Below are 453918 nucleotides of genomic sequence, written 5' to 3'. Positions count from 1 at the left end.
AACGAAGTGGTGAACCAGGACGGCAGCAAATGCGCTGGCAGCTAGGACCGAACCTGTTTCACGGCCCTTCCAGAAACCCATGGCCAGCACCACGAAAACCGCCGGGAAAGCAAAGTCCAGCCCGATCGCGGCAGGATTGCCAAGCAGAGCGCCTAGCGAGGCGCCTGCAAGCGTCGAGCCAACCCAGGTGGCGTAGAACGGCGCTGCGACGCCCGCGAACCACCAAGGCGTCAACCGCGCGACACCGGCTCGAAACTCGGAGATCGCCCAGATCTCGTCCGACAGGAACAGCATCGCCGCATATTTACGCATACCCGGGAAGGCCTGCATCTTCGTGCCGATCGACGCGCTCATCAGCACATGCCTGATATTGACGAGCAGAGCGGCAAAGCCGACCCCCGCCCAGCTTGCGGGATGGGTCCAGATGTCCATGGCGACAAACTGCGAACCGCCGGCGAAGACAAACGCACTCATCAAGGTCGCCTCCAGCGCCGACAGGCCTTTCGTCGCCGACACCGCGCCGAAGACGAGGCCGATCGGGATCACGGCGACGACGAGCGGCAGGATAGCCCGTGCTCCGGCGAGAAAATCGCCGATGGGTCGCCTTTGAGTGAGCATTGAAGCCTCCAGAATTGCCAAAGTCCGGAGGTGTTAAGCCGGGGTACGGCGACCGTCTTGAACGAAAGTGATCAGCGGGCGCGATATTGGCCGGGGGTGACGCCGGTGCGTGCCTTGAAGTGGCGGGTGAAGTGCGCCTGGTCGGCGAAACCGCACTGGAGCGCCACATCGGCGGGCGCATTGCCGGCCCTGAGCAGCTTGCGTGCTTCACGTACCCGCTTGTCGGTCAGGAACGCGTGCGGCGTGATGTGATATTCGCGACGAAACGCCCGGATGAGATGCGCCCGGCTGAGGCCGGCAACGTCAGCCACTTCGTCGAGCCCGATGTCGCAGTCGAAATTGTCGGTCAGATAGTCGCGTGCCCGACCGACCGCCGTGCGCTCCTTCGTATCGACGGGAACGACGGCTGTGCTGCCGTAGCGTTCGAAGATGGCGGCAAGCACGCGAAACATGCCTTCCTCGGATTCGAGCGCGCCCGCGCCACTTTCCAGCACACGGTGGGCCGCGTGGAAAGACGCCGCCATCCTGGGGTCGCTCAACAGTTCCTTCGGGAACGACGGGGTGGCGTTGAACGCCTTGCCGGTGACATCCTCCAGGATGTCGACGAACAGCTTTTCATCCGGATAGATCATCCGGTAGCGGTACCCCTCGCCGCCCGGGACACCGTCATGCACGACGCCCGGATCGATCAGATAGAGGTCGCCGGCACCGGTCTCCTCCCGAACGCCCTTCATCGTCGCGATCTGCGTGCCGCTTTCGATAGCGCCGATCGAGAAGGTGTCATGGGCGTGGGGTGCATATTCATGGGTCAGGAAGCTCGCGCTCAGGCACTCCATGTTGCGGAACCGGCGATCGCGCCAGAAGCGCGCCCGTTCCGTGCCTGCGAGCGGCATCGCATCCGCCGCCTCTTTCTGCGAGACATTTTCCATCGAACCAAACTACGGCCACCGCCGCCCGACGTCTTGAACAAAAGTGATCGCGGCACGGATATCTGCGTGGCGCGCTTTCACTTTGCCTTATTGATCTCTACACTGCGGTGTCGCAAGCCTCCTCCGCCTTTTGTGAAGAACGATGACTGATTTTGTTGATATTTTAGAAGACGAAGACCCGTTTGAGACCGCTGGGTTGCGGCTGACCGTCGACCTGACGGCCTTGACCGATAACTGGAAGGACATGGCCCGACGCTCCGGCAAGGCGCGCACAGCCGCCGTGGTGAAGGCCGACGCCTACGGTACCGGCATCGAGGATGCCGGTCAGGCGCTTTACATGGCCGGTGCCCGCGATTTCTTCGTCGCGACAGTCGCCGAAGGCGTGACGCTGCGGTCCTATGCGCCGGAAGCGCGCATCTTCGTGCTGAGTGGAATCTGGCCCGGAACGGAGCGCCGCTTCTTCGAAAACGACCTTGTGCCCGTCATCTCGTCGGAAGAACAGCTCGCCTTCTGGATGGCCGTCCTTGCCGAGTACGGCGATTACCCCTGCGCCCTGCATGTCGATACCGGCTTCAACCGTCTCGGCCTTTCGATGGACGAAGCGATCGCGCTCGCCGACGACGTGTCGCGGCCGGCGAGTTTCGCGCCGGTGCTGGTCATGAGCCATCTTGCTTGCGGCGACGACCATTCGTCCGCAATGAACAAGCAACAGCTTGAGTCTTTCCGGCAGGTTAGCGCTGCCTATGAAGGTATCGATTCAAGCCTTTCGGCATCCGCCGGTATCTTCCTTGGCAGCGACTACCATTTCGATCTCACCCGTCCGGGCATCGCGATTTACGGTGGCGAGGCTGTCAACGGCATGAAGAACCCGATGCGACCGGTGGTAACCGCAGAGGCCCGCATCATCCAGGTTCGCACCGTCAAGGCAGGAGAATCGGTCAGCTATGGCCGCGCCCTCAGGTTGACGCGCGACAGCCGGCTGGCGATCGTATCGGCGGGCTATGCCGACGGATATATGCGAAGCCAGTCGAGCGGCGGTGTCCCATTGCGCCAGACGATACCGCAGGGTGGCCAGGGCTTCGTGGCCGGACGCAAGGTGCCGGTTGCGGGCCGTATCACCATGGATCTGACGATCTTCGACGTCACCGATCTTCCTGATAACGCTGTGCGTGCAGGGGATTACGTCGAGTTGTTCGGAAAGAACATCCTGGTCGACGACGTCGCTCGTTCGGCAGGTACGATCGGCTACGAAATGCTGACCGGAATCGGCCTGCGGCACGAGCGGCGCTACCTCCTCGAGGAGGAGTGAAGCGCTCAGCGCGTTGTCAGGGCCAATCGCATGCCAAGAGCCACCAGCAACGCGCCGAGGCCGCGATCCAGCCAAAGGCCGACACTCTTCCGGCGCTTGACGAAATCCGCGAGCCGCCCTCCCGCAAGGATTAGCGGCGGCTCGATGAAAGCTGCGACGACGATAATCAAGATGCCGTGGACGGCCAGTTGAAGCCAGGTCGGCCCGGCACCGTCGACAACGAACTGCGGCAGGAAGGCGAGGAAGAAGATCGCGACCTTGGGGTTCAGCAGCGACACGAGAATGCCCTGCCGGTAGATACGACTCCATGGCATGACATCCTTCACGGCGCTAATCAGGCCACCGTCTCCCTTCGAGCGAAGCGCCTGAATACCGAGCCAGACGAGATAGACCGCGCCGACCCACTTCACGATCGAAAAGGCCAGGGCCGAGGCGGCGAGGATGGCGGAGAGACCGAGCGCTGCCATGGCGACATGCAGGCAGGCGCCGGTCCAGATGCCGAAGAGCGCGGCAAAGCCGGTTTTCGTGCCGCTCTTGATGGTGTGGCCAAGAATGAAAGCCATGTCGGGACCCGGCGACAGGTTGAGCAAAACCGCCGCGGTCAAGAACGCAATCCAGTGCGCGAGCGAATAATCCAGCATCGTCGTGGCCTCCAAGACAGTGGAGAACAGGTGCCACCGCAGCCGGTGATAGGGAAATCATTAGTTTTGATCGGTGCCCGGAATGATTATCTGAACAATCAAACTGATTCGATGCGGCGCGCTGGCGACCATCCAACCGAAAGCATGACCTGATGGCGAAGGCCAGAACAAACTTCATCTGCCAGAGCTGCGGCGCGGTCCATAACCGCTGGGCGGGCAAGTGCGACAATTGCGGCGAGTGGAACACCATCGTCGAAGAAGACCTGATGGGCGGCATCGGCGGCGGTCCTGCAAAGACGCCTAAGAAGGGCCGGCCCGTGACGCTCACCGCTCTGTCGGGCGAAATCGAGGAAGCGCCCCGAATCCACACCGGTATCTCGGAACTCGACCGGGCGCTCGGCGGCGGCTTCGTGCGGGGCTCGGCTGTGCTGATCGGCGGCGACCCCGGCATCGGCAAATCGACGCTGCTGATGCAGGGGGCAGCAGCGCTTTCGCGTCGCGGCCATCGGATCATCTATGTCTCGGGCGAAGAAGCGGTCGCGCAGGTGCGGCTGCGGGCGCAACGCCTGCAGGCTGCCGATACCGACGTGCTGCTCGCTGCGGAAACAAACGTCGAGGACATTCTGGCGACGGTGGCCGAGGGAAAACGGCCGGATCTCGTGATCATCGATTCCATCCAGACGCTCTGGAGCGAACTGGCCGACTCCGCTCCAGGCACCGTCACGCAGGTCCGTACCGGCGTGCAGTCGATGATCCGCTTCGCCAAGCAGACGGGGGCGGCCATGGTTCTCGTCGGACACGTCACCAAGGACGGGCAGATCGCGGGACCGCGCGTGGTCGAGCACATGGTCGATGCCGTGCTCTATTTCGAAGGCGATCGCGGCCATCACTACCGCATCCTGCGCACCGTCAAGAACCGCTTCGGGCCGACGGACGAGATCGGTGTTTTCGAGATGTCCGACAAGGGATTGCGCGAAGTCGCCAATCCCTCGGAGCTTTTCCTTGGCGAGCGCAACGAGAAATCGCCGGGAGCTGCCGTCTTTGCCGGCATGGAGGGCACGCGTCCGATCCTCGTCGAAGTACAGGCGCTCGTTGCCCCGACATCGCTCGGCACCCCTCGCCGTGCCGTCGTCGGCTGGGATTCAGCGCGCCTGTCGATGATCCTTGCCGTCCTCGAAGCCCATTGCGGCGTGCGGCTCGGCCAGCACGACGTCTATCTGAACATTGCTGGCGGCTATCGCATTACCGAGCCTGCGGCCGATCTTGCGGTCGCTTCGGCGCTGGTTTCGTCGCTCGCCGGTATTGCCCTTCCCGCCGATTGTGTCTATTTCGGCGAAGTCAGCCTGTCGGGCGCCGTCCGGCCGGTTTCACATACATCCCAGCGCCTCAAAGAAGCCGAGAAGCTGGGCTTTTCTGCCGCGCTGCTTCCCTCGGCGTCAGCCGATCTGCCAAAGGGTTCCGGCGGCCGCTGGAGCGAGATCGAGAGCCTTCCGGACCTGGTTGCACGTATTGCCGGGTCGAAAGGCGCACTGCGACGTGTGGAAGAAGAGGTTTGATCCTTTCATCGCCAGCACCGGTGATGTTATAGGAAGCACGCAATGAGGCGCGACCAAGCCGTAGATAAGCGGCGGTCCTGGAGTTGAATTTATATGCCCATTACGATTTTCGACGGTATTGTCATCGGCGTCGTTCTTTTCTCCGCCGTACTTGCAATGGTGCGCGGCTTCTCCCGCGAAGTTCTTTCAATCGCCAGCTGGGGCGGCTCCGCAGCCGCCGCATACTATCTGTACCCATACGTCCTGCCTTATGCCGAGAAGTACACGGACGACAATCGCATCGCGACGGTGGGCTCAGCAGCGGTCGTTTTCCTCGTCGCGCTGATCGTCATATCCTTCATCACCATGAAGATCGCGGACTTCATCATCGACAGCCGGATCGGTGCGCTGGACCGTACTTTGGGCTTTCTCTTCGGCGCCGCTAGGGGCATACTTCTTCTCGTCGTCGCCGTCGCCTTCTGGAACTGGCTCGTGGCGGATCACGGCCCGGCCTGGGTCAACAACGCCAAGTCGAAGCCGTTCCTGGACTCGATGGTGGTGAAGTTGCAATCCGTGCTACCGGCAGAGCTTGCGCAGGTGGTGCGGGCTACGGTCGAAAAGAAAATGCGGCCGCAGGGAGACAATGCGGAAACTGGCAACGCGCCCGCTTCAGATCAGGCGCCAGCCGAAGATGCAGCGCCCGCCCCTGCGAATGGTACACAGCAGCCGTCTAATTGACGCAGTGTTCAACAGCTTGACCCGGCACCTGGCAATTGCCATTTGACGGGAACGGGAATAAAGGTCCGGCCGGGCATCCGCTCCGCCGGGCCTCAGCCGTTTAAAGCGCATGATCACGGCGTCATGCTATGGAAGCCGATCCATTCTTGTGAGAGCAAAGGCCCGCATCGATGAACCAGTCTCATTCCTTGACGCTCAATGACGAATTCGATGGAGACACGCTCCACGAAGAGTGCGGCGTCTTCGGTATCCTTGGCCACGACGATGCGTCGACCCTGACGGCGCTCGGGCTGCACGCCCTGCAGCATCGCGGACAGGAAGCGGCCGGTATCGTCTCCTTCGACGGACTGCGCTTCCACTCCGAGCGGCATATGGGCCTGGTCGGCGACCACTACACCAATCCGACGACCCTCGCCCGCCTGCCGGGCAATATCTCGATCGGCCACAATCGCTATTCCACAACAGGCGAAGTCGCGCTCCGCAACGTGCAGCCGCTCTTCGCCGAGCTTGAAGTCGGCGGCATCGCCATTGCCCACAACGGCAACTTCACCAATGGCCTAACCCTTCGTCGCCAGCTGATCGCCGGCGGCGCCATCTGTCAGTCGACCTCCGACACGGAAGTCGTTCTCCACCTCATCGCCCGCTCGCGCTACACCTCGACCGCTGACCGCTTCATCGATGCGATCCGCCAGATGGAAGGCGGCTACTCGATGCTCGCCATGACGCGCACGAAGCTGATTGCGGCACGCGACCCCACCGGCATCCGCCCCCTCGTCATGGGCGAACTCGACGGCAAGCCGATCTTCGCTTCGGAAACCTGTGCACTCGACATCATCGGCGCGAAATTCATCCGCGACGTCGAGAACGGCGAAGTCATCATCTGCGAGATCCAGCCTGACGGTTCGATCTCGATCGACGCCCGCAAGGCCGGCAATGGCCAGCCGGAGCGCCTCTGCCTCTTCGAATACGTCTATTTCGCCCGTCCGGATTCGGTCGTCGGCGGCCGCAGCGTCTATGTTGCTCGCAAGAACATGGGCATCAACCTTGCCAAGGAAGCGCCCGTCGACGCCGACGTCGTTGTTCCTGTTCCGGATGGCGGCACGCCGGCAGCCCTCGGCTACGCGCAGGAAAGCGGCATTCCGTTCGAATACGGCATCATCCGCAACCACTATGTCGGCCGCACCTTCATCGAGCCGACGCAGCAGATCCGTGCATTCGGCGTCAAGCTCAAGCACTCCGCCAACAGGGCGATGATCGAAGGCAAGCGCGTCGTGCTCGTCGACGATTCGGTCGTGCGCGGCACCACCTCGCTGAAGATCGTACAGATGATCCGCGATGCCGGCGCCAAGGAAGTGCACCTGCGCGTCGCAAGCCCGATGATCTACTACCCTGATTTCTACGGCATCGACACGCCCGATCGCGAGAAGCTGCTGGCCAACCAGTACGACAGCCTCGAAGCCATGTGCAAATATATCGGCGCGGACTCGCTGGAATTCCTGTCGATCAACGGCCTTTATCGCGCCGTCGGCGGCGAGGATCGCAACGACGCCCGCCCGCAGTTTACCGATCACTACTTCACCGGCGACTACCCGACCCGCCTCCTCGACAAGGAAGGCGAGACGATGGGCCGCAAGGTTTCCCTGCTGGCGACCAACGGCTGACAGCCATTGGCTTTGACATTTGACCAAGGGGCGCTTATTGCGCCCCTTGCTTTTTCAGCTACGGGGGAACCGGGGGACCATGACTATAAACCTTGAAGGCAAGATCGCGCTCGTCACCGGCGCGTCCCGTGGCATCGGTTATTTCACCGCTCTGGAACTCGCAAAGGCCGGGGCACATGTCATTGCCTGCGCCCGCACCGTCGGCGGTCTTGAGGATCTCGATGATGCGATCAAGGCGGTCGGCGGCTCCTCGACACTCGTTCCTTTCGACCTTGCCGACATGGACGCGATCGATGCGCTGGGCGCCTCGATCTTCGAGCGCTGGGCCAAGCTCGACATTCTCGTCGCCAATGCCGGCGTGCTCGGCGTGATCTCGCCGATCGGTCACATCGAGGCAAAGACCTTCGAGAAGGTGATGAACATCAACGTGACCGCGACGTGGCGGCTGATCCGCTCGGTCGATCCGCTGCTGTCGCGCTCGGATGCCGGTCGCGCCGTGATCCTTTCCTCCGCTGCGGCCCACAAGTGTCGTCCGTTCTGGGGTCCCTACTCCGCGTCCAAGGCTGCGGTCGAGGCGCTCGCCCGCACCTGGGCCGGAGAAAGCCAGAGCACTCCTCTGCGCATCACCAGCGTCGACCCGGGCGCGACCCGCACCGCCATGCGTGCTCAGGCTGTTCCGGGCGAAAACCCGGAGACGCTGCCGCATCCTTCGGAAGTCGCCAAGGCGATCCTGCCGCTGGTTGGCCCTGATGTGACCGAGACCGGCAAGCTGTTCGTCGTGCGCGAGAACAAGCTAGTCGGCTACCGCCTGCCGGAGTAAGCACGCGTCAGTTGGCCGTCAGAACCGGGAACAGATGTGCCAAGCCTGTTTCCGATGGGCATAGCGCGTTCAGATCGACCGGGCCGTGAATGCCATCCAGAGTGCCATTGTCGGCGAACTGCCAGATCGACCAATCGCGGCAATCGTTCTGGTGGGGCTCCTGCGCGATACTGCGCAGCCAGAGATGGTGATCCGGGAAGCGCGCTTCATTTCCCTTGAAATACTGCTCGAAGAACTGCTGGTTCAGATAGAAGATCGGCTTGCCGGGATAGGCGCCGTTCAATTCCGCAAAGAAAGCACCGATCTCGGCACTCAGTTCATCTGATGTCGGCACCTTGCCGCAGTTGCCGGTAAACTCGAGATCTATGGCGATCGGCAGTGCGTCGGTTTCCACCGGCACCGTCTTGATCAGATTGCGCGCCTGCTCGCGGCCGGGGCGGCAGAAGGTGAAGAAGTGATAGGCGCCACGCACGATGCCTGCATCCTTCGCGGCCTTCCAGTTTTCCGCAAAGCGCTTGTCTCGGTGGTCGCCGCCCTCCGTCGCCTTCATGATCGCGAAACGGACCTTCGGCTGGCGGGCCAGAGCCTGCCAGTCTATCGCGCCCTGATGATGGCTGACATCGATGCCCTGTATCGGATAGTCCGCAAGCGTCGGAGGAGTGAACGGAGCCATGGCGCGATCGTATGCCAGATAGGATGCGACCGCGACAGCCGGAATCACCACTCCGAGGATTGTTCGATAGAAGGTTTTCACGCTTGGGGTCTTCCGCACTTCCGGCGCGTTATAGCAGAATATTGTGGGGGCCGTACGATTGGCACCGCCCCGGCCCTTCGCTTTCGCTTCGGGCGTTCGGCGCTGCAATCGATTCACTGGATCGATTGCTCCGGCTGGCGCCGGACCGCTTCTCACCCCCTTGACCAATCCCCGTTCCCGCGCCATAAAACCCGCCATGAAAACGGTTATCTGCATTATCTGCCGGAAGATTATTCGCTAGCGCGCTCGCTGGCCTGGCCGTTTTCGTCTCCTGAAAAGTCCAAGATGAGAAACGCCCCGGCCCGCCGGTGGCAGAGTTTTTTTCGGATCATTGCATTTGGGAGAGTAGACATGGCCGGCACGCCAGACACCAACAAGCCGGAACTGAAGCTTTACAACACGCTGACGCGCGAGAAGACGGCCTTTGCGCCGATCGATCCGCAGAATGTCCGCATGTATGTTTGCGGCCCGACCGTCTATGATTTCGCCCACATCGGCAACGCGCGCCCGGTCATCGTCTTCGACGTGCTCTTTCGGTTGCTGAACCATGTCTATGGGGCTGAGCACGTCACCTATGCGCGCAACATCACTGACGTCGACGACAAGATCAATGCGCGCGCCCTGCGCGACTATCCCGGCCTAGCGCTCAATGACGCCATCCGCGCGGTGACGCAGAAGACGGAGAAGCAGTTCCTCGATGACGCCAAGGCACTCGGCTGCCTTGAGCCGTCGGTTCAGCCCCGCGCGACCGACAATATTGGCAAGATGATCGAGATCATTGAAAAGCTGATCGCCAACGGCCATGCCTACCAGGCATCGGGCGAAGTGCTCTTCGACACGAAATCGATGGTCGATTACGGCCAGTTGTCGAAGCGCAATCTCGACGAGCAACAGGCCGGCGCCCGCATCGCCGTCGACGCGCATAAGAAGAATCCCGGCGATTTCGTGCTGTGGAAGCTCTCCAGCGACAGTGAACCCGGCTGGGAGAGCCCATGGGGCCGTGGTCGTCCGGGCTGGCACATCGAGTGCTCGGCCATGAGCGAACGTTACCTTGGCGAGGTCTTCGACATTCACGGCGGCGGTCTCGACCTGATCTTCCCGCACCACGAGAACGAGATCGCCCAGTCGCGTTGCGCCCATGGCACGAAGGTCATGGCCAATGTCTGGATGCACAACGGCTTCCTGCAGGTCGAAGGCCGCAAGATGTCGAAGTCCGAAGGCAATTTCGTCACTATTTACGAACTGTTGCACACCGAGAAATTCGGTGGTCGGCGGTGGCCGGGCGATGTGCTGCGCCTTGCGATGCTGATGACCCATTACCGCGAGCCGATCGATTTCTCGATCAAGCGGCTGGAGGAAGCCGAACGCCTGCTCGCCAAGTGGCCGGCGGCGGACGCTGGAAGCGCGCAGCCTGACGCCGCCGTGATCAATGCCCTGGCCGACGACCTCAACACGGTGGCGGCAATCCAGGCATTGCATGCGCTTGCCCAGTCCGGCGATCACGCGACCTTCGCGGCGAGTGCTGCCCTGCTCGGCGTCCTGCCCGAAATGGCGGAGATCGACGAAGCGGTTGCCATCGAGATAGACCGCCGCGTCAAGGCGCGGCTGGAACTGCTGAAGGCGAAGAACTTCGCCGAGGCCGACAAGATCCGCGGCACGCTTCTGGCCGAGGGCATCCAGCTCAAGGACGGCAAGGATGCGGCGACAGGCGAACGCGTGACCAAGTGGGAGGTGAAGCGGTAGCAATGATGAGCGCTGCGGCTTGCCATACCCCCTCTGCCCTGCCGGGCATCTCCCCCTCAAGGGGGAGATCGGCCTGACGCGCCGTTGGTCGCAAACCGGAAAAGCCCCAGCATTCTAAGAGTTGGCTATCAGGCAAAACATCACCACAATCCGATCTCCCCCCTTGAGGGGGAGATGCCCGGCAGGGCAGAGGGGGGTAGTGCGCCAGAGGCAGAAACGAAGGAGCATGCAATGCCACATGCACCCGTCCCGCCACCACGTCGCGCGAATGCCAAACGCATGCGCAAGGCCCTCACCGATGCTGAACTCAAGCTCTGGAACGAATTGCGTGCACACCGCCTGATGGGATTGGGGTTCCGCCGACAACTGCCGATCGCCGGTTACATCGTCGACTTCGCCTGCCCTTCACATCGGTTGATTGTCGAACTCGACGGATCGCAACACGCCAATGAGCTAGCGGCGGATTATGACTCGGTCCGAACGCGCCGTTTGCAAACCGCAGGCTGGACCGTCATCCGCTTCTGGAACGACGACGTGCTCCGCGATATCGACAACGTCTGCCTGCATATCCTCGCAACGATCGGGAGGCGCAAGCCATGACCTCAACCTACACCGGCGGATGCCAGTGCGGCGCGATCCGCTTTCGGGTTCGCGGGACGCTCAAGGATTCGTCCATCTGTCATTGTCGCATGTGCCAGAAGGCTTTCGGCGCCTATTACGCGCCGCTGGTTTCCGTACGGGGCGCAGAGTTCGAATGGACGCGCGGCGAGCGCAAGCTTTTTCGTTCCTCCAACTTTGTCCAGCGCGGTTTCTGCGCGGATTGCGGCACGCCTTTGACTTACGAGGCGCCGGATGGAGTGGCAGTGGCGGCGGGCGCTTTCGACGATCCTTCCGCGCTTCCGCCCGTCATCCAGTTCGGCACCGAGCGCAAGATCGATTTCGTCGATCGGCTTCGCGACTTGCCTGCCCGGGAGACTTATGAGGACATCGAGGCTGCGCCCTTCCTGCACGACATCGTCTCCTACCAGCACCCGGATCACGACACGACCACCTGGCCCGAGGAGCGGAATCCGTGACAACGACGACGGCCCTGAGCGGAGGTTGCCAATGCGGCGCGGTTCGCTACCGGGCCGTGGGCGAACTCGGCTATCCGCACCTTTGCCACTGCCGCATGTGCCAGAAGGCGGCCGGAAACTATTTCATGCCGCTGGCATCGGCCAGGCGCGAGGATTTCACCGTAACGCGCGGCGAGCCGAAGTGGTTTTACTCGTCCGATATCGTTCGCCGCGGCTTTTGCGCCGACTGCGGGACGCCGCTTTTCTTCGACACGCCGGATGCGGACAGCATCAACATCGTGCTCGGCTCCCTGGATAACCCTGATAGGGTCAAGCCGGTGATGCAGTCGAACACCGGACGCAGGATGAGCTGGTTCCACGAGCTCGCTGCCCTGCCCGTCGAGCCGGAACCGGAAACGCCCGATCGCGAGAATGCGGTTGCGGCCAGCAATCACCAGCACCCCGACCACGACACAGCCGATTGGCCAACCGGAGCGTCAGCATGAGCGAACCCATTCGAACCGGCGGCTGCCAGTGTGGCGCCGTCAGATTCCGCATCAGCGGGAAGCTTGGCCGTCCTTCGATCTGCCATTGCCGCATGTGCCAGAAGCAGTTCGGCGGCTTCTTCTCAGCGCTCGTCACCGCGCCCGACGAAGGCATGGAATGGACGCGCGGCGAACCGAGCTATTTCCAATCCTCCGTCAACATCGAGCGCGGCTTCTGCAAGAACTGCGGCACGCCGATGACCTACCGCCATCCGGGAGGCCTGGAACTGGCGATCGGCACGTTCGACGATCGCAGCGATCTCGCGCCGCGGATCCAGGTCAACTTCGACGCACGCATCCCATGGGTCGAGACGATCTTCGACCAGCCCGTTCACACGGACCCCGATTTCTACTCGCGGCAGGAGGCGATCATCTCCTTCCAGCATCCCGATCACGACACTGCAATCTGGCCAGCCGAAGGCGTCAAGATATGACCGAAGTGCTCCGCACCCTCTACCCTGAAATCGAAGCTTACGCCTCCGGCCACCTCGACGTCGGCGACGGCCATACGATCTATTGGGAGCGCTCGGGCACGCCGGGAGCAAAGCCTGCAGTCTTCCTGCATGGCGGCCCAGGTGGCGGCTTTTCGCCGACCCATCGCCGCCTTTTCGACCCGGCGCTTTACGACGTGCTGCTGTTCGACCAGCGCGGCTGCGGCAAGTCCACGCCGCACGCCAATCTCGATGCCAACACCACCTGGCATCTCGTCGCTGACATCGAGCGGCTGCGGGAGATGGCAGGCGTCGAGAAGTGGCAGGTATTCGGCGGTTCCTGGGGGTCGACGCTGGCGCTCGCCTATGCGGAGACACATCCGGAGCGGGTCTCGGAACTCGTCGTGCGCGGCGTCTATACGCTCACGAGGGCGGAGCTCGACTGGTACTATCAGTTCGGCGTGTCGGAAATGTTCCCCGACAAGTGGGAGCGCTTCATCGCGCCGATCCCGCCGGACGAGCGCCATGAGATGATGCTGGCCTACAATCGCCGGTTGACCGGTGCGGACCGTGCCGTTGCCCTTAAGGCCGCGCAGGCGTGGAGCATCTGGGAAGGCGAGACCATCACGCTGCTGCCGGAGAAATCGACCAGCGGCAAGTTCGAAGATGCTGATTTCGCCTATGCCTTCGCGCGGATCGAAAACCACTTCTTCGTCAATGCCGGCTGGATGGACGAAGGCCAGCTGCTGCGCGATGCCCACAAGCTGAAGGACATTCCCGGCGTGATCGTGCATGGCCGCTACGACATGCCCTGCCCGGCGAAATACGCATGGCTGCTGCACAAGGCATGGCCGACGGCGGAGTTTCATCTGATCGAAGGTGCCGGGCATGCCTATTCGGAACCCGGCATCCTCGACAAGCTGATCCGCGCCACGGACAATTTCGCCGGAAAGCAATAACGAGCCCCACAAGGCCGACAGGACGACCATCATGACACGCGAAAAGATCTACCTCTTCGACACGACGCTCCGCGACGGGCAGCAGACGCCCGGCATCGACTTCTCCGTCGAGGACAAGATTGCGATCGCGAGCATGCTCGACGAGTTTGGCCTTGATTACGTCGAAGGCGGTTATCCCGGCGCCAATCCTACCGATACGGCGTTTTTCAGCGAGAAGCGCACCGCGCAGGCCAAGTTCGTTGCCTTCGGCATGACAAAGCGAGCCGGCGTTTCGGCTTCGAACGACCCTGGCCTCGCGAGCCTGCTGCAGGCGGAGAGCGACGCGATCTGTTTCGTCGCGAAGAGCTGGGACTATCATGTCAAGGTCGCGCTCGGCTGCACCAACGAGGAAAATCTTGAGAGCATTGCGGAAAGCGTCAAGGCCGCAGTCGCCGCCGGCAAGGAAGCCATGGTCGATTGCGAGCATTTCTTCGACGGCTACAAGGCAAATCCCGCTTATGCGATTGCCTGTGCCAAGACTGCCTATGACTCCGGCGCCCGCTGGGTCGTGCTCTGTGATACCAACGGCGGCACGCAGCCGCCGGAAATCCGGGCAACCATCGAGGCGCTGATCGCTGCAGGCGTTCCCGGCCACTGTCTTGGCATCCACGCGCACAACGACACCGGCCAGGCGGTTGCCAACTCGCTGGCGGCCGTGGAAGCCGGCGTGCGCCAGATCCAGGGCACATTGAACGGCATCGGCGAACGTTGCGGCAATGCGAACCTCGTGACGCTGATCCCGACGCTGGCGCTCAAGGAAACCTATTCGTCGCGGTTTGAAACCTCGATCGATACTGACCGCCTGCTGAACCTCACGCGGCTCTCGCATGCGTTCGACGAGCTTCTCAACCGCTCGCCGGATCACCAGATGCCCTATGTCGGCGCGTCTGCATTCGCGACCAAGGCCGGCATCCATGCTTCGGCGCTTTTGAAGGATCCGCGTACCTACGAGCATGTGACGCCCGAAAGCGTCGGCAATTTCCGCAAGGTCATGGTGTCGGATCAGGGCGGCAAGGCGAACTTCATCAACGCGCTGAAACGGCGCGGCATCGAGGTTGGCAAGGATGACCCGAAGCTCGACCGGCTGATCTCGCTGGTGAAGGAGCGGGAGGCGTCCGGTTATGCCTATGAGGGCGCTGATGCCAGCTTCGAGCTGCTTGCACGGAGAACGCTCGGCACGATCCCGGAATTCTTCTCCGTCGAAGGCTTCCGCGTCATGGTCGAGCGACGCTTCGACTCCCACGGCCGGGTGAAAATCGTCTCAGAAGCCGTCGTGAAGATCGTCATCGACGGGCTGACGATCATGTCGGTCGCGGAAGGCGACGGTCCTGTCAACGCGCTCGACCTGGCACTGCGCAAGGACTTCGGCAAATACCAGCACGAGATCGACGATCTTGTGCTGGCAGACTTCAAGGTGCGTATCCTCAACGGCGGCACCGAGGCCATCACCCGGGTTCTCATCGAATCCACCGATAGCGACGGCGTTCGCTGGTGGACGGTCGGCGTTTCCGAGAACATCATCGACGCCTCGTTCCAGGCGCTGATGGATTCTGTCATCTACAAGCTGATGAAAAACCGCCAGCTCGCGGGCAAGATCGCAGCAGAGTAGGCTTCAGGCGTCGAAGACTAGGCCCCAGTCAGCCTCGGAATACCACTCCCTGCCCTTTCGCTCGGTTTTCCAGCGCAGGGCACGGACCTTGTCCACTCCTCCCGCCTGGAAAGCCGCCTCAAGCCGCCGGTAAAGATCAAAGCCGCCCTTGATCGCCTCGCCCCAGACGAACGCAACAGGCCCGAGATATTCGGCCGCATAGCCATGCTCCTCGCGGCGGAACAGGAAGAAGCCGGCGTAGGACGCAAGACCGGTCGGCCCTGCTGCATCGACATCGGGAACGCCAAGCGGCAGGATCAGGCGACCGCCGATCTTCAACCGCTCCACCCAGGCATCGGCCGGACGGTGGACGGCAAAGTTCACGTAGACCGCATCAGCAGGTTCGTGTGGCCATTCGAACCCATCACCATTGACGATGCGAATGTTGGGGTAATCGCGGAGGTTTTCTTCCGCACGCGCCGCCAGTTCGCCGTCGAATTCAATGGCGATGACATGCCCCGTCTCACCGACCAGCATGGACATGATTGCCGTGTAGTAGCCGCTGCCGGCGCCGACATGACAGACCGTTTTCCCACGACAGAGTGCCAACTTGTGGATCCCTCGGGCATGGAGGCTCGGGCTGCCGTTGTTGATGTGCCTTTCATGCTGGAGCGCAAACAAGGCGTCCTGATAGACCACGGAGGGGTCTTCGGACGTATCGACATAGCCGCCCCATCCCGCCATCTTCCAGGGCGGCGGCCCCAGAAACCGCTCTCTCGGCACCGTCGCATAGGCTTGCAGCAGCGCTTCGTCGCCTTGGACCCCCTCCTTTGAGAGCATGCGGTAGGCAAATTCCCTGCGGCAGTTGGCAAGTGCCTCCTGGTTCATGATGGTCACCGTCGCGATCAGGCATCCATTCACCGAAATGAATTGGCCTATTCACGTCCGTTAGGTTAAGCGGATCCATAACAAGAACAAATATGGAAACACTCGATGTCCGCCAATGCAAGCGCTCCTGTTATCAAGAACGAAGACAGTCCGCGTGGCTTTGCCTTTGCGCTGACGGCGTACCTTCTGTGGGGTTTCCTGCCGATCTACATGAAGGCCGTCGCGCATATCTCGCCGGCTGAGGTCATTGCCCACCGCATCGTCTGGTCCCTGCCGTTGGCGGGGCTGGTACTGGTGGTCCTCGGCCGCACGAATGATATCCGCACTGCCTTGCGCTCGCCGCGAATGCTCGCCATGGCAGCACTGACGGCAACCCTGATTACCATCAACTGGGGCACCTATGTCTGGGCGATCGGTGCCGGCCACGCGCTCGATGCAGCGCTTGGCTACTTCATCAATCCGCTGTTCAGCATTTTTCTCGGCGCCGTGGTCCTGAAGGAAAAGCTGCTGCCGGCCCAGATCGCGGCAATCGCGCTGGCGGGCCTCGCCGTGGTCGTACTCGCCGCCGACAGTGGCGGCATTCCGTGGGTGTCGCTGACGCTGACGATTTCCTGGGGCCTCTACGCGCTGTTTCGCAAGACACTGCCGCTCGGGCCGAACCAGGGCTTCTTTCTCGAGGTGCTGATCCTCAGCATCCCCGCCTTCTTCTACATTCTCTATCTGGAGTTCGGCAGCGGCCAAGGACACTTCTACCGCACCGGCTGGTCCGACACGGCCCTCTTGCTCGGCTGCGGCCTCATCACCGCCGTTCCGCTGATGATCTATGCCAACGGCGCCAAGCTGCTGCGGCTGTCGACGATCGGCATCATGCAGTACATCGCGCCGACGATGATCTTCCTGATCGCGATCTTCCTGTTCCACGAGCCTCTCGGCACGGCACGCATGATCGCCTTCCCGCTGATCTGGGCAGGTCTTGTCCTCTACACCTGGGGAATGCTCAGGGGGAACCGGGGACGCTAGAGCCTTTCCGGGTTATATTGAACCATTCTGTTGGCTCAAACGGAGTCGGATGGTCGACCGGCTGGCGCGCGTCGTAGCCAACGCATACGGCCAAGCCAGCCGGTCGATCAGGCGGCCCGTTTCAGCCAACCCGAAGGGCCAGGCATCTTTCCGCCAGGATCAAAGGCGATAGGCTCGGACGTACCAAGGGGTATGCCCTTCGCCAATCGCCTTTGCCCTGACGAAAACCTGCTCCGGCAGAATGGTTCAATATAACCCGGAAAGGCTCTCGTCCCCGCCCTTACATCTTCGAGATGACGGCATCCTCGCCGTCGCGATCGGTCGAGGCTATCTCAGCCGCCTGCGCCATGATCCCGGGGATGATTTCCGAGATGTCGTCGATGACGAGCGGCTGGACGCGGTGAGCCGTGTGGACGAAGCCCTCGTCCGTCATGTGCCGCATCAGCTCCATCATCGGGTCCCAGAAACCACCAATGTTGGCAAACACCATCGGCTTTTCGTGACGGCCGAGCTGTGCCCAGGTCATGATCTCGACGATCTCCTCGAGAGTGCCGATCCCGCCCGGCAGCGCCACGAACGCATCGGAACGCTCGAACATGGCGTGTTTGCGCGCATGCATGTCCGGCGTTACAATCAGCTCGTTGAGCTGGCCGAGGGAATGGCGCGTTGCCTCCATGTCGATCAGGAACTCGGGGATGATACCGGTTACCTGACCACCGTTCGAAAGCACGCCACTCGCCACCGCCCCCATGATGCCTTTGGTGCCTCCACCATAGATGAGGCGAAGGCCATATTCGGCGATTTCCTTACCCAGCGCACGGCCCGCCGCCATGTGGCGAGGATCGCTGCCCGGTCGCGAGCCGCAGTAGACACAAATGGAGCGAATGGGATGAGATTGATCTGTCATAGGGGCAAACAACTATTCTCTCTGCCTCCAGTCAAGAAAAATGACGGAAAAACGACGTCCTACATTTGCCTGGCTACTTTGACTGCTTGTGCAAAGCAGCGGGAATCGCTAGCAATTTTAGGAAGTCCGGCAAGATTGCCGCCTGGGGAGACGTGATGATGAGAAACCGTGCCGGCTTGCTGGCCCTCGCAGTGCTTGTAATCGCAATTCTATTGATGGTCTTTGTCGTCATGCCCCGCATCGGCGGAGACGCGGCAAAGGTTGGCGATGCAATCAATCAGGCAACCTCCGAAGTGAAGAACACGGTTGCCGACGCCGCAAAGACGTCTCGTCCCGCGGCCGACGATGCTGCCACCACCAAAGCGCTCAGCGGTTTGACATCAGGAGCCGCCCAGGCACTGACAGAACTTAAGGCACTCTTCGCAGACGGCAAGGGGCCGACACAGGAGGTTTTTGCCAGCGCCAAGGCAAAGGCCGTCACCACCCTGCAGACGCTTGCCGATTTCGGCATCCCGGAGGGCACGAACCCGGTGACATCAGCTGCTGTTCAGAAAGCCAAGGATGGCGCCGGCAAGGCCCTCGCCATCATACAGGCACTGCCTGAAAACATTCCCGATGCCCTTGCCGCCATCGCCAAGGCTGAAGCCGCACTCACCGGCGCTCCGGAACCGGCCGCCCAGGCGAATGGCCAGGCTGCGGCACCGGCAACGCCTGCAGCGCCGGATGCCACGGCAAATGCCGGCCCCAAGGCGCCCACGTTCGACGTCCTGCGCGTCGAGCCCGATGGCTCGACCGTGATCGCCGGATCGGCCGAACCGAACAGCAAGCTCGAAGTCCTCGATGGCGACAAGGTCGTCACCACGACCGACGTCGGCCCGAGCGGCGACTTCGCGGCCGTGCTCGACAATCCGCTGTCGGCGGGTGACCATCAGCTGCTGCTCAAGGCGACCGGCAAGGACGGCAAGAGTACGGTGTCGGAAGAAGTTGCGACGGTATCCGTTCCCAAGGATGGCAACGGCGCCGACCTACTCGCCATGGTTTCCAAGCCCGGAACGGCCAGCCGCATCATCACGGCCCCAACCGCTTCGGCTGCCGCAGGTGCGGCAACTCCTCCTGCTAGCGGCAATGCAGCAGCCAATGACAACGGCCAGACGCAGCAGGCCTCCGCCTCGCCGGCGACACAGCCTGCAACCACACCGGATGCCGGCAAGCCGGCGGCAAGCGGACCGGCGGCTGACGTGATGGTCAACGCGGTCGAGATCGAAGGCGACAAGATTTTCGTTGCCGGCACCGCAAAGCCCTCTTCCACCGTCGTTGCCTATGCCGACGACAAGCTGATTGGCAAATCCCTGGCAGGCCAGGACGGACACTTCGTCATTGACGGCGTGATGCCGCTGGCGGTTGGAGACCACAAGATCCGCGTCGATGTTCTGGACGCAAGCGGCAAGGTCGCCGTGCGCGCCTCGGTCAACTTCAACCGGCCTGCGGGCAACCAGGTGACTGTTGCCGCCCAGAGCGGCGGCTCGGCTTCCTCCGCACCAACAATGGTTCCCCTTGACGAAGGCGCGCTTGGAAAGCTGAGGAACGACGTTGCCAAGGCATTCGGTCTGCTGAGCAACCTGTTTGCCGACGGCAAGCTGCCGGGTGCCGAACAGCTTGCAGCAGCGCGCTCCGCGAATGAAATCGCCTTGCGCTCGATCATCGACTTCAGGGCTGCGGCCGATGCGACGGCGGACTTCAAGGAACGCGCGACCAATGCGTCTGTCGATGCTGCCGGTGCGCTCAAGTTCCTGCAGTCGCTGCCGATCGACGCGAAGTCCGTCGGCGCATCGCTGTCGAAGCTCGGCGAGATGGTCGCCAAGCTCTCCCCGCCGGCCGAGACGCCTGCGGCGCCGGCTGCAACGAACGAAGTCGCCAGCAGCGAAAACCAGCCGGCAACGATCGAGCAGGCTCCGCTTCAGCAGAGCAAGGACACAGTCATCATTCGCCGTGGCGATACGCTGTGGCAGATCTCCCGCCGCGTCTACGGTCTCGGCGTACGCTACACCACGATCTACGTGGCCAACGAGGACAAGATCAACAATCCGGACAGGATCCTGCCGGGCCAGATCTTCGGCCTGCCGAAAGACGTGCTTCCGAATGCGGAAGAACTGCACCGCAAGCGCCTCTCCGGCGAGCACCTCTAGGAACAAATATGGCGGCCGGGCAATATGATGCCCGGCCGCTCTTTCCTTGCTACATCGCCATGTTGTATTGGTCCCCGCGGAACCCTACTTGGCGGTGACGGCGATTATGTTCGGCAGGCGCTTGCAAGCGCGCTGTCTCCGCAATTTCCCGTATCGCGACACGGTCAGCGCCCCCTGCGGGCCGGAGACATGCATGGCAAACGGCAAGACAGTTTCAGATTCCAATCTGCTGCAGACCCTGTTCAATCTATGGCCCTACATGTGGCCTTCAGGTCGCCCCGATCTCAAGATGCGAGTGGTGTGGGCAACGGTCTATCTGCTTATCTCCAAGTTCGTTTTGCTGCTCGTCCCCTATTTCTTCAAGTGGTCGACCGACGCCCTGAACGGCAAGATCGATCTTGCCGGCAAGGTGCCTGCCCTGCTGACCGGCGCCGTCGCGCTTGTTATCGCCTATAATCTGACGCGCCTGATCCAGCTCGCGCTGAACCAGCTCCGCGACGCGCTGTTTGCGAGCGTCGGGCAACATGCCGTTCGCCAGCTCGCCTACAAGACGTTCGTGCATATGCACGAGTTGTCGCTGCGCTTTCATCTTGAGCGCAAGACGGGTGGCCTTTCGCGCATCATCGAACGCGGCACGAAAGGCATCGAGACGATCGTGCGCTTCACGATCCTCAATTCCGTTCCGACGCTGATCGAATTCCTGCTGACGGCCGTGATCTTCTGGTGGGGCTACGGCTTCTCATACCTGGCCGTTACCGCATTCACGGTGTGGGCATATATCTGGTTCACGATCCGCGCGAGCGACTGGCGCATCGCGATCCGCAAGACGATGAACGACAGCGACACCGACGCCAACACCAAGGCGATCGATTCGCTGCTGAACTTCGAAACGGTGAAGTACTTCGGCAACGAGGAGATGGAGGCCAAGCGTTTCGACCGTTCAATGGAACGCTACGAGAAGGCAGCCACAGATGTCTGGACGTCGCTCGGATGGCTGAACTTTGGCCAGGGCGTGATCTTCGGCCTCGGCACGACCGTCATGCTTATCCTGTCGGCGCTTGCCGTTCAGCGCGGCGAACAGACCGTCGGCGACTTCGTTTTCGTCAACTCCATGCTGCTGCAGCTTTCGGTGCCGCTGAACTTTATCGGCTTCGTCTATCGCGAAATTCGCCAGGGGCTGACCGATATCGAGCAGATGTTCGATCTCCTTCAGGTCAAGGCGGAGGTGACGGATGCGCCTGATGCGGTCGCTCTCGATATCGGTCGCGGCGCAATCTCTTTCAAGGACGTGCACTTCGCCTACGACCCGGCCCGTCCCATTCTGAACGGAATCTCCTTCGACGTGCCGGCTGGAAAGACGGTAGCCGTTGTCGGCCCTTCCGGCGCCGGCAAATCGACCTTGTCGCGCCTGCTCTACCGCTTCTACGACATACAGAGCGGCTCGATCAGCGTCGACGGTCAGGACATCCGCAACGTGACGCAGAAGAGCCTTCGCGCCGTCATCGGCATGGTTCCGCAGGACACCGTGCTCTTCAACGATACCGTTGCCTACAACATCCGCTACGGGAAGCCGGCTGCGAACGATACCGAGGTCAAGACGGCCGCCGAGATTGCGCAGATCGCGCATTTCATCGACATGCTGCCCGAAGGTTTCGACACCAAGGTCGGCGAACGCGGCTTGAAGCTATCAGGTGGCGAAAAGCAGCGTGTCGCGATCGCACGAACCGTGCTGAAGGCACCGCCGATCCTTATCCTCGATGAGGCGACGTCGGCGCTCGACACGACGACCGAGCGAGAGATCCAGGCAGCTCTCGATGTCGTCTCGCAGGACCGCACGACGCTTGTCATCGCGCACCGTCTTTCAACCGTGATCGGCGCCGACGAGATCATCGTCCTGAAGTCGGGCGAGATCGCCGAGCGCGGCACGCATTCCGATCTTCTTCAGAAGAACGGTCTCTACGCCTCGATGTGGAACCGGCAGCGCGAAGCAACGCAGGCAGAGGAGCATCTGAAGCAGGTGCGGGAAAACGACGACCTCGGCATCGTCAACAGACTTGCCCCCGCCAGCTGAGGCGGGGACGAGCGACCTCTTTGCTGTTCAGAACCTCCCGCCGAGGCAGCCAGCGGTTGCCCACAGCATTGCCCCCGCAATGGTTTCCCTGTAACCAGCGATGATCGAAACGCTAGGAGAGCGGCATACATGAGCTTGTTCAATACGGTTCGCAACACGATCGTTCCGGTGCACAAGGAAGGCTACCCCTTCATCGCTGCCTTCTTCGTTGCCTCGCTGATCCTCGGCTGGATTTTCAAGCCGCTGTTCTGGATTGGCCTAATCCTGACGCTGTGGTGCGCCTATTTCTTCCGTGACCCGGAGAGAATGACGCCGCAGGACGACGATCTCGTGATCTCGCCTGCCGACGGCAAGGTATCCTCAGTGCAGATCGTGGTTCCGCCCGCGGAACTCAATCTCAGCACCGAACCGATGCTGCGTATTTCCGTTTTCATGAACGTCTTCAATTGCCACGTAAACCGCGCCCCGATGCGCGGCCGCGTCCTCAGCGTCAACTATCGCTCCGGCAGCTTCGTCAATGCCGAACTCGACAAGGCGAGCGAAGACAACGAGCGTAACGGTCTCGTCATCGCGACGGCACACGGCAACATCGGCGTCGTACAGATTGCCGGCCTCGTTGCACGCCGCATCCTTTGCTGGACGAACGCAAACGAACCTTTGGACGCCGGCGAGCGTTTTGGCTTGATCCGCTTCGGTTCGCGCCTCGACGTGTTCCTGCCAGCCGGCGCGGCGCCGCGGGTCACGGTTGGCCAGACCGCGATTGCAGGCGAGACGGTGCTTGCGGAGTTCGGCACGACCAAGGGTCCGGTCGTCAGCCGTCGCAGCTAGAGAACATCGGAGTGCGACATGGAAACGCCGTTCCCGCCATTCGAACCCAACGGTCCGCCTGACGATTCCGCACGCGGCCCGCGGCTTCGTGAGATACCGCTGCGGCTGGTCGTTCCCAACCTGATCACGATCCTGGCGATTTGCGCCGGGCTCACCGGCATTCGGCTTGCCTTCGAAAACCGTTACGAGCTTGCCGTCGGCATGGTTCTGTTGGCGGCATTTCTCGACGGCATCGATGGACGCGTCGCCCGGCTGATGAAGGCGACGTCGAAGTTCGGCGCGCAGATGGATTCGCTCGCCGACATCGTCAACTTCGGCGTGGCACCGGCTCTCGTCGTCTACGTCTTCGCGCTCGACCAGGCCCGGTCGATCGGGTGGATTGCGGCGCTGATCTATGCGATCGCGGCCGGACTTCGCCTTGCTCGGTTCAATGTCATGTCCGAGCGGGAAAACAAGGCGACGTGGCAATCGGAGTATTTCGTCGGTGTCCCGGCGCCTGCTGGTGCGATGCTTGTCCTGTTGCCTGTCTATCTCGGCTTCCTCGGGATCACCATCGACAAGACCTTCGGCTTCATCTCCGCGGCCTATACGGTGCTGATCGCCTTCCTGCTCATCAGCCGCCTGCCGGTGTGGTCCGGCAAGTCTGAGGGAAGCAAGCTGCGGCGCGATCTCGTGCTGCCGATGATGCTCGGCGTCGTCTTCTATGTCGCCCTGCTTTCCAGCTTCACCTGGGAGATCATGGTCGTCACGGCCGTCGTCTACCTCTTGACCCTGCCCTTCGGCGCCCGCAAGTGGAAGCGCAAATACGGCACGCTCACCATCGAGGAACCCGGTGTCGGCGAGGATGATATCGGCCGTCACATCTGACTGCTTTCAACGTGCAGGAACGCCTGGCTCAAGGCTCGCGAATTATGGTTTACGGATATAAATCCTGATAAGCCTCGCCTCTATTTTGTCGTTATTACAGGCAAAAGAGCAATAAATATAAGAGTCTAGGGACAGCACGTAAGGAGAGTATTGTGACCCCGAAGAAGACAAGCGTGGAACAGCCGGCAAAGACCGATCTCAGCGCGAATTACCGCCCGCTCGGCCTCAAGGCTGTTCTGGCAGCAGCCCTAATGCTGAAGAGCAAGCCGGCTCTCGTCAAGAAAATCGCCTGATCAGGCCGGGCTGACAAGGCGAGCGCCAAGGCTCAGAGCCAGCAGCCCCATCACAACGCCGATCACGACGTCAAGAACCCGCCAGGCGGCGGGTTTGGCAAAGACAGGCTGCAGCAGCCGCGCCCCGTACCCCAATCCAAAAAACCAGACGAACGATGCGGTCGCCGCACCGATTCCGTACGCCAGCCGATCGGCTCCCTCATAGGCGGCAGACAGACTGCCGAGCAGCACGACCGTATCGAGATAGACGTGCGGGTTCAGGAAGGTGAAGGCGAGACATGCGGCAACAGCCGCCTTCAATCCGAGCGCCTGTGGCGCTCCCGTCTGCATCGCTCCGGGATGGAGCGCTCGCCGGAAGGCCATCACCGCATAAGTTCCCAGAAACAACATGCCGCCGAGGCTGACCGCCATGATCAGCCCGGGCGAGCGGGAGACGAGCGTGCCCAGCCCGCCGACCCCTGCCGCGATCAGGATAGCGTCCGACGATGCGCAGATCAGGCAGAGGATGAAGACGTTGGAGCGGAGCAGGCCCTGACGCAGAATGAATGCATTCTGTGCACCGATCGCAATGATAAGCGAAGCGCCGAGAAAGAAACCGGAGAGCGCGGCCGAAATCGAGAACATGTAAACTTCCGAATAAAATGGAGGCTGGGAATAGCGGACTAGAAGAGGCTGAGCTGGCCGTCATCCGGCTTCGGCTTGTCCGCCAGCGGCGGCGGCCTCTCGATGGTAGCACGATCCTGCAGGTCGGCGCCCATGTTGGCGACCTTATTGACCTTGTCGGACACCGGTATCGCTTCGAAGAAGTCGTCCTCAACCGGCTGCATCAGGTCCGCAACGTCGCGCGGTTCCTGCGTCTTGCAATCGAGCCAGCGGGAAAAGTCTTCTGGCCGGATGACAACAGGCATGCGGTCATGAATGGGCGATATCGCAGCGTTTGCCGCGGTTGTCAGGATAGCACCCGTATCGACTTCCGAACCATCGGCTGACGACCATGTCTCCATCAGGCCGGCGAAGGCGACGACGCCACCATGCCGCGGCCGTATCCAATAGGGCTGCGCCTTTTCCTGGCTGTTTTTCGTTGGCCGATGCCACTCGTAGAAGCCGGAGGCAGGCACGAGCACGCGCCGGTGGCGCATCGCCGCACGAAACGACGCCTTGCCGATCGCCGTTTCGGAGCGCGCATTGATCAGCAGCGGAAACGACTTCGGATCCTTGACCCAGCCCGGTGTGAAGCCCCAGCGCACCAGCAGCGCCCGGCGATCGGGAAGGTTGCTTCCCTTTTCGCCAGGACCATCGGACACCACGACAAGGATCGGCTGCGTCGGAGCGATGTTGTAGCGCGCCGGGAAGTCGTCCAGACCCATGATCCCCAGGATTTCCTCGAGTTCTTCCGGGGATATCGTCAACGCGTATCGTCCACACATGCCGTTGTCTTTGCACCCTGCTCCAGGCGGGTCAAGACCGGGCTATCCGCGTGGCGCGAACAAAATCAGCGCAGTTCCGAACAGGCACGCCAGGGCGCCACCGATGTCCCAACGATCAGGCACCCGCTGCTCGACCAGCCAGAGCCACAGCAGCGATGCGATGATGTAGATGCCGCCATATGCCGCAAAGGTCCGCCCGGCCGCCTCGCTCGGCACCAGAGTCAGCAGCCAGGCAAACACTGCCAGCGATGCCAGACCGGGCGCCGTCCACCACAGGGGCTTTTCCATGCGCAGCCACGCCCAGAAGGCGAAGCATCCGGCGATCTCGAAAAAGGCGGCGGCTGCGTAGATAATATAGGTCAAACAAGCGTCCCCGAATCGTTGTCCCGACTATCCAACGGGACGGCCGCTTATCCAAGCGCCGGCAAGCAACAAGGCAGCATATCCATATGGCATCCTCCTCCCCCACAGCGGCCTCGTCCGCCATTCTGCAGCGAGGCGACCGCTTTCTGCTGGTGCTCAGGCGCAATCCTCCTTCGGCTGACATGTATGCCTTTCCCGGAGGCCGGGCCGAAGCCGGCGAGACGCCGGATCAAACGGCATTGCGGGAATTCGAAGAGGAAACCAGCATCCGCGCCTCGAACCCGCGCCTATTTGCAACCTATGACCTGAAGACACATGCCGTGGACGGAAGCGTCGCCAGCCACTTCCTGCTTTCGGTGTTCCGCGTCGAGGCCGACAGCAACGCGGTGGCAATCGCCGCCGACGATGCGGCAGACATCGGCTGGTACACACTGGAAGAGATTCGCCGGCTGCCGACGCCGCAAAGCGTTCTCGAATGCGCCGAGCGCCTGGCTGTGGACAACGAATAAGCAGGTGGAAATCTTGGGCAACGCCTTGTTCCGGCCATCACGAGGGTATCAACTAAACTCCATGATTCCCGTTCGACGCGTCTTGTTGTCTGCTGTGTTATGCGCCGGCGTGGCGATCCCTGTATTTGCGGCAGCGCAAGGCCAGACGACGCCAGCGCCGCCCGTAGTAGAGGCGAAACCTGTCACGGCGCCATACGACGACAAGCTTGCGAGACTGGCCGAGGTGCTTGGATCGGTGCATTACCTGAGAACGCTGTGCAAGGCCGATAACGGCGACGAGTGGCGAGCGGGAATGCAGCAACTGCTTGATTCCGAAGCGAAAGACGAGCCGCCTCGGAGAGAGAAATTGACGGCTGCCTTCAATCGCGGCTATCGCGCATTTGCCTCTGTTTATACCGATTGCACCCCCGCAGCGATCATGGCAGAAGAGCGCTACCGTAACGAAGGTGCAACACTTGCCACAGAAATTACTTCGCGGTTTGGAAATTAGCGTTTAATTAACCTCTTTTCATTCGCGCACGTGTCGTTTTGGGAAAAGGCTGATAAAGTTATTAACTAGGCAGTAAGGCATGCAGTCTGAGGAAAAAAGAATGGAACCGAGCCTCAATGACATCGACGACATGATCGTCCACGAAAAGATGCAGGCGGCCCTGGAATACCATAACGAAGCCTGGGCCGATGGCATGGCTGATGGAATCGAGCCTGAGATCATCGCCGACACGGCAATTATCCACGCACTTCGCGAAACGATCCGTCTCCACGGGGAAAACAGCGCGGAGGCCTTGCTTGAATCGCTGCGTGAACGCATGCTGGCGGGTGAGTTCTCTCCGAACCGCACCCTGCAATAACAGCACAGAGAGTTTCATGCGTACCGATAAGGATCCTGCCTCGCGGCCCGTTTTCGTGCCGCTTCTCGTTGCAATCGGCGTCGGTGCCGCCAGTCTGATGTCCGCTTCAGCAGCATCAGCCCTCTCGGAACTTCAAAAGACTCCCGGCCTGACGGACAATGCCTCTCCGGGCAGTGACAAGCCCACAGCACCTCCTGCCGCTTCAGGCGTGCCGGCGCCGGGCCCGATCATCAGCAAGCCCGCCGGACAGAGCTCGGACACCACGCCAGGCGCGCAGGACAGCTCGAAGCCGGTCGATGTGCTCTACGATATCAGCAAGGTTCCCGAGCCGGTACGGCATATGCGTGAGCAGATCGTCGAAGCGGCTGCCTCCGGTGATCTTGAACGCCTGCGTCCGCTGCTTGGAACCGGTGCGGGCCAGACCCAGGTTACGGTGGGCGAGCCGACGGATGATCCGATTGCCGCGCTCAAGGACCTGTCGGGCGACCCCGATGGCGACGAGATCCTGGCAATCATCCTCGACATCGTTTCCACGGGCTTCGTCCATGTCGGGCAAGGAACGTCTGACGACCTGTATGTCTGGCCCTACTTTGCCGAGAAAGACCTGAAGACCCTGACCCCGCCAGAACGCGTCGAACTGCTGCGCATCGTGACGGCGGGCGATCTTGCGGACATGCAGGAGTTCGGGGGCTATAACTTCTATCGCATCGGCATCACCGCTGACGGAAAGTGGAAGTTCTTTACCGCCGGCGACTGACGCTTGCGGTCAATCCTCCGAAGACATATTTCTGGGCGATAGCAACGCTACAGGTGCCTTTATGCCAGCCGTTTTCCTGAAAGACCGCGCGTTGATCCGCGTCAGCGGTGCCGACGCCGAGTCGTTCCTGCAGAACCTCATCACGACCGACGTCGTTTCGCTTGCCGCTGACGAAGCGCGCCCGGGAGCGCTGCTGACGCCGCAAGGCAAGATCCTTTTCGACTTCATGATCATGCGCGAAGACGCGGGTTTCCTGATCGAGACGGACGAAAGCCAGCGCGACGCTCTGCAGAAGCGGCTGAGCATGTACAAGCTCCGGGCTGCTGTCGATATCGCGCCCGCTGGCGAAGGGGTTTCCATTATCTGGGATCAGCCGGTCGACGGAGGCTGGAAGGACAGCCGTTTCTTGAAGGCCGGCATTGCCCTGACGCGCAAGCCTGGCAACGAAGGCAGCGACGATCCGATCCTCTATGACAGCTTGCGGGCAGCAAATGGCGTTGTGGTCGCGGGACAAGACTATCCTCTGCAGGATGCGTTTCCGCACGACGTGCTGATGGACCTCAACGGCGGACTTTCGTTCAAGAAGGGCTGCTATGTCGGCCAGGAAGTTGTCTCGCGCATGCAGCATCGCGGCACCGCTCGCCGTCGTGTCGTGACCGTTACAGCCGATGGCACCCTCCCCGCGCCCGGCAGCGAACTCACCGCCGCCGGCAAACCTGTCGGGACGCTCGGTTCCGTCTCCGGCCGAGTTGGGCTGGCCATTGTCCGCATCGACCGTGCTGGAGAAGCCATGGCCGCCGGCACGCCGATCCTCGCCGGCGAAACGCCTGTTACCCTCGCACTGCCTGCCTGGTCCGGCCTCACCTTCCCCGCCAGCGCCGATGAGGCAAGCGCTTGACCCCCAAGGTGCCGCGCGCATGGCAGCGCATGCTCTCGGGCCGCCGGCTCGATCTTCTGGATCCGTCACCATTGGACGTGGAGCTTAGCGACATCGCGCATGGCCTCGCGCGTGTGGCCCGCTGGAACGGTCAAACATCGGGCGATCATGCCTTCTCGGTCGCCCAGCACAGCCTGATCGTGGAAGACATCTTCCGTCACCAGAACGAGGCGACAGCGGACGAGTGCCTGATGGCGCTGCTTCACGACGCGCCAGAATACGTCATCGGCGACATGATCTCTCCATTCAAGTCGGTGGTCGGCGGGGGCTACAAGAGCGTGGAAAAACGCCTGGAAGCGGCCATCCACCTTCGCTTCGGCCTTCCGCCCCACCCTTCGCGCGAGCTGAAGGACAGGATCAAGAAGGCGGATACGGTGGCGGCCTATTTCGAGGCGTCGCAGCTCGCGGGCTTTACCGTGGTCGAGGCCCAGAAGTTCTTCGGCCAGCCGCGCGGCATCACCAAGGAAATGCTGCAGTTGGCACCTCTTCCGGCCGTCGAAGCGCAGGTCCGTTTCTGCGAACGGTTCGCCGCCCTCGACGCCGGGCGGAGTGCATCATGACAAGGATCGTGGTTGCCCCGCTCTCGCGCATTGCCGAAATGGCTGTCCGCCATGGCGCCCGTGAGATGATCAGCCTGATGGCGAAGGAGCAGCTGTTTCACCGGCCTGCCGTCATCAAGGCAGAGCGACACCTGCTGCTGACCATGAACGACATCGCCTTCAAGGGTACCGGCGGGCTTGTCGCGCCTGACGAGACGCATGTGCGTGAGATCATCGACTTCGCGACCGGTTGGGACCAATCGGCCCCTCTGCTCATCCATTGCTGGATGGGCGTTTCGCGTTCTCCGGCGGCAGCGCTCGTGGCGGCTCTTGCTCTCGAACCCGATCAAAGCGAGGAAGACCTCGCACGACGACTGCGCCAGGCGTCGCCCTTTGCCAGCCCGAACCTGCGGATCGTGGAAATCGGCGACCGGCTGCTAGACCGAAAAGGTCGGCTGATCGAGGCCGTGCGCGCGATGGGCCGCGGTGCGGATGCCGATGGCAATGCGCCATTCGTCCTGCCTCTGCAGGTTGCCGCGTCCTCTTGATCGGTTGACGCCATCGGCGGGCTGCCCCATGTAGCCGGGTCTATCGACAATGACGACCGGCGAGATCATGGAACAACAGGCAACCGACGTAATTCTGGCAACACGTACCGCTCTCAATCAGGCAAGTGCGCTTGCGGTTGAGTATTCATTCTCCATCCTCGGCGCGATCATCCTGCTCGTACTCGGATGGTTGATGGCAAACTTCATCAGCCGCTGGGCGTTCGAGGGGATCTCCCGCGTCCGCGGGATCGACGAGACGCTGGCGCGATTCTTTGCCAACGTGCTGCACTACGGCCTGCTCATTCTGGTGTTCATCACGGTGCTCGGTCAGTTCGGTGTTCAGACGGCATCGATCATCGCGGCACTCGGCGCCGCCGGTCTGGCGATCGGCCTTGCGCTGCAGGGAACGCTGCAGAATATCGCAGCCGGCATCATGCTGCTTATCCTGCGACCCTTCCGGGTAGGCGAGTACATCTCGACGAGCAACGTTGCAGGCACTGTGCGCGAAATCGGGCTTTTTGCGACCGAGCTGCGGACCTCCGACGGGCTTTACCTTCTGGCACCGAACTCCACGCTGTGGAACACGCCGATCACCAACTACAGCCGCGAAGCCACCCGCAAGGGCGAGTTGACAGTGAACGTCGGAAGCGGCGAGCAGGTTGCTCTCGCGATGGATGCCCTGACCGATCTTGCCAAATCCGACAAGCGCGTACAATCCAACCCACAGCCGGCCGTGTTCATCGAAACGATCGCCGCCGACAAGACGACCATCACCATGCGCTACTGGACAAAGACCATCGAATGGGACGACACGCGCCGCGACATGCTCGGCCGGATGAAATCGACCTTCGACCAGAAAGGGCTGCCAATCCTCTAGGATGCGCTGTCTCTACTTGATGACGCCGCAAGCGAGCCGTTCGCCCGCATCGCCGGAGGGCTGGCTGCGGTAGTCGTCGGAATTGGCGTGGATCATGAGTGCCCTGCCGCGAATACCGGTCTTCTTGTCGTCAAGCGTGACCATGCCGTCGAAAACCTGAGCCCGCAGGATGCCGTCAGAACCGACGTACTGGTTCGGCATATCCCCGGCATGCGGCCCCTTGGCGGCAAGCAGACCGTGCTCCGCATCGGTTGGGTTGAAGTGTTTTCCGGCCGATTCGTGATGTGTCGCGGCATCGCACTTGCCGGTTTCGTGGACATGGAAGGCGACCCACTTGTTGGCTGGAAGGCCGGTCACTTCGACTTCCATCAACACGCCGCCGCCGGCCGCAGCAGTGAGCGTCGCACGGCCATCCTCCTTGCCGTCCTTGCCGACGAAATCCGCTGTTGCTGTCTGTTTATCCTGCGCCATCGCAAGGGTCGCGACTGTCGCAAAGCCAATCAGCACAACCGATCGCACGATATTGCCCATGATATTCCCTCCTCGTTGCTTATCGAAGACGAACGCACGTCGCCAAGGGCGGTTCCGCCTGCGCGGAAAACAAAAAGCCGACCAAAGGCCGGCTCATTGTACGCATTCTGCGGCAATACCCTAGGACGCGATGTCCAGGTCGTACTGACCATAGGTATTTTTGTAGAGATCGCCCGTATCTTCGGACATATCCTGCGAGAAGAAATTCATACCGCCGCTTTCACGCGCGCGCATCATGAATGCGAGTACGCCGTCGGAAAGCTTCGGCGAGGCATCCTGCCCGTCTTCACCGCCGCTCAATTGGGTAAGAATACCGGGCTTATCATCAGCCGCCAGTTCGCCACGGCTCAGAACGCCATCGCCATTTGTGTCAAGTCTCGATAGCGTCGCCAGGTAGGCATAGGACGTATCCGAAACGGATGAAACACCGTTCATACAAACCTCCGTTCACCGCTTTCGCCGGTGATTGTTTGTACGCAATACGAATAGGGAAAATCACAACTAGAAGGGTCGATAAACTGATTTGCCCCACCCGTCAATAAGCTGTTAATGGTCCATTAACGATGATTGACAAAGTGTGACTTTATTCGCACCGCAAAATCGCCGCAGCTCTTTTCCGGACGGAAACGTAGCGCTTTCCATCGCATGTCGGCGCACAAGATATAGCCGGCGCTATATATTTTCTCGCACTGCAACCGAATATTAATTCGACCGGAGGATTGTAAGTACGCAGCTATTCGCGTGTATTCAATTTTGAATTGTGAAATCAATTGCCTTGGAAACAGCATCCATTTCTTTGCGCGTCAATTTCGCCGCACCCGGCTTACCTGCTCCGATGCAACAAGGCTTCATCAATCGGCGATGCGTCGGTGACGCGAAGGTGAATGGGTATGGAAGCTGAAGCGCTCTTCCGTGAGCAGTGTGCCGAAGCCCTGGGAAATAATCCGTCCACCGAGGGGCAGCGCCTCGTCGACCTCGTCGTCGACACGTGCAAACAGTACGCCACCCGGCGACGAGACGTGGAAAAGCGCGCAAACGCTACGCAGAAAGACAATGAGCTGCTGCAAGCCGCCCTCTCCTCAGCGACAGACGCGCTCTCCGCGCAAAAGCGACTGCTTGAGATCGTCCTGAACCACCTTCCGCTCGGGCTCAGCGTTTTCGATACCGATCAGAAACTCATCCTCTGCAACATCCGGTTCCAACAGCTATTCGGCTTCGGTGAGAAGGACGTTGCGCCAGGTGCGACGATGCGCTCACTAATCGCCAGGATCGCTGGAACGGAAATGCCGGAGACACGGCAGACGACCGGAGAACGAGACGTCTCCGATGGCGGACGCATCCGCCGGCGCGAATGGAGCATGCACGACGGCCGGCTGATCCAGAGCGTCGTGACCGTACTGCCCGACGGCAGCAATATTTCCATCCATGCAGACGTTACCGCCGATCGAAAAGCCGCGGAACGGATCGCCTTCCTCGCCCATCACGATCCGCTGACCGGTCTTCCGAACCGGCTGAGTTTTCGAGGACGGGTCGAAGCAGCCCTCAGCGCCCGCAAGGCGGACGAAGAGATCGCTCTCGTCCACCTTAACCTCGACCGCTTCAAATCCGTCAACAACACACTCGGTGTGGCGGCAGGCGACAAGATCCTGCGGCAGGTGGCCGAACGCCTTCGCCTTACAGCGGGTGAAGGCAACATTCTGGCGCGTCTCGGCTCCGACGAATTCGCGATCCTCCAGTGCGGGCGGCAACAGCCCTGGAACGTCACCGCGCTGGCCGAGCAAATACGGCGCGAACTTGCCGAACCCTTCTTTCGGGGCGAGAAAGCTGTCGAGCTCAGCGTCTCCATGGGCATTGCCATCAGCCCGCAGGATGGCGTCGATACCGATGTGCTCCTGAAGCATGCCGGCGTCGCTCTATCCCACGCCAAGACGGCTGGCCGACGCGGCGAGCGCTTCTTTACAAACGAGATGGAAGCACAGCTGGAAGCGCGCCACACGCTCGAGGCCGACCTGCGCAAGGCGGTCGCGAACCACGAGTTCGAGCTTAACTATCAGCCGCTTTTCGACATTGGCGCACAGCGCATCTGCGGCTTCGAGGCTTTGCTGCGCTGGAATCATCCGACCCGCGGCCGGGTCTCGCCGGTCGAATTCATCCCGCTTGCCGAAGAACTGGGGCTGATCGTCGATATCGGGCGATGGGTGCTCCTGCAGGCCTGCACGGATGCGGCGGGCTGGCCGGAGGATGTCAAGGTTGCGGTCAACGTGTCGGCGATCCAGTTCACTCACGGCAACCTTCCCGAGGACGTATCGACGGCGCTGACGACCTCAGGTCTTGCCCCGGCACGGCTCGAGATCGAAATTACCGAAAGCGTGTTGATGGAAAACCGCGAGGAGGCTCTGCCGATTCTCCACGCTTTGAAGCAGCGTGGGCTTCGGGTCGCCATGGACGACTTCGGTACCGGATATTCGTCACTCAGCTATCTGAGCAGCTTCCCCTTCGACAAGATCAAGATCGACAAGTCGTTCGTGACCGACATCGTCGAGAATCGCGAGGCCTTCGCGATCATCCGCGCCATCATCCTGCTTGGCGACGCGCTCGGCATGCGCGTCACGGTCGAGGGCGTCGAAACCGGCGAACAGCTGGCCTTGCTCGAGCAGGAAGCCTGCGACGAGATCCAGGGCTACCACATCAGCCCGCCGCGCCCGTTGGCCGACGTGCCGAAGCTGCTTTCCGGCAGCTGGGAGACACACGGCGCTAAGGCGGGTTGAGCGGAGGTCGTTGCAAGCAGGGACCGCCGCCGCTATGAGGATACAACATCATCCTCACGGTTTTATTCATGTTCGCGGCCAAGGCCTTCTCCCCTTTCGAAAATTTAGCCTCGCAGCTCATTCCTCACGCCTACGAGGGCGACGACGGTTCGCACGACCTCGCGCATATCCTGCGGGTCTTCAAGAATGCGATGCGCATCCAGGCCAAGGAAGGTGGAGACGCGAGGATCCTTGCGGCGGCCGTACTTCTGCACGATTGCGTCGCCGTGGAGAAGAATTCACCGCTGCGCTCGAAGGCCTCCGCACTTGCCGCTGAAAAGGCGGCCGGTGTTCTTACTGAACTCGGCTGGTCGCCGGCCGACATCGGCGTCGTCGAGCATGCGATCACCGCTCACAGCTTCTCGGCCAACATTGCGCCGGAGACGTTGGAGGCACGCATCCTGCAGGATGCCGATCGGCTCGATGCGATCGGCATGGTAGGTGCTGGCCGGTGCTTCTATATCGGAGGGCGCATGTCCTCCCTGCTCTACGACCCACTCGACCCCTCCGGCGAAAACCGTCCACTCGACGACCGGCGTTACGTGATCGATCATTTCCAGACGAAGCTCTTCAAGCTCGCTGACGGCTTCAAGACAGAGAGCGGCAGAGCGCTTGCCGCCGAACGAGACAAACGACTGCGCGATTTTCTCGCTGCCTTCATGGACGAAATCTAGGAGTTCCCGATGCGCATCAGCGATCTCTTCGTATATCCGCTCAAAAGTGGCCGGGCGATCGCCTTGCAGACCACCGAGATCACTGCATTCGGCCTGCCTGGCGACCGGCGCGCGATGATTGCCGATCCGGCGGGCCACTTCATCACGCAGCGCGAACTGCCGACGCTTGCGCGTATCGAAGCGGTTCTCGATGGGACAATCTCCAGCTCGCCCTATCGGGCAACGCCCCCATCCGGCCGAGCTTTTCCTCCGAGCGCCGCCTCAACGTCGACATCTGGAAAACGGACGTCAACGCGGCAGTCGCCGACGACAATACCAACCAGACGCTTTCGGAGTGGCTCGGTCGCGACGTTCGACTGGTGTTCTTCGATGGCAATGCCAAGCGGACCGCAAGCGCGGAGTGGGCCGGAGACGGAACACCCGTCACCTTCGCCGACGGCTACCAGATCCTCGTCACCACGACGGCATCGCTGCGGGCCTTGAATGCCGACCTCGCCGCTCATGGCGGAGGCAGCGTCGGCATGGAGCGCTTCCGGCCAAACATCGTCATCGACAGCGACGAAGCATGGGCCGAGGACAGGTGGACCGCAATCGAGATCGGCGGAATGCGGTTCGATCTCGTCAAGCCTTGCGCGCGTTGCATCATGACGACGCAGGACCAGCAGACCGGCTCCCGCGAGGTGCCCAACCCGATGCCCGCGATGGGCCGCATTCGCATGTCCGGCGACCGGCGCGTACCCGGCCCGCTGTTCGGCTGGAACGTCACGCCGCGCGGTACGGGTACGATTTCTGTCGGAGATGCTGTCTCAGTTCTCGAAGAGCGACCGGAAGCGTGGCCCATGAAGGTACGAGGCGAGAAGGTGCGCTAACCGCGTCCGAGTGCCACGTCGATCTCGCGCATCGTTTCGTCCGATAGCGGGCCCTTGCTCAACGCGCCGACGTTTTCCTCGACCTGCGCAACCGTGCGGAAGCCCGGGATCGGCAATGTGCGGGAAGAGCGTGCCCAAAGCCAGGCCAATGCGCCCTGCGTCGGCGTCCGTCCGTCTGACATCAGCAGGTCGCGCACCGCGTCGAGTTTCGCTGCGAACTCCGGTGCAATGCGTCCGTCCTTGAAATACACCATCCAGTCGAGCGCGGCGGCGCGAACATCCTTTGCGTCAACGGTCTTCTGTGCGGTGAACTTGCCACTCAGCAGTCCCATCGCCAGCGGACCGCGATTGATCGATACCAGGCCATGCCGTTCAGCCGTCGACACCAGCTCATCCGCCGGTTCGAAGACGTTCATTGTGTGCTGCACCGATACGAAACCGGGCCGCGTTGCCTGGCGCTCGGCCCGGTCAGCGAAATCCGTGCTCCAGCCGAAGGCGTCGATTTTTCCTTCCGCGCGGAGGGCTTCCAAGGTCTCGAAGACATCATCGGACTGCTGGAGCGGAAAATCGTTCAGGTGAAACTGCAAGAGATCCAGCCGTTCACGCCGCAGCCGGCGCAACGAGGTCTCCACCGAACCGCGAATGAAGGCGGGATCGGCGAATGCACCGGTTGCCTGCTTCGTCGCCGGATCCGTGGCAAAGCCGAATTTCGTGGCGACGACGATATCGTCGCGATTGCCGATCGCCTGTCCCAGGACCTCTTCCGAATGCCCTGCCCCGTAGTTGGATGCCGTATCGAAGAAGCGGACACCGAGCTCGATGGCGCGATGGACGGCCGCGATCGACTCGGCATCATCCACCTCTCCCCAGCCAAGCGGTGTATCGCCGGCGTAGAAAGGCCCACCGATCGCCCAGCACCCCATGCCAAGCCGTGGAATCGCTCTTCCATCCCAAAGCTGCAGGTGCGTCTCGTTGCTTGGCTTCGTCAGCATGTTGTCCTCCTCGACTGCTATGCAGGTCAGCAAGTAGGAGCGCTGCCGGTCGCGGTAAAGCGCCGGTGTTGCATGATGGTTTTCAGCGGTGAAAAACAGTCAGGCCGAGAGCTGGCTATCCCTCGAGACTTGTTGTTTCAGCGCCTTCAGCGCCGCCTGAACAAAACCTTCGCGCGCGGCCGGCATCTCCAGTCCACGCGGTTCGTAGACGTGCCTGTGCAGGAAGAACCCCGTCAGCCGGAAAGCAGCGGACAGATTTTCCGCATCCGCGGCCTCGCGCTGTTCGCCGCTCAAGAATGACGGCAAAAGGAACATCTTGTCCGCCCAGGGAGCGCCCGCGCTTCGGCTGACGGCGCGGCCGGATTTCGGAGAGACATAAGCCAGATCCGCACGCGCACCCGTGGCGGCACACTCCGTCAGATCGAGGCCGAAGCCGAGATCGTTGAGAACGGCCAGTTCGAAACGGACGAACAGTTCGCCCGCATCGGCGGGACTGTGCAGATTCTCGAGGATCACATCCAGCGTTTCAAAAAGATGCGGATGCGGGTCCCGCTCGGGCAGGAGCCGAAGCAGAGCGCCCATTGCCTGGACGCCATATACCGCCGTCGCCGTCTCCATCAGGCGCGCGGCCCTCAGCGTCACAGGCTCGATCCGAAACTCGCCGATATGCTCATCGAGCCGGGCCCGCCAGGTGGCTTCCACTTCATTGCCCGGCTGGAGAACGGGCTGCATTGCACGGGACCGTCCAGAACGCACCATGCCAAGATGGCGACCGCGCTCGCTCGTCATCACCTCGGCGATGACACTCGTCTCGCCGTGACGCTTTATGCCGAGAATGATCGCGCGGTCCTGCCACTGCATGAGATACGAAGCCTTAATTCGTTTGCAGCAGCCTAGAGCCTTTCGGGGTTAAACTGAAGCGTTCTGTCACGAAGACCGGTCAAACCTCGGCCGGAAAAAGCCTCTGGAGAAATTCCAGCATGGCCGTTTCGTCGAACGGCTTTACGAGCAGCGGCCTGTTCTGAAGCTCTTCAGGAAAATCCAATGTGTCGGAGTAACCACTCACGAAGCCGAAGGGAATATTCTCCGCAACAAGACGTCGAGCGAAGTCGAAGCTCATCACCTCTCCGAGGTTGACGTCAAGCAAGGCGAAATCGAACCGCTCGGCTTCCACCGCCTCGGTCGCCTGCGCGATGCTGCTGCAAATTCGGATCGTCTCGACGCCGATGGCGCGAAGAATATCCTCGGCCTCCATCGCGATGATCAAGCTATCCTCAAGAACCAGAACCCGGTTCGCACTCATGTTCGACAAGCCCTTTCGAAGGCGCCAAGCCCGGCTCGTCCCCTCGCCTTCAACTGCATTTCCACCTCTGATACGCAGCTGAACCTCAGCCGCAAAGCTCACACGACTGTCACTTGCATAGCCGCTTTTTCCGTGATGGTCGATAAGCACCATCAAGCACGACGACAAATCATGTCGTCGAGAACCTTACGTTCCCGCGCGGTTGTTCGCATTTAAAAAAGACATAGACCAGGCAATCTAGAGAAACGGTCGCAGCCGTTCGCCGAGGCCATCCCAGCTGGCGATTTCGGCGAGCTGTTCGCCATCAAGAACCTCACAGGTCCGCTCCTGCCAGCGAATAAGCCCGCGAACGGCGAGCTTTTTCAATGTCTTGTTGGTGTGGACGATCGAGAGACCAAGGGTGTCGGCAATATGCTGCTGGGTGATCGGGATCGCCTTGTGGCCGTTGAAGAGCTTAAGCTGCATGCCGCGTTGATAGAGGAAGGCGATCAGATAGGCCGCGCGTTCGAGCGCCGTGCGGCGGCCGATGCTGAGAAGGTGTTCGTCGAGCATCCGCTCCTCCTGCGCCGCCATCCAGGTGATGTCGAAGGCAAGCGAGGGATGTTTGTTGTAAAGCCCCATCAGCTTGTCGCGTTCGAAGACACAGAGCGAAACGGGCGACAGTGCCTCGACCGAGTGCTGCATCTCTCCCATGATCGAGCCCTGCAGCCCGATCAGGTCGCCTGGCATGATGTAGTTCAGTATCTGCCGCCTGCCGTCCTCCAGCGTCTTGTAGCGGAAGCCCCAGCCCGACAGGACAGTATAGAGATGCGCGCTATGGGCGCCTTCGACGAGAATCGTTGTGCCCGCATCCGCGGCAAGCTCTCCTTTCTTGAATTTCGAGACGAACTCGATCTCCTCCTCGTTGAACTCCCTGAAATGCGGCAAAGGCCGCAATGGACACCGCTCGCAGGGTGTCTTGAAAGAATGCGTGGGGCGCGTCGGAGCCATAAACCCTCTTGTTCAAAAAAACGGCGCCCTAACGGGCACCGCTATAATTAAACTCGCGACAAGCGAGTTCGTTCCATCAGCCGAGGGGTACACCGTCTCGGAAAACGATCAGGTGCTGTCGGAACTGGACGTTCTGCACCGTCCTTGAGCAAGGACTGCGAAAGAGGAGACAGCCGTGAGGGACCTGATCTTGAAGATGACCATGTCCGTCGACGGCTTCGTGAGTGACATGGACGGCAAGAACAGATGGATGTTCGGCTCAGATCAGGAGGCGAAGGCGTGGTCCGTAGAGACGCTGTGGACCGCCGGCCTGCACATCATGGGAAGCCGCAGCTTCAAGGACATGACGGCCTATTGGCCAACCTCCACCGACATGTTCGCACCGCCGATGAATGACATCCCGAAGGCTGTCTTCTCACGAAAAGGGCCGTCACTCCTCGAAGGCGAAGAGCCCCGGCAGACGGCGGAACGGCAGCCCGGCTGGGAGAGCTGGGCGACAGCTTATGTGGCAAGCGGGCGTCTTGCGGATGAGATCGCGATGCTGAAAGCTCAAGAGGGCAAGCCGATCATCGCCCACGGCGGCGTCGGCTTCGCGCGCAGTCTTGTCGCCGAGGGCCTGGTCGACCAATTCGTGCTGCTGGTTGCGCCGGTCGTGCTCGGCAAGGGCAAGGCGCTGTTCTCGGAACTTGCCGCGCCAAGGTCGCTTAAGCTGACAAGCTCAAGAGCCTTCCCGGGCGGCGCGGTCGCGCAAGTCTATCGGGCGGCGTAAACCGCCCGAAGTCTTCAAGCTGAAGCTTAGTGCGGGAAGTCCAGGCCCATTTCGCGGAAACGTTCGGGATCATCGCCCCAGTTTTCACGAACCTTTACGAACAGGAAGAGGTGCACCTGCTGCTCGAGAATTTCCGAAAGCTCGCGACGGGAAGCCGATGAAATCGCCTTGATGGTCTCGCCGCCTTTTCCAAGAGCGATCTTCTTCTGGCTGTCGCGCTGGACGTAGATGACCTGCTCGATGCGCACAGATCCATCCTTGCGCTCTTCCCACTTCTCCGTCTCGACGTGAGACGAATAGGGAAGTTCCTGGTGCAATCTCAGGAAAAGCTTCTCGCGGGTGATCTCGGCTGCGAGCTGGCGCATCGGAAGATCCGAAATCTGATCCTCCGGGTAGTACCACGGACCTTCCGGCAATGTCGAGGCGAGGAAATCCATAACGTCGGTGCAGCCCGATCCGTTTTCCGCCGAGATCATGAAGGTATGATCGAAGGCAATCTTCTCGTTGGCCGCGGCGGCAAGCGCAAGAAGGTCCTCGCGCTTGACGCGGTCGATCTTGTTCAGCACCAGAATTTTCGGCTGCTTCACTTCTTTGAGGCCCTCAAGGATTGCCTCGGCATCGCCACGAAGACCGCGCTCGCTGTCGATCAGGAGCATGATCAGGTCCGCATCCTTGGCGCCGCCCCAGGCCGACGTCACCATCGCCCGGTCAAGGCGACGGCGCGGCTTGAATATGCCGGGCGTATCCATGAAGACGATCTGCGCGTTGTTGTGGATCGCGATGCCGCGCACGATCGCTCGCGTCGTCTGCACCTTGTGGCTGACGATCGAGACCTTGGCGCCGACCAATCGGTTGACGAGCGTGGACTTGCCGGCATTGGTCGGCCCGATCAGCGCGACAAATCCGGAATGCGTCACATCAGCGGCCTCGTTGGCGCCGCCTGCCATGTCTTGTTCTTCGCTCATCTTCCCGTCAATTTCCGGCAGACGTCTTCTGCCAAATTCCTTCGCGTTCCAGCATCTTCGTTGCAGCCACCTGTTCGGCTGCGCGCTTGGAACGCTCGACACCTGTCTCCGGCTGAACGCCTGCGACTTCGACCGTCACCGTAAATCGCGGATCATGGTCCGGTCCAGTGCGTTCTTCAACCCGATAGTTCGGCGTCACGCCGAACTTCGCATGCGACCATTCCTGCAGCTCTGTCTTGGCGTCACGCCGGGCGCCATCGGCCCGGGTAGCGCGTTTCTGCCAATACTTCAGAATGAAACGCCGCGCGACCTCAAGACCACCATCCAGATAGATGGCCGCGATCAGGCTTTCGACAACATCGGCGCGAACATTCATCATGCGCTTGCCGGTCAGCTTCTTCACATCGGCGCCTGTCCGGATGAAGAGATGCAGTCCGAGTTCATCGGCAACCTCCGCGCAGGTATCGGCGCTGACGAGCTGGTTCAGGCGAACGGAAAGCTCGCCCTCGGCCGCCGTCCCGAACGTGCGGAAAAGCAGTTCGGCGACACAGAGGCCAAGCACTCTGTCGCCGAGGAATTCCAGACGTTCGTAATTGCCGCTCTTCTGGGTGCGAGCGCTGGCGTGGGTGAGCGCCCGGTCCAGGCGCTCCTTCTCGGCAAACTCGTGACCGATGAGGGCTTCCAGCCGCGCACGGTCGCTAGCCGAGAGTGTCTGCGCCTTGCTCATTCAACGCTCTTGAAAAGGCGATCCCAACGCATGTTGGTCGGCCACTTCCAGATTTCACGGAAGGAGGTGTCGTTGCCGAGCGAGAAGAAGATCACGCTGGCGCGGCCCACGAGGTTCTCAGCGGGAACGAAACCGACATCGAAACGGCTATCCAGCGAGTTGTCGCGGTTGTCGCCCATCATGAAATAATGGCCTTCGGGAACGATGAACTCGCGCGTGTTGTCGCCGCGGGAAACCGGGGACTGGTCGAGCGTATCGTAGCTGACGCCGTCATCAAGCGTTTCGCGAAAAACTGGAACATCCTGGCCCGGATCCTGCGCATAGTCGGAATTGAAGGTACCATCGGGGACCTTCGGCACGGGCTTGCCGTTGATGTAGAGAACGCCTTCGGTGACCTGAATATGATCGCCGGGCAGACCGACGAGGCGCTTGATGTAGTCGACCTCAGGGTTCGGCGGGAAACGGAAGACGACGATATCGCCGCGCTTCGGCTCGCTCGAGAAAATGCGGCCGCTGAAAAGGTTCGGCGAGAACGGCAGCGAGTATTTCGAATAGCCGTAAGCGAACTTGTTGACGAAGATGTAGTCGCCGACAAGCAGCGTCGGCATCATTGAGCCTGAAGGGATGGTAAAGGGCTGGAAGAATACGGTGCGGATCACCATCGCCAGGATCAGCGCCTGAGCGATGACCTTGATGTTTTCCCAAAGTGCGTTTGGCTTCGATTCAACTTTTTCGGACACGCAGTTTCATTCCTTCAGGGCATCATCTTGGATGCACGATTTTTCTTGTTCTCTGTAGCGGCTTAGCTCGACTCCGGCAATGCCGCCAACATTAAAAGCGACGACACGCCGCTGCTCAGGGGCTTTCCGGGAGCGCCTCGATTATCACGAATGCTTGAGCCAGCGGAAAATCATCCGTTATTGTCAAATGGATGGCGGCGCGATGCCCCGCCGGCAGCATCGACTGAAGGATCTCGGCAGCACCGCCGGTCAGCTTCATCGTCGGCTTGCCGCTCGGCAGGTTGACGACGCCCATGTCCTTCCAGAAGACGCCCTGCGCGATGCCCGTTCCGAGCGCCTTCGAGCAAGCCTCCTTGGCGGCAAAACGCTTGGCGTAGGAAGCGGCGCGGTTTGCGCGACGGTCGGACTTGTTGCGCTCGACCTCGGTGAAGCAGCGCGACGTGAAACGCTCGCCAAAGCGCTCCAGCGACTTCTCCACCCTTCTGATATCGATGAGATCGCTACCAATTCCGATGATCATACGGTCTCCTGCATCGGGTTCGACAGGCGGGCACGGGCTCGTTCGAGCAGACGAGCACGCCGGCGGCCCTGGAAGGCCCGGACGGTGTAGAATGTCGCGAAATAAAGGATGACGGACGTCACCAGAGCTGGCGGTATCGAGCCGATCAGCATCGGCTCCAAGACAGGGCGCCACAGCTCTGTAATGTGCAACTGATGGAACAGGGCGGCCAAATCGACACTTTGCCCCGGCATGGTGTCCTGGCGGCTCAGCAGCAAATGGCCGATCTCCCACGTCGTTCCCCAAATGAAGGGATAGGTCAGCGGATTACCGAAGGCTGCGCAGCCGAGCGCGGCGGCGACCATGTTGCCGGAGAAAAGATAGCTCAGGATGAAAGCCATCACGAAGTGGATGCCGATGAACGGGGTCCACGATACGAAGATGCCGGCCGCAACACCGACGGCCACCGCATGCGGTGTCGCCCTCAGGCGCAGGACACGCATCACGAGATAGCGCGGCGGACGCGTCAGCCCCTTGCGGGGCCACAGCAACTCGCGAAGCTTCTCACGAAATCCAGCAGGTTTTCGACGTCTAAACAACATGGCGCGTATGTAGTGCAAGGCGCACGGGCATGACAAGAGCGTCAAACCACCTCAGTCATCATTTGATCAGCGCCGACTGAGCACTCTCGATGGGCATGACATTCGAATGCCCCTTCCCTTTCTCAAGTATAAACCCGATATTAACGGGTGCGGAACATGCCGCGATCGACCTGACGCTGGCGATATTCCAGATCAATACGGTCGAACGAACCGTTCAGATATGCCATTTCACGTTCTTCCGCAGTCGGAGCACGCAGCGCACGGGCGATATTCTTAATCGGCTTGAACATTTGCTTGCCTCATCTTTCTCTTCATTCTCTGATGATGAGAAGATAGGCGCTGCGGGCACGGATTACCAACGCTGTAACCTGACGACAGCCATGCGATGGGCGCATGGCTTACCCTTCATGTGCGCTAATTAGGTCATAAAACGATCACAAAATGTGCAATTGCATGCCAACTTGGAGCCGATCACTCGTAGAGACGTCTTACCGTCGCCACGCATTCCAGCTCGGCCAATTGCGTAAGCAATTGATTCAGCTGGCGTAAATCCCACACTTCGACGTCAAGCGTCATTTCCGTGAAGTCGGTGGCAACGCGAACGGTGTTGAGCACGCGGATATTTACATCGACGCCGGCAACCGTCTGCGCAAGCTTTGCAAGCGTGCCGGGCTCGTTCAGCCCGTTGACCATGATCCGCGCCATGAAGCGAGATTTATTCGCCTCGTCCAGATCCCAGCGCACGTCGATCCAGCGATCAGGCTGCTCGTCGAACCGCTGCAGGACCGGGGACTGGATCGGATAGATGGTAATTCCCCTGCCGTTTTCAGTGCTGTCCATGATGCCGACAATGCGATCTCCGGGGACCGCGCCCGTCGGAGCGAACTGTACGTCGACATTGCTGGAAATGCCGCGGATCGGCACGGCATCGGCGTCGATGGCCGCGTCGTGATCGGCAGGCAGGCCCTCGCCCGTCTTCGACCGGCCCGGAATCTTGAAGATCATGCCTGAAGCGCTGCGGACATTGAACCAGCCATCGTCGCCGCTCGGCTTGGCCGTGACACGCTCTTCCTGATGGTCGGGATAGACCGCGCGCAGCACATCGAGCGAGGACATCTCGCCACGACCGACGGCCGCGATCGCGTCCTCGACATCCTTCTGGCCGAGGCGGTGCAGCGCAGGCTTCATCGACTCCCGTGAAAAAATCTTGCCGGCACGGTCGAAGGTACGCTCCAGAATGCGATGGCCGAGCCCGGCATACTGCTTGCGAATCGCCATGCGCGTCGCGCGCCGGATAGCAGCCCGCGCCTTGCCCGTTACGACGATTTCTTCCCAGGCAGCCGGTGGAACCTGAACGCCGGAGCGGATGATCTCCACTTCGTCGCCGTTTGCAAGGCGGGTCACCAACGGCATGATGCGACCGTTGATCTTGGCGCCAACGGTCGTGTCGCCAATGTTGGTATGCACCGCGTAGGCAAAGTCGATCGGCGTTGCCCCGCGTGGCAGCGCGATAAGCTTGCCCTTGGGCGTAAAGCAGAACACCTGATCCTGGAAAAGCTCGAGCTTGGTATGCTCGAGGAATTCTTCGGGGCTGTCGCCTTCCGCAAGCGCCTCGATCGTATGGCGCAGCCAGGAATAGGCATTGGACTCGCGCGAGAGGATGTCGCCATCGGCATTGGTGGCGCCGTCCTTGTAAAGCGTGTGGGCAGCAATACCGAACTCGGCGATCTCGTGCATGCGCTTCGTGCGGATCTGCAGCTCGATGCGCTGGCTCGACGGACCGACGATCGTCGTGTGAAGCGAGCGATAGTCGTTCTGCTTCGGCGTCGAGATGTAGTCCTTGAAACGGCCTGGAACGACGCGCCAGCGCGTATGGACGATACCGAGGGCGCGATAGCAAGCCGGAATGTCATCGACGATGATACGGAAACCGTAGACGTCGGACAGCTGCTCGAAAGACAGCGACTTCGACTGCATCTTGCGGAAGACCGAGTATGGCTTCTTCTGGCGGCCCTTCACATAGGCATTGGTGAGACCGCTGGCGACGAGCAGATCGCGCAACTCGGTCTCGATCTTCTTGACCAGGCCTTCATTGCGGCGAGAGAGCTCTTCCAGGCGCTTGGTGACGGTCTCGTAGGCTTCCGGATTGATATGGCGGAAGGACAGGTCCTCGAGCTCTTCACGCATGTCCTGCATACCCATGCGGCCGGCGAGCGGCGCATAGATATCCATCGTCTCCTCGGAGATGCGGGCGCGCTTCTCCGGCGACATATGGTCGAGCGTGCGCATGTTGTGCAGGCGGTCGGCCAGCTTCACCAGCAGCACGCGCACATCATCGGAGATCGCCAGCAGCAGCTTGCGGAGATTTTCGGCCTGCTTGGCCTTCTTGGTAACGAGATCGAGCTTCTTGATCTTCGTCAGCCCCTCGACGAGGCGACCGATATCTTCTCCGAAGAGTTCGTCGATCTCGGCGCGGGTGGCCGTGGTGTCCTCGATCGTATCATGAAGCAGGGCGACCGCGATCGTCGATTCATCGAGATGCATATCCGTGAGGATGGCGGCGACTTCGAGGGGATGGGAGATGTAGGGATCGCCGCTCGCACGCTTCTGCTGCCCATGCTTCTGCATGGCGTAAACGTAGGCTTTATTCAGCAGCGCTTCGTTGGCATCGGGCTTGTATTTCTGAACCCGCTCCACGAGCTCGTACTGCCGCATCATCCCGAAGCCACTCCATTACAAAAGAAAAGCGCGCCAATCACAGATTGGCGCACGTGATACTCAATCATATGCCGAAGCAATAATGGCGCAAGGTTGACGATTAGTAATCGTCGCTCTTTTCTGGCGGAACCAGACCTTCGATACCGGCCAGAAGCTCTTCTTCCGACATCTGGTCGAACGTGACGGTCTCCGGCAGGTCTTCCTGCTCTTCGCCTTCGCTGACAGCAGCGGCGGCGATGAGGCTTGCCGGATCGGGCTCGGGCTCGTCGACTTCGACATGCTTCTGCAGCGAGTGGATCAGGTCTTCCTTCAGATCGTCGGGAGACAGTGTCTCATCAGCGATCTCGCGCAGGGCGACGACAGGGTTCTTGTCGTTGTCGCGGTCGATGGTGATCGACGCACCCTGGGAAATCAGCCGCGCGCGGTGGCTGGCAAGCAGAACCAGCTCAAAGCGGTTCTCAACTTTGTCAATGCAATCTTCAACTGTGACACGGGCCATTGCCTGTCCTTTACGGGTCGTGATCTCGGGATTAGCACGGCGATACAATTAAAAGCGGACAAATTCAAGTTTTTCGTGAAAGCTGATTTGCCACCGCCAGCTATGATCCAATTCAGAGGAGAATGCGGGAATTCCACCGAAAGTTGCTTGGAATATCCCGAATCGTGCCCTAAATCATTCTTATATGAATAGTTCATAAAGTAAGAATTGTTCTGGTCTTTGGTTTAACTCGTTGATGTGATGGGTTTTTTAACAGAGACTTTTCGATTGCTCAAAGTGGATTGGTACGCGATGTTTGACCCGCGCGAAAAAATTGCTCTTTTCATTGATGGCGCCAATCTCTACGCCGCATCCAAGAGTTTGGGCTTCGATATCGACTACAGAAAGCTTCTAAAGGCCTTTCAGAAACGCGGTTATCTCCTGCGCGCCTATTACTACACCGCACTGATCGAGGATCAGGAGTACTCCTCCATCCGACCGCTGATCGATTGGCTTGACTACAACGGCTACAAGGTCGTGACCAAGCCAGCCAAAGAATTCACCGATTCCATGGGACGCCGGAAGATCAAGGGCAACATGGACATCGAGCTTGCGATCGATGCCATGGAACAGTCCGAGACGGTCGACCATCTCGTCATCTTCTCCGGCGACGGCGATTTCACGACGCTTGTGGAGGCTCTGCAGAGACGCGGCCGCAAGGTCTCGGTTATCTCGACGATGGCAACTCAACCGCCGATGATCGCCGACGATCTGCGCCGGCAGGCCGACCACTTCATCGATTTGCTGTCCTTGAAGAGCGAGATCGGTCGCGATGCCTCGGAGCGTCCCCCGCGTCCGGCGGAGCCGGCTTCCAGTGACGCCGAAACCTGACGCGTTTGAGCGGCGATGGTTCGTCCAACGCCGCTCAAAGCTCAGCTGTTTTCTCGCAGCAACCGGCCCTTCTGACGATTCCAGTCGCGTTCCTTCTCGGTCTCGCGCTTGTCGTGCAGCTTCTTGCCCTTGGCCAGCGCCAGTTCCATCTTGGCGCGGCCACGGTCGTTGAAGTAGATCTTCAATGGAATGAGGGTCATCCCCTCGCGGTTGATGCCCACCCGAAGCCGATGGATCTCCCTGCCCGAGAGCAGCAATTTGCGACGGCGGCGCGGCTCGTGGTTGAAGCGGTTGGCCTGGAGATATTCCGGCAGGTAGGAATTGATCAGCCAGATCTCGCCATCCTCGTCGGAGGCATAGGACTCGGCGATATTGGCCTTGCCCTCGCGCAGCGACTTCACCTCGGTGCCCATCAACACGAGCCCGGCTTCGTAGGTGTCGATAATCTCGTAGTTGAAGCGCGCCTTGCGGTTCTCGGCGACGACTTTCTTCACTACACGCTGACTGCCTTTGGGGGCCATGAAAGGAATTCCAGTCCTTGAACGGCGCGACGATCGCGCCGTTTATTCTGATGGTTTATCTAGAGATCCGCAAAGCCGTTGTGAAGGGCGGCGGCTCGCTCAGTTCAGCAGGCCGGCGTGGCGCATGGCTGCATCGATTGCCGCTTCGGTGCCAGGCTCCAGCGTGGAAATCAGCGGCGAGCGAACGTTGCGGCTCATCCGGCCGAGCTTGGAAAGGCCGTACTTCGATCCACAGAGACCCGGCTCCAGGAAAATCGCCTTGTGGAGCGGCATCAGGCGGTCCTGATACTCAAGCGCCTTTGCGTAGTCGCCGGCGAGCGTCGCAGCCTGGAACTCGGCACAGAGCCGCGGCGCCACGTTGGCGGTCACCGAAATACAGCCGACGCCGCCATGAGCGTTGAAGCCGAGCGCGGTCGCGTCCTCACCGGAGAGCTGCCGGAAATCCTTGCCGCATGTCAGGCGCTGTTCGGAAACGCGCTCGATCTTGCCCGTAGCGTCCTTGACGCCGACGATGTTTGCATGCGCCTTGGCAAGCGCGCCCATCGTCTCGGGGGTCATGTCGACCACCGAACGGCCAGGAATGTTGTAGATATAGATCGGCAGCTTCACAGCCTCGGCGATCGCCGAGAAATGCGCGAACAAGCCCTTCTGCGTGGGCTTGTTGTAGTAGGGCGTCACGACCAGGATACCATCGGCGCCAGCCTTTTCGGCATGCTGTGCAAGCTCGATCGCTTCGCGCGTGTTGTTGGAGCCTGCACCCGCCATGACAGGAACGCGCTTAGCTGCAGCCTCGATGCAGAGTTCCACGACCCGTTTGTGCTCGGCATGCGACAGCGTAGGCGACTCGCCGGTCGTGCCGACCGGAACGAGACCGTTGCTGCCTTCCTTGATTTGCCAGTCGACATGAGCGACAAAGGAGGCCTCATCGACCTGACCGGCATCAGTGAAGGGTGTGACGAGTGCGGGAATGGATCCCTGGAACATGCAGAACTCCTTACGGCCACAATCCATGGTTCGGCCGCATTCCTTGAATATGAGGAGCGCACCATAGTGCGGTGAAAACGCCGCGACAAGCGCGCAGAGGTCGGATTGGCGGAAATTCCGATAGCAAATGTGAATGAAATTTAACCGCTTCGGTAAGCTTTCATTAATATGCGTCCGAGCAAATGTAGGACGTGTTTCCATTGTGAGTGTCCAGCATGAAGCGAGCCGTCCTGATCCTCTCCGCCCTCGGCCTTACAGCCGCTGCGTGGAGCAGCGTTGCGTCGCCGCTGCCGGGTGAGGACATTCCCGTTCCCGATGTAAAGCCGATCGGATTCGTGCCGCAGACGAGCGTACCCGAGTCCCTCATAACAGGCGCGATCCCAAGGGGCCCGACCGTCGCGCCGGTGGCAAGCGACCTGAAAACCGGACTGGATGCGCTCAGCGCCCGCAATCCGCTGCAGGCGATCGCGGTACGCAACAGCATGAAAAGCGGGACGCTCGACCGGCATATCCTGACATGGGCGATCGCCGTGTCGGCACAAAAAGGCGTTCCTTCAGTCGAGATCGCGACTGCGGCGCAGGAACTGCAAGGTTGGCCGGGCCTCGCCAAACTGCGCGCCTATTCGGAGCGCGCTCTTTACGATGAAAACCCGGCGCCGAGCGCGGTGTTGGCAGCATTCGGAGAAACCGCGCCTGAGACGAATTCGGGCGCGATGATCCTCGCGCGTGCGCTCGTCGCAACGGGCAAACAGGCCCAGGCGGCAAAGCATATCCGCAAACTCTGGCGCGGCCAGACACTGGACACCGCGACGGAAGACAAGATTCTCAACGAATTTTCAGGGCTTCTGACGGCTGCCGATCACAAGGCGCGGATGGAATATCTGATGTATCGAAACCGCGCCGCGCAGGCGAAGCGGTTCGGCGATCTCGGCCAGGCACAGTCGCTGTACAATGCCTGGAATGCCGTCATCGGTAAGGCGGCAAACGCCGAGGCGCTTCTCGCCTCGGTCGACGGCAAGTGGCGCAATGACCCCGGCTACCTTTTCGCCCGTATCGAATATCTGCGGAAGCAGGAGCGTTATGGCGACGCTGCAAAGCTGCTGAGGCAAATGCCGCGCGACCGCGACGAGTTGGTGAACGCCGGTGAATGGTGGAACGAGCAGCGCATCATTAGCCGGGGGCTGGTGGATCAGGGGGATTTCAAGGCCGCCTACGGTATTGTTTCCAGCTACGCCGCCACGGCTCCGACCGATATTGTCGAAGCTGAGTTCCATGCCGGCTGGTATGCGCTTCGCGGAATGCAGGATGCAGACACCGCACAGGGTCATTTCAGAAAGATCCTGAATTTCTCGAACGGTCCGCTTTCCGTCTCGCGTGCGTGGTACTGGATGGGCCGCTCAGCGGAGGCTGGCGGACCTGGGAAGGCCAGCGATTTCTACGCGAAGGCCGCCAGCTACCCGACGACTTTCTACGGCCAGCTCGCCGGCGAAAAACTCGGCCGCAAGACGCTGAACGTCAGCTATCCCTCCCCCTCGTCCGCAGATCGAGAGCGCTATCAGGGTCGCGAAGCAGTGCAGGCTATTGCCAGGCTCGACGCCGCCGGCCATGGCTGGCGCGCGAAGGATCTCTATCTGGCACTGGCCGATCAGTTGCAGAGCCCAGGCGAACTTGCGATTCTCAGCGCACAGGCCGAACGCTCCGGCGATCACCATCTGTCGCTACAAATCGGCAAAACCGCGTATTCCCGTGGTATCGACGTTGCCGCTCTGGCGTTTCCCCTCGGCGTCATTCCGGCCGGGGCCAATATCTCCGGGTCCGGTAAGGCGCTGGCTTATGCTATCGCCCGGCAGGAGAGCGCCTTCAACCCGGCGGCGGTTTCGGTTGCCGATGCCCGCGGCCTGCTGCAGATTTTGCCCGGAACGGCGAAGGCCGTCGCCAAGCGACACAACATCACCTATTCGAAAGACAAGCTGACGACGGATGCAGGCTACAACGCCACGCTCGGCGCGCACTATCTGGGTGAGCAGATCGATACGTTCGGCGGTTCGTACATCATGACCTTCATCGCCTATAATGCCGGGCCTAAGCGCGTGCCGGAATGGATCGGCCGTTACGGAGATCCACGCGGCAAGTCGATCGATGCGGTCGTCGATTGGATCGAGCGCATCCCTTTCCCTGAAACGCGCAACTACGTTCAGCGGGTGATGGAGAACTATGAGGTTTACAAAGCCCGCCTCGGTCAGCCCGCCGACCTGCAGGGCGACCTGATCAACGGCCGCTCCTGAGCCAATTTCAATTGCCAGCGCTGTCCGGCCGCCGTTAGTCTCCACTGAAACAGGGAGACGACGCGATGGAAGATGTTGCGAATGCCGGTTTCGTGCAACTGCAGGTGAGCGCAGAGGATGGGCTCGCACTATCGCTGCGTGACTATCCCGCGCGACCGGATGGCAATCCGCAATCAGTGCCGATCGTCTGCCTCCCCGGCCTGACGCGCAATGCGCGCGACTTTCATCAGCTTGCTCTTGCGTTGTCGCAGGACCGGTTAGCGGCGCATCGCGTCATCGCCGTCGATTATCGTGGGCGCGGGCTCTCCGCCTGGGATGCCAACAAGGCAAACTATTCGATCGCCGTTGAGGCTCGCGATGTCCTTACCGTTTGCGATCATCTTGGCATTGAGCGCGCGATATTCATCGGTACGTCGCGCGGCGGGCTGATTCTTCACATTTTTGCCGCCATGAGACCGGCATTGCTGGCTGGCGTAGTCCTCAACGACATCGGACCGGTCATTGAAGCCACAGGGCTCATGCGGATTCGCGATTACTTGAACCGTGGCGGCTCTCCTGCAGATTGGAACGAGGCTGTCGCGGCACTGCAGGCCAACCACGGCCGATACTTTCCCGCTCTTAACCCGGAAGACTGGCGCGAGATGGCCGATGCCATCTACCGCGTGATCGACGATCGCATCGTCCCTGACGTCGATCCGGCCATTGCGGAGGCCTTGCTTACCATCGATTTCAACAAGCCCCTGCCCGATCTCTGGCAACAGTTCGATGCGTTCCAGCAGATTCCCCTGCTGGTGATTCGAGGAGAGCATTCCGATCTTCTGTCGGAGAAGACGGTCGAAGAGATGCGTGCGCGGAATCCGGGGATAACCACACGCGTCGCCGAAGGTCAGGGCCATGCGCCGCTGCTGCATCTGGCGCCTGCTTACAGCGAACTTAGCCGCTTCCTCGCCAGTCGCTAGCCCCTTGGCGATCGTCTTAATTCCACCAAACATGACAAACGAAAAAAGCCCGGCTCGAAAGCCGGGCTCTCCTGATTGACCGAAGTCAGATCAGATTAGAATGCACGCTGCAGGCGGAAGTAACCGGATACCGTGTCGGAGTCTTCCGTGAAGGTGCGATCCTGCCACTGTACCGAAGCCTTAGCGTAGAAGTTTTCTACGATCTGGTAGTCAACCGTTACGCCAGCCTTCCAGACGTCGACATCCGAGAAGTCGGTCGTGGAGACGAAGTTGCCGTCACGGGTGCCGTTCTTGACGTTGTCGAAGTACTGAACGCCAGGAGTGATCTTCAGCTTGTCAGTTGCCTGGATTGCGTATTCAGCAGCAATCGTCCACTCAGACTCTTCGAAGTAAGCGTTCGGGCCAGAAGCCCAAGCTGCTGCGAGGCCGAGCGTGCCGGGGCCGATGGCAACAGTTGCCATACCGCGGATTGCGCCTTCTTCAGTGTCGGTGTCGTAGCCGCCGATCAACTGGTAGGAGAAGGCGCCAGCCTTGCCGCCGAGGCCAGCAGCGATACCGAGATCGTTGCCGTCTTCGCCGAGACCGGTGTGGATCGCGTCTTCGAGTTCGTCAACCGACAGACCAGCGTAGAAGTCGCCAGACTCGTACTGATAACGGAAGGAGTTATGCAGCGTGGAGTACGAAGCAAGGTTGTCCGTTTCGCCGCTCAGGCCGTCGTCCCACCAGCTGTAGAACAGACCAGCGCGGAAGCCAGCGATGTCGATGTAAGCGGAGTCGAGGTACGTGCCACCGTTATCCGTAGCATTGTCAGCGTCCGTCTGAAGAACGATAACGCCGGTGAGCGGGCCGTACTCGGTGTCGCTCTTTGCCGTGAACTGAACGTTACCACGGGTCCAGAACGACCAGTCAGAAACGCCGTTTGCCGACTGATCACGACCGAAGCGAACTTCCGTACGGATGTAGCCTTCGATCTTGAGGCAGGTTTCGGTGCCCGGGATGTAGAAGTAGCCGGTGCCGTAAGCGTCGCAGACGCGGACGTATTCAACCGGTTCCGGCTCAGCAGCAACGACAGCGTCGGCAGCCTGAGCACCGGAAACTACTGCGAGAGCAGCAGCGGAGCCGAGAAGAAGGCTCTTGATGTTCATATTGACCTCCAATTCAAAGTTTCGATCGGGTCTGGGTTTTTCGCCGTTAGAGCAGCGTTCCCTGCCCCATCCCCATGTTTCAAGAAGTCGGACGATCAACCGCCCTCGCTTCCGAGGTTGAAAATACAAGACCGGGACTGTCACGCAATCACCAACTTGCCCGTTGGGGCATTTGCGACAGCCTTCCGTATGCGCTGTTGCTGAAAGGTCACAAATGCGGCATCCGCCCGGCGCGTTTCTTTATACTTCATTAAGAAAGCGCTGGTTTTCCGGGGGGTTATAGCAGCCTTGGGAGGGCCTGCATCCGGCCAATGTGCCGTATCGAGGCCCATTTCGCGCCAGATTCGGCCGCGGAGCGCACCTTTCATTCGATCACGAACCCGCGGCTTTGAACGAGGACGGATGCTACCCGCAGCGATTCCACAGCCGAGCGAAGGCGATTCCTCACTTCGATTCGATTCGATGCTCACCACCATCCCCGTCCCCAGCCGGGAACCAAAAACCGTCTCAGGGCATTCAGCTTACATTCAATGTGGGAACTTCATCGTTTCCCGCAGATTGGAGAAAGACATGAAGCTCACTCTTTTGGCCGCAGTGATGGCCATCCCTCTGCTCACGGCGACGACAAGCTTCGCTGGCGGACACAACAAGAACAATGACAGCATCTTCGGACCGGCAGACAAATCGATCTGCTTCAATGAGCCGTGGCGGTGTGGGAAGAAGTTCCATAGCCCCGAGAAGGATCGGTACTACCGGAGCCGATATTATCGCGACTCCGACCGGGACTACCAACCTAGGCATCGCCCTCGCTACTATTACAACGGCTGGGCAGATTGATATAGACTGAGCCCCGCTTCGGCGGGGTTTTTCATATGGGCTTCCGGTTGCCGGGGAGCGCTTGCGACGCAACGCGAAGCGATATGCCAACCGACGACGAATGCCGCGTTCTGGATTTATTTTTTGAAAATTATCTGAAGCAATGGCGGAGAAGATGGGATTCGAACCCACGATACCCTCTCGGGTATACTCCCTTAGCAGGGGAGCGCCTTCGACCACTCGGCCACCTCTCCGGTGGGAGCCTGATAGAGTCATTCGCCGGGTGAAGCAAGCGCTTTTTCGGCTCTATCAGACAAGAAAAGCCATTCCGGCTCTATGCAAGCAATTGCTTCAGATCGGCGGATGCGTCGGCAATGATCGCCTTGTCGGGCGTAACGCCTGATTCCAGCATCTTCTTGCCGCTCACATAGGCCTTGGCATCGTTGATGGCGTCAACCGCGATGAACTTGCCTGCCTTGAAATACCAGATCGAATGCGCGCCCTCGCGTGCGCCGGGGCGAAGAACGGTCTCGTCATACCCGAGATTGAAGCCTGCGATCTGGAGCTTCACGTCATACTGATCCGACCAGAACCAGGGCTTTGGCTCGTAGGGTGCATCGCCGCCGGCGATGACGGCAGCGATGGCCTCAGCCTGATCGACGGCGTTCTGTACCGATTCGAGACGGATCCGGCCGCCCTGCCACGGCAGCACCGCGCAATCGCCCGCGGCATAGATCGAAGCATCGGATGTACGCGCGAATTCATCGACGATGATGCCGTTGGCGACTTCGAGGCCAGCTTCTTTCGCCAGTTGATCGTTGGGCACGACGCCGATTCCGACGATTGCGAAGTCGATATCGACCGTGCTGCCGTCCGAGAGTTCGGCGCCGACGAGCTTGCCGTCGCGGCCGATCAAATGCTTGAGACCGGTCTTTTCCCGAATCGACACATCATGCGTTTCGTGGATCACGCGCATGATGTCTGCCGTCTCTTTTGCCGCGACACGCTGCAGGATACGATCGGCCATCTCGATGACCGTGACCTCAAGGCCGCGATGGCGGGCAACGGCAGCCGCTTCGAGGCCGATATAGCCGCCCCCTATAATAAGGACGCGGCGGCCGGGGCGCATCTCTTCGGCCAAAAGGTCTGCATCCCGCTTGTCGCGGGCGACATAGACGCCGGCAAGATCGCCGCCGATTGCCGCCGGGAGCGCGCGAGGGGTCGAACCAGTCGTCAGCGCAAGAGTGCCGTAATCGAGAACGGAGCCGTCCTGAAGGATCACCTGCTTCTGGTCGCGCTTGATCTGCTCAGCCCAGGTGGCGAGCCTGATCTCGACGTCGTTGTCGGTATACCAGTGCTCGGGTCGGAACAGCAGGCGATCAAAGCTCATTTCGCCGAGCAGATACTTCTTCGTGAGCGGCGGTCGCTGATAGGGCAGAACGTCTTCGGCGCCGATAATCGTAATCGGACGCATATCCTTCAGCGCGCGAAGCTTTGCTGCCAATGCGAAACCAGCCTGACCTGCGCCAATGATCACCAGTCTGTCCGTCACGTTCTCACTCCCGTCGTATAGCCGCGCGTTGGGCATTCGCGCGCTGGGGCAAAGGCCTATCCCTTGCCCCTTTCGCCGTCAACCGGATGAGTGCCGGTCTCAGGCGATCTCGATCCAGCGTCGCTCGTGGAATGACTGTGCCATGGCGTGGACAGACTTCTCTATCCTAAGACCGTCTTCAAATGTGACGATGGACGACGGCGCACCGGAAATCGCGCGGATCAGCTCATGGCATTCGATAATCTTCAGATCGTTGAAGCCGAGACCGTGGCCGGGAGCGGGAATGAAGCGGTCGTAGGGCTGATGGGCCGGGGCTGCCAGTATCTTGCGGAAGCCCTGTTCCGAACCGCGTCCTTCGGCCTGATAGAGGTCGAATTCGTTCATGCGCTCCTGATCGTAGGCGATCGAGCCTTTGGAGCCGAAGATCTGCAGCGCGATCCTTCCCTTGCGACCCCATGCCGAGCGGTTTGCCATCAGCACGGCGGAGATGCCGCCGCCGAGCCGCATCAGCACATTGGCTCCGTCGTGATTCTCGACGTTGCGACGGCCGCCCTCCTTCAGGGGGCGATCGACATAGGGCTTGACCATATCGGTGATAACGGCTTCCACATGCCCGAAGAGATACCAGAGCAGCGACAGCGGGTGCACGGCGAAGTCATCCAGCGCTCCGTACCCTGAGGCCAGCTCACTCTTCCAATAGAAGAAGGCTTCCGGATCGGCCATGAAGTCCTCGTCCATCTCGACGCGAATGTGGTTGACCGTTCCAATGGCGCCCTCGCCGATCAGCGCCTTGATCTGCCGCATCATCGGGTTCTGTATATAGTTGTAGCCGAGGACGGCGACCTTGCCCGATGCCCGCGCCGCCGCCAGCATCTTCTCGGCGTCTGCGTAGGCTGGCGCCATCGGTTTTTCGCACCAGACATGCTTGCCCGCTTCGAGCGCAGCAATCGCCATCTCGGGGTGGAACTGATTCGGGGTCGTGACGGAGACCACATCGACAGCAGGATCGGCAATCAGATCCCGCCAATCGGCCGTTGCCCTTTCGAAGCCGAACTCCGAGGCGCGTTTGGCCGCGAGTTCCGCATTCGCTTCGGCCAAGTGGACCAGACGCGGACGCTCCACGTCACCGAATACCGTCTTTACTGCATTCCATGCCAACGCATGGCACTTGCCCATATAACCTGTGCCGATCAGGCCGATTCCGAGTGGCTTCATGTTGTTTCCTCCAGGGTCCTCTCCATTTTTTTGGAATATTTAGACCGTTTTGACAAGCGTCCTCAACGGTCACTTTTAGCCGCACATCCGATAAAGCCGCCGAAAATCGTTGATTATCAGCGTAATAAAAACAATTAGGCAGCCGGATCGAAATCAATTAAAGTCGAGATTATGGAATATTTATTTCATTCACTGGATGATGCCCATGGATAGCGACACCAAAAGCCCGGCACGCGTTCCCCGCGATTTCGAGAGCCTGCGCAGCACGATCATCGAGCGGAAGGCCAGCATGCCCAAGCGGTTGGCGCAGGTTGCCGCCTTCGCGCTCGGCAATCCCGACGAGATCGCCTTCGGCACGACGGCCAGTATCGCTGCCGCTTCGGATGTGCAGCCGTCGACGCTCGTACGGCTCGCGCATCATCTGGGCTACGACGGCTTCTCCGATCTGCAGAGCATCTTTCGCGAGAGGCTGCGCGACCGCACGCTGACCTATGAAGAGCGCCTGGTAACGCTGGAGCAGGCCAGCGGCGAGGACGAAGACGCCAACCTGCTTTCGGGCTTCATCTCGGCTGCGAGCCAGTCGGTCAACCGGCTGGCCGCCACCGTGCAGAGCGATACCTTCACCAAGGCAGTCGATATCCTGGCGGCTGCCGAGACGATCTACCTGATCGCCAAACGGCGTTCCTATCCGCTGACTGCACACATGACCTACGCCTTCTCGAAGCTCAACATCCGGCACCAGATTGTCGCATCGCCAAACGGCGTCGATCCGGAAATGGTGCAGTTCGCGACAAAGAACGATGCGGCGATTGCCGCAAGCTTCTCTCCCTACGCCGCAGACAGCCTGAGCCAGGCAGAAGCGTTAGCGGATCGCGGCGTGCCTGTGGTCGCCATCACCGATTCAGCCTTCTCGCCGCTTGCCGCCCGCGCCACCTGCTGGTTCGAAGTGGCAGAGGCGGACTTTGCCGGTTTCCGCTCGCTCTCCGCCTCGATGGCGCTGACCATGGCGCTCCCGGTTGCGATCGCCGAGCGGCGGCGGAAGCGAACTTCGACAAAATCGACAAAATCAAAAATGGAATAAACATTCCGAATTGACAACAATACGGAACCGATGTTTCATTACTCGCAATCAGCAGGCGCCAAGCCGTAGCTAAAATCTAGCGGGAGGACATCATGGCACAACCGAACCCGGGCTCGCAGCCGGAACCGTCGCTTGACGTGATCACCATCGGCCGCTCCTCGGTCGATCTCTACGGCCAGCAGATCGGTTCGCGGCTCGAGGACATCGGCTCCTTTGCCAAGTCCGTCGGCGGCTGCCCTGCCAACATCGCCATCGGGACGGCGCGTCTTGGCCTCAAGTCGGGCCTGATCACGCGGGTCGGCGACGAGCAGATGGGCCGCTTCATCATCGAGCAGTCTGCGCGCGAAGGCGTCGAGACGAAGGGCATCAAGACCGACAAGGAACGCCTTACTGCGCTGGTGCTGCTCGCCGTCGAGGCCGAAGGCGTCTCGCCGATGATCTTCTATCGCTCTGACTGTGCCGACATGGCGCTCGACGAGAGCGACATCGATGAGGCCTTCATCAAGTCGTCGCGCGCGGTGCTGGTGTCGGGCACGCATTTCTCCCGGCTGAATACGGAAGCCGCCCAGCGCAAGGCCATCCGCATCGCCAAGGCCAACGGTCGCAAGGTTATCTTCGACATCGACTATCGACCGAACCTCTGGGGTCTTGCCGGCCACGCCGAAGGTTTCGAACGCTATGTGAAGTCCGATCGCGTCTCCTCCAAGATGAAGGAAACGCTGCCCGACTGCGACCTGATCGTCGGAACGGAAGAGGAAATCCTGATCGCATCGGGTGCCGATGACGTCCTCGGCGCGCTCAAGGAAATCCGTCGCCTGTCGCCGGCAACGATCGTTCTCAAGCGCGGTGCCATGGGCTGCATCGTCTACGATGGTCCGATCAGCGACAATCTGGAAGACGGCATCGTCGGGGAAGGCTTCCCGATCGAGGTGTTCAACGTGCTCGGCGCCGGCGATGCCTTCATGTCCGGCCTGCTGCGCGGCTGGCTGAAGAACGAGCCGCTGAAGACGTGTGCCACCTGGGCGAATGCCTGCGGCGCCTTCGCCGTCTCCCGCCTTCTCTGCTCGCCTGAATATCCGACCTGGGCCGAGCTCGATTTCTTCCTCAAGCACGGAAGCCAGCATCGTGCGCTGCGCAAGGACGCGGCGATCAACCACATCCACTGGGCCTCGACGCGCAAGGGCGATATTCCGCTGCTTATGGCCCTTGCCATTGACCACCGTTCGCAGCTGACCAGCATCTGCGACGAACTGAACCTGGACTACGCGAAGATCGTCGCCTTCAAGCGCCTTGCAGTGGAAGCGGCTGCCCGCGTCGCCGATGGTCGCAGCGGTTACGGCATGCTGATCGATGAGCGCTTCGGCCGCGACGCCTTCTTCGATGCGGCAACCAAGAACTTCGCCTGGATCGGGCGCCCGGTAGAATTGCCGGGGTCCAAGCCACTGCGCTTCGAGTTCAGCCAGGATATCGGCTCGCAGCTCGTCGAATGGCCGCTCGATCATTGCATCAAGTGCCTCTGCTTCTACCATCCGGATGATCCGGCAGCGCTGAAGACCGAACAGCAGGAGAAACTGCGCACGCTCTTCGAAGCCGCGCGCAAGGTCGGCCGCGAACTGCTGATCGAAATCATTTCGAGCAAGAACGGGCCACTGACCGACGACACGGTCTCGACGGCGATGGAAGAGCTCTATGCACTCGGCATCAAGCCCGACTGGTGGAAGCTCGAACCGCAGGCCTCGACGGCCGCCTGGAAAAAGATCGAGGCCGTCATTGCCAAGAACGACCCATGGTGCCGTGGTATCGTGTTGCTCGGACTTGAGGCTCCAGCCGACGAGCTGCTCAAGGGCTTCGAGGCGACGCTGGCTGCACCTTCCGTCAAGGGCTTTGCGGTCGGTCGCACGATCTTTGCTGAAGCGGCACGCGGCTGGCTTTCCGGCAAGCTTGATGATGAAGAAGCGATCACAGACATGGCCGGACGCTTCCGCCAATTGACAGACGCCTGGTTGAAAACCCGCGGCCTGAATTAATTAAAGCATTTGGGAGGTGCCCCATGGGCAAGACTGTACGTTTGACGATGGCTCAGGCCGTCACGCATTTCCTCAAGAAGCAGATGACCGTCGTCGACGGCAAGAAGGTGCCGATCTTCGGCGGCGTCTGGGCGATCTTCGGGCACGGCAACGTCGCCGGCATCGGCGAGGCGCTGTATCAGGTCCGTGGCGAACTGCCGACCTATCGCGCCCACAACGAGCAAGGCATGGCGCATGCGGCGATTGCCTATGCCAAGGCGAATTTCCGCCAGCGTTTCATGGCCTGCACGACTTCGATCGGCCCCGGCGCGCTCAACATGGTGACCGCTGCCGGCGTCGCCCATGTCAACCGCATCCCTGTTCTCTTCCTGCCCGGCGACGTTTTCGCCAATCGGGCGCCGGATCCGGTGCTGCAGCAGATCGAGGATTTCGGCGACGGCACGGTTTCGGCCAATGATGCCTTCCGCTCGGTCTCGCGCTATTTCGACCGCATCACGCGGCCGGAGCAGATCATTTCGGCGCTGAAGCGCGCCATGCAGGTGCTGACCGATCCCTATGATTGCGGCCCGGTGACGCTGTCACTGTGCCAGGACGTGCAGGCCGAAGCCTTCGATTATCCGGAAAGCTTCTTCGAGGAGCGGGTCTGGACCACGCGCCGCCCTCGCCCGGATGCCGACGAGCTTGCAAACGCCATCGCGCTCATCAAGAAATCCGAAAAGCCGGTCATCATTGCCGGCGGCGGCGTGCTTTATTCGCAGGCCACCAAGGAACTGACTGCATTTGCCGAGGAACACCGGATCCCCGTCGTCGTCACGCAGGCTGGCAAATCGGCGATCGACGAACGGCATCCGCTGGCGCTCGGCTCCGTTGGTGTCACAGGCACGTCGGCGGCCAATGCCATTGCAACGGATACAGACCTGATCATCGCCGTCGGCACGCGCTGCCAGGACTTCACGACGGGCTCCTGGGCGCTTTTCCAGAACGACAAGCTGAAGATCCTCGGCCTCAACATTACCGCCTACGACGCAGCAAAGCATGACGGTGAGACGCTGGTGGCCGACGCCCGCGAGGGACTGAAGGCCATTTCGAGTGGTCTCGCCGGCTGGAAGGCTCCGGCAGCGCTCGTGGAGAGGGCCGAACGGGAAAAGAAGGTCTGGATGGACGCCGCCGCCAAGGCGATGGCGAGTACCAATGCCGCCCTGCCCTCCGACGCCCAGGTGATCGGCGCTGTCACCCGTTCGATCGACCTCGAAAAGGCAATCGGCCTTTGCGCCGCTGGCGGACTTCCCGGCGAAATGCACAAGCTCTGGCCGGCGACCGCGCCGGGCAGCTACCATATGGAATATGGCTTCTCCTGCATGGGCTACGAGATTGCCGGCGGCCTTGGTGCCAAGATGGCGCATCCGGAGAAGGAAGTCTTCGTTCTCGTCGGCGACGGATCCTACATGATGCTGAACTCCGAGCTCGCCACGTCGGTCATGCTCGGGCTGAAGCTCAACATCGTTCTGCTCGACAACCGGGGCTACGGCTGCATCAACCGTCTGCAGATGGCGACCGGTGGCGCGAACTTCAACAACCTGCTGAAGGACGCGCATTACGAGGTCATGCCGGAGATCGACTTCCGGGCACATGCCGAGAGCATGGGCGCGATTGCAGTCAAGGTTGCCTCGATTGCCGAGCTCGAGAAGGCGATCGCCGACTCGAAGAAGAATGATCGCACCTCGGTCTTCGTGATCGACACCGATCCGCTGATCACCACGGATGCCGGCGGATACTGGTGGGACGTTGCCGTTCCCGAAGTCAGCCCGCGTGAACAGGTCAACAAGGCGCACGCGGCTTATGTCAAGGCGCGCGCCGCTCAGCGCATCGGCTGATCGACTGATTTCATCTTCTGGAAGAGCGCGCCCGCTCTTCCAACAATGCTTTTGAGGAGACTATTGATGAAGGCCAAACTTGGCATGTCGCCGATCGCCTGGTGGAACGACGATCTTCCCGAGCTCAGCGACGACGTATCGCTGGAGGAATGCTTGCGCCAGTCGCGCGGCGCAGGCTTCACTGGCATGGAACAGGGCCGCCGCTTCCCGAACAATCCGGCCGAAATGCTGCCGATACTGAAGGCTGCCGATGTGACGCTTTGCGGCGGCTGGTTCTCCGGCACGCTCGTCGATGAGGATCTTTCCGCCAACAAGGATCGCATCGCGCCGATGATCGAGCTGTTCAAAGCCGTCAACGCGCCTTGCATCGTCTATGGCGAAGTTGGCCGCTCCATCCAGGGCGACCGCTCCAAGCCTCTCGCGACCAAGCCGCGTCTCTCGGATGACGAGATGAAGGCCTATGCGCGCAAGGTCACGCAGTTCGGGGAATGGTGCGCCGAACAGGGCATACCGCTCTCCTACCATCATCATATGGCGGCCGTCGTCGAGACCGAGCCGGAGCTCGACGCCTTCATGCGCAATTCAGGCGAAGGTATTCCGCTGCTGCTCGACGCCGGGCACCTGGCCTTTGCCGGGGGCGACGTTCTCCGCGCCATCGATAACCACCACGCCCGCATCAACCACGTTCACGTCAAGGACATCCGCAAGGCCGTCGTCGACGGGCTCGATCGTAGCAAGCAGTCCTTCCTCGATGCGGTGGCGCTCGGCGCCTTCACCGTGCCGGGCGATGGCTCGCTCGATTTCGGCGCCATTGTGAAGCGGTTCGCTGGTTATGGCTATGAAGGATGGTTCGTCGTCGAGGCCGAGCAGGATCCGCGCAAGGCGCCGCCTCAGAAGATGGCGGAAATCGGCCACGCCGAGCTGATGCGCGTCATGACGGCCGCTGGCTATACCGTCGAAACCGAGGGTTTTCCCAAGGGGTAACGAGAGGCGTTTCGTCTGACGGCGGGACGTCCAACTTCTCCCCCATGGGGAAATTTGCAGGCAATGGAGAGTACCGATGCCAAACCTGAAGGTGAAACCATCCAGCACGCATGGCCGCGTCACCCATGTGACGCCCGAAAGCGCCGGCTGGACGTATGTCGGCTTCGAAATGCATCGACTGAAGCTGGGTGAGACCGTCTCCGGCGATGCAAGCGGCCGCGAAGTCTGCCTCGTCTGGGTATCAGGCAAAGGTAAGGCAAAGGCGGCAGGCGAGGATTTCGGCTCCGTCGGCGGGCGCATGAGCCCGTTCGAAGGGGCGCCGCATTCGCTCTATGTGCCGGCCGGCTCCGGCTGGTCGGTGACGGCCGAGACCGATCTGGAGCTCGCCGTCTGCTCGGCGCCCGGCGGTGGCGACTACAAGGCAAAGCTCATCCCGCCCGGCGTGCATCCGCAGTTCCAGCGCGGCAAGGGCTCGAATGTGCGTCTCGTGACCAACATCATGCCCGAAGACGACAATTCCGCCCATTCGTTGCTGGTGGTCGAGGTCATCACGCCGAGCGGAAACACCTCGTCCTACCCGTCGCACAAGCACGATCAGGACAATCTTCCGAATGAGAGCCTGCTGGAAGAGACCTATTACCACCGCGTGAACCCGCCGCAGGGCTTCGCGTTCCAGCGCGTCTACACCGACGATCGCTCGCTCGACGAGGCGATGGCGGTGGAAAATGGCGATGTGACGCTGGTGCCGAAGGGATATCACCCCTGCGCCACCATTCACGGCTATGATCTCTATTATCTCAACGTCATGGCCGGGCCGAAGCGGGTGTGGAAGTTCCACAATGCGCCGGAGCACGAATGGCTGTTGAAATAAGACGACGCAGAATCGCTAAATAATCTGACAGCGGGCGAGCCGTGCAGATGGTCCACTGCCTCCATCGAAATCAAACCGATGGAGGACTACCATGCACGGCTCAACCACCATTCTTGCGACCGAGAGCCGCCGTTCGGCCAAGCCATCGCGGTTGTTGACCGCGCTTCTCTCTTTTTATCGCTGGACAGCGCGCAAACTGAGAGAGCGGCACAACCTGAACGCCGTCATGGAGCTTTCCGACGAGCAGCTGAAAGATATCGGCCTGTCGCGCTACCAGACCGAGAGCGATGTGCACCTCTATTGCCGGGACTGAACTGTGCTAGGATACCGATAGCAGGCTTTCCCGCATGCAACTTCCGGAAACCGTCATGGCGCAATTCTCGACCGAGCTGCTGTTGAAGACGAAGACCGTCACAATCCGTGACGTCGTCTGCAATGGCGACTGCCGGCATAAGAGCGACGAGGAATGCGCCCACAAGACGAGCCTCGTCTATCCTTACCGCGGTGTTTTCATGCGCCACGTCGGGCGCAACGACACCGTGGCTGAGGCGAACCAGATGCTGTTCTTCAATGCGGCACAAGGCTACCGGATCAGCCATCCCATCGACGGTGGCGATGCCTGTATCGACCTGTCCATCGACGACGCATTGCTTGCCGAGCTTGCACCGAAAGATCAGATCCAGCCGGGAGAGATCTTCGGTTTTCGCCGACAGCGACGGCGGATCGATCCGCGAGCGCAGGCGCTCGTGGCGCTGTTGCGTCACGGCCTGCATCGCAAGGCTGCCGAGACACTCGAAGCAGAAACGCTGGCGCTTGCTCTTGTCCGCCGGTCGCTCGGTGAACGAACATCACATGCCGCAGGCGCCAGCGTCGGGCGACAGAAGCTTGTCGACCGGGCAAAGCTCGCCCTTTCCTCGGATATCGCCCGCCGGTGGACGCTGGCCGAAATCGCCGCGGAAGTGGGCGTTTCGCCTGTTTATCTCACACAGGTCTTTCAGCAGGTCGAAGCGACCCCGCTTTACCGCTACCAGCTGCGGCTGCGCCTTGCCAGGGCGCTCGACCTGCTCGGACAGTACGACGACCTGACGGCGCTGGGCCTGGAGCTGGGCTTTTCCAGCCACAGCCATTTCACCTCCTCCTTCCGACAGACCTACGGCCAGACACCCGCGGAATTCCAGCGCGCGGCGCGGCTTCGGCGCTGAGAAGTTGCTAAAGAATTCGACAGCGGCGCCGGCGGCATAAGTGGTCTTATGATCCTGTCCCAAAGGGATACCAAACAGAGGATCATTGCCATGAAGAAAACCACCTGTGCCGCCTGCGACTGTGAACTCGGGCCGGATGTCATCAGTGTCAAGCTCGGCGGGAAGACCGTCGAGGTCTGCTGCCAGGAATGCGCCGAGGCGCTCAAGGAAGCCGACGCTGCAGCGACCACGGCCAGAGCGAGCAACAATGAGTGAACGGGAGAGCCGCGCCCATGAGGCGCGGCTTTTGTGCTTCAGGCGGGCAGCAGACCGTAGCGCCAGCCCTTGCTTTTCGCCAGGCGGACAAGCACCCAGGCGGCGAGCAGCAGCATGCATAACTCCGCAAAGACCGGCACCATCCAGATCCCCATCTCACCGAAGACATGCGGTAGCAGGAACGTCAGAGGCAGCGTGAAGAGATAGGGCCGCGACAGGCCGAAGATCGCCGCACGCCGGGCATCGCCGATCGACTGGAAATAGCCCGAGAGCACGATCATCTGGCCGAAGAGGAAATAGCAGCCGACCGTCCAGGGCAGGATGCGTGCCACCTCGGCCACCACGATGGGATCACTGACAAAGATCGCCCCGAACCGTCCGGCCAGCAATTCAACGACCAGCTCGATGGATGCGCAATAGACGAGCGCCGACACCATCGCAATCCGCAGGCTGCGGCCGACTCGATCGGAGAGCCCTGCCCCGAAATTGTTGCCTGAGATGGTCTGGAAGGCGATGTTGAGGCCGAGCAGCGGCAGATAGGCGAAGGTCATGATTCGCGTGATGATGCCGTAGGCGCCGATGGTTGCCACGTAGTCGGACGTGCCCCAGAGCGAAAGATTGAAGATCACCGCTGCTGAGCTGAGTGAAATCCCGATGAAACCGAGACTCATCGGCATGCCCAAGGCGAGGATGGCCTTCCATTCGCCCACCGTGCCACGTCCTGCCGGTCGCAATGCGTCAGCCTTCCGCCAGCGATAGGCGAGGATTGCGGCAAGGCAGATCGCCTGCGCCGAGACGGTGCCGATCGCCGAACCGGCGACACCCCACTGCATCACTGCCATGAAAAACCAGTTGGCCGCGATGTTGAGGAGCGATGCTGCGAGTGTCACGGCGGTCATGAAACCGATCCGACCTTCGCAGCGCAGGGCATCGATGTTCAGCGACAGGAAGAAAGCGATGGCGGCTGAGCCGATCATGATTCCCATGAAGAGCGTGGCGTTTGCCGCCACCGTCGCGTTACCTTCCGCCGCAGCCTCGACGACCCGCCAGCCGACGCTCCAATAGGCGAGATTGAGCAGGACCACGACCGCGACCGCCAGGAGATGCGCCGTGGCGAACGTCCGGCGGGCGGCTTGCCTGTCTCCCGCACCGAACTGCCGGGCGAGGATGCTTGCCATGCCGTTCGACACAAGGGACTGCAGGGCGATGATCATCATCAGCCCCGGAAAGATCAGCGTGACGGCCGAAAGCGCTGCCGGGCCGACATAGGCACCGAGAAAGTAGGCGTCGACCACCGCGAAGAGACCATTGATCGTCGTGATCATGATGATCGGCGCCGCCGTCCGCGCGAAGACGGCGGCAAGCGGGGCGGTCAGAAACATGTTCTTTTCAGCATTGTTTTTCATAGGGATACCGAAGAGCGACGGCGCGCGGCTGCGGCCGTCTGGGATGAAGAAAGCGGGAGCGGCTCAGATGTCGAGAACGAGGTGGGGAACGCCGTTCGACGTCTTGCGCGGCGACACGCCATTGCCATCGACCTGCGCATTGATGCGCTGCCGGAACGCCGAGAAGCTCTCGAAGGTCACGACATCGACGGGCTCGTCGAAGTGGATCGTGATCTTGTGGAGGCCGCCGCCATGTGCCGAGAGCGCCAGGATCTTGCCGCTGAACGTCTGGTTCAGATACCGGCCACGGACCTTCGCGCCGACGGAAAGGGCAGCGATCGGCTCGTCGTTTGGCCGTGTCGCGAGCGCGGAAAGCGTGTTCCAGTCACGCACGCCGTGCTGCTGGGCGACAAGCTCGAGGGCGGCGCTGTGTGAGATCGCGGTGCCGCGTGTTTCCATCGCCTGACGGAGACGCTTCGCCTGCGACTTCAATTCATCGATTGAGGGATATGCAGTGGTCACGGATTCAGCCTTTCGGAAGGCATGCCATTTCGACCGTCACAAGGGAGCTCGCATTGCCTGCAGTCAGCATGCACCAAATGGCTGTGACTGAATCTTCGAGGACTTCACCATGGACTTGTCGTCCGCGAGCGGCTGGCGCCTCGAGCCATGTCCGATATGATTGAAGGGCGGCGGCCTGTCAAGCAGGAGCGGCTTGCCTGCTTTGCCCAACAATGAGCCATTCTGCTCTCCAGACAGGCATAAGCTTCAGATTGTAGGGAGATTGTTCAGAAGTTGTCAGCAATCTTGCGCTAATCTAGAAGCGTACAACAAGCGGAGGCTAACATGGCCTTTCAGATGCACCTCGACACAGAGCACCCCCAGCCGGAACAGGCTTATCGGGAGTTTTCGCTCGATCGCCCCGGCAAGATCATCTTCGTCGGACACCACCTCAGCACGGGAACGCAAGTCCGCTGCCTGATCCGCACGATCACGCTCGCCGGCGCCGTGCTGGAGGTCAATCCGAACCTGGAAGTGCCGAACCACTTCTTCCTCGAGATTCTCGGCATTCACGACGAGATCGGTTCGACGGTCGTCAAGCGCGAGGGCGATCTCGTGACGATCAGCTTCAACATGCTGATCAATCCGGAGTTCCTCCACCACGTCCTGCGATTGAATTTCGAAAGCTGATCGGTCGGACACCAAGGCGGATGAATGCGGACCCGAAGGTCCGCTTTCGCCTCAGGCAGCGAGGTGCTGCTCGATCTGGTCGATCGGAAGGTTGATGTAGTCCTTGGCCAGTTCACCAGCGATGGCCGCGCGCGTGTCTGCGGTAAAGTTGCTCCGGAGCGTTCCCAACGCCTGCGGAGGCGCCACGACAACGATATGGCGCGCATCTTTCTTTCGCACCAGGGCGTCCATTTTCGTCGCCACTTGCTTCAGGAATTCGACTTCGGCGCGCTCGTGCCAATCGGTTTCTTCCATTGCGCTACCGCTTAGTCCGTCGGCGGCATGAGTTCGTCCGGGCTTATCAGTTCCAAGCTTCCGGTCCGGGTCATTCGGCTGCGACAGCGTCTCCTTCACTTTCAGATTGAGTTCGAAGGCATTTCCGGCGTTTTGCATGATCAACGCTTTGCCTCCATCGCAAACAACGATCCATGCTTCGCGTGGAAAGCTGATGTCAGCCATTTTTCTTCTCCTTTTTCGGTCAGTCGTTATGCGGACAACGCAATGAGAACGTGTGCTTATCGAAAGAGTTCACGAGAATTTTTCAGTACGGGGCTGCGATCCAAAGGCGTTTATGCACGTAAAGAGATCATCATTCGGAGAGCAAGCATGAAAACGACGCTTATTGCCTATGCCGGTTCGCTCGCCACGCTGCTCTGCCTGGATGCGGCATGGCTCGGCTTGATCGCCCGGACGTTCTACCGCGATCAGCTCGGCGATCTGATGCTGCCTTCCCCGAACCTCGGGATAGCAGCACTTTTCTACCTGTTTTTTGCCGCGGCCATCGTCATTCTAGCGGCACAGCCGGCAGTTCAAACCAATTCGGTCAAGGTTGCCATGGCGTATGGACTTGTTCTCGGGCTGGCGGCCTACGGAACCTATGATATCACCAATCTTGCGACATTGAAAAACTGGCCTGTCGCGATGACAATCGTCGATCTCGTTTGGGGCGGGGTGCTGACGGCGATGTCGGCGGCCGGTGGTTTTCTGGCGGCGCGCACGCTCGGATAAGCCAAAGCGACAAAGGCAAAATTCCGTTTGCCTAAAATTCTAGGGAGTTCCTTGATAAATGCGCAAATCATTCGTGTGAGGCTCAGATTGCAACACCAGGATGACCTTGGTTTCAGGAGCTGCTGTCATGTCGATGCTTCGCGGCACACACCTCGCTACCGTTAAATCGGAAGTCTACGAGGCACGTTGGGAACAGTTCAATGTGAAGCGCCCCGCCCGCATCGTGGCCGTGCGCCCATGCCTTTCCGGCATTTCGATGCGCAGTGCCGAGATCATCGACATCTCGCGCGGCGGTGCGACATTCGTCGTCTCCTCCACTGCCGGATTGCCGAAACACTACTACCTCAACATCCTTGGCCTGGCCTACCGCCTCGGCTGCGCTGAGGTCTTCCGGCACAACGAGCGTATCAGCGTTCGCTTCATCAACACGATGGAACCGGAAGTGCTGCGCCGTGTCGTCCGCGCCGACTTCATGATCGGCAACATGGAAGCCGCCGACGCGCGTCGCACGATCTCGATGTAGGCCGTTTCGGCGAATAATCTTCCTTGCCTTGGAATCGGCAACGCCTATTGTTGGCGCGATTTTCATAGCCTTGGGAATGCTTCGCAATGTCCGCCTTTTCGCGCTTCACCCCGCTCGTCAGCGCCCTGCCCTCCACCGTGCCTTTTGTCGGCCCCGAAGCGATCGAACGGCAGCGAAACCTTCAGGTGAAAGCACGCATCGGTGCCAACGAAAACGGGTTCGGTCCGGCGCCATCGGTGCTTGCCGCGATGCGCGAGCAGGCCGGGGATATCTGGAAATACAACGATCCGGAAAATTATGCCCTGAAGCAGGCATTGGCTGCGCATCTCGGCACGAGCGCCTCAAACATTGCGATCGGCGGCGGCATTGATGAACTGCTCGGCCAGATCGTCAGGCTCGTCATCGATCCAGGCCTGCCCGTGGTCACATCGCTTGGCGGCTATCCGACATTCAATTTCCACGTGGCCGGCTTCGGCGGGCGGCTTGTCACCGTGCCCTACAGGCAAGATCGCGAAGATCTCGGCGGTCTGCTCGATGCCGTGAAGCGTGAAAACGCGCCGCTCGTCTATTTTGCCAATCCCGACAATCCGATGGGTAGCTGGTGGGACGCGGATGAGGTGGTCGCGTTTGCCAAGGCAATTCCCGAGACCACGCTTCTGGTTCTCGACGAAGCCTATAGCGAAACCGGGCCGGCAAGCTCGCTGCCGTCGATCGCATCGCTCATCGACCGCCCGAACATCATCAGAACCCGCACTTTCTCTAAGGCCTACGGCCTGGCAGGTGCGCGAGTCGGCTACGCCATCTCGACGCCAGACACCGCGACGGCCTTCGACAAGATCCGCAATCACTTCGGGATGAACCGGCTTGCGACGGTCGCCGCGCTCGCCGCACTGGAGGATCAGGCCTATCTCAACGAGGTTGTCGGCAACATTCACGCAGCGCGCGATCGGATCGCCGGCATCGCGACCGCAAACGGCCTGCAGCCGCTGGCGTCTGCGACGAATTTCGTGGCGATCGACGCCGGCCGGGACGGGATATATGCCAAGGCTATCGTCGATGGTCTGATGCAGCACGGCGTCTTCATTCGAATGCCCGGCGTGGCGCCGCTCAATCGCTGCATTCGCGTCAGCGTCGGTCCGGAAGCGGACATGGCGCTCTTCGAAGAAGCACTGCCGCTCGTTCTCAAATCGCTTGGATAAAACGAAATGAACCGCGCCGGCCTTGTCTCTGCCGGTCGCGGTTCTGTTTGTCCGGTGGCTGTGCCGTCGGCGCGCCCCGCCCCCTCTTAAGAGGTTGTTCTTATGGTTTCGTCGCTCCCGCGGACGATCAGTGGATCGTCATCCATTCGCGGGCTGCACGAAGAGCTTCGACAAGCTGCATCTTGTCCATATTCGCGGCAACATCGGCGCGCAGCGAAGCTGCCCGGTCGTTGCCCTTGATCGCGGCGATGTTCAGCCACTTGTGAGCCGCCACCAGATCGACGGCGCAGCCGCGTCCGGTTGCATACATCAGACCCATTTCGCAGAAGACATCGGCGTTATTCTCGCCACCCATGGTGGCCATTTCAGCGCTATGCATTTCAAAGCGTGCCATCGGTTTTATCCCTGTTTAGCCTGTTATCGACTTGCCCTGTTTTTACCTTCCGGCCCCGCCGTCTATCGCGGCTTCGGTACCTTCCGGCTCGGCGGGTTTGTCCCGCTCGTTTGATGGCTCCACTATGCCAAGGCGCTTTCAAAAAACGCCTAAAATGCATGATTAATTTGAGACAAACAAAGTGCAAACGCTTGGTAAAATTGGATTTTCGTTAAACATCGAATGACCTGTGAATTAAGGATTCCGGCGACGGATTTACGCAAAATTCACATTTGGAAATCAACCTTTCATTCACCAAGAAATCAGCACCGGATCGCGCGGCACCCGCTTTCGTCGCTTTAAAAAGCCTCGGGATCGGCGATATTTACCTTTACGTTCGCGTAAGATACTGTCCGGCCGGGACATCAGGGGAGGCAATGACGATGATCCGCAAACTCATTCTGGCAGGTGTCTTTGCACTCGCAGGGACACTTGCTCATGCCGACGAGCCGATCGTGGGCAACTGGAAGACGGCATCCGGCGATACCGCGATCATCGCATCGTGCGGCGGGAGCAGCTACTGCATCACGCTGAAAACCGGCAAATACGCCGGACGAAAGATCGGCACGCTGGCCGGCAGCGGCGAGGACTATACCGGCGAGATCACCGATCCAAGCAACGACAAGACTTACAGCGGCTCCGGCACGATCTCGGGCAGCTCTCTGAAAATGAAGGGTTGCGTGCTGAAGATACTTTGCAAGTCACAGACCTGGACGCGTCTCTAAGCTGGCCACGCGAAGCGTCCTCTGTCGCGGGCGCTTCATTTGTCTTCGACGCGCTGTAGCTCGCGAGAACAGCGAGATCCACTCCTTCCGCGCCCGTCCCTTTTCCTGAACGCCTGATGAACCGACATCTCAGCAGCGGTTCAGCCGGCCTGTGGCAAAACCATGTCACGCTAAAGCATGGCGATGACGAGATGTCCGCCGCAACGCTTTGGATAACAACCTAGCATTTCGGGCAAGGACATGGACGTGCTCATCTTGGCAAGACGGTTCACAATCATCACGCTGTTTGCGGCGATTTTTGCCTTTACCTTCTCGGCGGCGGTTACCCATAACGCCGGCGGAGGCGCGCAATCTCACTTCGGCGCCAATTATACTGCGTGCACCGACCGAACCGGCCCCTTCTGCAGTTCGGTGAACTAAAGCTCGTAACGGCCCGAGACCAAACTGTCCTGGGCCGTTGCGAACATGTGTATTCGGATAGACGTCGTTTGCTTGTCAAAGACTCCGCTCTATAATGTCTCATGAGCAAACGAATCTCTCCTCTCGACGTCTCGTCCCCTTCACCCTATGCGCCGAAGACATTCGATGACCCCATCAAGGCGGTCGATGCGCTGACGGAACTTTACGAGCGCAATACGGCCTTCCTGATCGAGAACTTCACAGCGCTGGCAAAGGGCGCTCCGATCACATCGCGGTACCGTGCGTTCTATCCCCAGGTGAGCATCGAGACGACGAGCTTCGGACATATCGACACGCGCCTTTCCTACGGCCATGTGACGGCACCCGGGATTTATACGACAACAGTCACCCGGCCGAAGCTCTTCAGGCACTATCTGAAGCAGCAGCTTGGATTGTTGATGCGCAACCACGGTGTGCCGGTGACAGTCTCGGAATCCTCCACGCCGATACCGCTGCATTTTGCCTTCGGCGAAGGCGCGCATGTGGAAGCTTCCGCCGCCGCTTTCATGGACATCCCGATGCGGGACCTCTTCGATACGCCGGACCTGAACACCACGGACGACGAGATCGCGAACGGCGAGTATATCCCACCGCCGGGCGAGCCCTCCCCACTCGCGCCCTTCACGGCGCAACGCATCGACTATTCGCTGGCTCGCCTCTCCCACTACACGGCGACCGGCGCGCAGCACTTCCAGAACTTCGTGCTGTTCACGAACTATCAGTTCTACATCGATGAGTTCTGCGCCTGGGCGCGCAAGCTGATGGCCGATGGCGGCGACGGCTACACCTCGTTCGTGGAGCCCGGCAACATCATCACGCATGCAGGCAGCAGCCAGCCCGAAACGGATGTGACGCTCGCCCGGCTTCCCCAGATGCCGGCCTATCACCTCAAGATGAAGGGGCATGCCGGGATCACGATGATCAACATCGGCGTCGGCCCCTCCAATGCCAAGACGATCACCGACCACGTCGCTGTGCTGCGGCCGCATGCATGGCTGATGCTTGGCCATTGCGCCGGCCTGCGCAACAGCCAGCGGCTCGGTGATTACGTGCTTGCCCACGCCTACATGCGTGAAGACCATGTCCTCGACGACGACCTGCCGGTCTGGGTTCCCATTCCGGCCCTTGCCGAAGTGCAGGTGGCGCTCGAGGCAGCCGTTGCCGAGATCACCGGTTACGAAGGCTTTGAACTGAAACGCATCATGCGAACAGGCACTGTCGGCACCATCGACAACCGCAACTGGGAACTGCGCGATCAGCGGGGACCGGTAAAGCGCCTCTCGCAGGCGCGCGCCATCGCACTGGACATGGAATCGGCGACCATTGCCGCCAACGGATTCCGCTTCCGCGTGCCTTACGGAACGCTGCTCTGTGTTTCGGACAAGCCGCTGCATGGCGAGTTGAAGCTGCCGGGGATGGCGACGGCCTTTTACCGAACGCAGGTCAACCAACATCTGCAGATCGGAATTCGCGCTGTGCAGAAGCTCGCAGCGATGCCGCCGGAAGCCCTGCACTCACGCAAGCTGCGCAGTTTCTTCGAAACCGCGTTTCAATAGTCTACTGGCGCGACGCAGCGACACTGCTGCGCGCCATATCCATCTGACGGCCGCCGTCCGCGGCAAAATCGAGGGCGGCGACCGTTACTGCAAGTATGGCAAACGCCGCCATGGCGCGCACAACAAGCGCGCGACCGCCGACAAAATCGTCGCCCATGCCTAAAACACCATCGGCGCGATGCCGGTGTGCCCATATCTGGCGCGCAAGTAGTGTTTCGAGAATGCTCATGACCATCACTCCATGTTGTTGATGGTCCTTAGTCGCGCGCAGTCGCTCCAATTCGACCGGGCGACCGCTAAAAGATTTTCTTTTTCACTGTCGAAATCCACCTACTCTGTTCGTCCAAGGGGCATAAGACGACACGGAGGAGGCAATCGGAATGAAGTATCTTTGTCAGGTGTTCTTTGAACCGTCGGCACTGGAAGCCATGTCGGCGGAGGAGAAGAGGCAGCTCGATCGCGATTCGCTGGCCTACGACCGGCAGCTCATCGAGAGCGGCCACATGATTGCGGCGCAGGCGCTGCAACATCCCAAGACGGCTGTCACGGTCCGCGTCAGAAACGGCGAGACCGCGATGACGGACGGTCCATTTGCCGAAACCAAGGAGCAGCTTGGCGGCTTCATCCTGATCGATGCAAAAGACCTCAACGATGCCGTCCGCGTGGCCGCGGGAATTCCGCTTGCAAGGATGGGAGCGATCGAGGTCCGACCGATCTACGCGATACCGGTTGAGATGTGAGGAGAAGACGATGAAGTATCTTTGCCAGATCTGGTTCGATACCGAGGCGAGCAAGCTCGTACCGCAGGAAGAATGGGATGTCCTGACAGAGGAATGCATCGTCAGTGACGACCACTGGCGCGATCGTGGCGTGCTGGTAACGGCACTCGCGCTCCGGGCGCCCGATAGCGCGACGACGCTACGCCTCAAGAGCGGGAAAGTTACTGCGACGGACGGCCCGTTTGCCGAAATCAAGGAGCACCTCGGCGGGTTCGTCGTCATCGAGGCCGCCGACATGGAACAGGCACGGGAGGTCGTGGCGACGTTCCCGATCCTGAAATACGCCTCGGTGGAAATACGGCCGGGATACTCGATCAAGGATGGGAGATGATGTCATGCGCTACATTTGCCTGATCTACAATTCGGTCGGCTCCGACGGAACACTGAATACGGACGAGACTGAGCAGCTTGTCCGCGACCATTTTCGCTGTGACAGCGAACTGCGCGAGGAAGGCATACTCATTCATGCCGACGCCCTCGATAGCCCGGAGACGGCGACGGTGCTGCGTGTCCGCAACGGTACGCTGAGCGCAACCGACGGCCCTTACGTGGAGACGAAGGAACACCTCGCCGGCCTCTATGTGATCGAAGCCAGGGATTTGACGCAGGCGAAGGAGATCGTTGCGCGTATTCCCTGCAGCCGCTACGGCGCGATCGAGGTGCGCCCCGTCAAGATGCTGACGCTGGCGGACTGACGTGGAACGGGTGATCGAGGAGATATATCGCGCTCAGTCGCGGCGTGTCCTGGCGACGCTGATCCGCCTGCTCGGCGACTTCGACCGAGCCGAGGAGGCGCTTCATGACGCCTTCGCCGCCGCGGCGCGAACGTGGCCGCGCGACGGCGTGCCCGCCAACACTTTCGCATGGCTCGTTTCGGCGGGGCGCTTCCGCGCGATCGATCATATCCGTAAGCGCACGCGCTTCGATGCATCGCTTAGGGACATCGAGGAAAGCCTCTATCCACAGACAGATGAGATGGAGATCGGCGACATGGATACGATTCACGACGACATGCTGCGTCTCATATTCATTTGCTGCCATCCTGTCCTCACCGGCGAGGCACAGATCGCCATGGCGCTTCGCGAAGTCTGCGGCCTCACCACCGAGGAGATCGCTCACGCCTTTCTCGTTCCGGCACCGACGGTCGCGCAACGGATCGTGCGCGCCAAAAGCAAGATAAGGGCAGCCGGCATTCCCTACGAGGTTCCCTCCCGCGGAGAATTGCCGGATCGGCTCGATCGAGTCCTGCACGTCATCTATCTCGTTTTCAACGAGGGATATTCCGCATCATCCGGCGAGCAGATCGTCCGCACAGATCTCGTCATGGAAGCAATCCGCCTCGCGCGCCTCGTGGCAGACCTGCTGCCGCATCCTGACATCTCCGGGCTGCTCGCCTTGATGCTGCTCCAAGACTCGCGCCGTCTGGCGCGGCGAGGTATCGACGGCGAACTGGTGCTGCTTGCCGATCAGGATCGCGGCAAATGGGATCTGCAGAAGATCGCCGAGGGGCAGCAGCTGCTCGGCACGGCCATGACCCACGAGGAAATCAGCGTCTATACGCTTCAGGCGGCCATTGCCGCCGAGCATGCTCGCGCGCGAACGCCCGAGGAGACCGATTGGCGGCGCATCGCCAGCTATTACGAACTGCTGGTTTCGGCGCAGCCATCGCCGATCGCCGAGCTCAACAGGGCGGTCGCCGTTGCGATGATCGATGGCCCCGCAGAAGGCTTACGGCTGATCGATGCGATCCTGGAGGGCGGTGAACTCGGCAGCTATCACCTGGCGCATTCGGCAAGAGCGGATCTGCTGCGCCGGCTCGGCAAGGACGACGAAGCAATCGCCGCTTATCAGACAGCGCTATCCTTCTGTCGTCAGGTTCCGGAGCAGGCGTTCCTGCGCAAGCGCCTGTCAGAGCTGTCGACGACCAAAGGGTAGAGAGATCGCTGTCCCGGTCAGGGCCGAAACGATAATCAGAAGATGCGCGTTGATGCTTGCCTGGGCCAATGTCGCAAGTGCTGAAGCCTCTCCAGAAGCACCGAACGCAACGGCACCGGCGGTGATCCCGGCCGGATATGTGCCGACGCCGCCCGGTGCATGCACCGGCAGGACCGACGACAACTCCCCTCCCAGCGCGCCACCGAAGCTCGCCGAGATCGGGAAGACGCCCATCAGGCGAAGCGACCAGGCGAGCACGAGTACCTTCACAAGCCAATTGATCACGGTCATTGCCCAAGCGCGAGCGAATGCAGGCGCATTGGATGGAAGCCCGTTTTCGATCTCCGCAACGATTTCCTGGGCTTTTGCAGGAAGAAGTCTGGTCGCGATCCGCAACAGGCTCTTGCGGGTTGCAAAGGCTGCGACCGGCAGCAACAGAAAGACCGTCCAGATAGCCCAGGCCAACACTCTATTTTGCGAGGCAGCGGCAAAGCCTATCCCGGCCGCAGCGAGAAGCGCGTGCAGATCGAGAAGCCGCATGACGAACAATGCGGATGTGCCGCGGGCGATTGGTATCCCGAATTCGGTGCGCATCAGGACCGGAAAGCTGGTCTCCCCTGTTCGGAACGGCAGCATGATATTCAACAGGTTATGGACCTGCGTCACGCGGAATAGCGCTCGGAAGCGGCCGGAGGTCTCACGCGGGAAATAATCGTAGATGCGCCATGTGCGCAGGAAGTAAGTGCTGGTCAGCAGCAACAACGCAGCGACGATCGGCAGGACCCCGACATGGGCCCACTCTTCAAGGATCGACGACCATCCCCAGAACCACTGGATGAAAAACGCGTAGGCGCCAACGATCGCGACTGTTAACAGCATCATGCGATTGCGGGCGCACCAGGATTGCCGGCTGGCAACGACCGGAGACTTCATGTACTAGCTTCCTGACTTCAGCCGCCAACCGAGCGTCACGGCTGCGCGGCGTTTTAGGAGAAATACGAGTTGCAGACAACGACAGAGTCACCGTCAACCACGATCGATGGCAGCGCTCCGCTCGAACTTTCGCTGGTCGTGCCGATTTTCAACGAAGAAGAAAGCGTCGGACCGCTCGTCGATCGCATCTGCTCGGCCATGACGAACTACCCGCAGCGTTGGGAACTCATCCTCGTCGACGACGGAAGCACGGACGCAACTCTCGTGAACGCGCGCAAGCATATCGGTCGCGCCGGCCTCGCGCTGAAGATCGTCGAACTGCAGCGCAATTTCGGACAGACCGCCGCGATGCAGGCCGGTATCGATACCGCCAGCGGGCGTCTGATCGCAACGATGGACGGCGATCTGCAGAACGACCCGAACGACATCCCCTCGATGGTCGCGGAGCTCGAGCGCCGAGAACTCGACCTGCTGGTCGGCTGGCGAAAGAACCGCCAGGACGGCCTCCTGCTCCGCAAGATTCCCTCCTGGTGCGCCAACTATCTGATCGGCCGCATCACCGGCGTCAAACTGCATGACTACGGCTGCAGCCTGAAGATCTATCGCTCGTCGATCATCAAGCAGGTCAAGCTGATGGGCGAGATGCACCGCTTCATTCCGGCATGGGTGGCGGGCGTCGTACCGAGCTCGCGCATCGGCGAAATGGTCGTAACGCACCATGCTCGTGCGCACGGCCAGTCGAAGTACGGCATTTCGCGCACCTTCCGCGTCATCCTCGACCTGCTCTCGGTCATGTTCTTCATGCGCTACAAGGCGCGTCCCGGACATTTCTTCGGTTCGCTGGGTCTCGGACTGGGCGCGATCGCGACGCTCGTGCTCATCTATCTGTTCTTCGACAAGTTCATAATGGGGAACGACATCGGTACCCGACCACTGCTCATGGTCGGAATCGTCCTGCTACTGTCTTCGGTGCAGATGATTACGACCGGTATCCTGGCGGAAATGATCGCGCGCACCTACTACCGCGACGACGCTTCGCCCAACTACATCGTCCGGCAGATATTCGACCGCTCCGAGAATGCGTAACCTTCTGACGCGCAGACCCGATGCGGTCGTCATGCTGCTGGCTGCGTATTTCTTTATTGGCTTTGTGGTTCGTCTGCTCCTGCCGCATGGCATGCGGGTGGACGAATCCCAGCAGGCTTTCTTTTCCCAGTGGCTCGTGACCGGCTACGACACGCAGCCGCCGCTCTATAACTGGTTCCAGGCCGTGATCGTGTCCGTGTTCGGACTGTCAATCGCCACGATCGCCGCGGCCAAGAACCTCGTCCTGTTTCTCCTCTTCTTCACCTACTACAGGCTTGCGCGGCTGGTTCTTGAAGACCGTCTCTACGCCGCGATTGCGACCCTGTCGCTGTTCACGATCCCGCAGGTCTTCTGGGGCGCTCAGCGGGATCTGACCCATACGGTCGCGCAGATGCTGATGATCAATCTGCTGATCCTCAGCGTCGTGAAGACCCTGAAGGCGCCGTCGCTGGGGTCCTATGCGATGATCGGCGTTTCGCTCGGTCTCGGCATGCTGTCGAAGTACAACTTCACCCTTGTGGTCATTGCCGCCTTCGTCGCGGTATTGATGCATCCGGACGGCAAAGCGCGCCTTCTGGACCGGCGCTTCCTGCTGTCGATCGCCATTGCGATCCTTCTGTTTCTCCCGCACGGACTCTGGCTGCTCGATAATGTCGGACTGGCTGCGACGCGGACCCTGAACACGATGGGTGAAGAGGCGCCTGACGGCGCTTTCGAGAAGTTCATCAAGGGGCCGATCGAGTTCTTCGAACTCATCGTCATCATCCTTGCACCTATCGTTGCGGTCTACGCGATCGTTTTCGGGAAGTCGTTCCTGCGCAATCTTCGCCCGACCACGGTCTGGGCGCGCTTTCTCGACACCGTCTTCCTGACGATCGGTCTCCAGGTGCTGGTGCTGGTCTTCGCGATCGGCATTACCTCAATGCGCGACAGATGGGTCCTGCCCTTCCTGTTCCTGATGCCAATCGCCTTCTGCCTGAAAATGCAGGCGCGTGGCATCCGCGCGGAAGACTTCGCCAAGCGTTTCTTCCTCGTGCCGCTGACCGTCATGGCTCTGACGCCGCCGCTGTTCTTTGTTCGGGCCAATATGCCGATGCTCTTCGGCCGCTACGAAGCCTATAACATCCCCTACGGGACATTCATCAGCGAAATCATGTCGGAAGAAGGAAAGCGGCCCGGCCTCGTCGTCACCGATACATGGCTGCCGTCGGGTAACCTGCATATGCAGTTGCCGGATGTGCCGACGCTGTGCACGTTTTTCGGCAACCTTACGGTCGACTACAAATGGAGCGCCGATCGGCCCATCCTGTTGGCATGGCTGCCTAGAGAGGGAGATACGAACCTCCCCCCCGACCTCAGCCGATGGCTGACCGATAATCTTGGTCCGCAATACGCAAACCCCGCCGTCAAGAACATAAGCATTCGTTATGAGCGCGGACGCCCCGACGACAAGCGGTACTTCGGCTACGCCTGGGTCTACCCGCAGCCCTGACAGCTGCTAAGACTTGAGCTCCCGCCAGGCGGAATCCAGCGCGATCCTTGTGATGCGGATCATTTCGTCGACCTCTTCGTGGGTGATGACGAGTGGCGGCGATGCGAGCATCCTGTCGCCGGTTGCGCGCAGAACCAGACCGTTGGCGAGCGCATGATTGCGGACGAGTGCCCCGACCGCGTCCGGCTTTTCGAAGCGCATACGCGTCTTCTTGTCAGCCGCCAATTGAAGCGCGCCCATCAGGCCGATGCTGACGGCCTCACCGACGAGGTCATGGTCGCCAAGCGCACCCCAGGCCCTGGCAAAATAAGGACCGATGTTGTCGCGCACCCGCTCCACCAGGCGCTCATCCTCGAGAATCCGCAGGTTTTCCAGTGCCGCGGTCGCGCAGACCGGATGGCCCGAATAGGTGAAGCCGTGGTTGAAATCGCCGACATCGTTTATCAACACGTCGGCGACGCGATCACTGACCAGCACGCCACCGACCGGCAGGTAGCCCGATGACAGGCCCTTCGCGACAGGCGCCAGATCCGGCTCGACACCGAAATGCTGGTGTCCAAACCATTCGCCGAGGCGTCCGAAGCCGCAGATCACTTCATCGGCCACCAACAGGATATTGCGGGCTTTGCAAATTCTCTGAATTTCCGGCCAGTAGGTATTCGGCGGAATGATCACGCCGCCGGCGCCCTGAACCGGTTCGGCAACGAAGGCGGCGACGTTTTCCTCGCCGAGTTCATCGATCTTTTCTTCCAGCTGCCGCGCGACCTTCAGGCCGAACTCGTCCGGCGACAGATCGCCTCCTTCGCCGTACCAATACGGCTGGTCTATGTGAACGATGCCGGGTATCGGCAGGTCGCCCTGCTCATGCATGTATTTCATGCCACCGAGGCTGGCGCCCGCGACAGTCGAGCCGTGGTAACCATTCTTGCGGGCGATCACGATCTTCTTCGACGGCTTGCCGACAGCGGCCCAATAGACACGGGCCATGCGAAACCAAGTATCATTTGCCTCCGAGCCCGAAGCGGTGAAGAAGACATGATTGAGATGCGGGCCGGCGTGCGAGACGACCTTTTCGGAAAGCAAGGTTGCCGGCGTGGTCGTCGTTCCGAAGAACGTATTGTAATAGGGAAGCTCCTTCATCTGCCGGGCAACGGCATCGGCGATCTCATGCCGTCCGTAGCCGATGTTGACGCACCAGAGCCCCGCGAAACCGTCGAGATACTTCTTGCCCTTGGCATCCCATATATAGACACCCTCGCCGCGCTGGATGATGCGGGCTCCGTCGGCATTCAGCTTCTTCATGTCCGAGAACGGATGGAGATGATGAGCGGCATCGATGGCTGCCAGATTGGAACGCGCGTAAGTATCGGACATAATTTGCAAAACACCTTCGGAGATTGAAAGCCTCTTTCCAATGGGATACGACCTTGAGCGTGTCCGAGGGGATTTTCAAGATCATGGCAAGCGACAAAAGCAACGATAGAGCTGCGGCCAGCGATGCGCGCGTGGAAATCCTGCTGGTGGGAATGAACGGCGACCTGCGCGGCAAGCAGATTCCTCTCGGAATGCAGAAGAAGATCTGGGCCGGCGAGGTGCGCCTGCCCTCCTCCACTCAGTCGCTTGATATCTGGGGAGACGACAACGACGACATTACAGGTCTGTCGCTCTCTGTCGGCGATCCCGATGGGAATTGCATTCCCGACGAGCGAAGCGTTGCCGCGATGCCGTGGGCTCCTGAAGGGTCGCTGCAGGTGCTGGCGACGATGCACGAATTCGACGGGACGCCGAGTTTCATGGATCCCCGCGCAATTCTCGCCTCCGTGCTCAAGCGATACGAACGGCTCGGCTTGACGCCGGTGGTGGCAACAGAGCTCGAATTCTATGTCATGGAACAGAGTTGGCGGGAGACCGGCAGGCCATCACCTCCTGTCGACCTGACCTATCAGGGCGATCCGAACGGTTTCCAGCTCTACGACATGAGCGCTGTCGACGCGCTTGGAGACTATCTGAACACGGTCCGCGCATATGCCGCGGCGCAGGGGCTGCCTGCCGATGCAACGACGGCCGAGTTCGGGCCCGGCCAATTCGAGATCAACCTGCTGCATCGCCCCGACGCGCTCGCGGCGGCGGATGACTGCATCTACCTGAAGCGCATCATCGAGCAGGCGGCGCGAAAGCACGGCTTGAAGTCCACGTGCATGGCAAAGCCGTATTCGGATCACGCAGGCTCCGGCCTGCATGTGCATGCGAGCGTTCTCGACGCTGCAGGCCGTAACATATTCGATGCAAAGGGTGGCGAGCCGACGAAGCTCAAATCGGTCTGCGCGGGCATGCTACAGAGCATGCGCGACGCACAACTGGTCTTTGCGCCGTTCGCCAACTCCTATCGCCGCTTCCAGCCGGGCTCTTTCGCACCCGTCGATCTCACCTGGGGCTACGGTCACCGGGGCACGGCGGTTCGGATCCCCGATATCAACGGACCGGCCGCCCGGATCGAGCATCGCGTCGCGGGCGCCGATGCCAATCCATACCTCCTGCTTGCCGCGATCCTCGGCGGGATGCTGCTCGGGCTCGAGAACGAACTGGATCCGGGCGAGGAAACGACGCCATCGCATGTTCCCGACAACGTGCCGAAGCTGACCCACGACTTCCTGACGGCGGTCGAGGCGTTTCGCCATTCGCCCTTCATCGCCGACATTTTTGGCGAGCGTTATCAGCAGCTTTACGGCGATACAAAGCGCAAGGAGGCGATCACCTATTTGCGCACGGTCTCTGACTTCGACTACCGAACCTATCTGCCGCGTCTCTAGCTACGACGCCGGCTCGCGCCGTTCGGCCTCATCGACCTGAGCGGCCAAGCCCTGCTGAACCAATACCTTCAGCTCACCGGGGTGGAGTTTCAACGAGACGTCGCGCTCGAGGGGGAGCAGCTCGCCATCCATCACGCAATTTGCCTTCGAATGAAGCTTTGGAAAATGCAGGTGCACCTCGGCCGGGTGCATGATCATGACATCCGCGTTTTCTCGCACCTTTCCCCTCAGGAGGTCGATCGCCAGGCGGGCGACACCAAGCGGCTTCAGCGGCTTTGCGGTGTAGAAGCCGAGCTCGCCGCTGGTCAGGCTATCGGCGTACAATAAGGCATTCTCGCCGAAAGGATTGTTCGAGACGGAAACGGCTGAAACTCGCCGCCGTTCGCGCACGCCACCCGCCTCGAAATCCACCTCGAACTCCGGCGGATTCAGCACCACGCCGAAGGCAGCACGCGTGCTCGCCCGCATTTTTCCCAAACGCGATCGGTACGTATAGGAATTGCGGTACCGCACCATGCGCGCATGCAGACCCGCGGAAAACTGGTGAATGAACGGCCGGCCGTTCGCGCTGGCAATATCGACGTTATCAACCTCACCGAAAGCCAGCACCTCAAGCGCGCTCCAGATATCGAGGGGCACGCGAAGCGATCGCGCAAAAAGGTTCATCGTTCCAGCCGGAATGACACCGAGCGCAACCCCGTTCTTCCAGGCGATCGATGCGGCGGCCGATATCGTTCCATCGCCCCCCCCAGCGACGATGCCGTCGATATCGTCGCGTCGCGCGGCGCGCTGCATTGCGGGAACGATCTCGCTGCCTGAAAAGACCAGCGCTTCGAAATCGTGACCCGCCTCGCCGAAAACCTCCTCGGCCCGCCGTTCATAGGCCTGCATGTCGGTGGTTCTGAAGGTGCCGCCATCGCGATTGAAAAAACCTACAAGCTTCATGCGCTTCCCGTTATTCCGGCGCTGGGCGTCTCCCAGCCGCGTGCCGCTTAGAGATGGTTCTTGCGCTCGTGATTTCAACAACCAGCACGAGTCGCGCCTGCCGCGCATGGCACGTATGCACTGTTGGCGGTGCTGCAGTGCAAAGAACGCAGAAGACGTTCGACACCAAATCATCGATAAGTGTCTGGTGGGGCAGAGTTCCCTTTTCCTTTCATATCCGCATTTCCGGCTGGCGTTTGCCGACGCTTTCATGTTGCCGGACACCTGACATTGCATGCCGAGGAGCTCGCGTGAGCCAGATTGCCGTAAACGATTCCATTGATGCCGATTCCGCAGTTGAGGCGCCCTCGCCCATGGCTGTTGCTCTGGTCCAGCTGGCACTTGCCTGCGGCGGCTTCGGCATTGGCACCGGCGAATTCGCGATCATGGGCCTGCTGCCCAATGTGGCCGGGACATTCTCGGTTACGACGCCCGAGGCGGGATACGTGATCAGCGCCTATGCCCTCGGCGTCGTCATTGGTGCCCCCGTTATCGCCGTTCTCGCCGCGAAAATGGCGCGGCGTTCGCTGCTTCTGTTGCTGATGGCTATCTTTGCCGTAGGCAATATTGCCAGCGCGATGGCGCCTACCTTCGAGAGCTTCGCCCTCATCCGTTTCATCACCGGACTGCCGCACGGCGCCTATTTCGGTGTCGCCGCCATCGTTGCAGCATCCATGGTGCCTGCGCACAAGCGTGCACGCGCAGTCGGCAGGGTCATGCTCGGCCTGACCATCGCAACCCTGCTCGGCACGCCATTGGCGACCTTCTTCGGACAATCGCTCGACTGGCGGGTGGCGTTTACGTCTGTTGGTGTGATCGGCCTCGTTACCATGGCCTTGATCTGGTACTATGTGCCGCGCGACCAGGTTGCCGAAGGCGCGAGCTTCCGCCGCGAGCTCGGCGCCTTCAAGCGCCCCCAGGTTCTTTTGACGCTCGCGATCGCCGCCGTCGGATACGGCGGCATGTTCGCGATGTTCAGCTACATCGCCGACACGACAACAAAGGTCGCGATGCTGCCCGAGAGCATGGTTGCCGTGATGATGATCCTGTTCGGCGTCGGAATGAACGCCGGCAACGTCATCGGATCATGGCTTGCCGACAAGTCGCTCATGGGCACAATTGCCGGCTCTCTGATCTTCAACGTCGTCGTGCTGTCGCTTTTCTCACTGACGGCCACGATCCCGGTCATGCTCGCGCTCTGCGTCTTCCTGATCGGCTGCGGTTTTGCGGCGGGCCCTGCCCTGCAAACCAGACTGATGGATGTCGCCGCGGATGCCCAGACCCTTGCCGCAGCGTCGAACCACTCGGCCTTCAACATCGCCAACGCGCTCGGCGCCTGGCTGGGCGGGCTCGTGATCGCCTGGGGATACGGCTTTGCAGCGACGGGCTATGTCGGCGCAGCCCTGTCGTTCCTCGGCATGTTCGTCTTTGCGGCTTCGCTACGCCTCGACCGTCGCGCCCGCAGCTAGATCTTGCTCGGCTGCGACGTCCCGCAGCCGGCGTCCATCCGGATAGCAGAAGACATTCTGCTCGCCCCAGACAGCAAGCGCCTCGATAACGGGGCGCAACGTGTCTCCAAGCGCCGTCAGCGCATATTCCACGCGCGGCGGCACGACGGCAAAGACCGTTCGCGACACCAGCCCGGATTCTTCAAGTTCCCGCAGTTGTTTGGTCAGCATGCGCTGCGTAATCGCAGGCAGCTTGCGGCGCAGCTCGTTGAAGCGCAGCGTTTCATCCATCAGATGAAAAAGGATGACGCCCTTCCATTTCCCATCGAGGAAACTGAGCGTTGCTTCGACAGGACAACCGGGAAAGTTCTTGGTGAGCTTGGCTCGGGGAAGCGACATCCTACGGTATCCTTTTTGGTACTACGTACAGAATTTGTGCATTCTTGCGCCTTCGACAGATAGGTCGCATCTAGCATGCGTGCAACGCAACAAGGAATTCATCATGCGCGCCGTCGGCTACAAAACCCCGCAACCCATTTCGGCTGAGACATCGCTGATCGACATCGAGCTGCCCGTGCCGGATGCAACCGGCCACGACATTCTGGTGGAGGTGAAAGCTGTTTCGGTCAATCCTGTCGACGTCAAGGTACGCGCCGGCGTGACACCGCCTGACGGCCAGGCGAAGATCCTTGGCTGGGATGCTGCGGGCGTCGTCAAAGCCGTCGGGCCGGATGTCTCGCTCTTCAAGGTCGGCGACGAGGTCTTCTATGCGGGATCGATCGCCCGCCAAGGCTCCAATGCCGAGTTCCAGCTGGTCGACGAGCGCATTGTCGGCCACAAGCCAAAGACCCTCGACTTTGCCGCCGCGGCTGCACTGCCGCTGACGTCGATCACGGCATACGAGACGCTTTTCGATCGACTGAAGGTGCGCGATGTGGTTCCCGGAGCAGCGAAAGCGATCCTGATCATCGGGGGAGCCGGCGGCGTGGGCTCGATCGCCATCCAGATCGCCCGCGCGCTGACAGATCTCACGGTTATCGCAACCGCGTCCCGACCGGAAACACAAGACTGGGTGAAGCAACTCGGAGCGCACCACGTCATCGATCATTCAAAGCCGATCGCCAAGCAGGTCGCGGCGCTCGGCATCGGCGCACCGGGCTTCATCTTCTCGACGACCAACACAAGCGATCATCTGGCGGATATCGTGGATGCCATCGCGCCGCAGGGGCGTTTTGCGCTGATCGACGACCCCAAGGCGCTCGACGTGATGCCCTTCAAGCGCAAGGCGGTCTCGATTCACTGGGAACTGATGTTCACACGGCCGCTCTTCGACACGCCCGACATGATCGAGCAGCATCGGCTTTTGAACACCATCGCCAACTTGGTCGATGCCGGGCAGATCAAGACCACGCTCAACGAAACCGCCGGAACGATCAATGCCGCAAACCTCAAGGTTGCCCATGCGATGGTGGAAAGCGGCAAGATGAAGGGAAAGGTCGTTCTGGAAGGCTTCTGAGTTCGCCTCAATGCCGGGTCATCGGCATCGCCCGAAAACCAATACCGGAATGGCGCATCCAGCGGGTGCGGCATTCTGGCGTTAAGCATCTAGGGTGCTTGACTTTTCCGACGTTTGAGACCACCTACAGCCTTACGTGGAAGGCGCTAGCTTTCCGCGGATATCAACGGAGCCATCATCACGATGCCAAGCGACAGTAGCAGTCGATTGCCTTTGCCGTACGCGGCCCTCGTGCGCTGACCTGACTCTGTCGGGCTCGCCCGTTGGACGCTACGGCGGATCGACGGAAAGGCGAGCTTATGAACATCAATCGCTTCCCTCTGCGGGCGGGCCATGCCGCTCGTTTCTTCAGCAGCGATCACCTCGGACCGATCACAACGGCCGAGCGCGTCGAGCAGTTGAACACACTTGAAGTATCCGAAGCAGCAGCAATCCTGGTTACGCTGCCGCAGCAGAAGGCCGTGCGTATTCTCGGCCGACCCGAGTTGCATCACGCAGCAGCAATCCTTGCCGACATGCCAGCGGAAGACGCTGCCCGGCTGCTGAATGCACTGGCGAACGACCGTGTTGCCGACCTCTTTCAGGAAATGAACGAGGACGCTCGCGCCCACCTGTTTTCGCGGCTTGATCGCACGACCTGCCTCGCCGTCCAGCACCTGATGGGCTACCCGCCCCGTACGGCCGGCAGCATCATGACCACGGAGTTCGTCAGCGTGCCCGACACGTGGACGGTCGAGCAGACGCTGGAGCATGTCCGCAAGGTCGAGCGCTCACGCGAGACGGTCTATGCCATCTATGTGCTCGATGCGGTCAGCCGCGTGCTGACCAGCGTCGTCACGCTCCGCCGCCTCATCACCGGTGAGCCCGGTGAATCCGTCCTGACTGTTGCGCAGAAGGAAGGGGTTGTGCGTGCCGATCCGCTGATGACGCAGGAAGATGTCGCCCGGCTGATCCGCAAGCATAATCTACTGGCCCTTCCCGTCGTCAACGAAGATGGCCACATGCTTGGCATCGTCACGGTCGATGACGTGATCGACACGATGATCGCCGACCAGACCGAAGACGCCCAGAAGTTCGGCGGCATGGAAGCGCTTGGCAAGCCGTACATGAAGATCGGCTTCGTCGGCATGATCCGCAAGCGCGCGGGCTGGCTCAGTGCTCTATTCCTCGGCGAGATGCTGACAGCAAGCGCCATGCAGCACTTCGAAGGCGAACTGGAGAAGGCAATCGTGCTGACGCTGTTCGTACCGCTGATCATGAGCTCGGGCGGCAATAGCGGGTCGCAGGCCACGTCGCTGATCATCCGGGCGCTGGCGCTCGGGGAACTCAAGCTCTCCGACTGGTGGCGCGTCCTGCTGCGCGAACTGCCGACCGGCATCGTGCTCGGCGCGATCCTCGGTCTCGTCGGCTTCGCCCGCATCGTGCTCTGGCAGAGCATCGGGCTCTACGACTACGGCGAGCACTGGGTCCTCGTCGGCGTGACGATCTTCGCGGCGTTGATCGGCATCGTCACCTTCGGGTCGCTGGCCGGCTCCATGCTGCCTTTCGTGCTGCAGAGACTGAAGCTCGATCCGGCCAGTGCCTCGGCCCCGTTCGTCGCGACCCTCGTCGATGTGAGCGGGCTGGTGATCTACTTCTCCGTCGCGCTGATGATCCTCAGCGGGACGCTACTCTAAGCATGAAACGGGGCCAGTTCGGCCCCGTTTTCATTTCGACTGGGGCAGCTTCAGCGCGCCGTGGGTCTTCATGCTGCGGATGGCGAAGTTCGAGCGGATGTCGCTGACGTTCGGCAAGGTCAGCAGCGTGTCAGTCAGCAACCGCTCGTAAGCCGCCAGATCCTCGACCACGACTTCCGCCAGAAAGTCGGCGGTTCCCGAAATCAGAAAGCACGAGACGACTTCGGGGATGGCGAGCAGCGCCGCCTCCTGCGCCTGCGCGTTCTCGCGGGTGTGATGGGCGACCTTCAGCTCGACGAAAACCGTCAAGCCGAGACCGACTTCCTTGCGGTCGATATCGGCACGGTAGCCGCGGATGACGCCGGTCTTTTCGAGATTGCGGATTCGACGCAGGCAGGGCGATGGCGACAGGTTCACCTTTTCGGCGATCTCCACGTTGGTGGCGCGCGCATCCTCCTGAAGACACCTGAGGATCGCCAGATCGAATTTATCCAGATTTGGCATGTTCGATAAAATCCTTATGGCATCTTAGCAGATAGTTGCTCACACTAGACTTCTGGTGGCAGAGATAGCAAGGACATGCCGCGCCATTTCCGCCTAATCTTCTTTCAACCGGACAGCTCCGGACGATCTTGAGAGGAGACACCGATGAGTGCCGTAACCTTCACCAACAACGAGAAATCCACCTCGACGACAGTCGGATATGCCGGTGCGGTCGTAACGGTCCTCATCTGGGCCGCATGGATCCTCGCGACGCGCCACAGCGCAGCGACGCAACTTACGACTGTTGATATCGGCCTGATCCGCTACGGCGTTCCAGCCCTCGTGCTGGCGCCTGTCTGGCTGAAGATCGGCCTGATGCCGAAGGGCGTTCCGCTCGGCCGGCTTGCCACGATGGTTGCGGGCGCGGGTGCAGTGTTCTTCCAGCTGACCACGTCGGCCATTCACTCCACGCCGGCGTCCGCCGCCGGCATTCTGCTCGGCGGCTCAATGCCGCTCGCGACCGCCCTGATCGGCGTCGTGGTCTTCCGGGAACGCCCCGATTTCATGCGGGTCCTCGGCCTCGCCGGGATTGTAGCGGGCGTTGCCATCCTGCTGGCGCGCAGCCTTGCGGGCACCACCCTGCCGTGGAGCAGCTTCGTCCTGCTGCCGATGGGAGCAATTCTGTGGGCGAGCTACACGCATGCCTTCCGCCGATCCGGCCTGACTGCCGTCCAGGCGAGCGCACTCATCGCGATCTGGTCCTTCCTGATCCATGTCGGCCTGGCCATCGTCTTCGGCACCTCGATCGCCAGTGCGCCGCTTGGTGAAATCGGACTGCAGGTGTTGAGCCAGGGCGTTCTTTCCGGCCTTGCCGCGGCTGTCGCCTACGGCCTCGCCGTCCACGCGCTCGGCGGCACACAGGCAGCGGCCTTCACGGCGATCACGCCGGTGCTGGCAACGATCGGCGGCGGCATGCTGCTTGGGGAAGAGATCGGCGTCACGGAGATTGCCGCAGCCGTCATCACCGGGCTCGGCGTGGCGCTCTCGACCGGTATCGCCTCGCGCAAACAATAATGCTCGATCGCTTGAGCTGGGGCCAATCCGCCGGCTCAAGCCTTTATCAGGTCAGGCAGTCAGAGAGTGAGAACCATCGCGGCGCGTCGCTCCGCATCCATCCCGACAGAAACTTCGTGCTCCAGCTTCTTCCGAAGGAACTGGGGCATTGCCTCGGAACCCGGTAGCACGAAGCCGAGCGAGGCATAGAACGGTGCGTTGAACGGAACGTGGCGATCGGTGGTGAGCGTCAGGGACGATAGCTGGCGTGTTCGGGCCAACGCAATCGCAGCAGATATGAGCTGCCGTCCGACACCCTTGCGCTGCCATTCCCGACAGACGTCCAGTTCAATAATGTAGAGCGCGTCGTCGACTTCTTCCGCCGCGAGAAAGCCAACCGGCTGGTCGCCTTCGTCAGCGGCGACCAGGAGAAGGCCCGCATTCAGCGATCCCCGCAGCACTTCCCGCGCCAGGGCATGCGCCTCGTGGGCGACGCCGAGTGCCGCCGCAAGCGTTGCAAAGGCGTCGATTTCGATCTCGGTCAGGCGCGGCAGTTCATCGAGGCGCGCCCGTCGTATAGTGCAGGCGCTGCTCATCTCTGCATCCTACATATTCGGATAGACCGGGCCTTCGCCGCCCTGCGGCGGGACCCAGTTGATGTTCTGGTTAGGGTCCTTGATGTCGCAGGTCTTGCAGTGGACGCAGTTCTGGGCGTTGATGACGTAGGTCTCTTGGCCATCCTTCTCCACCCATTCGTAGACGCCTGCCGGACAGTAGCGGGTCGAGGGGCCGGCATAGATGTCGTGCTCCGACGACACCTGCAGCGCCATGTCCTTAACCTTGAGATGCACCGGCTGGTCTTCCTCATGGTTGGTGTTCGACAGGAACACCGAGGAGAGACGGTCGAAGGTCAGTACGCCGTCCGGCTTCGGATAGTCGATCTTCTTGTGTTTCGAGGCCGGTTCCAGCGAGGCGGCATCGGTCTTGCCGTGCTTCAAGGTGCCGAAGAGCGACAGGCCGAAAAGCTGGTTTGTCCACATGTCGAGACCGCCGAGCGCCACGCCAACAGCCGTGCCGAACTTCGACCACAGCGGCTTGACGTTGCGCACCCTCTTCAGGTCCTTGCCGATGTCGCTCGAGCGCCAGTCAGTCTCGATCTCGACCACTTCGTCATTGGCGCGGCCATCGGCGATCGCAGCGGCAATGCGGTCCGCCGCCATCATGCCTGATAGCACCGCATTGTGGCTGCCCTTGATGCGCGGCACGTTGACGAAGCCGGCCGAACAGCCGATCAGCGCGCCACCGGGGAAGGACAGCTTCGGCACCGACTGCCAGCCACCTTCTGTAATCGCACGCGCGCCATAGGACAGGCGTTTGCCCCCTTCGAAGGTGGTGCGGATCGACGGATGCGTCTTGAACCGCTGGAACTCCTCGAAGGGATAGAGGTAGGGATTCTTGTAGTTCAGGTGGACGACGAAGCCGACGGCCACAAGGTTGTCTTCCAGGTGATAGAGGAAGGAACCGCCGCCGGTCTTCATGCCGAGCGGCCAGCCGAAGGAGTGCTGCACCAAACCCTGCTTGTGGTTCTCCGGCTTGACCTGCCAGAGTTCCTTGATGCCGATGCCGAACTTCTGGGGCTCGCGATCCCTCGAGAGATCGAATTTGGCGATGAGCTGCTTGGCGAGCGAGCCGCGCACGCCTTCACCGATCAGGACGTACTTTCCATGCAATTCCATGCCGCGGGTGTAGTTCGGGCCGGGCTCGCCGTTCTTCTCGATGCCCATGTCGCCGGTGGCGACGCCGATGACCGCGCCCTCGTCATTGTAGAGCACTTCGGTCGCGGCAAAGCCCGGATAGATCTCGACGCCGAGCGCCTCCGCGTGGCCCGCCAGCCAGCGACAGACATTGCCAAGCGAGACGATGTAATTGCCGTGATTGTTCATCAAAGGCGGCATCAGCAGGTTCGGCAAGCGCACCGAGCCGGCAGGGCCGAGCAGCAGGAAGTGATCGTCCTTGACCTCGGTCTTGAACGGATGATCCGCCTCATCACGCCAGTCCGGCAGCAGCCGGTCGATGCCTATCGGATCGACGACGGCACCCGACAGGATATGGGCGCCGACCTCGGCCCCCTTCTCCAGCACGACCACCGACAGCTCCGGATTGAGCTGCTTCAGCCGGATCGCCGCCGACAGACCCGCAGGACCGCCGCCAACGATCACGACGTCGAATTCCATGCTTTCGCGCTCGGGCAGTTCAGTCGTGTCGGTCATGCATCCATCTCCGCTTGGCCGACATTGCGGCCATATTCCCCGTCAAGTGGTTATCTCTTGTCAAAACGCAGAAGCATTGTCGAGCCGGGAAGCGACAGCCAATCTCCCATTTCGCGCAATGATATTCCTCCGCACAAACAAATAGAACGCACCTTACGTTAACGTCAATATTTTATCGGACGATTGCCGACTTCGTCTTTCCCTCCCGCAGCCGAACGTCCTATAGATCGATGATAGTATGGAGGCTGAAAATGGATCTCGGAATCAAGGGGAAGCGGGCGCTGGTCCTGGCATCGTCGCGCGGCCTCGGTCGCGGAATTGCCGTCGCATTGGCGCGCGAGGGCGTCAACGTGCTTCTCTGCGGCCGAAGCGGCGAAACGCTTGAAGCAAACTGCGCTGCCATCAACGCCGAGGGCAAAGGCAAGGCAGACTGGGTTTGGGCCGATCTCTTCGACGAGAACTTCGTCGAGACTGTCGGCGCAGCCGCCAACGCAAAGCTTGGCGGCATCGACATCCTGGTCAACAATACGGGAGGTCCAACGCCCGGAACCACAGAAGAGATGACCCCGGAGAAACTGGAGACTTACTTCTTCTCCATGGTTCTTCGCGTAATCTCGCTGACCAACACCCTGCTTCCCGCGATGAAGTCGCAGCAATGGGGTCGGATTCTCACGGTTGCTTCATCGGGTGTCATCGAGCCGATCCAGCAGCTTGCGCTATCCAACACGCTGCGCCCTGCCCTTGCCGGTTGGAGCAAGACGTTGGCCACCGAGGTCGGCAAGCATGGAATCACGTCGAACCTGCTGCTTCCCGGCAGCATACTGACGGACCGCCTTGATGACCTTGATGGCGCAGCGGCAAAGCGCACAGGTGAAAGCCTCGATGCGATCCGCAGCCGGAAGGAAGCAGCCATTCCGGTTGGGCGCTACGGGACGGTTGATGAGTTCGCGGCGACGGCAGCGTTCCTTTGCAGCCGGCAGGCGAGCTACATAACGGGCAGCCTTGTGCGCTGCGATGGCGGCGCCGCGCGATCCGTCTGATTAGAAAAGAGAATTGCGCTCGCTGCTCGAGAGTGGCGAGCGCGGTTGCCGAAGATGCTCAAAGCATCTATTGTATTAGAGATTCCTTTCATTACGAAAATTTAAGCTATTATAACCACTTAGTGATGGTCAGCGGCGAATTGTGTCGTTTTTGCGCCGTAATAAACGTGGTTCAATAAGGGCTGGATATTTGCGCAACCTGCCTACGACCGGTCTTAACCATGAAGAAGCTTTGGATAACCATCTGTATCATTGCCGCTGCCGGCGCTGGCGCCTGGCAATATAGAGACCGCATTCCCTACCTTTCAAGATTCACTCCCAAAGCAACGCAGCAAGCCGACGCTACCAACGGGCACGCGAGCGGCAGCGACGGCGCTCAGCAGGCCGGAGATCAGAAGAGCGGAAAGGGACACAATCGCGGCAGCGGCGGCCCGACGCTGGTGAAGACCGTTGCGGCGACGAAAACCATCCTGCCGCGTGATGTCACGGCCTCCGGCTGGGCCGATGCCGACGACAACACCACGATCGCGGCACAGGAACAGGGCCTCGTCACGGAGATTGTCGCGACCGATGGCGCGACCGTCAAGGCTGGTGACCTGATCGTCAAGCTGGACAACCGGACAGCCCAAGCAACGGTCGACAAGGATGATGCAATGACCGTCCGCGATCAGGCGACATTGCAGGAAGCCGAAACGGCCCTTACCCGTGCTGCCGACCTGCTGAGCTCAAAGGCGGGGACCCAGCAGACCTACGATCAGGCAAAGGCCGCGCGCGATACCGCTGCGGCCACCGTGCAGGCCGACAAGGCTTCCGTCGCATCGGACAAGATCCTTCTCGAGCACACAGAAATCCGGGCGCCGTTCGATGGCCGGTTGGGAGACATTGCCGTCAGCCCGGGCGCTTTCGTCAACGCGGGATCACAGATCGTTACCATCGCGAAGTACGATCCGATCTACGTCAAGTTCCATCTGCAGGAAAGCGATCTCCGCCAGCTCAAGCAGGCAATGGCGGCAGGTCCCGTGGACGTGACGACGGTTCCGCGGTCTGACAAGGGCAAGCCGCGCAAGGGACACATCAGCTTCTACGACAATACCGTCGATTCCGCGTCCGGCACGATCCTGGCAAAGGCGAAGTTCGAGAACGCTTCGGGCGCCCTCTGGCCCGGCCAGTCCGTCAACATCGTCGTCCACTTCGAGGACAACCAGCAGCAGGTCGTAGTACCGACAGTGGCAGTCAGCCCCGGTGCGAACGGTTTCTATTCGTTTGTCGTGAGGGACGGAAAGGTGCAACTGACGCCTGTGACGGTCGCGCGCGCGAATGGTGGCTTCAGCGCCATTTCCAGCGGCCTTGCCGAGGGCGATCATGTCGTTGTCGAAGGTCAGGCGCAGCTTGTCGATAAGCAGGCCGTTAAGGAACAGTTCGACGACAAGGCTCTGAACGTTGCCGGGGCGAACGAGACTGCCAAGACAGAAACCATCGTGGCGGGTACCGAGGAATGATACCGAACTTCTGTATCCAACGGCCTGTTGCAACCACATTGCTAGCCATCGGGGCCGTGCTTGCCGGCCTTGCCGGCTATCAGCTTGTGCCGGTCGCGGCACTTCCGCAGGTCGACTTTCCGACGATCAACGTGTCAGCCGCCCTGACCGGCGCATCGCCGAAAACGATGGCAACATCAGTCGCGACGCCGCTCATCAAGCAGTTCGAGACCATCCCCGGCATCAGCGAGATCAGCGCCACGAACTCGCTCGGCAATACCAGCATCGTGTTGCAGTTCGACCTGAACCGCAACATCGACGCGGCAGCCGCAGACGTGCAGGCGGCGATCTCGCATGCAACGCGTCAATTGCCCGACAACATGACGACGCCGCCGAGCTACCGCAAGACCAATCCCGCTGACGCCCCGGTCATGCTGCTTGCCGTGCAAAGCGATACGATGCCGCGCAGCAAGCTCGATGACATTGCCGAAAATATCATCTCGCCGTCGCTGGCGACGCTTCCGGGCGTGGCGGAGGTCAGCGTTTTCGGCGCCCAGACATACGCCGTGCGCGTCGAGGTCGATCCCAACAAGCTTCTCAATCGCGGCATCGGTATCGACGCGGTCAACAAGGCGCTGGTTGCGGCGAACAGTCAGGTGCCCGTCGGCACGCTGCAGAACGACAGCCAGAGCATGACGATCAATGCCGATACGCAACGGACAAATGCTGAAGAGTTCCGCTCCCTCGTCATCGCCAATCCCGGCGGAGCTCCGATCCATCTCGGCGACGTTGCCGACGTGCAGGACAGCGTCGAGAACCTGAACACCGGTAGCTGGTATGACGGCAAGCGCAGCATCCTGCTTGCAATCCAGCGTCAGCCAGACGCCAATACCGTCGAAGTGGTCGACGCCATCAGTGCGAAGCTGCCGGCCCTGCACGCGGAAATCCCCGCGTCCGTCACCACCACTGTCATGAACGACTCGGCAAAGCCGATCCGCGATGCAATCGCCGACGTGAAATTCACGCTGCTGCTGACGATCGGCCTTGTAGTGCTGGTTATCTACCTCTTCACCGGCCATCTGACGGCGACCATCATTCCCGGCCTTGCCGTGCCTCTCTCGCTGATCACGACGTTCGGCATGATGTACGTGCTCGGCTACAGTATCGACAATATCTCGCTGCTAGGGCTGACACTGGCGGTCGGCCTCGTCGTCGACGACGCGATCGTCATGCTCGAAAACATCCTTCGGCACGTGGAAGACGGCATGCCCGTGCTTCAGGCGGCGATCAAGGGTTCCGGGGAAGTCAGCTACACGATCGTTTCGATGTCCGTGTCGCTGATTGCGGTCTTCATTCCGATCCTTCTCATGGGCGGTGTCGTCGGCCGCATCTTCAACGAGTTCGGCATGGTCGTGGCGATCGCCATCGTTGCCTCCGCGATCGTGTCACTGACGGTCACGCCGATGCTGGCATCCCGGCTCGGCAGCGGTCACGAGCAGCCACCGATTTTCATTCGATGGTTCGACGCCGGTTTCGACTGGACACTGCGAGGGTACGAAAGATCCGTGGGCTGGTGCCTTGCGCATCGTCCCGCGATCCTCGGGCTGTTCCTCGCTTCGGTCGGACTGACCATCTATCTGTTCATGACCCTGCCCGCGAGCTTCTTCCCGACCGAGGATATCGGACGTCTATCAATATCCACGCGTGCCCGTCAGGATATTTCCTATCCTGCCATGCAGGAGCTTCAGAACCAGGCAGCAGCACTGGTGAAGCAGAACCCTGCCGTCAATCACGTCATGTCGATCGTCGGCGGAAATGCGCGCAGCCCGCTGAACAACGGCACGATGTATGTCGAGCTGAAGGACAAGGACCAGCGGCCGCCGCTTGACCAGACGTTGAGGGAATTGCGCGCAAGCATCGGGAAGATCGCGGGCCTTCAGGCGTTCATCACGCCACAGCAGAGCCTGCGGTTCGGTGGCCGACAGACAGCCAGCCAGTATCAGCTGGTCATTCAGGCGCTGAGTGCCGACCAGACGAACCTGTGGGCGGACAAGATTCAACAGGCCATGCGCGCCGATCCGCGATTCACGGACGTAACTTCTGATGCACAGAACAACGCTCTGCAGGCCGATATCGTCGTCGATACGGAGAAGGCCGCGGCATTCGGCATCACCGACGACCAGCTTCGGACCACGCTGCAGGAATCGTTTGGCGGTTACGCGGCGGCCCAGATCCAATCCACCGGCGAGAGCTATGACGTCCTCGTCGAGTACGACACAAGCAAGCCCTGGGACGACCAGAAGCTTCAAGACATCCGTGTTGCCTCCAGTAGCGGTGCTCTGGTGCCGTTGTCCAATTTCGCAACGGTTCGGCGCACGACCGGGCCTGTGACGATCAACCAGACGGGCCAGCTGGTTTCGACGACCGTATCCTTCAACGTGCCGGCCGGCGAATCGCTCGGCGATGCAACGGCTGCGATTGACCAGATCAAGAAGGATATCGATATGCCGACGGACATCTTCACGTCCTACGGCGGCACGGCGCAGATCTTCGAACAATCGCAGAGCAACACGCCGCTCCTGATCCTGGCAGCGGTGCTGACGATCTATGTCGTGCTCGGCGTGCTGTATGAGAGCTTCATCCATCCGCTGACGATCCTGTCCGGCCTGCCGGCGGCAGCTCTCGGTGCATTGTTGGCGCTCAAGGTCATGGGCTTCGATCTGTCGATCATTGCCCTCATCGGCCTGCTGATGCTGATCGGCATCGTCAAGAAGAACGCCATCATGATGATTGACGTGGCGCTGGAGAACCTGCGTTCCGGTACCGGAATGTCTACCTCGGAGGCAATTCACGAAGCCTGCGTCCGGCGTTTCCGGCCGATCATGATGACGACCTTCTGCGCACTGCTCGGCGCGCTGCCTATCGCTCTCGGCACGGGCGCGAGTTCGGAACTTCGCCAGCCGCTCGGTATTGCCGTCGTCGGCGGCCTCATCGTGTCGCAAGCGCTTACCCTGTTCATCACGCCCGTCATCTTCGTCGAGATGGGCAGGTTGAACGATTGGCTGCTTGGCCTCGGCCGACGGAAGAAGCATGAGGAGCAGGAAGAGCCCCGTCGGGCAATCGCCGCCGAATAAATGACGAACGGGCGCTCAGGCGCCCGTTTCATTTTTCAATCCGTCTCTTGAACAAGACAGAGCGCTGTGGCATCACGCGCGCTCTTCAAACGGGCGTGCCCTTGCCGCCCCTGGCGGAGCAATCGCTCCTGTCTCAAACAACACGATCGGCTTATGGAGGTGCGAGCATGGCTCAGGCGCTTGGTTTGGACTTCGGCACGACGAACACCGTCATCGCCATGGCCGATGGACGCGAAACACATTCGATGCGCTTTCAGAGCGCAGCTGGCGTCAGCGACAGCATGCGCACCGCCCTCTCCTTCATGAAGGATGCGCACCTTGGTGCGTCGGCGCTGAAGGTCGAGGCCGGACATGCGGCAATCCGCCAGTTCATAGACAATCCGGGTGATTGCCGATTCCTGCAGTCGATCAAGACATTCGCTGCCAGCGCCCTTTTCCAGGGAACTTTGATCCACGCCAAGCGCCATAGTTTCCAGGATCTCATGGAGGTCTTCATTCGGCGGCTGAAGCACTATGCCGGTGAGCAATGGCCGTCTGACGTGTCCCGCATCGTTACTGGCAGGCCTGTTCATTTCGCCGGCGCCAATCCCGATCCGGCACTTGCCACCGAGCGCTACAACGAGGCGCTTTCTCGATTCGGCTTCCCTGAGATCCATTACGTGTACGAGCCCGTCGCGGCAGCGTTCTATTTCGCACAGCACCTGACATCCGATGCAACAGTTCTCGTTGCCGACTTCGGTGGCGGTACGACCGACTACTCGCTGATCCGCTTCGAAACGAACGGCGGCAAGCTCTCGGCAACGCCGATCGGTCATTCGGGCGTGGGCGTCGCCGGCGATCATTTCGACTATCGGATGATCGACAACATCGTCGCCCCGCAGATCGGCAAGGGCAGCCACTTCAAGAGCTTCGACAAGATACTAGAAGTGCCCACCAACTATTATTCGAGCTTCGGCCGGTGGAACCAGCTGTCGATCTTCAAGACCTCCCGCGAGTTCGAGGATCTGAAGAAGCTTGTCCGCACGGCGCTCGAGCCCGACAAGCTCGAGATGTTCATTGATCTCGTCGATCACGACGAGGGTTATCCGCTCTATCAAGCCGTGTCCGCGACCAAGATGGCGCTCTCGTCATCCGACGAGGCAGGCTTCGATTTCGGCCCGCTCGGCCGTGGCGGTCATCGCACCGTCACCCGCTCCGATTTCGAGACATGGATTGCAGACGATCTCGCCAAGATCGAGGGCGCCCTGGACGATGTCCTGCAGAAGACCAACACGCCGGCCTCGGCGATCGACAAGGTCTTCCTCACGGGAGGGACATCGTTCGTGCCTGCGGTGCGCCAGATCTTCACCAGACGTTTCGAAACGGACAAGATCGAGACCGGCGGTGAGCTTCTTTCCGTCGCGCACGGCCTGGCGCTGATCGGCGAACGCGACGATATCGATCAATGGACGGTGCAATAGCGGATTGAAGGCCCGCGTCGGGCTTTCCTTGCCGCGAGCGCTTCGATAAGCTTTGCATATGATCTCCTCCGCCAACGATCTTTCAGCAGGACAACTTTCCGCCCTTCTGCATTTTTACGCAGAAGCCGGTGTGGAATGGATGTTGGAAGAAGAGGCCGTCGACCGCTTTGCCGAGTTCGACGCGTTGAAGAGCGCCCGCAGGACGGCCTCAGCCGCTGCACCGCAGAGCGATAATCAGCAGGCGGCATCCCGCACGTCCCCTTCCCCACGACAGACACCACAGCCCGACCGCGCGGCCGGCATGCCGCAGCCGGCAATTCCGGATGGCGAAGCCGTCCAGCAGGCGCGTTTCGCGGCGGAGACGGCGCGCTCGCTGACGGAACTCAAAACGGCAATCGAGGCGTTCGACGGCTGTAACCTGAAGCGTAGCGCGCGGTCGACGATCTTCGCCAGCGGCGACGCCGCGAGCGGCATCATGCTGATCGGCTCCGGACCCGGTGCCGATGATGACAGGGAGGGGGCGCCATTTGCGGGACGCCCCGGCCAGTTGCTCGACAAGATGCTGGCAGCAATCGGTCTCGACCGCGCTCAGATACTGCTCACACAGGTCATTCCCTGGCGTCCGCCGGGAAACCGTGTCGCTTCCTCCGCGGAAATGGAGATCTGCCGGCCGTTCATCGAGCGTCAGATCGCGCTTGCAGAACCCAAAGTGATTCTCTTGCTTGGAAATTTCGCCGCACGCGTGTTCCTTGGCGAGAACGACACGATCCATGGCCTCCGCGGTCAATGGCGGGAAATCGCTGCCGGCGGACATATTGTTCCCGCAATCGCCACCCTGCATCCGCAGGATCTCCTCACCGCGCCGATCAATAAACGCTTGGCTTGGAACGACTTACTGGAACTCAAGCGGAAAATCGCAGATCTCTGATCTGCATTAAAAATAGACAATTCTAAATCTTTTATGAAATAAGTTATGCAAATAACGCATATCTGTTTCGTATTCTTATGCGTTGCAAAATTCATTGTGCAACGCAATATTAGCGGTGTGTCTTGGGAGGAATCAGAACAGGAACCAAGGCAATGACAGCACCTTTTCGTACAATGCATTGCAGGTTTGAAACCCTGCGCACTGCGAGCAATCGCGCCCGCACCACACAGAGCTACAGCCATTCCGGCTTTGCCGCGAACGAGCAGATGACCGCTCGCGGCACCGGAACGAGCAGCCGCATCGCCCGCCCCGCGGCGATCTTTGCTGATTTCCAGCAATACTGAGGCAGACGTGACTTGCCGGCGACGCGCCGGCAATACGGTCTATTTCACCGTCGCTTTCGCCCATTCAAAGGCTTCTGCCACATAGGCGAACTTTATCGCCTGCCAGCGGCAGTATTCATCGACAAACTCGCGCGAGATCAGCAGCAGCGGTTTCCGCGACGCTGACGGCTGCTGCCATTCGAGGCATCCCTGCTGCGCAGCCTTCGCAATCAGCCTCTGCATATGCGTACGCGACATCATGAAGTCGGCGGCGAGCGCCCGGCTGTCGATCGGCCCCACCATGAAGTTGTCAGGATCATCACCGTCGAGATCGATTTGCGACATGAAGTGATCGACGATAAGGCCCCCGCGTCGTTCCAGAGGAACAGGGCGACCTTATCGGGAGGCTCCCGCCAGGCAGAATCCCGAAGGCAGTTTCTGGCGATCCGTGGCTGCATGAGGCGTATCCAGTGCGGATGCGCTTCGAATTGTGGCGCACGATCACCCCCATCGAGAATGTCGAGAGCGCATAGATTGGACCATACCCAACTCATCATCGCCTGATGGCTCACCTCGGCCGGCTCGTAATGACGTGGCCGTTTGCGCTGCTCTCCAGGCTCGTAGGCAATGAAGCGATACGTCAGCAATTCATCGATGAAACTCAAAACGGTGTTGCGGCTTGCTACCTTGAACGGGGTAATCTCGCTGGCGAGCCCCACGGCTGTAAAGCCCGAGGCGGGATCGGCCATATCGCGCTCCATGGACAGAGCGTAGGCCATCTGCGTCAGCAGCCAACGCTGCTGGGAAGCGAGCAATCTTGCCAGACGCGGGCCCGCCTCGAACATGCCGCGCATTCTGCCTGCATGAAAACGAATACCAAGAATGAATTTTGGATTGGCAGCAAGCTCATCGGCACTAAACGACATGGTTTTCCCGGCATCCCCACGCGCTGAACTCCGTAATCCGAAGCCGCTACCGTCGTCCCTACCGAACATGCAGCCGCGCACATAAATGAAGTTTATTCATCTTCAGTAAGCACGGCTTGTGCCCGGACGCCAGCCATCATTTTCACGGAATTGCTTTGCGCACACGTAAAAGTCGCAGAAGCGATACATGTGCGAGATCAATATTTTAGCGGAGGCGTTTTAAGCGCTCAGATCGCGCGCGCTACGTCGCTGGAGCTGAAGTCGGTGTTCCCGGTATATGATGAATATACCGGCTGCGACGATAACCAGCGTGCCGAGCAGCATGCTTGAAGTCGGCACTTCCTCGAACAGGACGTAGCCGATGACGCCGCCGAGCACGATCGAGGTATATTCGAACGGCGCAACCGTGGAGACGTCGGCGTGGCGGTAGCTCTCCGTCAACAGGATCTGCGCGACACCCCCGCAGAAGCCCGCAGCGATCAGGAACATTTGCGGTTCGAGTTCGAGAATGTCCCAGCCAAACGGCACCGTCACCAACGACATGACCGAAGCGGTGATCGAGAAATACAGGACGATTGTCGACGTCTTCTCTTCCTCAACCAGCTTACGCACCTGGATCATCGCCATGCCGCCGAGGACAGATGCCAGAAGAACGGTTACGGCGCCGACGGCCTGTTCGGCCTGAACGCCGCCCTCGCGAAACAGCGTCAGCTTCGGCCAGGAGACGATCGAAACTCCGACCAAGCCGATAACGACGGCCGTCCATCGGTAGATTCGAACGGTCTCGCCAAGAAACAGCGCGGCAAACACCACGGCCACGAGAGGTGTCGCATATCCGAGCGCAATGGCTTCCGGAAGCGGCAGGTGTATCAGCCCGTAGAAGCCCAGGCCCATCGAAATGATCCCCAGCGTCCCACGCTTTAGGTGACCGACGGGGTTCGATGTATAGAAGGAACTGCGCAATTGCCCGCGATAGGCAAGATAGGCCATGATCGGAAACAGCGCAAAGAACGACCGGCAGAAAGTCACCTGCCCCGGCTGGATCCCCGTTCCGGCAAGCTTGATGAAGGTCTGCATCGCAACGAAAGTGACCACCGACGCCACCTTGAACGCGATGCCTCTCATTGGATTTTCGAAAACCGACCCCATCGGAAGCTCGCATTCTTGCAGGCGGGAGAGCGCGTCAGACTCGACGCATGAAGAGTGTGGCAGCGCTTGCCGGCAAATAACAGACCCATTGCCAAATAATTGTCGATACGTGCTTTTTGTCCGCGGGGCGAGCAGATTGGCGTGAGATACGGGACGCCGCTCGGCCGGTTTGGCCAAGTATCTCTCTTGCGCCGACGCAATCAAAACTTGGCGGCAGCGCGTTTCGCTTTAGCTTTGGTTCAGATTTTAATGTAATTATCCGCATCCAAGTCTGCGGGAGAGCTCCCAACTCCGCCTGCGACAGCATCGTATAAAGGCCTTCAGGGAACACCATGCGCACAGACAGCGGCCAGGTCATCAATCTGGCAGATTACCGCCCCACCGACTTCGTTCTGGAGCGTGTGGACCTGACCTTCGAGCTGGACCCGACAGAGACAAAAGTCGAATCCCGATTGATCTTCCATCGGCGCGAGGGCGCCGATACGTCGGCACCGCTGGTGCTTGACGGTGACGAGCTGGCCTTGGCCGGCTTGCTCTTCGACCAGATCGAAATGGCTCCCGACCAATATACGGCAACGCCGGAGAGCCTGACTGTTCGCGACCTCCCGGAATCGGACCCCTTCGAGCTGACGATCACCACGATCATCAACCCCGAAGCCAACACAAAACTTATGGGGCTCTATCGTACAGGCGGCATCTACAGCACGCAGTGCGAAGCCGAAGGTTTCCGCAGGATCACCTATTTCCCGGATCGTCCGGATGTCCTGGCGCCCTACACGGTGAACATCATCGCGGAAAAGGCTACCAACCCACTGCTTCTTTCGAACGGAAACTTCCTCGGTGGCGCCGGCTACGGCGAAGGCAAGCACTTCGCCGCCTGGTTCGATCCACACCCGAAGCCGAGCTACCTGTTTGCGCTGGTCGCGGGCGACCTCGGCGTGATCGAAGACACCTTCACAACCATGTCCGGCCGTGAAGTCGCTCTGAAGATCTATGTCGAGCATGGCAAGGAACCCCGCGCCGGATACGCGATGGATGCGCTGAAGCGCTCCATGAAGTGGGACGAAGACGTCTTCGGACGCGAGTACGATCTCGATATTTTCATGATCGTCGCCGTTTCCGACTTCAATATGGGCGCGATGGAAAACAAGGGGCTGAATGTCTTCAACGACAAGTACGTCCTCGCCGATCCAGAAACCGCGACCGATGCCGATTATGCGAATATCGAAGCGATCATCGCGCACGAGTATTTCCACAACTGGACGGGCAACCGCATTACCTGCCGCGACTGGTTCCAGCTGTGCCTGAAGGAAGGCCTGACGGTCTATCGCGATCACGAATTCTCGTCCGATCAGCGTTCGCGTCCCGTCAAACGCATCGCGGAAGTTCGGCACCTGAAGTCAGAACAGTTCCCGGAAGACGGCGGGCCGCTCGCTCATCCGGTGCGGCCGACGCAGTACCGCGAGATCAACAACTTCTACACCACGACAGTCTACGAGAAGGGCAGTGAAGTTACCCGGATGATCGCGACCTTGCTCGGCAAGGAGACGTTCAAGAAGGGAATGGATCTCTACTTCGAACGACACGACGGCCAGGCCGTCACTATCGAAGACTTCGTCAAGTGCTTCGAGGATGTCAGCGGCCGCGATCTGGCGCAGTTTTCTCTTTGGTACCAGCAGGCAGGTACGCCGCTTGTTACTGCCTCTGGCAGCTACGACGCGACAGCAAAGACCTTCGCCCTGTCGCTTGAACAGATGATCCCGGCGACACCCGGCCAGACCGACAAGAAGCCGATGCATATCCCGCTCAGCCTCGCGCTGTTTGCCGAAGATGGGGCCCAGTTGCAGCCGTCGTCGGTCACTGGCGCCGAATATGCTGGGGAAATCCTGCACCTCACGGACCGAGCGCAAACAGCAGTCTTCCACTGCATCGCATCCCGTCCAGTGGTGTCGATCAATCGCAGCTTCTCCGCACCGATCAAGCTGCACTTCGATCAGACGGCTGCCGATCTTGCACTGCTGGCGCGCAACGAAACCGATCATTTCGCCCGCTGGCAGGCGCTGACCGACCTGGCCTTGCCGACCCTTTTAAAGGCAGCGCGCGACGGGCATTCCGCGTCCGCCGATCGTACATTCGTCGAGCCCCTTCTGGCGGCTGCGGCCGACGACAGCCTTGAACCCGCGTTCCGCGCTCAGGCTCTCGCTCTGCCGAGTGAATCGGACATTGCCCGTGAACTCGGCGGCAACAACGATCCGGACGCCATCCATGCCGGCCGTCAGGCGATCATGAAGCAGGTGGCCGATGCCGGCCGCGATGTTTTCCTGAAGCTGCACGAGACGATGCTGACCGCGGGCGACTTTACGCCGGATGCGAAGAGCGCCGGACGGCGTGCGCTTCGCAATACCGCGCTGGTCTATCTTTCGTATGCCGAAGCGTCTCCATCGAGAGCAAAAGCGGCATTCGATGCGGCCAACAACATGACGGACCTGATGCAGGCGCTGACCATTCTGGCGCACCGCTTCCCTGACAGCGCGGAAGCCGCCGACGCGCTCGAGACCTTCCGCGATCGGTTCGCGGACAATGCGCTCGTGATCGACAAGTGGTTCTCCGTCCAGGCGACCATTCCCGGCGCAAAGACGCTCGACCGCGTGGTCGAACTCATGGAAAACCCTCTTTTTATCCGGACGAACCCGAACCGGGTTCGATCGCTGATCGGGACCTTCGCCTTCACCAACCCCACGGGGATCGGACGGGCCGATGGAGAGGGCTATCGTTTCCTCGCTCGCGAGATCCTTGATATCGACGCTCGCAACCCACAGTTGGCCGCGCGCCTACTGACATCCATGCGTTCCTGGCGCTCACTGGAGCCCGTTCGGGCCGAGCATGCACGCAAGGCACTGACCGAAATTCAGCAGTCCGACAAGCTCTCTACAGACGTTCGCGACATCGTCGAACGGACGCTGCAAGGGTGATTTGCAGCAGGGCGCGGCGAAACGACAGTTAGCCGCGCAAGCTGTTTGAAAGAAAAATCAGCACTTAGAATCAGTTACCAGATTTTTACCTTTTCCTCTGGACAAGGCGAATCACCGATGATTCACTGTGTCAGGTTCAAGCGAGCGGCGCTTCGAATCACACGAGGGATCAGGGCAAAACATGATGAACGTGCGGCGGGCAACCGTGGCCGAGGGACGGCTGCGTGTCGATTTCGAAGGGCTGCGCGCGTTGCGTGACAGCTTTGCCGAAAGCAGCGCCGCGCCTGCAGATGTCCCTTCCCGCAATTTCACCTATGCCGAGAATGTGCTGAAGCGCACCATCCCCCTCCTTATCGTCGCATTCCTGACGGTTGTCGCCGCCTCCCACTTCTTTGGCATGATGTCCGAATACAGCCGGATGGAAGCTGCCGCCCGCCATTCGACGGCTCTGGCAGCCGCTACCGCCGCCGCAGCATTCGCGGACGCCGACGACCTGTTCGAAGCCGGCACCGTCGCAGCCGCTCAAGAACGTCTTGCCCGCTTCCTGCCCCAGGATCGTCTCGACGACGATGCGTTCGTGTTGCTCGTGCAGCCGACAGGCAAGGTCTTCGCGGCCTCCGCAGCCGGCGCTGCCTACATCGGCACAAGTGTCGGCGATTTCTTTTCCGACATCTCGTCGGCCCGGCGTTTCGCCGATCGCGCCGGCGTTATCGAAACGATGATCAGCGGCCGTTCGCACTATGCCGAAATCACGTTGATCGGCAGCTCTGGCGGCTATGTCGTCGCCGCGACGTCGCTCGATCGGATCAGCAAGCTCTGGCGCGAGGAAGTGACCCTCAACGTCACGCTCTTTGCCGGCATCTCCTCGATCCTGCTCGTTGTCCTCTACGCCTATTACATGCAGGTCAGACGCGCGCGGGACGCCGACGATATCTTCCTGGAATCCAACCTGCGCGTCGAGACCGCGCTTTCCCGCGGCCGCTGCGGTCTGTGGGATTTCGATTTCGACCGGCGGGAATTCTTCTGGTCGCGCTCCATGTACGAGATGCTGGGGCTTCCGGCATCCGACAAGAACATGTGCTTCGGCGATGCCGCCCGCCTCATGCATCCTGACGACAGCGGGATTTACGAGATCGCCCGCTCCGTCGCCGGCGGCGACTTCGAGCAGATCGACCAGATTTTCCGGATGCGTCATGCGGCCGGCCACTATGTCTGGATGCGCGCTCGTGCACAGGTGATCCGCACCACCGGCGGCCGCGTTCATATGATTGGCATCGCAATGGACGTGACGGAACAGCACCGCCTTGCACAGCGCTATGCCGAAGCCGACCAGCGGCTCGCCGACGCCATCGAATGCACGTCCGAGGCGTTCGTGCTTTGGGATAAGAACGACCGGCTGGTGATGTGCAATGCCCACTTCCAGCAAGCCTACGGCCTGCCGGACAGCGTGCTGGTTCCCGGCACCGAGCGCGTGATCGTCAATGCAGCGGCGGCACGCCCGGTCATTGAACGCCGCATCGCTGACGCCGACGGCAATGGTTACAGCCGCACCAGCGAGGTGCAGCTTGCCGACGAGCGCTGGCTGCAGATCAACGAACGGCGCACGCGCGACGGCGGCATGGTTTCCGTCGGTACCGACATCACCCTGCTGAAACGGAACCAGGAGCGCCTGCGCGACTCCGAGCGCCGCCTGATGGCAACGATCGGCGACCTCTCCGCCTCGCGCCAGAGCCTCGAAAGTCAGAAGTCAGCACTCTCTGTCGCGAACACGAACTACCTTGCCGAAAAGGAACGCGCGGAAGCAGCCAACAAGGCGAAATCCGAGTTCCTCGCCAATATGTCTCATGAGCTGCGCACGCCGCTCAACGCCATTCTCGGCTTTTCGGAAATCCTGCAGGATCAGATGTTCGGTCCGCTTGGCTCAACCAAGTATGACGAATATGCGCGCGACATTCACCACAGCGGCAAGCATCTCCTGAACGTCATCAACGACATTCTCGACATGTCGAAGATCGAAGCAGGCCATATGAAGCTTCAGTGCGAGCAGATCGATTTGCTGCCGCTGATCGAGGAAAGCCTCCGCTTCACGGCCATCCCTGCCAACGAGAAGAACATCCAGATCGAACAGTGCATTCGCGATGGCATGACGCTGACCGCCGATCGTCGGGCTGTGAAGCAAATCCTGCTGAACCTTCTTTCGAATGCCGTGAAATTCACCAATGAGGGCGGCCGTATCGCGGTTCGCACGCGCCGCGCCAATGGCAGCGTCATCCTGACCATCGCCGATACCGGTATCGGTATTCCCAAAGCCGCGATCAATAAGATCGGCCAGCCCTTCGAACAGGTCCAGAGCCAGTATGCAAAGAGCAAAGGCGGCTCCGGCCTGGGGCTTGCGATCTCCCGCTCCCTGACCATGCTTCACGGTGGATCGATGAAGATCCGGTCACGAGAGGCAGTCGGCACCGTCATCTCACTGCGTATTCCGGACGCTGCGCACTAAAGCACGTCGCGATCTTTCAGATTCGCTCATGCGCTTTAGCTCCTTGTTTTCTCACATGTCTTTTTCCCGAAACCGACGACCACTTTCGGGAGACATGCTTTAAGGCACCACCACCGACTGCAAGATACGCCGAACGGATTTTCCGAGCCGCTTCAACTCACCTTCGAGCGTCTTGATGTCGGGGCAATCGCCTGCGCGGCAGACAAGATCGATCAGACCGGCAGGCGCCTCCTTGGGATCGAACAGCCCATCGATGCAGAGACGGATCAGCTGCGACAGCTCGGTATAAAGCTGAAAAGCCTCCAGGCAGGTGTCGACATCACCGGCGGAAATCAGTCGCCCGCCCAAGAGCTTCAGAGCCTCGCCGGTATTCAGCCCGTTGACCTTGGCCTCGACACCCCTGGCAGGCGCGGCCAGCGCGAGATACTGCGCGATGAATTCGATATCGATCACCCCGCCCGGAATGAGCTTCAAATCCCAGGCGCTGGCAGGTGGTTTCTCACTTTCGATCAGCTGGCGCATCTCGGTGACGTCGCGAGCGAGCTTGGCCGGCTCGCGACGCCGCGAGAGAACATCCGTTACGATGCTCTCGGCTTCCGCGATCAGCTCGGCGTCGCCACAGATCAGGCGGGCGCGGCTGAGTGCCATATGCTCCCACGTCCAGGCTTCTTCCCGCTGGTACTTTCCGAACGCATTGATCCGTGTTGCGACGGGGCCCTTGTTGCCGGAGGGACGCAGGCGCATGTCGACTTCGTAGAGAACGCCTTCGGCGGTCGGCGCGGAAAGGGCAGCGATCAGCCGCTGCGTCATCCGCGTGAAATAGCGAACGGCGTCCAGAGGCTTTTCGCCCACCGATTCCGGCGCTGAATCGTCGTAGTCGTAGAGCAGGATGAGATCGATGTCGGAACCGGCCGTCAGCTCGAAGCTGCCGAGCTTGCCCATGCCCGCAACGGCAACGCGGCCGCCGGGGAATGCGCCATAGGATGCCTCCATTTCCTGACGCACGGCGTTCAGCGCCGCTTCGATGATCAGGTCTGCAAGGTGCGTGAAGGCGCGCGCCGCCATTGCGCCATTGATCGTGCCGGTCAGCAGACGGATGCCGATGAGGAACCGCTGCTCGGCTGCGAAAATGCGCAACCGGTCCAGCACTTCCTCATAATACCGCGCCTGCAGCAGAGACCCCTTCAGCCGCTCGGCCAGATACTCGCGCGTCGGCAATTCGGCCATCAGGCCGGGATCGAGCATGCCATCGAAAACGTGGGGCTTCGCGGCAATCACCTCCGCAAGCTTCGGCGCCGCCGACATGATGTTGACGATCAGCGATAGCAGCGCCGGATTGCTGCCGAGCAGCGAGAATAGCTGAATGCCCGCCGGCAGCCCCGAGATGAAGCTGTCGAACCGCAGAATCGCTTCGTCCGCGCGCTTGCTCTCGCCAAAGACGCGTAGCAGTTCGGGGGCAAGCTCGGTCAGGCGTTCCCGAGCTTCAACGGATTGGGTCGCCTTGTAGCGTCCGTAGTGCCAGGTGCGAATGACGCGCGATATGTCCGATGGCCGTTCGAACCCCAGCTTGCGCAACGTGATCAGGGTGTCCGGATCATCATTCTGCCCGGTGAAGACCAAATTTCCCGTTTCCGTCGAAAGGCGGTTTTCCTGTTCGAAGAGGCGGGCATAGCGCCGCTCCACGGTCCGGAAGGTCTCCACCAGTTTTTCCGCGAAGCTCGGCGTGTCGCCGAAGCCCATCATGAACGCGATGCGCTTCAGCTCCGCCTCGGTCTCGGGCAGCAGATGCGTCTGCTCGTCACGAACCATCTGGATGCGATGTTCGACATCGCGAAGATACCAGTATGCGTCGATGAGCTCGTCGCGTGTTTCCTCGTCGATCCATTTCGCCTTTGTCAGCTCGACGAGCGTCTCCTCGGTGCCGCGCGAGCGCAGAACGGGCATGCGCCCGCCGGCAATCAGCTGCTGCGTCTGAACGAAGAACTCTATCTCGCGGATGCCGCCGCGGCCGAGCTTGACGTTGTGGCCTTTGACGGCAATCGCTCCGTGGCCCTTATGAGCATGGATCTGTCGCTTGATCGAATGGATGTCGGCGATCGCGGCGTAATCGAGATACTTGCGAAAGACGAAGGGAACGAGGCCGCGCAGGAATTGCTCGCCCGCCCGCAGGTCACCTGCCACAGCGCGTGCCTTGATAAAGGCGGCGCGTTCCCAGTTCTGCCCTCGCCCTTCATAATAGATCATCGCAGCATCGACAGAGATCGCGAGCGGTGTGGAGCCCGGATCGGGGCGCAATCGAAGGTCGGTCCGGAAGACGTAGCCATCCGCGGTACGCTCCTGCATGATCCGCACCAGCCGCCGCATCAGGCGCGGGAAGACCTCGATCGCGTCGTCAGGATCCTCCAGAATTCCAGCCTGCTCGTCGAAAAAGACGACCAGATCGATATCGGACGAATAGTTCAGCTCGGAGGCGCCTAGCTTTCCCATGCCGAGAACGATCAGCCCCGATCCTTCGCTGGGGCGCTCAACATCCTTCAGGCGCAGCTTGCGGCTCTCATGGGCGCTCAGCAACAGGTGATCGATGGCAGCGCTGACGGTTGCCTCGGCGAGCCGGCTCAGCCATGCGGTGGTCACCCTGCCATCAAAGATCCGGCCGAGATCGGCTAGGGCAAGCAAGAACGCAACCCGACGCTTCGCGATCCGCAGACGGCTCATAACGTCCGCTTCGCTCGGAGCGCCTGCGCCAGTCGGTCTCCATGCATTCCTGGCCTCGTCGACCAGGGCCTCGATCTGAGGTTCCAGAGGCTCGGCAATAGCCCCAACCAGGGCGGGCGGATCGATGTTTGCGATCTCCCGCAGGTAGGGCGACAAGGTCAGCGCAGCGGTGACGAATTCCTTCAGGGCGCTCTCTTCGTTGAGCAGGCTCGCGACGACAGGCTCGCTCTTGCCGATCTTCTGCAGGTCGGCAAGCGTCAGCTTCAACTCGGTCTTGTTCAATGGCCTGAGAAGGCCTTCCGTCACGTCCCTGAGGCTGTGCATCGATGTCGTCAGCATGCGCCCTCCCTGGCTACAGCAAACGGCCGGTAGGGAATCACACGTCCCTCCGGCTGTTGCCGAATAAACTAGGGTTCAAGACGCACGCGGCCAACCGCAAATTGACCCGTTGCGACATCAGGCGCACGTCGCCGCAGTGCTTCTACTTTGTCGGGAATACCATCGTAACCGTCAGCCCACGTCCGGCCGACTTATCCGTTTCCGTATCCGAAAGCTCAAGGCTGCCGCCATGAAGTTCCATGACCGCTTCCACGAGCGAAAGCCCGAGCCCGGTGCCGGGCTTCGACCGGCTCTCGTCCAGGCGAACGAAGCGCTTGAGAACTTCGTCTCGCTTGTCGGCAGGAATGCCGGGGCCATGATCGGCTACCTGCAGGCAGATACCGTCGCTTCTCCGCTTGAGACGCAGCGCAATTTCCCCACCATCGCTGCTGGAGGCGTACTTGATCGCGTTGTCGATAAGATTGAAGATCGCCTGTCCGATGAGCTCGCGATTTCCCTGGACTTGTACACCCTGCTCGATGGCCGACGTCAGCGCGAGACCCGCTTCATCGGCGACCGGCTCATAGAGCTCGGCACTATCGGCGACGATCGCGGAGAGATCTACCATCGACATCTCGGCCGCGACCGATCCAGCCTCGACGCGCGAGATCATCAGCAACGCATTAAAAGTGCGGATCAGCTGGTCGGATTCTGAGATGATCCCTTCGAGAGCAGCACGTCTCACATCGGTTTCAGGCGTATCCAGCGCATCCGCGGCCTTGTTTCGCAGGCGCGTAAGCGGCGTCTTCAGATCGTGCGCGATGTTGTCTGAGACCTGCCGCAGGCCCTCGTTCAGCTTTTCAATTCGCCCGAGCATGGCATTCAGCGACGCCGACAGACGATCGAATTCGTCTCCGGAACCACCAACTGGAAGGCGCTGCGAAAGGTCGCCCGCCATGATCTTCTTGCTGGCGGCCGACATGCGATCGATCCGCTTCAGTGCGTTTCTGCCGATGCCGAACCAGATAATGATCGCGCCCAGCCCCATGATCGCCAAAGCGATCATCAGCGCCTGGCGAACGAGGCCGCGGAAGGCCTCCGGCTCTCCCAGATCGCGCCCGATCAAGATCTTCAAGCCGTTGTCGAGAACTTCGATGTTGGCGACCGCCATATGACGCTTCGTCTGCCCGCCTTCAGCGTAGCGCTGGTAGAAGAACGGCAACGACGTCCACCCCTCCTCCTGCATCACACCCGGCTGAACCGAGGCAACGTTGCCGGCAAGGATATCGCCCGAAGGGCCGGCAATGATGTAAAGGTTGGCGCCCGGCTGGCGCGCACGACGCTCCATCGTCCGCAGGAGCAGATTCATGCCCCCGGAATCATAGGCCCGCTGTACCTGATCGACTTCCTGCTGCACGGCCTCGCGGATCTGGCTCGTCAGCAGCCGCTCCGACATCGCGGTCACATAGAAGACGAGCGTTGCGGCGCAGATCGCGAAGAGCAGGATGTAAAGGGCAGAAAGACGGACTGCGGTGGACTTGAAGAGAACCCGAAAACGGCTCATCCCTCATCCTTGATCATGTAACCGGCACCGCGAATGGTCTTCAGCAGCGGCTGGCTGAAGTCCTTCTCGATCTTCGAGCGAAGGCGCGAGACATGCACGTCGATCACATTGGTCTGCGGGTCGAAATGGTAATCCCAGACGTTCTCCAGGAGCATGGTGCGCGTCACCACCTGTCCGGCATTCTTCATGAGATATTCGAGAAGACGGAATTCCCGCGGCTGCAGCGGGATTTCCTTGCCGCCGCGCCGAACCTCGTGGGACAGGCGGTCGAGTTCGAGATCGCCGACGCGATAGACGACGTCCTGGTCGGGCGTGCCCTTGCGGCGACCCAGCACTTCGACACGGGCGAGAAGTTCGCTGAAGGCGTAGGGCTTCGGCAGATAATCATCCCCACCCGCCCGAAGTCCGGTTACGCGGTCGTCCACCTGGCCAAGCGCCGAAAGGATCAGGACCGGCGTATGAATTGCCTTGCGGCGAAGTTCGCTGATGACGGACAGGCCGTCGCGGCGCGGCAACATGCGATCGATGACGATCACGTCGTAGGTATTTTCCGTGCCCATGAACAGGCCGCTCTCGCCGTCGCTTGCGTGATCGGCGACAATGCCCGCCTCGCGAAAGGCTTTCGTGAGGTAAACCGCGGCTTCCAGGTCGTCTTCGATAATCAGAATCTTCATGCGCCCGACATTACCCGTCGGCGTTGTTTCGGCAAGACTTGAAGCTGTATCCTGTAGAAGAGACGTCATCGCGGCACCCATGATGCATTGACGGAAAGGAGCCGCGCCCTTTTGCGCGGCTCCTGCTTGCGGGCGGGGAGGTTAGCCCTGGCCGTCGAGCGGAAGGGCAACGAAGCGGCTGCCATCCTTCGACAGGATCTGGAAGAGCGCACGGGTGCGTCCGTCCTTCTTTGCCTGGTTCAGCAGCTTGACGACGTCATCGGCGGTGGAGACTTCCTGGTTGTTGACCGAGGTGATCTTCTCGCCTTCCTTGATGCCCTTGTCGGCTGCGTCCGAGTTCGGATCGATACCGGTGATCTGCAGACCCTTGCCGTCATCCGACGGACCGACGGTCAGACCGAGATCGGCAAGCGCCTTCTCGGAAGCCGGGGCCTGCGTTTCCGGTGCCTGATCGCCGGTGTCGTTGGAAGCGTCCTTCTGATCGGCCGGCAGCGTGCCGAGTTCGACCTGCAGGGACTGTGCCTTGCCAGCACGCCAGATCGAGAGCTCGACCTTCTTGCCAGGCTGCATCGCGCCAATACGACGGCTGAGATCGCGGGCATCCTTGACCGGCTCACCATTGAGCGCGGTCACGACGTCACCGGCCTTCATGCCGGCCTTCTGGCCAGGCGAACCATCCTGCGGAGCGACGACGAGCGCGCCGTTGGCTTCGGAAAGACCAAGCGAGTCGGCGATATCCTTCGTCACCGGCTGGATCTGGACACCGAGCCAACCACGCGAGACCGTGCCATCCTTCATCAGGTCAGCAACCACATCCTTTGCGGTCGAGGCCGGAATTGCGAAGGCAATGCCGACGCTGCCGCCCGACGGAGAGAAGATGGCGGTGTTGATACCGACGACTTCGCCGTTGAGATTGAAGGTCGGACCACCCGAGTTGCCCCGGTTCACAGCTGCGTCGACCTGCAGATAATCGTCATAGGGGCCGGAGCCGATATCACGACCGCGAGCCGAGACGATGCCTGCTGTCACCGTGCCACCGAGACCGAACGGGTTACCAACGGCAACGACCCAGTCGCCGACGCGGACGTTGTGATCGTCCGCCCAGTTGACGTAGGTGAACTTGCGTCCCTTGGCATCTACCTTGAGGACCGCGAGGTCGGTGCGCGGATCCTTGCCGATCAACTTGGCATCGAGCTCGGTGCCGTCGTTCATGACCGCAACAAAGGCGCTGCCGTCGGAAACGACGTGGTTGTTGGTGACGATATAGCCGTCTTCAGAGATGAAGAAACCGGAACCCTGAGCGACCGGGCGCAGACGACCCTTGCTGTCAGGCTGGCCGAAGTGCTTGCCGGGAGGACCACCGCGATGACCCTGCGGGCCCTGCTCGCCGAACTGGCGGAAGAAGGGCTTCAGAGCATCAGGCAGGTCGTCGAAACCACGGCCGTTGAAATCGAACGAGAAGCCATTGCCTTCATCGTCAGCCACCGGGTTGACGCGGCTTTCGACGCGAACGGACACGACAGCCGGGGAAACGGCATCGACGACATTTGCGAAACTCGGAACGGACGGTGCCTGGACCTTCACTGCTTCGGCATGGGAGGGCGTGATCTGGAGGGGAATACCGGTTGCAAGCACCGCAGCGGCAAGACCCGCGACGGTCGAGGCCTTCAGCGCGGTACTGAGCGACGGAGCTTTGATATTCTTAAGCATAAGTGGCACCTTCTTCGTTTTACATCGACAGGACCGGCAGTCACCGGATCGGCTGATGAACGAAGATATAGGACGGCACACCTTACTGCGAACTGTCCGAGCGATGAAAAATTCGTAATGTACGACGCTTTCGATATCGCTTGCCGCCCGAACCGGCCGAGGTTCGGTGTCGACGCGTTGCGCGCAAACCGCTATGGATGCGCCGACCCCACGGACACCGACGCAAATGACCCACGCAATTTCGACTGCAGATTTCGCGCCCGACACCGCGGCCATAGCCGCTGTTATCATCGGCGTGACCGCTTTTGCCGTTGCGCAGGGCCTGACCTACCCGCTGATTTCCCTGGTTCTTGAGCACCGCAGCGTCCCGCAGAGCCTGATCGGCTTCAACGCCGGCTGCTTTGCAGCGGGACTGGGCACGGCGACATTCGCGGTCGGGGCGCTGACGCGGCTCGTGCGTGGTGACCGGCTGATCGTCGGCGGCCTCGTCGGCTGTGCACTCAGCCTTTCGGTCTTCGCAAGTTCCGACAACTTTTGGGTATGGTGTGTCGCGCGTTTCTCGTTGGGCGTCTGCGTCAGTCTCATCTTCATGCTCAGCGAAGCCTGGCTGAATACCGCCTGCCCGGATCGCCTGCGCGGCCGCATTTCGGGGCTCTATGGTGCCGGCATGTGCGGAGGCTTTGCCGCCGGTCCTCTGGCGATCCCGCTCTTCGGCACCAAGAACGGTTTCGCCTTCGCGCTTCTCGCCGTTTACGTCGCCTGTGTCGCTTTCCTGACGGTGATACTGACCCGAAAGGCTCGTACCCAGCCCGAACAGGCCGCCTCAGGCGCTCTCTTCAGCTTTGTTCGCCGTGCACCGTTGCTTGTTGGAATGGTGGCCGCTTTCGCGATTGCCGACATCGCGGCCATTTCCGCGATGCCTGTGTATTTCGTGCGGCTTGGCTATTCCGAGTCGTTTGCCGCCATCAGCGTCACGATCCTCGCGCTCCCGACTGCGTTGGCCCAACCGCTTGTCGGCTGGTTTCTGGACAAGACGTCGCGCTCGGGAGTCGCCCTCGCCTCGGCGCTCATTGCCGGTCTCAGCTTTATCGCCATTCCTTTTCTGGAATCGCAGGCGGCGATCCTGATTGCGTTCGGCATCATGGGCACCGCGAGTTTTTCGCTCTATACCTGCGCCCTGACGATCCTCGGGGAACGCTTCGCGGGCGAGGCGCTCGTGGCGGGAAGTGCGGCATTCGCGCTTGCCTATGCCATCGGCAGTGCTGCCGGCTCCTCGACGGTCGGAGCCGTCATGGACATCTACTCGCCGGCCGCCGGCCCGATGACCGCGGGAAGCGTCGTCCTCGCTTTTGCAGTGTTCTACGGCCTGTCGCTGCTGCGGAGCCGAGCTCGATCTAGCTCTTGAGCAGGTCGTCGAGCTTTGCCTGTTCTTCTGCGGTCAGCGTCGAGCCGGTCGGCTTGCCTGTCCGGCGGCGAGCGAAAACCAACAGCGAAATCCCGCCGACCACGAACAGGACCAGCGGAGCACCCCACAGCATGAGCGTCTTCGCTTCGAAGCGTGGGCGGAGAAGAACGAACTCGCCATAGCGGGAAACGATATAGCTCATCACCTGCTCGTCGCTGTCGCCATCCGTGATACGCTGACGAACGAGCAACCGAAGATCCTTCGCCAGTTCGGCGTTGGAGTCGTCGATCGATTGGTTCTGGCAGACCATGCAGCGCAGCTCGGCCGAGATCGTCCGCGCGCGCGCCTCAAGAGCGGGATCCGCAAGCACCTCATCGGGATTAACAGCGAATGCAGGCCCAGCCCCGAGCACCAAGGCGGCAACGAGGAGCAGGCGGCGTATCATTCTGCAGGCTCCATAACCGGCGATGCAGGCCGCGCCTTTCGGCGAGGCGCGCCAACGCGGAGGCGGCGATCACTCAAAGATACGAAGCCGCCAAATGCCATGACAAGCGCCCCACCCCAGATGAACAGGATATATGGCTTCCACCACACACGCACTACGACGCCGCCATCGTTGGTCGCATCGCCCAGCGATACGTAGAGCTGGCTGGACCCGAAAGTGAGGATACCGGCTTCAGTCGTCGGCATCTGCCGCGCCGTATAGATCCGTTTGGACGACCAGACGTCAGCGACCTCGACGCCGCCACGCCCGATGGTGAAGTGCCCACGCTCCTCGGTGTAGTTCGGTCCGCGCGCCGGTTTCATCCCGTCAAACCGCAGGCTATATCCTCCGGCCTCGATGACTTCGCCCGGCTTCATCTGCGTGACGTGTTCCGTCTCGAAGGTCGTGACGGCCACGATGCCGAGAACGCTCAACCCAAGGCCGGCATGGGCCAGGGCAGTCCCGAATGCTGAACGCGGCAGGCCAGTCAGGCGGCGAAACGCAATGCTGGCCGCCACCTTGCCGACGCCGGCGCGATACCAGAGATCCGCGATCGCGCCGAAGACAAGAAACAGACCGGCGGCAAAGCCAAGCGCGGCGAGAACCGGGCCACCGTGCTTGACGTAAAAGAAAACCAGGGCGGCAACCAGCGAAAGGGCGGCGGCAACATAGAGCCGTTGCAAGGCGCCGAGCAGATCGCCGCGTTTCCATGCCAGCAGCGGCCCAAAGGGCACCGCGACGAGCAAGGGCGCCATCAGGAAGCCGAACGTCATGTTGAAGAAGGGAGGACCGACGGAAATCTTGTCTCCCGTCAGGGTTTCAAGCAGCAGCGGATAGAGCGTGCCTGTCAACACCGTGCCGCAGGCGACGGTGAGAATGAGATTGTTGACGACCAACGCGCCTTCACGCGAGATCGGCGCAAACAGGCCGCCCGCGGACAGCAAGGGTGCGCGGAAAGCGAAGAGTGAGAGCGCCCCGCCAATAAACAGAAGCAGAATGCAGAGAATGAATACACCGCGCGTCGGATCGCTGGCGAAGGCGTGAACAGATGTCAGCACGCCGGAGCGGACGAGGAAGGTTCCCATCAGCGACAGGGAGAAGGTCAGGATCGCCAGCAGGACCGTCCAGATCTTCAGCGCCTCGCGCTTTTCCATGACAAGCGCGGAATGAAGGAGCGCTGTTCCGGCAAGCCAGGGCATAAAGGAGGCGTTTTCGACCGGATCCCAAAACCACCAGCCGCCCCAGCCGAGCTCGTAATAGGCCCAGTAGGAGCCCATCGCGATGCCAAGCGTCAGGAATGTCCAGGCTGCCAGCGTCCAGGGACGGACCCAGCGTGCCCAGGCGGCATCGATGCGGCCTTCGAGAAGAGCGGCCACGGCAAAGGAAAAACAGACCGAAAAGCCGACATAACCGAGATAGAGCAGTGGCGGATGGATCGCGAGCCCGATGTCCTGCAGCACCGGGTTGAGATCTTTGCCCTCGGCGGGCGCGGGATCGAGGCGCGTGAAGGGATTCGACGTCAGCAGGATAAACAGAATGAAGGCAACCGATATCCAGGCCTGAACGGAGAGCACATTCGCCTTCAGCGTATCCGGCAGATTGCGACCGAAGACGGCAACCAGCGCGCTGAACAATGCCAGGATCAGCAGCCAGAGCATCATCGAGCCTTCGTGATTGCCCCAGACGCCGGAGTATTTGTAGATCAGCGGCACGAGGGAGTGCGAGTTCTCCCATACATTCGCGACCGAGAAATCCGACACGACATGCGCGTAAGTCAAAACGCCAAAGGAAAGCGTGACCAGCCCAAACAGAAGGACTGACCCGACAGGCGCAACGTCCATCATCGCCTGATCAAGACGGCGCGCACCGATCGCCGGAACAAACGAGAGGACGATAGCGGTGGCCAGCGCCAGGATGAGTGCGTAATGCCCGATCTCGATAATCATTGCGCTGTCTGCCCTTCCTGCCAGAGGCCCTGCGCCTTCAGCCTGTCGGCGACCTCCTTGGGCATGTATTTTTCGTCGTGCTTGGCAAGCACCGTGTCCGCGGTAAAGACGTCGCTGCCCGTCTCAAAACGTCCCTCGGTCACGACACCCTGCCCTTCCCGAAAGAGGTCGGGTAGAATTCCGGTATAGCGAACCCGCACCAGATCACCGCTGGCGTCGGTCACGGCGAACTGAACCGTCGACCCGACACCGCGAATGATGCTGCCGGACCCGACCAGACCACCAAGGCGGATCCGCGTTCCCGGCGGCACAGGATTCTTTGCAAGGTCGGCAGGCATATAGAAATAGGCCACCGATTGGCTGAAGGCGAACATGACAAGCAGCACAGCGGCGATGATGAAGCTCATGCCGCCGCCGATAACCGCAAGGCGTTTCTGCTTGCGCGTCATTCCGTCAATCCTTCCGTGGCTATACCGAGCTCATTTGCGAGCGCGAGGAGCTGCTTGCCTTTCTCGCCGTTGGCCGGAAAAGTCGCAAGCCCGCGCTTCAGCGCATCAACCGCATGTTCCCTGTCGTTCAGCACCGCATAAGAGCGGATCAGGCGCAGCCAGCCTTCGAGATTGTCAGGGTTTTCGGTGAGCTTGGCATTCAGGCTTTCCACCATGCCCTTGACCATCTGCTGTCGGTCACCCGTGCTCATCTGTTCGGCTGCGGCGACATCGGCCTGCGTCGGATTGCCGAGCGGCTGCGCTTGCGTCGGCGTGCCGCCGTTCGTGGTGATATGCTCGTTGACAAGCGGCAGCCAGGGGGCATCCGGGGCAGACGCTTTCGCCAGAGCCTGAAACCCCGCCAGAGCCTGCTGCTTCTGGCCTGCCTGCTCGAGGCCCAGAGCCATATAAAAGCGCGCCCGCGGATTATCCGGCTCCAGTTGCAGCAGCTGCTTCAGGACGGCGGTGATCTCCTCGGTCACGGTTCCGTCGGACCGTTTCATCAGAGTTTCCGTCAAGCCATCCAGACGCGCCGCTGTCGGCCCGAGCAGCCGGATCGCATTGCGATAGGCAAGCTCGGCATCGTCGATGCGCATGGTGCTGTAGTAGATCGGCGCAAGAACGTCCCATCCCTTGCCGTCGTCAGGATTCTCCGCAAGGTGGCGCTCCGCCTTGGAGACAAGGATCGCCAGGTCGTTGCCAGGGTGTTCCAGGCGGGCCTGAAGCGGCTGGGACGGCAAGTCGGGCCGCCCCATCGTTGTGTAAAGACAGAGCCCGACAAGCGGCAGCAGCAGCAAGACGAAGGTTTCAGTGAACAGATGCCTGCCAACTCTCGGCCTGGACGGCTCCGATGCGGCGCCGGAGACTGCGATGAGGCGGCGACCGATTTCGGCGCGCGCATAATCAGCCTCCTCAGCGGAAATCAGCCCGCCGGCCAGGTCCCGATCCAGTTCCCGAAGCTGGTCACGATAGACTGCCGCTTCGCCGGCGCGATCATCGGCGGCCGCTTTCGCTCCACGCAAAAGCGGATAAAGGAGAACGGCGGCAACAGCGGCCGTCATGGCGGCCACGAGAATCCAGAAAATCATAGCCGCCAATTACTTGAAGCGCGGCTTTATTCCAACCTTCAAAGGCGTGATGACGCAGATTTGAGGCGTTTCGCCGCAATTATTCCCGCTGTGCGGTTGCCCGGGATTTCAACCGAGCGGCGACCAGCTGCCGTCATCGTTGCGGCAGGCGGAACCGCGAGCCACGGTTTCCTTGCCTTCGACGGTCAGCGTGTGGGTGTACTGGCGGCAATTCTGAGAGCCGACCTGATAGGGCGCGGCTGCGATGACCTTGCCGCTGACATTTCTGCCGCTCCAGACAACCGGCTGCCCGACGCCAGCGCCTTCGAGCGCACGATACTCGGCCTCAAGCGCGCGCTGCTTGTCGCTGTCGCTCAGCTCTACCCCGGTACGACCTACTATGCCGCCCTGCAGCGCAGAGATGAACGTGGCCGAGGCAGACGGCTTGCCGCTTCCGAAAAATCCGCTGGAAGGACCGCCCTTCGTCGTTTGGCAGCCGGACAGCGCAACGACGGCACAGAGAGAAGAAACGATCATGCCTTTTGAACGAAGCATCATTTACTCGAACCCAGATCAGGTAATCATTACGCTGGTACAGACATAGCCTGCCATGACGCAATCATGGCAAAGCATGCTATGCAAATTGGATATCTTTCTGGCATCAAGCAGTTGCTCACGCAACATCCTTTGTAATGCCGGGAAGAATAAGGCGCGCTTTCAAGCCGCCCTGATCGCTGCGGGACAGTTCCAGCCGCCCCTGGTATTCGTTGGCGATCTCGGTGACGATCGACAGCCCGAGCCCGGTGCCAGGCTTGCTCTCGTCGAGCCGGCGCCCCCGTTTCAGGGCTTCCCGGATCTGGTCCGGCTCAAGTCCACGGCCATCGTCCTCGACAATGATCTCGACCCAGTGACGGCGAGCGCTCTCGCCGGCCTTTGGCTCTTCATGCGTATCCGCAGCCACGACGCGAACCTTGTGCGTCGCAAAGCGTGCAGCGTTCTCCAGAAGATTGCCGACGATTTCTTCCAGATCCTGCTGCTCCATGGCCACGGCAATATGCGGCGGCGCCACCTGCAGCTCGAATTCCTTGTCCACGTTCAGCCTGCGCATCACACGCACCAGACGCTCGAGCGCCGGCTCGGCATCGGTGCGCGCCAGCACGGATTCACGCTGGGCGGCAATGCGGGCGCGGTTGAGATAGGACTGGACCTGCCCCTGCATCGCTTCGGCCTGGCTGCGAACCAGCTCGCCATGCGACCGTTCGAGCACCCTCGCCTCGTTGAGCAGAACAGCGATCGGGGTCTTCAGCGAATGGGCCAGATTGCCGACCTGCATGCGAGCGCGCTCGACGATGCGGCGATTGCTGTCGATCAGCGCGTTGACCTCATTGGCAAGCGGCAGGATCTCGCGCGGGAATTCGCCCTTCAGCTGTTCGCTTTCGCCGGCACGGATGCGTTCCAGCGCGGCACGCGCCTTGTCGAGCGGCTTCAGGCCATAGAGAATCGCAAGCGCGTTGACGATCAGACTGCCGACGCCGAAGCCAGCAAGTGCAAGATAAAGACTGTGGGAGAAGTTTCTGACGTCGTCCTCGACGACATCAACGTTGCCGGTCACGCGAAAGCGCGCCGCTCGTCCGTCCGTGTCGAGCACCACTTCGGTTTCGGCGACCTGGATCCGGTTACCGGACGCGTCCGTCACCTGATAGTAGCGCTCATAATTCTTGTCGAAAGGCGCTTCCAGCACCGACGGTACCGGAATGGTCGTGGATCCAAGAGAGGGCGAAACCAGCGGCGGCGCCGTATAGGTACCGAGCGGCTCCACAACCCAATACCAGCCGGTTTTCGGCTGCGCGAACCGGAGATCGCCGAGCTGAGGGCTGCCGTTGAGCGCGCCCTGATCGCCGATCGCCACGGAATTGATGACGTTGTAGAGCTGCGCACGCAGCAGATCCTGAAAGCCGCGTTCGGCGCTCTTGCGGTAAAGCGTCGAGATCAGCAAACCAATGACGACAAGCGCCACTCCCGACCAGATCGTGGTCAGCAGCAGAACGCGCGCTGTGAGCGACTTAATTCGCATTGCTCGGCGCTTGGATGCGGTAACCGAGCCCGCGCACCGTCTCAATCAGATCAACGCCCATCTTCTTGCGAAGACGGCCGACGAAAACCTCGATCGTGTTGGAATCGCGATCGAAATCCTGATCGTACATATGCTCCACCAGCTCGGTGCGCGAGACGACCTCGCCCATATGATGCATCAGGTAGGCGAGCAGACGATATTCGTGCGACGTCAGCTTCAAAGCGACGCCGTTGACCATCGCCTTCGATGTCTTGGTATCGAGCCGAACCGGTCCGCAGACGATCTCGGAGGAGGAATGGCCAGCGGCACGGCGGATCAGGGCACGAATACGGGCAAGCACTTCCTCGACGTGGAACGGCTTGGTGACATAGTCATCGGCGCCAGCGTCGATGCCGGCAACCTTGTCGCTCCAGCGGTCACGGGCGGTAAGGATCAGGACAGGCATGCCGCGACCCGCGCCGCGCCATTTCTCGAGAACCGTCACGCCATCAAGTTCGGGAAGTCCGATATCGAGGATGATGGCGTCGTAGGGTTCGGTCTCGCCGAGGAAGTGCCCCTCCTCTCCGTCGAACGCCTGATCGACGACGTAGCCGGCTTCCTTGAGGGTATCCGCCAGCTGACGGTTCAGATTGACATCGTCTTCGACTACGAGAATGCGCATCGGTCAGCTTTATCCTGCTTTATCCGTTCGGTGTTTCTTAGGCCGATTCTGCCTACATCGGAACCTTGACAGTGACCTTGCGCGGCCGCTGACCGTTTCCCTGCACCAGCACGGTAATGATGCAACTGTCGCCGGAGGGCTGGACGGACAACAATTGCCCGCCGGTTTTCTCGACAACCTGCTGTGCGGCTTCGCTGCAATCGCCTGCCACGCGCACGACAAAGTTGCGCGAATTTTCCGGTGAGGGCGACGACAACGCCAGCCCGGCGGCCAACGCTGCGACACTCAAGGGAGAGGCCATGTGCTACGCTTTCAATGGATACCAACTTGGCCCGACTATGTACCCAAGCGACCTGAATGGCAAATGAATGCCTTGTAACGCCGCTGTTTGGAACGATTTCAAACTGCTTTCGGGCAACACGCTAAGGCATTGAAACGACCCGCAATCATGCGGGTCGCCAGGTCGGCCAGATCGCCTCAGGAGGAGGACCGGATCGCCGTTTTCGCCGTCACGCGACCGTAAACGGCAATCAGCCCTCCGAGCGCGCCGGCGATGTTGACGATCGAATCAACGATCTGCCCGCGATCGACCGTAGAGATATCCACACCCGTAAAGTGCATGACCGATGCGAGGATCGCGACCAGCGCTCCCCATATGGTTTTGGAGCTGTACCAGTTCTTCAAATCGTTCATAGCGCTTCGTCCTTTCGTTGGGAGCTAAAGGGAAAATGTCGCGGTGGCGGCGATGCCGAGCGGAATGCTCGTACCCATCTGCCTGATACGAACGGTGAGTGCCGACTGTGATGCACCAAAGTCGGCGATCTCGTCGGCGAGCGGATAGGTCCAGGATGGCTCCTGCGTCTCGACTGATCTCACGACGTCGCTGCCGGCGAGAATCTCGACGCGATAGCGCTCGAATGGCTCATCGAGAGGAATGTCGGTGCCAATCCAGCTGTCGGCGTCGTTCCTCCCACATCGCACCCAGGATAGGCGGATATCACCGGTATCGCTGCGCAGGCCGCGCAGATGCACCGGGGCGAGCGGGGTTCGCGCCCGCAGACCACCTTCGAACGCATAGGGGCCGGCCATCTCGGTCGAGCCGGCAGCTTCCGCAATCCAATTGAGACGCAGACTGGCCTCCCCGCTGCCGAGACCGAGTGACTTGACGGCCTCGTCCAACACAACGACGGGCGAACCCGCCGGAATGCCTGATCGCATGGCGTCGTCAGTGCCGGCGAGTGCGCGAAGAAGGCCGGTCAGGCGCCAGCGGCGACTTTCGATTTCCTCGGCACGCTGGAAGGACAGGACCTCCCAGACGCCACTCCCCGAGCGCGCCGCAATCAGATTGCCGCCGTTCAGAACCGAAACCGCCGACGCCGAGGCGAGTTCGCCGAATGGGAGGTCGACGATCAGTTCCTGCGACCAGTCGAAACGGCCGCGGACGCCGGGATCGAGGGCTGCGACCGTCGTCCCGATCCTTGCAGGCCTGTCGAGCAGCACTCGGCCTCGGTAGCCTTCTGTTGTTGCCGATGACGACAAAGCGATGGTCTTCCACGGCGCGGCAAAGGCAGCACCCCGCGCGAAGGAACCGACGTCGCCATCTTCGAAGCAAGGGAGGTCGAGCAGATGAACGACAGGAGCAAAGAGGCTCGAAGCGCCATTGCCGCCGTTCTGCTCGCTCGTTCGCTGCGGCCATGCGGCACCGCCCGAGACGGCAAACTCACGGGCCTCAATGCGGCGCTGGCCCTCGTCCTCGATGCTGGAAACGATGAACCGTCCAGCCGGGCCTTCCGCAATCGTGACGGCATCTCCCGGCTGTAGCTCAAGCGCTCCCGGCGAGAGGCTGAAACGAACGGTCCGGCGCGACACACGATTGTCTCTCAGCAAGGCTTCAGCTGCAGCCAGCGCAGTCTCTTCGGGCATGGCGGCTGAGAGATCCTGCTTGATGACCCGGCTGGTCGCCGCCGCTGCCCGGTGCGACCTGGCGCTCGCCTGTTCGTAATCCAATGCGGGATCGTAGAAGGTTAGAACGGCTTCCGCGGCGAAGTCGCTGTCGTGGCCGCGCGTCTCACGCCAAAGCGGTTCGTCTTCGACATCGACGAATGTCTCGACGGCGACAGGCGGCAGGCTTGCCCTTCCCCGCGACCGAAAATGCAGCGTGCCCGCATCCTCGAACACGTCGATTGCGAAAGCCTGCAGCAACGGCTCGATGAGACTGCGCGCGGACACCACATCGCCATGCACGTAGCCCGTCAGATCACCGGCGACGTCGGCAACGTCGAAGTCGGCAAAGCCCTGGTCACGCAGGATCGCCGCGATGACGTCTGCAAGCGTTCCTGCTCCCAGTCTGCCGTTCAGCCAATGTCCGGTCGTCCAGTTGGCGCCATCGCTCCAAGTGGATGTCTCCTGCGGAAAGGCCGGATAGGGCCGAGCATCCCAACACCAGACGAACAGATGCGCCGGATCCACCATGCCTGAAGGAGCGGTGTCGGCGTTCCATCTGGTGTGATGGGCTTCCAGGAACCGGCGCTGCATGCTGTCGGCGCGCATGCCGCTGGAGAAATAGGGCAGCCCGCTTTCCCGCGATTTGGGATCGATGAAGACGTTAGGCTGATTGGCGCCCTTGTCGACGGCCGCGCATCCAAGCTCGGTGAACCACACGGGCTTGCTGGCAGGCTGCCACGCCGAGGGGACGGCACGCTCGGCGCCGCCGACCCGATCGTAGTGAAGATTGCTCCACCAGCCGCCGATGTCCTTGTAGCGGAACGTCCACGGCTTGGCCACCAGGCCATCCGTTATCGGCGTCCGGATACGAGCAAGCCTGTGAGCTTCGCTGGCGTAGTACCAGTCGAACCCCTCGCCCGCGGAGATCGCCGCCGCCATTGCCGCGCCATCCTCGGAGGAGCCGAAGCCATCGGGATTGATCTCCGACAGGTCCTCATCCCGCCAGTCGGCGAGCGGCATGTAATTGTCGATGCCAACGGCGTCGATTGCCGGCGATGCCCAGAGCGGATCGAGGTTGAAATAGACATCGCCGCTGCCGTCCTGCGGATGATAACCGAAATATTCCGACCAGTCGGCGCCATAGGTCAGCCGGGCTGTCGGCAACAACGCCTTGACGTCGGCGGCCAGCGCAACGAGAGCGTCGACGAAGGGAAACCGATCGGCATCATCACGCACGCTGGTCAGGCCGCGCAACTCCGAACCGATCAGAAAGCCATCGACGCCGCCGGCTGCTCTTGCCAGCTGTGCATAGTGCAGGATGAAGCGTCGGTATCCTTCTCCGCTTCCATGGTAGGCCACCCGCTGCCCAGACACGAGGAAATCATCGGCGGTCGCAGTACCGACAAGCGCATTGACCTGGCCGCGCGCCGCCGCCGTCCGATCCACGTTTCCCGGCCGGCCGGTGGCCGGAAAGCAGGTGATGCGCCCCCGCCACGGGTAGGTCGGCTGAACGCCTGACGCGGCAGGGTCTGGCAAGGCGTTGTCCGAGGGAATATCCATCATCAGGAACGGGTAGAGATAGACTTCCAGACCACGCGCCTTCAAATCGGCAATCGCTGCGAGAACAGCGGCATCGTCGGGCGTCCCACCATAGGCAGGCGCTCCGCTGCTGCCGCTGACGACATGGGCATTGGCGCGCGCGATCCCCGAAACGGACCAGGCCTTGCTCTCGCCGTTCCGTGCTGCAGTCTCGACACCGGGCACGATCCGGCATTCGCCTGCCCGCAGATCCGTCCCGAACCAGGAGACCACCAGAGCGACACGCTCGAGGTTCGGGCAAAGCGCCATCAGTTCGTCGATCGACACCTGCCAGTCGGTGGTGCCCTGCAGCGTGTTGCGATTAAGGAGGCGCGCACTCCCCACCCCGCTCTGCTCCGAAACGGCGGCCGGCTGGTAGCCGTGCTCCGTCGCGCCGGGAATGATGCAAACCGCCTTCAGCTGGCTTTCCAGCACGCCGACGGGACGGACGACCTCGAACTGCAGCAATGGAATGCGGTTACCATAGGAGTCCAGCGGCAAGCGTTCGAAGACGACATAGGCCAGGCCACGATAGGCGGGCGCATTGCCGGCTCCCTGCTTTGCCTCGATCAGCGGATCAGGCTGCTGCGCGTCGGAGCCGCGATAGACGCGGATCTCGATTGTCGTCTGGTCGACCTCCTTCCCATCCGCCCAGATGCGGCGAATGCAGGCGATCTCGCCTTCGCATATCCCGAAGGCGACATTTGCGAAGTAGCGAAACGTCTCGACGCGGGTGCCGCCGGAGGCCTTGCCGCCCTTTCGTTCGGTGGTGACCTGCTCCTCGAAGCGTGTCGCCCAGATCATCGTGCCGCCGATGCGCGTACTGCCGTAGACACGGTTGATCGGCGTTCCTTCGTCGGCGCCGGGGATGCGGGCCGTCGCCAGATGCGTTGCGCGCACGGTCGAGCTGCCGGCAAGCAGCGCATGATCGACCACACTGCCGGCAAGTGCACCCGCGGCCCGACCGACGATCGCCCCGACAGGACCGAAGACACTGCCAAGAGCCGCGCCCGCGGCCTGCAAGAGAAGGGTTGCCATCTATTTCTCCGGGAAGCGAAACACGGCCGCGATACGTCGGCGCCAGCTGGGCACGAGCGGCGAGCGGATCACGCAGGCCTGTTCGTAGGCGTGAATGAATTGTTGATCGCCGGCGAATATGCCCGCGTGCTTGGCGGCAAGTTCGGGCCTCCAACGAAACAGCAGGAGGTCTCCCCGCTGCATGTCTGCCGTTGGCAGGGGGCCACCAAAATGCCTGGACGCAGCAGCGAGCAGCCGATCCTCGCCGCTGCGTTCGGCCCAATCTGGGGCGTAGGGTGGCACGAACTCGGGCTCACTGCCGTAGAGCTCGCGCCAGATCCCTCGGATCAGCCCCAGGCAATCGCATCCAACGCCCTTGCAGGACGCCTGATGGCGATAGGGCGTGCCTGTCCAAGCCTCGGCAATCTCGAGAACTTGCTCTGCGATCGACATCATTTGAACAGCGCGCTCCCGTCGTGAACGCTTTCGCCATCGGCGTAGGTGTAGGCGAAGTCCGCGCCCGGCATATGCGGAAAGCCCCGGAAATTCAGATGGTTGGAAAACCTGCCGCGACAGGTCGAAAACGACTTGTCGCATCCGACCGTGAGAAGAACACGGTCTCCCGCTGCGGGCGGGCGATGCAGCGGAAGCCAGAGGACGATTTCCACCAGCCCTCCCTTCGCGGCGTTGGTCTCGATATCCGCACGCAGTCCGGCATTCGCGCCATCGACGAATGTGAGAAGACCCAGGCGAAGCAGCCCATCGGCGATCTCTTCGGGGCAGGACAGGAAAAGCCTGCCGGAATCGGGAATGGAAACGACCGTTGCCTCGAACCGATAACCGGGGTCATTCAGCTTCAGGCCGCAGCGCTGATCGCCGAGCGTGGCATCACACCGCCGGCCGTAGATCCGTCCCTGCGGCTCGGCCAGCCGGCTTGCGAAGCTTCGCAATTCAGCCTGAAAGCTGGTTGCATCGCGGGTGACGTCGCCAATTTCCTGAACCTTGAGCAGGATGTGCTGTTCGGGCTTCGCCCAGTTGACAAGCAGGACCTCCACGCGGGCGCCGTCATAGCGTCCCGCCTCCAGATCCTCTTCGGTGATCACATCGCTGGAAAAGCCGCCGGCGACCTGGCTCGTTGCCGCCGGCATGCCCGCCGCCTCTTCCGTCGCGGTTGCGGAAAAGCCCGTGGCCGCGAGGTAGGTCGTGCCGTCAATCGTCAGATCATGGTCATGCTCGGTGAAGCCGAGGACCGTGCCGTCGCGACGCACCACCCGCCACGCGTGGCAGACCGTCGTGGCATCGCCGTTCAGATGTTCTTTCAGGGCGGGCGGAATGGTCCTCATGGCACGATCTCCGTCAGCGGTATGGTCGGGATCCGTCCGGCGTTGAAGGCGGACAGGTTGATGTCGATCCGGCCGGTCGCAAACCTCACCGGGACATCGAATTCATAGCCCGCGGAAATCACCGCACCCGGCGGCGGTATCCGGTCCGGAGCGAACGCAACGATGCCGGTCGCCGGATCGCAGGCAAAGGCGCCCTCAGGCTGCGGAACCCCGCTGACCGCGACGACGACCGAGCCCGCAACCGGCTTAAAGATCCTGCGAAGGCTGGCGGCCGCGGAATCCCCGTAGGTTTTCGTCAGGCTGAAATTCGCGGCAACCCCATCGCCTGTTCCGATCAGCTGATCCGTCGCAGACACCGGCATTCCAGGCCGCCCCGATGTCCAGTCGACCGGATCGCGAAAGCGGAAACCGTAGAGCTCGCCGCTGCGCGCCTCGAAGAACTCCAAGACCTCGTAGAGATCGGCGACAGAGCGCAGACCGGAACCGGCATCGTAGCTGCGCCGCGCATCGCGCCAGCGGCTGTTGCGGCTCTCGCGACCATTCGAAAGATTGACGATGTCCGTGCGCCGGACGGGGCCGCCGCTCGTCGAGAGCGACAGGCGGAGCGGAAAGCGCACCTCGTGGAAGCCGTTTGCCATGATTGCCTCAGAGATTGCGCTGGCCGCGCATCGCCGTGCGCGCCAGCATGGCGGAGATCTGCGCCTCGCTTTTCTGAAAACTCTGCGCATCAGTTGCAGTGACGTTGAAGACGATCTGCGGGCCGGCCGATCCGCCTGACGCCGCAACGCCGAGCGCCCCGTCGGCGCCGCGTTTCAGCGGCAGGATCGCCTCGCTGCCGGCTTCGCCCATCAGGCCCATGTCGCCGCCCATCGGGAAGTAGGTGGGCTGCGAAACCACGCCGCCATCGGCGAAGGGCAGGAGCTTGCCGAAACCGCCGAGCAGGTTTGACGCTGCGCCCGAGATCATCGTCTCCAGCGGCTTCAATCCGGCCGATAGTGCAATATCCGTCAGGCGGTTGCCGAGGCTGCGCAGCACATCGTCGAGGCCCTTGCCCCCATCGGCAGCACTGCGCAGCGCGCTAGACAGGGCCGAGCCGAACGAGCGTGAGCTGGTTTGTAGGCCATCGAGCGTACGCTGCAGGGTTTCAGCCTGCACGGCCATGGCGGAGAGGTCGGTGTCGTCATTCTCCATGATCGCTCCTTCGTTTCGAGGGTGTCGGGCCGTCCGGAAATTGCGCCATCAGCGCGCCGAGATCGGCCCGGGCGACCGTGCTGCGCGGCGCCGATCCGCCGGCAACGACATGAAACTCAACCGGCGTCATCGCCCAGAACACAGTTGGAGGCAGCCGCAGCAGACAGAGGCCGACGTGGAGGACGCGCGCCCAGGGGAAAGGCATCGCGCGGTCGGTCTCGATATCTGCTGCGGCTAGAGGGGGCGGGCGGTGATCTCCGCGCTTTCCCCAATAAATGTCGCGGCGAGCAGATTGCCGACGATATCAGCGCAGCCGCCAATGCCGCCATCGATACTGGCCTCCGCCACCTCCTGATCCGAATAGAGATTGCCGCCGCCGCGAAGGCCGGCACCGATGATGCGGATCATGTCGGCCGACTTCAGCTGACCGCGCGAGAAGCGCTCCGCCAGGCCGGCGAGATTGTCCGCTGAGAACGCCGTCTCCAGTTCTGCCAGCGCGCCGAGCGTCAGGCAGAGAATGCGCTGTTCGCCGTCGATGACAGCCTCGATCTCGCCGCGCCGCCGGTTCGCCCTTGCCCCCGCCGCCCGCATCAGAGTGCCTCGAAGCTGATGGCGCCGGCCGATTCCAGCGCCAGCTCGAACATCACCTCGCCGTTATACTGGCCGGAATATTCGAGCGCGCTCGCCTGGAACGGTCCCGTCACCATGCCGAAGTCGGGGACGATGATCTGCCAGCTGAGGATCGAAGCGTTGAAGAAAGCGCTCCGCACCAGACCATCGGAGGCGGCATCCTTGAAGATGCCGGCGCCCGACACCGACGCACGCTGCACGCCTGCGCCACCCAGCAGCTCACGCCATCGCCCGGCGCTCTCGGCGTCGGTGACGTCGACCGTTTCGGCATTGAAGGCCAGCCGTTTCGACCGCAGCCCCGCCACCGTTTCGTAAGCCGTTCCGTTGAATATCTTCAGGAGCAGGTCCTTGCCCTTTTGCGCCACCATCGTCCGATCCCTTCAAGAAGCGGGCGCATTCGGCGCCCATCGGTGTCATCCACATGTCACTTTCAACCAGCCGGCGAAGCTGCTACGACCTTGCCCGCCCCTACCCCATTCGCGTCAAAGCCCGCCTCATGTCTCGATCCATCCCCCTGCGCTCGGTGCAGACGATTGCCGTGCTTGCCGTCACGCAGCTGATTGGCTGGGGCACCACCTTCGACATGCTTGGCGTCATGGGCCGCGTTATCGCCCCGGATCTCGGTTTGCCGAACGAAGTGGTCTTCGGCGGGCTGAGCATCATGATGGTCGTCAGCGCCCTGGTCAGCCCGACGACCGGGCGCCTGCTCGCCAGACACGGAGCAGCCCGCGTGCTTGCCGCCTCCTCGATTACCTTCACGATCGGCCTGCTGCTTTTGTCAGCTGCGCACGGCCTCGTCGTCTACGCACTTGCCTGGATCGCCATCGGAGCGGGCGGCGCCTTTGGTCTTTCCGCTCCCGCCTATACCGCCGTCGTCGAGCGCGCCGGACCCGACAGCAAACGGGTGATCGCGATCCTGATGCTGTTCACCGGCCTTTCGAGCGCGATCTTCTGGCCGATCCTCAGTCAGCTCAACGCGACCGTCGGCTGGCGCATGACGTTTCTCATCTGCGCGGCGCTGCAGTTTTTCGTCTGCCTGCCGCTGCATCTTTTCGCCCTGCCGAAGCCGATCACCTTTACTGCGGATGGCAGCACCGAGCAGGAAACGCCGGTGCCGCTCTCGCCTACCGGACAGCGCAAGGCCTTCCTGCTGATTGCCGCGGCAACGACGATCTCGACCTTCGTCACCTTCGGGGTGTCGCCCTCGCTGCTCGAGATATTTCGCCAGTCCGGCGCTTCGCACGCGTTGGCGCTGCAGCTCGGCTCAGCGCGCGGCGTGATTGGCATTTCCGCCCGCTTCCTGGACATGCTCCTCGGCCGCCGCGGCAATCCGATCCTCAGCGCCGCGATGGGCGTGAGCCTGATGGTATCGAGCTTCCTGATGATGCTGGTGATACCGCCCTCGACGCCACTGCTGATTACCTTCATCCTGCTCTATGGCTTCGGCTCCGGTGTCATGACCGTTGCCCGCGCATTGCTGCCGCTTGCGCTGTTCTCACCGCGCGAATTCGGGCTGCAATCGGCCCGCCTGTCGCTGCCGCAGAACCTCGCCAATGCCATCGCGCCCGTCGTTTTCACGGCGATCCTCGATCGCGCCGGTGCCGGCACCGCAATCGCGACCTGCGCCGCGCTGGCCGTCATCTCGCTCGGCTTCGTGCTGATGCTGGCTGCACAGGTCAAGGCGGCGGCCAGGGTGTACGAACCGGCCTGAGAAATGCAGGCAGCTGCGGCGATGGGCGGGACATTTGAGGTCGTCGTCCCATCTTCACACCAAGCAGCCCATCGCTTGATCTTGGAGGAGAAGCAACATGGACCGGTTCACTGGCGGTTGCCGCTGCGGCAACGTCCGCCTCGTGGCGACTGGACGCCCCTATCGGGTCGGCATTTGTCATTGTCTCGACTGCCGCAAGCATCACGGCGCGCTTTTCCATGCATCGGCAATCTTTCCTCAGGATGCGGTGACGGTCGAGGGCGAGACAGCCGCGTACGACGGGCGGTTCTTCTGCCCCCGCTGCGGCTCCCCGGTTTTCGGGCGCTCCGGAGATGAAGTCGAGGTGAACCTCGGATCGCTCGATGCTCCCGACCAGTTGCAGCCAACTTACGAGCTCTGGACCATCCGCCGCGAGTCGTGGCTGCCGTCGTTTCCACTGGCGAGACGCTACGAACGGGATCGCGACGCCACGAGCCGCTACGAGGAGTAGCCTGCTACGCCGTGACGCCGGCAATCGGCTCCGTCACAGCCCGAAAGCGCAGTTCGGCAACATACAGCTTCGTCTTCGGCTCCCGCCGGCTCTGTGTCCTGACATGCAGTATACTGACGAGGGAGTACGGCCCAAGATCGAGCGCCGCGTCGTGCAGCAGGGCGTGAAGCCGCCAGGCTACCAGTTGCGCCTGCCTTCGCCCGCCGGCGTCAATCCAGACTTCGAGCGAAAACAGGTGCTCCTCGCCTCCCTCCGTCGAGGTCGAATAGTCGTTGCTGACGACGTCGCCGATCAGCACGGATGGAAGCTTTCGCCCGGTGACCAGCCGATCGCGGATACCGTCCTCGCCGATCATGCCGAGAAGGTCGGTGTCGCCGGTCAGGCGCGCATGGATCGCCATCAGCAGTTCATTGGCTGCGCTCATGGCTTTCGCCTCCCTTTGCCGCCGATTTACCCCTAGCATCTTGCGCCACCCGCGCCAGGATCTCCGCCAGATCGCGGAGTGTGATCGCCATGGCGGTGCTCATCGTCCTTCCTCCTCGCAGAGGCAGCAGAGATAGCGGCCGGTTTCGTCTGGGTCGCGGCAGGTGCCGATGGCGAACAGCCGGTCGCCCTTGCGCAGCCGCATCCCGGCCTTGATGTCGGTGCGGAACCGTAGCCAGATGCGATGCGTCAGCGTGAAGACGTCCGCACCTGCCCGCTCTTCCCGTATTTCGGCCAGCGGCTCGATCCGCGCCCACACCGAGGCAACAGCAGCAAAGGTGACGGTGGCGCCGCCCTGTCCGTCCGGCGCGTCTTCCGGTGCCTCCAGTTCAAGCCGCGCTGTCATCTGGCCGGGATCGAAGAAGACGGATCGCATCAGAGCCTCCGCATCAGGAACGGTGCGACCAGCCGGTCATAACCGACAGGGATGTCCGCCGGCTGGTCCTCGACGGCGACGGCGCCCCTGAAGGCGAACATCTGGGCTATATGCATCAGCATCGCCCGTTTCAGCATATCGGGCACGTCGGCGCCGCTCTCGCCAAAGCCGCCGGAAAAATCGATTTCGATGCCGTTTGCGGCAATGGCAGGGTTCACGTTTCGATCAAGCACCAGACGCGCCGGTCGGGCATTGCCATCGAGCACATGGCCGGTCGCGGGCAAGACCACCTCCTCGCCTGCTTCATCGTAAACGTTCAGGCTTTCAATGGCTTGCACCGGGCCCTTGGCAATCTGAATCACGCGGTCTTCAGGTATCGATTCAAGATGAAGCCGCCAGACCTGGGTGATCAGGCAAAGGCCGGTCGTGCGCTCCAGATGCTCGCGAGCAACGCGGATCAGCGAGGCCAGCAGCGCGTCTTCGTTGCCGTCGTCGAGCCGCAGATGGGCCTTCGTCTCGGCAAGTGTCAGCGCTTCCGCGACAGGCGGAGTAATCAGTGCATAGGTCATGGACGATCCTGAATTGGTGTGGCGCAGGCATGTTCGGCAGGCGGATGCGGGCAGCCGCACCCGCCCTGCCTTGCTCAGCTCACGGCGAACTTGATGAGCTTGATCGCCTCGAAGTTCTGCACCCCGCCGCCGACACGCTTGGTCGTGTAGAAGAGCACGTAGGGCTTGGCGGAATAGGGATCGCGCAGCACACGCACGCCGGTGCGGTCGACGACGAGATAGCCGGCCCGGAAATCCCCGAAGGCAATCGACAGCGCATTGGCCGCGATATCGGGCATATCCTCGGCCTCGACAACCGGGAAGCCGACCAGCGAAGCCGCCTCACCCGCCGTTGCGGGCGGCTGCCAGAGATAGCGGCCGTCGCCATCCTTCAGCTTGCGAACCTCGGCCTGCGTCTTGCGGTTCATGACGAAGTTGGCGTTCTGGCGGTGTCCCGCCTTCAGCGAGTAGATCGTATCGATGAGGGTGTCTGAGGCACCCGTCGTCTTGAAGGCGCCGGCGGCGCCCGTCGCGATATAGCCGAGATTGCCCCAGTTCCAGGCGCTGTCGGCGACTGCGGCATAGGCGAGGAAACCCTTCGGCTTGTTGGTGCCGTCGCCGTTGACGAAGGCCGTGCCCTCCTGCTCGGCAAAGACGGTATCGACCTCGCTCGATATCCAGGCCTCGATATCGACGGCGGCATCGTCGAGCAGCGCCTGCGTTGCCGCCGGCATGGCGTAGAGCTCCATGGTCGGGAAGGAGAGTTCGGCAAGCTGAGCGCTCGATGTCTGCGGACGGGCCGCCGCTTCGGCCACCCAGCCGGCCGCCATGCCCGAGGTCGCGAACGGCTTCTTCAGCACCGAGCCGGAGACCTGGCGCACGGTCGCAAGCGAACGGATCGGCGAGACCACGGAGAGGCGACGGCCGATCTCGGTGTCCGTCTCGGGCGGCACGAGATAGCCACCATCGCTTCCTGAGCCCGCCGACATCGCCTTCGCCTCGAGCTCGCGCAAGCCGGCCTCGTCGCCACGGCGGATATACTGCTCGAACGCCGCCTTGTGCTCGTTCGCCTCGATGCCGTTTCCGCCACGCCCGAGCGGCGGCCGCGCCTTCTTCAGCGCCAGCTGGTCGATCACCTTCTTCTGCTCGTCCATCGCCCTCGTGATGCGGTCCATCTTGTCGCGAGTGACGACATCGGCCGTCAGCTTTTCCTCGATCTCACCGAGGCGGCGATCATTGGTGTCCTTGAAGGCCTCGAATGCCTCCATGAACTCGTCGAAGGCAGCCGTCATCTCGGGCGCCGCCTTGATCTCCGGCGCCATCCTCGAACCTGTCTCATGCATGTCGGTCATGTCCCGTTTTCCTATCTGAAGGTTTCTGTCAGCATCATCCGGGCGGCCCGGCGCATGGCGCGGACTAGCTCGGTCTCCTTGTCGCGGAACCACCGCGCATTCTTGATGTTCTGCACGCGCGCAGACGGCAGCATCGGGAAGGTCACGATCGAGATCTCCCAGAGATCGGCTTCGAGGATGCGGCGCACGCCCGACTTCGCATCGGTCTTGGCGCGCACGGTGCGGAAACCGATCGAAAGCCCGTCGAGCGCGCCGTTCTTCAGAAGCTGGTGCACCTCGCGTGCCCGGGAGACACCCTCGGCAAGCATGCCCTCGACATAGAGGCCGCGGCTGTCCTCGCGGATCGTCTTCCAGGCGCCGATCGGTTCGGCCGGGTCATGCTGGAAGAGCATACGCACCCCGCCCGCCCCGCGTTCGGCCAGCGACTTGCGGAAGGCGCCGCGCTCGATCGCATCCTTGCCGAGATCGACTTCGCCGAAGACGCTGGCATAGCCGGAGAAGCTGCCGTCGCGCTTCAGCCCTCTGAGCTCCAGATTGGCAAACTTGCGCGTATCCGCGCCCATGGGTGATCGCGCCAGCGCGCGGCTTGCGGTCATGATGCTCTCCTCGTTTTTTGGAATGGTCTTGCGGGCTAGCGCCCGCGCGCGCCGTATCGTCCGGCGATACGCGACAGGATGCCGAGGCCCCACCAGGCGCAGAGGCTTGCCGCCGCTGATCCCGACAGCACCACCTCCGAGGCCGAGAGGCGATCCGCCAGCGCCAGCCTTTCGGCAATCCAGATACCCGTCGGGCCGCCGAAGATCGTGCCGCAGGCAAGGCCGGTGAAGAAGCGGCTCGCGGCCTCCCGCCGGCTTTTCGGCAGGAGATAGACGAGCGACACCGCCGCCCCTGCCGACGCGCCGAGCGCCCTGGTCGCCCAGAGGCCGGCATCGTTGGAAAGGTCTGTCATCGCAGGGATCCTTGGTTGAAGACGGGCAATACCCAGCCGGCGATCGGCACGGTTATGCGAGTCTTTTGAATCGCTTCATGCGGTTTGCTCTAAGATCGAATCTGGCGGTTAAAGTCAGTTCGAGTTTGCGCCTGGTCGAACATCCGCAGGTTCAATGAGATAGAGCGTCCTCAGACGCATGGCGCTAAGTCGGGTTTTCGCCAAGCGTGACGTTGCGGAACGTCAGAGAGAGACGCCGCCCGCGCAAACGCCGTTCGCCATGGACAGTATCGGCCAACCGCGCCGGAATCTCATGCGTCCATTGATAGCGCGCCGGTCCCTCCATCTTCAGCAAGGCACCGGGCTGCAACATGACAAACCGGCGATCCCCGGTCTCGGGGTTCCGGAAGATCATCTCGCAGGGGGACAGCAGGCTCAGAGAAACAATGCTGCCGCCGAAGCATGGCACGCAATCCACGTGGGCGCTGATGCCCTGCCCCGGCCAGTATTCATTTGCGATCACCTGATCCGGCGCATGATGAAAATGCCCCTCACAAACGAGCCGTTGAGCGACGGTTGCGAGCCAATCCGGCAGTGGCCCGAGATAGGCATCCGTTTCCACAGATCGTGCGCGGTAGTCATAGCGGTAACCGAAATGCTGGACGCGCCGTTTGAGGGTCTGATCCCATTCATCTGCGTCCAACGCGTCAGCCAGCGCTTTCGACGCCGCCTCCGACAGAAATTCGGGCACGTAGGTCAATCCCTCGGGGAAACCCGCATCCATCCTCGATCCTTGTGGTCTGGGTTTGAACTGCACGTTCTGTGGATATCGCCCCCGCAAGACCATGCATGCGACAATAGGCAGGCTGTTCCTCGAAATGAAAGAGGAAAGAGCGATCGCTCCCGCCTCAATACCCCACCGCCTGCCGCTTCTCCTCGTCTGTGAGAAAGGCTGCACTTCCTACCCGCGTCCACAGCTGATCGCGCTCGGCGGCAAGCCCGGCGACCTTGTCGAGATCGGGCTCCAGCCGCAGGCGGTCCTCGTAATGTCCGGAAAGCCAGGCGGAGAGCGAGGCGGCGGTGCGCGTCAGCATCGGCAGCACGGTCAGCCGGTAGAAGGCGCGGTTCGCTTCCTGATAATTGGCGTAGGTGTTGTCGCCGGGAATGCCGAGCAGCATCGGCGGCACGCCGAAGGCGAGCGCGATGTCGCGGGCGGCGCCATTGCGCGCCTCGACGAAATCCATGTCCTTCGGAGACAGCCCCATCGACTTCCAGTCGAGCCCGCCTTCAAGAAGCAGCGGGCGCCCGGCGCGCATCGGGCCGGAATAGCCTTCGTCTAGCTCTTGCTTGAGCCGCTCGTACTGGTCGGGTGAGAGGTTGCCGCCCTCCTTCGGCTGGTAGACGAGCGCACCTGACGGGCGCGCCGAATTGTCAAGCAGCGCCTTGTTCCAGGTCGCCGCCGCATTGGAGAGATCGAGCGCCACCTGGGCGGCTGCCAGTGGCGGGAAACCGAGATGATCGTCGAGCGGATGGAAGAGCTTCAGGTGCAGCAGCCCCAGCCCTTCCGTCTCCACAGGAAAGCGGCGCACGGAACCGCCGGCGCGATAGTCGTAGGCCTCGGGCCACCCATCCATCCCCTCGACGATGCCGATCCGGTCCGGCCGCAGCAGATGCAGCTCGCGCAGGTTTGCGCCGACCAGCAGCGGCTCTACATAGGCGTTGCCTGACAGAAGCAGGTGCCCATAGAGCGCCTCGAAGAAATCGGGGCCACCCATGCGCCCGTTCGGCTGGGCAAGCAGCGATAGAATGGCATGATCCGGCCGCTCGCGATCGCCCTCGTAGAGCAGCCACGGCACCGAGGCGGCGGCTTCCGCGACCAGCCGGACGCTGCGATGCGCGACCGGGTTCTTCATGAATCCCTCGCGCGACAGCGCCGCGTAGGAGCGGCCGGTCCAGCTCGCCCGTCCCTCGGCCGTCAGCGACATGAAGCCGCCTGTTGCCTTCGTCTCGGGCACTGTGCTCCGACCCGCCGTGGAGCCCCACGGCAGCAATGATCTCAATCTCATGGTTGGTTTCCTGGAGTTAGCGGGCTCTCAACAGGGCAGCGTGACGACGGGACCGCGTGTGACCACGCGAATCCAATCCAAAGACAGCCGATGCAGATGGAGCCGGATCAGGCGCTGAAGGCAACTTCTATGGTTTGCCGGTCCTGCGCCACGATCCGGCATTTGGTCTCGAAACCCTCGCCCTTGATCATCAGCACGAATTCCGGAGGTATGCCGGCGGAATTGGAGACGGAGAGCCCCGCGCTGTCGGTGCCGAGCGACTTTATGGTGCAGTCTATCGTCGAACGATGGTCGTTGAAGATGATCGACCCTGCCTTCAGGACGCGACGGCGGGAACCTGTAGGGCCGTCGCCACCGATCGCATTCCACGATACGCATCGGTTTCGGCCGTTGTGCTTGGCGTGGTACATCGCGGCATCGGCCTGGGCCAACATCGTCTCGATGTCCTTGGTGATGATCGAAAGCGCCGAAATGCCGAAACTTGCCGTCACGTTCAATTCGCCGAAGGCTCCGGAAATCGGCCGGGACGCAATCGCAAGCCTTACCTTCTCTGCGACCGCCGCTGCCCCGTCACGATTGATATGCGGAAGGAGGATCGCAAATTCCTCGCCGCCAAGCCGCCCGAACAGATCGCCGGCCCTGAGGTTCGCCTTGCAGGTTTCGGCGACCGCATGCAGCACCTGGTCGCCCGCAGCATGGCCGTGGGTGTCATTGACGCTCTTGAAACGGTCGATATCAAGAACGACGCAGGACACGTCGTGCTGGTGTCTCAGGGCGAGCGACAGAACTTGATCGGCCTCCTGGCGGAAGGCGCGGCGGGTAAGCGCGCCGGTCAGGCCATCGGTTGCTGCCGATTGCAACAGCTCGATCCGGTCCATCGCGACGCCCGCCAGTTCGTTGAGAACCGAGAGATCCTTCGCACCGAACGATCTGGTACGGCGGTCGATCGCACACACCGTTCCGACAACGTGTCCGGCTTTGGTTTTCAACGGCACCCCGGCATAGAAACGTATGTGGCTTTCGCCCGTCACGGCGGGATTGTGCGCGAAGCGCGGATCGCGCGTCGCATCCTGCACGACGATCGCTTCCTCACGATCGACCACATAACGGCAGAAGGTATCCTGAACAGGAACCTCGTCCACTCCCATCCCGGAACACGCCTTGTACCACTGCCGATGCGCGTCGATCAGAGACACCAGGCCGATATCGACGTCGAAGATCTGCTTGATCAAGCGGACGATGCGCTCGAAGCCTTCGTCCTTGGGGGTATCGAGGAGGTCAAGCTGTTCCAGCGCCGCGAGACGCTCCATTTCCCGCTTTTTCACGTCCGAGGACGACGTCCCGAAAGCCCTCACCACCACCATGCAGCGCGCTCCTACCCCAGTCTGAGACTCATGCGTCTCATATATTGGTGAATAAAGTCGATACTGACGTCTCCATCACATCACCGATGGCTTGTCAGGGTGGCTCGAGAGACGCGGGCCGATGGCAATTTACCGACCGGCCCACGCGGCAGAACTCAGCCCCGTCGCGCCGCCTCGATGGCGGCAACGTCGATCTTTCGCATGGTCATCATCGCGTCGAATGCGCGCTTGGCTTCGGCACCGCCGACCTTCAACGCATCGGTCAGCACGCGCGGGGTGATCTGCCAAGAGAGACCCCATCTGTCCTTGCACCAGCCGCACTCACTCTCCTGGCCGCCATTGGCGACGATTGCATTCCAGTAGCGGTCGGTCTCTTCCTGGTTCTCGGTTGCGATCTGAAACGAAAAGGCTTCGCTCTGCTTGAAAGTCGGCCCTCCGTTCAGACCCATGCAGGGAATGCCGACGACCGTGAATTCGACGACCAGCACATTTCCCTGCTTGCCATCGGGATAGTCTCCGGGCGCACGGATGACGGCGGTCACGGCGCTATCAGGAAAGACTTCGGAATAAAACCGGGCGGCAGCTTCGGCGTCCTTGTCGAACCATAGGCAAATCGTATTCTTCTGCATTGCGTGTTCCTCCTGCGCCGAACAATTCGGCCCCGTTTTTCTATCTCCACGGCAGGAAATAGGCGGAAAACGGCCGCTCGCCACCCAGGATCGCAAAATGCGCCGGTATCGCCGCGATTGCGCAAAGCCTCATAAAAATTGAAACGAAATCCATCCCGAGTGGTTGTTGATAGATCATCCCGTCAACAAAGGAGGCTCCAATGAGCAAGACAAACGAAAAGGAAATTCTGAAGCGAGCCGAGCGTCAGGTTGAAAACACCAGCGGCGGCGGCCACCTCGGCGGAACGTATTTCGGGCAGGAACCGGACGGCAAAACCGCATCGGCAGCCAACAAGGACGCCCGAAAAACACGGGCGAATGACGGCTGAGGCACGGTCAGTACCTGAAGCGGATCGCAGCAGTCAAATCATCGCAGCGGCTGCTTTACCGCAGCGTCGCTTTCGTAATCGGCTGCCATCCGCATTTCGCGGATGGGGCGAACGAGGTCGATCGAGCGCTGGTAATCGGGATGCGCCTTGTAGGCGGCAAGGGCCGCCTCATCGTCGAATTCACCGTAGACCACGAGGTCGACCTCGGTGCCGAGCTGGTCTGTCTTGATGTTGGTTCCGATCTCCAGCAGGCGGGCATGCGGAATTGCCGTCAGGATCGACAGGCCGGCGCGGACCTTTTCCAGTTGCTCCGCGGGCGCAGTGAAGAAGACGATATGGCGGATCACGCGGAACTCCCTGCGAAGGTCTAGCCGAAGACCCGCGCGATAGCACGCAGGAGCCAGGCCTTCAACCGCGCAAGCGGTCCTGCCGGCTCCTCGCGGCGGATCGCCGCAAGGAAGGTCTTGCCGTAGCCGGCGAGCTTTTCGGCCCGGTCGGTGCCGTTGACGATGCGGCGGGCATTGACCCAGTCGTCGGTCGCCTCGTTCAGGTGGTCGGCGAGCTTGTGATTGGCAAAGGAGCCCTGCACCATGCCTTCGATCAGGATCGAAACGGCGGCGTCCATCTCCATCGCCCGGTCCGGCTCGGCGACGAGATCGATGCCTGTCAGCTTGCTCATCGCCTCGTAGTTCCGCTTGTGGGTAAGCTGCACCAGACCGCGGCCGAGCCAGCTCTTGCCGTCTTCATCCGGCCGCCAGTAAGGGGTCTTCACCCAGGAGAGCTTGCCTGCAGCATAGGCATTCTCCAGGATTTCGATCGCCCTTGCATCCGTCGTTGCCAGCGTCTCGCGTACCGGCTGCATCGTATAGGCGGTCTCATGGTAGGCGGTCGCCAGAATGTAGGCGAGCCAGCGCGGATCGGCGTCCGCCATCCGCGTTTCCCAGAAATCGAGAATCGCCGTCATGCCCTCCACCTGCGGCTGATTAAGCGATCCCTTGAACAGGGCATCGCGCACCGTGTCGAAGAAAAAGGGCCTGTCGATGTGGATAACCATAGTGTCAGCCTCAAAAAGTGGTACGGCGTTCTGCGCCTCAATCGATTAAAATTAATTCAATCGGTTAAAGTGTTTAAGCGCCTGATTTACAGATAGTTTGAGCCGTGCCAGTGATTGACTCACCGTCACATCAAGCCCTTGGAGGAGAGCATGCAGCAGCCGGCCAACAGCAATCAGCCGACCATTCCCCAGCATGTCGTCGACCAGCTCGAAAACGAATGGCGCCAGGTTCGTCCCGAACAGCAGACGCCGCGCCCGACACAGCAGCAACCTCAACGCTAGTCTTTCAGACACCCCTCACCCGGGGTTCTCCATTTCCTTCCAGCATCAATGCCGTCAACGCCCAGACCAGCGCGTCCAGCCGGTCGGGCGAACGGCCGGATGAAAGCCCATCCGGACCGAAGTCGCACATCTGGTCCTCCAGCGCGACGAAGCGCCCGGCATGGGCAACCCGCCCCTGCTCGTAGAGTGCCGCGACCGGTTCGGCCCTCAGATACTTACCGCGCGTCGCCCGCACGGTCGAGACCGGCAGGCTCTCATCGATGCTCTTCAGCATCGATGCCACCATGTCGCCGCCCTGGTTGATTTCCGCCACCACCCGGTCCGCTGAAAAGCGCCTGTAGGCGCGCACCACCGCGCCTGCCCAGCCGGCCGGACTCGCACCCTCCACCGAACAATCGGCAAGCACGACAGCGCGCCCTGATGCCTCCAATCCGGCCACGACAATGCCGCAGCAGGATTTCGTACCGGCGGTCGCCGGCGGGTCGACAGCGACGACGATCCGCCTGATCTCGCCGGTGAAGCGGATCGTGGCAGCCTCGATCATCTCACGCCGCCAGAGCGCGTCTTCGCGATCCTCGATCAGTTCGCCGTCAAGCTCCTGACGCCCGAGCCGCGTGCCGCCGTAGCGTTGCGCCAGCGCATCGATGAACCCCGGCGCCAGATTGGCTGCGTTGGCAAGCGTGCTGATCCGCGTCAGCCGCGTTCCCGCGTCGGCAATCAATTGCTTCAGCAGCGGCACCGGCCGCGGCGTCGTCGTCACCAGCTGGCGCGGATGAGCGCCAAGGCGCAGACCGAACTGCAGCATGTCCCACGTCTCCTGGCCATGCTTCCACTTCGCCAGCTCATCGCACCACGCATAGTGAAACTGCGGACCACGCAGGCTTTCCGGATCCTCGGACGAGAAGATCTGAGCGACGGCACCATTGGGCCAGACGAGCCGGCGGCGCGAAACCTCAAATTCCGGGCATCTGCGGCGAGCGATGCGACAAATGCCGGAGATACCGTCGATCATCACCTCGCGGGCATCGCCAAGCGTTTCGGCGACCAAAGCGATGCGCAGATCGGATCGTTGGCCGGCGCTGGCGATGGCATGCACCCATTCCGCACCTGCCCGCGTCTTGCCGCAACCGCGCCCGCCAAGGATCAGCCAGATACGCCAGTCGTCCGGCGGCGGCAGTTGCTCGGCGCGGGCGTTGAATTCCCAGAGACCGGCCAGGGCTTTCCAGAGGTCGTGTCGCTCGGCCAACATCTCCGGCGAAACAACGGTATCGGGCAAGACGGCGCACTCTTCCTGCTGTCGCGGTGCGGACAGCGGTTGGGCAGTTCCCTTCAGAAGCGCGTCAGTGGTTGCGTTGATCGCCTCCATCGCCTGCCGCACCTTCGAATGTTGCGCCACGATATCAGCCATCCTTTTGCTCATGCCGCGCCAGCAACCGTGCCGCTTGCCGCTCGTCGGCAAGAGCGGCCAGGCGTTCAGCCCGGTTCGGCTTCGCGGCTTGCCCTGGCTGCCTCGTCTTCGTCGGTTGCGGGAGGGCCGTTGCGCTGCCAGTCTTCGAAGAGCTGCCGGGCGCGCGCTGTTGCTCGCTCTTCGATGCGCTTGAGAAACCTCGTCTTCGCATCGTCCAGCCCCATCGCCGTCTCGTTTTCCTCGATCGCCAGTTCCCGGTCGCGCGCGAACTGGCGTTGAAGCTGGTCGATCTTTTCCAGCGTGCGCACGATGAGCGACATCGCGTCGGTCGCGGCCTTCAGGTCGGCGCGGGCGAGTTTTGCCGCCGCCTCCTCGCCGCTTGCCGATGCCGAGGCCTCCGCCGATCTGCGCAGCTCGCGGAAGGCCGCGAACTGCTCGCGCATTTCCGCCGTCATTTCGTTCAGAAGCACCCGCAAATCTTCCGGCGCGGCGCTCGCACCGGATTTCGTTTCAAGAAAATATTCCTCGACGGCGGCCTGCACATCCGCCCGGTCCGCTAATACCGCGACCCCGGAACAGTAAGCGCGCGTCTGTGGCCACAAGCCATACAGCTCGGGCATGAAACTCTCGACATTCATCGTTGAAACCTCTGTGGCCGCGGGATCTATTCAGGGGCAACGCGCAGACAGGCCGATACTTCTGAGGTCCTGCCTTGAGTACCGCTATAGACTATCCTTGCCCGATCCCGCCTTAGATGTTCTATTTATACTCACATCAATACTTATGATCCACCACCAGGGCTCGCTGATGCTGTGGCATTTCCAAACACTGAGTACCTTGACAAAACACTGGGGGCCGCGAGCCGCTCTCTCCGTGTACGTCAATCGACAGACCACCCGGGACAGCACAGAGATCAAAAAGATCAGCATGCCGGGTGTAGAGGGCGATGTCTTCCTGAGGCCCAGATCGTCGGACTGGGACGTTCTCGGCCAAGTCTTCCTAGACGAGGAGTACAACATCAAGAGCGCCGTCCATGCCGAGGCGCTATATCGTTGCTATCAGAGTATTATCGCTGCGGGAGAAACGCCCGTCATCGTCGATTGCGGCGCAAATTGCGGATTGGCATCCATCTGGTATTCCCAAGTATTTCCGCGTACGATCATCATCGCAGTGGAACCAGAACCGGAGAACTACTCCGTGCTGTGCCGGAATGCCAAGAACCGGCCGATCCGACCGGTTATGGCCGCGATATCCGATCACCCCGGCCATATCACGCTTCACAATCCGGGGCACGGCTCCTGGGCCTGGCAGACCGTCGAGAGCGCATCCGGAGAGATCGAGGCGCAAACCATTCCCGCCCTGCTCGCCTCCGTTCCCAACGGAAGAACACTCATCGTGAAAATTGACATCGAAGGCAGCGAGGTCAGTCTTTTTCGAAGCAATACCGATTGGGTCGATCAAACCCCTCTCGTCGTCTTTGAAACACATGACCTCATGGCAACCTGGACCGGCACGGCCCACTCGGTCCTTTCCGTCCTGACGAAAGAGCCTCGGGACTATCTACAGGAGGGCGAGAATACATTTGCGTTCTCGCATTCGCTGCTCGGACCATCCGCTGCGCAGAGCGCCATATCGAGGCAATAGAGAACTCTTTGCCCGCGAGGCATCGTGGATGATTTGGTCTATCGTGCAAACACGGCCCGCGTCGAAGAACCCCGGTATTGCCGTTGCGCCCGCAACTTTCCGACTATGCCATAACCCTATCAAACGACCGTCACACCGTCAAGGATTATTTTCCTATATCCGGAAATTTTCCTCGATGCGCCGCGTTGCGTGAGTTTTTCTGATTGGCCCGAGCCTATCAGCATGTGCTAATTTTACAGCATGGATCAGGAAGAACTCGTTTCCTTTGCGCTGAGCCTGCCGGAGGCGGTCGAGAGCGCGCATCATGGCACACGTGATTTCCGCGTGCGCAGCAAGATATTCCTGACGATGCCCGACCAGGACTATTGCGTGGTGCGATTGACGCCCGACCAGCAGCACATGACGCTGGCCGTGGCGCCCGATGACACGGCTGCCGTACCGGGCGGATGGGGGCAGCGCGGTTCGACCCGGCTCTTCTACGGCAAGGCGAGCGACGAACTGGTGCAGGGTCTGGTGCGCAAGTCATGGCAGAACGCCGCGCCGAAAACCCTGCAAAAGCAGTTCGTTGTCATCCCGTCCGGCTAATCCGATTCAACGATAGCCGCTGGCATCGGCGGGTTTGCCTGCCTCCATCACCTCGTCCATGTAGCGCCAACAGTCCGGCCGAGAGCCGTCGATATCGTCAAAGCCGTAGACCTTGGCGAGCCCGCCGCTCGACAGCGACTGACCGCTCCAGCGGGCGCGATCGGGATCGGCGGCAAGCGCTGCGACTGCCCGGCCGGTGAAGCGCGGCGTCTCGGAGATGACGAAATGCGGCTGCGCCGCGGTCGCATCGCGCCAGGTCTCCTCGGTGACGCCGAAGATATCGAGCATGATTTCCGAGCGCATCCAGCCCGGTGTCAGCGCCACTGCGGTTGCGCCATGCGGCGCGAGATCCTTGGCGTGCGCCCAGGCCATGCGGATCACGCCCGTTTTCACGAGGTCATAATATGGGCAGAGGCGATAATGGGTGGCGTTGTACTCGGCGGTGCCGTCGGTCAGCTCTACCAGCAGCCCGCCCGGATGTTCGATCATCAGCGCCAAGGCGAAATGCGCGGTGATCAGATGCGTGTCGATCGCCAGCCGCAGCATGTGCAGGCCCTTGTCCAGCGAGTGCTCCCATACCGGCTTGTTCCATTCGGTGAGGTGTTCGCCGCCCCAGATATCGTTGACCAGGATATCGAGACGCCCCTGTTCGCGGCGGATGCGGGCGACCAACGCCTCGACTTCTTCGGGCACGGTATGATCGACGCGGACGGCAATCCCCTCGCCGCCGGCAGCGGTTACCATTTCTGCCGTCTCCTCGATCGTCTCGGGGCGGCCATATTCCGACTGCGCTGCCCGCGTCGTGCGACCGGTGACGTAAACCGTTGCGCCGGCGGCCCCGAGTTCCACGGCAATGCCGCGACCGGCGCCGCGCGTGCCGCCGGCAACGAGGGCGATCTTTCCTGAAAGCGCTGCTGTCACGTGTTTCTCCTTCACGCTCGAACCGATCCGATGGGTCTCGCCATTTCGCTTGAATATAAACGAACGTTCGTTCATATTCATCGCGAACGCAAGAGGAAACTTCATGCCCCGCCCCCGCACGCTTTCGGACGAACAGCTTCTCGACATGGTTCTCGGGCTTGTACATGCGGAAGGCCCGGATGCGGCAAGCTTCGGCGCGGTGGCGAAAATCAGCGGCCTTTCCGGCTCGACACTGGTGCAGCGCTTCGGCACCAAGGCAGCGATGCTCAGGGCCTGCCTGCTGCGCGCGTGGGACCGACTGGACATGGAAACGGCGCGGCTGATCCGGTCCGTTGCCGAAACGCCCGAGGGCGCCGTCGACCTGCTGACTGGACTTTCCAGGGACTACGGCGAGGATGCCGCGTCCTATGCGGAAGGCCTGCTGGTGCTAAGGGAGGATCTGCGCGACCCGGCCTTGCGGGCGCGCGGCGCGGCTTGGGGAAAGACGCTCGCGGCAGCGCTCGACCGATGCCTCGGCAAACCGCCGCTCGGGCGGCTGATGCTGTCGCAGTGGCAGGGGTGCCTGCTCTGGTGGGGCTTCGAGCCTCAGGGCTCCGTTGAAGACTATGTTCGCGGCGAGCTCGGCCAGTTCCTCCGGACGGTCGCCTAGGCTGATATCACTTGGCGGCCTCTGGCTCCTGCGCCCGCGCCTCGTCGCCGACGGTCAGCGGCCAGTCCACCACATAATCCTCGAAGTCGTCGACCTTGACCTCGGTCTCGTTGATCGTGCGACCGCGCGCCGAGATCCCGGCCACATGCACCGTCTCGGGGTCGCCCGAGACCAGCGGATGCCACCAGTAGAGATCGCGGCCCTCGTTGATCAGCCGATAACCGCAGGTCGGCGGCAGCCAGGCGATCTCGTCGACGTTTTCCTTGGTGAGCTGGACGCAATCCGGCACGAAATCCCAGCGGTTCTCGTAGCTCGAACAGCGACAGCTTTCGCCATCCATGAGCTTGCAGCGGATAGAGGTGAAATAGATGTCGCCGCTATCCCACTCCTCGAGCTTGTTGAGACAACAGAGGCCACAGCCGTCGCACAGGCTCTCCCATTCCGTCGTCGTCATCTCGGCGAGCGTCTTCGTCTTCCAGAAGGGTACGTCTTCCATCATTCCGTTCTTGCAACAGCTCTCCGCAAAATCACGTGAGAGCTTTCCATTTCTCTTGTTCTTGGCAGGCAAATCAACCAATGATTCACCCTGCGCCGGTTACTCCCGGATGCGGGCGGCAGATTTGCCATAGTTCGACATCAGGCTATCCGACGTCGAAGTGACTGATCGGGCGGGAATATAAGACGTGACGGATCCGGACAATCCAGAAAAACAGCCGCGCAAGAAACGACACTTGCTGCTGAAGATCGATTCCTGGATCGACTCCACCATCTGGAACGCCGGTTTCCGCTCCGCAGAGATCTGGGAAGACATCACCATCTTCTTTCGCCGCTTCCGCGTTCGCGGCTGGAAGCGCATCGTCTTTGAACTTGCCGGCGAAGGCCTGACCTGGGGGTCCGTCGGGGCCGTCCTGATGCTCACCCTTGCCCAGCCTGCCTTCGAGGCTACCAAGGAAGATTGGCGCAATCGCGGCGACTATGCCGTCACTTTCCTTGACCGCTATGGCAACGTGATCGGCCATCGCGGCGTCATCCACCAGAATTCGGTGCCGATCGACGAACTGCCCGACAGTCTGATCAAATCTGTACTGGCAACCGAAGACCGACGCTTTTTCAGCCACTTCGGCATCGACGTGATCGGCCTCTTCCGCGCGATCGTCACCAACGCGCAGGCCGGCGGTGTCGTCCAGGGTGGTTCGACGCTGACGCAGCAGCTCGCCAAGAACCTTTTCCTGTCGAACGAACGATCGATCGACCGCAAGATCACCGAAGCATTTCTGGCGCTGTGGCTCGAAGCCAACCTGTCGAAGAAGGAAATTCTCTCCACCTATCTCGACCGCGCCTACATGGGCGGCGGCACGTTCGGTGCGGCGGCTGCGGCGCAGTTCTATTTCGGCAAGAACATTACCGATGTGAACCTTGCCGAATCCGCCATGCTTGCCGGCCTCTTCAAGGCACCTGCGAAATACGCGCCGCACGTCAACCTGCCGGCCGCCCGCGGTCGCGCCAACGAGGTCCTCACCAATCTCGTGCAGAGCGGCCTGATGACCGAGGGCCAGGTGATTGCCGCCCGCCGCAGTCCCGCCACCGTCGTCGACCGCAACGAAGTGGAATCGCCTGACTTCTTCCTCGACTGGGCCTTCGACGAGGTGATGCGACTGTCGCCGCGCTTCCACCAGCACTCCCTGATCGTGCGCACGACGATCGACATGGGACTGCAGGGCGCTGCGGACGATTCCGTCGAAACCTCGCTGCGGGAATACGGCGAGAGCTATCACGCCAAGCAGGGCGCGATGGTGATGATCGAGAACGGCGGCGCGGTGCGCGCCATGGTCGGCGGTCGCGACTACGGCGAAAGCCAGTTCAACCGCGCGACGAAGGCGCTGCGCCAGCCGGGCTCGTCGTTCAAGGTCTACACCTATTCCGTCGCCATGGAAAACGGCATGACGCCCGACAGCGTGGTCGTCGATGCGCCGATCTACTGGGGCAACTGGAGCCCGCACAACTACGAGAACCGCTATGCCGGTCGCGTGACACTGGCAACAGCGATCGCCCAGTCGATCAACACGATCCCCGTGCGCCTCGCCAAGGAGAAGTTCGGCATCCAGCCGATCCGCGCCATGGCGAAGAACCTTGGCGTGGAATCGCCTGTGCGCGACGACGTGACGATCCCGATCGGCACGTCCGAAGTGACCGTCATGGATCAGGCAACGGCTTACGCCGTCTTTCCGGCCGGCGGCATGCAGTCTCGCCGGCACGGCATTACGCAGATCCTCGATTACGGCGGCGACGTACTCTACGACTTCGACCGGGACGAGCCTCCGGCAAAGCGCGTGCTGTCCGAGCAGGCCGATGCCTACATGAACCAGATGCTGTCGCGCGTGCCCTATGTCGGCACCGCCCGAAAGGCAGCGCTCGACAACGGCATTCTCACCGCCGGCAAGACGGGAACTACCCAGGCCTATCGCGACGCCTGGTTCATCGGCTTCACCGGCAACTACACCACCGCCGTCTGGTTCGGGAACGACGACTACACCTCGACCAACAAGATGACCGGCGGCTCGCTGCCGGCGATGACCTTCAAGCGCGCGATGGACTATGCCCACCAGGGCATCACGCTCAGGCAGATCCCGGGCGTGCCGACCCCTGCTCCGGAAAAGACGCCGAAGACCGTTGCCGCCAAACCGCCTGAAGGCAGCCCGCCGCCGCTCGTTCGTCCGCGCATGCTTTCCGTCGAATCGACGCGCATCCTCAAGGATCTCGGTGAAAAACTGAAAAACGCCCCGCCGCTGGTGACGCAAAAGGTCGCCAGCGCGGAGTGAAATCCAGGCGAAGGAAAAGTGCCGCCGCAAGGAGGCGGCTGAGCCATTCCGCCGAACCAGAATCAGTGGTAACCCTTTCAACTGATTTGTTGATCAAAGGCGCCTAGTGTTTCGATTTCCTCTTTTCATTGCGATGATCCTGACGATCGCCTTTGGCGGCGGAATTCTGGTATCCCTTTATGCGCTCGACGCCACCGCCGGCTTCGGAGCCATCAAGCTCGGCGCCTGGGAGGCCTTCCCGCAGCTGCAGACCGAGGAGGCGGATCCCTACGCAAAATCGCATCGCGCCCGCGCCGGCCGGCTGCTCTACGGGAGTGCCGAAGGGCTGATGTTTACCGCCAAGGTCGATGACGACGGAGAGCGGCTGAATGCCGACTGCAGCTACCGGATATCAGGACAAACGCCCGCAGCGCGCATCTGGACGCTGTTTACGGCTGATAATGGCGGCAGCCCCGCTTCGCTGCAGACCGGCCTGCCCGGCGCGCTCAATTCCTGGACGGTTCTTCGCAATCCCGACAGCACCTTCACGATCGATATTTCGTCGCGCGCACGACCGGGCAACTGGCTGGCCGTGCCAGCGGCAGGGACGTTTCAACTCGTGCTAACGCTTTTCGACACGCCGACAGCCGGCAGCTCCGGCGTTATCGATCTCGCCATGCCGAAGCTTCAGAAGACCGGGTGCGGCAATGCTTAGGATCCTGTTCGCACTACTGGCCGGCCTTTTTGGCGCGGCACTTCTGCACCTGGTCATCATCCTCTCCCTGCCGCACTTCACCGGCAAGGACGCAGCCACCCGGGTGGCTTCCGAGGGCGATATCGACACCTTCTACCTGCTTGGCGGCACCGACGACACCGCGGGCCTCTCGAACGACGATCCGTTCGTCCACACAGCCGTTTGTTCCTTCGATACGGAGGAGAATCCGGTACGGTTTACCGCGAAGGGTAACGTGCCCTTCTGGTCGATCGCCCTCTACGACGAGGCGTCCAACGAGATTTTCAGCATGAACGATCGGACTTCGGTGGGAGGCGCCGTCGATATCCTGATCGGGAGCCCGATCCAGCTGACGGAGCTGCGCAAGGCTTTGCCTGCAGAACTGCAGAAGACGATCCTCGTGGAGTCGGCGCGATCCGAGGGCTATGCCGTTCTGAGAACGGTGGCGCCGCAGTCAAGCTTCGACGCTGCTGCGAAGAGCTTCCTTTCCAACGCCGGTTGCGAGGAATTCGCGGCCGACGCCAATTGATCCCTACTTGACCTTCGAACGTACGGAGCGACGGGCGCTTGCACGCTTTGCGGTATCACCCAGGCGCTCGTAGCGAACGCCGGTGAAAAAGAGGATCTGCGCCTCGATCGGCGCTGTATGCTTGCGGCTCTGCGTCCGAGACAGACGGTCAGCCAATGCAACGACTTTTGCCATGCTCGTCTCCCTGCACTGCCCGAGACGGATGAACTCGTGAATCTCACCCTGTCCGCATCAACGGACCAGCGCGTCCTTTCGGGCTTCGGTTTGCCCTTGGGTCATTCGCGCCTTTCTCACGGCACGTCCTGAATACCGTGATGTGGATACCCGACGATCGCTAGCCGACCGCTTTGTTCCTTCCCGAATTGAGACATACGACAGTTAACAGATTGTTAAATTCTCGTGCTTCCATCGGCCGCCAAGGCGGTGAAGCTATAACGTCTGAACCGGCGTTTTGGTTTCAACGATTTGGAGAAAGAATCGCCCTTGAAGCCGGCGATTTATTTTAGCGCAAAATCATATACTTAGTGAGAGTTGTACCGCACGCGCAGGCGGGCGCGACGCTTGTTGCATAATTACATCACGAAAATACTAATTGCAGTCCGATTCAATTTCGATAAGGTCGGACTACCAGCCGAGGGCGAAGCTGGTGAAGTGGCATCGGGTCAATCAGTAGCCAAGGCGGGCAGGCAGATGTCTTTGTTGATCGGTTCGACATTTTCTCCTGAAGATCTCGATATTTTGCGGCACGCGCTCGATGCGTGGTGCGTCGAGCGGCGTATCGATATCAAGAGTTCGGAAGCGCAGGTTGCCGCCTCGGCAGCGCTTGATCTCTATCAGTCCGGCTTCGACGACAGCGACAAGCTTCTGCTCGCATTGCGCGACCTGAAAAGTCTCTGATCGGCCGCCTCCCCTTCTTATCCACGGGCACCCATCGCGGCTGCGCCTTTCCGGCACAAATGCTTCTGCTCTTTAGCAAGCATTAACCCTGCCCCTGTAGGATTTGTTCATAAAACCGTATGAGGTAGAGGGCGTCCCGATAACGCGTCCAGTCCTGCGGCATCCCTTTCGTTAGTTTCCAGGGTGTGTACTTGTGCGTGATCGGTTCCGAGACCTAGAGGCCCCCTCCGCCAGCCGGAAGAAGGACGTGGTTCTCATGGCGACCGTCAGCAGCTTCGAAGGATTGCAGCCTCCCACGCGGTCCGAGCTTCGCCAGTTTGCCGAACTCTTCACGCCTCTGTTCACTGCCTCGTCGCTCGAGGCACGGCGCCAGGCGGTTGCCGCGCTTTCGCAATGCCGGCAGATCCCTCAGGCCGTTGCCCTCTTCGTCGGCTCGCAGCCGATCGAGATCGCCGCACCATTTCTCACCTCTTCGCAAGCCATTGACGACGATACGCTGATCGCGATTGCCCGGATGCAGGGCAGCGCCCATTCGAAGGCGATCGTCAGCCGCGCCTCGCTGTCTCCGAAGGTAGTGGATGCGCTGGTCGGGCTTCGGCATGTCGAGCCGAAACAACCGCCCGCAGCCCCCTCCCCGTCGAACCGGCCGAGCCTGTCGTCAGCGCCCCTGTTGCCGCCGAGGCAGAGGCGACCGATCGTCGCGAGAGTGAAGAACAGATGCGCGAGCGGATTCGTCAGCTCGCCCGGCACCTCGGGGACAACGAGGGTGACCGCCTCGGCCTTAGAACCCTGTCGCCGATACAATCGGCCCTTCTCGTCCGTTTTGCGCGCAACCGCGAGGCCCTGCAATTCGCAACGGCGCTTGCCGACACGCTTTCGGCCAGCCGCTGGCTCTCCGAGCGCATCATGCTCGACATGTCCGGCCAGCAGCTCGGGACGACGCTGACCAGTGTCGGTATGGATTTTATGGATGCGGTCTTCGTGCTCGAAAAGCTCTATCCGCATCTGGCGGAAGCGCAGCACAGCGTCACGCGCGCCTGGATGCTGCTCGATGCGCTCGATCCGGAGGAATGCCACGCCCGCGTCGAAGCCTGGCGCCGCGCCGACAGCTACACCTATCTGCCGGAACAGGCAGAGCCGGCAGCCGCACAGTCGAACGCCAAACGCCCCGCCCGCCAGATCCCGGCAGCGCGCGATCTGAAGCTCGTCAGTCGCAGCAGGTAAAAGCTCTCACAAAGGGTTCTCGTTGCGGCGCGCGGTCGGCACGAGGTCACCGATCTCCTCGACTTCCAGCTCCACGATCCAGAGGTCGGAATCGAACTTACGTTCGCGGTCCAGCATGTCCCTGACATCGTCGGCAGGCCGGCGCTCAAGCCTTACCTCGAACAGCCGATCGGTACTGCCGCCATCGTCGAAGAGACTTTGGGGGGCAGGCCCGTAAAGCGTCTCCAGGCCATCACGGAAATGCTGGCGGATGAAGACGGCACCAGCCTCTTCGGTCCCCTTCTTCTCGACGGCGGCAAAGTCGCCCTTCGCGAAGACGCGGCGCAGCAGTGCGGAAACGAAAATGTCGGAGCGCAATCTCATTCGGGCGATATAGCTCGCCCTACCCGCGGCCGCAATGTGCCCGGCAAAGCCGCTCGCCTCAGAGCGCGCCGATTTCCTTGAGCTTCTTCAGGACGGTGTCGCTCGGTTCGCCGTTTTCTGGAAGGTTATAGTGCTTCTGGAAATGGCGGATCGCCACACGCGTCTGCTCGCCGGCAACGCCGTCGACGCCGACATTGGCATAGGCCATGTTGGCGAGCCCCTGCTGGATCTTCAGGACGAGGTCGACATTCGACAGGGCGGCGGACTGGGTCTGCTTGACCGGCGTCGGCGCTGTCTTCACCGTCTTTTCAGCACTGCGGATGGCAGCAGCTACCGGATCCTCGCCGGCGGCGCTGGAGGTGATGTCTCCCGACGGGCGCTCGACCGGTATCGGCGACGGACCGACTGAATTCGTCCGCAGCGCGGCAAGCACGTCAGGCGTGGCATCGCCCTTCTGCGGCATGCCTACCGTTTCCTCGAAGAAGAGGATCGCAGCGCTTGTGCGCGGGCCGATAACGCCGTCAGCGACACCGTTGTAGAGGCCCCGGCGCGAAAGCTCGGTCTGTATGTCCATCACCAGCTGACTTGCGTTCGGTGCCAAGGCGGCGACCGGCGGTGTCGAATTGGTCGTCGGGTCGCCGGCGTTTTCGTCCTGCCGCTCGATCTTGAACGTCGTGACCTCGCCGGAATGCTCTTCCGTCACAGGACGGCCGCCTAGCGCGTAAGGAAACAATGGATCGCGCGTGCGCAGGAACGGATGCGGGTGGGTGCCCGGCTGATACCATAGCGCGTTGGCGGCGACGAAGCTGAAGATGACAAGGAAGGCAGCCGAACCACCGGCAATCGACGGATTGCGGCCGATGACGCCGCCGAGCAGGCTCGCGCCTTGCAGCCCGAGGCTGCCGACGACCGTTGCGCCGGTGAGGAGCAGGCCGGGTTTCTGCCGGCCGCGCTTCCCCTTAGGCGATTTTCGCTTGCTCGCGGCCATCGAAAAGCCCCTCTTCCAAGAGACCGGCACTGGCCGGCGCAGTCTTCAATCGCGGCGGAAACTCAATGAGATCATGAGGCGCGGCTTCCGCCGCCTGTATGCCGGACCCATCCACCGCAATCGAAATCGTAATGATCGTGCCGGCACCCGGCGCGCTTGCGATCGCGAAATCGCCGCCGTGCAGCGCAACGAGGCCCTTCACCAGGGACAGGCCAAGGCCGGTGCCTTCGAAGCGGCGGGTATAGTCGTTCTGTATCTGGACGAAAGGCTGGCCAAGCATTTCGAGCTTGTCGGCCGGGATGCCGATGCCGGTATCGCTGACACAGAGGGTCAAAACGCCGTCGCGTGCGGAGGCATCGACCGAGATCGCGCCGCCCGCATCGGTGAACTTGATGGCATTGCCGACGAGATTGATCAAAACCTGCTGGATCGCGCGCTGATCGGCGACGACCTCGTCGAGACCGCGCTGGATGCGGCTGGTCAGGGACACGCCCTTGGCCTTGGCCTGCAGCCCGAGCATCGCCTCGCAGGAACGGACCGCGCCGCCGACGTCGAAGGCTTCAGGCATCAGCTCGTAGCGCCCAGCTTCGATCTTGCTCATATCCAGCATCGTGTTGACGACGGAGAGCAGATGCGCGCCGGAATCACGGACGAGCCCGACATATTCACGCTGGCGCTCGTTCTCCAGCTTGCCAAAATACTCGCCGAGCAGGATGTCGGAAAAGCCGAGGATGGCATTCAGCGGTGTGCGCAGCTCGTGGCTGACCGCGGCAAGGAAACGGGACTTCGCGTCGTTTGCCGATTGCGCATCTGCGGCGCGGTTCTGCGCTTCGACGCGCAGCTGCTGCTCGACCGAGACATCACGCAGCTGCGAGACGACGCTGAGGAGATTGCCGTCGGCATCGCGGCGCGCGGTCAGCTCCGTCCTCAGATAGGCGAACTGGCGGCTGTCACGCGAAACAGACGGACGCTCGAGGCGGAGATCGACAGTTGCCTGCTCCTCGCCCTGGCGCAGCTGATCGAGCGCCTGAAGGAAAAGGATGCGATCGGACACATGGATCTGCTCGAGGAAGCCGCGACCCTCGGGGCTGCGCATCCAGACGAGAAAATCGCGCTTGTCACGTCCACCAACGGTCGTGACGTTGCCCTGCGGATCGAAGATCAGCACGAGCCCGGCGCTGACATCCATGAAGAAGTCTTCAGCAGGCTGGCTTGCGAGACCGGAGCCGGCCAGACTCTGGCGCGACAGTGCTATGCTGCCGACGGCGGAAAACAAAAAGCCGGCGCAGACGGCCGCAACGCCGGCGGGCAGAGCCACGGCTGGCGTCGTGACGAGAGACAGGCCCGCAGGTGCGGCAACGAGGGCAGCGGAAGAGATGAGCGCAAGCCGGCGCAGGATCGAAAGCTCCCGCTGGCGCACCGATGCTGCCCCGCCTGTCCGGGAAAGCCAGCCATCGGCCGCCCGGTCCACGAGGGCCGCAGCCCGATCTCCGATGTCACTCATTACACGCACGCAATACCCGCCCAAAAGGCTCTTTAACGAGTGCCGACAATAGGCCCCGGGCGCTTAAAGAAAGGATAAGGGAAAGTCCCGCTCCACAGCCGGAAAGGGCTAAAAGTCCCATTTTGGGCCAGTCCAAAGGGGCTTTGTTTTTTACGGTTAACAGCGAGTAAGCGACGGATTTCGCTCACATTTCGGCTTTTCGTTAATATTTGTGGCGCCGCCGCCCGCCGGAAAGCTTGCAATTACAGGAGGCAGGCTCCGGCATGCTTAACGCCGATGGCTAGAATTCGACTGAAATGCGTCACAAATGTCATTCGCTACAATTTGAATTAAATTTGCCGCAAATGCCGACGAGTTTTGAAAACAGGCATTCGCAAGTTCTTTCTATGGTGAGGCCACACCGGAAGACCGGACCGATTCGGCGACAAGACCGAACGGGAAACAGGATGGGCAACGACTATGTGGTTTCTGATCAAAGGATCGTTCTGGTTCGGGCTTGTGCTCGTAGTGCTGTCTTTCTTCAGCGGCGAGAGCGCAGTGAAGAATGCCAACGAACCGACATTGCAGATTTCCGATGCCTTCGTGGCCGCAACCGGCGCCTATGACTATCTGAGCGGCCTGTGCGGCGAAAAGCCTGAGGTTTGCACCAAGGGTGCCGAAACCGTCTCGGCGCTCGGCCACCGTGCCCGTGAAGGCGCACGGGTTGCCTATGAGCTTCTCGACAATCAGTTCGGCAACGGCAAGAGCGCCGATGTCGCCTCCGCCTCCTCTTCCAAGCCGGCGGCCGCCCTTGCGCCGACGCAGGCTTCTCCCGTCGCCGCCCTGCAGGCGCATGAAGAGAAGACTGCCGCGCTGAACCAGCCGATGCCCTATCGCCCGCCTGTCGATGACGGTCAGGACGTGTCCTCGGACAACGTGACGACCGGCACCATTCCCCTGCCGACACCGCGCCCGGCCACCTGAGAATTCCCGCGGCCAGCCCGCGACCAAAGCTTGCACCGGCGACCCTCTGGGTACGCCCTGTGCCTGACGTGCCTGCCCTGTTTATTTTTCAGCTTAGTTGCTGCGCCGCGAGGATGCCCATCCTTCGCGGCGTTTCTTTTTAATGGTTCAAATCTGGCGGTCTTTCCCCTATATGAAGGTCCAATAAGGAAAGGCCCATTTGCCCATGACCACCCTCGAGCAGATTATCGACGATTTCTCCTTCCTGGATGACTGGGAAGACCGGTATCGCTACGTGATCGAACTCGGGAAGGCATTGCCTGATCTTGCCGAGGAGAAGAAGACCTCCGCGAACAAGGTGATGGGCTGCGCCAGCCAGGTCTGGCTGGTGACGCATACCGAGGGCAACCCCGACAATCCCGTCATGACCTTCGAAGGCGACTCCGACGCGCATATCGTGCGCGGCCTCGTGGCGATCGTGCTTGCCACGTACTCCGGCAAGACCGCATCCGAGATCGCGGCGCTCGACGCCTTCGAGGTATTTTCGAAAATCGGCTTGGTGGAAAATCTGTCGTCGCAGCGTTCGAACGGCCTGCGCTCGATGGTGAACAGGATCCGCGAGGAGGCACGGGTTCGGGCAGCCGCCTGAGCGCCTATCGCAAGGTCATCTCCGGCCGGTAATTCTCATCGCCCCAATGCTCGACGCGCTGCCGGCGACCGGCGGCTTTGGGCGCATAGTGTCGCGACAGGGCGAGAAGTGCTGTTCGCAGCATCAGCTTGGCGGAGCGCGCCGGCCATTGGCGTTCGCGCTCGACCGTCTCCAGCCCTTTCATGAAGCAGCAGACATCGAGGGCAACGCCCGCCAGTTCCGGACCGATCGCCTCGAGCGCTCGGTTGACGGACAGGCGAGCCGCGACGGCGCTGTCGCTGAGATCGGCCATGCCGCCTCGATCACCCTTTCCGCGTCCGGACAGGCGTGGCTCCCAGGAGGCCGTCATTCTCGGTTGCAGCTGGCCCCGCGTGAAATCCGCAAGCAGCTTCTCACCGGCGGCGAACGCCTCCTCCGGCAGGAACGGACCGCCGTTCTTGTCCTTCAGGCGGACAAGGCAAGCCAGGGGTGATTCTTCCTTGTTGATCCTGAGACGTGTCTTCGCGCCATCGACGGCGACCACCGCCTCCTCGACGAGGCGGTGCTGATCGAGGAACGCTTCCTCGCGTTCCGCCGCCGCACGCCGCAGAAAGGCGCGTCCCTCGGATGGTAGCGAGATGACGTTTTCCTGTCGGCTTAGCAGGCCACGGGCCTCGGCGGCAGCAAGTATTTCGGCGGGAACCGAATGGGACGTGCCGTCCCCGAAGGTCAGGATGACGACGCCGTCACGAACGCTCGTTTCCGCCTTGCCGCGTGCGAGCAACTTCAGCAGCCTGACGGTAGCCTTGCTCGTGGTTGCCTCACTCATGCCTCACCTCCCGATCGGAAGACGAAACCGACCGTGCGTTCGACCGTCGACACGAACTCGTCGAAGTCGGGATCGTCGCGACGGTCTTCAACGACGTGGCAGGCATGACCTACGGTCGTGCGATCCCGCCCGAACGCCCGGCCGATCTCGTGGAGCGGGATTTGCAGGGCGACATGGCAGACATACATGGCGATCTGGCGGATATGGCATGACGCACGGCGGCGGTCGCGCCGGCGCTGGATGCGCGTGCCAACCAGCGACGCCATCTCGCCTGTGATCTCCGCGCAGATCCGGCAGACGACATGACTATGCAGCGTGGCGGGCGCCGGGCTTCGACTGGATTCCAGTTGAATTGCGGTGGCAGAAACAGGGGGAGCCGCGCCCGCGGCGGGCGGAGAAACATTTCCGATCGGCATACGAATACTCCTATAAAATAGGAATTAATTCATACACCCTAGCGACCATTGGGGATGATGGAAAGAGCCCCACTGCAACTTTCCATTGTTATTCCTGATGAAATTCGCTTATGTGCGACTTTATTTGGGATTATTTTCCTCTATCACGAGTGCAGAGGCATGAAAAAAGCCGGGCATTGCCCGGCTTCTATATTCCCACTTCTGGATCGTTCAGCCGCGACCGCGCTTGCGGCGCTGGCCGAGACCCATTTCCTTGGCGAGACGCGAACGAGCTTCCGCATAGGCCGGAGCGACCATCGGGTAATCCACCGGAAGGTCCCACTTCTCGCGATATTCTTCAGGCGAAAGGCTATGGTGAGTCATCAAATGGCGCTTCAATGATTTGAAGTTGCCGCCACATTCAAGGCAGGTGATCTGCTCGTCCTGGACAGACTTGCGCACCGATACGGCCGGCTTCTGCTTTTCAACGACGGCCGCGGCTTGCTGCGGAGTCGATGTATTGCTGAGGGCCGAATGCACGTCGGAAATCAGATTGGCGAGATCGCCAACTGGCACGACATGATTGCTGACATAGGCGGCGACAATATCTGCGGTAAGCTCGACCAGCAATTCCGGCCCGCTACCGGCTGCAGTATCCGTCATGTTTCGTTTCTCCTGTTTTCATGCTCACACGGTCGAGCGCCTCACGGCATTCGACCACTCTCGTAGAGCGAACAGCAAAAAACTCAGTCTGCGGCTACCTGTTTCGAAAAACTGAAATCCACCCCTAGATTCCTGAGGCCGAAACCTGTTTTTATACTGCCTGATATCAAATCGTTACGAACTAACTAAAGCCACTTTCCCCAATTAAACACTGAAATTCAAAGTCAACGAGGAAAAAGCGCTGTCATTCTAATTCAATATCAGAACTCTACTTGCACAATCAAATATCACCGTTTTGCGAAAACGCCAATTATTATTTCATATATATCCAACGAAAATCGAATAATTTCCAAGAATTGTTATGGGGCAGCACAAACATTAAACATCAAAAACGCTGCTTAAAGCTGCAAAAAGCTGCTTAAAATACTGAACACGAACCCCACTCACCTTCCAAGAAGATCATCCTGCGTCGAATCCGGGCCCAGACGATATCCTGTCATATGTGCTGCTCTCGCAAGTAAATGTGCAGCAACAGGTGCTGTGAGGATGAAGAAAACGAATCCGGCCAAGGCGCGCGCGAAGACGGCAACCTCTCCCGAATGAAGACCGGCTGCAAGCAAAAGCAGACCTGAACCCACAGTTCCCGCCTTCGAGGCGGCGTGCATGCGCGTATAGAGATCCGGCAGACGCAGGATCCCGAGCGCCGCCACCAGGGCGAAAAGCGCGCCTGCTATCAAGAGCAGCGCGACGATGACTGCCAGAGCTTCCGCGATCACGACCTGTCTCCCTTGCCCTTGCGGCGGCCAGCGCGCTTGCCTGAGGGCTCGGGCTTGCGTTCATACCGTCCGGACTGATTCGATCCATATTCGCCCCCTTGCGACAGCACGAAGCGCGCGAAGGCCACGGTAGCCAGGAAGCCGACGAGGCCAAGCGCGATTGCGATATCGATATAGAGCGTGAAGCCCGTCTTCACGGCAACGACGGCTATAAAGCCGATTGCGATGCCGGACAACGTATCAAGCGCCAATACACGATCGGGCAGCGTCGGCCCTGCAATCACCCGCCAGCCGGCGAGCAGAAATGCGATCGCAAGGATGAACAAGGCGATGGTGGCAGCCGTGTAGACAATCGGTCCAAGGAACATCAGCGAAACACCTCCGCGATCTTGCGCTCGAAGCCATCCGCGATGCCGCGTCTTGTTCCCTCCGGATCGGAGCAATCGAGCGCGTGGACAAAGAGCGTCCTGCGATCATCCGAGACATCGACCGACAAAGTGCCTGGCGTCAGGGTGATGAGATTGGCGAGCAGCATGATTTCAACGTCGGTCTGCACCGTCAGCGGAAACGCGAATATCCCGGGCTTCAGGCGCATGTCCGGCCGCAGCACCGTCAGCGCCACCTTGCAGGCCGACAGTGCGAGTTCTTTGAGGAAGATCGCCGCAAGCGACAGGACAGCCACGAAGCGCCGCAGATATCCGCGACTGCCATAGGGTTCGCGCACCACGAAGAGCGCGAGTGCGCCAAGGGCGAAGCCGAGGATCATGTTATGAACAGACGGGCTGCCGGTGACGACGCACCACATGATCGCAAGCAGGAGATTGAAGAGCAGCGAGGTCACGGTGCGGCACTCCCCGGAAAGACCGATCGGAGATAGATCGTCGGGTCGGCAAGCTCCATCGATGCCCCCTGAACCAGCAGGAGCAGACGTTCGGGCAGCAGTCCGAAGCCGACGACCAGGGCTGAGAGCCCGAGCAGCGGCAGAAGTACACGCAGGTCGAGCGACTTTCGCGTTTCCGGCACCGCGGCTGCGGGCCGCCAGTATGCGAGCAGGAACAGGCGACCGAAGGCAATCGTGGTCAGCAGGCTGCCGATGAGTATCGGCGCGGCCAGCCACCAGGCACCGACATCCAGCGACGCCTTGACCAGCATCACCTTCGGCCAGAAACCGGCAAACGGCGGCAAGCCACATGCGGAGAGAAACAGGATCAGCGAGATCGCCGCAAAGGCGCCGTTTCGCCTGTAGAGGCCGCCCAGCTCCGTCAGCGAGAAACTCTTCCCAAGCGTCGCTGCCTGTCCGGCAACGAAGTAGAGCGCCGTCATCAGCACCATCGACTGAAGCGCGTAGAAGATCGCGCCGGACAGGCCGCCGGCGGTGCCAAGTGCTGCCCCGATCAGCATGTTGCCGATTCCCGAAATGACGACATAGCCGAGAAGCCGACGGATATCGTCCTGCGCGAGAACGCCGAGGGCCGCGACGATGATGGTCACGGCTCCGACGATGGCGATCAGCAGGCTCAGCTGTTCGCGCTCCACCGGCAGCAGCAGGAACATGACACGGAGAAGAGCATAGATGCCGACCTTGGTCAGCAAGCCGGCAAAGAGCGCCGAGACCACGATTCTCGGCGTATGGTAGGAGGCAGGCAGCCAGAAATTGACGGGAAAGGCGGCAGCCTTCATCGCGAAGGCCAGCAGGAACAGGGCCGCCAGCGTCATCATCGGCGCCCCTTCCCGCAACGTCTCGGCCTTGATCGCGATATCGGCCATGTTCAGCGTTCCGAAGACGCCGTAGAGGACGCCGACGGCGATCAGAAACAGCGTCGTGCCGATGAGGTTCAGCACCGCGTACTTCATCGCCCCATCGATCTGGCCGCGCTCGGAGCCGAGCACCAGCAGGCCGAAGGACGAGATTAGCAGGACCTCGAACCAGACATAGAGGTTGAAGACGTCGCCGGTCAGAAAGGCGCCGCTGACACCGGCCATCAGCATCATCAGCAGCGGATAGAAACCGTATCGCCGGGCAGTCTCGTCGATATCGGCGAGCCCGTATATGCCGGCCGCGAGCGCAACGACGGCAGCAGCCAGTGCCATCAGGGCGCCAAACAGATCGACGGTGAAGGCAATGCCGAACGGCGGAAGCCAACGCCCCATCACCATGGTGACCGGCCCCTCGGCAATCACCTTGGCGAGCAAAGCGGCGTCGATCAGCACAAGCAGACCGAGGCCGCAAAGCGCAATCCACGCCTGCAGCCGCAGCGAGCTGCGCGCCATCAACAGAATTGCGCCGAGCGTAACGCAAAGCGCGACCGGCGCGACTGCCAGCCACGCGCCAAGCGGCACGGGCGCGACCGTCATGGCGGCGGAGATATCGATCGTTGCTCCCGGGGATACTGCCATCCTCAGTATCCCATCGGCGGCAGCCGCGGCTTGTCGGGCTCGGCGATGCGCATGTCGTCGGTATTGTCGGTGCCGATGTCCTGGTAGGCGCGATAGGTCAGAACCAGCAGGAAGGCCAGAAACGAGAAGGAGATGACGATCGCCGTCAGGATCAGGGCCTGCGGCAACGGGTTTGCCGCGCCTGCCGGCAAGGCCTGGAGATCAGCGGGAACGATGGGCGGCACCTCGCGCGTGATCCTGCCAGCCGTGAAGAGCAGCAGATTGACGGCATTTCCGAGTACGGCGATCCCCAGCATGATACGGATCGAAAATTTCGACAGCATCAGATAGATCGCTGCCGCGAAGAACAGGCCAACGAGAACGGCAAACACCGGTTCCATCATTCCACCTCCCGTTCCTCGAGCGCCAGCGCGATCGACGTCAGCGATCCGACGACCACGAGATAGACGCCGATATCGAACAGCATGACACTCGATAGAGGGACTTCGACGCCAAAGAGCGACGGATAGATCCAGAGACCCGTCATGAACGGAACAGCAAGGAACAGCGACAGAAGCCCGGCGCAGCAGGCCATTAGCAATCCGGCACCGGCAATCGCCAGCGGATGGAAAACGATGGCGCGGCGCACAGATCCGACGCCGCGCGCGATTGCGAAGATCGCCAGCGCCGAGGCTGCGATCAGCCCGCCGATGAAACCGCCGCCCGGCTCATTGTGGCCGCGCAACAGCACGAAGACGGAAAAGAGCAGCATCAGGGCCGTCAATCCGGGTGCGACGGTCCTGAAGATCAGCGTATTCATGGGCGCTCAACTCCCAGATCCTCAGGCGCATTTGGATCGTTCTCGGCGAGCTTTCGCTCTGTGTGCGCCCGAACGCGGATCAGTGCCAGGATCGCAAGCCCGGTCATGGCGACGACGGCGATTTCACCCAGCGTGTCCGTGCCGCGGAAGTCGACGATGATGACGTTGACGACATTGGCGCCGTGCGCGATCGCCTTGGAATAGGTGTTGAAGAAATCGCTGAGCGCCATGTCCAGAGGCCGCTCGGTGGCTTTCATCAGGAGTAGCGCAAAGCCGCAGCCGCAGGCAATCGCAATGCTGCCGTCCAACAGCATCTGGCCGAACGATCGCCGATCCCGTGGCGACAGGCGCAGCCGCGTCATGACCATCGCGAGGATGACGACGGCGAGCGTTTCCACCATCAGCTGCGTGAAGGCGAGATCGGGGGCTCCGAAAAGCAGGAACAGGATGGCGACGGAGAAGCCCTGGATGCCGAGCGATACGATCGCGGTCAGCCGGTCACGCGCCACGACGACGGCGAGGATCCCGGCAAGCGCCAGCAAAAGTACTCCGGCCTCATGCAGCTGCAGATGCGACGGAAAGGCAGGCATGACGGGAAGCTCCCCGTAGATCCAGAGCGGCAGCAACAGTATCGCGGCGACGCAGAGGAAAGTGCAGGTGATGTAGATCTCCAGCCGCCCTGGCTGCAGAATGCGGGTGACGGCGGCAGATAGGCGGATCAGTCCTGTAATGGCATGGTCGAAGCCCCGATCGGGGCCGGTTCCGAGCCAGCGGAGGCAAAGGGCCATGCCGGCGCGGAGGCGATCAAGCTGCCAGTAGAAAGCGGCACCAAGCGCAATGGTCAGCAACGACAACAGCAGCGGCAGGCCGATATGAGGTGCAAGCGAGATGCCGACTTCGACGGTGCTGCCGCTGACGGCAGACGCCATCGGCGAAGACACCCATTGATGAACGTGCCCTGCGAAGAGCGCAGCCAGCACTCCGAGGGCAGCCAGAGCCGCGGGCCCCGCCAGCAGCGAGATCGGCGCCTCGTGAGGTTGTTTCGGTGTTCCCTTCGTCTTGCCCCAGAAGGGTTTCAAGCCAACGGCAAAGGCGATCGCGAACATCAGCGCATTGCCGAGCACCGCCATCGACGTGGCGACGACGGCCCATGGCGATGCCGTGGCGAGCGCGTCATAGATCTGTTCCTTGGCAAGGAACCCGAAGGCCGGCGGCAGGCCGCCCATCGAGATGGCGGCGACCAAGGCGGCGGCGAAGGTGGCCGGCAAGGCATGCCGCAGGCCGCCCAGGCGGGTGACGTCACGCGTGCCCGTTTCATGATCGATGATCCCGGCGACCATGAAGAGCGCGCCTTTGAAGAGCGAATGCGCGACCAGGTAGACAACGGCTGCCTCGATTGCATGGGACGTTCCGAACCCGACCATCATGACGAGCAGGCCAAGGGAGGCGACGGTCGTATAGGCAAGCTGAAGCTTCAGGTCGGTCTGCGCCACGGCAAGCAATGCGCCGACCACAAGCGTCACGCCGCCGAAAAGCGGCAGCAGCACTTCCCATGCAACGGTGCCGCCCATTGCCGGATTGAGCCGCATCAACAGATAGACGCCGGCCTTCACCATGGTCGCGGAATGCAGATAGGCCGACACCGGCGTCGGCGCCTCCATCGCATTCGGCAGCCAGACATGAAACGGGAATTGCGCCGACTTGGTGAAAGCGCCACCCAGAACAAGCAGCAGGACCGGCAGGTAATACGGGTTGTCGCGCAGGATGTCGCCCGATTGCAGCAATTGAGACAGCTCCGCCGCGCCTGTCGCGCTTGAGACCAGCAGCAGGCCCGCCAGCAGCGCAAGGCCGCCACCACCTGTCACCACAAGCGCCTGCAGCGCTGCTCGGCGTGCCGCCGCCCGGCGATGGTCGAAGCCGATCAGCAGGAAGGACGCAATCGAGGTCAGCTCCCAGAAGACGAACAGCATCAGGAAGTTGTCGGAGACAACAAGCCCGAGCATCGCGCCCATGAACAGGAAGATGAAGGAGAAGAACCGCCCCTGATCGGCGTGGCCCTCGAGGTAGCCGCCGGCATAGATGACGATCAGGGCGCCGATGCCCGTGATCAGCAGCGCGAAGGTGACGGAAAGACCATCCAGCAGCCAGGAAAACCGAAGCCCGAGGCTCGGCGCCCAATCATAGCCGCCCGTGATGGGACCGACCGCGACTGCCGGAAGCTGGCCGAGAAAATGAGCGAATGCCAGCAATGGCAGGAGCGCAAGCAGCCATGCCGCCCTGGCCCCGAGCATGCGGACAAGAAACGGCGCCACGACAGCGCCGAGGAACGGCAGGCATAAAGCCGCAAACGTCAGTGCCGTTGCATCGGCCATCCCTGTTCCTCTGCCTAAGGCCTTTTCTCGAAAGGCGGTCCCATGCCGAAGTGGTTGTAACCTTTAGGAGAAGAAGGGCTGGGCCTCAAGCAATCTTCGGCCGGCCGGCACGTTTCGCACAGGAAGTGAGCTCCGGCAGCTGCGAGGCGTTGCGAAACAGAAGGTCGTGGCCGACGAAGACGATTAAGGACAGAGGCCAGAAGACGCAGGCGACAAGACCGAGCAGCCGGCGCGGCGGCCAGCCGTCGTGGCTGGCCCAGCCTTCCAGAAGCGTCAGCAGGAGGCACATTGCCGCGATTGCCGCGTAGATGCTCGAAACAACAGGATAAAGCACGTCCGCCCCCCAGATCGCGACGCCTTGGAATTAACCAATTCTATACCAAGATGTTTTCTGCGGTGAATCCCCTCTTTGGAGTACAGCCGAGGTTCAACCGAAAGGCAGATGTCTTGATCGTTTTGATGGAGGGCCCCACATTCCCGGCAGGAGCGCAAATCCATCCATTTCATCCGGAAGGAGAAGATCCATGACAGACACGATCGCAACGTTCCGCAAAACCGACGCCGAATGGAAGGAACAGCTGACGCCCGAACAATACCGCATCACGCGCCAGCACGGCACGGAGCGCGCGTTCACCGGGCCCTACTGGGATTCGTTCGAAACCGGGCTCTACCGTTGTGTCTGTTGCAATTCGCCGCTCTTCCGATCCGACACGAAGTTCGACGCGGGATGCGGCTGGCCAAGCTATTTCGAACCGGTCGCGCCGGATGCGGTGACCGAACATCGCGACACTACTTACGGCATGGTTCGTACGGAAATCCGTTGCGGCACATGCGATGCGCATCTCGGGCACGTGTTTCCCGATGGCCCGCCCCCGACGGGACAGCGCTACTGCATCAACGGCCATTCCCTGGCCTTCGAACCCGGACGCTAAAGCGCCTAGGCTGTTTGTTTCGAGACCTGAAGCTCCATGAAGGTCAGGTCGAGCCAGCGACCGAACTTGATGCCGACCTCGTGGAACGTGCCGCCGTTGCGGAAGCCCAGTTTCTCGTGCAGGCCGATGGAGGCGACGTTGCCGGCTTCGATGCCGGCGATCATGACGTGAATGCCGTTTTCCGCCGCCCGGGCGATCAGGGCCTTCATCAGAAGCTTGCCGATGCCGGCGCCCTGATGGTCCTTTTCGACATAGACCGAGTGCTCGACCGTATGACGGAAACCCTCGAATGCACGCCAGTCGCCATAGGACGCATATCCGGCAATCCGGCCGTCCTTCTCCGCGACGAGAACCGGGAAGCCTCGGGCCTGACGCATCCGGAACCATTCGACGCGATTGTCGAGATCGACCACCGTTTCGTTCCAGATGGCTGTCGTGTGCTCGACGGCATGGTTGTAGATATCCCGGATCGCCGGAAGGTCGGCCTCGCCGGCGTCTCGAACGATGGCGTCTTGCGTCATGAGCGTTAGTCCACTATTGTTTCATTGTGTCCACTATATCAAACGATTTTGACCGCTGTCTAGGGGAACGCATCCGCGCCGAGCGAGAAATGCGTGGATGGTCGCTCAGCGATCTCTCTGAGGAATCCGGCGTGTCACGGGCGATGATCCACAAGATCGAACGTGGCGAGAGCAGCCCGACGGCTTCGCTGCTCGGCAAGCTCTGCGGCGCATTCCGCCTGACGGTCTCGTCGTTGATCGCAAGGGCGGAAGCCGGCGGCCAGAGGCTGGTCCGGCGTGCCGATCAGCAGGTCTGGACCGATCCGGAAACCGGATATTCCAGACGGCACGTTTCCCCCGCTGCCGGCAGTCCGATCGATATCGTCGAAGTGGATCTGCCAGCCGGCGCGATGGTTTCCTATCCGGCATCGTCTTTCGTGTTTCTCAGGCAATGCATATCGATGGTCGAGGGCGAACTGACCTTCATCGAAGGCGACCTTGTCCACGAACTGGCGACCGGCGACTGCCTGCTGCTTGGGCCGGCGGCGGATTGCACGTTTCACAACCGCGGCGACAAGGCTTGCCGCTATGTCGTCACCGTTCTGAAGGCAGCCTGAACGCTAAAGTGCGTCGCGATCTTTCAGATTCGCTCATGCGCTTTAGCTCCTTGTTTTCTCGCATGTCTTTGTCCCGAAACCGACGACCACTTTCGGGAGACATGCTTTTAGCCGGTCGTGGCCGCGCTGAGACAGGTCAGCACAGCCGAGTAGTGTACAGCGGCGGCGGCAACGACAAAGGCGTGCCAGATGGCATTCTGGAAGCGAAGCTTTTCCCATACATGGAAGACGACGCCGGCGGAATAGATGACGCCGCCGATAATGATGAGCAGCATCGAAACGAACGGAATGCGCTCCGCGACCGGCCCGGCAACGAGGACGCCGCTCCAGCCCATTGCGAGGTAAAGCAGGATGGCGAGCTTGTCGTAGCGCCCGGGAAACGCGCATTTCAGCACGACGCCCGCCGCCGCCACGACCCAGATCGCGATCAGCATGGCTGACAGCAGCGGATTGTCCGCCCCGCGCTGCAGGAAGGGCGTGTAGGTCGCCGCGATCAGGATGAAGATCGAGGAATGATCCAGCCGCCGGAGAAACCATTTCGTGCGGGAAACCGGCCAGGCGTTGTAGGAAAAAGAAATGCCGAGGGTCAGGACAAGGCCGAGGCTGTAGATCCACGCGGCCGCGAGCTCCCCATGCGAACTCCAGACGGTCGCGTAGAAGATCAGCGCGGTCGCTCCCACCAGCGCGAGCGCAAGCCCGACACCGTGGACGATCCCATCGGCAATTAGTTCATATTTGTCATAAGCCCAGCGGATCCCGTTGAACTCGCCCATGCGAAACGTCCTTGTCGTTGCGGAGGAATGGTGGCACCGAAAACCGACGCACGCAACTACTGGGGAGGCGAGATGACCGGCGATGACGTAAGCTCTTCGAAGAGCCTCCCGGCAATCCGGCCGTATATGGCCGATGATTGCGATGCCACCGTGGAGATTTTTCTGCGCGCCATCCGCGAGGTGGCATCGAAAGACTATGGCCCGGCTGAGATCGACGCCTGGGCCAAGGTCGAGGATCGCGAGGCATGGGCGGTTCGCCGCGCCAGCCGGCCTGCATGGATCGCGGAGGTCGACGGCAAGCCGGCGGGCTTTACCGACCTGGAGCCAGACGGACATCTCGACATGATGTTCGTCCACCCGGATTTTCAGGGAATGGGGATTGCCAGCCTGCTGTTGCAGTCGGTGGAGACGCAGGCCCGGCTATGGGCGCTGTCGCGTCTGTTCACGGAAGCGAGCCTGACGGCCAGACCATTCTTCGAAAGGCGCGGCTTTGTCCTCCTCGCGCAGCAGAGCGTCGAAAAGCGGGGCCAGAGGCTCACGAATTTCCGTATGGAGAAAAGGATCTAGCTACCGCGGGATTTCCGCTTATCGCCCCATGCAGTCCTCGCAGAGCGGCGCATAGGGAACGGCTTCCAGCCGCTTGCTTGAAATCGGCTGGCCACAATGCACGCAGAGGCCATACGTGCCCTTGTCGATCCGCTCGAGCGCGGCACCGATGGCACGCAGTTCTTCCTGTCCGGCCTGGCCGAGCCCTTCCAGGACCTCGTCGTTTTCGCTCTCGGTGGCACGATCGTCGCTGTCCTGCTCCTTGGTGCGGCCGAGATCGTCGTCGATGCGGCTGAGCCGCGACTGCAACTCGCGCTGCCGGTCTCGCAATATCTTTTCATAGGCCGTGATGTCGTTCATTTGGCCCTCCATCGGGTGATTATCTCTTGGTTGCTGCCTGACGTCTTCGATCGACCAGCACGGAGCATTTGGCGTGCCGCACGACCCGGTCCGCGGTGGCGCCGATGAAGTAGTTGCTGAAGTCCGGAAGATGCGACGCGAGGATGATGAGGTCGGCATTATGGGACTCGGCCGCCGCGATGATGCCGCTGGCCGGCCGGCCATGGCTGATCTCGATATTGGCAGGAATGCCGGTTGCCAGGATCAGCTCCTCCAGCCGCGAGCGCGCATCCTTGGCAGCGTTTTCGACAAGCTCCACCGGCAGGTCGACGGCCACGTAGGTCGGGATGTCCTCGACGACGTTGAGCAGGATGATTTCACCGCCCTCGTCGAGCAATGTCGCGGCCTTGCGGAAGCTCAGCGCCCCATCTTCCAGCGCACCGATCTCGATGGCGACAATGATCTTTTTGTACATTCCGGCGCTCCCTATATCGCGTGTCGCGGTGGCACAGATATCTCTCAGAAAATAGATAACGCGCTTTGATCAAGATCAAGATCGGCACATATTACCGTCAACGATCGTCGAACGCTGAATCGCCAAAAACTGGGCTTCTGTGAACAATCGAAATCCGCCATATAGCGGTCAAGTACAGCAACCCAGGGGACCTCTGAGGCACATGGACCGGCGCAAATTCCTTGGTATTGCTACGGGCGGCGCTTTCGCCGCCACCGCCGGTACGCCTCTTTCATCCACGGCAGGAGAACGACGCATGACCACTGAAACTTCCTACGCCCTGACGCGTCCTGCCTATGTCGACCAGTCGCACCTCGTCGTCACCGACCTGCCGCTGGTCTCGAGTTTCTATCAATCCATGCTTGGCCTGAAGGTGATCGAAAAGAGCGCCAGCGGCGAGGTTCTGGGTGTCGACGGCACGCCGCTTCTGGCGCTGACGACGGGCAAGGATGTCCGCGTCGCCCCGCGCAATGCCGCCGGTCTCTTCCATACCGCCTTCCTGATGCCTGACCGCACGGAGCTCGCCCGCTGGCTTCGCCATGCCGCACACAACAATGTCGTTCTGGAAGGCGCATCCGACCACCTCGTCAGCGAGGCGATCTATCTCTCGGATCCGGAAGGAAACGGTATCGAGATCTATGCCGACCGACCGCACGACCAATGGAAATTCCATCAGGACGGCCAAGTGGAAATGGCGACGCTGCGCCTCGACCTGCAGGCGCTTTACAACAGCGCACCTGACGACAGCTGGAACGGCATGGCCGACGGCACCGCGATCGGGCACATCCATCTGCAGGTCGGCAATATTCCGGAGGCAGATACCTTCTACCGCGACGTCCTCGGCCTGAAGCTGATGGCGCGTTATCCGGGCGCGAGCTTCTTTGCGACCGGCGATTACCATCACCATGTCGCCGCCAACATCTGGAACAGCCGAGGTGCGGGAACCCGCGCGGATGGCATGACCGGCTTGTCGGACTATACGCTGCGCTTCAACGACAAGGCCTCGCTCGACAAGGCGGTGGCCAAGCTCGACGAACTCGAGATCAAAAGCGAGAAGCGAAACGGCGGCGTCTTCCTGCACGACCCCTGGGGTATTGGCCTGACGCTGTCAGCCTGAGTGGCGGATCGGATTTAACAGCCAGGCCGGCTGAACCAGCCAGACAGGGCCGCAAACGACGCTTCGCTTCGAAACAGCCTGGAAGCGGCCCTGCCTCCCCGCCGAACTCATACCCAACATGCCGTGAAGATGCGGCGATATCGGGGCATGCCCGGAACTCTTGTGGATCATCTCGCGTTTAGGCGGCGAAGCATCTGGGCTTCCGGGGATCCAAATTTCATGGGTATTGCCAACGGCATTCGCAAACAGGCGAGTAAAGTCGCCATCGCCGAGCCTCACGTCAGTGCCTGGGCGCGAAATATGGCAGAGACGGCGGAGAACATGCCCCAGACTCCTCTGCGCCGGGTCGAGAAGGACGGGCTCGATGTGAGCATGGCCTGGGCGATCATCGGGATCTTCGCGATCCTTGCGCTGGCCGGCGTCTACCTGATGTCGCTCATCCTCATTCCGCTCACCCTCGCGATCGTCGTCGGCATGATCCTCGGCATGCTGGCAGAGAAGCTGACGAAGCTTGGCGTTCCCCGCATCACGAACGCCGTCATCCTCTCGAGCAGCGTGGCGCTCGTGATTTTTCTCGTCGCCACCTCACTGGCTGGCCCGCTGACGACGCTCGCGAACGAAGGCCCGGCCTTCGCCGAGAAAACCGTGAACCGGCTGATGCCCTATCTCGAGCGGATCAAGTGGCTGCATATCACGCCGGAAACCTTCCAGAGCGGCCCGATGTCGGCAGACAAGCTCCTCGAAAACACCGGCAACATACTGCATATCGTGACGGCCAACCTGACGCCGGCACTGATACAGGCGCTGATCTTCTTTGCAGCGCTGCTGCTGTTCCTGGCCGGACGGGTCAGCCTCAGGAAATCGATCATCATGATGTTTCGCACCCGCCCCGAGCGGCTTGCGGCCATCCGGGTGATCAACGGCGTCGAACAGGTGCTCGGCTTCTATTTCGCGACCGCCTCGCTGATCTATGCGTGCCTTGGCGTCGTGATGATGGTTATTGCCTATGCCGGAGGCCTTTCGGCGCCCATTCTCTGGGGCTTCTTCGCCTTCCTGTCGAGCTTCATTCCCTATCTCGGGATTACGATGATGACGCTTGCCATTGCGATCGCAGGCATCATCACCCATGACAGTCTGTTGTTCGGGCTAATGCCGGCTGCGGCATTCTTCACCGTGCACCTTGTGATGGAGAACCTGATCTTTCCAGCGGTCATGGGCCGCAGGCTGGAGATAAATCCCTTCGTCGTCTTCCTCGCCATCCTGTTCTGGACATGGATGTGGGGTGCTGTCGGCGCCATGCTTGCGCTGCCGCTTTCTCTGATCGTGATGACCATCGTCGATGAATTGCTGATCGAGGAGAAGGTGCAGCCACAATTGCCGAAGTGACAGGCTGATGGCAGAGATCGACCTCAAGCACTCCACGCAGGATCGCCTCGTCAGCGGCAGATCGCCCTGGTCTCATGCGAGCCAAGCCCCGAACAGCCAGCGCCTGACTGAAAGCCTGAAGGTCGATGCCCTCGTGGTCGGCAGCGGGATCACCGGCGCGTTGATGGGACAGCACCTCGCCGCCCGCGGTCTCAGGGTCGCGATCGTCGACCGCGAGACGCCCGGCCTCGGCAGTACCGTCGCCAGCACGGCCATGCTGCAATGGGAGACGGACAGGACGCTCAGCGAACTCGAACAGCTCTACGGCTTCGAGCGGGCCGTCGGGATATACCGGCGCAGCGCGGCATCCGTTGCCGGGCTCGCAAAGCTTATTGCCGAGCTGAATATTCCCTGCCAGCTTCGCCCGCGACAGTCGCTTTTTCTTGCCGGCAATCAGGAAGGGGCGCGCGATCTCGCCAATGAGGCAGCCCTGCGGCGGAGAGCCGGCCTGCCGAGCGTCTACCTCGAACATTGCGACCTGTTCACGCAATACGAGCTGGACCGCGATGCCGGCATCCGCTCGCGCGGGGCGGCCGAGGCCGATCCGCTGCTGCTTACCACCGGCCTGCTCCGCTCCGCCGCTGAGAAGGGCGCGATATTGCTGAACGTATCGGTGAAAACGCTGAACTGCGAAGGCGGCCGGGTCTTTGCCGGAACCGAAGACGGCCATGAGATCGAGGCGAAGACTGCGGTGCTTGCGACCGGCTATACACTGCCGGCGATAGAGATGCCGAAACTTCATCGCGCAAGCTCAAGCTGGGCGATCGCGACCGTTCCCCAGGAGCCGGCTTCGCTCTGGCGCGATCAGTGCCTCATCTGGGAGGACAGCCATCCCTATCTCTACGTCAGGACGACAGCGGACGGTCGCATCATCGCCGGTGGCGAAGACGATCCGACGACAGACCCTTCCGCAAGAGACGAGAAGCTGCCGCAGAAGGCCGGCATCATCAGGGAAAAGCTGAAACGGCTCTGGCCGAAAGCCGATACGCGCATCGCCTATGCATGGTGCGGCACGTTCGGCGAAACATCGGACGGATTGCCGCTGATCGGGCCTGTGCCTTCGATGCCTGATGTCTATGCCGCCTATGGCTATGGCGGCAACGGCATCACCTTTTCCTATCTCGCAACGCAGGTCATCGGCGCGATGATAGGCGGACACTATCGCGAGTGGTTCGACGATTTTGCTCTCGACCGGGACGCGCCGCGATTTGCGGATCCGGCCGATTGGCAGCCGGGTCGTCCGGCACCGTTCAACTGACGTGTGCTATTGGGTCGTCTGGTCGTCGCCCATATCTTCGACGTCCTGCAGGCGGACGAACTCGACGCCCTTCGCCTTCAGGTCGAGGATCGCCCTGGCAACGCCCTCACCGGCCGCATGGGTCGGCTGGTTGATATGGGAGATCACGACGTCGCCATCCCTGGCGGACGCAATCCGCTTTTCCGTGACCGCCGCGCCGAGCAGCGAGCCGCCGTCGCCATTCACGGAATAGCCGGCGATGCGGTATCCCATCTCACGGATCTGGGCGATCGAGGAGAGATCGTACTTTGCGGTCGAGCCGCGGAACCAGCGCGGCTGGGCAATGCCAGCCGCAAGCATGGCATCGGCACCGCCCTGGACCTCCTGGCGAACCGCCTCCGGCGAGCCCGCCGAGGCAATGCCATAGATCGAAACAGGCGTATCGACGGCCGGAATATGGTTCTGGCCGTGGTTCTCGAGTTCGAAAAGATCCTGATTCTGAAGGAAAACCTGCAGCGCCTGCGGATTATGCTTCAGCCAACGCGCGGTGACGAAGATCGTCGCGGGAATGCGCTCCCGGACCAGTACAGAAAGAATGCGGTCGTCGGCCTTGCCCATGCAGGCATCGAAGGTGAGCGCGACGCGCGCATGGCCCTTGATGCCCGAGCTTGCGATGCGCAGATGCGGCTCCACAAGTTTCGGGCCAGCGGTCTTTTTCGACGGCGGCGTGATCTTGGCGGGCGTGCTGACAACCGGCGCATCCGCAGACGGGAGAACGCCAGCAGACGCAGCGGAAACGGAGGCAACCAGCAGAGCCGGGATCAGGAAAATACGATTCATAACAGAGACAAGCCGTTCGATATTGAACTGCTGCATAACCCATGCAGCGCGTCGACGCCATGCGGTTCGATGCCGCTTGCCGGCCGGTTGCCGGCATCGCTTGGGTGGCTAATGCCGACGGACCAAGGCCTCAGGAAGGCGGTCTTCCGATCAATCGTAGAGGTAATATTTTTCCCACTTCTCGCGCGGCACCTTGTCGCCGATCTTGTATTGCAGATCGCGGACATTGATGTGTTGCGGGCCGGTGATGCAGGTATAGGAGAGATGATACCAGTCGCCCTTGCTGCGGAAGACGGCGCCTGGCGCTTCCAGCTTGTCGTCGCTCGGGACCGGATCCTTGAAGGTGTAGGCAATAACCTTATCGGGCTTGTAGCCGGTCGAGTCGCTGTTGATTCGGCTCATTGCCTCCGTGTCGCAGCTCTGTTCGAGGCGCGTCGCGGGGTCGAGTTTCTCCAGTTGCTTCTTGATTGCGGGATCGACTGCGAAGGCAGGGACGGCAAGGCTGAAAACGGACAGAAGCAACACGATGCGTTTTGGCATTACAGTGGAATTCCTTTGCATTCTTCATTCCGGAATAGCTTGTGGAAAACCGGGCTTTCCACGGTCGAACAGGGCGCAAATTCCGGGCGACGTAGCGGACTTTCTTAAACAATGTGGTGACATCAAGGCAACGTGAGCATTCCTTCGGTTTTCACAGAGAGGTGATTGCGGCACGCCTTCGACGCTTGATCGCAGGCATCCGCGCCTCTATCTCTTGCCCACCTGACATCACGTATCCGGAGCCTTCCTTGACCATTTTCAAGAATCTGCCGAACCCGCCCGTTGCCGCCAAGAAGCCGATCTCGGATACGCGCCACGGCATTACGCGCACCGACGACTACGCGTGGCTGCGCGCCGACAACTGGCAGGCGATGTTCAAGGATCCGTCGATCCTAGACCCTGACATCCGCCAGCATCTGGACGCCGAGAACGTCTACATGAACGCGGCGATGGAAGACACCAAGGCGCTGCAGAAGACGCTGTTTTCGGAGATGCGCGGCCGCATCAAGGAAGACGACAGCTCCGTGCCCACGAAGGACGGGGATTACGCCTACGGCACCTTTTTCGTCACCGGCGGCGAACAGCCGCGCTACTTCCGTATTCCGCGTAACGGCGACGTCAAGGACGAGACGATCCGCACCGTCCTGCTCGACGGCGACAAGGAAGCAGCCGGCAAGGCCTATTTTCGGCTCGCCGGTATCGATCATTCGACCGATCACAGCCGCGGCATCTGGGGCTATGACGACAAGGGCTCCGAGTTCTATACGCTGAAGGTCCGCGATCTCACGTCAGGCAAGGATCTCCCCGACGTGATCGAGAACACCGGCGGCGGCGGTGTCTGGGCGCCCGACGGCAAGAGCTTCTTCTACTCGGCGCTCGATGAGAACCACCGCCCGTCGAAGGTCTTCCACCACATCATCGGGACACCGCAGGCGCAAGACCGGCTGGTCTACGAGGAGAAGGATGCGGGCTTCTTCATGGGCGTCGGCGGCTCTCTGCTTGACGACTTCATCTACATCGACATCCACGACCATGAGACCTCGGAATACCGCCTGCTCTCCACGAAGGACCTGACAGCGGAGCCGAAGCTGGTGGCCGAGCGCGAGGAAGGCATCGAATACTCGATGACCGAAGGCGGCGACGTCTTCTACATCCTGACGAACGACGGCGACGCCAAGGATTTCAAGATCATGGAAGCGCCGGTTGAAAACCCGGGCAAGGCGAACTGGCGCGAGGTCGTGCCGCACAAGCCGGGAACCTTGATCATCAGCCATATGGCTTTTGCCCGCCATCTTCTGTGGCTGGAGCGCAAGGACGGCCTGCCGCAGATCATCATCCGCGACCGGCGCACCGGCGAGGAACATGCGATTGCCTTTGCCGAAGAGGCCTATTCGCTCGGGCTGCAGGGTGCGGCGGAATACGACAGCGACATCATTCGCTTCTCCTATTCCTCGATGACGACGCCGTCGCAGCTTTACGACTACAACATGGTGACGCGCGAGCGCACGCTGTTGAAGACCCAGGAAGTGCCCTCCGGCCACAACCCTGATGATTATGTCACCCGCCGCGTCTTCGCGCCGGCCTGGGATGGCGAACAAGTGCCGGTCACCCTGCTCTATCGCAAGGATACGCCGCTCGACGGGTCTGCGCCCTGTCTGCTCTACGGCTATGGCGCCTACGGCATCACCATTCCGGCCGGCTTCAACACCAACTGCCTGTCGCTTGCCGATCGCGGCTTCGTCTATGCCATCGCCCATATCCGCGGCGGCAAGGACAAGGGCTTTGCCTGGTACGAAGACGGCAAGATGGAAAAGAAGACCAACACCTTCAAGGACTTCATATCAGCCGCTGACTACCTGAATCAGGAGAAGTTCACCTCCTACGCCAACATCATCGCCGAGGGCGGCTCTGCCGGCGGCATGCTGATGGGCGCAGTCGCCAACATGGCGCCGGACAAGTTCGCCGGCCTGATCGCCGCCGTTCCCTTCGTGGATGTGCTGAACACCATGCTCGACGACACGCTGCCGCTGACCCCGCCGGAGTGGCCGGAATGGGGCAACCCGATCGACAGCAAGGAAGACTACGACCACATCGCCGCATACTCGCCCTACGACAATGTCGGCGCCAAGGCCTATCCGCCGATCCTGGCGCTTGGCGGCCTGACGGACCCGCGCGTCACCTACTGGGAGCCGGCGAAGTGGGTGGCAAGGCTGCGCGAGAAGACGACCGGCTCGGCGCCGATCCTGTTGAAGACCAACATGGATGCCGGCCACGGCGGCGCATCGGGACGCTTCCAGCGCCTCGAGGAAATCGCGTTCGAGTATGCCTTCGCGATCAAGGTCGCGGGCAAGATCTAGTCGGCTGGAGGAGCCCGTGACGGTCTATGTGGCGCTCCTGAGAGCAATCAACGTCGGCGGCACGGGCAAGCTGCCCATGACGGAGCTGAAGGCGGTCTGTGAAAAGCTCGGCTTCAGCGATGTGAAGACCTACATCCAGAGCGGCAATGTGCTGTTTCGCGCCGAAGAGGCGGAGGCCGAGGTCGAGCAGAGGCTTGATGATGCGCTCGGAACGCTGCTCGGCAAGAAACCCGGCGTGATGCTGCGTAGTCGCAAGGAACTTGAGGCGATTGTCGCCAATGCGCCCTTCCCCGACGCAAAGCCCAACTATCTGCTGGTGACCTTCCTGCCAAAGGCCGCGCCTGAGGACACCCTCGACGGAATGGTCGCGCCCGATGGCGAGGAAGCCATCGTTGCCGGGCGCGAGATCTACGTCAACTTCCCTATCGGTTCGGGCAAATCCAAGCTCAAGCTGCCGGCCTTGAAGCGGGGAACCGCGCGCAACATGAACACGGTGCGCAAGCTCGCCGAAATGGCGGCTGCCTTGGAAGCGGGCTGAGTGCGGTCGGCGCCTATATTAGAACACACTTAACAATCAGTGTCGCAGTGCAGCATTTCTTTGGTCTAGGCGGGAGGGATCCGATGGCGACCTACAGACATAGCTTGCCGCAACTCGATGGCGGTCTATTCGTGACTGACGGCGGGATGGAAACGACTTTCATCTTCCACGACGGCCTGCAGCTTCCCCACTTTGCATCTTTCGTCATGCTGGCTTCGGAAGAAGGGCGCGACCGGCTGAAAGCCTATTATCGTCGCTATCTCGACATCGCACGCAAGCACGGCGCGGGCTTCATCCTCGATACGCCGACATGGCGCGCCAATCCCGATTGGGGCGAGAAACTTCACTACACGCGCGAAGCGCTGCATGCGGCCAATATGGCAAGCATCGATTTGCTGGCCGAGCTGCGCGCAAAATACGAGCAGCCGGATAGGCCGATCGTGCTCAGCGGCGCGATCGGCCCGCGCGGCGACGGCTACAAGGCCGGCAACATGGATGCGGCCGAGAGCGAGGACTATCACAGCATCCAGATCGGCAGCTTCGCGGAAAGCGAAGCCGACATGGTTGCCGCGTTCACACTGACCAATATCGACGAGGCAATCGGCGTCGCGCGCGCCGCGGCAGCGCGAGGCATGCCCTGCGCGATCTCGTTTACGGTCGAGACGGATGGCCGGCTGGTGACCGGGCGCAGCATGCAGGATGCGATCGAGACGACGGACGCGGCAACCGGCGGTTCGGTCGCCTATTACATGATCAATTGCGCGCACCCGACGCATTTCACCGAGGCGCTGGATCATCACGCGGGATGGACCAAGCGGATCTACGGCCTGCGGGCGAACGCCTCGCGCATGAGCCATGCCGAACTTGACGAGAGCGAGACGCTGGATGCCGGCGATCCCAATGATCTCGGGAAGCGCTACAGGCAGCTGATGCAGAGAATGCCGCAGGTCAGGATCGTCGGCGGCTGTTGCGGCACAGACCACCGCCATGTCGCAGCGATCTGCGAGGCATGCCTACCGGCGGTGGCTGCCTGACAGTCAGTGCTCGGAGGCGTGCGCGGCCTTGCCGGCATCGTGGCCGCTGATGTCGGCGCCGGCGCTGCGCGAAAACCTCAGATTCCAGAACGTCGCGGTGATCGAGATCGCGGTGACGAAGAGGAAAGCGGCAGAGAAATCGTGCAGTTGCGGCGTCTGGCTGCCGTTCGCCACCATCGACGTGTGCAGCGCCAGCGCGCCGACGCAGATGCCGAGCGACAGCATCAGCTGCTGGAACGTCGTGTAAAAGCTGGTGGCCGAACTCATACGGTCGCGGTCGATCTCGTCGTAGGCCACGGTGTTGTAGGCCGTGAACTGGAACGACATGAAGAAGCCGCACATGACGAGGATCGCGAAGATCAGGCCGAGCGGCCAGTCGGGCCGGAAGGCGGCGCAGAGCGCATAGCCGAATGTGGCTATGACCCCGTTGGCGACCAGGGCGTTGCGGAAGCCGAAACGGCGCAGCACGCGCGGCGCAAACGCCTTCATCGCCATCGAGCCGATTGCCGCTGCGGTCACGAGCTGGCCGGCCTTGGCCGCCGACAGGCCGAAGCCTAGCTGAAAATAGAGCGGCAACAGGAAGGGTTGAGCACCCTGGGTGATACGGGTCAGCGATCCGGCGATGACCGAGGTGCCGAAGCTCGGCACCTTCATCAGCGAGAAGTCCATGATCGGCGACGGGTGGCGGCGGGCATGCTTGAGGTAAGCGATGCCGAAGAGCATGCCGACGGCGATCAGGAACAGCGAGAACGCGCCCTCGCCTGGGCGGCTCGAGCTTTCAAACCCGAACAGCAAGGAACCGAGCGCGATGCCGGAGAGGATGAAGCCGATCGTGTCGAACGGACGCTTCGCCTCGCCCTTGAAATCCTCGATGAAGATCGAGACCAGGGTAAAGCCGATGATGCCGATCGGCACGTTGATGTAGAAGATCCAGCGCCAGTCGAGGTAGGTGACGATCAGGCCGCCGACCGGGGGGCCGAGGATCGGGCCGATCAGCGCCGGCACCAGCAGCCACGACATGGCGTTGACCATGTCCTTGCGGTCGACGCTGCGCAACAGCACGAGGCGGCCGACCGGCAGCATCATAGCCCCGCCAAGCCCCTGCAGCAGTCGCGCCAGCACGAGACAGAGGAGGTTCGGCGACAGCGCGCAGAAGATGGACCCCGCCATGAAGACGGCAATTGCCGAACGGAAGACGGTGCGTGAACCGAAGCGGTCAGCAATCAGGCCTCTCGCCGGGATGAAGATCGCCAGACTGAGAAGATAGGAGGTTAGCGCGATGCTCATCGACGGGGCGCTGACACCGAAGTCACGCGCCATGGTCGGCAGCGCCGTCGCCAGGACGGTAGCGTCCAGCTGCTCCATAAACATGGCGCTCGCCACGATCATCGCAATCACGCGGAAGTTCGGCTTGGCGCGCCCGATGGCAGCCGCCTGGTAGATCTGATCCGACATCGTCTGGGATCACTCGCAATGGCGTGGCCGGCGCGGAAGCGATGGCCGCGGTATGGTATGGCGTAATGCCAAAATGGGATTAGAGATCTTTGTATACGCCCGCAAATGTGGCGTCGGTATGCTTATATGGAAAGGCTGCCGTGTCGTCGCGGAATGGCTGGGGGCCTTGGCTGTTCGGTGGTCGCGCAGCAGTGTCTCGTCGTCCTGTCCACCAGAGAAGATGTTGGTGATCCGCACCCGTTCACCCTGCACGAGGTAGAGGATAACGATACTTCTTTCGAAAACAGCCATGCGGATACCTTCGCCTAGCTCAGGTCGCGCGGCGCCGCCAAACGGCGCATCGCCAATTCGTTCGCAGCGGTCGCGTATCCGCTTAGCATATCGCAGCGCCGTTTAGCGGCTATTGCTACGCTCGAATACATAATGAAATATCGACTGCAAGTCGTGTCGCGCCGTCTGTCTGAAGGTCACCGCGTAGCGCTTCATCGTTGGCTGGATTCGTTGAAAAGTGTTTCGAGCCAATCATCCATTTCGGCCCCCGTCAGGTCGGGCCTTGGATCATCCAACGACGCCTGCACCTTGGCGCGGATTGCATCAATGCGTTCCTTGTGCTCTTCTTCGCGCCGCATCCAGACGCGCACGGCTTCACGCAACACTTCGCTTGTCGAGGCAAACGTGCCGGCTTCGACCTCGGCCTTGATCACATTGACCATCTCGGTCGGCAAGGTGATGCTCAACTTTTCCATCGGACCTGCTCCATAGGGAAGCAGGATAAAATCCTACCACCGCTTGCGGCTTGCGGCAATCGGTGCCGGACCCTACCTATGAGGCATGACACAGATCCTGCCAGACACCGACCGAATCGACGCGCCCTTCGCCTTCGACAACAGCTATGCGCGGCTGCCTGAGCAATTCTTCACGCGTCAGGCGCCCTCGCAGGCCGCCGAGCCCTGGCTGATCAAGCTGAACGAAGCGCTTGCGGAAGAACTCGGCCTCGACATCGAAGCGCGGAAGCGAGACGGCGCGGCGATCTTCTCGGGCAATCTCATTCCCGACGGTGCCGATCCGCTGGCGATGGCTTATGCCGGGCATCAGTTCGGCTCGTTCGTACCGCTGCTCGGTGACGGGCGGGCGATCCTGCTCGGCGAGGTGATCGATCGGAATGGTCAGCGCCGCGATATCCAGTTGAAGGGTGCCGGTCAGACGGCCTATTCGCGCCGTGGCGACGGCCGGGCGGCACTCGGCCCGGTGCTTCGCGAGTATATCGTCAGCGAGGCGATGTACGCGCTCGGCGTCCCGGCGACCCGGGCGCTTGCGGCGGTTTCGACGGGGCAGCCCGTCTATCGCGAGACCATCCTGCCGGGTGCCGTCTTTACCCGCGTCGCGGCAAGCCATATCCGCGTCGGCACCTTCCAGTTCTTCGCGGCGCGCGGCGATACCGACGGCGTGCGGGCGCTGGCCGATTATGTCATCGACCGGCACTATCCGGAGCTCAAGGACAGGGACCATCCCTATCTGGCGCTCTATGAGGCCGTCTGTGAGCGGCAGGCTGCCCTGATCGCCAGATGGCTGCAGGTCGGCTTCATCCATGGCGTCATGAATACCGACAACATGACGATCTCGGGCGAGACGATCGATTTCGGCCCCTGCGCCTTCATGGACGAGTATCATCCCGGCAAAGTCTTTTCCTCGATCGACCAGGGCGGGCGGTATGCCTACGCGAACCAACCCGGCATCGGCCAATGGAACCTGGCAAGGCTTGGCGAAACCCTGCTGCCGCTGTTCGATGCCGATGCTGAAAAGGGGCTCGAACTCGCCAATGCGGTGATCCAGCAGTATGGCGAACGCTTCCAGATCCACTGGCTGCGCGGCATGCGCGAGAAGATCGGCCTCGCCACCGTCGAGGATGGCGATCTGGAGCTCATCCAGTCGCTGCTTGCCGCGATGCAGGCGAGCCAGGCCGACTTCACCCTCGCCTTCCGTCGCCTCTCCGACGCTGCTGTTGCTGGTGATGGCGAGGCGCTGTTCCTCTCAACCTTCCGCGAGCCTGATGGCGCGCGCGAATGGCTTGGCCGCTGGCGCGATCGCCTAGCCCGCGACGACGGCCGGACGGAGGAGGTTCGCCGGGCGGCGATGCGCGCGGTCAACCCCGCCTTCATTCCGCGCAATCATCGCATCGAGCAGGCGATCAGCGCGGCCGTCGAGGATGCGGATTTCTCGCTGTTCGAAGCGCTGCTTGCGGTTCTCGCCAAGCCCTATGACGACCAACCCGACTTTGCATTCTACATGGAGCCGCCGAAGCCGGACGAGCGCGTTCTGCAGACCTTCTGCGGCACCTGACGGGCGAGGCCCTTCCCCTCGCCACTGCCACGCTTAGCACTCCTTTACGGATGCAAGCTCCGGGCAGGCCTTGCGCGCCATTCTCCCGCCCATTGTTTCAGGGGGAATTTTCATGAAGATCGGCAGCAGCGTTTCCAGCACCTATGGACTGACCAACCTTTTCAGCCAATCCGGCCAGCGCAACAAGCAACAGACTGGCGATACCGAAGTCAGCGTTTTCAAGAGCGGCGCGGCGCTGCAGCCAAGCACCACGCCGACATCGATCTCGAGCACCATGTGGGCGCTGCAAGCAAGCGGTACGGTGACCATGGATGGCACCGAGGACGCTTCGAAAGCCCGCCATGACGCCGTCGTCTCCGAGTTCACCGAGCTTGCCGACAAGACGCCGGCGGAGCGTATCCGCGACAGCGTTCTCAAGAGCCTCGGGATCACCGAAGACGAACTGGCGTCCATGCCCCCGGAAGAACGCGCGGCCATCGAGAAGAAGATCCAGGAGGAAGTGAAGCGGCAACTGACCGGCGCCGACAGCGAGGACAAGCCCGACGCGGACACGATCGTCGGCACGCCTGAAGTCCTCACAAACTGATTCACCTGAATGCGACGGAGATTCACGTTTCCGTCGCATCTCTTTGAAGAGAAAGCCTTATCCGACCATGTCGGTAACGATGCGGCCGACTTCGGCGAAAACAGGATTGATGTCGGCCACCGGCGCGCTTGCCTGTTTGACATAGACCGTCATCAGCAGAGGTCCGTGGCCTGGCGGCCAGGCGATGGCGATATCGGCGGCGCAGCCGTTGTTGCCGGTGCCGGTCTTGTCGCCGATCTTCCAGCCATCGGGAAGCCCCGAGCGCAAGCGCGCTCCGCCGGTCGTATTCGCCACCATCCATTCGACAAGAGTGTTCTGCGACGGCTCCGACAGCACCGATCCGAGCGTCAGGTTGCCCAGGGTGTCGAGCATCGCGTCCGGCGTCGTCGTGTCTCGCGGGTCGTCCTTCTTTCCCTCGTTTAGATCGGTTTCCCAGCGGTCGAGCCGGGTTGAAGCATCTCCGAAGGTGCGCAGCCAGTTGGTCAACTCCTTGGGGCCGCCGAAGCTTTCGAGCAGCAGGTTGGCGGCGGTGTTGTCGCTGAGCGTGATGGCCGCATGACACAGGTCTCCGACGCTCATGCCATCGCCGCCGACATGCTTGCCGGTCTCGGGGGAATAGGTCACCAGCTTGTCGGTGTCGTAAGTGATGCGGCGCTCGAGGTTTTCCTCGCCCTTGTCGACGCGTGCCAGCACGAAGCCGGCGGCAAGCACCTTGAAGGTGCTGCACAGCGGAAAGCTCTCGGTTTCGCGGTAGCCGAAGCTGATGTTCGTCTGCGTGTCGATGACCGAGACACCGATGCTGCCGCCGATCTGTTTCTCAAGCGCGGCAATGCGGCGATCGATCTCGTCATCGCTCTCCGCCGCGCAAGCCCAGGATGGCAGGAACAGCGCCGGAGACAACAGGGCAGAGCCGAGAAGCGCGCGGCGGCGGATCGAGAAGCGATGCATGAAACCCTCTGAACGAATCATTCCATACTATCGCTAGAAGGAGATTATGGCTCGCTCGCGTCGCGTCAGGCCGCCTGCGTCACTTCGACAGTGACGTGGGACAGTTCGGGGAAACGCTCGAGCTTCGCCTTGTAGAAGGCCGGCGAGCGGGCGACCGGCGCGGTCAGAGCAACGATGGCAGCGTGATGGCCGGGCCCGACCTGCCAGACATGCAGATCGGTAATGCGCTCCCCTTCGGTTTCGATCGCGGTGCGGATCTCCTTCGGCAGCTTCTGCCGATCCGGTATCGCGTCGAGGAGAACGGTCGCGGACGAGCGCATCAGGCCAACCGCCCACTGGGCGATAATCAGGCCACCGACGATGCCCATCAGCGGATCGAGCCACAGCCAGCCATAGTAGCTGCCTAGCAGCAGCGCGACGATAGCAAGAACCGAGGTCAGCGCGTCGGCGATAACGTGCACATAGGCGGCGCGCATGTTGTTGTCGGTCGCATGATGCGCATGCGCACCCGGGTGAGCGTGCGCACCGGAATGGGCGTGATCCCCGTGGTGCGCATGCGCCCCGTGATGAGCGTGGTCGCCGTGCCCGTGGTGGTGGCCATGCGCGTGATGATGGTTGTCCTTGAGGATCCAGGCGCTGACAAGATTGACCAGCAGACCGACCACCGCCACGCCGATCGCCTGGCTGAAGCTGATCGCAACGGGGTGAAGGATGCGCACGACACTCTCCCAGGCCATCAGAAGCGCGATCAGAGCGAGGATGATTGCGCTCGCGAAGCCGGCGAGATCGCCGAGCTTGCCGGTTCCGAAGGTGAAGCGTGGATTGTGCGCCTGCCGGCGCGCGTAGACATAGGCGATGGCCGCGATCAGCAGCGCGCTGGCATGCGTCGACATGTGCCAGCCATCGGCGACCAGCGCCATGGAACCATAATAGGTGCCGGCGGCGATCTCGATCACCATCATCACCGTCGTCAGGGCGATGACCAGCCAAACCCTGCGCGCGTTATTGTCATGGTCGTCGCCGAGAAAGACATGCTCGTGTTCGGAGCCTTCGGTATGCGCAGCCATGATGGCTTTCCTTCCAGTCGTCCTCAGCGGATGTAGGTCCGCAATACTTCCGATATTTCCTGCACCGCCTCGCCCCTCGCCTTGTCATCGGCAGCGTGCAGCACATGCTCGTGCAGATGATCGTCGAGAACCTCTCCGGTCAGGCCGTTCAGCGCGCCGCGAATGGAGGCGAGCAGCTGCAGGATCTCGCCGCAGGGCCGTTCACCTTCCAGGGCGCGCTCGACGGCTTCCATCTGACCCTTCAGCCGGCCGACCCTGGCGAGGAGTTTCTTCTTGTGATGCGTGGTGTGAGACATCGTCGTTCCAAAATAGAATAGGGGGGTACCCTATAATAGATGCGCTTGGGTGACAAGTTCGATCTCCGCGCACCCACGGGCTCCCGGCGTTTCGGGGGCGGCTTGACAACGACTGCGTTTCCGCCGATGTATCTGCGCATGATCAAGAACGCGCACATCACCAGCTCGTATTTTTGGCTGTACCTGTAAAGGGCGGCTGGACAAGATCATATTGTCAACAAGCCGCCGTCAGGCGGCTTTGTTGTATCGGCAGCGTCCTGACGGCAGAAAACCACAAAAGGACGCAGGACCATGATTGAAATCGAAGACAGCGAAATTTCATTGATCCGCCCGCCGGTGATCAACATCCGTGCTGCTAAGCCGCGTGATCTGCCGGAACTCAACGAGATGATCGCACTTCTCGCCACCCATCATGGCGACGCCGCAGCCTCTACCCCCGAGCAGCTCGAACGCGACCTCTTCGGCCCTGTGCCGTGGATCAATGCGCTGGTTGCCGAAACCGACAATCGCCTGATCGGCTACGCCATTCTTGTCCCGCTCTACAGGGCGCAGGACGGCGCGCGCGGCATGGACCTGCATCACCTCTTCGTTCGCGACGGCCACCGCGGCCACGGCATCGGCCAGCATCTCGTCAACCGCGCCCGCGATACCGCCCGCGCTGCAGGATGCGCCTACCTTTCCGTCAGCGCCGCGACCGGCAACGTGCAGGCGCACCGCTTCTACGAGAACATGGACTTCGTCCCTCGCCCCGTCACCGGCATGCGCTATATGCAAGCTCTGGCGTAGGCGGCAATGGCCGCTCGTTCCCCCTGAGGAGATGGCCCGGCAAGGAGAAGGCAATGACGCGACTTGCAATCCTGCTCACCGAAGGTTTCGCCGATTGGGAGGTTGCGCCGCTGACGGCTTCGGCGCGCACCTATTTCGGCTTCGACGTCGTGACGGCCTCGCCCGATGGCGCCGACGTCAGATCGATGGGCGGCATGCGCGTCACCCCTGACATCAGCACGAACAATCTTCATGCCCACGCATTCGACGCGCTCGTGCTGTGCGGCGGCACCATCTGGGAAACGGACAAGGCGCCCGACGTCGCTGATATCATCGAAGACTTCATGGCGCACGGCAAGGTCGTCGCGGGCATCTGCGGCGCGACACTGCCGCTCGCCAGCGCCGGGGTCCTTGACCGCGTCGCCCACACCAGCAATGCCCCGGATTTCATCGCCATGGCTCCCGGATATACCGGCAAGTCACGCTATCGCGACGAACCGCATGCGGTGCGCGACGGCAAGGTCATCACGGCGGCAGGCTCCGCGCCCGTGACATTCGCGGCGGAAATCTATCGCGCGCTCGGCCATAGCGGCGACGAGCTCGATCAATATGTGCTGATGTTCGGCGCCGAGCACCAGCCGAAGGCCGCCTGAGGCGAAATCGACGCCTTAATGACTCGGGACGGCCTTGAGATATGAAGCGATCGCTTCGAGATCCGATTTCGGCAGATGGGCGATGTTCTGCTGGACTTCCGTCATCGATCCACCGGCTGAATCGAAATCAGGCGTAAATCCGGTTTCGAGATAATTGGCGATATCGCCCTCGCTCCATGAGCCTATTGTTTTCGAGCCAGGGGTAATGTCAGGGATACGGCCCTCGCCCTCCGGATTGGGAGCGCCAGCCAACCACATGCCCGGCTTGAAGCCGCCGAGTGCGTCACGCGGCGTATGACACTCGCCGCAATGGCCGGGACCCTCCACGAGATACTGGCCTCGCTTGACCTTTTCGTCGGGGTTTTCAAGCGCGACGCGCGGCTGCTCGTTGAAATACAGGAACTTCCATCCACCGAGAGCGAGCCGGATATTGAACGGGAACGGCAGCTCGTGCGGTGGCGCAACGTTTGCGCTCTTCGGCAGCGTCTTGAGATAGCCGAACAGGTCGTTGACATCCTTGTCCGTCATCCGGGCATAGGAGCCATAAGGGAACGACGGGTAGAGATGCTCGCCGTTCGGCGCCACGCCACGCTTCATGGCGTTGCCGAACTGGGCGAGCGTCCAGCTGCCGATGCCGGCCTTTTCGTCGGGGGAGACATTCGGGATATGGAATGTTCCGAACGGGCTTTTCAGCGCCAGTCCGCCTGACAGCACCAGCTTGGCATCGCCTTGCGCGCCGGGGGCGGCATGACAGCTGACGCAGCCGCCGGCCCAGAAGACAGTTTCGCCGTTCTTCACATCGGGTTCGCCGAGCCCGGACCAGTGGCTGTCGCGCAGTGGGTTCGGCGCCGTTATCACGTAAAACACCGCGCCGCCGACAACCGCGATGCCGACGAGACAGAGTAGAAACCGGATAAACCTGCGAACCATATTCCGCCCCCTTGGCCACTACAGGCGCTCAAACATAAAGCGATCCGCCGGGCGGGCAAGGCCACGGCGGATCGCAACGATGGCGATCGGGTCGGCTAATCCTTCTTCACTCGGTAGTTCTGATGACAGCCACCACAGCTCGCGCCGAGGGTCTTCAGGCCAGCGCCAACGCCCGCGGCATCGGCGGGAAGCTGCGCAACCAGGGCATCGGCATCAGTCGAAAGCTTCTGCGCACGCGCCTTGAAGTCATCCATGTTTTCCCAGATCTTCGGGCTTGCCTCGGAATCCGCGGAGGCGTTTTCCGTGCCCGGCTTGAACTGATCCGGGAAGGCCTTGGCGGTTTCCGAAATCGTCGCCAGCGCCGTCTTCACCGCTTCGGCGTCATAGGGCTTCTCGCCCTTGGCGATGGAAGCGAGCGAACCCGTGGCGCCGCCGATCTTCTTCATCATTGCAACGCGCGCATCATGCGTTCCTTCGCCGGCCGCAAAGACCGTGCTCACCCCATGCCCGCGACCAGAACCGCCGCGGCAATTGCTTTTATGCGCATATCTTCACTCCTCTTCGATACCGAGATCCGAAGCCCGGCGCTTCGTTTCAACGGCGGCATGATGTCAAACTTATGCCCGGCACGAAGTAACAAGTGGGTGATAGCGCAATCATTTCAGTATTCTAATCGGTTCGCACAACACCGCTCATCCGGGCATCCGCCAACCCTGCCAGGCAGTCAGGATCGAGACGGCGACGAGAAGCGCGCCAGCCACCCTCCCGACCATCACGGTCGCCCCCGGATTGGAGACCAAAAGAGTGCGGCTGCGGGCCGCCGTCAGGGCCAAAGTTCCGTAGATTGCGGCCTGCGTCGCCATCGTCATCGCGCCCATGACGATGCCCTGAAGCCATATCGGCCCATAGATCGGCTTCAGGAACTGCGGATAGACGGCAATCATGAACAGATAGGCCTTCGGGTTCATCAGGCAGGTGGCCGCGCCGCGGCGGAAGGCCCGCCAGCTGGAACGCGACGCATCGGCCTCGACGCTATTCACGACGATCGAACTGCGGATCAGCGTGTATCCGATCCAGGCCATATAGGCGGCGCCTGCGAAAAGCAGCGGATTGAACAGGGATGGCAGCAGGCTCGCCAGTATCCCGACGCCGATTGCGCCATAGAGCGAATGCACGACGCCACCGGCCATGATGCCGGCCGTCGCCGCCATCCCGGTCCGTCGCCCGCCCGTCAGCGAATTCGCCAGCACGAACAGCATGTCCATGCCGGGCACGACGATGATGCCGAACAGGAGCGTGAAGTAGAGCCAGAGATTTTGTGTGTAGGTAATGTCAGTTGCAGGCTCCCTATTCGAACGACCTTCCTCGAAGGTTCGTTATTTTTCAGATCGATAGGGAAATCTATACGGGAGCCCAACTGACAGTGTATTGTCAGGAGCGTCGGCTTGTGGGGAGGCTAAATGCGCAAGGCTTCGCGCCTTTTCGAGATCATCCAGATGCTGCGGCTGGCGCGGCAGCCGTTGACGGCGGCTGCCATGGCCGAAGCGCTCGAGGTGACCGTCCGATCGATCTACCGGGACATCGCCGCCCTGCAGGCGATGCGCGTGCCGATCGAAGGCGGGCGCGGCATCGGCTACATCATGCGGCCGGGCTTCGATCTGCCGCCGCTGATGTTCTCGATCGAGGAAGTCGAGGCGATCGTGCTGTCTCTGGCGCTGCTAGAGCGAACCGGCGACGAGGAATTGAAACAGGCCGCGAAGCGCGTCAACCAGAAGATCGCCGGTGCTGTCCCCACGCCGCTGCGACAAGCAATGAACCGGCGGGCGCTCTATGCCTGGGGATCGGCCGCCGAGGCGCCTGTCAGCGTCGATCTCGGCACTATCAGGCGCGCGATCCGCGACGAACAGAAGCTCAGCCTTGACTACCGCGATGAACTCGGCCGCGCGACCGAGAGAACCGTCCGACCGATCGCGCTGATCTATTATTCGCAGACCACCAACATCGTCGGGTGGTGCGAATTGCGGTCGGCGATCCGCAACTTCCGCTCCGACCGCGTCGAGCATTGCGAGACCGTCGATGCCTACTTCAAGGGTGAAGGCGACCAGTTGCGGGGTCTGTGGACCGCGGGCTGGACGGAACGTCCGCCCGCGGCATCGAGCTTTTGAGCCTAGAGGTTCGCGCCGCCCGAAACCTCGATGCGCTGCCCGTTGACCCAGCGGTTGTCTTCCGACAGCAGCGACGCGATCATCGGACCGATATCGTCAGGCAGTCCGGCACGGCCAAGTGCGGTGGAATCCGCAACGAGCTTGTTGTAGGTCGGATTGTCGCGAACGAGGCCGCCGCTGAAATCCGTGGCGATCGCGCCCGGTGCGACCGTATTGACGGCAATACCGCGGCTGCCGAGTTCCTTGGCGAGATAGCGGGTCAGGACCTCGATGGCGCCCTTCATCGATGCATAGGCACCCAAGCCGGGAACGGTAAAGCGCGCCAGCCCCGTCGATACGTTGATGATCCGGCCGCCATCGGCAATCAGCGGCAGCAGCTTCTGCGTCAGGAAGAACACACCCTTGAAATGGACGTTGCAGAGGGCATCGAAATCCTCCTCCGTCACCTCGGCGATCGGGGCGTGATGGCTGATGCCGGCATTGTTGACGAGGTAGTCGAAATTCGTCCGGCCGAGCGATCGCAGGACCGATGTCACCTCCTCGACGAAAGCACCGAAGCTTGACACCTTGCCGGTATCGAGGGCGATCGCAAACGCTTTGGTTCCGAGCGCCGAAATCTCCGCCGCTGCGGCATCGGCTTCCGCCTTATTCGAGCGATATGTAATGATGACGTCTACGCCACGCCGCGCCAGACTGATTGCCGTATTGCGGCCGAGGCCGCGGCTGCCGCCGGTGATGATTGCGAGCTTAGATGTTGGATTTGCTCTATTTTCGTCCGACATTTCCGTCTCCTTCAGTGAAAGTCGATGGACGGAAAATACGCCTTGCATGGGCTTTGTTTGAATGCCGGAACTCTCGAATTTCTTGCCTATTCCTCCAATCGCCTTGCGGGACCGCGAGAGAAGCATAAGATCTGCTCATGCCGGATGCCTGCCGAATGAACGCGAGGAGCAACGCGGCCATGGATTTGAAGAGCGTGATCGCCAGCTACATCGACGCCATGGGCGGCGGGGACGGGATGATGCATACGGCGATCGACGGCCTAGTGCTGACGCGCGCGAGCCAGCCCGTAATGCCGCACCATCGCATTTACAAACCGACCATCTGCCTCGTCGCGCAGGGCGCCAAGAAGATCGCGGCAGGCGACCGGGTGCTCGACTACGGCGAGAACCAGCTTCTCATCGTCACGGTGGAGATACCCGCCGCTGGACAGATCGTGGCGGCGAGCCCCGACACGCCTTATCTCGGCCTCAACATCGACTTCGACCCGGCCATCATGCGCGAGGTCATGGACGAAATGGCGAGCCCGCCAAAGCCGGCGGGCGACGGCATCGCCACCGTCTTCGTTCAGGATCTCGATGCCACGCTGGAGGATTGTATCCGGCGCCTGCTGCAGCTTCTGGACCGCCTCGGCGCAATCCCGGTGCTGTCGCGCTCGATCATGCGGGAGATCTGCTACTGGCTGCTGACCGGGCCGAACGGCCGCGAGATCTGCAAGCTCGCCCTGCCCGGCAGCCATACGCGCCGGGTTGCCGACGCCATCTACAGGCTGCGGGACAACTTCTCCGAACCGGTCCGCATCGAAGAGCTTGCCGCCATCGCGCGGATGAGCCCCTCGTCGTTTCATCAGCACTTCAAGACGCTGACCTCGATGACGCCGCTGCAATATCAGAAGCACATGCGGCTATTGGAGGCGCGGCGGCTGATGGTTGCCGATGGTGCCAGCGTTGCGAGTGCCGCCTACCAGGTCGGCTATGAAAGCGCCTCGCAGTTCAGCCGCGAATACAGCCGCATGTTCGGCGTGCCGCCAAAGCGCGACGTGACCGACATCAAGGCGCTGCAGATCGAAACGGCGGCATAGGGGTCAGAGCAGCAACGTCCTGTCGTCCTCGCGGCCGAAGCCCCGGATTTCCAGGCGATCGCCCCAGACCTCGACGACTGCGAACGTGTTCTCAGTTTCGGTGTCGACCATGCCCTTGAAATTGACGAAGTAGCAGCCGCCGAGCTTGCCGAAATTGCCGGCGTGGTTATGGCCGTTGAAATAGGCCGAGACGCAGTCATTCGCGGTCAGCAATGCGATGATGCGCTCGCGGTCCCAGCAGTCATGCTCGTTCGGCGGATAGACGGGGTAGTGGTTCATGACGACCACTCGCTCGCCGGCTTTTGTCGCGGCCTTGATCTCGTTTTCCAGCCAGGCGAACTGCTCGTCGCTCAAGGCAGCATTCCACTCCTGCGCATTGATTGCTCCCTTTGCGCGGAGATCGGCAAGCATGGTTGCCGCAAGAGCGCGATGCGGATGCCCTGATGGCGGTGCAAAGGTGCTGACTTCGTTTCCGTTCAGGGCGATGAAGCGCCAGCCGCGCCTGATGAAGCTGTAGTATGGCGAGGCGAGGCCCACACGCTCGGCGACGGAGGCCAGATGCTCGGGCGCGACGGAAAAATCGTGATTGCCGAGGAGAAACAGTGCTTCGTGCCTTGAGCGCTCGTAAACCGGCAGGATGTCGTCGAAGCTCGCGAAGTCCCGGTCGATGATATCACCAAGCGTCATGACGAAGCTCAGATCCTCGCCGTTGAAGACCTCGATCGCATCGGCAAGCTTGCCGAGGCTTGATGCATAGTAGCGGTTCATCGCCATATGCGGCTCGATGTCGGCATATTGCGGGTCTGCGACGATGCCGAAGCGGAAAAGCGGAGTATCGGAAACATGTGTCATGGCGGTGCTTTAGGCATCCTGCGTGACAGGCCTGTGACGCCCCCCAAACGAAAAACGCCCGGTACGTTTGAGCACCGGGCGTCGGGTCCAGTCGGCTAGGCCGGCCTTACTTGGTAGCGGCTTCGTAGCGCTCCAGGACGTAGTCCCAGTTGATCAGGCTATCGACGAAGGCTTCGAGGTACTTCGGGCGGGCGTTGCGATAGTCGATGTAGTAGGAGTGCTCCCAGACGTCGACGCCGAGGATCGGGGTCGCGCCGTGAACCAGCGGGTTTTCGCCGTTCGGGGTCTTGGAGATTTCCAGCTTGCCGTTCTTGACGGAAACCCATGCCCAGCCGGAGCCGAACTGCGTCGTGCCGGCTGCAACGAAGTCAGCCTTGAACTTGTCGTAGCCGCCGAGGTCGGAGTTGACAGCTGCTTCGAGCTTGGAAGGCAGCTTGTTGCCGCCGCCGCCCTTCTTCATCCACTTCCAGAAATGGACGTGGTTGTAGTGCTGGGCAGCGTTGTTGAAGAGACCGGCGTTGGTGCCGAAAGACTTCTTGACGACTTCTTCGAGCGAAAGATCGGCGAGACCAGCTTCGGCCGCGAGCTTGTTGCCGTTGTCGACATAAGCCTTGTGATGCTTGTCGTGATGGAACTCCAGGGTCTCCTTCGACATGAAAGGCTGCAGCGCTTCGTAGTCGTAGGGAAGTTCAGGCAATTCGAAAGCCATTGTCGTCTCCTATTGGCAATAGTTTGCGTGATCGGCAGGTGAGCGGGAACATAGGAGCGCAAGCCCTGTGAGGCAACCTGCGAATTATCAAAAAAGGCGGGCGCGAAGGAAAATTTGTCTCCGCTAAGGGCTTGGCATCCAAGGCGCAAATCAACGATGATGCACCGGCGGCGCAGAAGAGAAGATGGGGTTGATCATGCCAGATTGGACGATCCGTTGCGGCATCCTTTTTGCTTCGCTCGCCGGCGCTTTTTCAGCGCACGCCTCTTCCGGGGACGTCTGGCAGGAATTCGCCACGGAAGTTCAGGGCAAGTGCGAAATCGCGGCGCGGGCCGCGATCGAATTTCCGCACGCGATCGTCGATCCTTTTGGCAGCGAGCACTTCGGCGTGGCGCTCGTTACCGGCAAGCCGAAGGGCGCCAACGGCTTCGTCAGCTACTTCTGCATCTTCGACAAGCGGACGAAAGACGTGGAGCTCGGCAGCGAGCTCAATACGGAACAAATCCGGTTCCTGCCGGAGGAGTGACCGGCCAGAAATGAGCTGTTGCACAAATCCCACAGAACCCGGCCCAAACGACCGCTACCCCAAGAAGCCTGTTGATTGTCATCTGCCGTATTTTGACAGGCATACATAGGCGTTTCTAGATGCAACCCGCAGTACGGGGTTAGGAATCGGCACAATTTTCGACAATTCGCTTATTTAGCTGAAGTCCATATTTCACTGGCGTTTTTTGACAGTACTTTTGGGGCACGAGTCATGGTCATGAGCTTTTTTCGTCGCGGAGAAGACGGTCGGCCGCAGCCGACAGCCGGTTACCGGCCAACATCGATAACCGAACAGCGAACAACGGGCGGCGAGCCGCTTCGCTATAGCGTTGCCGATGTCAACGAATTCTCCGCCTTCGGATCGGCGTTGGAAGAAAGCCAGCGGACGTCAGAGGATCTGATGTCCAGCATCGCCTCCCTGCAGCAGCGCGTGTCGAGCCTGCTCGGAACGCACAGCCAGTCGCTGACCGAGACCGGCGCGCTGCGCGCCGAATGCGCGCGGATCAGCTCGCTTCTCGAATATGAGAGCAATGCCCGCCAGAAGGCCGATCAGGACAATGCGCGGCTGAGCGGCGAGAACAAGGACTTCCGCAACGACAACAGCCAGTTGCGCTCCGAGACAGAGGCGCTGCGCGACGAGCTGACCAAGCTGCAGGGCGTTCACGGGGTCACCTGCGAAGAATTCACCATCGTCGAGACCCGGCTGCTCGACGCCGAACGCGAGCTCAGCGATCGCGCCATCCAGTTCGACGAGGCATCGGCGCTGTTGAAGCGGACGCAGCTGGAGCTGGATCAGCGCAGCCGCGAACTGGCGAACACACGGGAGAAGCTCGACGGTGAAACGACGGCCCACCAGCTGCTGATCGAAACCTCGCGCCGCGAGAACGGCGTCCAGGCCCGCGAGATGGCCCGTCTCAACGAAGAGCGCAGCCAGCTGAAAAGCGGCCTGATGGAGCAGGAAGCGCTCGTTCGCAATCTGCAGATGACGACGGCGAGCCTGAAGCAGGATCTCGCGCTGTTCGAAGAACGCCACAAGCGGCTCGAAATGGAATTCGAAACGCTGCAGGCATCCTCGGCGCTCGAGATCGCCCACCTGACAACCAAGCACGAGGCAATCGGCTCGAAGGCCGAGCTGGTGGAAAAGCTGCTGGTCACGGCCAACGGCCGCAACCGGATCACCGACGAGGAACTGCAGGCTGCGCGCGCCGAACTGAAGCGGGTTCGCTCCGAACTCTCGACATCGCTTTCGCGCACCGAGCGGCTGAACGAAGAGCTGCAGCGCGCGCGGACGTCAGGCGCCGAAAGCGAGGCGGCTCGTCGCGAACTTGCGAGCCAGTCCAACGAACTGACGCTCAAGCTGCGCGAGACCGACAGCCTGCGGCTGCAGCGCGACCGCGATGCCGACGCGCTCCGCCGCGACATGGACACGCGGATGGATTCGGACCGGCACGAAATCGGCCAGCTGCGCACGAGCCTCGAGATCGCCAAGTCCGAAATCCGTCAGCTGCGCGCCGAGCGCGCAATCCTGACGGGACAGCTCGAGGTCGCCCGCAGCGAACGCCCTGGCCCGCTGTCGTCAAGCGAACGGACCGAGGAGCCGCGCATGCCGGCCGCCACCTTCACGCCGATGATCGACATTTCGGAAAAGTCGCTCCGCCTCTCCGGCGATCTTGTCGATCCCCGGCTGACGCCGGCGGAATGATGCCGTCCGGCCTTCCGGCTGGATCGTGACCGACGCGGTGGCCGATCCGGCCATGACGCCGGCCTAAGAGACTACGACGATGCCGGGCGTGACCTGTCCGGCCCGGCATCACATCTCCGCGAGCCATCCGTCGCCTCGTTGACTCCCGACCAACTAGTCGGTAGACAAATCGTCATGGCAACCGATACCTACTCTCGCATCCTCGACAGCGCCCAATCCCTGATCGTCACGCGCGGCTACAACGCCTTCAGCTATGCTGACATCGCCGCCGAGGTGGGCGTCGGCAAGGCGACGATCCATCATCACTTTCCCGGTAAGGCGGATCTGGCCGTTGCCGTGATCGCCCGCTACCGGCAGGCGACGGCTGATGGAATGGGAGCGATGGCCGCGCAAGTCACGCAGGCCGACATGCGGCTTGCCGCCTATGTCGGTTTCTGGGAGCAATGCATCCGCGATAACAACGCGCCCTTCTGCATCGCCGCATTGCTCGCGGCCGAACTGCCGAGTCTTCCGCCTGAAGTCGCCGAGCAGGTAAAGGCGCATTTCGACGAACTGATCGACCGCCTCACAATCTTCATCGACGAGGGGTTACGAAGTGGCGACCTGAAGAGCCCCGACAACGCCGAGAAGAGTGCGCGGGTCTTGGTCGCCAGCGTACATGGCGCCATGCTCGCCGCCCGCGTCGCCGGCGGCGATGCGGATCTGTTTTCCAGCATTACCCAGGCGGCACTGCAGCGACTCGCCGGCTAGCCCACTAACCATAAGGCATTGCATTTTTTGACCCCGAAATCGACCAACTAGTCGGTCCAAACAGGAGCATTCGACATGGCCAATCCGCTTTCGCTTCTTGGAGAAATCCACACCGCCATCAGCATCATTCCCGCCGTTGCCGGGCTTTACAGCTTCGCGAAATATCGGGCAATCCGACCGGAGACATCAGTCGGCAAGGTCTATCTCGCCTCGCTGGCGCTTTCCGCGATCAGCGCCTTCGGCCTCTCGTCCAGCGGCGGCTTCAACGCGGGGCATGCGCTTGCCATCATCGTGCTCCTCGTTTCGGCTATCTGTCTTCTTCTGCCGAAGCTCAGCTTTCTCGGCCGGCTGATCCCCTATCTCAGGAACCTGGGCTTCTCCTTCACCTATTTCCTGCTCTGGGTTCCAGGCATCAACGAAACGCTGTCGCGGCTGCCGCCTGCGCATCCGATCGGCAACGGCCCGGACTCGCCGCCGGTGAAGGCGGCGCTGCTTGCATGGGTCGTGCTGTTTGCAGCAGGCAGCCTTGCGCAGGCGTTCATCGTTTCGCGCCGCCAGGCACGACGCGCGGTCGGCTGACACCTCAGGCTTCGCGCCCGAAATAGACTTCGACGGCCGCGACCTTATCTCCCTTGAAGCGAAGCGTTTCCATGTTGCGAAACGCTCCGCCGCCGCGCTTGATCGCACGATAGCGCACCACCGCCTGATCCTCCGCAAGCCCGAGATATTCGATCTCCATGCCCTCGAATGGCGGCGGCTTCGGCCAGCACCTGTCGAAATAGGCGTCGCGGTCGATATGGTCGTCGCGCGGGCTGGAAAAGGTGAAGTCCTCCGCCAGCATGGCCGCGACGATATCCTTGCGGCCATCGATATAGGCGGCGTAGAGGGCGCGCACAGTCTTCTCGCGCACGGTGTCGGTTTCATCGGTCATCCTGCTTCTCCTCCTGGCGGGTAAGGTGTGGTCGCAGATGCAAAAGACCAGCAGAATAGTCCTGCGCCGTGCCGGACGGCTTGGAATATCGACGGCGATCGTTAGGATCGCTGCCGAACCAACCGCGAGCCACCAATGTCCGACGTCGAACACATACTGGAGCGGCTGCTGAAACTGGCGGCCCGGGACAATCGTCCTTCCGCACTGCCGGATGGCGCCTTGCGTGCGTCGGCTCTGTTTTCCTTCGTCACCCGCGAACGCGAACGCATCGCCGGCTGTTCCTTTCCGCGCGCCTCGATCGTCGTGATCGTGGAAGGTTCGAAGTAGGTCGTGACGATGGGCCGGCAACTGCGGTTCGCGGCAGGCACCGTACTTGTCCTGCCCGGCGGCTGGCGCGGCGACGTGGTCAACGATCCGGACCCTGCAACGGGTGTCTACCGCGCGATCTTCATCGATTTCCCGGACGAACTGGTTGCGCGCGCCAGCCGCGCCTTTCCGCCACGGCGCAACAGCGGGCAACTCGATCTGCCGCTCGACGCGGCTCTTTCAAGCGCCATCCATCATGCGGGCGAAGGCATCGTTGCCGGCAACCTGCCTGCAGCGCTGATCGAACATCGGGTGATGGAAGTGCTGATGGTTCTCGGCATGCGTGGCGCCCTGCCCTTCAAGGCGCAGACGACGGGAGACGCCGTTCGCGGGCTCGTTCGTTGGCAACCGGACAGAGCCTGGACCGCCGACATGATCGCTGCCGAACTTGGGACCAGCAACGCTACATTGAGACGTCGGCTCGCGGGCGAAGAGACTTCACTGCGCACGCTGCTCACAGAGGTCCGGATCGAGCTTGCAACCGCCATGCTCGCAGACGATGGCGTCTCCCTTCGCGAGGCCGCTCTTGCAACAGGATATCGATCCCCACGCCGATTTGCCGAACGCATGCGGTCCGGCGCGCCGGAAAAGCAAGTCGCTGAGGTTTGAGCGCATACGGACGCTTTTTGAGCGTTTCAGTGCGTCAGCTTTGCATCGAGATTGCTAGAGCTCGTCCATCGAACGAGAGGACGAATTCATGCGTATCAGAACCATTGCAACAGCCGCCGCCATCCTGTCTTTCTCCACGCCTCTCCTGGCCGCCGACATGACGGTGACCTTCCGCGACAGCGGGCCCGGCGGCACGCTTCCTGCATCGCGGCTGGCGGCAAAGCTGCGGCGGGCAGCAACAAGAGCCCTGCTCTCTCCTGGACCAAAGGCCCAGTCGGAACCCGCTCCTACGCGCTTGCGATGACCGACCCCGACGTTCCGGCCGATCTTTCGTTGCTGAACAAGGAAGGGACAGAGATCGACACCGATATGCCGCGCATGGAATTCACGCATTGGATCCTTGCCGACATCCCTGCATCGCTCACGGAACTTGCCGAGGGCGCGGACAGCGACGGCATGCTGGCAGGTGGTCTTGCGCTCGAGACGACCAAGCACGGCCGGCGCGGGCAGAACGGTTTCGCCGCCTTCTTGAAGGATGGGCCGCATGGGGGCTATATGGGCGCGTGCCCGCCCTGGAGCGACCTGCGCATCCACCGCTACCGGGTAACGGTCTATGCGCTCGATAGCGACAGGTTCGCGCTTCCCGACGCCTTCACCCGCGCCGATTTCCTTGCTGCCGCGAAGGGACATGTCCTTGCCTCCGGCGCGGCTGAACTGACCTATACGATCAATGCAAAGGCCACGAAATGACCGATACCAAATGGGACGCCGCCGTCGCCGATAGCGGCTCGATCTACTGGAAGCGCAATCTGGTCATTTCGCTGCTCGGCTCCTTCACGACGATCGTCGCGATGACGTTGCTGCTCCCGTTTCTGCCGCTCTATGTCGAGGAACTCGGTGTCAGCGACCATGCGGCGATCGTCCAGTGGTCGGGCATCGCCTACGGGGCGACCTTCCTCGCCGCCGCCTTCGTGGCGCCGCTCTGGGGCAGGCTCGGCGATATCTACGGACGCAAGCTGATGTTGGTGCGCGCCAGCGCCGGCATGACGGTCGCGATCTCGCTGATGGGCATGGCCGACAATGTCTGGCAGCTGGTGGCGCTCCGCCTGTTCGTTGGGCTCGCCGGCGGCTATTCGTCCGGCTCGATGGTGCTGGTCGCCACCCAGACGCCGAAGGATCGGTCCGCCTGGGCGCTCGGCGTGCTCGCGTCGGGCATCATGGCCGGCAATCTGGTCGGCCCGCTGATTGGCGGCGCCCTGCCGCCGCTGATCGGCATCCGCAATACGTTCCTTGCGGCAGGCGCGATGATCTTCCTCGCGTTTCTGGCAACCACCTTCCTGATCAAGGAAGAGAAGTCGCCTACCCGCAAGCAGGCGGCGAAGGCGAGCGGCGGCTGGGCCTCGATCCCGGACAAGCGCCCCGTCATCGCGATGCTCGCAACCGGCATGCTGCTGATGCTCGCCAACATGTCGATCGAGCCGATCATCACCGTCTATGTCGCGCAGCTGGCGGAAGATCCCAGCAGGGTAACAATGATTGCAGGCGTCGTCATGTCGGCCGCAGCCCTCGGCAGCATCCTGTCGGCCTCACGCCTCGGCAAGCTTGCCGACCGGATCGGTCACTGGCCTGTCATAGCGGGCGCACTCGGCGTTGCCGGCGTGCTTTTGATCCCGCAGGCGTTCGTGACCAGCTCCTGGCAGCTGATCATCCTGCGTTTCCTGATGGGGATCGCGCTCGGCGGGCTCCTGCCCTGCATTTCCGCGGTCATCCGCCACAGCGTGCCCGATAGTGCTGCCGGCAGCATCCTCGGCCTGTCCGTCTCCTCGCAATATGTCGGCCAGGTCGCCGGCCCGGTGCTCGGCGGCTTCATCGGCGGCCATATCGGCATGCGGGCGGTGTTCCTCGGGACCTGCGTGCTGCTGATTGCGGGCGCCGCCTATGCCTGGCTGGTACGGCCGAAAGAGGCGTAGAGCCTACATCAGCAGATAATCCACCGGCGTCGGGAGCGGCGGCAGGTCCGTCTCTCCCAGCGCTTCGCGCAGATTGATCTCGATCGTGTCAGCAAGGGCGCCGATCGGCAGCGCATTCGGCTGGTTGCCAAAGGGGGCTTCCAGCTCGTCGCCCAGTGCATCGAGGCCGAAGAAGGTGTAGGCGACCAGCGCCGTCGCAAAGGGCATGAACCAGCCGAGAACGTCGTCGAAGCCGAATGGCAGGAGCAGGCAGAAGAGGTGCGCCGTGCGGTGGAGCAGCAGCGTGTAGCCGAACGGCACCGGCGTCCAGCGGATGCGCTCGCAGGAGGCCTGCGCCAGCGTCAGCTCCCCGAGCGTCTTGTCGAGGATCTGATAGGAGATGTCTGTGAGCATGCCCCTGGCGCGCAGATCGGCAAGCTCCCGCGCGATTTCCAGCGAGATCGCCTCCGGCGGCGTGCGGCTTGCGTGATAGCGGGCCTTCAGCTCCGGCGACAACAGATGCTCGACCTTCTCGCGGCCGCTGCCGGCGCGCAGGTGCGGTACCAGCGACTGGATGAAGGCGATGACGAGCGTGACGAGACGTCTGCGCGCTTCGGCCCCGGCCTCGCCACTTGCGGTTTCGAGCAGCAGCGTCTGCCGGGCGAAGTGGCGTGCGGAGAAGATCATCTGTCCCCATTGCTTGCGCGCCTCCCACCAGCGGTCATAGCAGGCGTTGTTGCGGAAACCGAGGAAGATGGAAATAGCGATGCCGAGAAGCGCGAACGGCGCGCCGCTGAAGACCGGCAGGGTGCCCGGCCAGACGCTGTGGACGAGCACGACCAACGAGGAGAGGAAGCCGGTCAACAGGATCTGCGGGAAGACCTGCTTGATGATCGAGCCGCGAAGAATGAAGAAGAGTTTGAGCAGGCTGGGACGGGGGCGCACGATCATGACGCGGGCTTCTCGGTCGTTCGAATAATGGGCTTCGGCTCTCCTCCTACAGCCGACCGAATGGCCGCGGCAAGCGCGACCACTCCACTCAGACAGATGCGACTGACTTAGCTGTCGCTTTCGCTGCGACCGAAGGCCCAGTCCATGTAGAGTTCGAACGCCTTGCGGGTGACCGGCCCCGGCTGGAAATCCCGACCGTCGAGACGGCTGACGCCGACGACCTTGGAATAGTTGCCCGATGTGAAGATCTCGTCGGCGCTCATGAAATCGTCGACCGACAGCGTCACTTCGCGGACCTCGAAGCCGGCCTTGCGCAGGAGGCCGATGACACGGGCTCGGGTGATGCCGGCAAGGAAGGTGCGGTTGGCGATCGGCGTCGAGATGATGCCGTCCTTGACCATGAAGACGTTGGAGGAGGCCGTCTCTGCGACATTGCCGCTCATGTCGCGCATCAGCGCGTTGTCGAAGCCGCGGCTCTTGGCTTCGGCGATGGCGCGGCCGCTGTTCGGATAAAGCGAACCGGTCTTCGCATCCGTCATCGCGGTTTCCGGCGACGGGCGGCGGTAGGGCGAAACGGTCAATGAATTTGGGGCGTTGTTGCCGAGCGGCGCTTCGAACAGGCACAGCGCGAACCGCGTGGATTCGCCGTCGACCGTGACGACGCTACCGGCCGAACCATGCTCGCCCCAATACATCGGCTTGATGTAGAGAGGCGTCTTGCCGTCGAACTTCTTGATGCCCTCCCAGGCCAGCGCCTCGATCTCCTCAGCGGTCTTGATCGGCTTCAGACCCATGTTGATCGCCGAGCGGTTGACGCGCTGGCAATGCAGGTCGAGATCCGGCGCGATGCCATCGAACCAGCGGGCGCCGTCGAACACTGTCGAGGCCAGCCACATGGCGTGCGAAGTCGGCCCGATCAGCGGTGGATTGCCGGTGAGCCACTCTCCCTCGACGTAGGTCCAGGTGGAGGAACGGGGCGATGTGTCGACGGCCATGGGCATTCTCCTTGAAAAGTCGAAAGAGCAAAATCCCCCTGCAGACAGCGGGTCAAGAAGAAATCCTTGCTGCAAAACCGGAAGCAAGAAAATGACGGACGCGTCGGTAGTGGAGTAATATTCGTTCGCACCTCATTGAACACCGTCGATGGGTGCATCACCGAAAATCATGGATGGTGCGATTGGAAGCGACGCAGGCGGCGTGTCATCATAAGGCGGAATCGCAATGACCGCTTCGGAGTACGATCGATGAAAGCCATGTTCTACGACGCCTTCGAGAAGGCTCCTGAAATCCGCACACTGGCCGATCCCACACCGACCGAGGACGGCGTGGTCATTGCCGTTGGCGCAACCGGCCTTTGCCGCAGCGACTGGCATGGGTGGATGGGCCACGATCCCGATATCAAGCTGCCGCATGTGCCGGGCCACGAGCTCGCCGGCAAGGTGGTCGCAACCGGCAAGGGCGTCGTGCGCTTCAAGGTCGGAGACCGGGTGACCGTGCCGTTCGTTTCCGGCTGCGGCCATTGCGGCGAGTGCCATTCCGGCAACCAGCAGGTCTGCCCCAACCAGTTCCAGCCGGGCTTCACGCATTGGGGCTCGTTCGCCGAATATGTCGCGATCGAGTACGCCGACACGAACCTCGTGCATCTGCCCGACAGCATTGACGACGCTACCGCGGCAAGCCTTGGCTGCCGCTTTGCGACCTCGTTTCGCGCCGTCGCCGACCAGGCGCGCACCGGCCCCGGAGAGTGGATCGCCGTGCACGGATGTGGCGGCGTCGGCCTCTCGGCGATCATGATCGCGACGGCGCTCGGCGCGAACGCTGTTGGCATCGATCTTTCCGACGAGAAGCTTGCCTTCGCGCGCGAATGCGGGGCGGCGGCGACGATCAATGCGAGCCGCGTGGCTGACGTGGCCGAGGCGGTGCGCGAGATCACCAAGGGCGGTGCGCATGTCTCGATCGACGCGCTCGGCCATCCCGTCACCTGCTTCAACTCGATCAAGAACCTGCGCCGGCGCGGGCGGCACGTGCAGATCGGCCTTATGCTCGGCGAACATGCAACGCCGCAGATCCCGATGGCGCAGGTGATCGGCCATGAACTGGAGATCTACGGCAGCCACGGCATGCAGGCCTGGCGCTATGATGCGATGCTATCGATGCTCGCGGCCGGCAAGATCGCACCGCAGAAGCTGATCGGCCGGCGCATCACACTCGAGGAGGCAATTCCCGGCCTGATGACCATGGATCGCGCCGAGGGCATCGGGATCAGCGTCATCACCCAGTTCTGATCCGGCCTGCAACCGATCTCAATCAAAAAGAGCGTTTCAGTTTGTAGTATTCTTTTGGTTGCAATTCATACTCTCTACGACCGGATGAACCGGCGTGGAGGGGCAAATGGCAACGCGTTTTATTCTTTCGATCGACGGCGGCGGCATTCGCGGCATTATTCCGGCCGCGATTCTGGTGGAACTGGCCAAGCGGCTGGACGGGCTGCCGCTCCACAGGGCGTTCGACCTGATCGCGGGTACGTCGACCGGCGGCATCATCGCGGCCGGCCTGACCTGCCCTCACCCGTCGAAGGCCGGCGAAGCAGCCTGCACGCCGTCCGATCTCCTTAAGCTCTACGCAAACGAGGGCGGCGAGATCTTTCGCAAACCGCCGCTCGGCGACATCATCAATCCATACGGGCTGAGCGGCCCGAGCTATGAAACCGTGGCGCTCGAGGCGAAGCTGAAGGAGCGGCTGGGAACCGCGACGCTGGACAAGGGCCTGTCGACAGTCCTCATCCCTGCCTACGACATTCGCAACCGGACGGCGCTCTTCATGTCGAACGCCGACAAGAAGAACAGCAATTTCCGCTACTGGGAGGCGGCAAGAGCAACTTCGGCGGCACCGACCTACTTTCCGCCGGCACTGATCGAGCGGATCGGCGCGAAGAAGGACGACCGCTTCGTGCCGCTGATCGATGGCGGCGTTTTCGCCAACGACCCGATCCTTGCGGCGTATGTCGAGGCCCGCAAAAAGCCTTGGCAAGATGATCGGCTGGTCTTCCTGTCGCTCGGAACGGGCCAGCAGAACCGACCGGTCGCCTATCAGGAGGCCAAAGGCTGGGGTGCCGTCGGCTGGATGCACCCGGCCCACGATACGCCGCTGATTTCCATCCTGATGCAGGGACAGGCAAGCACGGCTTCCTATCAGGCAAATTCGCTCCTCAACCCTGTCGGCACCGAGATCGACTACTCGACCGTCGTGACGGATGCCAACGTTCGGAGCCTCGATTACTTCCGCCTCGACCGCCAGCTGACGCAGAAGGAAAACGACGCTCTCGACGATGCCTCGCCTGACAATATCAAGGCGTTGATGGCAATCGCCACATCGCTTGCCAAGGACAATGCCAAGGCGTTGGACGAGGTTGCGCGGCGCATCCTGGAAGAGCAGGCCAGCGACCAGAAAAGCGATGCGGCTTGAAGCGGTGCCCGTGGCCTATACTCGATTTGCGGCCGCCAGATCGAGGGCCAGCGTCGCATCGTTGATGATGCCGAGGCGCGCCTCGATTACCGCGATTTTCTCGGGTGTGTCAGCATTCAGCGCCTCGATATCGATGAACAGCTGCTCGCAGCCCCCCGGCGTGACCGTCGCGAACATCTGGCCCGGCTCGTCGCTGATATTGCGCCAGCTGTGCGCGACATGCGGCGGCAGAACCACCACCGTTCCAGGAGGGGCGTCGAACTCATCGTTGCCGCATCGAACGCGGTAGAGCCCGCGGATAACGCGGAAAACTTCCGTTTCGCGCGTGTGCGTATGGGGCGCCGGCCCTTGGCCGGGCGGCGTGAAGGTTTCCCACATTCCGAATGCGCCGCCGGTCTCGGCGGCCGTGGCATGGATCACAATCCTGGCACCAAAGGGCGTCCGGGCGACGCGCTCGCGGCCCGGCAAAGAGACAACTGCCTTTCGGAAATCCGACATAGCCACTATCCCCCGTTGATCGCTTTGACGATAGCACACCGCCAAAATTGGTTGAAGCACGGCTCCCCCCGGAAGAGCGCGTCGGAAGGGGCGGTCCCGGCCGAAACCGAACAGCAACATGAAGCGCCGTCTTGATACCGGCGGGATCGCTACCCACATGGCGGCCGACGCTGCTAGCGCCACAGGCGATAAAACGGGCGGGTTGCCAAGGGCTCCGGAAAGGTCTAACGGGCTCGCCGCCAAGAAAAAGAAAAAGCGAGACATGATGTCCAACTCATTTGTGAAAGCGCCTGCCCAGGCGAGCGCGAAGGTATTCTTCGTCCTGGGCGACCGGATCGAGCGACGGGCTCGTCTGCAGGGAAGCTGGCTCAACATCTTCGACGTGACGGTGCCACCCGGCAGCCGGATGCCTCTGCATCGCCATGCAAGCCCCGAGGTCTTCCGGATCCTCGAAGGTCGGCTCACCGTTCGCCGGGCTACTGGAAACGGCATCGACGAGTTCGAGGCGACGGCGGGCGATATCGTTCGCATCGAAGCGAACCAGGCTCACGCCTATTCCAATCCCGGTACCGAGACCGCCACGTTCGCGGCGATCGTCGACAGCGACATGGCCGAATTCCTGGAAGCCACCGGCTCGCAGGAGCCGCCGAAGGCAACGCCGTCTTCGGAAACGATGGAACGCATGAAGGCTGCGCCCAACGCCCACGGCATCACGATCCTGGCGGCCTGACGGCAACGCCTTGGCTCTACTGCCAAGTATCTGAACAGCAAAGACGAGACCGGCGCCGATGATCGCGCCAGTCTCGGCCTGCCGATCGCATCTCCTCTTCACATTCTCGTTTCAAAACAAAGCTATCCCTTCCGGAAGCGCGTGCCTCGCAATACAAACTGAATGCGCGTAGGCGCAGCAAGCAATGTGTTAGCAAGGAGTGCATCCCATGGCATGGTCTGCCAGCCAGTATGTGAAGTTCGAAGACGAGCGCACCCGCCCGGCGCGGGATCTGCTTGCCCAGGTTCCGCTGGAGCGCATCAACAGGGCGATCGATCTTGGCTGTGGCCCGGGCAATTCGACCGAGCTCATCATAGACCGCTACGGGAGCGCCGGCGTCGTCGGGCTCGACAGCGACCTGAACATGCTGGAAGCGGCCCGCAGGCGGCTGCCCAACACGGCATTCGTGGAAGCGAACCTCGCGACATGGCAGCCGAGCGAACCTGTCGACCTGCTGTTTGCAAACGCCGTATTCCAGTGGCTGCCTGACCATATCGACCTGCTGGACAAGCTCATGGACGGGCTTGCACCGGGCGGCGCGCTTGCCGTGCAGATGCCCGACAACCTGAATGAGCCGACGCACCTGCTGATGGATGAAACCGGGCATGCCGGCCCCTGGAAGGCCGCATTCGCCGCCAGGAGCGTTCGCCGGAACCCTTTGCCTGACCCATCGACCTATTACAGCCGGCTGATCGCCAAATCGGCCAGGGTCGACATCTGGCATACGATCTACAATCACCCGATGGCCGATGCCGCCGCGATCGTCGAATGGGTGAAGGGGACCGGCCTCAGACCCTATCTCGACCATGCCGGCGAAGAGCACCGCGAGGCATTCCTGGCGGATTATCACGCCCGCGTCGAGAAGGCCTATCCGAAGATGTCCGACGGCCGCGTGCTGTTGCGTTTTCCGCGCCTCTTCATGGTCGCAGTAAAAGCCTGAGACGTCACGCGCCTGCACCGCCACTTGTGACGATGCAGGCGCGCTTTATATTGACCGCGGCCACAAGGAGCAGATCACCATGGACGTAGCCCCCACCCCGCCGGTCACCCTCGTCATCTTCGGCGCCACAGGCGACCTCACCCGACGCCTGCTGGTGCCGGCGATCATCAACCTGACGCAGAGCGGCATGGTCGGAGACGATCTGCATATTCTCGGCATCGGCATCGATGCCGGCGACGACGCGATGCTGGTCGATCATCTCGACAGCTTTCTCGCCGGCATGGACGATGGCGGCGCGCATCAGAAGAGCGATGGCTGGCAGCGTCTCAAGAAACGCATCGCCTATATCTCCGGCGACTTCACGAAGGACGATATATTCCTGCAGATCGCCGAGCGGCTGAAAGCATCGCAAAGCGGCAATGCTGCCTTTTACTTCGCGGTGCCGCCGCAATTCTTCGGCCCGCTCGTCGATAAGCTGGCTGAGCATGGGCTGACGAAGGAAAGCGACGGGTGTTTCCGGCGCATTGCCATCGAAAAGCCTTTCGGGACCGACCTCGCCTCGGCACGCGCGCTTAACGCCGAGATCCTCAGCCGCGTGGCGGAAAGCCAAGTCTACCGGCTGGATCACTTCCTCGGCAAGGAAACGGTGCAGAACATTCTGACGGCGCGCTTCGCCAACATGATGATCGAGTCGCTCTGGAACAACAACTACATCGACCACGTGCAGATCACCGCCGCCGAGACCGTCGATGTCGGCATGCGCGGCAAGTTCTACGATGCGACAGGCGCGCTCCGCGACATGGTACCGAACCACCTGTTCCAGCTGCTGGCGATGATCGCGATGGAAGCGCCGAACGACTTCGGCGCGGAGGCGATCCGCAGCGAGAAGAGCAAGGCGCTCAGCGCGCTGCGCATCTATACGCCCGAAGAGGCCGAGACGCATGCCGTGCGCGGCGCCTACACCGGGGGGACGCTGAACGGCAACCCCATCACCGCCTTCCGCGACAGCAAGGACGTGTCGCCCGACAGCGATACGGAAACCTTCGTCGCGTTGAAGCTCTATGTCGATACCTGGCGCTGGGCTGGCGTGCCCTTCTATCTCAGGACAGGCAAGGCGATGACGGCGCGTGACACCGAAATCGTCGTCACGTTCCGACAGGTGCCTTTCGCGCAGTTTCGCGAAACCGATATCAAGCGCAGCCTGCCGCCGAACCGCATGGTGATCCAGGTACAGCCCGATGAAGGCCTGAGCGTCGAACTCTCCATCAAGTCGCCGGGCCTCTCCGTCGATACGGTTCCGGTGTCGCTCGATTTCCGCTACGCCGACATGTTCGATATCGGCAAGATGACGGGCTATGAGTCCCTGCTCTACGATCTCTTCATCGGCGACCAGACGCTCTTCCAGCGAGCCGACGGGATCGAGGCTGGCTGGGCGGCCGTTCAGCCCTTCCTCGACGTGTGGGCATCAGGTGCGAAACGACCGGATCCGTATGCCCCCGGGAGCATGGGTCCCGCCTGCGCCGACGACCTCATCCAGCAGGACGGACGGCAGTGGCACGCGCTGGGCGTTTTGACGCACAACCATAAAAAACAAGCTGAATAAATGCACTTTTAAGTTAGTATATTTTCGGGGCCGATATAGAAAAGCACAGCTATTTCCGGCCCCGACCCAGCTTTATCCCGCAGGAATTACTGCGCCACTCCGGGATCCGATCCTCTGTCCATACAAAATAAGTAGGAGTTGACTGGGAGCATGCGCAAACGCAAGATTTTCGGGCTGACCGCGTTGCTTTTCCAGTGCGACAAAGAAGGCGGGGCTCGTCAAACCCCGGCGGGCCCTTCTTGGATTTCCAGTTGTTTACGGAAGAGGTGAGTCAAAAAATCGAATTATTAATGTTCGATTAACATATTTACTTGCGCTCTTCAGCCGCCTTGATAAATCTACCCTCTAAATCTGGGGTATTGAGATGACAGATATTCAATCTTCCAAGAATCGCTTGAACTCAGACCAGCGAATGGAGACCTGTAGGTCCGAATTCGAGCCTATGCTTTTCGAACTCATCAAGAATGGGGAGAAGAGAGGCTGGAAGGCTGCCGAAATTGCAATGGCCCTCGCCGATGCGGCCGACGATGTCATTTTGAAGCTCGCCCGGGAAACCAAGAGCAAGCATTGATCTCGCTTGTCGCCGGCAGTGAAGATTGCGGCTTCCGGCGCGCACTGACAACACGTAAAAGAGTAATCGAACTGGCGTGAAGTGATTCACGCACCAGGTTCGGGTCGTGCGACGACGAGGGTCGAAATTGCATTGGGTGGCCGCTCTTTTAGCCTGCGGATGCGTCAGTCTGGCGGAAGTTTCCGACTGGCCTGCGGCGCGGGATTACATCGCCGAGAAGAACTGCAGCATGAGTGCGGACCCCGCGCGTTGCCGCACTACGCGCGACACCTGGATAGACACCTACCGCAAGGCAACCCTCGGCAATTTTGAGAGCCAGCACACGGTTGCGATCTGCCTCAGCACAGGCTGCGACGGCGCCATCACGGAAAGCAGAATGTTCGGCTGCGCCTGGCAGCAGACGATCGCGGGTTCACGGCATCCGGAATATGCGGCTGCCGACAAGGATGACGTTGCGAAGTTCTGCGGACAGGAATGGATCGATAACGCCGATCGACAGACGGCGCGAGACCAGGCGAAAGTATTTCTGACGCTTCTCGGCATTTCGAAATAACCGGGCGCCGGAAGCAATGGGCAGCGCGACGCCGCCCATTGCGAATTCGCACTACAGGATCGGCCCGAAAACCGGAAACGATTTTCGGGCCGATCCTTTATATTCAATAAGATAGAGCGTCCTTTGTGCGTCCCTAAGGACGCACGGCGCTCTATCGTCAGACGAACTGGCTGAGGCCAGGCACCGAGGCAACGACCTCGTCGACAACTTCCTTGCCGGCGTGCTGTTCGGCAATGGCGATCGTTTCCTTGGCAAGCGTGGTGATCTCGCCCATGCCGAGGCCTTCGCTCATCAGCTGCTGGCCGAGCGCCATGACGCCGCCGGCTCCGCCGAACGCGCCCATGATGCTGCCAAGCAGGCCACCGCCACCGGTTTCGCCCTCGCCGTTATACTTGGCGACGAGATCCGACGCGCCGGGAATGGCCTCGATCATCTTGGCGACAGGGCCATCGGCGGCCTCACGCTGCAGAAAGCCGAGCATCATGCCAACGGCCTTTTCCGCTACTTCCGCAGGTATGCCTACGCGCGCGGCGATCTGGTCCACGATTTCATTCATCGTCAGCCTCCTATTTTTGACGTTAACGTCAACGTTAATCGAGTTCATGCGGCAACTCAAGCGGTCCGCCCGTCAGGCCGAGCTTATCCCACTTTTCCTTTTAATGCAGGCAGTTGTCCGCACGGAGCTGCCTGCTTATAACAGTCAGGCGATATTACAATGACCATGCGGAAACTGCGCTCCGCATTTTGACGCAAGCGGCATCGAATGCCGGAGGGAGACGTTCCGAAATGCTCGAGGAAGGCAAGATTTTCGTCGGTGTCAGCCGTAATCCGGACGACAGCATCAACAAGCCCGAATATCTCGACCTGAAATTCGGAAACCGCCACGGTCTCGTCACGGGCGCCACCGGCACCGGCAAGACGGTAACGCTGCAGGTGCTTGCCGAGGGTTACTCGAAGGCCGGCGTGCCCGTCTTCTGCTCGGACATCAAGGGCGACCTGTCGGGCATCGCCGCGAAGGGCGAGCCGAAGGACTTCCTCACCAAGCGCGCCGAGCAGATCGGCTTCGACGACTACGAGTTCGACCGCTTCCCGGTCATCTTCTGGGACCTTTTCGGAGAAAAGGGCCACCGCGTCCGCACCACCATTGCCGAGATGGGGCCGCTGTTGCTGGCTCGCCTCATGGATGCCTCCGAGCCACAGGAAGGCGTCATCAACATTGCCTTCAAGATCGCCGACCAGGGCGGACTGCCGCTGCTCGACCTCAAGGACTTCTCCTCGCTCCTGAACTACATGGCGGAGAACGCCACGGAGCTCTCCAGCCAGTTCGGCCTGATCTCGAAGGCATCCGTCGCCTCGATCCAGCGCGCGATGCTGGTGCTGGAACAACAGGGCGCCGAACACTTCTTTGGGGAGCCGGCGCTGAAGATTTCCGACATCATGCGCACAGACAACCGCGGCTACGGCCAGATCTCGGTGCTCGCAGCCGACAAGCTGATGATGAACCCGCGGCTCTACGCGACCTTCCTGCTCTGGCTGCTGTCAGAGCTTTTCGAGGAATTGCCCGAAGTGGGCGATCCCGACAAGCCGAAGCTCGTCTTCTTCTTCGACGAAGCGCATCTACTCTTCAACGATGCGCCGAAGGTGCTGCTCGAGCGCGTCGAGCAGGTCGTGCGCCTCATCCGCTCGAAGGGCGTCGGCGTCTATTTCGTGACGCAGAACCCGCTCGACGTGCCGGAAACCGTCCTCGCCCAGCTCGGCAACCGCGTGCAGCATGCGCTGCGCGCCTATACGCCGCGCGAGCAGAAGGCGGTGAAGACGGCCGCGGACACCTTCCGCCCGAACCCGGCCTTCGACTGCGCCACCGTCATTACCACGCTCGGCACCGGCGAGGCGCTGGTGTCGACACTGGAAGCGAAGGGCTCGCCCTCGATCGTCGAACGGACACTGGTCCGGCCGCCATCCGGTCGCGTCGGCCCGCTGACAGATCCCGAGCGCCAGGAGGTCATGGACAAGAGCCCGGTGCTCGGCGTCTACGATGAGGATCTCGATCGGGAATCCGCCTTCGAAATCCTGGCGGCGCGCGCCAAGAAGGCGTCGGACGCCGATGCCGCCAGGCAGGCGCAGCCGACACAGCCGACCGAAGGCAGCGCCTCGGGCCGCTGGACGCTGCCGGGCTTCGGCGACGACAATGACGAGCAGCAGGGCAAGACCCAGGGCCGCGCCCGCTCGCCCGGCTACCAGCGCGAGACGGTGGTGGAAGCGGCGATGAAGAGCGTTGCCCGGACGGTTGCGACGCAGGTCGGCCGGGCACTGGTGCGCGGCATCCTCGGCAGCCTGAAGCGCTAGGCGGAGGGCGCTACCGCCCTTCGAACCGCTGACGAAGTGCTCTTTTCCGCGGAGCCATCACTTTCTCCGTCATGCCGGCCTTGAGCCGGCATCCAGCGGCACCGCGTCTGCGGTGCGAAAGACCTTCTACGCGCAAGGACTTGCGCGCGCTGGACCCCGGCTCATGGCCGGGGTGACGTCGGTGGGGCATCCATCCCAATATGCCGCGTGGCTTTGCCGACCGGCTGAGAGCGTTAAAGCCCTCTTCCCAGATGCATTCCGCTCAGCGCTTACGCACGAACTCCGTGCGCAGGACGAGGCCCTTGATGGCCTCGTGGCGGCAGTCGATCTCTTCGGGATTGTCCGTCAGCCGGATCGACCTGATAACCGTACCCTGCTTCAGCGTCTGATTGGCGCCCTTGACCTTCAGGTCCTTGATGAGGGTGACGGAGTCGCCGTCCTTGAGGACGTTTCCGGACGCGTCCCGAACTTCGGCGCTCCCCTGCCCTGCGGCAGCCAGCTCGGAAGCCGGACGCCATTCCCCGGTCACTTCGTCATAGACATAGTCGTCATCACCGCCGGCCATGGCGTTTCTCCTCGAGATCAAGAATTCGCTGTGAGGGCCGCTTACAACAAGCACGCGGCCTTGCGCAAGCTGGGCTGTCAGGCGGCGTGCGAGACGCGCGCTGCGACCGCCTCGATTGCAATTTTGCCCGCCCGATGGTATTTCGGCTGTGCACTCAAAGAGAAAGGAGGGTCGCGTGCATAATTTCTATTTCCGGTTCTACCGGCAACGTGGCCCCGTCAACGCCCTGCAGATGCGTTTGCAGGGCTGACCAGAGACCGTTCTCCAGACTCTCTTCCTGGTCTGCCCCTCGTGGCAGCAGTTCGGGCATTTCGCTCGTCTGCATCTATTCATTCCCGAGCTCGAGCACACGCACGCGATGAAGGCTGTACGCCCTCGCCCGTGTGCTCGCTCGGCAAGACCAGAGCAAGATCATGACCCTTATCAATATCCGCAATCTCGGCGTCACTCTCAGCGCGCCGCTTTTTGCCAAGCTGGACCTCGTTATCAACGCCGGCGACCGGCTCGGGCTCGTCGCCGCCAACGGGCGCGGCAAGTCCACGCTGTTGCGCTGCATTTCCGGTGCGCTCGAGGCTACCCAGGGCGACATCACGCGTTCGCGCGGGCTGACGATCGGCTATGTCGAGCAGGACGTGCCGGCGAGGCTGCTTGACCTGCCGTTCCACGACGCTGTTCTGCAGGCGCTGCCGGCCGACCAGCAGGCAAACGAGAGCTGGCGCGTCGATATCGTGCTGGACTCGTTGGAGGTGCCGGAAGCCTTGCGCAGTCGCCCGGTCGGGCAGCTCAGCGGCGGCTGGCAGCGGCTGGCGATGCTGGCGCGTACCTGGGTTATGGAGCCCGATGCACTGCTGCTCGACGAGCCGACCAACCACCTCGATCTCGGCAAGATCGCCGCACTCGAGAGCTGGCTGAACGCCCTGCCGCGCGATGTGCCCGTCATCATCTCGAGCCACGATCGCGCCTTCCTCGATGCCGTCACCAATCGGACCCTGTTCCTGAGACCGGAGCAATCGCAGGTCTTCTCCCTGCCCTACAGCCGCGCCCGGGCGGCACTGGATGAGGCGGATGCGGCCGACAGGAGACGCTACGAGCGCGACATGAAGACCGCAGAGCAACTGCGCAAGCAGGCGGCGAAGCTCAACAATATCGGCATCAACTCCGGAAGCGACCTGCTCGTCGTCAAGACCAAGCAATTGAAGCAACGCGCCGACAAGCTGGAGGATGCGGCAAAGCCCGCCCATCTGGAGCGATCTGCGGGGGCGATCAGGCTCGCCAATCGTGGCACCCATGCCAAGGTGCTGGTGACGCTCGACGATGCCGAGGTGCGGACGCCTGACGGCACGCCGCTGTTTCGGACCGGCAAGCAGTTCATCTGCCAGGGAGACCGGATCGTCCTGCTTGGGGAGAACGGCGCTGGCAAATCGCGGCTGATTGCCATGCTTCGAAAGGCGATCGGTAACGTGGAAACTGCGCAGGACGGCATCAAGGCCACGCCCTCGCTGGTGCTCGGCTATAGCGACCAGGCGCTTGCCGATCTGAAGGATGCCGATACGCCGATGGAAACGATCATTCGTCGTTTCGATGTCGGCGATCAGCGGGCGCGCTCGTTGCTGGCGGGCGCCGGCATGACGATCGAGATGCAGGCTCGTCCCGTCGGGCGATTGTCCGGCGGCCAGAAGGCGCGGCTCGGCATGCTGGTCCTGCGGCTGGCGGAGCCGAACTTCTACCTGCTCGACGAACCGACCAACCATCTCGATATCGATGGGCAGGAAGCGCTCGAAGGCGAACTCATGGCGCATCAGGCAAGCTGCCTCGTCGTGTCGCACGACCGCAGCTTCGTGCGCGCGGTCGGCAACCGGTTCTGGCAGATCGAGCGCCGGCGGCTCACCGAAGTGGAAAGTCCGGAGCCATTCTTCGCCGCGGCCTATAGCGCCACCTAGAACGAGGTCGGAGCGGCGGAGAGCAGGGTGAGCTTTCCGCCGCTGATCGTAAAGAGGCTGAGGCGGCGTTCGACCTGGCCTGAGGGCGTCAGCCGGAACAGCCCGGTCACGCCACGGAAGCCGGTCTTGCTCGTCAGATTCTCCGCGTTCAGGCCCGCCGGACCCTTCGTGCGAATAATGCCGGATGCGATCGCCACGGCATCGTAGCCATAGGCGGCATCGGTGGAGAGCGTGCGCTTGTAATGCCGCTTGTAGCGCTCGGCGATCAGCGAGGCGCCTTCCGGCTCGACCATGGCAATCACGGTGCCGTTCGCGGTCGGCTCCGCGTAGGTCTGCGGTGGCCAGGCGCTGGTGCCGACGAAGGTCAGGTTCGGTGGCCCGCCCGCCTTGATCGCACCCTCGATCGTGGTGGCGATAGCCGTCCGACCTAGGATCAGGACGGTATCGGCGCCCTGCAGCATCGGACGGCTCTTCTGCACGGCATCGGACGCGGACGCATCGGTCAGATTATAGCGCGTCATGCCGAGGAAGGTGCCGCCGGATGCGCGAACCGTGTCTCCGAGCTTGAATTCGCCTGCCTGCGGGAAATCCGTCTGTGCGAAGGCGACCACCTTCTTGTGGCCGCTCGCCGCCGCCGCACGCAGACCCTCCACGGCGCTGTCCATCTCATCCGACACCAGATTGTAGACGTTGCCTGCCATCGCAGGTACCGGTACGCCGAGATTGACCAGAGGCGGCCTCTGATCGGCGGGCATGGCAGCGATCGACGCGGTCACCTGTGGTGGAAGATAGCTGATGAGCAGCGCCACGTTTCTGGCCTTCGCCGCCGAAACCGCAGTCGCCACATTTGCCGCGCTGGACGCATCGACGACCTTGACGAAGGCCTGGTTGCCGCCGAGATCGCCAACACTCAAGCCCGCCGCATCCCTGATATCACGCGATGGCCCTTCGAAGAGACCGCTGCCGCCCTTCTGCAGCAGCAATGTGATCTCGGCGCCGCTCTCGCCAAAGGATTCTTCGACATCGCTTGCCGGCGCCTTGATGTCGTTTGTCTTCACATTCTTGGCGACACCATCGACATCGGATTGGCAGCTCGCCAGAGCGCCGCAAAGGACGAAAAGCAGCGGCGCCATGAAGCGAGCCGTGAGCCGCAGGCTCCCGAAAGTGCTCAGAGGCTGAGCCTGCCGCGCCCGCTGTAAACCATGCGAGCTTCGCGCATGCCCAATCCGTTGCACCGTCACCGTTTCCCCCACCGTGTCCGCAGCCCCACAAAACCGCGATTTTCTTGATCCCATATCTACACAGGCCGCAAGGGAAAGCAAACCATTCACCCAAAGTTGGTTTATGCGAACGCTAAAATTTTCTGCGTTTTCTAGCAGATAATTTCGTTCAACTTTATCCAAGCTTCCACACCCGATATTTATGGCTGCTGCGTACATTTCTCTCAAACAGAGAGATTTTACGCTTATGAAAAAAAGAACAAAAATAGCGACTTCGGCATTTATTACATTAGCATCCGCATTTTTTCCTTTTGTCGCCAACTCTACTCCAGCAACATTTCTTCCGTCATCTACAATTTCCGGCGGAATTTACTTGTCTTATTCTTCTGTCAGCACGGTAGCGAACCTTTCGAAGTTTGCCGGTGTTGGCGCTATCGGCGACCTGCTGAGCCTTGCCGGGCGCGGACTTACGCAGACGTTTACGACGGCGTTCAGCGAGCCGGCGCCGGCCGGATGGACGCGTGAAAGCGCCATTGCGCCGAAGCCCGCAGCGCGCCCGTCGATCGCAGCGCCAAGCGACAGCGGCGTGTTCGGTTCGGTCGCAATTCCCTTCAAACGGCTGGCAGCGCTGAAGCGTCTTGCGCCATCTCTCGCCGAGATGACCGACGGCACCGCGATCAACTGCGGTGCCGGCAAATGCACCAATGCCGCAGTGGCGATCAAGGCAGCCTTCACGAAGACCTCGCAGGCCTCGATCCGCGACAAGATGAATACCGTCAACAATACGGTCAATCACGCGATCCGCTACAAGCGCGATATCGAGACCTACAAGGTTGCCGACTACTGGGCGACGCCGACGGAGACGATCGCGCGCCAGCAGGGCGATTGTGAAGACTTCGCGATCCTGAAGATGGCAGCCCTGCATGCCGAGGGTGTTGATCTCAAGGACATGGCGATCGTCGTTCTGTTCGACCAGAAGCGCCACTTCTACCACGCGGTTCTCTCGGTCTCGGTCGAAGGCAACCGCTTCATCCTCGACAACATGCGCGACGAGGTGCTGCCGGATACGCGGCTGCCCGACTACATGCCGCTCTATTCGATCGCCGGCGGCAAGGGCTTCATCCACGGCTCGCGCGTCGGTGGCGGGCAGATGGCCTCGGCCATGCCGATCGAGAAGGTCGCGCCCGGTGAAGGCGTCACTTTCTGACGCACCACGACTCTTCCGGATCCCTCTGCAGGGTCCTGACATGACATCAACGGTCTCTTTTCTCTCTGCTATGCAGATCAGGTACAGCCTGATATCAACGGCTTAGCGCATGAATGGGGACGAACCGATGCCATCCGCCGAACTGCTGATCAGCTTCTTCATCACCACCACGCTGTTCGCCTACATGCCGGGGCCGGCCATGCTTTACGCGGCGGCCCAGACCATGGCGCGCGGTCGACGGGCGGGGTTCATGGCGGCGCTCGGCATTCATCTCGGCTGTTATGTACACGTCGCGGCCGCAGCCGCCGGTCTCTCCATCCTGTTTCACGCTGTGCCTGTTCTCTACATGGCGGTGAAGCTGGTCGGTGCGGCCTATCTGGTATGGCTCGGCATCTCGCTGTTTCGCGGCAAGCAGGAGGGCGAGACCGCCCTGCCCGGCACGGAGCCTAAATCGGGACGGCGGGCGCTGTTCGAGAGCTTCATGATCGACGTGCTCAACCCGAAGACGGCAATCTTCTTCTTCGCGTTCCTGCCGCAGTTCATCGATGCATCGGCCAGCTTCCCGGTCTGGCTGCAGTTCGTCATCCTCGGCACAATCGTCAACGTGATCTTTTCATCCGCCGATATCGTCTGCGTGTTCCTGGCCGGCGCCGTGATCGGCAGGCTGCGGCGCTCGACATCGGCGCAGCGGCTGGTGCGGCGGTTGGGCGGCGCGACGCTCGTCGGCCTCGGCGCCCATCTGGCGCTGCAGAGAAGCTGATCAGTAGCGGGAAATATAGCCGATCAGCATCGACTTCTCGTGCGTCGGCGCCAGGGCGAGATTGATCTGGCCCTTCATCGTCTGCGTGCCGACGGTGATGGTGAAGCCCGTGTTCAGGGTCTTGCCCTTGTTTCGCTCAAGCGTGGCGATCGCTTCCTCGATATGCGTGTCGATGGAGAAGCGCAGGCCCTTGGTCAATTGCGCCGTATCCGTCATCGGCAGGCGCTGGCGCAGCATCGACAGGAAGGGATCGTTGAACAGCTGAACCTTCTTGTCGTGCGTCAACAGGATGGTCGGAGACGGCGATGCCTGGATGATCGCGTTGGTGTTTGCCATCGACGAGATGTCTTCGACGGTATCGAGACGACGCAGCGCCCATTTCAGGCTGAGAACACGCAGCAGCGACGCCAGATTGCCCGATTCCGGCATCTGTGAGGCGGTGTAGTGCACGAGATCGGCCGTGCTCATCTTGCCTGATGTCGACATGCGACCAAGACCATCCCAGTAAATCCGCTCAAGGCGAATACCGCGGCGCTCGCCGCCGCGACCCACCACCGCACGGAAACGCGGCTCGATCTCTTCGGCATCAATCGAGGGCAAAGGCTCCTCGATCGGCTCGAGATCGGACAACGCATCTGTGCGGGGCTTCACAATCAGCATTATCGCTCCGTCAGCGCTTCGCTGCGCGCCTTGTTGATCGGCTTCATGAGATAGCTGAGAACGGTCTTATTGCCCGTCATGATTTCGACGGAAGCGACCATGCCAGGAATAATGGGATAGGCCTTGCCGTTGCGCTGCAGTTCCGAACGGTCGGTCTTTACCTGCACGAGGTAATAGGTTTCGCCCTTTTCCTTCTCGACCAGACTGTCGGCCGAGATGTTCTCCACGACGCCCTCGAGGCCGCCGAAGATCGAGAAGTCATAGGCCGTGATCTTGACGACCGCCGGCTGGCCGCGACGAACGAAAGCGACGTCGCGTGGCGAAATCTTCGCTTCAACAAGCAACGTGTCGGCGGTTGGAACGATGCCGGCGATCACCCTGCCCGGATCGACGTAAGCGCCGATCGTATTGACTTCCAGCGTGTTGACGATGCCATCAACCGGCGAGCGGATATCGGTGCGCTTGACGCGGTCGGATGCGCCGCGAATGGTTTCATCGACGACGGAAAGCTCGGCCAGAGCCTGGGCCTTGTCCGTCAGTGCCTGCTGGCGCAGCTCCAGCGCCAGATCGCCGAGCTGCAACTTGGCTTCCTGGACAGCGGCCTGCAGCCGATCGAGGCTTTCCTGATAGACCTTGAGCTGGCCCTTCTGGTCGGTGAGGTCGCGCTCGGTCTTCAGGACCTCGGTCTCGGCAACCAGCTTCTTCTTGGCCAGCGGGCTGATCAGATCGTACTGGCGCTGCGCGCCGTCGATGTTCTGCTCCAGCCGGTCGATATTCGCATGCGCTTCGGAAAGCTCGTTCTCGCGCTGACGCACGCGTTCCTGCAGCACGCCGAGCTTGTTCTTGTAGCTGGCGCGGTCTGCGGCGAAAAGCTGGGTCTCGTTGCTACAGACGTCCTTGGCGACCGCGAGGATCTCCTGCGGGCAGACATAAGGTGCATCGTACTGACCGGCTTCCTCAAGCTTCAACCGCGCGACCTTGGCGCCGAGCGCCCTCGCCTTGGCAACTGATTCACCGAGCGTTGACGTCGTCGTCGTGTTGTCGAGCTGAACCAGCAGCTGCCCCTTGCGGACGACCTGTCCGAGAACGACGGCAATCTGCTGTACCACGCCCGGTTCGGACGACTGGATGATCTGGGTTTTGGAGACCGGGATGACCTTGCCTTCGCCGCGCGCGATCTCGTTGACATCGGCGATCGCCGCCCAGGCCAGAAAGCTTGCAAAGACCAGCGATACGAGGGCGAGGATGCCGCGGGCCAGCAGTGGCGGATTGTCGTGCTGGTTGCTCATGGCTGCACTCCCGCCGGCTTGCGCTGCATCGCTTCGATGACGGCCTGCTTCGGACCGTCAGCGATGATGCGGCCCTTGTCGATGACGATCAGGCGATCGACCAGTTCCAGCATGCTGTAGCGGTGGGTCGCAATCAGCAGAGTCGTATCGCGGTTAATTGCCTTCGACAGACGCAGGATCAGGTTTCGCTCGGTCGCGAGGTCCATGGCGCCGGAGGGTTCGTCCAGGAAGACGATTTTCGGTCTGGTGAGGAGAAGACGGGCAATCGTCAGCGCCTGCTTCTGGCCGCTCGAAAGGTTGGTTCCCCGCTCGCCGACCGGCATATCGAAGCCGCGCGGATGATTGCCGACGAATTCGTCGACGCCGGTCATGCGGGCGACCTCAAGCAGTTCCTCGTCGGTGGCGTCGGCGCGACCGATGAGGAGATTTTCCTTCACGGTGCCCGAGAAGAGGTCGGAGGACTGGCCGGCCACGGCAACGGCGGAGCGGACTTCTGCCATGTGATACTGGCGGATATCGACGCCATCGATCAGCACGCGACCGCCCGACGGGGCGAACAGACCATCCAGTAGCCGTCCGAGCGTTGTCTTGCCGGAACCGATACGGCCAATGATGCCGATCCGCTCACCAGGCCGGACCGAGAAGGACAGCTTGTTGATGACGGGATAGTCAGAGCCCGGATACTGGAACGACACATCCTGGAAGCTGAAGGCGCCCCGAGAGATCTCGCGATTGACGAAGCCGACCGTCGACGGACGATCGTCCGGCTGTTCCATGATCTTGTCGAGAATGCGCAGCGACATGGTCGCCTGGCGGAAACGAGCCAGAGTCATGGCGATCTGGCCGAGCGGCGCTCCCGCACGGCTCGCCAGCATCACGGTCGCGACGATCGCGCCCATGGCGATATGGCCCTCGGAGAACTCATAGGTGCCGGCGATCACGATCAGCACGCTCACCATCTGCTGCACGAACATCGTCATGTTGATGGCATTGGTGGAGATATGCTTGATCTCTTCGCTGGTGCGGCTGGAATACTTGGTCAGTTCCTGCCAGCGGCGCAGCATGGTCGCCTCCGCGCGCAGGCTTTTCAGCGTCTCGATCGTCGAGATCGTCTCGACCAGCAGCGACTGGCGGCGGGAGGCTTCGTTGGCGGCCGTTGCCATGCGCTTGCCGATCGCCGCCTGAGCCCAAAGCCCGATCGCAACCGAGAGGACGAAAGCGACCGCCGGGATAGCGACGAGCCAGCCTGAGATCAGGTAGATGACGGCCAGGAAGATGAAGACGAAGAGACTGTCGATCAGCACGCCGATCGTGTTCGACGTGAAGAACTCGCGCACGAATTCATACTGCGTGATGCGATTGGCGTATTCGCCCGTCGACATCGGCCGCGATGCCAGCGTCGAATTCAGCACCTTGTCGAACAGCAGCTGCGAGAGACGCAGATCCGCCTTGCGGCCGGCATAGTCGATCAGCGACGACCGGGCCGTCTTCAAAAGGAAATCAAAGATGTAGGCAAGCGAAATACCGGCGGCGAGAACCCACAGGGTGGAGATCGCCTTGTTCGGCAGAACGCGATCGTAGACGTTCATCGTGAAGAGCGGCGAGCCGAGCGCGATGAGGTTGATGAACAGCGCCGCGACCATGACGCGAACGTAGGTGCGCCAGTAAGGCGTCAGCGTCGTCGCCAGCCAGTGGCGCTTCTCGATCTCGACGGCGTTGCCGACCAGCGCCTCTTCGGAGGCATTCTGATAGTACAGCGTGAAGGCGAATGCGAGCTGCGGCCGAAGCGCCGCGAACTCCTCGCGGCTGATCCTGATCGCGGCTCCCGCGACCGGAACGATATCCGTCACATAGGAGCCGTCTTCGGCGACCTCGAGAAGCGGCAGGACGCCGCCATCGGCGAAGGCGACGATTGCCGGGCAATCGAAATTGCCCAGGCGACATTCGCGGTCCCCATGCTTGATGACCTGCAGGCCGATGCGCTCCGCAATGCGCTCCACATCGTCGCCATCCAGCGATTCGGTCACCTCATCCGGAAGACCGGAGAAGAGGACCGTATCGGAGCTTGGTCGGCCATAGAACGCAGCCACAGATTTGAAAGCGGCTTTAAAGGTCTGGAGCGGTGTGCCGCTGGTCGTTTCAGGTGCTACGTTCAGCATGGTTCCATGGCCGTTTCGACTACTGCTGTCGAATTGGCGCTAGGAGATCCAGGGGCATGCCAGCCTTCTGATGAGAGTCGACTTCGGCATATCCGGGATTCGCCACGCCCGCGGGGACAACAAACTCTTCCCGCGCATAAGCCTTGCTCTGATCGACCGGCTTCAGCTTCATCGTCTGAAGCAGATTGCCGGAAGCGGCGAGGATCTTGTACTCGGCAAACAGCGAGGCAACGCGCGCCGTGTCTGCGAGGACCTTGGTATTGAACTTGGTGTTCTGTGCGTCCAGCACGTCGAGCAGCGAGCGCTGACCGACCTTGAACTGCTCACGGTAGGAACCGACGAGCTGGTCGTTGATCGACGCTTGCTTGCCGAGGATGCCGGAAAGGTCGCTGCGGCTTGCACGCTCGTTCCAGGCGGAGCGAACCGATTCCTGAACTTCGCGCTGAACCTGCGCCAGCGCGTAACGCTGTTCGCCGGCACGACGGATCTGTTCCTGCTCGCGGGCAACGTCGATGCCGCCGCGATAGAGGTTCCAGCGGGCAACGACGCGGACCTGATAGTCGTTGGTGTTGCCTGAATCGCCGTCGATGTCGTCGCCGACGCGGGCGGTACCTTCGAGGTTTACCTTCGGCATGTAGTTGGCGCGCGCGCCGCGGACGCCTGCATCCGCCGCATCGACGTCAGCATTGGCCGAATAGATACGCGGGCTGTTCTTGTTGGCAACGAAGAGCGCATCGTCGAGCGTCTTCGGCACATACTTCGCCACCGAAGGCGGAGACTGCGGATTGGTGATCGGCTCGCCGACGGCCTTGAGGAAGCGGATTTTCGTCGCTTCGAGTTCTTCGAGAGCCTCACGCATACGGGCCTTGGCGGCCTGCAGACGTTCGCTGCCCTGCAGACGATCCGCATCGGTCAGGGCACCGCCCTTGATGCTCTCGTTGATGTCGCCGACCATCGCGGTGTGGAAGGAAACGTTTTCCTTCGCGGCAGCCACGATCTGGTTCTGCAGCATGTATTCGAGATAATCCTGGGTTACTTCGAGCGCGAGCGCTTCGGAGCGTTCGAGGACCCGAAAGGAGGCCCCATCGACGCGCGATGCCTGCTGATCGACCTGCGCCTTGCGGCTGCCGCCGTCGAACAACGTCTGAGTAACCGTCACGCCGACATCGCCGGGCGACAAGTAATCATGGTCGGAGCGCAAAGCGCCCGAGCTGGCGTTGGAAAGTCTACGACGACCGATGCCTGCCTCTAGATCAACAGACGGCAAATAAAGACCACGCGCCTGGCGCAACTCAAATTCAACCGCCTCGCGATCTTTTGCAGCCTGCAAGATCTGCGGGTTGGTCTTCATGGTCTTTTCGATTGCCTGCTGCAACGACATCGCATTGGCATCGACGTAGAACGCAAAATTCAAAGCAACAGTGGCAGACAAAGCTGCAAATATTCTTTTGCCCTTAAACAAGACGGATGCCCCTCAACATCAAAATTCGACCGGTGTACCCGTATACCGAAGAATTAAATTCGGCAAAGAAGTAACACCATTTTTTCCACATTCCAATTGCGGCACAGGTCCTTCCTCCGGAGACAGTTAATTCCTCACCGTAAAGTCCCTAAAGCGAGAATTTTACAGGATTTTTTAATCCTGGGTTTTCCCGGCTGTGGTTATCTGGCCTTACTTCCAACGGGTTTAAAACCGCGATGAATTTTGGCCAGCGTTACTCTTCCGCCACAATTACTTCTGCTCTTCGGATCGCCGCACTTGGCAGTGCCTGCTGCGCAGCGATTTCCGTCGGGGTTTTACTTATCTTAAACCTTGCTGCGCCGGATCGACCATTTTTGGTAGGATTTGCAGGCGCGGCGCTAATTTCAGTTTTTGTTGCATTTCCGCTTCTAATTAAGCTGCAACTAAAAGGCGCGGAAACTCGCATCATTCAGGAAAAGCTGAATTTTGCCACGCGACACGATGCCGTGACCAAAACTTTGAACGGTACGGCCTTCGCCGCGGCCGTCGAACACTACATCGATAGGCGCCGGCGAATCGCCACGGATGCCGGTGGCGTGATGATCGCGGTCGTCATTGATTCGCTCGATGCAATCAGCCGCCGCTACGGTCCGCAGTGGGCCGACACGGTGATGCAGTCGCTCGCCGCCATCATACAGTCCTCGGTTCGCAGCGGCGATCTGGTGGCTCGCATTGCCTCGAACGAGCTCGGCGTCTTCCTGCCCGGCGCCAGCGTCGAGAACGCCCAGGACGTCGGCACACGTATCCGCAGACGTGTTTCGGACGCCGCCTTCACCGCCGGTGAAGCGCATCTGACGATCGACATTCGCCTCGGCGGCGCGATCTTCGAAGGACCGACCGACTTCAACCACATCCGTCAGCTCGCCGACGACATGGCCATGCAGCGCGGCGGCGCCGACAGCGACGAAGCTTTGCCGATCTCGAGGCTCCCGGCCGCCTAGCAGCCGATCCGGAGCCCGTCGGGGCGACGACATCCCACTAAACTCGTTGGAAACAGAAAGAGGCGCCGAAGCGCCTCTTTCGAGATTCTGGGACCTTCCGTTGCCTTCCGGCAATTAGCCGACGTGCGGAGCGGTGGTCGTGTCGTGCTTGTCGTCGAACAGGATCTTGACCGCTTCGGTGGTGTTCTGGAGAACCGCCACGTCGTGCCAGGCACCGTTGGCGTTGACGCTGACCACGGTGTCGGCACCCGATACCGTCGTCTTGACGCTGGCAAGCGCCTCGGCTTCGGTTGCCTGGTGACCGAGCAGGCTGTCGAGAAGCTTCGACACATCAAGCGTGTCACCTTCGCCGGCCTTGTAGTCGGTGATCACGTCGGCGAGCTTGACGTCGCCAAGCGCATCGGCGTCGAGAACGAAGGTATCAGCCCCTGCCCCGCCCGTGAGCGTGAACATACCGCCGCTGCCAGCCAGCGCGTCGTCACCGTCGGTGCCGATCAGCGCGTGGACGCTGTCGGTGTCCGTGCTGCCGCCAAGCGTCGTGTCGAAGGCAACCTCGACGAAGTGGCCGGTAGAGCCGTCCGTCAGGGTGTAGCTGCCGTCCGCCAGGACCGACTGGCCGTTGATCGAAGTATCGGTCGCATGCGCATCCAGCGAAATGCTGGCGATCGAATGATCCGCGAGGCTCGAAAGCTCGCCGGCGTCGGTGATGCCGTTGTGGTTCAGGTCCTGCCAGATGGTGAGCTTTGCAAAAGCCTCGTCATTGGCATCGATCTTGCCGTCGTGGTTGCTGTCGAGGGTCGCCAGCGCCGCCAGGCCATCGGCATAGGTGCCACCGGCAAAGTGCGGCGAGAAGATCTCGGTGCCGTTGTCGATCTTGCCGTTACCATCCACGTCGTAGGCCAGGATGCCATCCGTGCCTGCCGTCCATGCGATCTGGTCCTTGTGACCGTCGGCATTGATGTCGAACTGGACGCCGTGGTCGAGCGTGGTCAGTGCGATGCCGTTGTGGTCGAGGTCGAGGATGATCGGGTCGATGGCGGACGCGTAGGTGTTATTGGTCTTGACGGTATAATCCGACCCGCCGATATGCACCCGGACTGAATCCGTGCCCGAACCATTCGCGCCAGAGAGAGTGTAGGCCGTCGTGAACGGACCACCGGCAGTCTGGGCTACCTGGACCAGCAAATCAGAACCCAATTCGACGATCTTGACATAGTTCAGCACGTTCTTCCCGGCACCAAAGGATCCGACGAGGCTCTGCAGGTCGATCTTGTCACCGTTCGAATAGCTGTAGTCGGTGATCTTGTCCGCATTGCTGGAGTTCAGAGCTTCCGAACCCCATACGAACGTGTTCTTGCCAGAACCGCCGGTAAGCGTGTCGTTGCCAGCACCACCGCTCAGCGTATCGTCGCCGGCGCCGCCCAGGAGAGTGTTGGCGCCCGTATCACCGGTCAGCTTGTCGTTACCAGAGCCGCCAGTGACGTTCTCGATGCCGTTGATATACGAGAAGCCGGTTGCCGAGTTGGTTGCAAGATTGACGACGACGCCCTGAGTCGTTCCCGAATAGGAAAGCAGATCCGTGCCGCCCTGGAGGTTGGCAGTGATCGTCTCGACATTCGTCACCGTGCTGCCGTTGAACTGCGTCAGAACATCGCCGGAAACCACGACATTCAGGGTTTCCGGGCTGCTGGTGCCGATAATCGCCACCGTATCGCTGCCGGTACCGCCGTCAATAATGTCTGCGCCGTCGCCGATAGTATAGTTGAATGTGTCGTTGCCCGCACCGCCGAGCAAGACGTCGTTGCCGGTGCCGCCGACGATCGTGTCGTTTCCGTCACCGCCATCGATGAAATCGTTCCCGGATCCACCGAGCAGGATGTCGTTACCACCCATACCGTAGATGGCATCGTCGCCGGATCCGCCGTCGATCGTATTCGAACCACCGTTATCGATGACGACATCGTGTCCTGCTCCAGCGTACACCGTATCATTGATGTTGCTTGTGATCAGGATCAGGTCGCCGTCGCTGTTGTAGAAGTTGGCGTAGGCTAGCGAATTGTCGTTGTTGAGACCACCATTATTGGTGATCTCGAAGGTACGGCCGTAGTATTCGATTGCACTGAAAGCGACATAGGTCGACTGAACGGTGCCGAGGCTATCCGTTACGGTGACGCGGTAGATATAGAGGCCGGAATCACCGTCCGGATCCAGGAACCATCCTTCGTAGGGATTTCCCTTGGCCGTATTATTGCTGAACGTCAGCCAGTCATCGGAGTTGGTCGAGTAGACCTTCGATACCGCGTAGGATGCGCTGCCGGTGACATTGAACAGAGTAGAGAGATCGAAATTGATCTTGTACGGAGAGTCATCGTCGTCGGTGAACGCGTACCTGCCGGCAGAATTCGTGCTCTCGTTGACCGTCGCTGGCACCGCATCATTGGCACCGTTGATGGTGAAGCTGACGTCCTTCGTCGTGCCGTCCGCGGAGGTAATGCGGAAGGTTTCGACGCGCTGTTCACCAGAGTTCAGATATTGAACCGAAGCATTCGATACCGAGTAGGTGTAGGTACCGTCCGCGGCGAGCGTCAGCGTGCCGAGGTTCGTCGTGACGTTCGAGACCGTGGTCTTGAAGCTCGACTGATCGTGGTCGGCATCGCTGACCGAGATCGAACCGGTTGCCTTCAGGTAACCGCTTGCAGGGTTGACATCTTCCGTTACCGACGAGACCGACGGCGTGCCGATCACGGCCGCATCCGCAGCACCGTTGACCGTGAAGCTGACGTCCTTCGTCGTGCCATCCGCGGAAGTGATGCGGAAGGTCTCGACGCGCTGCTCGTTGGCATCGAGGTACTGAACAGCACTGTTCAAGACCTGGTAGGTATAGCTGCCGTCCGCGGCGAGCACCAGCGTGCCGAGGTTGCTCGTGACGTTCGAGACGGTCGTCTTGAAGCTCGACTGATCATGGTCGGCGTCGCTGACCGAGATCGAACCGGTTGCCTTCAGGTAACCGCTTGCAGGGTTGACATCTTCCGTTACCGACGAGACCGACGGCGTGCCGATCACGGCCGCATCCGCAGCACCGTTGACGGTGAAGCTGACGTCCTTCGTCGTGCCATCCGCGGAAGTGATGCGGAAGGTCTCGACGCGCTTTTCGCCGGCATCGAGGTACTGAACAGCACTGTTCAACACCTGGTAGGTGTAGCTGCCGTCCGAGGCCAGCACCAGCGTGCCGAGGTTGCTCGTGACGTTCGAGACAGCCGTCTTGAAGCTCGACTGATCATGGTCGGCGTCGCTGACCGAGATCGAACCGGTTGCCTTCAGGTAACCGCTTGCAGGGTTGACATCTTCCGTTACCGACGAGACCGACGGCGTGCCGATCACGGCCGCATCCGCAGCACCGTTGACCGTGAAGCTGACGTCCTTCGTCGTGCCATCCGCGGAAGTGATGCGGAAGGTCTCGACGCGCTTTTCGCCGGCATCGAGGTACTGAACAGCACTGTTCAACACCTGGTAGGTGTAGCTGCCGTCCGAGGCCAGCACCAGCGTGCCGAGGTTGCTCGTGACGTTCGAGACAGCCGTCTTGAAGCTCGACTGATCATGGTCGGCGTCGCTGACCGAGATCGAACCGGTTGCCTTCAGGTAACCGCTTGCAGGGTTGACATCTTCCGTTACCGACGAGACCGACGGCGTGCCGATCACGGCCGCATCCGCAGCACCGTTGACGGTGAAGCTGACGTCCTTCGTCGTGCCATCCGCGGAAGTGATGCGGAAGGTCTCGACGCGCTGCTCGCCGGCATCGAGGTACTGAACAGCACTGTTCAACACCTGGTAGGTGTAGCTGCCGTCCGAGGCCAGCACCAGCGTGCCGAGGTTGCTCGTGACGTTCGAGACAGCCGTCTTGAAGCTCGACTGATCATGGTCGGCGTCGCTGACCGAGATCGAACCGGTTGCCTTCAGGTAACCGCTTGCAGGGTTGACATCTTCCGTTACCGACGAGACCGACGGCGTGCCGATCACGGCCGCATCCGCAGCACCGTTGACGGTGAAGCTGACGTCCTTCGTCGTGCCATCCGCGGAAGTGATGCGGAAGGTCTCGACGCGCTGCTCGCCGGCATCGAGGTACTGAACAGCACTGTTCAACACCTGGTAGGTGTAGCTGCCGTCCGAGGCCAGCACCAGCGTGCCGAGGTTGCTCGTGACGTTCGAGACAGCCGTCTTGAAGCTCGACTGATCATGGTCGGCATCGCTGACCGAGATCGAACCGGTTGCCTTCAGGTAACCGCTTGCAGGGTTGACATCTTCCGTCACCGACGAAACCGACGGCGTGCCGATCACGGCCGCATCATTCGCGCCGACGATCGTGATCTTGACCGTCTGGTAGCCGGTGGCAACGCCGTTCTGGTCGACGATGGCGACCTGGTAGGTCTGCACGATGGTTTCGCCGGCGGCGAGGAAGTCGACGTCCTTGTCGGCGACGCTGAAGTTCAGCTGCGCCTGGCGGCCGCTGCCATCTGCATTGCCGACGGCGTCGAGGATCTGCGAGACGGCGGAGCCCAGGAACTTGCCGTTCGCTGCCGTCGTCGAGACTTCGGTGACCTCCAGCGTGTGCGTGTCATGGATATCGCCATCGCCGAAGACGATCGTCTGATCGGCGTGCAGCAGGGTCGACGAACCCGTCTGGCCAGCGATTTCCTTCACTGAGCCGGCCGCATCGACCGACTGGATGTAAGGCGTGTCGTTGGTGCCGATGATGGTGAAGCTGACTTCCTTCGTCGTACCATCATAGGACTTGATGATGAAGGTTTCGACCTTCGTCTCTTCATCGCCGAGATACTGAACCGCGCTCGCCGAGACCGAGTAGGTGTACTCACCGTTCGAGCTCAGGGTCAGCGTTCCAAGCGTGACGCCCTTGCTGGTCACTCCTGTCTGGAACGAAGACTGATCGTGATCGACGTCGGAGACGCTGATCGTGCCCGAGACACTCAGATGACCATCCTTGACCTTATAGTCTTCGATGACCTCGGTCTTCGTCGGCTCGCCGATAACGGCCGCGTCGTTGGTGCCGGAGATCGTGACCTGGATCACCTGCGTTGCCGTGCCGTCAGCGGACTTGACCGTGATCTCATCCTTCACCTGGTCGGTGCCGTTGAGGCTCTGGATCGCGTTGCTGGCGTTGTCGAGCTTGTAAGTCCAGGCGCCGGTCGCCGTATCCAGGGTGAACGTGCCGTACTTGCCGGCAAGGCTGGAGGGGGTCTGCAGGTGCGCATCATCGGCGTCGCGGTCATTGACCGTCAGGGTGCCGCCGGTGGAAAGCGTTGTGTCTTCCTTGACGCTGCCCTGGGCATTGCCGGAAATGCTCGCGGTGTCGTTTACACCGTTCAGCGTGACTTCGAACACCTTGCTGTCGGTTGCACCCGACTTGTCGGTGACGGTCAGCGTGAAGCTTTCCTTGTCGGCAGCCTTCAGGCCTTCGATGGCAGCGTCGTTCGGCACGTAGACGTAGGCGCCGGTGCTGCTGTTCAGGTAGAACGTACCGTAGGTGCCAGCCTTGGCGATGTTGTAACCGTTCACCGCATTCGAAGAAGCCCCGCCGGTGACACCGTAGGTGGCCGTCTCGCTGGCGTCCCGATCGGTCGAAGTCAGATTGCCTGTTACGGACTTGAACGTGTCGTCGTTCGACGTGTCGTTATAGACGGCGCTCGTCACGGTCGCCGAGAGTTCCGGCTTGTCGTTGGCGCCGTGGATCGCGACGGTGAAGCTCTGCGTGTCGGAGGCGTTGGAGCCGTCGGTGACCTTGATCTGGAAGCTTTCGCTCGTTTCGGTCTTGGTCTTCTCGATGGCGCTGTCGTCAGGCTGGTAGATGTAGGCGCCCGACTTGCTGTCGAGATACAGCGTACCGTACTTACCGTCGATCTTGACGTCGTACTTGATGCCGCCGGTCTGGTAGTTCGTCGAGGATCCGCCGATGATGCTGTACTTGGCGGTGTCGCCGGTATCACGATCGGTTGAAACGAGCGTGCCCTTGACCGACTGGAAGGTGTCGTTGGCCGCCGTATCGGTGAACGAGATGCCGACCGGCGTCAGTTCCGGCTTGTCGTTGGCCGCGTCGATCTTGACGGTGAAGTCCGTGCTGTCGGTTGCACCCGAACCGTCGGTTACGGTCAGCGTGAATTTTTCCTGCGTGTCCGTCTTGCGGCCTTCAATCGCCGCATCGTTCGGAACGTAGGTGTAAGCACCCGTCTTGCTGTTGATATAGAGCGTGCCATAGCTGCCGGTCTTGGCAACGTCGAAGCCTGCGCGGGCGTCGGAGGCAACGCCACCGTTGACGCCATAGGTGGCGGTATCGCCAGCGTCACGGTCGGTCGAGGTCAGCTTGCCACTTGCTGTCGAGAAGCTGTCATCGCCAGAGGTATCGTTGTACGTCACGCTCGACAGCGATGCCGAAATCTCTGGCCTGTCGTTGGTGCCTTCGACGCTGATCGTCAGCACTTCCTTGGCGGAGGCACCCGACTCGTCGGTGACCGTCAGGTCGAAGGTTTCCGAAGCCAGGGACTTCAGAGCCTCGATGGCACCGTCCTTCGGGACGTAAATATAGTCGCCGGTGAAGCTGTTCAGATAGAGGGTGCCGTAGGTGCCAGCCTTGGCAACGTCGTATCCCCAGACATTGGATGCCGTGCCACCGGTGACCCCGTAAGTCGGGTGATCGAAGGCGTCGCGATCGCTGGAGTAGAGCGTGCCGGCGCGTGCGAAGAAGATGTCGTCGCCTGCCGTGTCCGTGTAGGTGACCTTGGTAAGGGTCGCGTAGAGTTCCGGCGTATCGTTGGCGCCGTGAATATCGACGGTGAAGGTCGCAGTGTCGGTGGCGTTGGAGCCGTCGGTGACCCTGATCGTGAAGCTTTCCGACGTGTCGGTCTTGCGGCCTTCGATCGCGCTGTCGTCAGGCTGGTAGAGGTAGGCGCCCGACTTGCTGTCGAGATAGAGCGTGCCGTACTTGCCGTCGATCTTGACGTCGTATTTGATGCCGCCCGCCTGGTAGTTCGTCGACCATCCGCCGGCTATGCTGTACTTGGCGCTGTCGCCGGTGTCGCGGTCGGTCGAAACGAGGGTGCCCTTGACGGACTGGAAGCTGTCGTTGGCAGCCGTGTCGGTGAGGGACAGCTTGACCGGCGAAAGCTCCGGCTTGTCGTTGGCGGCATCGATGTTAACGACGAAGTTCGTGCTGGTGGTTGCGCCCGAACCATCGGTTACGGTCAGCGCGAAGCTTTCCTGCGTGTCCGACTTGCGGCCTTCGATCGCCGTATCGTTCGGAACATAGGTGTAGGCGCCCGTCGTGCTGTTGACGTAGAGCGTGCCGTAGCTGCCGGTCTTGGCAACGTCGAAGCCTTCGCGGGCGTTGGAGGCAACCCCACCATTGACGCCGTAGGTCGCGGTGTCGCCAGCGTCACGGTCGGTCGAGGAGAGTTTTCCGGTCGCGGCCGAGAAAGTGTCATCGGCAGAGGTGTCGTGATAGGTCACGCCTGGCAGCGATGCCGAGATCTCGGGCTTGTCGTTCGCACCGAGAAGGTTGACCGTCAGCGTTTCGCTGTCGGTGGCGCCCGTGCCGTCCTTGACTGTTACGTCGAAGGTTTCAGAAGTATGCGACTTCAGGCCCTCGATGGCGCCATCATTCGGAACGTAGCTGTAAGCACCGGTCGCGCTGTTCAGGTAGAGCGTGCCGTAGGTGCCGACCTTGGCGGTGTTGTAAGCGCCGTTGATGAAGCTGCCGGTGGTGACGCCGTCGCCGCTGATGCCGTAGGTGGCGGTGTCGCCCTTGTCTGCATCGACGGTCGTCAGCTGGCCGTTGACCGTCTGGAACTTGTCGTCTCCGGCGGTGTCGGTGTAGGTCCAGCTCGCGGTCGAAGCCGAGAGATGCGGCGCGTCGTTGACGCCGGTGACCGTGACCGTGATGGTCTGCGTCGCCGTGCCGTCAGCCGAGACGACCGTCAGCTTTTCATCAAAGGTCTGGCCCTGGCGGAGTTCCTGCGCCTTGGCATTGTCCAGCGCGTAGGTCCACTCGCCCGTCGCCGTGTTGAAGGCGAAGGTGCCATAGGTGCCGCTAAGCGATGCAGGCGTCTGGAAATGGGCTTCGCCGTGGTCGACGTCGACGACCTTGAGCGTGCTGCCGGTCGTGAGGTCGAGGGCGTCTTCCGTGACGGCGCCTGTGGCCGTTCCGGAGATCGTTGCGGCATCGTTCTCACCTGTGACGGTGACCTGGTAGACGCCGGTCTTGCTGTCGCCGTCCGAGTCGGTGACGGTGAAGGGGATGGTGATGGTGGCGATCTCGCCGGCGTTGAGCGACTGGACGTAGCTCGGGTCGATGACGATGTGGCCGTCCACGTAGGAGTAGGCCTTTTCCGGCAGCGCCAGCGCGATGCCGCCAGCCGAAGCCACGGTGGCCGCACCCAGCGTCACCGCCCCCTTGCCGTCGGCGCCGAAGGAGAACTGCTTGCCGTCGGCAAGCTCGAAGGAGAAGGCGTTGGAGTCTTCGCCGATCGCCGCCTTGAAGACCGGAACGTTTGCGCTTTCGGTCAGGCTGATGTTGGCAAGGTAGCTGCCGGTGTAGTCGGACGTTCCGACTTCCTTGAAGGTCAGCTGGTTGCTGCCGTTTGCGGATGCGACCAAGCCTTCAATCTTGACCAGCGTCATCGCGGAAGGCTGGTCGAACGTGCCGACGAGTTCGCCGTTCCAATAGACCAGCAGCTTGGAGGAAGCCGGGTCCGGAGAACCGACTTCGAAGCTCAATGTCAGCGTTTCGTTGGCCTTCAGGCCGACAATGTCCTGCGAGATCGTGGTATTGCCGGGCGAAGAGCCCATGTCGACCATCGGCGCACCGTTGGAAGTGTGCATGCCGAGATAGCCATCGCTGACGCGCTCGAGCTGCACGCTGCCCGTACCGTCGACCTTCCAGCCGATGCCACCGGTTGCCGAGCCGGCGTAGCCGCCGTTGTCCCAGCCCTGCGGCTGCCAGCCGTCATCCTTGAAATTGCCGTTGGCGAGCAGGTTCACCGCCTGCGCGACACCGTCGATCGTCGGCTTGTCGTCGATGATGTCGATCTGGAGCGTGCCATCGTTCCAAGCGGTCTTGTCGCCGTCGCCATCCGTTACGATGAAATCAAACACGAGGCGCAGCTTGTCGCTGTCGGAGGCGTGGTCGATGGACGAAAACTGCGTGTACTTGTAGTCACCCGATTGCTGATCGACCGTCAGCGTGAAGACGAGCGTATCACCCGCATGTGCTGTTACGGTGATCTCACCATTCACAATCGTGGTTTCGTAGGTCAGTGCGACGCCATGCGACTTCAGAGCCGGAAAATCCTCGCCGGGAGTGTCCTGATGCTCAATCGCTGTGCGGAACGTCAAGTCACTAACCTGACCGCCATCCGCGCCCGTTGTGAAGGTTAGCCGTCCAGTCGCAGACTGCTCAGCGAACGCGCCATCCGCACTATGCTCGGTAACGGTGCCCGTGCCGGAATAATCGGCGGTCGGAACGTCGTCCTTGACGGTGACGGTGAAGTCGACCGGTACGGTGTCGCCGTCGGCATCCTTGGCGGTCGCCGTGAAGTGGAGGCCGAGCTGTTCGTCCGTCGAGATGGTTTCGGCGAGCGGCTGGATTTCGCCTTCGCCGCCTTCAGACCCCTTGGTCTGCGGATGATCGATGCTCTGCAGCAGTTCGAAGGTGTAGGAACCGTTCGGGGCAGCCGGGTTGAGCGTTGCGACGAAGACGTCGACGCGATCTTCGCCGTTGGCCGAGCCGGTGTAGCCGGTCAGCGTGTGGCCGTCGACGGAAATCTCGTAGTGGATGGCGAGGCCGTGCGAGGTCAGACCCTCAGGTGCCGTCTGCTTGTCGAAGGTGAGGTCGCGGCCGGTGCCGTTGTCAGCGCCCCACTGGACGCCAAGCGATCCCTGGGTCGTGAGATGGCCTTCGCCCGACAGATTGCTCTCGCTGATGCTGCTGCTGGCATCGTTTTCGGTGTTGACGGTCGGAGCGTCGTCGCGAACGTCGATCGAGCCGATGCCGGTGACGCTATCGCCATTCTTGTCGGTGACGGTGTAGCTGAACTGCAGACGCAGCACGTCGTCGGCGCCCGCTTCGCCCTTGTCGGGATGATCGATCGGAGCGAACTGGCTGAACGTGTACGCACCGGTCTCAATATTGGTGACGGTCAGGGTGAAGACCGTGTGGCCATCGACGGTGCCGGTGATCGTCATGCCGTCGACCGTGATGACGACAGGCTTGCCGTCGGAGGTCAGGTCGGCGTGCGTGCCGTTCTGCGTGCCTTCCTGCATGTTCAGGGAGTCGGAGAAGCCGATGGAAGAGATAACGCCGGCATCGGTGCCCGGGTTGAAACCGAACTGGCCATTGACGACCTGCGGCTGGAAACCACCTTCGTTGCCGGCAATTTCGGTAACGGTCAGGAGGCCGCTGGTGGTGATGACGGGCACGCCGTTGCGTTCGTCAGGCGTGTTTTCCGGGCTGACATCAGGCTGCTGCGTATCGGCGAGCAGGCTTGCGAGCTGCGTCGGGTCGTTGGCGTCGGGCTGCAGCGAGTCCTGGAACTCGGCGCCGGAGCTCGAGGGCGAGGAGCTTGCGGAGTAGGACCCGTCCGGGCCTGCCGCGACGTTGATGTTGCTCTCTTCGAGAGCGGCGATCACGGCCTGCTGCGGGAGCTGAACTTCACCGATCAGGAAGGTCGGGACGTGGAGCGCGCCGTTGACGATGACGATCTCGGTGCCATCGGCCTGGACCAGCACCAGGTTGCTGCCCTCGACGCGGATGTCGTCGATCGAGGCGCCTGCCGGCAGATGCGCGATGTTGTTCTGATCCGGAACGACCTCGTTGGCGGCGGGAGCTGCGGACGCGCTCTCCTGAGCCGGCACCCGGTCGGTCTTTGCCTGATCTGCCGGCTGGCTACCCTCGGCCTGCGCCACCTCTACGCCCTGCGGGGCGGAGGCCTGAAACGCTGCGTCTGCATGAATATCGGAAATGAAGTCGTGCGAAGCCTGTTCGCCGTCAACTGCTGCAATGCGCGGATCTTCGATAGACATTACAAAAATACCCCAATGAGAAACTGGGGCCAATCAATTACGCCGGCCGCGCAAAAGCAATATGTCTGCAACTCCGCTGATATAGCCGGTTATGCATCCACCCAAAAATGTTTAGGGACGGTTAACCTTGATGGCAACCAAAGTGCCACTAAAAGCACTAAAATTCTAATAAAATTAGAGGAATACGGGTTTTTCCGGTTGACCGGACATGCCTTGAGAGCCAGCGATTCGGGGCGTTTCTCACACCGATTCCGGTGCCTGTTCACAGCGTTCTACAGCGATACAAAAAGGCTGCCGCAGTCGCCCGCGGCAGCCTTGTCGTTAACTTTCAAATCGGCCGGATCAGCCTATCTCGCGGGCGCCACCAGGCAGAAAAACGCGCCCTGCGGATCCATCGCCTGGACGATCCAGCTGCCGCCGGGACTTCCATCGGACCATTCAGCACCTGACCGCCGCCGGCCTTGACCCTGGCGATGGCGGAATCGATCCCCGCCACGTTGAAATAATAGGCCCAGGCCGGCATCGGCACGGTCGGCGGCTTGGTCATCATGCCGCCAACCGGCGTGCCGTGCTCGGCGAAGATGCGGTATGTCCCCATCTCGCCCATGTCGAAGTCATGATCCTTCGTCCAGCCGAAAAGCTTCGAATAGAATGCGAAAGCCTCCTCGCCGTTGCCGGCGTAGAGTTCATGCCAGCCGACGTGGCCGGGCGCGTTGGCGGGAGCTTCCGGAGGAGGATTGTCCATCGGAAACGGCGTCATGATGCAGATCACCGCCCCGTGCGGGTCGGCGACGACGGCAAAACGACCGACGCTCGGGATATCCTCCGGCGGCCTGCGGATGGAGCCGCCATTGGCCGCGAAATCCTTCGCGGACTGATCGACATCATCGACCGCGACATATCCCGTCCAGTTCGGCGGGATGCCCTTGCCTTCCAGCTCGGCGGGAAAGTCCATCAGCCCGGCGACACCCGCGCCGCTTGCTTCGAAGATCGTGTAAGGCGGCAAGCCCTCCACGTTCATGCTGCTCGTCGTCCAGCCGACAACGTCGCAGTAGAATTTCGTCGCCGCCTTCATGTCCGGCGTCATCAGTTCGCACCAGATAAACTTGCCATGCGTGGCAGACATTGCGCTTCTCCCTTTTTCGCGCTCAGGCATTGATGTTGACGAATGTGTTCACGCAGGTCGCGAGACCGCCGAATGGCGTCTCGTACGTTGCCGTAATTGGCCGCCAGTCGTGTTGCGACCGTCGCGCCGTCTCAGTGGCAGCAGGATTTTGCTGTCTCCGGCGCGTACTCGTCGTGACGTTTGACGAAGCTCATGGTCGAATCCTCGTTGCGGCCCTTCGGGGCACGGTCAAGGATCATCAGCGTTCCGACCATCTCTTCCAGTCCACGGGCGTAACTAGAGTAGGTGTGAAAAATGTCACCGGCGTCGTTCTTGTAGAAGGCGCTGACACCCGGGAGTTCGTCGTGGGCATTGGCCGGAGGAATGGCTTCGAAATTGTAGGTGACGGTCTCGCTCGCCAGATCCTCCGGCGTGAAGGAGACGTGATAGTCAAAGTTGAAATCGGAACCGAACGAGGAAGCCCATGGGAATTTCCAATCCATGCGCTTCTTGTAGGCTTCGATGCGGGGAAGCTCGGCCCGCGACACGGCAACCCAGGTGACGTCGTGATTGTTGAGATGCGCGAGCGTGCCGTCGACGTGATCGGACAGGAAGGAGCAGCCCGGGCAGCCCGCCTGCCATTCAGGTCCGAGCATGAAATGATAGACCAGAAGCTGACTGCGGCCATCGAAGAGATCGGAGAGGCTTTTCCTGCCATCCGGCGTGTCGAACATGTAGTCTTTATCGACCCTCACCCACGGCATGGCCATGCGCGCGGCATTGACCTTGTCGCGCAAATGCGTTGCCTCCTTCTCCTGAAGCAGCAGTGCGCGGCGGGCTTCCAACCATTCTTCACGGGAAACGACTTGGTTCTGCATCACGAGCGCCCTCCTCCGGCGCGACCGATAGCTTGAGGCCTATTCTCCTTGTTTCTTGACTATTTATATTGATATCAATACAAACTACTCATGTCAAACTCGCCCGAGATTCCCTACTCGACAACGTTGCTGGTGCGCGACACCTGCCTTTGCCTGCATGTCCAGCGCGCAGCCCGCGCACTCGCCCGGCTTTTCGATGACGCCCTTCGCCCGATCGGGCTGACCAACGGGCAGTTCTCCTTGATGATGTCGCTGAACCGACCCGAACCGCCGCCGATGGGACCGGTCGCAAATCTCTTAGCCATGGACCAGACGACGCTGACGGCTGCGCTGAAGCCGCTGGAGCGCAAAGGATGGGTGCTTGTCACCGCCAACCCCAGGGATCGCCGGCGCAAGCTGCTGACCCTGACGCCCGAGGGACGCGCGGTGCTTGCAGCCGCCCTGCCCATCTGGGTGAGCACGCATGCGCGCCTTGAGGCAAAGCTGCCCGAGGGCGATGCCGGGCGGCTGCGGCGGGATCTCGTCACCCTCGCCTGAGGCGACGATCGAAGCTTACCCGGTCGCAATGCGCGGATCGGCCGCGAAATCTTCACGGGCGAAACCGATCCGGGATCTTGGAAACTCGCAGAGCGCCTGAACGCCGCTTGCCGAAAGCCGGATGCGCCAGGTCTGACGCTCCACCGGTTCGCGGGCGGCAAAGCCCGTTGCCGTCAGCAGCGCGAGATTGCGGCCGTGGCGGGGATCGCGGACGGATTCATAGAGGATTGCCTGGCAACCCGCCTCGCGGGCCGCATCCGCAAGGGACTGACAGGCCTCATAGTGTTGCAGGTCCATCCAGGCGGCGCGGTCCCGATCGAGCGGCGACTTGGTGAGATCGATGACCGCAGGCGCGGAAATCTCGGCGGCGAAGGCGGTATATTCGGCTGCGTTGGCCGGAAGTGGCGTTGCCGGCGAATCCGCAAAGAACAGCAGCCGGTAAAACGCCATCTCGGCCAGCGCCGTCTCGACGGCTTCGGACGCATAGAAGACGCCTGGCGTGCGCCCTGCCCGGCGGAAGCGCGAGCCGTGCGGATAGATCGCACCATATCGGAACGGGGTGGCGAGCAGATAATCGAGGCCGACGCATTCAGGCGGCAGCGCCGGCTTGCTCTCCTCCAGCAATCCTTCGAGCAGCGCCTGCTCATCCAAGGTATCGACGATCTTCAGGGTGGATATCTGATGCTGCGCTTCGACCAGACGCCAGAAGCGACCGGATAGAGCGCCCGCCTCAGACGAGAGCGCGGCGGGCGTCCAGATAGGCAAGGACATCGGTCAATCCTGCAATGCTGACGATCTTTTCGACGGGTGCAGCGCCAAACGCGGCATTGGCGTTACGCAGCCATTGCCGCGCCACGGCTTCATCACCGCCGACGATGGCATCGAGCGAGCGGAAAATACGGACGAGCAGGATGGCGAGCTCAAAGGCCTTCGAGCCACGCTCAAGCAGATAATCCTGCCGCTTCATTCGCGAAATGCTGGCTTCCGAAATGCCGAGGACGGCCGAAAGCGTGCGCGAACTGATGCCGAGGCGATCGGCGGCGTTGATCACTGCCTTGGTGATAACGGCGGCTTCGACGGTTCGGGCGCCGGAAACCGGATTTACTGCAGTCATGGCCATATCCTTTCTCTGGAAAGAATATAGCAACTTTATTTCATATGAAAAGAGCGCCGCGGATGCGACGCTCTTTTGAAACTTCGGCTGGAATGCTCAGGCGACCGTGACCGGAACTTCGGTCGAGGTGCGCATGGCGTGGCTGTACGGGCAAACGATGTGCGCGGCGGCGGCAAGCTTTTCAGCCGTCGGCTTGTCGAGGCCGGGGATATGGACGGTCAATGCGACCTCGATGCCGAAGCCGGCACCATCTTCGCGCGGGCCGATGCCGACAGTGGCGCTGACCGTGGTGTCTTCCGGAATCTTGACCTTTTCCTTGCCGGCGACAAATTTCAAGGCACCCAGGAAGCAGGCGGAATAGCCGGCAGCAAAGAGCTGTTCAGGGTTGGTGCCCGTTGCGCCATCGCCTCCGAGCTCCTTCGGAACCGTCAGCGTAACGTCGAGAACACCGTTTTCAGAAACGGCGCGACCTGCGCGGCCGCCGGTGGCAGAAGCTTTCGTCGTGTAGAGGATAGGCATGTCAGTCTCCTTTGCGTTGGGGTTGGATTTTGTATAATGCGCAATTAAATTGTACGCAAGTGAATTTTGCAAATTGCATTTCGAATTCGAAAAGGGGACAATCGGACCCCAGGGAAAGGCGGCAATGAAAGCGCAGATGACAAAGACGATGGAAATTCCGGAAGAAGAAAAAAGGCTGGCAAACCAGCTCTGCTTCGCGGTCTATTCAACGGCGCACGCATTCACGCGCGCCTACAAGCCGATCCTCGACCGGGTCGGCCTCACCTACCCCCAGTACCTTGTGATGCTGGCGCTTTGGGAAAAGACGGAACAGCCGGTCAAGGCGATCGGTGAACAGCTCGATCTCGATTCCGGCACGCTATCGCCGCTTCTCAAGCGTCTGGAGCAGAACGGACTGATTACGCGCGCCCGGGATGCACGCGACGAACGCCAGGTGATCGTGTCCCTGACCCCGAAGGGGCAATCGATGCGAAACGAGGTCAACGCGATCATGACGGCGATCGGAGAGGCTTCCGGCTGCACGCTCGAGGAAATGAAAACGATCCGCGAACTGCTCAAAGGTTTGCGGTCCAACCTGACGAGCGCACTCTAGCGCCCTGGCATTTCAACCCGAAATCCGGGCCGAACCACATGAGGCCGGCCCGGAAGACGACCGGAGAGCCGGTCGTCTTGTTCTTACGTCACTGCAGGACGAGGATCGGCGCCTTGTTGGGCACGCGATCGTAGAGGTCGATGATATCCTGGTTGAGCAGGCGGACGCAGCCTGACGACACGGCCTTGCCGATCGAACGCCAATCCGGATTACCGTGGAGACGGTAAAGCGTGTCTTCTCCATTCGAGAAGATGTAGAGCGCGCGTGCACCGAGCGGGTTCTTCAGGCCCGGATCCATGCCGCCGTTATCGATCGAATACTTGGCAAGCTCGGGCTGGCGGGCAACCATCTCATTCGGTGGCTTCCAGCGCGGCCATCTCTGACGCCACTGGATGACGCCATTGCCCTGCCAGGCGAAGCCTTCGCGGCCGATGCCGACGCCATAACGCATCGCCGTGCCGCCGGGCTGCACGAGATAGAGGAAGCGCGACGGGGTATCGACGACGATCGTGCCGGCGGGCTGCCCCGTCGGATCGATCACCTGCTGCCGATAGAAGCGCGGGTCGATCTGCTGGTAGGGGACGGCCGGGATAAGGAAGCCGCCGTCCTCGATCGGTCCGTACATGACGGCCAGTTCGGCGTCTGTCGGCGCCGGCGTCGTCTGGAAGGCACGGATCGGGTTGGGAAAAGCGATCGGCTGGCCGACCGGGGGACCGCCGGCCGTGGATGCGCATCCCGTCAATGCCGAAGCCGCGGTCATCGCCGAAAGGGAGAGAAAGCTGCGGCGGGAGAAAGTTTTTTCGAAGCTCATAACGCGGGTCTGTTTTCCTTTAGCGCGAGAAAGGCGGGCGCCCGTCTCTGGAGGGTTATTCAACGCCGGTGACGCTTCAAGAAAACTATCCCGTTATGCTGAATAAACCATAGCCTCACGAACTCGTGTCCGCAGTCAGGCAGGCGTTATCGCCCGCCTGTTGCGCTGCTACATCACAACGATCTCCGCCTTTGCCGGCACACGATCGTAGAGGTCGACGACATCCTGGTTGAGCATGCGTACGCAACCGGACGAGGTCGCCTTGCCGACGGATTGCCAATCCGGCGTTCCGTGGATGCGGTAGAGCGTGTCCTGACCGTTCTTGAAGATATACATCGCGCGCGCACCGAGCGGATTTCCAAGGCCCGGGTTCATACCGCCATTCTCTGCCGAGAAGGCCCGCACATCCGGCTGGCGCGAGACCATTTCATCGGGCGGCGTCCAGCGCGGCCACTTCTGCTTCCATTGAATGACGCCACGGCCGGACCAGGCGTAGCCTTCGCGTCCGAGTCCGACGCCATAGCGCATGGCCTTGCCCCCCGGCTCGACGAAATAGAGATGCTTGGTCTTCGTATCGACGATGATCGTGCCCGGCTTCTCGTTGGTCGGATAATCGACCTCCTGCCGCAGATATTGCGGATCGACACGGCTGACCGGAATGGCGGGCAAGGTAAAGTCGTTGTCCCTGACCTGACCATAGAGCGCCGCGCTGACCGGATTGGCCATCGGCAGACCGTAGGTGCGGGTCTGCGTCGCGCCGGGGATGCCGTAAGACTGATTGTAGATCGTCGCCGGAACGCCGGGTCTCACTGGAACCGGCACATCGATCGGCCTGACGCGATCGGGATCGACGCCCGCCGGATGATAGAAAACGGGATAGGTTTCCTGGACGAAGCGGGCGGGATCGGTCGCGCCGGTATCCGGAACGAAAATATTGCAGCCGCTCAGCGACATCAGCGCGACCGCGAGGCCGGCAAAGCACGACACTCGGCTGACTACATTCATAAAACCACCCTCATCGATGAAGCGACACGTATAGCTGTCGCAATGATGGCAGGCGCGGCTGGCGCGAAGCTGGCGTTAAGCCGATACGCCTTGGAAGAAATGGATGCTCTGCGCAATCTCCGCCGGCAGCGCGGAGGTATGGTTGCCGGTCACCGTCGCCGTCTCGATGCGCACGCCGGCGGCGCGGGCGCGACTGGCGAGCAGGCCTGCCCTGTCGTTGAAGTGCGACTCATCCGTGCCATGAACGACGCGCACCGGGCATTTGAAGCTCTGCGCATAGCAAAGCGCCGTGCGCACCTCGAATTCGTGCGCGTTGCGATCATCGAACCGGATATCCTGCGGATAGCGATTGAAGAACCGGAAGGCGTCGGGGTTGCCGGAAATGGGCGCGGCGGCGCGAAACTTGTGGCTGCTCATCGAAGCCAGCATCGTTAGCGTGCCGCCGATGCTGTGGCCGGCGATGAACAGGCGGTTCTGATCGACGCCCGGAAGATGGGCGAGCCGGTCGGCGGCCGACAGCACATCGTCAACCTCGTCGTAAAAGCCCGAGAAATTGCCCATCTGGCCATTCTCGCCTCTCAGCGCCGGCATCATCACGACGAAGCCGGCATCGACGTAGGGATCCATCAGGTTCCAATGGCCGAGCCCCATCGCGTTGCCGCCGTGCAGGAAAAGGACCGCCGGCTTCGGCTTGCGGTCGCGCTTGTACTGGGAAACCCAGGCAACCAGTTCCAGCTCGCCGCCATAGCCCGAGCGATAGAATATCCTGTCGGCATTCGACGGTGCATCGAGCGACTCGTATCGGTCCGGCGCCGGGCCTTTTTTCAGGAGGTTGGTTTTGAAATGGCCGCGCACCCTTGCATAGTCCCGGCTGATCAGGCGCGGTTCGGCGGGAACGTCAAAGGCATGGCCGATGCCGGGGAGAACGAGTGCACCGGCGATACCTGCCAGCAGGGCACGGCGTTGGCGAAGAAAGCGATTGTCGTCGTTCGTTGTCATGTCAATGCGTCCATCGTTCCCCCGTCACGTCGAAAATTGCACTGCCTGATGTCATCGCCAACACACATTCTGTTGAGGATTGTTGGACTGCGTCATTTTGCGTCAGGCAAAAACCCTTATTCCGCCTTCGCGTCGATCATCGCCACGAGAGTCTGCAGGCGATCGGCCTCATAGGAGGGCTTTTCCGGACGCAATCTGGCGATCCGGGGAAAGCGCATGGCGACGCCCGACTTGTGGCGATTCGAGCGATTTATGCCCTCGAAGGCCACTTCCACGACGAAGCCGAAGTCCTTGTCGGCACGCACGGCACGCACCGGCCCGAAACGCTCGGTGGTGTTGTTGCGCACGAACTTGTCGAGGACCTCGAGTTCGGCGTCGGTGAAGCCGAAATAGGCCTTGCCGACGGGAACCAGTGTCTCGCCGTCAGGCGTCTCGGCCCATACGCCGAAGGTGAAATCGGAATAGTAGCTGGACCGCTTGCCATGGCCGCGCTGCGCGTACATCAGCACGGCGTCGACATTGTACGGGTCGCGCTTCCACTTGAACCACGGCCCCTTCATGCGGCCGGCTTGGTAGACGCTGTCGCGCCGCTTGATCATGACGCCCTCGATAACAGGATCGGGCGGCGATGACCGCAGCCGGTCCAGTTCATCCCAAGAGGAGAAGGCGACCAGCGACGACAGATCGAAGCGATCATGCGGCGCCAGCTCGACAATCTCGGAAAGCCGCTCGCGCCGGTCGATGTAGGTGCGGGCGCGGATGTCCTCCTCGCCGTCGAAGAGGAGATCGTAGGCGCGGATGAATGCCGGATATTCTTCCAGCATCTTCGCCGTCACCGTCTTCCGGTTCAGGCGCTGCTGCAGGTCGGAGAAGGTGCGTGTCGGATTGTTCGAACGCGCGGTGCCGCCGACGAGCAGTTCACCATCCATGACCCCATCGAAGCTGATGGAATCGACGATATCGGGGAAGGCCTGCGAGATATCATCTCCGGACCGGGAGTAGATCTTTCGGGTTTCACCCGAGCGTGACAACTGCACGCGGATGCCGTCCCATTTCCATTCCGCCGCGTAGTCGGCGGGGTCGAGCGTCTTCAGATCCCCCTCCTCGACCGGATTGGCAAGCATGACGGAGTGGAAGATGGCCGGCGTTGCAAGAACCGGCTTGCCCGCCCTGCCCTCCAGCCAGGCAAACAGACTCTCATAGGGTGGCTCGAGACCGTGCCACAGGGTTTCGATTTCGCCGACATCGGTTGTCCCGAGATCGGCGAGCGCCTGCTTCGCCAGCCGGGCGGAAACGCCGATGCGGAGCGCGCCGGTCGCGAGCTTGATGAAGGCGAACCGGCCGGAGGCGTCGAGGCGATCGAGCAGTTCGCGGACGAAGCCGCGCACTTCGGTACGCCCGAGCGAGTTCATCCGCACGACCACCTCGCCGAGCGGCGGCTGAGCCAGCGAGGAGCGCTCGATGTCCTTCTCGTTGTCCCACACAAGGGAGATGGTCTCGGCGAGATCGCCGACATAGTCGTAGGAGTAACGGAACAGCACCTCGTCCATCCGCTCCAGCACCAGTTCCCGCAACATCGCCGGCTTGACGTTGCGGACATCAAGCGTTCCGGCAATCGCGGCAAGGCCATATCCGCGGTCGGGATCGGGGGTGTTGCGAAAGTAGTCGGTAAGCAGTTTCAGCTTGCCATTTCGGCTTGGGGTGGTGACGAGGCGATCGAGAAGGTCGGAGAATGCTTTCATGAGCGACGGCCTTGTTGTTCCAAGAACCCCTCCCCAACCCCTCCCCACAAGGGGGAGGGGCTTGATCTGTTGCACCGTTCTCGCCCCATGCGAGTCGAACGTCGAGCCGGGGTTAGTCCTCCCCCTTGTGGGGAGGGGTTGGGGAGGGGTTTTCACGCGCCGCCATCACTCCGCCTCATCCTCATATCCCACCAGATGCAGCGGCTTGGCCTTTACTCCACGCAGTTCGCACCAGCGGACAAGCGCCTCCTCGCGACCGTGCGTGACCCAGACCTCGTCCGGCGCAAGGTCGGTGATCGTCTCCGTCAATTCGGGCCAGTCGCAATGGTCGGAAATGACAAGCGGCAGTTCGATGCCCTGCTGCTTGGCGCGCTGGCGGATCATCATCCAGCCCGAGGCGAAGGCCGGCAGCGGCTCGTTGAAACGTCGCGCCCAGCGATCGGCGAAGGCCGATGAGGGCCCGACGACGATCGCGCCCTTGAAATCCGCCTTTTCGCTGGTCTCGACGGTGGCGGGCCGCAGCTCCCCAAGGTCGATGCCCTGGCTGACATAGTATGCGCAGAGCCTTTCCATGGCGCCGTGAATGTAGATCGGCGCGTCATAGCCCGTGTCCCGCAGCAGCCGGATTACCCTTTGCGCCTTGCCGAGCGCATAGGCGCCGATGAGATGGGTGCGCTCCGGGAAACGGCGCAGAGACGCATAGAGTTTCGCCATTTCGCCCGCAGGATCGGGATGGTGGAAGACCGGCAGGCCAAAGGTCGCTTCGGTAATGAAGACATCGCAGGGGACCGGAACATAGGCCGCGCAGGTCGGGTCGGCACGCCGCTTGTAGTCGCCGGAGACGACGATCCGCGTGCCCGCCTTCTCGATGGCGATCTGCGCCGATCCGAGTACATGGCCGGCCGGGTGAAAACTCACCCTGACACCATCGACCATCACCTCTTCACCGAAACCGACCGCCTGCTCGCTTTCGCAGAAGCCTTCGCCGTAGCGTATGCGCATGATGTCGAGCGTCTGGCGCGTCGCCATCACCGCCCGATGGCCGGCACGTGCGTGGTCGGAATGACCGTGCGTGATGAGAGCACGGGCGACCGGCCGTACCGGATCGACATGAAACTGTCCCTCGGGGCAATAGAGTCCATCAGGCGTGGGATAAAGCAGGGCATCTGGTCGCATGACCAGAAAGATAGCGGCAAATATCGTTCGGGCCAGTCTCTATCGCACCGAGGCTTAAAGTCGCTCTTCTACTTCTGCAGGAAAGCCGGAATCTGATCGGCCGTCAGCGGCCTGGAGAAACGATAGCCTTGCGCCTCCTCGCATTTGGCGAAACGCAGGAAATCGAGCTGTGCGTCGGTTTCCACGCCTTCGGCAACGACCGTCAGCTTGAGGGTCTGCGCGAGCGATATGACGGCAAGGCCGATCGCCACGGCGGTCTTGTCTCCCGGCAGCGCCTCGATCAAGGAGCGGTCCATCTTGAGCCGGTCGAAGGGGAAGGTCTTCAGCGATGCGAGGCTCGAATAACCGCTGCCGAAATCATCGATGGAGAAGCGTATGCCGAGGGGACGCAGGGCGTTCATGGTCTCCAGCGCCCGCTCGGCGTCCTGCATGAGCACGCTTTCGGTCAATTCCAGCTCGATCCAGCGGGGTGCGAGATCGAAGCGCTCCGTCGCTTCGGCGACATGACGCGCGAAATCCGGATCGGTGAACTGTTTGGCGGAGACATTGACCGCTACCCGCAGCGGCTGAAGCCCCATGTCCTGCCATTTGCGCGCCTGCCGGCAGGCTTCGTTCAGCACCCATAGACCGAGGGGAATGATCAGGCCGCTGTCCTCGGCCATCGGAATGAACTCGTTCGGGGCACCAGACCGCGCGACGGATGGTTCCAGCGCACCAGCGCCTCCACGCCCGTCACCTGCTGCGTCATCACATCGACCTGCGGCTGATAATGCAGCACGAGCTGATCGGTGACGATCGCCTGCCGCAGCTCCTCCTGCTCGCTTATAGGCATCTTGATTTCAGCGTCGCAGACGCCGTGATGGTGCTGCAGCGTGTTGCGGCCAAGCTGCTTTGCCCGGTACATGGCCCGGTCGGCGTTTGCCAGCAGCTCTTCCGCGGTCGCACCATCGCTCGGGAAGGACGCGACGCCAATGCTGCAGGTAACGCTGACCTGCTGGTTCTGGATCTGGATCGGCTTCAGCAGGACCTTCTGCAAATCTCGAAGCCTGCGCATGATGCCGGCATCGTGGCTCGATTGATGGACGAGCACGACCAGAAACTCGTCGCCGCCAAGCCGCACGACCATATCGGAAGCGCGCACGCCGTTTGCCATGCGCGAGGCGACTTCCTTCAGGACGTCGTCACCGGCCGCGTGGCCGAGGCCGTCATTGATCTCCTTGAAATTGTCGAGGTCGAGATAGGCGACTGTGACCTTCCGACCGCTGCTGCGCGCATGGTAAAGGGTCTTGGCCATCCGTTCCTTGAAGAAGGCGCGATTGGGCAGGCCCGTCAGATCGTCGTGATGTGCCATGAAATGGATGCGTTCATCGCCGCGCTTGCGCTCGATGGCAATGCCGGCAATGTGGGTTGCCAGCGCAACCAGCTCGATCTCGCGCGGTGTCGGACGCCGCACCTGATTGGAATAAAGCGCGAATGTGCCAAGCACATTGTTCTGCGCCGTCAGGATCGGCGTCGACCAGCAGGAGCGAAAGCCGAACTGCGCCACCACGCCGCGAAAATCCGTCCACAAAGGATCGACAGTTACGTCCTCGACAATGACTGGCTCGCTCGTCCACGCCGCCGTGCCGCAGGAACCGACGCTCGGGCCGATGATCACGCCATCGATCATCCGGCTGTAGGCTCCCGGCAGGTTCGGCGCGGCGCCGTGGTAGAGACGCCGGCCTTCGCGGTCGAGCATCAGGATCGAGCCGGAGATGCCGTCGAGTTCGGCCTCGATCAACAGCACCAGGGCTTCCAGGACGCTCTCCAGCGGCTCGTTGCGAGCGATCATCTCCAGCAGGTGCGCCTGTCCGCGGCGGAGATCCTCCTGCCGCTTGCGCTCCGTCAGGTCGCGGGAGATACCAATCAAGCCGACCACTGCTCCGCGCTCGTTGCGTAATGGAAGCTTTGAAGTCAACCGCCAAATCGCGCGACCGCCGACCGGGGACGGGACATTTTCCTCGATGTCGAGACGGGCTTCGCCGCTCGCCATGATCTCTTGTTCCATTTCGAAGTAGCTGCGCGCAGTCTCGAAATCGAAAAAATCGAAGTCGAAGTCGCGCTTGCCGGCAAGATGGACGCCGTCCTCGAACCCGAAGCTGCGCGCGACCGTGGCATTCGCGAAAACGAAGCGGCTGTCCCTGTCCTTGACGTAGAAAAAATCCGGCAGCTCGTGGATGATCGCCTTCAGCTGGAGACTTTCGATACCATCAGGCGTGTTGCGCGCCGACGCCGCAAGCAGTGCTTCCGTCGCCGCAATGATCCGCCTGGTTTCGGCACCTCCGGCATCGATGTCGCGCCGGCTGGCAAATGCTTCATTCATGATGTCTCTCCGAAACGACCGCCGCCGCGGCCGTGTCAGCCTGGGGCACAGCTGAACTGCAGCAAAATATATGCCCGATTTCCTTCGCCGCGCTTAAATGGAAAGGTGAACGAGAAAACAATATTTCCGCGTCGATTCTAGTTTTGCGGCAGCTGCGAAGGTACAGGCCGCAGATGCCCCAAGATGAGACAGGAATTGCGGCACGTTTCCTGCATTGTTTACCTTATGAAAGAACCTTTGCCGTCGACCTCCCGCCGCGATTTTCTTCGTCTTGCCGCCGTTTCCGGCGTGGCCTTGGCGGCGCCATCGGCATTCGCGGCCGGGATGCAACAGGACCTTCGCGGGACGATCGACGCGGTCCAGTACAAGACCATGCCCAATGCTGCCGACCGCAAGAGCGTCAGCCTGCAGAAGATGATCGATCAGGCAGCGGCTGAGAACGTTCCCGTGTTCCTGCCGCCCGGCACCTACAGGGTTTCGAACCTCGTCCTGCCCGACAATACGCGGATCACCGGCGTGCCGGGTGCCTCGCGCATCGTCTATAACGGCGACGGCCACCTCTTCAGCGCCGAAAACATCAAGCGCGTCGAGTTGTCGAACATCGTCATCGACGGGCAGAACCGATGGCTTGGCGACTATGCCGGCGCGCTTTTGCAGTTCACCGGCGTCGACGAGGTGATGATCGACAATTGCGAGATCGGCGGCAGCCGCAAGCACGGCGTTCAGCTCGAACGATGCGGCGGACGGATCGAGCGCAGCCGCATCTCGGGTGCCGGCCAGTCCGGCATCTACGCCGTCGAATCCGACGGGCTCTCGCTTGCCGGCAACGAGGTCTTCGACTGCGGCAATGGGGGCATTCTCGTGCACCGCTGGAAGAAGGGCGCCGACAACAGCATCATCACCGGCAACCGCATCTACCGGATCAAGGCCAATGACGGCGGCACCGGCCAGAACGGCAACGGCATCAACATCTTCCGCGCCGACAACGTCATGGTGGCGAACAACCATATCTCCGACTGCGCCTTCACAGCGATCCGCGCCAACTCGGCGTCAGACATCCAGATCACCGGCAATCAGTGCCAGCGCTCGGGTGAAACCGCTATCTATGTCGAGTTCGAGTTCGAGGGCGCGGTCGTCTCCAACAACATCGTCGATGGTGCGGCCAACGGCATCTCGATCGCCAACTTCGACAAGGGCGGCAGGTTGGCGAGCGTGACGGGCAACGTCGTGCGCAACCTGACTACCAAGGGACCGTACAAGCCGGATGTCGGCTTCGGAATCGGCATTGCCGCCGAGGCCGATACGCTCATCTCCGGAAACATCATCGAAGGTGCACCAAGATGGGGCATGCAGCTCGGTTGGGGTCCCTATCTGCGCAACCTCGTCGTGACGGGCAACATCATCCGCAAGGCGCCGATCGGCTGTGCTGTGTCGGTAGCGCAAGGTGCCGGAACCGCCGTTATCACCGACAACGTGTTCCAGGAAACGCCTGACGGCGCCGTGCTCGGTTTCGAATGGGACAAGAAGGCATCGGGCGAACTGGCGACCGCCGGCTCCTCCTCCTATCCGCAGTTGACGATCGAGCGTAACCGCATCTCCTGAAACGCATCAAAAGCTTTCATCGGTTCATAAGACCCGACGGCTTCCGCCAGTGGCTTTCAGCTCCTAGGTTGCGGCAACCGAACAACAGGGGACATCGACATGCTGACGATCTACGGGGTTTACCGCTCGCGCGCTTCGCGCGTCTACTGGATGGCCGGGGAACTGGGGCTGGAATTCCAGTCCGTGCGGGTCATCCAGGCTCGACGCCTCGCCAATCCGCTTGCCGCCGATGCGCCCATCAATACGCTGTCGCCCGAATTTCTCGCGATCAATCCGATGGGGCTGATCCCCAGCATCAAGGACGGCGACCTCGTGATGAACGAGTCGCTTGCGATCCCGCTTTACCTCGCGCGCAAGCATGGCGGGCCTCTTTCCGGCCAAACAGTCGAGGAAGACGGTTTGATGACGATGTGGACGGTGTGGGCAGCAACCGAGGTCGAGCCGCATACGGTGAAGATCGTTCTGACCTACGACAACGAGAAGCAGGACACCGACGAAGGCAAGGCGACGATCAGCGTTGCCGTCCGGTCCCTGAAGAAGGCGTTCGCGACCCTGGAGAAGCATCTGGCTGAGAACGAATATGTCGTCGGCAACCGCTTTACGGCTGTCGACCTCAACATCGCCGAGGTGCTGCGCTACGCGCAGACGGAACAGGCTCTCTTCGACGCACATCCCAACATCAGTGCCTGGATCAAGCGTTGCCAGTCGCGACCGGCCTATATCGCCATGCAGGCAACACGGTCGCAGGAACCGACCTGATCAGGGAAAGAGCTTGAGGGTGCCGGCCATTTCCTCGCGGATCCAGGCCTTGAAATCCTTCACCTTCTTTGGTTCGCGCGAGCCTTCGGCCGTTACGAAATAGTGGCCGAAGCCGGTTTTGGCGCGAATGCCGAAAGGCGCGACCAGCTGCGCCTGCTGCAGGGCAAAACCAGCAAGCGTCTGCCAGGCGAGCATGACGCCCTGCCCTGCAATTGCCGCATCGAGGCACAGGGACGCGTCGTTGAAGACATGGCGCGTCTCGAGCGTTGCGCCTGACAGCCCGGCCTCGCGCATCCAGACCTCCCAGGTGAACATGGCGCGACCGTCGATCACGGCGGGAAGCTGCAGGATGTCGGCGGGTTCGCGCAATCGGGCGGCGACCGCTGGCGAGCAGACGGGAAAGACCTCCTGATGCAGCAGCAGTTCCGCTTTCACATCCGGCCATTGCCCGTTGCCGACACGGATACCGACATCGACATCGCAGAGCGCCGGATTGACGAGCCTGGTGGTTGCGTCCATCCGCAGGCTGATTTCGGGATGCCGCTCGGCAAAGCGATCGAGCCGATAGACCAGCCAGCGCGCGGCGAAGACCGGCGCTACGGAGACCGTCAGAATACTGTCGTCGTGGCGCTGAGTGGTCGCGACCGCCTGCGACAGCGCATTGAAGCCTTCGGTGAGGCCCGCCAGCAGGCGCGTCCCGGCCTCCGTCGCCACCATGCCTTTCGAGGTGCGCTCGAAGATCACGTGGTCGAGCTGCGCTTCGGCCTTGATGACCTGCTGGCTGACCGCGCCGATCGAGACGCCGAGTTCTTCGGCAGCCGCCTGCAGGGAACCGAGCCGGCCCACCGCTTCCAGCGCGCGCAATCCATTGAGATGAACCGAGTTCAGGTTTCGCATATAGCTTTTCTATACCGGACAACCGGTAATCTCAATTGAAACGCATGCCTTCTACCTCGATAATTCAGCCATTCCGGTCAGATGATCCATTTGTCGATCCGGAGGGAAGCGAGGTACGCCATGCAAATACTGAAGTTTTTCTTGAGCGTCGAAACGATAGAGCCGCCATACGGCGCCGATAGCGATCGGGACCCTCTCTACCACCCCGATCTGGCGCGGATGTCGCCGACTGCGCTGGCGGACCTGCCGCTCGGTGCGCAACAGCGGACCCCCGCGAGAAAACCGCTGCCGCTCGCAAAGTGCGCATGAGCGAGCGAAATCTGTTAGTCTGCCCAAATCTCATCGTCGGGCAGGGCCATGACTGACAGCGTCGATATGATTTTTGCGCGTCTCAAGCGCCTCGCGGCGGAAGCCGAACTCCCCGACGTCGAGGAAAGCACCTCCTACGGAAACCCGGCACTGAAGGTCGGAGGGAAATCCTTCGTCGCGGTCAAGAACAACGAGACCATCGTCATTTCGATCCCCATCGACGACAAGGAACGGCTGATCGAGATGGCGCCCGATATCTACTATCAGACCGATCATTACGTCGGCTGGCCGCACCTGCCGCTGCGGGCCGGCGCGATCAGCGACACGGAACTGAAGGAACGGTTGATTGGCGCCTGGCGGTTTCGCGCGAAAAAGATTGCGGCGCGCTTTCGCGGGTGAACATTCTACCGCCCTCGAACCCTCCACAGTTTGCGAAAGCGATGATGGGCGAGCGATGTCGTCAAGATTTGATGAACGCGAGCAGATCAGGATTGAGGACATCCGCATGTGTGGTCAGCATGCCATGGGGGTAGCCCGGATAGGTCTTCAGCGATCCGTTCTTGAGCAGCTTGACCGCACGCGGCACCGAACTTGCGAATGGGACCACTTGATCGGCCTCGCCATGCATAACCAACACCGGTACGGTGATCTTCTTCAGGTCTTCGGTATAATCCTCGAGCCAAGAGGCGACCGTCGCGTAGTGGGCGAGAGCACCGCCGGTCATGCCTTGGCGCCACCAGTTCGCGATGACCGCCTCGGAAGGCTTGGCGCCATCGAGGTTGTAGCCGTAGAACGGATTCTCGGGAACGAAACGGAAGAACTCCGACCGGTTACCCAGCACGCCTGCCCGGATAGCTTCGAACCATTCCGGCGGTTGGCCGGCCGGGTTTTCCTCGCTCCGGTACATGTTCGGGGTCAATGAAGCGACCAGCACCGCCTTCGCGACACGGTCCTGGTGACGAGCGACATAGCGAGCCACCTCACCGCCACCGGTCGAGTGCCCGATATGGATCGCGTCGCGCAGGTCGAGGTATTCCGTCAGGGCTGCGAGGTCAGCAACCCAGTGGTCCATGTCGTTGCCAGTGCCGGGCTGGTCGGAACGGCCATGGCCGCGGCGGTCGTGGGCGATCACCCGATATCCCTGATGGAGGAAGTACATCATCTGGGCATCCCAGTCGTCCGCTGTCAGCGGCCAACCGTGGCTGAAAACGATCGGCTGACCGGATCCCCAGTCCTTGTAGAAGATGTTCACGCCGTCTTTGGTTTTGATCGTAGACATTGTTCAGTACCTCTTCCCTTATTTTAGCCGCGACAGACGTCATAGCTCACTGGGGCGGCATTCCAGCGAGAACTCTTAGGCCTGCTCGCGCTCGAGCGCCCGCTGTACCGCCGGCCGCTCTATCATCTGCGCATAGTGCGCCGTCGACTTCTTGAAGTGGATCGGATCGACGCCGTCGGGGCGGAGCCAGCCGGTCATGACGAAGAGATAGGGATCGGCGACGGAGTAATATTCGCCCATCACCCACGGGCCTTCCAGCATCTTATGATCGATGACCTCGAAGGCCTCAGCCATGGTTTGCGGCACCTTAGCCTTCATCGCTTCCTGCGCAGCGGTGTCGTCAGCCCAGCGGCTGCCGCGACGGCCATGTGCGTGGTTTACATGCACGGTCGAGCACAGGTAATTGTTGAAAGCCTGCATGCGGGCGAACTCGAACGGATCGAGCGGCGCCAGTTGCGCGGCGGGCGCGATCTGCGCGATGTAGGCGAGGATTGCCGGCGTCTCGGTGATGACGCCGCGCTCCGTCACCAGCGCGGGAACCCTGCCCTTGGGATTGATCGCCAGATAATCGGGAGAGCGTTGCTCCCCCTCGGCAAAATTCAGTTTCTTCGTCGTGAACAGCAGCCCGGACTCTTCCAGTGCGATGAGGCTTGCGAGCGCGCAGGTCCGTGGTGCGAAATACAATGTCAGCATGATCGTCTCCCTTCGACGCCCACCTTATAGCGCGACAAACTTCAAACGAATATGTCCGACATCGAGGAGAGCGGGACCGCATGAGCGGCCCCGGGGGGATCGCGCAAACGGTCCCCGTCTTCCATCATGCAGCCCTGGCGCAGCCGGGCACATCCTCAAGCCTGTACCAGACCGGAATGCCGCGCTCGCGGGCTATACGGACGTCGTTGTCGGCGCCCTTGGAGACGCCCTCCAGCCGCAGCACACCTTCGCAGAGCTGCAACAGACGACCGGCGACCGGGTGGAAGATCTCCTCATAGAGATCATCGCCCACCGTCTTGCCGCCGGCGGCGTGCCAGATCGGCAAGGCGACCCATTCGCCAATCATCGGGACATGGCCGGCCTGGAAAAGGGCGTGCGACGGCTCCTCGAGACGCTTCAGGTTGGCCGCCATCTTGGCGGGGTCGTCGCCCGTACCCGAGCGATAAGGACCTGCGATCAAAATCAACATTTTCAAAACTCCTTTACTCCCGGCTTCATGCACGGGACCACACGAAAATGCACGATTTTCATTGATAGTCGAATCATTTCGTGCATTATCGTGATAATTCGTTCAATTTCGTGAGGCCATATGCTGACATCACAACGCAAGGCGCTGATCCTCGACATTCTCAGTCGAGAGGGACAGGTCGTCGCAAAGGCCGCCGCGGAGCGCTTTTCGCTGTCGGAAGACACCATCAGGCGCGATCTCAGGGAAATGGCGGCGGACGGGTTGCTGAAGCGGGTTCATGGCGGGGCGCTCCCGCTGACGCCCGACCTGCCTGACTTTTCGGTCCGCAAGGAGATCGCCCTCGATATCAAGCGTCGGCTTGGCGCCAAGGCGGCGTCGCTCGTCAAGGCGGGGCAAACGATCTTTCTTGACGGCGGGACGACGAACGCGGAGATCGTTCGCTGTCTGCCGCGCGATATTCCGTTCACGGTGGCGACGCACAGCCCGACGATCGCGGCTGAACTGGAGCATCATCCGACCGCCGAGGTCATCCTGATCGGCGGCCGGATCTACAAGCATTCCATGGTGGCAACGGGCGCGGTCGCCATGGCGGCGATCTCGCTGCTTCGGCCGGATATCTTCTTCCTCGGCGTGACGGCAGCGCATCCGACGCACGGGCTGAGCACCGGAGACTTCGAGGAAGCAGCCATCAAGCGGCATATCGCCTCGCGCTCGGCGGAAACCTACGTGCTCGTCACTGAGGAGAAACTGGACCGCGCTTCGCCCTTCCCGATCCTGCCTGTCGGCGAGGTCTCAGGGCTGATCGTTCCGGCCGAAACGGACAGCACACAGCTGCAACCCTATCGCCAGATCAACGTCGCGATCCTGGAAGCATGAAAGGGTGCGAAAGCCACGCCGGTATGCGGAGGATACCAACCGGCAGCAAGGTCGTTGCAAGCCCGACTGCGACGACGGCAAGTGCCACGTAACCCAGGGCATCGTTGCCGGCGCCGAAGGTAAGGGCATCATAGAGTTTGGGCTGCAGGGCGGCCACGGCAGCCGATAGCGACTGCATGCCGAGCAGGCGTGCGGGAAACGCGGCGAAGGCCGGCGTCTCGGCAAACACGATCAAGGCGCCATAGGCGGCTGCGAGCTTGATGACGAAGCTCCGGATGCGGTTGTTGCCGAGCGGCTTCACCGTGCTCTCCTCGAAGGACCAGCCGATATAGGTGCTGAGAACGACGAGGCAGAGGAAGGAGAGCGGCAGATTGCTCAATACCGTCTCGGGCTTGAGCTGGCCGGTCCAGGCATTGGCGAGCAGCAACGGGAACGGCGCCGAGGCGATGAAGAGGATCAGGACGAAGGCCGACCAGAGCCAACTCATGCCGATGTAGCGGATGCGGACGAAGGTGACGGCCAGCATGATACCGCCGGCAAGATAAACGCCCGCCGGCTTCATCGAGCCGGTCATGGTCAGAATGATCGGCCCGCAGGTGCCGGCGACACGCGCACAGCCCGAAGTCGCAACCGTTGCCCATGTGACGTAATCAAAGCACATCGCAAAGAACAGGAAGATCGCCATTGCGATCAGCATCCACCAAAGATAGCGGCCTGCAAACATATCCTGCCCTCATGGCGTTCGATGTACTTCGCCAAGAGTAGCCGAACCATGCCGAACCGCATCCGTTCTTGCAGGCTTTAGTTTCACATATATTAGTTATTTCTATTCCGGATCGCGTCCCTGTACCGTTCCGACACGGCTTACTGTGTGAGCGCAGCCACCGCGCGAACATCGCCGACGTGAATGCCGTTCCAATTGTGCATGGAAACGGTGGCCATGGCCGTCAGCGCGTTGCGAATCGCGCTGTCCTTATCGAAGAAGCGGCTGAGGGTGGCGGCAACCATGGCCTCGGCGGCGCGCGAGTGTCCGTCATCGCACTTGATCGCAATGGCGATCCCCTGCTCCGGCACCGCCGCGCAGAACACGCCCTCGGCACCGGTCTTGGCGAAGATGCGCCCGGGAGCTGCCTGCATCAACGCCGTGCAGGCGCGGTCGGTACCGGCGACGTAGAAGGGTTCGGCCATGCAGGCCTCGATCAGCCGGCGCGATGCCTTGGCGCGTACCGGATCGAGGCCGGTTCCGGTCGCCATCTTCGCGAAGCCATGGGCGAGGCCGCGCAGCGGCGCTGCGTAGGTCGGTATGGAGCAGCCATCCGTGCCGCAGTTGTCGTGGCCGAGCGTGGCGCCGGTCAGGCTTTCCATCGTACCGCGGATTTCCTTCTGCAGAGGATGATCGTAGCCGACATAGCCTGTCGGATCGATATCCTGATGGCAGCAGGCGCAGATGAAGCCGGCGTGCTTGCCCGAGCAGTTGTTGTGAAGGGCCGTCGGCTTTTCCATGGTTCGGGCCTGGTGGATCAGCACGCGCTGGCTTGAGGACCAGTGCGCGCCGCACTCAAGCGTCTCCACGCTGCGCCCGGCTTTCGTCAACATCGATGCGGCGAGCGCGACATGCTCGTCCTCGCCGTTGTGCGAGGAGCAGGCAAGCGCCAGCTCCTTGTTGCCGAAGCCGTAGGCATCCGCGGCGCCGCTTTCGACCAGCGGCAGCGCCTGCATGGCCTTGCAGGCGGAACGCGGAAAGACGCCCGCGTCGATATCGCCAACGGAAAAAACCACCTTTCCATCACCATCGACGGCAACGATCGCGCCGCGATGCCGGCTCTCGACGAGAGCGCCACGGGTGACTTCGACGGTAACGGGATTGGTCATGGGAAGAATCCGGATTGATTGGACGGAGCTCAGGCATAGCCAATCGCACCGACAATGCAAACCGCATTTCGATAATCGCCGCCACGCGCCACCGGCACGGGCTGGGGCGACCATTCATCACAGCATTTGACGTGCCCTATCAAAAACTCTGGTTGGGCAAGCTGGCCGCATCGGTCTAAAGCTTGGGCATCGGGAACCACGCCATGCCATCTGCCTTTTCTTCCATCGTCCGCGACGTCCGTATTCGCATTCCAACGCTGACGCTGATCGCGCTGGCCTTCACCTATGCCTCCACGATGCCGTATCAGTCGATCATCGGCATCAACGAACTCGCATGTCGGACCGCTCCTATTCTGGATTGATCTTTCTTGCGGCGCTGGTCAACGTCGCCACCAGCCTGACGCTCGGCATCTGGTCGGACAAGCTGAGCGATCGCCGGCCGCTGGTTCTGGCACTTTCCGTCAGCGGCATGCTCGGCTTCGGAATGATCTACGAGTTTCGCACGACAGCGGTGTTCATGATCGCCATGCTGGTGTTCATCCCGATCAGCAACTCGACATATTCGATCCTGTTTGCCAGCATCCGCGCAACCACGAACACGATGGACCGTGGAAGAGCCGCCGCTATCACCTCTACCGTGCGAGCCTTGTTTTCCGGCTCGTGGGCGCTGGCGCCGGGGCTGATCGGCCTTTATCTGATGCACTCGCAATCGATGATGCCGGCTTATGGCATTGCGGGCATAGCAAGCCTTACCTGCTTCTGCCTGTACCTGTTTCTTGCCAGGCCGGCTCCAAAGCGCGAGGCGCCAGCGACGCAGCATATCGGCTTCTTCTCGTCGCTCGGCAGGGTGTTTTCGCCCCATGTCGCGGTGCGGGTCGGCATGATGGCACTGCTGCTGGGGTTGCAGCGCGTGAACAGCGTGGTCTCGCCGCTCGTCATCACCCATGCAGCGGGCGGAACGGTGGTCGATGTCGGCTTCATGGCCGGGCTCGTCGCCTTTCTGGAAATGCCGTTCATGATGATGTGGGGCGGATTGCAACGGCGGTTTCGCAGCGTTCACGTGCTCGCCGCTGGGGCGGCGATCTATTGCCTGTATCTGACGCTGCTCGGCTTCGTCTGGGCGCCGTGGCAGATCTATTCGCTCGTGCTCATCAATGCCTGCGGCGCGGCGGCGATCCTGAGCGTTCCGATCACCTACATGCAGGATCTGATCGCCGATCGCCCCGGCCTCGGCAGTTCGCTGATCTCAGTCAACACCTTCATCGCCAATGGCGTGAGCGCGTCCATCTTCGCGGCAGGCACCGCGTTCACCGATTACTCCGGCACGGCACTGGTTTCGGCGGGGATCGGCATCGCCTCGGTCTGCCTGCTGCTCTTCATCGAGCGCGGCCGGCAGCCGGCCGGGCAACCCGCCTAGAGCGGGCTGATCCGATAGGCGCAACGGCGTGCGCCCGCCAGAATATGCTGTTCACGCTCGACCTTCGCGCCGAGAACGGCCCTGAAGGTTTCGAGTTCCGAGCGGCAAAAACCGGCGCAGGCGCTGGCCGCAGCACAGATCGGACAATGATTCTCGACCAGGATCAATGAGCCGTCGGCCTCTTCCCAGCTATCGGCCATGTAACCTTCGGATGTCCGGATCGAAACGAGCTGGCGCACCCTGCCCGCGAGATCGTGGCCCGCCATTTCGCTCTGATAGCGTTTCAACGTCTCGCTTTCACGGGCGGCGATCACGGCATCGAGCGCGGGTTGCCCAAGTTCGTTGACCAGCATCGACAGCAGGCTCGTCGTCAACTCCGCATGCCGGTCGGGAAAGGCCTGATGGCCTTGGGATGTCAGATGCCACAGCTGGCGGGGTCGCCCCCTGCCCGCGGAGGGCTCGGTCACGGGCTCGACAAGGCCGTCCTCCGCCATCTTCGTCAACTGCTGGCGTGCGGCCTCCGACGAGATGCCGAGGGCGTCGCCGACATCGACGGCCAGTTGCGGACCATCGGTCTTGAGCAGGAGGAGAATTCGGTTCACAGGCGACTGACGCATTTATTTTTCCAAGCCAACGCTTGCATTAATAGCCGAGCCATGTATTTTTTCCAAGCCATAACTTGCAAAAATAATAATCCCACGAGGAAATACCCAAAAGGCGCATGCAATGACCGGTCTCGACCAGATTTCCGCGGACAAACCCTCCGTATTTCATTTGTTTTCCAAGCCCCTGCTGCCTGCTACGCTGATGCTCGGCGGTGGCGTCACGCTCTACGCCGTCGAAACCTACATCACCGCCACCATCTCGCCCTCGATCGTGCGTGATATCGGCGGGTTGAACCTGCTGGCGTGGGTTACGACGCTCTATGTCGCCGCAGCCGTCCTCGGCTCGATCTTCGTGGCCATGCGGCCGCGTGGCACGGGGCTGCGTACCGTTTATGCCGCCGGCGCGCTGATCTTCGGTCTCGGCAGCCTGATCTGCGCGGTCGCCGGCTCGATGCCGATCGTCCTGATCGGACGCGCGGTACAGGGTTTCGGCGCAGGCACGCTCGCCGGGCTTGCCTATGCGTTCATCCGCTTCGCCTATCCCGAGCCGCTTTGGCGCAAGGCCTCCACGCTCTACGCAGCAATCTGGGGCGTTTCCACGCTCTTTGGCCCAACTCTCGGCGGCGTGTTTTCGTCTGGCAGTGCATGGCGGCATGCCTTCCTGCTGCTGGTGCCGCTCGGCGCGCTGATGGCAGCGCTTGCACCACGGCTGCTGCCGCGTGCCGACGATGACCGCGCCCACGGCAAGACACCGATCCTGCAGATCGTCATGCTGCTGGCGGGTGTGCTTCTCGTCAGCTTTGCCGGAACGATCGAAGCGACGGCAACAAAGGCCGTGCTGATCGCCGCCGCCGTCGTCGCCGTGGTCGGCATGCTTGTTATCGAGCGGCGAAGCGACAACCGTCTGCTGCCATCGGGCGCCGTGACGCTGGCAAAGCCCGTCGCGCGGGTCTACCTCACCATGTTCACGCTTCTCGTCGTGCTGACGAGCGACATCTACATTCCCTATTTCCTGCAGGCCCTGCATGGCGTGACGCCGCTAATGTCCGGGTACCTGACGGCGCTCGTGGCGCTGGGGTGGACTCTCGCGGCCTTCTTCAGCGGTACGCTTTCCGGCAGGGCTGCGGGCGTTGCGATCGTCGTCGGGTGCATCATCGAGGCCGTGACGACGGCGTCGCTTGCGATCTTCCTTGCTGCGGACAATCAGGCGAGCGCGCTTACCGTTCTCGTGCCTGCCGTCATCGGCATGTTCATGATGGGCTTCGGCGTCGGCCTCGGCTGGGCGCATCTCGTCGCCAAGGTCCTGAAACTCGTCGAGAACGCCGAGCAGGACAAGGCTTCCGCCGCGATCTCGACGGTCCAGTCGCTCGGCAGCGCCTTTGGCGCGGCCCTGTCAGGCGTGATCGTCAACAGCGCCGGCCTCGTTCAACCCGGCGGCATCGCCGGCACGGTTTCCGCCGCCCATTGGCTCTACGTGCTGATGGCGCTTCCAGGGCTCATCGCCGTCGCGGCTTCCCTGACACTCTCGTCGCCCCCGCCTCGGCAGGTTCGGTAAGCGACGTGCGAGCGGTCACAGACGCAGCATGATCTTGCCGATGTGGCCGCTCGTTTCCATCCGCCGATGCGCTTCGGCCACCTCTTCGAACGGGAAGACGGCATCGATAACGGGCGTGACCTTTCCCTCGTCGAGAAGCGGCCAGACGTTGGCGAGGAGATCGTCGCGGATGGCGCGCTTCTCCTCGACCGTCCGGGGCCGCAGCGTCGATCCGGTGACCGTCAGGCGCTTGACCATGATCGGCGCGAGATTGACCTTGTCGGCAACGGCTCCGCCCAGGAAGGCAATGATCGACAGGCATCCATCCCTGGCGAGCGACGCCAGGTTCTTTTCGAAATAGGCGGCACCGATCATGTCGAGGATGATGTCGACGCCCTGCCCGGTCTCGGCCTTGATGACATCAGCGAAATCCTCGGTCTTGTAGTTGATTGCCCTGATAGCGCCGAGCTTCACGCAGGCGTCGCACTTGTCCTGCGACCCGGCCGTTGCATAGACCTTGGCTCCGAAGGCACGGGCAAGCTGAATGGCCGTCGTGCCGATGCCGCTCGAACCGCCGTGCACGAGCACGGTCTCGCCTTCAGTCAGTCCCGCCATCTGGAACATGTTGGCCCAGACGGTGAAATAATTCTCCGGGAGAGCCGCTGCCTTGACGGCGTCATAGCCCTTCGGGAAGCGCAAGGCCTGGCCGACGGGGAGCAGGCAATACTCGGCATAGGCACCGCCGTTGGCGAGGCCGCAAACCTTGTCGCCAATGCTGAAATCGGAAACGCCCGGTCCGACGGCGACGACCTCGCCTGCGGCCTCAAGACCAAGGATAGGGCTCGCGTCACGCGGCGGCGGATAGGTGCCCTGGCGCTGGGCAACATCCGGGCGGTTGACGCCGATAGCCTCGGTGCGAACCAGGATCTGCCCCTCGCCGGGCACCGGGAGAGGCCCGACCGCGATCCGCATCACTTCGGGAGCACCGAAGCTCGGCAAATCGACAAAGCGCATCTGCGTGGGCAAGGACATGATCCGGTCTCCTCATTCCGACATTCCCGACATAGTTCACCCATCCGGAATTGAGAAGGAGGGAAACGGTGGAGGCGTCAATTCGCCTCGCCCAGAAGATGAAAGACCAGACCCTCGGCGCTTTCCTTGGCCTCCGCCTTGATATGGGCAATCGCCGCGCTGACGCGGTTAATGTCATCGATCACGAGGCCTTCGGGCAGTTCCAGCACGCCGATGGAGCAGCGCATCAACGGAAACAGCGCCTCGACGCCGGCTCGGTCATGGCCGCGGATGCGCCCCGCAACCCGATCCGCATCCGAGTAGAGGTCGAGCACGTCGTCGTGAAAATCGCTGATCAGCCGATCGAGAATCTCGGTGAGTTCTTCCTTGGTCCAGCCGCAGACGCCGATGAAGAAATCGTCGCCACCGACGTGCCCCAGGAAGTGCCGCTCGGCAAAGAAGTAGCGACGCATCAGCGCCGCAAACAGGGAGATCGCGTGGTCGCCCAGATGGAAGCCATAGGCATCGTTGAACGGCTTGAAATTGTCGAAGTCGCAATAGCAGAAGTGGCGCGTGCCATCCCCGTCGCGGCTCGCCTCCCGCATGAAATCGCGGATTGCGTGGTTGCCGGGAAGACCGGTCAGCGGGTTCTGGTCCTGCGCGGTCTTCAGCTTCTTCTCGTTCATGACCTTGATCAGCGACGCGGCCGAGACGACACCGGCGTAGCGCATGTTTTCGGTCAGCAGGAGGCAGTTGCTGCCTTCCATGTTGGCGAAGATCGCCATCAGCTGTTCGGCGTCGCAGTCCAGGCCGACGATCGGGGCCATTTCCACGAAGTGGGAAATCGTCCGCTCGTAGACCTTGTTCTTCAAGAGGTCGCGACCGAAGGGCTGGTAGATGTATTCCTTCAGGTGCCGCTCATGCAGGATGCCGCGCGGCTCGCCGTTGGCGTTGAGCACCGGAAAATAGGCCTGCTGCGGATTGCGGCGGAAAAGCTCGAAGACGCTGTCGATCGCGTCGTTCTCATAGACCGTCGGCAGGACTTCGATCTGCTTGCGGATGAGGATCTCGTCGAGCGACTGCGTGTTGCGCTTGGTCTTGCCGAGATCCTGCAGATAGGGAAACGACGGCTGCAACTCGGTCAGATGCGTGGTCGGACGGGATATGAACCATCCCTGCACCAGATCGACGCCATATTCGCGGCAGGCAATGAATTCGGCCTCGGTCTCGATCCCCTCCGCGATGACGCGCGTGCCGAGGACGTGGGCGATGTGGACGATGTTCTTCAGCAAATGGCGCTTGCGTGGATTGCTGTCGATATCGGCGACGAAGAAGCGATCGATCTTGAGATAGTCGACCGGGTGGTCGCACAGCAGCTTCATTTCGCCGTGGCCGACACCGAAGTCATCGATCGCGAGCTTGAAGCCGCGCTTGCGCAGCAGCGACACCAGCGCCGCGAATTCCGGAACGCTGGTGTTGTCGAAACGCTCGGAGAACTCGAAGCAGATCGACGACGGCGGGATATTGGCAAGTTTCAGGTGCTGCAGGAGACTTTCCGCAAGCCGCTCACCGTGCGGGATCAGGCGGACATCCAGATTGAGGAACAGCGTCGCATTGGCGAAATTCGGCAGGGTCGCGAACTTTGCCAATGCGCGGCTCGCAACCATCTGCTCGAGCTGCAACAGCTGGTCGGCCTTGAAGGCCTCGTCCAGTATCTCGATCGGCGACGAAAAACCGAGACGATCCTGGCCCCGCATCAGCGACTCGTAGCCGAACGCGATGCCGGTCCCGGCCTCCACGATCGGCTGGAACGCGTTTTCGATGACAAGTTTAGCCAGGGTAACTATCTGGTCGCTCGCAAAGCGACGAACGAGGGCCGGTTCCACGGCGGCAGCCAAAGACATGCCGATCTCCACTGTTACTTATTGTTTTTCGCAGGGACCATGGTGGAGAAGCGTCAACGAAGACTTTCCCCAATGTGAAACTTTTGTGAAAGCTCGGATACAGGACCCGAGGAAAGCCTGAAGGCGTTCAGGCAGAACGCCGCTCAGCCTCATGATCGGCAAACATGTCGGCGACACACCGGCCGTTTGCAACGGCACCATCGCAGCCTTCTATCGGGGCGCCCATCTTTCGGGCGGTGTCCCACAGGCGAAGCGCTTCACGGACCACTTCGCTGCTGGAAGCATAGCTGCCGTCGTCAACAGCCTGCCGGATGTCTGCCGCCTGGAGCGGGGAAATCGATACAGTGACCATAGGCATGACATTCCTCCCTTTCCTCGTGGGACAATCGTGTCCTTTCGGGGATGGACCGATTTTTGTCAGGCAAAGACCGCCGGATACCGCCTGACCGCAGCCGCCTTTGCATCTCTAATTTTAGACATTCCTCACATTCCTGTCAAAAAAGAAACAGTCCGTGATGAATGCCTTGTGAATTACGGGCATAACTCAGCGGCGGATCGAAAGGCCGAAAGCCAGCATCGACCAGCCCTGAATGAGCAGGTCACAGGCGAGGAAAAGGCCAAGGATCCAGAGGCTGTTCACCGGCCAACCGATGTAGATCACCACACCGGCGAGCGCCGTGATGATGCCGCTGAGAAGCACCCAGCCCCAGCCCTTGAGCGGCCGCATGCGCCAGCCGACCCAGGTGCGGAAGACACCGGCGATCAACAGCGCAATCGCCAGGAATAGCGTCAGCGCGGCCGAGGCCAACAGCGGATTCATGAAGGCGAAAACGCCGGCGAGCACGTAGAGCACGCCGCTCAGCGCCCAGAACAGCACCTGCTCCCAGGTTCGAACCTGAAACGCATGCACCAGATAGACAACGCCGCCGATCAGCATCAGCATTCCGACATAGTAGACCGATGCAACCGTCGCGAAGACGATGTTTCCTGCCGCGATGAAGCCGCAGACGATCAGCAGCACCCCCAGCGCAACGAACCAGCCCCATTTCGATTGCAGAGACGAAAAGCTCAGTCGATCAGAAATATCCGTCATGGCACACCTCCCGGTTGATAAGGATATGCTCCAAAAGCACGAAATTGGAAGAGGTTAGCCCTTTTGGTGGGCACTCAGATTTTTATTGATTGATCAGTCAATCAAAATTATGCTTGCGCCATCTTCATGGAGTGACGCGATGCCCAAGGTCGGAATGGAGCCGGTTCGCCGCAAGGCGCTCGTCGATGCCGCTCTGCGCGTGATCGGCGATCACGGCTCGCTGACCGTCACCATGTCCGAAATCGCCCGGCAGGCCGGCGTATCGCCGGCGCTGGCGCATCATTACTTCGGCAGCAAGGAACAGCTGCTGATCGAGACGATCCGCTCCCTTCTAAAGCAGCTGCGCGACGACGCCGTGACAGCGCTAAAGGCGGTGGATACGCCGCGTGCTAAGATCTCCGCCGTGATCCGTGTCAGCTTCCAGGCCGACCAGTTCGCTCCGGCAACGATTGCCGCCTGGCTCGCCTTCTACGCCGAGGCGCAGCGCTCGGAGGAAACCCGGCGCTTCCTCGTCATCTATGCCCGTCGTCTGCGGTCGAACCTCGTTGCCAACCTGAAGGCGCTCTGCGCGAGCGATGCCGCGGAACGCATTGCCGAGGGCGCGGCTGCGATGATCGACGGGCTTTATATCCGCCAAAGTCTGCGGTCAGCGCCTGTCAGCATCGAGGCATCGATCTCGCTGACCGAAGATTACATCCATTCACAGCTTGCCGCCCTTGCGAAAGGACAGATCCAGTGACCCTCAGAGCCCAGCCGAAAGCCTCCCATTTCATCGACGGCGAATACGTCGAGGATGACGCCGGCAGCGTCATCGAAAGCGTCTATCCGGCGACCGGCGAGGTCATCGCCCGTCTGCACGCGGCAACGCCCGCCATCGTCGAAAAGGCGATCGCATCGGCCAAGCGCGCCCAGCCGGAATGGGCAGCGATGAGCCCGACGGCGCGCGGCCGCATCCTGAAGCGGGCGGCCGACCTCATTCGTGAGCGCAATCGCGAACTCTCCGAACTCGAGACCCTAGATACCGGTAAGCCGATCCAGGAAACGATTGTTGCCGATCCGACTTCGGGTGCCGACAGCTTCGAGTTCTTCGGCGGTGTGATCGCTGCTGGCCTCAACGGTTCCTACATCCCGCTCGGCGGCGATTTCGCCTACACCAAGCGCGTGCCGCTCGGCGTCTGCGTCGGCATCGGCGCCTGGAACTATCCGCAGCAGATCGCCTGCTGGAAGGGTGCGCCGGCGCTTGCCGCGGGTAATGCAATGGTCTTCAAGCCATCGGAAAACACGCCGCTCGGCGCGCTTGCCATTGCCGAGATCCTTCATGAGGCGGGCCTGCCGAAGGGGCTTTACAACGTCATCCAGGGCGACCGCGAGACCGGGCCGCTGCTGGTCAATCACCCTGACGTCGCCAAGGTGTCGCTGACGGGCTCGGTTCCGACAGGCCGCAAGGTCGCGGCAGCGGCTGCCGGCAGCCTCAAGCACGTCACCATGGAGCTCGGCGGCAAGTCGCCGCTGATCGTTTTCGACGATGCCGATATCGACAGCGCCGTCGGCGGCGCCATGCTCGGCAATTTCTATTCGACCGGACAGGTCTGCTCGAACGGCACCCGCGTCTTCGTACAGCGGAAGATCAAGGCTGAGTTCCTGAAGCGGCTGAAGGTCCGCACCGAAGCCATCCTGATCGGCGATCCGATGGATGAGGCAACACAGCTCGGGCCGATGGTGTCCTTTGCGCAGCGCGACAAGGTTCTCTCCTACATCGCGAAGGGCAAGGCCGAGGGTGCGACACTCGTGACCGGCGGCGGCATCCCGAACAATGTCTCCGGCGAAGGCTATTACGTGCAGCCGACGGTTTTTGCCGACGTTACCGACGAGATGACGATTGCCCGCGAGGAGATCTTCGGGCCTGTTATGTGCGTGCTCGATTTCGACGACGAGGCCGAGGTCATTGCCCGCGGCAATGCAACGGAATTCGGCCTCTCCGCCGGCGTGTTTACCGCAGACCTGACGCGCGCCCATCGGGTCGTCGACCAGCTCGAGGCCGGGACGCTGTGGATCAACACCTACAATCTCTGCCCTGTCGAAATCCCGTTCGGCGGCTCCAAACAGTCAGGCTTCGGACGCGAGAATTCGCTGGCCGCACTGGAGCACTATTCGGAGCTGAAGACGGTTTATGTCGGCATGGGGCCGGTGCAGGCGCCTTATTGAGATGACCGATCTAGGCGATATCATCAAGATCGACACGGAGAGCGACCGCGATGCGTTTCAGCACATCGACCGAACCGCTCTTTTTGCCGTTCTCGATATCGGAGAGATAGGGTTGCGAGATACCCACTGCTTCAGCGAGTTCGGTCGCCGTCATCTTGCGATAAATTCGATAGGTCCGGATGCGACTGTCGGTTTCGAGCAATTCGTAAACCAGCTCGGCCGGAAAGGTCTCTTCGCCGGCCGCGACACGCGCCATGATACGGTTGGCATCGATGATGTCGAGCATGTCTTCGAACTCTTCCTCGGGAACGAGAACGAACGGCTTGCCGCCGATGACCGTCTTTTCGAAGGAACCCATGATTTACTCCTTGTAGATCCCGCCGCGTGGCCCGACCTTGATGACCAGGACAAGTCCGGTCTGCTCATCGATTATGACCCTGTCATCGTCCACCCGGATTCGAACAAGCGAGCTACCGGTCAATCGTTTGAGATCCACAGCTTCGCCACGCGCGAATGCGTCGACCTTGGCCCTGATTGCCGCCTGACGCTTCGGCTGCATCCGGCTAAGGCTCTTAGATGCAGCTTTGGTGTAGGAAACGGCCCTCATTCCACAAATATAGCCAATAGCTATATCAATATCAATCTGTTCGAAAGTTGCGCGTGATGCAGGCAGACTTCGTCATTATCGGCTCCGGCTCGGCCGGTTCGGCCCTTGCCTACCGGCTCTCGGAAGACGGCAGGAATACCGTCATGGTCATCGAGGCGGGCGGTTCGGATTTCGGGCCGTTCATCCAGATGCCGGCGGCCCTTGCCTGGCCGATGAGCATGAAGCGCTACAACTGGGCTACCTCTCGGAGCCCGAGCCAAGCCTCAACAACCGGCGCATCACCGCGCCGCGCGGCAAGGTGATCGGCGGCTCCTCCTCGATCAACGGCATGGTCTATGTGCGCGGCCACGCCGAGGACTATAACCGCTGGGAGGAACTCGGCGCGCAGGGCTGGGCCTATGCCGACGTTCTGCCCTACTTCAAGCGGATGGAGCACAGCCACGGCGGCGAGGAAGGCTGGCGCGGCAAGGATGGACCGCTGCATGTCCAGCGCGGCGTCTTCCGCAACCCGCTGTTTCACGCCTTCATCGAGGCCGGCAAGCAGGCGGGTTTCGAGGCGACCGAGGACTATAACGGTTCGAAGCAGGAAGGCTTCGGGCTGATGGAGCAGACGATTTTCGGCGGGCGCCGCTGGTCGGCGGCCTCAGCCTATCTGAAGCCGGCGCTGAAACGCCCGAACGTCGAGGTCGTCTACGGCCACGCGCAGAAAGTGGTGATCGAGAACGGCCGGGCTGTTGGCGTCGAGATCGAGCGCGGCGGCAAGATCGAGGTCGTCACGGCGAACCGCGAAGTGATCGTCTCGGCCTCGTCGTTCAATTCGCCTAAACTCCTGATGCTGTCGGGGATCGGCCCGGGCGCACATCTGCAGGACATGGGTATCGAGGTTAAGGCGAACCGGCCAGGGGTCGGCGCAAACCTGCAAGACCACATGGAATTCTACTTCCAGCAGGTCAGCACCAAGCCGGTTTCGCTTTATTCCTGGCTGCCGTGGTTCTGGCAGGGGGTCGCCGGCGCGCAGTGGATGTTCACCAAGTCGGGACTCGGTACATCCAACCAGTTCGAGGCTTGCGCCTTCCTGCGTTCGGCGCCGGGCGTCAAGCAGCCCGATATCCAGTATCACTTCCTGCCGGTCGCGATCAGCTATGACGGTAAGGCGGCTGCCAAGAGCCACGGCTTCCAGGTGCATGTTGGCTACAACCTGTCGAAGTCGCGCGGCAACGTCACGCTTGGCTCCTCCGACCCGAAGGCCGATCCCGTCATTCGCTTCAACTACATGAGCCATCCGGAGGACTGGGAGAAATTCCGTCACTGCGTGCGTCTCACCCGCGAAATCTTCGGCCAGCAGGCTTTCGACCAGTATCGCGGCCCGGAGATCCAGCCGGGCGAGCAGGTGCAGACCGACGAGCAGATCGATGCGTTCCTGCGCGAGCACCTCGAAAGCGCCTACCACCCCTGCGGCACCTGCAAGATGGGCGCGAAGACCGATCCGATGGCCGTGGTCGATCCCGAAACGCGCGTCATCGGCGTCGACGGGCTTCGCGTCGCCGATAGCTCGATCTTCCCGCATGTGACCTACGGCAACCTGAACGGCCCGTCGATCATGACGGGAGAGAAGGCGGCGGACCATATCCTCGGCAAGCAGCCGCTGCCGCGTTCCAACCAGGAGCCGTGGATCAACCCGCGTTGGGCTGTGAGCGATCGGTAAGCGCGATCGCGGGTGTCTCCTGTTAGCGGTGGGGACATAGCATCGGGTTATCAAAACGATGCCTCTGACCGTCAGCGTACCTCTACGGGCGTTGACGGCCTTGCAAGCTCGCGGCATGACGCAGATAAGGGACATGCCCCCGAAATCGCTCCCGCAGGATTGACATGCCCCAGCCCTATCGAAAATCGAAGCTTGTTCGTCGATCGCGGGTGTTCTGGGGATCATTCTCGCTCTGGAGGCCGCGGCTGGTGTTCTGGTGCGGTGCCCTGGCGATCGGTGTCATCAGCGTCGGTTTCGCGCGGCTTGCCGATATGGCGCAGAAGACGTTTGCCTCGATCACGACATCGAGCGAGTGGTCGTTCCTGCTGCCGTTGATCATCACGCCTCTCGGCTTCGTTCTCTCCGCCTATATCGCCGCAACGATGTTCCCCAACTCACAGGGCAGCGGCATTCCGCAGGCGATTGCCGCGCGGCACCTCCACGACGAGACGGATCGTTCGCGGCTGCTTTCGATGCGGATCGCATTCGGCAAGATTGTGCTGACGGTACTCGGCCTCTTCAGCGGCGCATCGATCGGGCGTGAGGGACCGACGGTGCAGGTGGGCGCCTCGATCATGCTGGCCGTTGCGCGCTTTGGCGGCATGGCGCAGGCGCGTGGGCTCATCCTGGCCGGATCGGCTGCCGGCATTGCCGCTGCCTTCAACACGCCGCTTGCCGGTATCGTCTTCGCGATCGAGGAAATGAGCCGCACCTACGAGTCGCGGTCGAACGGCTTGGTGCTGACGGCTGTCATCCTCTCGGGCCTGGCCGCACTCGGGCTTTCCGGCAGCTATAATTATTTCGGCTCGACTTCCGTCGCACCGATGCACCTCGCGGACTGGAGCCTCGTGCTCATCTGCGGCGTCGGCGGCGGAGGACTTGGCGCGGCCTTCAGCGGCTTCGCGCTTTATGTCAGCCAGCGCGTGCGGCGCTGGGCGCAACCACAACCATTGAAGCGCATGCTGCTTCTCGCCGGGGTCTGCGGCTTTGCCATCGCCGTTATCGGCATTGGCTCGGGTGGCACGACCTTCGGCACCGGCTATGACCAGGCAAGGGGCGCGGTCGAGGGCCAGGCGCTGCCACTGTTCTTCTTTCTGGAAAAGCTGCTTGCCAGCTTCCTGTCGATGATCTCCGGGATACCGGGCGGCATCTTCGCGCCGTCGCTTGCCGTCGGCGCCGGCTTTGGCAGCACGGTCGGCACACTGGTTGGCAGCAGCATCGCGCTCGCGGCAATTCTGGGCATGGCAGGCTATTTTGCGGGCGTGGTGCAAGCGCCGATGACGGCCTTCGTCATCATTCTCGAAATGACCGGAGACCATCAGGCGGTGATCCCGATCATGGCAGTGTCGATGATCGGCTACGTTACGTCGCGCCTGTTGTCCCGCGAGCCGCTGTATCACGGGCTGTCGAGGGTCTTCATCGCAGCCGCCATCCGTGCGCGGCGGGCAGCAGAGCACAAGGCGAGTGCGGAAGAAGCGGCCGGCTAAGCCGGGAGCACATAAGGGATGCGCACGCCCGGTGCGTCCGCCGGAAAATCCTTGCTGTTGCGGGTGACGAGCAGCATCGAGTTCGTATCAGCGGTTGCCCAGATGATGGCGTCAGGCAGATTGATCCTGTACTCCTGCCTGATCTCCACGGCCCTCTCCGCTACGGAAGCCTCCAGTGAGACGATCTGGAAGCCTGCCAGGAAACGACGCGTGGCATCCGCGACATCAGGCGCGGCACCTGCCAGCACTTCCATCCAGGTGATAATGCTGATTGCCGCCGTATCGTAGCGATCGAACTCCTCGGCGGCTTGTGGAACGGCATTCAGGTAATCGATGAGGATATTGGTATCGAACAGCGGCTTCACCATTCGCCCCTGATCTCCTCCTGATACGCCAGGCCATCGACCTTCCGATCGCCCCAAAGCCCGAATGCCTGGCTTCGGTGGTCTACCGAACTCTGTTCGAGGAAAGCGCTGACGGCCTTGCGAATGAGAGAAGCGCGCGACACATTTTTCGTCGCGGCGAGATCATCCAGCGCTTTCAGGTCGTTATCACCGATGTCGACAAGCGTTCTCGCCACGATGCACTCCGATATATGATATCATCAATGTATATCAGATATCGCCTGACTGCAATTCTGCAGCCGTAGGGAGAGAGCGATGAAGAGATCGCGATTTAAGCCAGCAGCCGCGTGACCTGCGCGCCCCTTGCCGGCGCGACCGCATCGGCGATCGTGGTGGAGAACAGCACCTTACGGGTGGCGTCGGCCACCTTGGCGAAGACGTGGCGAATCTCGCAGTTCTGCTCGCCGTCGCAGTCATCGCACTTGCGATAGGCGGTGATCGAGAGACACGGAAGCGGCGCGATCGGGCCGTCGATGATGCGCAGGACTTCGCCGAAGGTGATCATGTCGGCCGGCTTCAGCAGCAGATAGCCGCCCGTCTTGCCGCGACGGCTGGCGACGATGCCCTGATGCTTGAGGTCGAGCAGGATCTGTTCGAGGAACTTCTTGGGTATCTTCTGCTGCGCCGCGATGTCGGAGATCATCACAGGTTCGCCGTACTCGGCTTCTGCCAGTACCGTCAGCGCCCTCAGCGCATATTTTGCCTTCTGCGTAATCATTTTCGACCGTCGACACACACATGGCGGGCGGAATCAACAAGCCGCCGCAAGCTCGGTCCTGTCTCTATGGCACGCGCAGCATGAACGGAATTTGAACAGCAACGCGAAACCCTTGAGAGACAAGGTTTTTGGCCTTGTTTTTTCATCCTCGACCGATACCGGAAATCTACTTCAAAATGCACCTTTGATGTCATCAATTCAGATTTCCGATTGACAGGCGGCGTGTTACTCTACTAAATCAATAGACATTACTACAGCCGACGGTCGACAAAACGTCGCCGGTGCGGCTGCTTTTCCGCATTGCAGCGGCAGGGGAGAGATATTTGCTCCTATCGCGCCTGCTTTCGAAATCCGTTTTTCTGTCCGATCCAAGCCTGACCTGCGATACTCCGGCCGACATCAAGGACAGGATCCCCATGACTGTTGCTGCCAATCCAAACGCTGAAGCGGAAACGCTGAACGCGAAACTCGCAGGCCTTGACCTTGCCGGGCGCCTATCGTTCGTCGCCGGTCTCGGTGGCCGCGTGGTCTTTACTACCTCTCTCGGCATCGAGGACCAGGTCATCACTGCCGAAATCGGCAATCACCGTCTGCCGATCGATGTCGCAACGCTGCAGACCGGACGCTTGTTTCCGGAAACGCTTGCGCTGATCGACGAGACCGAGAAGCAATACGACATCCACATCAGCCGCTACGAGCCTGAACAGGCCGATATCGACGCCTATGCCGCGAAATATGGCCTCAACGGCTTCTACGAAAGCGTCGAAGCCAGACATGCCTGTTGTGGCGTGCGCAAGCTGAAGCCGCTTGCGCGCGCACTCGATGGGGCAACCATCTGGATAACCGGTCTGCGCCGCGGCCAATCGGCCAACCGCGCGGAGACGCCGTTTGCCGAGTATGACGCCGAGCGCCACCTGCTGAAGGTCAACCCGCTGGCCGATTGGGACATCGACGTCATCAAGGCCTACGTCGCCGACAACAGCGTGCCGGTCAATCCACTGCATGCCCGTGGCTACCCCTCGATCGGTTGCGAACCCTGCACGCGGGCGATCAAGCCCGGCGAGCCGGAACGTGCCGGCCGCTGGTGGTGGGAACAGGACGAAAAGCGCGAATGCGGCCTGCACGTGGCTGAAGAAGCCTCGGCGATTGCCGCGCAACAGTAACCCGTCGACTTCGGGATCGGAGCGCGGCTTCCCGCCTGCGCTCCCCGAAGTCTGAAATGCACCTCGTTCCGGAGGCCTCCCGTCCTGGAACGATCGAAGTCTGGAGTTAGAAATGCCCGATAGCCGTCCGGATACGGAACTCAGTAATCCCCAGAGCGCCAAGCCGCCGCTCGACCCGCATTTGAAGGCGCTTGAAAACGAAGCGATCCACATTTTCCGCGAAGTCGCCGCCGAATTCGAGAAGCCCGTCATGCTCTACTCGATCGGCAAGGACTCGTCAGTCCTGCTGCATCTTGCGCGCAAGGCGTTCTATCCCGGCCGCGTCCCCTTCCCGCTGCTGCACGTCAACACCGGCTGGAAGTTCGCGGAGATGATCACCTTCCGCGACGAGATCGTGAAGAAGTACGATCTCGACCTGATCGAGCACATCAATCCGCGCGGTGCCGCCGAAAACATCACGCCGTTCACCTACGGCTCGGCGCGCTACACCGACATCATGAAGACAGAAGCGCTGCGCAATGCGCTCGACGCCGGAAAGTTCGACGCTGCCTTCGGTGGTGCGCGCCGCGACGAGGAAGCCAGCCGCGCCAAGGAGCGCATCTACTCCTTCCGCACGCCCGACCATCGCTGGGATCCGCGCAACCAGCGCCCGGAACTCTGGAACGTCTACAACGGCCAGATCCGCAAGGGCGAAAGCGTTCGCGTCTTCCCGTTGTCGAACTGGACCGAAGTCGACATCTGGCGCTACATCCAGGCGGAAAACATTCCGATCGTGCCGCTCTATTTCGCGGCCAAGCGCCCCTTTGTCGAGCGCGACGGCATGATGATCTCGGCTTCCGACCCGCGGCTTGAACTTTTGCCCGGCGAAACGAAGCAGGAAGATTCCATCCGTTTCCGCACGCTCGGTTGCTTCCCGCTGACGGGCGCGATCCGCTCGACCGCCGCCACCCTTGAAGACATCATCGCGGAGCTGGAAATCGCCACGGTTTCCGAACGACAGGGCCGCGCCATCGACCGCGACCAATCCGGTTCCATGGAAAAGAAGAAGCGTGAAGGATATTTCTGAGATGACCGCAGCCGTAACCGCCGCACACGCCCTCGCCGTGCCCGCCGCAGAACCCGCGACGGCGACCCGCGACTCGCGACCGCTGCGCCTCATCACCTGCGGCAGCGTCGATGATGGCAAGTCCACCCTGATCGGCCGCCTGCTTTGGGACACCAAGGCAGTCAAGGAAGACCAGGCCGCCACGCTGCAGCGCGATTCCACCGGCAAGCAGAACGATCTCGGCCTGCCCGACTTCGCACTCCTGCTCGACGGCCTGCAGGCCGAGCGCGAACAGGGCATCACCATCGATGTCGCCTATCGCTATTTCTCGACCGACAAGCGCTCCTTCATCGTCGCCGACACGCCCGGCCACGAGCAGTACACCCGCAACATGGCGACCGGCGCCTCCACCGCCGATCTCGCGGTGTTGCTCGTCGACGCACGCGCCGGCATTCTGGAGCAGACGCGCCGCCATGCAACGATCGCCTCGCTGCTCGGCATCAAGCAGTTCGTGCTTGCGGTCAACAAGATCGACCTGACGAACTACGATCGCGCCGGCTTCGACAAGATCACGCACGAGTTCCGCGAATTCGCGCTGTCGCTCGGCGTCAAGCAGATCACCGCGATCCCGATGTCGGCCTTGAAGGGCGAGAACGTCGTCTACTCCGGCGAAGCAGCGATGCCGTGGTATGCCGGCCCGACGCTGGTCGAGACGCTCGAGCTTGCCACCGTCCGCTCGTCGCAGGCGACCGGCTTCCGCTTCTCCGTACAGCGTGTGTCGCGCCCTGGCGAAAGCTTCCGCGGCTATCAGGGCACGGTTGCCGGCGGCTCCGTCAAGCCGGGTGACAGCGTCATGATCCTGCCGTCGGGCATGGTTGCCAACGTCACCAAGATCGTAACCTTCGATCTCGTCCGCAACGCCGCCGTTGCCGGCGACGCGATCACGCTGGTTCTCGACCGACAGGTGGACGTTGCCCGTGGCGACATGATCGTCTCGATCGACAGCCAGCCGCAGGTTGGCCTGTCGTTCGACGCACAGATCGTGGCGTTGCAGCCTGAGGGCATCGAAGCCGGCAAGCGCTACTGGCTGAAGAGCGGTAGCCGTCGCCAGCGCGTGCAGGTACAGCCGGTGGCACAGCTTGAGCTGAAGACCGGCGCCTGGGCTCCTGTCGATACGCTCTACATGAACGCGATCGGCAAGGTTCGCCTCGCCTTCGACGAACAGGCGATCTTCGACCCTTACGAGCAGAACCGGGCATCCGGCTCCTTCATCCTGATCGATCCCGACACCAACAACACGGTGGCCGGCGGCATGATATCAGGCAAGCGGAGCGAACTCGGCGGCATCCATGGCGGTGACGCCCGGGTGATCCTGTCTCTGCCGGCCGATCTCGCCGACCAGATCATGGCAAGCGAACTCTTCGCCAACCGACGCCACGAGGCGGAAGTGCGGCGCATGACGGCCGCCGAGGCCGCCGACCTCTGGTCGAATGCGGCAAGCGATATCTAAGCCTTTGCAGGGGGCGGTGCTGAAAGGTGCCGCCCCTTCCGCTTTCAGTGACTTGACTTGAGACGAGCCGATGCGGCCGCGGCATCACGATGCCGGTCAATCCGGTCGAAGACCTCCGCATCCGTTTCCGTATCGAACTTCCGCGCGAAGAATTTGTCTGAATCGAATATGCGGTCCATGTCGGCGCATTTCAGCGTCGCGGGGTAAGGCGGCGTCGGCCGATCCCATATCGCAAGTCTCAGGTCATCGCCGGTGATGCGGTCCGCGAAGCGCGAATTGCTGAGTATGGTCTGGATCGCGAATTCGTCGGGAATGAAGACACCGTCGAGAAACCGGGCGAACTTCGGAGTTCGCCGCACGAACTGACTGATGTGCTGTAGCGCCGCGTAACTGAGGGTCCACCACTGGCTGCCGCCATAGGCCACCAACCCGTAGGGCAGCCGGCGCGAGAACGGCGTTCTCATAACCCGGCTGCGGATGCGGAGGTGATAGCGGAGCACCTTGTCCGGCGCCTTGTAATTTCCCCCATTGCACTCCAGCGGTTCGGCTTCTCCATCGCGAAGCTCTCGATAAACTCGCTTCCCTGATGGCGTTCCAGAAACCGCGCAATCTCCGCATTGGACTTGATCGGATAATCGGCGCCCGACAGCAGCGTCGCATAGTCGAAGGTGATCCCCTGCTCTATCGCCGAACCGATCAGGGAGAAGGTCGCTCGCATGATACCGGCGCTTCCCCATCGGCTGGCAAAGCGCGGCACGAAATGCACATTCGCCCTGCCATCAAGACGTCGGGCCAAATCTTCCTGGAAATCGTCCGGCGTTCGCCTGTCGACATGGATGAGCACCGGAGAATTGTCGGGCTGCGCCGAGACCAGCCGCTGCACTTGCCCCGGATTTTCATGCACAAGCAGCATGTAGCCGACAATCAAAAGTGTGCGCTCCCTAGAGGGGAGCGATTTTCGCGTGAACCGGCTCGAAGACAACGACCGAAAAAGCGGTACGTCTATCCGAGAAATGTCAGTCGCAAATCAATGCACTCAAGGCGTGCATATATAGCTCCTACCACAGAGGCATGTGACGGTTGACGTCCTTGTAGAGCAGATAGCGGAACCGGCCCGGGCCGCCGGCGTAGCAGGCCTGCGGGCAGAAGGCGCGCAGCCACATGAAGTCACCCGCTTCGACTTCGACCCAATCCTTGTTGAGCCGGTAGACGGCCTTGCCCTCAAGCACGTAGAGCCCATGCTCCATGACGTGCGTTTCCATGAACGGGATGATCCCACCCGGTTCGAGCGTGACGATGGTGACGTGCATGTCGTAGCGCAGGTCGGCAGGATCGATAAAACGCGTCGTTGCCCAGACGCCGTTGGTATCGGGCATCGCCTGAGGCGGATGCTCGTCCTCGTGCGTGAACATTGCGGGCGGCGGCTCCAGGCCGTCCACTTCCTGGAAGGCCTTGCGGATCCAGTGGAACTTCACCGGCGCCCCGCTGCTGTTCCAGAGCGTCCAGCTGGAACCGGCGGGCAGAAACGCGAAGGAACCGGCGCGCATGGCGTGCGCCGTTCCTTCGAACTCGACGGTCATCTCGCCCTCGACGACGAAGAGAACGCCCTCGGCGCGCTTTTCCGGCTCCGGCCGGTCGCTGCCGCCGCCCGGCTGCACTTCCATGATGTATTGCGAAAAGGTCTCCGAGAAACCCGTCATCGGGCGGGAAATCACCCAGGCGCGCGTCCCCTCCCAATGCGGGAGATAGCTGGTGACGATATCCGTCATCACGGTGCGGGGGATGACGGCATAGGCTGTCGTGAACACGGCCTTGCTCGACAGGAGTTCGGTCTGCGGCGGCAGGCCGCCCATGCTGGCATAGAAGTTCTGGCTGCTCATCGGATCACTTTTCACGGCGCTGTTGGTCGTAATGGTTTAAGCGCCGGATATGAGACTGGCAACCTCCGGATTGGCAGGACAGTTTTTCCAATCCGCAGCCAAGGCGAGCCCCTCGCCGGGGCTCGCGCTCTGTCTGGAGCCTATCTCAGCGATAGGGCGAGACGCATTGCGCGCGGACGCCGACTTGTGGCGCGTAGGTATTGTCGGATGCGCGGTAGGTCTTGTAGCGATCATAGCACCACTGCACATGTGCGCTGCTGTAGCGCGCCGGCTGGTTGGCGATGCTGCCGCCGATGATCAGGCCGGTGCCGAAAGCCGCCAGCGGATACCACCAGCCATCGCTTCCGCGGCGATAGCCCGGGTGATAATCCCGATAGCCGCGATGTCCGTTATACCAGCCATGCTGCGGCGGTGGCGGACGATGGGGTCTGTTGGCATGGTGCGGAGGTGCGGGCGGTCTGCCGGGGTGGGCACCGGGCGGGCGCCCTGGAGCGCCCGGACGGCAATAGGGCGGGCGGCACGGCGGCGGCCTCTGCTGCACCTGCAGTATGTCGGCATCTCCCCCCGTTGCGATCGTTGCCGCCGAAGGCACCGGAAACGCCGCCACGGGCAAGGAATCCGCCAGTGTCGTGAGGAGTGCGACGGCCACAACAGCCAATTTCTTCATTCGAACCTCTCCTGATGTTGCACATCGGGGATATGCGGCAGGAGATATCTAAAACCAGAGGTCGAAATAAACATTTGCGTGAGCGAGCAGGGGCGTCCCTAGAATTGTCTCGGCAGCGGAAACCAGCAAGGGCTGTACCGCTTTAGCATTAGTTTCAAATTTAAGAATTGCTAGTGCACGAACAAATATAATAAGAACTTACTAATTTAGTAAATCAATGAATAAGTCACGCGTTCGTGAACGGATTCAGAAGATGAACACCTACAATTCTGGCGAATTCTCAAGATCTACTTGCGAAATCATCACCAATCCCACGCAAATGGCAGAACTGGAAGCGGAATGGAACGATCTTTGGCTGAAAGCCAAGGGTTCATTCTATCAGAGCTTCTCCGTTGCTTATCATAGCTGGAAAGAGATTGCTGAACCTGCCGGCCGATCGCTTTTCTGCATCGTGATTCGCGATAAGGGGGCGATGGTCCTCGTCTTTCCAATGGTGCGATATCGCAAGGGGCCACTCCTGATGATCCGGCCACTCGGCCCAAACGCGGCCGAGACCACCGATATGCTTGTCGATCCGGATGTGGACTGGCAGGCGATGGTCACACAGGCATGGCAAACCATCGATCGCGCCTCCAAGGCTGATATCATCCACATGCCCTTCATCAAGGTCGGATCGACGCTGGATCAGCTGATCCAGCATTCGCGCAACATCGAGCGCGATGCGGACATCGCTCCCTTTGCCAATCTGCAGGACCAGACGGACTGGGCCACGTACGAGAAGATCATCGGCGCAAACTCCAGGCAGCAGTTGAACCGAAAGCGCAAGCGCCTCTCCGAACTCGGAGACTTCGAGTTCGTCGAGATCGATCCCGTTGCAGAACCGCAGCATGCCCTGCAGCTGATCGAATGGATGTTTGCGCACAAGCAGGTCTGGGCCGACCGGGTCGGGAAGCATGGGGACTGGATCACCTCGCAGGGCTACCGAAACTTCCTGTATCGCTGGATCACCGACCCCCGGAATATCCAGCGGATGCGGCTCTATACGATCCAGATCGACAAGATGCCAATCGCGATGAAAGTGGCTGCATATGGCGTCTCGCATCTGGACCTGATCATCGCGGGCTTCCACTCGGATCCGCAATACGCGAAGTATTCGCCGGGCTTTGTCCTCGACGAGTTCTGGATGAAGATCGTGTTCGAGAAACACCTGAACGTCGATTTCGGGGCGGGGAACGAGCCGTACAAGCTCTTCTGGTCGCGAAACTTCAAGAACGATCTGGCGAACTACCATATTCCGCATACGATCGCGGGAGCAACGGCGACCCATTTGTGGCGACTGAAACGACGGGTGACGACGCATCTGGCGGAGCGCAGGAAGCGGCACGCCGCGCCGATGCCGGCCTAGCCGTCCGCGACACCTCGCCTCAATTCTGAAGCGGTGCATCCGTCTGCACAGGGAGGCCAGCAGCCCGTAGGCCTGCAAAGAACCGCGCCTGATCCTGCTTCCTGGCCAGCCGCTTTTCAACCTCGGGGCCGATGTTCGGGATCACCGCCGGCGCTTTCGATTTGAGCCAATCGATCTGTTCCCGCGCCTCATCGCCTTTGCCGAGCGCGCCAAGGATGGACAGCAGGACGAGACGATGCATCGGATTGTAATCGAGATCCGACATCCGCGACCAGAGCTCCGCCGCCTGCGTATCGCCCCGCATGAAGGCACAAAGCGCCATGCCGACCTCGTAGTATCCACGCGGCCCGGCATTCCTGCTGACCGCCGTCGAGACGAGCTCACAACCCTTGCCCCATTCTCCCGACATGGACAGCCGCAATCCGTATTCGCCGGCCACTTCGGTATCATTCGGATTGCTGGCGTAGGCCGCAGCACCCGCCCGCAACGCCTCGGGCATATCGTTGCCGAAGAAACTCGCGAGCATCAGCGCCTGCAGAGCACGGGCATTGTTCGGATCGAGCTGCACAGCATGTTCGGCGAGCCCCTTGGCAGTCTTCAGCGTCGCGGCGGTCGGCTTCGTGTTCAGCTGGAACGCGAACCGGAATTCATCGAGATGCGTCAGCGACAGAAGTGCTGCGACATTGGAATCTCCAGGCATCTTCTCGACCGCCCGCTGCAGGCAGGATTGGGCGGCATCATGGGCTGCCGAGGTCATCTCGTTGCGGTAGCTGTAGTAGGACAACACACAGGCGTAAGTGTCGTCACTGCCGGCGATCGTCTCGGTATCCGTCCGGAACATGACGCCAAAGGGGCGCGCAACCGCCGTCGCGATGTCCTCGGCGACACTCGTCTGCGTCTTGAGGACGCCCTGCACCTGCATGTCGGCATCGTAATTGTTGGCCCAGATGACGGCGCCGTCAGCACGGCGCACAAGCCGCGCCGTCGAGCGCAGCGTGTTGCCCTCAAGCCTGACGCTTCCCTGCAGCGCATAGGATGGTTGAGCGGCCGCCGCCTGATCCTTGTTCGGCGGAACAGCAGTGACGACGCCGATCTCATTGAACGGCACGAGTTTTTCGATGATGTCGTCGGTAATCCCGCGGGAAATATCCGACGCAAGCCGTCCATCCGTTACGCTCTCGAAACGCTCGACGAGAATGGTCGGACGATCCCCGGCGCCGGCAGCAGGCGCGTTAGCCGCATCCGGCGTTCGCATATATTGCAGGACGGCGGTTGCCGAAACGAGCACGATCGCCGCACTTCCCGCGATCGCCCAATATCGATATCCGGGCCTGCCGCGGGCAGCGATCGGCCTGTCCTCCACCTGCTCCCTGGACGGCTGCAACGCGTCGTCCAGAGCCTCGGCGGTTCGCCTGACTTCGAAGGCCGGTGCGTAGCCGCCCTTCGGAATGGTAATTATGATTTCGTCGGCAGCCCCTGCAGTGAGGTAGTAATGCTCCAGCTCTCGTCGCAGACGGCCGGCCTCGATGCGGACGCACGGATCCTGCTGGGCGTCGAAATTCGCGTCCCGGCCGAAGACGGCCTGTGCGATCGTGAAAGCCTTCAGATATTCGCGACGGCCGCCGAGGGTCTCGTCAATCACGAATTCGAGGAATCGTCTGGCGCGCTCGGGAAGACGAAACTCCGAGCTGGACAGGATGCGGTCGAGCTGTTGTCGCACTTCTTCCGATGAAGGGATGCCCCTGTTGGCCCCTTCCACACCTGCACTGATCATCGCCGCCCCCGACTATGATTGAAAACAACCTGCAGTTCCCAAAGAATAGTCCTGAACGCGAATAACGGCAACGTCGTTCAACCAAACACCGTCATTAGGGTTAGGCAATCGATAGGCATCGTGACGTCGGCACGGCGCCGATAGCGTCGGCAACGTAGAATCCCGTATGCTACCCGGGCCGACATGTATTTTACTGCCTTCGTCGCTGCGACCGCTCTATCATCACCGCAGATCCTTGGAGGGAAGCGGCGATGACATCATCTGATACGTCCACATCCATGACGAGCGCAGAAGAACTGCGCAAGCGCGCGCTCGAGCTGCAACTGGCCGAGATGGAGCGCGATCAGCGGATAAAGGACCGCGAAGCGAAAAAGCACGCGGAATTCCTCGAAGACTTCTTCCAGAAGCACGTCGGCGAAACCGAGCGCGCGGTCATCAAGCGGCTGGTGATGAAGGCTGCCGCCGACGGAAAATATGAAGCACTAATCTTCAGCTTCCCATCGAGCCTGTGCTCCGACAGCGGCCGCGCCATCAACAACAACCTGCCTGGCTGGCAAAATACCCTGCAGGGCAAGGCAAAGGAACTGCAGTCGCTGTTCGAGGAAGTCGCCAAGCCGCAGGGCTATGGGCTCAAGGCCGCGATCATCAATTTCCCGGACGGCATGCCTGGTGATGTCGGGTTCTTCCTGACATGGGAGCCACCCGTCGACTGACCGGCTGGGGTGAAGGTCCATCGATTTGAAAGCGACCGAGATCGAACGCAAATTTCTGGTTCGTGACGACAGCTGGCGCAATTCCGCCAGCTGTCCGCATTTTCTGCAGCAGGCCTATCTCCACGGGCGGGATCAAGGCTCCGTGCGCGTTCGCCTGGTCGATGGATGCTCGGCGCGTCTCACCATCAAATTCCGCACCACGCCGCTTACCAAGGAAGAATACGAATACGAAATCCCGGTCGAGGAAGCGCGTGGGCTGCTGCTTCGCGCAACCGGCCATATCCTGGAAAAGACGCGATACAAGGTCGCCTTTGATGGCCGGAACTGGGACGTCGACGTCTTTGCCGGCGCTTACGAGGGATTGACGCTTGCCGAGATCGAGATGGCGAGCGAAGAGGAGGCGTTCAGCCTCCCGCCCTGGCTCGGTCGCGAGGTGACGGGCAGCAAGCGATATTCCAACCGCTCGATGGCGACCGCCCCGCGCCTTTCACCCGCAGCGCAGGGCGTGGCCGGATAGCGCTATTCGTCCACAACGGTCCAGTTGGAGTCCGGGTTGAATTCCTTGATCGCGGCGGCGCGCTCTTCGGTCTGCGGCCCGAGATCGCGCTGGTAGATCACGCTGACGCCGTTGACGATGAACGTCTGGACGCCGGTGACGCGATACTTGACCGGCCAGGCGATCAAGGCAAAGCCGCCCGTCATGTAGCCGTTGACGAGGTAGCTCTGCTTGCCGCCGGCGACATTGGCGCCCTGCCCGGTCAGGATGCGATAGCGGTATCCGAAATAGCCGTCTCCGCGCTTTGCCTTGCCGAAGGCCGCCGTTTCGACGAGAGAGCTGGCGGGGCTCGGTTCGGCATAGGTACCCGGCTCCCAATACAGGCCATCCGTCTTGCCCTGGCTGCTGATCAGCTTCTGCGCGAATTCATAGACACCATCGCCATCGCGGTCCTCGGCGGCGTATTGGTACTGCGCCGTGACATATTGGTGCATGGTATCGATGGTCGCCAGCTCATTCTCGCCGATGCGCCGGTTGATGATCTCCTGAAGACCGCGCTGCGTGTCGAAGGCCCACTTGCCATCCTTGGCCTGGGTCAGCGGGAATGGGAACGGCCACAGACGATCGCCGATCGCAACGACCTTGACACCTTCGGAGTCCTTCAGCACCAACTGCCGCGCCGCGCCCTCGCGGATGAGGCCGTAGGCGACCATCGCCTCGTTGCTCGCCCGCAGCTTTTCAGCGTTGAGCCCGAGCAGTCCGGCAAGATCATCGATACTGTTCGACGCCAGCACCGATTTCAGCCGGTCGAGCGCCAGTTCGGCACTGTCGAACTGCGGTGCCGGAGTGCCGGCACTGAAGTCCGACAGCTCGGTCTGCATCCTTGGAAATGCTGCGGTCGCTGACATCGTGGAGAAGGCTGCCGCGAACATGAGCGAAACTACGGTCGATCGACGTCTCATCATCTAACTCCGTAAGCTGGATCTGGGTCCGTAAGCTGGTCTGCCGGTATCAGGTGTCATCGGCGTCCGCCGCCGCGGCCACCGCCGCCGCCCCCGCGACCACCACCGCCGCCACGATGAGCGGATGGAGGTGGTCGGTGATGCGCCCGGGCCGCGGGGCGCTGTCCGCCCATGCTCTGCCCGCCCCGCTTCGAGGCAACGGCATCCCTACGGCCGGATTGCGGATTGCCGAGCGCGCTTGGCTGGCGCGCGCGGTTATCAGGCCTTGATGCCATTTGCGGCTTGTTCGGTCTGTTGGCCGCCTTCTGTGCCGGCTTGTTCGGGCGATTGCCCGCCGATGGCTTCGCGGGCCGTGTGTCGGGACGGGCACCCGCATTCGGGCGATTGGCGGCGGCGTTGCCCGGCGACTTGTTCTTCAGCCCCTGGGCGGTGTTCTTCCGGATGTCGTCGGCCCGGGCAGCGGTGCCACGGTTACCCGGTCGGTCGGTCCTGTTGATCTCGGATGCCTTGTTGCGCAGCTGATTGCGATTGTCGGCCTGCAGCCCCGACCTGATCTCGGACCGATCGAGCTTGTTCAATTGATCCTTGCCGATACTGAGCTTGCTGCGATCCACGTTCGCCCAGTCGACGTCGTTCCACTTCATCTTCCCGTTGAAGGAGCGGTCGTTCAAACAATTGTTGCAATCGATATCGATGTCTCCACCACGCCAGCCGCCGCCCCATACGCCCCAGTCGTCCCAGTTGACGATCGCGGCCCAGGCAAGCCCCGTTACCGCGCCGGCAAAGAAGGCTGCGCCCGGATAGTAATAATTGTCGTAGGACTCGGGATAATAAGAAATCGGAGCCGCCGCATAGGTCGGTTCATAAAGCATCTCCGGCGGATATTGCGGGATGTAGATCTTTTCCGGATTGGTCGGTTTGATGATGATGTTGTCGTTTTCGTTGACGATCGTCACCTTGTCGTCGGTCTTGATGATGTTCTTCGCAACCGCCTCATCGCGAAGCTGCTGGATGGCGATCAGCACATCCTTCTGCTGATTGGTCAGCGCATCGGCAAGCTGCTGGGTCCAATCGAGATCTTCGCTCATCATCTTGACGATGTCGGGGTAGTTCAGCAGCGAGATGACGCTGCCGTCCCAATCGGCTTTTGGCTTGAGGTCGGCGTTCTTCTTCTTCGCCTCAAGGAAACGGGACGCCTCTATGATCTGCACCGGAAAGAGCGAGGCGGCCGAGATCGCGGCCACCAGTTCGTCGGGATAGAGCGCGATGCGCGCCACCAGCACTTCCAGCTGGTCGTCAGAAAGGAGCGTCGCGGCTGGCTGGTCGTTGCCCGTCTGGATAGGCGGCGCGGCCGGCGCCGGGGCCTGGGCATGCAGGGGAAGCGTCGGCTGGAGCGCAATAATCGCCAAGGCTGACAATCCGGCAAGCAGTTTGCGGGAAATTGCTTTCATCGCGCATGGACCTCCGTTGGATCAAATCAGTCGAATGATGCGTACCCTCACGGCAGTTTCGGCGTGGCGCCGGGCGAGCGCCTCAGCGTCACGATCTTGGACTGGGCGATCGCCTCGCCCATCTCCGTCAACAAGGCATCGACCAGGCCCGCATACTCCTGCCGCCGCTCTTCCCGCACCGCCTCAGGCAAATGCTCGATGTGTGCCAGCGTCTGTGCGGCGTCCTTGAGATCCTCACACATGCTGCGAAAGGCTTCATTTGTGTAGAATAGCCGCTGCACCAGCGCTGTCTGGTCAGGGAAGTATTTCTCTGCCGTCCCGAGGGCGGACATGTATCTCGAACCACGTTCTCCCGACGCCATTTCCGCCCCCGCCAAACTGCGCCAGCAGACGTGAAAACTATATAACAGGCGAACTGGGCTGCAGACGTATAATACACGAACCTACTGTAGCCGGCTTTCGAAGCCCCGGATCCGCCTGCCGCGCAGGGCATGCGACGCCATTCGGGCAATCATTTGCCCTCCTCTTCACCACCTCCGCGGCACGGCCGCCGGAGCGCCGCCGCCGGTCTGCATCTCGATAGATGTTACGCGATGCTACGGGCGTTTGCGCGGAAGCGGGGCTACTATCCGGGGCATCGATCGCGATCAAAATGGCTCGGCTGGAGCAAGCCGGAAGGGAGGAGTCGTGTTTCTCGACTATTTTGCACTGGGCGTGCTGTTCTTCGTCGTGATCACGCTGTTCTACGCGGTGATCGCCATCCACGACATTCCCCACCTGATGGCGAAGGCCAGAAACCATCCGCACCAGGATGCCATTCATGTCGCCGGTTGGGTCAGTCTCTTCACGCTGCATGCCATTTGGCCGTTCCTCTTCATCTGGGCGACGATCTACCGCGAGGATCGCGGCTGGGGCATGCGCACCGATGGGAAGCTGTCGCCGGCTGCGGAAGCCAACGCTGAAATCGCCCGCCTGCATGGCCGCATCGCCGAGCTTGAGGCACAGGCCTCGGAGAAGGAAACCGCCTGATGGATCTGCTTCTCATCCTCACCTATGCCGCGCTCTGCTACGCGATCTTCAAGATCTTCCGCATTCCGGTGAACCAGTGGACGCTGGCCACATCGGTTCTCGGCGGCATCTTCCTGATCGGGACGCTGCTGCTGCTGATGAGCTACAATCATCCCTACACCAGCGACGCGCGCATCTACTTCACCTCCGCGCCCGTCATTCCGACGGTCGGTGGCCAGGTAATCGAGGTGCCAGTGACGCCCAATGCGCCGCTGAAGAAGGGCGACGTTCTCTTCCGCATCGATCCGCGCCCCTACCAGTTCACGGTCGACCAGAAAACGGCGGCGCTCGCCGAGGCCAAGCAGACGGTGCTGCAGTTGAAAGCGGCGCTCGACGCCGCCAACGCTGCCGTCGTTGGTGCGGAAGCATCGCGCGACCGTTCGCAGCAGGCTTTCGAGAAATTCCAGGCATCGAACGAGAATGCGAAGTCGAGCGGCAGGGGCGCCGTCTACTCAGAACTCGAAGTCGAAAACCGCAGGGGCATCTACCTGACGGCGGAGGCCGCGGTCGATACCGCCCGCGCCCAGGCAACGCAGGCAAAACTGGCCTATGAATCGGAAATCAACGGCACCAACCCCACCGTCGCCCGCCTCCAGGCCGAACTCGCCAACGCGCAATACGAGCTCGATCAAACGACGGTCCGCGCCCCCAGCGCCGGCTACGTCACCCAGGTCTTCCTGCGTCCCGGGATGATGGCGAACCCACTGCCGCTGCGCCCGGTCATGGTCTTCATCGACAGCCAGGATCAGATGCTCGGCGCAGCCTTCATCCAGAACTCGCTGCAACGCGTGAATGTTGGCGACGATGCCGAAGTGGCTTTCAAGGCGGTTCCCGGCAAGATCTTCAAGGCCCGCGTGCAAGGGATCATCGACGTGATGGCACAGGGCCAGTTGCAACCATCGGGCGCGCTAATCGACCCGCAATCGCCCGAGCGCGCGGCACCCGGCCAGACAATCGCCAGCATCGAGCTCCTCGAGAGTACCGAGGGCTACCAGCTGCCAGGCGGTGTCGTCGCCGAGGTCGCCGTCTACACCCACCACTGGCACCACGTCGCCGTTCTCCGCAAGGTCCTTTTGCGGATGAGCAGCTGGATGAACTATGTGTTCCTTGAACACTGACACGGGTGACTGGTCCCGCTCATCCGGGCGGGATCAGGATAATTACGAGGATATCGATGGCAGGTTGATAAGGAGCCCACGGTGATAGGCAGTCTTCCGATGTTGCGAGGCCTGAGCGGTTTCAGCAGGGATTGGCTGAAGAGCGATATTCCGGCCGGCCTGTCGATTGCAGCCGTGGGCCTGCCGAGCGCCATCGCCTATCCCGCCATCGCCGGCCTGCCGCCGGAAACCGGCATTTACGCCAGCATCGTCGCGCCGATCGCCTACGCGATCTTCGGCCCCTCACGGCTCCTCGTCGTCGGCCCGGATGCGGCCACGATGACCGTGCTTGCGGCGGCGATGGGAACCATCGTTGCGGCCTATCCTGCCGGCACGCCGGTTGACCGCGTTGCCATCGCAGCGGCGCTCGCGCTCGGCGTCGGCATCTGCTGCATCGCCGCCAAGCTGCTGCGGCTCGGCGTTCTCGCAAGCTTCCTGTCGCGACCCATCCTCGTCGGCTTTTTCGCCGGCGTGTCGCTGTCGATCCTCGTCGGCCAGATCAGCCGCTTTACCGGGGTGAAGATCGAATCCGACGGCTTGGTGCCACCGCTCGTCGAGATCGCCGGCAAGAGCGGCCTGATCCACTGGCCCTCGCTCGTTCTCGGCCTTGCGATGTTTGCATTGCTTTGGATCATCCGGACCTTCCGCCCCAAGATTCCAGGACCGGTCGTCGTCGTCGTCCTCTCGGTCATGCTCTCGGCCCTTTTCGACTTCCAAGGACGCGGCATCGCCGTCGTCGGCGACATCCCGAGCGGGCTGCCGAGCTTCTCCCTGCCGGCCCTGCATCAGATGCCGCTCGACAAGATCATACTCGGCTCTGCCGCGATCTTTCTCGTCAGCTTCGGCGCGGGCATCGTCGCGGCGCGCAGCTTCGGTTCGCGAACCGGCGAAGAGGTCGACGCCAATCAGGAGCTGATCGGGCTCGGCGCCGCAAACATCGCGCCAGGGCTCTTCGGCTCGTTCCCGATCAGCGTTTCGGACTCGCGCACGGCGATCAACCTTTCAACGGGAGGCGTCTCCCAGGCAGCCGGCCTCGTCTCCGCGGCGACGCTGATCGCGGCGCTCGTCTTCCTGCACAGCGCGCTGCGGATACTTCCCATTCCGGCCCTTGCCGCAATCCTCGCGATGGCGGCGATCAGCCTCATCGACGTCCACGAGCTCCGGAAGATCTGGCGCATCAGCCGCATGGAGTTCATCTTCGCGCTGATCGCCATGTGGGGTGCCATCAGCTTCGGCGTGCTCAACGGCGTCATTGTCGCGGTCGCCGCGACGCTCGTCTACCTGCTTCGCCAGACGATGTTCCCGCGCGACGGACTGCTTGGCAGGATCGAAGGCCGGCACGGCTTCTTCGACCTTGGCCGCCATCCGGAAGCGCGCCCCGTCGATCGCGCCGCCGTCTTCGCCATTCAGGGAAACATCCTGTTCTACAATGCCGACTACGTTCGCATGCGGCTGAGCTCGGTCATAAAAGACCTTCCCGCGGACACCCGGTGCTTTGTGCTCGATGCCAGCGCGATCACGCAGATCGACAGCACGGGTGCGGCCGCGCTCGATGCCGTGGCTGAGCTTCTTGGCAAACGCAGCATCACATTCGCGATCACGGACCTCAGCGAAGAGAGCCGCGGCCTTCTCACCCGCGCCGGAGTCATCAAGGCAATCGGCGCTCAAAACCTGTTCAACGGCAGAGAAGAGGCGCTGCGGGCACTGATCGGAGACTTCGACCAGCCCGGCAATGCATCGGCAGGCAGCGCAGTTTAGCAGCACGGAGGGAGAACCATGGACGAGAATTACGAGCCCAGGCAAATCAATGGCGAGGCAGGCCGCAGCGGCAAGGACAAAAAGAAGAAGAAGTCGTGGGATTACGACAAGGAGATCGCTCGATTGCAGGTGGAACTAGCGCATCTGCAGGCATGGATGAAGAAATCCGGCGCAAGGGTCGTGATCATTTTCGAGGGACGCGACGCCGCCGGCAAGGGTGGCATGATCAAGCGGATAACCGAAAAGGTTAGTCCGCGCGTTTTTCGCGTCGTGGCCTTACCGGCACCGACGGACCGCGAAAAATCGCAGATCTACATGCAGCGCTACATCGCCCATCTGCCCGCCGCCGGCGAAGTGGTGATATTCGATCGCAGCTGGTACAACCGCGCCGGCGTCGATCGCGTCATGGGCTTCTGCAGCGACAAGAAGGCCCAGCGCTTTCTGGAACTGGCACCACGGTTTGAAGCGGCGATCGTGGAAAGCGGCGTGATCCTGCTCAAATACTTCCTGACGGTCAGCGAGGAAGAACAGGAGCGGCGCTTCCGACGCAGGATCGATGATCCAGTGCGGCAGTGGAAGCTGAGCCCGATGGATGTCGAATCCTACCAGCGCTGGTGGGACTATACCCGGGTCTACGACGAGATGCTGCGGATGACGGATAGCAACCATGCCCCGTGGTGGATCGTGCCGTCGGACGACAAGAAGCGCGCGCGCGTCAACTGCATCTCGCACATCCTGCAATCCATCCCCTACGAGCGCGTGAAGTTTGACGCGCCCGATCTCGGGAAACGCCAGAAGCGACCGTCGAACTACATCGAAGACAGCAGCGTCCGTCACGTCGTTCCCGATACGACGTCATAGGACCGACCGGGGAGAAGCATGACGACGGTGGAGCAGACGAGCCACAAGGCGATGCCGGCAGGCGGAAGCGGACAGATCTCGATCGAGGCGAGAGTAAGCGATCTCGTCCGGTTGGGCATCATCGGCCTGTTCGCCTATTGGACTTTCGTCCTCATCGCTCCGTTTGCGCTGATCGTCATCTGGTCCGCCATTCTTGCGGTGGCGCTGTTTCCCTTGTTCGCGGGGATCTCGAGGCTGATCGGAAACCGACCTGTCATCGCCGCGATCGTCATCGTCGTCGGCTGCCTTGTTCTGATCATCGCGCCGCTTGCGCTGGTTGCCGTCAACTTCGCCGATGGGCTGCAGGGGCTGGTGGGCAAGCTTTGGACCGAGCATTTCACGCTCCCCTCGGCGCCGGAGTCCGTTTGCGACTGGCCTGTCGTCGGGCAAAAGATCTACGATACCTGGAACCAGATCGCCGGCGATCTGGCTTCCACCCTGGTCAAGTTCCAGGGGCCCATTCGTGAAGTCACCGGCGTCATCGTTGCAAAGCTTGCCTCGATCGGCGGTGGCGTGCTGAGCTTCGTTGCCTCGATCATCCTCTCGGGCATCTTTCTGACGCGATCAGCACGGCTTGCAAACGCCGTCGAGCATCTGGCGAGCCGGATCGGCGGCGACAAGGGCGTTGGATTTGCGAAGCTCGCCGGAGCGACGGTGCGCAACGTGTCGCGCGGCGTTATCGGCGTCGCCTTCCTTCAGACGCTGCTCTGCGGATTGTGCTTCGCCTTCTTCGACATTCCGGCGCGCGGGGTCCTGACCTTCGTGATATTCATCCTTTGCGTCATGCAACTCGGCCCCGGCCTTCTGCTGCTGCCGATCGTGATCTGGGTCTGGTTCTCGTGGCCACCAGGCATTGCGCTTGCCTTCACCATCGTCGCCGTGCCGATCACAGTCGTCGACAACATATTGAAGCCGATCCTGATGTCGAGGGGCCTGTCGACGCCGATGCCGGTGATCCTCATCGGGGTGATCGGGGGGACGCTTTCAAACGGCCTTCTCGGCCTGTTCCTGGGTCCTGTTGTCCTCAGCGTCTTCTACGAACTGTTGAAGGCCTGGGCCTGGCCGTCGCCGGCCGCGCTTGAAACCACTCCGTCGGCTGGCGCCGAACCGGGAAGCGTGCAACCGCTCTGAGCGGTTCAGAACCGCGGTTTCAGCGGCCCGTGCAATAGACGACCACTTCCTGCTCTATCTCCTCGCAGAGCTGCTCGTATTCCGTTATCAGCCGCAGTTCCTGGGGAGTCTGGACCCGGAAACGATCGAGCGCATCGACAGCCAGATCATAGGCTTCAAACATCTCACCCAGCGGTTCACTGGCGATGTTTCCCAGAATATGCCTGATGTCGGGAAGTCTCAGCATCAGTTTTCTGCGGCCGCGCTCTCGGCTCATTGATCAGCTCCGCATTAAACTCAACCCTCCGAGTTATACGAAATCGCTAAGGAACCGGATCGTTCCCGGCCGAGTAAAAATAGTCATCATCCCAGGAATTGGGCTTTCGGACCTTCAGCGTCGGCCGAGATCGGCATTTGCACGGATACCCGACGCAAAAAGAACGCGGCAGAGTGCCGCGCTCCCGAAGGCATCTCAGCCGCAGGCTATTCCGGCAAAGCCGTCTGCCGGAAGAACGTCACCGTCGCGTCGTCAGGCGGGCCGAACCAAGTGGTGAAGAAGGCCCGGAAATCCTGCGAGGCGTAGATCTGGCTGAGGGCGCGATCCACCGCGAGCCGGAAATCCTCGTCGCCACGCGCCAGTTCGAGCCCGAGCGGCTCGTAGGTAAAATGACGCTGCAGGACGATGAGGTTGCCGGAGTCGCTGCTGCGGGCGGCTGCGTCCATCAGCAGCGGCATATCGCCGAAAAGCACGGCGGAGCTGCCGTCGAGCACGCGCTCGATCCCCTGCTGGACGTTGCTGACTGGCGTTGCGGTGGCGGCTAGCTGGAAGGTCTTGATCCTGTCGGAAAGCCAACGTTCGCTCGTGGATCCGGCGATCGACGAGAACGTCTTGTGCTCGAGGATCGTGCGGGCCGGCGAACCGCGCCAGACTGGCCGGCTCGATGGCTGGCCGTATTGCAGGACCTCGCGCAGCGCCAGGGGCGAACTGGAGCTGAGCAGCGCGCCCGTGCCGCTCGGGAAGATCGGGATCGAGAACGAGACCTCCTGCCGGCGGCTGAGGGTGACCGGCTCGGCCCCGCAGAGGAGATCGACCGTGCCGTCCTTGACGGCATGTGTTCTGGCATCGCCAGCGAGGGAAACCCACTCGACGTTCAATTGCGGCAGGTTGAGCTGCTTCTTGACGCTCTCCGCGATCACGTTGCAGAGCGCGACGGCATAGCCCTCCGGCTTGCTCTGATCCGCACCGAACGAGAATGGCTTCGCATCCGGATCGTAGCCGAGCTTCAGCGCGCTGCTGGAGCGGATACGGTCCAGGGTCTGTGCTTGCGCCGGTGACATCCAGGCGACAGCTGCGATTGCCCCGACGAAGACGGTGGCCGCCATGGCGGCGAAGCGACCTTTGCTCCTTGACATGGTGAGTCCTCCCCTATTCCGCCGGCACGCGATTGGCGCCACCGCTGAAGCGCGGGGCGATCAGGCCGTAGATGATGAAACCGATGCCCGTGACCAGCATGCCGCCAAGCACGGCGTCCTTGCCCGACGCGTAGATTGCGAAGACGCTGTAGAGCATGCCGACGATGGCGACGAAGGCGTTGAGCCTGTATTTCGCCTGCGGCACGCCGGCGTTCTTCATCATCACGAAGAGCGCCGAGAGAGCAATGATGTAAGGCAGCACGTTCGTGACAACCGCGAGATTGACGAGTGCCGAGAACTGCTCGCTGAGTGTGGGCGAGATGGTCATGAGCGCAAGGCCCGTCTGCACGATGCCGAGGATGATCATGCCGGGCACCGGCGCACCCAGTTCGTTCACGCGCGAGAAGATCGCGGGAAACATTCTCTCCTGCGCGGCCGATCGTGCCGTCTGCGCGATGGTGAACTGCCAGCCAAGCAACGAGCCGAGGCAGGCAAGCACGGCAAGCGCCATGATGATCGAGCCGATCGTCGGATTGAACATGGTGGCATAGGCGAGCGCGAACGGTCCGGTGGATGCCGCCAGATCGGCATTCGGCACGATACCCTGGATCACCGTCGTCGACAGGATGTAGATAACGGCGGCGCCGAGCGTACCGAACATGCAGGCGAGCGGCACGTCGCGCTTCGGATTTTCGACGGCGTCGGAATTCTGCGCCGCCGACTCCATGCCGAGGAATGCCCAGAGCGTCAGGGAGATGCTGGATCCCATGCCCTGCACGAGCGACAGCCCCTTCGGATTCCAGGCGGCGGCGAACGTGGTGGAGCTGAACCAGAACCAGCCGATGATCGACAGCAGCCCGACGGGGATGATGACGCCCCACACCGTGATCGAGCCGATACGCCCGGTGATACGCGGGCCGCCGAAATTCGCGGCCGTCGTCAGCCACAGAAGAACGATCAGCGCCAGGCAGGTCATGACGGGCGTCGAAGTGAGGATCGGGAAGAAGCCGGCGAGATAGCCGACCGCCGAGATGCCGATGGCGACATTGCCGACGGCAAGCGACAGGAAGTACAGGAAGAAGACCAGGAAGTAGCCGTCCTTGCCATAGGCATCCTCGGCATAGGCGGACATGCCGCCGGGCCGCTGGTTGAAGAGGCCGGCTTGCGCGAAGCCGTAGGCGATCGCCATCGACCCCACGGCGGTCACGAGCCAGGACAGCAGCGAGATCGCGCCGACCTGCGCCATGTTGGCGGGCAGCATGATGATGCCCGATCCCATCATGTTGACGGCGACGATGAAGGTAAGCTGCACCAGGTTCATCTTCTTCTTGGCCGTTGTCTCGGCCGCGAGATGCATTGTGTTGTCTGTCATGATGGTTCCTCCCGCCCCCTACTCGCGCACGACATAGGTATGGAACTTGATCCGCCCTTCTATCCGCTCCTGGAACACGCCCTGGACCTCGTAGTTAAAGCCCGGGAAGCGGTTGAAGGATTCTTCGAAGGCCAGGAAATAGTCCCGCATCGGCCGCGCGCGATCGTCCCAGCGCTCGCCCGGCACGATGACGCCGATACCGGGCGGATAGATCAGCGCCAGCGTCGCGGAAATGCGGCCGGCCGCTTCCGTCAGAGGCAGGTAATCGACATTGTTGGCCACCAGCGCCTCATAGGCTTGCTTGGAGGGAATAGCCGGCTCCGGGAAACTCTCGGAACGGAAGCAGAGGCGCTGCAGTTCCTTCACGCCCGCCTCGCGGTAGAAGGAATGCATCTCCTGGCAGACCTGCCGGAGCGTGTAGCCCTGGTAGCGCTCGCGATTGGCGGCAAACACCGTCGGCAGCACTTCCTGAAGCGGCGCGTCGCGGTCCCACAGGTTCTTGAACTTCACCAGCTTGGCAACCAGCGTGTTGAGCTTGCTCTCGTCTTCGGCCGGTGTCAGCAGGAAGAGCAGGCTGTTCAGGTCGCACTTTTCCGGCACCACGCGCTGCTCGCGCAGATAGTTGGCGACGACGGTCGCGGGAATGCCGAAATCGCGATACTCGCCGGTCTTGCGGTCGATGCCGGGGGTCAGCAGTGCCAGCTTGTTCGGATCAACCATCGTATAGCCGGACGCATAGCCGGAATAACCGTGCCATTTCGCTTGCGGGTCGAAGCGCCAGCATTGCTGCTCGCGTTTAAGCACCTCGGTCGGGATATCTTCCCACCTGGCGTCGGTAATGTCGCTCGTATGCTTTGATCCCGTGACCGAAACCTTGTCCGGCACGAAGGGATCGAAGAACCATTGCTCCTCGGGCGCTGCCGCCTTCGTCTCGTAGTGCGCGACGAAGCCGCGCAGCTTCTTGCGCACCTCGATCCCGAGCTCGATGCAGCGATCCCACAGCATCTCGCCTGCCTTGCCCTCATGCACCTTGGCATTCACGTCGAGCGAGGCGAAGAGCGGATAGAAGGGCGATGTCGAGACGTGCATCAAAAGGGATTCGTTGAACCGCTTGTGCTCGATGAAGCGCCGCTGGCCATTGATATGTTCGTCGCGCTTGTGGATCTGCGAGGCCTGCGAAAATCCCGCACCCTGCTTGTGCACCGATTGCGTGGAAAACAGGCCGGGCATATCCGGAGGCAGGTCCTTCAGCCGCATCGGGCTGTGGCCCTCGAACAGCGGATGGAAGGCATTGTAGCCGATCCAGGCCTCGTCCCAGAGGACGTAGTCGCAGAGATGGCCGATCTTCTCCATGACCTGGCGAACGTTGTAGATGGTGCCGTCATAGGTGGCGAGCTGGATGCAGGCGAGCCGGAACGGGCGTTCGGCCTTGGCGCGGCTCTTGTCTGTTACCAGCGGGTGCGCCTCGATCTGCTTGCGCAGCCAGGTCTCGTCCCAGGCCGCCCAATCGACGGCGCCGATCATCCCGAAGGCGTTGCGCGCCGTCGGCAGGAAGATCGGAATGGCGCCGGCCTGCACCAACGCGCCCTGATGCAGGGACTTGTGGTTGTTGCGGTCGAAGAGCACCAGGTCGCCGGCCCGCAGCACCGCATTGGTGACCACCTTGTTGGAGGTGCTTGTGCCGTTCAGGATGAAATAGGTCCGGTCGGCGCCGAAGATCCGGGCCGCCTGCTTCTGCGCCTCGGCGGCCGGCCCCTCGTGGATCAGGAGATCGCCGAGATCGACATCTGCGTTGCAGAGGTCGTTGCGGAAGATGCTCTCGCCGAAATACTTGAAGAACAGCTGGCCGGCCGGCGACTTGCGATAGAACTGCCCGCCCTGGTGGCCGGGGCAATCGAAGGCGATGTTCGCCTCGCCGTCATAGGCCATCATGCCGCCGAAGAACGGCGGCAGCAGCGACTTGCCGTAGTTGATCAGGCTGGAGACGATCTGCTTGGCGTAAAAGACAGGCGTCTGCTGGCCGAGATAGACGAAGCCGTCCACCTCCCCCACGCCTTCGACGACATCGATATCAGCAACCCCGAGCGCATCCGCCAGAGCCCAGATCGGCGTACGGAAACCGATACCCCTGACGGAGCGGAGGAACGTGCGCGCATCCGGCAACCAGCCGCCCTCGACCGATCCGATATAGGCCCCGACCGAGGCGTCCTCGGACACGTCGGCCGAATAGTCGTCACGGATCTCCACCTCGAAGCCGTCGGCCGCAATCTGCGCCAGCAGCTCCTGCACCTGGCTGTTGCCGCGATCGACGATGGCGACGACCTTCAGCATCTTGTGGAAAGGAATGGCAACGGTCGGAGATTTCACGTCGCGCGGGATCATCGTTACGCTCCCTCTGCAATGCAATCGACGAGATAGCGGCGGCCATTCGGACCGGGCGTGAAGCGAAGGCCGTGGATGTCGGTCTCGAAGCCGGGGAACTTGCTGTCGAATTCGCGGGCGTAGAGCAGGTAATCCTGGATCGATTTGGTCGACTGCGTGATCCGCTCCCCCGGCATGATCAGCGGAATGCCCGGCGGATAGGGAACGATCATGACGGCGAGCACGCGATCCATGAGATTGTCGATCTCGACGCTCTCGATCTTGCCCTTGACCAGGAGGTCATAAGCATCGGCCGGCCGCAGAGCCATGTCCGGCAGCACGGTATACATTTCGCGCTGCGCCTTCGGCACGTCATCCTTGCGATAGACTGCGTGGATCTGCTCGCAGAGATCCTTCAGCCCCATGTTGCCATAGGCCTCCGGATGGGCGGCCGCCAATGCCGGCAGTGCCCGCGTCAGCGGCGCGTTGCTGTCGTAGAGATCCTTGAAATTGAGGAGTTCGGTGACCAGCGTGCTCCACTTGCCGCGCGTGATACCCATCGAGAACAGCACGAGGAAGGAATAGAGGCCGGTCTTCTCGATCTCGATGCGGCGCGACGACAGGAACTTTGTCACGACGGCGGCCGGGATGCCGTGCTCCTGCATGAAGCCGCTGGCGGACAGGCCAGGCGACAGGATCGTGACCTTGATCGGGTCAACCATCACGTGGTTTTCGGCCAGTCCGGTAAAGCCATGCCAGCCGTCGCCGGGTTTCAGCACCCAGTCCTCGTGCCGGTCGCTCGGCGTCTGCTCGGCGACCGTCGGTTCCCAGACGTCGAACCACCAGCCGCCCGCGGTCTGGCTGCGCACGCCGTTCATCGCGCGGCGGAAGCTGATCGCCTCGTCGATCGTCTCCTGCACCAACGAGCGCCCGGCCGGCTGCTCCATCATCGCGGCGGCGACGTCGCAGGAGGCGATGATGCCGTATTGCGGCGAGGTCGAGGTGTGCATCATGAAGGCTTCGTTGAAGCGGGTCACGTCCAGCCGCTTGTTCTCGGCGTGCTGGATATGGATCATCGATGCCTGCGACAGCGCCGCCAGAAGCTTGTGCGTCGAGTGCGTCGCGAAGGTGATCGCGCTCTTCGAGCGGGCTGGCTGCGTCGACGAGATGCCGTGGAAGCCGTCGTAGAACTCGTGGAAATTCGCATAGGCGTACCAGGCCTCGTCGAAGTGCAGTACCTCGACGGCATCGCCGAGCGATTCCTTGATCGCATCGACGTTGTAGCAGAGCCCGTCATAGGTCGAATTGGTGATGACCATGAGCCGCACCTTGCCGCTCGTCTGCCCGGCGAACGGGCTCGCGGCGATCTTCTGGGCGATCGCCTCCGGCGTGAACTGATCCTTGGAGATCGGGCCGATGATGCCGAGCCCGTTGCGCGACGGGATGAGATAGATCGGTGTCGCCCCCGTCATGATCAGCGAGTGCAGGATCGACTTGTGGCAATTGCGGTCGCAGAGCACGAGATCGCCGCGCCCGACCATGCCGTGCCAGACGATCTTGTTGGCGGTCGATGTGCCGCCGACGACGAACAGCGTCTCGTCGGTCCCGAAGATGCGGGACGCATTGCGCTCGCCCTCGGCGATCGGGCCGACGTGGTCGAGCAGCGAGCCGACGCTGCCGACAGACACCGAGATGTCCGAGCGCAGCGTGTTTTCGCCGAAGAAGCTGTAGAACATCTGTCCCACAGGGCTCTTGCGGAAGGCAACGCCCCCGCCGTGGCCCGGCGTATGCCAGGAATAGGCACCCTCGAGCGTATAATCCATCAGCGCCTTGAACATCGGCGGCGGAAGACGGTCGAGATAGTTGCGCGCGGCCTGGACGATAGCGCGCGCCATGAACTCGGCAGTGTCCTCGAACAGCCGCAGGAAGGCATTGGCGTGGCGCAGCACGCTGGCCGGCACGTCCTCGGCGGTCGTGTCGTCGCCGAACAGGAAGATCGGAATGCGGTCGTTCTTCTTGCGCTTGGCGCTCAGAATCTCTTCCAGCACCTGCCAGCGCGAGGCCCTGTCCTCGCTGCCGTCGACGGAAACCAGCCAGCAGGATTCCGTGTTGAAGATATGCACCAGCCGGCGCGCGTCCTCGTAGGTGACGCCTGAGACAATGCGGAAGCCATCGGCCTCTATCGCGGCGGCCAGATCGCGCATGCCGCGCCCGGCGGCGCTCTTGCCCTCGAAATCCTCATCGATGACGGCGACCGGAAATGCCTTCTGGAATTCCATGCATCCCTCCCGGATCCGATGGCCGCAGAAGCGGGTGCTCAGCGGCGCTTTCGTCTCAGCTTGGGGGATCGTACACGCCGGGCTTACAGGCGTCGTTGATTGCAATCAACGTTCGGGCAAAAGGCTCAGGATCGAAGAAGGCGGTGCCGGAGCGCGTCTATTCCGCCCATTCCACATCGGCGGTAAAGGCGATGGTGAGCCAGCGATTGACGCTCTCGTCGCCGATTGCCGCGCCGATTTCATCGCGCAGCGCGTCCCATTCCTCAAGCCGCTTCGGCGGCAATCCTTCGGGGACGATGAAGTAGAGCTCGATCTCGGTCGCACGTCCTACCCGGGCGACATAGGCGCGATAGGACAGGAAGCCCAGGCGGCGAACGGTGTCGGACGCGACGCGATCGACATGCTCCTGCAGATCGACGGGAGCGATCAGCAGGATCTCGCTCAGCGCCTTCCAGATCGTGGTGATCGGTATCGGGATCATCACCAGGCAGACGAGGCCGAGCACCACGGGGTCGACATATCGGGCGATCCAGACAAGGGACGTCGGCTGCACGGCAAGGCCGATGATGAAGGCGACGAGCAGCGCGAAGGCGATACCGCCGGACATGATCCACGCCTTGATGTCGAGCGCGATAAAATCCGACTTCAGCCGTCGGTTCACTGCCGCCCCGATCCCGGCCATGATGGCGCAGACGACGAGCGTCGCGCCGGAATAGACGATCGCCGCCCCGAAGTGCAGTTCATGCCCGCCATTGATGATGCTGATGATCGCGTTGATGAGTGCGTAGACGGCGACAGTCACCAGCAGGCAACCATTGAGGAGAAGCACGATCGGCTCGAGGTGCCAGAAACCCATGGTGAAGCGGTTGCGGATACGGCCCGACTTGGCGTCGTTGCGCGCCGATTGGACGATCAGGCTCGACACCCAGAGCGCAAGCCCGGTCATGGCGGCGTCGGCGAGCGAATAGACGCCGTCGAAGGCGATCGAAAACGAGCCGGAGAGAATGCCGAAGAAGATACCGAGCGCCGCGACCACGACGGTGGCTGCAATCGAGATTCGTAGAAATCCTTGCTCATTCGACATCGCAACCTCCCATGCATAATCGTTCGCAGTAATACACGCGTCGCTACGGGAATGTGAACGCAGGGAAAACACTCGGCAACTACGCATTGCCACGAATTGCGGCCTTTCGGTTTTGAAGGGAAAATCGATGCGGCAATGCGGCCCGACGGAGCCCAATTCCGGCGAGGCGGCCTCCTGGGAGGGACCTCATGACAACATCGCCTGATGGCAAAAGCCTCGGACTTGCAGCCTGCACCGCCATCGTTGTCGGAAACATGGTAGGCTCCGGCTTCTATCTCTCTCCGGCCGCCGTCGCACCTTACGGGAACCTCGCCATCCTCGTGTGGATCATCATGGGCGCCGGCGCGATCTGCCTCGGCCTCACCTTCGCGCGGCTCGCCAGCCTCGTGCCCGCCGTCGGCGGACCCTATGCCTATACCCGCCTCGCCTATGGCGATTTCGCCGGCTTCCTGATCGCCTGGGGCTACTGGATCTCGATCTGGACGTCGCTGCCCGTCATCGCCATCGCCTTTACGGGCGTACTCATCGATCTCGTTCCGGCGCTCGGCAATCGCCTGGCGGCGACGGTGCTGACGCTCGGGGTGATCTGGGCGATCGTGCTCGTCAACCTTCGCGGCGTCCACGCCGCCGGCCTCTTCGCGCAGGTCACCACCTACGCCAAGCTGCTGCCCTTCGGTGCGGTCGCGATCATCGGCCTGCTCTATATCGACACCTCGCATTTCGCCGAGTTCAACCCGAGCGACCAGCCGATCCTGCAGTCGATCGCGGCCCTGGCGCCGCTGACGATGTTTGCCTATCTCGGGCTGGAATCGGCCACTGTTCCGGCCGGCGACGTCCAGAACGCCGAACGCACCATTCCGCGCTCGACGGTGCTCGGCATATCGATCGCCGCGACGCTCTACGTGCTCGGCACGATCGTCGTGATGGGCGTGCTGCCGCGCGAACAGCTCGTTCATTCCGTCGCCCCCTTCTCGGAGGCCGCCGGCGTGATGTGGGGACGCGGCGGCGCGCTGGCGATCTCGATCGCGGTCGTGGTCTCCTCGATCGGCGCGCTGAACGGCTGGACGCTGCTGATGGGCCAGGTGCCGATGGCAGCCGCCCGCGACGGACTGTTTCCGCCGCTCTTTGCCCGCCTCTCCTCACGCGGCGTGCCGGCGATCGGCATGGTCGTCTCGGCATGCTTCGCAACCCTGCTGGTCCTCGTCCAGGCGATGGGCGGAGAAGGCTTTGCCGCCGTCTACCGGCTGATGGTCGGACTGAGCACGATGACGGCTGTCGTGCCCTATGCCTTCTGCTCGCTGGCCTCCGGCCTCGTCGCCGCCCGCGTCAGAGGCGGGCGCATGCCGCGCGTCAGCCCGATCGAACTCATCGCCTTTATCTTCGCGATGTTCACGCTCTATGGCTCCGGCGCCGAACCGGTGCTCTACGGTCTCGTGCTCTTGATGCTCGGTATTCCCGTCTATGTCTGGCAGCGGAGAAACGGCGCAGCGGCTTCAGCAGAACTGCCGGAAACGACACCGGGCGCCATCACGCGCCCGGCCGTCCCCTCATGATACTGTCTCTGAACTGCCAGTGCGTCAGGCGTGCCAGCTGAGGCCGGAGAAGCCGCTGCTGATGATCGTCCCGCGCTCGCCGCGCACCATGCCGGCGATATCGGCAAGCGATCCGATCGCGGCACTACGCCCCGGACCTTCCGCGAAATGGCAGGCAGCATCGACCTTCGGGCCCATGGAGCCCGCCGGGAAGGAGAATTGTTTCATATCCTCGGGCCGCGCCTTGTGGATCGACTTCTGCGACGGCTTGCCCCACTCGGTGCAGACGGCAGGCGCATCCGTCGCCATGACCAGCAGATCGGCATCGAGTTCGCGGGCGAGAAGTTCGGAGCAGAGGTCCTTGTCGATGACAGCCTCGACGCCGATCAGCTTCCTGTCCGCACCCTTCTCGTACATGGTCGGGATGCCGCCACCGCCTGCACAGATGACGATCGTGCGCTGCTCCAGCAGCCACCGGACAGGACGCACCTCGAAGATGCGCTTCGGCAACGGAGACGCGACCACACGCCGCCACTTGTCGCCATCCTGCTTGAACGTCCAGCCCTTGTCGGCCTTGATGCGGTCGGCATCCGCCTTGTCATAGACGGGACCGACGAACTTGGTCGGGTTCTTAAAACCCGGATCCTCGGCGTCGACCTCGACCATCGTCAGCAGCGTCGCCAGCGGCTGCTCGAAGGGCAGCATGTTTCCGAGCTCCTGTTCGAGCATATAGCCGATCATGCCCTCGGTTTCGGCGCCGAGCACGTCGAGCGGGTAGGCCTCATCGGGCTTGTAGGCGGCACCCTGAAGCGCCAGCAGGCCCACCTGCGGACCGTTGCCGTGAGTGATGATCAGTTGATGTTCGCCAGCAAGCGGCGCGATCGCTTCGGCGGCGATGCGGGCGTTGCGCCGCTGGACATCGGCGGTCATCGCTTCCCCACGCCGGAGAAGCGCATTGCCGCCAAGCGCGATAACGACACGCATGCTTAATCTCCCAGGGTCGCGACGAGCAGTGCCTTGATCGTGTGCAGCCGGTTTTCCGCCTGCTCGAAGGCGACGTTGGCCTCGGATTCGAAGACGTCGTTGGTGACCTCGAGGCCGTTGTCCATGCCGTAATCCTCGGCGATCTGCTTGCCCATCACCGTCTCGGTGTCATGGAAGGCCGGCAGGCAATGCATGAACTTCGTCTGCGAATTGCCGGAGGCCTTCATCAGGGCTGTATTGACCTGGTAGGGCGTCAGCAGCTTGATGCGCTCGCGCCAGACATCCTTCGGCTCGCCCATCGAGACCCAGACGTCGGTATGGATGAAATCGACATCCTTGACGGCTTCCTTGGGATCGTCGGTGACGAGCAGCCGCGCGCCGGAGCGTTCCTGCAAATCCCTGGCGATCTTCATGTATTCTTCCGAAGGCCACAGCGATTTCGGGCCGCAGATGCGCACGTCCATGCCCATCAGGCAGCCGACGATCAGCAGCGAGTGGCCCATGTTTGAGCGCGTGTCGCCGACATAGGCATACTTGATATCGGCGACCGGCTTGTCGCTGTGCTCGCGCATGGTCATCACGTCGGCCAGCATCTGCGTCGGGTGATATTCGTCGGTCAGGCCGTTATAGACGGGAACGCCGGCATAGCGGGCAAGCGTCTCCACGCCCGTCTGCGCCGAGCCGCGATATTCGATCGCATCATACATGCGCCCCAGCACCCGCGCCGTGTCCTTGAAGGATTCCTTGTGGCCGATCTGCGAGCCTGACGGATCGAGATAGGTGACGTTGGCGCCCTGGTCCGAGCAGGCGACCTCGAAGGCGCAGCGCGTGCGCGTCGAGGTCTTCTCGAAGATCAGGCAGATTTCCTTGCCCTTGAGGTGCTGCTGCTCGGTGCGGGCATATTTCGCCCGCTTCAGGTCGCGGGCGAGATCAAGCAAGTAGCGGAATTCGCGCGGCGTATAATCCTGTACGGTCAGAAGCGAACGATTGCGCAGATTGAAGCTCATTGTCTTGCTCCGTCGGGTCTGTTTCGGGTGAAGGCGTCAGTACGCCGGGTCGCGCCAGATCGGGCACGTCATGCAATGTCCGCCGCCGCGGCCGCGGCCGAGTTCCGAGCCGCGGATGGTGATGACCTCGATTCCCGCCTTGCGCAGCAGCGTATTGGTGTAGGTGTTGCGGTCGTAGGCAACGACGACGCCGGGCTCGAGCGCCACGACGTTGTTGCCGTCGTCCCACTGCTCGCGCTCCGCCTGATAGGAATTGCCGCCGGTCTCGACGACCCGCAAGCTGGGCAGCTCCAGCGCCTCGGCAACCACTTCGAGCATCGGCTTGTTCTCCGGATGGATCTCGAAGGTGCCGTCGTCATCCTTGGGGTGCATGCTGTAGCAGCGGATCTGGTCCACCACTTCGGCAAACAGGGTCACGACGTCGCGGTCGCAGAAGCTGAAGACGGTGTCGAGATGCATGGCCGCGCGGCTCTTCGGCATCAGGCAGCCGATCACGCGCTTCACCGCCTTGTTGCGGAACAGCGCCTGCGCCACCTGCCCCACGGCCTGGTAGGTCGTGCGCTCGCCCATGCCGATCAGCACGGTGCCGTTTCCGATCGGCATGACGTCGCCGCCTTCCATCGAGGCATTGGCGAACTGCTGGTCGCTGTCGCCCCACCAGATCTTGAAGTCGCCGTCGCGGAAGGTCGGATGGAACTTGTAGATGGCGCGCTGGATCAGGGTCTCGGCCCGCCGCGCCGGCCAGAACATCGGGTTGACGGTGACGCCGCCATAGATCCAGCAGGAGGGATCCCGCTGGAACAAGGTGTTCGGGATCGGCGGGATGACGAATTCGCTTTCCGGCAGCGCACTCAGCATCAGCGTCTTCGCGCGGACATCGGGCAGGTCCGAGATGGCGATGCCGCCGATCATGAAGGCCGCGAGTTGGGTGGGGTTCATCTCGTCGAGCCAGGGACGCATGGCCTCGGCGATCTGCGAGCCGAGCACATTCGGGGTGATGCGCCGGTCGAGCACGAAGTCGCGCGCCTCCTTGCCGGCGAGCGTCTGGCCGAGCAGATCGTGGAGTTCGAGAACCTCGACACCCCTCTCCTGCATCTTCAGGACGAAATCATAGTGATCCTTCTGCGCTTCATGGACCCACAGGACATCGTCGAAAAGCAGGTCATGGCAGTTGGCGGGCGTCAGGCGCTGATGCGCCAGGGATGGCCGGCAGACCATTACGGTCCTGAGCTTGCCGACCTCGGAATGAACACCGAAACCACGCATGCGGGTCTCCTTAAAGCAGCCTTGCGGGATGGCGGTGCGACGACCGCCCGTGAACCCCGCCAGACTATTTTGCGCCGCGCGGTCATGTCATTGATCGCAAACAATGTGCAGTGCAGCATGTTCTCTTGAGTACCCGATCAGTGAAGATCGGAAGCCTGACGGCGCTCGGCCTGCCAATAGCGCCAGTGGGTCGGGTGAACGTCGAGCATCTCGCCGGTGACCGCATTGGCCCATCCGCCGGCAGTGCGAAGACACGGGAAAACAAGGGCATGAACCCCTTCGTCATCGATGACGGCGAGTTCTATATCCTGCTCGAATGGAGCTTCGACGACCAACTGCCACATCACCGAACCCTCATGGCGAGGATAGACGAGCGCCAGTCGGACACGAGCCATCATCCCGGCATCTCTCCACCACTCCAGCAATACGGCGGTGGGCGAACGGCTGCTGCGAAAAAGCAGCCGTCTGCGATGCCGGCAGGCAACATCCCTTCTGGCGCGGTTGTCGCTCATTCTACGTAGAAGGTCAGATTGCCGTTGCGGGCACGCGTGACCCATTCGATATCATTGGGTGTCAACTTCTTGGCCTTCAGCTGACCCACGAGCCATTTGTTCGACCGGGCGGCGGAGCGGATCGCTTCGACCTCCTTGGCATTTCCAGGCGTCGGCACCGCGCCGACCTCATGGGCCGTGCGGTAGCTGACGACCGAGAACCGCTTGCCGTGATAGGCCTTGACGGCCTCGGGCAGGTTTTCGGCCCAGTTCATGCGTCGGTGTTCCTTGCGGCTTTCCTGCGCCCCGGCAGGAAGTGCCGAAACGGTGGCGGCCGTTATCGTCATGGCAATGGCAAGGGCAAGCTTCATGGCGCTCATGCTCCCTCAAACGATCATGCGTTCTGCCGGTAACAGTAACGAAACAGTTGCCCGAGGGCATTGAGCGGGATCAATGGCGCACGCAGGGAGATGAGACGGCCCCGCGTCGTTCAGCTTCATAAGATGAAGCCAATAGAGGTTACGCGATGCTACGGCGTTTCCCCCTCCAAAAGTGATAAACTCCAGTCATCATTGAAAATGAAAGGCGATCCGGAAGGTCAGAGAGTTCTGATGGGGCGGAGGAGCATGATGCCCATCGAGATAGAAGCGCCCGATATCGCGGAGCGCCCGCATGCCGCTGTCGTGGCGGGGCGGGCTTTATCACAGGCCGAGCCGGGCCATGTCTCCAACCGCGCTGCAAGAAAGCGCACGGGCTGGATCCGGCAACTCCACGACTGCATGCCGGACGCGGTTCTTCTCCTCAGCGACAACCATCGCATTTCCGCCTGCAACAAGACCGCGATCAGCTTGTTCGGCTACGAGGAAGACGAACTGATCGGCCGCACGGTCGATTTCCTCTGGCACGCGACATCCGGCATCCGGCTGAAGGGGCGCTGGAGCGACCACGGCGCGGTTCGCGCCGGTGAGATAACGGCCAAGGGCGGAGATCGATTTCCGGCCACGCTGACCGTCATCCGGCAGCGCCGCGGCAGGCAGGTATTCACCGCGGCGGTTTTCGAGGACCTGCGGGCAGAACGCGAAACCCTGCAGCAGGTGCGGATGCTTCAGAACGAGCTTGCGCGCATTGCCAGGATGAACGCGCTGGGGGAAATGGCATCGACCCTTGCGCATGAACTCTCGCAGCCGCTGTCATCGATCGCGGCCTATTCGCAAGGATGCAGCAAGCTCGTGACGGCCGACCATGGCCCCGAGGGCGAGACGGTTCGCGAAGTGCTGACGGAGATCACCGAGCATGCGCTGCGGGGCGGCAACATCGTCCAGCATATGCTGGAATTCTCGAGATCCAATGCCGGCAGCAGGGCGTCGGCAGCGCTGCATGACCTGATCCGCCAGGCGGCGCGGTTCGCATTCGCCGGGACCAGAACCCGTGGCATCCAACCCGATCTCGACCTCGCGGCGGAGCAGGATATCGCGCTCGTCGATCGGGTGCAGATCATGCAGGTGCTGACAAACCTCATCCGCAATGCCCTTGATGCCACGGACCGGACCGAACAGCCTGATATCGCGATCCGGACCAGAACCGAGGGCGGGCGGCGCATCGTGATCGACGTCTCCGACAATGGCTGCGGCATTCCCGGCGACATCGAGGAGACGCTGTTTCGCCCCTTCGTGACCAGCAAGCCGCATGGTCTTGGCCTGGGATTGGCCCTCTCCCGGCGTATCGTCGAAGCGCATGGCGGCCGCATGAGCGCTCGCGGAAGACCGGAAGGCGGCGCGATCTTCTCGTTCTCGCTTCCCCTCATGGAGACCATGTCGCATGGCGAATGACCTCACGATTCATCTCGTCGACGATGAGGAGTCGTTCAGACGATCCCTGACGTTCCTGCTCGTCTCGGCAGGCTTTGCCGTCCGCACGCACAGTTCCGCGAAGGCATTTCTGGATCTTCTCCCCGTTTCGGAGAAAAGCTGCCTGATCACCGACCTTCGCATGCCTGGCATCGACGGTATCGAGCTGCTGGAGCGTCTCCGGCATGTGGGTGTCGATATCCCAACCATCGTGATCAGTGGCCATGGCGACATTGCAGCCGCCGTGCAGGCGATGAAGGCGGGAGCCTCGGATTTTCTCGAGAAGCCGCTGAGGGAGGAGACGCTGATCTCGGCGATCAACCGCGTAACGACGCCAAAGCGGTCAAGCCGGGCCGCGGCCGGCTCTGAAACCGTGGCCGCGCGGCTGCGCCAGCTTACCGATCGCGAGCAGCAGGTCCTTGCCGGCGTGCTCGATGGCCTGCAGAACAAGATGATCGCCTATCACCTAGGCATCAGCTCACGCACGGTCGAGGTTCACCGCGCCAACGTGATGGCCAAGATGGGAGCACGCAACCTGGCTGAGCTCATGCGCATGGCGGCCACGATCGAGGCACTCGCACAGCCTGTTTCCGACGAAAATGCTAGGTCTGGGAGGGTCTGGCCAACCTATGCTCGATAACTAAAAATATGCTTGCAACCAGAAGCTTATGGTCTATCCTCATTTAGGGCGCGCTAAAATAATTGCGTGATCCTGTCAGGGGCGGTCATGAGAAACGCGGTCAATGTTTCAGACGGCCTTGGCCCGACAGCCGAGGAAATTGGCCGGCAACTCCAACGGATTCTCTCGAGTGAGGAGTTCCTAGCTCCGAAACGCGGGCGGAATTTCCTGGCGTTTGTCGTGAACGAGACGCTGGCCGGGCGATCCGAATTCCTCAAGGCATTCACCATCGCGAACGTGGTATTTGGCCGCGAGGCGTCGTTCGACCCGCAGAACGATCCGGTCGTGCGGATCGAGGCGGGCCGTATTCGAAGAGCCCTCGAGAGATATTATCTGGTCGCGGGGAAGGACGACGCGATCATCCTGACCGTGCCCAAGGGCGGATATGTCCCGCATTTCCAATACGCCCACGGCGGACCAGTCGAGCTCGCGCTTGCGCACGAGCCGCAGCACCCTCCCGTCGCCGAGCCGACACCGGGCGCTCCTCCATCGGCAGAAAGGCAGCGCGGCGGATCACTGGTCGCTCTCGGGCTGGCAGGTGGACTGGCGGTCGCCCTTGCTCTTCTCTTTATCCTCGCGGCCGCCTTTCCGGCGACTTGGGCACCGCCTGCCCGCTCACCTGCGCCCGATGCAGCTGAGCCAAGGGTGATCGTCGAATTCTTCGCGGAAAGCGGACCTGATGACGCAAGCTCCGATATCGCCCGCGGCCTTCGGGACGACATCATCGGCCAGCTCGTTCAGTTCCGTGACATCATAGTGGTCGCCGACCCGTTGAAGAACCGTCGCAGTGGTGGCGCCGAATATGCGCTGCAAGGCAATGTGCAGCTCGACGGCAGCAGATTGCGATCAGTTGCCCGGCTGGTGCGCCAATCCGACGGCGCGGTGATATGGGCCAACAATTACGATGCGGATCTTCACGCGCAGAACAAGCTCGTCATCCAGAGCGACATAGCCCGGCAGGTGGCCAGCGCCATAGCCCAGCCCTACGGCGCGCTCTTCCAGACCGAAACCAGCACGATCGCAAAGCCCCAGAACGGGGACCAGGACGCCTACGCCTGCACGCTGGCCTACTACAGCTATCGACAGACCATGAACACGCAAAGCCATGCGGCGGCCCGCGATTGCCTGCAGCAGGCGACGCAGCGCTTTCCTGACAACGCTACCTCCTGGGCGCTTCTGGCACTGGTCTATCTCGACGAGATGCGGTTTCGTTACAAGCTTGGCATGTCGCCGTTCTCGGCCCAACCGCTTGAGCTCGCAATCGGCGCTGTGAACCGTGCCGCATCGCTGGAGCCTGAAAATCCCCGCGTGCTGCAGGCCCTGATGCTGGTGAACTTCTTCCGGGGCAATATCGACAAGGCGCTCGAAGCCGGCACGGCCGCCTATGCGGCCAATCCCGATGATGTGGACGTTGCCGGTGAATACGGAATGCGGCTGGCGCTGTCCGGCAAATGGCAGTCTGGCTGCGAACTGCTGTCGGTCGCCCTGAACAAGAGCGGCCGCCCCCGCGGCTATTACGAAGCCGGCATGGCGCTCTGCGGCCTGATGCGCAACGATATGGCAACGGCGGAGGAATGGGCCAGGAGGTCCGACCTCGGCTCCAATCCCATGCATCACCTCGTCCTGCTTGCCGTGCTCGGAACCGCGGGCAAGACTGCCGATGCGAAGCTGGAGAAGGACTGGCTCGAGCGCGACGCGCCCGTGCTGATGGCCAATATTCGCCAGGAGATTTCGCTGCGCCTGCCCCGACAACAGGATCAGGAACGGTTTTTCAATGGACTGCGCGCGGCCGGCGTTAACGTCGCTTCGACGCAGCAATAGGGTCGAGACGGTTTGTCGCGTCCGGCGCTAGGGAGTTGCTGCCGGGCGAACAATCTCGAGGCTCTTCGAGACCTCCCTTGCGATCTGCGCGGCGATCTCGTCTTCGACATCGATGATGGTTTGCCCCTTCAAGTCGCGATCGTATCGCGTCGCCCAAGCGACGGCGCCATCGGTTCCATTGATCAGGCGGGCATGCACATGCAACACGGCGCCTTCGACGAGGACGCTTCCCTGCAGGTTCAGCACTGCGCCAGCCGCCTCACCACCTGAACGGCCCGGCGCAAGCACGACAACCCCATCCACCTTCATCAGTTTGGCAATCATCTGGTCGGCGAGGCCGTTGGCAAAATCGGCGCTGTCGCGCGTGCCGCCAAGTGCTGCAAACGGCTCGACAGCGATCACGGTCTTGCTGTTCAGGGCCGATGTCGCCGCCGCCGGCGAACTCTGCGGCCATAGATAGGATTCGAGCGGCCTAATGATTGCCAGGATTGCGATCGCGCCGAATATCGCGGGAACGCCGATCGGCAGGATCAAGTCGCGATAGCCGGTCGGCGCGCCGCGAACGGCGGGAGACGGCTTCTCCTCGCGTTTCGGTTCGACTGCGGGACCTGCGTCGGCGCCGATCACGAACTGTGGCGCATAGCCACCCTTGGGGATGGTGATCCTGACGAGATCGTTGTTTCCGGACACCAGATAATAGCGCTCCAGCGCACGCCGGATGCGCCCGGCGTCGATGCGGACAACCGGATCGTTCTGCGCATCGAAGGATGCGTCGCGACCGAAAACCGCCTGCGCGATCGTGTAGGCCTTCAACTGCTCCCGGCGCCCTTCCAGCGCTTCCTCGACGATATAGCGCAGAAAGCGACGCCCCCGCTCTGAGGCGAGAAACTCCGGGCTGGAAAGTATGATCGCCAACTGTTCGCGCACCCTTGCGGGGTCCGGATCTGCGTGGTCGTAGCCATCCTCTTTCGATGCCACCAAGACCTCCCGCGATACCGTCGCACCGCTCTCATCAAGGGCGACAGCTTTATACACCGACGGACGTCCGCCTGCTTCCGTAGCAGTACGTAAGGGGTATTTCGAATATCGGCCTTGGAAGTGATCTCCTATGCTGTAGTCCTGACGAGGGCGATGCACATGTTTCAAAGCTACGCGATCGCAAGGGATGCAGCAGCGCAGGGGCAGCGCTGTGGCGCCACCCCCGTGGCTCCGAAAGACGATACGATCAGGCTGAAGGCCGACGAGGCTGTTTACAGCGAAGGTGAATATGCCTTCGCGATCTACCAGGTCGAAGCCGGCGCGGTCAGGATCTATCGCCTGACCTCCAACGGACAGCGATACATCCTCTCGTTCTGCGGCAAGGGCGAATGGTTCGGGCTGGAAAAGGGAAATGTGCGCACCGATTTCGCCGAAGCCGTCTGCGAAACGCGCCTGCGGCTTTTCCGCTCCAACCGCGATGCGGTCGTGCCGATCGATCTGCTGCATATCGCGCTGACCAACCTTGCGAAGGCGCAGTGCAAGCAACTCGTCATCACCGAGCAGAGCGCGCTACGGCGCGTCGCCGCCTTCGTCCAGGAAATGGCGAACCTGCATCCGGGGGAACCGGAGTTCGACATCATGATGTCCCGCAGTGATATCGCCGACTATCTGGGGCTGACCGTCGAAACGGTCGCGCGTTCGTTCACCAAGCTTCGGGAGAAGCGCATTCTTTGCCTGACGGGCAAGCTGCAGAGGGTCGTTCGCCTGCTCGACAGAGAGGCGCTTATTGCCCTGACCATCTAGAGGAACCAGACCTACGAAGGCCATAACGGAGTGGATTGAACGATGCCCAGCAAATCGCGCCTCACCCCCGCAGCAGCCGAAATGCGCCTCGCCAAACTGGTCGGCGCCGTTGCGCTACTGTCGTTTACCCACGGTGCCGTCGCGGTCGCGGAAGACGACCTCTTCGCGCAGTTCCCGCTGGTCATCCACTGCCAATCCAACAAGACGCAGCATGCCTTCTACATCTCCCGCGTCTCCGAGGACGGGGTCGCAACCTATGTGGCATCCGACCGGATCGCCGGCACGATCTCGCTCGACGGACACGCCAAGGCGATCGGCAGCGAGGGTGGCGGCACCTGCGTCGGCAAGACGCTCGCGGAGCTTCGCGCATCCGGCCAGGCTTACGACCTGAAACATTGAGGCTTGCTGTTTTCGGTAGAGGCTGATCGAACCCGCGGGTGCGGGTCGCAAATTGCTTTGGGATGTCGGGGAAAATCAAGCTGGTCGGAGTGGCAAGATTCGAACTTGCGACCCCCACGTCCCGAACGTGGTGCGCTACCAGACTGCGCTACACTCCGTGACCAGCGGCGCTTCTAATAGACTGGCCTACCCTATTGCGCAAGCGGCAAAATTCAAAAGCCGGCGCATTTTTTTCGTCGATGCTCAGGACGACGGAAACTGGTAGCGACGGCGCGAAAAGCCACACTCGCAGCAAATTTTGCGAATGCGAATGAAGGCCGATTTTCTTTTGCCGAGTTCCGCGCTAAAGCGCTCGACGGGACATACGGAACCGCTGCGAGACAGCGATTCTCACCGTCGAATGCGCGACAACTTTCAGGGACGATACTATGAAACTCCGCACCTTCGCCGCGGCCGGACTTGCCATTGCGCTCGCCGGCTGCACGACCATTCCGACTGCAGCTGATCCGATCTCGAGCCGCTGGGTCGGCCAGTCGGCAGGCAAGTTCTTCGCCGCCTTCGGACCGCCGCTCAGCGACGCGGACAACGGCTCCGGAAATGTCTACACTTGGAAGGGCGGATACAAGACCGTCAAGGTTCCCGCGAAATACGCCGAAGCTGCCGATGGCAAGCGCGGCAAGCAGATCTCCGCTGCCCGCACGACCTACCTGCGCTGCCAGGCCGAAATCGTCACCAACTCGGACTACACGATCCGCAGCATCCGCGTTTCCGGCGACGTGCCCGGCGCCAACGGCCCGTCCTATTGCGCCGAGTTCCTGGCGCCGGCCCAGCCCGCGCAGTAACGGGCATCTGCCGATGCTGGAGACATAGGGGCGAGCCCAAGGGCCGCCCTGGATATTGAGAGGCCGGGACGTCGGGTGCGATGTTCCGGCCTCTCTTGTCTAAGGGCTGGTTGATGACATGCATTGTGACGATGCACGCCGGCGCGGTGGGTCGGCTACCGCCACGAAACGAGGGGCGTCGAAGGACGTAGAGGCGTCGCCTTATAGCCAGCTTCAAGCTGTGGTGCCGATAGAGCATGGTGAGCCTCACCCCAATAATCGAGGCTTTCTGTCCGTGAACGTCAGCATGTCCAACGAGACTTCAATCGAAGTGACTTCGTCGCGTGACAACGCCGGATCATCAGGCGCGTATGTCATCGCGGTGACGGCTCCCGCCTTTCGCCTGTCGGACACTGCATTCGCGATCGAAGATGCGTTTTCCTATCACCTCAGGGAGCTCAAACTGCAGCTCGAGGGACATGTCGGCAAGATCATACTGGTGGCGCCGGAACTAAGCCGGGAGGATTTCGACCGCAATCCATCGCTTGGCGTCATCACCGCCGACGAGGGCATCGAGATGGTGCCGACATATCCGGTCGATGCGTCCGCAAAGGAGTTCTGGATCCGGCACGTGCCGCGGCTGCTCAGCGTTTTCAACCGGACGATCCGTCAGGCAGACGTCGTCCACACCGGCATGTCGCATGACATATGGCGACCGATGCTCCTGTTGTTGAACATCATCGCGTGGGGTCACAGGAAGCATTCTCTCTTCTTCGTCGACATCGATTTTCGGCGCAATACGCAGCGGTTTCGCCAGCTCGGCATCTGGAGCCGCAAGAGCTATGTCGTCAATCGGCTTCTGCACGATCCCCTGCGTTGGCTGCAGGTCTGGCTCGCGGTCAGGCTATCTAGCCTGGTACTCCTGAAAAGCCCGGACCTGGTGCGCGATTTCGGCGGCGGCAGAGCCAGCGTCAAGAACTTCTGGGATACGGCCCACAGCGCCGAGCAGGTCCTGACCGATGGAGAACTGGCCAACCGCCTGACATGGCTCTCCGATGAAACCAAGCCGCTGCAGCTCGTCTATTTTGGCCGTCTGGTCGCCTACAAGGGTATCAATCTCGCCATCGACGCCATCCGCCTCGCCCGATCCAGAGGCAACGACATCAGGCTCACGATCATCGGCGACGGCCCGGAGCTGCCTGCGCTGCAGCGCCAGGTTGACGATGCAAAGCTATCCGAGGCTGTCACCTTTACCCCCGCGGTCAAATACGGCGAGCCGCTGTTTCGGCTGCTCTCCAATTTCCACGCCTCCATCGCCTGCCCGCTGGTGGAAGACACACCTCGCTCGGCGTTCGATGCCATGGCGAGAGGGCTGCCGATCGTCGCCTTCAATCTCGATTATTTCAACGGGCTTGCCGAGATGAGCGGCGCGGTCAACACCGCCGAATGGCCGTCGGCAGAGAAGCTTGCCGACGCCTTCGTCGCGCTCGACAAGGACCGAGCCAGACTGACTGACCAGGCGCGCAAGGCCGTCGCCTTCGCAAGCGCGAACACGCAACAGATCTGGATGGAACGGCGGCACGCCTGGCTGATGGAATACGTTCTGGACGCCACGCCGGCGACGGCGAGCAGCCGATAGCGGTCCGAGCACAGGCCGCTTTGTCGTAGCGGACTGACTCGCGGCTCAACCCTGCAATATCTGCACGTGAACTTTGAAGTGGCTGGGGCGCCAGGATTCGAACCTGGGAATGCCGGTACCAAAAACCGGTGCCTTACCGCTTGGCGACGCCCCACCATGGCAGAAGCGGAAACCGCTTCTGGAAATCGACGCCTGATTAGCAAAGGTCGTCTGTCGTCACAATCATTAAGTTTGAAGCCATCCGATATTTCTGTGTGCTTTTTCGGGCATGTGATACCTCTGGCGTGATGACGACAGCATTCCGGAGTGACGATGAGCCAGTACCGCGCCCGCCCGCCTGCCATTCCGACGCTTCTGCTCGATGACGCGGTGGTTCGCATTACCCGCTGGGATTTCGAACCGGGTGCGGATACCGGTGTTCACACGCATGGCCTCGGCTATGTCGTCGTGCCGATGACGGACTGTGATTTCCTGATCGAAGACAAAGACGGCGATCGCCGGATTTATCTGGCGGCCGGCGCAGCCTACAGACGCGATGCCGGCGTCGAGCACAACGTCGTCAATGGCGGAGCCAAGCCGATGTCGTTCATCGAGATCGAGTACAAGTAGTTCCGTCCCATATAGATCCGACATGGCCAATCCCGAATTCAATCTCGCCTTCGAACCCAGCTATGGTCAGGCGGTCACCGTTGCGCCTCACGTCCAGCGCATCACCGTCAACAACCCGAGCCCCTTCACCTTCCATGGGACCAACAGCTACATCGTCGGCAACCGCTCGGTCGCGGTGATCGATCCCGGGCCTGACGACGATGCGCATCTTGCTGCCCTGATGGCCGCGCTCGACGGCAGGGAGGTGACCCATATCGTGGTCAGCCATACGCATCGCGACCACTCGCCGCTGTCACGGCGGCTGCAGGAAAAGACGGGGGCGCGGATCGTCGCGGAAGGTCCGCATCGCGCCTCGCGGCCGCTGCATTCCGGCGAAATCAATCCGTTCGCCGAGAGCGCGGATATCGCGTTCGTACCGGACACGACGCTTGCCGATGGCGAGGCGATAGAGGGTGAGGGCTGGCGACTGAGCGCCGTGCATACGCCGGGACATACGGCCAACCACTGTGCCTTCGCGCTCGAAGGCACCGGCATCCTGTTTTCAGCCGATCATGTCATGGCGTGGGCGACCTCGATCGTGGCGCCCCCGGATGGCTCGATGGCCGACTACATGGCCTCGCTCGACAAGCTGATTGCGCGCAGAGACCGGCTGCTGCTGCCGGGGCACGGCGGGCCGGTCAGGAAGCCTGTGTCGTTCATGCGGGCGCTGAAGACGCATCGGCGGATGCGCGAACGGGCCGTGCTCGGAAGAATTCGCGCTGGCGACCGGACGATCCCCGAGATGGTGAAGGTGATCTATCGCGACACGGACGTTCGGCTGCATGGCGCGGCCGCCCTTTCGGTGCTGGCGCACATCGAGGATTTGCTGGAGCGTGGTGAGATCGAAACCGACGGCCCGCCCTCGCTCATGGGTACTTATCGGCCGGCCCGAGGGAAGTGACGCAGCCACTCCGCTGATGCTGGCGCGGGCACCGGTTTAGCCGCCGGCTATTCCGAGCAATTCAGAATCGAGCGCCTTCAGGTAGTCCTCAGCGATATCGGCGCTGAAGCCCAGATCGGCCGGGCCGTAGCGTGAGGCCACGCGCACGTCGACGAAGGTCGTCTCGGCCTCCTCACGCAAACGGATCACGACATCGAAGCGCAGGCCGAGCACAAGCGTTCTCGTTTCCCCCTGCAACGTCACGCCGTTGGCACGCCGGATCAATTTCGCGACGTCATCGTCATACGGGCGCGGAATGGGGACCGGCACGGCTTCCGGCGCGTCCGGCACGGCGCCGTCCTCGGGCTGCGGCTGGCCCGCCTTGGCATCCGGCTCGCGCACCGGTTCGCTATCGCCCTCGGCCCGGGTGATGCGTATGCCGCTCTGTTTGGCGACCTTCTTGACCGCCTCGAGCACGCGATCGATCGCGCCATCATAGCGACGACCGGTGAGCTCGGGATAGGCTTCCAGCTGTTTTTCGCGATCCGCCGCGGTGACCGGCTGGCGCGCCAGCCAGATCTGATCAGCCTTCGGCGCCTTCAACCAGTCCGGCGTGGTTTCCGTATCGGTCGTCACGTCGTAGATTGCCGGAAGGGTCAGATAGCGCTCGGCAGCCAATCCGCCGATCACGATCGGCAGGGCCGCGAAGATGAGTGCCGCCATCGCATCCTGGCCGCCTTCCGCGCCAGTCAGCCACAGGCTCCTCAGCCCGACGCAGGCCAAGGCGACTGCAAGCAGCGCAAAACCTGCAGCGACAAGAAGGAGGAGAACCAGATAGGGCGTCGCCAGGCCGGCAAAACGATGTCCAATCAAGGCCGCGAGGCAGAGGACGAGCGCAAACGCCGCGAAACGCCGCGAAAAGCGGGCGGCGCTGGAAACGGGGCGGTCGAAACGGATTGCCATCAAACTTACCGGTTACTCGCAAGCGGCGCGTCCCGCACGAACGCGCAAATCGCCCAAGACTTGTTTAGTGCAAGATTCGCCTAAATTGAAACTGTTGTGACGCACCGAAACACGCAATCCACGACGAAGACTGCGATAGCGTTCGTTAGCGGTTTCTGATATGGCATTGGAAACAGCCTAATTCCGCAACGTTCAGAGTAGGATGCTCAGGAGAGCTCAGATGATTTCACCCGATCTCGCAATAGAGAATCCGGCATTTGCGCTTGCCGGCTCGGATCCTGCGGATGCACTGCTGCCGATGGAGCTGCTCGAGCTCGAACTGTCGCTCGAGAGCTATAACGGCGATGCGGACTTCTGCGACGCGGTTCGCGTCGCGGCCACCCAGTCGGGCGGCGAATTCCTGTTCGATCTTCCCGCCGATGGCCTCCTGGACGATTGCAAGCGGATTGCCGTGTTGCGCATCCCCTCAGAGGAAGCCGAGATGCGCATCGTGCTTGCCGTGCTCGACCACAACGGCAGCGATATCAGGGTCGAGGCACCGGCCCCGGAAACGGCACACGTCGTCCGCTTTGCGGAAGCGTTCATCACGGTGCTCGAGCGGTTCTAGGCTCAATCGCGACCGGAAGCTGCCTCGGCGAGGCTTCTGAACGGAAACTTGCGCCCGCATTCGCATTTGACGACGAATGTTTCCTGATGGTTCGACGGTCGCTGCACGAAGAAGCCGCGGGGAAGATGATCGACCGTGAAGCCCGGATGCTTGCGCTTGGGATCGTCGGTCTCCGACGCTTCCGCAAAGCCGCTATTGCCGCATTGCGGGCAAGTCAGTTTCTTCGAAAATCGATCGCGTAGTGCCATACCATTGTCCAATCTCGCAGGCGCCCCTCTTACAGGCGATATCAGCTTTGCGAAAGGTGGAACCGTGGCCCGATGCCACCGTTTTCCATGGCCACGACATGCCTGACGGCGAAATCGATAGTTCGAGGCCCGCTGGAAACCGACACGCAATCGTGCGCTGCAGCGGCCATGGCATACCGTCTTTCCGGTTGACCGCGGGACCGGAATGGACTTTGCTCAAAGGTAATACCAACGACATGAAGACTTCAGAGATGCGCATCGCAAGAACCACACTCTTCCTTGCCTTGATCGTCGCGGGGCTATCCGCCTGCCAGACGATGACGCCTGAAGAGCGCCGCGCCGCGGACGAACGGCAGTGCATGAGCTATGGCTTCAAGCGCGGAACCGAAGGGTTCGCAACCTGCTTGCAGCGCATCGATCTCGATCGCCACGCGCAGGCGCGCTATAACAGCGACGTCGTGATGATGGACATGTCCTACGCGGTCGGCGGGCCTTATTATGGGCGTCCCTACTATTACCGGCGCTATCGCTGAGCAGCGCGAATGACGGCCTGCGCCGCAGCCAGGCGTGCGATTGGCACGCGAAACGGCGAGCAGGAAACATAGTCTAGACCAATATCCTCGCAGAAATGGATCGAGGCGGGATCGCCGCCATGTTCGCCGCAAATGCCGAGCTTCATGTCATTTCGCGTGCGCCTTCCCCTTTCGGCGGCGATACGGATAAGCTCGCCGACACCGTCGAAATCCAGCGAGATGAACGGGTCATGTTCGATGATGCCCTTACGCTGATAAGTCGGAATGAAGGCGGACGCATCGTCACGCGAAATGCCGAAGGTGGTTTGCGTCAGGTCGTTGGTACCGAATGAAAAGAACTCGGCAGCCTCGGCGATGATGTGGGCACGGAGGGCTGCACGCGGCAGCTCGATCATCGTTCCGACGAGATAGTCGATCCGCATCCCGGCCTCGTTCATCACGTCCCTGGCGATCGCATCGATCCGGTCCTTGACATAGTCTAGCTCGGAGCGAAGGCCGACGAGCGGCACCATGATTTCGGGCACGACGGCCGCGCCCGTTTCGTGAGCCGCAGCGACGGCGGCCTCGAAGATCGCGCGGGCCTGCATCTCGACGATTTCAGGATAGGAAATGGCGAGACGGCAGCCGCGATGGCCAAGCATCGGATTGAATTCGTGCAGGGCATCGACCCGCTGGCGGAGCGCGGTCGCCTCCATGCCCATCGCAGCCGCGACATCGGCGATCTCTTCCTCCGTCTTTGGCAGGAACTCGTGCAGCGGCGGATCGAGCAGGCGGATCGTCACCGGCAGGCCGTGCATGACGTTGAACAGGCCGGTGAAATCGAGCCGCTGGATCGGCAGCAGCTTGTCGAGCGCGGCGCGGCGACCGAGCTCGTCCTCGGCAAGGATCATCTCGCGCATCACATGGATGCGCTCGCCCTCGAAGAACATGTGCTCCGTTCGACAAAGACCGATGCCCTCGGCGCCGAAGGAGCGGGCCGCGCGGGCGTCGGCCGGCGTATCCGCATTGGTCCTGACGGTCATGCGGCGTACGCTGTCGGCCCATTTCATGATCCGGCCGAAATCGCCCGACAGTTCGGGCTGAACCATCTGGACCTCGCCCTTCAGCACCTGACCGGCGGACCCGTCGATGGTGATGATGTCGCCCTTCTCCAGGGTGACGCCGATGCCGATGAGGCGCTCGTTTCTGAGGTCGATACGCATGGTTCCGGCGCCGACGACACAGGGGATGCCCATGCCGCGGGCAACGACCGCCGCGTGGCTGGTCATGCCGCCGCGCGTCGTCAGGATGCCTTCGGCCGCATGCATGCCGTGGATATCCTCGGGGCTCGTCTCGACGCGGAGCAGGATGACCTTGCGGCCTTCTTCCTCGGCGACCACGGCCTCTTCGGCGGTGAACACGATCTCGCCTGTCGCAGCACCCGGCGACGCCGGCAAACCCGTTCCGATCACCTCCCGCGGGACGCGGGGGTCGATGGTCGGATGCAGAAGCTGGTCGAGCGAAGCAGGATCGATGCGAAGCACCGCTTCACGTTCGGTGATCACACCCTCGTCCACCATGTCGACGGCGATCTTCATTGCCGCCCGCGTGGAGCGCTTGCCGGAGCGTGTCTGCAGCATCCAGAGCTTGCCGCGCTCGATGGTGAACTCGATGTCCTGCATGTCGCGGTAGTGTTGCTCGAGCCGGTCGCAGATCTGCGAAAACTCCTTGAACGCCTCCGGCATCAGCTTTTCCATCGACGGGCGATCGGAGCCGGAACTGATGCGGCCGTCTTCGGTGATGCTCTGCGGCGTGCGTATGCCGGCAACGACATCCTCGCCCTGCGCGTTGACCAGGAACTCGCCGTAAAGCGATCGTTCGCCTGTCGAGGGGTTGCGGGTGAAGGCAACGCCGGTCGCCGATGCATTGCCGAGGTTGCCGAACACCATTGCCTGGACATTGACGGCGGTACCCCAGACATCGGGAATGTTATGGAGCTGGCGATAGGTGACGGCGCGCGCACTCTTCCAGCTTGAAAAGACCGAGCCGACGGCGCCCCACAACTGCACCTCGGGATCCTGCGGAAACTCCTGCCCCAGTTCCTCCTCGATCACGTCCTTGTAGAGCGTGACGACATGCTGCCATTCGCCTGCCGTCAGTTCCGTATCGTATTCGTAGCCGAGGCGCGCTTTCTCGTCCTCAAGGATCTCCTCGAACACGTCGTTGTCGAGCCCCATGACGACATCCGAATACATCTGGATGAAACGGCGGTAGCTGTCCCAGGCAAAGCGGGCGTCGCCGGCATCGTGGCCGAGCGCGTGCACCGTTTCGTCGTTGAGGCCGAGATTGAGGACGGTATCCATCATGCCGGGCATGGAAACCCGGGCGCCGGAGCGGACGGAGAGCAGCAGCGGACGGTGGCCGTCACCGAACTTCTTGCCGGTGATCGCCTCGATGCCTTCGATCCCAGCAAGCACCTGCCGCTTGAGCTCGTCGTCGATCGAGGATCCCTGCTTGAAATAGGCTGCGCACGCGTCGGCGATGATCGTCAGGCCAGGAGGCACCGGCAGTCCAAGGCTGGACATCTCCGCGAGATTCGCGCCCTTGCCGCCCAAAAGCTCGCGATCAACGGCACGTCCCTCGGCCTCGCCGTTGCCGAATTTATAGACCCACTTGGTCATGGTCCCCCAACTCCCCAATCAGGGCCAACTTAATCCCTTGGTGCTGAAATGAAAATCGACAAATGCGGCCAAAATTTTGCAGCGCACAATTTCCGCGAAATTGTCGTGAGCATTTGCCGATGGTGGGAAATGAAAAAGCTTTGCGGGACTGCAACAAAGTCCCGCAAAGCCTTTTTTCCGTCTGGCCAGGAAAACCAGACGGGGGGTTCAGACAGGCGAGTTGGAAACGGTCTTCTTCCTTCGCGCCCGCAAAAAGCGAGGCAGAACCGCGATAACGTCGCCATATATGAAGAAAGCTCTAATACAAGATTGGTACAAAAACATCACCTAAATGGGTGATATTGCGCTCGGCAGCGGACCTTTTTTGGGCGTTTTCGTAGAGCCTTTCCGGGTCATATTGAACCATTCTGTTGGCTCAAACGGAGTCGAATGGTCGACCGGCTGGCGCGCGTCGTAGCCAACGCATACGGCCAAGCCGGCCGGTCGATCAGGCGGCCCGTTTCAGCCAACCCCCGGTGGTTTGCTTGCAAACCAGCTAGGGCCGGACATCTTTCCGTCAGGATCAAAGGCGATCGGCTCGGACGTACCAAGGGGTATGCCCTTCGCCAATCGCCTTTGCCCTGACGAAAACCTGCTCCGGCAGAATGGTTCAATATAGCCCGGAAAGGTTCTAACGATCTCAAGCGATCTCGCGCAGCTTCTCGGCGGTCTGCAAATCGACCGAAACAAGCTGCGAGACGCCCTGCTCCGCCATGGTGACACCGAACAGCCTGTTCATGCGTGCCATGGTGATCGGATTGTGGGTGATGATCACGAAACGGGTTTCGGTCGACGCCGCCATTTCGTCCATGAGATTGCAGTAGCGCTCGACATTGTGGTCGTCGAGCGGCGCATCCACTTCGTCCAGCACGCAGATCGGCGCCGGATTGGTAAGGAAAACAGCGAAGATCAGCGCCATCGCCGTCAGCGCCTGCTCGCCACCTGACAGCAGCGTCATTGTCTGCGGCTTCTTGCCGGGCGGGCGCGCCAGGATCTCAAGGCCGGCCTCGAGCGGGTCGTCCGATTCGATCAGCTGCAGCTCCGCGGTGCCGCCTCCGAACAGGTGGGTGAAGAGCCGCTGGAACTGGGCGTTGACAACATCGAACGCCGCGATCAGGCGTTCGCGCCCTTCCCGGTTGAGGCTCTGAATGGCGCCGCGCAGCTTGCGGATCGCGTCGATCACGTCGTCGCGTTCCTTGATCAGGGCTTCGAGCTTGCCCGAAAGCTCCTTCTGCTCTTCTTCGGCGCGCAGGTTGACCGCGCCGAGCCGCTCCCGCTCCATTTTCAGACGCTCAAGCTCGCGCTCGACATCACGCGGATCGGGAACGGACTGCATGACCTCCAGCCCGGCAAGGCGCAGCGCCTCGTGCGGCGGCACGTTCAGCGCCTCGCGGATGCGCGCCTCGGTTTCCTGGCGCTTCTCGCGACCGGACACGAGGCGTTCTTCGGCACGTCCACGGCGCTCGCGGCTTTCGGCAAGTTCGGACAGCGCGGTTGCGGCCTTATGGTCGGCGTCGCGCTGGACGGTCTCGGCCTCGGCCAGAAGATCGGCGGCGTGGCGGCGGGCTTCCTCGGCCTTCTGCAATTCTGACATCAGCGCGCGGCGCTTGTCATCGAACTCGTCGGGCGCCAGTTCCAGCTCGGCCGCCTCTTCCCGCGCTTCCTCTTCACGGTCCCGAAGTGTCGAAATGTGATCCTCCGCGCTCGCTGCGCGCTGGCTCCACGTTCCGCGTTCCTGGCCGATCGCCACCAGACGACGCTGCCTTGCTTCATTTTCCCGATTGAGGCCTTCGTGACGGGCACGGGCTTCCGCAAGCGCGCCGCGATCGAGCGCCACATCGGCCTGCTGCAGCCGCAGCCGTTCGTCGAGCGCGGTCAGGTCAGGCGCGTCGTCAAGCTCGATGCGGGCGTTCTCTTCCTGTACGCCGAGATCCTCGATCTGCGAGCGCAACTGGCTGACAGCTTCGGCGACAACGTCCCTGCGGCGGATGAGATCACCGGACGCACGCTCGGCTATGGCAAGCGCCTCTCTGGCCTCGGCAAGCTGACGGGCCGAAAAGCGCGCCACTTCACGCGCCTGGGCAAGGCGGTTTTCTTCGTCACGAATGGCGTCGGCCGCCGTTTCCAGCCGCTCTTCCGCCTCGACGAGCACGTCCCGCGCCACCTCGGCTTCGCCTTCGAGCTCCGACAGGCGGTTCTTCTGCGAGAGGCGAAGCGCAGCCGCGCTCGGTGCATCGGCGCCGGTCACGTGGCCATCCCAACGATAGACGGCGCCCTCTTTCGTGACGAGCCGCTGCCCGGGCTTCAGCTCTTTCATCAGCCTTTGGGCTTCGGCATCCGAAACAAGCCCGATCTGCCGCAGACGCCTAACCAAGGCCGCCGGCGCCTGAACGCGATCGGAAAGCGGCGTGGCACCTTGGGGAAGAGCCGGGTCGGACGAACCATCGCCATTGACCGACCAGTGGGCCGGCGCGCGCGGATCGACGGGAGATTCCAGATCGTCGCCAAGGGCAGCACCAAGGGCTGTTTCGAAACCGCGATCGACGCGAAGGTCTTCCGCAACGGCCGGAAACTCGCCAGCCGCCGCGCCTGCCGCCAGCATGCGCGAAATGGTGCGCGCTTCCGTCTCGATCGCGTTCAGAGCCGAGCGGGCCTGCTCGACCGGGGCGCGCGACAAGGCCTCGGTTTCACGGGCGGATGCCAGCGCCTGTTCGACAGCCTGGATTGCGGCTTCCGCCTCCGCGGCCGCCATTTCTCCTGCCTCGACGACAGCACGCTTCTCATCCGGATCCGGCAAGGATGCGATCCGGTCGCCGATCGACGACAATTCGCTGCCGGCTTCGTCCATCTGGCGTTCAAGGCGCAGCCGGCGGTCGGAAAGGTCCCTGATCGCACGCTCAAGCTGATTGCGACCGGCGGCGGCTTCGGCACGCTCCGCCGTCAACGCCGCGAAAATGCGCTCGCTGTCGGCAAGCTTGATCGACGCCTCTTCGAAGGCTTCCCGCGTCTCGTCGGCGTATCGTCCGGAGTCAGCAAGGATCTCGTTGATCTCGGCTTCCTCGGCATCCAGTCGTGCCAGGATCGCGGCGTTGTCGGCGACCAGAAGCTCCTCGCGGCGGATATCCTCGCCAAGCTGCGCCAGGCGTCGGGTCAGTTCGTCGCGGCGACGCAGGATGCGGCCGACATCTTCTTCCAGCTGTGTTCTGGCAATCTGCAGGCGTTGCAGCGCGGCGGCCGCACGCGCCTCGCCTTCGCGAAGGTCCGGCAGCCTGAGACTTGCGATCCCCTGCGCCTTCGCGGCCTCCATCTGCATCTGCGCCTTTTCGGCGACAACAGAGGTGGCCTGGTTCAGCGCGCTGTCGGCCTCCGCCTCAGCCTCCTTGGCCTGTACCCAGCGGATATGCAGAAGCATCGCTTCGCGCGCCCTGATATCGGCTGAAAGCGCCTTGAAGCGATTTGCCTGGCGCGCCTGGCGCTTCAGGCTTTCGATCTGGCTTTCAAGCTGCGAGGTGACATCGTCCAGGCGCTCGAGATTGGTTTCGGCCGCACGCAGACGCAGTTCCGCTTCGTGGCGCCGCGAATGCAGGCCGGAGATGCCAGCCGCTTCTTCGAGAAGCTGGCGACGCGCCTGCGGCTTGGCAGCGATAAGTTCACCGATCCGGCCCTGCCCGACCATCGACGGCGAGCGAGCGCCCGTGGATGCATCGGCGAAAAGCAGCTGTACGTCCTTGGCGCGGCTTTCCTTGCCGTTGATGCGATAGATCGAGCCCTGCTCGCGCTCGATGCGGCGGGTGACCTGGATCTCGTCGCTATCGTTGAAGGCGGCGGGTGCTGTGCGTTCGGCATTGTCGAGATAAAGCGCAACCTCGGCGGTGTTGCGGGCGGGGCGATTGCCGGATCCGGAGAAGATGACGTCGTCCATGCCGGACGCGCGCATGTTCTTGTAGGAATTCTCGCCCATCACCCAGCGGAGCGCTTCGACTAGGTTCGACTTGCCGCAGCCATTCGGGCCAACGACGCCGGTCAATCCGCGCTCGATGATGAACTCGGTGGGCTCTACGAAAGACTTGAAGCCGACAACGCGAAGCTTGTTGAACTTCATGCAGCGGCCTCGCGCCGCGCAAAGCAAACGACGGGCGCACGGCTGCGGCCGTCGCCCGTCGATCGGATACGGATCAGTTTAGAGCAGGCTGTCGATAAGGGCCGACAGGGTGTCAACCGACATGTCTCCAGAATAGCGCTTCCCGTTGATGAGGAACGTCGGCGTGGCGTTGACGCCGAACTCCTTGGAACCCCGTTCCCGTGTTGCGTTCACTTCATCCAGCAGCTTCTGGTTCGTCAAGCACTTCGTGAAGCTATCCTCACTAAATCCAGCGAGTTTCGACATCTGGAGCAGCGCCGCACGGCCGTCATCGGCGGCAGCCCAGGTCTGCTGCTGCTTGAACAGCATGGCAACCATCGGGAAATACTGCTCGGCCGTGCTGAGATCCTCAGGCTTGGACGGGTTGCAGCGCGCAAGCATGAAGGCAGCGGCAGCGCGCGGATCGAACGGGAATTCGCGGATGACGAAGCGAACCTTGCCGGTGTCGACGTACTTCTTCTTGATCTCGTCGAAGGTCGTCGTGTGGAAGTGGGCGCAGTGAGGGCAGGTCATCGACATGTATTCGACGATCTTGACCGGGCATCTTCCTTGCCGAGCGCCATTTCCGGCAGCTCGCCCGGCTTCAGCACGGCAGCCATATCGACGTCGCCATCGGACTGCGGCATTTCCGCAGCCGCGTTCGCGGTGCTGAACACCGTAAGCGTCGCGGTCGCGGCAGCCACGCCGCCCAGAAGCTGGCGTTTCGTCAGTTGCATTTCGGAAATCGGCATGAAGTTCCCCATGAATGAGAGTAGTGGCTGTGAGTGCGATATAACGCCGCGAAGCCCTGAACAAGGCACGCTTCGCCAACTTTCTTCAAAGAATTGTGACCTTGGTGGGACGGCCAGATTAAATTGCGGAAAGGTTGGCCTGCAAGGGATCAGCGCCCGCGCTTTCCCAAGACCGCCGTTCCGAGACGCTTGACCGCCTCACGCAGCTTTTCGCCCTCGATCCCCTCCATCATGTCCTCAAGCTTCGCGGCCGCTGCCCCCTTCAGCGGCGGCGGTGTGCGCGAGCGCTTTGCCGCCTGATAGACGGGCTTCTGGACGATGCGGATCTGATGGACGGCGGCAAAGCCGAAGAAGCTGTTGACGCGCTGGATCAGTTCACCCTGCGCATGCGTCAGAAACAATGCGCGTGCGCCTTCGCAGGCAATGGTGAGGACACCCGGACGAAAGCCGCCATCATCATTGCCCCTCGCCCAGGCGATCTTTTCCGGACGGGTGCAATCGGCAAACTCCTCGCCGGCGATTTCATCCCACGAACCGAGCAACGCCGTATTGATGCCGGCGCGCTTTGCGAGCACCGGATCGATCAACCGATTGGTCAATTCGGAGATCTGCTTTTCACCTTTGCGTGGATAACTCATCGAAACCTTCATAACGCGCTGCCTTCAGGCACCACTGCCTTGATCGCGCGGCATTGCTTCGCCAAGTATAGGGCACTTCCCCTCAAGACGGCAAATGATGACATCGACGACACTGGACGCGCCCGCCGCCAAGCCCCTTCTTGACTGGTACGACCGGCACCATCGCGACCTGCCCTGGCGGGTTTCGCCGCCCATGGCTGCGCGCGGCATCAAGGCCGATCCCTACCGCGTCTGGCTCTCCGAGGTGATGCTGCAGCAGACGACGGTACCGGCGGTGAAACCCTATTTCGCCAATTTCCTGGCGCGCTGGCCGACCGTGCGGGATCTCGCCGATGCTCCGAGCGATGACGTCATGGCTGCCTGGGCCGGCCTTGGATATTACGCCCGTGCCCGCAACCTGAAGAAATGCGCCGAGGCGGTGGCGCGCGACCACGATGGCATCTTTCCGGATACCGAGGACGGGCTGAAGTCGCTTCCAGGCATCGGCGACTATACGGCGGCCGCGGTGGCCGCGATCGCCTTCAACCGGCAGGCGGCCGTGATGGATGGCAATGTCGAGCGGGTGATCTCGCGGCTCTACGCGATCGCGACACCCCTGCCCGCAGCCAAGCCATTGATGAAGCAGAAGGTTGCTCTTCTGACGCCGAAGGATCGGCCGGGCGACTTCGCGCAGGCTATGATGGATCTCGGCGCGACGATCTGCACGCCGAAGCGGCCCGCCTGCGCGCTCTGTCCGTTCAACGGATCCTGCGAGGCGCTGCGCCTGCACGATCCCGAGCATTTCCCGGTCAAGGCAGCCAAGAAGGAAAAGCCGATCCGCCAGGGCGCAGCCTTTATCGCTGTCACCGCTGATGGCGAGGTTCTGCTGCGGCGGCGCATCGAGAGCGGCCTGCTCGGCGGGATGACCGAGGTGCCGACGACCCACTGGACGGCGCGGCAGGATGGCGAGACATCAGCTGACGCGGCGCCGTTTCCGGCCGGTTGGGAGCCTTGCGGGACAATCACTCATGTCTTCACCCATTTCGAGCTCAGGCTTTCCATCCATCGCGTCGCGATCCCTTCGCAAATTCAAGTGGATAACGGTTGGTGGGAGCCGGTTACAAATCTTGACTCGCAGGCCTTGCCGACCGTCATGAAAAAAGCAATCACCGCGGCTATCCCGCTCGCGTTCAAACATTCCAAGGATTAATCGATGCCCATCGAGCATATTGTTTTCGATATCGGAAAAGTTCTCATCCATTACGATCCGAATATTCCGTTCGGCCGCCTGATCCCCGATGAGGCCGAACGCAAGTGGTTCTTCGACAATGTCTGCACCCACGACTGGAATCTCGAGCAGGACCGCGGCCGCAGCTGGGCCGATGCCGAAGCGCTTTTGCTCGAGGCACATCCGGACCGCGAAGAACACATCCGCGCCTTCCGCAAGCACTGGCACGAAATGGTCTCGCATTCCTACGACGACAGCGTCGCCATCATGGAGGGCCTGATCGCCGACGGCCAGGACGTGACGATGCTGACTAACTTCGCATCCGATACGTTCCGCGAGGCGCAGGCGCGCTTTCCGTTCCTGAGCAAGCCACGCGGCGTCACCGTTTCCGGCGATATCGGCCTGATCAAGCCTGATATCGCAATCTACGAAACCCATGCCAAGAGCTTCGATCTCGACCCGGCAGCGACGATCTTCATCGACGACGCGCCCGCAAACGTCGAGGGCGCGAAGGCAGCCGGCTGGGATGCGGTTCTCTTCACTGGCGCGGACAAGCTGCGCGCCGATCTTGTAGCACGCGGCGTGAGGCTCTGATCATGGCATTCGATCCGGTTGAGGAACTCAAGCGTTTCCACGGCGCGGTCAACGCGCTCGATTTCGAGACGATCGAGAACTATTTCGCGGAAGACGCGACTTATGTCTCGAAGGGCGTCGGAAGCCTTTCGGGGCGAGACGAGATCATGCTCGCCTTCCGCAAGTACTTCGACGACTATCCTGACCAGACGGCGATCGACACGCTGGTCGAGAAGGTCAGCCCGAACGCGGCCCGCGCCGTATGGTCGGTTCGCGCAACGCACAGCAAGACGGGCAAGCCCCTGGTGCGGGAAGGCGAAGAGACGCTCACCTTCAACGAAGACGGCCGTGTGACCCACGTCGAGGTGAAGGACTATCAGGCGTTCTGAAAGAACGTTGCGGAGAGATAGAACAGCAGCACCAGTGCGAGCCACAGGTCGGAGATCATTGCAATGTTCCGCGACCTGTTTCTCCCCGGCTCCAGCAGATGCTTGATACCGGCGAGCCCGTAAAACAGGCTGCCGGTGATCGCTGCCGGCACGATCCACCGCGGCTCGACGATGCTGAGCACGCCGAGCATCCCGAGCGACAGGTTTCCAAAACCGATCTCCTGCACCAGTGACTGGGCCTTGTGGTCGGTGATGCCGAAGATCGTCTCGGCGGTGAAGGCCGGATTGAAGATCTGCTTCAGGCTGGCGACAAGCAAGCGCAGCCCCATGCCCCAGAAGACGAACCACTTTCCGATCAGAAAGACGAGATCGGCGCCTGTACCCAATGCCATCTCGGCAACAATCGAGCCCAGTGGCAGAACAAGCATCAACAGCAGTATGATCGCAAGATACATGGCGTTTCAGTGCCTCTTCGGATCATCGATGCCGATTGATGGCATGTAACTGCGCTCATGCGCGAGCAAAATCGACAAAGATCGAAATCGCGTGCGCGGAACAATCAGCGCTCCCCGCTGTTTTTATCTCAACCGCGCGATCGCGGCCAAAATGAAACAAAAAGCCGGCAAAGCCGGCGGGAGGTTACGATGGGTAGAGGTATTCTACTGTGGCTGCTGGGTGTTCCGATCCCGCTGATCCTGATCATCCTGTTCTTCTGGCATTGAGCCATTCGCAACGCGCCGAACAAACATAAGCTAGAAATTATGATGCCCGGGGACGTTAATCCCCGGGCATCGTGCCTTCTTCCGCAACTGGAGGTACAAAAACCGGAAGAAGGCAGTCTCGATCAGGTCGAGGCGCGCGTCATTCCGCCTTTGCCAGATCACTGCGGATCACGGACCTGAGTTCGTCGATCGGGCGCAGGGATTGCCCGTCGTCGAAGTGCCAGAATGTCCATCCGTTGCATGCATCAAGACCCTGGACCTTTGCTCCAAGGCGATGAATCGAACCGGCCTCGCCGCCGGAGGCGACGGTGCCATCAGCGCGAACGATCGCGCTGTAGCGACGGCGCGCATCGGTCAGCACCTGGCCGGGCTTGATCAGACCGCTTTCGACCAGCACGTTGAAGGCCACGCGGACTTCCTGCTTCTTGCCGGTCATCACCGTCAGTTCAGCCTTGCCGAGCGGCTCGACCGCCTCGATACGGGCCGAGGCCGCATCGATATAATCCTGTTCGCGCTCGATGCCGACGAAGTGGCGGCCGAGACGCTTGGCGACGGCGCCCGTCGTGCCCGAGCCGAAGAACGGGTCGAGGATGATGTCGCCTGGCTTCGACGAGGCCATGATGACGCGGGCAAGCAAGGCTTCCGGCTTCTGCGTCGGATGCACCTTTTTGCCGTCGTCGCCCTTCAGGCGCTCGCCGCCGCTGCAGATCGGGAACAGCCAGTCGGAGCGCATCTGCACATCGTCGTTCGCCGCCTTCATGGCATCGTAATTGAAGGTGTAACCCTTTGCCTTGGCGTTCGGGCTCGCCCAGATCATCGTCTCATGCGCGTTCTGGAACCGACGGCCCTTGAAGTTCGGCATCGGGTTGGTCTTGCGCCAGACGATGTCGTTGAGGATCCAGAAGTTCAGGTCCTGCAACGTGGCGCCAACGCGGAAAATGTTGTGATAGGAGCCGATGACCCAGAGCGTGCCGGTTGGTTTCAGGACACGACGGCAGGCGAGCAGCCAGGCGCGGGTAAAGGCGTCGTAGGCCTCGAAGGAAGCGAACTGATCCCACTCGTCATCGACCGCGTCGACCAACGACTGATCGGGACGATGCAGGTTGCCGCCGAGCTGCAGGTTATAGGGCGGATCGGCGAAAATGACGTCTACGGAATGGGTCGGGAGGGCTTCAAGGGCAGCAACGCAATCGCCCTTGATGATCGTGTCGATCCAGGAGCCCGGCTTTGCGGAGGCCTTGAGATCGGCAAGCGGAAATACTGACGCCATCTGGAAACTCGCTCATACACAATTACGCTTTTTACTGTCTGTTATGGTTACCCATCTTGGTTACCAAAGCCTGAACCGCCGATCGATTTCGGGAAAAAAATCGAGCCCGCCTGAGTGCGCCGTAGTTTTACGAGACCTGTGCAGACGTAGACGGCAGCCACAGGGGCTGCCGTCGTGAAGTATCGATTCAGGAATTCAGGAGGTCGGTGCCGTAGGAATTATCGATGACGCAGAGCCATTTTCCCGAGGTGTCGCGCCTGAAAACATAGGTCGCGCGCCGCGTGATCGACGCGGGCATGTCGTCCTTGCCGCTCGTTTGCAGCACGGTTTCCATGACCACCAAGGCCGTATCCGCACCCTCGATAACCTGCATATCGCCCTGCGTGACGACGATACTGTGATCAAAGTATTCGGCAATGGCGACGAAGGCGCGGCGGATCTGCTCCTTGCCCGAGGCGATCAGGCCCGGCTTGACGACGAGCGTTGCATCCTCGGCATAAAACTCCATCAGCGCGTCGAAATCCTCGGCGCCGATGGCACGGTCGGCCGCTTCGATCAGCGCCTTGAGCGGATGTGATGACATGGGTGTCTCCTTTGTCGATAGCGATGCCCGGAGACAGACATAAAAAACCCGCCTCCATGGGCGGGTTGCAGTTCGGAAATCCCGGACGCGCGCTAACCCACCGTTGATTGGACGGCGATAATAATCAGCGAAGCGGATGCGGACAGGTTTTCCATGCGGAGATGTTATAAATCGCCGATAAGGCTTGTCTACCGGAAAGGCCGTCAATGTCCGACACCGGCGCGATCATGCACCTTGCGGCTATCCTCCGGCGCTTGCGCCCTCTCCTTCATGCCATAGTCGCGAACGATATGGCCGATCCGTAGCCGGTAGTCCGCGAAGATGCCATTGCGGCCGGCGGATTGGGCGGCGCGGTGAGCCTCGAGGTTGCGCCATTCCTTCACGGCGTCCTCATCACGCCAGAATGACAGCGACAGCAGCTTGCCCCTGACGGTGAGGCTCTCGAAGCGCTCGATGGAGATGAAGCCATCGATCTTCTCCAGATCCGCCCGTAGTTCGCCGGCAAGATCGAGATATGTGTGGCGTTCGCCGAGGTAAGGCAGGACCTCGAAGATGACGGCAATCATGGCAGCACCAGCTTTGCGTGAGGAAGGGATGCGTTCGTCAGGAAGATGCGGTCCTCCTTGAGGATGAAGCGCTCGCGTTTGGCAAATTCGTAGTTCTCGCGGCCGAGCGGATCGGCGGCAAGGCGCGTGCGGTAGGCCTCGTAGGCGGCGAGGCTTTCGATGTTGTAGACGCCGTAGGCAGTCGTCGCCGAACCCTCATGTGGGGCGAAATAGCCGATCAGGTCGGCACCGTTGCGCGGGATCGCCTGTCCCCAGTTGCGGGCGTATTCGATGAAGGCGTCCTTCCTGAACGGATCGATCTCGTAGCGGATGAAGCAGGTCAGCATTGTTGTCTCCTTGTTGTCTGGAGACTGTTTTCGCACGTTGCCTGACGACAATGCTTCGGTTACGATCGAAGTATGAAAGAAGGACCTGACATAGCCCAGATCGGGGCGCTGATCGGCGATCCGGCTCGCGCCAACATGCTGACCGCGCTGATGGGCGGCAAAGCGTTGACCGCGACCGAGCTTGCGGGAGCCGGCGGCGTCACGCTGCAGACGGCAAGCGCGCACCTCGCCAAACTCGAGGCGGGACAGCTTCTCGTTCAGCGCAAGCAGGGACGACACCGGTATTTCGCGCTCGCCGACGAGAGTGTCGGGAAGCTGCTCGAAAGCATCATGGGCTTTGCGGCCGGGCGTGGTCATCTGCGCCATCGGCCCGGCCCGAAGGAACCGGCGCTCCGCAAGGCGCGTATCTGTTACGACCATCTCGCCGGCGACTACGGTGTGCGGATGCTGGACAGCCTCGTCGCTCGAGGCGCGATCGATGCGGTCGGTGACGGGTTGGCACTTACACCGGCCGGCGAAAGCCAGCTTCAACCCATGGGGATCGACGTCAGCGATCTCAGATCATCGCGCCGGCCGCTCTGCCGCTCCTGTCTCGATTGGAGCGAGCGGCGCGCGCATCTCGCCGGCAGTCTCGGCAAGGCGCTCTTGTCGAGCTTCTTCGAAAAAGGATGGGCGCATCGCACCGCGGGAAGCCGCTCGGTGGTCTTTTCGCCAGAAGGCGAGCGGCAGTTCCTGGCGCTTTTCCCGGCCGTTTCCTGAGCGCGGCTCTTCCTTAGCCAACGATGGCGAAGGCTTCCCGGGTCGGACCGGAGCGCGGTGCGCGGCCGATCCATTGGACGTGCTTTTCCAGGATCGCGGCGGCGTCGTCCGTCCGGCCCTGCCGCAAAGCCATCAGGATTGCCCGGTGATCGTGATCGGTGCGCTTTTCCCAGCCGGAACGCCAGGCCGAAAAGAGAAAACGCGCGCTCGCCGCATGGAGATCGTCGATCGCCGTCAGCAGCCGCTGCATGTTGCATGGAGACAGAATGATGCGGTGGAAGCGGCGGTTTGCTTCCTCCCAGGCGTGAACATCGGCGGTCGCATCGCCCTCCCTTGCTGCCTGCTCGGCTGAATCGAGGATCGCCGGCGTCAGATGGGGCGCTGCATGGCGCAGGGCCAGAACCTCCAGAGCGGCGCGCATCTCGGCCACTTCGCGCACTTCCTTTAGATCGAACGAAGCCACCCGGACACCGCGGCGCGGTTCGCTGATCGCCAACCCCTGCGCTTCCAGGCGCCGGAAAGCCTCGCGCACCGGCACGTGGCTGGTGCCAAATTCCTCGGCGATATGATCCTGGCGCAGCCGCAGTCCGGCACCAAGTTCGCCGCGAACGATCCTGTCGGCCAGGACGCGGCTGATGCGGCTTGCGATCGTGTCTTCAGGTTCCTTGCCCATAACCATCCCTTAGAGACACACGATGAGGTTGTCGAGGCATCAGAGGCGCGGCGCAAAGCGCAAATTTTGGCAGGACGAAGGCCCAGCCTGCCCGGTGGTGCAATCCAGCCATGCGGGCATTCCGGTTGAGCTTCGCCGTGTCATCATGTAAAGCGGCATCATCCCAAACAAGGCGTGAGTATATGGACGGCTTCGACCTCATTATTTTCGACTGCGACGGCGTTCTCGTCGATTCAGAGATTATCGCCGCACAGGTTGAGTCGGCCCTGCTGACGGAAGCAGGCTATCCGATCAGCGTCGAGGAGATGGGCGAGCGCTTCGCCGGCATGACCTGGCAGAACATCCTCTTCCAGGTCGAACGCGAGGCCAACATCCCGCTTTCGGCTACGTTGCTCGACAAATCCGAGAAGCTCCTGGACATGCGTCTGGAAAGAGACGTCCAGGCGATCGCAGGCGTCCAGTCGGCGCTTTCGCGCATCAATCTGAAGCGCTGCATCTGCTCCAACTCAAGCAGCCAGCGCCTTGCGATGATGCTCGGCAAGGTGCGGCTGAAGTCGCTCTTCGATCCGCATATCTTCTCGGCAAAGGATCTGGGCGCCGATCGCGTCAAGCCGAAGCCCGATATCTTCCTGCACGGCGCCAAGCAGATGGGCGTTTCGCCATCGAGAAGCGTCGTCGTCGAAGACTCGGTTCATGGCGTACAAGCGGCTCGTGCGGCCGGCATGCGCGTCATCGGATTTACGGGCGCGTCCCACAGCTATCCCTCGCATGCCGACAAGCTGACGGATGCAGGGGCCGAGACCGTCATTTCCCGCATGACCGACCTGCCGGGCGTCGTGGCTGCGCTCGCCGAATGGGAAGGCGCTCTCTGATCAGAGCCTGAGAGATACCGCGCCCGGCAGCACCTCGAAGCTTGCCGGGAGCTGCCCCGGCGCTTCGCCATCGCTGTCGATCAGCGCCGGCGACTTGCCGATCGGCCATGCCTCGACCAAGCGCGCCCGATGCATGCTGACGAGCGGATTCCGGACATGGGCGCCGCTGTAGATGCTGTTCATCAGCGTCAGCACCTTCAAGCGTGATGCGGCCCTGATGATCACGACGTCGAAGACACCGTCAGCCACATCTGCCCGTGGCGCTACCTTCATGCCGCCACCAAACCAGGCACCATTCGCCACCACAACCGTCGTGATCGCTCCCTCGAAGACATCTTCGCCATCGAGCCGAAGGCGGATTTCGCACGGCTGGTAGCGAAGGACCTGTGTCACGCTGTGCCAGAAGAACACCAGGGAACCCGGCAGGCTCCGCCCCTTTCGAGCGGCGTTGACGGCACGCACGATGCGACCGGAAACGCCGAAGCTCGCGATATTGGCGAAATGCCGCCGGACCGTATCGCCGTCGCCATCGTCACATGTCAGCAGGCCGGCATCGATCCGGCGAATACCCGCCGATGTCAGCTGCTCCACAACATGTTCGGGATCGCGCAAGGCCTGAAAATTGCGGGCGAAATCGCATCCCGTTCCGGTGGCGATGAAGGAGAACGGCGTCTCGGGGCGAGCCGATTTCAACACGCCGCCAAGCGTTTCGCCGATCGTCCCGTCGCCGCCGACGGCAACCACAACATCGGCGCCCCCGGCGAGCGCCTTGCCGAGCCGCTCGGCATCTCCGGACCCCGTGGTTTCGCGAATATCGAGCTCGTCTCCTCGCGCAGCAAAAGCGCGTCGCACAGCGGGCCATAAGCCTGCCTTACCACGTCCCGATGCAGCGTTAAGAACGATTCCGATTTTCAAGCCGTTTAGAGCCTTTCCGGGTTATATTGAACCATTCTGTTGGCTCAAACGGAGTCGGTTGGTCGACCGGCTGGCGCGCGTCGTAGCCAACGCATACGGCCAAGCCGGCCGGTCGATCAGGCGGCCCGTTTCAGCCAACCCGAAGGGCCGGGCATCTTTCCGCCAAGGATCAAAGGCGATCGGCTCGGACGTACCAAGGGGTATGCCCTTCGCCAATCGCCTTTGCCCTGTCGAAAACCCGCTCCGGCAGAATGGTTCAATATAACCCGGAAAGGCTCTGCTCTCCGCGTCCGCAATTGAACACGCATGGCGCAGGATCAGAGGAAGAAGAAGGATTACTTCTTTTTCTTCATGCCCTTCGGAGCGCCCTGGTCAAAGCCGATATTGACGCGCACCAGCGCGCCCGAGCCGACCGGCAGCTTGATGCCGTCCTTGCGGAACAGGACCTGCGTCGCTGCGCTGGACGAGACTTCGGCCGGGAAGTTCGTGACCTCGGAATAGAGCGCGTCTTCGCCGTCGAGAACCGTGATTCGAACCGGCAGGTTGATCTTGCCGCCGGTGCCGGCAGGGCCAGCGAGAACGCGGAGCTGTGCAACGATGGTCATGGTGAGGTTGGTGTCGTTTAAGGTGCACTGGCGGGTATAGTCGCCAATCGAAGCCTGATAGGCGAGCTTCTGGGCATCACCCGTCTTCGCGCCACCGGCGTAGGTGCGGAAAACCGCATCGGCATCCTTCATGAAGATTTGCGGGCAAGCGCCCTGAACCACCGGAGCCGTGCTGCCGGAAGCGGTCGTTGCGGTGCCGATCGACGGATCGTTCGAGGAAGGATTGGCCGGCGCCATCGGCATGATCTGCCCGGTTCCGGACGAAGCGGCGGCCTTGTTGTCCCCGCCGCCCGTTCCGAGCGAATTGCACCCCGCCAGCACGGCGGCGACGGATACCGAAACGATGAGACGCGAGACCTTGCCAAGCACGATTATTCCACCCTCTTTAGAAAGTTTCTGGCAGGCCCATGACTTTGAAACCGGGCCTTTCGTGACAGTTTGCGATGGTCTATATCAGCGGCGCAAACAAAAATCGATTGGGTAAGAACCGTTTTGATGCACATTTCGGGATCGCGGGCGACAGCCGGCAAAACAAGCGAGATGCGGCGCGAGGCATACCTTCCCTCAAACCCGGACTTTCTCCGGCCGGCACATCAAGGATGACGACAGTGGATTATATCTCGACCCGCGGCGAAGCCCCTTCCCTCGGTTTCTGCGATGCATTGCTGACGGGTCTGGCGCGCGATGGCGGCCTGTATGTGCCACGCAAATGGCCGCATTTCTCGAAGAAAGAGATCCGCGCGCTTCGCGGCAAGAGCTACCAGGATATCGCCTTCGCGATCCTGTCGCCCTTCACCAACGGCGAGATTCCCGACGACACCTTCCGCACGATGATCGATGAGGCCTACGGCACCTTCCGTCACCCGGCGATCGCCCCGCTCGTGCAGACCGGTCCTAACAGCTTCGTCATGGAGCTCTTCCACGGCACGACGCTGGCGTTCAAGGATGTCGCGATGCAGCTGCTCGCCCGCCTTATGGACTACGCGCTGGAAAAGCGCGGCGAACGCGCAACGATCGTTGGCGCAACCTCCGGCGACACCGGCGGCGCGGCTATCGATGCCTTTGCCGGCCGCGAACGCACCGACATCTTCATTCTCTTCCCGCATGGCAAGGTCTCGCCGGTGCAGCAGCGCCAGATGACGACCTCGACCGCTTCCAACGTCCACGCGCTTGCCGTCGAAGGCAACTTCGACGACTGCCAGAACCTCGTCAAAGCGATGTTCAACGACGCGCCGTTCCGCGATCGCGTCCGCCTCTCCGGCGTCAACTCGATCAACTGGGCGCGCATCATGGCGCAGATCGTCTACTACTTCACGACCGCGATCGCGCTCGGCGGGCCGGATCGCAAGATTTCGTTTACCGTGCCGACGGGCAATTTCGGCGACATCTTCGCCGGCTACTGCGCAAAGCGCATGGGCCTGCCGATCGGCAAGCTCGTCGTTGCCACCAACGAGAACGACATTCTCGAACGCACGCTGAGAACCGGCCGCTACGAGATGAAGGCCGTCAAGGCCACGACCTCGCCGTCCATGGACATCCAGATCTCCTCGAACTTCGAACGACTGTTGTTCGAAGCCTATGATCGCGATGCCTCGAAGGTTCGCGCGGCGATGGACAGCCTGAAGCAGTCGAGCGGTTTCGAGATCTCGAAGGACGCTCTCGCCTTTATCAAGAAGGACTTCCGCGCAGGCCGCGCAAGCGAGAAGCAGGTCGCCCAGACCATCAAGAAGACCCTTGCCGAAACCGGCTACCTGCTCGATCCGCATTCGGCGATCGGCGTTTTCGTTGCGGCAAAGCACGAGAAGCCGAATACACCTATGGTGACGCTTGCGACGGCGCATCCCGCCAAGTTCCCCGCCGCCGTAAAATCGGCCTCCGGTATTGACCCCGCGCTTCCGACGTGGCTTGCTGATCTGATGCACAAGGAGGAGCGCTTTCAGATCGTTAAGCCGGAGCTCAAAGCCATTGAAACCTTCATCGGCGAGCATGCCCGGGCCTAAGTGACGCAGGCGCAGAAAGATAGCCAATGACAGTTGAGTGCACCCGGCTCAAATCCGGGCTGACAGTAGTCACACAGACCATGCAGCATCTTGAAAGTGTTGCGCTCGGAGTCTGGATCAAATCGGGGTCGCGCAACGAGACGGAAGACGAGCATGGCATCGCCCACCTGCTCGAACACATGGCTTTCAAGGGTACGGCACGCCGCACGGCACGGGAGATCGCCGAGGAAATCGAGGACGTCGGCGGCGAAGTGAACGCCGCGACGTCGACCGAGACGACGTCCTACTATGCCCGCGTTCTGAAGGATCACGTGCCGCTGGCCGTCGATATCCTGGCAGACATCCTGACGGAGTCAGCGTTCGAGGAGGAAGAACTCGAGCGCGAAAAGCAGGTCATCCTGCAGGAAATCAACGCCGCGAACGACACGCCCGACGATGTCGTCTTCGACAAGTTTTCCGAGACGGCCTATCGCGACCAGACGCTCGGGCGGCCTATCCTCGGCACGCCGGAAACCGTTCTTTCCTTCTCGCCGCAGCAGATTCGCGCCTATCTCAGCCGCAACTACACCACGGACCGGATGTTCGTTGTCGCGACCGGCGCCGTCCAGCACGACGAGTTCGTTCGCATGGTCGAAGATCGCTTCGCGAGCCTTCCGACCGCTCCATCGGCAACACCCGTCATGGAGCCGGCGAAGTACATCGGCGGCAACATCCGCGAAACGCGCGATCTGATGGACGCGCAGATCCTGCTCGGCTTCGAGGGCAAGGCCTATCACGCCCGCGACTTCTACTGTTCGCAGATTCTCGCGAACATCCTCGGCGGCGGCATGTCATCGCGGCTGTTCCAGGAAGTGCGCGAGATTCGCGGCCTCTGCTACTCGATCTATGCCTTTCACTGGGGCTTTTCCGACACCGGCATATTCGGCATTCATGCCGCCACCGGCGGCGAAAACCTGCCCGAGCTCGTTCCTGTTATCGTCGATGAACTGCACAAGTCGGCAGCGACGATCGAGCAGAAGGAAATCGAACGCGCCCGCGCCCAGATCCGCGCGCAGCTGCTGATGGGCCAGGAAAGCCCGGCTGCCCGCGCCGGCCAGATCGCACGCCAGATGATGCTCTACGGTCGCCCGATCTCCAATCCGGAGATGATGGAGCGCCTGGAAGGCATCACGGTCGAGCGGCTGACGGACCTTGCCGGACGGCTGTTCTTCGACACCGTGCCAACGCTGTCAGCCATCGGGCCACTGGAGCATCTTGCCCCTATGGAAGACATCGCCGCGTCGCTTTCCTCGCCCGCCCCGCACGGCAAGCAGGCTCTCGTCTGATCCAAATCCACCCTGCCGGGAGTGATCGATGCCAAAATCGGTTTTTCGGTTCCTGTCGCGGCAGCCGGATTCGGTGGAGCTCGAGAACGAGCACTATGTGCTTCGTTTGCCGCGCTACCAGGACTTCAACCAGTGGCACAAGCTGCGGTCGGCGAGCCGGCAGTTCCTTGAGCCCTGGGAGCCAACATGGCGTCGCGACGAACTGACGGAGGGCGCGTACCGCGCCCGCGTCATTCGCGGCAAGCAGGAATATGCCTCCGGGCAGGCCATCCCGCTCTTCCTGTTTCACAAGGAAAACATGACGCTGCTCGGCGGCATCACCATCGGCTATATCCGCCGAGGCGCCGCCCAAAGCTGCATGATCGGCTACTGGATGGGCGAGGCCCATGCCGGCCAGGGCCATATGTTCGCCGCACTTCGATTGGTTATACCCTATATCTTCGCAGGGCTTGAGTTGCACCGTATCGAAGCAGCCTGTATTCCAGACAATGCTCGGAGCATCCGCCTGCTTGAAAAAGCCGGGTTTCAGCGGGAAGGCTATCTGCGCGGATACTTGAAAATCAACGGTCAGTGGCATGATCATGTGATGTTCTCACTACTCGCCACCGACACGGATAAAGGCAGGATAACCGACAGCCGATGACTAACAACCGCATGCTGCTCTCATCACCGGCCGGACGCTTCATCGCGGTGATCGCAGCTCTCTTGCTGTCAGCCTTCATGCTGGCTGCGGGTCATGTCCAGGCAGCCGAACCGGTCAAGATCTCGCGAGACGACACCGCGCTCGACTTGACGGCGACGACTGAAATCTATGCGAACCAGGGAGAGGCCTTCCAGGTTTCGACCGCTGCCGGAGCCGACGGTATCCGTCGCCGTATTGAGGTACGTGCCAGCTCCGACAACCACCAGGGCGATTGGGCCGTTTTCGCGCTTGCCAACGTCTCCGACGAACAGCTTGAGCGCGTCATCGTCGCGCCGCACTTCCGCCTGGTGAACTCGAAGCTTTTCTGGCCGGATCTCGGTTCGCAGCGCATCATCGCGATCACGCCGAGCGAAGGCTTCGCGCTCGATCGGCAGCCGAGCGACGAGGCCGATGTGTTCCGCATCACCCTCAATCCGGGCGCCGTGATCACCTTCGTCGCGGAGCTTTCGACGCCTGAACTGCCGCAGATCTATCTCTGGGAACCCGACGCCTACAAGGACACGATCAACGCCTTCACGCTCTATCGCGGCATCGTGCTCGGTATCGCCGGCCTTCTGGCGGTGTTCCTGACGATCCTCTTCGTCGTCAAGGGAACCTCGATGCTGCCGGCGACCGCAGCACTCGCCTGGGCGGTGCTCGGCTACATCTGCGTCGATTTCGGCTTCCTCGGTAAGCTCGTCAGCATAGCCTCCGGCGACCAGCGAATATGGCGCGCATGCGCGGAAGTGGCGCTTGCCTCGAGCTTCGTCATCTTCCTCTTCACCTACCTCAACCTGAACCGATGGCACACGCATCTCGGCTATCTGACGCTCGCCTGGGTGCTCGGCCTGGCGCTGCTTTTCGGGGTTGCCATCTACGACCCGTCGATCGCAGCCGGTATCGCGCGACTTTCCTTCGCGCTGACGGCGACGATGGGGCTTCTGCTGATCGTCTATCTCGGCCTCAACCGCTACGACCGCGCCATCCTTTTGGTGCCGGCATGGGCACTGATCCTCGTCTGGATCTTCGGTGCATGGCTGACCATCACGGGTAGACTCGACAACGACATCATCCAGCCGGCGCTCGGCGGCGGCCTCGTCCTGATCGTGCTGCTGATCGGCTTCACCGTCATGCAGCATGCGTTTGCCGGTGGTGCCTTCCAGCAAGGTCTCTTCTCCGACCTCGAGCGCCAGTCGCTGGCCCTGACCGGTTCGGGCGACATGGTGTGGGACTGGGATGTGGCACGCGACCGCGTCGTCACGATCCCCGACGTCTCAATGAAACTCGGGCTTGCACCGGGAACGATGCACGGGGCTGCGCGCAACTGGCTGCCGCGCCTTCATCCCGACGACCGCGATCGCTTCCGCGCCACGCTCGACGTGCTTCTCGAACACCGCCGCGGCCGCCTCAATCACGAGTTCCGGATCCGCGCCGAGGACGGCCATTTCCACTGGCTGCTGATCCGCGCGCGGCCGGTGCTTGGGTCGAACGGCGAGGTCATTCGCTGCGTCGGCACCGTCGTCGACGTGACCGAGCAGAAGAACTCGATGGATCGGCTGCTGCAGGACGCCCTGCACGACAATCTGACAGGCCTGCCGAACCGGCAACTCTTCGTCGACCGATTGCAAGCGGTTCTGGCGCTGGCGCCCGGCGGCGAAACGCTGCGGCCGACCGTCATGGTCATCGACATCGACCGCTACAAGATGGTCAACGACGCTCTCGGCATTGCGGCGGGCGACAATATTCTGATCGCGCTGACACGGCGTCTTCGCCGACTGCTGAAGCCGCAGGATACGCTTGCGCGGCTGTCCGGCGATCAGTTCGGCCTTATCCTCGCCTCCGAGCGCGACCCGACGAAGATCGCGGACTTCGCGGATGCGATCAGCAAGGCGATCATGGTGCCGATCAATTTCGCCAACCGCGAAATCATCCTGACGGCCTCCATCGGCCTCGCCTCGTTCGTCGACCAGCAGGAGAATGCCGCAAGCATGCTCAGCGACGCGGAACTGGCGATGTATCGTGCCAAGCGCGCCGGCGGCAACCGCGTGGAGCCGTTCCAGCCAGCGTTCCGCGACTTCGGTGCCGACCGGCTGCAGCTGGAATCGGATCTCCGTCGCGCGTTGGAGCGCAAGGAGCTGTCGATGGTCTACCAGCCGATCGCCGGGCTGGAGGACGTCGAGATCGCCGGCTTCGAGGCGCTGATGCGCTGGGAACATCCGAAACGCGGCAGCATTCCGCCGTCCGAGTTCATCCCGATCGCCGAGGCCTCCGACATCATCAACATGCTCGGCCTCTTTGCGCTGGAGCAGGCGACCAATGACCTCATGTCATGGGAGAACCAGACCGGCGAACTGCCGATCTTCGTCTCGATCAACCTCTCAAGCGCGCAGCTTCTGAACAACGACCTCTACGAAGACGTAAGGTCGGTGCTTGCCAAGACGCACTGCGACCCATCGCGACTGAAGCTAGAGCTGACCGAAACGATGGTGATGGAAAACCCGGAACAGGCACGCCTCGTTCTGGAGAAACTGAAGGACGTCGGCCTCGGTCTGGCACTCGACGATTTCGGCACCGGCTATTCCTCGCTGTCCTATCTGACGCGTTTCCCGTTCGATACCGTCAAGCTTGACAAGGCCCTCGTCTGCGACACCAGCGACCGGAAGGCGACGATCCTGCGCTCCGTCATCGCCATGGCCCGCGAACTCGACATGAAGGTGGTCGCGGAAGGGATCGAGTCGAACGAGGATGCGATCGAACTTGCGAAGATGGGATGCACCTTCGGCCAGAGCTATCTCTTCGGCCCGCCGATGGCAGCCGAATCAGTGTTGCGCCTGCTGAAGGAACGGTTTCCGCTGACAAAGCGGGCGTAAGGCAAGATTAGGCCGCCTCGCGCTTGCGCTCGGCCACTCTGTTCTGGATCAGCCGGTGGAGATATTCGAGCTTCGTCACGACGGCGGATGACAGCACGAAGGGATAGGAATCGGGCTGCCCCATGCTGCGCTGGATGGCATTGATCGCCACCGACAGCGGTATCCAGGCACTGACAAGCTGCTCGGCGCTGGCGGCCCGGTAGGGATCGAAATCTACCTCCGCGGCCATCTCCTCGTGGCCGCGCGGATCGATCGCGATACCGAAGGCTCGCGCGGTTTCCAGCGTATCGACGATATGGAGATAGTGCGCGAAGCACTCCGCGAAATCTTCCCACGGATGCGCCGTGGCATAGGTGCTGATAAAGCTCTGCTGCCAGTCGGGTGGCGCACCGTTCTGGTAGTGATCCTCCAATGCGAGCCCGTAGTCGGCTCGCTCGTCGCCGAACACCGCGCGAAACCCCTCGAATTCATCGCGGTCGCGGACCAACTTGTTCCAGACGAAATGACCGATCTCGTGACGGAAATGACCGAGCATCGTCCGGTAGGGTTCGTTCATCAACGCGCGTGCCTGCTCACGGGTGAGATCGTCGGCTTCTGCGGCGCGGATAGCGATGACGCCTTCATCATGGCCGGTCATGGCGGGAATGACATTGCCATCGGGTTGCACCTCATCCTCCAGAAAGTCGAAGACGAGGCCGCCTTGTGGATCCTCCTGCCGATCGGGCGGCGAAAGCAGCCAACGCAGCATGGAGTAGAACAGGTGGCGCTGCGCCTGACTGATGCGGCGCCAGCGGTCGATGCCATCCTGCGTGTTGGTGTTCGGCACCAGCCTGTTGTAGCGACAGGCAATACAGAACTCATGGCCGTCCTCCTCCGGAACGAGCCAGTTGCATATGTCGAGACCGGCATTGGCGCAGAAGCGCACCCGACGCTGCCTGTCCGCCACGAGCTGCCATTCGTCGCCTGCCAGTTCCAGCGCATGCATCCTGATATCGTCAGGCAGGAAGCCCAGCCGGTGACCGCACCGCACGCATTGTCGATTGTCGAAGTGGATGACCTGATCGCAGCTGTCGCAGGCAAACAATCTCATTGGCTTCCGTCCCCGCACTCGCGCGTCGTAAAATGCCCGCCGCGCGGCAACGCGGCAGGCATATAAGATGAAGTGAAATGTTTCAGAGCCGGTCGACCGCGCCCTTCAGCTTGTCCTTGACCTTGCCCGTTGCCACCTGGGCCTTGCCCTTGGTTTCCTGAGCCGCGCCTTCGCCACGAAGAGCCGGATCATTGGTGGCCTTGCCGATGGCCTGTTTGGCCTTGCCGGCAATCTCGTTGGTCTTACCCGAAATCTTGTCGGTGGTGCTTCCCATCGCTGTTTCCTTTGTTGGTCGGACCATTGTGTCCAATTGCCCGAAGGAAACGCCGCGGGGCGTCGATGGTTCCGCGATCAGGCGTGACCGGCTTCAGCCGAGAGCATCGCAGCGCTGATCCCCATGCCGGCAAGCGCGCGCTCGTACTTGTCGTCGAGGCTTGCGTCGAAGATCAACTCTTCGTTGGCGGCGCAATTCAGCCAGCCATTGTTCCCTATTTCCGCTTCGAGCTGACCCGCGCCCCAGCCGGCGTATCCCAGCATCATGGTAGCGCGCTTCGGTCCGCTTCCATTCGAGATGGCGCGAATGATATCCAGCGTCGCGGTCATGCAGATGTCGTCGCTGACGGGAATGCTGGAATCACAGAGGTAATCGTCCGAATGAAGGACAAAGCCACGGCCGCTCTCGACAGGACCACCGGTCTGGATTTGAAGATCTCGGGCGTTCGGCGGCAGCACGATCGCATCATCATCCTTGATGATGTCGAGATGCAGGAGAACGTCGGTAAACGTCAGTTCCTGCGGCCTGTTGATGATGAACCCCATCGCGCCGGCATCGGAATGGGCGCAAATGTAGATCACGGAGCGGGAAAAATTACTGTCGGCTATGCCCGGCATGGCAATAAGGAACTGGCCGTCGAAGAAGCCACGTTCACGTCTGTTTTTCAGCGTGGATAAGGACATCTTTCCTCCTGCTGCCAGACCGATTTTGGGCCTCGACATAATCAACATGGGCCAATGTCCGGTATCAATCAACTGAAAATGAGAATTTAATTCAAACAGCGTTCTGGACCGATTGCCGCAATTTCCCATAGATATTTCTCCATGCTCATCTCGATCCGCGCTTCACACCTGATCCTTGCCGCCCTTGGCCTCTGTCTATCGTTCACCGCTGCTTCGGCGGAAATGAGCGCATGGGCGGACAACGAAGGCGGGCGCATGCGCCTTGTCGCCCTGCCGCCCGACGCAAAGGGCGAAATACGCGCAGGCCTGCAGGTCGAGCCGCGATCCGGCTGGATCACCTATTGGCGCGAACCCGGCAAAAACGGAATCCCTCCGCAGATTACGATCACACCCGGCAGCAGCGTCACGCTTCAGGAGATCCGCTATCCGGTTCCAAAGCATATCGTCGATGCAAAGGTCGACGAGATCGCCTACGACGCGTCCGTCACCTTCCCCTTGACGCTGAAGGCGACCGGGGCGGCAAGCGAGATCCATGCCATGGCCTTCATCGGCATCTGCAAGGAGATTTGCATTCCCTTCCAGGCTGATCTGACGCTGAAGCTTTCGCCTGCGGCACTGTCGCGGCCGGAAGAGGAAGCCATTCTCGCCGAGGCCGAAAAACGACTGCCGCAACCGCCCTCCTCCGACTTTGCGATTACCGGGCACACGCTTTCGGCCGACGGCAAGAGCCTGACGCTGGAGATGAAGCTGCCACAATCCGGCGAGACGCCGCCGCAGGTCGTTGTTGCCGGCCCGAGCGGCTACGCGTTCACAAGGCAGATCGCGGCGACGCGCACCGGCAACACGGCCAAAGCAACGCTTGCGATCGGCAAGCTGCCCCTCAATTACGACGTTCATGGAAAGGTGTGGAGCGTTCTCGTCATAGACGGGACGCGTGGGATGGAAAGCCCGCTTGCCTTTGAATAGCAGCGTCCTATAGTCCCCCGAACTGCGGCCGGAGCCGCTTTCCAACGAGCATGAGGAGAATTTCATGACGATCGCAATCGGCGACGCGTTGCCATCAGCCACTTTCAAGGAAAAGACCGCCGATGGTCCGGTCGAGACCACGACGGACGCGCTGTTCAAGGGCAAGCGCGTCGTGCTCTTTGCGGTGCCCGGCGCATTCACGCCGACCTGCTCGCTCAACCACCTGCCGGGCTATCTGGAAAACCGCGACACCATTCTCGGCAAGGGTGTCGACGATATCGCCGTCATCGCCGTCAACGACTGGCACGTCATGGGCGCCTGGGCGCAATCCTCGGGCGGGCTCGGCAAGATCCACTTCCTGGCGGACTGGAACGCCGCCTTCACCAAGGCGCTCGGCCTCGATGCCGACCTTTCCGGCGGCGGCCTCGGCATCCGCTCGAAGCGCTATTCGATGCTGGTGGAAGACGGCGTCGTGAAGTCGCTGAACGTTGAAGAGAACCCCGGCCAGGCGACCGTCTCCAGCGCTGCGACGATGATCGAGCAGCTCTGATCCTCTCGATGATTTAGGTTTCGAAAAGCGGCCTTCCCGGCCGCTTTTTTGTTTTCGATGCCTGCCTCGCACAACTGGCTTGACATTGCCTGATTTGTAATAACATTACACGTTACGTTATTACATAATAAGGATTTGCAATGAGGAACGCGACCAGGAAGACCCGCTCGGGAGTGCTCGCGCAATCGGCAGTGTTGCGACTGGCCGCCGCAAGCGTTGCATCTCTCTGCCTCTGGGGATTGATTGCCTGGGCCGTGCGGCTGCAATGATCGATACGATCCACCTCCACGACTTGACGGTCGCGTATAACCGGCATCCTGCCGTCCACCATATTTCCGGGACCTTCGCTCCTGGCAGCCTCACGGCCATTGCGGGGCCGAACGGTGCCGGCAAGTCGACATTGCTGAAGGCGATCATCGGCGAGATCAGGCCGGTGTCCGGCCGGGTCGAACACGGGCTGGCGCCGACGGACTTCGGCTATCTGCCGCAAGCAGCCGATATCAACCGGCGATTTCCGATTTCCGTTCTCGAAACCGTCCTGCTGGGCGCCTGGCGCGAGGCCGGCGCGTTCCGGCAGGTCGGTCGTGCGCAGCGAACGAAAGCCTTCGAGGCACTTGCCGCCGTCGGGCTGGAAGGCTTTGAAGGGCGATCCATCGGCTCGCTTTCGGCCGGGCAGGCACAGCGCGCGCTGTTTGCACGGCTGCTGCTGCAGGATGCGAAGGTCATTCTGCTCGACGAGCCGTTCACCGCGATCGATGCCCGCACGACACGCGACCTTCTGGATATCGTCGCGCGATGGGGCGCCGAGGGACGAACCGTGATCGCGGTGCTGCACGACTTCGAGCAGGTTCGATCGCATTTCCCGCAGACACTTCTTCTTGCACGCGAGATCGTCGACTGGGGAACGACAGCCGATGTCATGAGGCCGGACAACCTCTTGAGAGCCCGGGCCATGGCGGAACGCTGGGACGAGGACGCAGCCGTCTGCGCGCCCGCCGCATGAGCGCTTACGATCTCTTCATCGCGCCGTTTGCCGATTACGGCTTCATGCGGCGCGCGCTCGTCGCCTGCCTCTGCCTCGGCATGGGATCGGGGCCGATCGGCGTGCTGCTGGTTCTTCGCCGGATGAGCCTTGTCGGCGATGCCATGAGCCATGCGATCCTGCCGGGCGCGGCGATCGGCTATATGGTAGCCGGGTCGCTGTCGCTGACGGCAATGGGGCTCGGCGGACTTGTCGCGGGGCTTGCTGTCGCGCTGCTTTCAGGCGCCGTCAGCCGCGCTACCGTGTTGCAGGAAGACGCGAGCTTTGCCAGTTTCTACCTCGCGTCGCTGGCGCTCGGCGTGCTTATCGTCTCGCTTCGAGGATCCAGCATCGACCTGCTGCACGTGCTCTTCGGGACGATCCTTGCGATCGACGCGCCTGCCCTGCACCAGATCGGCGCGATCACCACCGTGACGCTGCTGACGCTCGCCGTCATCTATCGCCCCCTCGTCGTGGAATGCTTCGATCCCGGCTTCCTGCGGGCGGTCGGGGGCCGTGGACCGCTCTATCATTTCCTCTTCCTGCTGCTCGTCGTGCTGACCCTGGTTGCAAGCTTCCAGGCACTCGGCACGCTGATGGCGGTCGGCCTGATGATGCTGCCGGCTGCCATTGCACAGCTCTGGTGCCGAAGCCTGCCATCGATGATGGCGGTTGCCGGCGCAAGCGCTGTGGCGTCGGGTTATCTCGGGCTCGTTGCCTCCTACCATTTCGAGCTCGCCTCCGGACCGACGATCATCATGACCGCAGCCTTGATCTACGGCCTTTCCATCGTTTTCGCGCCCGCCGGACTTCTCCGGCGCTACTTCCCCCGCCCTCACCTTGAGGGCTGACCTCAAAGGAGACCCAGATGATCTCGAAACGACTGCTCCTATCCATCACGCTTTGCGCCTCGACAATGGCGGCCACGCTGCCCGCCTCCGCCGAGACGCTGAAGGTCGTTGCCTCCTTCACCGTCCTCGCGGATGTGGTCAAACAGGTGGGCGGCGACCATGTGCACGTCACCAGCCTCGTCGGCCCGAACGGCGATCCCCACGAGTTCGAACCATCGCCGGCCAATGCCAGAAACCTGAAGGAAGCGAACGTCGTCTTCGTCAGCGGCGAAGGCCTCGAAGGCTGGATGGACAGGCTGATCAGTGCATCCGGCTACCAGGGTAAGCCGGTGGTCGCCTCCGACGGCGTCACGCTTCGGACCATGGAAGAGGACGGCAAGACGATCACCGATCCGCATGTCTGGAACAGCCCCGTCAACGTCAAGGTCTGGGTCGCCAACATCGCGAAGGCGCTTGCCGCGGCGGATCCTGCTGACGCCGGTGCCTTCGACAATAATGCCAAGGCCTACACCGCGAAACTCGATGCGCTCGATGCCTATGCGCGCTCGGCCTTCGACAAGATACCTGAGGACCGCCGCAAGGTGCTGACGAGCCATGATGCTTTCGGCTACTTCGGCCGCGAATACGGGGTGAGCTTCCTAGCGCCGATCGGGATATCGACGGAAAGCGAAGCATCGGCTGCCGAGGTTGCAAAGCTGATCGAACAGATCAAGCAGGAGCGGGTCAAAACCTACTTCTTCGAAAACTCGAACGATCCGCGCCTCGTCCGCCAGGTCGCGAAGGCGACGGGCGCGGAGCCCGGCGGCGAACTCTACGTTGAATCGCTTTCGGACGCGAAGGGCCCCGCCCCCACCTATGAAAAGATGTTTCGCTTCAACGTCGACCAGATCGCCGCGGCGATGCGGAAATCGAGCTGAGTCCCTGATGTCCTAGACTAGACCTGCAGGTCGAAGACGATCAGACCGCCAAGTCCACCGTCCGTCGACGAGACGATGCGCTCGCCGACGGCGACATGATCAGGGTGCACGAGATAGGCGTCGCGTGCATCTGCGCTCTCGAAGGTCACGGCAAAACCGTCGACGTAGCCGGCGTGCAGCCCCTCCGGCGAGACATTCGGGCCGTGCTTGATATCGAGAATGCCTGGTATCAGCTGCTTCAATCCGACGATCGCGTCGAACAGGGACTGCTTTTCATCCCCCGTCATGGCTGCCTTCAGCCGCATCAGCACGCAGTGCAGGATCATATGGTGACCTCCCGGATCCGTTTTCCGCCGAGCATAAGGAGAAACATCGCAGGGGCAAGGGACAAGGCTGTGCCGTTTTGACTGCATCCCCATGTGAATGGCCTTGCGTGGACGGCCTCGGCGACAGCTGATGTGCAGGACGCGACCAATTCGACGCCGCAAACCGTCGTAAACGGAACGGCGCGTCCTACATTCTCGTCTAATCTGTCGATACCCAGCGCGCGGGGAAGAGGAGCCCTGCGTGCAATATGCATTTTCAACGGAGGAGATGGAAATGAGCAAGAACCGAGGCGTCGTCTACATGCGGCCTGGCAAGGTCGAAATCCACGATATCGACGATCCGAAGCTTGAGGCGCCCGATGGCCGCAGGATCGAGCACGGCGTGATCCTGAAAGTCATCTCCACCAACATCTGCGGATCGGACCAGCACATGGTGCGCGGCCGCACCACCGCCATGCCCGGCCTCGTCCTCGGCCATGAGATCACCGGCGAGGTCATCGAGAAGGGCATCGACGTCGAGATGCTTCAGATCGGCGACATCGTTTCCGTGCCGTTCAACGTCGCCTGCGGCCGCTGCCGCTGCTGCAAATCGCAGGACACCGGTGTCTGCCTCACCGTCAACCCGTCACGCGCCGGCGGCGCCTACGGCTATGTCGACATGGGCGGCTGGATCGGCGGACAGGCCCGCTACGTGACCATTCCCTACGCAGACTTCAACCTGCTGAAATTCCCGGACCGCGATCGCGCGATGGAGAAGATTCGCGATCTGACCATGCTTTCCGACATCCTGCCGACCGGCTTTCACGGGGCTGTGCGTGCCGGCGTCGGCGTCGGCTCGACGGTCTATGTAGCCGGCGCCGGTCCGGTCGGTCTTGCGGCGGCCGCTTCCGCCCGCATCCTCGGTGCCGCCGTCGTGATGATCGGCGATTTCAACAAGGATCGCCTTGCCCATGCCGCCAGGGTCGGCTTCGAGCCGATCGACCTGTCGAAGAGCGATCGCCTCGGCGACATGATCGCGCAGGTTACAGGGACGAACGAAGTGGACAGCGCCATCGACGCCGTCGGCTTCGAGGCGCGCGGCCATTCGGGCGGCGAGCAGCCGGCGATCGTTCTGAACCAGATGATGGAAATCACCCGCGCGGCTGGCTCGATCGGCATTCCCGGCCTCTACGTGACCGAGGATCCGGGCGCCGTCGACAACGCCGCCAAGAACGGCAACCTGTCGCTCCGCTTCGGCCTCGGCTGGGCGAAGGCGCAGTCGTTCCATACGGGCCAGACGCCTGTCCTGAAGTACAACCGCCAGCTCATGCAGGCGATCCTGCACGATCGGCTGCCGATAGCTGATATCGTCAACGCCAAGGTCATTCCGCTCGAAGAGGCGGTGCAGGGCTACGAAAGCTTCGACCATGGTGCGGCGACGAAGTTCGTGCTCGACCCGCATGGCGAGGTCGCGAAGGCGGCTTGATCTAGTTCGGGTTCTTTCCGGCCTGGAAAGCCATGAGACAATGAGGGGCGGCCGTCGTCGTACAGCCGCCCCTGCCATTTGCAAATTTCATGATCGTTTTGCCGGTCCTCGGAATGAGCGCATCCGGCGCGAAGTCTTGCCGATGCCCTTAGGTTACGAACGGCATGATATCCACGCCGTCACCGGGAAACACGGTGAAGTGCGGGTGGTCCGCGAACATCCGTGCGGCGGCATCGGCGTTTTCCGCCTCGACCACCAGGTAGCCGCAGAACGGGTTCACGGCCTTGGCGATGCCGTCCTTGGTTACACGGGTGGTTTTTCCGACCATGCCGCCACGATCGAGGATGAACGCGGCGTTTCTTTCTTCCCACGCTGCCCACTCCGCTATGCCGGCGGCGTCGATTGCATCCTGCTCGGCTTTCGGCAGTTCTCGAAAAGCCAAGACGGCTTCGGGCTTCATCGTGTAAACGGCAAGAAAGCGGGGCATTGGCGCGTTCTCCGAAGGCTTGGATGGTCATTCAGCTTACACGCCTGACACCAGAAATCACCCGCTGCCTCGCATCGGGATCGCTTTCGGCTTTAGGCGGAGGCCAGCCTTGTCGCGAATCGCTCAACTCGCTAGGCTTCGGCCACAGGCTCGACCCAAGCCTCCCCCCTCCTTTCGGGGAAGCATCGCACATGCAGGGTGACGCCAGATCATCGAACCATCTGTTCGAGCATCGCATGAGGAGGGGTTGCGTTTCGGCTCGCAATAGAGGTCTATGATGAAACTCTCTGCACCGATATTTCAGCTCAAGCGCCGCGCCAAGCTGATGGCACGGAACGACAAGGTTCCGCTCAACCAAGCATTGGACCAGATCGCCCGCGACGAGGGGTTTGCAAGATGGAGCCTACTTTCGTCCCGAATGTCTTCCGGGCCGCTTTCGCAAACGATCCTGTCTCGCCTTGGTGATGGCGACCTGCTCTTACTCGCCGGGCGTCCCGGCCACGGCAAGACCACCCTTGGGCTTCAGCTTCTGATCGATGCAGTCCGCGCTGGCCGCACGGCTTTCTTGTTCAGTCTGGAGTTCACCGAGCAACAGGCAAGCAAGCATCTTCGATCGCTGGAGGGCGATACTGACCGCATTGCCGACAGGGTGCGAATTGTCACGTCCGATGAGATCAGCGCGGACTACATCATAAGCCATCTGGCGGGGTCGAAGCCTGGAACGGTCGCGGTCATCGACTATCTGCAGGTGCTCGACCAGAACCGGAGCAAACCCGTTCTTTCCGAGCAGGTTCAGACGCTCGGCGATTTCGCGCAACGGACGGGCGTTGTGCTCGGCTTCATCTCGCAGATCGACCGGTCGTTTGATCCGGCAAGCAAACGGCTTCCCGATATCCGCGATATCCGCCTTCCGAACTTCGTCGATCTCGGCCTTTTCAACAAGGCCTGCTTCCTTCACGAAGGGGAAGCCCAGCTGCAAGACGTCGCCTGATTGCCTGCCGCGGCTCTTCAGGGTCGCGGCACGTATGCCTATATATTGCAGCCTCTGGCGCGAAGCGTCCGGCTCGATGTCGGCTATCGGCCCTTTGCGGACGTTGGCGGAAAGCCTCCCGTCACACAGCCTCGCCCCGAAGACGCACAATATCCTTCGAGGGTGGTAGCCCGAACTGCCTTGCGTATTCCCGGCTGAACTGGTTTGGGCTTTCATAGCCGACGCCGAAGGCGACCGACGTTGCCGTTCCTTCTCCAGCCATCAAAAGCGTGCGCGCATGCAGTAGCCGGACTTGCTTCTGATACTGGATCGGGCTCAGCGCCGTGATTGCCTTGAAGTGTCGATGGAACGCCGAGACGCTGAGAGCCGCCATTTCCGCAAGAGCCTCGACCCTCAGCGGCTTGGCGAAATTTTCTCGAATCCATTGGATCGAAACGCCGATCCGCGACAGTGCGGCATCTGGCGCGGCAATGTCCCGCAGCATCCAGCCGAGCGGTCCTTGCAGCACCCTGAAAAGGATCTCACGCTCGTAGGCAGGCGCAAGCACGGAGACTTCGTCCGGACGGTCCATCAGCCGGAGCATCCGCACCCAGGCGTCGAGGAACTCGTCGTTGACCGGCGCGACGGAGAAGCCGCAGCCGAACAGCTTGCTGCAGACCTGCACGGGCAGATCGCTGATGAGGGCGGCGACCGTTGGCGGATGGAGTGTCAGGCTGACCGCGAGGTAGGGTTCCCCCGCCACCGAAGGGTGAACCGACCCCACCGCCGGAAGATCGACCGACATGACGAAATACGTCGCCGGGTCGTAGGCGAATGTCCGCTCACCGACCGTCATCGTCTTCGAGCCAGTCAGGATTAGGTTGATCATCGGCTCGTAGACGGCTGAAAGCCGATGCTCCGGGATCTCGCCCTGGACCATCGCAACACGAGGAATTCCCGTTTCTGTTCGGCGGTTTTCCGCCGTCGATGCCAGAGCGCGCAGTTCCTGAAGTTGTTTTTGCATGGAGGTGACCGTGACAGTTCGGGAACGCCTCCGCAAGCGGAAAGCAGAAATAGGCAAGCTTCGGAGAGGAATAGGTGAGCGGGCGGGACGGCACAGGCCTAGCTTCAGGGCACAACAAACAGCCAAGGAAACGGCCATGAAGATTGTCATCGTCACCGGGGGAAGCCGGGGTCTCGGAGCCAGCACAGCCATCGAATGCGCCCGCAAAGGAATGGGCGTCGTCGTGACCTACAACAGCAACCCTGCAAAGGCGGACGATGTCGTGAAGACGATCGCTGAGGGCGGCGGCAAGGCCTTTGCCCTGAAGCTCGACGTCGCCGACGTCGGCGCATTCCCCGCGTTTCGTGATGCAGTCGCTTCGAAACTTCGGTCCGTCTTTGGTCGGGACGATTTCGATTATCTCGTCAACAATGCAGGATACGGCCTGTTCAATCCGATCGCGACAGTCACGGAAGAGCAATTCGATGGGCTGTTCAACGTCCATCTCAAGGGGCCGTTCTTTCTGACCCAGATCCTGTTGCCGCTGATGGCCGACGGTGGCCAGATCATCAACATCACCAGTGCTACCACGCGCGTGGCGACTGCAGGCGTCGCCCCCTACGCGGCCTTCAAGGGTGGCCTGGAAGTCCTGACCCGCTACATGGCCAAGGAGTTCGGCGAGCGGCGCATCCGGGCGAACTCGATCGCGCCCGGCGCAATCCGCACCGAACTCGGCGGCGGCCTGAACGACGAGTTCGAGGCGATGCTTGCAGGCCAGACCGCACTCGGCCGCGTTGGCGAGCCTGAAGATATCGGTGGCGTTGTCGCCAGTCTCCTTTCCGCCGAGAACCGCTGGATCAACGCCCAAAACATCGAGGTCGCGGGCGGCTACATCATCTGAACGAAGGAGAGCGATATGCTCGACCATGTCTTCATTTCAGTCAGCGACATCAATCGCTCCATCGCCTTCTACGAGGCGGCGCTGGCCCCACTCGGCATCGTTCACGCCCATGACTACGAGGGGAAGGACGGCCCTCCCGGTCATCCGGATCTTAAGGGTTCGGCGCGAACGGCCGGGTATTCTTCTGGCTCCGCGAAGGCGTGGTCGAAGGCCGCGCAGTCCATGTCGGCTTCATCGCCGATGGCACCTTCCAGGTCGATGCCGCCTTCGCCGCCGCCATGATGGCAGGCGCATCGGAAATCCATCCGCCGGGAGGACAGCTCCACTACGACCCCCGCTACTACGCCGCCCAAGTTCGCGACCCGGACGGCTACAGTCTCGAATTCGTCTACAAGGAATGGCAGCACTGACATGACAAAACTGATGATCTACGGCGCGACCGGCTATACCGGCCGCATTGCGGCAGAGCATGCGAAGGCGGCCGGCACGCCGCTTGTTCTCGCCGGCCGCAACGAAGCGACCCTTTCGACGCTTTCTGCAGAACTCGGCGTCGAATACCGCGTCTTCGGTCTCGACGATGCTGCAGCGATCGGTGCAGGTCTGGCCGGCATCTCCGTTCTCTTGAATTGCGCCGGCCCGTTTATGCGCACGGCCAACGCCCTGATGACCGCGTCGATCCGCAACGGTATCCACTATCTCGACACGGCTGCCGAACTCGACAGCTATCGTCTGGCCGAGACCTTGGACGACAGGGCGAAGGCCGCGGGCGTGATGCTCATGCCGGGTGGCGGTGGCAGTGTCGCCATGCTCGGTAGCCTCGCTGGACATGCGGTTCTGCGAGTGGAGAATCCTCGCAAGATCAGGATCGCGCTGCACGTGGCGGGTGGACTGTCACGCGGATCGGCGATCAGCGCCAGCGAGAACGTCACCGTCGAGACCCTGGCGCGGGTGGACGGCAAGCTTGTCGCCATTGCCGCCGACGGCATCCGCAAGTTCGATTTCGGCAAGGGGGCGGTGGACTGCTTCCCGGTGACGCTACCCGATCTCATAACGATCTGGAGGGCGACGGCCGTTCCCAACGTCGAGACCTTCGTGCATGTCACCGGTGATGGTTTCCCGCAAGGGGATCTATCGACCCTCCCGGACGGCCCAAGCGAAGAGGAACGGCTGGCGAACCGCTACCAGGCGTCCGTCGAAGTTGCCGGCGCAGATGGAACGATCACCCGCTCCACCCTCGATACGGTCAACGGCTACACGTTCACGGCAATGGCGGCAGCCGAGGCAGGTCGGCGTGTTCTGGGCGGCGAAGCCCGCCCCGGCTTCCAGACGCCTGCAGCTCTGTTCGGAAGCGGCTTCGCGCAGACCATCGCCAATACGACGATCACCGATGTCTGAGGAGCTCGGTACCATGCAGAAGCTCGTCGAATCCTTCATCGCGACCGCCAATGCCTTTGACGTCGAAGGGGCATTGTCCCTGTTTGCAACCGACGCTGTCATCGACGATGCTTCGGTTGGCAACGCCTTCGTTGGTCGTACTGGTGTCCGCCAATACCTCGAGCGGTTCTTTGTCGGCTACAGCACCAGCAGCAAGCTGCTATCCATGGAAGAATTGGACACCTTCCATTCGAGCGTCCGGCTGGATTTCACCGGCGATTTCGGACACGAGATCGGCACCCTGAAGATCGCGATCAATTCCGCCGGCCTGATCGAGCGCATCGACGCCGATCTCGAATAATAGACCCCACCAGTCCTATCGAACCACAGACACCCGCGCCAAGCGCACCGATGCCGGGGACGGTCTGCACTCCGCAGGCCTCCGGCACGACAGGGAGCACGTTCATGACCATACCGCCATCATTCGCACAGGACGCAGCAGACAGACTAGCCGTCGTTGAGGCTCTCTATCGCTTCGCCGCCGGTATCGATCTTCGCGACAACAATCTCCTCGCCTCGTCGCTGGCGGAGAATGCCGTCTCCGACTTCCGGCCGGCTGCTGCCAAGGCCGGCTTGGACTATCCGGTCATCGAGGGCCGGGATGTCATCGTCTCGGCGCTGACAGCATCGCTCGCCACCCTGGACACCACACATTCCGTCAGCAATCCGCGGGTGACGATCGATGGCGATAGTGCATGCATGGATGTTCTCGTCGAGGCGCAGCACGTTCCCCGCAGCGATCCCTCGCGTCACTTCCTGATGAAGAACCGTTACGACGTCGAGCTGAAGAGGAGCGGCGACATCTGGGTCATCACCCGCAACACGGTCGACAATATCTGGCGCTCCGGTGACATCGGAGTTCTTTCCGGGATCTAGCCTCTGTTATGTGTGCTCAAGGAGGGCGGCGGCGAGACATTGTCTCCGCCGCCTGCATATCCCTGCGTTCAGTGACGGAACAGACGCTGTGGCAATCTGTTGGCCGGGCGGCTCAGGAGCTTATGGTGGCTCGGGACAGCGCCATGCCCGCTCTTGGCGCGAAGCGGTCGGCCATGGCGCGGTGGCGGAGTTCGGGCGCGACCCGCATGGCGAGATTGCCAAGGCGGGATGATTCAACTCTTCAGCAGAGCGCGGCGGGGGATTGTATCCGTCGCGTTTTCTTTTTTGACGCTTGGATGGATCCATGTTCTCGCCTGCTGTCAGGCGAAGCCATAGGCCGCGCGGGCCTCAAGACAGGCGCCATCTCCGGGCATGCAGGCGCGGCAGACGTCCGGACGGATTTCATAGATCGAGCATGAAGTATTGACGCCGACGCGGCCGTGGAGGGCGACGCAGCGGTCGCCGTGGCAGCGCATGCCCTGCTGGTCATCCGAAACGAAGTGCGGCGGGATCGCATCCAGTTCCTCGTCGGTCTCGGTGGAGAACCTCGGCCAGCTCGACGAAAACGAGCAGCAGGCACCGCAGGCCTGACAGTCAAAATCGATCGAAGCGGTCATGGTATTCCTTGGTTTCCGGTGGTCGAGCCGCAAGCTTTGCCACACGACTTTGTCTGATTTCCGCCGGTGGTATTTTCGGAGAATGGCGCGGCATGCACGCAAGCGGTTGCCGGATTGATTCAGAAACCCGGCCTATCTGGCTGTTTTCACGTACCGAGATAGCAAATGCCGCCTAGTTTGGCAAAGCGCCTAAGGATGAATGGCCTCTTCCAGCGACTACGCACTATCGCGGAGCAACTTCGCGACCTCAAACAACGGCGGAACGGCGGGATTGCTCGAGGTGGCGGAGGCACAAAGGACGATGTCGAATTCCGGGGCGTTTGCGATCGGTCTGGACACCAGCCGATCGGCAAGATCCGAGCACAGTGATTGCGGGATCAGCGCGATGCCGAGGCCTTCGGCGACGAGCCGGATGATGGTGTGCTGCAGGCGCGGTTCGAGCGCGAAATGCGGGACGACGCCTGCGGCCACGCAGTAGTTCCTGATGGCGTCGCGCAGCGTCGGCGTGACGCTTGCGGGTGCGGCGATCAGTCGTTCGCCTTCCAGATGCTTAGGCTCGGCTTGCTCGACCCGCGCCAAGGGATGGTCGGCACGCACGATCAGGCGGAGGCGGTCGCGGGCGAGAAGTGCCGTGCGCAGGTGTGGCGCCGGGCTGCCGCCGAAGGTGACGGCGGCGTCGAGGCGGCCTTCCATCAGCATTTCCTCGATATCGGTCGGTATGCGTTCCTCGAGCACGAGGCGCACATCCGGGCGCGTCTCGGAGTACATTCGCACCAGGGACGGCACGACGCTGTAGGCGGCGTTCATCATGAAGCCGAGTTTCAGTTCGCCCTTTGCGCCGGATGCCACCAGCTGCACGTCGCGACAGGCGGCGTCGAAATGGGCGAGCACCGCGCGGCACTCTTCGAGGAAATGCTTGCCCGCAGCCGTCAGCGCGACGTTGCGGGAGTTGCGTTCGAACAGCCGGGCGCCGAGGGTTCGTTCGATCGCGGCGATCTGGCGGCTGAAGGGCGGCTGACTCATGTTCATGCGCGCAGCCGCGTGGCCGAAGTGCAAGGTCTCGGCAAGGGCCACGAAATAGCGCATGTGGCGCGTATCCATTTAATACCTCAGAAGCATCGATCAGCCATCAAACCGACATTGGATTATCTCGATGTCAGGCGCTAGACAATGGTCTTTGCAACCTGAGTGCCTCCCATGCTCACCAATCTCATGATCGTCCTGCCGATCTTCGCCCTGATACTGACCGGATGGATTGCGCGGAAATCCGGCGCGCTCGGTCCGAACGCGACGCGCGAAGTCAACCGGCTGGTGGTCTACCTGGCGCTGCCCGCCCTGCTCTTCGACATCATGGCCAATGCCAAGCCCTCGCAGATCTGGCAGCCCGGCTTCATCCTGGCGTTTACGTCGGGCTGCGCCATCATCTTCGGAGCGACGCTGTGGTGGCGGATGGCCAAGGGGCGGCAGCTTGCCGATGCGGCGATCGACAGCCTCAATGCGAGCTATGCCAACACGGGCTTCGTCGGTTTTCCGCTGGTGCTGTCGCTGGTCGGCGATTCCGGCATGGCGCCGACGCTGATCTCGACGATCCTGACGGTCTGTGTGCTCTTCGCGGTCGCCATCGTGCTGATCGAAGGCGGGCTGCAATCGGAGACGCGCCGGCGGGATATCGCGACGAAGACCTTCTTCTCGCTGGCCAAAAACCCGCTGCTGATCGCGCCTGTTATCGGCGCGCTGTTCATGCTCTCGGGCGTGCCGCTGCCGGCGCCCATGCATTCCTTCCTGAAGCTTCTCGGCGGCGCGGCGTCGCCCTGCGCGCTGATCGCGCTCGGCCTGTTCCTGGCAGGGTCGAAAGCGGGGGCCGCCACCGAGCGGGCGGCGACGACGGGCATTCTCGTCGGGCTCAAGCTGATCGCGCAGCCTGCCGTGACCTGGATTATCGCCGGTCCGCTGCTAAGGCTGCCGCCGGTTGCCGTGCACACCGCCGTTCTGCTTGCGGCGCTGCCGACCGGCACCGGGCCGTTCATGCTGGCGGAGTTCTATGGCCGGGAGGCAAGCCTGACGGGGCGGGTCGTGCTGGCCTCGACGGTGCTGTCGATCGCGACGATTTCGGCCTATCTCGCCATCGCCGGGCGGTGATGTCCTACCGGATTTCCAGCAGCAGCGCCCGATGGTCGGAGACCTCGGGATCGGCCACCGGATCGAATACCGCCACATCAACATCAGGCGTCACCAGCATGTAATCGGCGTAGCGGCCCTCCTTGGTGTAGTGCGAGGTCCGGGTATCGATATGGCCTCGGGAGGTGACCAGATCGGTGAGGCCGAGTTCGGCCAGCACCTCGAAGGTGGCGCTATCGGGCAGAAGATTGAGATCGCCGCAGACGACGAGCCGTTCGCCGGCACGCCTGATACGGCTGATCAGCGAAACAAGAGACTGCGCCTGGGCGTGGCGGGCCGGTGTATCGCCCTTGCCGGCGAGGTCGCGCAGGCCGTGCAACTGGGCGATGGTGATGGGCCTGTTACTGGCGTAGTCGAAGAGCCTGATGCAATCAGCATTGCGCGGCCGCGGGTGCTCGCCGTAGCCATCACCGGAAAAATCGCCATGCACGAAATCCACCGCGCGGCCGATAACCGGATAGCGGTTGCGCACGAAGGTCGCGAGGCCGAACTCGGACCACACCAGCGTCTCGCCATCGAAGAGCGTGCCGCGTGCCGTCGGCGCGAAGAAGGCGTCGTGATGGGGAAGGATCGCCTTGATCTCATCGAAGAGATTGGCGCGCTGCGGCAGGATGTGGCTGCCGTCGCGATACTCCAGCCAGTCGGAGTCGACGCCGACCGAACGGGTCACTTCCTGCAGGCAGAGGACGTCGGGATCGGCATCGCGCAGATAGCGGATCAGCGGCTCATGGAGCTTGCCGCCCCAGGCATTCAGCGAGATCACGCGCACCGCAGCCCTCCTCAGGCGTTGATTCAAGCGCTTGCCGGATTGATTCAGGCAAGCGCCTCATGTGGCTGTTTTTATGCGGGTTGAGCCGCCGCCTCTACCGCTTCTTGAACGGCTCCATGCCCTTGCGGGCAAGCTCGTCGGCGCGTTCGTTTTCGGGGTGACCGGCGTGGCCCTTGACCCAGTGCCATTTGACCTTGTGGCGCTGGTTGGCGGCATCGAGCGCCTGCCAGAGCTCGCCGTTCTTCACCGGCTTCTTGTCGGCGGTCTTCCAGCCGTTCTTCTTCCAGCCGAAGATCCACTTGGAGATGCCGTCCATGACGTATTTGCTGTCGGTGTGGAGATCGACTTCGCACGCGCTCTTCAGCGCCGTCAGTGCCGAGATGGCGGCCAGCAATTCCATGCGGTTGTTGGTCGTTTCCGCCTCGCCGCCGCAGAGTTCCTTCTCGACTTCGCCATAGCGCAGCACCGCGCCCCAGCCACCGGGGCCGGGATTTCCGGAGCAGGCGCCGTCGGTGTAGATTTCGACGTGCTTCATGCGGAAAGCCCGTATTCGGCAGCGTTTTCGATCTGGCGGTGGAAGCGCAGCTTGCGCAGGTATTCAAGCGGGTCCTTCTTGGTGACCATCGCGCCCTCGGGCGTCGTCAGCCAGTCGTAAAGCCGGGTCAGGAAGAACCGCAGCGCCGAGCCGCGCGCCAGGATCGGAAGTGCTGCCAGTTCCGCTTCGCTCAGCGGGCGTATGCTCTGGTAGCCCTCGAGCATCGCCATGCCCTTGGTGATGTTGTAGGCGCCATCCTTCTCGAAGCACCAGGCGTTCAGGATGATCGAGACGTCGTAGGCCAGCAGGTCGTTGCAGGCGAAATAGAAATCGATCAGGCCGGACAGATCGTCGCCGAGGAAGAAGACGTTGTCGGGGAAGAGATCGGCGTGGATGACACCAGACGGGAGATCCTTCGGCCAGTGAGCGGCGAGGAAATCGAGCTCGGTGCGGACCTCGTTCTGCAGGCCTTTTTCCACCTCGTCGGCGCGCGCTTCGGACTTGTCCCACAGTACCTGCCAGCCATCGACCGACAGCGCGTTCGGACGCTTGAGCTCGAAGCCTTCACCGGCGACATGCATCTGTGCCAGCGCCTTGCCGACCTCGCGGCAATGCCTGGCCTCCGGCTTGCGCAGCCACATGCCTTCGAGGAACGAGATCAGTGCAGCGGGGCGGCCTGACAGGGTGCCGAGCAATTCGCCGTCCTTGCGCGGCAGCGGTAGCGGGCAGGACAGGCCGCCGGCGGCAAGGTGCTGCATGAGGCCGAGGAAAAAGGGCAGGTCGTTCTTCTCGACGCGCTTCTCGTAAAGCGTGAGGATCAGCGGGTCCTTCGACGTGTGCAGCAGGAAATTCGAGTTCTCGACGCCCTCGGCAATGCCCTTGTACGAGAGCAGCGTGCCGGTGTCGTATTCCGTCAGGAACCACTTCAAATCGTCTTCTGAAATATCGGTGTAGACTGCCAAGGCGGGCTCTCGTTCTCGGGTTGGGTGGTCGTTCGGAGATGATACCCCCTCTGCCCTGCCGGCATCTCCCCCTCAAGGGGGAGATCGGCAGATGGTAAGGGTTTCCCCAAGCAATTGATGTCGAGCAAGCGGTTTCTCCGAGCCGATCTCCCCCCTTGAGGGGGAGATGTCCGGCAGGACAGAGGGGGGTGGCCCACCCTCTGACGGAACACTACCCGTTCACCCAGGCCATATCCTCATGCGTCAGCTCGATGTTGCGCAGTTCGCGGTTGACGAGGAAATGCTCGTTTTCCTGAACCGTCTCGGCAAGTTCGACCTTGGCGTCGAAGCGGGCGCGGAAGGCCTCGATGATCTCGTTGACGATGACTTCAGGCGCTGACGCGCCGGCAGAGAGCCCGAGCGTCGAGATCGGGCCGATGTCATCCCAATCGAGCTCCGAGGCACGTTGCACCAGGAGCGACTTCTTCGCCCCTGCCCTCAAAGCAACCTCGACGAGCCGCTTGGAGTTCGACGAATTCGGAGCGCCGACGATGATGAAGAGATCACAGCCGGGGGCTGCCTGCTTCACCACTTCCTGGCGGTTGGTCGTGGCGTAGCAGATCGAGTCGGCGGCGGGTGCCGTCAGATTGGGAAAGCGCTCGTGCAGGCGCGCGATCACGCCGGCCGTGTCGTCCACCGAGAGCGTCGTCTGCGTCACGAAGCCGAGGTTGTCGGGATCGGCGGGCTCATAGGCGTCAGCGTCCTCGATGGTCTCGATCAGGGAAACAGAGCCTTCCGGCAGCTGGCCCATGGTGCCGATCACTTCCGGGTGGCCGGCGTGGCCGATCAGGACGACATGGCGACCAAGCTTGTTGTGGCGCATCGCCTGCTTGTGCACCTTGGAGACCAGCGGGCACGTGGCATCGAGATAGAAGAGATTGCGGGCGCTCGCGTCTTCCGGGACAGACTTCGGCACGCCATGCGCCGAGAAGACGACCGGCTGGGCGCGGTGCTCTTCGGGGATCTCGTTCAGCTCCTCGACGAAGACGGCGCCCTTGGCTTCCAGACCTTCGACGACATAGCGGTTGTGGACGATCTCATGGCGGACATAGACAGGCGCACCGTAGGATTTCAGCGCCAGCACGACGATCTGGATGGCACGGTCGACGCCGGCGCAAAAGCCGCGCGGTCCGCAGAGCCTGATCATCAAGGGAGGTTTCGCCGCAATATTCATGTCTGTTCCGGTTCGTAGGGATAGCGCTGTCTAGCCCAATATAGGCAGGAATTGAAGCGATACTATTGCGCCGGGCCTCGCCTGCGGAAGCGAGCGGCCAGAACGATGACAAGAAGCGTTGCCGCAAGCCCGTACCATGTGAAGGCATATTGCAGGTGATTGTTCGGCAGATCGACATCCGTAACGCCGCCAATCGGCATCCCTTTCGGGTTGGGGGTATCGTCCGCATCGACGAAGAATGGAACAACCTGGTTCCTGTCGAGCTCGACGCTGGAGGCCATCACGTCGAGGTCCTTCCAGTAAAATATGTTCTTGGCGACATCATTATCTGGCACCACCCAGGACGGCTTGCCCGGCAGTTTCGCGCGGGCGAGACCGGTCACCGTCTGCTGATCGGTGAGCTGCCCCTGCATGCGCATTTCCGGTTCCTTGTTGTCGTAAGGAACGAACCCCCTGTTGACGAAGAGATAGCGGCCGTCGGCCAGTTGCAGCGGGGTGTAAACGTAAAAGCCCGTCTGGCCACGCCACGTGGCGAAAAAGTGCCGCTCCTTGCTGTTGACGTACTCGCCGCTGACGGTGATGTGGCGATAGTCGACATCCTCGCCACTGGCGGCCAGCGCCTCGATATCGGCAAGCGATGCCGGCGGCGCCTCCCGGCGTTCGGTGATATCGGCGAGCAGCTTCTCTTTCCACTGGAGGCGTTCGACCTGCCAAGTGCCGAGCGAAAGGAGGATGGCGAGCGCGACAAGCACCGCGATGCCTGTCAGCACCGACCGCTTTCGGCGTGGCGCCGAACCATGAAATTCAGTCACGGGAAAGTCGCCCCTCGCTGGCGTTATGGCGATATTGCATCGCGATCAGGATTCCCTTGCACCAGCGCAGTGCCAGTAAGGAAAGAACAATGGTCAACGGACCGAACAGCAGAATGTGCAGCCAGATCGGCGGCGCATAATTGACCTCGAGCCACAGCACCGAGCCGATGACGATGAAGCCGACGATCAGAATGACGAAGACCGCGGGGCCATCGCCGGCATCCGCAAAGTCGTAATCAAGGCCGCAGGCGGCGCAGCGCGGCTGCAGCGCCAGCAGGCCGTTGAACAGCGTTCCCTGGCCGCAGCGAGGGCAGCACCCGCGGATGCCTGTTTTCACCGGATCGACCGGCGGGAAATGCGCGCTGTCCTCGTTCATGCTATCCTTCGAAATGCCTGTGGCCAATCGGAGCCCGCCTTAACTCACCCATAAAGTATTCGCAGAACGAAGGGAAATCCCTGCGCTCTTTCGCCCCAGCGATTCGCGCCAAACAGAAGAAGAAAACTGATGCCATACGACAGCTCGGCCGGACAGATCGTGATCCTGAACGGTGCCCCGCGCAGTGGAAAATCGTCGATTGCGAAGGCGATCCAGGAGCATTTCGACGGCCCCTGGATGAACCTCGGCGTCGATGCCTATAACGGCATGACGCCGGAACGCTATCTGCCCGGCATCGGGCTGCGCCCGGGTGGGGAGCGCCCGGATCTCGAGGAGATGGTGCCATTCTTCTACGCCGCGCTCTATGAGTCGATCGCCATCCATGCCGGGCTCGGGCTCAATATCGTCGCCGATCTTGGTCATCATGACAGTTACTCTCAGCCGCTTGGCATTCTTGCCGATTGCGCGCGCCGCTTGGAGGGGCTTCCCGTACTTTTCGTCGGTGTCAGGTGTCCGATCGAGGTCATCATGAAGCGCCGCGAGATCGTCGAGCCCGGCCGCGAGACACTTTATGTCAGAGGCGGCGAGACGGATGCGATCCCCGAGCCGGTGCGGCTATGGCAGAAGGAGGTCCATATTCCCGGCATCTACGACATGGAACTCGATACGGCCGTCTTGACGCCGGCCGAATGCGCCGAGGCCATTTGCCACCAGCTCGACCTCGGCATTCCCCAACCATCCGCCTTCGAGCAGCTGGCCGGACTGCGCTGACGGAAACAAAAAGGCGGGTGCCGCAGCACCCGCCTTTTTCATTCCTATCCGACGTTCGCTCAGCCCGCGGCGAGCGGCGCACCCCAGCCGCCCCAGACGTAGATCGAAAAGAACAGGAACAGCCAGACAACGTCGACGAAGTGCCAGTACCAGGCAGCCGCCTCGAAGCCGAAGTGCTGCTTCGGCGTGAAATCGCCGCGCAGCGCACGAATGAGGCAGACGACCAGGAAGATCGTTCCGACCAGCACGTGGAAGCCGTGGAAGCCGGTCGCCATGAAGAAGGTCGCGCCGTAGATCGAGTTCTTGAACGCGAACGGGGCGTGGGCGTATTCGTAGGCCTGAACGCTCGAGAACAGGACACCGAGCAGAACCGTCAGCGTCAGGCCCTGAATGAGGCCCTTGCGATCGTTATGCAGCAGAGCGTGGTGCGCCCAGGTGACCGTCGTGCCCGAAAGAAGCAGGATGACGGTGTTGTAGATCGGCAGGTGCCAGGGGTCGAGAACCTCGATGCCCTTCGGCGGCCACTGACCACCGGTGAAGGCGAGACGCGACGCCTGGATCGCCTCATGCGGATAGAGGCTTGCATCGAAATAGGCCCAGAACCAGGCAACGAAGAACATCACTTCCGAAGCGATGAACATGATCATGCCGTAGCGCAGGTGCAGCGACACGACGCGGGTGTGAGCACCCTCGTGCGCTTCCTTTACGGTATCTGCCCACCAGCCGTACATTACATAGAGAACAAGTGCCAGGCCGATGAAGAACAGCCACGGATGCGCCCATTCGATGCCGAAAATGTGCAGCGAGCCGCCATTGATGTAGCGCATGAAGCCAACACCGCCGAACGCCATGATGAAGGCGCCGATCGAGGCCAGCAACGGCCACGGGCTTGGATCGATGATGTGGTAATCGTGATGTTTCTGATGAGCATCAGCCATGTAAGCTATCCCCGGATCTCTTCCTCTCCGCTCCGGCTTAGCCGGAAACGAACCCTCAATCAAAGTTTCTTTTCAAGCTTTCCCGCACCACCCTCGTTCAAGGCCACCGGCTTCGGGCCTTCCTTCGGGTAGAAGGTATAGGACAAGGTAACCGTATGAATGTCCTTCGATTCAACGGCCTTGGTAATATCTGGATCGATGTAGAAAACGACCGGCATCTCGAGCTTCTCGCCCGGCTTCAGCACGGTCTCGTTGAAGCAGAAGCACTGCACCTTGTTGAAGTAGGCGCCCGCCTCGCCCGGCGTCACGTTGAAGACGGCCTGTCCATAGGCTGGCTTGTCCGACTTGTTCACCGCGACGAAATTGACCTGGATGGTCTCGCCGATCCGTGGGTTGACCTCACGCTCGACCGGCTTGAACTCCCATTCGAGGCCGGGCGCGACATTGGCGTCGAAGGTGACGCGCATCTTGCGGTCAAGAATGACGGTCGATGCCTGCTCGACGCGCTGCGTCGTGCCGTTATAGCCGGTCAGCTGACAGAACATCCGGTAGAGCGGCACGGCAGCATAGCTCGCAGCACCCATGCCGACGACAAACGACAGGCACATGAAAACCACGGCGCCATTGTTGCGCGGCTTTTTCGGTGTGCTTGGCATCCCGCTCATCTTACATGTGCCCCGACGTGAACTTGACGATGGTGATTGCGTAGAAAAGGATCACCAGCCCGGCGAGAACCAGACCGAGAGCGACGTTTCGGTTGCGCCGCGATTTGCGCTGCGCGTCCGTGAGCTTGACCGTATCAATCACAGCAGACCTCCCGTATGCGATACCAGCACGGCAGCGAGCCGATCGAACATCAGGGCGGAGAAGACGGCGAACAGATAGAAGATCGAATAGGCAAAGAGCTTCTTGGCCGGAACCATCTTCTCATCGCCGTCCGGCATCCGCCAGACGGCGATGGAACAGTAGATGAAGATCGCGCCGAGGGCCGCGGCGACAAGACCGTAGCCAATGCTTGCAAAGCCGAGGACGGAAGGGAGCACGGCGCAGATCGCCGTCAGCACCGCATAGAGAACGATCTGATGCTTCGTGGTGCGCTCACCCGATACGTTCGGCAGCATGGGAACGCCGACCGCCTCGTAGTCGCCCATCTTGAAGAGCGCGAGCGCCCAGAAGTGTGCCGGCGTCCACAGGAAGATGATCATGAAGAGAACGACGCTCTCGATCGTCACCGTCCCGGTCACGCAGGCCCAGCCGATCATTGGGGGAAACGCGCCGGCGGCGCCGCCGATGACGATGTTCTGCGGCGTGGAGCGCTTCAGCCACATCGTATAGACGACGGCGTAGAAGAAGATGGTGAAGGCCAGGATCGAGGCTGCGAGCCAATTGACGGCGAGCCCGAGGATCGTGACCGAGAAACAGGAAAGAACCAGGCCGAAGGCCAGTGCCTCGTTCGGCATGATGTTGCCGGCCGGGATCGGACGCTTGGCGGTTCGCGTCATGATGGCGTCGATGTCGGCATCGTACCACATGTTGAGCGCGCCCGAGGCGCCTGCACCGACCGCGATGCAGAGAATGGCAATCAGGCCGATGACCGGGTTGATGTGGCCCGGCGCCACGACCAGACCCGCGAATGCCGTGAAGACCACAAGCGACATCACGCGTGGCTTCAGAAGCTCGAAATAATCGCGTGCGCTTGCTTCCGACAGGCGAAATTCGCCGTCATGAGCAAGAGTTTTGCGATTGCCGATTACTGTCATTATCTCGTCCTGCAAACTTGAAGGCGATCGCCGCACTCTAACATGCGGCGATCGCAATTGCTCGCACCTTACTTGATGCGCGGGAGCTGTTCCCACTGGTGGTATGGCGGCGGCGAAGACAGCTGCCATTCCAGCGTCGTTGCACCTTCACCCCACGGATTGTCGCCAGCGACGCGCTTCTTGGCGAAGGCTTCGAAGACGCCGAAGAGGAAGATCAGCACGCCGACGGCCGAGATGTAGGAGCCGATCGAGGAAACGTAGTTCCAGCCGGCAAATGCATCCGGGTAGTCGATATAGCGGCGCGGCATGCCGGCGAGACCGAGGAAGTGCTGCGGGAAGAACACCAGGTTGACGCCGATGAACATGACCCAGAAATGCAACTTGCCGAGGAACTCGTTGTACATGTAGCCGCTCATCTTCGGGAACCAGTAGTACCATGCAGCGAAGATGGCGAAGACGGCGCCGAGCGACAGAACGTAGTGGAAGTGAGCCACGACGTAGTAGGTGTCATGCAGCGAACGGTCGAGGCCGGCGTTTGCGAGCTGGACGCCCGTGACGCCACCGACGGTGAACAGGAAGATGAAGCCGATCGCCCAGACCATCGGCGTGCGGAAGGTGATCGAACCACCCCACATCGTCGCGATCCAGGAGAAGATCTTCACGCCCGTCGGAACGGCGATGACCATCGTTGCGAAGACGAAGTAGCGCTGTGCATCGAGCGACAGGCCGACCGTGTACATGTGGTGAGCCCAGACGACGAAGCCGACAGCACCGATCGCGACCATGGCGTAGGCCATGCCGAGGTAGCCGAAAACCGGCTTCTTCGAGAAGGTCGAGATGATGTGGCTGACGATGCCGAAGCCGGGCAGGATCAGGATGTACACTTCCGGGTGACCGAAGAACCAGAACAGGTGCTGGTAGAGGATCGGGTCGCCGCCGCCCTCAGGCACGAAGAAGGACGTGCCGAAGTTGCGGTCGGTCAGCATCATGGTGATGGCGCCGGCAAGAACCGGGAGCGACAGCAGAAGCAGGAAGGCGGTGATCAGAACCGACCAGGCAAACAGCGGCATCTTGTGCAGCGTCATGCCAGGAGCGCGCATGTTCAGGATCGTGGTGATGAAGTTGATCGCACCGAGGATCGAGGACGCACCGGCAATGTGGAGCGCGAAGATCGCAAGGTCGACAGCCGGTCCCGGCGTACCAGAGCTCGACAGCGGCGGATACATCGTCCAGCCGCCACCTGCGCCGTAAGCACCGGCAGGACCTTCGACGAACATCGACATGATGAGCAGAAGGAAGGCCGGAACGATCAGCCAGAAGGAAATGTTGTTCAGACGCGGAAACGCCATGTCAGGCGCGCCGATCATGATCGGCACCATCCAGTTGGCGAATCCACCGATCATCGCCGGCATGACCATGAAGAAGATCATGATCAGCGCGTGCGCTGTCGTAAACATGTTGAACATCTGCTTGGCGCCGTCGATGGCGGCGTCGCCTTCATAGCCGTAAACCATGGCTGCCAGACCGTGGAAGATCTGGATGCCCGGCTCCTGCAGCTCCATGCGCATGGCAACGGAGAGCGCGCCGCCGATGATGCCGGCGATGATCGCGAAGATCAGGTAGAGCGTGCCAATATCCTTGTGGTTCGTCGAGAAGAACCAGCGATTGATGAAGCTCGGCTTGTGCGAGTGGTCGTGGTGATGATCGTCATGATGGTCATGGGCGTGTGCGCCGTGATCGTGATCATGCGAATGATCGTGTGCGGAAGGTCCAGCCATAGTCCCGTTCCCTCTTCCCTTACTGTGCGACGTTTTCGGCAACATCAACGGTCTTTGCAGGACCATCGGTTGCGGCCATGAGTGCCTTGTAGGCTCCGGGCAGATCGGCTGCGGCTGCGGTCAGCCACTGCTTGTACTTGTCCTCGGAGACGACGCGGATGGCGATCGGCATGAACGCATGATCCTTGCCGCAAAGTTCGGAACACTGGCCGTAGAAGAGCCCCTCACGCTCAGCACGGAACCAGGTCTCGTTCAGACGACCCGGTACAGCGTCGATCTTCACGCCGAAGGACGGCATGGCGAATGCATGGATAACGTCGGTCGGAGCCGCGGTCACGAGGACGCGCACCGTCTTGTTGACGGGCAGAACCAGTTCGTTGTCGACAGTCAGGAGGCGCGGATAGATCGCCTTGTCTTCCTTGCCGGCGGCCGCGCGGTCGGCATCCTTCAGCAGGAAGGAATCGAACGCGAGCGGGTTTTCGCCAGTTCCTTCGTATTCGTAGTTCCACTGCCACTGCGTCGCGGTCGCCTTGATCGTGACATCAGGATTCTCGGGCAGCGTCAGCTGGGCAGTCAGAAGGTTGAACGACGGCACGGCGAGGAAGAGAAGCACCAGAACCGGTCCCACGGTCCAGGCGATCTCGATCAGCGTGTTGTGGCTCGTCTTGGAAGGCACCGGGTTCGCGCTAGCGCGAAACTTGAGACAGACGACGATCAGAAGAACCAGTACGAAGAGCGTGATCGGAACGATAAACCACAGGGTATATTGTTCGAACCAATGAATGTCCCGCATGATCGGCGTGGCTGCCGGCTGCAACGTCGCCTGCCACGGCTTCGGCTGGTCGGCATAACTGCCGGAAGCAAAAAGCAGACAGACCAGCGCGGTCAGAGCTGCATAAGCCTTCTTAATCACGTTAAAATCTCCCTCGAGCGCTGATCTGCGAAAAATGCGCGCAGAATCCTTGCCATCTCTGCGCTTCAAACCACAGTTTGGCATCCGCCGCAACAGGCCAAAGCATTTGTCTATGCGGCATTTTTGCTTGAAGATGCCTCCCTCAAGCGTCGCGAAACATTCATTGTTTTAATGCTGCACTGCGAAGAGCGAGAGCTTCGACTGGCAGAAGGAAACAACATTCCTAGGCAAACGTCCCATTTCCGCCGTAGTCCCCGGCTTTTCAGCCAGTAGGGCTTTTCATTTTGAGCGACGGGCCCCAACTTAACCGCACTGATTCGAACTGCAGAGGTTTTCATGGGTTTCCGTTCCCTCGCACGGCCATTCTTGCTGACGGCGTGCATTGCGGCCGCAACGACTGCTCCCGCATTTGCGCAGCAGCCCGCGCCGGCGCAGCCTGCGCCAACACCTCCGGCATCGCAGGCGACACCGGGACAGACACAGCCACAAGCTCCGGGCACCGTCAGATCGAACCATGGCGCCTGGTCCGTGGTGTGCGACAAGCCGGCGGGCGCATCGGCCGAGCAATGCGCGCTCATGCAGAACGTCATCGCCGAAGATCGTCCGGAAGTCGGCTTGTCGGTCGTTGTCCTCAAAACGGCTGACCGGAAATCCAAGATCCTTCGCGTTCTCGCCCCGCTCGGCGTTCTCCTGCCGAACGGACTCGGCCTCAATGTCGACGGCAAGGATATCGGCCGCGCTTACTTCGTGCGCTGCTTCGCTGACGGCTGCTACGCAGAGGTCGTGCTGGAAGACGAACTGCTGAAGACCTTCCGCAGCGGCGCGAGCGCGACGTTCATCGTCTTCCAGACCCCTGAGGAAGGTATCGGCATTCCTGTCGATCTGAAGGGCTTTGCCGAAGGCTACGACGCCCTCCCCTAATCATCGGGCCTGACCCTGGGCCTGATCTCCCGATTTTCGGGGCTTGCTCGAACCGTCCACCGGACCTACATCGGCTGGAAGCATTCCTGCTTCAGCGGAGCATAAAGACATGAATACCGATCTCCTCACGCTTTTCGATGCTGACGAAGCGAAGGTGCGCTCGCTCGTTGCCGAGGCTCTTTCGGGCGCCGACGACGGGGAGCTCTACATCGAACATGCCCAGGCGGAATCGCTGATGTTCGATAACGGCCGCCTCAAGGGCGGCAGCTTCAATACCGAACAGGGCTTCGGTCTGCGCGCCGTTGCCGGCGAGGCGGTTGGCTACGCACATGCGGGCGATCTCTCCGTCGCGGCCCTGAAGCGTGCCGCCGACGCCGTCGGCGCGGTGACCCGCGGCTATGCCGGCAGCTATGCCGCCGCCCCCAGGGCACCAACAAGAAGTTCTACGGCGACGAAAATCCGATCGGCACCCCGACCTTCGAGCACAAGGTGAAGGTGCTGCAGGACATCGACGCCTATCTGCGCGGCAAGGACGACAAGGTTCGCCAGGTTACCGCGTCGGTGGCCGCAAGCTGGCAGGTCGTGGATATCCTTCGCGCCGACGGGCACCGCGTTCGCGATATCCGTCCGATGACGCGCATCAACATCTCCGTGGTCGTTGGTGAAGGCGATCGGCAGGAATCGGGCTCCTATGGCAGCGGTGGCCGCATCGGCTTCGGCGATTTCATTACCGAAGGCAGCTGGCAGCATGGCGCTGATGAAGCTTTGCGACAGGCGCTGGTCAATCTCGAAGCGATCGACGCCCCGGCTGGCACGATGGACGTCGTTCTCGGCGCCGGCTGGCCCGGTGTCATGCTGCACGAGGCCGTTGGCCACGGCCTGGAAGGCGACTTCAACCGCAAGAAGACGTCGGCATTTGCGGGGCTTCTCGGCGAGATGGTGGCAGCACCCGGCGTTACCGTCGTGGACGACGGCACGATCGACAACCGCCGTGGCTCGATCACGATCGACGACGAAGGCACGCCCTCGGCATACAACGTGCTCATCGAGAAGGGTAAGCTGGTCGGCTACATGCAGGACCGGCAGAACGCGCGCCTCATGGGCATGGCACCGACAGGCAACGGACGCCGTCAGGGCTACGCGCATGTGCCGATGCCGCGTATGACCAACACCTACATGCTCGGTGGCGACAAGACGCCTGATGAGATCATCTCCTCCGTCAAGAAGGGCATCTACGCCGTCTCGTTCGGCGGCGGTCAGGTCGACATCACATCCGGCAAGTTCGTGTTCGGCTGCACCGAGGCCTATCTTATCGAGAACGGCAAGATCGGAGCGCCGATCAAGGGCGCCATGCTGATCGGCAACGGCCCTGAGGCCATGAAGCGCGTCTCGATGGTCGGCAACGACATGAAGCTCGACACCGGCATCGGCAACTGCGGCAAGGCAGGCCAGTGGGTTCCCGTCGGCGTCGGCCAGCCACACCTCAGAATGGACCAGGTGACAGTCGGCGGTACGAAAGCATAAAGCGACGATGACGCCAGTGAACGAGATCACCGTCCGAGCCTACCAACCGGCCGACAGGGATGGCGTGATCTCGGTGATCCTGCCGATCCAGCGGGAAGAATTCGGGATTGCCATCAGCGCGGCTGATCAGCCAGACCTTGCGGCGATCCCCGATTTCTATCAGTCCGGCAGGGGCCAGTTCTGGGTCGCGGTACGGGATGGTAAGATCGTCGGGACGCTCGGTCTGAAAGACATCGGCAACGATCAGGCGGCGCTGCGCAAGATGTTTGTCGCATCAGGCGTTCGCGGCCGGGAATATGGCGTTGCTGCCGCTCTCCTCTCTGCTCTTGTCGCGCATTCGACGGAGCAGGGACTTCGGGAAATCTATCTCGGAACGACCGACAAGTTTCTGGCCGCGCACCGCTTCTATGAAAAGAACGGGTTCTCCGAGGTCCGGAAGGATACCCTCCCCCGGCCTTTCCCGTGATGGCCGTCGATAGCAAGTTCTATCGCCGCGCGCTTTCGGCATCCTGATCGCCATCGGGCCAGAACAGCCACTTGCGTTTGACCGCGGCGGCAAGATCAAGCCCGTTCTGGTGTGCAAACAGCAGGATATGGCCGAGCACGTCGGCGGTTTCATCGGCAAGATCGCGTGAGAGTTCCTCGTCAGATCGCCCCTTGCGCCGCCCGCGGCCACGGACGCGGTTCCAGGCCTGAGTAAGCTCGCCCATTTCCTCCTGCAACTTCAGAAGAAACCAGTCGGGATCGCGCTCTATGCCGTTCGCCCGCGCATAGGCGCGGGACGCATCCTCGAATTTGTCGGAAAGTTCACGCAGCATTTCGTTCTCCTTTCGTACTCAGGAGAACGACGATTCCCGCGGGATGTCCAGCCCGATCAGCCGTGATCAGGCAGAAGCATGCAGTCGTAGGAACGCTTCCTCAGCGCGTCGCAGGCCGAGGTGGCGGCGTCGCGGCTTTCGAAGCCGACGAAGCGGGCACGGTAGACCTTGTTGGCGCCCTTGCCGACGGCTTCGGTATAGGGATTGGCCGACTTCAGCGCGGCGCCACCTTCGGACTTGGCCTGCGCGAGCAGCGCGCGTGCGGCCTCATCGCTTGGAGCGGCCGAAATCTGGATCTGCCAATCGCCGGTCGAGGCTACCGCACCGAGCGACTTCGGCGCGAGCTTGGCTGATGTGGTGAGCTTGGCTGCCGGTGTCACGGCATCCAGCGCCGACGGACGCTCCTGCGGAACGGTATCACCGAGATAGCCGAGCGCCTTGGGCGAAAGTTCGCTGCGGGCGATGTCGGGTGCGTTGGGAGCCACATCCGCGACGCGGGGCGCCGACGCCGGGATCGGCAGGTCGCTATCGTCAGCAGCGGAAGCGACTTCGACCGGCGGGCGGCTGTTGACGCTGGCGACGAGCTTTGCGCCGCCCGACGAGGACGCGCGACCGAGATACTTGTCGAGAAGCCCAGCCATCTTGTCGTCGCGGCTGCGGGCCGTGCGGCCACCGAGCACAACGCCGACGACGCGGCGGTTGCCATCCTTGACGGCGCTGACGAGATTGAAACCCGATGCATTGGTATAGCCGGTCTTGATGCCGTCCATGCCCTGGTAGCGGTACATCAGATTGTTGTGGCCTCGAATGGTGCGGCCGCGGAAATTGAAGCTCGCCGTCGAGAACATGCGGTATTCGGACGGATAGTTCTTCATGAGCGCGATCGCGAGCGTGGACATGTCGCGCGCCGTCGTCACCTGACGGGCATCCGGCAGGCCGGAGGCGTTGTAGAAGGTGGTGCGGCTCATGCCGAGCTGGCGTGCCCTCTGGGTCATCAGGCGGGCAAAATTGCTTTCAGAGCCGCCGAGCTTCTCGCCCATTGCAGCCGCGGCGTCGTTGGCCGATTTGGTGATCATGCCGAGAATGGCTTCACGAACCGTGATGGTCTCGCCGGCGCGAACGCCAAGCTTCGTCGGCGGACGGGAGGCCGCGTATTTCGACACCACGATCGGCGTGTTCCAGCTCATCTTGCCGCGATTGATCGCCTCGAAGGCCATGTAGATGGTCATCATCTTCGTCAGCGACGCCGGATGGTTCAGGACATCGGCATTCTCGGACGTCAGTACCTTGCCGGTTCTTGCATCGAGGATCAGGGAGGCGCTGCCCGCCATCGCCGTCAAAGGCACCGCAACGACGAGCGTCGCGGTCATAATCGCGGCCAACAGCTTTCTCATGCACTTCCCCTCAAAGAAGGAATGACCCAGTCATTCCGAATTGTCCCGTTCCGCTACAGAAGCCCCAAATGTGGCGCGACTTTGCGGCAACTGATACCATTTTTGTCAAGTTTTATCCTTCATGGTGAAAAAACCGTAAAGCGCCGATCCGAAATCTGGTTGTTCAGCAAGACTTAACCCCCGGTTGGCTAACGTCGGTGCCCAAACGAAACCGGGAGGCCGGGTGACAGGATGGCGAATGCCAGGGCGCTTGCGAAACGAATCGCCATAACCGGCGGCCTTGAGGCCGCTAACCTGCTGCGGGCGACAGGCGCCATGCGCAAGGCGCGCGGGCGCGGCGCGATCTTCACGCTGCATCACGTCCGGCCTTACGAAGAAAACGCCTTCGAGCCGAACGCGCATCTGGAGATCACGCCGCAGTTTCTCGATGCCGTTCTGACGCGACTAAAACGGGATGGCTACCGGTTCGTGCCGCTTGCCGATGTGCCCGCGCTGCTATCGGAGGACGCGCCGAAGGCCGCGCCTTTCGCCGCATTCACGCTCGACGACGGCTATCGCAACAACCTCGTCTACGCGCTGCCGATCTTCGAACGGCATGAAGCGCCGTTCACCGTTTTCGTCGCCAAGGGGCTTGCGGAGCGCACCCACACCATCTGGTGGGAAACGCTGACGAGGCTTCTGCGCAAGGAGGAGCGGCTAAGCTTCGACTTCGGTCGGGGCCATGAAACGATCGATCTCGAAAGCCCGCTTGCAAAGAGCATCGCCTTCGCGCGATTTGCCGCCTACATCCACGGGGCGGACGAGACAGCGGCCGTCGAGGCAATCGACGCAACCGCCCGCATGTACGAACTCGACCCCGCCGACATCGTCGACGATCTCGTCATGAGCCCCTCCGAATTCAATCTGCTGGAAGCGAGCCCGCTTGCCTCGCTCGGTGCGCACACCGTCAGCCATCGCGCCATGGCTCGCCTGTCGGACCGCGACGCCGGCGACGAGATGCTGATATCGGCCGATTACGTCGAGGCGATCATCGGGAAACGGCCGCAGACCTTCGCCTATCCCTATGGCACACGCGAGGCGGTCACCAGACGGCAGGCGGAGATCGCCCGCGACCTTGGCTTCTCCCTTGCCGTCACGACACAGCCGGGCGTGGTCACGCAGCGTTCGCTGGATGCCATAACCTACCTGCCGAGGCTTTCGGTGAACGGCCTCTACCAGAAGCCGCGCTATGTCTCCGGTCTGGCGTCCGGAATTCCGCTGATGCTGATGCGGAACTGATCTTAAGGGTACATCCGCACCTTGGTCCAATCGCCATCGGTCGAGGACCGGCGGAACTCGACGCGATCGTGCAGGCGGAATTTCTGGTCCTTCCAGAACTCGATGGAGACCGGGCGGATACGAAAGCCGGACCAGTGCGCTGGGCGGGGTATCTCGCCGACGGCGTAGCGTGCCGTGTATTCGGCCACGGCCTTTTCCAGAGCGAATCGGCTTTCCAGCGGCCGCGACTGCTTCGATGCCCAGGCGCCGATGCGGCTGCCGCGGGCGCGCGTCTTGTAATAGGCGTCGGCTTCCTCGTCGCTGACGATTTCCACAGGTCCGCGCAGCCGAACCTGCCTGCGCAGCGTCTTCCAGTGGAAACACATGGCAGCTTTTTTCTGCCCCAGGATTTCGTGACCTTTCTGGCTCTCGAAATTCGTGTAGAAGACAAAACCGTCTTGATCGAATCCCTTAAGGAGAACCATGCGGACATTGGGAAGGCCGTCCTCGTCGACCGTCGCAAGCGCTACCGCATTGGGATCGTTGACCTCGGAGGCCTCGGCTTCCTTCAGCCAGTCGGCGAAAAGATCGAACGGCTCGTTTCGCTCCGTGAAGTCACCGCTTATTAACTCATTTGCCGACATATTAACTCAAATTCCCCGGGTTTATTCGAAATTTGCCCAGCTCTACGCAACTGGACAGGACACAGGGTGGAAGTCATAGCAAAGTCAGATCGTCATACAAAGGGTCTGCTGCGTCAATGCGCGGCCTTCTGCATTGTCGGCTTGGCGATGCTCTCTCTGCCCGGCTGCATGGCCGGCGGACTGGACATGTTCAGCAGCTCAAAAGTCGATCGATCCGTTGCGACGGGAACTGTCCCGCAGCCCTCGCCGACGAGCGATTCACTGTCCGACGAAATGACCGTCGGCAACGCGGTTACCTCCGCAGACATCCAGCGGCTTGAAGGACGCCCGCTTCCGTGGGCGAACGCATCGACCGGCAGCGCCGGGGTGATCGACACGATCGTCGAGAACAGCGATTCCGGCCAAGTCTGCCGGCAATTCCGCACGACACGCCATTCCTACGTCGGAATTGCCAAGTTCTACGGCAAGACCTGCCTCGTCGGCGGCGGCAACTGGCAGCTGTTGAGCTTCCAGCCGGAGAGCTGATCGCCGCCTTTCCCTTTGGGCTCGCGGCAGACCGTTCAAGATTTAGCAAAAGGCTAACCATTCGGCGCGAAACCGCTGAACGAGCGGGCGTGAAATAAGGACTGATTAGCAACTTTACCGGACGATCCAACCATCAAATGCGCTCATCCCGACTAGGAAAACCGGGCCGGGCGCACCAGATGAGTTGTGGAACTTGCGAGCGTGCGGACAGAGGACAGCACGCCGCATCGGATACCGGCGGTTGAAACATGCGCGATCCTTATAAGATCTTGGGCGTCAAACGGGACGCGGGGCAGGATGAGATAAAAGCGGCCTGGCGCAATATGGCCAAGGCTGTGCACCCTGATCACAATCAGGGAGACCCGACGGCGAGCGCCCGCTTCGCCGAGGTGGGTCGCGCCTATGAAACGCTGAAGGATCCGAAGAAGCGCAGCCTCTTCGACAATGCTGCCCGCATGGCCGAGGCCAAGAGCAACGAAAACACCATCATGGCGCAGCGACAGGCCGCTCGCGAAGCCGCCGTGCGCGCCAAGGCAGCGCAGGAGAACGCCGAACGCGTGATGGAAGAGCTTGCCCGCGCCGCAGCGCAGAAGGCAGCCGCAGACGCCGCCAAGCAGCAGCAGACCGGTGCTGCCGAGCCAGCTGAAGAGATGATCGAGCGGATTTTCGGTGCGCAGGCACGCGCTGCGGGTGGTGGAAGCCGTACGGCCTACACCGCCGCCTCCAGAAAGGCGGACGCGGAGCCTGCCGTAGACAAGCAGCCCGACACCACCAAGACCGAGGCGGAGACGATGGCGGAGGATGCAGCAACCGCCTCCATCCTGCAGCCGCTCAGCCTGCTGACATCGCTCGTCCGCCGCTTTACCGGCAGTGCGGCGCCCGCGCCCGAAAAAGTCCCTGATCTCATCGCCACGGCGACGGTGACGGTCGATGATGTTCTGAAAGGCAGCTGGACCCTCGTCGATCTCGGCGAAGGCCGCGAGGTCGGCTTTACGCTGGCGCCCGGCACAACCGAGGGGCATCAGGTCCGCTTGAAGGGCCAGGGCCACAAGCTATCCGGCATGCAGCGCGGCGACGCCCTGATCAATGTTCACATCGCGCCGGATACACGCTTCAAGGTTGATGGCTTCGATCTTCATGCCGTCCTGCCGGTCACGATCGAAAACGCGGTTCTCGGGACCGATGCCGAGATCGAGGGACCGAACGGCCCATTGAAGATCACGGTTCCCGCATGGTCGGGCTCGGACAAGACCATCCGCATCGCCGGTCAGGGATTGGCCGACGGCGCCGGCGGACGGGGCGATCTCGTGGTCGAACTGCGAATAATCCTGTGGGAAAAGCCGGACGATAAGGTCACAGATCTCATGCGAAGCATGAAGAACGGGCTGTTTTTGTGAAATATTGGTGACAAGAGCACCCTTTGTTACGATCCCTAACAGTTGATGATTGCTGCCAATCTTGAACCGATTAGCAGCCTATGCCATAGGCAGGACCTATCAATTTCCTTAGGGGGCGAAATATGGCTCAGGCATCAGGCCTCATGTCAGGCAAACGCGGCGTCATCATGGGCGTTGCCAACAATCGTTCGATTGCGTGGGTATTGCCAAAGCTATTCATGCGCAGGGTGGTGAAGTTGCGTTTACGTATCAGGGCGATGCGCTCAAGAAGCGCGTCGAGCCGCTGGCTGCGGAACTGGGCGGCATTCTCGCAGGCCACTGTGATGTCAGCGATGAAGCATCGATCGACGCCGTTTTCGACAATATCGAAAAGGTCTGGGGCAAGATCGACTTCATCGTGCATGCCATCGGCTTCTCCGACAAGGACGAACTGACCGGCCGCTATATTGACACATCGGCGGACAACTTCGCCAAGACCATGCAGATCTCCGTTTTCTCTTTCACCTCGGTCGCACGTCGCGCCGAGAAGCTGATGACGGACGGTGGCTCGATGCTGACGTTGACCTATTACGGCGCCGAGAAGGTCATGCCGAACTACAACGTCATGGGCGTTGCCAAGGCGGCACTCGAGGCCAGCGTCAAGTATCTCGCCGTCGACCTCGGCCCCAAGAACATTCGCGTCAACGCGATTTCGGCCGGCCCGATCAAGACGCTCGCTGCGTCCGGCATCGGTGACTTCCGCTACATCCTCAAGTGGAACGAGTACAACGCGCCGCTGCGCCGCACCGTGACCATCGAGGAAGTCGGCGACGTCGGCCTCTACATGCTCTCGGATCTGTCGCGTTCCGTGACCGGCGAAGTGCACCATGCCGACAGCGGCTACCATGTCATCGGCATGAAGGCTGTGGACGCGCCCGACATTTCCGTCGTAAAGGACTGATCGCAGTCTTCTGCTGCGTCTTGTTCGCGACCCCCGCTTTCGCGAGAGCGAGCGGGGGTTGTGTGCTTAACGGAGCCACCATTGCTTATTTACGTCGTCAGACACGGCCAGACCGACTGGAACGCGGAACGCCGCCTGCAGGGGCAGAAGGACATTCCGCTGAACGCCATAGGTCGCGAGCAGGCCCGGCAGAACGGTCTCGATATGGCCGAGATCCTGAAGGTCGAGGCAATCCCCTTCGATTTCGTCGCAAGCCCGCTCGGACGCACGCGCGCAACGATGGAAATCATGCGCGACGCCATGGGGTTGCCTCCGAAAGACTACCGCACGGATGAGCGCCTCGTCGAAGTGTCCTTTGGCGATTGGGAAGGTTCCACGATCAAGGAACTGAAGGCGACGGCGCGCGAGCGCGTTGTCGAACGCAATCTCAACAAGTGGGACTTCATTCCGCCCGGCGACGATGCGGAAAGCTACGAAATCATGTCGTGGCGGGTGGCGTCCTGGCTGAACGCCGTCGAGGTCCCGACGGTCTGCGTGACGCATGGGGGAGTGATCCGCAGCCTGTTCAGGACCATTGCACATCGCCCCAAGGCCGAGGCCGCCGAAGGCGAAATCCCCCAGGACCGCGTCTTGAAGATCGACCGTGACAAGGGGCTGATCGACTGGATCTAGTCGGCTTTTACTGGACGATATCGAGGTCGTTGATGACGCGCTTGCCGTCAACTTCAGTGTAGAAGACGATAACCTTCACGCCGGCCTTGAGCCCGTCGAAGTTGAACTCCTCCGATGCCTGATAGGTCTTACCATCATCCAGCGTCAGGCTGAGATTGGTCATGTCGATGTTCTTGATCGTTGCCTCAACGTCGGCGCTTTCGGCAAAGCCATTGATAGGCGACAAGAAACTCGCTGTTGCCAATAGCGTGGCTATCACGAAGCGCATGAGGGCATTCCTTCGAAAACTCGACTCAATCATCCAATTGCGCACAGATAACCCCCTGAATATGGCGAAATTTGCCCAGAAGAATGGCCTTTCCGGCCTCATTGATGAATAGCATTTTAACAATAGTCGACAACCTCCGTTAACGATCGCGAAAGTTGCACATGCACCCGTTCAAATATTAGCAACGGGAAATCGTAAATTAACCGCTTCTCTCTACAGTCGCGCCAGAGATAGGGAGACTGGGTTTGCTATTCCGCCACATGGACAGAAACAGGTTGCGGCGCGTCATTCGCAAGACCCACATATCCTTTCTGGTATCCAGCATCGTTGCCATTATCGTCGTGCTTGTGGGCGTCGCGCTCGACCGCGCCAATACTGCGTCTCACCTTCGTGAAACGACCATTCGTACCGAAAACGAAGTCGGCCTGATTCGCGCGCGCGTAACGGCGCAGATCAACATGGATATCACCGTGGTACGCGACCTTGCGAACATGGTTGCAATCAACTCCTCGGCAAACAGCGAAGAGCTCGAGCGCCAGATCAACTGGCTGCTGATCCAGAACCCGCATTTCGTCCAGGTGGCCATCGCTCCGGATTTCACCGTCAGCTCGGTGTTTCCGATGTCGTCAGGACGTGACAGGCTCGGCCGCGACGTCCGCGAAAGCATGATGCAGCTGCAGCCGGTCGGTCGCTACACCGGCAACCAGCAGGCGCGTTTTTATGGCCCTATGCGCGACGCGGAAGGCAAGGAAACCTTCGCGATCTTCTTTCCTGTCTATGTGAAGGATAACGGGCAGCGGCGTGTCTGGGGCGCAGTGGAGGTCGTGACCGACGCCAACATGTTCTACCAGAACACCGGCCTGCGCCCGGCCCGCAACAGCGAGAACCAGGAAAAATATCCGCATCTCGATCACCTGGCGATCGCCGTGCGCGACCTCAGCGTCGCCGATCGAGCGTCCACGCCGTTCTTCGGCGATATCGATGTTCTCGGCAAGCAGCCGCTGACACGCAAGATCAACTTCGCCAGCGGTCGTTGGGAGATCGCGGCCGTGCCGAAGGCCGGCTGGGAGGCCATTCCGGAGAACCAGCTGACGCTGCGCGTGATCATCCTGATCGCCGGCTGCGTCACGGTCATACCGGTGTTCTTCGCCACACTGCTGCTTGGCGAACGCAACCGTAACATTGCCCGCCTGAAGACCCGCGAGGCGGCGTTGCTGGAGCTTTCGCAACGCCTCGACCTTGCTCTGGAATCATCGAAGATCGGCATCTGGGAACTGCGCGACGACGGAGGCACGCTGTTCTGCGATGCCCGCGCCGCCGCTCTCCACGGAAAGCCGCCTCTGGACGGCAACTTCACGCGAGAAGACTGGCTGGCGACACTCGTTGCCGAGGATCGCGGCAACGCAGAGCTGAATTCGCTGAGCGAACAGATCGCGACATCCTCCTCCTACAAGACACAATATCGCGTTCGCCTGGACGACGGCTCGGTCCGCTACCTGCGTTCCGTCGGCTCGCTTTACACCGACGCGACGGGCGCCAGCAAAGTCATCGGCATCGTCTGGGATGTCACGACCGACGCGCTCGCCGCCGAAACGCTGCGCAAGTCGAAAGAAACCAGCGACATCAAGAATGCCGAGCTCGAGCTTGCGCTCGACGAGCTCTCCTACCGCGAAGCACAGCTGGCCGAACTGTCAGGCAAGCTCGACCTGGCGCTCGATTCCTACCAGTGCGGCATATGGGAGGCGAGCTTCGATTCGGAACAGGGCGGCTCCTTCTGGGATGATCGCATGCATGAACTCTACGGACTGGAGCCCAAGGCAGGCTTCATGACCGAGGAAAAATGGCTCTCCTGCATTCTCGAGGAGGATCGTCCTCTCGCCATCGAAAGCGCCCGCCACTTCAAGAAACTCGGCGATCAGCACACGCTGGTCTGCCGGGTTCCGACGCCCGAAGGAACGCTGCGCTATGTCCGGTCTAGCGGCAAGGTTCACCAGACGCCGAGCGGCCAGCTGAAGATCATCGGCGTTGCCTTCGACGTCACCGAAGACGCCCTGATGACCGCGCAGCTGAAGGCGGCCAAGGACGAGGCGATCGCCAAGAACATCGAACTCGAGATGGCCAAGGACCGCATCGAGCACAACTCTCTGCACGATCCCCTCACCGGCCTCGCCAACCGGCGCAAGCTCGACATCGCTCTCGAAAGCCTGACGCGAGAAGGCCGGGGCACGCGGCAGAAGTTCGCCATCCTCCATATCGATCTCGATCGCTTCAAGGAAATCAACGACACGCTCGGCCACGCCGCCGGCGATGCCATGCTGGTCCACGCCTCGCAGGTGCTGTCGCGCAATCTCGGCCGCAACGACATCGTTGCCCGCATCGGCGGCGACGAGTTCGTCATCCTTTCGCTGCATGCCAGCGACGCGGACATGTCGGCGCTTGCCGGCCGCATCATCGAGGAAATGCGCCAGCCGATCGACTTCCAGGGTTTTGCCTGCCGGTGCGGCGTGTCGATCGGTATCGCGCTTGCCAATGGCGTGCATGTCGATGCCCGCAAGGTGCTCATCAACGCCGACATCGCGCTCTATCGGGCGAAGAGCCAGGGCCGCAACCGCTACCAGTTCTTCAACCACAATCTCCAGGCCGACATCATCAACAACAAGCGGCTGGCGGACGAAATCCTTTCCGGCATCGAGAACGGCGAGTTCACAGCCTGGTACCAGCCGCAGTTCAGCGCCCGTACCAACGAGCTGATCGGGGCGGAAGCGCTGGTCCGCTGGAACCATCCCTCCAGGGGCCTGCTGACACCGGACAAATTCCTGAAGATCGCCGACGAGATCAACGTCGTCCAAACGCTCGACCGGCTGGTCCTTGACGCCGTGCTGCGGGACAAGATGCGCTGGGCGGCGCTCGGCATCTCGATCCCGAAGGTCTCGGTCAACGTCTCGGCTCGGCGCCTGCACGACGAAAGCCTGATAGACTCGCTGCTCAATCTCTACATCCGCCCGGGTGAGATCTCCTTCGAGCTGGTGGAATCCATCTTCCTCGATGAAAGCGAGGATATCGCGGCCCACAATCTCGACCGGATCAAATCGCTCGGCATCGACATCGAGATCGACGATTTCGGGACGGGGCACACCTCGATCGTCAGCCTTTTGAAACTGAAGCCGAAGCGCCTGAAGATCGACCGCCAGCTGGTTCAGCCGATCGTCAACTCGCCGCAGGAGCGGACGCTTGTCAGTTCGATCATCGACATTGCCCGTTCGCTTGGTGTCGAGACAGTGGCGGAAGGTGTCGAGAGCGCGGCACATGCCGCTCTGCTGCATGAGCTTGGCTGCGACCTGCTGCAAGGCTATGCGTTTTCGCCTCCCCTCTCCTACACCGACTTCACGACCGCCGCCGCCGGACAGACGTGGCGGCTTGCCTCCTGAGGCCAGCGTTCGCTTTTTGTGGAAACAGCATTTCCCGGAACCGCCGTTTCCGCGCAAAGAAAGGCGTTTGCCACCGCGCCTTTTTGGCCTATGAGTGTCGCGCTTTTCAAAGAATGGCGCTGCCGGCGACGATCGGCGCGCGATCCGGTCGGAACATATGTCGCACAATACATTCGGTCACCTCTTCCGCGTAACAACCTGGGGCGAAAGCCACGGCCCGGCTCTCGGCTGCGTCGTCGATGGCTGCCCTCCCGGCCTGCGCTTCAAGCTGGAGGACCTCCAGGTCTGGCTCGACAAGCGCAAGCCCGGACAGTCGCGTTTCGTCACGCAGCGCCGCGAGGCCGATCTTGTGAAGGTTCTCTCGGGTGTCATGTTCGATACCGACGGCGAAACCATGATCAGCACCGGAACACCGATCTCGATGCTGATCGAGAATACCGACCAGCGCTCGAAGGACTATGGCGACATCGCACAGCAGTATCGGCCGGGCCACGCTGACTACACCTACGATCTCAAATACGGCATTCGCGACTATCGCGGCGGCGGCCGCTCTTCGGCGCGCGAAACGGCAGCCCGTGTTGCCGCCGGCGGCATCGCACGGCTCGTGGTGCCCGGCGTCAAGGTGCGCGGTGCGCTGATCCAGATCGGCAAGCACAAGATCAACCGCCAGAACTGGGATTGGGATCAGGTCGACAACAACCCGTTCTTCGCGCCGGATCCGGAAATCGTCCCGGTTTGGGAAGAGTATCTAGACGGGATCCGCAAGAACGGCTCCTCGATCGGCGCCATCGTCGAAGTGGTCGCGGAAGGCGTTCCGGCCGGCCTCGGCGCACCGATCTACAGCAAGCTAGATCAGGATATCGCGGCGCTGCTGATGTCGATCAACGCCGTCAAGGGTGTCGAGATCGGCAACGGCTTCGGCGCCGCTGAAATCACCGGCGAAGAAAACGCCGACGAGATGCGCATGGGCAATGACGGCACGCCGCTGTTCCTCTCCAACAACGCGGGCGGAATTCTCGGCGGCATTTCGACCGGGCAGCCTGTCGTCGCGCGCTTCGCGATCAAGCCAACGTCGTCGATCCTGACGGAACGACAGTCCATCGACGCCGCCGGCAACAACGTCGATATCCGCACCAAGGGGCGGCATGATCCATGCGTGGGTATCCGCGCGGTTCCGATCGGCGAGGCCATGGTCGCATGCGCGATCGCCGACCACTATCTTCGTGACCGTGGCCAGACCGGCCGACTGAAATAGGAAAAGCCCGCATGTCTTATGACCAGAAACGTGTCGTCGATGCGATCCGCGCTTTCGAGGCCGGCGAAATCGTTGTCGTCGTGGACGATGATGACCGGGAGAACGAAGGCGACCTGATCGTCGCCGCCGTGCACTGCACGCCCGAGAAGATGGCCTTCATCGTTCGGCATACCTCCGGTATCGTCTGCACGCCCATGCCGAAGGAAGAGGCCAAGCGCCTAAACCTCAATGCCATGGTTGCCGAGAACGACTCGGCCCACACAACGGCTTTCACCGTTACGGTCGATTTCAAGCACGGCACGACGACGGGCATTTCCGCCGAGGATCGTACGCTGACGGTGCGCAACCTTGCCAACCCGAATGTCGGCCCATCCGATTTCGTCCGTCCGGGCCACATCTTCCCGCTGGTCGCCCGCGAAGGCGGCGTTCTGATGCGCTCGGGTCACACCGAAGCTGCCGTCGATCTCTGCCGGCTGGCCGGCCTTCCGCCGATCGGCGTGATCTGCGAACTCGTCAACGATGACGGAACGGTTACGCGCGGGCCGCAGGTCGTCGATTTCGCGGAACAGCATGGGTTGAAGCTCGTCTCCGTCGCAGACCTGATCGCCTACCGCCAGCGCAAGGAAACGCTGATCGAGCTCCACACTAGCTTCGACGTGGAAACCCGTTCGGCAAGGCCAAGGCACACAGCTACTCGCTGCCCTGGGATCCGATGCAGCATCTCGCCGTCGTCTTCGGCGACATCCGTGACGGTATCGACATCCCTGTTCGCCTGCACACGGAGAACGTCGCCGAAGACCTGTTCGGCAAGCGCCGTCCTGTCGATCACTACATGAAAAAGATCGCGGAAGAAGGTCGTGGCGTCATCGTCTACCTTCGCGAGGGATCCGTCGGCGTCGGCCACCACAACAACGGCCGGAAGAACCGCACACAGGGCCGCGATACGCACGCCGAAGCGCAGGCGCGTGAAAGCGAATGGCTGGAAATCGGTCTGGGAGCGCAGATCCTCAAGGATCTCGGCGTGACCTCGATCGAGCTTTTGACAACCCGCGAGCGCCACTATGTCGGCCTCGAAGGTTTCGGCATCAAGATTTCCAAGACGGAAATTTGCTGAGGTCGGGCTACAGCATCCGCTTGCCTGATGCGTAGATAGAATTAGGTCGAGCGCCCTGTGCACAGGGCGCTCCAGATCGTGCTGGCAGCGGCCTCAGGCGGCGATGCGCTTGAAGCGGTCGCGAACGTTCTCGATGTAATATCGTCCCGGCGAATGCGAGGTGACCATGGCGACCACTTGGGCTTCGGCCACGCCTTCGAACTGCCGCTCTTCGCCGTTGCTGAGGCAGACGCGAAGCCGGCCGTCCTCCTGGCTGAAATAGACCGCATCGATCAGCGTCGATTTCACCGTCAACGGTTCCATCTTCGCCAGCCGTCCGGCCCGTGTGACGATCGTGGCGGCGCGCGCATCGCGCCGCTTGCGCAGCAGGGCCCTCACCTCACGGCGAAGGCTGTTCAGGGCCGCCAGAGCGGCGAATTTGATGGCTCGTGTTTTCATGCAGCCAACCTACGCAGCCGGCTCTTAAAGAGTTCAAGACAAGCATGGTAAAGCGCGTATCAACATTAATTCTTTGTAATTGCGACGAAATTTCCTAAAATTTTGACTATCGGACAGCGCCGTTGGGCTCCTGCCAACCATCCATCAGAACGACCTGTTCGACGCCGGCGAACTTGGCCAGCCGGTCAAGTTCGGCAAGCAGCTTGTCGATGCGCCCGGCAGCGGCCTTCACGCCGGGCTCCAGCCACAGTTTCCTGACATCGAGCGTTCCGCGTTTGCGATCGGCCTTCATGTCGATGCGGCCGATCAGCCGGTCGCCTTCCAAAAGCGGGAAGACGTAGTAGCCGTATTCCCGCTTCGGTTCCGGCACGAAGATCTCGATACGGTAGAAGAAGCCGAACAGGCGTTCGGTACGGTTGCGATCGCGGATCATCGGATCGAACGGGCTCAGCACGCGAATTCGCGCCGGCGCTTCCGGATAGTCGGCCAGCGTCGTCTGCAAATCGCGAAACGCCCAGGACGGTCGCGGCTTGCCGCCAAGCGCCGGCTCGATCAGCACCTCGGTCAGTTCGTCGCGATGTGAGGCGACCCAGTTTTTCGCCTCGTCCGGTGTGATCAGGGCCCAGAACGCTGCGATCTCGCCGTGGGTTGCGAAGCCAAGTCGCGACAAGGCGCTCCGACAGGCCCAATCGACGAAGTCCTCGCTGCTCACTTCCGGCTGATGGAACTCGGCGGGGATGACCCGTTCGACAAGATCGTAGATCTTCTGGAAGTTCGACCGGCCGGCAATCGCGAACTTGCCGGTGTGCCAGTAGTATTCGAGCGCCGTCTTGTTGGGTGCCAGTTCCACCAGCCGCCGGAGACATGCCCGTCGGCCTTGATGTCGCGGGCAAGGATGGCGCCGTTTGCGACGACACGCTCGTATGTTTCGTCAAACGCGTGCTCGAAACCTTCGCCCTGCCATTTGCGCCACCGATTGATGAGCACCTCTTCCTGCCGCCGGAACTTGTGCTTCCAGTACTTGAAGAAGGTGCTCGGCAGGATCGACGCGTCGTGTGTCCAGTGTTCGAAGAGCGTCCCGTCCTTCTCGAGCAGCGTCGTCAGGTGCTCGCGCTTGTAGGTCTGATTGCGCGAAAACAGGATCTGGTGATGGGCTCGCTCGACTGTCTGGATGCTGTCGACCTGCACGAAACCGATATCGTGGATGAGCTGCAACAGCCCCGATTTGCTCAAGGCGGTCTTTGGCGGCGCGCTCAGTCCCTGTTTCGCGAGAAAGACACGGCGGGCGTCGGAGTTCGAAACGAGAGTCGTCATGGGTTCATCATATGCGGGAAAATCTTCCTAGCCACCCGAATAATGTGTTTTCCGGAGGCGTGACGTTTTTCGTGTCCGAAGCGCCGGATTGGTTTATAGGAGCGGCGGATCAGGACACGGGGATCGATTGAATATCCGCTTCGAAAGCGCAGAGGTCCGGTATGGCGCGCGCGTTGCGCTCCTGCCGTTGAGCCTGGAACTGACCGAGCGGCGCATCGGCGTCATCGGCCTGAACGGCTCCGGAAAGACGACGTTTGCGCGGCTGATCAACGGCCTGACCAAGCCGACCGGCGGTCGCGTCATCGTCAACGGCCGCGACACGTCCGAGGACAAGTCGGTTTCGACAGATGTCGGCTTTATCTTCCAGTCGCCGCAGAACCAGATCATCTTGCCGATCGTTCGTGACGACATCGCGTTCGGCCTGAAAAGCCGGGGCTTCAGCAAGGTTGAGATCGACACGCGGGTTGACGCCGTTCTGCGCCGTTTCAAGGCCGAGCACCTGGCCGACAGGCGGGCGCACGAGCTTTCGGGAGGAGAGCTGCAGCTTGCCGCGCTCTGCTCGGTCCTTGCCACTGGCCCCAGCATTCTCATTCTGGACGAGCCGACCAACCAGCTGGATCTGCGAAATCGCGGCTATGTGCAAGGATTGGTGGAGGATCTGACCGAAAGTGCGATCGTCATTACCCACGATCTCGATCTCCTCTCCGGATACGAGCGGGTGCTGGTGTTTCATCAAGGCCAGCTTGTCGCCGACGCGGCGGCAGCCGAGGCTGTCCGTTGCTACAGGGAGATCGCGGCCTGATGCAGTCGCTCTTCATCGAAGGCAGCAGTCTCATGCATCGGCTGAGCGCGCGGGCCAAGCTCCTGATTCTTGCGGCTCTCGGCGTCCTCTTGTTTGTCACGACAAACATCGCCGTGCTTGCAACGGCCGTGCTCCTGACGGCTGCGGTCTATTTCACGCTCGGGCTACCCTTCAAGGCCGCTTTCGCGCGATTGAAACCGATCCTGCTGACGATCGTGGTCGTGGCGCTGTTTAGCCTCGCATTCAACCCCTGGCATCAGGCCGTCGTCGCGCTGCTGCGCCTCACCGCGCTGATGTTGTTTGCCGCTGGTGTTACGGCGACGACCACGATCACCGCCTTCATCGATGAAGTGACGGCACTCGCCCGCCCGCTTGAGCGCACCGGCCTCGTTCGGGCCGATGATATCGGCCTCGCGGTCGGGCTCGTCGTTCGCTTCGTGCCGGAAATTCTCAGCCGCTACCAGGCGATACGCGAGGCCCATGCGGCGCGTGGCCTGAAGGTACGACCGACCACCATCCTTGTGCCGCTGCTCATCCTGACGCTTCGGGATGCGGATAATATCGCAGCCGCGATTGACGCACGCGGCATTCGGCGGCATGTGATTTAGCCTGTCGTCAATTACGGAGCCCACATGAGCACTCGCGACCTCGTTCTTTGCGCCCTCTTCGCCGCGATCATCGTCGCGCTCGGCATTCTTCCGCCGATCACGCTCGGCTTCATTCCGGTGCCTATCACCGCCCAGTCGCTCGGCGTCATGATGGCGGGCGTCGTGCTCGGTGCGCGCCGAGGGACCGTGGCGGTTCTCATCGTGCTGGTGCTTGTTGCAATCGGCCTGCCCGTGCTGTCGGGCGGACGCGGCGGACTTGCGGCCTTCGCCGCGCCGACATCCGGCTTCCTGATGGGCTGGGTGCTGGCGGCATTCACCACCGGCTATCTCAGCGAACGGCTTGTCAACGCCGATCAGAACGCGACCATGCAGGCGATCGGCTTCTTCCTTGCCGCCATGATCGGCGGCATTGTCGTTCTCTACGCCTGCGGCATCAGCTATCTCGCCCTCGTCGGCGGCCTCGGCTTCAGCAAGGCCTTCTTCGGCTCGATGGCCTTCATCCCTGGCGACGTCATCAAGGCCTTTGTCGCCGCGCTGGTCGGCCGCGCCGTCATGGCCGGTTACCCGCTGCTGCCCGCCCGCCGCTAAACTCTTCAGGCGTTAGTTCACGAAGCTATAAAGCCAGTCGCGCGTCACTTCGGGGAGCGCGACGGGCGTACGATCCTCGGGCGAGAGCGCTCGCCAGATGATCTCGACCTCGGCGGCGCGTTCGCCTCCCATGTCGACGCTGATCATGAAACCCACCGACCGCATGCCGATCTTGTCGACCGATGCGGTGAAAACGACCTTCTCATCGTAGTGCAAGGGGCGGTGCAGGATGCAGGTTGCCTTGCTCGCAACATAAACCGGTTCATCGGCAACCGCGGGCCGGAGCGACCAGAAATTCGCCAGTACGGATTCCGCATGGGAGATATAGGATCCCAGAAACATGCGGCCATTCATGTCGACGTCCCGGAAGGGAACATGCATCTGCACGGAGTTGGAGCGCGTGGTCGAGTTCATTGATCTTTTTACCGAATTCCCCACCGGTGAGAGTAGCGTCGCCAGCTCGTTAAGTAAACGTACGCGGTGACGGGAGCGCGACAAAGCGGCTTGTTGAAATCGGGTCAGCACGCGCCATCTGGTGTGGATCATGACGGGACCCGGAGATAGAGTGAAGAGATGAGCACCCGCCTTTACGAACATCCGATCTTCCTCGACCACATCACGCCCGAGGGCCACCCCGAGCGCTCCGATCGCCTGCGCGCACTCAACGTCGCGCTCGGGCATCCGAACTTCGAGCGGCTCGAGCGCAAGCAGGCACCGCAGGCGAACGAAGATGCCGTTCTGCTCGCCCACCCCGAGGAGCATCTGCTGGCTGTCATGCGGCAGATTCCCGAAGAGGACGGCGAGATCAATCAGCTGGAGGCTGATACCTATGCCAGTCCGAAGAGCCTGCAGGCAGCCTTGACGGGTGTAGGTGCCGCGATGGCCGGCGTTGATGACGTCTTCACCGGCAAGGCCGACAATGTCTTCGTTGCATCGCGTCCGCCCGGCCACCACGCCGAGAAATCGAAGGCGATGGGCTTCTGCTTCTTCAACAATGCCGCGATCGCCGCCCGCCATGCGCAGAAAGTGCATGGCGCCGAACGTGTCGCGATAGTCGATTGGGACGTTCACCACGGGAACGGCACGCAGGACATCTTCTGGGACGATCCCTCGGTGCTCTTCTGCTCGACGCACCAGATGCCGCTCTATCCCGGCAGCGGGGCGAAGGACGAAAGCGGCAAGCACGGGACGATCGTCAACGCGCCGTTGTCGCCCAATGTCGGCAGCGACCACTTTCGCGAAGCGTTCAAATCGCGGGTGCTTCCGGCGCTTTTCGATTTCCAGCCGGACCTGATCATCATCTCTGCCGGCTTCGATGCGCATCACCGCGATCCGCTGGCGCAGATCAACCTCGTTGGCGAGGATTTCGACTGGGCAACCGGGCGGTTGCTCGAGGTCGCGGACAAAAGTGCCGGCAACCGGGTCGTCAGCCTGCTCGAAGGTGGCTATGATCTCGAAGGCCTCGCCGAATCGGCCGGCCTGCATATTCTTAGAATGATGAAGGGTTGAGTATGACTGACAGCGCCAAGCCGGAAGTTTCCGGTCTTTCCTTCGAGAAGGCCGTTGCCGAACTCGAAAGCATCGTGGCCCGTCTTGAACGTGGCGACGTGGCGCTGGATGAATCCATCGAGATCTACGAGCGTGGCGAAGCGCTGAAGAAGCATTGCGAAACGCTGCTGTCGGCCGCTGAAAACCGTATCGAGAAGATCCGCCTCGACCGCGCTGGCAAGCCGCAGGGCGTAGAGCCGCTGGACGGAGCGTAAGCAGACGCAACTGAAATCGTCATCATTCTGAACGGAGCGTCGCCTTTCGGGCGACAAGTTTTCCTAGTCCGCGATCGTCAATGGGGCTAGCGTAGAACGAACGCTCATCGGAGACCTGCGATGTCCTTCTTCCCCGGTAAAGACCCCCTGCCCGGCGACGCCTTTGCGTGTGACGCCATCGAAAACCTCATCATTCCCCGTACCAGCGACCTTGGCGGATTCCAGGTGCGGCGTGCGCTGCCCACGCGCGATCGCCGTCTGGTCGGGCCATTCATCTTCTTCGACCGCATGGGGCCGGCAATCCTGAAGCCGAACGAAGCGCTCGACGTGCGGCCGCATCCGCATATCGGGCTTTCGACGGTTACCTACCTCTTCGACGGCGAAATCCGGCATCTCGACAGCCTCGGCACAGAGAAGGTCATCCGCCCCGGCGATATCAACCTGATGACGGCTGGACGCGGCATCGTGCATTCCGAGCGCACGCCCGACAACCTGCGCGGCCACCCGCTGCTGATGTCCGGCCTGCAGACGTGGCTGGCGCTGCCCGATGACAAGGAAGAAATCGACCCCTCCTTTACGCATACCGAAAAAACCGACATGCCAGTCATCGACGAACGCGGCATGCGCGGGCGCGTTGTGATCGGCGACTTCGAGGGGATGAAATCTCCGGTCAAGGTCTTCTCGGACACGCTTTATGTCGACATCAGTCTCGAACCCGGCGTCAAGTTCCCCTTTGCCGCTGGCCATGAGGAGCGCGCCGCTTACGTGCTCTCAGGCGAAGTCGTGATATCGGGCGACACGTTTGCCGCCGACCAGCTGCTCGTCTTCCGTCCCGGCGACCAGATTACGCTCGAAGCGGGCAGCCAGGGCTGTCATCTGATGCTGTTCGGGGGCGCCGCCCTGAACTCGAAGCGGTACATCTGGTGGAACTTCGTTTCCTCGTCGAAGGAGCGCATCGAGAAGGCGAAGGAAGAATGGCGGACCGGCAAGTTCGACATCGTTCCGGGGGATGAGGAAGAATTCATACCTTTGCCCGAAGGCTGATCTCCTTTAGAAAGGGAGTCTGCGGTTCTTGAAATCGACTTTTTTCACCGCAATTTATGCCTTAAAGGCTTCCTGCCCAAGAATGACAAGAAAGAGCACCCACCCGTGACACAACCGCCGAAGACGCCGCTGTTGGATAAGGTTACCTATCCAGCCGACCTCCGAAAGCTGGAGGATCGCGATCTGCCGCAACTGGCGCGCGAAGTCCGGGATGAAATGATCGACGCGGTATCCAAGACCGGCGGGCATCTGGGCGCGGGGCTCGGCGTCGTCGAGCTGACGATCGCCATCCACAACGTCTTCAACACGCCCGAAGACCGGCTGATCTTCGACGTCGGGCATCAGTGCTATCCGCACAAGATCCTCACCGGTCGCCGCGACCGGATCCGTACGCTGCGCCAGGAGGACGGCCTCTCCGGCTTCACGCGCCGCGCCGAAAGCGAATACGACCCCTTCGGCGCCGCTCACTCCTCGACGTCGATCTCCGCCGGCCTCGGCATGGCGGTTGCCTCCGATCTCGACAAGACCGACCGCCGCGTGATCGCCGTGATCGGCGATGGCGCGATGTCGGCAGGCATGGCGTATGAGGCGCTGAACAATGCCGGCGCGCTCGACGCCCGGCTGATCGTCATCCTCAACGACAACGACATGTCGATCGCGCCTCCGACCGGCGCGATGAGCGCCTATCTGGCACGTCTTGCCTCCGGGCGCACCTACATGGGCTTCCGCGATTTCGGCAAGAAACTGACGGCCTATCTCGGCAAGAAAGTCGACCGCGCGATTACCCGCGCCGTCGAGCACGCGCGAGGCTATGTGACCGGCGGCACCATGTTCGAGGAGATGGGTTTTTACCACATCGGCCCGATCGACGGTCACTCCTTCGAACACCTGCTGCCGGTGCTGCGCAATGTGCGCGACCATGCGGAAGGTCCGGTGCTGATCCATGTCGTCACGCAGAAGGGCAAAGGCTACGCGCCTGCCGAAGCCGCGGCTGACAAGTATCACGGCGTCAACAAGTTCGACGTCATCACCGGCGCGCAGGCCAAGGTGAAGCCGAATGCGCCGAGCTATACGAGCGTCTTCGCCGAAGCACTGGTTCAGGAAGCCGAGCTCGACGACAAGATCGTCGGCATCACCGCCGCTATGCCGAATGGTACCGGCCTCGACAAGCTCGCCAGCATCTTCCCGTCGCGTTGCTTCGATGTCGGCATCGCCGAGCAGCACGCGGTGACGTTTGCAGCCGGCCTTGCCGCCGAAGGCTTCAAGCCGTTTGCCGCGCTTTACTCGACCTTCCTGCAGCGCGCCTATGACCAGGTTGTCCACGACGTCGCGATCCAGGGCCTGCCGGTCCGCTTCCCGATCGATCGCGCCGGTTTCGTCGGCGCGGATGGTCCGACGCATGCAGGCTCCTTCGATACGGCATTCCTCGCCACCCTGCCCGGCTTCGTCGTCATGGCAGCGTCCGATGAGGCTGAACTGAAGCATATGGTGCGGACCGCCGCTGCCTATGATGCCGGCCCGATCTCCTTCCGTTATCCGCGTGGAGAAGGCGTCGGCATCGAGATGCCCGTTCGCGGCGAAATCCTGCAGATCGGCAAGGGCCGCGTCGTCAAGGAAGGTGCCAAGGTGGCGCTGCTCTCCTTCGGCACCCGGCTCGCCGACTGTTTGCTTGCGGCCGAGGATCTGGATGCGGCCGGTCTTTCGACGACGGTTGCCGATGCACGCTTCGCCAAGCCGCTGGATCACGACCTGATCCGACAGCTTGCCCGCCACCACGAAATCCTGATCACGGTCGAGGAAGGCTCGGTCGGCGGCTTCGGCAGCCAGGTCATGCAGTTTCTGTCTACAGACGGCCTACTCGATAACGGCTTGAAGATCCGCTCGCTTGTGATGCCCGATCTCTGGATGGAGCAGGCCAAGCCCGAGGTGATGAACGCTCATGCCGGTCTCGACCGAGCCGGGATCGTCTCGACGGTCTTCCGGGTGCTTGGGCGCCCTGCAGCCTTCGGCGTCGGCGCCGCCGGCTAGTCCGGCGGAGAAGCGCGAGCTCCCACCGCCCTTTGACTTTTCTCGCGACTAGTCGGGAGAATTGAAAACGGCTTCGATATGGTGACCATCCGGGTCGACCACGAAGGCCGCAAAGTAATGTGGTCCGTAATGGGCACGAAGACCAGGCGACCCGTTATCGATGCCTCCGTGCGCGATCGCCGCCTCATGAAACTTGGCGACGGCTCGTCTGCTCATGGAGGCGAAGGCCAAATGAAAGCCGCGACCAGGGGAGCTCTGTCCCTCCGGACATAGTTTGATCGCAAATTTATCGCCGCCGCCGGCAATTCCATAGCCGACCGCCTGATCTGCTTCTCCGGGCCTAAGATCCTCCCAGACACGACTGTAGCCTAGGGGCGCAAGAGCGGCGTCATAGAAGGCGGCTGAACGTTCGATGTTTGAGACGCCGAAAGAGATGTGATGAAGCATGTATTCGCAATCTCCTATGGCCGGGGATGCCTCGTCGCACCGTAGAACAAGCCTCCGCTTAAACCTACGAAATATCCTCGGAAACGAAAAACGCTCGCAGTGGCTTGCTGCGAGCGTTTCACTTTTCTCCCCGGTACCGATTTCCACATTGCAGTAAGTGGCTATCCGGAAACGGAGCTTTTCCTTTTCTTCAGGCTCAGAATTCCGTCCAGTCTTCCTGAACCGCAGCCGCCGTTGCAGCCCTGCCGCCACCGAAGGCCTTGGCGACCGTGCGGGTCAGTGCGCGGGCCGGCGATGCGACCGGGCGGGACGCGGGGCTGGCGACGGCCGCCCTTGGCGCTTCGGCGCGGGCATGGCCGAGATTGAACTGGCCGAGCAGATCGTCGAGAGCCGCTGCTTCCTGCGCCAGCGAGTGGCTCGCCGCCGTCTGCTCCTCGACCATGGCGGCATTTTGCTGCGTGCCCTGATCCATATTGTTGACGGCAGTGTTGATCTCCTGCAGGCCGACCGACTGCTCGCGCGTTGCGGTGACGATGGCGCCGACGTGCGTGTTGATCTCCTGGACCGCACCGACGATTTCGGCAAGCGCCTTGCCGGTTTCGTCGACCAGCGAGACGCCGGCATTAACCTGCGTGCCCGAGGTGTTGATCAGCGACTTGATCTCCTTGGCGGCATTTGCCGAGCGTTGTGCAAGCTCGCGCACTTCCTGTGCGACGACGGCAAAGCCCTTGCCCGCTTCGCCGGCACGCGCGGCTTCGACACCGGCGTTCAAGGCGAGAAGGTTGGTCTGGAACGCGATGTCGTCGATCACGCCGATGATGTTGCTGATCGCATCGGACGACTTCTCGATTTCCTGCATGGCGGCAACCGCCTTGCGGACGACATCGCCGGACTTCTCGGCACCGAGGCGCGTGCGCTCGACCAGCTGGCCGACATCCTCGGCGCGCTTGGCAGAGTCGCGAACGGTGGTGGTGACTTCCTCGAGCGCTGCCGCCGTCTCCTCGACGGCTGCGGCCTGCTGCTCGGTGCGGCGTGCGAGATCATCGGCAGCCGAGCGGATTTCACCGGCGCCGGCATTGATGGCGGACGCATTGCGGCCAACCGACTGAAGGGCAGCCTGCAGCTTCTCGACGGCGTTGTTGAAGTCGTTGCGGAGACGGTCGAACTGCGACGCGAAGGGCGTCGTGATGCGGACGGCGACATTGCCGTTGGCAAGATCGGACAGACCACTGGCGAGGCCTTCGATGGCGAAACGGAGTTCTGCTTCCTCGCGTGCCTTCTGCTCGTCGCTCATCTGGCGCTGGCGCTCGGCATCGCTGCGCATCCGATCGGTTTCGCCCGAAAGGCGCAACTTCTCGATCGCCGCATCCTTGAAGACAAGAACCGACTGGGCCATGCGGCCGACTTCGTCCTGGCGATCGAGCGCCGGGACGTCGATGTCGTGCTGGCCACCGGCCAGACGGCCCATGGCGGACGTCATGCCGACGATCGGGCGAACGATGCTGCGCGACAGCATCCAGGCAAGCAGCACGGCAGCAGCGGCAGCGGCAATGCCGCCGGTGAACAGGCTGATGTTCAGCGCCCGGCTCGCCTGCGCCTTGCTGTCGGCAAGCGCATTCGACTCGTCGCGGGCTGCGGCTTTGATCTTGGCGGAAGCCTGACGGAAGCCGTCGAGCTGCCCCTTCGTCTCGTTGACGCCGATCTTGACGATCTGGTCGACGGGCATGTCGGTTTCCTTGCGCGCCTTCGACTGCGGTTCGGCAAGCTGGTGGAAATAGAGATCTGCGGCCTTCTGCATGGCGTCGATCTGGCCGACGAAATCACCGTTGCCGGCAGCCGTCGTCCGTGCCGCATCGATCGCCTTCAGCATGCGCTCGCGGTTCGCGAAAATATCGCCATAGGTGCTGTCGCTGCGAAACAGCAGGAAGCCGCGCAGATTGACGGCCTGCTCAAGCATCGCCTGCAGCGCATCGTCGATCTGGTTGACGAGCAGTTCCGACTTCTTCTGCTGAATGGCAGCTTCGGCAACCACATTCGCCTTGAAGTAAACAAAGCTGGAAACGGATAGAAAGATAAGGATCAGCGCAGCGAAAGTCGCGGCGAGCTTACCGTTCAGGGACATGTTCTTGGCCAACATCAGTCAATCTCTCTTGAAGCGCACAGGCATGGCAAAGCCAGAGCATGCGGACGCATACTTTGGTAATTCGGCGAACATGATCGGCAGATCTGATTGAGGGCCATCATGGCAAAAGCGGCCACGGACCGCTGCAATCAGCCAAACCATAGGTGGCAAGGCTTTCGATTTATTTAAAAAATTGTGCGGCGCAACACGCCGGGTGATCAGGCACGGCCGCTGGTGGTGAGCGCGCCGGTCACTATTGCGTTATCGTGAAACTTCACTGTTTTAGGGTTTAGCCAGCGGTCCGCGGATGCCGATGCAGTTGCCCCAGGGATCGCGGACCTGACACATCCAGAGCTCTCCATCGATTTTCATTGGGCCTCGATAGAGAATGGCGCCGACGCTCTGCAGGTGCGCGAGGACCTGATCGAAATCATCCACCCACCAGTAGACGACAGAGCCGGCTGCGCCGCTGGCGACCTTTTCGTCAGCCGGCACGATCTCCAGCTGCGTCTGGCCGATCTTCAGGAATTCGAAGCCGGATGGCTCGCTGATCTCGACGACCGCGTCAGGAAACGCCCGCCGATACCACGCCATGCCTTCGGACATCGAGGCGACATGAACGAGGACGGCCGTTACAAAACTCATGACAACGCTCTTTTCGGTGAATCAGGAGCCCGTGGCGCTCGCGTGGTCGCTATAGGCCACTTCAACTCAGCAGTGAAGAATCTCTCTTCCGGCTTCACACGATGAATGTATATTAGCGATCCATAAATCATGCAGGGGATCAACATGCGCGCCGTCATCGGGGTTCTGGCTGCCACTTTGGTTATCGGGGGAGCCGCAGCAGCAGCTGAAAAGCAGAAGATGACTGGCCAGGAGCTGACGGCCCTGCTCGGCCAAGGAAAAGAGCTGATCCTCGGCGGTCCCGGAAAAGGGTATGCCGGCACCCTCTCGCTTGGCGCCGACGGCAAGGGAAAGGGCCAGGTGAAGCTCGACAACGGTCAGGTCATCCCGATCGAAGGCGTGTGGGCCATCAAGAAAGACAAGTTCTGCCGCACGTGGAAGGGCGGCCGGGATGCCGGAAAGGAAATCTGCGAGACGTGGGTGAAGACCGGCGACAAATCGGTCGAAGTCATGGTTGGCAAAAAGGACCTCGGAACGAATTCCTGGAACTGATAGCGACGTCCGCGTGGTGTGAGAACCAACAAAAGGCTTGCAACTGACGGCTTTGACCGTCATGGACAGCCGATGTCAGAACAGAACACACAACGTCTCGACCAACTTCTCGTCGGCCTCGGCCTTTTCGCGAGCCGCTCGCGTGCGCGCGATGCCGTGCAGCGCGGTACGGTAAAGGTGGGCGGCAAGGTTGTCCTCAAGGCCGGCGCGCTCTTTACCGAGGATGCGGTCATCGAAATCGACGATCCAGCGCAGGATTACGTCTCGCGCGCCGCCCTGAAGCTGACGGCCGCCCTCGACCATTTCAAGCTCGATCCCGCAGGTCAGCACTGTCTTGACGTCGGCGCCTCGACCGGCGGCTTCACCGAGGTTCTGCTGGAGCGCGGTGCCGCGCATGTGACGGCGATTGATGTCGGCCATGGCCAGATGCATCCTCGCCTGACCGCCGATCCGCGCGTGACGAACATCGAAGGGCTGAATGCCCGCAACCTCGTCGCGGACGATATCGGCCATGCGGTCTCGTTCATCGTCTCCGACGTTTCCTTCATCTCGCTGAAGCTGGCGCTTGCACCGGCACTCGACCTCGCTGAGCCCGGCACCGCTGCCGTGCTGCTGGTCAAGCCGCAGTTCGAGGCCGGGCGCGATGCGATCGGCAAGGGCGGGCTGCTCAAGGACCCCTCCTCCGCTCCCGCCGTTGCTGCCGAGCTGGAACGCTGGTTCGTCGAAGACATGGGCTGGGGGAGCCTCGGCCTCATCCCCTCGCCGATCGCCGGTGGCGACGGCAATCTGGAATTTCTTCTCGCAGGAACGAAGCCGTGAGCGCAGAAACCGTTACGATCCAGAAACTTGGCGCCTTGGGCGATGGCATCGCCAACAGCCCGGATGGCCCGATCTATGTCCCCTTCGCTCTACCTGGCGAGACGGTCGCGATCGCGCGCGTCAAAAGCCATGGCACCATCATGTCGATTGCGACGGCATCGCCCGATCGGCAGAAGCCGTCCTGCCGCCATTTCGGCCCCGATGGGGTGAACGGCACCTGTGGCGGCTGTACGCTGCAACATCTGACGGACGCACCCTATCGCGCCTTCAAGCGCCAGCTCGTCATAGACGCCCTGAAGTCGAAAGGCCTGACGCCTGATGTCGGCGAGCTCGTGGCCGCCCATCCCGGCGAGCGCCGGCGTGTCGTTTTCGCCGCCCGGCGGACCGAAAAGGACATGCTGATCGGCTTCAACCAGGCCGAAAGCCACCATATCGTCGCGATCGAGGAATGTCCTATCTCGTCGGCAGCGGTCATCGCCAGGCTGCCGGCGATCAAGGCCATCGGCGCGGCGCTGGCGACCAGCGCCGAGGCCTTCCGCATTTCCGTGCTTGAAACACTGTCGGGCCTCGACCTTGCCGTCGACGGCGTCAAGAAGCTCTCCGACCAGCAACGCCGCAAGGCGATCGAAACGGTGCTTACCCTTCGCGGCATCGCCCGCGTTTCGCTGAACGGCGAAATCCTCGTCGAGCCGGTAAAGCCGATCGTCGAATTCGGCGGCATCAACGTTTCGCCGCCACCGGGAGGCTTCACGCAGGCGACAAAGCAGGCCGAAGACGCAATGGCGGAGCTTGTCGTTGCTCACGTTGGCAAGGCAAAGCGGATTGCCGATCTTTTCGCCGGTGCCGGCACGTTCTCGCTCAGGCTCGCGCGGATCGGCCGCGTGCATGCCGTGGAGGGCGAAGACAAGGCGCTGGCTGCTCTCGACCATGCGGCGCGCAACGCACAGGGTTTGAAGCCTGTTACCGTCGAAAAACGCGATCTCTTCCGCCGGCCGCTGATGACAGCCGAGCTCAAGGTCTACGACGCGGTGGTCTTCGACCCACCACGCGCCGGGGCAGAATTCCAGTGCAAGGAGCTAGCCCGCTCTAGCGTCAAGAAGTTCGTGGCGGTCAGCTGCAACCCGCTGACGCTCGCCCGTGACCTCGCGATTCTGGTCGAGGGTGGCTATCGCATCACCAGCGTCACGCCGATCGACCAGTTTCTCTGGACATCGCATGTTGAGGTCGTGGCGACGCTGGAGAAATAAGGCCTGAACGCGAAAACGCCCGCGACGAGCGCGGGCGTTTCGATTGTTCGGTCTCTGCCTCGATCAGGCGGCATTGCGGCCGTATGATCCCGTGCCGTAGGATGCGGCCTGCAGGTTGAACTGGCTCAGCAGCTGCATCAGCTTGGCGGCTTCCTGCGCCAGCCCGTGGCTGGCAGCTGTCTGCTCTTCGACCATCGCGGCGTTCTGCTGCGTACCCTGATCCATCGTGTTCACTGCCGTATTGATCTCGGCCAACCCGGTCGACTGCTCTCGGGTTGCTGTCACGATCGCGTCGACGTGGCGGCTGATTTCCTGGACCTGCCCGACGATCGCTTCCAACGCCTTGCCGGTGTCGCCGACGAGCATCACGCCGGAGCGAACCTGGCTGTTCGAGGCGGTGATCAGGCTTTCGATTTCCTTGGCGGCGTGCGCGGAGCGCTGCGCCAGTTCGCGGACTTCCTGGGCGACAACGGCAAAGCCCTTGCCGGCCTCACCCGCGCGGGCCGCCTCAACGCCGGCATTCAGCGCCAGCAGGTTGGTCTGGAAGGCGATGTCGTCGATCACGCTGATGATGTTGGAGATCTTTTCGGACGAGCTCTCGATCTCCGTCATCGCCGAAACCGCCTTGCGGACGATGTTGCCGGATTCTTCGGCGCCGTTGCGCGTCCGGGTGACCAGCGTGCCGGCTTCCTCGGCGCGACGCGCGGTGTCCTTGACGGTCGTGGTGATCTCCTCGAGCGCTGCCGCCGTTTCCTCGATGGAGGCGGCCTGCTGCTCGGTGCGGCGGGCAAGACCGTCGGCCGCGGTGCGGATTTCTCCGGCGCCAGCGTCGATCGCGTGCGCGTTATCGCCGACTTCCTGCAGGACGGCGCGCAGTTTGGCGACGGAAGCGTTGAAGTCGCTCCGCAGCCGGTCAAGGTGATCGGCAAACGGTGTCTCGATCGTGCGCGTCAGATCGCCTTCCGAGAGAGCGCCCAAAGCGTCGGCCAGGGCTGCGACGGCGTGCTGGATCTCGGCGGCTTCGCGGGCCTTCGAGGCCTCGTTGCGCGAGCGCTCCTGCTGCGCCTGTTCACGGTTGTGCTCGGCATTGCGCTCGAGATCGAGACGCGCGAAGGAGTTGTCGCGGAAGACGGCGACGGCTGCGGCCATGTCGCCGATCTCATCCTTGCTACCCGCGTAGGGGACGGCAGCGTCGAGCTCGCCATCGGCGAGACGGGCCATGCGAACGGCAATCGTCGAGATCGGCTGCGAGATACGCTTCCATGCAAGGAAGGCGGCAGCGACGGCGACGGCCAGGGCGACGGCCAGGCCGCCGACGATCGACAGGATGCCTGCACTGTAGTTGCCTGATGCGGCTAAGAGCGCGGCATCGGTCGACTGCCGGTCCTTGGCCAGCATTCCATCGACGAGGGTCTGGATGTTGTTGGCAGACATCGAAAGTTCGCCGCGATAGATGCTGTTCGCCAGGCTGCGCTTGTTGTCGAGCGCGAGCGCAATGATCTTGTCGGCAAGTGCTGCGTCGTTGGCGAGCGCCTTCTGCAGGCGGCCAAAGTTCTGGCTCATGTAGTCGCTCTTCGGCTGCTTGTCGAAGGCTTCGATTGCGGTGTTAAGACGCTGGCGACGGGTCTTGAGTGTCGTCTCGGCGTTGCGGAAGTCCGTCTTGCCGGTCGCGAGCAGATAGTCGGCATAGCTGCGGCGAACGTCGTTCAGCGTCGTGACGATCGCGTAGAGCCGCTCGGTGTTCGGAATATTCTGCGCGCCGATCTGCCGGGTGTTGGCTTCCAGATTGGTCAGCGAGAAGGCCGCGATCGCGCCCTGCACGAGCGTAATGACAACGAGAGACAGGAAGAGAAGCGGAAGGAGCGTTTTGATCTTCAGTTTGGACATGCGGCTATCTCATGCGACGGAGGACATGGCACGGCCGATCGCGTGGATCGCCGGTGCGGTTTCGTCCCGATGGTTGTTGCGGAGGGTATCCGGACGATGTCCGGCCTGCGTCATGCATTGCATGTCACTAAAGACGAATATCCGTAAAATTTGATTAAAAGTATTATTTTTTAAGCAACTGCTGATCGGTGCGTCACAAACGAAAACGCCCGCGACGAGCGCGGGCGTTTCCGTGATGCTTGTTCAATGTCGATCAGGCGGCGTGACGGCTGTACGCCATGCCTTGGGCTACGGTCTGAAGATTGAACTGGCTGAGCAGCTGCATCAGCTTCGCAGCCTCCTGCGCCAGTCCGTGACTTGCCGCCGTCTGCTCCTCGACCATGGCTGCATTCTGCTGCGTGCCCTGGTCCATCGTATTGACGGCCGTGTTGATCTCGGCGAGCCCGGTCGACTGCTCGCGGGTTGCTGTCACGATCGCATCGACGTGGCGGCTGATCTCCTGCACCTGACCGACGATCGCTTCCAGCGCCTTGCCGGTGTCGCCGACCAGGGTGACGCCGGAGCGGACCTGGCTGTTCGAGGCGGTGATCAGGCTTTCGATTTCCTTCGCGGCCTGGGCCGAGCGCTGCGCCAACTCGCGGACCTCCTGAGCGACGACGGCAAAGCCCTTGCCGGCTTCACCGGCGCGGGCCGCCTCGACGCCGGCGTTCAGTGCCAGCAGGTTGGTCTGGAAGGCGATGTCGTCGATCACGCCGATGATGTTTGCGATCTTCTGCGAAGACTGCTCGATCTCGGTCATTGCCGAAACCGCCTTGCGAACGATGTTGCCGGATTCCTCGGCGCCGGACCGCGTCCGCGAGACGAGACCGCCGACGTCTTCGGCGCGGCGAGCCGTGTCCTTGACCGTGGTGGTGATCTCTTCCAGAGCGGCAGCGGTTTCCTCGACCGAGGCGGCCTGCTGTTCGGTGCGGCGAGCAAGACCATCAGCGGCGGTACGGATTTCGGTGGCGCCGGCGTCGATGGCGTGGGCATTGTTGCCAACCATCTGCAGCGCGCCATGCAGCTTGCCGACAGCGGTGTTGTAATCCGTGCGCAGGCGATCGAGATGTGCCGCGAAAGGCGTCTCGATACGATGACCGAGGTCGCCATCCGAGAGGGCGCCAAGCGCACCGGCGAGCGCATCCACCGCATTGCGGATTTCAGTCGCTTCACGGTTCTTCTGCACTTCGCGTTCCTGGCGCTCGCGTTCCGTCAACGCACGACCGGACTCGGCCTCGCCTTCCAGGCGGGCGCGATCGACGGCGTTTCTCTTGAAGACGGCGACAGCCTCGGCCATGGAACCGATCTGGTCACGGCGGTCTTCGCCGGGGATGGCAACGGTGAGGTCGCCAGCCGCGAGCTTCTGCATGGCAGCGGTCATGTCGGTCACCGGGCGGATGACCAGACCATGAAGCAGCCAGGCCATCGCGGCGATCATCAGGCCGACGGCAAGGATGGTGGCGATGGTTGCCGCGATGCGGAATTCATTGAGCGACGAAAACGCGGCATCGCTGTCGACAACGAAGCCGAGATACCATTCGACCGACGGCAAGCCGGCGACCGGCATGAAACTGACAAGGACGTCCTTACCGGCAAATTCGGTCGCTGCGAGCTTCGAAGCGATCGTCGGGGTTTCCGCCGGGAAGGCATCCGCGAGGCTCTTCGTCACCAGCTTTGCGTCGGGATGGATGAGGATCTGGCCGCTCTTGTTGACGAGGAAGGCGGTGCCCTTGCCGCCGAGATCGATCTTCTTGATCATCTCGACCATGGTCTTCAGCGAGAAATCGCTGCCAACGACGCCGGCAAGCTTGCCGTTGCGGCTGACCGGCACGGCAGCGCTGATGATCAGGTCGCCGCTCGATGCGTCGGTATAGGGCTCGGTCATGACGCTGGCGTTTGCCTTTACGGCGTCCTGATACCACGGGCGCTTGCGCGGATCGTAACCGTCAGGCATCGGCAGCTTCGGCCACATGGTGAAGACGCCCTGCTCATCGCCGAAATAGGTGCTGACGAACTGGCTGGTGAGGACGTCATTCTGCAGCACGCCTTCGACCGCCGGCTGATCGGCGCTGCGACCAACGGCGTTGGCGACCATCGCCGTCAGCGTCACGCGGCCGTTCATCCAGTTGGCGAGGCTGTTTGCAGCCTGCTCGCCCGACGAGCGGATGTTCGCTTCGATCGCGGCAGTGGCGGTGCTGCGTTCGACGGAATTGATGTAGTAGGAGAAGGCTGCAAAGGCTGCGAGAACAACGGCAGACGCGGCAACGAGAATGCGCGTCATCAGGTTCGTCTTCTTTTTCAAGGAAGTTTCCTTTCGGGGAACGGTCCGCGTATCAACCGCGGGCCGCTCGAAGCGGCAAGATGCTGGGGCAGAGCGAAACGAAGCGCCTCATGCGCCCGGGCGGCTGTGACAGTTGCCAGCCGACACCTCGTAATATTAGAATGATATTTAAAACAGGCTTAAAATTTGACGAAAATCAATCGAGTGGGTGTTAACGGCGCATGAAAGCCTCGAATGCCGACTTCGCTTCGGCGCTGTGGAGACGTGCCGAGAAATGCCGCGCTTCCTCGTCGATCCGGGCGATGATCTCGTCACGGTCGCCGCGAATGAGATCGCGGGCGATACGCAGTGCTTCCGGCGGCTTGGCGGCGAGTGCCGAGGCAGCCTTGAGGGCTGCCGTCTCGACCTCTTCGGGCGGGCAGAGCCGCCACACGATGCCCGCACTTTTTGCCTCTTCGCCGGAGAAGGCCTCGCCGGCCGCGAGCAGCGCAAATGCGCGCTGATGTCCCATGACGCGCGGCGCGATGAGGCTTGATGCCGCTTCCGGCACGAGGGCCAGATCGACGAAGGGCGTGCGGAACTGGCTTCGCACCGACGCGATCGTCAGGTCGCAGTGAAGGTGCATCGTCGTGCCGATGCCGATCGCCAGCCCGTCAACACCCGAGACGACGGGCTTCTGAGATCGAACCAGGGCGTAGAGAAACTCGACGATCTCGACCGGCATACCGCCGCCCATCGCAGCGGCGAGGAAGTCGCCAAGATCGTTGCCGGCCGAAAAGCAGCCTTCCGTACCGAGGAAGACAGTGGCGCGGATCGCCGCGTCCCGATCGGCAGCGGTCAGGGCAGCCGTCATCTTCGCGTACATGGCGCGCGTGATCGCATTCTTCTTTTCGGCGCGATTGAAGCGGATGACTTGGACGCCGGGATGAGCCTCAAGCTGCTCCACGATGATATGATCCGTCATTGCAAACTCCCTCAGGCCAGAACAAGACGCGCCGCGACAAGGCTCGCCGCGCCGCCGATGACGGTATCCTTGAGCGCCGCTGCCTCGGCGAGCAGGTTTTCGGCCGCAAAACGGCAGAGAGCGACGCGAGCTGTCTGCTTGCCATCCCCGGCTTCTGCGAGCGCACCCTTTGCAAGGTAGCAACCCGTCAATGCTAGGCCGAAGAGGCGCAGATAGGGTGTGGCACCCGAAAGCGCTTCGACGGTCCGCCCCGCAGCAAGCTCGGCGAGAAGCCAATCGGTGGTTTCGGCCAGATCCGTGATCGCGGCATCCAGGCGGTTTGCCGTCGATCCGAAGCCATCGAGGTTCGAGCGGCGAACGTCGTCGGCAATGACGTTCAATTCTGCAATCAGGCTTCTGATCTCGTCGCCACCGGACAGCGGGAGCTTGCGGGTCACCAGATCGATTGCCTGAATGCCGTTCGTACCTTCGTAGATCGGGGCGATGCGGGCATCGCGGAGATAGCGGGCGGCGCCGGTCTCCTCGATGAAGCCCATGCCGCCATGCACCTGTATGCCAAGCGACGCGACATCGACGCCGACATCGGTGGAGAAGGCCTTGGCAATCGGGGTCAGCAATGCTGCCCTCTCCTGCCAGTGCTGCGGCTTGTCGGACGCGCGACGGGCCATGTCGATCGCGTGGGCGCAGCTGTAGGCGATGGAACGGGCGCCCTGGGTCAGTGCCTTCATGGTCAGCAGCATGCGGGCGACATCCGGATGCTCGATGATCGGGCTCATACCGGAACCGCTCCAGCCGGGGCCTTGCCCTGGGTGCGTTCGCCGGCGAAGGCAACGGCCTTCTGCGTGGCGGCCTCCGCAACGGCGACGCCCTGCATTCCAACGGCCAGGCGCGCATTGTTCATCATCGTGAACATGCAGGCGAGACCCTTGTTTTCCTCGCCGACCAGCCAGCCGATTGCACCCTTTTCCGCGCCGAAACGGCCGTCGCCGAAGATCATCGTGCAGGTTGGCGAGCCATGGATGCCGAGCTTGTGTTCCAGAGCATGGGCAAACAGGTCATTTCTTTCACCGAGAGATCCGTCGGCATCGACCAGGAACTTTGGAACGAGAAACAGCGATATGCCGCGCGTGCCGGCCGGCGCATCGGGCAGACGGGCGAGAACGAGGTGGACGATGTTATCAGCCGCATCGTGCTCGCCCCAGGTGATGAAGATCTTCTGGCCGAATATCCGATAGGTGCCGTCGTCGCGGCGCTCGGCGCGTGTCCGGAGAGCGCCGAGGTCGGAGCCGGCGTGCGGCTCCGTCAGGTTCATCGTGCCGGTCCACTCGCCGGAAACGAGCTTGGGCAGATAGGTCTGTTTCAGCGCATCGCTGCCGTGGGCATGAAGGGCCTCGACCGCTCCCATCGTCAATGTGGGGCAGATCGCGAAGGCCATCGAACCGGAATTCCACATTTCGAGCGCCGCGACATTCAGCATGTGCGGCAGCCCCTGGCCGCCGAATTCTTCCGCTGCCGTGAGACCATTCCAGCCGCCAGCCGTCCAATTCCTGTAAAGATCGCGCCAGCCGTCGGCTATGGTCACCCGGCCATCAGCGATGCGCGCTCCCTGCCGGTCGCCGATGTCTGCAAGGGGGGCGATTTCTTCCGTGGCGAAGCGCCCAGCTTCGGCCAGGATCGCATCGACAACATCCTCTTCGAGATCACCGAACGTCCCCTCTTCCAACGCCGGGCCAAGGCCCGCGACGTGCTTGAGCGTAAATGCGATGTCCTCGACAGGCGCCTTGTACATGGTCTGCGATCTCCTCGTATGACGGTCGGGCGGGCAAATACCTCAACCTCTCCTCCGTCGGCAGAGCTAATTGATTTTTACGTAAACGTCAATTTTAAAGTCACGGTAACCGTCGTTGTATAGGGCTGGAGTGTGGCGATTGGACACTTGTACAAACGACTGTCATGGAGAATGACTAGAGCAACGCCGAGAACCACGCTGGCGAGAACACGCATGCCCGCAATCGCAAGAGGACCAGCGACCATGGATACATTGCCCGTCAATATCCCGGGATTGGTCTGGGCCTATCGCTTTGCTCCTGAGAGCGGCAAGGCTATCCGCCTGCAGAACAGTTCCGGCCCGGCCGAACTGACGGCGGAAGGCGGCTTCTATTGGCTGCATCTCAACCTTGCCGACGCGCGCGTCCCCGGCTTGCTGGATTCGCTCGATGGACTGACGCCGGACGCGAAGGCGGCGCTCACCACGCATGACACGCACTCCGCCATCACGGTCGACGATCAGATGCTCTACGGCACGCTCGTCGATTGCCAGCGCGAGTTCGACCACGAGACGGCCGATCTCGGCTGGCTGCACTTTGCAATATCGGACCGGTTCATCATCACGACGCGGCTGCAGCCGCTCCGCAGCGTCGACAGGGCGCGCGCCCTCATCGAGAAGAACCCGGCGAAGTTCGCGCGGCCCGTCGATCTCTTCGAAATGCTGGTGATCGAGTTCCAGAGAACGTTGATATCCATCGTCATGGAGATCACCGAGGAACTGAACCTGATCGAGGACTACGTCTACGACAACGCGCCCCGCGACGAGCGCCGGCGCCTTGCCCCCGTGCGCAGAACGGTGGTGCGCATTCATCGGCACCTGCGAACCGTGCTAAGCCTCATGCGCCGGGCGGCCGCCTCCGATGACGAGGAAATGCCGTTCGGCTTCGAGGACATCGCCGGACGGCTGACAAGCCGGCTGGAAACCGTCGATCACGACATATACACTCTGCAGGACAGGGCGCGCCTGCTGCACGAGGAAATCGACTCCAAGCTCTCCTCGGAGACGAACCGGCACCTCTACATCCTGTCGATCATGACCGCTTTCCTGCTGCCCCCGACGCTCGTCACCGGCTTCTTCGGCATGAACACCGCCAATCTGCCGTTCGCGCAAGGGTCGAACGGCACGGAATACGCTGTCGGACTGATTATCGCCTCGGTCGCGCTGGCCTGGTGGCTCTTGCGGCGCGTCGACATCCTCTGATGACAAGGTGTTCCCTCGCGTGGAACGATCGCTTTCTCTGTCATGCCGGCCTTGAGCCGGCATCTAGCGGCACCGCGTCTGCGGTGCCAAAGAGCCTTTTTGCGCGCAGGGACTTGCACGCTGGACCCCGGCTCGTAGGCCGGGGTGACGGCGGAGAGGTTTAGCACGACATGAATGTCGGGCTCGCTATTGTGCCTCAATACGGCGAGACGCATTGCCGGCGCGGGCCGCTGTTCGGCTGGAACGTATTGTCATAGGCGCGATAGGAACGGTACCGCGCTTCGCACCATGCCACGTGTGCGGAATCGCCTTCAGGCGCCGGCGCATAGCGCGGTTCGGATGCAATCGCGCCACCGATGACGGCACCTGCGCCGAAGGCCGCGAGCGGGAACCAGTAACCGTTATAGTAGCGATAGCCGTTGCGATAATAGGGATAGCCACGATAGCCGCCGTACCAACCCGGTCGATAGGCCGGACGATAGCCAGGATAATAACCGGGACGGTAGGCGGGCCGGTAACCGGGATAATAACCCGGGCGATAGCCAGGCCCATAGCCCGGTCGGTAGCCGGGGCGAGCGCAGCGGCCATAGGCGCAGTACTGCACATTCTGGACATCGGTCTTGCCGGTCTCAGGTGCGCCCGGCATCTGCATAGCCTGCGTCGGCAGCACGCCGGCGAAAAGCATCATGGACGCGCTGATCGCGACCGCCATTTTTCTCAATCGACTGATCATCGAAACTCCGATCACAAGAGGCAAAATCCCATAACCCAACGCAGATGGTGGCATATTGTTCCCACCCTCACTTAAATCTCGCTGTTCGCGATGCATTTTAGATATGCGGCATCTCGGATTAACTGGACATTAACCAGTTTTCACCACGCTCGTTCCATGAGGCGCTGCAGTGGAAAATTCATCTTCCGTCTTCTGCTTCTGGCGCTTGCAGCCAGTGTTCCTCAACACGCCACGGCATCCGACACTCTCCCCTGGAACGACCCTGCCAATGCACTTGTGGTCGACGCCTACGAACTGAATACCGTCGACTGGGAGGCCCTGCTTTCGGACAAGCGCATTTCCGGCTTCATCTCCAAGGCTTCCGATGGGCTGCCCGAATCGTTCGACTGCACGGGCGACCATGCCGGCGATACGGTGGCGCACTGCAAGACGATGTGGCGCAAGTACGCCGTCAGCCGCGAGCTGTTCCAGACACGGCGGCTGGTCGCCCGAGCGGCGGGACTGCTCTGGGGCGCCTATCATCTGGCAAGACCCGGAAACCCGATCGATCAGGCAAACCACTTCCTCGATTATGCCGATCCCAAGCCCGATGAAATGATGATCCTCGATATCGAAGGTCTCGATCCGCAGAATTTCATGTCGCTCGAGGATGCGCAGATCTTCGCCGGTCACATCAAGGCGCGCACCGGCCGCTATCCCGTGCTCTACACGAACAACAACACGGCCCGCTATATCGCCGCCTACCGGAACGACTACCCGGTGCTCGCCCGCCTGCCGCTATGGTACGCGCGGTACAAGCCGGACATCAAAGGTGTCTTTCCGCTGGCGAACTGGGACAATTACCTGCTCTGGCAGTTTTCCTCGGGGTAAATTGCAGCAAGCGGCGCTGCCCCTACCGGGTGCCGGGAACATTGACCGATATCGACGTCAACGTGGCGCCGATGAGCAAAAGCGAGCTTGCGAAAGTGTGGGCCGGGGGTGCGCTGCTGCCGGCGCGCGAACCGGATCCGCCGCTGGTTCTCGCTAAGATGGAGATGGAGCCAAAATTTGCCACCGCTCGCGAGCTCGATCCGATCACCACGTCCTCGGTGCCGAAGCGCGAGATCAACGCGCTGAACTATCAGGATTTCTGAGCGTCCGGAAACGAAAGCGACCCCGCCTCCCTCAAGGAAACGGAGCCGCTTGGGAGATCCCATATGCCGATCAGGCGACGACGGAGAGCTTTGCCTGATCGCCCTGGATACGGTTGATCATGAAGTTCCCATACCATTCGAGGAACTGCATGACGCCGCCTTCATGCAGCATCGAGTACGGACCAGGCTCGTAGGCCGGCGAATGGATGCCGAAGGCGTTCTCTTCGACGATGCGCCGATCCTGATCGTTGGTCTCGGTCCAGACGTGGGTCAGTTCCTCGAGATTGTAGTCGACGCCTTCGACTGCATCCTTGTGCACGAGCCACTTGGTCGTGACCGCCGTCTCGTTGGGGCTGAGCGGCAGCACACGGAAGGAGATCGCGTGATCGCCGAGGATGTGGTTCCACGTCGTTGGATAGTGGAAGAGCAGCATGGTGCCGATCCGGTCGATCGTCACGTCATCCGACAGTGCACGGCCGACGGCGCGCTTGCCCGACATGGTGTAGCTCTCTGCATCTTCGATCAGCGGCATACGGGCGGTGCGGAACTGACCGTCCGGTGAAATCTGGAACTTGCTCGGCAGGCCGGCGGCCTCGCAACGGGCCCAATGTCCTGCAATCTCCGGATCGTCGGCGCCGCCATCGGTTCCTGTGACGCTCGGCGCTTCCGGATAGGTGCGGCAGAGTTCCGGGTGATTGGCCGCGCAGTGATAGCACTCGCGGTTGTTTTCCCAGACGAGCTTCCAGTTGCCCTTTTCAATGATCGTGCTCTGGAAGGCAACCTTCGCATCGCTCAGGTGATGCGGCAGCATGTAGGGGGCGACCATGTCGCGGACAGGTTGGAAATCGGGCGCCTTGTCGGCGAGACAGATGAAGATGTAGCCCGCGAAGCTCTCGCAATGAACCGGCTTCAGGCTATAGCCGCTCTTGTCGAAATCATCGCCCATGTGGCGAGCAAAGGCGAGCTTGCCGTCAAGATCGTAGGCCCACTGGTGATAGGGGCAGACGAGGCGAACCGATGAACCGTGTTCCTTGGTGCAGACGCGCGAACCGCGATGGCGACAGCTGTTGTGGAAGGCGCGGATGACGTTGTCGCGACCGCGAACGATGACGACAGGATACTGGCCGATCTGAACAGTAAAATACGCGCCCGGCTTCGGCAGCTCGCAATCATGGCCCATGAACAGCCAGTCGCGGTAGTAGATCATTTCCATATCGAGCTTGAAGTAATCCTCGTCGATATAGAAAGGCTGTTCCAGGCTGAAACCTTCGCGGCGATTCTTGAGCTGCCGCAGGGCGTTGCTGCGAATATCCATATGCATATCCTCGTCTGTTCGGGCCACCGCCTGCTGGGAGCGACAACCACAGGAAGCACGTACTTCCTCTCCACCGGGAGACATTCTCTTCTAGCGTATATAATCACCGCAAAAGCCGGCCTCGTGGCTGCTAAGCGACATCGGCTTCGAAATTGACGACAGCCACATCACCTTTGTTATCCGAGCACTTTATGCCACAATAGCTGCCTGCGCGCACGGCATTTTCGCCATTTGCGACATGGAGCCGATGGCTGAAAAGACACCGGCCTTCAAAGGAAATCCGCCGGCATGATCTATTTGCGACACTCACGGAAGCGAATTCTTCCGGGCGCAGATGCGGGCAGGCGCTTAACACGCCGTTAAGCATGATTGCTTATCGTTTTCGCCAATCTCCCGAGCATGCGGAATGCAATCATGGCGAAACTTCGTTACTTCGACACGACCCAGACCACGGACGAGCCGGAAAACGCGGCTGCCGCGCCGCATTCCGAATTCCTGCGAACCGGCAAGATCACGCGAAACCGCGCCCACTGGCTCGCAGCCGAACGCCGCTACCTGACGCATGACGAGGTCGCGGAGACGACAGGGCGCCGGCTGCAAACGGCCGGTGAGAAGACCCATCAGCACATCAACGGCTTCCATCGGGCGATACAGTTCCCGAAGATGGTGTTTCATCGGACGCTGAGGGACAGCCCGCATCTCGGCTACTGCCACGTCACCGCGTCCCGGACCAAGTTCGCCCACTACGAGGACGTCAGCTGGGCGTTCTACATCGCCAACTTCTATGCCGATATCGGCGACAACGACAATTTCTTCCAGCATATCGATGTCCAGTATTCGCGCATGTACTTCGCCGTGGCGATCCGTCCGGGCGAGCATACCGCCGAGAGGATGACGATCGACCGGAACGTGCGCGGCAACGGCGTGCTCTTCCGCACCCACGATCCGCAGGTCGCGATCAAGAACGTGCTGCTTCTCGGCGCCCGCAACGAACAGCTGCGCGAAATCATCCGCCAGCTCTGATTGATCATTCGCAAGCTCTGATCGAGATCATCCGGCAGCTGCGATATTGATCGCGAGGCGCGGAAGGCCTATGGACTGCCGGGAATATTACTCGGGCAGCATATGGCGCATATCATCGACATCACCGTGGATCCGCGAAAGGCGATCGAGAGCGCGTGCGACGTGCTCGCCGACGGCTTTCCGATCGCTATCCCGACCGAGACGGTATACGGGCTCGCCGCCGACGCAACCAATCCCGCCGCGATCACGCGAATCTACGAGACCAAGGGCCGCCCGCGCTTCAATCCGCTGATCTGCCACATGGCGGATCTCGCCATGGCCGAGCAGTATGCGATCTTCGATCCGGTATCGCGCGCGCTCGCCGAAGCCTTCTGGCCCGGTCCGCTGACGATCGTGCTGCCGTTGAGGTCCGAAAGCCGTATCCATTCCCTGGCGACCGCCGGCCTCGATACCGTCGGCATCCGACTGCCGCGCGGTTTCGCGGGTGACCTGATCCGTGCCTTCGGCAAGCCTCTCGCCGCGCCGAGTGCCAATACGTCCGGCAAGATCAGCGCCACCAGCGCCGCGCATGTCGAGGCCGATCTCGGCGCCAAGCTGAAACTGATCCTCGATGCGGGAGCAAGCGTCGTCGGCGTCGAATCCACCATCGTCAAGGTCGAGGACGGCAAGCTTCGTCTTCTGCGTCCAGGTGGGCTGCCGGCGGAAGACATCGAACGCGTGGCCGGACAGAAGCTGCATCGGGCGAAGAAGGCTTCCGCTGCCATCGAGGCGCCGGGGATGCTGGCGTCGCATTACGCGCCCGGGGCTGCCGTCAGGCTGGGCGCGACGCATATCGACGCCGGCGAGGCGTTCATCGCCTTTGGTGCCACCTCGCTGCCCGGCGCCGAGAAAGCCGCGATCGTGCTCAACCTCAGCCCGGAGGGCAACCTTGCCGAGGCTGCAGCCAATCTCTTCGACTACATGAAAAGAGCCGACGCCAGCGGCGCCGGCACGATCGCATTTTCCGCGATCCCGGACGAAGGCCTGGGCGAAGCTATAAACGACCGGCTGCGGCGTGCCGCTGCTCCCAGAGAATGACCAAGAGGACGAAGACTCCATGAGCGCAGGCGTTTCCCCCGACCTTCTCGACCGCTTTGCCGCCATCGTCGGCGACAAGTATGCGCTTCGCAGCGAGATGGAGTTGGCACCGCATCTGATCGAGAACCGCGGCCTCTACCATGGTTCCTCCCCCATGCTGCTCAAGCCGGCAACGGTCGAGGAAGTCTCCGCGATCCTCAAGCTTGCGACGGAGACGGGAACAGCCGTTGTGCCGCAGACGGGCAACACCGGACTTGTCGGCGGCCAGACCCCGCGTGAGGGCAAGTCCGATATCATCATCTCCCTCGAGCGCATGAACAAGATCCGGGACGTCGATCCGGTCGCGAACGTTCTCGTTGCCGACGGTGGCGCGATCCTGGCGGATGTTCAGAAGGCGGCCGAAGCGCATGGCCGGCTGTTTCCGCTGTCGCTTGGCTCGGAAGGCTCCTGCCGCATCGGCGGGAACCTCTCGACCAATGCGGGCGGAACCGCGGTTCTCGCCTATGGCAACATGCGCCAGCTTTGCCTTGGGCTCGAAGTCGTGCTGCCGACCGGCGAGATCTGGAATGGCCTCAGACGTCTCAAGAAGGACAATACCGGCTACGACCTGCGCGATCTCTTCATCGGCGCGGAAGGCACGCTCGGCATCATTACCGGTGCCGTTCTCAAGCTCTTCCCACAGCCGCTCGGCAAGCAGGTCGCCTTCGCGGGCCTCAACTCGGTTGACGACGCGCTTGCGCTGTTCAACCTCGCCTCCAGCCTCTGCGGCACATCGCTGACGGGCTTCGAACTCATGCCACGCTTCGGCGTCGAAATCACCGCCCGGAATATCGACGGGGTGCGCGATCCGCTGGAATCCGAGCACGCCTGGTATGTCCTGATCGACATCTCCACCTCGGACTCGGCCGAAACCGCGGAACGCATGATGACGGCGCTGCTCGAACAGGGCTTCGAGACCGGGCTCGTACAGGATGCCGCTATCGCGTCGTCGGTCGCGCAGCAGAAGGCCCTGTGGCACATGCGCGAGAGCATGTCGGATGCGCAGAAACCCGAAGGCGGCTCGATCAAGCACGACGTTTCGGTGCCTGTTTCAACCGTGCCGAAGTTCATGGCGGAAGCGCAGGAAGCCGTCATGGCGGCGATGCCCGGTGCGCGCATCTGCGCCTTCGGCCACATGGGCGACGGCAATATCCACTACAACATCTCGCAGCCTGTCGGCGCGGACAAGGACGCCTTCCTGGCGCGCTGGCACGAGATGAACGAGATCGTTCATGGGCTGGTGTTGTCGCACGGCGGCTCAATCTCGGCGGAACACGGGATCGGCCAGCTGAAGCGGGACGAACTGGCGGCGATCCGGCCTGACATCGAGATGGACCTGATGCGCCGCATCAAACGGTCGTTCGATCCGGCAAACATCATGAACCCGGGCAAGGTCGTGACCATCGACTGATCGGTCGCGAGCCAGGATCAGGTCCGAGATAGCGGGCGCCCGTGCAAACGGCGCCCGTTTTTCGTTAGCTGCTCGTTCCGCCGTGCGTCAGGATGCTCAAGGCCGGAGACGTATCGGTGTTGTTCTTGAGATCGTACATCGCCGTGAAGCGCTTCAGCAGCTTGTCAACCTTCTTCGGGTCCTGCAGGTCATCGAGGTTGACGAATTTCTTCAGCATCGTCGCCTGCTTTGCGACGTCCATGTTCGAAATCTGTGTCGGCAGGTTGAAGGTGGTCGTGATTACCTGGAACAGTGCCTTGTCCCGAGGATCGTATAGAGCGACGTGATATTGGACGCCTTTCGCGAGAAATACAGCGCAAGACGCACACCGTCGTTGTTCTCGCCCTGCTGCGTTTCCAGGCTTTGCTGGAGATAGCTCTGCTGCGTACGGTCCTCGGCGCCGGTGTTTTGGATCGTGCCGATCTTGGCGCGGGTCAGTTCGCCGCTTTTGTCGAAGTTGAAGTCCGCGACGATTTCCTTGAACTTCGAGTCCGCCTTGGTGTTCAGGTAGCTCTTGGAATCGGAAGGATCGGACTCGAATATCTTCTTCAGCGTGTCCTTGTCGTATTTCTTCGGGTCCAGCCCGTTTGCCTTCAGGACAAGGTCGGTGAGCTTGCTGTTCGATACGAAGTCGTCGACGGTCTTCACTTCGGCCATGCCCTTGGCGAAATCGTTGACCGCCTGGGTAGCGTCCTTCGACGCCTTGTCCTTCAGCGCGCCATCGCTCATGCCCATGGTCGCACGCGACTTGTAGTTCGTGGCGTACTTGGCCATCACGGCAGACGGCAGCGCCTGCATCTCGAAGGTGATCTTGCCATCGGAGCCGAAGTTGAAGGCGCGCACCATGTTGGTGATGCGGTCGTCCTTGAGCGATGCGACGTAGCCCTTCGGATCGTAGGGATCGCTCTTCAGCAGCTTGCGCATCATCGAGCGCGGTACATCCTGTTCGGTCAAGCCGTAGGCGCGGAGCGCCACCTGATAGGGATCAGGCAGGCCGTCATTCTGCTTGTCGAGGTCGGAGGTCGAATTGGAGCGCAGGAAATCGTCGATCGACTTGATCTTGCCGTCGGCCATGCGCGTCTTGTAGTTGCTGACGGCATCGTCGATGGCCGCCTGCTGGACGTCGTCGTAGCGGGTTTCGTAGAAATCAGTCGTGTCCATCAGCTGGGCACTGTTCTGCGCGCCGCCGGCCGCAGGCGCGGAACCATCGGCCGCGAAGCTGAACGCTGCATTGAGCTTTGCGAGGCCCTTGGTTTCCGCAAATGTCGGATCGGTCAGAACGTTCTTCAGGTCGGCATCGCTGAGATCGGCCGGAACCTGATAGGTCACCCTGAGGAGGCTGGTCAGCTTCGGGTCCGCGATCAGATCATCGACGGTCGCGACGGTGCTGATCGCGCTCTCGTAATAATCCTGATTGCCGCTCGCCTTCGTTGCCGTCTGTCGCGCCTGGGCCGCCGTCTGAGCGTTGACGTCGTTGGGGACGCTGCCGTCGGACTTGAAGTTGAAGGCGGCGTTGACCTTGTCATAGCCATGCGCGCTTGCGTAGTTCGGATCGACGAGAACGCTCTTCAGGTCCGCGTCGCTCATCGACTGCGGCATGCCATAGGCATCCTTGATGAAGCTGGTCAGCCGCGGGTCGGCAAGCAGGTCGTCGACGTTCGTGACCTTCACGATCGCGTTTCTGTAATAGGTGCGCGAGGCGATCACCAGATCCGACGTCGCGGACATCTGGCTCGGCGTCTGCGGCGCGTAGAAGGACGACAGGCCACCTGACGACGAGAAGCTGAATGCCTCATGGAGGCTGCTGTAGCCCATGCTCGCTGCCGTATTGGCATCCGTCAGGATCGTCTTCATATCGGCATCGCTGACCGTTGACGAGACGTTATAGGCGTTTCGCAGGTAGCTGATCGCCCTGGTATCAGCCATCAGATCGTCGACGGTATTGTAGTTGCTGACCTGGCCCTGGAAGTAGTTTCCGTTCGCCACGACCTTGCCGACCGTCGCATTGCGCTGAGTGGTCGTCTGCACCGCCGTACCCGAGAGCGTGCCATCGGACTGAAAGTTGAACGCCGAATAGATGTCGCTGTGGCCGGCGCTCGCCGCATAGGTCGAGTCTGTCAGGATGCTCTTCAGGTCGGCGTTGCTGAAATTGGGTGCGAGGCCGTAGGCGTCCTTGATGTAGGCGGCAAGCTTGGAATCGGCCAGCAGGCCGTCAACAGTGGTGATCGTTCCGCCAGAGATCTGCTGATTGTAGTAGGTCGAGGCGCTGTTGGCAGCCGCCACGGTCGATGAGGTCTGCGACGCGCTTTGCGCTCGCGCTGTCGTCTGGACGGTGCCGTCGGACTTGAAATTGAAGGCCTGGTAGGCGGCCGTCAGGTCCATCGTCTGCGCATAACTGGGATTTGTGAGCACCGACTTCAGCGCCGCGTTGCTGAAATCGGCCGACATTCCGAAGGCCGTCTTGATATAGGACGTCAGGCGGCTGTCGGCCAAGAGATCATCGACCTTGGTGATCGTCCCGATCTTGGACAGATAGTAGGCCTTATTGTAATCGGCGGCGACCGGCGTAACGATCGACGGGACGGTCAGGTTGTACTGCTCCATCACCGCATCTTTTTGCGTCGCCGTCTGCGCCGAACCGTTCACGCTGCCATCGGCATTGAAGCTGAACTGCGCCGCGAGCGCCTTGTACTTGTCGTTCCCGTTGACGTTGACGAAGCTGTTGGGATCGCTGAGATCGCTTGTCAGGACCTGCGTCAGGAAGTCCTTGGAAACATAGGTCGGATCGATCCCGTAGGCCTTCATCGCATAGGAGCGGAGGCGATCGTTGTCGACGAGATCCGAGACGTTCTGAACGTCATCCATGGCGCTGCTGTAGTAGTCGGTCTCGGTCGCAGCATTCTTCCCCTCGTCGGCGAAGGACTGGTTGTAGAGGCCGATCAGATCGTCTTCCTGCGCGTCGCTCTGCGCGTCTGCTGCCGGCGTGTTGAAATTGAAGGCGGCTGCAAAGTCCTTGTAGCGGGTGTCGGAGAGGCGGTTGGCAAAGCTGTTGGCATCCGTCAGGTCGCTTTCCAGCACCTTCTTCATGAACGCCTTGCCGTAGGCCATATCCTGCAGGCCATAGGCTTTCATTGCATAGTTATAAAGGCGGTAGTTGCCGAGAAAATCGTCTACGTTTTTGACTTTATTGATGTTTTCTTTGTAGTAATCGACATCGCGCTTGACTGACGCCTGCGACGCAACACGATCCAGGCTCTTCTTCATATCGCCTGAAATGATGTTGTAAGCTATCGAAGCCGAGATCATAAGACGCCCTCTTCCGGCAAAAATCACTCAAAGAATGACAAAACGTAACCTCGTCATTTTGCCTGGAAAAGCTTACCCGAGACTTACCCACTCCCCTGTCGCATCGCGGTACAGCGCGTTCACCCTCCGGAAACCTTGCCGGCTTCGGTTTTGATAACCATCCACCGAGGCAAAGTTTTCTTAACCGCGATTTTTAAGCTGTCTCGAACAGGCGGCGCCTATTGTTCAGCCATAGAGGGCGAAAAGCCCCGAGGAGAAGACCGGAAACCGGCTCTCAGGTAAGACAAGGGTAGAATGAACATGAACAACACCGTTATGAAGCCCGCATGGGCTGGAACGACACTGCGTCTCGATCCGTCTCGCTTTCCCCAGCAGGTCAGCTACGCCATCCATGACTCTTCAGATGACGTCAGCATAACGATCGATGAACGCGGCGCCATTCTGCGCAAGGTTCTACCTTCGAGCGGCCTGCCGCTTTCGATCGCACTTCCGAAGCGCGCCTTCAAAGGTGTTGCAGCCCGCGCCATCGACCATGGCAACGGCGAGGTCACCGTCACCCTCGAACTTCACCACGAAGATCCCGAGCTCTGCGTGCCGCTGCTGGTCGCTCACGACCTGGCCGACATCGCCGCCGACTGGCGCAGCTGGTCCGAAGCCTTCCGCATTCCGATGCTGATGGTCGAGGCCGACGGTATCGCGCGCCCGCTCGAAGAACATCTCGGCGATCTCAGGACCAGCGCCCTGAAGCCGCGCCGCCGCCATTCCTATTTCGCCAACCGCCGCCCGCGCTTCCTCGTGCGCCGCACGACCGGCAAGCTCGGCGTCGCCATGAAGATCGAAGGCAAGGAAATCATCGCCCGCAGCTGAGCGGCGCCGATCGGATCAGGGAAGCCCGGCCATAGCGCCGGGCTTTTCCGTTTGGGCCTTACGGCAGGATGAAGAGAAGCGACAGGAAAAGGCCAGCGAAGATGATCAGGCCGACGCGATTGTTCGACTTGAACAACACCAGGCACTGATCGGCATCGTTGATATCGAGCGTGACGATCTGCCAAGCGAACATGCCGGCGGCGATCAGCAGGCCGAGATAGGCGATGATGCCGACGCCTGCGAGCACGAAGGCGGCGAAGGTAAGAACCAGCATCAAGCCGTAGAGCCCGACAAGCCATTGCTTGGTCTTGTCACCGAACAGCCGGGCGGTGGAGCGGACACCGATCAGCTCATCGTCTTCCTTGTCCTGATGGGCGTAGATCGTGTCGTAGCCGATCGTCCAGACCACCGCGCCGATGTAAAGCAGGATCGGTGCGAGCCCGAGGCTGCCGAAAATCGCCGCCCATCCCATCAGCGCGCCCCAGGAAAAGGCGAGCCCGAGAAAGAATTGCGGCCAGTCGGTGAAGCGCTTGGCAAAGGGATAAAGCGCGACGATCGCCAGCGAGGCGACGCCGAGGATGACCGAAAACCAGTTCAGCTGCAGCACGACCAGCAAACCGACCAGTGCCTGCAGCACGATGAACAGCTTGGTCTGCGTACGTGTCACCCGGCCTGACGGCAGCGGGCGCGATCGCGTGCGCGCCACTTCCATATCGATCTTGTGGTCGACGAGATCGTTATAGGCGCACCCTGCTCCGCGCATTGCTACCGAACCGATGAAATAGAGCACCAGATGGAAGATCAGTTGCCCACCGGAAAACTGGCCGAGGTGGGCAGCGGCATTGGCAGCCATTGTGGCCGACCAGAAGCACGGCCACATCAGCAGCTGCCAGCCGATCGGCCGGTCCCAGCGCGCAAGCTGCGCATAGGGCCAGAGCCACTGAGGCAGGACCCGGTAAACCCAATTGTTCGAAGGCGCATCCGCAACGCGCCCGTTTATTCCGCCGATCTGTTGCATGTGGCCATCTAGCGATCGGCCAAGGCGCGGGTCAAGGTGAATTAGACGTGGCCGGGGTGACGTTTCAACGCTGGTTCCATCGCCTGATGACGGGCTCGGTCAGGTCGTGCTCGTAGCCGAGGACGCTGATGCTCGTGGTATCCAGGACGAAACGGGCGCCATCGGTGGGTGGCAATCCGAGCCAGCGGGCGCCGAGAACGCGCAGGAAATGCGAACTCGAGAAAATCAGGATCGGCGCGTTGGCCTGCCGGAGCTCGGAGACGATGCGATCGGCGCGGGCACCGATGTCGCCCACTGACTCGCCATCCGGGCAGCCGTCGCGAAACAATTGCCAGCCCGGCCGACCGGCATGGATTTCCTTTGTGGTGATGCCTTCGTAGGCGCCGTAATCCCATTCCGCCAGGTCGTCCTTGACGATGACACCGGTTCCAAAGCCCGAGAACTCACATGTATTGCGAGCGCGTTGCGACGGGCTCGACCAGACGGCGGCGAAACTCCTGCCGGCCAGGCGCGGGCCGACGTCCCGCGCCGCCGCTTCACCGTTCGGCGTAAGCGGAATGTCGCTGCGACCGGTGTGCCGGCCGGACAGGCTCCACTCCGTCTCGCCGTGGCGCACGAGATAGATTTCCGGAAGGGTAGTCGCCATCTGCATCAAGCTCCGAATGTGAAAAGGCGCGGCCTCTGCCGCGCCTGCTGATCTGTATCAGAGAATGACTTTTTCGAGCGGCGCTCGCGTTGCCTCGAATTCTTTCAGCTTCGCCTCGTTCTCCGCGATGTAGTTGCGGTTGTCGGGGGTGGAAAACTGGTTCTTGGTGATCTGGATCTGCATGATGAACAGTTCGTCCCAGCGGAAGCCGATCTCGGACCCCGCCAGATAAAACTCCCACATGCGGAAGAAGCGCTCGTCATAGAGTGCGACCGCATCGGCCTTGCGGGCGACGAAGCGCTCGCGCCAATGGCGCAGCGTATACGCATAGTGCAGCGGCAGGACTTCGACGTCCCTGACGAGCAGGCCAGCGCTCTCGATCGGCGGCAGCGTCTCGCCGATCGACGGAACGTAGCCTTGCGGGAAGATGTACTTCTCGATGAAGGCATTGGTTCCAAAGCTCGGCTTCGGGCGGGCGATCGAATGCAGGACCATCACCCCATCATCGGCCAGCAGTTCATGCACCTTCTTGAAGAACCTGCCGAAGTTGCCGATGCCGACATGCTCGAACATGCCGACCGAGACGATACGGTCGAACTTCTTGCCGGTCATCGTCCGGTAGTCCTGCAGCTCGAAACGAACGCGATCGGCCAGACCGCGCTTTTGCGCACGTTCCCGGGAGATCTTCAGCTGCTCTTCGCTGAGCGTGATGCCGGTCAGGTCTAGGCCTGGCGTCGCCTCCGCGAGATACATGCCCATGCCGCCCCAGCCGGAACCGATTTCGAGGACACGCTGGTTTGGCTTGAGCAGGAGTTTCGCCGCGATGTGGCGCTTCTTGGCGACCTGCGCCTCCTCGAGGCTGATACCAGGAGGGTTGTAGTAGGCACAGGAATACTGCCAGTCTTCGTCGAGAAAGAGTTCGAACAGACGCTCTGACAGATCGTAGTGATGGGCAACGTTGCGCTTGTTGCGATTGATCGGCAACCGGCTCTTCAGTTGCTGCACGGCGATGCGGCCGATCAGGAGGGCCGCCATCGGGATATCGAAGATTTCGTTGGTGGTGTTCTGTTTCACCATCTCCAGAAAGTCATAGATATTGCCCTGTTCGAGAATGAACCGGCCTTCCATGTACATTTCGCCGAGCTTGAGGGTGGGATCGCGGCGGATCAATTTTTCCGCTTCCTCGTCGGCGATGCGGACGATCACCAACTTGCCGGTTCCGTCCCCTACGTTATGCGTCTCGCCATTGGCGAGAGTGAGCTTCAAATTACCCTTGCGGATGAGTTTCTGGACAATCGATAAGAATGCCGACGCCATGAATAAGGCCTCGCAATGTGACAGGACAGTCCGATCAACTTAGTCCCTCTCTCCCGCCTTACAAGCGCCGTATTTCGCACCTCGGCAACATGGTCGCCGAAGTGTGACATTTTTGCAAATCTGACTGCTAAGCGCTTATTTCCGCTTCATCGCCTCGGCCAAGGCGGCCCCAAACGCGCCCTGGCTCTCCTGCTTCGGAGGCGCCGAGCGGCGGTCGTTCTGGCCGCGAACCGGCTGGTTTCCGCGCGTTTCGCCGCGTGGCGCCGAAGCCTGTGAACCATCGTCCTTGCGCATCGACAGGGCGATGCGCTTGCGCTTCGCATCAACCTCGACGACCCGGACCTTGACGACATCGCCAGCCTTCACAACTTCGTGAGGGTCTTTGACGAAGCGGTCCGCAAGCTGCGAGACGTGAACCAGGCCGTCCTGATGCACGCCGATATCCACGAAGGCACCAAAGGCCGCGACGTTGGTCACCGTGCCCTCCAGCATCATGCCCGGCTTCAGGTCGGAGATTTCGTTGACGCCTTCGGCAAAGGTGGCGGTCTTGAAGCTCGGGCGCGGATCGCGACCGGGCTTTTCGAGTTCGGCAAGGATGTCCTTGACGGTCGGAAGACCGAACTGCTCGTCGATGAACTTGCGCGGGTCAAGCGCCTTCAGCGTTGCGCTGTCGCCCATGAGGGTGCGCAGATCACGACCGCAGGCGGCGACGATCTTCTTCGCAACGCCATAGGCTTCCGGGTGCACGGAAGAGGCATCGAGCGGCTCCTTGCCGTCACGGATACGCAGGAAGCCTGCGCATTGTTCGAAGGTGCGCTGGCCGAGGCGGGCAACTTTCAGGAGATCGCGACGGGTCTCGAACCGGCCTTCGCTGTCGCGATGCCGGACGATCGCCTCGGCAATCGAAGCACCCAGGCCCGAAACGCGTGCCAGCAACGGCGCGGACGCCGTGTTCAGATCGACACCGACGGCGTTCACCGCGTCTTCGACGACCGCATCCAGCGAACGCGACAGCTTCTGTTGGTCGACGTCGTGCTGGTACTGGCCGACGCCGATCGACTTCGGCTCGATCTTGACGAGCTCGGCCAGCGGATCCTGCAGGCGGCGGGCGATGGAGACGGCGCCGCGCAGCGACACGTCGAGGTTGGGGAATTCGAGGGCGGCGGTTTCCGAGGCGGAATAGACCGAGGCGCCGGCTTCCGAGACGATCACCTTGGTCGGCTTCGGCGCCGGCAGATCGGCCAGCATGTCTGCCACCAGCTTTTCCGTCTCGCGGCTGCCGGTGCCGTTGCCGATCGAGATCAGTTCGACATTGTGCTTGCGGATCAGCGAGGCAAGCTCGAGCTGCGCGCCGCGTACGTCGTTTCTCGGCTGGAACGGATAGACGGTAGACGTTGCCACCACCTTGCCTGTTGCGTCGGTGACGGCAACCTTGACGCCGGTGCGGATGCCCGGATCGAGACCCATCGTGGCGCGCGAACCGGCAGGGGCGGCCAGCAACAGGTCCTTGAGGTTGCGGGCGAAGACGTGGATCGCCTCTTCCTCGGCGCGTTCGCGCAGCTCGCGCATCAGATCGAGCGACAGCGACATGGAGAGCTTGACGCGCCAGGTCCAGCTCGCGACCTCCATCAGCCAGCGGTCGCCGGGGCGGCTCGCGCCGATCTCGTAGGCGGCGGCGATCATGCGCTCGACCGGCTTGTTCGGCGATGCGGTCTCGGCATCGGCCTCGATCGTGAGCGTCAGCACCTCTTCGTTCCAGCCGCGCAGCATGGCAAGCGCGCGATGGCCGGGTGCCGTCGCCCAGCGTTCGGAATGGTCGAAATAGTCGGAGAACTTTTCACCTGCCGCCTGCTTGCCGTCGACGACCTTCGCCTTCAGCAACGCAGCGCTGCGCATGTGGGCGCGCAGCTTGCCGAGCAGATCGGCATTTTCCGAGATGCCTTCCGCGACGATGTCTCGCGCGCCTTCAAGCGCCGTCTTCACATCAGGCACATCTGCTGTGATGAACCCTTCCGCAAGGACTGCGGGCTCCTTCGAGCGGTCGCCGAGGATCGCTTCCGCCAACGGACCGAGGCCGCGTTCGCGGGCACTTTCGGCGCGGGTGCGGCGCTTCGGCTTGTAGGGGAGATAGAGATCCTCGAGCTCGGCCTTGGTCCCGGCCCTGGCGATCTTCGCCATCAGCTCGTCGGTCATCTTGCCCTGGCCGTTGATGGACTCGACGATCGTGTCGCGGCGCGCTTCCAGTTCGCGCAGATAGACCAGCCGCTCGGCCAGATTGCGCAGCTGCGTATCATCCAGCCCGCCGGTCACTTCCTTGCGGTAGCGTGCGATGAAGGGCACGGTTGCCCCCTCGTCCAGCAACTCGATCGCGGCCTTTGCCTGATCCGGCCGGGCGTTGATTTCGGAAGAGATGACTGCGGAGAGCGAACGAATATCAGCGGCCATGAGAGTTCCTGCGTTTCACGAAAGTTGCGGGACCATAGCGACGAAAAGCGGCAAGGCAATGCTTGAGATCGGTTTGGGCTGTGGAAGGTGGGGATTTTGGCCGGGGTGCTGGTTGGCGCGGTTTGTGCTGAGGCCCTGTCGTTGAAGCGGATATTTTGGCGTAGGCCCATCCCTCCCCCCTGCGCGAGACTTATCTAAGACGCGCTCTATATTCTGATGATCGCCGAAATCTCGGCGGCTGGGAGATACGTGAGCTCTCGCGAAAGCGCGGAGAGGCTCATGCCTAGAACCATCCCTTATGAACCTGACATGACTGTTTTCTACGACAGTTCGACACGGAGCGTAATCGTCAGCTTTCGTGGGGAACTCACTTTCTTGGGGAGTTTCATTGATAGATCTGCTGCGTACGACGCAGCGGAGGAGTTTTGCCGAAGGCGTGGCTGGAAAGGATGAAATGACGCTCGCGAGGTGGACGATGCTGCGAGCGACGTGAATTAGCCACGGAGAATTCATTTGCTATCGTCCATGATTAAGCGCAGCTTGGACATCTCGGCAGCCATGGAACGGGCGCTGCTGATTGAAGCTGTTAGCTTCGCCCTGACCGAAAGGAGGACAAGATGTCTTCCACGATCGACACCACCAATCTCTCCGCCAAAGACCTGAAGATGCTTAACGGGGTGCTCGCTAGCTGCGGCTACAGCGACAACATATCGGGGAGCCTGACAGATGAACTGAATGTCGCCTGCAAGTTGATAATCAGGCTCTTCCACCAAGGCATTCGTGAACCTGCGCACCTAGCTGGCGCTTTGCATCGAAACTTCGGTAAACCCTTGGCAGCGCTGAACTCGATTTACGTGAAGGGCCTGCATCGATATGCAATCCAAGGCATAACACCACTGAGGGGCCGCCGCGTTCACACAAATCCTCCCTCTGCTGGACACGCCTCCATCATTGTAGATCGGTGACTGGGGCCGAACTCCTGCTCTGGCCTAACGGTCGATTGTTAACCGCGCGGAGATTCTCAGATATTTCGGGCGCTGATCGATGCTGTTAGCGGATTGTCTTCCTTCAGGGCCCTTATTCCTGTGTGGGCCTAGGGGCTCGTCGCTCACCCCGCGATGAGCCTCTGATGCTTCCGCACCCCTCACAGGTGAAGGGTGGTGGGGCTGGCACAAAGCATCAGCGAGACGCCAAATCCTCCGATTTCCCTCACCTCACCCCTTCTCCGCTTTTGCAGCTTGTAAACCTGCGGCATTCTTTGCTAGCAGAGGCGACCGTTTTTAGCCCCGCCTTTGTGGCGCCTTCCCCGGGAAGGCAAGGAAAGTGACATGCCAGATCTGCTCCTAGAACTCCGCTCCGAAGAGATCCCGGCCCGCCTGCAGCGCAAGGCTGCCGGCGACCTGAAGAAGCTCGTGACCGATGCGCTTGTCGAGGCAGGACTTTCATACGAGGGTGCGCGCGAATACTGGACGCCGCGCCGGCTGACGCTCGACATCCGCGGCCTGACGGCGCGCTCCGCCGACGTGCGTGAAGAGAAGAAGGGCCCGCGCACCGACGCCAACGAGAAGGCGATCGAAGGCTTCCTGCGCGGTGCCGGCCTGTCTTCCATTTCCGAGGCGCAGGTCCAGAGCGACCCGAAGAAGGGTGATTTCTACATCGCCATCATCTCCAAGCCCGGCCGCGCCGCCGAAGAGATCATCAGTGATGTGATGCCCGGCATCATCCGCGATTTCCCCTGGCCGAAGCCGATGCGCTGGGGTGCTGCCTCCGCACAGCCGGGCTCGCTGCGTTGGGTTCGCCCGCTGCAGTCGATCGTCTGCACCTTTGGAACCGAGCATGAGGAAACCGCCGTCATCCCCTTTGCGATCGATGGCATCGTTGCCTCCAACGTGACCTACGGCCATCGCTTCCATGCGCCGGGTGCCATCACCGTCAAGCGCTTCGACGATTACGTCGCGAACCTCGAAAAGGCGAAGGTCATCCTGGATGGCGAGCGCCGCAAGGACATCATCCTGCACGATGCCCGCGATGTCGCGTTTGCGAACGGGCTGGAGCTGGTTGAGGATGAGGGCCTGCTCGAAGAGGTTTCCGGGCTTGTCGAATGGCCGCAGGTGCTGATGGGCAGCTTCGAGGAGGATTACCTCTCGATTCCGGCTGAAATCATCCGCCTGACGATCAAGACGAACCAGAAATGCTTCGTCACGCGCCCTGTTGGCGGCGACACGCTGTCGAACAGGTTCATCCTCGTTTCCAACATCGAGGCGAGCGACGGCGGCAAGGAAATCATTCACGGCAACGGCAAGGTCGTGCGCGCACGCCTGTCCGACGCGCTGCATTTCTGGAAGCGCGACCAGGGCAACCTGCCGGACCTGCAGCTGCTCGAAAGCTCTGCCGCCAAGTTCAGTCTCGACCTGAAGAAGCCGCTCGACCAGCGCATGGCGAAGCTCGATGCGCTGAACGTGACGTTCCATGCCAAGCTCGGCACGCAGGGCGAACGCGTCGAGCGCATCCGCGCCATGGCTGCGAAAATCGCCTTCCCCGCCGGCGCCGATTACAAGCTCGTCGACCGCGCCGTCGTGCTTGCCAAGGCTGACCTTCGTACGGAAGCAGTCGGCGAGTTTCCGGAACTGCAGGGCGTGATGGGGCGCAAATACGCCATTCTGCAAGGCGAAGAGGACGTGGTCTCGACCGCCATCGAGGAGCACTACAAGCCGCAGGGACCGTCGGACAGGGTTCCCGAGGACAAGATAGCGATCACGGTCGCGCTGGCCGACAAGCTGGACACGCTGATCGGGTTCTGGGCTGTCGACGAGAAGCCGACTGGCTCGAAGGATCCGTTTGCGCTGCGCCGCGCGGCACTCGGCGTCATCCGCATCATTCTCGAGCGCGGCGTCCACGTAACTCTGCTTCCGCGCATCGTCAGCCATATGGCCCGCATCGACATGGACACCGGCAGCACGGTCGCGACCGACGACATGTCACGACAGCTCGATCTGCTCTCGTTCTTCCACGACCGCCTGAAGGTCTACCTTCGCGATCAGGGCGCACGTCACGATCTCATCGATGCCGTGCTCACACCTGAGACCGACGACCTGCGCATGGTTGCCCGCCGTGTCGAGGCACTGACGGCCTTCATCACCTCGGAAGACGGCAAGAACCTGCTGGCAGGCACCAAGCGTGCGACACAGCTGCTTGCCGCCGAAGAGAAAAAGGGCACGGTCGTTGCCGACGGCGTTTCCGATGCGCTGTTGAAGCTCGACGCCGAAAAGGAACTCTACGCAGCCATCACCAAGGCTTCGGCAGAGGCTTCCGCTGCCGTCGGGACGGAAGACTTCCGCTCGGCCATGGAAGCGCTCTCGAAGCTGCGCGCGCCGGTCGACCGTTTCTTCACCGACGTGCTGGTCAACGACGAAGACGCGGCCATCCGCGCCAATCGTCTGGCCCTGCTGCGGCTTATCCGCGAGGCAACCGGCACCGTAGCCGACTTCTCCAAGATCGCGGGCTGATCAACGACGCCAGCGTGCGCTCGCGCGGACGCTGGCGAGACGATCTTTCGAGTGCTCCTCAGCTCATGACGCCGAGCGTTGCGGCGGCAAGCACGCCGTAGCGCACCGTCTTGGCGATGGTCACGAGCAGCAGGAACATCGGAAACGGCTCGCGCAGCACGCCGGCGACGATCGTGATCGGATCGCCTATGATTGGCATCCAGCTCAGAAGCAGCGACCACTTTCCATAGCGGCGATACCAGCCCTGCGCCTTGTCGAGCGCCGGCTGGCTGACGGGAAACCAGCGCTTGTGGCGAAATCGCTCAATGCCGAGACCAAGCAGCCAATTGACGGTCGAGCCAAGGACGTTGCCCATTGTGGCAACCGCGATCAGGGCGAGAACGGGATATCGTTCTGTGACGATGAGGGCGACAAGGCCGGCTTCCGACTGCATCGGAAAGATCGTCGCTGCCACAAAAGCCACCAGGAAAAGGCCGCCATAGACCGCAAGATCGGTCATGACCTGTCCATGCCCATGCTTTGCCGCACCCTGCTACCTTTCAACACATCCCAATGCGGACTGGAACTATCACGTCCCTGGGGCTATGCCAAAGCCATGAACAAGATTCTGGTCAGCGCCTGCCTCATGGGCCATGCCGTCCGCTATGACGGGCAGGCAAAGCCCCTCCTCCATCCCGCGATTGCTCGCTGGATCAAGGAAGGGCGTCTGGTGACGATCTGCCCGGAGATGTCTGCGGGAATGCCGGTGCCGCGGCCGCCCGCCGAGATCGAAGGCGGGGCTGATGGCGAGGATGTGCTTGGAGGCACGGCCCGCGTCGTTGAAATCACCGGCGGCGACGTAACGGACGAGTTTATGCAGGCAGCCAGGAACGCCTTGACGCTCGCCAGCGAAACCGGCTGCCGCTACGCACTCCTCATCGACGGCAGCCCCTCCTGCGGCTCGGGCTTTGTCAATGACGGCACGTTCTCGGGGCAGAAGCTCGCAGGCAATGGCGTGACGGCAGCGCTTCTCAAGCAGGCCGGCATTGCCGTCTATTCGGATCGCAATGTGGAAATGCTGGTTGCCCGGCTTGCGGCCGACGAGGCAGACACGGCCTGCTGAGCAACCGACAGACCCTTTCAACGCAAAACGGCCGCCGGATCGCTCCGGCGGCCGTTTTCATATTCGGTCCCTGACCTCAGGCGGCGCGACGGACCTGCGCGCCATACTCCTGCCCACCGCCGACGCGGAAGCCGCGGATGAGGTTGAGGAGTTCGTCGGTATCGCTGGCGAGCGACTCGGCCGACGCAGTGGTTTCTTCCGCCATGGCAGCGTTCTGCTGGGTGGCAGCATCAAGCTGGTTCATCGAGGACGAGATCGATCGCAGCGTCGTGTCCTGCTCGGAGGCGCTGTGGGCGATCTTGGCAACGATTTCGTTGGCCGCCTTGATCTGATCCGAGATGCGCTTCAGCGCCTCGCCGGCTTCGCCGACCAGACGGACACCCTGATCGACCTGACCGGACGAGCGGGCAATCTGATCCTTGATCTCCTTGGCGGCTGCAGCCGAGCGCTGAGCGAGCTCGCGGACTTCCTGTGCAACGACCGCGAAGCCCTTGCCGGATTCGCCTGCACGCGCAGCTTCGACGCCGGCGTTCAGCGCCAGCAGGTTGGTCTGGAAGGCGATGTCGTCGATGACGCCGATGATCTTGCCAATCTCGGAGGACGACTTCTCGATGCCGCTCATCGCCTCGATCGCTTCGGAGACGACCGCATCGCTGCGGCTTGCCTCGCCGCTGACGGCTTCGACGCGCTTGCTGGCTTCATGGGCACCTTCGGCGGTCTGGCGGACGGCAACGGTCAGTTCGTCGAGAGCCGCCGAGGTTTCTTCCAGGCTCGCGGCCTGACGCTCGGTGCGCTGCGACAGATCGTTGGAGGCGCGACGGATCTCTTCCTTGCTGACAGCGATATCGCCACCCTTGGCGCTGACCTTCGACATCGCGGCTTCGAGGTGCGACAGGGCATCGTTGAAGTTGTCGCGGAGCGCTGCGTATTTCTGGCCGAGATCGGCACAGCGAACAGTCAGGTCGCCACGTGCGATCTGCTCCAGCGCATGGCCGATGGTCGAGACGACGTGGGTCTGGGCGGTGGCTTCATCGCGCTGCAGCCGCTGGCTGTTTTCGCGTTCGCCGTCGAGGGCCATCTGCTGGGCAGCCTCGCGCTCGGACATGGCGTGGCGTTCCTTAACCTTCTGCTGCAAGGACTGCGTTGCCTTGGCCATCATGCCGACTTCGTTTTTCATGTCGGCATGCGGAATGACGAGCGTGACGTTTTCGTCGGCCACGGCTTCGAGAGCCTGGTGGACGTCCTGCAGGGGCTTGGAGATGCCGCGGATGAAATAGAAGGCGGCGCCGACGCCGGCAACGGCGATGACGGCACAGGCAATGAGAGCCTTCCAGATCGCAGCGTTGATCTGCGCCTTGAGGTCGTCGAGATAGACGCCGCTGGAGACGACCAACTGCCATGGCTCGAATGCCTGGGAGTAGGACCCCTTCTCGAACAGCGCGTCGGCGGGCTGGCCGGGCTTGCTCCAGTAGTAGATGGTGCGGCCGCCGCCGGCCCTGCCCTTGGCCACCATGTCCTTGCTGAAATAGGTGCCGTTCTGGTCAACCTGGGCGCTCATGTCCTTGCCGATATTGACCGGGCTCGGATGGAAGCGCTGGACGACGCCATAGTCGTAGCCGAAGAGGTAGCCGGCCGGCTCGAACTTGACCTTCGAGAGAATCTTGAACGCTTCGGCCTGCGCGGCCTCATGCGTCATCTCGCCGGACTTTTCGCGCTGATAATAGGCATCGAGAACCGAAATGCCGGACTCGACCTGGGTGCGCAGGAGATCGAAGCGATCGTCGTAGATCGCCTGCGATGTCGTTTTGATCTGGAAATAGGTGGCAATGGCGAAGGCCGCCATGAGAACGCCCACGAGGGCGAACAGTTGATGGGCAATCTTAAGCTTCTTCATGAATGTCTCGCAAAACGGTGAGTTCGGCAATTCCGGATCGGTAAACTCCCGACCTCCGCGCTGAACGGCGCTTCGCGACGACCATCATGTGTCCTCCGGCCCTAACCGTTAGAGTTAGAGTGAAGGAATTAACAATTGCCAAGTGATGGCGGCGCAAAGGAATATCAAATATAATCAGTGCTTTCTTGCAGTCTGGGCAGATTTTCAACCACTCTCGCGCCCGCAGGTTGAAAGCCTCGACAGAAGGCACGTTGTCCGTTTTCCGTCGGCCACGGTTGGGCTATATTTCAAGCATGGTTGATGCATCGCATGCCTTCGGTGAATTCGTGCTGGATCCCGGCTGCGGCCTGCTGCGGAACGGGCGGGCGATTGCGCTCGGCCAACGCGGCATCGCGCTCCTCGAAGCGCTTCTCGAGGAGCGCGGCAGCATCGTTTCCAAGGACGCACTGATGGAGCGCGTCTGGCCGGGAATTACCGTCGAGGAGAGCAACCTGACCGTCCAGGTGGCAGCCTTGCGCAAGGCGCTTGGCCAGGCACCGAACGGGCAGGAATGGATCGCGACGGTGCCACGCGTCGGCTACCGCTTTCTCCGCGCGACGACGACGCAAGCGAACGTCGCGGAATTGCGCCCGACGCTCGCCGTCCTCCCCTTCAGCAATCTCAGCGGCGATCCCAAACAGGACTATTTTGCCGACGGGATCGTCGACGACATCATTGCAGCTCTCAGCCGGTTCCGAAGCTTTGCAGTGGTCGCCCGTGACTGCTCCTTCGCCTATAAGGGCAGCGGCATCGACGTGCGCAGGATCGCGGCGGAGCTTGGCGTCCGCTACGTGCTGGAGGGCAGCATCCGGCAGTCGGGCAACCGGCTGCGGATCGTCGCCGAACTCGTCGAGGGACAGGGCGGCACCCACATGTGGGCGCAGACCTTCGACGGCACACTGGACGAGATATTCGACTTTCAGGATCGCATTACCGAGCGCGTCGCAACGCTGATCGAACCGCTGATCCAGACAGCCGAGATCGAACGATCGCGGCGGGAACGGCCCGGCAGTGTCGCCGTCTACGACATCTACCTGCAGGCGCTGGCGAAGATCTCGACCGAGATCGAAAGCGACAATGCGGCTGCTTACGCGCTGCTCATGCAGGGGCTCGCGGCCGAGCCAGACAACGCGCAGCTGCTTGCGCAGGCGACATGGGCGCTTGAGCATCGCTATACGATGGGCTGGCCGGCGCTCACCGATGACGACGTGCAGACCTGTGCTGCACTGGCACGGCGGGCGCTGGAGCACGGCGCCGGCGACGCGATGGTTCTCGCCCATTGCGGTGTCGCCCTGATGCAGACGGTGAAGGACTACGATTGGGGTCTCGCGGTTCTGCAGGCGGCGGCGGAGTCCAATCCCAACAATCCGATGGCCGTCGTCAGAGCGGGTGTCGGCCATCTTCATTGCGGCAATGTCGACGATGCGCTCAGCCACTTCCACCGTGCCAACCGCTTCATCCCCGGCGATCGCGGCGCGCACTTCTCGCTGTGCGGCATCGCGCATGCCCATGTCGTACGCGGCGAGTACGACGAGGCCCTGTACTGGGCCTCAAGGGCGCTGGCCAGCAATCCGAATTTCGAGGCCACCCTGTGGGTTCTGATTGCTGCAAGCGCGCATCTTGGACGCATGGAGGAAGCTCATCGTTATCTCGCGGCGTTGAGACGGCTGACGCCCGATATCACGCTCGATCGCATCCGCGCCGGCCAGGCCGGCAAGTACCCGGATCGCATCGAAGGCGTGCTCGACGGCCTGCGGATGGCGGGTGTTCCCGAACGCTAGTTTCGGATCGTTTCGGAACTTTTCCCGAGCGCTTCAGGACCGGAACGTCGTGATGAGAGGAGACTGCACCCCACAGCAAACTGCATGTGGGAGACGGACATGATTACCACGCTGACCATCCTGTCCCTGGATCAAGGGCGCATCTATTCCCCTCCACCGGAACCGATTGCCGATCTGACGCCTTTCGAGAATGACGCAGCAGTTGCCGCAGCGCCGGAGATCAAGCGACGTTCAGTTTGGTCGAACACGTTGCGCGGAGTGCAGACACTTGGCCAGCTGCTGTCACCGACCTTCGGAGGCGGCCCCTTCGGCAAGGCACACTAGAGACGAAAAATGCGCCCCTGCTTCTCTCAGGGACGCATTTATCCACCACGGGGGTGGACCCCGGTCGACCGAAACTTTGGTCGGGCTGGGGCAGGGAACTGGAAATCAGGGCCGAAGCTCAAACTTGGAAACGTCGAGCGGCGCCGTTTGTTCCATCGGTGCACCCGCCACGCCTGCCGTAACCGGCTTGGCGTCACCGCCAACGACCGCAGCCGTCGTCGAGGCACGGTCAATGTTGTCGGCGGGTTGCGTTGCCGCGGTCATGGACTCGGTGGGAGCCTTGGTTACGAAAACGACCGGCGAACCGCCCATCCAGCCTTCAGTACGGTAGAGCTTCTTCTGGCCATCGACGTCGCGAATTTCCGAGGATTGCAGCGAGCCGTTCGCAAGCGTCGGGACGGTGTAGTCCTTCTTGCGCTCGGCGGACACAAGCGGCGGGCAGCTTTGGCAGCTTTCCTGGCTGATGCTCCCGCCATTGATGCGCGTATCCTTGCCGACGACCTCGATCGAGGAGGCAAAAGCAGAGCCTGCCGCAAACACAGCTACCGCACCCAAAATGACCTGACGCATGGAACTCTCCGTCTCACGTTGAGAAGAGATTAGCGCGGCTTTGTTTCCATCCCGTCAGGGGAAAGGGTAAAAATTTAGAGAACTGACCCGATTTCGGGTTTGCTCACGCTTTTTCGCGCTTGATCGCCTGCCAGCCGATATCGCGGCGGCAGAAACCATTGTCCCATTCCACCTTGTCGAGCAGGGCATAGGCGCGGGTCTGGGCTTCACCGACGGTCTTGCCTGATGCTGTGACGTTCAACACGCGGCCGCCGGTCGCGACCAGTCCGCCATCCTTCAGGGCTGTGCCGGCATGGAACACCTTGGCGCCCTCGCCCGCTTCGGGAATAGAGTTGATCGGCGTGTTCTTGTCGTAGCTTCCAGGATAGCCCTTCGATGCCATGACGACCGTCAGCGCCGGATCGTCGCTCCACTCGGCCGTGACCTTATCCAGCGTGCCGGTTGCCGTCGCATAGAGGATCGGCAGCAGGTCGCTCTTCAGGCGCATCATCAGCACCTGGCATTCGGGATCACCGAAGCGGACGTTGTATTCGATCAGCTCCGGGCCCTTCTTGGTGATCATCAGGCCGGCGAAGAAGACGCCGGAGAAGGGATAGCCGCTTTCGGCCATGCCGCGCATGGAGGGCTCAATGATTTCCTTCATCGTGCGCTCGACCATTTCCGATGTCATGACGGGAGCCGGCGAATAGGCGCCCATGCCGCCGGTGTTCGGGCCGGTATCGCCCTCGCCCACACGCTTGTGGTCCTGCGCGGTCGCAAGAGCCAACGCGTGCTTGCCGTCGCTCAGGCAGAAGAAGCTTGCTTCCTCGCCATCGAGATAGGCCTCGACCACGACTTCTGCACCGGCGGCGCCGAACGCGCCTTCGAAGCAATCGTCGACGGCGGCGAGCGCCTCATCGACGGTCATTGCGACGGTCACACCCTTGCCGGCTGCGAGGCCATCGGCCTTGACGACGATCGGGGCTCCCTGCTCGCGGATATAGGCCTTGGCCTTCGGAGCATTGTTGAAACGCTGGTAGGCGCCGGTCGGAATATCGTAGCGGGCACAGATGTCCTTGGTGAACCCCTTGGAGCCTTCGAGCTGGGCGGCGGCGGCAGACGGACCGAAGACGGCGAAGCCTTCGGCGCGTAGCCGGTCGGCGATACCTGCGACCAGTGGCGCTTCCGGGCCAACGACGATGAAGTCGATTGCCTTGTCCTTGCAGAAAGCAATGACGGCGGCGTGGTCGTCGACATCAACAGGAACCAGCGTCGCGTGTTCGGCAATGCCGGGGTTTCCGGGGGCGGCGTAGAATTCCGTCATGAGAGGCGATTGCGCCAGTTTCCAGGCCAATGCGTGCTCGCGTCCGCCCGATCCGATCAACAGAACCTTCATGCCCGTCCCTTTCGCGTTTCCGTCTGGCGGTTAAGGGCAGTGGGCGCAAAGGTCAAGCAAGAATGCTCGACCGGGGTCAAGCAGAATGCTCGCCTGGGAGATGAACGAGGAGGTTTACCAGCCACCGCCACCGCCACCGCCGCCACCGCCGCCGGAGAAGCCGCCACCGCCCCCACTGCCACCGGAAAAGGCGGAAGAGGAACTGGGCGGCGGGCTTGGCAGCGTAGAGGCGATGGTTGAGGCCATGGACGACGAGAAGCCGCCGATGCGGTCGGAGAAATTGCCGCCGCTGAAGTTGCCGGAATACCAGCCTGGATGATAGGCGGCAGCGCCGGCCACGCCAGCCGCCGCAGCGGCAAGCCATAGCTCGAAGGTCCGGCTCCACGGTTTCTCGACGCCGAGTGCCACGGCATAGGGCAGCAGCTTTTCGAAATGTTGCGGCGACATTTCGGGCGCACCCGCCATGTTCATGCGGTCCTTTTCGGCCAGCGTCAAATACTGGCGCAGGCCGTCGATGCCATCCATCAGCTTCGCGCCAAGCGGCGTCGGCGCTCCCATGATGAAGACATAGAGCACGTTCAGCAACACGATGCCGCCGATCGCAAACAGCATCGGCGTCTCGTGGAGCTCCATCAACGACGAGAACAGGGCGAGCCCCAGGCTGGAGAGAATGCTGAAGCCGATGAAGGCCACGATGGCGATCGAGATCACCGCGACGATCTTGCCGCCCAGCGAACCGCCTGGGCGAAACGACTTGGCGATATTGCCGATGAAGATCGAGACGAAAACGGTCACGATGATGGGGATCACCATCAGGGCGATCGCATCGGGTTCCAGCGTGCCGAAGACGAAGAGCCCGACCAGCGCCGCGGCGCTCAGGACGAGGCCGCCGACGGTATAGCCGGCATTGGCATTGTAATACTTGCCGCGGTGCTCGCGTTCGATAGCCGAGCGGAAGCCTTCGCCAACCGATTTCACGCGCTGGCCGTTCGCCTTGTCGATGGTGAGCGATCCCTTGGCTCCGACTGAATTCAGCAGGCTCGCCTCCCCCGCTTCCAGCTTTTGCTTGCCGACGGGCTTGTCGGTGCGGCGGATGATGATCGAGTTCTTCAGGTCCTCAAGCACGACATAGCCGCGCACCGCGAGATTGAGGGCCGTGGCCGACAGCGCCGTCCAGCCCTGACCGGAGAAGCCCCTGTTGTCGATATAGTTCACCAGCGCCGGCGAAATGCCATCAGGCGGATCCCAGCGCGGCACGATGACGCCGCGCGCCGGATCGCGGCCGACCTTCAGCCATGAGCGTGTATAGTAGAGGAAGACCAGGATCAGGCCGCCGAAGCCGATGAGATAGTCGCGATTGTCGCTCAGCCACCAGCGCTTGGTGTCAGCGTCGCTCGGCGGATCGATCGATCCCTTCAGCATCTTGACCGCGATCGTCAATCCTTCACCGGCATCGAGAGGCTGTGTGGCTGTAAACACAAGGCGATCGCCGCTTGTGGAGACACGGGCGTTCCGGTCCGTGGAGCCAAGCGGGCCGGTGAAGAAGGCCGTGTCGATCGAACGCACGCCCTCGGGCAGCTTGACGGAGGCCGTCGCTGCCATGATCGGAAAGATCCAACCGTTGCCGGTGACGTTCCAATAGAGTTCGTCGTGGTCGGGGAAGTAACGGATCTCCCGATTCGTGCGGTAGCTGATCTCGTACCGATGCTGGCCATAGCTCAGCATGACGTCTTCCGACCCGGCGTAAATACGAATACCGCCGCTGATGCTCTCGGTGTGCCACGGCTCGTCGCGCCCGTCACGCTTGACCGAGACGACGTCGAAATCAACGCGGATGGTCCGGCCGTCGGCGTTCTTCAGCGTCAGCGGGAAATCGCGAAAGATGCCGCGCCGGATGCGATTGCCCTCGGCATTGACGGATATCGTTTCCGTCACCGTCATCGAACCGCTCTTGTCGAGCACGATGTCGGAGGCGAAGGAATTGATGACCTCTCTGGCGAGAGACGGGCCAGCGGCAAGCATCAGGAACAGTGCGAAGCAAAAACCGAGAAGCCGCCGGATCATTCCATTCCCCCGCCCGCGGCTTCCCGCCGCCTCAGATAGTGTCAGTCCTCATCCGCGTAGGTCACACCGAGCCCCGCCAGCGTCCGCCAATAGGACGGGAAGGTCTTGCCGACGCAATCCGGATCCAGAATGGTGATGCCGTCGATCTTCAGGCCGGCGAGCGCGAAGCTCATGGCGATGCGGTGATCGGCGAAGGTGTCGATATCGGCGGGCAAATGCTGGCCGACCAATGCAGGGTCGGATGCAACGATCAGATCGTCGCCATCCTCGGTCGCGAGCCCCTGACGGATGTTGTTAAGGCCGGTCGAGACGGCGCGGATGCGGTCGCATTCCTTGACGCGCAGGTTGGCGATGCCGGTGAAGCGCACCGGTGTTTCGTTGAAGGCGGCCAGCACGGCGATGGTCGGCACAGCGTCCTGCATCTGCGAGCCGTCGATTTCGGCGGGCAGGTGTGGGAACTGCCTGATGACGTCATATGCCTTGGCATCCGGCTGGGTGAAATCCTCGTTGGCGACGCCGAGGTCGATCGCGCCCTTGGTCAGCACTTCGGCGGCCCAGAGATAGGTGGCGGCGGAAGCGTCCGGCTCGACGACGAAATCGGTGGCGGTGTAACCGGTCGGCTCGATCACCCACGAGGACGGCGTCGGCTGCATGACCTTGGCGCCGAAGGCACGCATGGCTGCCAGCGTCAGGTCGATGTAGCCGCGTGCGCCGATATCGGCACCGGCAAGTTCGATCGTGAACGGCTCGGAACCGCAGGCAGCCGCCATCTGCAGGGCGGAGACATACTGGCTGGAGAGGCCGGCATCGATGACGACCTTGTTGCTGGCGAAGCGGCCGTTAGCGTCGATCGTGACGGGCGGGCAACCGGTGGGTGCCTCGATCGCGACACCGAGCGACTTCAGGGCATCGACCAGCGGCTTGATCGGGCGCTTGCGCATATGCTCGTCACCATCGACGACATAGCGGCCATTGCCGAGCGCAAGTGCTGCCGTCAGGAAGCGTGTGGCGGTACCGGCATTGCCGAGGAAGAGCGGTGCGGCGGGAGCCTTGAGTTCACCGGAACTGGTGACAACGAAGGTCGTCGCATCGGGCTCGTCCACCGTCACGCCCATGGCGCGCAGGGCTTCCGCCATATAGCGCGTGTCGTCGCTCTTGAGCGCCCCGGTCAGGCGGCTGGTGCCCTTGGCGAGACCGGCCAAAAGCAGCGCGCGGTTGGTGATCGACTTCGAGCCGGGAGGTACGGCGCGACCGGAAAGCGGCTTCGCCGCCGGGATGATGGTGAGCTTGTCTTTACTCATTACCTTGTCTTTTCCGTCTTTGCGCAACGGGCCATGTCAGGCCACGGTCATGCCCTGCTCATAGCAGTTTTTACGCAAAGGCAAATGGCGGATGTCAGAACTTTACCGTCGGGACAGCGCGATCGGCTTCGTTGGTGATCTCGAAATACTCCCGCTTCTGGAATCCGAACTGGCCGGCGACCAGATTGGAGGGGAAGCTCTCGACCTTGACGTTGAGATCGCGGGCCGCGCCATTGTAGTAGCGCCGCGCCATCTGGATCTCGCTTTCCATCGTCTCGAGTGAGGACTGCAGCTCGCGGAAATTCTCGTTGGCCTTCAGGTCGGGATAGGCTTCGGCAAGCGCCATGACGCGCCCGAGAGCAGCGCCGAGCAGACCTTCCGCCTGCGCGCGGCCGGCCACATCGCCCGTCGGCACAGCCTGTGCCTGGTTCCGCAGCTTGACCACCTCTTCGAGCGTGGTCTTTTCGTGGGTGGCGTAGCCCTTTACCGTCTCGATCAGGTTGGGGATGAGGTCGGCGCGGCGCTTCAGCTGCACATCGATGCCGGACCAGGCTTCCTCGGCCATCTGCCGGGCGCGGACGAGGCCGTTGTAGATGACGACGGCATAGAGCGCGATAAGGACGATAAGGCCTAAAATAATATACATTCGCAAATCCCCCACAGCGACCGAAAGTATGCCGGAAGACTAAGCGGGTTACCGCAGATTGTCATCCCGCATTTAGGGCATCTTCAGGAGGTCAATACCAACGGGGTAGTCAAAAATCACGATACCGCTGCCAGCGCCAAAGCCCTATCTTCTGTCTTGCCCGCTGCAACAGGCGAGCATCAGAAACTTGCGACGAGGATCATTCAGACCATGAGCGCAGTCATTTTCCTGCTCAACGCACTGGCTATCGTATCGTACTTCTTCGTTCAGAGCGCGGCTCGCCCGGTAGAGCGCCGCGTCGAAGTCAGGAACGACGAACGTCGCTGACTTCAGCGCTTCAAGCGGCAGTCTTCGCCAGGTTCACACCACCCGCATCCGTCAAAAGGAAGGCCTCACCGCAGGCCTTTGCCAGCGTCCGCACGCGCAGAATATAGCTTTGGCGCTCGGTGACCGAGATGACGCCGCGGGCATCCAGCAGGTTGAAGACGTGTGACGCCTTGATGCACTGGTCGTAGGCCGGGAAAACGCACTTATGCAGCTTCTGGTTATCGCTGTCGCCGGGAGCGCCGGCGGCGAGAAGCGCCTGGCATTCCTTTTCGGCATCGATGAAGTGGCGATGCAGCATCTCGGTGTTGGCAAATTCGAAGTTGTGGCGTGAATATTCCTGTTCGGCCTGCAGGAAGACGTCGCCATAGCTGATCTTCTCGTCGCCTTCGCGCCCGTTGAAGTTCAGGTCGTAGACGTTGTCGACACCCTGGACATACATCGCAAGACGCTCGAGACCGTAGGTGAGCTCGCCCGCAACAGGCGAGCATTCGATGCCGCAGACCTGCTGGAAATAGGTGAATTGCGAGACTTCCATGCCGTCGCACCAGCACTCCCAGCCGAGACCCCAGGCGCCGAGCGTCGGGCTTTCCCAGTCGTCTTCGACGAAACGGATGTCGTGCAGCAACGGATCGAGGCCGATCGCGGCCAGCGAGCCGAGATAGAGTTCCTGCAGGTTCGGCGGGTTCGGCTTCAGGATCACCTGATACTGATAATAGTGCTGCAGGCGGTTCGGGTTCTCACCGTAGCGGCCATCCGACGGACGACGCGACGGCTGCACATAGGCAGCCTTCCACGGCTTGGGCCCGAGCGCACGCAGCGTCGTCGCAGGATGGAATGTACCGGCGCCGACCTCCATGTCGTAGGGCTGCAGCACCGCACAACCCTTGTCCGCCCAGTAGTTATGGAGCGTCAGGATCAGCGCCTGGAAAGAGCGCTTCGGGTTCATGTGGTCGGGGATTGCAGCAGACATGGAACGGCTTCCGAATTCGTACAAAAGTGGGCGGACAGGTGCCACGCCGCGCCAGACGGGTCAAGGCTTTTGCGGCCCTACTCTTCCTCGTCCTTCTTCAGATGGTATTCGCCCGTTACCGGATCCTTGACCAGCGTGCCGATGGCGCCGGTCTGGCGCTCCTTTTCCGCACGGCGCGATCGTGAGGCCAGCTTTTCCGCCTCCGCCACGAAGCGCCGGTACAGCAGCCATGCGCCGACGACCAGCAGACCCATGATTATCAGTTGTGGCATAGGCCTGTCTTGCTCCCCCTCAGAAACCGTAGCGGCTCCACAATGCCTTCTCTTCGGCAGTTTCCACAAGTCCCGCCGCGAGGCCTGTCGCCGCCGCTTCCAGCGACCCCGATGCTACCCCAGGAATGCGGCGTCCGAAAAGGCCGCGGGCCGGCGTCACCAGCGCAAGTTTTGTCTTCGAGCCGTAGCGCCGCTTCAATTCCTGCCGCATGTCGCCAAGGCCGTCGATCAGACCGAGTTCGAGGCCGCGCGTGCCGGTCCAGAAGAGACCCGAGAACACGGTCTCGTCGTCCTTGAGCTTGCCGGCGCGGCGTTCGCGGACCATCGAAATGAAGACCTGATGGATTTCGAGCTGCAGGGTCTTCAGATACTCGATGTCCTTTTCCTTCTCCGGCTGGAACGGGTCGAGGATCACCTTGTTCTCGCCTGCGGTATAGACGCGCCGCTCGACGCCGATCTTCTTCAGGAGTTCCGGAAAGCCGAAGCCACCGGAGACGACACCGATCGAGCCGACGATCGAGGTGGGGTCGGCAATGATCTCATCGCCGGCAAGGGCAATCATGTAGCCGCCTGATGCAGCCACGTCCTCGACGAAGACAAGCACTTTCTTCTGCTTTTCACGCGCGAGATCACGGATACGGCTGAAGATCAGGCGCGACTGGACAGGCGAGCCGCCGGGTGAATTGATCGAGATCGCCACCGCCGGCGCATCCTTGAATTCGAACGCCTTCTCCAGCACCTGCGCCGTCGAGGCGAGGTTCAAGGCCGGCCGAAACTGGCTGCCACCGCTCATGATCGCGCCCTGCAGGCGGACCACCGGGATCACGACGCCGTCCTTGCGGAAGCGCTTCGGCATCAGCTTTCTCAAAAATCCGGCCATTTCTATTCCTTCGTACAGGCTGCGTGAAACGTCACTCCCATGTATGCGTCGGAACGACAAACGCAATGGGGGCTGGCGCAAAACACCAGCGCGGCAACTTTCTTGTTGCGAATGACTTGCATTATCATTCTAATCAGCCATATTGACTTTCGTTATCAACAGGCAGTTGTTTTCATGGACGTAATAAATCCGAAGGCCAGGACAGGCTGGCGCCACGAGCGCGAAGAAGCATCGATGGCCGATGTCTACCGCTCGATCGGCACACGCAAGGGAGCGTCGCGTTGGCGTCGCATCGCGGCATTTCTCGGGCCAGGCTATCTGGTCGCCGTCGGCTATATGGATCCCGGCAATTGGTCGACCTCGCTCGCCGGCGGGTCCAAGTTCGGATACACGCTTCTGGCAGTCGCACTGCTCTCCAATATGATGGCGATCGTGCTGCAGTCGCTCTGCGCCCGTCTCGCGATCGGTTCCGGCCGCGATCTCGCGCAGGCTTGTCGCGACGCGTTCCCGCGCTGGGTGTCGATCCCGCTCTGGCTGTTTGCCGAAATCGCCATCATCGCGACCGACATCGCCGAGGTGATCGGCACCGCGATCGGCCTCAACCTGCTGTTCGGCATTCCGCTCGAGCTTGGCGTACTGATCACCGCGCTCGACGTCTTCCTCATTCTCTATCTGCAGAAGGTCGGATTCCGCTGGGTCGAGGCTTTCGTCATTGCGCTGCTCGGGATCATCACCGTCTGTTTCGGCGTGCAGATCTTCATGGCCGACCCGCAGTGGGGCGAGGTCATCCGCGGCTTCTTCCCGACCACGGAGATCGTCTCCAATCCGGAGATGCTCTATCTCGCCCTCGGCATCCTCGGCGCGACCGTGATGCCGCACAATCTCTACCTGCATTCCGGCATCGTCCAGACCCGCGACTACGGACATACGTTGCCCGAGAAGCGCGAGGCGCTGACCTTTGCGACGATCGACTCGACTGTCGCGCTCTGCTTTGCGCTGCTGATCAACGCCTCGATCCTCATCCTGGCTGCGGCAGCCTTCCATGCCCACGGACGGACTGACGTTGCCGAACTCGGCGAGGCCTCATCGCTGCTGGCGCCGCTTCTCGGCCTTGCGCTTGCCCCGACGCTATTCGGTATTGCCCTGCTCTGCTGCGGCCTGAACTCGACGGTCACGGCGACGATGGCCGGACAGATCATCATGGAAGGCTTCCTGAAGATCCGGCTGCAGCCCTGGGTACGGCGCCTGATTACCCGTGCCATCGCCATCATCCCCGCGGCATTCGTGACGATCTGGTACGGCGATGCCGGTACGGCCGAGCTGCTGATCCTGACGCAGGTCGTGCTCAGCCTGCAGCTTTCCTTCGCGGTGTTCCCGCTGGTCATGTTTACCGCCAGCAAGGCGAAGATGGGCGAGCTCGTGGCGCCGCGCTGGCTGTCCGCCATCGCCTACACGATCGCGATCGTCATCGCGGGACTGAACGTCAAGCTGCTGTTCGACTTCGTGGTTGGCTGAGCAGATCAGCGACGTGAATAGGCGGCCCGACCATTGTTGAGGTCGTCGACGAAGGGGGAGAATTTATGCGTACCCTCTTCGTGCATGATCAGCGGCGCGCGGAATGAGAGCCGCGCGCGCGATCCCTTGATCGCCGTGACGAGAATACGAACGGCGTTTTCACCCTGACGCGGGTGAATGGCTGTAACCTCGATGCCTCCGAACCGGCGGCCACAGGCATCGATGATCTCGGCGATCGATTCCGGCCGCGCAATCAGCGACAGTTGCCCTCCGGGGATCATGATGGCGCCTGATGTGCGCAGCCAGCTTTCGAACAGATCTTCCGTCATCGCATGCGCTTCGGCCTTCAAGGCATCCGGCGTCTTTCGGTCGCCCGCGTCATTGAATGGCGGGTTCATGATGACGTGATGGAAGCTTTCGTCGAGCAGGCCAGCGTCATTGCGCGCCTTGGCCTTCAGCGTCACATCCGCCTCGACAACGGTGACGCGCGCTGCCAGATGCGCGTTCTCAGGCAGAAGCGCGCTGCGACGCGCATAATCCGCCATCTCGCCCGATCGCTCGAACAGGGTGACGTCCGCTGCCGGTAACCGCGAAGCCACCGCAAGACCCGCCGCCCCGCACCCGCTCCGAGATCGGCAACCCTGATCGGCCGATCGTCTGCCACGAGGGCTGCGAGAAGCATCGCGTCCATGCCGGACCGATGCCCACGGCCTTTCGGCTGGATCACATGGAAGAGACCGCGATGAAAGGCATCGACCGTTTCGGCCACCGGCAGATCAGCCATAGCGATCATTTCGCCTGACGCAATTCGTTGCCGAGGCCAGCATCGACGAGAATGCGCCGCGCCTGGTCGGCGCGTTCGTCATCGACCAGCAGCCGACGTGGCAGCATGCCGAGCGAGCCTTCGAGAATGCTCATGCCCTGATCGGCGATCAGGCAGTGAATACCGGCATCCTTCAGAAGGCTTTCCGCGAAGGACAGCAGCACGGGATCGTTGGCGCGGATAAGTTCATGCATTTGCCGTGAAATCCCTTTCAAATTTGCGCGACGCGACATTTCACCTCTTGCCGCGCCATCCGGCCCTTTCTATTGTCAAATTCAATGAAAGAACAGGAGTCCGGGTCGTTGGGCGTGGTCATACCGCTTGAAGAAAGCAAAAACAAACTGGCATCCGTCAAGCCACTGGTGGATTTGACCAAAGCGGATATGGAACGGGTCAACCAGTTGATCCTGTCGAAGGCCGGTTCCGACGTCCAGATGATTCCGGAGGTAGCGAACCACCTGATTTCGTCTGGCGGCAAGCGTTTGCGTCCGATGCTGACGCTCGCCTCCTCGGTTCTGTTTGGCTACAAGGGTGAAAATCACATCAAGCTCGCGACCTCGGTCGAGTTCATGCATACCGCGACGCTGCTGCACGACGATGTCGTGGACGAAAGCGACCTTCGCCGCGGCAAGTCCACCGCCCGCACGATCTGGGGTAACCAGGCAAGCGTTCTCGTCGGCGACTTCCTGCTCGGCCAGGCGTTCCGCATGATGGTCGATGTCGGCTCGCTCGACGCGCTCGATGTTCTCTCGGGTGCCGCCTGTGTCATCGCGGAAGGCGAAGTGCTGCAGCTTTCCGTTGCCAAGAACATGGAGACGACCGAGGACGATTATCTCGCGGTCATCCGCGCCAAGACGGCAGCGCTTTTCGCAGCCGCTGCCGAGGTCGGGCCGATCATCGCCGATGCCGGCAAGTCCGGGCGCAATGCCATGAAGTCCTATGGTATGAACCTCGGGCTCGCATTCCAGCTGGTCGACGATGCGCTTGACTACGGTGGCAAGGCCGCCGACCTCGGCAAGAACGTCGGCGACGACTTCCGCGAAGGCAAGATCACGCTTCCGGTCATCCTGGCCTACCGCCGCGGCACCGAGGAAGAACGCGCCTTCTGGCGGGATGCGATCGAAGGTGGAAACGGCAGCGACCAGAATCTTGAGAAGGCTCTCGGTCTGATCACGAAGTATGGTACACTGAATGACACGATCGCCCGGGCGGTTCATTACGGGACGATAGCGCGGGACGCTCTCGCGCCTCTGCCCGATACGGCATGGAAATCTGCCCTGATGGAAGTCATCGACTTCTGCATCGAGCGCGTCAATTAACCGACGATCGTTGTTTGCGGCTGAATTTCTTGCGGGGCTGCTTCAAAAAAGCCATCCTGCCGTGAATCAGTCTTCGCAACTGATTTGGCAGCCGGACAAGATCCGCTGCCCTGGAAGAAAGGTTTTCTAATGCGGCGGAAATTTGCCATTCGTCTTCTTTCGAGCGCGGCGTTGGCGGCGGTGTTGTCGCTTGGCGTGCTCGGCGGCGCAAATGCCGAAGACGCGGTCAAGACCGACGACGCCAGCAGCACCGTACATTTCGACCCAGACAGCGTCACGACCTTTTCCGGCGCCTTGCTTGCCGCGCGTACCGCCGATGTCGACCACGACTACGACACAGCGATCGAGCTCTACAAGAAAGCCCTGCAGATCGAACCGGGCAATCCTGAAATCCGCCAGCGCCTGATGATCTCGCTGCTGCTCAACGGCAATATCAAGGACAGCGTCAAATACGCCAACGACCTGAAGAACGATCCGAGCATCGAACGGCTCGCCACGATCGTTCGTGGTGCCGATGCGCTGCGCCGCGGCGAGTACAAGTCGGCCGAAACGATCCTGAAGACCACGGGGCCGACCGATCTCGACCGCGTCATGAACGACCTGATGGCTGCCTGGGCCCGCCTCGGCGCCGGCAAGGGCAAGGACGCGCTGGCGCTGGTCGAAAAGATGAAGGGCCCGGACTGGCTCAACATCTTCCAGAACTACAATGCCGGAGCGATTGCCATCGTGAACGGCGACGTGAAGTCGGCTCGTCGCCATCTCAACGATGCCGTGCTCGACAAGGATGGTGCGGCGACCGCACCTGACACATTCGTCCGCGCCGTTATCGCGCTGGCACGGCTCGAGGCTTCGCAGGGCAACAAGCAGAAGGCGCTCGACGCCGTCTCGGTTGGCGAAAACCTTTTGCCGAATTACGCGCCACTTAACGCGCTGCGCCAGAGCATCAACGGCGACCAGAAGGAACAGCAGCAGATCCTGACCGCCAAGCAGGGTGCTGCCGGTGTGCTGTTCTCGTTTGCCGGCGCGCTCAACCGTGACGGCGCCGAAGATATCGTATCGCTCTACCTGCAGATCGCACGCAGCCTCGATCCCGATAGCGCCGACGCGCTGGTCATGCTCGGCGGCATTGCCGAGAAGCAGAGCCAGGTCGATCGCGCGATCGCGATCTACAAGGAAGTGCCTGACAATTCGCCGATGAGCCGCATCTCCGAGCTGCAGCTCGGGCTGGCGCTCGCCGAGGGCGGCAAGGTCGAAGAGGCCCGCAAGCACCTGCAGGGCCTGATCGAGTCGGACCCCAAGGACATCCGCAGCTATCTCGCGTACGGCAGCGTCCTTTCCGACGCCAAGGACTACAAGGCGATGGCTGAGAATTACGACAAGGCCGTCGACGCCATCGGCCCGCTGCCGGGCAAGAATGCCTGGACCGTCTTCTTCCAGCGCGGCATCGCCTACGAGCGCCTGAAGCAGTGGGACAAGGCAGAACCGAATTTCCGCAAGGCGCTGGAACTCAACGCGAACCAGCCGCAGGTCCTGAACTACCTCGGATATTCCTGGATCGACATGAACAAGAACCTCGACGAGGGGTTGACGATGATCAAGAAGGCCGTCGAGCTGCGCCCCGACGACGGCTACATCATCGACTCGCTCGGCTGGGCCTATTTCCGTCTCAACCGCTTCAACGACGCGGTGGACGAACTGGAGAAAGCGGCACAGATCAAGGCCGGCGACGCGACGATCAACGACCATCTGGGCGATGCTTACTGGCGCGTCGGTCGCAAGCTCGAAGCCGTCTATCAGTGGAACCGTGCGCTGGCTTCCGAGCCGGAGGCAGCCGAGATCCCGAAGATCAAGGACAAGATCACCAACGGCTTGCCGGACCAGAGCGAGAACCCTAAGGCCGCCGACAAGAAGCAGCCGGATCCTGCGCCGATCGAACCGAAGCCGGTGGACAAGAAGTCCTGACGCCTGATGCCGCTGACTGATATCGGCGATACGACCGCTATCCGTGAGGATGCCTTTGCCAAGATCAATCTGGCCCTGCATGTGACGGGCCAGAGGAGCGACGGCTATCACCTGCTGGAAATGCTGGTGACCTTTGCCCGGCATGGCGACACACTCGACTTCGCGCTTTCCGAAACCGATGCGTTCAGCGTTTCGGGGCGCTTCGGCGATGCACTTGACGACGGCGGCACCAATCTCGTGGTGAAGGCGCGTGACGCATTGCGCGCGGCCATCCAACAGGCCGGCGGCGATGCCCCTGCTGTTCGGATTCATCTGCAGAAGAACCTCCCGATTGCTTCAGGCATCGGCGGTGGATCCGCCGACGCGGCAGCGACGCTGCGTGGGCTGATGCGCTTGTGGCAGGTCTCGCTTCCGCAGCAGACCATCGATGCCGTTGCGCTTGGCCTTGGCGCGGACGTGCCGATGTGCCTCCACAGCCGGCCGCTGATCGCGCGCGGCATCGGCGAGGATATCGAGAACGTGGACCACATGCCTGTCTTCGCCATGGTTCTTGCCAATCCGTTGCGCGGCGTGTCGACGCCCGAGGTGTTCCGCAAGCTCGACAACAAGCGCAATCCTCCCCTCCCCGCCGAGCATCCAAGCTCATGGATGGAGGCACTTGGTGGCATGCGCAACGATCTGGAGCCAGCTGCCCGGGCATTGCTCCCCGAAATCGCTGCCGTTTCATCCATGCTGGCGGATGAAGGCGCGATGTTCGTGCGCATGTCCGGCTCGGGCGCAACCTGCTTCGGCATATTCGCGACCGCAGGTGACGCGGAAAAAGCCGCTCGCAGGCTTCAAGACACGCGCCCGGACTGGTATTTCCAGGCGACGGAAACGCTGGCAGGAGGCACGCATGCCGGGAATCGATGACAATCGTCCGTTCATTCCGGTCGGCATTGCCGTCCTGACGGTCTCCGATACCCGCACCTTGGCCGACGACCGTTCGGGCGACACGCTGGCGCAGCGCATTACCGACGCAGGGCACCGGCTCGTCGAACGCGCCATCGTTCCTGATGATCGGCAGAGCATCGCCAGTCAGGTCTCCGCGTGGACCGCTCGGAAGGACATCGATGTGGTGATCACGACCGGCGGCACCGGCTTTACCGGCCGCGATGTCACGCCCGAGGCGCTGGAACCGATCTTCGAAAAGCGGATGGACGGCTTTTCCGAAGTCTTCCACCGGATTTCCTACGACAAGATCGGGACATCGACGATCCAATCACGCGCTACGGCAGGCGTTGCTAATGCGACCTTCATCTTCGTGCTGCCAGGATCACCCGGCGCCTGCAAGGACGCCTGGGACGGCATCCTGAAGAGCCAGCTCGACTATCGCCACATGCCCTGCAATTTCGTGGAAATCATGCCGCGCCTTGATGAACACCTGAAGCGCGGCGGCGCGGCATAATAGCCCTAGCGCGCCGCGCGCGCGACCCATGAGGGAATCAGCTCGCTCGACAGGCGGCGTAGCTTCTGGCCCCTGACAAACTCAGACAAACGCATGCCGCTTCGCGCCGACGCCAGAGCCTCTTTCTTCGGCAGGAGCAGACCGAGCTCCAGCGGCGGCTTTGAACGGCCGATCCGCTTGAAGAAAGGCCGCCTGTAGCCTCTCGAGGCCGTGAACTGGGCGGGCAGCTTGTTCAGCGAGACATACTCGGCGATCTCGTCGATCCATCCGCTTTGCGGGCGTGCGCCCGGCTCGACGAAGAGCAGCCATTCTCCTCGCGCCGAGTGAAGTATGTCCTTGATGTCCCACTGTGAATGGAAACGGCAGCCGGCGGCATCCGCCACCTTTGACGTGCCGTCCCGCGAGCCGTGATCCAAGACCACAACATCGCTGACGAGCCCTTCAACCGCGCCTGCAACCAACACCGATAAGGTCTGAGCCAGTTCAGGTTCCTGGTCCTGGCACTCCAGCACTACTGTCAACATTGCCTATTTATAGAGCGCCGCACAAAGTTTTGCCAGCGCCACTTTCCCAATTTTGTTCTTGCATTGTTCTCATTTTCCCGATAGGAATTTAATCATCAAAACGGGCGGAGGCAATGGCTTCCGACGCTGGAGAATCCGATGAACGAGCAGTCCCTTGCAGGGCAGGCCGCATTCGCGCCTGCTAATACGGCAGATATTGCCGATGCGATGATCGTCTCCTCCGGTCTGAGGATCGAGGTGGATCGCCGGCGCGGCAGAGCTGCCGGCCTGAACCCGACCGGCCGCTTCGAACCGCTGCGGCGGGAAACGTTCGATGATGGCTGGCAGACGCTCGAAGAACTGCCGCCGTTCAAGACCGAAGTGCAGATCGAAAAGCCGCGCACCGCGATCACACGCAACGAGTCGCCCGATATCCCTTTCGATCGGTCGATCAATCCGTATCGCGGCTGCGAGCATGGCTGCATCTACTGCTTTGCCCGTCCGACCCACGCCTACATGGGCCTGTCGGCGGGGCTGGATTTCGAGGCAAAGCTTTTTGCAAAGCCCGATGCCGCACGCTTGCTGGAACGTGAATTGGCCAAGCCCGGCTACAAGCCGCGGGTGATTGCGATCGGCACCAACACCGACCCCTATCAGCCGATCGAGAAGGAATGGCGGGTCATGCGCCAGATCCTCGAAGTTCTCGAAAAGGCAAACCATCCGGTTTCGATCGTCACCAAGTCGGCGCTGATCCTGCGCGATATCGACATTCTTGAACGAATGGCCGCAAAGAACCTGATCCGCGCGTCGCTGTCGGTGACCACGCTCGACCGCAAGCTGGCACGTACGATGGAGCCGAGAGCCTCGACGCCGACGCGTCGGCTGGAAGCGATCCGCCTGTTGAGCGAAGCCGGCGTACCGACGTCGGTGATGGTCGCCCCTGTTATTCCTGCGCTCAACGACCACGAGGTCGAGCGTATCCTTGAAGCAGCGCGCGCCGCTGGGGCGCTGGAGGCGGGCTACGTCATTCTTCGCCTGCCGCTTGAGGTTTCGCCACTGTTCCGCGACTGGCTGCTGCAGAACTACCCCGACCGGTATCGTCATGTCATGTCGCTCGTGCGGTCGATGCGCGGGGGCAAGGATTATGACGCCGAGTTCGGCAAGCGGATGAAGGGCGCCGGCCCCTATGCCTGGCAAATCGCCCGCCGCTTCGAGATGGCGACGAAACGCCTCGGCATGACGCGCCGGACGATGCCCTTGCGCGACGATCTCTTTACGCCGCCCGATGGCAGCGGCGTGCAGCTGTCGCTGCTCTGACAAGCTTGCAGACGGGCTCCCCTGACCGTCTGCCTCCAGGTCCCCGGCCCGCCGCCCTGATCCGGGGACTTGCAGGAAATCGGGTTGGCGTGCGAAGTTCTGCCGCATGAAACGTCGCACGCCACCCGATTCTCCTATGCTTTTCGAAGACCTCCCCCTCGTTCCGGATTTTCGGCTCGAGCTTAAAGCGCGCAAGGCCGGGCATTGGCCCGTAGCCGGCGCCGACGAGGCAGGACGGGGACCGCTGGCAGGCCCGGTGGTCGCAGCCGCAGTCATCCTCGATCCGAAACGCATCCCTGAAGGCCTGAACGATTCCAAGCAGCTGTCCGCGCAGCGCCGCGAGGAACTGTTCGAACAGATATTGGCGACGGCGACCGTCTCCATCGCCTCTTCGAGCTCCAGGCGGATCGATGAAACCGATATTCGCAAGGCAAGCCTCGACGCCATGCGCCGCGCCGTCTGCGGCCTCGCGATCCCTGCAAGCTACGTACTGACCGATGGCCTTGACGTGCCGCCCGGCCTTGATTGCCCGGGCAGGCGGTGGTGAAGGGTGATGCGCGCTCCGTGTCGATCGCGGCCGCGTCTATCATCGCCAAGGTGACGCGCGATCGCATGATGACGCGCGCCGATATCGTCTTCCCGGCTTACGGCTTTGCGTCGCATGCCGGATACGGCACCGCGCAGCATCGCGCCGGGATCGACCAGCATGGCCCCTGCTCCCTCCACCGGATGAGTTTCCGGCCGCTAAGACGAGACGAGATCTCTGAAGGCTAGAGCGCTGTGCGTCCCTAAGGACGCACAAAGGATGCTCTATCTTCCTGAACATACGTGACAGCCTTTCCGAAAATCTGTTCCGATTTCCGGGCGGATGCCTTAGCTCAACTCCTAGCACAAACGAAAAAAGCCCCGCATTGGCGGGGCTCTTCAAAGACCGGAGACCGGATCTCAGTTCAGGCGGGTCTTTACCTGGCCGACGGCGTCGCTGAAGAGCGTCGACTGGACCTTGGTATCGGCCTTCTTTGCCAGAACCGATTCAGCAGCTGCGATTGCCAGATCGACGGCAGCGGAACGAACCGCCTTCATCGCATCGGCTTCTGCCTGCTTGATCTTCTGTTCGGAAACGAGCGTGCGGTTTGCAACGAACTCTTCCGTTTTCTTCTTGGCTTCCGCGGTCAGCATTTCAGCTTCGCGCTCGGCTGCAGCAACGATGTGTGCAGCTTCGGCTTCCGCTTCCTTGCGCTTGCGCTGGTATTCGGCCAGCAAATGCTGGGCCTCTTCGCGCAGACGCTTGGCTTCCGCCAGCTCGTTGCGGATCTGATCGGCGCGGTCGTCGAGCGACTTCGCCATCATCCCGGGAACCTTGAGGTAGACAACCAGTCCCAGGAAGAGGAACAGGCCGATCATCGCAAAGAATGTTGCGTCAAGTGCCATGATCAAGCCCCCTTCTTGAGGTCGGCGACGGCAGCGGCAACATCTGCCTTGGCTGCTGTACCGATCAGCTGTTCCACGACAGCGGTTGCGGTTTCTTCGGCAATCGAACCGACATCGGCAAAAGCCTTTGCCTTGATATCAGCGATGCGGCCTTCGGCTGCCTTCAGCTTCTCGCCGAGGCTGGCTTCAACCGTCTTGCGATCCGCTTCGGCCTTGAGCTTGGCGGCTTCGCGAGCGGCGGTGCCGATCGAGTTGGCCTTGGTGCGCGCGGCAGCCAGGTCGGCCTCGTAGGCAGCGACGTCGGCGTCAGCTTCCGCCTTCAGGCGGCCTGCTTCGTCGAGATCCTGCGAAATGCGATTGTGGCGCTGCTCGAGGATCCCGCCGATACGCGGCGTAATAACCTTTTGCATGAGCACGAAGAAGACAACGAACGTGATCGCCAGCCACAGGAGCTGCGAGGCGTAGGTCGTCGAATCGAAAGGCGGGAAAACGCCGCCACCGTGATGCTCGGCCGGTACGCCGGTCTCGGTGTGGACTTCGCCTGCTGCCGGGGCGGCATGCGCGTCTGCACCGGTAGCTGTACCAGTTTCTGCGGTTCCC

438 protein-coding genes, 3 tRNA genes and 20 pseudogenes (2 of these 461 cut by a window edge) are annotated in these 453918 nt (G+C 61.6%); 216 read left to right on the top strand and 245 right to left on the bottom strand.

Annotated features, from left to right (window positions below):
- A protein-coding gene (locus tag FZ934_RS03695) for an AzlC family ABC transporter permease (RefSeq protein WP_153269970.1) crosses the window boundary here: on the bottom strand, nt 1-618 show its 5' portion. It extends 87 nt beyond the left edge of the window; the window shows 618 of its 705 coding nt (coding positions 1-618); the start codon lies at nt 616-618; its stop codon lies off the left edge, out of view.
- 71 nt (nt 619-689) lie between these two features.
- Nucleotides 690-1511, bottom strand: coding sequence for an AraC family transcriptional regulator (locus FZ934_RS03690; RefSeq protein ID WP_153272358.1), 822 nt, complete (start codon nt 1509-1511; stop codon nt 690-692).
- Nucleotides 1512-1689: 178 nt separating this feature from the next.
- On the opposite strand from FZ934_RS03690, the gene alr reads away from it, so the two are divergent.
- The gene (gene alr / locus FZ934_RS03685; RefSeq protein ID WP_153269969.1) at nt 1690-2856 is read left to right on the top strand and encodes an alanine racemase; all 1167 of its coding nucleotides are present in this window, start codon (nt 1690-1692) and stop codon (nt 2854-2856) included.
- Nucleotides 2857-2861: 5 nt separating this feature from the next.
- On the opposite strand, the gene FZ934_RS03680 is transcribed toward alr, so the two are convergent.
- Complete coding sequence (locus tag FZ934_RS03680; protein ID WP_153269968.1) at nt 2862-3497, bottom strand: LysE family translocator; 636 nt, start codon at nt 3495-3497, stop codon at nt 2862-2864.
- Nucleotides 3498-3649: 152 nt separating this feature from the next.
- Between FZ934_RS03680 and radA the strand changes: the two genes are divergently transcribed.
- From radA to FZ934_RS03660, 4 genes are all read left to right on the top strand, one after another.
- Nucleotides 3650-5053, top strand: a complete 1404-nt coding sequence (gene radA, locus FZ934_RS03675; protein ID WP_153269967.1) for a DNA repair protein RadA — start codon at nt 3650-3652, stop codon at nt 5051-5053.
- Nucleotides 5054-5146: 93 nt separating this feature from the next.
- On the top strand, nt 5147-5770 hold the full coding sequence (locus FZ934_RS03670; protein WP_153269966.1) for a CvpA family protein: 624 nt from the start codon (nt 5147-5149) through the stop codon (nt 5768-5770).
- A 170-nt stretch (nt 5771-5940) separates the two neighbouring features.
- Nucleotides 5941-7431 (top strand): amidophosphoribosyltransferase, encoded by a 1491-nt coding sequence (purF, locus tag FZ934_RS03665; protein WP_153269965.1) that lies wholly within the window; start codon nt 5941-5943, stop codon nt 7429-7431.
- Between the two features lie 79 nt (nt 7432-7510).
- Nucleotides 7511-8251 carry an SDR family NAD(P)-dependent oxidoreductase gene (locus FZ934_RS03660; protein WP_153269964.1) on the top strand — a complete coding sequence of 247 codons (741 nt, stop codon included), beginning with the start codon at nt 7511-7513 and terminating at the stop codon, nt 8249-8251.
- 7 nt (nt 8252-8258) lie between these two features.
- Here FZ934_RS03660 and FZ934_RS03655 read toward each other — a convergent pair whose 3' ends face one another.
- Nucleotides 8259-9005, bottom strand: a complete 747-nt coding sequence (locus FZ934_RS03655; RefSeq protein ID WP_432443600.1) for a glycoside hydrolase family 25 protein — start codon at nt 9003-9005, stop codon at nt 8259-8261.
- A 351-nt stretch (nt 9006-9356) separates the two neighbouring features.
- Between FZ934_RS03655 and cysS the strand changes: the two genes are divergently transcribed.
- From cysS to cimA, 7 genes are all read left to right on the top strand, one after another.
- Nucleotides 9357-10748 (top strand): cysteine--tRNA ligase, encoded by a 1392-nt coding sequence (gene cysS, locus FZ934_RS03650; protein ID WP_153269963.1) that lies wholly within the window; start codon nt 9357-9359, stop codon nt 10746-10748.
- Nucleotides 10749-10979: 231 nt separating this feature from the next.
- Nucleotides 10980-11348, top strand: coding sequence for an endonuclease domain-containing protein (locus tag FZ934_RS03645; protein ID WP_153269962.1), 369 nt, complete (start codon nt 10980-10982; stop codon nt 11346-11348).
- Entirely contained in the window at nt 11345-11824 is a 480-nt protein-coding gene (locus FZ934_RS03640) for a GFA family protein (RefSeq protein ID WP_153269961.1), read from the top strand. The genes FZ934_RS03645 and FZ934_RS03640 overlap by 4 nt, the downstream gene beginning before the upstream one ends.
- On the top strand, nt 11821-12309 hold the full coding sequence (locus FZ934_RS03635; RefSeq protein ID WP_153269960.1) for a GFA family protein: 489 nt from the start codon (nt 11821-11823) through the stop codon (nt 12307-12309). The genes FZ934_RS03640 and FZ934_RS03635 overlap by 4 nt, the downstream gene beginning before the upstream one ends.
- A complete protein-coding gene (locus FZ934_RS03630) occupies nt 12306-12782 on the top strand; it encodes a GFA family protein (RefSeq protein ID WP_153269959.1) in 477 nt (158 codons plus the stop codon). The genes FZ934_RS03635 and FZ934_RS03630 overlap by 4 nt, the downstream gene beginning before the upstream one ends.
- Nucleotides 12779-13738, top strand: coding sequence for a prolyl aminopeptidase (gene pip, locus FZ934_RS03625; RefSeq protein ID WP_153269958.1), 960 nt, complete (start codon nt 12779-12781; stop codon nt 13736-13738). Before FZ934_RS03630 ends, pip begins: the two co-directional genes overlap by 4 nt.
- Nucleotides 13739-13769: 31 nt before the next feature.
- A complete protein-coding gene (gene cimA / locus FZ934_RS03620) occupies nt 13770-15386 on the top strand; it encodes a citramalate synthase (protein WP_153269957.1) in 1617 nt (538 codons plus the stop codon).
- Between the two features lie 3 nt (nt 15387-15389).
- Here the strand turns inward: cimA and FZ934_RS03615 are convergent, their stop codons facing one another.
- Nucleotides 15390-16253, bottom strand: coding sequence for a protein-L-isoaspartate O-methyltransferase family protein (locus FZ934_RS03615; RefSeq protein ID WP_153269956.1), 864 nt, complete (start codon nt 16251-16253; stop codon nt 15390-15392).
- A 105-nt stretch (nt 16254-16358) separates the two neighbouring features.
- Between FZ934_RS03615 and rarD the strand changes: the two genes are divergently transcribed.
- The gene (gene rarD, locus FZ934_RS03610) at nt 16359-17273 is read left to right on the top strand and encodes an EamA family transporter RarD (RefSeq protein ID WP_153269955.1); all 915 of its coding nucleotides are present in this window, start codon (nt 16359-16361) and stop codon (nt 17271-17273) included.
- 280 nt (nt 17274-17553) lie between these two features.
- Here rarD and FZ934_RS03600 read toward each other — a convergent pair whose 3' ends face one another.
- Nucleotides 17554-18180, bottom strand: coding sequence for a TIGR00730 family Rossman fold protein (locus FZ934_RS03600; protein WP_153269954.1), 627 nt, complete (start codon nt 18178-18180; stop codon nt 17554-17556).
- Nucleotides 18181-18335: 155 nt separating this feature from the next.
- Between FZ934_RS03600 and FZ934_RS03595 the strand changes: the two genes are divergently transcribed.
- From FZ934_RS03595 to FZ934_RS27725, 5 genes and pseudogenes are all read left to right on the top strand, one after another.
- A complete protein-coding gene (locus FZ934_RS03595; protein WP_153269953.1) occupies nt 18336-20366 on the top strand; it encodes a LysM peptidoglycan-binding domain-containing protein in 2031 nt (676 codons plus the stop codon).
- A 193-nt stretch (nt 20367-20559) separates the two neighbouring features.
- Nucleotides 20560-22437 carry an ABCB family ABC transporter ATP-binding protein/permease gene (locus tag FZ934_RS03590; protein WP_153269952.1) on the top strand — a complete coding sequence of 626 codons (1878 nt, stop codon included), beginning with the start codon at nt 20560-20562 and terminating at the stop codon, nt 22435-22437.
- 123 nt (nt 22438-22560) lie between these two features.
- A pseudogene (locus FZ934_RS03585) lies at nt 22561-23265 on the top strand (phosphatidylserine decarboxylase); the annotation flags it as partial.
- Nucleotides 23266-23283: 18 nt separating this feature from the next.
- Entirely contained in the window at nt 23284-24132 is an 849-nt protein-coding gene (pssA, locus tag FZ934_RS03580; protein ID WP_153269950.1) for a CDP-diacylglycerol--serine O-phosphatidyltransferase, read from the top strand.
- A 152-nt stretch (nt 24133-24284) separates the two neighbouring features.
- Complete coding sequence (locus tag FZ934_RS27725; RefSeq protein WP_194273753.1) at nt 24285-24425, top strand: hypothetical protein; 141 nt, start codon at nt 24285-24287, stop codon at nt 24423-24425.
- On the opposite strand, the gene FZ934_RS03575 is transcribed toward FZ934_RS27725, so the two are convergent.
- Genes FZ934_RS03575 through FZ934_RS03565 form a run of 3 tightly spaced genes read right to left on the bottom strand, consistent with a single transcriptional unit; the run spans nt 24426 to nt 26215 of the window.
- The gene (locus tag FZ934_RS03575) at nt 24426-25049 is read right to left on the bottom strand and encodes a LysE/ArgO family amino acid transporter (protein WP_153269949.1); all 624 of its coding nucleotides are present in this window, start codon (nt 25047-25049) and stop codon (nt 24426-24428) included.
- A 38-nt stretch (nt 25050-25087) separates the two neighbouring features.
- Nucleotides 25088-25852 (bottom strand): SOS response-associated peptidase, encoded by a 765-nt coding sequence (locus FZ934_RS03570; RefSeq protein ID WP_113362848.1) that lies wholly within the window; start codon nt 25850-25852, stop codon nt 25088-25090.
- A 42-nt stretch (nt 25853-25894) separates the two neighbouring features.
- Nucleotides 25895-26215: a YnfA family protein gene (locus tag FZ934_RS03565; RefSeq protein ID WP_153269948.1), complete on the bottom strand. Its 321-nt coding sequence runs from the start codon at nt 26213-26215 to the stop codon at nt 25895-25897.
- An 86-nt stretch (nt 26216-26301) separates the two neighbouring features.
- On the opposite strand from FZ934_RS03565, the gene FZ934_RS03560 reads away from it, so the two are divergent.
- From FZ934_RS03560 to FZ934_RS03525, 8 genes are all read left to right on the top strand, one after another.
- A complete protein-coding gene (locus FZ934_RS03560; RefSeq protein ID WP_153269947.1) occupies nt 26302-26724 on the top strand; it encodes an NUDIX hydrolase in 423 nt (140 codons plus the stop codon).
- Nucleotides 26725-26785: 61 nt separating this feature from the next.
- Nucleotides 26786-27214: a TIGR02301 family protein gene (locus FZ934_RS03555; protein WP_153272356.1), complete on the top strand. Its 429-nt coding sequence runs from the start codon at nt 26786-26788 to the stop codon at nt 27212-27214.
- A gap of 100 nt (nt 27215-27314) precedes the next feature.
- A complete protein-coding gene (locus FZ934_RS03550) occupies nt 27315-27572 on the top strand; it encodes a hypothetical protein (RefSeq protein ID WP_056825448.1) in 258 nt (85 codons plus the stop codon).
- 16 nt (nt 27573-27588) lie between these two features.
- Nucleotides 27589-28329 carry a hypothetical protein gene (locus FZ934_RS03545; RefSeq protein WP_153269946.1) on the top strand — a complete coding sequence of 247 codons (741 nt, stop codon included), beginning with the start codon at nt 27589-27591 and terminating at the stop codon, nt 28327-28329.
- A gap of 61 nt (nt 28330-28390) precedes the next feature.
- Nucleotides 28391-29227 (top strand): YgfZ/GcvT domain-containing protein, encoded by an 837-nt coding sequence (locus FZ934_RS03540; protein ID WP_153269945.1) that lies wholly within the window; start codon nt 28391-28393, stop codon nt 29225-29227.
- A 29-nt stretch (nt 29228-29256) separates the two neighbouring features.
- Nucleotides 29257-29826: a YfbR-like 5'-deoxynucleotidase gene (locus tag FZ934_RS03535; protein WP_153272355.1), complete on the top strand. Its 570-nt coding sequence runs from the start codon at nt 29257-29259 to the stop codon at nt 29824-29826.
- Complete coding sequence (locus FZ934_RS03530) at nt 29823-30353, top strand: tyrosine phosphatase family protein (RefSeq protein WP_153269944.1); 531 nt, start codon at nt 29823-29825, stop codon at nt 30351-30353. The genes FZ934_RS03535 and FZ934_RS03530 overlap by 4 nt, the downstream gene beginning before the upstream one ends.
- 67 nt (nt 30354-30420) lie before the next feature.
- A complete protein-coding gene (locus tag FZ934_RS03525; RefSeq protein ID WP_153272354.1) occupies nt 30421-31230 on the top strand; it encodes a mechanosensitive ion channel family protein in 810 nt (269 codons plus the stop codon).
- Between the two features lie 12 nt (nt 31231-31242).
- Here the strand turns inward: FZ934_RS03525 and FZ934_RS03520 are convergent, their stop codons facing one another.
- The gene (locus tag FZ934_RS03520; protein ID WP_153269943.1) at nt 31243-31761 is read right to left on the bottom strand and encodes a superoxide dismutase family protein; all 519 of its coding nucleotides are present in this window, start codon (nt 31759-31761) and stop codon (nt 31243-31245) included.
- A gap of 120 nt (nt 31762-31881) precedes the next feature.
- Complete coding sequence (locus FZ934_RS03515) at nt 31882-32196, bottom strand: hypothetical protein (protein WP_153269942.1); 315 nt, start codon at nt 32194-32196, stop codon at nt 31882-31884.
- 455 nt (nt 32197-32651) lie between these two features.
- Between FZ934_RS03515 and FZ934_RS03510 the strand changes: the two genes are divergently transcribed.
- From FZ934_RS03510 to FZ934_RS03500, 3 genes and pseudogenes are all read left to right on the top strand, one after another.
- Complete coding sequence (locus FZ934_RS03510) at nt 32652-34529, top strand: putative bifunctional diguanylate cyclase/phosphodiesterase (RefSeq protein ID WP_153272353.1); 1878 nt, start codon at nt 32652-32654, stop codon at nt 34527-34529.
- A 68-nt stretch (nt 34530-34597) separates the two neighbouring features.
- Entirely contained in the window at nt 34598-35242 is a 645-nt protein-coding gene (locus FZ934_RS03505; RefSeq protein WP_153269941.1) for an HD domain-containing protein, read from the top strand.
- Nucleotides 35243-35251: 9 nt separating this feature from the next.
- Nucleotides 35252-36111 (top strand): annotated as a pseudogene (locus tag FZ934_RS03500) (MOSC domain-containing protein).
- Here FZ934_RS03500 and FZ934_RS03495 read toward each other — a convergent pair.
- From FZ934_RS03495 to FZ934_RS03480, 4 genes are all read right to left on the bottom strand, one after another.
- A complete protein-coding gene (locus FZ934_RS03495) occupies nt 36108-37103 on the bottom strand; it encodes an aldo/keto reductase (RefSeq protein WP_153269940.1) in 996 nt (331 codons plus the stop codon). The pseudogene FZ934_RS03500 and the gene FZ934_RS03495 sit on opposite strands and share 4 nt — an antisense overlap.
- Nucleotides 37104-37202: 99 nt before the next feature.
- The gene (recO, locus tag FZ934_RS03490) at nt 37203-37964 is read right to left on the bottom strand and encodes a DNA repair protein RecO (RefSeq protein ID WP_153269939.1); all 762 of its coding nucleotides are present in this window, start codon (nt 37962-37964) and stop codon (nt 37203-37205) included.
- 79 nt (nt 37965-38043) lie between these two features.
- Entirely contained in the window at nt 38044-38559 is a 516-nt protein-coding gene (locus tag FZ934_RS03485; RefSeq protein WP_432443624.1) for a response regulator, read from the bottom strand.
- 84 nt (nt 38560-38643) lie between these two features.
- Complete coding sequence (locus FZ934_RS03480; RefSeq protein WP_153269937.1) at nt 38644-39396, bottom strand: Crp/Fnr family transcriptional regulator; 753 nt, start codon at nt 39394-39396, stop codon at nt 38644-38646.
- Between the two features lie 175 nt (nt 39397-39571).
- On the opposite strand from FZ934_RS03480, the gene FZ934_RS03475 reads away from it, so the two are divergent.
- The gene (locus FZ934_RS03475; protein WP_153269936.1) at nt 39572-40165 is read left to right on the top strand and encodes a dihydrofolate reductase family protein; all 594 of its coding nucleotides are present in this window, start codon (nt 39572-39574) and stop codon (nt 40163-40165) included.
- Nucleotides 40166-40191: 26 nt separating this feature from the next.
- On the opposite strand, the gene era is transcribed toward FZ934_RS03475, so the two are convergent.
- The 8 genes from era to rpoZ all read right to left on the bottom strand — a co-directional run bounded on the left by era (nt 40192) and on the right by rpoZ (nt 46915).
- Complete coding sequence (era, locus tag FZ934_RS03470; protein ID WP_153269935.1) at nt 40192-41130, bottom strand: GTPase Era; 939 nt, start codon at nt 41128-41130, stop codon at nt 40192-40194.
- A 7-nt stretch (nt 41131-41137) separates the two neighbouring features.
- Entirely contained in the window at nt 41138-41857 is a 720-nt protein-coding gene (gene rnc / locus FZ934_RS03465) for a ribonuclease III (protein WP_153269934.1), read from the bottom strand.
- Nucleotides 41854-42597, bottom strand: coding sequence for a signal peptidase I (gene lepB / locus FZ934_RS03460; RefSeq protein ID WP_153269933.1), 744 nt, complete (start codon nt 42595-42597; stop codon nt 41854-41856). The genes rnc and lepB overlap by 4 nt, the downstream gene beginning before the upstream one ends.
- 115 nt (nt 42598-42712) lie before the next feature.
- Nucleotides 42713-43117, bottom strand: a complete 405-nt coding sequence (gene acpS / locus FZ934_RS03455; RefSeq protein WP_153269932.1) for a holo-ACP synthase — start codon at nt 43115-43117, stop codon at nt 42713-42715.
- Nucleotides 43114-43698 carry a DUF2062 domain-containing protein gene (locus FZ934_RS03450; RefSeq protein ID WP_153269931.1) on the bottom strand — a complete coding sequence of 195 codons (585 nt, stop codon included), beginning with the start codon at nt 43696-43698 and terminating at the stop codon, nt 43114-43116. Before FZ934_RS03450 ends, acpS begins: the two co-directional genes overlap by 4 nt.
- Before the next feature lie 140 nt (nt 43699-43838).
- Nucleotides 43839-43988 (bottom strand): DUF3563 family protein, encoded by a 150-nt coding sequence (locus tag FZ934_RS03445; protein WP_082597502.1) that lies wholly within the window; start codon nt 43986-43988, stop codon nt 43839-43841.
- Between the two features lie 181 nt (nt 43989-44169).
- Nucleotides 44170-46416: a RelA/SpoT family protein gene (locus tag FZ934_RS03440; RefSeq protein ID WP_153269930.1), complete on the bottom strand. Its 2247-nt coding sequence runs from the start codon at nt 46414-46416 to the stop codon at nt 44170-44172.
- A gap of 100 nt (nt 46417-46516) precedes the next feature.
- Nucleotides 46517-46915: a DNA-directed RNA polymerase subunit omega gene (gene rpoZ / locus FZ934_RS03435; RefSeq protein ID WP_113362871.1), complete on the bottom strand. Its 399-nt coding sequence runs from the start codon at nt 46913-46915 to the stop codon at nt 46517-46519.
- 291 nt (nt 46916-47206) lie between these two features.
- On the opposite strand from rpoZ, the gene FZ934_RS03430 reads away from it, so the two are divergent.
- Nucleotides 47207-47785 (top strand): NYN domain-containing protein, encoded by a 579-nt coding sequence (locus FZ934_RS03430; protein ID WP_153269929.1) that lies wholly within the window; start codon nt 47207-47209, stop codon nt 47783-47785.
- Between the two features lie 41 nt (nt 47786-47826).
- Here the strand turns inward: FZ934_RS03430 and smpB are convergent, their stop codons facing one another.
- Nucleotides 47827-48306 (bottom strand): SsrA-binding protein SmpB, encoded by a 480-nt coding sequence (gene smpB, locus FZ934_RS03425; protein WP_153269928.1) that lies wholly within the window; start codon nt 48304-48306, stop codon nt 47827-47829.
- A gap of 99 nt (nt 48307-48405) precedes the next feature.
- Nucleotides 48406-49290 carry a 4-hydroxy-tetrahydrodipicolinate synthase gene (dapA, locus tag FZ934_RS03420; protein ID WP_153269927.1) on the bottom strand — a complete coding sequence of 295 codons (885 nt, stop codon included), beginning with the start codon at nt 49288-49290 and terminating at the stop codon, nt 48406-48408.
- A gap of 215 nt (nt 49291-49505) precedes the next feature.
- Here dapA and FZ934_RS03415 point away from each other — a divergent pair, with 215 nt between their 5' ends.
- Both FZ934_RS03415 and FZ934_RS03410 read left to right on the top strand, forming a co-directional pair.
- Nucleotides 49506-51575 (top strand): lytic transglycosylase domain-containing protein, encoded by a 2070-nt coding sequence (locus tag FZ934_RS03415; RefSeq protein ID WP_153269926.1) that lies wholly within the window; start codon nt 49506-49508, stop codon nt 51573-51575.
- Between the two features lie 65 nt (nt 51576-51640).
- Nucleotides 51641-52534, top strand: coding sequence for an alpha/beta fold hydrolase (locus FZ934_RS03410; protein WP_153269925.1), 894 nt, complete (start codon nt 51641-51643; stop codon nt 52532-52534).
- Nucleotides 52535-52629: 95 nt separating this feature from the next.
- Here the strand turns inward: FZ934_RS03410 and FZ934_RS03405 are convergent, their stop codons facing one another.
- Nucleotides 52630-53679: a porin gene (locus FZ934_RS03405; RefSeq protein ID WP_153269924.1), complete on the bottom strand. Its 1050-nt coding sequence runs from the start codon at nt 53677-53679 to the stop codon at nt 52630-52632.
- A 570-nt stretch (nt 53680-54249) separates the two neighbouring features.
- Between FZ934_RS03405 and FZ934_RS03400 the strand changes: the two genes are divergently transcribed.
- Nucleotides 54250-54516 carry a hypothetical protein gene (locus FZ934_RS03400; RefSeq protein ID WP_153269923.1) on the top strand — a complete coding sequence of 89 codons (267 nt, stop codon included), beginning with the start codon at nt 54250-54252 and terminating at the stop codon, nt 54514-54516.
- A gap of 143 nt (nt 54517-54659) precedes the next feature.
- Here the strand turns inward: FZ934_RS03400 and FZ934_RS03395 are convergent.
- The 3 genes from FZ934_RS03395 to FZ934_RS03385 all read right to left on the bottom strand — a co-directional run bounded on the left by FZ934_RS03395 (nt 54660) and on the right by FZ934_RS03385 (nt 57262).
- Nucleotides 54660-54749, bottom strand: a tRNA-Ser gene (locus tag FZ934_RS03395).
- Nucleotides 54750-54829: 80 nt separating this feature from the next.
- On the bottom strand, nt 54830-56047 hold the full coding sequence (locus FZ934_RS03390; RefSeq protein ID WP_153269922.1) for an NAD(P)/FAD-dependent oxidoreductase: 1218 nt from the start codon (nt 56045-56047) through the stop codon (nt 54830-54832).
- A 99-nt stretch (nt 56048-56146) separates the two neighbouring features.
- Nucleotides 56147-57262: a Gfo/Idh/MocA family protein gene (locus FZ934_RS03385; RefSeq protein ID WP_153269921.1), complete on the bottom strand. Its 1116-nt coding sequence runs from the start codon at nt 57260-57262 to the stop codon at nt 56147-56149.
- A gap of 205 nt (nt 57263-57467) precedes the next feature.
- On the opposite strand from FZ934_RS03385, the gene FZ934_RS03380 reads away from it, so the two are divergent.
- From FZ934_RS03380 to FZ934_RS27720, 8 genes are all read left to right on the top strand, one after another.
- Nucleotides 57468-58343, top strand: coding sequence for a MurR/RpiR family transcriptional regulator (locus FZ934_RS03380; RefSeq protein ID WP_153269920.1), 876 nt, complete (start codon nt 57468-57470; stop codon nt 58341-58343).
- A gap of 92 nt (nt 58344-58435) precedes the next feature.
- Nucleotides 58436-60370 (top strand): bifunctional 5-dehydro-2-deoxygluconokinase/5-dehydro-2-deoxyphosphogluconate aldolase, encoded by a 1935-nt coding sequence (locus tag FZ934_RS03375; RefSeq protein WP_153269919.1) that lies wholly within the window; start codon nt 58436-58438, stop codon nt 60368-60370.
- 23 nt (nt 60371-60393) lie between these two features.
- Complete coding sequence (iolD, locus tag FZ934_RS03370) at nt 60394-62244, top strand: 3D-(3,5/4)-trihydroxycyclohexane-1,2-dione acylhydrolase (decyclizing) (RefSeq protein ID WP_153269918.1); 1851 nt, start codon at nt 60394-60396, stop codon at nt 62242-62244.
- Nucleotides 62245-62310: 66 nt separating this feature from the next.
- Entirely contained in the window at nt 62311-63228 is a 918-nt protein-coding gene (gene iolE / locus FZ934_RS03365) for a myo-inosose-2 dehydratase (RefSeq protein ID WP_153269917.1), read from the top strand.
- A 76-nt stretch (nt 63229-63304) separates the two neighbouring features.
- Nucleotides 63305-64099 (top strand): 5-deoxy-glucuronate isomerase, encoded by a 795-nt coding sequence (iolB, locus tag FZ934_RS03360; protein ID WP_153269916.1) that lies wholly within the window; start codon nt 63305-63307, stop codon nt 64097-64099.
- A gap of 91 nt (nt 64100-64190) precedes the next feature.
- On the top strand, nt 64191-64412 hold the full coding sequence (locus tag FZ934_RS03355) for a DUF1127 domain-containing protein (RefSeq protein WP_153269915.1): 222 nt from the start codon (nt 64191-64193) through the stop codon (nt 64410-64412).
- A gap of 55 nt (nt 64413-64467) precedes the next feature.
- Nucleotides 64468-65301 carry a helix-turn-helix domain-containing protein gene (locus FZ934_RS03350; protein ID WP_153272352.1) on the top strand — a complete coding sequence of 278 codons (834 nt, stop codon included), beginning with the start codon at nt 64468-64470 and terminating at the stop codon, nt 65299-65301.
- A gap of 90 nt (nt 65302-65391) precedes the next feature.
- Complete coding sequence (locus FZ934_RS27720) at nt 65392-65556, top strand: hypothetical protein (RefSeq protein ID WP_189635569.1); 165 nt, start codon at nt 65392-65394, stop codon at nt 65554-65556.
- Nucleotides 65557-65594: 38 nt separating this feature from the next.
- Here the strand turns inward: FZ934_RS27720 and FZ934_RS03345 are convergent, their stop codons facing one another.
- Together FZ934_RS03345 and FZ934_RS03340 are read right to left on the bottom strand one after the other, a co-directional pair.
- Nucleotides 65595-66962: an MATE family efflux transporter gene (locus FZ934_RS03345; RefSeq protein ID WP_153269914.1), complete on the bottom strand. Its 1368-nt coding sequence runs from the start codon at nt 66960-66962 to the stop codon at nt 65595-65597.
- A 63-nt stretch (nt 66963-67025) separates the two neighbouring features.
- Nucleotides 67026-67463, bottom strand: a complete 438-nt coding sequence (locus FZ934_RS03340; RefSeq protein WP_153269913.1) for a glyoxalase superfamily protein — start codon at nt 67461-67463, stop codon at nt 67026-67028.
- 336 nt (nt 67464-67799) lie between these two features.
- Between FZ934_RS03340 and FZ934_RS03335 the strand changes: the two genes are divergently transcribed.
- Nucleotides 67800-68132 carry a hypothetical protein gene (locus FZ934_RS03335; RefSeq protein ID WP_065690270.1) on the top strand — a complete coding sequence of 111 codons (333 nt, stop codon included), beginning with the start codon at nt 67800-67802 and terminating at the stop codon, nt 68130-68132.
- 51 nt (nt 68133-68183) lie between these two features.
- Here the strand turns inward: FZ934_RS03335 and FZ934_RS03330 are convergent, their stop codons facing one another.
- Nucleotides 68184-68630, bottom strand: coding sequence for a host attachment protein (locus FZ934_RS03330; protein ID WP_153269912.1), 447 nt, complete (start codon nt 68628-68630; stop codon nt 68184-68186).
- 147 nt (nt 68631-68777) lie between these two features.
- Here FZ934_RS03330 and FZ934_RS03325 point away from each other — a divergent pair, with 147 nt between their 5' ends.
- The 3 genes from FZ934_RS03325 (at nt 68778) to FZ934_RS03315 (ending at nt 70901) form a co-directional block, all read left to right on the top strand.
- Complete coding sequence (locus tag FZ934_RS03325) at nt 68778-69179, top strand: DUF2177 family protein (RefSeq protein ID WP_153269911.1); 402 nt, start codon at nt 68778-68780, stop codon at nt 69177-69179.
- Between the two features lie 127 nt (nt 69180-69306).
- On the top strand, nt 69307-69702 hold the full coding sequence (locus tag FZ934_RS03320; RefSeq protein WP_153269910.1) for a PilZ domain-containing protein: 396 nt from the start codon (nt 69307-69309) through the stop codon (nt 69700-69702).
- Nucleotides 69703-69788: 86 nt separating this feature from the next.
- Nucleotides 69789-70901 (top strand): pyridoxal phosphate-dependent aminotransferase, encoded by a 1113-nt coding sequence (locus FZ934_RS03315; RefSeq protein WP_153269909.1) that lies wholly within the window; start codon nt 69789-69791, stop codon nt 70899-70901.
- A gap of 127 nt (nt 70902-71028) precedes the next feature.
- Here the strand turns inward: FZ934_RS03315 and FZ934_RS03310 are convergent, their stop codons facing one another.
- Entirely contained in the window at nt 71029-71295 is a 267-nt protein-coding gene (locus tag FZ934_RS03310; protein ID WP_056825362.1) for a sel1 repeat family protein, read from the bottom strand.
- A 422-nt stretch (nt 71296-71717) separates the two neighbouring features.
- Here FZ934_RS03310 and FZ934_RS03305 point away from each other — a divergent pair, with 422 nt between their 5' ends.
- From FZ934_RS03305 to amn, 3 genes are all read left to right on the top strand, one after another.
- Complete coding sequence (locus FZ934_RS03305; protein WP_153269908.1) at nt 71718-72059, top strand: DUF2147 domain-containing protein; 342 nt, start codon at nt 71718-71720, stop codon at nt 72057-72059.
- Between the two features lie 240 nt (nt 72060-72299).
- The gene (locus tag FZ934_RS28015) at nt 72300-72479 is read left to right on the top strand and encodes a hypothetical protein (RefSeq protein WP_153269907.1); all 180 of its coding nucleotides are present in this window, start codon (nt 72300-72302) and stop codon (nt 72477-72479) included.
- A gap of 101 nt (nt 72480-72580) precedes the next feature.
- Nucleotides 72581-74074 (top strand): AMP nucleosidase, encoded by a 1494-nt coding sequence (gene amn / locus FZ934_RS03295; RefSeq protein ID WP_113362890.1) that lies wholly within the window; start codon nt 72581-72583, stop codon nt 74072-74074.
- Between the two features lies 1 nt (nt 74075).
- Here amn and FZ934_RS03290 read toward each other — a convergent pair whose 3' ends face one another.
- Nucleotides 74076-74303: a hypothetical protein gene (locus FZ934_RS03290; RefSeq protein WP_153269906.1), complete on the bottom strand. Its 228-nt coding sequence runs from the start codon at nt 74301-74303 to the stop codon at nt 74076-74078.
- Nucleotides 74304-74454: 151 nt separating this feature from the next.
- Between FZ934_RS03290 and FZ934_RS03285 the strand changes: the two genes are divergently transcribed.
- The 4 genes from FZ934_RS03285 to FZ934_RS03270 are packed head-to-tail and all read left to right on the top strand — an operon-like array spanning nt 74455 to nt 76788.
- Complete coding sequence (locus FZ934_RS03285) at nt 74455-74814, top strand: YciI family protein (RefSeq protein ID WP_153269905.1); 360 nt, start codon at nt 74455-74457, stop codon at nt 74812-74814.
- A 10-nt stretch (nt 74815-74824) separates the two neighbouring features.
- The gene (locus tag FZ934_RS03280) at nt 74825-75184 is read left to right on the top strand and encodes a YciI family protein (protein WP_153269904.1); all 360 of its coding nucleotides are present in this window, start codon (nt 74825-74827) and stop codon (nt 75182-75184) included.
- A 4-nt stretch (nt 75185-75188) separates the two neighbouring features.
- Entirely contained in the window at nt 75189-75548 is a 360-nt protein-coding gene (locus tag FZ934_RS03275; RefSeq protein ID WP_153269903.1) for a YciI family protein, read from the top strand.
- 1 nt (nt 75549) lies between these two features.
- Nucleotides 75550-76788, top strand: a complete 1239-nt coding sequence (locus FZ934_RS03270; protein ID WP_153269902.1) for an RNA polymerase sigma factor — start codon at nt 75550-75552, stop codon at nt 76786-76788.
- Here the strand turns inward: FZ934_RS03270 and FZ934_RS03265 are convergent.
- Entirely contained in the window at nt 76762-77721 is a 960-nt protein-coding gene (locus FZ934_RS03265; RefSeq protein ID WP_153269901.1) for a lysylphosphatidylglycerol synthase transmembrane domain-containing protein, read from the bottom strand. The two genes, FZ934_RS03270 and FZ934_RS03265, sit on opposite strands and share 27 nt — an antisense overlap.
- A gap of 69 nt (nt 77722-77790) precedes the next feature.
- Between FZ934_RS03265 and FZ934_RS03260 the strand changes: the two genes are divergently transcribed.
- A complete protein-coding gene (locus FZ934_RS03260) occupies nt 77791-78807 on the top strand; it encodes a glycosyltransferase family 2 protein (protein ID WP_153269900.1) in 1017 nt (338 codons plus the stop codon).
- Nucleotides 78800-80299 (top strand): glycosyltransferase family 39 protein, encoded by a 1500-nt coding sequence (locus tag FZ934_RS03255; protein ID WP_153269899.1) that lies wholly within the window; start codon nt 78800-78802, stop codon nt 80297-80299. The genes FZ934_RS03260 and FZ934_RS03255 overlap by 8 nt, the downstream gene beginning before the upstream one ends.
- A gap of 6 nt (nt 80300-80305) precedes the next feature.
- Here the strand turns inward: FZ934_RS03255 and FZ934_RS03250 are convergent, their stop codons facing one another.
- Nucleotides 80306-81673 carry an aspartate aminotransferase family protein gene (locus FZ934_RS03250; protein ID WP_153269898.1) on the bottom strand — a complete coding sequence of 456 codons (1368 nt, stop codon included), beginning with the start codon at nt 81671-81673 and terminating at the stop codon, nt 80306-80308.
- 83 nt (nt 81674-81756) lie between these two features.
- Between FZ934_RS03250 and FZ934_RS03245 the strand changes: the two genes are divergently transcribed.
- Nucleotides 81757-83109: a glutamine synthetase family protein gene (locus tag FZ934_RS03245; RefSeq protein WP_153272351.1), complete on the top strand. Its 1353-nt coding sequence runs from the start codon at nt 81757-81759 to the stop codon at nt 83107-83109.
- On the opposite strand, the gene FZ934_RS03240 is transcribed toward FZ934_RS03245, so the two are convergent.
- Nucleotides 83110-84054 carry a diacylglycerol/lipid kinase family protein gene (locus tag FZ934_RS03240; protein WP_153269897.1) on the bottom strand — a complete coding sequence of 315 codons (945 nt, stop codon included), beginning with the start codon at nt 84052-84054 and terminating at the stop codon, nt 83110-83112.
- A 290-nt stretch (nt 84055-84344) separates the two neighbouring features.
- On the opposite strand from FZ934_RS03240, the gene FZ934_RS03235 reads away from it, so the two are divergent.
- Nucleotides 84345-85562: an MFS transporter gene (locus FZ934_RS03235; RefSeq protein WP_153269896.1), complete on the top strand. Its 1218-nt coding sequence runs from the start codon at nt 84345-84347 to the stop codon at nt 85560-85562.
- On the opposite strand, the gene FZ934_RS03230 is transcribed toward FZ934_RS03235, so the two are convergent.
- Nucleotides 85533-85940, bottom strand: coding sequence for a winged helix-turn-helix transcriptional regulator (locus tag FZ934_RS03230; RefSeq protein ID WP_153269895.1), 408 nt, complete (start codon nt 85938-85940; stop codon nt 85533-85535). The genes FZ934_RS03235 and FZ934_RS03230 overlap by 30 nt on opposite strands.
- 103 nt (nt 85941-86043) lie before the next feature.
- On the opposite strand from FZ934_RS03230, the gene FZ934_RS03225 reads away from it, so the two are divergent.
- Both FZ934_RS03225 and mgtE read left to right on the top strand, forming a co-directional pair.
- Entirely contained in the window at nt 86044-87057 is a 1014-nt protein-coding gene (locus FZ934_RS03225; protein WP_153269894.1) for a zinc-binding alcohol dehydrogenase family protein, read from the top strand.
- Between the two features lie 299 nt (nt 87058-87356).
- The gene (gene mgtE, locus FZ934_RS03220) at nt 87357-88733 is read left to right on the top strand and encodes a magnesium transporter (RefSeq protein WP_153269893.1); all 1377 of its coding nucleotides are present in this window, start codon (nt 87357-87359) and stop codon (nt 88731-88733) included.
- Nucleotides 88734-88763: 30 nt separating this feature from the next.
- On the opposite strand, the gene FZ934_RS03215 is transcribed toward mgtE, so the two are convergent.
- Nucleotides 88764-89237: an Lrp/AsnC family transcriptional regulator gene (locus tag FZ934_RS03215; RefSeq protein ID WP_153269892.1), complete on the bottom strand. Its 474-nt coding sequence runs from the start codon at nt 89235-89237 to the stop codon at nt 88764-88766.
- Nucleotides 89238-89381: 144 nt separating this feature from the next.
- Between FZ934_RS03215 and FZ934_RS03210 the strand changes: the two genes are divergently transcribed.
- Nucleotides 89382-90290: a DMT family transporter gene (locus tag FZ934_RS03210; RefSeq protein ID WP_153269891.1), complete on the top strand. Its 909-nt coding sequence runs from the start codon at nt 89382-89384 to the stop codon at nt 90288-90290.
- Between the two features lie 59 nt (nt 90291-90349).
- On the opposite strand, the gene FZ934_RS03205 is transcribed toward FZ934_RS03210, so the two are convergent.
- Nucleotides 90350-90865, bottom strand: coding sequence for a GNAT family N-acetyltransferase (locus tag FZ934_RS03205; protein WP_153269890.1), 516 nt, complete (start codon nt 90863-90865; stop codon nt 90350-90352).
- A 9-nt stretch (nt 90866-90874) separates the two neighbouring features.
- Nucleotides 90875-92539, bottom strand: coding sequence for an electron transfer flavoprotein-ubiquinone oxidoreductase (locus FZ934_RS03200; protein WP_153269889.1), 1665 nt, complete (start codon nt 92537-92539; stop codon nt 90875-90877).
- A 251-nt stretch (nt 92540-92790) separates the two neighbouring features.
- Between FZ934_RS03200 and FZ934_RS03195 the strand changes: the two genes are divergently transcribed.
- The 6 genes from FZ934_RS03195 (at nt 92791) to FZ934_RS03170 (ending at nt 100923) form a co-directional block, all read left to right on the top strand.
- On the top strand, nt 92791-93579 hold the full coding sequence (locus FZ934_RS03195) for an SDR family oxidoreductase (protein ID WP_153269888.1): 789 nt from the start codon (nt 92791-92793) through the stop codon (nt 93577-93579).
- Nucleotides 93580-93800: 221 nt separating this feature from the next.
- Complete coding sequence (locus FZ934_RS03190) at nt 93801-95078, top strand: efflux RND transporter periplasmic adaptor subunit (protein ID WP_153269887.1); 1278 nt, start codon at nt 93801-93803, stop codon at nt 95076-95078.
- Nucleotides 95075-98191 carry an efflux RND transporter permease subunit gene (locus FZ934_RS03185; protein ID WP_153269886.1) on the top strand — a complete coding sequence of 1039 codons (3117 nt, stop codon included), beginning with the start codon at nt 95075-95077 and terminating at the stop codon, nt 98189-98191. Before FZ934_RS03190 ends, FZ934_RS03185 begins: the two co-directional genes overlap by 4 nt.
- A gap of 167 nt (nt 98192-98358) precedes the next feature.
- Entirely contained in the window at nt 98359-99651 is a 1293-nt protein-coding gene (locus FZ934_RS03180; RefSeq protein ID WP_153269885.1) for an Hsp70 family protein, read from the top strand.
- A gap of 61 nt (nt 99652-99712) precedes the next feature.
- Nucleotides 99713-100579, top strand: coding sequence for a uracil-DNA glycosylase (locus FZ934_RS03175; protein ID WP_153272350.1), 867 nt, complete (start codon nt 99713-99715; stop codon nt 100577-100579).
- A gap of 152 nt (nt 100580-100731) precedes the next feature.
- A complete protein-coding gene (locus tag FZ934_RS03170; RefSeq protein ID WP_153269884.1) occupies nt 100732-100923 on the top strand; it encodes a hypothetical protein in 192 nt (63 codons plus the stop codon).
- Nucleotides 100924-100962: 39 nt separating this feature from the next.
- Here FZ934_RS03170 and FZ934_RS03165 read toward each other — a convergent pair.
- Together FZ934_RS03165 and FZ934_RS03160 are read right to left on the bottom strand one after the other, a co-directional pair.
- Nucleotides 100963-101828: pseudogene (locus tag FZ934_RS03165) on the bottom strand (hypothetical protein).
- 219 nt (nt 101829-102047) lie between these two features.
- Nucleotides 102048-102977 (bottom strand): DMT family transporter, encoded by a 930-nt coding sequence (locus FZ934_RS03160; RefSeq protein WP_153269883.1) that lies wholly within the window; start codon nt 102975-102977, stop codon nt 102048-102050.
- A 332-nt stretch (nt 102978-103309) separates the two neighbouring features.
- On the opposite strand from FZ934_RS03160, the gene pepN reads away from it, so the two are divergent.
- Together pepN and FZ934_RS03150 are read left to right on the top strand one after the other, a co-directional pair.
- On the top strand, nt 103310-105949 hold the full coding sequence (gene pepN / locus FZ934_RS03155; RefSeq protein ID WP_153269882.1) for an aminopeptidase N: 2640 nt from the start codon (nt 103310-103312) through the stop codon (nt 105947-105949).
- 181 nt (nt 105950-106130) lie between these two features.
- A complete protein-coding gene (locus FZ934_RS03150; protein WP_153269881.1) occupies nt 106131-108449 on the top strand; it encodes a PAS domain-containing sensor histidine kinase in 2319 nt (772 codons plus the stop codon).
- A gap of 99 nt (nt 108450-108548) precedes the next feature.
- Here FZ934_RS03150 and FZ934_RS03145 read toward each other — a convergent pair whose 3' ends face one another.
- The 4 genes from FZ934_RS03145 to FZ934_RS03130 form a co-directional block, all read right to left on the bottom strand.
- A complete protein-coding gene (locus FZ934_RS03145) occupies nt 108549-111503 on the bottom strand; it encodes a bifunctional [glutamine synthetase] adenylyltransferase/[glutamine synthetase]-adenylyl-L-tyrosine phosphorylase (RefSeq protein WP_153269880.1) in 2955 nt (984 codons plus the stop codon).
- Between the two features lie 142 nt (nt 111504-111645).
- Complete coding sequence (locus tag FZ934_RS03140; RefSeq protein WP_153269879.1) at nt 111646-113046, bottom strand: sensor histidine kinase; 1401 nt, start codon at nt 113044-113046, stop codon at nt 111646-111648.
- Nucleotides 113043-113720, bottom strand: a complete 678-nt coding sequence (locus FZ934_RS03135; protein WP_153272349.1) for a response regulator transcription factor — start codon at nt 113718-113720, stop codon at nt 113043-113045. The genes FZ934_RS03140 and FZ934_RS03135 overlap by 4 nt, the downstream gene beginning before the upstream one ends.
- A gap of 141 nt (nt 113721-113861) precedes the next feature.
- The gene (locus tag FZ934_RS03130; protein WP_153269878.1) at nt 113862-115430 is read right to left on the bottom strand and encodes a Do family serine endopeptidase; all 1569 of its coding nucleotides are present in this window, start codon (nt 115428-115430) and stop codon (nt 113862-113864) included.
- Between the two features lie 226 nt (nt 115431-115656).
- Here FZ934_RS03130 and FZ934_RS03125 point away from each other — a divergent pair, with 226 nt between their 5' ends.
- Complete coding sequence (locus FZ934_RS03125) at nt 115657-116835, top strand: MFS transporter (protein WP_153269877.1); 1179 nt, start codon at nt 115657-115659, stop codon at nt 116833-116835.
- Here FZ934_RS03125 and FZ934_RS03120 read toward each other — a convergent pair.
- From FZ934_RS03120 to FZ934_RS03040, 17 genes are all read right to left on the bottom strand, one after another.
- The gene (locus FZ934_RS03120; protein ID WP_153269876.1) at nt 116825-117280 is read right to left on the bottom strand and encodes a cytochrome c-type biogenesis protein; all 456 of its coding nucleotides are present in this window, start codon (nt 117278-117280) and stop codon (nt 116825-116827) included. The two genes, FZ934_RS03125 and FZ934_RS03120, sit on opposite strands and share 11 nt — an antisense overlap.
- Nucleotides 117277-119265, bottom strand: a complete 1989-nt coding sequence (locus FZ934_RS03115) for a heme lyase CcmF/NrfE family subunit (protein ID WP_153269875.1) — start codon at nt 119263-119265, stop codon at nt 117277-117279. The genes FZ934_RS03120 and FZ934_RS03115 overlap by 4 nt, the downstream gene beginning before the upstream one ends.
- Nucleotides 119262-119714: a cytochrome c maturation protein CcmE gene (ccmE, locus tag FZ934_RS03110; RefSeq protein WP_153269874.1), complete on the bottom strand. Its 453-nt coding sequence runs from the start codon at nt 119712-119714 to the stop codon at nt 119262-119264. Before ccmE ends, FZ934_RS03115 begins: the two co-directional genes overlap by 4 nt.
- Nucleotides 119711-120841: a c-type cytochrome biogenesis protein CcmI gene (gene ccmI, locus FZ934_RS03105; RefSeq protein ID WP_153269873.1), complete on the bottom strand. Its 1131-nt coding sequence runs from the start codon at nt 120839-120841 to the stop codon at nt 119711-119713. The genes ccmE and ccmI overlap by 4 nt, the downstream gene beginning before the upstream one ends.
- A 108-nt stretch (nt 120842-120949) precedes the next feature.
- Nucleotides 120950-121378, bottom strand: a complete 429-nt coding sequence (locus FZ934_RS03100) for a hypothetical protein (RefSeq protein ID WP_153269872.1) — start codon at nt 121376-121378, stop codon at nt 120950-120952.
- 115 nt (nt 121379-121493) lie between these two features.
- Nucleotides 121494-122894, bottom strand: a complete 1401-nt coding sequence (locus FZ934_RS03095; RefSeq protein WP_153269871.1) for a sensor histidine kinase — start codon at nt 122892-122894, stop codon at nt 121494-121496.
- Nucleotides 122884-123555 (bottom strand): response regulator transcription factor, encoded by a 672-nt coding sequence (locus tag FZ934_RS03090; protein WP_056825275.1) that lies wholly within the window; start codon nt 123553-123555, stop codon nt 122884-122886. The genes FZ934_RS03095 and FZ934_RS03090 overlap by 11 nt, the downstream gene beginning before the upstream one ends.
- A 52-nt stretch (nt 123556-123607) precedes the next feature.
- Complete coding sequence (locus tag FZ934_RS03085; RefSeq protein WP_113363343.1) at nt 123608-123856, bottom strand: hypothetical protein; 249 nt, start codon at nt 123854-123856, stop codon at nt 123608-123610.
- A gap of 176 nt (nt 123857-124032) precedes the next feature.
- Nucleotides 124033-124248, bottom strand: coding sequence for a hypothetical protein (locus FZ934_RS03080; protein ID WP_153269870.1), 216 nt, complete (start codon nt 124246-124248; stop codon nt 124033-124035).
- 24 nt (nt 124249-124272) lie between these two features.
- A complete protein-coding gene (locus FZ934_RS03075) occupies nt 124273-128115 on the bottom strand; it encodes a baseplate multidomain protein megatron (protein WP_153269869.1) in 3843 nt (1280 codons plus the stop codon).
- Nucleotides 128116-128550, bottom strand: coding sequence for an NlpC/P60 family protein (locus tag FZ934_RS03070; RefSeq protein ID WP_153269868.1), 435 nt, complete (start codon nt 128548-128550; stop codon nt 128116-128118).
- Complete coding sequence (locus FZ934_RS03065; protein ID WP_153269867.1) at nt 128547-129437, bottom strand: DUF2163 domain-containing protein; 891 nt, start codon at nt 129435-129437, stop codon at nt 128547-128549. The genes FZ934_RS03070 and FZ934_RS03065 overlap by 4 nt, the downstream gene beginning before the upstream one ends.
- Entirely contained in the window at nt 129434-130075 is a 642-nt protein-coding gene (locus FZ934_RS03060; RefSeq protein WP_153269866.1) for a TIGR02217 family protein, read from the bottom strand. Before FZ934_RS03060 ends, FZ934_RS03065 begins: the two co-directional genes overlap by 4 nt.
- A gap of 7 nt (nt 130076-130082) precedes the next feature.
- The gene (locus tag FZ934_RS03055) at nt 130083-130628 is read right to left on the bottom strand and encodes a phage tail tape measure protein (protein ID WP_153269865.1); all 546 of its coding nucleotides are present in this window, start codon (nt 130626-130628) and stop codon (nt 130083-130085) included.
- Nucleotides 130618-130833 carry a rcc01693 family protein gene (locus FZ934_RS03050; protein ID WP_153269864.1) on the bottom strand — a complete coding sequence of 72 codons (216 nt, stop codon included), beginning with the start codon at nt 130831-130833 and terminating at the stop codon, nt 130618-130620. Before FZ934_RS03050 ends, FZ934_RS03055 begins: the two co-directional genes overlap by 11 nt.
- Nucleotides 130834-130862: 29 nt before the next feature.
- On the bottom strand, nt 130863-131219 hold the full coding sequence (locus FZ934_RS03045; RefSeq protein WP_153269863.1) for a gene transfer agent family protein: 357 nt from the start codon (nt 131217-131219) through the stop codon (nt 130863-130865).
- Entirely contained in the window at nt 131219-131626 is a 408-nt protein-coding gene (locus tag FZ934_RS03040) for a phage major tail protein, TP901-1 family (protein WP_153269862.1), read from the bottom strand. Before FZ934_RS03040 ends, FZ934_RS03045 begins: the two co-directional genes overlap by 1 nt.
- A gap of 128 nt (nt 131627-131754) precedes the next feature.
- On the opposite strand from FZ934_RS03040, the gene FZ934_RS03035 reads away from it, so the two are divergent.
- Both FZ934_RS03035 and FZ934_RS03030 read left to right on the top strand, forming a co-directional pair.
- A complete protein-coding gene (locus FZ934_RS03035; RefSeq protein ID WP_153272348.1) occupies nt 131755-132969 on the top strand; it encodes an MFS transporter in 1215 nt (404 codons plus the stop codon).
- Nucleotides 132970-133066: 97 nt separating this feature from the next.
- A complete protein-coding gene (locus FZ934_RS03030; RefSeq protein ID WP_153269861.1) occupies nt 133067-133459 on the top strand; it encodes a GFA family protein in 393 nt (130 codons plus the stop codon).
- A 4-nt stretch (nt 133460-133463) separates the two neighbouring features.
- On the opposite strand, the gene FZ934_RS03025 is transcribed toward FZ934_RS03030, so the two are convergent.
- The 10 genes from FZ934_RS03025 to FZ934_RS02980 form a co-directional block, all read right to left on the bottom strand.
- Nucleotides 133464-133883, bottom strand: a complete 420-nt coding sequence (locus FZ934_RS03025; protein WP_153269860.1) for a DUF3168 domain-containing protein — start codon at nt 133881-133883, stop codon at nt 133464-133466.
- Between the two features lie 99 nt (nt 133884-133982).
- Nucleotides 133983-134318 (bottom strand): phage head closure protein, encoded by a 336-nt coding sequence (locus FZ934_RS03020; RefSeq protein WP_153269859.1) that lies wholly within the window; start codon nt 134316-134318, stop codon nt 133983-133985.
- The gene (locus FZ934_RS03015) at nt 134318-134887 is read right to left on the bottom strand and encodes a head-tail connector protein (protein ID WP_153269858.1); all 570 of its coding nucleotides are present in this window, start codon (nt 134885-134887) and stop codon (nt 134318-134320) included. Before FZ934_RS03015 ends, FZ934_RS03020 begins: the two co-directional genes overlap by 1 nt.
- A gap of 74 nt (nt 134888-134961) precedes the next feature.
- Entirely contained in the window at nt 134962-136218 is a 1257-nt protein-coding gene (locus FZ934_RS03010; RefSeq protein WP_153269857.1) for a phage major capsid protein, read from the bottom strand.
- Nucleotides 136219-136229: 11 nt separating this feature from the next.
- On the bottom strand, nt 136230-136814 hold the full coding sequence (locus FZ934_RS03005) for an HK97 family phage prohead protease (RefSeq protein ID WP_194273752.1): 585 nt from the start codon (nt 136812-136814) through the stop codon (nt 136230-136232).
- Between the two features lie 35 nt (nt 136815-136849).
- Nucleotides 136850-137167, bottom strand: coding sequence for a DUF6107 family protein (locus tag FZ934_RS03000; protein WP_037134447.1), 318 nt, complete (start codon nt 137165-137167; stop codon nt 136850-136852).
- A gap of 184 nt (nt 137168-137351) precedes the next feature.
- A complete protein-coding gene (locus FZ934_RS02995; RefSeq protein WP_153269856.1) occupies nt 137352-137930 on the bottom strand; it encodes an alpha-ketoglutarate-dependent dioxygenase AlkB in 579 nt (192 codons plus the stop codon).
- A gap of 124 nt (nt 137931-138054) precedes the next feature.
- Entirely contained in the window at nt 138055-139212 is a 1158-nt protein-coding gene (locus FZ934_RS02990; RefSeq protein WP_153269855.1) for a phage portal protein, read from the bottom strand.
- A gap of 107 nt (nt 139213-139319) precedes the next feature.
- Nucleotides 139320-140576 carry a sensor domain-containing diguanylate cyclase gene (locus FZ934_RS02985; RefSeq protein ID WP_153269854.1) on the bottom strand — a complete coding sequence of 419 codons (1257 nt, stop codon included), beginning with the start codon at nt 140574-140576 and terminating at the stop codon, nt 139320-139322.
- Nucleotides 140577-140731: 155 nt separating this feature from the next.
- Nucleotides 140732-141205, bottom strand: coding sequence for a VOC family protein (locus FZ934_RS02980; protein WP_153269853.1), 474 nt, complete (start codon nt 141203-141205; stop codon nt 140732-140734).
- Nucleotides 141206-141405: 200 nt separating this feature from the next.
- On the opposite strand from FZ934_RS02980, the gene FZ934_RS27715 reads away from it, so the two are divergent.
- On the top strand, nt 141406-141573 hold the full coding sequence (locus FZ934_RS27715) for a hypothetical protein (protein ID WP_194273751.1): 168 nt from the start codon (nt 141406-141408) through the stop codon (nt 141571-141573).
- A gap of 38 nt (nt 141574-141611) precedes the next feature.
- Here FZ934_RS27715 and FZ934_RS02975 read toward each other — a convergent pair whose 3' ends face one another.
- Nucleotides 141612-141920 (bottom strand): Dabb family protein, encoded by a 309-nt coding sequence (locus FZ934_RS02975; protein WP_153269852.1) that lies wholly within the window; start codon nt 141918-141920, stop codon nt 141612-141614.
- A 20-nt stretch (nt 141921-141940) separates the two neighbouring features.
- Nucleotides 141941-142627, bottom strand: coding sequence for a glycoside hydrolase family 19 protein (locus FZ934_RS02970; RefSeq protein WP_153269851.1), 687 nt, complete (start codon nt 142625-142627; stop codon nt 141941-141943).
- 150 nt (nt 142628-142777) lie between these two features.
- On the opposite strand from FZ934_RS02970, the gene FZ934_RS28395 reads away from it, so the two are divergent.
- Nucleotides 142778-142909: a hypothetical protein gene (locus FZ934_RS28395; protein WP_274533909.1), complete on the top strand. Its 132-nt coding sequence runs from the start codon at nt 142778-142780 to the stop codon at nt 142907-142909.
- A 4-nt stretch (nt 142910-142913) separates the two neighbouring features.
- Here the strand turns inward: FZ934_RS28395 and FZ934_RS02965 are convergent, their stop codons facing one another.
- The gene (locus FZ934_RS02965) at nt 142914-144317 is read right to left on the bottom strand and encodes a DNA-packaging protein (protein WP_432443599.1); all 1404 of its coding nucleotides are present in this window, start codon (nt 144315-144317) and stop codon (nt 142914-142916) included.
- 65 nt (nt 144318-144382) lie between these two features.
- Complete coding sequence (locus FZ934_RS02960) at nt 144383-144937, bottom strand: hypothetical protein (protein ID WP_246737834.1); 555 nt, start codon at nt 144935-144937, stop codon at nt 144383-144385.
- Between the two features lie 115 nt (nt 144938-145052).
- Here FZ934_RS02960 and FZ934_RS02955 point away from each other — a divergent pair, with 115 nt between their 5' ends.
- On the top strand, nt 145053-145961 hold the full coding sequence (locus FZ934_RS02955) for an FkbM family methyltransferase (RefSeq protein WP_194273750.1): 909 nt from the start codon (nt 145053-145055) through the stop codon (nt 145959-145961).
- 240 nt (nt 145962-146201) lie between these two features.
- Nucleotides 146202-146546: an MmcQ/YjbR family DNA-binding protein gene (locus FZ934_RS02950; RefSeq protein WP_113363323.1), complete on the top strand. Its 345-nt coding sequence runs from the start codon at nt 146202-146204 to the stop codon at nt 146544-146546.
- Nucleotides 146547-146552: 6 nt separating this feature from the next.
- Here the strand turns inward: FZ934_RS02950 and FZ934_RS02945 are convergent, their stop codons facing one another.
- The gene (locus tag FZ934_RS02945) at nt 146553-147467 is read right to left on the bottom strand and encodes an SDR family oxidoreductase (RefSeq protein WP_153269848.1); all 915 of its coding nucleotides are present in this window, start codon (nt 147465-147467) and stop codon (nt 146553-146555) included.
- A 103-nt stretch (nt 147468-147570) separates the two neighbouring features.
- Between FZ934_RS02945 and FZ934_RS02940 the strand changes: the two genes are divergently transcribed.
- The gene (locus FZ934_RS02940; RefSeq protein ID WP_153269847.1) at nt 147571-148116 is read left to right on the top strand and encodes a TetR/AcrR family transcriptional regulator; all 546 of its coding nucleotides are present in this window, start codon (nt 147571-147573) and stop codon (nt 148114-148116) included.
- Nucleotides 148117-148123: 7 nt separating this feature from the next.
- On the opposite strand, the gene FZ934_RS02935 is transcribed toward FZ934_RS02940, so the two are convergent.
- A complete protein-coding gene (locus FZ934_RS02935; RefSeq protein WP_153272346.1) occupies nt 148124-148612 on the bottom strand; it encodes a YcgN family cysteine cluster protein in 489 nt (162 codons plus the stop codon).
- Between the two features lie 187 nt (nt 148613-148799).
- Between FZ934_RS02935 and FZ934_RS02930 the strand changes: the two genes are divergently transcribed.
- The 3 genes from FZ934_RS02930 (at nt 148800) to FZ934_RS02920 (ending at nt 152176) form a co-directional block, all read left to right on the top strand.
- On the top strand, nt 148800-150935 hold the full coding sequence (locus FZ934_RS02930) for a transglycosylase domain-containing protein (RefSeq protein WP_153269846.1): 2136 nt from the start codon (nt 148800-148802) through the stop codon (nt 150933-150935).
- Nucleotides 150936-151041: 106 nt separating this feature from the next.
- A complete protein-coding gene (locus FZ934_RS02925; RefSeq protein WP_153269845.1) occupies nt 151042-151629 on the top strand; it encodes a DUF1214 domain-containing protein in 588 nt (195 codons plus the stop codon).
- On the top strand, nt 151622-152176 hold the full coding sequence (locus FZ934_RS02920) for a DUF1254 domain-containing protein (protein ID WP_153269844.1): 555 nt from the start codon (nt 151622-151624) through the stop codon (nt 152174-152176). The genes FZ934_RS02925 and FZ934_RS02920 overlap by 8 nt, the downstream gene beginning before the upstream one ends.
- 3 nt (nt 152177-152179) lie before the next feature.
- On the opposite strand, the gene FZ934_RS27710 is transcribed toward FZ934_RS02920, so the two are convergent.
- Nucleotides 152180-152350: a hypothetical protein gene (locus FZ934_RS27710; RefSeq protein WP_194273749.1), complete on the bottom strand. Its 171-nt coding sequence runs from the start codon at nt 152348-152350 to the stop codon at nt 152180-152182.
- 516 nt (nt 152351-152866) lie between these two features.
- Between FZ934_RS27710 and FZ934_RS02915 the strand changes: the two genes are divergently transcribed.
- Both FZ934_RS02915 and FZ934_RS28530 read left to right on the top strand, forming a co-directional pair.
- Nucleotides 152867-153073 (top strand): hypothetical protein, encoded by a 207-nt coding sequence (locus FZ934_RS02915; RefSeq protein ID WP_153269843.1) that lies wholly within the window; start codon nt 152867-152869, stop codon nt 153071-153073.
- 193 nt (nt 153074-153266) lie between these two features.
- Nucleotides 153267-154297: pseudogene (locus tag FZ934_RS28530) on the top strand (DUF2336 domain-containing protein).
- A gap of 6 nt (nt 154298-154303) precedes the next feature.
- On the opposite strand, the gene FZ934_RS02905 reads toward FZ934_RS28530, so the two are convergent.
- From FZ934_RS02905 to FZ934_RS02895, 3 genes are read right to left on the bottom strand one after another with little or no spacing between them, the layout of a single operon-like run.
- Nucleotides 154304-154660, bottom strand: coding sequence for a DUF1491 family protein (locus FZ934_RS02905; RefSeq protein ID WP_153269842.1), 357 nt, complete (start codon nt 154658-154660; stop codon nt 154304-154306).
- 58 nt (nt 154661-154718) lie between these two features.
- Nucleotides 154719-155648, bottom strand: a complete 930-nt coding sequence (locus FZ934_RS02900) for a peptidoglycan-binding domain-containing protein (protein ID WP_153269841.1) — start codon at nt 155646-155648, stop codon at nt 154719-154721.
- On the bottom strand, nt 155620-157152 hold the full coding sequence (locus tag FZ934_RS02895; protein ID WP_153269840.1) for a sensor histidine kinase: 1533 nt from the start codon (nt 157150-157152) through the stop codon (nt 155620-155622). Before FZ934_RS02895 ends, FZ934_RS02900 begins: the two co-directional genes overlap by 29 nt.
- 459 nt (nt 157153-157611) lie before the next feature.
- Here FZ934_RS02895 and FZ934_RS02890 point away from each other — a divergent pair, with 459 nt between their 5' ends.
- Together FZ934_RS02890 and FZ934_RS02885 are read left to right on the top strand one after the other, a co-directional pair.
- Entirely contained in the window at nt 157612-158115 is a 504-nt protein-coding gene (locus tag FZ934_RS02890) for a DUF5330 domain-containing protein (RefSeq protein ID WP_153269839.1), read from the top strand.
- Between the two features lie 205 nt (nt 158116-158320).
- Entirely contained in the window at nt 158321-158743 is a 423-nt protein-coding gene (locus tag FZ934_RS02885; protein WP_113363311.1) for a SufE family protein, read from the top strand.
- Nucleotides 158744-158747: 4 nt separating this feature from the next.
- On the opposite strand, the gene FZ934_RS02880 is transcribed toward FZ934_RS02885, so the two are convergent.
- The 11 genes from FZ934_RS02880 to FZ934_RS02830 form a co-directional block, all read right to left on the bottom strand.
- The gene (locus tag FZ934_RS02880; RefSeq protein ID WP_153269838.1) at nt 158748-159551 is read right to left on the bottom strand and encodes a DUF6456 domain-containing protein; all 804 of its coding nucleotides are present in this window, start codon (nt 159549-159551) and stop codon (nt 158748-158750) included.
- Nucleotides 159548-159967 carry a helix-turn-helix domain-containing protein gene (locus FZ934_RS02875; RefSeq protein WP_153269837.1) on the bottom strand — a complete coding sequence of 140 codons (420 nt, stop codon included), beginning with the start codon at nt 159965-159967 and terminating at the stop codon, nt 159548-159550. The genes FZ934_RS02880 and FZ934_RS02875 overlap by 4 nt, the downstream gene beginning before the upstream one ends.
- A gap of 210 nt (nt 159968-160177) precedes the next feature.
- The gene (locus tag FZ934_RS02870) at nt 160178-160609 is read right to left on the bottom strand and encodes a MucR family transcriptional regulator (RefSeq protein WP_113363308.1); all 432 of its coding nucleotides are present in this window, start codon (nt 160607-160609) and stop codon (nt 160178-160180) included.
- Nucleotides 160610-161052: 443 nt separating this feature from the next.
- Nucleotides 161053-161385, bottom strand: coding sequence for a monovalent cation/H(+) antiporter subunit G (mnhG, locus tag FZ934_RS02865; protein ID WP_153269836.1), 333 nt, complete (start codon nt 161383-161385; stop codon nt 161053-161055).
- Nucleotides 161382-161753, bottom strand: coding sequence for a cation:proton antiporter (locus FZ934_RS02860; RefSeq protein WP_153269835.1), 372 nt, complete (start codon nt 161751-161753; stop codon nt 161382-161384). The genes mnhG and FZ934_RS02860 overlap by 4 nt, the downstream gene beginning before the upstream one ends.
- Nucleotides 161753-162226, bottom strand: a complete 474-nt coding sequence (locus FZ934_RS02855; RefSeq protein ID WP_153269834.1) for a Na+/H+ antiporter subunit E — start codon at nt 162224-162226, stop codon at nt 161753-161755. The genes FZ934_RS02860 and FZ934_RS02855 overlap by 1 nt, the downstream gene beginning before the upstream one ends.
- Nucleotides 162223-163782 (bottom strand): Na+/H+ antiporter subunit D, encoded by a 1560-nt coding sequence (locus FZ934_RS02850; RefSeq protein WP_153269833.1) that lies wholly within the window; start codon nt 163780-163782, stop codon nt 162223-162225. Before FZ934_RS02850 ends, FZ934_RS02855 begins: the two co-directional genes overlap by 4 nt.
- A gap of 2 nt (nt 163783-163784) precedes the next feature.
- Nucleotides 163785-164162 (bottom strand): Na+/H+ antiporter subunit C, encoded by a 378-nt coding sequence (locus tag FZ934_RS02845; protein WP_153272345.1) that lies wholly within the window; start codon nt 164160-164162, stop codon nt 163785-163787.
- Nucleotides 164162-164581 carry a Na(+)/H(+) antiporter subunit B gene (locus tag FZ934_RS02840; RefSeq protein ID WP_153269832.1) on the bottom strand — a complete coding sequence of 140 codons (420 nt, stop codon included), beginning with the start codon at nt 164579-164581 and terminating at the stop codon, nt 164162-164164. Before FZ934_RS02840 ends, FZ934_RS02845 begins: the two co-directional genes overlap by 1 nt.
- Nucleotides 164578-166953, bottom strand: a complete 2376-nt coding sequence (locus tag FZ934_RS02835; RefSeq protein WP_153269831.1) for a putative monovalent cation/H+ antiporter subunit A — start codon at nt 166951-166953, stop codon at nt 164578-164580. Before FZ934_RS02835 ends, FZ934_RS02840 begins: the two co-directional genes overlap by 4 nt.
- A gap of 85 nt (nt 166954-167038) precedes the next feature.
- A complete protein-coding gene (locus tag FZ934_RS02830; RefSeq protein ID WP_246737832.1) occupies nt 167039-167287 on the bottom strand; it encodes a hypothetical protein in 249 nt (82 codons plus the stop codon).
- A gap of 190 nt (nt 167288-167477) precedes the next feature.
- Between FZ934_RS02830 and msrB the strand changes: the two genes are divergently transcribed.
- Complete coding sequence (gene msrB / locus FZ934_RS02825) at nt 167478-167885, top strand: peptide-methionine (R)-S-oxide reductase MsrB (RefSeq protein WP_153269830.1); 408 nt, start codon at nt 167478-167480, stop codon at nt 167883-167885.
- 5 nt (nt 167886-167890) lie between these two features.
- Here msrB and FZ934_RS02820 read toward each other — a convergent pair whose 3' ends face one another.
- Nucleotides 167891-168406, bottom strand: a complete 516-nt coding sequence (locus FZ934_RS02820; RefSeq protein WP_153269829.1) for a GNAT family N-acetyltransferase — start codon at nt 168404-168406, stop codon at nt 167891-167893.
- 26 nt (nt 168407-168432) lie between these two features.
- Here FZ934_RS02820 and FZ934_RS02815 point away from each other — a divergent pair, with 26 nt between their 5' ends.
- Nucleotides 168433-169002, top strand: a complete 570-nt coding sequence (locus FZ934_RS02815; protein ID WP_153269828.1) for a helix-turn-helix domain-containing protein — start codon at nt 168433-168435, stop codon at nt 169000-169002.
- A 107-nt stretch (nt 169003-169109) separates the two neighbouring features.
- Here the strand turns inward: FZ934_RS02815 and trhA are convergent, their stop codons facing one another.
- Complete coding sequence (gene trhA / locus FZ934_RS02810; RefSeq protein ID WP_153269827.1) at nt 169110-169775, bottom strand: PAQR family membrane homeostasis protein TrhA; 666 nt, start codon at nt 169773-169775, stop codon at nt 169110-169112.
- Between the two features lie 72 nt (nt 169776-169847).
- Here trhA and FZ934_RS02805 point away from each other — a divergent pair, with 72 nt between their 5' ends.
- Nucleotides 169848-170342: a GNAT family N-acetyltransferase gene (locus tag FZ934_RS02805; RefSeq protein WP_153272343.1), complete on the top strand. Its 495-nt coding sequence runs from the start codon at nt 169848-169850 to the stop codon at nt 170340-170342.
- 18 nt (nt 170343-170360) lie between these two features.
- Here the strand turns inward: FZ934_RS02805 and FZ934_RS02800 are convergent, their stop codons facing one another.
- Nucleotides 170361-170681 (bottom strand): TraR/DksA family transcriptional regulator, encoded by a 321-nt coding sequence (locus FZ934_RS02800; protein WP_153269826.1) that lies wholly within the window; start codon nt 170679-170681, stop codon nt 170361-170363.
- 19 nt (nt 170682-170700) lie between these two features.
- Nucleotides 170701-171135, bottom strand: a complete 435-nt coding sequence (locus FZ934_RS02795; protein ID WP_153269825.1) for a universal stress protein — start codon at nt 171133-171135, stop codon at nt 170701-170703.
- A gap of 295 nt (nt 171136-171430) precedes the next feature.
- On the opposite strand from FZ934_RS02795, the gene FZ934_RS02790 reads away from it, so the two are divergent.
- The 3 genes from FZ934_RS02790 (at nt 171431) to FZ934_RS02780 (ending at nt 174974) form a co-directional block, all read left to right on the top strand.
- Nucleotides 171431-172291, top strand: a complete 861-nt coding sequence (locus FZ934_RS02790) for a VOC family protein (protein WP_153269824.1) — start codon at nt 171431-171433, stop codon at nt 172289-172291.
- Nucleotides 172292-172510: 219 nt separating this feature from the next.
- A complete protein-coding gene (locus tag FZ934_RS02785; RefSeq protein WP_153269823.1) occupies nt 172511-173677 on the top strand; it encodes an AI-2E family transporter in 1167 nt (388 codons plus the stop codon).
- Between the two features lie 4 nt (nt 173678-173681).
- Nucleotides 173682-174974, top strand: coding sequence for an NAD(P)/FAD-dependent oxidoreductase (locus tag FZ934_RS02780; RefSeq protein WP_194273791.1), 1293 nt, complete (start codon nt 173682-173684; stop codon nt 174972-174974).
- Nucleotides 174975-174980: 6 nt separating this feature from the next.
- On the opposite strand, the gene FZ934_RS02775 is transcribed toward FZ934_RS02780, so the two are convergent.
- Nucleotides 174981-175793: a polysaccharide deacetylase family protein gene (locus tag FZ934_RS02775; protein WP_153269821.1), complete on the bottom strand. Its 813-nt coding sequence runs from the start codon at nt 175791-175793 to the stop codon at nt 174981-174983.
- A gap of 150 nt (nt 175794-175943) precedes the next feature.
- Nucleotides 175944-176333 carry a DUF930 domain-containing protein gene (locus tag FZ934_RS02770; protein WP_153269820.1) on the bottom strand — a complete coding sequence of 130 codons (390 nt, stop codon included), beginning with the start codon at nt 176331-176333 and terminating at the stop codon, nt 175944-175946.
- Nucleotides 176334-176581: 248 nt separating this feature from the next.
- Between FZ934_RS02770 and FZ934_RS02765 the strand changes: the two genes are divergently transcribed.
- The 3 genes from FZ934_RS02765 to FZ934_RS02755 all read left to right on the top strand — a co-directional run bounded on the left by FZ934_RS02765 (nt 176582) and on the right by FZ934_RS02755 (nt 180262).
- On the top strand, nt 176582-178690 hold the full coding sequence (locus FZ934_RS02765) for a S9 family peptidase (protein WP_153269819.1): 2109 nt from the start codon (nt 176582-176584) through the stop codon (nt 178688-178690).
- Nucleotides 178691-178706: 16 nt separating this feature from the next.
- Nucleotides 178707-179228, top strand: a complete 522-nt coding sequence (locus tag FZ934_RS02760; protein ID WP_153269818.1) for a DUF1697 domain-containing protein — start codon at nt 178707-178709, stop codon at nt 179226-179228.
- Nucleotides 179229-179311: 83 nt separating this feature from the next.
- Nucleotides 179312-180262 (top strand): homocysteine S-methyltransferase family protein, encoded by a 951-nt coding sequence (locus FZ934_RS02755; protein ID WP_153269817.1) that lies wholly within the window; start codon nt 179312-179314, stop codon nt 180260-180262.
- Between the two features lie 3 nt (nt 180263-180265).
- On the opposite strand, the gene FZ934_RS02750 is transcribed toward FZ934_RS02755, so the two are convergent.
- The 3 genes from FZ934_RS02750 to FZ934_RS02745 all read right to left on the bottom strand — a co-directional run bounded on the left by FZ934_RS02750 (nt 180266) and on the right by FZ934_RS02745 (nt 182463).
- A complete protein-coding gene (locus FZ934_RS02750; RefSeq protein ID WP_153269816.1) occupies nt 180266-181717 on the bottom strand; it encodes a DHA2 family efflux MFS transporter permease subunit in 1452 nt (483 codons plus the stop codon).
- Between the two features lie 9 nt (nt 181718-181726).
- Entirely contained in the window at nt 181727-182104 is a 378-nt protein-coding gene (locus tag FZ934_RS28525; protein ID WP_348649087.1) for a type II toxin-antitoxin system RelE/ParE family toxin, read from the bottom strand.
- Between the two features lie 95 nt (nt 182105-182199).
- A complete protein-coding gene (locus tag FZ934_RS02745) occupies nt 182200-182463 on the bottom strand; it encodes a ribbon-helix-helix domain-containing protein (RefSeq protein ID WP_153269815.1) in 264 nt (87 codons plus the stop codon).
- A gap of 85 nt (nt 182464-182548) precedes the next feature.
- Between FZ934_RS02745 and FZ934_RS02740 the strand changes: the two genes are divergently transcribed.
- Together FZ934_RS02740 and FZ934_RS02735 are read left to right on the top strand one after the other, a co-directional pair.
- Nucleotides 182549-184057, top strand: a complete 1509-nt coding sequence (locus FZ934_RS02740; protein ID WP_153269814.1) for a protein adenylyltransferase SelO — start codon at nt 182549-182551, stop codon at nt 184055-184057.
- Between the two features lie 112 nt (nt 184058-184169).
- Nucleotides 184170-184643, top strand: coding sequence for a hypothetical protein (locus tag FZ934_RS02735; protein ID WP_153269813.1), 474 nt, complete (start codon nt 184170-184172; stop codon nt 184641-184643).
- A 57-nt stretch (nt 184644-184700) separates the two neighbouring features.
- On the opposite strand, the gene bla is transcribed toward FZ934_RS02735, so the two are convergent.
- From bla to dmeR, 3 genes are all read right to left on the bottom strand, one after another.
- Nucleotides 184701-185591, bottom strand: coding sequence for a class A beta-lactamase (gene bla / locus FZ934_RS02730; protein WP_153272342.1), 891 nt, complete (start codon nt 185589-185591; stop codon nt 184701-184703).
- A gap of 65 nt (nt 185592-185656) precedes the next feature.
- Nucleotides 185657-186658, bottom strand: coding sequence for a CDF family Co(II)/Ni(II) efflux transporter DmeF (gene dmeF, locus FZ934_RS02725; RefSeq protein WP_153269812.1), 1002 nt, complete (start codon nt 186656-186658; stop codon nt 185657-185659).
- A gap of 23 nt (nt 186659-186681) precedes the next feature.
- On the bottom strand, nt 186682-186954 hold the full coding sequence (gene dmeR, locus FZ934_RS02720) for a Ni(II)/Co(II)-sensing transcriptional repressor DmeR (RefSeq protein ID WP_056825144.1): 273 nt from the start codon (nt 186952-186954) through the stop codon (nt 186682-186684).
- 291 nt (nt 186955-187245) lie between these two features.
- Between dmeR and FZ934_RS02715 the strand changes: the two genes are divergently transcribed.
- Together FZ934_RS02715 and FZ934_RS02710 are read left to right on the top strand one after the other, a co-directional pair.
- Nucleotides 187246-187740, top strand: coding sequence for a GNAT family N-acetyltransferase (locus FZ934_RS02715; RefSeq protein ID WP_153269811.1), 495 nt, complete (start codon nt 187246-187248; stop codon nt 187738-187740).
- A 53-nt stretch (nt 187741-187793) separates the two neighbouring features.
- Nucleotides 187794-188372, top strand: coding sequence for a type 1 glutamine amidotransferase family protein (locus tag FZ934_RS02710; protein WP_153269810.1), 579 nt, complete (start codon nt 187794-187796; stop codon nt 188370-188372).
- Between the two features lie 15 nt (nt 188373-188387).
- On the opposite strand, the gene FZ934_RS02705 is transcribed toward FZ934_RS02710, so the two are convergent.
- The 3 genes and pseudogenes from FZ934_RS02705 to FZ934_RS02695 all read right to left on the bottom strand — a co-directional run bounded on the left by FZ934_RS02705 (nt 188388) and on the right by FZ934_RS02695 (nt 190633).
- Complete coding sequence (locus FZ934_RS02705; RefSeq protein ID WP_153269809.1) at nt 188388-189302, bottom strand: cytochrome c; 915 nt, start codon at nt 189300-189302, stop codon at nt 188388-188390.
- Nucleotides 189303-189397: 95 nt separating this feature from the next.
- A pseudogene (locus FZ934_RS02700) lies at nt 189398-189849 on the bottom strand (c-type cytochrome).
- 145 nt (nt 189850-189994) lie between these two features.
- Complete coding sequence (locus FZ934_RS02695; RefSeq protein WP_153269808.1) at nt 189995-190633, bottom strand: LysE family translocator; 639 nt, start codon at nt 190631-190633, stop codon at nt 189995-189997.
- 129 nt (nt 190634-190762) lie between these two features.
- On the opposite strand from FZ934_RS02695, the gene FZ934_RS02690 reads away from it, so the two are divergent.
- A complete protein-coding gene (locus FZ934_RS02690) occupies nt 190763-191467 on the top strand; it encodes a helix-turn-helix transcriptional regulator (protein ID WP_153269807.1) in 705 nt (234 codons plus the stop codon).
- A gap of 2 nt (nt 191468-191469) precedes the next feature.
- Here the strand turns inward: FZ934_RS02690 and FZ934_RS02685 are convergent, their stop codons facing one another.
- Nucleotides 191470-192249 (bottom strand): SDR family NAD(P)-dependent oxidoreductase, encoded by a 780-nt coding sequence (locus FZ934_RS02685; RefSeq protein ID WP_153269806.1) that lies wholly within the window; start codon nt 192247-192249, stop codon nt 191470-191472.
- 179 nt (nt 192250-192428) lie between these two features.
- Here FZ934_RS02685 and FZ934_RS02680 point away from each other — a divergent pair, with 179 nt between their 5' ends.
- Nucleotides 192429-193328 carry an AraC family transcriptional regulator gene (locus FZ934_RS02680; RefSeq protein ID WP_246737830.1) on the top strand — a complete coding sequence of 300 codons (900 nt, stop codon included), beginning with the start codon at nt 192429-192431 and terminating at the stop codon, nt 193326-193328.
- A 3-nt stretch (nt 193329-193331) separates the two neighbouring features.
- Here the strand turns inward: FZ934_RS02680 and FZ934_RS02675 are convergent, their stop codons facing one another.
- A complete protein-coding gene (locus FZ934_RS02675; protein ID WP_153269804.1) occupies nt 193332-194180 on the bottom strand; it encodes a metallophosphoesterase in 849 nt (282 codons plus the stop codon).
- Nucleotides 194181-194286: 106 nt separating this feature from the next.
- Complete coding sequence (locus FZ934_RS02670; RefSeq protein WP_113363272.1) at nt 194287-194889, bottom strand: superoxide dismutase; 603 nt, start codon at nt 194887-194889, stop codon at nt 194287-194289.
- A 196-nt stretch (nt 194890-195085) separates the two neighbouring features.
- On the opposite strand from FZ934_RS02670, the gene FZ934_RS02665 reads away from it, so the two are divergent.
- The 4 genes from FZ934_RS02665 (at nt 195086) to FZ934_RS02650 (ending at nt 198466) form a co-directional block, all read left to right on the top strand.
- Entirely contained in the window at nt 195086-195415 is a 330-nt protein-coding gene (locus FZ934_RS02665) for a hypothetical protein (protein ID WP_153269803.1), read from the top strand.
- A gap of 231 nt (nt 195416-195646) precedes the next feature.
- Nucleotides 195647-197137, top strand: a complete 1491-nt coding sequence (locus FZ934_RS02660) for a hypothetical protein (protein ID WP_153269802.1) — start codon at nt 195647-195649, stop codon at nt 197135-197137.
- Nucleotides 197138-197311: 174 nt separating this feature from the next.
- The gene (locus tag FZ934_RS02655; RefSeq protein WP_153269801.1) at nt 197312-197887 is read left to right on the top strand and encodes a TetR/AcrR family transcriptional regulator; all 576 of its coding nucleotides are present in this window, start codon (nt 197312-197314) and stop codon (nt 197885-197887) included.
- 75 nt (nt 197888-197962) lie between these two features.
- Entirely contained in the window at nt 197963-198466 is a 504-nt protein-coding gene (locus FZ934_RS02650; protein ID WP_153269800.1) for a hypothetical protein, read from the top strand.
- A 4-nt stretch (nt 198467-198470) separates the two neighbouring features.
- On the opposite strand, the gene FZ934_RS02645 is transcribed toward FZ934_RS02650, so the two are convergent.
- Nucleotides 198471-198818, bottom strand: coding sequence for a nuclear transport factor 2 family protein (locus FZ934_RS02645; protein WP_153269799.1), 348 nt, complete (start codon nt 198816-198818; stop codon nt 198471-198473).
- A gap of 135 nt (nt 198819-198953) precedes the next feature.
- Here FZ934_RS02645 and FZ934_RS27995 point away from each other — a divergent pair, with 135 nt between their 5' ends.
- From FZ934_RS27995 to FZ934_RS02630, 5 genes are all read left to right on the top strand, one after another.
- A complete protein-coding gene (locus FZ934_RS27995) occupies nt 198954-199145 on the top strand; it encodes a hypothetical protein (RefSeq protein ID WP_246737829.1) in 192 nt (63 codons plus the stop codon).
- 9 nt (nt 199146-199154) lie between these two features.
- The gene (locus FZ934_RS02640) at nt 199155-199793 is read left to right on the top strand and encodes a helix-turn-helix domain-containing protein (protein WP_246737911.1); all 639 of its coding nucleotides are present in this window, start codon (nt 199155-199157) and stop codon (nt 199791-199793) included.
- An 88-nt stretch (nt 199794-199881) separates the two neighbouring features.
- Entirely contained in the window at nt 199882-200097 is a 216-nt protein-coding gene (locus FZ934_RS28520) for a hypothetical protein (RefSeq protein ID WP_348649091.1), read from the top strand.
- Nucleotides 199998-200543: a YbhB/YbcL family Raf kinase inhibitor-like protein gene (locus tag FZ934_RS02635; RefSeq protein WP_348649086.1), complete on the top strand. Its 546-nt coding sequence runs from the start codon at nt 199998-200000 to the stop codon at nt 200541-200543. The genes FZ934_RS28520 and FZ934_RS02635 overlap by 100 nt, the downstream gene beginning before the upstream one ends.
- Entirely contained in the window at nt 200540-201763 is a 1224-nt protein-coding gene (locus FZ934_RS02630; RefSeq protein WP_153269798.1) for a multidrug efflux MFS transporter, read from the top strand. The genes FZ934_RS02635 and FZ934_RS02630 overlap by 4 nt, the downstream gene beginning before the upstream one ends.
- A gap of 3 nt (nt 201764-201766) precedes the next feature.
- Here FZ934_RS02630 and FZ934_RS02625 read toward each other — a convergent pair whose 3' ends face one another.
- Nucleotides 201767-202693 (bottom strand): bestrophin family protein, encoded by a 927-nt coding sequence (locus FZ934_RS02625; RefSeq protein ID WP_153269797.1) that lies wholly within the window; start codon nt 202691-202693, stop codon nt 201767-201769.
- Between the two features lie 107 nt (nt 202694-202800).
- Entirely contained in the window at nt 202801-203688 is an 888-nt protein-coding gene (locus FZ934_RS02620; RefSeq protein ID WP_153269796.1) for a branched-chain amino acid aminotransferase, read from the bottom strand.
- Nucleotides 203689-203937: 249 nt separating this feature from the next.
- Here FZ934_RS02620 and FZ934_RS02615 point away from each other — a divergent pair, with 249 nt between their 5' ends.
- Both FZ934_RS02615 and FZ934_RS02610 read left to right on the top strand, forming a co-directional pair.
- Nucleotides 203938-204978, top strand: coding sequence for a zinc-dependent alcohol dehydrogenase family protein (locus tag FZ934_RS02615; RefSeq protein WP_153269795.1), 1041 nt, complete (start codon nt 203938-203940; stop codon nt 204976-204978).
- A gap of 106 nt (nt 204979-205084) precedes the next feature.
- Nucleotides 205085-206158, top strand: a complete 1074-nt coding sequence (locus tag FZ934_RS02610; RefSeq protein ID WP_153269794.1) for a patatin-like phospholipase family protein — start codon at nt 205085-205087, stop codon at nt 206156-206158.
- A 15-nt stretch (nt 206159-206173) separates the two neighbouring features.
- Here the strand turns inward: FZ934_RS02610 and FZ934_RS02605 are convergent, their stop codons facing one another.
- On the bottom strand, nt 206174-206656 hold the full coding sequence (locus FZ934_RS02605; RefSeq protein WP_194273748.1) for a cupin domain-containing protein: 483 nt from the start codon (nt 206654-206656) through the stop codon (nt 206174-206176).
- 262 nt (nt 206657-206918) lie between these two features.
- On the opposite strand from FZ934_RS02605, the gene FZ934_RS02600 reads away from it, so the two are divergent.
- The 5 genes from FZ934_RS02600 (at nt 206919) to FZ934_RS02580 (ending at nt 211092) form a co-directional block, all read left to right on the top strand.
- Complete coding sequence (locus tag FZ934_RS02600; protein WP_153269793.1) at nt 206919-207386, top strand: cupin domain-containing protein; 468 nt, start codon at nt 206919-206921, stop codon at nt 207384-207386.
- A 208-nt stretch (nt 207387-207594) separates the two neighbouring features.
- Nucleotides 207595-208365, top strand: coding sequence for a trans-aconitate 2-methyltransferase (tam, locus tag FZ934_RS02595; protein ID WP_153269792.1), 771 nt, complete (start codon nt 207595-207597; stop codon nt 208363-208365).
- A gap of 79 nt (nt 208366-208444) precedes the next feature.
- Nucleotides 208445-209968 carry a glucose-6-phosphate dehydrogenase gene (zwf, locus tag FZ934_RS02590; RefSeq protein WP_153269791.1) on the top strand — a complete coding sequence of 508 codons (1524 nt, stop codon included), beginning with the start codon at nt 208445-208447 and terminating at the stop codon, nt 209966-209968.
- A 442-nt stretch (nt 209969-210410) separates the two neighbouring features.
- Nucleotides 210411-210539 (top strand): hypothetical protein, encoded by a 129-nt coding sequence (locus tag FZ934_RS28390; RefSeq protein WP_281409917.1) that lies wholly within the window; start codon nt 210411-210413, stop codon nt 210537-210539.
- A 229-nt stretch (nt 210540-210768) separates the two neighbouring features.
- On the top strand, nt 210769-211092 hold the full coding sequence (locus FZ934_RS02580) for a hypothetical protein (protein ID WP_153269789.1): 324 nt from the start codon (nt 210769-210771) through the stop codon (nt 211090-211092).
- 157 nt (nt 211093-211249) lie between these two features.
- On the opposite strand, the gene FZ934_RS02575 is transcribed toward FZ934_RS02580, so the two are convergent.
- Nucleotides 211250-211648, bottom strand: coding sequence for a hypothetical protein (locus FZ934_RS02575; protein ID WP_153269788.1), 399 nt, complete (start codon nt 211646-211648; stop codon nt 211250-211252).
- Nucleotides 211649-211878: 230 nt separating this feature from the next.
- On the opposite strand from FZ934_RS02575, the gene FZ934_RS02570 reads away from it, so the two are divergent.
- Nucleotides 211879-213438, top strand: coding sequence for a helicase HerA-like C-terminal domain-containing protein (locus FZ934_RS02570; protein WP_153269787.1), 1560 nt, complete (start codon nt 211879-211881; stop codon nt 213436-213438).
- Between the two features lie 262 nt (nt 213439-213700).
- On the opposite strand, the gene FZ934_RS02565 is transcribed toward FZ934_RS02570, so the two are convergent.
- Both FZ934_RS02565 and FZ934_RS02560 read right to left on the bottom strand, forming a co-directional pair.
- On the bottom strand, nt 213701-214003 hold the full coding sequence (locus tag FZ934_RS02565; RefSeq protein WP_153269786.1) for an alkylphosphonate utilization protein: 303 nt from the start codon (nt 214001-214003) through the stop codon (nt 213701-213703).
- Nucleotides 214004-214157: 154 nt separating this feature from the next.
- Entirely contained in the window at nt 214158-214328 is a 171-nt protein-coding gene (locus FZ934_RS02560; RefSeq protein ID WP_153269785.1) for a hypothetical protein, read from the bottom strand.
- Between the two features lie 88 nt (nt 214329-214416).
- Between FZ934_RS02560 and FZ934_RS02555 the strand changes: the two genes are divergently transcribed.
- Nucleotides 214417-215943, top strand: a complete 1527-nt coding sequence (locus FZ934_RS02555) for an ABC-F family ATP-binding cassette domain-containing protein (protein ID WP_153269784.1) — start codon at nt 214417-214419, stop codon at nt 215941-215943.
- Here the strand turns inward: FZ934_RS02555 and FZ934_RS02550 are convergent.
- Complete coding sequence (locus tag FZ934_RS02550) at nt 215940-217076, bottom strand: ABC transporter substrate-binding protein (RefSeq protein WP_246737828.1); 1137 nt, start codon at nt 217074-217076, stop codon at nt 215940-215942. The two genes, FZ934_RS02555 and FZ934_RS02550, sit on opposite strands and share 4 nt — an antisense overlap.
- A gap of 460 nt (nt 217077-217536) precedes the next feature.
- Here FZ934_RS02550 and FZ934_RS02545 point away from each other — a divergent pair, with 460 nt between their 5' ends.
- Both FZ934_RS02545 and FZ934_RS02540 read left to right on the top strand, forming a co-directional pair.
- On the top strand, nt 217537-218370 hold the full coding sequence (locus FZ934_RS02545) for a transglutaminase-like cysteine peptidase (RefSeq protein WP_246737827.1): 834 nt from the start codon (nt 217537-217539) through the stop codon (nt 218368-218370).
- A gap of 127 nt (nt 218371-218497) precedes the next feature.
- Complete coding sequence (locus FZ934_RS02540; protein ID WP_153269781.1) at nt 218498-219130, top strand: LysE family translocator; 633 nt, start codon at nt 218498-218500, stop codon at nt 219128-219130.
- Here the strand turns inward: FZ934_RS02540 and FZ934_RS02535 are convergent, their stop codons facing one another.
- Genes FZ934_RS02535 through FZ934_RS02520 form a run of 4 tightly spaced genes read right to left on the bottom strand, consistent with a single transcriptional unit; the run spans nt 219131 to nt 224619 of the window.
- Nucleotides 219131-219790, bottom strand: coding sequence for a ribbon-helix-helix domain-containing protein (locus FZ934_RS02535; protein ID WP_113363251.1), 660 nt, complete (start codon nt 219788-219790; stop codon nt 219131-219133).
- Nucleotides 219790-221079 carry an HlyD family type I secretion periplasmic adaptor subunit gene (locus FZ934_RS02530; RefSeq protein WP_153269780.1) on the bottom strand — a complete coding sequence of 430 codons (1290 nt, stop codon included), beginning with the start codon at nt 221077-221079 and terminating at the stop codon, nt 219790-219792. Before FZ934_RS02530 ends, FZ934_RS02535 begins: the two co-directional genes overlap by 1 nt.
- The gene (locus FZ934_RS02525; protein WP_153269779.1) at nt 221076-223238 is read right to left on the bottom strand and encodes a type I secretion system permease/ATPase; all 2163 of its coding nucleotides are present in this window, start codon (nt 223236-223238) and stop codon (nt 221076-221078) included. The genes FZ934_RS02530 and FZ934_RS02525 overlap by 4 nt, the downstream gene beginning before the upstream one ends.
- Nucleotides 223239-223257: 19 nt before the next feature.
- A complete protein-coding gene (locus FZ934_RS02520; protein WP_153272340.1) occupies nt 223258-224619 on the bottom strand; it encodes a TolC family outer membrane protein in 1362 nt (453 codons plus the stop codon).
- 317 nt (nt 224620-224936) lie between these two features.
- Between FZ934_RS02520 and FZ934_RS02515 the strand changes: the two genes are divergently transcribed.
- Entirely contained in the window at nt 224937-225701 is a 765-nt protein-coding gene (locus tag FZ934_RS02515; protein ID WP_153269778.1) for a GGDEF domain-containing protein, read from the top strand.
- A gap of 114 nt (nt 225702-225815) precedes the next feature.
- Here FZ934_RS02515 and FZ934_RS02510 read toward each other — a convergent pair whose 3' ends face one another.
- From FZ934_RS02510 to FZ934_RS02500, 3 genes and pseudogenes are all read right to left on the bottom strand, one after another.
- Nucleotides 225816-236786 (bottom strand): VCBS domain-containing protein, encoded by a 10971-nt coding sequence (locus FZ934_RS02510; protein WP_153269777.1) that lies wholly within the window; start codon nt 236784-236786, stop codon nt 225816-225818.
- Between the two features lie 347 nt (nt 236787-237133).
- A pseudogene (locus tag FZ934_RS02505) lies at nt 237134-237912 on the bottom strand (VOC family protein).
- Between the two features lie 131 nt (nt 237913-238043).
- On the bottom strand, nt 238044-238769 hold the full coding sequence (locus tag FZ934_RS02500; RefSeq protein WP_153272339.1) for a DUF899 domain-containing protein: 726 nt from the start codon (nt 238767-238769) through the stop codon (nt 238044-238046).
- A gap of 90 nt (nt 238770-238859) precedes the next feature.
- On the opposite strand from FZ934_RS02500, the gene FZ934_RS02495 reads away from it, so the two are divergent.
- Complete coding sequence (locus FZ934_RS02495; protein WP_153269776.1) at nt 238860-239306, top strand: MarR family winged helix-turn-helix transcriptional regulator; 447 nt, start codon at nt 238860-238862, stop codon at nt 239304-239306.
- 15 nt (nt 239307-239321) lie between these two features.
- Here the strand turns inward: FZ934_RS02495 and FZ934_RS02490 are convergent, their stop codons facing one another.
- The 3 genes from FZ934_RS02490 to FZ934_RS02480 form a co-directional block, all read right to left on the bottom strand.
- Complete coding sequence (locus tag FZ934_RS02490; RefSeq protein WP_153269775.1) at nt 239322-240077, bottom strand: RES family NAD+ phosphorylase; 756 nt, start codon at nt 240075-240077, stop codon at nt 239322-239324.
- Complete coding sequence (locus FZ934_RS02485) at nt 240037-240420, bottom strand: MbcA/ParS/Xre antitoxin family protein (protein WP_153269774.1); 384 nt, start codon at nt 240418-240420, stop codon at nt 240037-240039. The genes FZ934_RS02490 and FZ934_RS02485 overlap by 41 nt, the downstream gene beginning before the upstream one ends.
- A 96-nt stretch (nt 240421-240516) precedes the next feature.
- The gene (locus tag FZ934_RS02480) at nt 240517-240939 is read right to left on the bottom strand and encodes an organic hydroperoxide resistance protein (protein ID WP_153269773.1); all 423 of its coding nucleotides are present in this window, start codon (nt 240937-240939) and stop codon (nt 240517-240519) included.
- Nucleotides 240940-241063: 124 nt separating this feature from the next.
- Between FZ934_RS02480 and FZ934_RS02475 the strand changes: the two genes are divergently transcribed.
- A complete protein-coding gene (locus FZ934_RS02475; RefSeq protein ID WP_153269772.1) occupies nt 241064-241531 on the top strand; it encodes a MarR family winged helix-turn-helix transcriptional regulator in 468 nt (155 codons plus the stop codon).
- 88 nt (nt 241532-241619) lie between these two features.
- Here FZ934_RS02475 and FZ934_RS02470 read toward each other — a convergent pair whose 3' ends face one another.
- From FZ934_RS02470 to FZ934_RS02445, 6 genes and pseudogenes are all read right to left on the bottom strand, one after another.
- Nucleotides 241620-242342: a L,D-transpeptidase gene (locus tag FZ934_RS02470; protein ID WP_056825056.1), complete on the bottom strand. Its 723-nt coding sequence runs from the start codon at nt 242340-242342 to the stop codon at nt 241620-241622.
- 168 nt (nt 242343-242510) lie between these two features.
- Entirely contained in the window at nt 242511-243347 is an 837-nt protein-coding gene (locus FZ934_RS02465) for a L,D-transpeptidase (RefSeq protein WP_153269771.1), read from the bottom strand.
- A gap of 75 nt (nt 243348-243422) precedes the next feature.
- A complete protein-coding gene (locus tag FZ934_RS02460) occupies nt 243423-244346 on the bottom strand; it encodes an alpha/beta hydrolase family protein (protein ID WP_153269770.1) in 924 nt (307 codons plus the stop codon).
- 116 nt (nt 244347-244462) lie between these two features.
- Nucleotides 244463-246088: a cisplatin damage response ATP-dependent DNA ligase gene (locus tag FZ934_RS02455; RefSeq protein WP_153269769.1), complete on the bottom strand. Its 1626-nt coding sequence runs from the start codon at nt 246086-246088 to the stop codon at nt 244463-244465.
- 165 nt (nt 246089-246253) lie between these two features.
- Complete coding sequence (locus FZ934_RS02450; protein WP_153269768.1) at nt 246254-247264, bottom strand: ligase-associated DNA damage response exonuclease; 1011 nt, start codon at nt 247262-247264, stop codon at nt 246254-246256.
- A gap of 68 nt (nt 247265-247332) precedes the next feature.
- Nucleotides 247333-249626 (bottom strand): annotated as a pseudogene (locus FZ934_RS02445) (EAL domain-containing protein).
- Between the two features lie 225 nt (nt 249627-249851).
- Between FZ934_RS02445 and FZ934_RS02440 the strand changes: the two are divergent.
- Nucleotides 249852-251228, top strand: coding sequence for a TIGR03808 family TAT-translocated repetitive protein (locus FZ934_RS02440; protein WP_153269767.1), 1377 nt, complete (start codon nt 249852-249854; stop codon nt 251226-251228).
- Between the two features lie 99 nt (nt 251229-251327).
- A complete protein-coding gene (locus tag FZ934_RS02435) occupies nt 251328-251987 on the top strand; it encodes a glutathione S-transferase family protein (protein ID WP_153269766.1) in 660 nt (219 codons plus the stop codon).
- Here the strand turns inward: FZ934_RS02435 and FZ934_RS02430 are convergent, their stop codons facing one another.
- Nucleotides 251988-252884, bottom strand: a complete 897-nt coding sequence (locus FZ934_RS02430) for a LysR substrate-binding domain-containing protein (RefSeq protein ID WP_153269765.1) — start codon at nt 252882-252884, stop codon at nt 251988-251990.
- 357 nt (nt 252885-253241) lie between these two features.
- Here FZ934_RS02430 and FZ934_RS02425 point away from each other — a divergent pair, with 357 nt between their 5' ends.
- Nucleotides 253242-253592, top strand: coding sequence for an MmcQ/YjbR family DNA-binding protein (locus FZ934_RS02425; protein WP_153269764.1), 351 nt, complete (start codon nt 253242-253244; stop codon nt 253590-253592).
- A gap of 61 nt (nt 253593-253653) precedes the next feature.
- On the opposite strand, the gene FZ934_RS02420 is transcribed toward FZ934_RS02425, so the two are convergent.
- The 3 genes from FZ934_RS02420 to FZ934_RS02410 all read right to left on the bottom strand — a co-directional run bounded on the left by FZ934_RS02420 (nt 253654) and on the right by FZ934_RS02410 (nt 255655).
- Nucleotides 253654-254472, bottom strand: a complete 819-nt coding sequence (locus FZ934_RS02420; protein ID WP_153269763.1) for an alpha/beta fold hydrolase — start codon at nt 254470-254472, stop codon at nt 253654-253656.
- A gap of 75 nt (nt 254473-254547) precedes the next feature.
- Nucleotides 254548-255165, bottom strand: a complete 618-nt coding sequence (locus FZ934_RS02415) for a glutathione S-transferase family protein (protein ID WP_153269762.1) — start codon at nt 255163-255165, stop codon at nt 254548-254550.
- A gap of 124 nt (nt 255166-255289) precedes the next feature.
- The gene (locus tag FZ934_RS02410) at nt 255290-255655 is read right to left on the bottom strand and encodes a DUF4406 domain-containing protein (RefSeq protein ID WP_153269761.1); all 366 of its coding nucleotides are present in this window, start codon (nt 255653-255655) and stop codon (nt 255290-255292) included.
- A 120-nt stretch (nt 255656-255775) separates the two neighbouring features.
- Here FZ934_RS02410 and FZ934_RS02405 point away from each other — a divergent pair, with 120 nt between their 5' ends.
- The gene (locus FZ934_RS02405; RefSeq protein ID WP_153269760.1) at nt 255776-256531 is read left to right on the top strand and encodes a DeoR/GlpR family DNA-binding transcription regulator; all 756 of its coding nucleotides are present in this window, start codon (nt 255776-255778) and stop codon (nt 256529-256531) included.
- On the opposite strand, the gene FZ934_RS02400 is transcribed toward FZ934_RS02405, so the two are convergent.
- Together FZ934_RS02400 and FZ934_RS02395 are read right to left on the bottom strand one after the other, a co-directional pair.
- Nucleotides 256506-257255, bottom strand: a complete 750-nt coding sequence (locus FZ934_RS02400) for a hypothetical protein (RefSeq protein WP_153269759.1) — start codon at nt 257253-257255, stop codon at nt 256506-256508. The genes FZ934_RS02405 and FZ934_RS02400 overlap by 26 nt on opposite strands.
- A gap of 140 nt (nt 257256-257395) precedes the next feature.
- Nucleotides 257396-258403, bottom strand: a complete 1008-nt coding sequence (locus tag FZ934_RS02395) for an asparaginase (RefSeq protein WP_153269758.1) — start codon at nt 258401-258403, stop codon at nt 257396-257398.
- A 203-nt stretch (nt 258404-258606) separates the two neighbouring features.
- On the opposite strand from FZ934_RS02395, the pseudogene FZ934_RS02390 reads away from it, so the two are divergent.
- Nucleotides 258607-259820 (top strand): annotated as a pseudogene (locus tag FZ934_RS02390) (MFS transporter).
- On the opposite strand, the gene FZ934_RS02385 reads toward FZ934_RS02390, so the two are convergent.
- A complete protein-coding gene (locus FZ934_RS02385; RefSeq protein WP_113365240.1) occupies nt 259817-260437 on the bottom strand; it encodes a helix-turn-helix transcriptional regulator in 621 nt (206 codons plus the stop codon). The pseudogene FZ934_RS02390 and the gene FZ934_RS02385 overlap by 4 nt on opposite strands.
- A 109-nt stretch (nt 260438-260546) precedes the next feature.
- Here FZ934_RS02385 and FZ934_RS02380 point away from each other — a divergent pair, with 109 nt between their 5' ends.
- The gene (locus tag FZ934_RS02380; RefSeq protein ID WP_153269757.1) at nt 260547-261980 is read left to right on the top strand and encodes an MFS transporter; all 1434 of its coding nucleotides are present in this window, start codon (nt 260547-260549) and stop codon (nt 261978-261980) included.
- Nucleotides 261981-261995: 15 nt separating this feature from the next.
- Here the strand turns inward: FZ934_RS02380 and FZ934_RS02375 are convergent, their stop codons facing one another.
- From FZ934_RS02375 to FZ934_RS02360, 4 genes are all read right to left on the bottom strand, one after another.
- Nucleotides 261996-262991 (bottom strand): NAD(P)H-quinone oxidoreductase, encoded by a 996-nt coding sequence (locus FZ934_RS02375; RefSeq protein ID WP_153269756.1) that lies wholly within the window; start codon nt 262989-262991, stop codon nt 261996-261998.
- 77 nt (nt 262992-263068) lie between these two features.
- The gene (locus FZ934_RS02370) at nt 263069-264874 is read right to left on the bottom strand and encodes a GGDEF domain-containing protein (protein WP_153269755.1); all 1806 of its coding nucleotides are present in this window, start codon (nt 264872-264874) and stop codon (nt 263069-263071) included.
- 127 nt (nt 264875-265001) lie between these two features.
- On the bottom strand, nt 265002-265232 hold the full coding sequence (locus tag FZ934_RS02365) for a ribbon-helix-helix domain-containing protein (protein ID WP_153269754.1): 231 nt from the start codon (nt 265230-265232) through the stop codon (nt 265002-265004).
- 186 nt (nt 265233-265418) lie between these two features.
- Nucleotides 265419-265967: an HdeD family acid-resistance protein gene (locus FZ934_RS02360; protein ID WP_153269753.1), complete on the bottom strand. Its 549-nt coding sequence runs from the start codon at nt 265965-265967 to the stop codon at nt 265419-265421.
- Nucleotides 265968-266106: 139 nt separating this feature from the next.
- Here FZ934_RS02360 and betI point away from each other — a divergent pair, with 139 nt between their 5' ends.
- The gene (gene betI, locus FZ934_RS02355) at nt 266107-266706 is read left to right on the top strand and encodes a transcriptional regulator BetI (protein WP_153269752.1); all 600 of its coding nucleotides are present in this window, start codon (nt 266107-266109) and stop codon (nt 266704-266706) included.
- Nucleotides 266703-268172, top strand: coding sequence for a betaine-aldehyde dehydrogenase (gene betB / locus FZ934_RS02350; RefSeq protein ID WP_153269751.1), 1470 nt, complete (start codon nt 266703-266705; stop codon nt 268170-268172). Before betI ends, betB begins: the two co-directional genes overlap by 4 nt.
- 10 nt (nt 268173-268182) lie before the next feature.
- Here the strand turns inward: betB and FZ934_RS02345 are convergent, their stop codons facing one another.
- Both FZ934_RS02345 and FZ934_RS02340 read right to left on the bottom strand, forming a co-directional pair.
- On the bottom strand, nt 268183-268530 hold the full coding sequence (locus FZ934_RS02345) for a helix-turn-helix domain-containing protein (RefSeq protein WP_153269750.1): 348 nt from the start codon (nt 268528-268530) through the stop codon (nt 268183-268185).
- A 3-nt stretch (nt 268531-268533) separates the two neighbouring features.
- On the bottom strand, nt 268534-268731 hold the full coding sequence (locus FZ934_RS02340; RefSeq protein ID WP_246737826.1) for a type II toxin-antitoxin system RelE family toxin: 198 nt from the start codon (nt 268729-268731) through the stop codon (nt 268534-268536).
- Nucleotides 268732-268835: 104 nt separating this feature from the next.
- Between FZ934_RS02340 and betA the strand changes: the two are divergent.
- Together betA and FZ934_RS02330 are read left to right on the top strand one after the other, a co-directional pair.
- Nucleotides 268836-270484, top strand: a pseudogene (gene betA, locus FZ934_RS02335) (choline dehydrogenase).
- 164 nt (nt 270485-270648) lie between these two features.
- Nucleotides 270649-272010 (top strand): chloride channel protein, encoded by a 1362-nt coding sequence (locus FZ934_RS02330; RefSeq protein WP_153269748.1) that lies wholly within the window; start codon nt 270649-270651, stop codon nt 272008-272010.
- Here the strand turns inward: FZ934_RS02330 and FZ934_RS02325 are convergent.
- The 3 genes from FZ934_RS02325 to FZ934_RS02315 all read right to left on the bottom strand — a co-directional run bounded on the left by FZ934_RS02325 (nt 272007) and on the right by FZ934_RS02315 (nt 273132).
- Nucleotides 272007-272378 (bottom strand): type II toxin-antitoxin system VapC family toxin, encoded by a 372-nt coding sequence (locus FZ934_RS02325; RefSeq protein ID WP_153269747.1) that lies wholly within the window; start codon nt 272376-272378, stop codon nt 272007-272009. The two genes, FZ934_RS02330 and FZ934_RS02325, sit on opposite strands and share 4 nt — an antisense overlap.
- Entirely contained in the window at nt 272372-272590 is a 219-nt protein-coding gene (locus FZ934_RS02320) for a CopG family transcriptional regulator (protein WP_153269746.1), read from the bottom strand. Before FZ934_RS02320 ends, FZ934_RS02325 begins: the two co-directional genes overlap by 7 nt.
- A 95-nt stretch (nt 272591-272685) precedes the next feature.
- Nucleotides 272686-273132 (bottom strand): RrF2 family transcriptional regulator, encoded by a 447-nt coding sequence (locus tag FZ934_RS02315; protein WP_153269745.1) that lies wholly within the window; start codon nt 273130-273132, stop codon nt 272686-272688.
- Between the two features lie 416 nt (nt 273133-273548).
- Between FZ934_RS02315 and FZ934_RS02310 the strand changes: the two genes are divergently transcribed.
- The 3 genes from FZ934_RS02310 (at nt 273549) to cysN (ending at nt 276850) form a co-directional block, all read left to right on the top strand.
- Nucleotides 273549-274295, top strand: coding sequence for a phosphoadenylyl-sulfate reductase (locus tag FZ934_RS02310; protein WP_153272338.1), 747 nt, complete (start codon nt 273549-273551; stop codon nt 274293-274295).
- 112 nt (nt 274296-274407) lie between these two features.
- Nucleotides 274408-275361 (top strand): sulfate adenylyltransferase subunit CysD, encoded by a 954-nt coding sequence (gene cysD / locus FZ934_RS02305; protein WP_153269744.1) that lies wholly within the window; start codon nt 274408-274410, stop codon nt 275359-275361.
- Between the two features lies 1 nt (nt 275362).
- Nucleotides 275363-276850, top strand: coding sequence for a sulfate adenylyltransferase subunit CysN (gene cysN, locus FZ934_RS02300; RefSeq protein ID WP_153269743.1), 1488 nt, complete (start codon nt 275363-275365; stop codon nt 276848-276850).
- 44 nt (nt 276851-276894) lie between these two features.
- Here cysN and FZ934_RS28385 read toward each other — a convergent pair whose 3' ends face one another.
- From FZ934_RS28385 to FZ934_RS28515, 4 genes are all read right to left on the bottom strand, one after another.
- Nucleotides 276895-277314: a beta-1,6-N-acetylglucosaminyltransferase gene (locus FZ934_RS28385; protein ID WP_153269742.1), complete on the bottom strand. Its 420-nt coding sequence runs from the start codon at nt 277312-277314 to the stop codon at nt 276895-276897.
- The gene (locus tag FZ934_RS28380) at nt 277311-277778 is read right to left on the bottom strand and encodes a beta-1,6-N-acetylglucosaminyltransferase (protein ID WP_153269741.1); all 468 of its coding nucleotides are present in this window, start codon (nt 277776-277778) and stop codon (nt 277311-277313) included. The genes FZ934_RS28385 and FZ934_RS28380 overlap by 4 nt, the downstream gene beginning before the upstream one ends.
- A gap of 130 nt (nt 277779-277908) precedes the next feature.
- The gene (locus FZ934_RS02285; protein ID WP_153269740.1) at nt 277909-278730 is read right to left on the bottom strand and encodes a bifunctional allantoicase/(S)-ureidoglycine aminohydrolase; all 822 of its coding nucleotides are present in this window, start codon (nt 278728-278730) and stop codon (nt 277909-277911) included.
- Nucleotides 278731-278875: 145 nt separating this feature from the next.
- Nucleotides 278876-279397, bottom strand: a complete 522-nt coding sequence (locus FZ934_RS28515) for a BA14K family protein (RefSeq protein ID WP_153269739.1) — start codon at nt 279395-279397, stop codon at nt 278876-278878.
- Between the two features lie 253 nt (nt 279398-279650).
- Between FZ934_RS28515 and FZ934_RS02275 the strand changes: the two genes are divergently transcribed.
- The gene (locus FZ934_RS02275; protein WP_194273747.1) at nt 279651-280802 is read left to right on the top strand and encodes a GNAT family N-acetyltransferase; all 1152 of its coding nucleotides are present in this window, start codon (nt 279651-279653) and stop codon (nt 280800-280802) included.
- 19 nt (nt 280803-280821) lie between these two features.
- Here FZ934_RS02275 and FZ934_RS02270 read toward each other — a convergent pair whose 3' ends face one another.
- Nucleotides 280822-282576 (bottom strand): hypothetical protein, encoded by a 1755-nt coding sequence (locus FZ934_RS02270; RefSeq protein ID WP_153269737.1) that lies wholly within the window; start codon nt 282574-282576, stop codon nt 280822-280824.
- 251 nt (nt 282577-282827) lie between these two features.
- On the opposite strand from FZ934_RS02270, the gene FZ934_RS02265 reads away from it, so the two are divergent.
- Together FZ934_RS02265 and FZ934_RS02260 are read left to right on the top strand one after the other, a co-directional pair.
- Nucleotides 282828-283289, top strand: coding sequence for a hypothetical protein (locus FZ934_RS02265; protein ID WP_153269736.1), 462 nt, complete (start codon nt 282828-282830; stop codon nt 283287-283289).
- 25 nt (nt 283290-283314) lie between these two features.
- Complete coding sequence (locus FZ934_RS02260; RefSeq protein ID WP_153269735.1) at nt 283315-283806, top strand: CYTH domain-containing protein; 492 nt, start codon at nt 283315-283317, stop codon at nt 283804-283806.
- Nucleotides 283807-283808: 2 nt separating this feature from the next.
- On the opposite strand, the gene FZ934_RS02255 is transcribed toward FZ934_RS02260, so the two are convergent.
- The 3 genes from FZ934_RS02255 to FZ934_RS02245 are packed head-to-tail and all read right to left on the bottom strand — an operon-like array spanning nt 283809 to nt 286560.
- On the bottom strand, nt 283809-284747 hold the full coding sequence (locus tag FZ934_RS02255; protein ID WP_153269734.1) for a DUF2950 domain-containing protein: 939 nt from the start codon (nt 284745-284747) through the stop codon (nt 283809-283811).
- A 56-nt stretch (nt 284748-284803) separates the two neighbouring features.
- Nucleotides 284804-286198 (bottom strand): DUF3300 domain-containing protein, encoded by a 1395-nt coding sequence (locus FZ934_RS02250; protein WP_153269733.1) that lies wholly within the window; start codon nt 286196-286198, stop codon nt 284804-284806.
- Between the two features lie 47 nt (nt 286199-286245).
- Nucleotides 286246-286560 carry a hypothetical protein gene (locus FZ934_RS02245; RefSeq protein WP_153269732.1) on the bottom strand — a complete coding sequence of 105 codons (315 nt, stop codon included), beginning with the start codon at nt 286558-286560 and terminating at the stop codon, nt 286246-286248.
- A gap of 325 nt (nt 286561-286885) precedes the next feature.
- On the opposite strand from FZ934_RS02245, the gene FZ934_RS02240 reads away from it, so the two are divergent.
- The 5 genes from FZ934_RS02240 to FZ934_RS02220 all read left to right on the top strand — a co-directional run bounded on the left by FZ934_RS02240 (nt 286886) and on the right by FZ934_RS02220 (nt 292212).
- Complete coding sequence (locus FZ934_RS02240) at nt 286886-287227, top strand: DUF3302 domain-containing protein (protein WP_153269731.1); 342 nt, start codon at nt 286886-286888, stop codon at nt 287225-287227.
- Entirely contained in the window at nt 287227-288384 is a 1158-nt protein-coding gene (locus tag FZ934_RS02235; RefSeq protein WP_153269730.1) for an HlyD family secretion protein, read from the top strand. The genes FZ934_RS02240 and FZ934_RS02235 overlap by 1 nt, the downstream gene beginning before the upstream one ends.
- Before the next feature lie 81 nt (nt 288385-288465).
- Nucleotides 288466-290181, top strand: coding sequence for a SulP family inorganic anion transporter (locus FZ934_RS02230; protein WP_153269729.1), 1716 nt, complete (start codon nt 288466-288468; stop codon nt 290179-290181).
- An 18-nt stretch (nt 290182-290199) separates the two neighbouring features.
- Nucleotides 290200-291042, top strand: a complete 843-nt coding sequence (ppk2, locus tag FZ934_RS02225; RefSeq protein WP_153269728.1) for a polyphosphate kinase 2 — start codon at nt 290200-290202, stop codon at nt 291040-291042.
- 18 nt (nt 291043-291060) lie between these two features.
- Nucleotides 291061-292212, top strand: a complete 1152-nt coding sequence (locus tag FZ934_RS02220; RefSeq protein WP_246737825.1) for an AI-2E family transporter — start codon at nt 291061-291063, stop codon at nt 292210-292212.
- Nucleotides 292213-292231: 19 nt separating this feature from the next.
- On the opposite strand, the gene FZ934_RS02215 is transcribed toward FZ934_RS02220, so the two are convergent.
- The 6 genes from FZ934_RS02215 to FZ934_RS02190 all read right to left on the bottom strand — a co-directional run bounded on the left by FZ934_RS02215 (nt 292232) and on the right by FZ934_RS02190 (nt 300700).
- On the bottom strand, nt 292232-292468 hold the full coding sequence (locus tag FZ934_RS02215; protein WP_153269727.1) for a hypothetical protein: 237 nt from the start codon (nt 292466-292468) through the stop codon (nt 292232-292234).
- A gap of 206 nt (nt 292469-292674) precedes the next feature.
- On the bottom strand, nt 292675-293604 hold the full coding sequence (locus tag FZ934_RS02210) for an amino acid ABC transporter substrate-binding protein (RefSeq protein WP_153269726.1): 930 nt from the start codon (nt 293602-293604) through the stop codon (nt 292675-292677).
- A gap of 13 nt (nt 293605-293617) precedes the next feature.
- Nucleotides 293618-294976 (bottom strand): putrescine-ornithine antiporter, encoded by a 1359-nt coding sequence (potE, locus tag FZ934_RS02205; RefSeq protein WP_153269725.1) that lies wholly within the window; start codon nt 294974-294976, stop codon nt 293618-293620.
- Between the two features lie 18 nt (nt 294977-294994).
- On the bottom strand, nt 294995-297358 hold the full coding sequence (speC, locus tag FZ934_RS02200) for an ornithine decarboxylase (protein WP_153269724.1): 2364 nt from the start codon (nt 297356-297358) through the stop codon (nt 294995-294997).
- A 2-nt stretch (nt 297359-297360) separates the two neighbouring features.
- Complete coding sequence (locus tag FZ934_RS02195; RefSeq protein WP_153269723.1) at nt 297361-299616, bottom strand: arginine/lysine/ornithine decarboxylase; 2256 nt, start codon at nt 299614-299616, stop codon at nt 297361-297363.
- A 157-nt stretch (nt 299617-299773) separates the two neighbouring features.
- The gene (locus tag FZ934_RS02190; protein WP_153269722.1) at nt 299774-300700 is read right to left on the bottom strand and encodes a cation diffusion facilitator family transporter; all 927 of its coding nucleotides are present in this window, start codon (nt 300698-300700) and stop codon (nt 299774-299776) included.
- A 188-nt stretch (nt 300701-300888) separates the two neighbouring features.
- Between FZ934_RS02190 and FZ934_RS02185 the strand changes: the two genes are divergently transcribed.
- The gene (locus tag FZ934_RS02185) at nt 300889-302253 is read left to right on the top strand and encodes an amino acid permease (protein ID WP_153269721.1); all 1365 of its coding nucleotides are present in this window, start codon (nt 300889-300891) and stop codon (nt 302251-302253) included.
- 24 nt (nt 302254-302277) lie between these two features.
- Here the strand turns inward: FZ934_RS02185 and arcC are convergent, their stop codons facing one another.
- The 5 genes from arcC to FZ934_RS02160 all read right to left on the bottom strand — a co-directional run bounded on the left by arcC (nt 302278) and on the right by FZ934_RS02160 (nt 306351).
- Nucleotides 302278-303216: a carbamate kinase gene (gene arcC, locus FZ934_RS02180; protein WP_153269720.1), complete on the bottom strand. Its 939-nt coding sequence runs from the start codon at nt 303214-303216 to the stop codon at nt 302278-302280.
- Between the two features lie 2 nt (nt 303217-303218).
- Nucleotides 303219-304223 carry an ornithine carbamoyltransferase gene (locus FZ934_RS02175; RefSeq protein WP_153269719.1) on the bottom strand — a complete coding sequence of 335 codons (1005 nt, stop codon included), beginning with the start codon at nt 304221-304223 and terminating at the stop codon, nt 303219-303221.
- A 36-nt stretch (nt 304224-304259) separates the two neighbouring features.
- Entirely contained in the window at nt 304260-305489 is a 1230-nt protein-coding gene (arcA, locus tag FZ934_RS02170) for an arginine deiminase (RefSeq protein ID WP_153269718.1), read from the bottom strand.
- A gap of 137 nt (nt 305490-305626) precedes the next feature.
- On the bottom strand, nt 305627-305887 hold the full coding sequence (locus FZ934_RS02165) for a hypothetical protein (RefSeq protein WP_348649075.1): 261 nt from the start codon (nt 305885-305887) through the stop codon (nt 305627-305629).
- A gap of 110 nt (nt 305888-305997) precedes the next feature.
- A complete protein-coding gene (locus tag FZ934_RS02160) occupies nt 305998-306351 on the bottom strand; it encodes a hypothetical protein (protein WP_246737910.1) in 354 nt (117 codons plus the stop codon).
- Nucleotides 306352-306609: 258 nt separating this feature from the next.
- Between FZ934_RS02160 and FZ934_RS02155 the strand changes: the two genes are divergently transcribed.
- The 3 genes from FZ934_RS02155 (at nt 306610) to FZ934_RS02145 (ending at nt 310327) form a co-directional block, all read left to right on the top strand.
- Nucleotides 306610-307809, top strand: coding sequence for a sensor histidine kinase (locus FZ934_RS02155; RefSeq protein WP_153269717.1), 1200 nt, complete (start codon nt 306610-306612; stop codon nt 307807-307809).
- Nucleotides 307799-308467 (top strand): response regulator FixJ, encoded by a 669-nt coding sequence (gene fixJ / locus FZ934_RS02150; protein ID WP_153269716.1) that lies wholly within the window; start codon nt 307799-307801, stop codon nt 308465-308467. Before FZ934_RS02155 ends, fixJ begins: the two co-directional genes overlap by 11 nt.
- An 87-nt stretch (nt 308468-308554) precedes the next feature.
- On the top strand, nt 308555-310327 hold the full coding sequence (locus tag FZ934_RS02145; RefSeq protein WP_153269715.1) for a hypothetical protein: 1773 nt from the start codon (nt 308555-308557) through the stop codon (nt 310325-310327).
- A 27-nt stretch (nt 310328-310354) separates the two neighbouring features.
- On the opposite strand, the gene FZ934_RS02140 is transcribed toward FZ934_RS02145, so the two are convergent.
- Nucleotides 310355-311305, bottom strand: a complete 951-nt coding sequence (locus FZ934_RS02140; RefSeq protein WP_153269714.1) for a hypothetical protein — start codon at nt 311303-311305, stop codon at nt 310355-310357.
- Between the two features lie 159 nt (nt 311306-311464).
- On the opposite strand from FZ934_RS02140, the gene FZ934_RS02135 reads away from it, so the two are divergent.
- Nucleotides 311465-312109, top strand: coding sequence for a helix-turn-helix domain-containing protein (locus tag FZ934_RS02135; RefSeq protein WP_153269713.1), 645 nt, complete (start codon nt 311465-311467; stop codon nt 312107-312109).
- A gap of 81 nt (nt 312110-312190) precedes the next feature.
- Nucleotides 312191-312508, top strand: coding sequence for a hypothetical protein (locus FZ934_RS02130; protein ID WP_153272335.1), 318 nt, complete (start codon nt 312191-312193; stop codon nt 312506-312508).
- An 81-nt stretch (nt 312509-312589) separates the two neighbouring features.
- On the opposite strand, the gene FZ934_RS02125 is transcribed toward FZ934_RS02130, so the two are convergent.
- Nucleotides 312590-312666 (bottom strand) — tRNA-Pro (locus tag FZ934_RS02125).
- A gap of 270 nt (nt 312667-312936) precedes the next feature.
- On the opposite strand from FZ934_RS02125, the gene FZ934_RS02120 reads away from it, so the two are divergent.
- Nucleotides 312937-313350, top strand: a complete 414-nt coding sequence (locus FZ934_RS02120; RefSeq protein WP_153269712.1) for a hypothetical protein — start codon at nt 312937-312939, stop codon at nt 313348-313350.
- A 286-nt stretch (nt 313351-313636) separates the two neighbouring features.
- Entirely contained in the window at nt 313637-314968 is a 1332-nt protein-coding gene (locus tag FZ934_RS02115) for a glycosyltransferase (RefSeq protein WP_194273746.1), read from the top strand.
- A gap of 79 nt (nt 314969-315047) precedes the next feature.
- Here FZ934_RS02115 and FZ934_RS02110 read toward each other — a convergent pair.
- A tRNA-Gln gene (locus FZ934_RS02110) sits at nt 315048-315122 on the bottom strand.
- A gap of 158 nt (nt 315123-315280) precedes the next feature.
- Here FZ934_RS02110 and FZ934_RS02105 point away from each other — a divergent pair.
- Nucleotides 315281-315577, top strand: a complete 297-nt coding sequence (locus FZ934_RS02105) for a cupin domain-containing protein (protein ID WP_113363662.1) — start codon at nt 315281-315283, stop codon at nt 315575-315577.
- 22 nt (nt 315578-315599) lie between these two features.
- Nucleotides 315600-316517: an MBL fold metallo-hydrolase gene (locus FZ934_RS02100; RefSeq protein ID WP_153269710.1), complete on the top strand. Its 918-nt coding sequence runs from the start codon at nt 315600-315602 to the stop codon at nt 316515-316517.
- Between the two features lie 36 nt (nt 316518-316553).
- On the opposite strand, the gene FZ934_RS02095 is transcribed toward FZ934_RS02100, so the two are convergent.
- Nucleotides 316554-317459: a DUF1499 domain-containing protein gene (locus FZ934_RS02095; protein ID WP_153269709.1), complete on the bottom strand. Its 906-nt coding sequence runs from the start codon at nt 317457-317459 to the stop codon at nt 316554-316556.
- Nucleotides 317460-317679: 220 nt separating this feature from the next.
- Here FZ934_RS02095 and FZ934_RS02090 point away from each other — a divergent pair, with 220 nt between their 5' ends.
- Nucleotides 317680-318066: a hypothetical protein gene (locus FZ934_RS02090; protein WP_153269708.1), complete on the top strand. Its 387-nt coding sequence runs from the start codon at nt 317680-317682 to the stop codon at nt 318064-318066.
- Nucleotides 318067-318068: 2 nt separating this feature from the next.
- Here FZ934_RS02090 and FZ934_RS02085 read toward each other — a convergent pair whose 3' ends face one another.
- A complete protein-coding gene (locus tag FZ934_RS02085) occupies nt 318069-318314 on the bottom strand; it encodes a hypothetical protein (RefSeq protein WP_056824921.1) in 246 nt (81 codons plus the stop codon).
- A 251-nt stretch (nt 318315-318565) separates the two neighbouring features.
- Between FZ934_RS02085 and FZ934_RS02080 the strand changes: the two genes are divergently transcribed.
- On the top strand, nt 318566-318847 hold the full coding sequence (locus FZ934_RS02080; protein WP_153272334.1) for a hypothetical protein: 282 nt from the start codon (nt 318566-318568) through the stop codon (nt 318845-318847).
- On the opposite strand, the gene ppdK is transcribed toward FZ934_RS02080, so the two are convergent.
- From ppdK to FZ934_RS02055, 4 genes and pseudogenes are all read right to left on the bottom strand, one after another.
- Nucleotides 318838-321507, bottom strand: coding sequence for a pyruvate, phosphate dikinase (gene ppdK / locus FZ934_RS02075; RefSeq protein WP_153269707.1), 2670 nt, complete (start codon nt 321505-321507; stop codon nt 318838-318840). The genes FZ934_RS02080 and ppdK overlap by 10 nt on opposite strands.
- Before the next feature lie 679 nt (nt 321508-322186).
- Nucleotides 322187-325648, bottom strand: a complete 3462-nt coding sequence (gene smc, locus FZ934_RS02065) for a chromosome segregation protein SMC (RefSeq protein ID WP_153269706.1) — start codon at nt 325646-325648, stop codon at nt 322187-322189.
- 78 nt (nt 325649-325726) lie between these two features.
- Nucleotides 325727-326418: pseudogene (locus FZ934_RS02060) on the bottom strand (DsbA family protein).
- Nucleotides 326419-326567: 149 nt separating this feature from the next.
- Nucleotides 326568-327056 carry a DUF721 domain-containing protein gene (locus FZ934_RS02055; RefSeq protein ID WP_153269705.1) on the bottom strand — a complete coding sequence of 163 codons (489 nt, stop codon included), beginning with the start codon at nt 327054-327056 and terminating at the stop codon, nt 326568-326570.
- Nucleotides 327057-327153: 97 nt separating this feature from the next.
- Between FZ934_RS02055 and mutY the strand changes: the two genes are divergently transcribed.
- Genes mutY through FZ934_RS02040 form a run of 3 tightly spaced genes read left to right on the top strand, consistent with a single transcriptional unit; the run spans nt 327154 to nt 329225 of the window.
- Nucleotides 327154-328245 (top strand): A/G-specific adenine glycosylase, encoded by a 1092-nt coding sequence (mutY, locus tag FZ934_RS02050; RefSeq protein WP_194273790.1) that lies wholly within the window; start codon nt 327154-327156, stop codon nt 328243-328245.
- Nucleotides 328246-328248: 3 nt separating this feature from the next.
- Complete coding sequence (locus FZ934_RS02045) at nt 328249-328857, top strand: HAD family hydrolase (RefSeq protein ID WP_153269703.1); 609 nt, start codon at nt 328249-328251, stop codon at nt 328855-328857.
- A 2-nt stretch (nt 328858-328859) separates the two neighbouring features.
- Nucleotides 328860-329225: a nuclear transport factor 2 family protein gene (locus FZ934_RS02040; protein ID WP_153269702.1), complete on the top strand. Its 366-nt coding sequence runs from the start codon at nt 328860-328862 to the stop codon at nt 329223-329225.
- Here FZ934_RS02040 and FZ934_RS02035 read toward each other — a convergent pair.
- The 5 genes from FZ934_RS02035 to FZ934_RS02010 form a co-directional block, all read right to left on the bottom strand.
- Nucleotides 329213-329680, bottom strand: a complete 468-nt coding sequence (locus FZ934_RS02035) for a DUF6790 family protein (RefSeq protein ID WP_153269701.1) — start codon at nt 329678-329680, stop codon at nt 329213-329215. The two genes, FZ934_RS02040 and FZ934_RS02035, sit on opposite strands and share 13 nt — an antisense overlap.
- Before the next feature lie 406 nt (nt 329681-330086).
- Nucleotides 330087-331217, bottom strand: coding sequence for a site-specific DNA-methyltransferase (locus FZ934_RS02025; RefSeq protein ID WP_153269699.1), 1131 nt, complete (start codon nt 331215-331217; stop codon nt 330087-330089).
- Between the two features lie 187 nt (nt 331218-331404).
- Nucleotides 331405-331800: a YybH family protein gene (locus FZ934_RS02020; RefSeq protein WP_153269698.1), complete on the bottom strand. Its 396-nt coding sequence runs from the start codon at nt 331798-331800 to the stop codon at nt 331405-331407.
- 203 nt (nt 331801-332003) lie between these two features.
- Nucleotides 332004-332366: an antibiotic biosynthesis monooxygenase family protein gene (locus FZ934_RS02015; protein ID WP_153269697.1), complete on the bottom strand. Its 363-nt coding sequence runs from the start codon at nt 332364-332366 to the stop codon at nt 332004-332006.
- The gene (locus FZ934_RS02010; RefSeq protein WP_153269696.1) at nt 332363-332692 is read right to left on the bottom strand and encodes an NIPSNAP family protein; all 330 of its coding nucleotides are present in this window, start codon (nt 332690-332692) and stop codon (nt 332363-332365) included. The genes FZ934_RS02015 and FZ934_RS02010 overlap by 4 nt, the downstream gene beginning before the upstream one ends.
- A gap of 72 nt (nt 332693-332764) precedes the next feature.
- On the opposite strand from FZ934_RS02010, the gene FZ934_RS02005 reads away from it, so the two are divergent.
- The gene (locus FZ934_RS02005) at nt 332765-333451 is read left to right on the top strand and encodes an ArsR/SmtB family transcription factor (protein ID WP_153269695.1); all 687 of its coding nucleotides are present in this window, start codon (nt 332765-332767) and stop codon (nt 333449-333451) included.
- Nucleotides 333452-333464: 13 nt separating this feature from the next.
- Here FZ934_RS02005 and FZ934_RS02000 read toward each other — a convergent pair whose 3' ends face one another.
- Nucleotides 333465-334124 (bottom strand): GntR family transcriptional regulator, encoded by a 660-nt coding sequence (locus FZ934_RS02000; protein WP_153269694.1) that lies wholly within the window; start codon nt 334122-334124, stop codon nt 333465-333467.
- A 182-nt stretch (nt 334125-334306) separates the two neighbouring features.
- On the opposite strand from FZ934_RS02000, the gene FZ934_RS01995 reads away from it, so the two are divergent.
- Nucleotides 334307-334996, top strand: a complete 690-nt coding sequence (locus FZ934_RS01995; protein ID WP_153269693.1) for an HAD family hydrolase — start codon at nt 334307-334309, stop codon at nt 334994-334996.
- Here FZ934_RS01995 and FZ934_RS01990 read toward each other — a convergent pair whose 3' ends face one another.
- Both FZ934_RS01990 and FZ934_RS01980 read right to left on the bottom strand, forming a co-directional pair.
- Nucleotides 334997-335911: a diacylglycerol/lipid kinase family protein gene (locus FZ934_RS01990; protein ID WP_153269692.1), complete on the bottom strand. Its 915-nt coding sequence runs from the start codon at nt 335909-335911 to the stop codon at nt 334997-334999.
- Between the two features lie 335 nt (nt 335912-336246).
- Nucleotides 336247-336888, bottom strand: coding sequence for a hypothetical protein (locus tag FZ934_RS01980; RefSeq protein WP_194273789.1), 642 nt, complete (start codon nt 336886-336888; stop codon nt 336247-336249).
- A gap of 236 nt (nt 336889-337124) precedes the next feature.
- On the opposite strand from FZ934_RS01980, the gene thrC reads away from it, so the two are divergent.
- From thrC to FZ934_RS01960, 4 genes are read left to right on the top strand one after another with little or no spacing between them, the layout of a single operon-like run.
- A complete protein-coding gene (gene thrC, locus FZ934_RS01975; protein ID WP_432443598.1) occupies nt 337125-338516 on the top strand; it encodes a threonine synthase in 1392 nt (463 codons plus the stop codon).
- Nucleotides 338517-338542: 26 nt separating this feature from the next.
- Complete coding sequence (locus FZ934_RS01970; RefSeq protein WP_153269688.1) at nt 338543-339841, top strand: M16 family metallopeptidase; 1299 nt, start codon at nt 338543-338545, stop codon at nt 339839-339841.
- Between the two features lie 28 nt (nt 339842-339869).
- Nucleotides 339870-340484: a GNAT family N-acetyltransferase gene (locus FZ934_RS01965; RefSeq protein ID WP_153269687.1), complete on the top strand. Its 615-nt coding sequence runs from the start codon at nt 339870-339872 to the stop codon at nt 340482-340484.
- On the top strand, nt 340481-343393 hold the full coding sequence (locus FZ934_RS01960; RefSeq protein ID WP_153269686.1) for a sensor domain-containing phosphodiesterase: 2913 nt from the start codon (nt 340481-340483) through the stop codon (nt 343391-343393). The genes FZ934_RS01965 and FZ934_RS01960 overlap by 4 nt, the downstream gene beginning before the upstream one ends.
- A gap of 7 nt (nt 343394-343400) precedes the next feature.
- Here the strand turns inward: FZ934_RS01960 and FZ934_RS01955 are convergent, their stop codons facing one another.
- The 3 genes from FZ934_RS01955 to FZ934_RS01945 form a co-directional block, all read right to left on the bottom strand.
- Nucleotides 343401-344483: a zinc-binding metallopeptidase family protein gene (locus FZ934_RS01955; protein WP_153269685.1), complete on the bottom strand. Its 1083-nt coding sequence runs from the start codon at nt 344481-344483 to the stop codon at nt 343401-343403.
- An 82-nt stretch (nt 344484-344565) separates the two neighbouring features.
- Nucleotides 344566-344757: a CsbD family protein gene (locus FZ934_RS01950; protein ID WP_153269684.1), complete on the bottom strand. Its 192-nt coding sequence runs from the start codon at nt 344755-344757 to the stop codon at nt 344566-344568.
- 77 nt (nt 344758-344834) lie between these two features.
- The gene (locus FZ934_RS01945; protein WP_153269683.1) at nt 344835-345440 is read right to left on the bottom strand and encodes a YqgE/AlgH family protein; all 606 of its coding nucleotides are present in this window, start codon (nt 345438-345440) and stop codon (nt 344835-344837) included.
- Between the two features lie 141 nt (nt 345441-345581).
- Here FZ934_RS01945 and FZ934_RS01940 point away from each other — a divergent pair, with 141 nt between their 5' ends.
- From FZ934_RS01940 to FZ934_RS01920, 5 genes are all read left to right on the top strand, one after another.
- Nucleotides 345582-346406, top strand: a complete 825-nt coding sequence (locus FZ934_RS01940; RefSeq protein WP_153269682.1) for a protein-disulfide reductase DsbD domain-containing protein — start codon at nt 345582-345584, stop codon at nt 346404-346406.
- Nucleotides 346407-346470: 64 nt separating this feature from the next.
- Complete coding sequence (locus FZ934_RS01935; protein WP_153269681.1) at nt 346471-346956, top strand: peroxiredoxin; 486 nt, start codon at nt 346471-346473, stop codon at nt 346954-346956.
- Between the two features lie 265 nt (nt 346957-347221).
- A complete protein-coding gene (locus FZ934_RS01930; protein ID WP_153269680.1) occupies nt 347222-347959 on the top strand; it encodes a metal ABC transporter ATP-binding protein in 738 nt (245 codons plus the stop codon).
- Nucleotides 347956-348828: a metal ABC transporter permease gene (locus FZ934_RS01925; protein ID WP_153269679.1), complete on the top strand. Its 873-nt coding sequence runs from the start codon at nt 347956-347958 to the stop codon at nt 348826-348828. Before FZ934_RS01930 ends, FZ934_RS01925 begins: the two co-directional genes overlap by 4 nt.
- A gap of 17 nt (nt 348829-348845) precedes the next feature.
- A complete protein-coding gene (locus FZ934_RS01920; RefSeq protein ID WP_153269678.1) occupies nt 348846-349745 on the top strand; it encodes a metal ABC transporter solute-binding protein, Zn/Mn family in 900 nt (299 codons plus the stop codon).
- A 17-nt stretch (nt 349746-349762) separates the two neighbouring features.
- On the opposite strand, the gene FZ934_RS01915 is transcribed toward FZ934_RS01920, so the two are convergent.
- On the bottom strand, nt 349763-350071 hold the full coding sequence (locus FZ934_RS01915; protein WP_056824858.1) for a Dabb family protein: 309 nt from the start codon (nt 350069-350071) through the stop codon (nt 349763-349765).
- A 274-nt stretch (nt 350072-350345) separates the two neighbouring features.
- On the opposite strand from FZ934_RS01915, the gene fdhA reads away from it, so the two are divergent.
- The gene (gene fdhA / locus FZ934_RS01910; protein WP_153269677.1) at nt 350346-351536 is read left to right on the top strand and encodes a formaldehyde dehydrogenase, glutathione-independent; all 1191 of its coding nucleotides are present in this window, start codon (nt 350346-350348) and stop codon (nt 351534-351536) included.
- 148 nt (nt 351537-351684) lie between these two features.
- Here the strand turns inward: fdhA and FZ934_RS01905 are convergent, their stop codons facing one another.
- Nucleotides 351685-352023 carry a hypothetical protein gene (locus FZ934_RS01905; RefSeq protein WP_153269676.1) on the bottom strand — a complete coding sequence of 113 codons (339 nt, stop codon included), beginning with the start codon at nt 352021-352023 and terminating at the stop codon, nt 351685-351687.
- Between the two features lie 277 nt (nt 352024-352300).
- Here FZ934_RS01905 and FZ934_RS01900 point away from each other — a divergent pair, with 277 nt between their 5' ends.
- The gene (locus FZ934_RS01900; RefSeq protein ID WP_153269675.1) at nt 352301-353014 is read left to right on the top strand and encodes a DNA helicase; all 714 of its coding nucleotides are present in this window, start codon (nt 352301-352303) and stop codon (nt 353012-353014) included.
- A 121-nt stretch (nt 353015-353135) separates the two neighbouring features.
- On the opposite strand, the gene FZ934_RS01895 is transcribed toward FZ934_RS01900, so the two are convergent.
- Nucleotides 353136-354017 carry an AraC family transcriptional regulator gene (locus FZ934_RS01895; protein WP_153269674.1) on the bottom strand — a complete coding sequence of 294 codons (882 nt, stop codon included), beginning with the start codon at nt 354015-354017 and terminating at the stop codon, nt 353136-353138.
- A gap of 136 nt (nt 354018-354153) precedes the next feature.
- Here FZ934_RS01895 and FZ934_RS01890 point away from each other — a divergent pair, with 136 nt between their 5' ends.
- The 5 genes from FZ934_RS01890 to FZ934_RS01870 all read left to right on the top strand — a co-directional run bounded on the left by FZ934_RS01890 (nt 354154) and on the right by FZ934_RS01870 (nt 357207).
- Nucleotides 354154-354897: an SDR family NAD(P)-dependent oxidoreductase gene (locus tag FZ934_RS01890; protein WP_153269673.1), complete on the top strand. Its 744-nt coding sequence runs from the start codon at nt 354154-354156 to the stop codon at nt 354895-354897.
- 200 nt (nt 354898-355097) lie between these two features.
- On the top strand, nt 355098-355307 hold the full coding sequence (locus tag FZ934_RS27975) for a VOC family protein (RefSeq protein ID WP_246737823.1): 210 nt from the start codon (nt 355098-355100) through the stop codon (nt 355305-355307).
- A 1-nt stretch (nt 355308) separates the two neighbouring features.
- The gene (locus tag FZ934_RS01880; RefSeq protein WP_153269672.1) at nt 355309-356292 is read left to right on the top strand and encodes a saccharopine dehydrogenase family protein; all 984 of its coding nucleotides are present in this window, start codon (nt 355309-355311) and stop codon (nt 356290-356292) included.
- Nucleotides 356293-356305: 13 nt separating this feature from the next.
- Nucleotides 356306-356632, top strand: coding sequence for a nuclear transport factor 2 family protein (locus FZ934_RS01875; RefSeq protein ID WP_153269671.1), 327 nt, complete (start codon nt 356306-356308; stop codon nt 356630-356632).
- Between the two features lie 104 nt (nt 356633-356736).
- Nucleotides 356737-357207 (top strand): nuclear transport factor 2 family protein, encoded by a 471-nt coding sequence (locus tag FZ934_RS01870; protein ID WP_153269670.1) that lies wholly within the window; start codon nt 356737-356739, stop codon nt 357205-357207.
- A 320-nt stretch (nt 357208-357527) separates the two neighbouring features.
- On the opposite strand, the gene FZ934_RS01865 is transcribed toward FZ934_RS01870, so the two are convergent.
- Entirely contained in the window at nt 357528-357824 is a 297-nt protein-coding gene (locus FZ934_RS01865) for a YkgJ family cysteine cluster protein (protein WP_153269669.1), read from the bottom strand.
- Nucleotides 357825-358040: 216 nt separating this feature from the next.
- Nucleotides 358041-358925 (bottom strand): LysR family transcriptional regulator, encoded by an 885-nt coding sequence (locus tag FZ934_RS01860; protein ID WP_153269668.1) that lies wholly within the window; start codon nt 358923-358925, stop codon nt 358041-358043.
- A gap of 96 nt (nt 358926-359021) precedes the next feature.
- On the opposite strand from FZ934_RS01860, the gene FZ934_RS01855 reads away from it, so the two are divergent.
- Entirely contained in the window at nt 359022-359963 is a 942-nt protein-coding gene (locus FZ934_RS01855) for an AEC family transporter (RefSeq protein ID WP_153269667.1), read from the top strand.
- Nucleotides 359964-359967: 4 nt separating this feature from the next.
- Here the strand turns inward: FZ934_RS01855 and FZ934_RS01850 are convergent, their stop codons facing one another.
- From FZ934_RS01850 to FZ934_RS01825, 6 genes are all read right to left on the bottom strand, one after another.
- Complete coding sequence (locus FZ934_RS01850; RefSeq protein ID WP_153269666.1) at nt 359968-360771, bottom strand: endonuclease/exonuclease/phosphatase family protein; 804 nt, start codon at nt 360769-360771, stop codon at nt 359968-359970.
- A 94-nt stretch (nt 360772-360865) separates the two neighbouring features.
- Nucleotides 360866-361306: a ribonuclease HI gene (gene rnhA / locus FZ934_RS01845; protein ID WP_113363704.1), complete on the bottom strand. Its 441-nt coding sequence runs from the start codon at nt 361304-361306 to the stop codon at nt 360866-360868.
- Nucleotides 361303-362268, bottom strand: coding sequence for a homoserine kinase (locus FZ934_RS01840; protein WP_153269665.1), 966 nt, complete (start codon nt 362266-362268; stop codon nt 361303-361305). Before FZ934_RS01840 ends, rnhA begins: the two co-directional genes overlap by 4 nt.
- A gap of 211 nt (nt 362269-362479) precedes the next feature.
- Nucleotides 362480-363481 (bottom strand): 4-hydroxy-3-methylbut-2-enyl diphosphate reductase, encoded by a 1002-nt coding sequence (gene ispH / locus FZ934_RS01835; protein WP_153269664.1) that lies wholly within the window; start codon nt 363479-363481, stop codon nt 362480-362482.
- 62 nt (nt 363482-363543) lie between these two features.
- Nucleotides 363544-364293, bottom strand: coding sequence for an SURF1 family protein (locus FZ934_RS01830; RefSeq protein WP_153269663.1), 750 nt, complete (start codon nt 364291-364293; stop codon nt 363544-363546).
- Nucleotides 364286-364669, bottom strand: coding sequence for a DUF983 domain-containing protein (locus FZ934_RS01825; RefSeq protein WP_153269662.1), 384 nt, complete (start codon nt 364667-364669; stop codon nt 364286-364288). Before FZ934_RS01825 ends, FZ934_RS01830 begins: the two co-directional genes overlap by 8 nt.
- 129 nt (nt 364670-364798) lie before the next feature.
- Between FZ934_RS01825 and FZ934_RS01820 the strand changes: the two genes are divergently transcribed.
- On the top strand, nt 364799-365440 hold the full coding sequence (locus FZ934_RS01820) for a chloramphenicol phosphotransferase CPT family protein (RefSeq protein ID WP_153269661.1): 642 nt from the start codon (nt 364799-364801) through the stop codon (nt 365438-365440).
- 59 nt (nt 365441-365499) lie between these two features.
- Here the strand turns inward: FZ934_RS01820 and FZ934_RS01815 are convergent, their stop codons facing one another.
- From FZ934_RS01815 to coxB, 6 genes are all read right to left on the bottom strand, one after another.
- Entirely contained in the window at nt 365500-366378 is an 879-nt protein-coding gene (locus FZ934_RS01815) for a cytochrome c oxidase subunit 3 (RefSeq protein ID WP_113363710.1), read from the bottom strand.
- 59 nt (nt 366379-366437) lie between these two features.
- Nucleotides 366438-367043, bottom strand: a complete 606-nt coding sequence (locus FZ934_RS01810; RefSeq protein WP_153269660.1) for a cytochrome c oxidase assembly protein — start codon at nt 367041-367043, stop codon at nt 366438-366440.
- A 1-nt stretch (nt 367044) separates the two neighbouring features.
- A complete protein-coding gene (locus FZ934_RS01805) occupies nt 367045-367185 on the bottom strand; it encodes a hypothetical protein (protein WP_056824809.1) in 141 nt (46 codons plus the stop codon).
- Entirely contained in the window at nt 367182-368138 is a 957-nt protein-coding gene (locus tag FZ934_RS01800) for a heme o synthase (RefSeq protein ID WP_153269659.1), read from the bottom strand. The genes FZ934_RS01805 and FZ934_RS01800 overlap by 4 nt, the downstream gene beginning before the upstream one ends.
- Before the next feature lie 68 nt (nt 368139-368206).
- Complete coding sequence (gene ctaD / locus FZ934_RS01795; protein ID WP_153269658.1) at nt 368207-369916, bottom strand: cytochrome c oxidase subunit I; 1710 nt, start codon at nt 369914-369916, stop codon at nt 368207-368209.
- A gap of 19 nt (nt 369917-369935) precedes the next feature.
- Complete coding sequence (gene coxB / locus FZ934_RS01790) at nt 369936-370829, bottom strand: cytochrome c oxidase subunit II (RefSeq protein WP_113363714.1); 894 nt, start codon at nt 370827-370829, stop codon at nt 369936-369938.
- A 336-nt stretch (nt 370830-371165) separates the two neighbouring features.
- On the opposite strand from coxB, the gene FZ934_RS01785 reads away from it, so the two are divergent.
- The 3 genes and pseudogenes from FZ934_RS01785 (at nt 371166) to FZ934_RS01775 (ending at nt 373787) form a co-directional block, all read left to right on the top strand.
- Nucleotides 371166-371750 (top strand): invasion associated locus B family protein, encoded by a 585-nt coding sequence (locus FZ934_RS01785; protein ID WP_153269657.1) that lies wholly within the window; start codon nt 371166-371168, stop codon nt 371748-371750.
- Between the two features lie 109 nt (nt 371751-371859).
- Nucleotides 371860-373274: pseudogene (gene tldD, locus FZ934_RS01780) on the top strand (metalloprotease TldD).
- 7 nt (nt 373275-373281) lie between these two features.
- Nucleotides 373282-373787, top strand: a pseudogene (locus tag FZ934_RS01775) (GNAT family N-acetyltransferase).
- On the opposite strand, the gene FZ934_RS01770 reads toward FZ934_RS01775, so the two are convergent.
- Together FZ934_RS01770 and FZ934_RS01765 are read right to left on the bottom strand one after the other, a co-directional pair.
- On the bottom strand, nt 373760-374092 hold the full coding sequence (locus FZ934_RS01770; RefSeq protein ID WP_153269656.1) for a pyrophosphatase: 333 nt from the start codon (nt 374090-374092) through the stop codon (nt 373760-373762). The pseudogene FZ934_RS01775 and the gene FZ934_RS01770 overlap by 28 nt on opposite strands.
- A gap of 56 nt (nt 374093-374148) precedes the next feature.
- Entirely contained in the window at nt 374149-375486 is a 1338-nt protein-coding gene (locus FZ934_RS01765; RefSeq protein WP_153269655.1) for a D-alanyl-D-alanine carboxypeptidase family protein, read from the bottom strand.
- A 231-nt stretch (nt 375487-375717) separates the two neighbouring features.
- On the opposite strand from FZ934_RS01765, the gene FZ934_RS01760 reads away from it, so the two are divergent.
- Entirely contained in the window at nt 375718-376764 is a 1047-nt protein-coding gene (locus tag FZ934_RS01760) for a polysaccharide deacetylase family protein (protein ID WP_153269654.1), read from the top strand.
- Nucleotides 376765-376766: 2 nt separating this feature from the next.
- Here the strand turns inward: FZ934_RS01760 and pdxH are convergent, their stop codons facing one another.
- Nucleotides 376767-377387 carry a pyridoxamine 5'-phosphate oxidase gene (gene pdxH / locus FZ934_RS01755; RefSeq protein WP_153269653.1) on the bottom strand — a complete coding sequence of 207 codons (621 nt, stop codon included), beginning with the start codon at nt 377385-377387 and terminating at the stop codon, nt 376767-376769.
- A gap of 66 nt (nt 377388-377453) precedes the next feature.
- Between pdxH and FZ934_RS01750 the strand changes: the two genes are divergently transcribed.
- The 4 genes and pseudogenes from FZ934_RS01750 (at nt 377454) to FZ934_RS01735 (ending at nt 380921) form a co-directional block, all read left to right on the top strand.
- A complete protein-coding gene (locus FZ934_RS01750; protein WP_113363721.1) occupies nt 377454-377912 on the top strand; it encodes an RT0821/Lpp0805 family surface protein in 459 nt (152 codons plus the stop codon).
- Between the two features lie 248 nt (nt 377913-378160).
- Nucleotides 378161-379309, top strand: a complete 1149-nt coding sequence (locus tag FZ934_RS01745; RefSeq protein ID WP_153269652.1) for a DnaJ C-terminal domain-containing protein — start codon at nt 378161-378163, stop codon at nt 379307-379309.
- Between the two features lie 122 nt (nt 379310-379431).
- Nucleotides 379432-380249 (top strand): annotated as a pseudogene (gene fabI / locus FZ934_RS01740) (enoyl-ACP reductase FabI).
- 81 nt (nt 380250-380330) lie between these two features.
- Nucleotides 380331-380921, top strand: a complete 591-nt coding sequence (locus FZ934_RS01735; RefSeq protein WP_153269651.1) for a histidine phosphatase family protein — start codon at nt 380331-380333, stop codon at nt 380919-380921.
- Between the two features lie 7 nt (nt 380922-380928).
- Here the strand turns inward: FZ934_RS01735 and FZ934_RS01730 are convergent, their stop codons facing one another.
- Entirely contained in the window at nt 380929-381189 is a 261-nt protein-coding gene (locus FZ934_RS01730) for a DUF1344 domain-containing protein (protein ID WP_153269650.1), read from the bottom strand.
- 260 nt (nt 381190-381449) lie between these two features.
- On the opposite strand from FZ934_RS01730, the gene FZ934_RS01725 reads away from it, so the two are divergent.
- The 3 genes and pseudogenes from FZ934_RS01725 to ribB all read left to right on the top strand — a co-directional run bounded on the left by FZ934_RS01725 (nt 381450) and on the right by ribB (nt 386986).
- On the top strand, nt 381450-384617 hold the full coding sequence (locus FZ934_RS01725; protein WP_153272333.1) for a bifunctional diguanylate cyclase/phosphodiesterase: 3168 nt from the start codon (nt 381450-381452) through the stop codon (nt 384615-384617).
- A gap of 157 nt (nt 384618-384774) precedes the next feature.
- Entirely contained in the window at nt 384775-385872 is a 1098-nt protein-coding gene (aroC, locus tag FZ934_RS01720) for a chorismate synthase (protein WP_153269649.1), read from the top strand.
- Between the two features lie 11 nt (nt 385873-385883).
- Nucleotides 385884-386986 (top strand): annotated as a pseudogene (ribB, locus tag FZ934_RS01715) (3,4-dihydroxy-2-butanone-4-phosphate synthase).
- A 93-nt stretch (nt 386987-387079) separates the two neighbouring features.
- On the opposite strand, the gene FZ934_RS28630 reads toward ribB, so the two are convergent.
- Nucleotides 387080-387424 (bottom strand): KTSC domain-containing protein, encoded by a 345-nt coding sequence (locus FZ934_RS28630; protein ID WP_113363728.1) that lies wholly within the window; start codon nt 387422-387424, stop codon nt 387080-387082.
- 106 nt (nt 387425-387530) lie between these two features.
- Nucleotides 387531-388738 (bottom strand): annotated as a pseudogene (locus tag FZ934_RS01705) (winged helix-turn-helix domain-containing protein).
- A gap of 127 nt (nt 388739-388865) precedes the next feature.
- On the opposite strand from FZ934_RS01705, the gene FZ934_RS01700 reads away from it, so the two are divergent.
- The 3 genes from FZ934_RS01700 to FZ934_RS01690 are packed head-to-tail and all read left to right on the top strand — an operon-like array spanning nt 388866 to nt 390736.
- The gene (locus FZ934_RS01700) at nt 388866-389540 is read left to right on the top strand and encodes an energy-coupling factor ABC transporter ATP-binding protein (RefSeq protein ID WP_153269648.1); all 675 of its coding nucleotides are present in this window, start codon (nt 388866-388868) and stop codon (nt 389538-389540) included.
- Complete coding sequence (locus tag FZ934_RS01695; RefSeq protein WP_153269647.1) at nt 389540-390148, top strand: energy-coupling factor transporter transmembrane component T family protein; 609 nt, start codon at nt 389540-389542, stop codon at nt 390146-390148. The genes FZ934_RS01700 and FZ934_RS01695 overlap by 1 nt, the downstream gene beginning before the upstream one ends.
- A gap of 24 nt (nt 390149-390172) precedes the next feature.
- A complete protein-coding gene (locus tag FZ934_RS01690; protein ID WP_153269646.1) occupies nt 390173-390736 on the top strand; it encodes a biotin transporter BioY in 564 nt (187 codons plus the stop codon).
- Between the two features lie 12 nt (nt 390737-390748).
- Here FZ934_RS01690 and FZ934_RS01685 read toward each other — a convergent pair whose 3' ends face one another.
- Nucleotides 390749-391150, bottom strand: coding sequence for an acyl-CoA thioesterase (locus FZ934_RS01685; protein WP_153269645.1), 402 nt, complete (start codon nt 391148-391150; stop codon nt 390749-390751).
- Between the two features lie 159 nt (nt 391151-391309).
- On the opposite strand from FZ934_RS01685, the gene FZ934_RS01680 reads away from it, so the two are divergent.
- The 4 genes from FZ934_RS01680 to dxs all read left to right on the top strand — a co-directional run bounded on the left by FZ934_RS01680 (nt 391310) and on the right by dxs (nt 395571).
- Entirely contained in the window at nt 391310-392245 is a 936-nt protein-coding gene (locus tag FZ934_RS01680; protein ID WP_153269644.1) for a histone deacetylase family protein, read from the top strand.
- Nucleotides 392246-392247: 2 nt separating this feature from the next.
- Nucleotides 392248-392499, top strand: a complete 252-nt coding sequence (locus FZ934_RS01675; RefSeq protein ID WP_003545921.1) for an exodeoxyribonuclease VII small subunit — start codon at nt 392248-392250, stop codon at nt 392497-392499.
- 120 nt (nt 392500-392619) lie between these two features.
- A complete protein-coding gene (locus tag FZ934_RS01670) occupies nt 392620-393543 on the top strand; it encodes a pirin family protein (protein ID WP_153269643.1) in 924 nt (307 codons plus the stop codon).
- 105 nt (nt 393544-393648) lie between these two features.
- A complete protein-coding gene (gene dxs, locus FZ934_RS01665) occupies nt 393649-395571 on the top strand; it encodes a 1-deoxy-D-xylulose-5-phosphate synthase (RefSeq protein ID WP_153269642.1) in 1923 nt (640 codons plus the stop codon).
- 48 nt (nt 395572-395619) lie between these two features.
- On the opposite strand, the gene FZ934_RS01660 is transcribed toward dxs, so the two are convergent.
- The 3 genes from FZ934_RS01660 to FZ934_RS01650 form a co-directional block, all read right to left on the bottom strand.
- The gene (locus FZ934_RS01660) at nt 395620-396018 is read right to left on the bottom strand and encodes a VOC family protein (protein ID WP_153269641.1); all 399 of its coding nucleotides are present in this window, start codon (nt 396016-396018) and stop codon (nt 395620-395622) included.
- A gap of 196 nt (nt 396019-396214) precedes the next feature.
- Complete coding sequence (locus FZ934_RS01655; RefSeq protein ID WP_153269640.1) at nt 396215-398155, bottom strand: methyl-accepting chemotaxis protein; 1941 nt, start codon at nt 398153-398155, stop codon at nt 396215-396217.
- Nucleotides 398156-398422: 267 nt separating this feature from the next.
- Nucleotides 398423-398785 carry a glyoxalase/bleomycin resistance/dioxygenase family protein gene (locus tag FZ934_RS01650; RefSeq protein WP_153269639.1) on the bottom strand — a complete coding sequence of 121 codons (363 nt, stop codon included), beginning with the start codon at nt 398783-398785 and terminating at the stop codon, nt 398423-398425.
- Between the two features lie 144 nt (nt 398786-398929).
- Here FZ934_RS01650 and FZ934_RS01645 point away from each other — a divergent pair, with 144 nt between their 5' ends.
- The 3 genes from FZ934_RS01645 to FZ934_RS01635 all read left to right on the top strand — a co-directional run bounded on the left by FZ934_RS01645 (nt 398930) and on the right by FZ934_RS01635 (nt 401382).
- Complete coding sequence (locus FZ934_RS01645; protein WP_153269638.1) at nt 398930-399316, top strand: hypothetical protein; 387 nt, start codon at nt 398930-398932, stop codon at nt 399314-399316.
- Nucleotides 399317-399388: 72 nt separating this feature from the next.
- Nucleotides 399389-400135: a TlyA family RNA methyltransferase gene (locus FZ934_RS01640; protein WP_153269637.1), complete on the top strand. Its 747-nt coding sequence runs from the start codon at nt 399389-399391 to the stop codon at nt 400133-400135.
- The gene (locus tag FZ934_RS01635; protein ID WP_153269636.1) at nt 400132-401382 is read left to right on the top strand and encodes a class I SAM-dependent RNA methyltransferase; all 1251 of its coding nucleotides are present in this window, start codon (nt 400132-400134) and stop codon (nt 401380-401382) included. Before FZ934_RS01640 ends, FZ934_RS01635 begins: the two co-directional genes overlap by 4 nt.
- A gap of 63 nt (nt 401383-401445) precedes the next feature.
- Here the strand turns inward: FZ934_RS01635 and FZ934_RS01630 are convergent, their stop codons facing one another.
- From FZ934_RS01630 to FZ934_RS01615, 4 genes and pseudogenes are all read right to left on the bottom strand, one after another.
- The gene (locus tag FZ934_RS01630; protein WP_153269635.1) at nt 401446-403269 is read right to left on the bottom strand and encodes a HAMP domain-containing methyl-accepting chemotaxis protein; all 1824 of its coding nucleotides are present in this window, start codon (nt 403267-403269) and stop codon (nt 401446-401448) included.
- 253 nt (nt 403270-403522) lie between these two features.
- The gene (locus FZ934_RS01625) at nt 403523-405610 is read right to left on the bottom strand and encodes a methyl-accepting chemotaxis protein (RefSeq protein ID WP_153269634.1); all 2088 of its coding nucleotides are present in this window, start codon (nt 405608-405610) and stop codon (nt 403523-403525) included.
- A 190-nt stretch (nt 405611-405800) separates the two neighbouring features.
- Nucleotides 405801-406553 carry a crotonase/enoyl-CoA hydratase family protein gene (locus FZ934_RS01620; protein ID WP_153269633.1) on the bottom strand — a complete coding sequence of 251 codons (753 nt, stop codon included), beginning with the start codon at nt 406551-406553 and terminating at the stop codon, nt 405801-405803.
- Nucleotides 406554-406564: 11 nt separating this feature from the next.
- A pseudogene (locus tag FZ934_RS01615) lies at nt 406565-408342 on the bottom strand (acyl-CoA dehydrogenase).
- Nucleotides 408343-408585: 243 nt separating this feature from the next.
- Between FZ934_RS01615 and FZ934_RS01610 the strand changes: the two are divergent.
- The gene (locus FZ934_RS01610) at nt 408586-409581 is read left to right on the top strand and encodes a transporter (RefSeq protein ID WP_153269632.1); all 996 of its coding nucleotides are present in this window, start codon (nt 408586-408588) and stop codon (nt 409579-409581) included.
- Nucleotides 409582-409777: 196 nt separating this feature from the next.
- Here the strand turns inward: FZ934_RS01610 and FZ934_RS01605 are convergent, their stop codons facing one another.
- The gene (locus FZ934_RS01605; RefSeq protein WP_153269631.1) at nt 409778-410314 is read right to left on the bottom strand and encodes a BA14K family protein; all 537 of its coding nucleotides are present in this window, start codon (nt 410312-410314) and stop codon (nt 409778-409780) included.
- Nucleotides 410315-410470: 156 nt separating this feature from the next.
- Between FZ934_RS01605 and FZ934_RS01600 the strand changes: the two are divergent.
- Nucleotides 410471-411447, top strand: a pseudogene (locus FZ934_RS01600) (glycoside hydrolase family 25 protein).
- Between the two features lie 70 nt (nt 411448-411517).
- On the opposite strand, the gene FZ934_RS01595 reads toward FZ934_RS01600, so the two are convergent.
- The gene (locus FZ934_RS01595; RefSeq protein WP_153269630.1) at nt 411518-412762 is read right to left on the bottom strand and encodes an aromatic ring-hydroxylating oxygenase subunit alpha; all 1245 of its coding nucleotides are present in this window, start codon (nt 412760-412762) and stop codon (nt 411518-411520) included.
- A 414-nt stretch (nt 412763-413176) separates the two neighbouring features.
- Here FZ934_RS01595 and FZ934_RS01590 point away from each other — a divergent pair, with 414 nt between their 5' ends.
- The 3 genes from FZ934_RS01590 to FZ934_RS01580 all read left to right on the top strand — a co-directional run bounded on the left by FZ934_RS01590 (nt 413177) and on the right by FZ934_RS01580 (nt 416312).
- Nucleotides 413177-413785 (top strand): DUF6656 family protein, encoded by a 609-nt coding sequence (locus FZ934_RS01590; protein ID WP_153269629.1) that lies wholly within the window; start codon nt 413177-413179, stop codon nt 413783-413785.
- 102 nt (nt 413786-413887) lie between these two features.
- Nucleotides 413888-414862 carry an L-threonylcarbamoyladenylate synthase gene (locus FZ934_RS01585; RefSeq protein ID WP_153269628.1) on the top strand — a complete coding sequence of 325 codons (975 nt, stop codon included), beginning with the start codon at nt 413888-413890 and terminating at the stop codon, nt 414860-414862.
- 19 nt (nt 414863-414881) lie between these two features.
- Nucleotides 414882-416312 carry an FAD-binding oxidoreductase gene (locus FZ934_RS01580; protein WP_153269627.1) on the top strand — a complete coding sequence of 477 codons (1431 nt, stop codon included), beginning with the start codon at nt 414882-414884 and terminating at the stop codon, nt 416310-416312.
- A gap of 64 nt (nt 416313-416376) precedes the next feature.
- Here FZ934_RS01580 and FZ934_RS01575 read toward each other — a convergent pair.
- A pseudogene (locus FZ934_RS01575) lies at nt 416377-419657 on the bottom strand (DUF1217 domain-containing protein).
- Nucleotides 419658-419957: 300 nt separating this feature from the next.
- Between FZ934_RS01575 and FZ934_RS01570 the strand changes: the two are divergent.
- Nucleotides 419958-420524 (top strand): DUF6101 family protein, encoded by a 567-nt coding sequence (locus FZ934_RS01570; protein ID WP_153269626.1) that lies wholly within the window; start codon nt 419958-419960, stop codon nt 420522-420524.
- Between the two features lie 58 nt (nt 420525-420582).
- Here the strand turns inward: FZ934_RS01570 and ubiA are convergent, their stop codons facing one another.
- The 4 genes from ubiA to FZ934_RS01550 all read right to left on the bottom strand — a co-directional run bounded on the left by ubiA (nt 420583) and on the right by FZ934_RS01550 (nt 425950).
- Entirely contained in the window at nt 420583-421542 is a 960-nt protein-coding gene (ubiA, locus tag FZ934_RS01565) for a 4-hydroxybenzoate octaprenyltransferase (protein WP_153269625.1), read from the bottom strand.
- Nucleotides 421543-421606: 64 nt separating this feature from the next.
- Complete coding sequence (locus tag FZ934_RS01560; RefSeq protein ID WP_153269624.1) at nt 421607-422188, bottom strand: histidine phosphatase family protein; 582 nt, start codon at nt 422186-422188, stop codon at nt 421607-421609.
- Nucleotides 422189-422245: 57 nt separating this feature from the next.
- A complete protein-coding gene (locus tag FZ934_RS01555; protein WP_153269623.1) occupies nt 422246-423505 on the bottom strand; it encodes an SAM-dependent methyltransferase in 1260 nt (419 codons plus the stop codon).
- Between the two features lie 135 nt (nt 423506-423640).
- Nucleotides 423641-425950, bottom strand: coding sequence for a Tex family protein (locus tag FZ934_RS01550; RefSeq protein ID WP_153269622.1), 2310 nt, complete (start codon nt 425948-425950; stop codon nt 423641-423643).
- A gap of 617 nt (nt 425951-426567) precedes the next feature.
- Here FZ934_RS01550 and FZ934_RS01545 point away from each other — a divergent pair.
- Both FZ934_RS01545 and glyS read left to right on the top strand, forming a co-directional pair.
- The gene (locus FZ934_RS01545; protein ID WP_153269621.1) at nt 426568-426915 is read left to right on the top strand and encodes a hypothetical protein; all 348 of its coding nucleotides are present in this window, start codon (nt 426568-426570) and stop codon (nt 426913-426915) included.
- Nucleotides 426916-427278: 363 nt separating this feature from the next.
- Nucleotides 427279-429456 (top strand): glycine--tRNA ligase subunit beta, encoded by a 2178-nt coding sequence (gene glyS, locus FZ934_RS01540; protein WP_153269620.1) that lies wholly within the window; start codon nt 427279-427281, stop codon nt 429454-429456.
- A gap of 58 nt (nt 429457-429514) precedes the next feature.
- On the opposite strand, the gene FZ934_RS01535 is transcribed toward glyS, so the two are convergent.
- Entirely contained in the window at nt 429515-429955 is a 441-nt protein-coding gene (locus FZ934_RS01535) for a YqaA family protein (protein WP_153269619.1), read from the bottom strand.
- A 96-nt stretch (nt 429956-430051) separates the two neighbouring features.
- On the opposite strand from FZ934_RS01535, the gene FZ934_RS01530 reads away from it, so the two are divergent.
- Complete coding sequence (locus tag FZ934_RS01530) at nt 430052-430558, top strand: DUF523 domain-containing protein (RefSeq protein ID WP_153269618.1); 507 nt, start codon at nt 430052-430054, stop codon at nt 430556-430558.
- Between the two features lie 76 nt (nt 430559-430634).
- On the opposite strand, the gene FZ934_RS01525 is transcribed toward FZ934_RS01530, so the two are convergent.
- Nucleotides 430635-432452, bottom strand: coding sequence for a methyl-accepting chemotaxis protein (locus tag FZ934_RS01525; protein WP_153269617.1), 1818 nt, complete (start codon nt 432450-432452; stop codon nt 430635-430637).
- A gap of 293 nt (nt 432453-432745) precedes the next feature.
- Here FZ934_RS01525 and FZ934_RS01520 point away from each other — a divergent pair, with 293 nt between their 5' ends.
- Together FZ934_RS01520 and FZ934_RS01515 are read left to right on the top strand one after the other, a co-directional pair.
- Nucleotides 432746-434272 carry a winged helix-turn-helix domain-containing tetratricopeptide repeat protein gene (locus FZ934_RS01520; protein WP_153269616.1) on the top strand — a complete coding sequence of 509 codons (1527 nt, stop codon included), beginning with the start codon at nt 432746-432748 and terminating at the stop codon, nt 434270-434272.
- A 99-nt stretch (nt 434273-434371) separates the two neighbouring features.
- Complete coding sequence (locus FZ934_RS01515) at nt 434372-434596, top strand: hypothetical protein (protein ID WP_153269615.1); 225 nt, start codon at nt 434372-434374, stop codon at nt 434594-434596.
- A gap of 105 nt (nt 434597-434701) precedes the next feature.
- Here the strand turns inward: FZ934_RS01515 and FZ934_RS01510 are convergent, their stop codons facing one another.
- From FZ934_RS01510 to FZ934_RS01475, 8 genes are all read right to left on the bottom strand, one after another.
- On the bottom strand, nt 434702-435166 hold the full coding sequence (locus FZ934_RS01510) for a plant virulence effector HPE1-like domain-containing protein (RefSeq protein ID WP_153269614.1): 465 nt from the start codon (nt 435164-435166) through the stop codon (nt 434702-434704).
- 103 nt (nt 435167-435269) lie between these two features.
- Nucleotides 435270-436541, bottom strand: coding sequence for a phosphoribosylamine--glycine ligase (gene purD / locus FZ934_RS01505; protein ID WP_153269613.1), 1272 nt, complete (start codon nt 436539-436541; stop codon nt 435270-435272).
- Between the two features lie 114 nt (nt 436542-436655).
- Entirely contained in the window at nt 436656-438605 is a 1950-nt protein-coding gene (locus tag FZ934_RS01500; RefSeq protein ID WP_153269612.1) for a DUF2207 domain-containing protein, read from the bottom strand.
- Between the two features lie 41 nt (nt 438606-438646).
- Nucleotides 438647-439906, bottom strand: coding sequence for a 3-phosphoshikimate 1-carboxyvinyltransferase (locus FZ934_RS01495; protein WP_153269611.1), 1260 nt, complete (start codon nt 439904-439906; stop codon nt 438647-438649).
- A 94-nt stretch (nt 439907-440000) separates the two neighbouring features.
- Nucleotides 440001-440552, bottom strand: a complete 552-nt coding sequence (locus FZ934_RS01490; protein WP_153269610.1) for a LemA family protein — start codon at nt 440550-440552, stop codon at nt 440001-440003.
- A gap of 337 nt (nt 440553-440889) precedes the next feature.
- A complete protein-coding gene (locus tag FZ934_RS01485; protein WP_113364347.1) occupies nt 440890-441849 on the bottom strand; it encodes a glycine--tRNA ligase subunit alpha in 960 nt (319 codons plus the stop codon).
- A 77-nt stretch (nt 441850-441926) separates the two neighbouring features.
- Entirely contained in the window at nt 441927-442121 is a 195-nt protein-coding gene (locus tag FZ934_RS01480; protein ID WP_153269609.1) for a hypothetical protein, read from the bottom strand.
- A 19-nt stretch (nt 442122-442140) separates the two neighbouring features.
- Nucleotides 442141-443001 (bottom strand): S49 family peptidase, encoded by an 861-nt coding sequence (locus tag FZ934_RS01475; protein WP_153269608.1) that lies wholly within the window; start codon nt 442999-443001, stop codon nt 442141-442143.
- Between the two features lie 174 nt (nt 443002-443175).
- On the opposite strand from FZ934_RS01475, the gene FZ934_RS01470 reads away from it, so the two are divergent.
- Nucleotides 443176-444516: an Nramp family divalent metal transporter gene (locus FZ934_RS01470; protein WP_153269607.1), complete on the top strand. Its 1341-nt coding sequence runs from the start codon at nt 443176-443178 to the stop codon at nt 444514-444516.
- A 5-nt stretch (nt 444517-444521) separates the two neighbouring features.
- On the opposite strand, the pseudogene FZ934_RS01465 reads toward FZ934_RS01470, so the two are convergent.
- A pseudogene (locus tag FZ934_RS01465) lies at nt 444522-445300 on the bottom strand (tRNA1(Val) (adenine(37)-N6)-methyltransferase).
- 5 nt (nt 445301-445305) lie between these two features.
- Nucleotides 445306-445533 (bottom strand): DUF2007 domain-containing protein, encoded by a 228-nt coding sequence (locus FZ934_RS01460; RefSeq protein ID WP_113364352.1) that lies wholly within the window; start codon nt 445531-445533, stop codon nt 445306-445308.
- A gap of 108 nt (nt 445534-445641) precedes the next feature.
- Between FZ934_RS01460 and FZ934_RS01455 the strand changes: the two genes are divergently transcribed.
- The 4 genes from FZ934_RS01455 (at nt 445642) to moaB (ending at nt 450067) form a co-directional block, all read left to right on the top strand.
- Entirely contained in the window at nt 445642-446658 is a 1017-nt protein-coding gene (locus FZ934_RS01455; RefSeq protein ID WP_153269606.1) for a polyprenyl synthetase family protein, read from the top strand.
- A 129-nt stretch (nt 446659-446787) separates the two neighbouring features.
- Nucleotides 446788-448620 carry a tetratricopeptide repeat protein gene (locus FZ934_RS01450; RefSeq protein ID WP_153269605.1) on the top strand — a complete coding sequence of 611 codons (1833 nt, stop codon included), beginning with the start codon at nt 446788-446790 and terminating at the stop codon, nt 448618-448620.
- A 6-nt stretch (nt 448621-448626) separates the two neighbouring features.
- Nucleotides 448627-449532 carry a 4-(cytidine 5'-diphospho)-2-C-methyl-D-erythritol kinase gene (locus FZ934_RS01445; RefSeq protein WP_153269604.1) on the top strand — a complete coding sequence of 302 codons (906 nt, stop codon included), beginning with the start codon at nt 448627-448629 and terminating at the stop codon, nt 449530-449532.
- A complete protein-coding gene (moaB, locus tag FZ934_RS01440) occupies nt 449516-450067 on the top strand; it encodes a molybdenum cofactor biosynthesis protein B (protein ID WP_153269603.1) in 552 nt (183 codons plus the stop codon). Before FZ934_RS01445 ends, moaB begins: the two co-directional genes overlap by 17 nt.
- A gap of 5 nt (nt 450068-450072) precedes the next feature.
- On the opposite strand, the gene FZ934_RS01435 is transcribed toward moaB, so the two are convergent.
- Entirely contained in the window at nt 450073-450591 is a 519-nt protein-coding gene (locus tag FZ934_RS01435) for a glycosyl transferase (RefSeq protein WP_153269602.1), read from the bottom strand.
- Nucleotides 450592-450729: 138 nt separating this feature from the next.
- On the opposite strand from FZ934_RS01435, the gene FZ934_RS01430 reads away from it, so the two are divergent.
- Both FZ934_RS01430 and FZ934_RS01425 read left to right on the top strand, forming a co-directional pair.
- Nucleotides 450730-451887 carry a PA0069 family radical SAM protein gene (locus FZ934_RS01430; protein WP_153269601.1) on the top strand — a complete coding sequence of 386 codons (1158 nt, stop codon included), beginning with the start codon at nt 450730-450732 and terminating at the stop codon, nt 451885-451887.
- Between the two features lie 106 nt (nt 451888-451993).
- A pseudogene (locus FZ934_RS01425) lies at nt 451994-452661 on the top strand (ribonuclease HII).
- Nucleotides 452662-452832: 171 nt separating this feature from the next.
- On the opposite strand, the gene FZ934_RS01420 reads toward FZ934_RS01425, so the two are convergent.
- Complete coding sequence (locus tag FZ934_RS01420) at nt 452833-453318, bottom strand: F0F1 ATP synthase subunit B (protein WP_113364360.1); 486 nt, start codon at nt 453316-453318, stop codon at nt 452833-452835.
- A 2-nt stretch (nt 453319-453320) separates the two neighbouring features.
- Nucleotides 453321-453918 carry the 3' portion of a F0F1 ATP synthase subunit B gene (locus FZ934_RS01415; RefSeq protein ID WP_113364361.1) on the bottom strand. Its footprint extends 41 nt past the window's final position, so only the last 598 of its 639 coding nucleotides appear in the window; its start codon lies off the right edge, out of view; its stop codon occupies nt 453321-453323.

Origin of the sequence: Rhizobium grahamii (assembly GCF_009498215.1) — a bacterium.
Lineage (GTDB): Bacteria > Pseudomonadota > Alphaproteobacteria > Rhizobiales > Rhizobiaceae > Rhizobium > Rhizobium grahamii_A.
This window is presented reverse-complemented; position numbering and strand designations above follow the sequence as displayed.

Coding starts and splice junctions, on each gene's coding strand:
- FZ934_RS03400 (WP_153269923.1), top strand. CDS start 54,250: ATGAAGCTCACTCTTTTGGCCGCAGTGATGGCCATCCCTCTGCTCACG.
- FZ934_RS02310 (WP_153272338.1), top strand. CDS start 273,549: ATGACTGTTGCTGCCAATCCAAACGCTGAAGCGGAAACGCTGAACGCG.
- FZ934_RS02650 (WP_153269800.1), top strand. CDS start 197,963: ATGGCCAATCCGCTTTCGCTTCTTGGAGAAATCCACACCGCCATCAGC.
- FZ934_RS02895 (WP_153269840.1), bottom strand. CDS start 157,152: ATGAGTGACATCGGAGATCGGGCTGCGGCCCTCGTGGACCGGGCGGCC.
- iolE (WP_153269917.1), top strand. CDS start 62,311: ATGAAGGCCAAACTTGGCATGTCGCCGATCGCCTGGTGGAACGACGAT.
- FZ934_RS03185 (WP_153269886.1), top strand. CDS start 95,075: ATGATACCGAACTTCTGTATCCAACGGCCTGTTGCAACCACATTGCTA.
- FZ934_RS03035 (WP_153272348.1), top strand. CDS start 131,755: ATGTCTCGATCCATCCCCCTGCGCTCGGTGCAGACGATTGCCGTGCTT.
- pip (WP_153269958.1), top strand. CDS start 12,779: ATGACCGAAGTGCTCCGCACCCTCTACCCTGAAATCGAAGCTTACGCC.
- betI (WP_153269752.1), top strand. CDS start 266,107: ATGCCCAAGGTCGGAATGGAGCCGGTTCGCCGCAAGGCGCTCGTCGAT.
- FZ934_RS03020 (WP_153269859.1), bottom strand. CDS start 134,318: ATGCGATCCGTCTTCTTCGATCCCGGCCAGATGACAGCGCGGCTTGAA.
- FZ934_RS02705 (WP_153269809.1), bottom strand. CDS start 189,302: ATGGTTCGCAGGTTTATCCGGTTTCTACTCTGTCTCGTCGGCATCGCG.
- FZ934_RS03150 (WP_153269881.1), top strand. CDS start 106,131: ATGATGAACGTGCGGCGGGCAACCGTGGCCGAGGGACGGCTGCGTGTC.
- FZ934_RS03125 (WP_153269877.1), top strand. CDS start 115,657: ATGACCCACGCAATTTCGACTGCAGATTTCGCGCCCGACACCGCGGCC.
- glyS (WP_153269620.1), top strand. CDS start 427,279: ATGCCAGATCTGCTCCTAGAACTCCGCTCCGAAGAGATCCCGGCCCGC.
- FZ934_RS03515 (WP_153269942.1), bottom strand. CDS start 32,196: ATGAACGGTGTTTCATCCGTTTCGGATACGTCCTATGCCTACCTGGCG.
- FZ934_RS02620 (WP_153269796.1), bottom strand. CDS start 203,688: ATGGCCGTCGACACATCGCCCCGTTCCTCCACCTGGACCTACGTCGAG.
- FZ934_RS01570 (WP_153269626.1), top strand. CDS start 419,958: ATGAACAACACCGTTATGAAGCCCGCATGGGCTGGAACGACACTGCGT.
- FZ934_RS02165 (WP_348649075.1), bottom strand. CDS start 305,887: ATGATGGCTCGTGTCCGACTGGCGCTCGTCTATCCTCGCCATGAGGGT.
- FZ934_RS03320 (WP_153269910.1), top strand. CDS start 69,307: ATGTCGATGCTTCGCGGCACACACCTCGCTACCGTTAAATCGGAAGTC.
- FZ934_RS02580 (WP_153269789.1), top strand. CDS start 210,769: ATGAGTGCGGACCCCGCGCGTTGCCGCACTACGCGCGACACCTGGATA.
- tam (WP_153269792.1), top strand. CDS start 207,595: ATGGCATGGTCTGCCAGCCAGTATGTGAAGTTCGAAGACGAGCGCACC.
- FZ934_RS02485 (WP_153269774.1), bottom strand. CDS start 240,420: ATGACTGCAGTAAATCCGGTTTCCGGCGCCCGAACCGTCGAAGCCGCC.
- FZ934_RS02655 (WP_153269801.1), top strand. CDS start 197,312: ATGGCAACCGATACCTACTCTCGCATCCTCGACAGCGCCCAATCCCTG.
- FZ934_RS01935 (WP_153269681.1), top strand. CDS start 346,471: ATGACGATCGCAATCGGCGACGCGTTGCCATCAGCCACTTTCAAGGAA.
- FZ934_RS03170 (WP_153269884.1), top strand. CDS start 100,732: ATGACAGCACCTTTTCGTACAATGCATTGCAGGTTTGAAACCCTGCGC.
- FZ934_RS03000 (WP_037134447.1), bottom strand. CDS start 137,167: ATGACAGACCTTTCCAACGATGCCGGCCTCTGGGCGACCAGGGCGCTC.
- FZ934_RS02285 (WP_153269740.1), bottom strand. CDS start 278,730: ATGAGCAGCCAGAACTTCTATGCCAGCATGGGCGGCCTGCCGCCGCAG.
- FZ934_RS02710 (WP_153269810.1), top strand. CDS start 187,794: ATGACGCGACTTGCAATCCTGCTCACCGAAGGTTTCGCCGATTGGGAG.
- FZ934_RS03530 (WP_153269944.1), top strand. CDS start 29,823: ATGACAAGGATCGTGGTTGCCCCGCTCTCGCGCATTGCCGAAATGGCT.
- FZ934_RS02990 (WP_153269855.1), bottom strand. CDS start 139,212: ATGAGATTGAGATCATTGCTGCCGTGGGGCTCCACGGCGGGTCGGAGC.
- FZ934_RS02850 (WP_153269833.1), bottom strand. CDS start 163,782: ATGGCAGTATCCCCGGGAGCAACGATCGATATCTCCGCCGCCATGACG.
- FZ934_RS03090 (WP_056825275.1), bottom strand. CDS start 123,555: ATGCGCATTCTCGTAGTCGAAGACGATGTCAATCTGAACCGTCAGCTG.
- FZ934_RS03405 (WP_153269924.1), bottom strand. CDS start 53,679: ATGAACATCAAGAGCCTTCTTCTCGGCTCCGCTGCTGCTCTCGCAGTA.
- FZ934_RS01760 (WP_153269654.1), top strand. CDS start 375,718: ATGGCGAATGCCAGGGCGCTTGCGAAACGAATCGCCATAACCGGCGGC.
- FZ934_RS03415 (WP_153269926.1), top strand. CDS start 49,506: ATGAAGCGAGCCGTCCTGATCCTCTCCGCCCTCGGCCTTACAGCCGCT.
- FZ934_RS28520 (WP_348649091.1), top strand. CDS start 199,882: ATGCGTATCAGAACCATTGCAACAGCCGCCGCCATCCTGTCTTTCTCC.
- FZ934_RS02425 (WP_153269764.1), top strand. CDS start 253,242: ATGACTGACAGCGTCGATATGATTTTTGCGCGTCTCAAGCGCCTCGCG.
- FZ934_RS02120 (WP_153269712.1), top strand. CDS start 312,937: ATGAAACTCCGCACCTTCGCCGCGGCCGGACTTGCCATTGCGCTCGCC.
- FZ934_RS02605 (WP_194273748.1), bottom strand. CDS start 206,656: ATGTCGGATTTCCGAAAGGCAGTTGTCTCTTTGCCGGGCCGCGAGCGC.
- FZ934_RS02675 (WP_153269804.1), bottom strand. CDS start 194,180: ATGACACATGTTTCCGATACTCCGCTTTTCCGCTTCGGCATCGTCGCA.
- FZ934_RS02145 (WP_153269715.1), top strand. CDS start 308,555: ATGAGAAACGCGGTCAATGTTTCAGACGGCCTTGGCCCGACAGCCGAG.
- FZ934_RS03280 (WP_153269904.1), top strand. CDS start 74,825: ATGAAGTATCTTTGCCAGATCTGGTTCGATACCGAGGCGAGCAAGCTC.
- FZ934_RS01825 (WP_153269662.1), bottom strand. CDS start 364,669: ATGAACGAGGACAGCGCGCATTTCCCGCCGGTCGATCCGGTGAAAACA.
- FZ934_RS28515 (WP_153269739.1), bottom strand. CDS start 279,397: ATGAAGAAATTGGCTGTTGTGGCCGTCGCACTCCTCACGACACTGGCG.
- FZ934_RS03195 (WP_153269888.1), top strand. CDS start 92,791: ATGGATCTCGGAATCAAGGGGAAGCGGGCGCTGGTCCTGGCATCGTCG.
- FZ934_RS28390 (WP_281409917.1), top strand. CDS start 210,411: ATGCTTTTCGAACTCATCAAGAATGGGGAGAAGAGAGGCTGGAAGGCT.
- FZ934_RS01925 (WP_153269679.1), top strand. CDS start 347,956: ATGAGCGCTTACGATCTCTTCATCGCGCCGTTTGCCGATTACGGCTTC.
- FZ934_RS01520 (WP_153269616.1), top strand. CDS start 432,746: ATGGTTGATGCATCGCATGCCTTCGGTGAATTCGTGCTGGATCCCGGC.
- FZ934_RS02410 (WP_153269761.1), bottom strand. CDS start 255,655: ATGTTGATTTTGATCGCAGGTCCTTATCGCTCGGGTACGGGCGACGAC.
- FZ934_RS01535 (WP_153269619.1), bottom strand. CDS start 429,955: ATGACCGATCTTGCGGTCTATGGCGGCCTTTTCCTGGTGGCTTTTGTG.
- FZ934_RS02495 (WP_153269776.1), top strand. CDS start 238,860: ATGTCAAACTCGCCCGAGATTCCCTACTCGACAACGTTGCTGGTGCGC.
- FZ934_RS01530 (WP_153269618.1), top strand. CDS start 430,052: ATGAACAAGATTCTGGTCAGCGCCTGCCTCATGGGCCATGCCGTCCGC.
- FZ934_RS02845 (WP_153272345.1), bottom strand. CDS start 164,162: ATGGAACCGGTGTTTGCCGTTCTCGTTGGCCTGTTCTTCGCGGCAGCG.
- FZ934_RS02500 (WP_153272339.1), bottom strand. CDS start 238,769: ATGCAGAACCAAGTCGTTTCCCGTGAAGAATGGTTGGAAGCCCGCCGC.
- FZ934_RS03205 (WP_153269890.1), bottom strand. CDS start 90,865: ATGAGCAGCGCCTGCACTATACGACGGGCGCGCCTCGATGAACTGCCG.
- pepN (WP_153269882.1), top strand. CDS start 103,310: ATGCGCACAGACAGCGGCCAGGTCATCAATCTGGCAGATTACCGCCCC.
- FZ934_RS03275 (WP_153269903.1), top strand. CDS start 75,189: ATGCGCTACATTTGCCTGATCTACAATTCGGTCGGCTCCGACGGAACA.
- FZ934_RS01685 (WP_153269645.1), bottom strand. CDS start 391,150: ATGAACTCGACCACGCGCTCCAACTCCGTGCAGATGCATGTTCCCTTC.
- FZ934_RS01470 (WP_153269607.1), top strand. CDS start 443,176: ATGGACGTAATAAATCCGAAGGCCAGGACAGGCTGGCGCCACGAGCGC.
- FZ934_RS28630 (WP_113363728.1), bottom strand. CDS start 387,424: ATGAAAACACGAGCCATCAAATTCGCCGCTCTGGCGGCCCTGAACAGC.
- FZ934_RS27710 (WP_194273749.1), bottom strand. CDS start 152,350: ATGGCAAAAGTCGTTGCATTGGCTGACCGTCTGTCTCGGACGCAGAGC.
- era (WP_153269935.1), bottom strand. CDS start 41,130: ATGAGCGAAGAACAAGACATGGCAGGCGGCGCCAACGAGGCCGCTGAT.
- smpB (WP_153269928.1), bottom strand. CDS start 48,306: ATGGCCCCCAAAGGCAGTCAGCGTGTAGTGAAGAAAGTCGTCGCCGAG.
- FZ934_RS02345 (WP_153269750.1), bottom strand. CDS start 268,530: ATGGGTTCCTTCGAAAAGACGGTCATCGGCGGCAAGCCGTTCGTTCTC.
- FZ934_RS01725 (WP_153272333.1), top strand. CDS start 381,450: ATGGACAGAAACAGGTTGCGGCGCGTCATTCGCAAGACCCACATATCC.
- FZ934_RS02995 (WP_153269856.1), bottom strand. CDS start 137,930: ATGGATGCGGGTTTCCCCGAGGGATTGACCTACGTGCCCGAATTTCTG.
- FZ934_RS02015 (WP_153269697.1), bottom strand. CDS start 332,366: ATGATTGCCGTCATCTTCGAGGTCCTGCCTTACCTCGGCGAACGCCAC.
- FZ934_RS03010 (WP_153269857.1), bottom strand. CDS start 136,218: ATGACCGACATGCATGAGACAGGTTCGAGGATGGCGCCGGAGATCAAG.
- FZ934_RS03520 (WP_153269943.1), bottom strand. CDS start 31,761: ATGGGCAATATCGTGCGATCGGTTGTGCTGATTGGCTTTGCGACAGTC.
- FZ934_RS01655 (WP_153269640.1), bottom strand. CDS start 398,155: ATGTTGGCCAAGAACATGTCCCTGAACGGTAAGCTCGCCGCGACTTTC.
- iolB (WP_153269916.1), top strand. CDS start 63,305: ATGCCAAACCTGAAGGTGAAACCATCCAGCACGCATGGCCGCGTCACC.
- FZ934_RS03075 (WP_153269869.1), bottom strand. CDS start 128,115: ATGGCAACCCTTCTCTTGCAGGCCGCGGGCGCGGCTCTTGGCAGTGTC.
- FZ934_RS03350 (WP_153272352.1), top strand. CDS start 64,468: ATGGCGCAATTCTCGACCGAGCTGCTGTTGAAGACGAAGACCGTCACA.
- FZ934_RS02250 (WP_153269733.1), bottom strand. CDS start 286,198: ATGAAAGCAATTTCCCGCAAACTGCTTGCCGGATTGTCAGCCTTGGCG.
- FZ934_RS02115 (WP_194273746.1), top strand. CDS start 313,637: ATGTCCAACGAGACTTCAATCGAAGTGACTTCGTCGCGTGACAACGCC.
- FZ934_RS01485 (WP_113364347.1), bottom strand. CDS start 441,849: ATGTCTGCTGCAATCCCCGACCACATGAACCCGAAGCGCTCTTTCCAG.
- FZ934_RS03160 (WP_153269883.1), bottom strand. CDS start 102,977: ATGGGGTCGGTTTTCGAAAATCCAATGAGAGGCATCGCGTTCAAGGTG.
- FZ934_RS02770 (WP_153269820.1), bottom strand. CDS start 176,333: ATGCCAAAACGCATCGTGTTGCTTCTGTCCGTTTTCAGCCTTGCCGTC.
- FZ934_RS02270 (WP_153269737.1), bottom strand. CDS start 282,576: ATGATCAGTGCAGGTGTGGAAGGGGCCAACAGGGGCATCCCTTCATCG.
- FZ934_RS03290 (WP_153269906.1), bottom strand. CDS start 74,303: ATGAGCATTCTCGAAACACTACTTGCGCGCCAGATATGGGCACACCGG.
- FZ934_RS02525 (WP_153269779.1), bottom strand. CDS start 223,238: ATGCTGAACGTAGCACCTGAAACGACCAGCGGCACACCGCTCCAGACC.
- FZ934_RS02360 (WP_153269753.1), bottom strand. CDS start 265,967: ATGACGGATATTTCTGATCGACTGAGCTTTTCGTCTCTGCAATCGAAA.
- ispH (WP_153269664.1), bottom strand. CDS start 363,481: ATGAATATTGCGGCGAAACCTCCCTTGATGATCAGGCTCTGCGGACCG.
- FZ934_RS01860 (WP_153269668.1), bottom strand. CDS start 358,925: ATGGATACGCGCCACATGCGCTATTTCGTGGCCCTTGCCGAGACCTTG.
- FZ934_RS03060 (WP_153269866.1), bottom strand. CDS start 130,075: ATGGCAAACGGCTTCCACGAGGTGCGCTTTCCGCTCCGCCTGTCGCTC.
- fdhA (WP_153269677.1), top strand. CDS start 350,346: ATGAGCAAGAACCGAGGCGTCGTCTACATGCGGCCTGGCAAGGTCGAA.
- FZ934_RS03135 (WP_153272349.1), bottom strand. CDS start 113,720: ATGAAGATTCTGATTATCGAAGACGACCTGGAAGCCGCGGTTTACCTC.
- FZ934_RS01905 (WP_153269676.1), bottom strand. CDS start 352,023: ATGCCCCGCTTTCTTGCCGTTTACACGATGAAGCCCGAAGCCGTCTTG.
- FZ934_RS02100 (WP_153269710.1), top strand. CDS start 315,600: ATGGCCAATCCCGAATTCAATCTCGCCTTCGAACCCAGCTATGGTCAG.
- FZ934_RS27715 (WP_194273751.1), top strand. CDS start 141,406: ATGAGCAAGACAAACGAAAAGGAAATTCTGAAGCGAGCCGAGCGTCAG.
- FZ934_RS01950 (WP_153269684.1), bottom strand. CDS start 344,757: ATGGGAAGCACCACCGACAAGATTTCGGGTAAGACCAACGAGATTGCC.
- FZ934_RS02010 (WP_153269696.1), bottom strand. CDS start 332,692: ATGCTGACCTGCTTCATCCGCTACGAGATCGATCCGTTCAGGAAGGAC.
- FZ934_RS03670 (WP_153269966.1), top strand. CDS start 5,147: ATGCCCATTACGATTTTCGACGGTATTGTCATCGGCGTCGTTCTTTTC.
- FZ934_RS03265 (WP_153269901.1), bottom strand. CDS start 77,721: ATGAAGTCTCCGGTCGTTGCCAGCCGGCAATCCTGGTGCGCCCGCAAT.
- FZ934_RS03325 (WP_153269911.1), top strand. CDS start 68,778: ATGAAAACGACGCTTATTGCCTATGCCGGTTCGCTCGCCACGCTGCTC.
- ccmE (WP_153269874.1), bottom strand. CDS start 119,714: ATGACGCGCAAGCAGAAACGCCTTGCGGTTATCGGCGGCGGCATGAGC.
- FZ934_RS01770 (WP_153269656.1), bottom strand. CDS start 374,092: ATGCTGCGTGAACTTTCCGACAAATTCGAGGATGCGTCCCGCGCCTAT.
- FZ934_RS03200 (WP_153269889.1), bottom strand. CDS start 92,539: ATGACCGACACGACTGAACTGCCCGAGCGCGAAAGCATGGAATTCGAC.
- FZ934_RS03305 (WP_153269908.1), top strand. CDS start 71,718: ATGATCCGCAAACTCATTCTGGCAGGTGTCTTTGCACTCGCAGGGACA.
- potE (WP_153269725.1), bottom strand. CDS start 294,976: ATGACAGACAACACAATGCATCTCGCGGCCGAGACAACGGCCAAGAAG.
- FZ934_RS02630 (WP_153269798.1), top strand. CDS start 200,540: ATGACCGATACCAAATGGGACGCCGCCGTCGCCGATAGCGGCTCGATC.
- FZ934_RS02130 (WP_153272335.1), top strand. CDS start 312,191: ATGCGCCTCGCCAAACTGGTCGGCGCCGTTGCGCTACTGTCGTTTACC.
- FZ934_RS02840 (WP_153269832.1), bottom strand. CDS start 164,581: ATGAATACGCTGATCTTCAGGACCGTCGCACCCGGATTGACGGCCCTG.
- fixJ (WP_153269716.1), top strand. CDS start 307,799: ATGGCGAATGACCTCACGATTCATCTCGTCGACGATGAGGAGTCGTTC.
- FZ934_RS01695 (WP_153269647.1), top strand. CDS start 389,540: ATGCAGTCGCTCTTCATCGAAGGCAGCAGTCTCATGCATCGGCTGAGC.
- FZ934_RS02510 (WP_153269777.1), bottom strand. CDS start 236,786: ATGTCTATCGAAGATCCGCGCATTGCAGCAGTTGACGGCGAACAGGCT.
- FZ934_RS03120 (WP_153269876.1), bottom strand. CDS start 117,280: ATGATACGCCGCCTGCTCCTCGTTGCCGCCTTGGTGCTCGGGGCTGGG.
- ccmI (WP_153269873.1), bottom strand. CDS start 120,841: ATGATTTTCTGGATTCTCGTGGCCGCCATGACGGCCGCTGTTGCCGCC.
- ctaD (WP_153269658.1), bottom strand. CDS start 369,916: ATGGCTGGACCTTCCGCACACGATCATTCGCATGATCACGATCACGGC.
- FZ934_RS02340 (WP_246737826.1), bottom strand. CDS start 268,731: ATGCAGCCGAAGCGTCAGGCGGCAATCAGGGCCAAGGTCGACGCATTC.
- FZ934_RS01645 (WP_153269638.1), top strand. CDS start 398,930: ATGCGCGCCGTCATCGGGGTTCTGGCTGCCACTTTGGTTATCGGGGGA.
- FZ934_RS02660 (WP_153269802.1), top strand. CDS start 195,647: ATGGTCATGAGCTTTTTTCGTCGCGGAGAAGACGGTCGGCCGCAGCCG.
- FZ934_RS03345 (WP_153269914.1), bottom strand. CDS start 66,962: ATGAAAAACAATGCTGAAAAGAACATGTTTCTGACCGCCCCGCTTGCC.
- mgtE (WP_153269893.1), top strand. CDS start 87,357: ATGAACATCAATCGCTTCCCTCTGCGGGCGGGCCATGCCGCTCGTTTC.
- FZ934_RS02540 (WP_153269781.1), top strand. CDS start 218,498: ATGCCATCCGCCGAACTGCTGATCAGCTTCTTCATCACCACCACGCTG.
- FZ934_RS03545 (WP_153269946.1), top strand. CDS start 27,589: ATGCGTACCGATAAGGATCCTGCCTCGCGGCCCGTTTTCGTGCCGCTT.
- FZ934_RS01585 (WP_153269628.1), top strand. CDS start 413,888: ATGGCGCATATCATCGACATCACCGTGGATCCGCGAAAGGCGATCGAG.
- pdxH (WP_153269653.1), bottom strand. CDS start 377,387: ATGTCGGCAAATGAGTTAATAAGCGGTGACTTCACGGAGCGAAACGAG.
- zwf (WP_153269791.1), top strand. CDS start 208,445: ATGGACGTAGCCCCCACCCCGCCGGTCACCCTCGTCATCTTCGGCGCC.
- FZ934_RS01940 (WP_153269682.1), top strand. CDS start 345,582: ATGCTCATCTCGATCCGCGCTTCACACCTGATCCTTGCCGCCCTTGGC.
- rnhA (WP_113363704.1), bottom strand. CDS start 361,306: ATGAAGCACGTCGAAATCTACACCGACGGCGCCTGCTCCGGAAATCCC.
- FZ934_RS03450 (WP_153269931.1), bottom strand. CDS start 43,698: ATGTTGTTTAGACGTCGAAAACCTGCTGGATTTCGTGAGAAGCTTCGC.
- FZ934_RS01815 (WP_113363710.1), bottom strand. CDS start 366,378: ATGGCTGATGCTCATCAGAAACATCACGATTACCACATCATCGATCCA.
- FZ934_RS03380 (WP_153269920.1), top strand. CDS start 57,468: ATGGATAGCGACACCAAAAGCCCGGCACGCGTTCCCCGCGATTTCGAG.
- FZ934_RS02750 (WP_153269816.1), bottom strand. CDS start 181,717: ATGTCGGATCAGATCTACCAGGCGGCTGCCATCGGGCGCGCCAAGCCG.
- FZ934_RS01875 (WP_153269671.1), top strand. CDS start 356,306: ATGCAGAAGCTCGTCGAATCCTTCATCGCGACCGCCAATGCCTTTGAC.
- FZ934_RS03215 (WP_153269892.1), bottom strand. CDS start 89,237: ATGCCAAATCTGGATAAATTCGATCTGGCGATCCTCAGGTGTCTTCAG.
- FZ934_RS02905 (WP_153269842.1), bottom strand. CDS start 154,660: ATGAGATTGCGCTCCGACATTTTCGTTTCCGCACTGCTGCGCCGCGTC.
- iolD (WP_153269918.1), top strand. CDS start 60,394: ATGGGCAAGACTGTACGTTTGACGATGGCTCAGGCCGTCACGCATTTC.
- FZ934_RS02875 (WP_153269837.1), bottom strand. CDS start 159,967: ATGCCGATCGGAAATGTTTCTCCGCCCGCCGCGGGCGCGGCTCCCCCT.
- FZ934_RS01730 (WP_153269650.1), bottom strand. CDS start 381,189: ATGCGCTTCGTGATAGCCACGCTATTGGCAACAGCGAGTTTCTTGTCG.
- FZ934_RS02220 (WP_246737825.1), top strand. CDS start 291,061: ATGACGACGGTGGAGCAGACGAGCCACAAGGCGATGCCGGCAGGCGGA.
- FZ934_RS01675 (WP_003545921.1), top strand. CDS start 392,248: ATGACTGACAGCGCCAAGCCGGAAGTTTCCGGTCTTTCCTTCGAGAAG.
- FZ934_RS03630 (WP_153269959.1), top strand. CDS start 12,306: ATGAGCGAACCCATTCGAACCGGCGGCTGCCAGTGTGGCGCCGTCAGA.
- FZ934_RS02970 (WP_153269851.1), bottom strand. CDS start 142,627: ATGGTTATCCACATCGACAGGCCCTTTTTCTTCGACACGGTGCGCGAT.
- FZ934_RS01930 (WP_153269680.1), top strand. CDS start 347,222: ATGATCGATACGATCCACCTCCACGACTTGACGGTCGCGTATAACCGG.
- FZ934_RS01765 (WP_153269655.1), bottom strand. CDS start 375,486: ATGAGAAAGCTGTTGGCCGCGATTATGACCGCGACGCTCGTCGTTGCG.
- FZ934_RS02800 (WP_153269826.1), bottom strand. CDS start 170,681: ATGAACGACATCACGGCCTATGAAAAGATATTGCGAGACCGGCAGCGC.
- FZ934_RS01605 (WP_153269631.1), bottom strand. CDS start 410,314: ATGATCAGTCGATTGAGAAAAATGGCGGTCGCGATCAGCGCGTCCATG.
- arcA (WP_153269718.1), bottom strand. CDS start 305,489: ATGCGTGGTTTCGGTGTTCATTCCGAGGTCGGCAAGCTCAGGACCGTA.
- cysS (WP_153269963.1), top strand. CDS start 9,357: ATGGCCGGCACGCCAGACACCAACAAGCCGGAACTGAAGCTTTACAAC.
- FZ934_RS03180 (WP_153269885.1), top strand. CDS start 98,359: ATGGCTCAGGCGCTTGGTTTGGACTTCGGCACGACGAACACCGTCATC.
- FZ934_RS03315 (WP_153269909.1), top strand. CDS start 69,789: ATGTCCGCCTTTTCGCGCTTCACCCCGCTCGTCAGCGCCCTGCCCTCC.
- aroC (WP_153269649.1), top strand. CDS start 384,775: ATGTCGCACAATACATTCGGTCACCTCTTCCGCGTAACAACCTGGGGC.
- FZ934_RS03480 (WP_153269937.1), bottom strand. CDS start 39,396: ATGGCTCCGACGCGCCCCACGCATTCTTTCAAGACACCCTGCGAGCGG.
- FZ934_RS03065 (WP_153269867.1), bottom strand. CDS start 129,437: ATGAGGACCATTCCGCCCGCCCTGAAAGAACATCTGAACGGCGATGCC.
- FZ934_RS03095 (WP_153269871.1), bottom strand. CDS start 122,894: ATGCGAATTAAGTCGCTCACAGCGCGCGTTCTGCTGCTGACCACGATC.
- FZ934_RS03430 (WP_153269929.1), top strand. CDS start 47,207: ATGTTTGACCCGCGCGAAAAAATTGCTCTTTTCATTGATGGCGCCAAT.
- FZ934_RS02255 (WP_153269734.1), bottom strand. CDS start 284,747: ATGAGACGTCGATCGACCGTAGTTTCGCTCATGTTCGCGGCAGCCTTC.
- FZ934_RS03250 (WP_153269898.1), bottom strand. CDS start 81,673: ATGTCCGATACTTACGCGCGTTCCAATCTGGCAGCCATCGATGCCGCT.
- FZ934_RS03040 (WP_153269862.1), bottom strand. CDS start 131,626: ATGGTGGCGCAAAAGGGCAAGGACCTGCTCCTGAAGATATTCAACGGA.
- FZ934_RS01525 (WP_153269617.1), bottom strand. CDS start 432,452: ATGAAGAAGCTTAAGATTGCCCATCAACTGTTCGCCCTCGTGGGCGTT.
- FZ934_RS03005 (WP_194273752.1), bottom strand. CDS start 136,814: ATGACCGCAAGCCGCGCGCTGGCGCGATCACCCATGGGCGCGGATACG.
- FZ934_RS02480 (WP_153269773.1), bottom strand. CDS start 240,939: ATGCCTATCCTCTACACGACGAAAGCTTCTGCCACCGGCGGCCGCGCA.
- FZ934_RS02025 (WP_153269699.1), bottom strand. CDS start 331,217: ATGGCGTCAGTATTTCCGCTTGCCGATCTCAAGGCCTCCGCAAAGCCG.
- arcC (WP_153269720.1), bottom strand. CDS start 303,216: ATGCGTGTCGTTATCGCGCTTGGCGGCAATGCGCTTCTCCGGCGTGGG.
- FZ934_RS02175 (WP_153269719.1), bottom strand. CDS start 304,223: ATGAGCTTCAATCTGCGCAATCGTTCGCTTCTGACCGTACAGGATTAT.
- FZ934_RS02465 (WP_153269771.1), bottom strand. CDS start 243,347: ATGAATGTAGTCAGCCGAGTGTCGTGCTTTGCCGGCCTCGCGGTCGCG.
- FZ934_RS01970 (WP_153269688.1), top strand. CDS start 338,543: ATGACAGTTGAGTGCACCCGGCTCAAATCCGGGCTGACAGTAGTCACA.
- purD (WP_153269613.1), bottom strand. CDS start 436,541: ATGAAGGTTCTGTTGATCGGATCGGGCGGACGCGAGCACGCATTGGCC.
- moaB (WP_153269603.1), top strand. CDS start 449,516: ATGCCGGGAATCGATGACAATCGTCCGTTCATTCCGGTCGGCATTGCC.
- FZ934_RS02690 (WP_153269807.1), top strand. CDS start 190,763: ATGCGCAAGGCTTCGCGCCTTTTCGAGATCATCCAGATGCTGCGGCTG.
- FZ934_RS03030 (WP_153269861.1), top strand. CDS start 133,067: ATGGACCGGTTCACTGGCGGTTGCCGCTGCGGCAACGTCCGCCTCGTG.
- FZ934_RS01630 (WP_153269635.1), bottom strand. CDS start 403,269: ATGTCCAAACTGAAGATCAAAACGCTCCTTCCGCTTCTCTTCCTGTCT.
- FZ934_RS03115 (WP_153269875.1), bottom strand. CDS start 119,265: ATGATTATCGAGATCGGGCATTACGCACTCATCCTGGCGCTGGCCACC.
- FZ934_RS03440 (WP_153269930.1), bottom strand. CDS start 46,416: ATGATGCGGCAGTACGAGCTCGTGGAGCGGGTTCAGAAATACAAGCCC.
- FZ934_RS02680 (WP_246737830.1), top strand. CDS start 192,429: ATGGATTTGAAGAGCGTGATCGCCAGCTACATCGACGCCATGGGCGGC.
- FZ934_RS03385 (WP_153269921.1), bottom strand. CDS start 57,262: ATGAAGCCACTCGGAATCGGCCTGATCGGCACAGGTTATATGGGCAAG.
- FZ934_RS02560 (WP_153269785.1), bottom strand. CDS start 214,328: ATGCAGACGAGCGAAATGCCCGAACTGCTGCCACGAGGGGCAGACCAG.
- FZ934_RS01640 (WP_153269637.1), top strand. CDS start 399,389: ATGTCAGAACAGAACACACAACGTCTCGACCAACTTCTCGTCGGCCTC.
- FZ934_RS02430 (WP_153269765.1), bottom strand. CDS start 252,884: ATGCGAAACCTGAACTCGGTTCATCTCAATGGATTGCGCGCGCTGGAA.
- FZ934_RS01810 (WP_153269660.1), bottom strand. CDS start 367,043: ATGAGCGGGATGCCAAGCACACCGAAAAAGCCGCGCAACAATGGCGCC.
- FZ934_RS02880 (WP_153269838.1), bottom strand. CDS start 159,551: ATGAGTGAGGCAACCACGAGCAAGGCTACCGTCAGGCTGCTGAAGTTG.
- FZ934_RS01650 (WP_153269639.1), bottom strand. CDS start 398,785: ATGAGTTTTGTAACGGCCGTCCTCGTTCATGTCGCCTCGATGTCCGAA.
- FZ934_RS02735 (WP_153269813.1), top strand. CDS start 184,170: ATGAAGATCGGCAGCAGCGTTTCCAGCACCTATGGACTGACCAACCTT.
- FZ934_RS02215 (WP_153269727.1), bottom strand. CDS start 292,468: ATGAGCCGAGAGCGCGGCCGCAGAAAACTGATGCTGAGACTTCCCGAC.
- FZ934_RS01745 (WP_153269652.1), top strand. CDS start 378,161: ATGCGCGATCCTTATAAGATCTTGGGCGTCAAACGGGACGCGGGGCAG.
- pssA (WP_153269950.1), top strand. CDS start 23,284: ATGGAAACGCCGTTCCCGCCATTCGAACCCAACGGTCCGCCTGACGAT.
- FZ934_RS03015 (WP_153269858.1), bottom strand. CDS start 134,887: ATGACCTATGCACTGATTACTCCGCCTGTCGCGGAAGCGCTGACACTT.
- FZ934_RS03375 (WP_153269919.1), top strand. CDS start 58,436: ATGGCACAACCGAACCCGGGCTCGCAGCCGGAACCGTCGCTTGACGTG.
- FZ934_RS01620 (WP_153269633.1), bottom strand. CDS start 406,553: ATGACGGATCATATCATCGTGGAGCAGCTTGAGGCTCATCCCGGCGTC.
- msrB (WP_153269830.1), top strand. CDS start 167,478: ATGACAGACACGATCGCAACGTTCCGCAAAACCGACGCCGAATGGAAG.
- FZ934_RS03225 (WP_153269894.1), top strand. CDS start 86,044: ATGCGCGCCGTCGGCTACAAAACCCCGCAACCCATTTCGGCTGAGACA.
- FZ934_RS01820 (WP_153269661.1), top strand. CDS start 364,799: ATGCCATACGACAGCTCGGCCGGACAGATCGTGATCCTGAACGGTGCC.
- FZ934_RS02615 (WP_153269795.1), top strand. CDS start 203,938: ATGAAAGCCATGTTCTACGACGCCTTCGAGAAGGCTCCTGAAATCCGC.
- FZ934_RS02405 (WP_153269760.1), top strand. CDS start 255,776: ATGCTGACATCACAACGCAAGGCGCTGATCCTCGACATTCTCAGTCGA.
- FZ934_RS02395 (WP_153269758.1), bottom strand. CDS start 258,403: ATGACCAATCCCGTTACCGTCGAAGTCACCCGTGGCGCTCTCGTCGAG.
- FZ934_RS01945 (WP_153269683.1), bottom strand. CDS start 345,440: ATGTCCTTATCCACGCTGAAAAACAGACGTGAACGTGGCTTCTTCGAC.
- ppdK (WP_153269707.1), bottom strand. CDS start 321,507: ATGACCAAGTGGGTCTATAAATTCGGCAACGGCGAGGCCGAGGGACGT.
- FZ934_RS02740 (WP_153269814.1), top strand. CDS start 182,549: ATGACACAGATCCTGCCAGACACCGACCGAATCGACGCGCCCTTCGCC.
- FZ934_RS01580 (WP_153269627.1), top strand. CDS start 414,882: ATGAGCGCAGGCGTTTCCCCCGACCTTCTCGACCGCTTTGCCGCCATC.
- FZ934_RS02315 (WP_153269745.1), bottom strand. CDS start 273,132: ATGATTACGCAGAAGGCAAAATATGCGCTGAGGGCGCTGACGGTACTG.
- FZ934_RS03055 (WP_153269865.1), bottom strand. CDS start 130,628: ATGGAGAATGACGACACCGACCTCTCCGCCATGGCCGTGCAGGCTGAA.
- FZ934_RS01420 (WP_113364360.1), bottom strand. CDS start 453,318: ATGGCACTTGACGCAACATTCTTTGCGATGATCGGCCTGTTCCTCTTC.
- FZ934_RS02915 (WP_153269843.1), top strand. CDS start 152,867: ATGTCTTTGTTGATCGGTTCGACATTTTCTCCTGAAGATCTCGATATT.
- FZ934_RS03285 (WP_153269905.1), top strand. CDS start 74,455: ATGAAGTATCTTTGTCAGGTGTTCTTTGAACCGTCGGCACTGGAAGCC.
- FZ934_RS02450 (WP_153269768.1), bottom strand. CDS start 247,264: ATGCGACCAGATGCCCTGCTTTATCCCACGCCTGATGGACTCTATTGC.
- dapA (WP_153269927.1), bottom strand. CDS start 49,290: ATGTTCCAGGGATCCATTCCCGCACTCGTCACACCCTTCACTGATGCC.
- purF (WP_153269965.1), top strand. CDS start 5,941: ATGAACCAGTCTCATTCCTTGACGCTCAATGACGAATTCGATGGAGAC.
- FZ934_RS02440 (WP_153269767.1), top strand. CDS start 249,852: ATGAAAGAACCTTTGCCGTCGACCTCCCGCCGCGATTTTCTTCGTCTT.
- FZ934_RS02790 (WP_153269824.1), top strand. CDS start 171,431: ATGACCACTGAAACTTCCTACGCCCTGACGCGTCCTGCCTATGTCGAC.
- FZ934_RS01680 (WP_153269644.1), top strand. CDS start 391,310: ATGAGCACCCGCCTTTACGAACATCCGATCTTCCTCGACCACATCACG.
- FZ934_RS02870 (WP_113363308.1), bottom strand. CDS start 160,609: ATGACGGATACTGCAGCCGGTAGCGGGCCGGAATTGCTGGTCGAGCTT.
- FZ934_RS03085 (WP_113363343.1), bottom strand. CDS start 123,856: ATGGCCTCTCCCTTGAGTGTCGCAGCGTTGGCCGCCGGGCTGGCGTTG.
- FZ934_RS02900 (WP_153269841.1), bottom strand. CDS start 155,648: ATGGCCGCGAGCAAGCGAAAATCGCCTAAGGGGAAGCGCGGCCGGCAG.
- FZ934_RS01480 (WP_153269609.1), bottom strand. CDS start 442,121: ATGCCACAACTGATAATCATGGGTCTGCTGGTCGTCGGCGCATGGCTG.
- FZ934_RS03025 (WP_153269860.1), bottom strand. CDS start 133,883: ATGAGCGCAGCCAATGAACTGCTGATGGCGATCCATGCGCGCCTGACC.
- FZ934_RS02515 (WP_153269778.1), top strand. CDS start 224,937: ATGAATTTTGGCCAGCGTTACTCTTCCGCCACAATTACTTCTGCTCTT.
- FZ934_RS02135 (WP_153269713.1), top strand. CDS start 311,465: ATGTTTCAAAGCTACGCGATCGCAAGGGATGCAGCAGCGCAGGGGCAG.
- FZ934_RS28015 (WP_153269907.1), top strand. CDS start 72,300: ATGGACGTGCTCATCTTGGCAAGACGGTTCACAATCATCACGCTGTTT.
- FZ934_RS02470 (WP_056825056.1), bottom strand. CDS start 242,342: ATGAGCTTCGAAAAAACTTTCTCCCGCCGCAGCTTTCTCTCCCTTTCG.
- FZ934_RS01430 (WP_153269601.1), top strand. CDS start 450,730: ATGAACGAGCAGTCCCTTGCAGGGCAGGCCGCATTCGCGCCTGCTAAT.
- amn (WP_113362890.1), top strand. CDS start 72,581: ATGAGCAAACGAATCTCTCCTCTCGACGTCTCGTCCCCTTCACCCTAT.
- FZ934_RS03535 (WP_153272355.1), top strand. CDS start 29,257: ATGCTCTCGGGCCGCCGGCTCGATCTTCTGGATCCGTCACCATTGGAC.
- FZ934_RS02745 (WP_153269815.1), bottom strand. CDS start 182,463: ATGGAAAAGTTGAGCATCACCTTGCCGACCGAGATGGTCAATGTGATC.
- FZ934_RS03445 (WP_082597502.1), bottom strand. CDS start 43,988: ATGTTCAAGCCGATTAAGAATATCGCCCGTGCGCTGCGTGCTCCGACT.
- FZ934_RS03230 (WP_153269895.1), bottom strand. CDS start 85,940: ATGTCGCTTCCCCGAGCCAAGCTCACCAAGAACTTTCCCGGTTGTCCT.
- FZ934_RS02095 (WP_153269709.1), bottom strand. CDS start 317,459: ATGGCAATCCGTTTCGACCGCCCCGTTTCCAGCGCCGCCCGCTTTTCG.
- FZ934_RS02860 (WP_153269835.1), bottom strand. CDS start 161,753: ATGTTCCTTGGACCGATTGTCTACACGGCTGCCACCATCGCCTTGTTC.
- FZ934_RS01955 (WP_153269685.1), bottom strand. CDS start 344,483: ATGAGATTGTTTGCCTGCGACAGCTGCGATCAGGTCATCCACTTCGAC.
- FZ934_RS02475 (WP_153269772.1), top strand. CDS start 241,064: ATGAAAGCGCAGATGACAAAGACGATGGAAATTCCGGAAGAAGAAAAA.
- FZ934_RS02520 (WP_153272340.1), bottom strand. CDS start 224,619: ATGTCGTTGCAGCAGGCAATCGAAAAGACCATGAAGACCAACCCGCAG.
- FZ934_RS02775 (WP_153269821.1), bottom strand. CDS start 175,793: ATGAATCGTATTTTCCTGATCCCGGCTCTGCTGGTTGCCTCCGTTTCC.
- FZ934_RS01670 (WP_153269643.1), top strand. CDS start 392,620: ATGTCCTTCTTCCCCGGTAAAGACCCCCTGCCCGGCGACGCCTTTGCG.
- FZ934_RS01915 (WP_056824858.1), bottom strand. CDS start 350,071: ATGATCCTGCACTGCGTGCTGATGCGGCTGAAGGCAGCCATGACGGGG.
- FZ934_RS02960 (WP_246737834.1), bottom strand. CDS start 144,937: ATGCCCGAGCTGTATGGCTTGTGGCCACAGACGCGCGCTTACTGTTCC.
- FZ934_RS02625 (WP_153269797.1), bottom strand. CDS start 202,693: ATGATCGTGCGCCCCCGTCCCAGCCTGCTCAAACTCTTCTTCATTCTT.
- FZ934_RS02565 (WP_153269786.1), bottom strand. CDS start 214,003: ATGGCCGGCGGTGATGACGACTATGTCTATGACGAAGTGACCGGGGAA.
- FZ934_RS02105 (WP_113363662.1), top strand. CDS start 315,281: ATGAGCCAGTACCGCGCCCGCCCGCCTGCCATTCCGACGCTTCTGCTC.
- radA (WP_153269967.1), top strand. CDS start 3,650: ATGGCGAAGGCCAGAACAAACTTCATCTGCCAGAGCTGCGGCGCGGTC.
- FZ934_RS01560 (WP_153269624.1), bottom strand. CDS start 422,188: ATGGCGACTACCCTTCCGGAAATCTATCTCGTGCGCCACGGCGAGACG.
- FZ934_RS02785 (WP_153269823.1), top strand. CDS start 172,511: ATGGGTATTGCCAACGGCATTCGCAAACAGGCGAGTAAAGTCGCCATC.
- FZ934_RS02820 (WP_153269829.1), bottom strand. CDS start 168,406: ATGACGCAAGACGCCATCGTTCGAGACGCCGGCGAGGCCGACCTTCCG.
- acpS (WP_153269932.1), bottom strand. CDS start 43,117: ATGATCATCGGAATTGGTAGCGATCTCATCGATATCAGAAGGGTGGAG.
- FZ934_RS28385 (WP_153269742.1), bottom strand. CDS start 277,314: ATGAGAACGCCGTTCTCGCGCCGGCTGCCCTACGGGTTGGTGGCCTAT.
- FZ934_RS02920 (WP_153269844.1), top strand. CDS start 151,622: ATGCTTAGGATCCTGTTCGCACTACTGGCCGGCCTTTTTGGCGCGGCA.
- FZ934_RS01495 (WP_153269611.1), bottom strand. CDS start 439,906: ATGAGTAAAGACAAGCTCACCATCATCCCGGCGGCGAAGCCGCTTTCC.
- FZ934_RS03510 (WP_153272353.1), top strand. CDS start 32,652: ATGGAAGCTGAAGCGCTCTTCCGTGAGCAGTGTGCCGAAGCCCTGGGA.
- FZ934_RS02090 (WP_153269708.1), top strand. CDS start 317,680: ATGATTTCACCCGATCTCGCAATAGAGAATCCGGCATTTGCGCTTGCC.
- FZ934_RS03680 (WP_153269968.1), bottom strand. CDS start 3,497: ATGCTGGATTATTCGCTCGCGCACTGGATTGCGTTCTTGACCGCGGCG.
- FZ934_RS02415 (WP_153269762.1), bottom strand. CDS start 255,165: ATGCTGACATTGTATTTCGCACCACGGACCTGCGCGCTCGCAAGCCTC.
- FZ934_RS02190 (WP_153269722.1), bottom strand. CDS start 300,700: ATGTCGAATGAGCAAGGATTTCTACGAATCTCGATTGCAGCCACCGTC.
- FZ934_RS02235 (WP_153269730.1), top strand. CDS start 287,227: ATGGATCTGCTTCTCATCCTCACCTATGCCGCGCTCTGCTACGCGATC.
- FZ934_RS02000 (WP_153269694.1), bottom strand. CDS start 334,124: ATGGGCAAGGAACCTGAAGACACGATCGCAAGCCGCATCAGCCGCGTC.
- FZ934_RS01995 (WP_153269693.1), top strand. CDS start 334,307: ATGGACGGCTTCGACCTCATTATTTTCGACTGCGACGGCGTTCTCGTC.
- FZ934_RS02455 (WP_153269769.1), bottom strand. CDS start 246,088: ATGAAAGCATTCTCCGACCTTCTCGATCGCCTCGTCACCACCCCAAGC.
- FZ934_RS01550 (WP_153269622.1), bottom strand. CDS start 425,950: ATGGCCGCTGATATTCGTTCGCTCTCCGCAGTCATCTCTTCCGAAATC.
- smc (WP_153269706.1), bottom strand. CDS start 325,648: ATGAAGTTCAACAAGCTTCGCGTTGTCGGCTTCAAGTCTTTCGTAGAG.
- FZ934_RS02640 (WP_246737911.1), top strand. CDS start 199,155: ATGGGCCGGCAACTGCGGTTCGCGGCAGGCACCGTACTTGTCCTGCCC.
- FZ934_RS02265 (WP_153269736.1), top strand. CDS start 282,828: ATGACATCATCTGATACGTCCACATCCATGACGAGCGCAGAAGAACTG.
- FZ934_RS03100 (WP_153269872.1), bottom strand. CDS start 121,378: ATGATGCTTCGTTCAAAAGGCATGATCGTTTCTTCTCTCTGTGCCGTC.
- FZ934_RS03550 (WP_056825448.1), top strand. CDS start 27,315: ATGGAACCGAGCCTCAATGACATCGACGACATGATCGTCCACGAAAAG.
- FZ934_RS02080 (WP_153272334.1), top strand. CDS start 318,566: ATGCGCATCGCAAGAACCACACTCTTCCTTGCCTTGATCGTCGCGGGG.
- mutY (WP_194273790.1), top strand. CDS start 327,154: ATGACATCGACGACACTGGACGCGCCCGCCGCCAAGCCCCTTCTTGAC.
- FZ934_RS02330 (WP_153269748.1), top strand. CDS start 270,649: ATGCCCCAGCCCTATCGAAAATCGAAGCTTGTTCGTCGATCGCGGGTG.
- FZ934_RS01545 (WP_153269621.1), top strand. CDS start 426,568: ATGTCTTCCACGATCGACACCACCAATCTCTCCGCCAAAGACCTGAAG.
- FZ934_RS01450 (WP_153269605.1), top strand. CDS start 446,788: ATGCGGCGGAAATTTGCCATTCGTCTTCTTTCGAGCGCGGCGTTGGCG.
- FZ934_RS02160 (WP_246737910.1), bottom strand. CDS start 306,351: ATGAAGCTTGCCCTTGCCATTGCCATGACGATAACGGCCGCCACCGTT.
- FZ934_RS02885 (WP_113363311.1), top strand. CDS start 158,321: ATGACCACCCTCGAGCAGATTATCGACGATTTCTCCTTCCTGGATGAC.
- FZ934_RS02610 (WP_153269794.1), top strand. CDS start 205,085: ATGGCAACGCGTTTTATTCTTTCGATCGACGGCGGCGGCATTCGCGGC.
- FZ934_RS03310 (WP_056825362.1), bottom strand. CDS start 71,295: ATGGCACGCTTTGAAATGCATAGCGCTGAAATGGCCACCATGGGTGGC.
- FZ934_RS02435 (WP_153269766.1), top strand. CDS start 251,328: ATGCTGACGATCTACGGGGTTTACCGCTCGCGCGCTTCGCGCGTCTAC.
- FZ934_RS01960 (WP_153269686.1), top strand. CDS start 340,481: ATGACTAACAACCGCATGCTGCTCTCATCACCGGCCGGACGCTTCATC.
- FZ934_RS01890 (WP_153269673.1), top strand. CDS start 354,154: ATGAAGATTGTCATCGTCACCGGGGGAAGCCGGGGTCTCGGAGCCAGC.
- FZ934_RS02370 (WP_153269755.1), bottom strand. CDS start 264,874: ATGTCTTTGGCTGCCGCCGTGGAACCGGCCCTCGTTCGTCGCTTTGCG.
- FZ934_RS02890 (WP_153269839.1), top strand. CDS start 157,612: ATGTGGTTTCTGATCAAAGGATCGTTCTGGTTCGGGCTTGTGCTCGTA.
- FZ934_RS02490 (WP_153269775.1), bottom strand. CDS start 240,077: ATGTCCTTGCCTATCTGGACGCCCGCCGCGCTCTCGTCTGAGGCGGGC.
- FZ934_RS01595 (WP_153269630.1), bottom strand. CDS start 412,762: ATGGATATTCGCAGCAACGCCCTGCGGCAGCTCAAGAATCGCCGCGAA.
- FZ934_RS02375 (WP_153269756.1), bottom strand. CDS start 262,991: ATGTCCTTGCCCACGCAGATGCGCTTTGTCGATTTGCCGAGCTTCGGT.
- FZ934_RS01590 (WP_153269629.1), top strand. CDS start 413,177: ATGGCGAAACTTCGTTACTTCGACACGACCCAGACCACGGACGAGCCG.
- FZ934_RS02195 (WP_153269723.1), bottom strand. CDS start 299,616: ATGGAATTCCAGAAGGCATTTCCGGTCGCCGTCATCGATGAGGATTTC.
- FZ934_RS03570 (WP_113362848.1), bottom strand. CDS start 25,852: ATGTGTGGACGATACGCGTTGACGATATCCCCGGAAGAACTCGAGGAA.
- FZ934_RS02325 (WP_153269747.1), bottom strand. CDS start 272,378: ATGGTGAAGCCGCTGTTCGATACCAATATCCTCATCGATTACCTGAAT.
- FZ934_RS02185 (WP_153269721.1), top strand. CDS start 300,889: ATGACAACATCGCCTGATGGCAAAAGCCTCGGACTTGCAGCCTGCACC.
- FZ934_RS02835 (WP_153269831.1), bottom strand. CDS start 166,953: ATGGCCGATGCAACGGCACTGACGTTTGCGGCTTTATGCCTGCCGTTC.
- FZ934_RS02755 (WP_153269817.1), top strand. CDS start 179,312: ATGGCGACCTACAGACATAGCTTGCCGCAACTCGATGGCGGTCTATTC.
- FZ934_RS01475 (WP_153269608.1), bottom strand. CDS start 443,001: ATGGCCGGATTTTTGAGAAAGCTGATGCCGAAGCGCTTCCGCAAGGAC.
- FZ934_RS03615 (WP_153269956.1), bottom strand. CDS start 16,253: ATGAACCAGGAGGCACTTGCCAACTGCCGCAGGGAATTTGCCTACCGC.
- FZ934_RS01555 (WP_153269623.1), bottom strand. CDS start 423,505: ATGGCGTCGGCATTCTTATCGATTGTCCAGAAACTCATCCGCAAGGGT.
- FZ934_RS01610 (WP_153269632.1), top strand. CDS start 408,586: ATGGATACATTGCCCGTCAATATCCCGGGATTGGTCTGGGCCTATCGC.
- FZ934_RS02530 (WP_153269780.1), bottom strand. CDS start 221,079: ATGAGCAACCAGCACGACAATCCGCCACTGCTGGCCCGCGGCATCCTC.
- FZ934_RS02670 (WP_113363272.1), bottom strand. CDS start 194,889: ATGGCTTTCGAATTGCCTGAACTTCCCTACGACTACGAAGCGCTGCAG.
- FZ934_RS01965 (WP_153269687.1), top strand. CDS start 339,870: ATGCCAAAATCGGTTTTTCGGTTCCTGTCGCGGCAGCCGGATTCGGTG.
- FZ934_RS03050 (WP_153269864.1), bottom strand. CDS start 130,833: ATGCCTTTCCCCTGGGCGCGCGTCCTCCACGTCGGCCTCTGTCTGCTG.
- FZ934_RS02980 (WP_153269853.1), bottom strand. CDS start 141,205: ATGCAGAAGAATACGATTTGCCTATGGTTCGACAAGGACGCCGAAGCT.
- FZ934_RS03190 (WP_153269887.1), top strand. CDS start 93,801: ATGAAGAAGCTTTGGATAACCATCTGTATCATTGCCGCTGCCGGCGCT.
- FZ934_RS02555 (WP_153269784.1), top strand. CDS start 214,417: ATGACCCTTATCAATATCCGCAATCTCGGCGTCACTCTCAGCGCGCCG.
- dmeF (WP_153269812.1), bottom strand. CDS start 186,658: ATGGCTGCGCATACCGAAGGCTCCGAACACGAGCATGTCTTTCTCGGC.
- FZ934_RS01880 (WP_153269672.1), top strand. CDS start 355,309: ATGACAAAACTGATGATCTACGGCGCGACCGGCTATACCGGCCGCATT.
- FZ934_RS01510 (WP_153269614.1), bottom strand. CDS start 435,166: ATGCGTCAGGTCATTTTGGGTGCGGTAGCTGTGTTTGCGGCAGGCTCT.
- FZ934_RS03140 (WP_153269879.1), bottom strand. CDS start 113,046: ATGAGCCGTTTTCGGGTTCTCTTCAAGTCCACCGCAGTCCGTCTTTCT.
- FZ934_RS02155 (WP_153269717.1), top strand. CDS start 306,610: ATGCCCATCGAGATAGAAGCGCCCGATATCGCGGAGCGCCCGCATGCC.
- FZ934_RS03045 (WP_153269863.1), bottom strand. CDS start 131,219: ATGCGGGCGGCGGGGGCAAGGGCGAACCGGCGGCGCGGCGAGATCGAG.
- alr (WP_153269969.1), top strand. CDS start 1,690: ATGACTGATTTTGTTGATATTTTAGAAGACGAAGACCCGTTTGAGACC.
- rnc (WP_153269934.1), bottom strand. CDS start 41,857: ATGAGCAAGGCGCAGACACTCTCGGCTAGCGACCGTGCGCGGCTGGAA.
- FZ934_RS02985 (WP_153269854.1), bottom strand. CDS start 140,576: ATGGTGGTGGTGAGGGCTTTCGGGACGTCGTCCTCGGACGTGAAAAAG.
- rpoZ (WP_113362871.1), bottom strand. CDS start 46,915: ATGGCCCGTGTCACAGTTGAAGATTGCATTGACAAAGTTGAGAACCGC.
- FZ934_RS03645 (WP_153269962.1), top strand. CDS start 10,980: ATGCCACATGCACCCGTCCCGCCACCACGTCGCGCGAATGCCAAACGC.
- FZ934_RS01435 (WP_153269602.1), bottom strand. CDS start 450,591: ATGTTGACAGTAGTGCTGGAGTGCCAGGACCAGGAACCTGAACTGGCT.
- FZ934_RS01690 (WP_153269646.1), top strand. CDS start 390,173: ATGAGCACTCGCGACCTCGTTCTTTGCGCCCTCTTCGCCGCGATCATC.
- FZ934_RS02005 (WP_153269695.1), top strand. CDS start 332,765: ATGAAAGAAGGACCTGACATAGCCCAGATCGGGGCGCTGATCGGCGAT.
- FZ934_RS03130 (WP_153269878.1), bottom strand. CDS start 115,430: ATGCTTAAGAATATCAAAGCTCCGTCGCTCAGTACCGCGCTGAAGGCC.
- FZ934_RS03640 (WP_153269961.1), top strand. CDS start 11,345: ATGACCTCAACCTACACCGGCGGATGCCAGTGCGGCGCGATCCGCTTT.
- FZ934_RS02685 (WP_153269806.1), bottom strand. CDS start 192,249: ATGTCGGACGAAAATAGAGCAAATCCAACATCTAAGCTCGCAATCATC.
- FZ934_RS03555 (WP_153272356.1), top strand. CDS start 26,786: ATGATTCCCGTTCGACGCGTCTTGTTGTCTGCTGTGTTATGCGCCGGC.
- FZ934_RS02950 (WP_113363323.1), top strand. CDS start 146,202: ATGGATCAGGAAGAACTCGTTTCCTTTGCGCTGAGCCTGCCGGAGGCG.
- FZ934_RS01900 (WP_153269675.1), top strand. CDS start 352,301: ATGAAACTCTCTGCACCGATATTTCAGCTCAAGCGCCGCGCCAAGCTG.
- FZ934_RS03145 (WP_153269880.1), bottom strand. CDS start 111,503: ATGCTGACGACATCGATGCACAGCCTCAGGGACGTGACGGAAGGCCTT.
- FZ934_RS03240 (WP_153269897.1), bottom strand. CDS start 84,054: ATGAAGCTTGTAGGTTTTTTCAATCGCGATGGCGGCACCTTCAGAACC.
- FZ934_RS02965 (WP_432443599.1), bottom strand. CDS start 144,317: ATGGCTGATATCGTGGCGCAACATTCGAAGGTGCGGCAGGCGATGGAG.
- FZ934_RS01870 (WP_153269670.1), top strand. CDS start 356,737: ATGACCATACCGCCATCATTCGCACAGGACGCAGCAGACAGACTAGCC.
- FZ934_RS02665 (WP_153269803.1), top strand. CDS start 195,086: ATGCCAGATTGGACGATCCGTTGCGGCATCCTTTTTGCTTCGCTCGCC.
- FZ934_RS02535 (WP_113363251.1), bottom strand. CDS start 219,790: ATGCTGATTGTGAAGCCCCGCACAGATGCGTTGTCCGATCTCGAGCCG.
- FZ934_RS03255 (WP_153269899.1), top strand. CDS start 78,800: ATGCGTAACCTTCTGACGCGCAGACCCGATGCGGTCGTCATGCTGCTG.
- FZ934_RS02805 (WP_153272343.1), top strand. CDS start 169,848: ATGACCGGCGATGACGTAAGCTCTTCGAAGAGCCTCCCGGCAATCCGG.
- FZ934_RS03525 (WP_153272354.1), top strand. CDS start 30,421: ATGGAACAACAGGCAACCGACGTAATTCTGGCAACACGTACCGCTCTC.
- FZ934_RS01660 (WP_153269641.1), bottom strand. CDS start 396,018: ATGCTTCATCACATCTCTTTCGGCGTCTCAAACATCGAACGTTCAGCC.
- FZ934_RS02385 (WP_113365240.1), bottom strand. CDS start 260,437: ATGCGTCAGTCGCCTGTGAACCGAATTCTCCTCCTGCTCAAGACCGAT.
- FZ934_RS02210 (WP_153269726.1), bottom strand. CDS start 293,604: ATGTCAAGGAGCAAAGGTCGCTTCGCCGCCATGGCGGCCACCGTCTTC.
- FZ934_RS02550 (WP_246737828.1), bottom strand. CDS start 217,076: ATGGCGCCGCTGCTTTTCGTCCTTTGCGGCGCTCTGGCGAGCTGCCAA.
- FZ934_RS02420 (WP_153269763.1), bottom strand. CDS start 254,472: ATGTCTACGATCAAAACCAAAGACGGCGTGAACATCTTCTACAAGGAC.
- FZ934_RS03210 (WP_153269891.1), top strand. CDS start 89,382: ATGAGTGCCGTAACCTTCACCAACAACGAGAAATCCACCTCGACGACA.
- FZ934_RS03355 (WP_153269915.1), top strand. CDS start 64,191: ATGCACGGCTCAACCACCATTCTTGCGACCGAGAGCCGCCGTTCGGCC.
- FZ934_RS01785 (WP_153269657.1), top strand. CDS start 371,166: ATGGGTTTCCGTTCCCTCGCACGGCCATTCTTGCTGACGGCGTGCATT.
- FZ934_RS01920 (WP_153269678.1), top strand. CDS start 348,846: ATGATCTCGAAACGACTGCTCCTATCCATCACGCTTTGCGCCTCGACA.
- FZ934_RS27720 (WP_189635569.1), top strand. CDS start 65,392: ATGAAGAAAACCACCTGTGCCGCCTGCGACTGTGAACTCGGGCCGGAT.
- FZ934_RS03595 (WP_153269953.1), top strand. CDS start 18,336: ATGATGAGAAACCGTGCCGGCTTGCTGGCCCTCGCAGTGCTTGTAATC.
- dmeR (WP_056825144.1), bottom strand. CDS start 186,954: ATGTCTCACACCACGCATCACAAGAAGAAACTCCTCGCCAGGGTCGGC.
- FZ934_RS03560 (WP_153269947.1), top strand. CDS start 26,302: ATGGCATCCTCCTCCCCCACAGCGGCCTCGTCCGCCATTCTGCAGCGA.
- FZ934_RS02460 (WP_153269770.1), bottom strand. CDS start 244,346: ATGACAACGAACGACGACAATCGCTTTCTTCGCCAACGCCGTGCCCTG.
- recO (WP_153269939.1), bottom strand. CDS start 37,964: ATGCAGTGGCAGGACCGCGCGATCATTCTCGGCATAAAGCGTCACGGC.
- FZ934_RS03070 (WP_153269868.1), bottom strand. CDS start 128,550: ATGATGTCGATCGCAGAGCAAGTTCTCGAGATTGCCGAGGCTTGGACA.
- FZ934_RS01895 (WP_153269674.1), bottom strand. CDS start 354,017: ATGCAAAAACAACTTCAGGAACTGCGCGCTCTGGCATCGACGGCGGAA.
- FZ934_RS03245 (WP_153272351.1), top strand. CDS start 81,757: ATGGCAAGCGACAAAAGCAACGATAGAGCTGCGGCCAGCGATGCGCGC.
- rarD (WP_153269955.1), top strand. CDS start 16,359: ATGTCCGCCAATGCAAGCGCTCCTGTTATCAAGAACGAAGACAGTCCG.
- FZ934_RS02045 (WP_153269703.1), top strand. CDS start 328,249: ATGCCCATCGAGCATATTGTTTTCGATATCGGAAAAGTTCTCATCCAT.
- FZ934_RS02040 (WP_153269702.1), top strand. CDS start 328,860: ATGGCATTCGATCCGGTTGAGGAACTCAAGCGTTTCCACGGCGCGGTC.
- FZ934_RS02365 (WP_153269754.1), bottom strand. CDS start 265,232: ATGCCTATGGTCACTGTATCGATTTCCCCGCTCCAGGCGGCAGACATC.
- FZ934_RS02795 (WP_153269825.1), bottom strand. CDS start 171,135: ATGTACAAAAAGATCATTGTCGCCATCGAGATCGGTGCGCTGGAAGAT.
- FZ934_RS03575 (WP_153269949.1), bottom strand. CDS start 25,049: ATGTTCTCGATTTCGGCCGCGCTCTCCGGTTTCTTTCTCGGCGCTTCG.
- bla (WP_153272342.1), bottom strand. CDS start 185,591: ATGCATCGCTTCTCGATCCGCCGCCGCGCGCTTCTCGGCTCTGCCCTG.
- FZ934_RS01500 (WP_153269612.1), bottom strand. CDS start 438,605: ATGATCCGGCGGCTTCTCGGTTTTTGCTTCGCACTGTTCCTGATGCTT.
- FZ934_RS03690 (WP_153272358.1), bottom strand. CDS start 1,511: ATGCCGCTCGCAGGCACGGAACGGGCGCGCTTCTGGCGCGATCGCCGG.
- FZ934_RS02085 (WP_056824921.1), bottom strand. CDS start 318,314: ATGGCACTACGCGATCGATTTTCGAAGAAACTGACTTGCCCGCAATGC.
- FZ934_RS03590 (WP_153269952.1), top strand. CDS start 20,560: ATGGCAAACGGCAAGACAGTTTCAGATTCCAATCTGCTGCAGACCCTG.
- ppk2 (WP_153269728.1), top strand. CDS start 290,200: ATGGACGAGAATTACGAGCCCAGGCAAATCAATGGCGAGGCAGGCCGC.
- FZ934_RS03485 (WP_432443624.1), bottom strand. CDS start 38,559: ATGGTGCTTATCGACCATCACGGAAAAAGCGGCTATGCAAGTGACAGT.
- FZ934_RS02380 (WP_153269757.1), top strand. CDS start 260,547: ATGACCGGTCTCGACCAGATTTCCGCGGACAAACCCTCCGTATTTCAT.
- FZ934_RS02400 (WP_153269759.1), bottom strand. CDS start 257,255: ATGTTTGCAGGCCGCTATCTTTGGTGGATGCTGATCGCAATGGCGATC.
- cysD (WP_153269744.1), top strand. CDS start 274,408: ATGCCCGATAGCCGTCCGGATACGGAACTCAGTAATCCCCAGAGCGCC.
- FZ934_RS03335 (WP_065690270.1), top strand. CDS start 67,800: ATGCACCTCGACACAGAGCACCCCCAGCCGGAACAGGCTTATCGGGAG.
- FZ934_RS01460 (WP_113364352.1), bottom strand. CDS start 445,533: ATGCATGAACTTATCCGCGCCAACGATCCCGTGCTGCTGTCCTTCGCG.
- FZ934_RS02715 (WP_153269811.1), top strand. CDS start 187,246: ATGATTGAAATCGAAGACAGCGAAATTTCATTGATCCGCCCGCCGGTG.
- cysN (WP_153269743.1), top strand. CDS start 275,363: ATGACCGCAGCCGTAACCGCCGCACACGCCCTCGCCGTGCCCGCCGCA.
- FZ934_RS02935 (WP_153272346.1), bottom strand. CDS start 148,612: ATGGAAGACGTACCCTTCTGGAAGACGAAGACGCTCGCCGAGATGACG.
- FZ934_RS02940 (WP_153269847.1), top strand. CDS start 147,571: ATGCCCCGCCCCCGCACGCTTTCGGACGAACAGCTTCTCGACATGGTT.
- FZ934_RS02035 (WP_153269701.1), bottom strand. CDS start 329,680: ATGTATCTTGCGATCATACTGCTGTTGATGCTTGTTCTGCCACTGGGC.
- FZ934_RS02275 (WP_194273747.1), top strand. CDS start 279,651: ATGAACACCTACAATTCTGGCGAATTCTCAAGATCTACTTGCGAAATC.
- ubiA (WP_153269625.1), bottom strand. CDS start 421,542: ATGCAACAGATCGGCGGAATAAACGGGCGCGTTGCGGATGCGCCTTCG.
- FZ934_RS02600 (WP_153269793.1), top strand. CDS start 206,919: ATGATGTCCAACTCATTTGTGAAAGCGCCTGCCCAGGCGAGCGCGAAG.
- FZ934_RS03495 (WP_153269940.1), bottom strand. CDS start 37,103: ATGCTGACGAAGCCAAGCAACGAGACGCACCTGCAGCTTTGGGATGGA.
- FZ934_RS01515 (WP_153269615.1), top strand. CDS start 434,372: ATGATTACCACGCTGACCATCCTGTCCCTGGATCAAGGGCGCATCTAT.
- FZ934_RS03505 (WP_153269941.1), top strand. CDS start 34,598: ATGTTCGCGGCCAAGGCCTTCTCCCCTTTCGAAAATTTAGCCTCGCAG.
- FZ934_RS03080 (WP_153269870.1), bottom strand. CDS start 124,248: ATGAACGATTTGAAGAACTGGTACAGCTCCAAAACCATATGGGGAGCG.
- FZ934_RS02645 (WP_153269799.1), bottom strand. CDS start 198,818: ATGACCGATGAAACCGACACCGTGCGCGAGAAGACTGTGCGCGCCCTC.
- FZ934_RS28395 (WP_274533909.1), top strand. CDS start 142,778: ATGCAGCAGCCGGCCAACAGCAATCAGCCGACCATTCCCCAGCATGTC.
- FZ934_RS03540 (WP_153269945.1), top strand. CDS start 28,391: ATGCCAGCCGTTTTCCTGAAAGACCGCGCGTTGATCCGCGTCAGCGGT.
- FZ934_RS02245 (WP_153269732.1), bottom strand. CDS start 286,560: ATGGCGTCGGGAGAACGTGGTTCGAGATACATGTCCGCCCTCGGGACG.
- trhA (WP_153269827.1), bottom strand. CDS start 169,775: ATGGGCGAGTTCAACGGGATCCGCTGGGCTTATGACAAATATGAACTA.
- FZ934_RS03410 (WP_153269925.1), top strand. CDS start 51,641: ATGGAAGATGTTGCGAATGCCGGTTTCGTGCAACTGCAGGTGAGCGCA.
- FZ934_RS02570 (WP_153269787.1), top strand. CDS start 211,879: ATGCTCGAGGAAGGCAAGATTTTCGTCGGTGTCAGCCGTAATCCGGAC.
- FZ934_RS01865 (WP_153269669.1), bottom strand. CDS start 357,824: ATGACCGCTTCGATCGATTTTGACTGTCAGGCCTGCGGTGCCTGCTGC.
- FZ934_RS02020 (WP_153269698.1), bottom strand. CDS start 331,800: ATGTCATCACATCCGCTCAAGGCGCTGATCGAAGCGGCCGACCGTGCC.
- FZ934_RS01490 (WP_153269610.1), bottom strand. CDS start 440,552: ATGTATATTATTTTAGGCCTTATCGTCCTTATCGCGCTCTATGCCGTC.
- FZ934_RS02055 (WP_153269705.1), bottom strand. CDS start 327,056: ATGAGTTATCCACGCAAAGGTGAAAAGCAGATCTCCGAATTGACCAAT.
- FZ934_RS03660 (WP_153269964.1), top strand. CDS start 7,511: ATGACTATAAACCTTGAAGGCAAGATCGCGCTCGTCACCGGCGCGTCC.
- FZ934_RS03330 (WP_153269912.1), bottom strand. CDS start 68,630: ATGGCTGACATCAGCTTTCCACGCGAAGCATGGATCGTTGTTTGCGAT.
- cimA (WP_153269957.1), top strand. CDS start 13,770: ATGACACGCGAAAAGATCTACCTCTTCGACACGACGCTCCGCGACGGG.
- FZ934_RS01445 (WP_153269604.1), top strand. CDS start 448,627: ATGCCGCTGACTGATATCGGCGATACGACCGCTATCCGTGAGGATGCC.
- speC (WP_153269724.1), bottom strand. CDS start 297,358: ATGATCCCGCGCGACGTGAAATCTCCGACCGTTGCCATTCCTTTCCAC.
- FZ934_RS27995 (WP_246737829.1), top strand. CDS start 198,954: ATGTCCGACGTCGAACACATACTGGAGCGGCTGCTGAAACTGGCGGCC.
- FZ934_RS01855 (WP_153269667.1), top strand. CDS start 359,022: ATGCTCACCAATCTCATGATCGTCCTGCCGATCTTCGCCCTGATACTG.
- FZ934_RS01800 (WP_153269659.1), bottom strand. CDS start 368,138: ATGACAGTAATCGGCAATCGCAAAACTCTTGCTCATGACGGCGAATTT.
- FZ934_RS02575 (WP_153269788.1), bottom strand. CDS start 211,648: ATGAATGAAATCGTGGACCAGATCGCCGCGCGCGTAGGCATACCTGCG.
- FZ934_RS03600 (WP_153269954.1), bottom strand. CDS start 18,180: ATGACAGATCAATCTCATCCCATTCGCTCCATTTGTGTCTACTGCGGC.